Source organism: Streptomyces sp. NPDC016459 (genome assembly GCF_040632845.1).
Lineage (GTDB): Bacteria > Actinomycetota > Actinomycetes > Streptomycetales > Streptomycetaceae > Streptomyces.
Genome location: NZ_JBEYCR010000002.1, coordinates 115344 through 561751, shown reverse-complemented (window position 1 = coordinate 561751; position 446408 = coordinate 115344). Strand labels below are relative to the sequence as shown.

General features: G+C 71.3%; 434 protein-coding genes, 5 tRNA genes, 9 pseudogenes and 1 riboswitch (2 of these 449 cut by a window edge). Of the genes and pseudogenes, 183 read left to right on the top strand and 265 right to left on the bottom strand.

The window, feature by feature from the left end:
* Window positions 1-1063, bottom strand: the 5' portion of a protein-coding gene (gene dapE / locus ABZ567_RS08230; RefSeq protein WP_360785891.1) for a succinyl-diaminopimelate desuccinylase. It extends 32 nt beyond the left edge of the window; 1063 of the gene's 1095 nt are visible here — the first part of the coding sequence; the start codon lies at window positions 1061-1063; its stop codon lies beyond the left edge, outside the window.
* Between the two features lie 29 nt (window positions 1064-1092).
* On the opposite strand from dapE, the gene ABZ567_RS08225 reads away from it, so the two are divergent.
* Window positions 1093-2034 carry a hypothetical protein gene (locus ABZ567_RS08225; RefSeq protein WP_360785889.1) on the top strand — a complete coding sequence of 314 codons (942 nt, stop codon included), beginning with the start codon at window positions 1093-1095 and terminating at the stop codon, window positions 2032-2034.
* 300 nt (window positions 2035-2334) lie between these two features.
* Window positions 2335-2793 carry an ATP-binding protein gene (locus tag ABZ567_RS08220; protein WP_360785887.1) on the top strand — a complete coding sequence of 153 codons (459 nt, stop codon included), beginning with the start codon at window positions 2335-2337 and terminating at the stop codon, window positions 2791-2793.
* Between the two features lie 87 nt (window positions 2794-2880).
* On the opposite strand, the gene dapC is transcribed toward ABZ567_RS08220, so the two are convergent.
* Together dapC and fdxA are read right to left on the bottom strand one after the other, a co-directional pair.
* Window positions 2881-3975, bottom strand: a complete 1095-nt coding sequence (dapC, locus tag ABZ567_RS08215; RefSeq protein ID WP_360785885.1) for a succinyldiaminopimelate transaminase — start codon at window positions 3973-3975, stop codon at window positions 2881-2883.
* A 98-nt stretch (window positions 3976-4073) separates the two neighbouring features.
* The gene (gene fdxA, locus ABZ567_RS08210) at window positions 4074-4394 is read right to left on the bottom strand and encodes a ferredoxin (RefSeq protein ID WP_015035968.1); all 321 of its coding nucleotides are present in this window, start codon (window positions 4392-4394) and stop codon (window positions 4074-4076) included.
* A 112-nt stretch (window positions 4395-4506) separates the two neighbouring features.
* On the opposite strand from fdxA, the gene ABZ567_RS08205 reads away from it, so the two are divergent.
* Both ABZ567_RS08205 and ABZ567_RS08200 read left to right on the top strand, forming a co-directional pair.
* Window positions 4507-5508 carry a GNAT family N-acetyltransferase gene (locus tag ABZ567_RS08205; protein WP_360785883.1) on the top strand — a complete coding sequence of 334 codons (1002 nt, stop codon included), beginning with the start codon at window positions 4507-4509 and terminating at the stop codon, window positions 5506-5508.
* Window positions 5493-6371, top strand: coding sequence for a transglutaminase-like domain-containing protein (locus ABZ567_RS08200; protein WP_360785881.1), 879 nt, complete (start codon window positions 5493-5495; stop codon window positions 6369-6371). The genes ABZ567_RS08205 and ABZ567_RS08200 overlap by 16 nt, the downstream gene beginning before the upstream one ends.
* Window positions 6372-6524: 153 nt before the next feature.
* Here the strand turns inward: ABZ567_RS08200 and ABZ567_RS08195 are convergent.
* The 5 genes from ABZ567_RS08195 to ABZ567_RS08175 all read right to left on the bottom strand — a co-directional run bounded on the left by ABZ567_RS08195 (window position 6525) and on the right by ABZ567_RS08175 (window position 10716).
* Window positions 6525-6602 (bottom strand) — tRNA-Pro (locus ABZ567_RS08195).
* 111 nt (window positions 6603-6713) lie between these two features.
* Entirely contained in the window at window positions 6714-9014 is a 2301-nt protein-coding gene (locus ABZ567_RS08190) for a hypothetical protein (protein ID WP_360785879.1), read from the bottom strand.
* 174 nt (window positions 9015-9188) lie between these two features.
* Window positions 9189-9569, bottom strand: coding sequence for a DUF6113 family protein (locus tag ABZ567_RS08185; protein WP_360785878.1), 381 nt, complete (start codon window positions 9567-9569; stop codon window positions 9189-9191).
* Window positions 9566-10456 (bottom strand): N-acetyl-1-D-myo-inositol-2-amino-2-deoxy-alpha-D-glucopyranoside deacetylase, encoded by an 891-nt coding sequence (gene mshB, locus ABZ567_RS08180; RefSeq protein WP_360785877.1) that lies wholly within the window; start codon window positions 10454-10456, stop codon window positions 9566-9568. Before mshB ends, ABZ567_RS08185 begins: the two co-directional genes overlap by 4 nt.
* A 65-nt stretch (window positions 10457-10521) precedes the next feature.
* Complete coding sequence (locus ABZ567_RS08175) at window positions 10522-10716, bottom strand: hypothetical protein (RefSeq protein ID WP_360785875.1); 195 nt, start codon at window positions 10714-10716, stop codon at window positions 10522-10524.
* Window positions 10717-10897: 181 nt separating this feature from the next.
* On the opposite strand from ABZ567_RS08175, the gene ABZ567_RS08170 reads away from it, so the two are divergent.
* Entirely contained in the window at window positions 10898-13066 is a 2169-nt protein-coding gene (locus tag ABZ567_RS08170; protein WP_360785873.1) for a prolyl oligopeptidase family serine peptidase, read from the top strand.
* A 2-nt stretch (window positions 13067-13068) separates the two neighbouring features.
* On the opposite strand, the gene ABZ567_RS08165 is transcribed toward ABZ567_RS08170, so the two are convergent.
* The 14 genes from ABZ567_RS08165 to ABZ567_RS08100 form a co-directional block, all read right to left on the bottom strand.
* The gene (locus ABZ567_RS08165; protein WP_360785871.1) at window positions 13069-14007 is read right to left on the bottom strand and encodes a hypothetical protein; all 939 of its coding nucleotides are present in this window, start codon (window positions 14005-14007) and stop codon (window positions 13069-13071) included.
* Between the two features lie 171 nt (window positions 14008-14178).
* Window positions 14179-15270 carry a dipeptide ABC transporter ATP-binding protein gene (locus tag ABZ567_RS08160; RefSeq protein WP_360785869.1) on the bottom strand — a complete coding sequence of 364 codons (1092 nt, stop codon included), beginning with the start codon at window positions 15268-15270 and terminating at the stop codon, window positions 14179-14181.
* Window positions 15263-16246, bottom strand: coding sequence for an ABC transporter ATP-binding protein (locus ABZ567_RS08155; protein ID WP_360785867.1), 984 nt, complete (start codon window positions 16244-16246; stop codon window positions 15263-15265). Before ABZ567_RS08155 ends, ABZ567_RS08160 begins: the two co-directional genes overlap by 8 nt.
* A gap of 6 nt (window positions 16247-16252) precedes the next feature.
* A complete protein-coding gene (locus ABZ567_RS08150; RefSeq protein ID WP_360785865.1) occupies window positions 16253-17239 on the bottom strand; it encodes an ABC transporter permease in 987 nt (328 codons plus the stop codon).
* Complete coding sequence (locus ABZ567_RS08145) at window positions 17232-18155, bottom strand: ABC transporter permease (protein ID WP_360785863.1); 924 nt, start codon at window positions 18153-18155, stop codon at window positions 17232-17234. Before ABZ567_RS08145 ends, ABZ567_RS08150 begins: the two co-directional genes overlap by 8 nt.
* 107 nt (window positions 18156-18262) lie before the next feature.
* Window positions 18263-19888 (bottom strand): ABC transporter substrate-binding protein, encoded by a 1626-nt coding sequence (locus ABZ567_RS08140; protein ID WP_360785861.1) that lies wholly within the window; start codon window positions 19886-19888, stop codon window positions 18263-18265.
* 179 nt (window positions 19889-20067) lie between these two features.
* Window positions 20068-21177: a dipeptide ABC transporter ATP-binding protein gene (locus tag ABZ567_RS08135; RefSeq protein ID WP_360785859.1), complete on the bottom strand. Its 1110-nt coding sequence runs from the start codon at window positions 21175-21177 to the stop codon at window positions 20068-20070.
* Window positions 21170-22228 (bottom strand): ABC transporter ATP-binding protein, encoded by a 1059-nt coding sequence (locus ABZ567_RS08130; RefSeq protein ID WP_360785857.1) that lies wholly within the window; start codon window positions 22226-22228, stop codon window positions 21170-21172. Before ABZ567_RS08130 ends, ABZ567_RS08135 begins: the two co-directional genes overlap by 8 nt.
* 14 nt (window positions 22229-22242) lie before the next feature.
* Window positions 22243-23196: an ABC transporter permease gene (locus ABZ567_RS08125; protein ID WP_360785855.1), complete on the bottom strand. Its 954-nt coding sequence runs from the start codon at window positions 23194-23196 to the stop codon at window positions 22243-22245.
* Window positions 23189-24121, bottom strand: a complete 933-nt coding sequence (locus tag ABZ567_RS08120) for an ABC transporter permease (protein WP_360785854.1) — start codon at window positions 24119-24121, stop codon at window positions 23189-23191. Before ABZ567_RS08120 ends, ABZ567_RS08125 begins: the two co-directional genes overlap by 8 nt.
* A 171-nt stretch (window positions 24122-24292) precedes the next feature.
* Window positions 24293-25930 carry an ABC transporter substrate-binding protein gene (locus ABZ567_RS08115; protein WP_360785851.1) on the bottom strand — a complete coding sequence of 546 codons (1638 nt, stop codon included), beginning with the start codon at window positions 25928-25930 and terminating at the stop codon, window positions 24293-24295.
* A 490-nt stretch (window positions 25931-26420) separates the two neighbouring features.
* Window positions 26421-28322 carry a translational GTPase TypA gene (typA, locus tag ABZ567_RS08110; protein WP_360785849.1) on the bottom strand — a complete coding sequence of 634 codons (1902 nt, stop codon included), beginning with the start codon at window positions 28320-28322 and terminating at the stop codon, window positions 26421-26423.
* 405 nt (window positions 28323-28727) lie between these two features.
* On the bottom strand, window positions 28728-31193 hold the full coding sequence (locus ABZ567_RS08105) for an ABC transporter family substrate-binding protein (protein ID WP_360785847.1): 2466 nt from the start codon (window positions 31191-31193) through the stop codon (window positions 28728-28730).
* Window positions 31194-31862: 669 nt separating this feature from the next.
* Window positions 31863-32861 (bottom strand): hypothetical protein, encoded by a 999-nt coding sequence (locus tag ABZ567_RS08100; protein WP_360786511.1) that lies wholly within the window; start codon window positions 32859-32861, stop codon window positions 31863-31865.
* 209 nt (window positions 32862-33070) lie between these two features.
* Here ABZ567_RS08100 and ABZ567_RS08095 point away from each other — a divergent pair, with 209 nt between their 5' ends.
* Window positions 33071-35173: a TPM domain-containing protein gene (locus tag ABZ567_RS08095; protein ID WP_360785845.1), complete on the top strand. Its 2103-nt coding sequence runs from the start codon at window positions 33071-33073 to the stop codon at window positions 35171-35173.
* Between the two features lie 152 nt (window positions 35174-35325).
* On the top strand, window positions 35326-36033 hold the full coding sequence (locus ABZ567_RS08090; protein WP_360785844.1) for a PspA/IM30 family protein: 708 nt from the start codon (window positions 35326-35328) through the stop codon (window positions 36031-36033).
* Window positions 36034-36086: 53 nt separating this feature from the next.
* Here ABZ567_RS08090 and ABZ567_RS08085 read toward each other — a convergent pair whose 3' ends face one another.
* From ABZ567_RS08085 to ABZ567_RS08065, 5 genes are all read right to left on the bottom strand, one after another.
* A complete protein-coding gene (locus ABZ567_RS08085; protein ID WP_360786510.1) occupies window positions 36087-38615 on the bottom strand; it encodes a SpoIIE family protein phosphatase in 2529 nt (842 codons plus the stop codon).
* 180 nt (window positions 38616-38795) lie between these two features.
* On the bottom strand, window positions 38796-39218 hold the full coding sequence (locus tag ABZ567_RS08080) for an ATP-binding protein (protein WP_360785842.1): 423 nt from the start codon (window positions 39216-39218) through the stop codon (window positions 38796-38798).
* A gap of 144 nt (window positions 39219-39362) precedes the next feature.
* Complete coding sequence (locus ABZ567_RS08075) at window positions 39363-39806, bottom strand: (deoxy)nucleoside triphosphate pyrophosphohydrolase (RefSeq protein WP_360785840.1); 444 nt, start codon at window positions 39804-39806, stop codon at window positions 39363-39365.
* A 39-nt stretch (window positions 39807-39845) separates the two neighbouring features.
* The gene (locus ABZ567_RS08070; RefSeq protein ID WP_360785838.1) at window positions 39846-40025 is read right to left on the bottom strand and encodes an SPOR domain-containing protein; all 180 of its coding nucleotides are present in this window, start codon (window positions 40023-40025) and stop codon (window positions 39846-39848) included.
* A 324-nt stretch (window positions 40026-40349) separates the two neighbouring features.
* Window positions 40350-41102, bottom strand: coding sequence for a GntR family transcriptional regulator (locus tag ABZ567_RS08065; protein WP_360785836.1), 753 nt, complete (start codon window positions 41100-41102; stop codon window positions 40350-40352).
* 245 nt (window positions 41103-41347) lie between these two features.
* On the opposite strand from ABZ567_RS08065, the gene ABZ567_RS08060 reads away from it, so the two are divergent.
* A complete protein-coding gene (locus tag ABZ567_RS08060) occupies window positions 41348-42679 on the top strand; it encodes a glycoside hydrolase family 18 protein (protein WP_360785834.1) in 1332 nt (443 codons plus the stop codon).
* 267 nt (window positions 42680-42946) lie between these two features.
* On the opposite strand, the gene ABZ567_RS08055 is transcribed toward ABZ567_RS08060, so the two are convergent.
* Window positions 42947-44107 carry a DUF4190 domain-containing protein gene (locus ABZ567_RS08055; RefSeq protein WP_360785832.1) on the bottom strand — a complete coding sequence of 387 codons (1161 nt, stop codon included), beginning with the start codon at window positions 44105-44107 and terminating at the stop codon, window positions 42947-42949.
* Window positions 44108-44350: 243 nt separating this feature from the next.
* A complete protein-coding gene (locus tag ABZ567_RS08050; protein WP_360785830.1) occupies window positions 44351-45925 on the bottom strand; it encodes a S8 family serine peptidase in 1575 nt (524 codons plus the stop codon).
* Window positions 45926-46101: 176 nt separating this feature from the next.
* On the opposite strand from ABZ567_RS08050, the gene ABZ567_RS08045 reads away from it, so the two are divergent.
* From ABZ567_RS08045 to ABZ567_RS08030, 4 genes and pseudogenes are all read left to right on the top strand, one after another.
* Window positions 46102-47247, top strand: coding sequence for a threonine synthase (locus ABZ567_RS08045; protein ID WP_360785828.1), 1146 nt, complete (start codon window positions 46102-46104; stop codon window positions 47245-47247).
* A gap of 6 nt (window positions 47248-47253) precedes the next feature.
* Window positions 47254-47325, top strand: a pseudogene (locus tag ABZ567_RS08040) (type II toxin-antitoxin system RelE/ParE family toxin); the annotation flags it as partial.
* Window positions 47326-47657: 332 nt separating this feature from the next.
* Window positions 47658-47933, top strand: a complete 276-nt coding sequence (locus ABZ567_RS08035) for a hypothetical protein (protein WP_014048106.1) — start codon at window positions 47658-47660, stop codon at window positions 47931-47933.
* Window positions 47930-48337, top strand: coding sequence for a PIN domain-containing protein (locus ABZ567_RS08030; RefSeq protein ID WP_360785826.1), 408 nt, complete (start codon window positions 47930-47932; stop codon window positions 48335-48337). Before ABZ567_RS08035 ends, ABZ567_RS08030 begins: the two co-directional genes overlap by 4 nt.
* A 220-nt stretch (window positions 48338-48557) precedes the next feature.
* Here ABZ567_RS08030 and ABZ567_RS08025 read toward each other — a convergent pair whose 3' ends face one another.
* The 6 genes from ABZ567_RS08025 to ychF form a co-directional block, all read right to left on the bottom strand.
* Entirely contained in the window at window positions 48558-49586 is a 1029-nt protein-coding gene (locus ABZ567_RS08025; protein ID WP_358958615.1) for a hypothetical protein, read from the bottom strand.
* On the bottom strand, window positions 49583-50863 hold the full coding sequence (locus ABZ567_RS08020) for a CHAT domain-containing protein (protein ID WP_360785824.1): 1281 nt from the start codon (window positions 50861-50863) through the stop codon (window positions 49583-49585). The genes ABZ567_RS08025 and ABZ567_RS08020 overlap by 4 nt, the downstream gene beginning before the upstream one ends.
* Before the next feature lie 3 nt (window positions 50864-50866).
* On the bottom strand, window positions 50867-54439 hold the full coding sequence (locus tag ABZ567_RS08015; RefSeq protein ID WP_360785822.1) for a DEAD/DEAH box helicase family protein: 3573 nt from the start codon (window positions 54437-54439) through the stop codon (window positions 50867-50869).
* Window positions 54439-55683: a restriction endonuclease subunit S gene (locus tag ABZ567_RS08010; RefSeq protein ID WP_360785820.1), complete on the bottom strand. Its 1245-nt coding sequence runs from the start codon at window positions 55681-55683 to the stop codon at window positions 54439-54441. Before ABZ567_RS08010 ends, ABZ567_RS08015 begins: the two co-directional genes overlap by 1 nt.
* Window positions 55680-57425: a class I SAM-dependent DNA methyltransferase gene (locus ABZ567_RS08005; protein ID WP_360785818.1), complete on the bottom strand. Its 1746-nt coding sequence runs from the start codon at window positions 57423-57425 to the stop codon at window positions 55680-55682. Before ABZ567_RS08005 ends, ABZ567_RS08010 begins: the two co-directional genes overlap by 4 nt.
* Window positions 57426-57703: 278 nt before the next feature.
* On the bottom strand, window positions 57704-58792 hold the full coding sequence (ychF, locus tag ABZ567_RS08000) for a redox-regulated ATPase YchF (RefSeq protein WP_360785816.1): 1089 nt from the start codon (window positions 58790-58792) through the stop codon (window positions 57704-57706).
* Between the two features lie 389 nt (window positions 58793-59181).
* On the opposite strand from ychF, the gene ABZ567_RS07995 reads away from it, so the two are divergent.
* Window positions 59182-59685: a DUF6542 domain-containing protein gene (locus ABZ567_RS07995; RefSeq protein ID WP_360786508.1), complete on the top strand. Its 504-nt coding sequence runs from the start codon at window positions 59182-59184 to the stop codon at window positions 59683-59685.
* A gap of 264 nt (window positions 59686-59949) precedes the next feature.
* On the opposite strand, the gene ppgK is transcribed toward ABZ567_RS07995, so the two are convergent.
* Complete coding sequence (ppgK, locus tag ABZ567_RS07990) at window positions 59950-60690, bottom strand: polyphosphate--glucose phosphotransferase (RefSeq protein WP_360785814.1); 741 nt, start codon at window positions 60688-60690, stop codon at window positions 59950-59952.
* Window positions 60691-60727: 37 nt separating this feature from the next.
* Entirely contained in the window at window positions 60728-61771 is a 1044-nt protein-coding gene (locus ABZ567_RS07985) for a 4-hydroxy-3-methylbut-2-enyl diphosphate reductase (protein ID WP_360785812.1), read from the bottom strand.
* A 54-nt stretch (window positions 61772-61825) separates the two neighbouring features.
* Between ABZ567_RS07985 and ABZ567_RS07980 the strand changes: the two genes are divergently transcribed.
* The 4 genes from ABZ567_RS07980 to ABZ567_RS07965 all read left to right on the top strand — a co-directional run bounded on the left by ABZ567_RS07980 (window position 61826) and on the right by ABZ567_RS07965 (window position 65764).
* On the top strand, window positions 61826-63187 hold the full coding sequence (locus ABZ567_RS07980) for an APC family permease (protein ID WP_360785810.1): 1362 nt from the start codon (window positions 61826-61828) through the stop codon (window positions 63185-63187).
* 210 nt (window positions 63188-63397) lie between these two features.
* Window positions 63398-64615, top strand: coding sequence for an exodeoxyribonuclease VII large subunit (xseA, locus tag ABZ567_RS07975; protein WP_360785809.1), 1218 nt, complete (start codon window positions 63398-63400; stop codon window positions 64613-64615).
* A 74-nt stretch (window positions 64616-64689) separates the two neighbouring features.
* Window positions 64690-64935, top strand: coding sequence for an exodeoxyribonuclease VII small subunit (locus ABZ567_RS07970; RefSeq protein WP_360785807.1), 246 nt, complete (start codon window positions 64690-64692; stop codon window positions 64933-64935).
* Window positions 64936-65173: 238 nt separating this feature from the next.
* On the top strand, window positions 65174-65764 hold the full coding sequence (locus ABZ567_RS07965) for a malonic semialdehyde reductase (protein ID WP_360785805.1): 591 nt from the start codon (window positions 65174-65176) through the stop codon (window positions 65762-65764).
* Window positions 65765-65995: 231 nt separating this feature from the next.
* On the opposite strand, the gene ABZ567_RS07960 is transcribed toward ABZ567_RS07965, so the two are convergent.
* Entirely contained in the window at window positions 65996-66520 is a 525-nt protein-coding gene (locus ABZ567_RS07960; RefSeq protein WP_360785803.1) for a DUF4245 domain-containing protein, read from the bottom strand.
* A gap of 125 nt (window positions 66521-66645) precedes the next feature.
* On the opposite strand from ABZ567_RS07960, the gene glpX reads away from it, so the two are divergent.
* Complete coding sequence (gene glpX / locus ABZ567_RS07955; protein ID WP_360785801.1) at window positions 66646-67677, top strand: class II fructose-bisphosphatase; 1032 nt, start codon at window positions 66646-66648, stop codon at window positions 67675-67677.
* 290 nt (window positions 67678-67967) lie between these two features.
* Here glpX and ABZ567_RS07950 read toward each other — a convergent pair whose 3' ends face one another.
* Window positions 67968-68339, bottom strand: coding sequence for a WhiB family transcriptional regulator (locus ABZ567_RS07950; RefSeq protein WP_360785799.1), 372 nt, complete (start codon window positions 68337-68339; stop codon window positions 67968-67970).
* A gap of 149 nt (window positions 68340-68488) precedes the next feature.
* Complete coding sequence (locus ABZ567_RS07945; RefSeq protein WP_360785797.1) at window positions 68489-69205, bottom strand: DUF1707 domain-containing protein; 717 nt, start codon at window positions 69203-69205, stop codon at window positions 68489-68491.
* 181 nt (window positions 69206-69386) lie between these two features.
* On the opposite strand from ABZ567_RS07945, the gene ABZ567_RS07940 reads away from it, so the two are divergent.
* The 3 genes from ABZ567_RS07940 (at window position 69387) to ABZ567_RS07930 (ending at window position 72731) form a co-directional block, all read left to right on the top strand.
* Complete coding sequence (locus tag ABZ567_RS07940) at window positions 69387-71084, top strand: fumarate hydratase (protein ID WP_360785795.1); 1698 nt, start codon at window positions 69387-69389, stop codon at window positions 71082-71084.
* Between the two features lie 203 nt (window positions 71085-71287).
* A complete protein-coding gene (locus tag ABZ567_RS07935; RefSeq protein ID WP_360785793.1) occupies window positions 71288-71938 on the top strand; it encodes an HAD family acid phosphatase in 651 nt (216 codons plus the stop codon).
* 133 nt (window positions 71939-72071) lie between these two features.
* A complete protein-coding gene (locus tag ABZ567_RS07930; RefSeq protein WP_360785791.1) occupies window positions 72072-72731 on the top strand; it encodes a lipoprotein in 660 nt (219 codons plus the stop codon).
* Window positions 72732-72817: 86 nt separating this feature from the next.
* Here the strand turns inward: ABZ567_RS07930 and ABZ567_RS07925 are convergent, their stop codons facing one another.
* On the bottom strand, window positions 72818-74347 hold the full coding sequence (locus ABZ567_RS07925; RefSeq protein WP_360785789.1) for a ricin-type beta-trefoil lectin domain protein: 1530 nt from the start codon (window positions 74345-74347) through the stop codon (window positions 72818-72820).
* Between the two features lie 141 nt (window positions 74348-74488).
* On the opposite strand from ABZ567_RS07925, the gene ABZ567_RS07920 reads away from it, so the two are divergent.
* The 3 genes from ABZ567_RS07920 (at window position 74489) to ABZ567_RS07910 (ending at window position 78972) form a co-directional block, all read left to right on the top strand.
* Window positions 74489-75889 (top strand): class II fumarate hydratase, encoded by a 1401-nt coding sequence (locus ABZ567_RS07920; protein ID WP_360785787.1) that lies wholly within the window; start codon window positions 74489-74491, stop codon window positions 75887-75889.
* 105 nt (window positions 75890-75994) lie between these two features.
* Window positions 75995-76660 carry a DUF402 domain-containing protein gene (locus ABZ567_RS07915; protein WP_360785785.1) on the top strand — a complete coding sequence of 222 codons (666 nt, stop codon included), beginning with the start codon at window positions 75995-75997 and terminating at the stop codon, window positions 76658-76660.
* A 332-nt stretch (window positions 76661-76992) separates the two neighbouring features.
* Window positions 76993-78972, top strand: a complete 1980-nt coding sequence (locus tag ABZ567_RS07910; RefSeq protein WP_360785783.1) for a SpoIIE family protein phosphatase — start codon at window positions 76993-76995, stop codon at window positions 78970-78972.
* Window positions 78973-79062: 90 nt separating this feature from the next.
* Here the strand turns inward: ABZ567_RS07910 and ABZ567_RS07905 are convergent, their stop codons facing one another.
* Window positions 79063-81276: a transglycosylase domain-containing protein gene (locus tag ABZ567_RS07905; protein ID WP_360785781.1), complete on the bottom strand. Its 2214-nt coding sequence runs from the start codon at window positions 81274-81276 to the stop codon at window positions 79063-79065.
* Between the two features lie 259 nt (window positions 81277-81535).
* Here ABZ567_RS07905 and ABZ567_RS07900 point away from each other — a divergent pair, with 259 nt between their 5' ends.
* Genes ABZ567_RS07900 through ABZ567_RS07890 form a run of 3 tightly spaced genes read left to right on the top strand, consistent with a single transcriptional unit; the run spans window position 81536 to window position 85109 of the window.
* A complete protein-coding gene (locus ABZ567_RS07900; protein ID WP_360785780.1) occupies window positions 81536-82060 on the top strand; it encodes a PadR family transcriptional regulator in 525 nt (174 codons plus the stop codon).
* Entirely contained in the window at window positions 82057-82740 is a 684-nt protein-coding gene (locus ABZ567_RS07895; RefSeq protein WP_360785778.1) for an ABC transporter ATP-binding protein, read from the top strand. Before ABZ567_RS07900 ends, ABZ567_RS07895 begins: the two co-directional genes overlap by 4 nt.
* Window positions 82737-85109, top strand: a complete 2373-nt coding sequence (locus ABZ567_RS07890; RefSeq protein WP_360785776.1) for an FtsX-like permease family protein — start codon at window positions 82737-82739, stop codon at window positions 85107-85109. The genes ABZ567_RS07895 and ABZ567_RS07890 overlap by 4 nt, the downstream gene beginning before the upstream one ends.
* Before the next feature lie 149 nt (window positions 85110-85258).
* On the opposite strand, the gene ABZ567_RS07885 is transcribed toward ABZ567_RS07890, so the two are convergent.
* Window positions 85259-86233: a LysR substrate-binding domain-containing protein gene (locus ABZ567_RS07885; RefSeq protein WP_360785774.1), complete on the bottom strand. Its 975-nt coding sequence runs from the start codon at window positions 86231-86233 to the stop codon at window positions 85259-85261.
* A 133-nt stretch (window positions 86234-86366) separates the two neighbouring features.
* Between ABZ567_RS07885 and ABZ567_RS07880 the strand changes: the two genes are divergently transcribed.
* Entirely contained in the window at window positions 86367-86921 is a 555-nt protein-coding gene (locus ABZ567_RS07880; protein WP_360785772.1) for a peroxiredoxin, read from the top strand.
* 6 nt (window positions 86922-86927) lie between these two features.
* Entirely contained in the window at window positions 86928-87461 is a 534-nt protein-coding gene (locus ABZ567_RS07875) for an alkyl hydroperoxide reductase (RefSeq protein WP_360785770.1), read from the top strand.
* A gap of 227 nt (window positions 87462-87688) precedes the next feature.
* Here the strand turns inward: ABZ567_RS07875 and ABZ567_RS07870 are convergent, their stop codons facing one another.
* From ABZ567_RS07870 to ABZ567_RS07855, 4 genes are all read right to left on the bottom strand, one after another.
* Window positions 87689-89119: an AI-2E family transporter gene (locus ABZ567_RS07870; protein WP_360785769.1), complete on the bottom strand. Its 1431-nt coding sequence runs from the start codon at window positions 89117-89119 to the stop codon at window positions 87689-87691.
* Window positions 89120-89255: 136 nt separating this feature from the next.
* The gene (locus ABZ567_RS07865; RefSeq protein ID WP_360785767.1) at window positions 89256-89969 is read right to left on the bottom strand and encodes a transglycosylase SLT domain-containing protein; all 714 of its coding nucleotides are present in this window, start codon (window positions 89967-89969) and stop codon (window positions 89256-89258) included.
* Window positions 89970-90347: 378 nt separating this feature from the next.
* Window positions 90348-91673 (bottom strand): PhoH family protein, encoded by a 1326-nt coding sequence (locus ABZ567_RS07860; protein WP_360785765.1) that lies wholly within the window; start codon window positions 91671-91673, stop codon window positions 90348-90350.
* A gap of 307 nt (window positions 91674-91980) precedes the next feature.
* Window positions 91981-92742, bottom strand: a complete 762-nt coding sequence (locus tag ABZ567_RS07855; RefSeq protein ID WP_360785763.1) for an isoprenyl transferase — start codon at window positions 92740-92742, stop codon at window positions 91981-91983.
* Between the two features lie 127 nt (window positions 92743-92869).
* Between ABZ567_RS07855 and mgrA the strand changes: the two genes are divergently transcribed.
* Entirely contained in the window at window positions 92870-93907 is a 1038-nt protein-coding gene (gene mgrA, locus ABZ567_RS07850) for an L-glyceraldehyde 3-phosphate reductase (RefSeq protein WP_360785761.1), read from the top strand.
* A gap of 276 nt (window positions 93908-94183) precedes the next feature.
* On the opposite strand, the gene ABZ567_RS07845 is transcribed toward mgrA, so the two are convergent.
* Window positions 94184-94921 carry an A24 family peptidase gene (locus ABZ567_RS07845; protein ID WP_360785760.1) on the bottom strand — a complete coding sequence of 246 codons (738 nt, stop codon included), beginning with the start codon at window positions 94919-94921 and terminating at the stop codon, window positions 94184-94186.
* A 41-nt stretch (window positions 94922-94962) separates the two neighbouring features.
* Between ABZ567_RS07845 and ABZ567_RS07840 the strand changes: the two genes are divergently transcribed.
* Window positions 94963-95334: a DUF192 domain-containing protein gene (locus ABZ567_RS07840; RefSeq protein ID WP_360785758.1), complete on the top strand. Its 372-nt coding sequence runs from the start codon at window positions 94963-94965 to the stop codon at window positions 95332-95334.
* Here the strand turns inward: ABZ567_RS07840 and ABZ567_RS07835 are convergent.
* Both ABZ567_RS07835 and ABZ567_RS07830 read right to left on the bottom strand, forming a co-directional pair.
* Window positions 95306-96424 carry a glycosyltransferase family 39 protein gene (locus tag ABZ567_RS07835; protein ID WP_360785756.1) on the bottom strand — a complete coding sequence of 373 codons (1119 nt, stop codon included), beginning with the start codon at window positions 96422-96424 and terminating at the stop codon, window positions 95306-95308. The two genes, ABZ567_RS07840 and ABZ567_RS07835, sit on opposite strands and share 29 nt — an antisense overlap.
* Window positions 96425-96454: 30 nt before the next feature.
* Window positions 96455-96853, bottom strand: coding sequence for a hypothetical protein (locus tag ABZ567_RS07830; protein ID WP_360785755.1), 399 nt, complete (start codon window positions 96851-96853; stop codon window positions 96455-96457).
* A gap of 206 nt (window positions 96854-97059) precedes the next feature.
* On the opposite strand from ABZ567_RS07830, the gene ABZ567_RS07825 reads away from it, so the two are divergent.
* Both ABZ567_RS07825 and ABZ567_RS07820 read left to right on the top strand, forming a co-directional pair.
* Entirely contained in the window at window positions 97060-97389 is a 330-nt protein-coding gene (locus tag ABZ567_RS07825; RefSeq protein ID WP_360785753.1) for a hypothetical protein, read from the top strand.
* Complete coding sequence (locus ABZ567_RS07820) at window positions 97365-97793, top strand: DNA-binding protein (protein ID WP_360785751.1); 429 nt, start codon at window positions 97365-97367, stop codon at window positions 97791-97793. Before ABZ567_RS07825 ends, ABZ567_RS07820 begins: the two co-directional genes overlap by 25 nt.
* 53 nt (window positions 97794-97846) lie before the next feature.
* Here the strand turns inward: ABZ567_RS07820 and ABZ567_RS07815 are convergent, their stop codons facing one another.
* The 12 genes from ABZ567_RS07815 to ABZ567_RS07760 all read right to left on the bottom strand — a co-directional run bounded on the left by ABZ567_RS07815 (window position 97847) and on the right by ABZ567_RS07760 (window position 107314).
* Complete coding sequence (locus ABZ567_RS07815) at window positions 97847-98455, bottom strand: OmpA family protein (protein ID WP_360785749.1); 609 nt, start codon at window positions 98453-98455, stop codon at window positions 97847-97849.
* A gap of 9 nt (window positions 98456-98464) precedes the next feature.
* Window positions 98465-99013: a hypothetical protein gene (locus ABZ567_RS07810; RefSeq protein WP_360785747.1), complete on the bottom strand. Its 549-nt coding sequence runs from the start codon at window positions 99011-99013 to the stop codon at window positions 98465-98467.
* Between the two features lie 64 nt (window positions 99014-99077).
* Window positions 99078-99695, bottom strand: coding sequence for a pilus assembly protein TadG-related protein (locus tag ABZ567_RS07805; protein ID WP_360785746.1), 618 nt, complete (start codon window positions 99693-99695; stop codon window positions 99078-99080).
* Between the two features lie 8 nt (window positions 99696-99703).
* Entirely contained in the window at window positions 99704-99898 is a 195-nt protein-coding gene (locus ABZ567_RS07800) for a Flp family type IVb pilin (RefSeq protein ID WP_360786506.1), read from the bottom strand.
* 239 nt (window positions 99899-100137) lie between these two features.
* Window positions 100138-101025, bottom strand: a complete 888-nt coding sequence (locus ABZ567_RS07795; RefSeq protein WP_360785744.1) for a DUF5936 domain-containing protein — start codon at window positions 101023-101025, stop codon at window positions 100138-100140.
* A 15-nt stretch (window positions 101026-101040) separates the two neighbouring features.
* Window positions 101041-101982, bottom strand: a complete 942-nt coding sequence (locus tag ABZ567_RS07790; protein ID WP_360785742.1) for a type II secretion system F family protein — start codon at window positions 101980-101982, stop codon at window positions 101041-101043.
* A 40-nt stretch (window positions 101983-102022) separates the two neighbouring features.
* Window positions 102023-103369, bottom strand: a complete 1347-nt coding sequence (locus ABZ567_RS07785) for a CpaF family protein (protein WP_360785740.1) — start codon at window positions 103367-103369, stop codon at window positions 102023-102025.
* A complete protein-coding gene (locus ABZ567_RS07780; RefSeq protein ID WP_360785738.1) occupies window positions 103366-103755 on the bottom strand; it encodes a TadE/TadG family type IV pilus assembly protein in 390 nt (129 codons plus the stop codon). The genes ABZ567_RS07785 and ABZ567_RS07780 overlap by 4 nt, the downstream gene beginning before the upstream one ends.
* Window positions 103752-104126, bottom strand: a complete 375-nt coding sequence (locus tag ABZ567_RS07775; RefSeq protein ID WP_360785737.1) for a TadE/TadG family type IV pilus assembly protein — start codon at window positions 104124-104126, stop codon at window positions 103752-103754. The genes ABZ567_RS07780 and ABZ567_RS07775 overlap by 4 nt, the downstream gene beginning before the upstream one ends.
* 3 nt (window positions 104127-104129) lie before the next feature.
* On the bottom strand, window positions 104130-105413 hold the full coding sequence (locus ABZ567_RS07770; RefSeq protein WP_360785735.1) for a P-loop NTPase: 1284 nt from the start codon (window positions 105411-105413) through the stop codon (window positions 104130-104132).
* Between the two features lie 7 nt (window positions 105414-105420).
* Window positions 105421-106128, bottom strand: a complete 708-nt coding sequence (cpaB, locus tag ABZ567_RS07765; protein ID WP_360785734.1) for a Flp pilus assembly protein CpaB — start codon at window positions 106126-106128, stop codon at window positions 105421-105423.
* 100 nt (window positions 106129-106228) lie between these two features.
* Entirely contained in the window at window positions 106229-107314 is a 1086-nt protein-coding gene (locus ABZ567_RS07760; protein WP_360785732.1) for a hypothetical protein, read from the bottom strand.
* Between the two features lie 325 nt (window positions 107315-107639).
* Here ABZ567_RS07760 and ABZ567_RS07755 point away from each other — a divergent pair, with 325 nt between their 5' ends.
* Window positions 107640-109361, top strand: a complete 1722-nt coding sequence (locus tag ABZ567_RS07755; RefSeq protein WP_360785730.1) for a glycoside hydrolase family 18 protein — start codon at window positions 107640-107642, stop codon at window positions 109359-109361.
* A gap of 71 nt (window positions 109362-109432) precedes the next feature.
* On the opposite strand, the gene ABZ567_RS07750 is transcribed toward ABZ567_RS07755, so the two are convergent.
* Complete coding sequence (locus ABZ567_RS07750; protein ID WP_360785729.1) at window positions 109433-110686, bottom strand: serine/threonine-protein kinase; 1254 nt, start codon at window positions 110684-110686, stop codon at window positions 109433-109435.
* Window positions 110687-110803: 117 nt separating this feature from the next.
* Between ABZ567_RS07750 and ABZ567_RS07745 the strand changes: the two genes are divergently transcribed.
* Complete coding sequence (locus ABZ567_RS07745; RefSeq protein ID WP_360785727.1) at window positions 110804-112162, top strand: M14 family metallopeptidase; 1359 nt, start codon at window positions 110804-110806, stop codon at window positions 112160-112162.
* A gap of 62 nt (window positions 112163-112224) precedes the next feature.
* Here ABZ567_RS07745 and ABZ567_RS07740 read toward each other — a convergent pair whose 3' ends face one another.
* From ABZ567_RS07740 to ABZ567_RS07730, 3 genes are read right to left on the bottom strand one after another with little or no spacing between them, the layout of a single operon-like run.
* Complete coding sequence (locus tag ABZ567_RS07740) at window positions 112225-112710, bottom strand: RidA family protein (protein WP_360785725.1); 486 nt, start codon at window positions 112708-112710, stop codon at window positions 112225-112227.
* The gene (locus tag ABZ567_RS07735) at window positions 112707-113468 is read right to left on the bottom strand and encodes an IclR family transcriptional regulator (protein ID WP_360785723.1); all 762 of its coding nucleotides are present in this window, start codon (window positions 113466-113468) and stop codon (window positions 112707-112709) included. Before ABZ567_RS07735 ends, ABZ567_RS07740 begins: the two co-directional genes overlap by 4 nt.
* The gene (locus tag ABZ567_RS07730; RefSeq protein ID WP_360785721.1) at window positions 113465-114685 is read right to left on the bottom strand and encodes a sugar kinase; all 1221 of its coding nucleotides are present in this window, start codon (window positions 114683-114685) and stop codon (window positions 113465-113467) included. The genes ABZ567_RS07735 and ABZ567_RS07730 overlap by 4 nt, the downstream gene beginning before the upstream one ends.
* Before the next feature lie 123 nt (window positions 114686-114808).
* Between ABZ567_RS07730 and ABZ567_RS07725 the strand changes: the two genes are divergently transcribed.
* Together ABZ567_RS07725 and ABZ567_RS07720 are read left to right on the top strand one after the other, a co-directional pair.
* A complete protein-coding gene (locus ABZ567_RS07725) occupies window positions 114809-116074 on the top strand; it encodes an alanine racemase (protein ID WP_360785720.1) in 1266 nt (421 codons plus the stop codon).
* Between the two features lie 14 nt (window positions 116075-116088).
* Window positions 116089-117681 carry a D-aminoacylase gene (locus tag ABZ567_RS07720; RefSeq protein ID WP_360785719.1) on the top strand — a complete coding sequence of 531 codons (1593 nt, stop codon included), beginning with the start codon at window positions 116089-116091 and terminating at the stop codon, window positions 117679-117681.
* A gap of 39 nt (window positions 117682-117720) precedes the next feature.
* On the opposite strand, the gene mptB is transcribed toward ABZ567_RS07720, so the two are convergent.
* Window positions 117721-119154 carry a polyprenol phosphomannose-dependent alpha 1,6 mannosyltransferase MptB gene (mptB, locus tag ABZ567_RS07715; protein WP_360785716.1) on the bottom strand — a complete coding sequence of 478 codons (1434 nt, stop codon included), beginning with the start codon at window positions 119152-119154 and terminating at the stop codon, window positions 117721-117723.
* A gap of 321 nt (window positions 119155-119475) precedes the next feature.
* Between mptB and ABZ567_RS07710 the strand changes: the two genes are divergently transcribed.
* Window positions 119476-120687, top strand: coding sequence for a pyridoxal phosphate-dependent aminotransferase (locus ABZ567_RS07710; RefSeq protein ID WP_360785714.1), 1212 nt, complete (start codon window positions 119476-119478; stop codon window positions 120685-120687).
* Between the two features lie 77 nt (window positions 120688-120764).
* Complete coding sequence (locus ABZ567_RS07705; RefSeq protein WP_360785713.1) at window positions 120765-121166, top strand: hypothetical protein; 402 nt, start codon at window positions 120765-120767, stop codon at window positions 121164-121166.
* A 337-nt stretch (window positions 121167-121503) separates the two neighbouring features.
* Here ABZ567_RS07705 and ABZ567_RS07700 read toward each other — a convergent pair whose 3' ends face one another.
* Window positions 121504-123348 (bottom strand): phosphoenolpyruvate carboxykinase (GTP), encoded by a 1845-nt coding sequence (locus ABZ567_RS07700; RefSeq protein WP_360785712.1) that lies wholly within the window; start codon window positions 123346-123348, stop codon window positions 121504-121506.
* A 195-nt stretch (window positions 123349-123543) separates the two neighbouring features.
* On the opposite strand from ABZ567_RS07700, the gene ABZ567_RS07695 reads away from it, so the two are divergent.
* Entirely contained in the window at window positions 123544-124227 is a 684-nt protein-coding gene (locus ABZ567_RS07695; RefSeq protein ID WP_360785711.1) for a hemolysin III family protein, read from the top strand.
* A 19-nt stretch (window positions 124228-124246) separates the two neighbouring features.
* On the opposite strand, the gene ABZ567_RS07690 is transcribed toward ABZ567_RS07695, so the two are convergent.
* The 3 genes from ABZ567_RS07690 to ABZ567_RS07680 are packed head-to-tail and all read right to left on the bottom strand — an operon-like array spanning window position 124247 to window position 126435.
* The gene (locus tag ABZ567_RS07690) at window positions 124247-125263 is read right to left on the bottom strand and encodes a glycosyl hydrolase (protein WP_360785709.1); all 1017 of its coding nucleotides are present in this window, start codon (window positions 125261-125263) and stop codon (window positions 124247-124249) included.
* A 1-nt stretch (window position 125264) separates the two neighbouring features.
* On the bottom strand, window positions 125265-125909 hold the full coding sequence (locus tag ABZ567_RS07685; RefSeq protein WP_360785708.1) for a vitamin K epoxide reductase family protein: 645 nt from the start codon (window positions 125907-125909) through the stop codon (window positions 125265-125267).
* Between the two features lie 22 nt (window positions 125910-125931).
* Window positions 125932-126435, bottom strand: coding sequence for a DUF5949 family protein (locus ABZ567_RS07680; protein ID WP_360785706.1), 504 nt, complete (start codon window positions 126433-126435; stop codon window positions 125932-125934).
* A 172-nt stretch (window positions 126436-126607) separates the two neighbouring features.
* Between ABZ567_RS07680 and ABZ567_RS07675 the strand changes: the two genes are divergently transcribed.
* Both ABZ567_RS07675 and ABZ567_RS07670 read left to right on the top strand, forming a co-directional pair.
* Window positions 126608-127021, top strand: coding sequence for a tyrosinase family oxidase copper chaperone (locus ABZ567_RS07675; protein WP_360785705.1), 414 nt, complete (start codon window positions 126608-126610; stop codon window positions 127019-127021).
* Window positions 127005-127871, top strand: coding sequence for a tyrosinase family protein (locus ABZ567_RS07670; protein ID WP_360785703.1), 867 nt, complete (start codon window positions 127005-127007; stop codon window positions 127869-127871). The genes ABZ567_RS07675 and ABZ567_RS07670 overlap by 17 nt, the downstream gene beginning before the upstream one ends.
* A gap of 78 nt (window positions 127872-127949) precedes the next feature.
* On the opposite strand, the gene ABZ567_RS07665 is transcribed toward ABZ567_RS07670, so the two are convergent.
* From ABZ567_RS07665 to ABZ567_RS07645, 5 genes are all read right to left on the bottom strand, one after another.
* Complete coding sequence (locus tag ABZ567_RS07665; RefSeq protein ID WP_360785702.1) at window positions 127950-128228, bottom strand: chaplin; 279 nt, start codon at window positions 128226-128228, stop codon at window positions 127950-127952.
* A 294-nt stretch (window positions 128229-128522) separates the two neighbouring features.
* Entirely contained in the window at window positions 128523-128999 is a 477-nt protein-coding gene (locus ABZ567_RS07660; protein WP_360785700.1) for a hypothetical protein, read from the bottom strand.
* A 199-nt stretch (window positions 129000-129198) separates the two neighbouring features.
* Window positions 129199-130176 carry a hypothetical protein gene (locus tag ABZ567_RS07655; RefSeq protein ID WP_360785698.1) on the bottom strand — a complete coding sequence of 326 codons (978 nt, stop codon included), beginning with the start codon at window positions 130174-130176 and terminating at the stop codon, window positions 129199-129201.
* Between the two features lie 431 nt (window positions 130177-130607).
* Entirely contained in the window at window positions 130608-130874 is a 267-nt protein-coding gene (locus tag ABZ567_RS07650) for a hypothetical protein (RefSeq protein WP_360785697.1), read from the bottom strand.
* Window positions 130875-131433: 559 nt separating this feature from the next.
* Window positions 131434-131673, bottom strand: coding sequence for a chaplin (locus ABZ567_RS07645; protein ID WP_360785695.1), 240 nt, complete (start codon window positions 131671-131673; stop codon window positions 131434-131436).
* 499 nt (window positions 131674-132172) lie between these two features.
* Here ABZ567_RS07645 and ABZ567_RS07640 point away from each other — a divergent pair, with 499 nt between their 5' ends.
* The 8 genes from ABZ567_RS07640 (at window position 132173) to ABZ567_RS07605 (ending at window position 141928) form a co-directional block, all read left to right on the top strand.
* Window positions 132173-133333, top strand: a complete 1161-nt coding sequence (locus ABZ567_RS07640) for a glycosyltransferase family 4 protein (RefSeq protein ID WP_360785694.1) — start codon at window positions 132173-132175, stop codon at window positions 133331-133333.
* Window positions 133330-134790: a sugar transferase gene (locus tag ABZ567_RS07635; RefSeq protein WP_360785692.1), complete on the top strand. Its 1461-nt coding sequence runs from the start codon at window positions 133330-133332 to the stop codon at window positions 134788-134790. The genes ABZ567_RS07640 and ABZ567_RS07635 overlap by 4 nt, the downstream gene beginning before the upstream one ends.
* 2 nt (window positions 134791-134792) lie before the next feature.
* Window positions 134793-136127: an O-antigen ligase family protein gene (locus ABZ567_RS07630; RefSeq protein WP_360785690.1), complete on the top strand. Its 1335-nt coding sequence runs from the start codon at window positions 134793-134795 to the stop codon at window positions 136125-136127.
* A 250-nt stretch (window positions 136128-136377) separates the two neighbouring features.
* Window positions 136378-138231, top strand: a complete 1854-nt coding sequence (locus ABZ567_RS07625; RefSeq protein ID WP_360786505.1) for a lipid II flippase MurJ — start codon at window positions 136378-136380, stop codon at window positions 138229-138231.
* Window positions 138128-138928 carry a polysaccharide deacetylase family protein gene (locus ABZ567_RS07620; protein WP_360785688.1) on the top strand — a complete coding sequence of 267 codons (801 nt, stop codon included), beginning with the start codon at window positions 138128-138130 and terminating at the stop codon, window positions 138926-138928. Before ABZ567_RS07625 ends, ABZ567_RS07620 begins: the two co-directional genes overlap by 104 nt.
* A complete protein-coding gene (locus ABZ567_RS07615; protein ID WP_360785687.1) occupies window positions 138925-140070 on the top strand; it encodes a glycosyltransferase in 1146 nt (381 codons plus the stop codon). Before ABZ567_RS07620 ends, ABZ567_RS07615 begins: the two co-directional genes overlap by 4 nt.
* Before the next feature lie 113 nt (window positions 140071-140183).
* The gene (locus tag ABZ567_RS07610) at window positions 140184-140783 is read left to right on the top strand and encodes a lipopolysaccharide biosynthesis protein (RefSeq protein WP_360785685.1); all 600 of its coding nucleotides are present in this window, start codon (window positions 140184-140186) and stop codon (window positions 140781-140783) included.
* Window positions 140780-141928 carry a GNAT family N-acetyltransferase gene (locus ABZ567_RS07605; RefSeq protein WP_360785684.1) on the top strand — a complete coding sequence of 383 codons (1149 nt, stop codon included), beginning with the start codon at window positions 140780-140782 and terminating at the stop codon, window positions 141926-141928. Before ABZ567_RS07610 ends, ABZ567_RS07605 begins: the two co-directional genes overlap by 4 nt.
* Window positions 141929-142614: 686 nt before the next feature.
* On the opposite strand, the pseudogene ABZ567_RS07600 reads toward ABZ567_RS07605, so the two are convergent.
* Window positions 142615-143457 (bottom strand): annotated as a pseudogene (locus tag ABZ567_RS07600) (glycosyl hydrolase); the annotation flags it as partial.
* A gap of 306 nt (window positions 143458-143763) precedes the next feature.
* Between ABZ567_RS07600 and ABZ567_RS07595 the strand changes: the two are divergent.
* Window positions 143764-145188 (top strand): ATP-grasp domain-containing protein, encoded by a 1425-nt coding sequence (locus tag ABZ567_RS07595; RefSeq protein WP_360785682.1) that lies wholly within the window; start codon window positions 143764-143766, stop codon window positions 145186-145188.
* Window positions 145189-145293: 105 nt separating this feature from the next.
* On the opposite strand, the gene ABZ567_RS07590 is transcribed toward ABZ567_RS07595, so the two are convergent.
* Window positions 145294-145497: a hypothetical protein gene (locus tag ABZ567_RS07590; protein ID WP_360785680.1), complete on the bottom strand. Its 204-nt coding sequence runs from the start codon at window positions 145495-145497 to the stop codon at window positions 145294-145296.
* Window positions 145498-145648: 151 nt separating this feature from the next.
* Between ABZ567_RS07590 and ABZ567_RS07585 the strand changes: the two genes are divergently transcribed.
* Complete coding sequence (locus ABZ567_RS07585; protein ID WP_360785679.1) at window positions 145649-146692, top strand: LCP family protein; 1044 nt, start codon at window positions 145649-145651, stop codon at window positions 146690-146692.
* Between the two features lie 73 nt (window positions 146693-146765).
* Here ABZ567_RS07585 and ABZ567_RS07580 read toward each other — a convergent pair whose 3' ends face one another.
* The 4 genes from ABZ567_RS07580 to mca form a co-directional block, all read right to left on the bottom strand.
* Window positions 146766-148832 (bottom strand): thioredoxin domain-containing protein, encoded by a 2067-nt coding sequence (locus ABZ567_RS07580; protein ID WP_360785677.1) that lies wholly within the window; start codon window positions 148830-148832, stop codon window positions 146766-146768.
* Between the two features lie 143 nt (window positions 148833-148975).
* Window positions 148976-149362: a rodlin gene (locus ABZ567_RS07575; protein WP_360785675.1), complete on the bottom strand. Its 387-nt coding sequence runs from the start codon at window positions 149360-149362 to the stop codon at window positions 148976-148978.
* Window positions 149363-149717: 355 nt separating this feature from the next.
* Window positions 149718-149969: a hypothetical protein gene (locus ABZ567_RS07570; RefSeq protein ID WP_360785673.1), complete on the bottom strand. Its 252-nt coding sequence runs from the start codon at window positions 149967-149969 to the stop codon at window positions 149718-149720.
* Complete coding sequence (gene mca, locus ABZ567_RS07565) at window positions 149962-150843, bottom strand: mycothiol conjugate amidase Mca (protein ID WP_360785672.1); 882 nt, start codon at window positions 150841-150843, stop codon at window positions 149962-149964. The genes ABZ567_RS07570 and mca overlap by 8 nt, the downstream gene beginning before the upstream one ends.
* A 98-nt stretch (window positions 150844-150941) precedes the next feature.
* On the opposite strand from mca, the gene ABZ567_RS07560 reads away from it, so the two are divergent.
* The 5 genes and pseudogenes from ABZ567_RS07560 to ABZ567_RS07540 all read left to right on the top strand — a co-directional run.
* Window positions 150942-151343 carry a DUF4307 domain-containing protein gene (locus ABZ567_RS07560; protein WP_360785670.1) on the top strand — a complete coding sequence of 134 codons (402 nt, stop codon included), beginning with the start codon at window positions 150942-150944 and terminating at the stop codon, window positions 151341-151343.
* Window positions 151344-151533: 190 nt separating this feature from the next.
* A complete protein-coding gene (gene greA, locus ABZ567_RS07555; RefSeq protein WP_360785668.1) occupies window positions 151534-152031 on the top strand; it encodes a transcription elongation factor GreA in 498 nt (165 codons plus the stop codon).
* A 203-nt stretch (window positions 152032-152234) separates the two neighbouring features.
* Entirely contained in the window at window positions 152235-152888 is a 654-nt protein-coding gene (locus ABZ567_RS07550; RefSeq protein ID WP_360785667.1) for a VanZ family protein, read from the top strand.
* Window positions 152889-152924: 36 nt separating this feature from the next.
* Window positions 152925-153214, top strand: a pseudogene (locus ABZ567_RS07545) (response regulator); the annotation flags it as partial.
* Between the two features lie 10 nt (window positions 153215-153224).
* Window positions 153225-153470 (top strand): annotated as a pseudogene (locus ABZ567_RS07540) (ATP-binding protein); the annotation flags it as partial.
* Here the strand turns inward: ABZ567_RS07540 and ABZ567_RS07535 are convergent.
* From ABZ567_RS07535 to ilvA, 3 genes are all read right to left on the bottom strand, one after another.
* Window positions 153471-154265: an ABC transporter permease gene (locus tag ABZ567_RS07535; RefSeq protein ID WP_360785665.1), complete on the bottom strand. Its 795-nt coding sequence runs from the start codon at window positions 154263-154265 to the stop codon at window positions 153471-153473. It lies immediately after the preceding pseudogene.
* Window positions 154262-155293, bottom strand: a complete 1032-nt coding sequence (locus tag ABZ567_RS07530) for an ATP-binding cassette domain-containing protein (protein WP_360785663.1) — start codon at window positions 155291-155293, stop codon at window positions 154262-154264. The genes ABZ567_RS07535 and ABZ567_RS07530 overlap by 4 nt, the downstream gene beginning before the upstream one ends.
* Before the next feature lie 142 nt (window positions 155294-155435).
* Window positions 155436-156665, bottom strand: coding sequence for a threonine ammonia-lyase (gene ilvA / locus ABZ567_RS07525; protein ID WP_360785661.1), 1230 nt, complete (start codon window positions 156663-156665; stop codon window positions 155436-155438).
* A 147-nt stretch (window positions 156666-156812) separates the two neighbouring features.
* On the opposite strand from ilvA, the gene ABZ567_RS07520 reads away from it, so the two are divergent.
* From ABZ567_RS07520 to ABZ567_RS07505, 4 genes are read left to right on the top strand one after another with little or no spacing between them, the layout of a single operon-like run.
* Window positions 156813-157364: a MarR family transcriptional regulator gene (locus tag ABZ567_RS07520; protein WP_360785659.1), complete on the top strand. Its 552-nt coding sequence runs from the start codon at window positions 156813-156815 to the stop codon at window positions 157362-157364.
* A gap of 31 nt (window positions 157365-157395) precedes the next feature.
* Complete coding sequence (locus ABZ567_RS07515; RefSeq protein WP_360785657.1) at window positions 157396-157905, top strand: sigma factor-like helix-turn-helix DNA-binding protein; 510 nt, start codon at window positions 157396-157398, stop codon at window positions 157903-157905.
* The gene (locus ABZ567_RS07510) at window positions 157902-158153 is read left to right on the top strand and encodes a hypothetical protein (protein WP_360785655.1); all 252 of its coding nucleotides are present in this window, start codon (window positions 157902-157904) and stop codon (window positions 158151-158153) included. The genes ABZ567_RS07515 and ABZ567_RS07510 overlap by 4 nt, the downstream gene beginning before the upstream one ends.
* Window positions 158154-158195: 42 nt before the next feature.
* Complete coding sequence (locus ABZ567_RS07505) at window positions 158196-158387, top strand: DUF1059 domain-containing protein (protein WP_360785654.1); 192 nt, start codon at window positions 158196-158198, stop codon at window positions 158385-158387.
* Window positions 158388-158507: 120 nt separating this feature from the next.
* On the opposite strand, the gene ABZ567_RS07500 is transcribed toward ABZ567_RS07505, so the two are convergent.
* Window positions 158508-159662 carry a cystathionine gamma-synthase gene (locus ABZ567_RS07500; RefSeq protein ID WP_360785652.1) on the bottom strand — a complete coding sequence of 385 codons (1155 nt, stop codon included), beginning with the start codon at window positions 159660-159662 and terminating at the stop codon, window positions 158508-158510.
* Window positions 159663-159733: 71 nt separating this feature from the next.
* Between ABZ567_RS07500 and ABZ567_RS07495 the strand changes: the two genes are divergently transcribed.
* Window positions 159734-160840 (top strand): hypothetical protein, encoded by a 1107-nt coding sequence (locus tag ABZ567_RS07495; RefSeq protein WP_360785650.1) that lies wholly within the window; start codon window positions 159734-159736, stop codon window positions 160838-160840.
* 82 nt (window positions 160841-160922) lie between these two features.
* Window positions 160923-161585 carry a peptide-methionine (S)-S-oxide reductase MsrA gene (msrA, locus tag ABZ567_RS07490; protein WP_360785649.1) on the top strand — a complete coding sequence of 221 codons (663 nt, stop codon included), beginning with the start codon at window positions 160923-160925 and terminating at the stop codon, window positions 161583-161585.
* 14 nt (window positions 161586-161599) lie between these two features.
* On the opposite strand, the gene ABZ567_RS07485 is transcribed toward msrA, so the two are convergent.
* Window positions 161600-161962 (bottom strand): DUF1330 domain-containing protein, encoded by a 363-nt coding sequence (locus tag ABZ567_RS07485; RefSeq protein WP_360785647.1) that lies wholly within the window; start codon window positions 161960-161962, stop codon window positions 161600-161602.
* A 93-nt stretch (window positions 161963-162055) separates the two neighbouring features.
* Window positions 162056-163108, bottom strand: coding sequence for an NAD(P)-dependent alcohol dehydrogenase (locus ABZ567_RS07480; RefSeq protein ID WP_360785645.1), 1053 nt, complete (start codon window positions 163106-163108; stop codon window positions 162056-162058).
* Between the two features lie 129 nt (window positions 163109-163237).
* On the opposite strand from ABZ567_RS07480, the gene ABZ567_RS07475 reads away from it, so the two are divergent.
* Window positions 163238-164104 carry a helix-turn-helix transcriptional regulator gene (locus ABZ567_RS07475; protein WP_360785644.1) on the top strand — a complete coding sequence of 289 codons (867 nt, stop codon included), beginning with the start codon at window positions 163238-163240 and terminating at the stop codon, window positions 164102-164104.
* A gap of 117 nt (window positions 164105-164221) precedes the next feature.
* Here ABZ567_RS07475 and ABZ567_RS07470 read toward each other — a convergent pair whose 3' ends face one another.
* Both ABZ567_RS07470 and ABZ567_RS07465 read right to left on the bottom strand, forming a co-directional pair.
* The gene (locus tag ABZ567_RS07470) at window positions 164222-165496 is read right to left on the bottom strand and encodes an Ig-like domain-containing protein (protein WP_360785642.1); all 1275 of its coding nucleotides are present in this window, start codon (window positions 165494-165496) and stop codon (window positions 164222-164224) included.
* Window positions 165497-165699: 203 nt separating this feature from the next.
* Window positions 165700-166059, bottom strand: coding sequence for a hypothetical protein (locus ABZ567_RS07465; RefSeq protein WP_360785641.1), 360 nt, complete (start codon window positions 166057-166059; stop codon window positions 165700-165702).
* Between the two features lie 110 nt (window positions 166060-166169).
* On the opposite strand from ABZ567_RS07465, the gene ABZ567_RS07460 reads away from it, so the two are divergent.
* A complete protein-coding gene (locus ABZ567_RS07460; RefSeq protein ID WP_360785639.1) occupies window positions 166170-166439 on the top strand; it encodes a hypothetical protein in 270 nt (89 codons plus the stop codon).
* 40 nt (window positions 166440-166479) lie between these two features.
* Here the strand turns inward: ABZ567_RS07460 and hutH are convergent, their stop codons facing one another.
* The 6 genes from hutH to ABZ567_RS07430 all read right to left on the bottom strand — a co-directional run bounded on the left by hutH (window position 166480) and on the right by ABZ567_RS07430 (window position 172821).
* Window positions 166480-168021: a histidine ammonia-lyase gene (gene hutH / locus ABZ567_RS07455; RefSeq protein WP_360786503.1), complete on the bottom strand. Its 1542-nt coding sequence runs from the start codon at window positions 168019-168021 to the stop codon at window positions 166480-166482.
* A gap of 80 nt (window positions 168022-168101) precedes the next feature.
* Window positions 168102-168392 (bottom strand): hypothetical protein, encoded by a 291-nt coding sequence (locus ABZ567_RS07450; protein ID WP_360785638.1) that lies wholly within the window; start codon window positions 168390-168392, stop codon window positions 168102-168104.
* A 55-nt stretch (window positions 168393-168447) separates the two neighbouring features.
* Entirely contained in the window at window positions 168448-169719 is a 1272-nt protein-coding gene (locus ABZ567_RS07445; protein ID WP_360785636.1) for a sensor domain-containing diguanylate cyclase, read from the bottom strand.
* 80 nt (window positions 169720-169799) lie between these two features.
* Window positions 169800-170597, bottom strand: coding sequence for an enoyl-CoA hydratase-related protein (locus tag ABZ567_RS07440; RefSeq protein ID WP_360785634.1), 798 nt, complete (start codon window positions 170595-170597; stop codon window positions 169800-169802).
* A 64-nt stretch (window positions 170598-170661) separates the two neighbouring features.
* Entirely contained in the window at window positions 170662-171801 is a 1140-nt protein-coding gene (locus ABZ567_RS07435; RefSeq protein ID WP_360785632.1) for an adenylate/guanylate cyclase domain-containing protein, read from the bottom strand.
* A gap of 174 nt (window positions 171802-171975) precedes the next feature.
* Window positions 171976-172821 carry a biotin--[acetyl-CoA-carboxylase] ligase gene (locus tag ABZ567_RS07430; protein WP_360785630.1) on the bottom strand — a complete coding sequence of 282 codons (846 nt, stop codon included), beginning with the start codon at window positions 172819-172821 and terminating at the stop codon, window positions 171976-171978.
* 134 nt (window positions 172822-172955) lie between these two features.
* Here ABZ567_RS07430 and ABZ567_RS07425 point away from each other — a divergent pair, with 134 nt between their 5' ends.
* Together ABZ567_RS07425 and ABZ567_RS07420 are read left to right on the top strand one after the other, a co-directional pair.
* Window positions 172956-174548 carry an acyl-CoA carboxylase subunit beta gene (locus ABZ567_RS07425; protein ID WP_360785628.1) on the top strand — a complete coding sequence of 531 codons (1593 nt, stop codon included), beginning with the start codon at window positions 172956-172958 and terminating at the stop codon, window positions 174546-174548.
* Between the two features lie 27 nt (window positions 174549-174575).
* Window positions 174576-174788: an acyl-CoA carboxylase epsilon subunit gene (locus ABZ567_RS07420; RefSeq protein ID WP_360785626.1), complete on the top strand. Its 213-nt coding sequence runs from the start codon at window positions 174576-174578 to the stop codon at window positions 174786-174788.
* 75 nt (window positions 174789-174863) lie between these two features.
* Here the strand turns inward: ABZ567_RS07420 and ABZ567_RS07415 are convergent, their stop codons facing one another.
* Window positions 174864-176228, bottom strand: coding sequence for an MFS transporter (locus tag ABZ567_RS07415; protein WP_360785624.1), 1365 nt, complete (start codon window positions 176226-176228; stop codon window positions 174864-174866).
* 69 nt (window positions 176229-176297) lie between these two features.
* Here ABZ567_RS07415 and ABZ567_RS07410 point away from each other — a divergent pair, with 69 nt between their 5' ends.
* The 3 genes from ABZ567_RS07410 to ABZ567_RS07400 all read left to right on the top strand — a co-directional run bounded on the left by ABZ567_RS07410 (window position 176298) and on the right by ABZ567_RS07400 (window position 177777).
* Window positions 176298-176933, top strand: coding sequence for a TetR/AcrR family transcriptional regulator (locus ABZ567_RS07410; protein WP_360785622.1), 636 nt, complete (start codon window positions 176298-176300; stop codon window positions 176931-176933).
* Between the two features lie 84 nt (window positions 176934-177017).
* Window positions 177018-177146 (top strand): hypothetical protein, encoded by a 129-nt coding sequence (locus ABZ567_RS07405; protein ID WP_268257194.1) that lies wholly within the window; start codon window positions 177018-177020, stop codon window positions 177144-177146.
* 25 nt (window positions 177147-177171) lie between these two features.
* Window positions 177172-177777 (top strand): nucleoside triphosphate pyrophosphatase, encoded by a 606-nt coding sequence (locus ABZ567_RS07400; protein WP_360785620.1) that lies wholly within the window; start codon window positions 177172-177174, stop codon window positions 177775-177777.
* An 83-nt stretch (window positions 177778-177860) separates the two neighbouring features.
* Here ABZ567_RS07400 and ABZ567_RS07395 read toward each other — a convergent pair whose 3' ends face one another.
* Window positions 177861-178298, bottom strand: coding sequence for a hypothetical protein (locus tag ABZ567_RS07395; RefSeq protein WP_360785618.1), 438 nt, complete (start codon window positions 178296-178298; stop codon window positions 177861-177863).
* A 373-nt stretch (window positions 178299-178671) separates the two neighbouring features.
* Here ABZ567_RS07395 and ABZ567_RS07390 point away from each other — a divergent pair, with 373 nt between their 5' ends.
* Together ABZ567_RS07390 and ABZ567_RS07385 are read left to right on the top strand one after the other, a co-directional pair.
* Window positions 178672-180426 carry a biotin carboxylase N-terminal domain-containing protein gene (locus ABZ567_RS07390; protein WP_360785616.1) on the top strand — a complete coding sequence of 585 codons (1755 nt, stop codon included), beginning with the start codon at window positions 178672-178674 and terminating at the stop codon, window positions 180424-180426.
* A 79-nt stretch (window positions 180427-180505) separates the two neighbouring features.
* Window positions 180506-181051 (top strand): helix-turn-helix domain-containing protein, encoded by a 546-nt coding sequence (locus ABZ567_RS07385; RefSeq protein ID WP_360785614.1) that lies wholly within the window; start codon window positions 180506-180508, stop codon window positions 181049-181051.
* A gap of 150 nt (window positions 181052-181201) precedes the next feature.
* On the opposite strand, the gene ABZ567_RS07380 is transcribed toward ABZ567_RS07385, so the two are convergent.
* Together ABZ567_RS07380 and ABZ567_RS07375 are read right to left on the bottom strand one after the other, a co-directional pair.
* The gene (locus ABZ567_RS07380) at window positions 181202-182164 is read right to left on the bottom strand and encodes a DeoR/GlpR family DNA-binding transcription regulator (RefSeq protein ID WP_360785612.1); all 963 of its coding nucleotides are present in this window, start codon (window positions 182162-182164) and stop codon (window positions 181202-181204) included.
* Window positions 182165-182296: 132 nt separating this feature from the next.
* Entirely contained in the window at window positions 182297-183736 is a 1440-nt protein-coding gene (locus tag ABZ567_RS07375; RefSeq protein WP_360785611.1) for an NAD(P)H-quinone dehydrogenase, read from the bottom strand.
* Between the two features lie 241 nt (window positions 183737-183977).
* On the opposite strand from ABZ567_RS07375, the gene ABZ567_RS07370 reads away from it, so the two are divergent.
* From ABZ567_RS07370 to ABZ567_RS07360, 3 genes are all read left to right on the top strand, one after another.
* The gene (locus ABZ567_RS07370; RefSeq protein WP_360785609.1) at window positions 183978-184415 is read left to right on the top strand and encodes a gamma-glutamylcyclotransferase; all 438 of its coding nucleotides are present in this window, start codon (window positions 183978-183980) and stop codon (window positions 184413-184415) included.
* Window positions 184416-184605: 190 nt separating this feature from the next.
* Window positions 184606-185409 (top strand): purine-nucleoside phosphorylase, encoded by an 804-nt coding sequence (locus ABZ567_RS07365; RefSeq protein WP_360785607.1) that lies wholly within the window; start codon window positions 184606-184608, stop codon window positions 185407-185409.
* 203 nt (window positions 185410-185612) lie between these two features.
* Window positions 185613-187265: a phospho-sugar mutase gene (locus tag ABZ567_RS07360; protein WP_360785605.1), complete on the top strand. Its 1653-nt coding sequence runs from the start codon at window positions 185613-185615 to the stop codon at window positions 187263-187265.
* Between the two features lie 117 nt (window positions 187266-187382).
* Here the strand turns inward: ABZ567_RS07360 and ABZ567_RS07355 are convergent, their stop codons facing one another.
* Complete coding sequence (locus tag ABZ567_RS07355; protein ID WP_360785604.1) at window positions 187383-188069, bottom strand: PH domain-containing protein; 687 nt, start codon at window positions 188067-188069, stop codon at window positions 187383-187385.
* Window positions 188070-188322: 253 nt separating this feature from the next.
* Here ABZ567_RS07355 and deoC point away from each other — a divergent pair, with 253 nt between their 5' ends.
* The 3 genes from deoC to ABZ567_RS07340 are packed head-to-tail and all read left to right on the top strand — an operon-like array spanning window position 188323 to window position 191613.
* Complete coding sequence (gene deoC / locus ABZ567_RS07350; RefSeq protein WP_360785602.1) at window positions 188323-189282, top strand: deoxyribose-phosphate aldolase; 960 nt, start codon at window positions 188323-188325, stop codon at window positions 189280-189282.
* Between the two features lie 5 nt (window positions 189283-189287).
* Window positions 189288-190724 (top strand): aldehyde dehydrogenase family protein, encoded by a 1437-nt coding sequence (locus ABZ567_RS07345; RefSeq protein WP_360785600.1) that lies wholly within the window; start codon window positions 189288-189290, stop codon window positions 190722-190724.
* The gene (locus ABZ567_RS07340) at window positions 190717-191613 is read left to right on the top strand and encodes an aldehyde dehydrogenase family protein (protein ID WP_360785598.1); all 897 of its coding nucleotides are present in this window, start codon (window positions 190717-190719) and stop codon (window positions 191611-191613) included. The genes ABZ567_RS07345 and ABZ567_RS07340 overlap by 8 nt, the downstream gene beginning before the upstream one ends.
* A gap of 138 nt (window positions 191614-191751) precedes the next feature.
* On the opposite strand, the gene ABZ567_RS07335 is transcribed toward ABZ567_RS07340, so the two are convergent.
* The gene (locus ABZ567_RS07335) at window positions 191752-192150 is read right to left on the bottom strand and encodes a hypothetical protein (protein ID WP_360785596.1); all 399 of its coding nucleotides are present in this window, start codon (window positions 192148-192150) and stop codon (window positions 191752-191754) included.
* Window positions 192151-192202: 52 nt separating this feature from the next.
* Here ABZ567_RS07335 and ABZ567_RS07330 point away from each other — a divergent pair, with 52 nt between their 5' ends.
* Window positions 192203-192898 carry an ATP-binding protein gene (locus ABZ567_RS07330; protein ID WP_360785594.1) on the top strand — a complete coding sequence of 232 codons (696 nt, stop codon included), beginning with the start codon at window positions 192203-192205 and terminating at the stop codon, window positions 192896-192898.
* A 176-nt stretch (window positions 192899-193074) separates the two neighbouring features.
* Here ABZ567_RS07330 and ABZ567_RS07325 read toward each other — a convergent pair whose 3' ends face one another.
* Window positions 193075-193797 (bottom strand): SigE family RNA polymerase sigma factor, encoded by a 723-nt coding sequence (locus ABZ567_RS07325; protein WP_360785592.1) that lies wholly within the window; start codon window positions 193795-193797, stop codon window positions 193075-193077.
* Between the two features lie 170 nt (window positions 193798-193967).
* Between ABZ567_RS07325 and afsQ1 the strand changes: the two genes are divergently transcribed.
* From afsQ1 to ABZ567_RS07300, 5 genes are all read left to right on the top strand, one after another.
* Window positions 193968-194645, top strand: a complete 678-nt coding sequence (gene afsQ1, locus ABZ567_RS07320; protein WP_360785591.1) for a two-component system response regulator AfsQ1 — start codon at window positions 193968-193970, stop codon at window positions 194643-194645.
* The gene (locus ABZ567_RS07315; protein WP_360785590.1) at window positions 194642-196171 is read left to right on the top strand and encodes a HAMP domain-containing sensor histidine kinase; all 1530 of its coding nucleotides are present in this window, start codon (window positions 194642-194644) and stop codon (window positions 196169-196171) included. Before afsQ1 ends, ABZ567_RS07315 begins: the two co-directional genes overlap by 4 nt.
* Complete coding sequence (locus ABZ567_RS07310; RefSeq protein ID WP_360785588.1) at window positions 196168-196806, top strand: hypothetical protein; 639 nt, start codon at window positions 196168-196170, stop codon at window positions 196804-196806. The genes ABZ567_RS07315 and ABZ567_RS07310 overlap by 4 nt, the downstream gene beginning before the upstream one ends.
* Window positions 196807-196888: 82 nt before the next feature.
* Window positions 196889-197470: a VanZ family protein gene (locus ABZ567_RS07305; RefSeq protein WP_360785586.1), complete on the top strand. Its 582-nt coding sequence runs from the start codon at window positions 196889-196891 to the stop codon at window positions 197468-197470.
* Between the two features lie 90 nt (window positions 197471-197560).
* The gene (locus ABZ567_RS07300) at window positions 197561-197761 is read left to right on the top strand and encodes a PspC domain-containing protein (protein WP_360785584.1); all 201 of its coding nucleotides are present in this window, start codon (window positions 197561-197563) and stop codon (window positions 197759-197761) included.
* Window positions 197762-197838: 77 nt separating this feature from the next.
* Here the strand turns inward: ABZ567_RS07300 and ABZ567_RS07295 are convergent, their stop codons facing one another.
* The gene (locus tag ABZ567_RS07295; protein ID WP_360785582.1) at window positions 197839-198189 is read right to left on the bottom strand and encodes a hypothetical protein; all 351 of its coding nucleotides are present in this window, start codon (window positions 198187-198189) and stop codon (window positions 197839-197841) included.
* A 173-nt stretch (window positions 198190-198362) separates the two neighbouring features.
* Window positions 198363-199517, bottom strand: a complete 1155-nt coding sequence (locus ABZ567_RS07290; protein ID WP_360785581.1) for an adenosine deaminase — start codon at window positions 199515-199517, stop codon at window positions 198363-198365.
* A gap of 105 nt (window positions 199518-199622) precedes the next feature.
* Between ABZ567_RS07290 and ABZ567_RS07285 the strand changes: the two genes are divergently transcribed.
* Complete coding sequence (locus ABZ567_RS07285; RefSeq protein WP_360785580.1) at window positions 199623-200429, top strand: GNAT family N-acetyltransferase; 807 nt, start codon at window positions 199623-199625, stop codon at window positions 200427-200429.
* 89 nt (window positions 200430-200518) lie between these two features.
* Window positions 200519-201298, top strand: a complete 780-nt coding sequence (locus ABZ567_RS07280) for an alpha/beta hydrolase (protein ID WP_360785578.1) — start codon at window positions 200519-200521, stop codon at window positions 201296-201298.
* 18 nt (window positions 201299-201316) lie between these two features.
* Here the strand turns inward: ABZ567_RS07280 and ABZ567_RS07275 are convergent, their stop codons facing one another.
* Window positions 201317-202267, bottom strand: a complete 951-nt coding sequence (locus ABZ567_RS07275) for a LysR family transcriptional regulator (RefSeq protein ID WP_360785577.1) — start codon at window positions 202265-202267, stop codon at window positions 201317-201319.
* A 62-nt stretch (window positions 202268-202329) separates the two neighbouring features.
* On the opposite strand from ABZ567_RS07275, the gene ABZ567_RS07270 reads away from it, so the two are divergent.
* From ABZ567_RS07270 to ABZ567_RS07260, 3 genes are all read left to right on the top strand, one after another.
* The gene (locus ABZ567_RS07270; protein WP_360785575.1) at window positions 202330-203592 is read left to right on the top strand and encodes an MFS transporter; all 1263 of its coding nucleotides are present in this window, start codon (window positions 202330-202332) and stop codon (window positions 203590-203592) included.
* 77 nt (window positions 203593-203669) lie between these two features.
* Complete coding sequence (locus ABZ567_RS07265) at window positions 203670-204377, top strand: L,D-transpeptidase (protein WP_360785574.1); 708 nt, start codon at window positions 203670-203672, stop codon at window positions 204375-204377.
* A gap of 83 nt (window positions 204378-204460) precedes the next feature.
* Window positions 204461-205432 carry a sigma-70 family RNA polymerase sigma factor gene (locus ABZ567_RS07260; protein ID WP_360785572.1) on the top strand — a complete coding sequence of 324 codons (972 nt, stop codon included), beginning with the start codon at window positions 204461-204463 and terminating at the stop codon, window positions 205430-205432.
* 169 nt (window positions 205433-205601) lie between these two features.
* On the opposite strand, the gene ABZ567_RS07255 is transcribed toward ABZ567_RS07260, so the two are convergent.
* The gene (locus tag ABZ567_RS07255) at window positions 205602-205988 is read right to left on the bottom strand and encodes a VOC family protein (protein WP_360785570.1); all 387 of its coding nucleotides are present in this window, start codon (window positions 205986-205988) and stop codon (window positions 205602-205604) included.
* A 63-nt stretch (window positions 205989-206051) separates the two neighbouring features.
* Between ABZ567_RS07255 and ABZ567_RS07250 the strand changes: the two genes are divergently transcribed.
* Window positions 206052-207017 carry a YafY family protein gene (locus ABZ567_RS07250; RefSeq protein ID WP_360785568.1) on the top strand — a complete coding sequence of 322 codons (966 nt, stop codon included), beginning with the start codon at window positions 206052-206054 and terminating at the stop codon, window positions 207015-207017.
* 415 nt (window positions 207018-207432) lie between these two features.
* Here ABZ567_RS07250 and ABZ567_RS07245 read toward each other — a convergent pair whose 3' ends face one another.
* Both ABZ567_RS07245 and ABZ567_RS07240 read right to left on the bottom strand, forming a co-directional pair.
* Window positions 207433-207966 (bottom strand): hypothetical protein, encoded by a 534-nt coding sequence (locus tag ABZ567_RS07245; protein WP_360785566.1) that lies wholly within the window; start codon window positions 207964-207966, stop codon window positions 207433-207435.
* 33 nt (window positions 207967-207999) lie between these two features.
* Window positions 208000-208251: an STAS domain-containing protein gene (locus tag ABZ567_RS07240; RefSeq protein ID WP_360785564.1), complete on the bottom strand. Its 252-nt coding sequence runs from the start codon at window positions 208249-208251 to the stop codon at window positions 208000-208002.
* Between the two features lie 87 nt (window positions 208252-208338).
* On the opposite strand from ABZ567_RS07240, the gene ABZ567_RS07235 reads away from it, so the two are divergent.
* Window positions 208339-208998 (top strand): HAD family hydrolase, encoded by a 660-nt coding sequence (locus tag ABZ567_RS07235; RefSeq protein WP_360785562.1) that lies wholly within the window; start codon window positions 208339-208341, stop codon window positions 208996-208998.
* Between the two features lie 71 nt (window positions 208999-209069).
* On the opposite strand, the gene ABZ567_RS07230 is transcribed toward ABZ567_RS07235, so the two are convergent.
* The 11 genes from ABZ567_RS07230 to ABZ567_RS07180 all read right to left on the bottom strand — a co-directional run bounded on the left by ABZ567_RS07230 (window position 209070) and on the right by ABZ567_RS07180 (window position 222744).
* On the bottom strand, window positions 209070-210347 hold the full coding sequence (locus tag ABZ567_RS07230) for a thymidine phosphorylase (RefSeq protein ID WP_360785560.1): 1278 nt from the start codon (window positions 210345-210347) through the stop codon (window positions 209070-209072).
* Window positions 210348-210429: 82 nt separating this feature from the next.
* Window positions 210430-210894, bottom strand: a complete 465-nt coding sequence (locus tag ABZ567_RS07225) for a cytidine deaminase (protein ID WP_360785559.1) — start codon at window positions 210892-210894, stop codon at window positions 210430-210432.
* On the bottom strand, window positions 210891-212153 hold the full coding sequence (locus ABZ567_RS07220) for an ABC transporter permease (protein WP_360785557.1): 1263 nt from the start codon (window positions 212151-212153) through the stop codon (window positions 210891-210893). Before ABZ567_RS07220 ends, ABZ567_RS07225 begins: the two co-directional genes overlap by 4 nt.
* Window positions 212150-213268 (bottom strand): ABC transporter permease, encoded by a 1119-nt coding sequence (locus ABZ567_RS07215; RefSeq protein ID WP_360785555.1) that lies wholly within the window; start codon window positions 213266-213268, stop codon window positions 212150-212152. The genes ABZ567_RS07220 and ABZ567_RS07215 overlap by 4 nt, the downstream gene beginning before the upstream one ends.
* The gene (locus ABZ567_RS07210; RefSeq protein WP_360786502.1) at window positions 213265-214902 is read right to left on the bottom strand and encodes an ABC transporter ATP-binding protein; all 1638 of its coding nucleotides are present in this window, start codon (window positions 214900-214902) and stop codon (window positions 213265-213267) included. The genes ABZ567_RS07215 and ABZ567_RS07210 overlap by 4 nt, the downstream gene beginning before the upstream one ends.
* Window positions 214903-215083: 181 nt before the next feature.
* Window positions 215084-216136, bottom strand: coding sequence for a BMP family ABC transporter substrate-binding protein (locus ABZ567_RS07205; protein ID WP_360785553.1), 1053 nt, complete (start codon window positions 216134-216136; stop codon window positions 215084-215086).
* Between the two features lie 342 nt (window positions 216137-216478).
* Window positions 216479-217699 carry an amidohydrolase gene (locus ABZ567_RS07200; RefSeq protein ID WP_360785551.1) on the bottom strand — a complete coding sequence of 407 codons (1221 nt, stop codon included), beginning with the start codon at window positions 217697-217699 and terminating at the stop codon, window positions 216479-216481.
* A gap of 116 nt (window positions 217700-217815) precedes the next feature.
* Window positions 217816-219003 carry a hypothetical protein gene (locus ABZ567_RS07195; RefSeq protein WP_360785549.1) on the bottom strand — a complete coding sequence of 396 codons (1188 nt, stop codon included), beginning with the start codon at window positions 219001-219003 and terminating at the stop codon, window positions 217816-217818.
* Window positions 219000-219893, bottom strand: coding sequence for an N-acetylneuraminate synthase family protein (locus tag ABZ567_RS07190; RefSeq protein WP_360785548.1), 894 nt, complete (start codon window positions 219891-219893; stop codon window positions 219000-219002). The genes ABZ567_RS07195 and ABZ567_RS07190 overlap by 4 nt, the downstream gene beginning before the upstream one ends.
* An 11-nt stretch (window positions 219894-219904) precedes the next feature.
* A complete protein-coding gene (locus ABZ567_RS07185; protein ID WP_360786500.1) occupies window positions 219905-221149 on the bottom strand; it encodes an acylneuraminate cytidylyltransferase in 1245 nt (414 codons plus the stop codon).
* 305 nt (window positions 221150-221454) lie between these two features.
* Entirely contained in the window at window positions 221455-222744 is a 1290-nt protein-coding gene (locus ABZ567_RS07180) for a DUF6716 putative glycosyltransferase (protein ID WP_360785546.1), read from the bottom strand.
* Between the two features lie 219 nt (window positions 222745-222963).
* Here ABZ567_RS07180 and ABZ567_RS07175 point away from each other — a divergent pair, with 219 nt between their 5' ends.
* Both ABZ567_RS07175 and ABZ567_RS07170 read left to right on the top strand, forming a co-directional pair.
* Window positions 222964-223998, top strand: coding sequence for a glycosyltransferase family 2 protein (locus ABZ567_RS07175; protein ID WP_360785545.1), 1035 nt, complete (start codon window positions 222964-222966; stop codon window positions 223996-223998).
* The gene (locus tag ABZ567_RS07170; RefSeq protein ID WP_360785543.1) at window positions 223995-225317 is read left to right on the top strand and encodes a polysialyltransferase family glycosyltransferase; all 1323 of its coding nucleotides are present in this window, start codon (window positions 223995-223997) and stop codon (window positions 225315-225317) included. Before ABZ567_RS07175 ends, ABZ567_RS07170 begins: the two co-directional genes overlap by 4 nt.
* A 90-nt stretch (window positions 225318-225407) precedes the next feature.
* Here ABZ567_RS07170 and ABZ567_RS07165 read toward each other — a convergent pair whose 3' ends face one another.
* From ABZ567_RS07165 to ABZ567_RS07155, 3 genes are all read right to left on the bottom strand, one after another.
* A complete protein-coding gene (locus ABZ567_RS07165) occupies window positions 225408-226229 on the bottom strand; it encodes a MerR family transcriptional regulator (protein ID WP_360785541.1) in 822 nt (273 codons plus the stop codon).
* Between the two features lie 37 nt (window positions 226230-226266).
* Window positions 226267-226920 (bottom strand): leucine efflux protein LeuE, encoded by a 654-nt coding sequence (gene leuE, locus ABZ567_RS07160; protein WP_360785539.1) that lies wholly within the window; start codon window positions 226918-226920, stop codon window positions 226267-226269.
* Between the two features lie 64 nt (window positions 226921-226984).
* Window positions 226985-228565: a methylmalonyl-CoA mutase family protein gene (locus ABZ567_RS07155; protein WP_360785537.1), complete on the bottom strand. Its 1581-nt coding sequence runs from the start codon at window positions 228563-228565 to the stop codon at window positions 226985-226987.
* Window positions 228566-228770: 205 nt separating this feature from the next.
* On the opposite strand from ABZ567_RS07155, the gene ABZ567_RS07150 reads away from it, so the two are divergent.
* Window positions 228771-229637, top strand: coding sequence for a L,D-transpeptidase family protein (locus ABZ567_RS07150; protein WP_360785536.1), 867 nt, complete (start codon window positions 228771-228773; stop codon window positions 229635-229637).
* Window positions 229638-229793: 156 nt separating this feature from the next.
* Here ABZ567_RS07150 and ABZ567_RS07145 read toward each other — a convergent pair whose 3' ends face one another.
* Both ABZ567_RS07145 and ABZ567_RS07140 read right to left on the bottom strand, forming a co-directional pair.
* Window positions 229794-230993 (bottom strand): hypothetical protein, encoded by a 1200-nt coding sequence (locus ABZ567_RS07145; protein WP_360785534.1) that lies wholly within the window; start codon window positions 230991-230993, stop codon window positions 229794-229796.
* Window positions 230993-231682 (bottom strand): RNA polymerase sigma factor, encoded by a 690-nt coding sequence (locus tag ABZ567_RS07140; protein WP_360785532.1) that lies wholly within the window; start codon window positions 231680-231682, stop codon window positions 230993-230995. Before ABZ567_RS07140 ends, ABZ567_RS07145 begins: the two co-directional genes overlap by 1 nt.
* Before the next feature lie 428 nt (window positions 231683-232110).
* Between ABZ567_RS07140 and ABZ567_RS07135 the strand changes: the two genes are divergently transcribed.
* Window positions 232111-232848 carry a Clp protease N-terminal domain-containing protein gene (locus tag ABZ567_RS07135; protein ID WP_360785530.1) on the top strand — a complete coding sequence of 246 codons (738 nt, stop codon included), beginning with the start codon at window positions 232111-232113 and terminating at the stop codon, window positions 232846-232848.
* Window positions 232849-232943: 95 nt separating this feature from the next.
* Here the strand turns inward: ABZ567_RS07135 and ABZ567_RS07130 are convergent, their stop codons facing one another.
* Together ABZ567_RS07130 and ABZ567_RS07125 are read right to left on the bottom strand one after the other, a co-directional pair.
* The gene (locus tag ABZ567_RS07130) at window positions 232944-233504 is read right to left on the bottom strand and encodes a hypothetical protein (protein ID WP_360785528.1); all 561 of its coding nucleotides are present in this window, start codon (window positions 233502-233504) and stop codon (window positions 232944-232946) included.
* A gap of 232 nt (window positions 233505-233736) precedes the next feature.
* Window positions 233737-235359 carry a glycoside hydrolase family 20 protein gene (locus ABZ567_RS07125; RefSeq protein ID WP_360785526.1) on the bottom strand — a complete coding sequence of 541 codons (1623 nt, stop codon included), beginning with the start codon at window positions 235357-235359 and terminating at the stop codon, window positions 233737-233739.
* A gap of 284 nt (window positions 235360-235643) precedes the next feature.
* Here ABZ567_RS07125 and ABZ567_RS07120 point away from each other — a divergent pair, with 284 nt between their 5' ends.
* The 6 genes from ABZ567_RS07120 (at window position 235644) to ABZ567_RS07095 (ending at window position 240362) form a co-directional block, all read left to right on the top strand.
* The gene (locus tag ABZ567_RS07120; RefSeq protein ID WP_360786498.1) at window positions 235644-236177 is read left to right on the top strand and encodes a 2-oxo-4-hydroxy-4-carboxy-5-ureidoimidazoline decarboxylase; all 534 of its coding nucleotides are present in this window, start codon (window positions 235644-235646) and stop codon (window positions 236175-236177) included.
* 192 nt (window positions 236178-236369) lie between these two features.
* Window positions 236370-236750, top strand: coding sequence for a succinate dehydrogenase, cytochrome b556 subunit (sdhC, locus tag ABZ567_RS07115; RefSeq protein ID WP_360601457.1), 381 nt, complete (start codon window positions 236370-236372; stop codon window positions 236748-236750).
* Between the two features lie 8 nt (window positions 236751-236758).
* Window positions 236759-237238, top strand: coding sequence for a succinate dehydrogenase hydrophobic membrane anchor subunit (locus tag ABZ567_RS07110; protein ID WP_360785524.1), 480 nt, complete (start codon window positions 236759-236761; stop codon window positions 237236-237238).
* A 25-nt stretch (window positions 237239-237263) separates the two neighbouring features.
* Entirely contained in the window at window positions 237264-239018 is a 1755-nt protein-coding gene (gene sdhA / locus ABZ567_RS07105) for a succinate dehydrogenase flavoprotein subunit (protein WP_360785522.1), read from the top strand.
* Entirely contained in the window at window positions 239018-239776 is a 759-nt protein-coding gene (locus tag ABZ567_RS07100; RefSeq protein WP_360785520.1) for a succinate dehydrogenase iron-sulfur subunit, read from the top strand. Before sdhA ends, ABZ567_RS07100 begins: the two co-directional genes overlap by 1 nt.
* 82 nt (window positions 239777-239858) lie before the next feature.
* Window positions 239859-240362 carry a hypothetical protein gene (locus ABZ567_RS07095; protein ID WP_360785518.1) on the top strand — a complete coding sequence of 168 codons (504 nt, stop codon included), beginning with the start codon at window positions 239859-239861 and terminating at the stop codon, window positions 240360-240362.
* 87 nt (window positions 240363-240449) lie between these two features.
* Here ABZ567_RS07095 and ABZ567_RS07090 read toward each other — a convergent pair whose 3' ends face one another.
* Window positions 240450-241004, bottom strand: coding sequence for a MarR family transcriptional regulator (locus ABZ567_RS07090; protein WP_360785516.1), 555 nt, complete (start codon window positions 241002-241004; stop codon window positions 240450-240452).
* A 176-nt stretch (window positions 241005-241180) separates the two neighbouring features.
* Here ABZ567_RS07090 and ABZ567_RS07085 point away from each other — a divergent pair, with 176 nt between their 5' ends.
* The 3 genes from ABZ567_RS07085 to ABZ567_RS07075 are packed head-to-tail and all read left to right on the top strand — an operon-like array spanning window position 241181 to window position 242863.
* Window positions 241181-241615, top strand: coding sequence for a hypothetical protein (locus ABZ567_RS07085; protein WP_360785514.1), 435 nt, complete (start codon window positions 241181-241183; stop codon window positions 241613-241615).
* Window positions 241616-241621: 6 nt separating this feature from the next.
* Window positions 241622-242044 (top strand): DCC1-like thiol-disulfide oxidoreductase family protein, encoded by a 423-nt coding sequence (locus ABZ567_RS07080; RefSeq protein ID WP_360785512.1) that lies wholly within the window; start codon window positions 241622-241624, stop codon window positions 242042-242044.
* 18 nt (window positions 242045-242062) lie between these two features.
* Window positions 242063-242863 (top strand): TetR family transcriptional regulator, encoded by an 801-nt coding sequence (locus ABZ567_RS07075; protein WP_360786497.1) that lies wholly within the window; start codon window positions 242063-242065, stop codon window positions 242861-242863.
* 120 nt (window positions 242864-242983) lie between these two features.
* Here ABZ567_RS07075 and ABZ567_RS07070 read toward each other — a convergent pair whose 3' ends face one another.
* Together ABZ567_RS07070 and ABZ567_RS07065 are read right to left on the bottom strand one after the other, a co-directional pair.
* Entirely contained in the window at window positions 242984-244285 is a 1302-nt protein-coding gene (locus ABZ567_RS07070) for a metallophosphoesterase (RefSeq protein ID WP_360785511.1), read from the bottom strand.
* Between the two features lie 19 nt (window positions 244286-244304).
* A complete protein-coding gene (locus ABZ567_RS07065; protein WP_360785509.1) occupies window positions 244305-244550 on the bottom strand; it encodes a hypothetical protein in 246 nt (81 codons plus the stop codon).
* 109 nt (window positions 244551-244659) lie between these two features.
* Between ABZ567_RS07065 and ABZ567_RS07060 the strand changes: the two genes are divergently transcribed.
* The gene (locus ABZ567_RS07060; RefSeq protein WP_360785507.1) at window positions 244660-245925 is read left to right on the top strand and encodes a D-alanyl-D-alanine carboxypeptidase; all 1266 of its coding nucleotides are present in this window, start codon (window positions 244660-244662) and stop codon (window positions 245923-245925) included.
* On the opposite strand, the gene ABZ567_RS07055 is transcribed toward ABZ567_RS07060, so the two are convergent.
* Window positions 245849-246760: a YihY/virulence factor BrkB family protein gene (locus tag ABZ567_RS07055; RefSeq protein ID WP_360785505.1), complete on the bottom strand. Its 912-nt coding sequence runs from the start codon at window positions 246758-246760 to the stop codon at window positions 245849-245851. The genes ABZ567_RS07060 and ABZ567_RS07055 overlap by 77 nt on opposite strands.
* Before the next feature lie 128 nt (window positions 246761-246888).
* Between ABZ567_RS07055 and ABZ567_RS07050 the strand changes: the two genes are divergently transcribed.
* Both ABZ567_RS07050 and ABZ567_RS07045 read left to right on the top strand, forming a co-directional pair.
* Complete coding sequence (locus ABZ567_RS07050; protein WP_360785503.1) at window positions 246889-248265, top strand: FAD-binding oxidoreductase; 1377 nt, start codon at window positions 246889-246891, stop codon at window positions 248263-248265.
* Between the two features lie 9 nt (window positions 248266-248274).
* Entirely contained in the window at window positions 248275-249030 is a 756-nt protein-coding gene (locus ABZ567_RS07045) for a decaprenylphospho-beta-D-erythro-pentofuranosid-2-ulose 2-reductase (protein WP_360785502.1), read from the top strand.
* 36 nt (window positions 249031-249066) lie between these two features.
* Here ABZ567_RS07045 and ABZ567_RS07040 read toward each other — a convergent pair whose 3' ends face one another.
* Together ABZ567_RS07040 and trpS are read right to left on the bottom strand one after the other, a co-directional pair.
* Window positions 249067-249663 (bottom strand): 2'-5' RNA ligase family protein, encoded by a 597-nt coding sequence (locus tag ABZ567_RS07040; RefSeq protein ID WP_360785500.1) that lies wholly within the window; start codon window positions 249661-249663, stop codon window positions 249067-249069.
* A 91-nt stretch (window positions 249664-249754) separates the two neighbouring features.
* On the bottom strand, window positions 249755-250822 hold the full coding sequence (gene trpS, locus ABZ567_RS07035; protein WP_360785498.1) for a tryptophan--tRNA ligase: 1068 nt from the start codon (window positions 250820-250822) through the stop codon (window positions 249755-249757).
* A gap of 56 nt (window positions 250823-250878) precedes the next feature.
* Here trpS and ABZ567_RS07030 point away from each other — a divergent pair, with 56 nt between their 5' ends.
* Together ABZ567_RS07030 and ABZ567_RS07025 are read left to right on the top strand one after the other, a co-directional pair.
* On the top strand, window positions 250879-251475 hold the full coding sequence (locus tag ABZ567_RS07030) for an RNA polymerase sigma factor (protein ID WP_360785497.1): 597 nt from the start codon (window positions 250879-250881) through the stop codon (window positions 251473-251475).
* Window positions 251468-252313, top strand: a complete 846-nt coding sequence (locus ABZ567_RS07025; protein WP_360785495.1) for a hypothetical protein — start codon at window positions 251468-251470, stop codon at window positions 252311-252313. Before ABZ567_RS07030 ends, ABZ567_RS07025 begins: the two co-directional genes overlap by 8 nt.
* Before the next feature lie 24 nt (window positions 252314-252337).
* On the opposite strand, the gene glyA is transcribed toward ABZ567_RS07025, so the two are convergent.
* Window positions 252338-253618: a serine hydroxymethyltransferase gene (gene glyA / locus ABZ567_RS07020; RefSeq protein ID WP_360785494.1), complete on the bottom strand. Its 1281-nt coding sequence runs from the start codon at window positions 253616-253618 to the stop codon at window positions 252338-252340.
* 72 nt (window positions 253619-253690) lie between these two features.
* Window positions 253691-253780, bottom strand: a riboswitch (ZMP/ZTP riboswitch).
* Between the two features lie 192 nt (window positions 253781-253972).
* Here glyA and rocD point away from each other — a divergent pair.
* Window positions 253973-255178: an ornithine--oxo-acid transaminase gene (gene rocD / locus ABZ567_RS07015; RefSeq protein WP_360785492.1), complete on the top strand. Its 1206-nt coding sequence runs from the start codon at window positions 253973-253975 to the stop codon at window positions 255176-255178.
* A gap of 63 nt (window positions 255179-255241) precedes the next feature.
* Here the strand turns inward: rocD and ABZ567_RS07010 are convergent, their stop codons facing one another.
* Both ABZ567_RS07010 and ABZ567_RS07005 read right to left on the bottom strand, forming a co-directional pair.
* On the bottom strand, window positions 255242-256426 hold the full coding sequence (locus ABZ567_RS07010) for a glutathionylspermidine synthase family protein (RefSeq protein ID WP_360785490.1): 1185 nt from the start codon (window positions 256424-256426) through the stop codon (window positions 255242-255244).
* A 14-nt stretch (window positions 256427-256440) separates the two neighbouring features.
* Entirely contained in the window at window positions 256441-256740 is a 300-nt protein-coding gene (locus ABZ567_RS07005; RefSeq protein ID WP_360785488.1) for a hypothetical protein, read from the bottom strand.
* A 159-nt stretch (window positions 256741-256899) separates the two neighbouring features.
* Here ABZ567_RS07005 and ABZ567_RS07000 point away from each other — a divergent pair, with 159 nt between their 5' ends.
* Complete coding sequence (locus ABZ567_RS07000) at window positions 256900-257721, top strand: hypothetical protein (RefSeq protein WP_360786495.1); 822 nt, start codon at window positions 256900-256902, stop codon at window positions 257719-257721.
* Here ABZ567_RS07000 and ABZ567_RS06995 read toward each other — a convergent pair.
* Window positions 257711-258334, bottom strand: a complete 624-nt coding sequence (locus ABZ567_RS06995) for an MFS transporter (RefSeq protein WP_360785487.1) — start codon at window positions 258332-258334, stop codon at window positions 257711-257713. The two genes, ABZ567_RS07000 and ABZ567_RS06995, sit on opposite strands and share 11 nt — an antisense overlap.
* A gap of 163 nt (window positions 258335-258497) precedes the next feature.
* Window positions 258498-259916, bottom strand: coding sequence for a PLP-dependent aminotransferase family protein (locus ABZ567_RS06990; protein WP_360785485.1), 1419 nt, complete (start codon window positions 259914-259916; stop codon window positions 258498-258500).
* Window positions 259917-259962: 46 nt separating this feature from the next.
* On the opposite strand from ABZ567_RS06990, the gene ABZ567_RS06985 reads away from it, so the two are divergent.
* Complete coding sequence (locus ABZ567_RS06985) at window positions 259963-260481, top strand: carboxymuconolactone decarboxylase family protein (RefSeq protein WP_360785483.1); 519 nt, start codon at window positions 259963-259965, stop codon at window positions 260479-260481.
* On the top strand, window positions 260478-261224 hold the full coding sequence (locus ABZ567_RS06980; protein ID WP_360785481.1) for an isocitrate lyase/phosphoenolpyruvate mutase family protein: 747 nt from the start codon (window positions 260478-260480) through the stop codon (window positions 261222-261224). The genes ABZ567_RS06985 and ABZ567_RS06980 overlap by 4 nt, the downstream gene beginning before the upstream one ends.
* A 181-nt stretch (window positions 261225-261405) precedes the next feature.
* On the opposite strand, the gene ABZ567_RS06975 is transcribed toward ABZ567_RS06980, so the two are convergent.
* The 7 genes from ABZ567_RS06975 to ABZ567_RS06945 form a co-directional block, all read right to left on the bottom strand.
* Window positions 261406-262548, bottom strand: coding sequence for a hypothetical protein (locus ABZ567_RS06975; protein WP_360785480.1), 1143 nt, complete (start codon window positions 262546-262548; stop codon window positions 261406-261408).
* A gap of 1 nt (window position 262549) precedes the next feature.
* Window positions 262550-262942 carry a hypothetical protein gene (locus ABZ567_RS06970; RefSeq protein ID WP_360785478.1) on the bottom strand — a complete coding sequence of 131 codons (393 nt, stop codon included), beginning with the start codon at window positions 262940-262942 and terminating at the stop codon, window positions 262550-262552.
* The gene (locus ABZ567_RS06965) at window positions 262935-264692 is read right to left on the bottom strand and encodes a hypothetical protein (protein WP_360785476.1); all 1758 of its coding nucleotides are present in this window, start codon (window positions 264690-264692) and stop codon (window positions 262935-262937) included. Before ABZ567_RS06965 ends, ABZ567_RS06970 begins: the two co-directional genes overlap by 8 nt.
* A gap of 222 nt (window positions 264693-264914) precedes the next feature.
* The gene (locus ABZ567_RS06960) at window positions 264915-265904 is read right to left on the bottom strand and encodes a malate dehydrogenase (protein ID WP_360785474.1); all 990 of its coding nucleotides are present in this window, start codon (window positions 265902-265904) and stop codon (window positions 264915-264917) included.
* 212 nt (window positions 265905-266116) lie between these two features.
* A complete protein-coding gene (locus tag ABZ567_RS06955; RefSeq protein ID WP_360785472.1) occupies window positions 266117-267025 on the bottom strand; it encodes a DUF2690 domain-containing protein in 909 nt (302 codons plus the stop codon).
* A 228-nt stretch (window positions 267026-267253) separates the two neighbouring features.
* Window positions 267254-267862: a DUF3017 domain-containing protein gene (locus ABZ567_RS06950; protein ID WP_360785470.1), complete on the bottom strand. Its 609-nt coding sequence runs from the start codon at window positions 267860-267862 to the stop codon at window positions 267254-267256.
* A 1-nt stretch (window position 267863) separates the two neighbouring features.
* Complete coding sequence (locus tag ABZ567_RS06945) at window positions 267864-268724, bottom strand: bifunctional methylenetetrahydrofolate dehydrogenase/methenyltetrahydrofolate cyclohydrolase (protein WP_360785468.1); 861 nt, start codon at window positions 268722-268724, stop codon at window positions 267864-267866.
* Between the two features lie 251 nt (window positions 268725-268975).
* Here ABZ567_RS06945 and ABZ567_RS06940 point away from each other — a divergent pair, with 251 nt between their 5' ends.
* On the top strand, window positions 268976-269587 hold the full coding sequence (locus tag ABZ567_RS06940) for a hypothetical protein (protein ID WP_360785467.1): 612 nt from the start codon (window positions 268976-268978) through the stop codon (window positions 269585-269587).
* Between the two features lie 57 nt (window positions 269588-269644).
* On the opposite strand, the gene ABZ567_RS06935 is transcribed toward ABZ567_RS06940, so the two are convergent.
* The 3 genes from ABZ567_RS06935 to purN form a co-directional block, all read right to left on the bottom strand.
* A complete protein-coding gene (locus ABZ567_RS06935; protein ID WP_360786494.1) occupies window positions 269645-271117 on the bottom strand; it encodes a DUF2079 domain-containing protein in 1473 nt (490 codons plus the stop codon).
* A gap of 145 nt (window positions 271118-271262) precedes the next feature.
* Window positions 271263-272828 carry a bifunctional phosphoribosylaminoimidazolecarboxamide formyltransferase/IMP cyclohydrolase gene (gene purH / locus ABZ567_RS06930; protein ID WP_360785465.1) on the bottom strand — a complete coding sequence of 522 codons (1566 nt, stop codon included), beginning with the start codon at window positions 272826-272828 and terminating at the stop codon, window positions 271263-271265.
* Entirely contained in the window at window positions 272803-273429 is a 627-nt protein-coding gene (purN, locus tag ABZ567_RS06925) for a phosphoribosylglycinamide formyltransferase (RefSeq protein ID WP_360785464.1), read from the bottom strand. The genes purH and purN overlap by 26 nt, the downstream gene beginning before the upstream one ends.
* Window positions 273430-273690: 261 nt before the next feature.
* Here purN and ABZ567_RS06920 point away from each other — a divergent pair, with 261 nt between their 5' ends.
* On the top strand, window positions 273691-274434 hold the full coding sequence (locus ABZ567_RS06920; protein ID WP_360785462.1) for a hypothetical protein: 744 nt from the start codon (window positions 273691-273693) through the stop codon (window positions 274432-274434).
* An 8-nt stretch (window positions 274435-274442) separates the two neighbouring features.
* Here ABZ567_RS06920 and ABZ567_RS06915 read toward each other — a convergent pair whose 3' ends face one another.
* On the bottom strand, window positions 274443-276260 hold the full coding sequence (locus tag ABZ567_RS06915; RefSeq protein WP_360785460.1) for a DUF6350 family protein: 1818 nt from the start codon (window positions 276258-276260) through the stop codon (window positions 274443-274445).
* A 119-nt stretch (window positions 276261-276379) separates the two neighbouring features.
* Between ABZ567_RS06915 and ABZ567_RS06910 the strand changes: the two genes are divergently transcribed.
* Window positions 276380-277807, top strand: a complete 1428-nt coding sequence (locus tag ABZ567_RS06910) for a sigma factor-like helix-turn-helix DNA-binding protein (protein ID WP_360785458.1) — start codon at window positions 276380-276382, stop codon at window positions 277805-277807.
* A 90-nt stretch (window positions 277808-277897) separates the two neighbouring features.
* Here the strand turns inward: ABZ567_RS06910 and sucD are convergent, their stop codons facing one another.
* From sucD to ABZ567_RS06880, 6 genes are all read right to left on the bottom strand, one after another.
* Window positions 277898-278782, bottom strand: coding sequence for a succinate--CoA ligase subunit alpha (sucD, locus tag ABZ567_RS06905; protein WP_055641765.1), 885 nt, complete (start codon window positions 278780-278782; stop codon window positions 277898-277900).
* 19 nt (window positions 278783-278801) lie between these two features.
* Window positions 278802-279980 (bottom strand): ADP-forming succinate--CoA ligase subunit beta, encoded by a 1179-nt coding sequence (sucC, locus tag ABZ567_RS06900; protein WP_360785456.1) that lies wholly within the window; start codon window positions 279978-279980, stop codon window positions 278802-278804.
* A gap of 424 nt (window positions 279981-280404) precedes the next feature.
* Complete coding sequence (locus tag ABZ567_RS06895) at window positions 280405-281607, bottom strand: VWA domain-containing protein (RefSeq protein ID WP_360785454.1); 1203 nt, start codon at window positions 281605-281607, stop codon at window positions 280405-280407.
* On the bottom strand, window positions 281604-283889 hold the full coding sequence (locus ABZ567_RS06890) for a DUF5682 family protein (protein ID WP_360785452.1): 2286 nt from the start codon (window positions 283887-283889) through the stop codon (window positions 281604-281606). Before ABZ567_RS06890 ends, ABZ567_RS06895 begins: the two co-directional genes overlap by 4 nt.
* The gene (locus tag ABZ567_RS06885) at window positions 283886-285043 is read right to left on the bottom strand and encodes an AAA family ATPase (protein WP_360785450.1); all 1158 of its coding nucleotides are present in this window, start codon (window positions 285041-285043) and stop codon (window positions 283886-283888) included. The genes ABZ567_RS06890 and ABZ567_RS06885 overlap by 4 nt, the downstream gene beginning before the upstream one ends.
* A 162-nt stretch (window positions 285044-285205) precedes the next feature.
* Window positions 285206-285619 (bottom strand): hypothetical protein, encoded by a 414-nt coding sequence (locus ABZ567_RS06880; protein ID WP_360785448.1) that lies wholly within the window; start codon window positions 285617-285619, stop codon window positions 285206-285208.
* A 148-nt stretch (window positions 285620-285767) separates the two neighbouring features.
* On the opposite strand from ABZ567_RS06880, the gene ABZ567_RS06875 reads away from it, so the two are divergent.
* Together ABZ567_RS06875 and ABZ567_RS06870 are read left to right on the top strand one after the other, a co-directional pair.
* Window positions 285768-287114 (top strand): SWIM zinc finger family protein, encoded by a 1347-nt coding sequence (locus ABZ567_RS06875; protein WP_360785446.1) that lies wholly within the window; start codon window positions 285768-285770, stop codon window positions 287112-287114.
* A complete protein-coding gene (locus ABZ567_RS06870; RefSeq protein ID WP_360785445.1) occupies window positions 287111-288985 on the top strand; it encodes a DUF5691 domain-containing protein in 1875 nt (624 codons plus the stop codon). Before ABZ567_RS06875 ends, ABZ567_RS06870 begins: the two co-directional genes overlap by 4 nt.
* 109 nt (window positions 288986-289094) lie before the next feature.
* Here the strand turns inward: ABZ567_RS06870 and ABZ567_RS06865 are convergent, their stop codons facing one another.
* On the bottom strand, window positions 289095-289502 hold the full coding sequence (locus ABZ567_RS06865) for a cobalamin B12-binding domain-containing protein (RefSeq protein ID WP_360785443.1): 408 nt from the start codon (window positions 289500-289502) through the stop codon (window positions 289095-289097).
* Window positions 289503-289805: 303 nt separating this feature from the next.
* Between ABZ567_RS06865 and ABZ567_RS06860 the strand changes: the two genes are divergently transcribed.
* Both ABZ567_RS06860 and ABZ567_RS06855 read left to right on the top strand, forming a co-directional pair.
* The gene (locus ABZ567_RS06860) at window positions 289806-290597 is read left to right on the top strand and encodes an alpha/beta fold hydrolase (protein WP_360785442.1); all 792 of its coding nucleotides are present in this window, start codon (window positions 289806-289808) and stop codon (window positions 290595-290597) included.
* A gap of 222 nt (window positions 290598-290819) precedes the next feature.
* A complete protein-coding gene (locus ABZ567_RS06855) occupies window positions 290820-292463 on the top strand; it encodes a M23 family metallopeptidase (RefSeq protein WP_360785440.1) in 1644 nt (547 codons plus the stop codon).
* Window positions 292464-292560: 97 nt separating this feature from the next.
* On the opposite strand, the gene pcrA is transcribed toward ABZ567_RS06855, so the two are convergent.
* Together pcrA and ABZ567_RS06845 are read right to left on the bottom strand one after the other, a co-directional pair.
* Window positions 292561-295011 carry a DNA helicase PcrA gene (pcrA, locus tag ABZ567_RS06850; protein WP_360785439.1) on the bottom strand — a complete coding sequence of 817 codons (2451 nt, stop codon included), beginning with the start codon at window positions 295009-295011 and terminating at the stop codon, window positions 292561-292563.
* A gap of 122 nt (window positions 295012-295133) precedes the next feature.
* The gene (locus ABZ567_RS06845; protein ID WP_360785437.1) at window positions 295134-295487 is read right to left on the bottom strand and encodes a hypothetical protein; all 354 of its coding nucleotides are present in this window, start codon (window positions 295485-295487) and stop codon (window positions 295134-295136) included.
* Between the two features lie 342 nt (window positions 295488-295829).
* Between ABZ567_RS06845 and ABZ567_RS06840 the strand changes: the two genes are divergently transcribed.
* The gene (locus ABZ567_RS06840; protein WP_360785435.1) at window positions 295830-296963 is read left to right on the top strand and encodes an NlpC/P60 family protein; all 1134 of its coding nucleotides are present in this window, start codon (window positions 295830-295832) and stop codon (window positions 296961-296963) included.
* A 39-nt stretch (window positions 296964-297002) separates the two neighbouring features.
* Here the strand turns inward: ABZ567_RS06840 and ABZ567_RS06835 are convergent, their stop codons facing one another.
* Both ABZ567_RS06835 and ABZ567_RS06830 read right to left on the bottom strand, forming a co-directional pair.
* Window positions 297003-297719 carry a response regulator transcription factor gene (locus ABZ567_RS06835; RefSeq protein WP_360785433.1) on the bottom strand — a complete coding sequence of 239 codons (717 nt, stop codon included), beginning with the start codon at window positions 297717-297719 and terminating at the stop codon, window positions 297003-297005.
* Window positions 297716-298978 (bottom strand): PspC domain-containing protein, encoded by a 1263-nt coding sequence (locus ABZ567_RS06830; protein WP_360785431.1) that lies wholly within the window; start codon window positions 298976-298978, stop codon window positions 297716-297718. The genes ABZ567_RS06835 and ABZ567_RS06830 overlap by 4 nt, the downstream gene beginning before the upstream one ends.
* A 156-nt stretch (window positions 298979-299134) precedes the next feature.
* Between ABZ567_RS06830 and ABZ567_RS06825 the strand changes: the two genes are divergently transcribed.
* On the top strand, window positions 299135-300478 hold the full coding sequence (locus tag ABZ567_RS06825) for a PspC domain-containing protein (RefSeq protein ID WP_360785430.1): 1344 nt from the start codon (window positions 299135-299137) through the stop codon (window positions 300476-300478).
* A 156-nt stretch (window positions 300479-300634) separates the two neighbouring features.
* On the opposite strand, the gene ABZ567_RS06820 is transcribed toward ABZ567_RS06825, so the two are convergent.
* The 4 genes and pseudogenes from ABZ567_RS06820 to guaA form a co-directional block, all read right to left on the bottom strand.
* The gene (locus ABZ567_RS06820; protein WP_360786493.1) at window positions 300635-301141 is read right to left on the bottom strand and encodes a DoxX family protein; all 507 of its coding nucleotides are present in this window, start codon (window positions 301139-301141) and stop codon (window positions 300635-300637) included.
* Between the two features lie 304 nt (window positions 301142-301445).
* A complete protein-coding gene (locus ABZ567_RS06815; RefSeq protein ID WP_360785428.1) occupies window positions 301446-302687 on the bottom strand; it encodes a hypothetical protein in 1242 nt (413 codons plus the stop codon).
* A 267-nt stretch (window positions 302688-302954) separates the two neighbouring features.
* Window positions 302955-303089, bottom strand: a pseudogene (locus tag ABZ567_RS06810) (class II aldolase/adducin family protein); the annotation flags it as partial.
* A 152-nt stretch (window positions 303090-303241) separates the two neighbouring features.
* Window positions 303242-304843 carry a glutamine-hydrolyzing GMP synthase gene (gene guaA, locus ABZ567_RS06805; protein ID WP_360785426.1) on the bottom strand — a complete coding sequence of 534 codons (1602 nt, stop codon included), beginning with the start codon at window positions 304841-304843 and terminating at the stop codon, window positions 303242-303244.
* 322 nt (window positions 304844-305165) lie between these two features.
* Between guaA and ABZ567_RS06800 the strand changes: the two genes are divergently transcribed.
* Window positions 305166-305492: a chorismate mutase gene (locus tag ABZ567_RS06800; RefSeq protein ID WP_360785424.1), complete on the top strand. Its 327-nt coding sequence runs from the start codon at window positions 305166-305168 to the stop codon at window positions 305490-305492.
* Window positions 305493-306138: 646 nt separating this feature from the next.
* On the opposite strand, the gene ABZ567_RS06795 is transcribed toward ABZ567_RS06800, so the two are convergent.
* From ABZ567_RS06795 to ABZ567_RS06770, 6 genes are all read right to left on the bottom strand, one after another.
* Window positions 306139-307962 (bottom strand): GMC family oxidoreductase, encoded by a 1824-nt coding sequence (locus ABZ567_RS06795; protein WP_360785422.1) that lies wholly within the window; start codon window positions 307960-307962, stop codon window positions 306139-306141.
* 39 nt (window positions 307963-308001) lie between these two features.
* A complete protein-coding gene (locus ABZ567_RS06790; RefSeq protein WP_360785421.1) occupies window positions 308002-309666 on the bottom strand; it encodes a succinic semialdehyde dehydrogenase in 1665 nt (554 codons plus the stop codon).
* A 153-nt stretch (window positions 309667-309819) separates the two neighbouring features.
* Window positions 309820-311631, bottom strand: a complete 1812-nt coding sequence (locus ABZ567_RS06785; RefSeq protein ID WP_360785419.1) for a protein kinase — start codon at window positions 311629-311631, stop codon at window positions 309820-309822.
* 179 nt (window positions 311632-311810) lie between these two features.
* Window positions 311811-315023 (bottom strand): protein kinase, encoded by a 3213-nt coding sequence (locus tag ABZ567_RS06780; RefSeq protein WP_360785417.1) that lies wholly within the window; start codon window positions 315021-315023, stop codon window positions 311811-311813.
* Between the two features lie 158 nt (window positions 315024-315181).
* Window positions 315182-317092, bottom strand: coding sequence for a protein kinase (locus ABZ567_RS06775; protein WP_360786491.1), 1911 nt, complete (start codon window positions 317090-317092; stop codon window positions 315182-315184).
* Between the two features lie 857 nt (window positions 317093-317949).
* Window positions 317950-319656, bottom strand: coding sequence for a glycerol-3-phosphate dehydrogenase/oxidase (locus ABZ567_RS06770; protein WP_360785415.1), 1707 nt, complete (start codon window positions 319654-319656; stop codon window positions 317950-317952).
* Between the two features lie 299 nt (window positions 319657-319955).
* On the opposite strand from ABZ567_RS06770, the gene ABZ567_RS06765 reads away from it, so the two are divergent.
* Window positions 319956-321197: a nucleotide sugar dehydrogenase gene (locus ABZ567_RS06765; protein WP_360785413.1), complete on the top strand. Its 1242-nt coding sequence runs from the start codon at window positions 319956-319958 to the stop codon at window positions 321195-321197.
* 125 nt (window positions 321198-321322) lie between these two features.
* Here ABZ567_RS06765 and ABZ567_RS06760 read toward each other — a convergent pair whose 3' ends face one another.
* From ABZ567_RS06760 to ABZ567_RS06745, 4 genes are all read right to left on the bottom strand, one after another.
* On the bottom strand, window positions 321323-322447 hold the full coding sequence (locus ABZ567_RS06760; RefSeq protein WP_360785411.1) for a GuaB3 family IMP dehydrogenase-related protein: 1125 nt from the start codon (window positions 322445-322447) through the stop codon (window positions 321323-321325).
* A gap of 106 nt (window positions 322448-322553) precedes the next feature.
* The gene (guaB, locus tag ABZ567_RS06755) at window positions 322554-324056 is read right to left on the bottom strand and encodes an IMP dehydrogenase (RefSeq protein WP_360785409.1); all 1503 of its coding nucleotides are present in this window, start codon (window positions 324054-324056) and stop codon (window positions 322554-322556) included.
* A gap of 140 nt (window positions 324057-324196) precedes the next feature.
* A complete protein-coding gene (locus ABZ567_RS06750) occupies window positions 324197-324799 on the bottom strand; it encodes a sigma-70 family RNA polymerase sigma factor (RefSeq protein ID WP_360785408.1) in 603 nt (200 codons plus the stop codon).
* Between the two features lie 243 nt (window positions 324800-325042).
* On the bottom strand, window positions 325043-325654 hold the full coding sequence (locus tag ABZ567_RS06745; protein ID WP_003948568.1) for a response regulator transcription factor: 612 nt from the start codon (window positions 325652-325654) through the stop codon (window positions 325043-325045).
* Between the two features lie 434 nt (window positions 325655-326088).
* Here ABZ567_RS06745 and ABZ567_RS06740 point away from each other — a divergent pair, with 434 nt between their 5' ends.
* On the top strand, window positions 326089-326472 hold the full coding sequence (locus ABZ567_RS06740) for a WhiB family transcriptional regulator (RefSeq protein ID WP_360785406.1): 384 nt from the start codon (window positions 326089-326091) through the stop codon (window positions 326470-326472).
* 77 nt (window positions 326473-326549) lie between these two features.
* On the opposite strand, the gene ABZ567_RS06735 is transcribed toward ABZ567_RS06740, so the two are convergent.
* Window positions 326550-327443, bottom strand: coding sequence for a LysR family transcriptional regulator (locus ABZ567_RS06735; RefSeq protein WP_360785405.1), 894 nt, complete (start codon window positions 327441-327443; stop codon window positions 326550-326552).
* Between the two features lie 80 nt (window positions 327444-327523).
* On the opposite strand from ABZ567_RS06735, the gene ABZ567_RS06730 reads away from it, so the two are divergent.
* The 8 genes from ABZ567_RS06730 to ABZ567_RS06695 all read left to right on the top strand — a co-directional run bounded on the left by ABZ567_RS06730 (window position 327524) and on the right by ABZ567_RS06695 (window position 335326).
* Entirely contained in the window at window positions 327524-328207 is a 684-nt protein-coding gene (locus ABZ567_RS06730) for an MOSC domain-containing protein (RefSeq protein WP_360785404.1), read from the top strand.
* A gap of 20 nt (window positions 328208-328227) precedes the next feature.
* Window positions 328228-329001 carry an SDR family oxidoreductase gene (locus ABZ567_RS06725; RefSeq protein ID WP_360785402.1) on the top strand — a complete coding sequence of 258 codons (774 nt, stop codon included), beginning with the start codon at window positions 328228-328230 and terminating at the stop codon, window positions 328999-329001.
* Window positions 329002-329251: 250 nt separating this feature from the next.
* Complete coding sequence (locus ABZ567_RS06720) at window positions 329252-330349, top strand: LacI family DNA-binding transcriptional regulator (protein WP_360785400.1); 1098 nt, start codon at window positions 329252-329254, stop codon at window positions 330347-330349.
* 99 nt (window positions 330350-330448) lie between these two features.
* On the top strand, window positions 330449-331762 hold the full coding sequence (locus ABZ567_RS06715) for a sugar ABC transporter substrate-binding protein (protein WP_360785399.1): 1314 nt from the start codon (window positions 330449-330451) through the stop codon (window positions 331760-331762).
* A 4-nt stretch (window positions 331763-331766) separates the two neighbouring features.
* On the top strand, window positions 331767-332654 hold the full coding sequence (locus tag ABZ567_RS06710) for a sugar ABC transporter permease (protein ID WP_360785397.1): 888 nt from the start codon (window positions 331767-331769) through the stop codon (window positions 332652-332654).
* Entirely contained in the window at window positions 332651-333505 is an 855-nt protein-coding gene (locus ABZ567_RS06705) for a carbohydrate ABC transporter permease (protein WP_360785395.1), read from the top strand. Before ABZ567_RS06710 ends, ABZ567_RS06705 begins: the two co-directional genes overlap by 4 nt.
* Window positions 333506-333522: 17 nt before the next feature.
* The gene (locus ABZ567_RS06700) at window positions 333523-334545 is read left to right on the top strand and encodes a hydroxyacid dehydrogenase (RefSeq protein WP_360785394.1); all 1023 of its coding nucleotides are present in this window, start codon (window positions 333523-333525) and stop codon (window positions 334543-334545) included.
* 82 nt (window positions 334546-334627) lie between these two features.
* Window positions 334628-335326 carry an ester cyclase gene (locus ABZ567_RS06695; protein ID WP_360785393.1) on the top strand — a complete coding sequence of 233 codons (699 nt, stop codon included), beginning with the start codon at window positions 334628-334630 and terminating at the stop codon, window positions 335324-335326.
* Window positions 335327-335446: 120 nt separating this feature from the next.
* On the opposite strand, the gene groL is transcribed toward ABZ567_RS06695, so the two are convergent.
* The 4 genes from groL to ABZ567_RS06675 all read right to left on the bottom strand — a co-directional run bounded on the left by groL (window position 335447) and on the right by ABZ567_RS06675 (window position 338869).
* On the bottom strand, window positions 335447-337069 hold the full coding sequence (gene groL / locus ABZ567_RS06690; protein ID WP_360785392.1) for a chaperonin GroEL: 1623 nt from the start codon (window positions 337067-337069) through the stop codon (window positions 335447-335449).
* A 130-nt stretch (window positions 337070-337199) separates the two neighbouring features.
* Window positions 337200-337508, bottom strand: a complete 309-nt coding sequence (gene groES / locus ABZ567_RS06685; RefSeq protein ID WP_073810087.1) for a co-chaperone GroES — start codon at window positions 337506-337508, stop codon at window positions 337200-337202.
* Window positions 337509-337730: 222 nt separating this feature from the next.
* Window positions 337731-337952 carry a hypothetical protein gene (locus ABZ567_RS06680; protein ID WP_360785390.1) on the bottom strand — a complete coding sequence of 74 codons (222 nt, stop codon included), beginning with the start codon at window positions 337950-337952 and terminating at the stop codon, window positions 337731-337733.
* Window positions 337949-338869, bottom strand: a complete 921-nt coding sequence (locus ABZ567_RS06675; RefSeq protein ID WP_360785389.1) for a polysaccharide deacetylase family protein — start codon at window positions 338867-338869, stop codon at window positions 337949-337951. The genes ABZ567_RS06680 and ABZ567_RS06675 overlap by 4 nt, the downstream gene beginning before the upstream one ends.
* Before the next feature lie 130 nt (window positions 338870-338999).
* On the opposite strand from ABZ567_RS06675, the gene ABZ567_RS06670 reads away from it, so the two are divergent.
* Window positions 339000-340187 carry a class I SAM-dependent methyltransferase gene (locus ABZ567_RS06670; protein WP_360785387.1) on the top strand — a complete coding sequence of 396 codons (1188 nt, stop codon included), beginning with the start codon at window positions 339000-339002 and terminating at the stop codon, window positions 340185-340187.
* 18 nt (window positions 340188-340205) lie between these two features.
* Here the strand turns inward: ABZ567_RS06670 and ABZ567_RS06665 are convergent, their stop codons facing one another.
* From ABZ567_RS06665 to tsaB, 7 genes are all read right to left on the bottom strand, one after another.
* On the bottom strand, window positions 340206-341411 hold the full coding sequence (locus ABZ567_RS06665; RefSeq protein ID WP_360786489.1) for a DUF6596 domain-containing protein: 1206 nt from the start codon (window positions 341409-341411) through the stop codon (window positions 340206-340208).
* 61 nt (window positions 341412-341472) lie between these two features.
* Window positions 341473-341838 (bottom strand): YciI family protein, encoded by a 366-nt coding sequence (locus tag ABZ567_RS06660; protein ID WP_360785386.1) that lies wholly within the window; start codon window positions 341836-341838, stop codon window positions 341473-341475.
* A gap of 124 nt (window positions 341839-341962) precedes the next feature.
* Window positions 341963-342814, bottom strand: coding sequence for a polysaccharide deacetylase family protein (locus tag ABZ567_RS06655; protein WP_360785384.1), 852 nt, complete (start codon window positions 342812-342814; stop codon window positions 341963-341965).
* Window positions 342815-342860: 46 nt separating this feature from the next.
* Entirely contained in the window at window positions 342861-343100 is a 240-nt protein-coding gene (locus tag ABZ567_RS06650) for a hypothetical protein (protein WP_360786488.1), read from the bottom strand.
* Window positions 343101-343114: 14 nt separating this feature from the next.
* Complete coding sequence (gene tsaD, locus ABZ567_RS06645) at window positions 343115-344215, bottom strand: tRNA (adenosine(37)-N6)-threonylcarbamoyltransferase complex transferase subunit TsaD (protein ID WP_360785383.1); 1101 nt, start codon at window positions 344213-344215, stop codon at window positions 343115-343117.
* Window positions 344216-344246: 31 nt separating this feature from the next.
* Window positions 344247-344708, bottom strand: a complete 462-nt coding sequence (gene rimI / locus ABZ567_RS06640; protein ID WP_360786486.1) for a ribosomal protein S18-alanine N-acetyltransferase — start codon at window positions 344706-344708, stop codon at window positions 344247-344249.
* A gap of 23 nt (window positions 344709-344731) precedes the next feature.
* Window positions 344732-345388 carry a tRNA (adenosine(37)-N6)-threonylcarbamoyltransferase complex dimerization subunit type 1 TsaB gene (gene tsaB / locus ABZ567_RS06635; protein WP_360785381.1) on the bottom strand — a complete coding sequence of 219 codons (657 nt, stop codon included), beginning with the start codon at window positions 345386-345388 and terminating at the stop codon, window positions 344732-344734.
* Between the two features lie 120 nt (window positions 345389-345508).
* Between tsaB and ABZ567_RS06630 the strand changes: the two genes are divergently transcribed.
* A complete protein-coding gene (locus tag ABZ567_RS06630) occupies window positions 345509-346057 on the top strand; it encodes a hypothetical protein (RefSeq protein WP_360786484.1) in 549 nt (182 codons plus the stop codon).
* Window positions 346058-346124: 67 nt separating this feature from the next.
* On the opposite strand, the gene ABZ567_RS06625 is transcribed toward ABZ567_RS06630, so the two are convergent.
* The 7 genes from ABZ567_RS06625 to glmS form a co-directional block, all read right to left on the bottom strand.
* On the bottom strand, window positions 346125-346298 hold the full coding sequence (locus ABZ567_RS06625; RefSeq protein ID WP_360785380.1) for a hypothetical protein: 174 nt from the start codon (window positions 346296-346298) through the stop codon (window positions 346125-346127).
* Window positions 346299-346423: 125 nt separating this feature from the next.
* The gene (tsaE, locus tag ABZ567_RS06620) at window positions 346424-346924 is read right to left on the bottom strand and encodes a tRNA (adenosine(37)-N6)-threonylcarbamoyltransferase complex ATPase subunit type 1 TsaE (RefSeq protein WP_360785378.1); all 501 of its coding nucleotides are present in this window, start codon (window positions 346922-346924) and stop codon (window positions 346424-346426) included.
* A 10-nt stretch (window positions 346925-346934) separates the two neighbouring features.
* A complete protein-coding gene (locus ABZ567_RS06615; protein WP_360785377.1) occupies window positions 346935-348125 on the bottom strand; it encodes an alpha/beta hydrolase in 1191 nt (396 codons plus the stop codon).
* Between the two features lie 9 nt (window positions 348126-348134).
* On the bottom strand, window positions 348135-349283 hold the full coding sequence (gene alr / locus ABZ567_RS06610; protein WP_360785376.1) for an alanine racemase: 1149 nt from the start codon (window positions 349281-349283) through the stop codon (window positions 348135-348137).
* A gap of 321 nt (window positions 349284-349604) precedes the next feature.
* Window positions 349605-351044 (bottom strand): NAD(P)H-hydrate dehydratase, encoded by a 1440-nt coding sequence (locus ABZ567_RS06605; protein WP_360785375.1) that lies wholly within the window; start codon window positions 351042-351044, stop codon window positions 349605-349607.
* Between the two features lie 157 nt (window positions 351045-351201).
* Window positions 351202-351570 carry a holo-ACP synthase gene (locus ABZ567_RS06600; protein ID WP_360785373.1) on the bottom strand — a complete coding sequence of 123 codons (369 nt, stop codon included), beginning with the start codon at window positions 351568-351570 and terminating at the stop codon, window positions 351202-351204.
* A gap of 7 nt (window positions 351571-351577) precedes the next feature.
* Entirely contained in the window at window positions 351578-353425 is a 1848-nt protein-coding gene (gene glmS / locus ABZ567_RS06595) for a glutamine--fructose-6-phosphate transaminase (isomerizing) (RefSeq protein WP_360785371.1), read from the bottom strand.
* A 336-nt stretch (window positions 353426-353761) separates the two neighbouring features.
* Between glmS and coaA the strand changes: the two genes are divergently transcribed.
* Together coaA and ABZ567_RS06585 are read left to right on the top strand one after the other, a co-directional pair.
* Complete coding sequence (gene coaA, locus ABZ567_RS06590; RefSeq protein WP_360785370.1) at window positions 353762-354808, top strand: type I pantothenate kinase; 1047 nt, start codon at window positions 353762-353764, stop codon at window positions 354806-354808.
* A gap of 37 nt (window positions 354809-354845) precedes the next feature.
* On the top strand, window positions 354846-355793 hold the full coding sequence (locus ABZ567_RS06585) for a DUF389 domain-containing protein (protein ID WP_360785368.1): 948 nt from the start codon (window positions 354846-354848) through the stop codon (window positions 355791-355793).
* 88 nt (window positions 355794-355881) lie between these two features.
* Here ABZ567_RS06585 and glmM read toward each other — a convergent pair whose 3' ends face one another.
* From glmM to ABZ567_RS06565, 4 genes are all read right to left on the bottom strand, one after another.
* Window positions 355882-357240, bottom strand: a complete 1359-nt coding sequence (glmM, locus tag ABZ567_RS06580) for a phosphoglucosamine mutase (RefSeq protein ID WP_360785366.1) — start codon at window positions 357238-357240, stop codon at window positions 355882-355884.
* Between the two features lie 136 nt (window positions 357241-357376).
* Window positions 357377-357889, bottom strand: coding sequence for a 30S ribosomal protein S9 (gene rpsI, locus ABZ567_RS06575; RefSeq protein ID WP_041130789.1), 513 nt, complete (start codon window positions 357887-357889; stop codon window positions 357377-357379).
* 44 nt (window positions 357890-357933) lie between these two features.
* Complete coding sequence (gene rplM / locus ABZ567_RS06570; protein WP_360785364.1) at window positions 357934-358377, bottom strand: 50S ribosomal protein L13; 444 nt, start codon at window positions 358375-358377, stop codon at window positions 357934-357936.
* Between the two features lie 514 nt (window positions 358378-358891).
* The gene (locus ABZ567_RS06565) at window positions 358892-360523 is read right to left on the bottom strand and encodes an ATP-binding cassette domain-containing protein (RefSeq protein ID WP_360785363.1); all 1632 of its coding nucleotides are present in this window, start codon (window positions 360521-360523) and stop codon (window positions 358892-358894) included.
* A 47-nt stretch (window positions 360524-360570) separates the two neighbouring features.
* On the opposite strand from ABZ567_RS06565, the gene ABZ567_RS06560 reads away from it, so the two are divergent.
* Complete coding sequence (locus ABZ567_RS06560; RefSeq protein ID WP_360785361.1) at window positions 360571-361515, top strand: hypothetical protein; 945 nt, start codon at window positions 360571-360573, stop codon at window positions 361513-361515.
* Here the strand turns inward: ABZ567_RS06560 and truA are convergent.
* The 33 genes from truA to ABZ567_RS06395 form a co-directional block, all read right to left on the bottom strand.
* The gene (truA, locus tag ABZ567_RS06555; protein ID WP_360785359.1) at window positions 361486-362343 is read right to left on the bottom strand and encodes a tRNA pseudouridine(38-40) synthase TruA; all 858 of its coding nucleotides are present in this window, start codon (window positions 362341-362343) and stop codon (window positions 361486-361488) included. The genes ABZ567_RS06560 and truA overlap by 30 nt on opposite strands.
* An 81-nt stretch (window positions 362344-362424) precedes the next feature.
* On the bottom strand, window positions 362425-362895 hold the full coding sequence (gene rplQ / locus ABZ567_RS06550) for a 50S ribosomal protein L17 (RefSeq protein ID WP_360785357.1): 471 nt from the start codon (window positions 362893-362895) through the stop codon (window positions 362425-362427).
* Window positions 362896-363063: 168 nt separating this feature from the next.
* Window positions 363064-364086 carry a DNA-directed RNA polymerase subunit alpha gene (locus ABZ567_RS06545; protein ID WP_360785355.1) on the bottom strand — a complete coding sequence of 341 codons (1023 nt, stop codon included), beginning with the start codon at window positions 364084-364086 and terminating at the stop codon, window positions 363064-363066.
* Between the two features lie 136 nt (window positions 364087-364222).
* Window positions 364223-364627, bottom strand: a complete 405-nt coding sequence (gene rpsK, locus ABZ567_RS06540; RefSeq protein ID WP_003956432.1) for a 30S ribosomal protein S11 — start codon at window positions 364625-364627, stop codon at window positions 364223-364225.
* Window positions 364628-364694: 67 nt separating this feature from the next.
* The gene (rpsM, locus tag ABZ567_RS06535) at window positions 364695-365075 is read right to left on the bottom strand and encodes a 30S ribosomal protein S13 (RefSeq protein WP_030214048.1); all 381 of its coding nucleotides are present in this window, start codon (window positions 365073-365075) and stop codon (window positions 364695-364697) included.
* Between the two features lie 207 nt (window positions 365076-365282).
* Complete coding sequence (rpmJ, locus tag ABZ567_RS06530) at window positions 365283-365396, bottom strand: 50S ribosomal protein L36 (protein WP_003956441.1); 114 nt, start codon at window positions 365394-365396, stop codon at window positions 365283-365285.
* Between the two features lie 62 nt (window positions 365397-365458).
* On the bottom strand, window positions 365459-365680 hold the full coding sequence (gene infA, locus ABZ567_RS06525; protein WP_003956442.1) for a translation initiation factor IF-1: 222 nt from the start codon (window positions 365678-365680) through the stop codon (window positions 365459-365461).
* Between the two features lie 146 nt (window positions 365681-365826).
* Window positions 365827-366681, bottom strand: a complete 855-nt coding sequence (gene map, locus ABZ567_RS06520) for a type I methionyl aminopeptidase (RefSeq protein ID WP_360785353.1) — start codon at window positions 366679-366681, stop codon at window positions 365827-365829.
* Between the two features lie 96 nt (window positions 366682-366777).
* Window positions 366778-367425: an adenylate kinase gene (locus ABZ567_RS06515; RefSeq protein WP_360785351.1), complete on the bottom strand. Its 648-nt coding sequence runs from the start codon at window positions 367423-367425 to the stop codon at window positions 366778-366780.
* Window positions 367425-368744 (bottom strand): preprotein translocase subunit SecY, encoded by a 1320-nt coding sequence (gene secY, locus ABZ567_RS06510; RefSeq protein WP_360785350.1) that lies wholly within the window; start codon window positions 368742-368744, stop codon window positions 367425-367427. Before secY ends, ABZ567_RS06515 begins: the two co-directional genes overlap by 1 nt.
* A gap of 213 nt (window positions 368745-368957) precedes the next feature.
* Window positions 368958-369413, bottom strand: a complete 456-nt coding sequence (gene rplO, locus ABZ567_RS06505) for a 50S ribosomal protein L15 (RefSeq protein WP_125744792.1) — start codon at window positions 369411-369413, stop codon at window positions 368958-368960.
* A gap of 1 nt (window position 369414) precedes the next feature.
* Window positions 369415-369597 carry a 50S ribosomal protein L30 gene (rpmD, locus tag ABZ567_RS06500; protein WP_015035589.1) on the bottom strand — a complete coding sequence of 61 codons (183 nt, stop codon included), beginning with the start codon at window positions 369595-369597 and terminating at the stop codon, window positions 369415-369417.
* Window positions 369597-370199, bottom strand: a complete 603-nt coding sequence (gene rpsE / locus ABZ567_RS06495; protein WP_030214033.1) for a 30S ribosomal protein S5 — start codon at window positions 370197-370199, stop codon at window positions 369597-369599. The genes rpmD and rpsE overlap by 1 nt, the downstream gene beginning before the upstream one ends.
* 46 nt (window positions 370200-370245) lie before the next feature.
* Entirely contained in the window at window positions 370246-370629 is a 384-nt protein-coding gene (gene rplR, locus ABZ567_RS06490) for a 50S ribosomal protein L18 (protein WP_351793016.1), read from the bottom strand.
* Between the two features lie 2 nt (window positions 370630-370631).
* On the bottom strand, window positions 370632-371171 hold the full coding sequence (gene rplF / locus ABZ567_RS06485) for a 50S ribosomal protein L6 (RefSeq protein WP_360785347.1): 540 nt from the start codon (window positions 371169-371171) through the stop codon (window positions 370632-370634).
* Between the two features lie 21 nt (window positions 371172-371192).
* Entirely contained in the window at window positions 371193-371591 is a 399-nt protein-coding gene (gene rpsH / locus ABZ567_RS06480; RefSeq protein ID WP_015035585.1) for a 30S ribosomal protein S8, read from the bottom strand.
* A gap of 208 nt (window positions 371592-371799) precedes the next feature.
* Window positions 371800-371985: a type Z 30S ribosomal protein S14 gene (locus tag ABZ567_RS06475; protein ID WP_003948630.1), complete on the bottom strand. Its 186-nt coding sequence runs from the start codon at window positions 371983-371985 to the stop codon at window positions 371800-371802.
* A 5-nt stretch (window positions 371986-371990) separates the two neighbouring features.
* On the bottom strand, window positions 371991-372548 hold the full coding sequence (rplE, locus tag ABZ567_RS06470; RefSeq protein ID WP_106975815.1) for a 50S ribosomal protein L5: 558 nt from the start codon (window positions 372546-372548) through the stop codon (window positions 371991-371993).
* Window positions 372545-372856, bottom strand: a complete 312-nt coding sequence (gene rplX, locus ABZ567_RS06465) for a 50S ribosomal protein L24 (RefSeq protein WP_024755412.1) — start codon at window positions 372854-372856, stop codon at window positions 372545-372547. Before rplX ends, rplE begins: the two co-directional genes overlap by 4 nt.
* Before the next feature lie 2 nt (window positions 372857-372858).
* Window positions 372859-373227: a 50S ribosomal protein L14 gene (gene rplN, locus ABZ567_RS06460; RefSeq protein WP_003956455.1), complete on the bottom strand. Its 369-nt coding sequence runs from the start codon at window positions 373225-373227 to the stop codon at window positions 372859-372861.
* Between the two features lie 132 nt (window positions 373228-373359).
* Window positions 373360-373644 carry a 30S ribosomal protein S17 gene (gene rpsQ, locus ABZ567_RS06455; protein ID WP_053646167.1) on the bottom strand — a complete coding sequence of 95 codons (285 nt, stop codon included), beginning with the start codon at window positions 373642-373644 and terminating at the stop codon, window positions 373360-373362.
* The gene (gene rpmC, locus ABZ567_RS06450; RefSeq protein ID WP_017239580.1) at window positions 373644-373868 is read right to left on the bottom strand and encodes a 50S ribosomal protein L29; all 225 of its coding nucleotides are present in this window, start codon (window positions 373866-373868) and stop codon (window positions 373644-373646) included. The genes rpsQ and rpmC overlap by 1 nt, the downstream gene beginning before the upstream one ends.
* Window positions 373868-374287: a 50S ribosomal protein L16 gene (gene rplP / locus ABZ567_RS06445; RefSeq protein ID WP_015035580.1), complete on the bottom strand. Its 420-nt coding sequence runs from the start codon at window positions 374285-374287 to the stop codon at window positions 373868-373870. The genes rpmC and rplP overlap by 1 nt, the downstream gene beginning before the upstream one ends.
* A gap of 5 nt (window positions 374288-374292) precedes the next feature.
* A complete protein-coding gene (gene rpsC / locus ABZ567_RS06440; RefSeq protein ID WP_030214015.1) occupies window positions 374293-375144 on the bottom strand; it encodes a 30S ribosomal protein S3 in 852 nt (283 codons plus the stop codon).
* Window positions 375144-375491: a 50S ribosomal protein L22 gene (rplV, locus tag ABZ567_RS06435; protein ID WP_004571827.1), complete on the bottom strand. Its 348-nt coding sequence runs from the start codon at window positions 375489-375491 to the stop codon at window positions 375144-375146. The genes rpsC and rplV overlap by 1 nt, the downstream gene beginning before the upstream one ends.
* A gap of 43 nt (window positions 375492-375534) precedes the next feature.
* On the bottom strand, window positions 375535-375816 hold the full coding sequence (rpsS, locus tag ABZ567_RS06430; RefSeq protein ID WP_024755409.1) for a 30S ribosomal protein S19: 282 nt from the start codon (window positions 375814-375816) through the stop codon (window positions 375535-375537).
* Window positions 375817-375828: 12 nt separating this feature from the next.
* Window positions 375829-376665 carry a 50S ribosomal protein L2 gene (gene rplB, locus ABZ567_RS06425; protein ID WP_030318653.1) on the bottom strand — a complete coding sequence of 279 codons (837 nt, stop codon included), beginning with the start codon at window positions 376663-376665 and terminating at the stop codon, window positions 375829-375831.
* A 40-nt stretch (window positions 376666-376705) separates the two neighbouring features.
* Window positions 376706-377029, bottom strand: coding sequence for a 50S ribosomal protein L23 (gene rplW, locus ABZ567_RS06420; RefSeq protein WP_024755407.1), 324 nt, complete (start codon window positions 377027-377029; stop codon window positions 376706-376708).
* Window positions 377029-377679 (bottom strand): 50S ribosomal protein L4, encoded by a 651-nt coding sequence (gene rplD, locus ABZ567_RS06415; RefSeq protein ID WP_360785343.1) that lies wholly within the window; start codon window positions 377677-377679, stop codon window positions 377029-377031. The genes rplW and rplD overlap by 1 nt, the downstream gene beginning before the upstream one ends.
* 7 nt (window positions 377680-377686) lie before the next feature.
* Window positions 377687-378331 (bottom strand): 50S ribosomal protein L3, encoded by a 645-nt coding sequence (gene rplC / locus ABZ567_RS06410; RefSeq protein ID WP_317877596.1) that lies wholly within the window; start codon window positions 378329-378331, stop codon window positions 377687-377689.
* A gap of 13 nt (window positions 378332-378344) precedes the next feature.
* Entirely contained in the window at window positions 378345-378653 is a 309-nt protein-coding gene (rpsJ, locus tag ABZ567_RS06405) for a 30S ribosomal protein S10 (protein ID WP_003948644.1), read from the bottom strand.
* Between the two features lie 443 nt (window positions 378654-379096).
* The gene (locus tag ABZ567_RS06400) at window positions 379097-380338 is read right to left on the bottom strand and encodes a DUF6596 domain-containing protein (protein WP_360785341.1); all 1242 of its coding nucleotides are present in this window, start codon (window positions 380336-380338) and stop codon (window positions 379097-379099) included.
* Window positions 380335-380697, bottom strand: a complete 363-nt coding sequence (locus ABZ567_RS06395; RefSeq protein ID WP_360785340.1) for a YciI family protein — start codon at window positions 380695-380697, stop codon at window positions 380335-380337. Before ABZ567_RS06395 ends, ABZ567_RS06400 begins: the two co-directional genes overlap by 4 nt.
* 182 nt (window positions 380698-380879) lie before the next feature.
* Between ABZ567_RS06395 and ABZ567_RS06390 the strand changes: the two genes are divergently transcribed.
* Window positions 380880-382862, top strand: coding sequence for a PIG-L family deacetylase (locus tag ABZ567_RS06390; RefSeq protein ID WP_360785338.1), 1983 nt, complete (start codon window positions 380880-380882; stop codon window positions 382860-382862).
* A 93-nt stretch (window positions 382863-382955) separates the two neighbouring features.
* Here the strand turns inward: ABZ567_RS06390 and tuf are convergent, their stop codons facing one another.
* The 5 genes from tuf to ABZ567_RS06365 all read right to left on the bottom strand — a co-directional run bounded on the left by tuf (window position 382956) and on the right by ABZ567_RS06365 (window position 388052).
* The gene (gene tuf, locus ABZ567_RS06385) at window positions 382956-384149 is read right to left on the bottom strand and encodes an elongation factor Tu (RefSeq protein WP_360785336.1); all 1194 of its coding nucleotides are present in this window, start codon (window positions 384147-384149) and stop codon (window positions 382956-382958) included.
* A gap of 151 nt (window positions 384150-384300) precedes the next feature.
* A complete protein-coding gene (fusA, locus tag ABZ567_RS06380; RefSeq protein WP_360785335.1) occupies window positions 384301-386430 on the bottom strand; it encodes an elongation factor G in 2130 nt (709 codons plus the stop codon).
* Window positions 386431-386469: 39 nt separating this feature from the next.
* Window positions 386470-386940, bottom strand: a complete 471-nt coding sequence (gene rpsG, locus ABZ567_RS06375) for a 30S ribosomal protein S7 (protein WP_018101248.1) — start codon at window positions 386938-386940, stop codon at window positions 386470-386472.
* 2 nt (window positions 386941-386942) lie between these two features.
* Window positions 386943-387314: a 30S ribosomal protein S12 gene (gene rpsL, locus ABZ567_RS06370; protein WP_003948652.1), complete on the bottom strand. Its 372-nt coding sequence runs from the start codon at window positions 387312-387314 to the stop codon at window positions 386943-386945.
* 288 nt (window positions 387315-387602) lie between these two features.
* Window positions 387603-388052: a helix-turn-helix transcriptional regulator gene (locus ABZ567_RS06365; protein ID WP_360785333.1), complete on the bottom strand. Its 450-nt coding sequence runs from the start codon at window positions 388050-388052 to the stop codon at window positions 387603-387605.
* Window positions 388053-388304: 252 nt separating this feature from the next.
* Between ABZ567_RS06365 and ABZ567_RS06360 the strand changes: the two genes are divergently transcribed.
* The 3 genes from ABZ567_RS06360 (at window position 388305) to ABZ567_RS06350 (ending at window position 389579) form a co-directional block, all read left to right on the top strand.
* Window positions 388305-388580 (top strand): WhiB family transcriptional regulator, encoded by a 276-nt coding sequence (locus ABZ567_RS06360; RefSeq protein WP_360785332.1) that lies wholly within the window; start codon window positions 388305-388307, stop codon window positions 388578-388580.
* Between the two features lie 79 nt (window positions 388581-388659).
* The gene (locus ABZ567_RS06355; protein WP_360786482.1) at window positions 388660-389364 is read left to right on the top strand and encodes a hypothetical protein; all 705 of its coding nucleotides are present in this window, start codon (window positions 388660-388662) and stop codon (window positions 389362-389364) included.
* Window positions 389358-389579 carry a hypothetical protein gene (locus tag ABZ567_RS06350; RefSeq protein ID WP_360785330.1) on the top strand — a complete coding sequence of 74 codons (222 nt, stop codon included), beginning with the start codon at window positions 389358-389360 and terminating at the stop codon, window positions 389577-389579. Before ABZ567_RS06355 ends, ABZ567_RS06350 begins: the two co-directional genes overlap by 7 nt.
* Before the next feature lie 65 nt (window positions 389580-389644).
* Here ABZ567_RS06350 and ABZ567_RS06345 read toward each other — a convergent pair whose 3' ends face one another.
* Window positions 389645-390472 (bottom strand): hypothetical protein, encoded by an 828-nt coding sequence (locus tag ABZ567_RS06345; protein ID WP_360785329.1) that lies wholly within the window; start codon window positions 390470-390472, stop codon window positions 389645-389647.
* A gap of 349 nt (window positions 390473-390821) precedes the next feature.
* On the opposite strand from ABZ567_RS06345, the gene ABZ567_RS06340 reads away from it, so the two are divergent.
* The 4 genes from ABZ567_RS06340 (at window position 390822) to ABZ567_RS06325 (ending at window position 392789) form a co-directional block, all read left to right on the top strand.
* Complete coding sequence (locus ABZ567_RS06340) at window positions 390822-391232, top strand: hypothetical protein (protein WP_360785328.1); 411 nt, start codon at window positions 390822-390824, stop codon at window positions 391230-391232.
* Between the two features lie 131 nt (window positions 391233-391363).
* The gene (locus ABZ567_RS06335) at window positions 391364-391975 is read left to right on the top strand and encodes a phage tail protein (protein WP_360785326.1); all 612 of its coding nucleotides are present in this window, start codon (window positions 391364-391366) and stop codon (window positions 391973-391975) included.
* 89 nt (window positions 391976-392064) lie between these two features.
* Window positions 392065-392355: a hypothetical protein gene (locus tag ABZ567_RS06330; RefSeq protein ID WP_189831634.1), complete on the top strand. Its 291-nt coding sequence runs from the start codon at window positions 392065-392067 to the stop codon at window positions 392353-392355.
* 113 nt (window positions 392356-392468) lie between these two features.
* Window positions 392469-392789, top strand: coding sequence for a hypothetical protein (locus ABZ567_RS06325; protein ID WP_360786481.1), 321 nt, complete (start codon window positions 392469-392471; stop codon window positions 392787-392789).
* Window positions 392790-392876: 87 nt separating this feature from the next.
* Here ABZ567_RS06325 and ABZ567_RS06320 read toward each other — a convergent pair whose 3' ends face one another.
* The gene (locus tag ABZ567_RS06320; RefSeq protein ID WP_360785324.1) at window positions 392877-393710 is read right to left on the bottom strand and encodes a hypothetical protein; all 834 of its coding nucleotides are present in this window, start codon (window positions 393708-393710) and stop codon (window positions 392877-392879) included.
* Between the two features lie 303 nt (window positions 393711-394013).
* On the opposite strand from ABZ567_RS06320, the gene ABZ567_RS06315 reads away from it, so the two are divergent.
* From ABZ567_RS06315 to ABZ567_RS06250, 14 genes are all read left to right on the top strand, one after another.
* Window positions 394014-394226, top strand: coding sequence for a hypothetical protein (locus ABZ567_RS06315; RefSeq protein ID WP_360785322.1), 213 nt, complete (start codon window positions 394014-394016; stop codon window positions 394224-394226).
* Between the two features lie 93 nt (window positions 394227-394319).
* Window positions 394320-395435 (top strand): hypothetical protein, encoded by a 1116-nt coding sequence (locus ABZ567_RS06310; protein WP_360785320.1) that lies wholly within the window; start codon window positions 394320-394322, stop codon window positions 395433-395435.
* Between the two features lie 30 nt (window positions 395436-395465).
* Window positions 395466-396674, top strand: coding sequence for a phage tail protein (locus ABZ567_RS06305; RefSeq protein ID WP_360785319.1), 1209 nt, complete (start codon window positions 395466-395468; stop codon window positions 396672-396674).
* On the top strand, window positions 396671-397924 hold the full coding sequence (locus ABZ567_RS06300) for a tape-measure protein (RefSeq protein ID WP_360785318.1): 1254 nt from the start codon (window positions 396671-396673) through the stop codon (window positions 397922-397924). Before ABZ567_RS06305 ends, ABZ567_RS06300 begins: the two co-directional genes overlap by 4 nt.
* Window positions 397925-398070: 146 nt before the next feature.
* Entirely contained in the window at window positions 398071-398994 is a 924-nt protein-coding gene (locus tag ABZ567_RS06295; RefSeq protein WP_360785316.1) for a phage tail protein, read from the top strand.
* A 112-nt stretch (window positions 398995-399106) separates the two neighbouring features.
* Window positions 399107-400300 (top strand): hypothetical protein, encoded by a 1194-nt coding sequence (locus ABZ567_RS06290; protein ID WP_360785314.1) that lies wholly within the window; start codon window positions 399107-399109, stop codon window positions 400298-400300.
* A gap of 49 nt (window positions 400301-400349) precedes the next feature.
* Window positions 400350-401540 (top strand): hypothetical protein, encoded by a 1191-nt coding sequence (locus ABZ567_RS06285; protein WP_360785312.1) that lies wholly within the window; start codon window positions 400350-400352, stop codon window positions 401538-401540.
* 32 nt (window positions 401541-401572) lie between these two features.
* Entirely contained in the window at window positions 401573-402709 is a 1137-nt protein-coding gene (locus ABZ567_RS06280; protein WP_360785311.1) for a hypothetical protein, read from the top strand.
* Between the two features lie 12 nt (window positions 402710-402721).
* Window positions 402722-403834 carry a hypothetical protein gene (locus ABZ567_RS06275; RefSeq protein ID WP_360785309.1) on the top strand — a complete coding sequence of 371 codons (1113 nt, stop codon included), beginning with the start codon at window positions 402722-402724 and terminating at the stop codon, window positions 403832-403834.
* Window positions 403834-404400 (top strand): hypothetical protein, encoded by a 567-nt coding sequence (locus tag ABZ567_RS06270; RefSeq protein ID WP_360785308.1) that lies wholly within the window; start codon window positions 403834-403836, stop codon window positions 404398-404400. Before ABZ567_RS06275 ends, ABZ567_RS06270 begins: the two co-directional genes overlap by 1 nt.
* A 20-nt stretch (window positions 404401-404420) precedes the next feature.
* The gene (locus tag ABZ567_RS06265) at window positions 404421-404900 is read left to right on the top strand and encodes an ATP-binding protein (RefSeq protein WP_360785306.1); all 480 of its coding nucleotides are present in this window, start codon (window positions 404421-404423) and stop codon (window positions 404898-404900) included.
* 86 nt (window positions 404901-404986) lie between these two features.
* Window positions 404987-405904 (top strand): peptidoglycan-binding protein, encoded by a 918-nt coding sequence (locus ABZ567_RS06260; protein WP_360785304.1) that lies wholly within the window; start codon window positions 404987-404989, stop codon window positions 405902-405904.
* 25 nt (window positions 405905-405929) lie between these two features.
* The gene (locus ABZ567_RS06255) at window positions 405930-406169 is read left to right on the top strand and encodes a hypothetical protein (protein WP_360785302.1); all 240 of its coding nucleotides are present in this window, start codon (window positions 405930-405932) and stop codon (window positions 406167-406169) included.
* Window positions 406156-406419: a hypothetical protein gene (locus ABZ567_RS06250; RefSeq protein ID WP_360785300.1), complete on the top strand. Its 264-nt coding sequence runs from the start codon at window positions 406156-406158 to the stop codon at window positions 406417-406419. Before ABZ567_RS06255 ends, ABZ567_RS06250 begins: the two co-directional genes overlap by 14 nt.
* Window positions 406420-406487: 68 nt before the next feature.
* Here the strand turns inward: ABZ567_RS06250 and ABZ567_RS06245 are convergent, their stop codons facing one another.
* The 10 genes from ABZ567_RS06245 to ABZ567_RS06200 all read right to left on the bottom strand — a co-directional run bounded on the left by ABZ567_RS06245 (window position 406488) and on the right by ABZ567_RS06200 (window position 419659).
* A complete protein-coding gene (locus ABZ567_RS06245) occupies window positions 406488-410387 on the bottom strand; it encodes a DNA-directed RNA polymerase subunit beta' (RefSeq protein WP_360785298.1) in 3900 nt (1299 codons plus the stop codon).
* 100 nt (window positions 410388-410487) lie between these two features.
* Window positions 410488-413970: a DNA-directed RNA polymerase subunit beta gene (gene rpoB, locus ABZ567_RS06240; RefSeq protein WP_360785297.1), complete on the bottom strand. Its 3483-nt coding sequence runs from the start codon at window positions 413968-413970 to the stop codon at window positions 410488-410490.
* A gap of 547 nt (window positions 413971-414517) precedes the next feature.
* Window positions 414518-414901 carry a 50S ribosomal protein L7/L12 gene (gene rplL, locus ABZ567_RS06235; RefSeq protein WP_030213912.1) on the bottom strand — a complete coding sequence of 128 codons (384 nt, stop codon included), beginning with the start codon at window positions 414899-414901 and terminating at the stop codon, window positions 414518-414520.
* Window positions 414902-415011: 110 nt separating this feature from the next.
* Window positions 415012-415542: a 50S ribosomal protein L10 gene (rplJ, locus tag ABZ567_RS06230; protein ID WP_360785295.1), complete on the bottom strand. Its 531-nt coding sequence runs from the start codon at window positions 415540-415542 to the stop codon at window positions 415012-415014.
* Window positions 415543-415789: 247 nt separating this feature from the next.
* On the bottom strand, window positions 415790-416695 hold the full coding sequence (locus ABZ567_RS06225) for a hypothetical protein (protein WP_360785294.1): 906 nt from the start codon (window positions 416693-416695) through the stop codon (window positions 415790-415792).
* 118 nt (window positions 416696-416813) lie between these two features.
* A complete protein-coding gene (rplA, locus tag ABZ567_RS06220; RefSeq protein WP_188269125.1) occupies window positions 416814-417542 on the bottom strand; it encodes a 50S ribosomal protein L1 in 729 nt (242 codons plus the stop codon).
* Between the two features lie 77 nt (window positions 417543-417619).
* Window positions 417620-418054, bottom strand: a complete 435-nt coding sequence (rplK, locus tag ABZ567_RS06215) for a 50S ribosomal protein L11 (protein WP_315891551.1) — start codon at window positions 418052-418054, stop codon at window positions 417620-417622.
* 158 nt (window positions 418055-418212) lie between these two features.
* Window positions 418213-419157: a transcription termination/antitermination protein NusG gene (gene nusG, locus ABZ567_RS06210; RefSeq protein ID WP_360785292.1), complete on the bottom strand. Its 945-nt coding sequence runs from the start codon at window positions 419155-419157 to the stop codon at window positions 418213-418215.
* 44 nt (window positions 419158-419201) lie between these two features.
* The gene (gene secE / locus ABZ567_RS06205; protein ID WP_055599927.1) at window positions 419202-419483 is read right to left on the bottom strand and encodes a preprotein translocase subunit SecE; all 282 of its coding nucleotides are present in this window, start codon (window positions 419481-419483) and stop codon (window positions 419202-419204) included.
* A 103-nt stretch (window positions 419484-419586) separates the two neighbouring features.
* A tRNA-Trp gene (locus ABZ567_RS06200) sits at window positions 419587-419659 on the bottom strand.
* 206 nt (window positions 419660-419865) lie between these two features.
* Here ABZ567_RS06200 and ABZ567_RS06195 point away from each other — a divergent pair.
* Both ABZ567_RS06195 and ABZ567_RS06190 read left to right on the top strand, forming a co-directional pair.
* Entirely contained in the window at window positions 419866-421092 is a 1227-nt protein-coding gene (locus ABZ567_RS06195; RefSeq protein WP_360785290.1) for a pyridoxal phosphate-dependent aminotransferase, read from the top strand.
* Window positions 421093-421217: 125 nt separating this feature from the next.
* Entirely contained in the window at window positions 421218-422273 is a 1056-nt protein-coding gene (locus ABZ567_RS06190; protein WP_360785288.1) for an adenosine deaminase, read from the top strand.
* Window positions 422274-422303: 30 nt separating this feature from the next.
* Here the strand turns inward: ABZ567_RS06190 and ABZ567_RS06185 are convergent, their stop codons facing one another.
* The 6 genes from ABZ567_RS06185 to ABZ567_RS06160 all read right to left on the bottom strand — a co-directional run bounded on the left by ABZ567_RS06185 (window position 422304) and on the right by ABZ567_RS06160 (window position 424834).
* Window positions 422304-423359 (bottom strand): UDP-N-acetylmuramate dehydrogenase, encoded by a 1056-nt coding sequence (locus tag ABZ567_RS06185; protein WP_360785286.1) that lies wholly within the window; start codon window positions 423357-423359, stop codon window positions 422304-422306.
* A gap of 66 nt (window positions 423360-423425) precedes the next feature.
* A complete protein-coding gene (locus tag ABZ567_RS06180; protein WP_360785284.1) occupies window positions 423426-423854 on the bottom strand; it encodes a MaoC family dehydratase in 429 nt (142 codons plus the stop codon).
* A gap of 2 nt (window positions 423855-423856) precedes the next feature.
* The gene (locus ABZ567_RS06175; protein ID WP_360785282.1) at window positions 423857-424309 is read right to left on the bottom strand and encodes a MaoC family dehydratase N-terminal domain-containing protein; all 453 of its coding nucleotides are present in this window, start codon (window positions 424307-424309) and stop codon (window positions 423857-423859) included.
* 82 nt (window positions 424310-424391) lie between these two features.
* Window positions 424392-424556 (bottom strand): 50S ribosomal protein L33, encoded by a 165-nt coding sequence (gene rpmG / locus ABZ567_RS06170; protein WP_003956487.1) that lies wholly within the window; start codon window positions 424554-424556, stop codon window positions 424392-424394.
* Between the two features lie 88 nt (window positions 424557-424644).
* Window positions 424645-424717: transfer RNA gene (locus ABZ567_RS06165), tRNA-Met, on the bottom strand.
* A gap of 44 nt (window positions 424718-424761) precedes the next feature.
* A tRNA-Thr gene (locus ABZ567_RS06160) sits at window positions 424762-424834 on the bottom strand.
* A gap of 208 nt (window positions 424835-425042) precedes the next feature.
* On the opposite strand from ABZ567_RS06160, the gene ABZ567_RS06155 reads away from it, so the two are divergent.
* The 5 genes and pseudogenes from ABZ567_RS06155 to ABZ567_RS06135 all read left to right on the top strand — a co-directional run bounded on the left by ABZ567_RS06155 (window position 425043) and on the right by ABZ567_RS06135 (window position 428994).
* Entirely contained in the window at window positions 425043-426323 is a 1281-nt protein-coding gene (locus ABZ567_RS06155) for an amidohydrolase family protein (RefSeq protein WP_360785280.1), read from the top strand.
* 2 nt (window positions 426324-426325) lie between these two features.
* Window positions 426326-426982, top strand: coding sequence for an NAD(P)H-binding protein (locus ABZ567_RS06150; protein ID WP_360785279.1), 657 nt, complete (start codon window positions 426326-426328; stop codon window positions 426980-426982).
* A gap of 1206 nt (window positions 426983-428188) precedes the next feature.
* Window positions 428189-428311: pseudogene (locus ABZ567_RS06145) on the top strand (NUDIX hydrolase); the annotation flags it as partial.
* A 170-nt stretch (window positions 428312-428481) separates the two neighbouring features.
* Window positions 428482-428659, top strand: a pseudogene (locus tag ABZ567_RS06140) (protein spdB); the annotation flags it as partial.
* Window positions 428656-428994, top strand: coding sequence for an RRQRL motif-containing zinc-binding protein (locus tag ABZ567_RS06135; RefSeq protein ID WP_360785277.1), 339 nt, complete (start codon window positions 428656-428658; stop codon window positions 428992-428994). The pseudogene ABZ567_RS06140 and the gene ABZ567_RS06135, both read left to right, overlap by 4 nt.
* 36 nt (window positions 428995-429030) lie before the next feature.
* Here ABZ567_RS06135 and ABZ567_RS06130 read toward each other — a convergent pair whose 3' ends face one another.
* A complete protein-coding gene (locus ABZ567_RS06130; RefSeq protein WP_360785275.1) occupies window positions 429031-429270 on the bottom strand; it encodes a hypothetical protein in 240 nt (79 codons plus the stop codon).
* A gap of 75 nt (window positions 429271-429345) precedes the next feature.
* On the opposite strand from ABZ567_RS06130, the gene ABZ567_RS06125 reads away from it, so the two are divergent.
* The 3 genes from ABZ567_RS06125 (at window position 429346) to ABZ567_RS06115 (ending at window position 430277) form a co-directional block, all read left to right on the top strand.
* Complete coding sequence (locus ABZ567_RS06125; RefSeq protein WP_360785274.1) at window positions 429346-429723, top strand: DUF6251 family protein; 378 nt, start codon at window positions 429346-429348, stop codon at window positions 429721-429723.
* 169 nt (window positions 429724-429892) lie between these two features.
* Entirely contained in the window at window positions 429893-430009 is a 117-nt protein-coding gene (locus ABZ567_RS06120) for a DUF6257 family protein (RefSeq protein WP_360785272.1), read from the top strand.
* A gap of 85 nt (window positions 430010-430094) precedes the next feature.
* On the top strand, window positions 430095-430277 hold the full coding sequence (locus tag ABZ567_RS06115) for a hypothetical protein (RefSeq protein WP_360785270.1): 183 nt from the start codon (window positions 430095-430097) through the stop codon (window positions 430275-430277).
* Between the two features lie 93 nt (window positions 430278-430370).
* Here ABZ567_RS06115 and ABZ567_RS06110 read toward each other — a convergent pair whose 3' ends face one another.
* On the bottom strand, window positions 430371-431669 hold the full coding sequence (locus tag ABZ567_RS06110) for a hypothetical protein (RefSeq protein ID WP_360785268.1): 1299 nt from the start codon (window positions 431667-431669) through the stop codon (window positions 430371-430373).
* A gap of 245 nt (window positions 431670-431914) precedes the next feature.
* Here ABZ567_RS06110 and ABZ567_RS06105 point away from each other — a divergent pair.
* Together ABZ567_RS06105 and ABZ567_RS06100 are read left to right on the top strand one after the other, a co-directional pair.
* Window positions 431915-432542, top strand: a pseudogene (locus ABZ567_RS06105) (cell division protein FtsK); the annotation flags it as partial.
* 43 nt (window positions 432543-432585) lie between these two features.
* A pseudogene (locus ABZ567_RS06100) lies at window positions 432586-432807 on the top strand (site-specific integrase); the annotation flags it as partial.
* 199 nt (window positions 432808-433006) lie between these two features.
* Here ABZ567_RS06100 and ABZ567_RS06095 read toward each other — a convergent pair.
* Window positions 433007-433088 (bottom strand) — tRNA-Tyr (locus tag ABZ567_RS06095).
* A 170-nt stretch (window positions 433089-433258) separates the two neighbouring features.
* Here ABZ567_RS06095 and ABZ567_RS06090 point away from each other — a divergent pair.
* Entirely contained in the window at window positions 433259-433750 is a 492-nt protein-coding gene (locus tag ABZ567_RS06090; protein WP_360785266.1) for a YajQ family cyclic di-GMP-binding protein, read from the top strand.
* 28 nt (window positions 433751-433778) lie between these two features.
* Here the strand turns inward: ABZ567_RS06090 and ABZ567_RS06085 are convergent, their stop codons facing one another.
* On the bottom strand, window positions 433779-434906 hold the full coding sequence (locus ABZ567_RS06085; protein ID WP_360785264.1) for a tyrosine-type recombinase/integrase: 1128 nt from the start codon (window positions 434904-434906) through the stop codon (window positions 433779-433781).
* 5 nt (window positions 434907-434911) lie between these two features.
* On the opposite strand from ABZ567_RS06085, the gene ABZ567_RS06080 reads away from it, so the two are divergent.
* The gene (locus tag ABZ567_RS06080; RefSeq protein ID WP_360785262.1) at window positions 434912-435157 is read left to right on the top strand and encodes a hypothetical protein; all 246 of its coding nucleotides are present in this window, start codon (window positions 434912-434914) and stop codon (window positions 435155-435157) included.
* 8 nt (window positions 435158-435165) lie between these two features.
* Here the strand turns inward: ABZ567_RS06080 and ABZ567_RS06075 are convergent, their stop codons facing one another.
* Window positions 435166-435402, bottom strand: coding sequence for a hypothetical protein (locus tag ABZ567_RS06075; RefSeq protein ID WP_360785261.1), 237 nt, complete (start codon window positions 435400-435402; stop codon window positions 435166-435168).
* 130 nt (window positions 435403-435532) lie between these two features.
* On the opposite strand from ABZ567_RS06075, the gene ABZ567_RS06070 reads away from it, so the two are divergent.
* From ABZ567_RS06070 to ABZ567_RS06045, 6 genes are all read left to right on the top strand, one after another.
* The gene (locus ABZ567_RS06070) at window positions 435533-436297 is read left to right on the top strand and encodes a hypothetical protein (RefSeq protein ID WP_360785259.1); all 765 of its coding nucleotides are present in this window, start codon (window positions 435533-435535) and stop codon (window positions 436295-436297) included.
* Between the two features lie 131 nt (window positions 436298-436428).
* A complete protein-coding gene (locus ABZ567_RS06065; RefSeq protein WP_360785258.1) occupies window positions 436429-437169 on the top strand; it encodes a DUF6879 family protein in 741 nt (246 codons plus the stop codon).
* Window positions 437166-438008, top strand: a complete 843-nt coding sequence (locus tag ABZ567_RS06060) for a helix-turn-helix transcriptional regulator (protein ID WP_360785257.1) — start codon at window positions 437166-437168, stop codon at window positions 438006-438008. The genes ABZ567_RS06065 and ABZ567_RS06060 overlap by 4 nt, the downstream gene beginning before the upstream one ends.
* Window positions 438009-438095: 87 nt before the next feature.
* Window positions 438096-438311 carry a hypothetical protein gene (locus ABZ567_RS06055; RefSeq protein WP_360785255.1) on the top strand — a complete coding sequence of 72 codons (216 nt, stop codon included), beginning with the start codon at window positions 438096-438098 and terminating at the stop codon, window positions 438309-438311.
* Window positions 438308-438472, top strand: coding sequence for a hypothetical protein (locus tag ABZ567_RS06050; RefSeq protein WP_360785253.1), 165 nt, complete (start codon window positions 438308-438310; stop codon window positions 438470-438472). The genes ABZ567_RS06055 and ABZ567_RS06050 overlap by 4 nt, the downstream gene beginning before the upstream one ends.
* 140 nt (window positions 438473-438612) lie before the next feature.
* Window positions 438613-439110, top strand: coding sequence for a hypothetical protein (locus ABZ567_RS06045; RefSeq protein WP_360785251.1), 498 nt, complete (start codon window positions 438613-438615; stop codon window positions 439108-439110).
* A 60-nt stretch (window positions 439111-439170) separates the two neighbouring features.
* Here ABZ567_RS06045 and ABZ567_RS06040 read toward each other — a convergent pair whose 3' ends face one another.
* The 3 genes from ABZ567_RS06040 to ABZ567_RS06030 all read right to left on the bottom strand — a co-directional run bounded on the left by ABZ567_RS06040 (window position 439171) and on the right by ABZ567_RS06030 (window position 440616).
* Window positions 439171-439761 (bottom strand): hypothetical protein, encoded by a 591-nt coding sequence (locus ABZ567_RS06040; protein WP_360785249.1) that lies wholly within the window; start codon window positions 439759-439761, stop codon window positions 439171-439173.
* 211 nt (window positions 439762-439972) lie between these two features.
* Window positions 439973-440224, bottom strand: a complete 252-nt coding sequence (locus tag ABZ567_RS06035; protein ID WP_360785247.1) for a hypothetical protein — start codon at window positions 440222-440224, stop codon at window positions 439973-439975.
* Entirely contained in the window at window positions 440221-440616 is a 396-nt protein-coding gene (locus ABZ567_RS06030) for a hypothetical protein (RefSeq protein WP_360785245.1), read from the bottom strand. The genes ABZ567_RS06035 and ABZ567_RS06030 overlap by 4 nt, the downstream gene beginning before the upstream one ends.
* Before the next feature lie 361 nt (window positions 440617-440977).
* Between ABZ567_RS06030 and ABZ567_RS06025 the strand changes: the two genes are divergently transcribed.
* Genes ABZ567_RS06025 through ABZ567_RS06015 form a run of 3 tightly spaced genes read left to right on the top strand, consistent with a single transcriptional unit; the run spans window position 440978 to window position 443344 of the window.
* Window positions 440978-441475: a methylated-DNA--[protein]-cysteine S-methyltransferase gene (locus ABZ567_RS06025; RefSeq protein WP_360785243.1), complete on the top strand. Its 498-nt coding sequence runs from the start codon at window positions 440978-440980 to the stop codon at window positions 441473-441475.
* The gene (locus ABZ567_RS06020) at window positions 441472-442095 is read left to right on the top strand and encodes an alpha-ketoglutarate-dependent dioxygenase AlkB (RefSeq protein WP_360785242.1); all 624 of its coding nucleotides are present in this window, start codon (window positions 441472-441474) and stop codon (window positions 442093-442095) included. Before ABZ567_RS06025 ends, ABZ567_RS06020 begins: the two co-directional genes overlap by 4 nt.
* Window positions 442096-442105: 10 nt before the next feature.
* Window positions 442106-443344 carry an amino acid permease gene (locus tag ABZ567_RS06015; protein ID WP_360785240.1) on the top strand — a complete coding sequence of 413 codons (1239 nt, stop codon included), beginning with the start codon at window positions 442106-442108 and terminating at the stop codon, window positions 443342-443344.
* Between the two features lie 18 nt (window positions 443345-443362).
* Here ABZ567_RS06015 and ABZ567_RS06010 read toward each other — a convergent pair whose 3' ends face one another.
* The 4 genes from ABZ567_RS06010 to ABZ567_RS05995 form a co-directional block, all read right to left on the bottom strand.
* Window positions 443363-443761, bottom strand: coding sequence for a YccF domain-containing protein (locus ABZ567_RS06010; RefSeq protein WP_360785238.1), 399 nt, complete (start codon window positions 443759-443761; stop codon window positions 443363-443365).
* Window positions 443758-444621, bottom strand: coding sequence for a zinc metalloprotease HtpX (htpX, locus tag ABZ567_RS06005; protein ID WP_360785236.1), 864 nt, complete (start codon window positions 444619-444621; stop codon window positions 443758-443760). The genes ABZ567_RS06010 and htpX overlap by 4 nt, the downstream gene beginning before the upstream one ends.
* 230 nt (window positions 444622-444851) lie before the next feature.
* Complete coding sequence (locus ABZ567_RS06000) at window positions 444852-446399, bottom strand: NADH-quinone oxidoreductase subunit N (RefSeq protein ID WP_360785234.1); 1548 nt, start codon at window positions 446397-446399, stop codon at window positions 444852-444854.
* Window positions 446396-446408, bottom strand: the 3' end of a protein-coding gene (locus ABZ567_RS05995; protein WP_360786479.1) for an NADH-quinone oxidoreductase subunit M. 1565 nt of this gene lie beyond the right edge of the window; the window shows 13 of its 1578 coding nt (coding positions 1566-1578); its start codon lies beyond the right edge, outside the window; its stop codon occupies window positions 446396-446398. Before ABZ567_RS05995 ends, ABZ567_RS06000 begins: the two co-directional genes overlap by 4 nt.

The following is a 446408-nucleotide window of genomic DNA, read 5'->3' as shown; positions in this document are numbered from 1 at the left end:
CGCAGTGGTGGATCCGGTCGACGGGAACGTGCTCGTCCCGCTTGTGCGCGTAGATCGGATCGCCGGGCCCGTAGTTGACCGCGGGCACGCCGAGGGCGCTGAAGCGGGAGACGTCGGTCCAGCCGAACTTGGGCTGGGCGCTGCCGCCGACGGCCTTCATGAAGGCCTCCGCGGCCGGGTGCGAGAGGCCGGGCAGGGCGCCGGGGCTCTCGTCGTCGACGACGAACTCGGCGATGTCGCAACCGTCGAAGAACTCGCGGACGTACGCCAGGGCCTCGGCCGGGGAGCGGTCGGGCGCGTACCGGTAGTTGACGGTGACCGTGCAGGCGTCGGGGATGACGTTGGTGGCGACGCCGCCCTGGATCGCCACGGCGTTGAGGCCCTCGTGGTACTCCAGGCCGTCGATGACCGGCTTGCGCGGCTCGTAGGCGGCGAGGCGGGCGAGGATCGGGGCAGCGGTGTGGATGGCGTTGGAGCCCATCCAGGAGCGCGCGGAGTGGGCGCGCTCGCCCGCCGTGTGCAGGATGACGCGCAGGGTGCCCTGGCAGCCGCCCTCGACCTGGGCGTCGGAGGGCTCCAGGAGGACGGCGAAGTCGCCCTCGAGCCAGTCGGGGTGCGCGGCGGCGATCTTCCCGAGGCCGTTGAGGTCGGCGGCGACCTCCTCGTTGTCGTAGAAGACGAAGGTGAGGTCGCGGTTGGGCTCGGGGACGGTGGCGGCGATCCGCAGCTGGACGGCGACCCCGGACTTCATGTCGGAGGTGCCGCAGCCCCACAGGACGCCGTTCTCGTCGAGCCGGGAGGGCACGTTGTCGGCGATCGGCACGGTGTCGATGTGGCCGGCGAGGACGACCCGCTCGCCGCGGCCGAGGCTCGTGCGGGCCACGACGTTGTTGCCGTAGCGGTCGACGGTGAGGTGCGGCAGCAGGCGCAGTGCCTGCTCGATGGCGTCCGCGAGCGGCTGCTCGGTCCCGCTGACGGACGGGAAGTCGACGAGGGCGGCGGTGAGGACGGCCCCGTCCTGGGACAGGTCGAGGGGCGTGTCGAGCGGGGTGATGTCAGCCATGTGCCGACCCTAACGCGGCCTCCAGTACGGTGGGCCCCGTGTCCGAGCCCATCCGCCCCGCCCGTCGGGGCCGCCTCGCCCGCTCCGCGGCCGCCTTCGCCGTGCTCCTCGGTCTCGCCTCGTACGTGGCCGTGCACCAGATGACGGGGAGCAAGGGCACGCCCCGGTGCAGTGTGGGCAGTGGCGAGAACCGGTACGAGTTCACCCCGGAGCAGGCGTCGAACGCGGCGACGATCTCGGCCGTGGGCACCACCCGCGGGCTCCCGGAGCGGGCGGTGACGATCGCGCTCGCGACGGCGCTCCAGGAGTCGGCGCTTCGGAACATCGGGCACGGCGACCGGGACTCGCTCGGTCTGTTCCAGCAGCGGCCGTCGATGGGGTGGGGGACGCCGGCGCAGATCATGGACCCGGTGTACTCGGCGGGGAAGTTCTACGAAGGCCTGGAGAAGGTCCCGGGATACTCGCGGCTGCCGCTGACGGTGGCGGCGCAGAAGGTGCAGAAGAGCGGGTTCCCGCAGGCGTACGCGAAGCACGAGCCGGACGCGACGCTGCTCGCGGCGGCGCTGACGGGCCGGGCGCCTGCGGCGCTCTCGTGTACGGCGGACGAGACGGAGGGCCGACCGGGCGATCCGGAGCTCGTGCGTACGGAGCTGGTGCGGGCCTTCGGCGAGAAGGCGGCGCCCCGGGCGGTCACGGGCGGTCCGAGCGCTGGCCGGTCGGCGCCGGAGCCGACGGTGCTCGTGGTGCCGGTGCGGACGGCGGCAGGGGCGGCGCGCGTGGCCGGCGCGGACGAGCGGCGCGGCTGGGAGCTGGCGCAGTGGGCGGTGGCGCGGGCGGACGCGCTGCGCATCGTGGAGGTCACGTACGGGGGCCGGGTGTGGCGGGCCGGGGAGGCCGCAGGCGGGTGGTCGACGTCCTCGGGCGCGGCCGCCGGTGACGGGGAGACCGTCCGGATGCGGCTCGCACGGTAGCCGATCACGCGTACGCCCGTTCACTCGCCGGTGGCACGGACCGGGCCCGCGCCCGGAGGAATTCACCACCGTTTCGAGCCGTTGTGCACGCGATGCGCCCCACCCCGCCTCTTCCCTTGCGGGACAAGGGAAGTGACGGTTCGGCAGATGCCCGCGCGATGACGCCTTCGTCCGTTTTCCTCCCCACCTGACAATACGACGCATTACCAACTCTTTACCTTCGACCGCCGCAACCTCTCCCGCCCCCGAGCCGGTTGTCACAGCGTCCGAACGAACCTCGCACCTCGTCGAAGGAGCACCATGTCCCTCCCCCTGACCCGTCGGATCGCCCGCGCCGCCCTCCTCATCGCGGCCGGCGCAGCCCCCGTGGTCGGTGCGGCCGGCTCCGCGAGCGCCCTCGACCACGGCCTGGCGCCGACCGGCGCCCTCGGCGGCGTCACCGCCCTGGACGCCGCCGGTGCGGGCACCGCCGTCGACGGCGCCTCGAAGACCACCACCGGTGTCGTCGGCTCCACCGGCAGCAAGGCCGTCGGCACGGCCGTCCCCGCCGCCGGCAAGACCGTCGGCTCCGCGGGCAAGACCGCCGCGCCCGCCGCCCAGAAGGTCGCCGGCGAGACCACCGGCAGCGCGGGCGAGGTCGTCGGCAAGACGGCCGGCGCCGCGACCGAGAGCGCCGAGGCCCCGACCGGCGGCGCCCTGGGCGGTGGCCTCGGCAACCTGCCCACCGGCCAGACGCTCGGCGGCCTGCCGATCGGCTGACCCGCCGGCACCGCGACCCCGCACGGCGGAGGGCCCGGGGAGCACCTGCTCCCCGGGCCCTCGCCCGTACCCAAGGACCGCGAGCGGTCAGCCGAGCCGCTTGACCGCCGCCTCGACGCGCTCGTCCGTGGCCGTGAACGCCACCCGCACGAACCTCTCCCCCGCCTCGCCGTAGAAGTCGCCCGGCGCCACCAGGACGCCCTTCTCCGCCAGGTACGCCACGGTCTCCCAGCACGGCTCGTCCCGGGTCGCCCACAGGTACAGGCTCGCCTCGCTGTGCTCGATCCGGAAGCCGTGCGCCTCGAGGGCCGTCCGCAGCGCCGCCCGCCGGGCCGCGTACCGCTCCCGCTGCTCGGCCACGTGCGTGTCGTCGCCGAGGGCCGCCACCGTCGCCGCCTGGACGGGAGCCGCCGTCATCATGCCGCCGTGCTTGCGGATCCGGAGCAGCTCACCGAGGACGGCCGCGTCACCCGCGACGAACGCCGCCCGGTATCCGGCCAGGTTGGAGCGCTTGGACAGCGAGTGGACGGCCACGATCCCCTCGTACGAACCACCGCAGACGTCCGGGTGCAGCACGGAGACCGGGTCGGCCTCCCAGCCCAGCTCCAGGTAGCACTCGTCGGAGAAGACGAGGACGCCGTGCTCCCGCGCCCAGGCCACGATCCGGGTCAGCTCGTCCTTGCCCAGGACCTTGCCCGTCGGGTTCGAAGGGGAGTTGAGCCACAGCAGTTTCAGACCGGCCGGGTCGAGGCGCGTGGGGTCGTCGTAGACGACGGGGGTCGCCCCGCAGAGCCGCGCCCCGACCTCGTACGTCGGGTACGCGAGGCGCGGGTAGGCGACCACGTCACCCGCGCCCAGACCCAGCTGCGTCGGCAGCCAGGCCACCAGCTCCTTGGAGCCCACCACCGGCAGGACGTTCTCGTGCGCGAGGTCCACCGCGCCCAGACGTCGCCCGCACCAGCCCGTGAGGGCGTCCCGCAGCTCCTTCGTCCCCCACACCGTGGGATAGCCCGGCGAGTCCGCCGCAGCGACCAGGGCCTCCTGGATCAGCGCGGGGACCGGATCGACGGGCGTGCCGACCGAGAGGTCCACGATTCCGTCCGGGTGCGCGAGTGCCGTCTTCTTGTACGGCTCCAGCTTGTCCCAGGGGAAGACGGGCAGGCGCGAAGAGACTGCGCTCACGGGGGGCTCTCACTTCCTCGTACGTGCTCGGGAGAGGCGTCGGGAAACGCCTCGGTCCCGCACGGCGGCCGACGCCGTACGGGACCGGATGCGGTCGATCAGCCGTTCTGCGGCGGCAGGGCGGCGATGAAGGGGTGGTCACGCTCGATCTCGCCGAGCTTGGAGGCACCACCGGGCGAGCCGAGCTCGTCGAAGAACTCGACGTTCGCCTTGTAGTAGTCCTTCCACTCCTCCGGGGTGTCGTCCTCGTAGAAGATCGCCTCGACCGGGCAGACCGGCTCACAGGCCCCGCAGTCGACGCATTCGTCCGGGTGGATGTACAAGGACCGCTTGCCCTCGTAGATGCAGTCGACGGGGCACTCCTCGATGCACGCCTTGTCCTTCACGTCGACACAAGGCTGCGCGATGACGTAGGTCACGCTGTCGTTCCTCCTCGATAGGGCTGGTCTGCGCGGGAGCGCGGCGTCGTCGATGCCCGCACCTAGTATCTCCGTTCTTGGGGGCGATCCGAACAGGAGGGGCGGAGAAGCTGTGGAATTCACCGGCGGAGGGCGGCTCGAGGTCCGCATCACCAGCGCTGACGTGGGAAAACGAGTCTCCGTTCGGTACGTGACGGAGACGGCCTCGGCGGGTGGGGGATTCACCGACGCGGTCGGTGTTCTCACATCATGGGACGACGCTGTGCTGCTGATCACACGAAAGAGCGGCGAGAGCGTCCGGATCGCGGAATCCTCCCTGGTCGCCGGGAAGACCGTCCCGCCCGCCCCGGCCCGCCGACGCGGCCCCTCGGCCACCTTCCCCGAGCTGGCGCGGGCCACCGCGCGCGCGTGGCAGCCGGTCGAGAGCGAAGCACTCGGCGCATGGACCCTGCGGGCCGCCGACGGATTCACCCGACGCGCCAACTCCGCCCTGCCGCTCGGCGATCCGGGGATGCCGGTCGCCGACGCCCTGGCCCACGTACGCGCGTGGTACGCGGCCCGGGGCCTTCCCGCGTACGTGCAGACCGCCACCGGCGCCGAAGGCACCCAGGAGCTGCTCTGCGCCGCCCTCGACCGGCACGGATGGCGACGCGAGGTCTCCGCGGAGGTGCGGATCGGTGCCCTCGCCGCGGTCGGCGACCTGGACGCCGACATCTCCGCCGTACGCCTCTCCCGCACCGTCGACGAGCCGTGGCTCCGCCGCTACCAGCGCCTCGGCGAGCCGGGCCCCGCGGTGCACTCCGTCCTCACCTCCGGCCCGAGTGTGTGGTTCGCGACCGTCGCGGGCACGGAAGAGGTACCCGCGGCGATCGGACGGTGCGTCGTCGACGGACGCTGGGCCGGCTTCATGGCCGTCGAGGTCGACCCGGCCCTGCGGCGCCGCGGCCTGGCGACGTCCGTCATGACGGCGCTCGCCCGGCAGGCCCTCGACGAGGGCGCGTCGGCGGCCTGGCTCCAGATGGAGGCCGACAACGACGGCGCGCGGGCGCTGTACGACGGCATGGGCTTCGCGCCCCACCACCACTACCACCACTACCGATGGGCGGAGGCGTGACGGACGAGGAACCACCGGACGCGCGGGACGGCGAAGCGGCCGACGCGGTCGACTGGCGCCGGGAGTTCGCGGAGGAGGCCCGGTCGGAACGGCCCGACCTCGCCCGGCTCTGCCTCCTCATCGGGGCGGTGGCCGATCCCACCGTCACCCGGCACGACCTCGACCGGGCCGAGATCGAACTCGACCGCCTCGCCGGGCTCGTCCCCTACGCGACCCGGGTCACCGGCGACTGGACCGGCGAACTCGCCGCGCTCCTCGGCCACCACGAGGGCTTCGTGGGCGTCCCCGCCGACTACCAGCGCCTGGAGTCCTCGCTCCTGCACGAGGTGCTCCGGCGCAGGCGGGGTCTGCCCATCCTGCTCTCCGTCGTCTGGATGGAGGTCGCACGCCGGGCCGGCGCGCCCGTGTACGGCCTCGGGCTGCCCGGCCACTTCGTCGTGGGCTTCGGAGACCCGGCCGACCTGCACCTCGCCGACCCCTTCGCGGGCGGGCGGGCCATGACCGGCGCGGACGCCGAACTCCTGGTCACCAGCGCGACGGGAGAGGCCCTCGACCGCTCGATGCTCCGCCCCGCCGAACCCGGCGCGATCGTGCTGCGCGTCCTCAACAACATCCGCGCCTGGGCGGCCCCCCGCCCGGAACGCTCCGACGTGGCCCTGTGGGCGGTGGAACTGTCCCTGCTGCTCCCCTCCCACCCGGCCAGGCTCCGCTACGAGCGCGCCGAGCTGTTGGTCCAGCGCGGCGAGTTCCTGACCGGAGCGGCCGAGATGGAGGCGTACGCGCGCGTGATGGAGGCGGTGGACCCGGAGTCGGCGACGAGGATCCGCCGCCGCGCCCAGGCGGCCAGGGCACGGCTGAACTGACGGCTCCCCGTGTCCTGCGGATCACGCGGCGCGGGGAACCTGGTCGTGTCCGTGGGCCTGGGGGGGCGAGGCATCCGGCGGAAAGGCGCGAAGGCGAGGCCGGGAGCGTCGCGGATGCGGCGGTGGGGGCGATGCCGCGCGCGTGAGTGGAGGTGGGGCGGGGCGACCGGATTCGAACCGGCGTCCTCCGAGATGCCGTCGCGGCGCACTACCTCTGTGCTACGACCCCGCCCTCGGGCGCCATCGTAGGGGCGAGGGGGCGCGGCGGCGAACCGTTTTCCCCACGAGCGAGCCCCCGCCCCACGGAGGGGACGGGGGCTCGGACGCCGGGGCGGGGAGGGCTCAGCCCTCGCCGCTGAGGTCGATCGTCTTCGTGCGCTCCGCCTGGGTCCTGCCCCGCAGCGCGTCACGCATCACGAAGGCGACGTCGTCGGCCGAGACCTCGTGCTTGGCGCCGTCGCCCTTGGTGATCATGACCCCGTCGAAGGCGCCGTCGAGGAGCCGGTCGATCGCCTTCTTGTCGTAGACCTCGACCAGACGGCCGTCGACGGCCTTCATGGAGAGGATCTGCGGCAGGGACCGCGCCGGGCCGAAGTCGATGTGCTTGCCTCCCGCGTAGATCCGGATCAGGCCCGACATGGCGGGGGTGGCGAACTCCTTCATCGCCCGGTCCAGCTCGGCCTTGGTGACGGTGGGCCTGCGGGTGGTGACCGGCAGCTCGACGAGCCGGTTCTGACCCGTCTCCACCTGGGCGCGGAAGGCGTCCCTGACGGAGATCATCGACCGCTGGAGGTCGAGGGCCTTGCCCGGCTTGCCCTCGACGGGCGTCACCTTGTTCGGCGCGAACAGGATCGTGCCCTCGGTGGCCGAGGCGGACGTGCCGGCCAGGTCGCGCAGGGCGACGGCGAGCTTCTCCTCGTCGACCGGGAAGACCGGCTTGGCGACCCGCTCGCCGCCGAAGAGGGAGCCGATGACGGAGACGGGGTTGTAGTCGCTGCCCGCGGCGGCGCGGACGGTCTCCTGGCTGTCGAGCGCCAGGCCCGCCTTCTCCGGGGGCAGCTGGACCTTCTTGCCGCCCAGGTCCAGCTGGAGCGGGGTGGTGACGCGCTTGCCGAGGGCCGCGTCCAGCTTGTTGACGGCCTCCTCCTTCGTACCGCCGCCGATGTCCACGCCGAGCACCGTGGTGCCCTTGGGGACGTCGGAGTGGTTGAGGAGCAGCCCGGCGCCGTAGGCGACGCCGGTCAGGGCGAGGACCGCGACGGCGGCGAGGACCAGCTTGGAGCGGCCCTTCTTCGCCGGGGCGCGCCCGGCCGCCGCCGGGCGCGGTGCGGGCGCCGGGGCCGTCCGCTCCTCGACGCGGGGCGTCAGGTTCGGGCGGGCCGCCTTCGGCGGGACGACGGGGATGCCGCTGGTGAGGGTGTCACCGGAGACGTGCCCGCCGCCGGGCGTCCCCGGACCGCCCGGGCCGGGGTTCGGCGCGGGCGGCTGCGGGGTGAGGACGGCGGTGTCGTCGGACATGCGGGGGGCGCCGCCGGGGAACGGCGAACCCGGGCCCGGGCCCTGGCCCGCGTCCTGACGCCCACCCGGGCCGGGCCGCTGCCCGGGGGTCTGCCCCGGTCGCCTGCCCTGGGCCGGGCCGCCGAGCGAGGCGGTGCCGGTGACCGGGCCCGTGGTGGGGCCCGTCGGCGCGGCCGCGCCGGGGCCGGGGTACGCGGGCGTACCGGCGGCCGGTGTCCCGGTGTGCGGGGGGGTGCCGGCGCCGGGAGTGCCGTCGTAGGCCGGGGTTCCGTCGAAGGGCGGGTTCCCGGTGCCCGGGGTCGCGCCGCCGTGGCCGGGGGTCCCGGCGCCCGGGGCTCCCCCGTGGCCGGGCGTCCCGTCGTACGTCGGCGTGCCCCCGGCAGGAGTCCCCCGGTAGCCGGGGGTCCCCTCGTACCTCGGTGTCCCGCCCGCGGGCGTGCCCGGGTACGGCGGCGTGCCCTCGGCGGAGGTCCCGTCGTACCTCGGCGTGCCGCCCGCCGGGGTGCCGCTGTCGTACAGCGGGTTGCCGGGGGTCTGCTGGGCGGCCGTGAGCGGGCGGCTCGACGGGGTGCCGCCGACCGTCGGGACGCCGGAGGTCGCGGAGCCCGCGAAGCCCGTGCCCCGGGCTTCCGCCCCGAGGGGGGCGGGCTTCGGGGTCGGGGCGGGTGCCGGAGGCAGCGCGGGCGCGGGGGCCGGGCCCGGGGGCGCGGCCTTGCGGGGGGCGAACCAGTCGCTCGTCCCCTTCGCCTTCGGCACCTCGTCGGCGGCCCCCGACGGCTCGGCGGCCGGCGGCGGTACGGGCGCCGGCTGCTCCACGGCGGGAGCGGGCTCCGGTGCCGTGTCGGGCGTGGGCGTCTCGCTGACCGTCTGGCGGACGACGACCGGCGGGATCGGACGCGAACCCGGGATGTTGATCCGGATCCGGGTCGTCAGCGTCGTCTCCGTCTTGGGCTCCTCCGGCGGGGCGGACGCGGCGGCGGTCTCCTCCGGCGCGTCCTGCGAGGGGTGGAGCGACGGATACTGGCGGGATCCGTACGGCGGTGTACCCGAGGGGTACGCGGCTCCACCGCGCCCCTGGGCGCCGGAGGACGAACTGTCAGTCTCTCGACCAGTTTCACGACTCAAAGCAGGATCTCCCGGTTGGCTCCACCGCCCGCTCTTGCAGATGCTCGTATTACCCGGGCGGTTCGGCGGCGCGCACCACCATACTGGCCGCCGCCCTCATATACCCGACCCACGGGGGTGGACGACGGGCAATCCGGCCGAAGTCAGTGCGTCCGCGGTCTCAACTCGGCCTGTTCACGGGGTCGGTCGCGGCAGCCGGGACAGAGTGGTGCACATCACAGCGAGCGCCATGCCTCCGAAGAGGAAGAGCAGCTCGCCGACGCCTCCGGCGAACACCCCGTCGCCCTCGGGGCGTCCGAGGCTGAGCAGGATGACGGCGAGGAGCCAGCCGCCTCCGCCGGCGACGACGGCGGTCTGGGTGCCGGTCGCGCGCAGTCCTCCGTAGAAGAGGGCGGCGGTCGCGAGGAGCGCGAGGAACAGGCCGCCGGGGAGCCAGGCGGCCTGGACGAGGGCGCCGGCGGTGCCGACCAGGGCGCCGAGGACGAACAGTCCGGCGTACCAGGCGAACCGGGCGTTGCGGGAGGCCGGGACCGTGCCGGGCGGGGTCGTGCTCACGCGGTCACCCCCGCGAAGAGGTCCGTCTCGCGCATGCCCGCGGGGGCGCCGGGGACGCCCTGGACCAGCTCGTAGTACTCGGTGGTGATGATCGGCTGACCCAGGTCGTTGGAGAGGGCGAAGAAGGGCCCGTCGACCGCGACTTGGGTGGCGTGGGCGGCCATCGCGGCGCTCTTGCGGGCGGTGTGCTCCGGCCCGGCGTCGATCTCCGCGGTGATCCGGTCGTCGTCGACGACGCCGGGGACGTCGTCGACGGCGGCGACGGCGGGGAAGGTGGAGCCCTCGGCGCGCAGTCGGGCGAAGCCCGCCTCGACGACGGGGCGCGGGACGCGGTTCCAGTAGATCTTGGCGATCGTGTGGGCGGGTCCGAGGTCGGGACGGTAGGCGGGGTCGGCGGCCAGTTCGGCGGCGCGCATGGCCACCCTGTGGGCCTGGATGTGGTCGGGGTGGCCGTAGCCGCCGTCGGGATCGTAGGTGATCAGGACCTGCGGGCGGGTCTCGCGGATCACGTCGACGAGGTACGGGGCGGCGGTGTCGACGTCGGTGTTCCAGAAGGCGTTCTCACGCTTGTTCTGCTCGACGCCCATCATCCCGGAGTCGCGGAACCGCCCCGGGCCGCCGAGGAAGCGGTGGTCGGTGACGCCCAGCTCGGTCATCGCGGCGGCCAGTTCGCCGACCCGATGCGGGCCGAGCCGGTCCTCCCGGTCGGGGGCCAGGTGTGCGAGCTCGGGCGGGATGACCTCGCCCTCCTCGCCGAGCGTGCAGGTGACCAGGGTGACGAGGGCGCCCTCGGCCGCGTACCTGGCCATGGTGGCGCCGTTGTTGATCGACTCGTCGTCCGGGTGCGCGTGCACGAGCAGCAGACGGCGGGCGGGGAGATCGGACATGTCCCCACCCTACGAGGTCCCGACCACGAGAGACGTCGTGGCCGGGACCGCTCGCAACCCGACGCTCAGAACTTGATGCCGCCGACCATGTTCGCCACGTTCGTGGTGAGGGTGCTGATGGACGGAGCGATGGACGAGCTCGCCAGGTAGAAGCCCAGGAGCGCGCAGATCGCCGCATGTCCCGCCTTCAGACCGGATTTCCGGACCAAAAGGAAGACGACGATCGCCAGCAGCACCACCACGGAGATCGAGAGTGCCACGGCGGTTCACCTCCACACTTCTTCGGTCGGATATTCGAGCGGATCTGTCGTTCAGCATGTGCCAGGGGACATGCCGATCGGATGCATACCCACCTAGCGCTACGGATCATAACTATCCGTGCCATCGCATCGATCGGCGGACGGAGGCACGAGGGGGGCGCACAGCGCTAGTTTCAGCCGCATGACCTTGTCTCGACAGCAGTCGGCCACACCCTCGGCCGGGCTCTCCTTCCCCCGTCGGCACGCCAGGACCCAGCGGTTCACCCTGGGGGTCCCGCGCGCCTTCTCGGTCTCCCCCGACGGGGAACGCGTGGTGTTCGTCAGATCCGGGTCCGGCACGGACCGTTCGCACCGGCTCTGGGTCCTGGACCTGCCGCGTGACGGCGGGGCGCCCGTCGAGCGGGTGGCGGCCGACCCGGCGGTGCTGCTCGCCGGGGCCGAGGAGGAGCTCTCGCCGCAGGAGCGGGCGCGCCGCGAGCGGAGCCGTGAGGGCTCGGCGGGAGTGGTGTCCTACGCGGTGGACGGAACCGTGGAGTTGGCGGCGTTCGCCCTGTCGGGGCGGCTGTTCACGGCGGAGCTGCGGGCGGGGACGGCACGGGAACTGCCGGTGCCGGGGCCGGTGATCGACCCCCGGCCGTCGCCGGACGGGCGGTTCGTGGCGTACGTGGCCGAGGGCGCGCTGCGGGTGGTGGGCGCGGACGGGGCGGGCGATCGGGAGCTGGCCGTTCCGGAGGACGGGGACGTCTCCTACGGATTGGCCGAATTCATCGCCTCGGAGGAGATGTCCCGGGAGCGGGGTTTCTGGTGGTCACCCGGTTCGGACCGGCTGCTCGTCGCCCGGGTGGACGACCGGGCGGTACGGCGGTGGTGGATCGCCGACCCGGCGCACCCGGACCGGGAGCCGCAGCGGGTGGCGTACCCGGCGGCGGGCACCGCCAACGCGGAGGTCCGGCTGTTCGTGGTGGGGCTCGACGGGGATCGTACGGAGGTGCGGTGGGACCGGGAGCGGTACCCGTACCTGGCGCGGGTCCACTGGTCGGCGGCCGGGGCTCCGCTGCTCCTCGTCCAGGCGCGGGACCAGCGCGAGCAGGTGTTCCTCGCGGTGGACCCGGAGTCGGGGGCGACGACGGCGGTACGGGAGGAGCGGGACCCGGTGTGGCTGGAGCTGCTGCCGGGGGTGCCGGTGTGGGCGCCGGACGGGCGGCTGGTGCGCCTCACGGACGAGAGCGGAGCCCGCGCCCTGGCCGTCGGCGACGAGACGCTGACCGACGGGCGGCTGCACGTCCGGGCGGTCCTCGACATCGGGTCCGACGACGTCCTCGTGTCGGCGTCGGCGGGCGCGGGGGCGGCCGCCCCGGAGACCGGCGAGGTCCATGTGTACCGGGTGACCGGTGCGGGCGCCGAGCGCCTGTCCGAGGGCGTCGGGACGCACGGGGCGGTGCGCTGCGGTGCGGTGACCGTGCTGGTGTCGGCGCGGCCGGATGCGCCGGGGAGCGTGGCGCGGGTGCTGCGGGACGGCGCCCAGGTCGCGGTGGTGGCCTCGTACGCCGAGGAGCCGGGGATCGACGTCCGGGTGCGGCTCACGGAGGCGGGCGCCCGGCGCATCCCGTGCGCGGTGCTGCTGCCCTCCGGGTACGAGGAGGGCGACGGGCCGCTGCCGGTCCTGATGGATCCGTACGGCGGGCCGCACGGGCCCCGGGTGGTCGCCGCCCACAACCCGCATCTGACGTCCCAGTGGTTCGCCGACCAGGGTTTCGCGGTGGTGGTGGCGGACGGGCGGGGCACGCCGGGCCGCTCCCCCGCCTGGGAGAAGGCCGTCGCACGGGACTTCTCGCCGACCCTCGACGACCAGGTGGAGGCGCTCCAGGGGCTCGCCGGGCGCTTCCCGCTCGATCTGGGACGGGTGGCGGTCCGGGGCTGGTCGTACGGCGGGTATCTGGCGGCGCGGGCGGTGCTGCGACGGCCGGACGTGTTCCACGCGGCGGTCGTCGGCGCGCCGGTGACGGACTGGCGGCTGTACGACACCCACTACACGGAGCGGTACCTGGGCACCCCGCAGGACGATCCGGAGGTGTACGCGGCGCAGTCGCTGCTCACCGACGACGGTCTGTCGGCGCCGGAGGTCCCGGCGCGGCCGATGATGATCGTCCATGGTCTCGCGGACGACAACGTGGTGGTCGCGCACGCGCTGCGGCTCTCCTCGGCGCTGCTCGCGGCGGGCCGGCCGCATGAGGTGCTGCCGCTGTCCGGGGTCACCCACATGACGCCGCAGGAGCAGGTGGCGGAGAACCTGCTGCTGCTCCAGGTGGACTTCCTGCGGCGGTCGCTGGGGCTGTCGGCGGGGGTCTGACGTCACCAGCCGGGCGGCGGCGGGTAGGGCGGGGCCGGGGGCGGCGTCCCGGCCGGCGGGTGGGGGCCGGGTGCGGCGGCGGGGGCGCCGCGCCCGGCGAGGAGGGCGAGGACGGCGACTCCGGAGAGCAGCCCGACGTAGGCGCTGAGGACGTCCAGCCGGTCGGCGGTCGGGATGTCCGCGAAGTGGCCGACGAGTTCGTAGCGGGCGGTCCGCGCGACCTCGGCGACACCGCCGGCCGTGAGGAACACTCCGGCGAGCAGCCCGAAGGCCCGGCTGTGGCGGGCCCGTACGAGGGCGGAGACGGCGGCCGTTCCGTACAGGGCGAGGAGGACGAGGGACAGCCAACCGGGCGGGGGTGCGAGGGCCGCCTTGATGACGGACCGGCCGCCGGTGAACCGGTCGACGGTGATCTGCAGGGGCAGTTCGGTCGCCCAGTACACCTCCCACAGGGCCACGACCAGCGCGGCGACGCCGAGGAGGACCCCGGAGGCGACGGCGGGGCCGGTACGGGGGCGGCTGGGCGGCTGCTCGTACGCCGGGGTGAAACGGCTGCGGCCGACGGCGGCGGTGGCGAGGAGTCCGGCGGCGAGGGCCAGGGCGAGGAGGGCGGTGACGAGGGCGCCGCTCACGGGGGCCCAGAGGCCGGGCAGTCGCAGGGCGAGGGTGACGGCGCCGGCCGCGGCGAGCGCGGAGGCCGCGTGGCGGGAGCGGAGGGCGGCGACGGCGGTGGCGGCGGAGACCGCGAGGAGCACCGGGTCGACGAGGGAGGTGGCGGACCGCCCCCGGATGAGGAAGTGGTGGTCCCCCGCCCAGTACCAGGCGAGGTGGGCGGGCGAGCCGAGCGCGGCCAGGTCCTTGAGGATCCACACGGCGGCGAGGAGGGCGAGCGCGGCGCAGAGCGCGGCGCCCGTGAGACGTGCCGGGCGTGTCACAGTCACGGTCCCGATACTCACGGTCGCCATCCGCCGGCACAAGCGGTTCCGTGGAACCCGCGGATACGGCCAGGGAGGCTTCCGCGTCCCTGGCCGTACACGGCACCCGCACGGCCGTACGCTGTCGAGTCTGTCGTGTCCGTATATCGGTGCCGCTACCGTCGAGTTGCCTGCGCGTTAAGGCGCTTCGGGCTTGCGGAAGAAGCGGTGCCGGCGAGGGGTTTCGGGCTTGTTCGACTGGTGCTCCGGGGGGACCACCTGCTTCTCCTCAGCGAAGTGACAGGCCGAGTCGTGCCGCGCCGGGCTGTCGACGAGGCGGAAGACGGCGGGGACCGCCAGTTCGGGGACCTCCTGGGCGCAGCGTTCCCGGGCCTTCCAGCAGCGGGTGCGGAAGCGGCAGCCGGAGGGGATGTGGGCAGGGGAGGGCACGTCGCCGGTGAGGATGATGCGTTCGCGGTGGGCGCGCGCCTCGGGGTCGGGGACGGGGACGGCGGAGAGCAGCGCCTGGGTGTAGGGGTGGGTGGGGTGGTCGTAGATCTGGGTCTCGGTGCCGATCTCGACGATCCGGCCGAGGTACATGACGCCGACGCGGTCGGAGATGTGCCGGACGATCGACAGGTCGTGGGCGATGAAGACGTAGGAGAGGGAGAACTCGGTCTGGAGGTTGTCCAGGAGGTTGACGACCTGGGCCTGGACGGAGACGTCGAGCGCGGAGACCGGTTCGTCGGCGACGATGATCTCGGGCTGGAGGGCGAGACCGCGGGCGATGCCGATGCGCTGGCGCTGGCCGCCGGAGAACTGGTGCGGGTAGCGGTTGATGTACTCGGGGTTGAGTCCGACGACGTCGAGGAGGTCCTGGACCTTCTGCCTGCGGGAGCCCTTGGGCGCGACCTCGGGGTGGATCTCGTACGGCTCGCCGATGATGTCGCCGACCGTCATGCGCGGGTTGAGCGAGGTGTACGGGTCCTGGAACACCATCTGGATGTTGCGCCGGACGGCCTTGAGGGCGCGCGGGGAGAGGGTGGTGATGTCGTCGCCCTTGTAGCGGATCGTGCCGGACGTCGGCCGTTCCAGGTTGACCAGCATCTTGGCGACGGTCGACTTGCCGCAGCCGGACTCGCCGACGATGCCGAGGGTCTCCCCCGCCGCGAGGTCGAAGTCGACCCCGTCGACCGCTTTCACGGCGCCGACCTGTTTCTTGAAGAGGATGCCCCGGGTGAGCGGGTAGTGCTTGTGGAGGCCCCGGACTTCGAGAATCGCCTCAGCCATGGAGGCACTCCTTCCAGAAGTGGCAGGCGCTGGCGCGCGGCACCGGGGACTCGGTCACCTCGTACAGCGGGGGTACGTCGGTCCGGCAGCGGTCCCTGGCGAGGGGGCAGCGGGGGTTGAAGGCGCAGCCGGGCGGGATGTCCAGCAGGTTGGGCGGCAGGCCCTTGATGGCGTACAGCTCCTGGCCCTTCTGGTCCAGGCGCGGGATCGATTCGAGGAGGCCCTTGGTGTAGGGGTGGGCGGGGGCCTTGTAGATCTCGTGGACGGGGGCGTGTTCGACGATCCGGCCGGCGTACATGACGGCGATCTTGTCGGCGACGTCGGCGACGACGCCGAGGTCGTGGGTGATGAGGATGAGGCCCATGTCGAGTTCGCGCTGGAGCTCGGCGAGCAGGTCCATGACCTGGGCCTGGACGGTGACGTCGAGGGCGGTGGTGGGCTCGTCCGCGATGATCAGTTCGGGTTCGAGGGCGAGCGCCATGGCGATCATGATGCGCTGGCGCATGCCGCCGGAGAACTGGTGCGGGTACTGGCCGACGCGTTCCTTGGCGCCCGGGATGCGGACCCGGTCCATGAGTTCGACGGCCTTGGTCTTGGAGTCCTTCCGCGACATGCCCCGGTGGACCTGGAACATCTCGCCGAGCTGGTCGCCGACGCTGAGGACGGGGTTGAGCGAGGACAGGGCGTCCTGGAAGACCATCGCCATCTTGGCGCCCCGGATCCGGCGCCGTTCCTCCTCCTTGAGCTTCAGGAGGTCCTGGCCCTGGAAGAGGATCTCGCCCTTGGTGATCCTTCCCGGCGGGATGTCGAGGATGCCCATGACGGCCTGGGCGGTGACGGACTTGCCGGAGCCGGACTCGCCGAGGACGGCGAGGGTCTCGCCGGCGTCGACGGAGTAGTCGACGCCGTTGACCGCCTTGGCGACGCCGTCCCGGGTGTGGAACTCCACGTGCAGGTCGCGCACTTCGAGCAGCATGGGTCCCTACCTCAGCTTGGGGTCGAGGGCGTCGCGGACGGCGTCGCCGAGCATGATGAAGGCGAGCACGGTGATGGCGAGCGCGCCGGAGGGCCAGAGCAGCATGTGGGGCGCGTTGCGGATGTACTGCGACGCCGAGGAGATGTCGATGCCCCAGGACACGGTCGGCGGCTTCAGTCCGACGCCGAGGTACGACAGGGTCGCTTCGAGCGCGATGTACGTACCGAGGGCGATGGTGGCGACGACGATCACCGGGGCGACGGCGTTCGGCGTGATGTGGCGCAGCAGCATCCGGGAGTTGGAGGCACCGAGGGCGCGGGCGGCATGGACGTAGTCGTTCTGTTTGACCGTGATGACGGAGCCGCGGGCGATGCGGGAGATCTGCGGCCAGCCGAGGAGCACCATGAAGCCGATGACGGGCCAGACGGTGTTGCTGGTGACGACGGAGAGCAGGACGAGGCCGCCGAGGATGACGGGGATCGCGAAGAAGACGTCGGTGATGCGGGAGAGGACCGCGTCCCAGGCGCCTCCGAAGAATCCGGCGAGGCCGCCGAGGACCGAGCCGAGCAGGGCCACGCCGAGGGTGGCGAGAACGCCGACGGTGACCGAGGTGCGGGCTCCGTAGACCGTACGGGTGTAGACGTCGCAGCCCTGGCCGTTGAAGCCGAAGGGGTGCCCCGGCTGAGAGCCTTCCTGCGCCTTGGAGAGGTCGCAGTCCAGCGGGTTGCCGGAGGCGATCAGGGAGGGCCAGATCGAGATCACGACGAGGAAGACGATGATCAGGCCCGAGACGATGAAGACCGGGTTGCGCCGCAGGTCGCGCCAGGCGTCGGACCAGAGCGAGCGGGCCTTCCTGTCGGGGCCCGTGCCTTCCGGACCGCCGGGGGTCTTCTCCAGGCTCGCGCCCTCGTCCATCGCGAGGTCGGTTCCGGCTCCGGCGCCGGTGTGGTCGATCGCGCGGCCGTCGTCGAACGGCTGAGGCTGCTCAGGCATAGCGGATCCTCGGGTCAAGGACGGCGTACAGGAGGTCGACCAGCAGGTTGGCGAGCAGGAAGACCAGGACGAGGACGGTCACGAAGCCGACGACGGTCTGGGTGCTCTGCCGGAGGATGCCCTGGTAGAGCTGGTAGCCGACGCCGTGGATGTTGAAGATCTGCTCGGTGACGATGGCTCCGCCCATGAGCGCGCCGATGTCCGTTCCGATGAAGGTCACCACCGGGATCAGCGAGTTGCGCAACAGGTGCTTGAGGACGATCCGGCGCCGGGGAAGCCCCTTGGCCAGGGCGGTGCGGACGTAGTCGGCGCGCTTGTTCTCCGCCGTCGAGGTCCGGGTGAGCCGGATGACGTAGGCGAGGGAGACGGAGGCGAGGACGAAGCCCGGCACGATGAGTTCGTCGAACGTCGCGTCCGACGACACCGCGGGGTCGATCCAGCCCCACTTCACTCCCAGGACGAGCTGGACGAGACGGCCGGTGACGAACGTCGGGATGGCGATCACGATCAGGGTGAGGACGAGGATGAGCGTGTCGACGGGGCGGCCCCGGCGCAGACCCGTCACGACACCCAGGCTGATGCCGATGACGATCTCGAAGAGGATGGCGACGATCATCAGGCGGACGGTGACCGGGAAGGCGTTCGCCATCAGCTCGGTGACCTCCTGGCCGTTGAACGCCGTACCGAAGTCGCCGGTGAAGACGTTGCCCATGTAGGTCAGGTATTGCTGCCAGACGGGCTTGTCGAGGCCGAACTCCTTCTTGAGCTGGGCGGCGGTCGCCGGGTCGCACTGGCGGTCGCCGCACAGTCCGGCGACGGGATCGCCCATCACGTTCACCATCAGGAAGATCAGCAGCGTGGCGCCGAAGAAGACCGGGATCATCTGCAGCAGTCGCCGGATCACATATCGACCCATGAGGGGCTCCGGGGGAAGGGTTGGCTCCGGGAGACGGTGCGGGGAAGGCGTACGGCCCGGCGCGGGGGTCCGCGGGCCGGGCCGTACGCCTCCGACCTGCTACGACGTCAGTTGACCTTGATCTGGTCGTAGACCGGGACGCTGAAGGGGTTCAGGGACACGTTGCTGAGGCGCTCCGAGTAGCCGGCGCTGCCGTTCTGGTACCAGAGCGGGATGGCGCCCATGTCGTCGCGGAGGACACCCTCGGCCTGCTGGAAGAGTCCGACGGCCTTCGCGGTGTCCGCTTCGGCGTTGGCCTGGTCGATCAGCTTGTCGAACTGGGGGTCGGTGTACTTGCCGTCGTTGGAGGAGGCGTTGGTGTAGTACAGCGGCTGCAGGAAGTTCTGGATGAGCGGGTAGTCCATCTGCCAGCCGGCCCGGAAGGGTCCGGTGAGCTTCTGCGTGGTGACCTGGTTGCGGTAGTCGGCGAAGGTGCCGACGGGGTTGCCGACGCAGGCGCGGTCGTTGCCGAGGGCGCGGTTGATGGAGTTGCAGACCGCGTCGACCCATTCCTTGTGGGAGCCGGTGTCGGCGTTGTACGAGATCTTCATGGTGCCGCCGGGGATGCCGCCGCCCTCCGCGACGAGCTTCTTCGCCTCGGCCGCGTCGTACGTGCACATGTCGCCGCAGACGTCCTTGAAGCCGCCTTCCTCGCCGAGGACCGGGGAGGTCCAGTCGACGGCGGGGGTACGGGTCTTCTGGAAGATGGTCTCGGTGATCTGGGCGCGGTCGATGGCCCGGGAGAGTCCCTGACGGAGCTTCTCCTGTCCGGGCTTGTTCCAGGCCGGGTCGTAGAACGGGAAGGACAGGGTCTGGATGATGCCGGCGGGGACGTTCAGGTACCGGTCGCCGAGGTCGGCCTCGACGTTCTTGAGCTGGGAGGCGGGGACGTCGTCGACGAGGTCGAGGTTGCCGGCCGTCAGGTCGGTGTAGGCGGTGTTGTTGTCGGTGTAGACCTTGAGGGTCACACCGCCGTTCTGCGCCTTGTCGGTGCCGGGGTAGGCGTCCCAGCGCTTGAGGGCCATCTGGGAGCCCTTGGAGTACGAGTCGACGGTGTACGGGCCGTTGCCGACGGGCTTCGACAGCCAGGCGGCGTGGTCGTCGAAGAACACCTTGGGGAGCGGCGCGAAGGCGGCGTAGCCGAGGGTGACGGGCCAGGTGGAGAACTTCTGGCTGAGCTTGACCGTGAAGGTCTGGGGGCCGGTGACCTTGAGGCCGGACATGGTCTCGGCGGTCGGCTCGCCCTTCTCGGGGTGGACCTGGTCGTAGCCCTCGATCTGGCCGAAGAAGTAGGCGTTCTTCTGGTTGTTCTTCAGATGGGCGCCGTAGTTCCAGGCGTCGACGAAGGACTTGGCGGTGACCTTCTCGCCGTTGGAGAAGGTCCAGCCGTCCTTGACGGTGATGGTGAAGTTGGTCGAGTCGGTGGTCTCGATCTTCTCGGCGAGCATGTCCTTGGCCTCGCCGGTCTTCGGGTCGTACTGCTTGAGCCCGCGGAAGATCATGGAGAGGACCTTGCCGCCCTGGACCTCGTTGGTGTTGGCGGGTTCCAGCGGGTTCTGCGGGTCGCCCCACGAGGAGCTCACGATGCCGTCGGCACCCCCGCCGCCACTGTCGTCGCCGCCACCGCAGGCGGTCGCCGCGAGGGCGACGGCGGTGGCCAGAGCGGCCCACTTGGCGTGCGTGGCTCCGCGCATGGAGTGCCTCCCGAATGTCCTAAGCATGACTTAGGCCCCAATATCACCTGATACTGACGGGGGTGCACTTCGACGACGGCCGGACGGACGGGCCCTTCCGGAGCCGCGGAGAACGCAAGGGCGCCCCGGTCCGTACGTACGGACCGGGGCGCCCTTCCTCGGATCACACGCCCAGTGCGTCAGAGCACCGGCACGACCTGCTTCTCCTCGGCGAAGTGGCACGCCGAGAAGTGGGCGGCCGGGGTGTCCTCGCCCTGGAAGCGCTGCGGGACGGCGAGCAGCGGCGTCTCCTCGGCGCACTTCTCCTGCGCCTTCCAGCACCGGGTGCGGAAGCTGCAGCCCGACGGCGGGTTCGCCGGCGAGGGGACGTCACCGGTGAGGATGATCCGCTCGCGGTGCGCGCGGGCCTTCGGGTCCGGCACCGGCACCGCGGAGAGCAGCGCCTGGGTGTACGGGTGCGTCGGGTGCTCGTAGATCTGCTCGTCCGTACCGATCTCGGCCATCTTGCCGAGGTACATGACGCCGACACGGTCCGAGATGTGCCGGACGATCGACAGGTCGTGCGCGATGAAGAGGTAGGAGAGGTTGAACTCGTCCTGGAGCTTCTCCATCAGGTTGATGACCTGCGCCTGGACGGAGACGTCCAGGGCCGAGACCGGCTCGTCGCAGATGATGATCTCAGGGTTGAGCGCGAGGCCGCGGGCGATGCCGATGCGCTGGCGCTGACCGCCGGAGAACTGGTGCGGGTACCGGTTGATGTACTCCGGGTTCAGACCGACGACGTCGAGCAGCTCCTGCACCTTGCGGCGGCGGTCGCCCTTCGGGGCCACCTCGGGGTGGATGTCGAAGGGCTCGCCGATGATGTCACCGACCGTCATGCGCGGGTTGAGCGAGGTGTACGGGTCCTGGAACACCATCTGGATGTTGCGCCGGACGGCCTTGAGGGCGCGCCCGGACAGCTTGGTGATGTCCTGGCCCTTGTAGAAGACCTCGCCGGCGGTGGCCCGCTCCAGGGTCATCAGGAGCTTGGCGACGGTGGACTTGCCACAGCCGGACTCGCCCACGATGCCGAGGGTCTCACCCTGGTAGAGGTCGAAGGAGACCCCGTCCACGGCCTTGACCGCGCCGACCTGCTTCTTGAAGAGGATGCCCTGCGTCAGCGGGAAGTGCTTCTTCAGGCCGCGCACCTGGAGGATCGCCTCGCCGCGGCCCACGGGGGCCTCGATGGCGGCTACGGCCTCCGCCTCGGACGCGGCCACGGCCTCGTCGTTCTTGCTGAGGTCAGCCATGGATCGTCTCCTTCCAGAAGTGGCAGGCGCTCTTACGGCCCGGGAGATCCGCGCCGTCCTGCTCGGTGACCGGCACGAGGGCCGGGATCTCCGTACGGCAGATGTCCTCGGCCTTGGGGCAGCGCGGGTTGAAGGCGCAGCCGGAGGGCACCTTGAGCAGGTTGGGCGGAAGGCCCTTGATCGCGTAGAGCTCCTGGCCCTTCTGGTCCAGGCGCGGGATCGAGTCCAGGAGACCGCGGGTGTACGGGTGGGCCGGGCGGCCGTACAGCTCGTGCACGGGCGCCTGCTCGACGATCCGGCCGGCGTACATCACGGCGATCTTGTCCGCGACGTCGGCGACGACGCCGAGGTCGTGGGTGATCAGGATCAGGCCCATGTTGTATTCCCGCTGGAGCTCCGCGAGGAGGTCCATGACCTGGGCCTGGACGGTCACGTCGAGAGCCGTGGTGGGCTCGTCGGCGATGATCAGGTCCGGCTCGAGGGCGAGGGCCATGGCGATCATGATGCGCTGGCGCATACCGCCGGAGAACTGGTGGGGGTAGTCGGAGACCCGCGCCGCGGCGGCGGGGATCTTGACCTTGTCCATCAGCTCGATGGCCCTGACCTTGGCGTCCTTCTTGGACAGGCCCTGGTGCACCCGGAACATCTCGCCGAGCTGGTAGCCGACGCTGAGGACCGGGTTGAGGGAGGACAGCGCGTCCTGGAAGATCATCGCGATCTTCCGGCCGCGGATCTTCCTGCGCTCCTCCTCGGGCATCTTCAGCATGTCCTGGCCGCGGAACAGGATCTCGCCCCGCGGGATCCGGCCGGGCGGCATGTCGAGGATGCCCATGATGGCCTGGGCGGTCACGGACTTGCCGGAGCCGGACTCGCCGAGGACGGCGAGGGTCTCGCCGGCGTTCACCGAGTAGTTGACGCCGTTGACCGCCTTGGCCACACCGTCACGGGTGTGGAACTCGACGTGCAGGTCGCGGACTTCGAGCAGCGGACCGTTGTGGTCGGAGCCGTCGCGCGGCGCGGGGACGGCCGCGGTCTTGTCGATGATGGTCATCTTTTACGCCCTCCTCAGCGCAGCTTGGGGTCGAGGGCGTTGCGGACGGCTTCGCCGAGCATGATGAACGCCAGAACGGTGAGGCTCAGCATGATCGACGGGTACAGCAGGATGTGCTGCGACGTACGGATCGCCTGAACACCCGCGGAGATGTCGACACCCCACGAGACGGTCGGGGAGGCAAGACCCAGTCCCAGGTAGGACAGGGTGGCCTCGGCCGAGATGTAGCCGCCGAGCGCGATAGTCGCGACGACGATCACGGGGGCCATGGCGTTCGGCAGGATGTGCCGGATCAGGATCCGGCTCGTGCCGGCGCCGAGGGCCTTTGCCGCGTGGACGTAGTCGGCGTGCTTGACCGTGATCACGGCACCGCGCATGACGCGGGCCATCTGCGTCCAGCCGAGGAAGGCCAGGGCGAAGACGACGACCCAGACGGTCCGCTCGACGAAGGCCTGCAGGACGACCATGGCGCCGAGGAGGAACGGGATGCCGAAGAAGATGTCGGTGATGCGGGACATCAGCGCGTCGATCCAGCCGCCGAAGTAACCGGCGATCATGCCCGTGATGCCGCCGACGACGGTGACGATCAGGGTGACGCAGATACCGACGATGATCGAGGCACGCGTGCCGTAGATCAGTCGGGCGTAGACGGATCGGCCCTGGATGTCGTAGCCGAGCCATCCGGCCGAGCCGATGTCGCCGAGCTCCGGCTTGCCCACGTAGTGCCGGACGAGGTCACCGGTCGTGGGTGAGGCGCTGGTGAAGAGGCTCGGGAAGGCGGCGATCAGCAGCAGGAAGAAGATCAGCACCGACGACACGATGAAGTACGGGTTGCGGCGCAGGTCGCTCCAGGCGTCGCCCCAGAGGCTGCGCGCCTTCTCGGCCTTGATGTCGGACACGTCCACCGAGGAGGTGGCGACGGCGTCCTCGGTGGCGGCCGCGGTCGCGGTCTTGGTCACGTCAGGCATACCGGATCCTCGGGTCCAGGACCGCGTACAGCAGGTCGATGAGCAGGCTGGTGATGAGGTAGACGACCACCAGGATGGTGACGAGGCCGACGAGGGTGGTGCCCTCGCGCCGGGTGATCGACTCGTAGATCAGACCGCCGACGCCCTTGACGTTGAAGATGCCTTCGGTGACGACCGCGCCGCCCATCAGGGCTCCGATGTCGGTGCCGAGGAAGGTGACGACCGGGATCAGCGAGTTGCGCATGAGGTGGACGCCGATGACGCGGTGCCTCGGCAGGCCCTTGGCGACGGCCGTGCGCATGTAGTCGGCACGGAGGTTCTCCGCCATGGAGGTGCGGGTGAGCCGCGCCACATAGGCGAGGGAGAGACCGCCGAGGACGATGGCCGGAGCGATCATCTCGGAGAGCAGCTGGTCGTTGCTGACGTTCGGTGCGATCCAGCCGAGCTGGAAGGCGAACACCATCTTGATGATGAAGCCGAGCACGAAGACCGGGATCGAGATGATCAGCAGGGTGAAGATCAGGACGGCGTTGTCGGCCATACGGCCGGCACGGAGACCCGCGATGACGCCGAGGCCGATGCCGAAGATCAGCTCGACGGCGAAGGCGAGCGCTGCGAGCTGCAGCGTGACGGGGAACGCGTCCCCCAGCACTTCGGTGACGGGCCGGTCGTTGCGGATCTGCGTCCCGAAGTCGAAGTGGAAGAGGATCCCGGTGATGTAGTCCCAGTACTGCTTCAGGATGTGCTGGTCGAGACCGAGCTTGTGTCTGATCTCCGCGATGGTGGCGGGCGACGCGCCCTTGTCACCGAACAGTCCGGCCACGGGGTCACCGGGCAGGCTGTAGACCATGAGGAAGATCAGCAGGGTTGTCCCGAAAAAGACCGGGATCATCTGGAGCAGTCGTCGTGCGACATAGCGCCCCATCATGCCTCCGTTGAGATGTGACGGCCGCAGCCGAGGGCCCTCCCGCGACAGCCCGGCCCGTTTCCGGGCACGGCGATGTCGTGGAAGGGCCCCCCAGCCACTGCGTAAGGCACCGAGACGGGACTGACGATCCGTCAGTCCCGTGACGGCGTGCGGACTACGCTCGGGTGATTACTTCTTGACCTCGACGCCGGTCAGGATCGGGTCGCCGTCCTGACCGTAAGCCACGCCCGAGACCTTCTCGGAGTAGCCCGCGTTGACCTTGTAGTACCAGAGCGGGATGGACGGCATGTAGTTGACCAGGTCCTTCTCGATGGCCTGGAACTGCTTCACCGAGTCGTCCAGCGTCGCCGCGGAGTCCGCCTTGGCGATCTTGGCGTCCAGCACCTTGTTGGAGAAGTCACCCTGGTTGCCCGCCGCACCCGTGCGGAACAGGTCCGAGATGAAGTTGGCGTTCACCGGGTAGTCGAGCACCCAGCCGGAGCGGTAGAGCGACTTGACCTGCTTGGTCTTACGAGCGGTCAGGTCGGCCTGGAAGTCCGGCTTGCCGTCGCCGACGCACTGGACGGACGTGGCCTGGGTGATGGAGTTGCAGACAGCGTCCACCCACTCCTTGTGGCCACCGTCGGCGTTGAACTGGATGGAGATCTTGTTGCCGGGGACGCCGCCGCCGGCCTTGATGAGCTCCTTGGCCTTCGCCGGGTCGAACTTGGTGACGCCGGCGCCACCGTCCTCCTGGTAGCCCAGGACACCCTTGGCGACCCAGCCGGTCGCGGGGTCACGCGTACCCTGCAGCACCGTCTTGGTGATGGTGGTGCGGTCGATCGCCATCGACAGACCCTGCACGACGCGCGGGTCGATCTGCTTCGGCTTCTTCCACTGGTCGGCGTAGAAGGCGACGGCGATGGTCTGGATCGCGGAGTACGGCTGGTCCACGGCGCGGTCGCCGAGGTCCTGGCGGTAGACCGGGAGGTCCTTCGGCGCGATCTGACGCAGGACGTCGACGTTGCCGGACTTCAGGTCCTCGTACGCGGCCTCGAGGGTGGTGTAGTTCTTGAAGACCACACCGCCGTTCTTCGCCTTGTTCGGGCCCTTGTAGCCGTCGAATCGAGTGATCTCGATCTTCTTCTTGTGGTCCCAGCTCTTGAACTTGTAGGGACCGTTGCCGACCGGCTTCTGGCCGCCCGCGGCCGGGTCCTTGTAGAAGGACTCGGGGAGCGGGGCGAAGACGATGTAGGCGAGCTTGTGGGCGAAGTACGGGACGGCCTTGGTGAGCTCGATCTTGAAGGTCGTCTCGTCGACGACGCTCAGACCATCGAGCTTGTCGGCGGTGGGCTTGGCACCCTCGGCCTCGGGGTGGACCTTCTCGAAGCCCTTGATGTCCGCGAACCAGGACGAGAGGCCCTGGGCGTTCTTGACGTTGGCGTTCCAGTTCCACGCGTCCACGAAGGACTTCGAGGTCACCGGGGTGCCGTCGTGGAAGGTCCAGCCCGGCTTGAGCTTGACGGTCCAGGTCTTCGAGTCCGTCGTGGTGACCGACTCGGCGTTCAGCATCTCCAGGGAGCCGTCGGCCTTGTAGTCGACCAGGGTCGAGAACAGGCCGGCCATCACGGCGGAGCCGTTGGACTCCATCGTGTCACCGGTGAGCAGGGGCTTCTCAGGCTCGCCCAGCTCTACGGAGAAAATCCCGTTCGGGTCAACAGCGCCCTTGGCGTCGCCGCTGTCGCTCTTACCCCCGCCACAGGCGGTCGCAGCAAGGGCAACGATGATCGCGCCCGTTACCCACTTGGCGCTCTTGGCACCGCGCATGGGTTCCTCCTCATGAGTCCACTTTTGTCACTACAAGAAGGGCACTTCGAGTTCGCCGACACCCCTGACGGCTTTGGACTCAAGTGCCCCGAGTGTGCTCGTGAGTCGGCACTCCCCACAGTGCGTGACCCATTGACCCGAGCTCAATGGAGCCAACTATTAAGTACGTCCGGGCTGTAAACCACACTTACGTGGTCTCGTTTTGACAACATCACTCTGTACCCAGATACCGAAATCCGGACAAAGTGAGCACAGACAGACACCCCCGAAACGGACCGTTAACACACGTACCGGAGAGCGAGGGCCGATATGCGGACACCCGGCCTCTGAAATCGAGTTGACGGAACTTGACGGAACTTGACGAAAAGCCCGGACCCCCACAGGTGTCTGTGGGGGTCCGGGCTCCGGTGCTGACGTCACATCAGCCGAGAGCGGCGAAGATCACAGGCCCGTGACCTACCCCGCCGCTCTCGGCCGTATGCGTCCTTGCTCAGGCGTTCTTGGCACGGGAGGCCGTACGGCCGCGAGCGTTCTGGTCCAGGACGACCTTGCGGATGCGCACGGCCTCCGGGGTCACCTCGACGCACTCGTCGTCACGGCAGAACTCCAGGGACTGCTCCAGCGAGAGCTTGCGCGGCGGCACGATCGCCTCGAAGGAGTCGGCCGAGGAGGAGCGCATGTTGGTGAGCTTCTTCTCCTTGGTGATGTTCACGTCCATGTCGTCGGAGCGAGAGTTCTCGCCGACGATCATGCCCTCGTACACCTCGGTGCCGGGGTCGGTGAACAGGACGCCGCGCTCCTGGAGGTTCGTCATCGCGAAGGCGGTGACGGCGCCGGCGCGGTCGGCGACCAGCGAGCCGTTGTTACGGGTCGTCAGCGTGCCGAACCACGGCTCGTGGCCCTCGTGGATCGAGTGGGCGATGCCCGTACCACGGGTGTTGGTCAGGAACTCCGTACGGAAGCCGATGAGGCCACGGGACGGGACGACGAACTCCATGCGGACCCAGCCGGAACCGTGGTTCGACATGTTGTCCATGCGGCCCTTGCGGACACCCATGAGCTGCGTGACCGCGCCCATGTGCTCCTCGGGCACGTCGACCGTGAGTCGCTCGACCGGCTCGTGGACCTTGCCGTCGACGATCTTCGTGACGACCTGCGGCTTGCCGATGGTGAGCTCGAAGCCCTCGCGGCGCATCTGCTCGACCAGGATGGCGAGCGCGAGCTCACCACGGCCCTGGACCTCCCAGGCGTCGGGGCGCTCGGTGTCGAGGACGCGGAGCGAGACGTTACCGATCAGCTCGCGGTCCAGACGGTCCTTGACCTGGCGGGCGGTGACCTTGCGCTGCTTGACCGCGGACTTCGCGTCCGCGCCCTTGCCGGTGCCACCGCGGCCGACCAGCGGCGAGGTGTTCGTACCGATGGTCATGGAGATGGCCGGCTGGTCGACCGTGATCAGCGGCAGCGCGATCGGGTTCTCCGGGTCGGCCAGCGTCTCGCCGATCATGATGTCGGGGATACCGGCGACGGCGCAGATGTCACCGGGGCCGGCGACCTCGGCCGGCTTGCGGGTGAGCGCCTCGGTCATCATCAGCTCGGTGATGCGGACGTTGGAGATCGTGCCGTCCCGCTTGATCCACGCGACCGTCTGGCCCTTGCGCAGCTCGCCCTGCTCGACGCGGAGCAGCGCGATGCGGCCGAGGAAGTTGTCCGCGTCCAGGTTGGTGACGTGGGCCTGGAGCGGGGCCTCCTCGTCGTACGTCGGGGCCGGGACGTGCTCCAGGATGGTGGAGAAGAACGGCTCCAGGTTCTCGCTGTCGGCGGGGACGGTGCCGTCCGCCGGCTTGGTCAGCGAGGCGACGCCGTCACGGCCGCAGGCGTAGACGATCGGGAACTCGATCTGGTCCTCGTCCGCGTCCAGGTCGAGGAACAGGTCGTAGGTCTCGTTGACGACCTCGTCGATCCGGGAGTCCGGGCGGTCCGTCTTGTTGATGCAGAGGATGACGGGCAGGCGCTGCTGGAGCGCCTTGCGCAGCACGAAGCGGGTCTGCGGGAGCGGACCCTCGGAAGCGTCCACGAGGAGGACGACCGCGTCCACCATCGACAGACCGCGCTCGACCTCGCCACCGAAGTCGGCGTGGCCGGGGGTGTCGATGATGTTGATCGTGATCGGGGCCCCGCCGTCCTTGGGGTGATATTTCACCGCCGTGTTCTTGGCGAGGATCGTGATGCCCTTCTCACGCTCCAGGTCGTTCGAGTCCATCATGCGGTCGTCGAGCTGCTGGTGGGCGGCGAAGGCACCGGCCTGCTTGAGCATGGCGTCGACGATGGTCGTCTTGCCGTGGTCGACGTGGGCGACGATGGCGACGTTACGGATGTCGTGGCGCGTGGGCATGGGTGCTTGCGCTTCTCTCGGCTCGTGGGATGCGGCGTCAGTTCCTCGTACGCCCGCCGGGCGGACGCGCCACGGCTATGTCCCATGGTACGGGGCTGCCACGCAAGGGGCTTCCCCGCCCGGATCCGAGTGGGTTTTCTGGGGGGTTCCCGGGGGGTTCCTCAAGGTCCCTCGGTGGCTCTCTCAAGGGTCCCTGTGGGGCTCCTGTGGGTTCCGCCGCGCCCGGGGTGCGGCGCGACGGAGGTACGACAGCGGTACGACTGCGGTGCACGTGCGGGGCGGGGGGACTGCGAGTGACAGTGGACTGGCCGGGTCAAGGGGCCGACGCGATCCTGCCCGCCGGGATCACCGGCGGGCAAGGAAATTGAGCTGGTTCTGAGGTTGCCCCCAGCGCTTTCAGAGCTTTCAGTGGTTTCGTTCCGCACCCTTGGAGGATTCGGCCTTCTTGTAGCCGATGTCCTGGTAGCGGGGCCCGGCGAGACCCCAGGCTCCGGCGTTCACCAGATCGGCCTTCGCGGCGACGAGCTGCGGCCGCTGGTAGAGGGGGATGGAGCCGGCGGCGGCCCAGATACGGGCGTCCGCCTGGCGGACGAGCTCCCGGGCCTCCTCCTCGTCCAGGGTCGCCGCCGCCTGGTCGAACAGTTGGTCGATACGGTCGGTGCCGACCCGCGAGTAGTTCTGCTCGACCAGGAGCGAGCCGTCCGAGGCCGGCTCCGGCTTGGCGAAGATCGGCCGGGCGTCGGTCGCGGGGAAGGCGGAGGCCGGCCAGGAGTACAGGGCCAGGTCGTAGTCGCCCGAGGCCACGTGATCCTTGAAGAAGCTGTCGTCGGAGACCTTGGTGACCTCGGTGCGGATGCCGACCGCGTCGAGCATCCGGACGATCCGGTCACCGACCGCGCGCAGCGACTCCGAGCCCGGGCCTGACGGCAGGACGAAACGGAGACTGAGCGCCTTGCCGTCCTTGCCGAGGGCACGGCTGCTCTCGGGCACCGCCGCGGGGGCGGCGGTGCCGCGCGGGGCATAGGCCCCGGCGACGCCCTTGTCGACCGGGTGGGCGGCCCGGGCGGCGGAACCGGCACCGGTGTCGAGCGCCTCGGCCCGCGCGAGGAGCGCGGCACTCTGACGGGCGGCGGCGGGGGCCGGGGCGAGGACGTCGGTACCGCTCTCGGGGCCTGCGGCGGCGAGGACGGGGGCGGCGAGGACGGGGGCGGGAGGGCGCTCCCCCGGCTTGTCGTCACCGACGATGTAGAGGCCTTCGTCGGAGGCGGTGTCGGAGGAGGTGTCGGAGGCGGTATCGGAGGAGGCGTTGCTCTCCTTCTTCTCCTCCTTTGTCTCCTTCTTCTCCTCCTTTGTCTCCTCCTTCTTCTTTTGTTCCTCCTTCTCCGCCGTCTTGCTTTCCTCGGCCTTCTTCTCGGCCTTCTTCTCGGCCTCGCTGCCCGCCTTGGTGCCCGCGCCCGCCGGCTTCTTCACCGCCCCGCCCGGTACCCAGCCCGCGTCGGCGAGGAGTGCCAGCGCCTCCTGGGTGTCCTGGTCGCCGAGCGCGTCGCTGCTGTCCGCGTAGGCCGCCTGCCCGGCGAGGGCGAGGTGGCTGCCGGGCGGGTGCGCCGGGAGGCCCAACGGCTTGAGCACGGAGTCGGCCAGTTCCTGGCGGTTGATGGCACGGGCCACCGCACGCCGTACCCGCTCGTCGGCGAGCGGTCCGGACTCGCCGTTCAGGGAGAGCTGCGTGTAGGCGGGCTCGAGGGACTTGCGGACCACGTACCGCGCCAGGGTGTCCTGCGCGCTCGCGTACCGGGCGATCGCCTGCTGGTTCTCCTCACGGGCGGCCTGGACCTCCTCGGCCTTCTCCTCGTCGGATCCGTGGGCGAGCGCCCAGGACTTCAGGGCCTTGGACGGGGTGATCGAGGAACCGGGGCCGTGGGCGAGGGCGGCCTGGGCGCCGTTGCGTCCGGCGCGGGCGTCCCGGAGCGCGAGGGCGATCCGCTCGGCGGTGGAGCGGTCGATCTCGGCCAGGTCGAGGGTGCCGGCGGCGAGGGCGTCCGCCCGGTCGGCGCGGGGGACGGCCTTGAGGACGATGGTGTCGAGCTTGGCGGGCTGCCCCCACCAGCGAGGGTTGCGGGTGAGGGTCACGTCGCCGCTCTTGCGGTCGGTCGCCTTCAGCAGGAACGGTCCTGCGGTGGCCTTGAGGGCGGTGCGGGCTCCGTCGTTGAAGGCGTCCGGAGAGCCCATCACCTGCTTCGGGTAGAGCGGGGTGAAGAGCGACTGCCAGTCGGCGTAGGGCTTGGAGAAGGTGACCCGCACCTCCAGGTCGTTCTTGCCCCGCTCGATCTTCTCGATCCGCTCGTAGCCGGCGTTGCGGGCGGTCCAGTAGGCGGTGTCGCGGCCGCTCAGGGCCCGCCACTGGGCCACGAAGTCGGGCGCCCCGATCTCGCGCCCGTCGCTCCACACCGCCTGCTGGTTGAGCTTGTAGAGGACGACCTGCTTGGGCTCGGTCTCGACGACCTGCGCGGACTCCAGGTAGTCGGCGTTCCGCTGCGGTCTGCCCCGCTCGTCGAGCGTGTAGAGGGAGGGGAGCACGGCCCCGGCGATACGGGAGGTGGTGCCGTCGGCGTCGGCCTGGAAGGTGTTCAAGGTGGCGGGCAGCGCGTCGACGGCCCAGCGCAGGGTGCCCCCGTCGGCGACCTTGTCGCGCGCCGCGGGCGCGTTGTCCTGGGCCGCGGCCGGGACCCCGTCGCTCTCGTCGTCGGAGCTGCATCCGGCGAGGACGGTGACGGCGAGGACGGCGCTGGTCAGGGTGGCGACGGAGCGTAGCGTGCGGGAGCGGGGGCTCCTGGAGCATGTCCTCCCGCGAGGGGCGCCGATCTGGGACATGACTTGTACCCCTTCGTCCAGATTCATTCCATTTGGAGATGATCACACCTATTGCTCATCCACTGAAAAGGACGGATCGGATCCGGCCATGACGACACGTCGACGCGGCCGGAAAACGCCACTCGTGCGGCCCAACCCGCCGGAGAAGGGGCACTCCGGACGGGTGGGAACCCGTGCCGGTGGATTCGGCGGTCGGGCGGCGGAACTCCTCCTCGCCGGAGTCGCGCCCGCGCCCGCGCTCCAGTAGACCGAGGCCGTCCGAGGCCGGGGCGGTGCCGGTGCTCATGGGGGCGGTGGCGGCGTTCGTCGGGGCGGCGGAGGAGGAGGCGATGGAGGAGGCGGTGGAGCAGGAGGCGCCGGTGGGCCCCTTGCCCGATGAGGCCGTGTCCGTCGGAGCCGTGTGGGGGTGTCCGAGGTCCAGAACCGGTGTGGGCCGGGTCGTCGACCCGACCGTTTCCCCCGAGGATGCGGAAATCTCCCCCGGTCCGACGCGGCGGCGCGCAGCGCCGCCTCGGTCGACGCCGGGTCGTAGCCGACGGTCCGCTACGGCATCAGAAGACGGCCGGTCACGGCGCTGTCCCCCTGTACGCGGCGGCGTGGTCGCGCCGGCGTCACCGTCCTCCCCCGCACTGTCCGCCCGGGGCGCGCGGGGCCGACCGGGCCCCCTCCTCAGTGCCAGCCGTCGCGATAGGCCTCCCAGTCGCCCTCCTCGGCGGCGAAGTCGACGTACAGCGCGACGCCGAACCGCTCGCGGCCGGGGTCGGTGCGCCCGAGGCCGAGTCTGGCGCCCCGGACGGCCGCCGCGACGGTCTCCGCGTTCTCGTGGTGGCCGAGGTCGTCCTCGTGGAAGAAGGGGAGCCCCATGAGGAGGTCGGTCGACTCCGGGGTCACTTCGAGGGCCAGACTGGTCTGCTGGGCGACGTACCCGCCGTAGAGGCTCTCCAGCGGCATCCACGTGTCGTACGACATGACGGCGACCTGGTCGACGCGCCGGGCGACCTCTCCGAAGAACTCCTGCGACCACCACTTCTCGCGTCCGCTGAGCGCGCCGTTCACCGAGTGCAGGCCGGGAAGCGGGTCTATCTGGTGGGCGGCGATCGACAGCGGCGCCTTCCGCGCCCGGGTCAGCTCCCCGAGGTCGTCGAGGAGGGAGAGGTAGTGGATGTCGTCGGACAGGAGCGGCTCCAGGTCGAAGTGGACGCCGTCGAAGCCCGTGTCCAGGATCTGCCGGGCCGATGCGACCACGGCCGCCCGGGACTCGGCCTTCTCCAGGTGCAGTCCGTCCGGCCCGCGGGTGGCCAGGACGTCACCGAGCCAGGCCTGCACCCGTATGCCGGGCATCGTGCGGTGCACGGCGTCGATGAGCCACTTCGCGCGCGGGTACCTGGCGGCGGGCAGGGTGCCGTCGTGTTCGAGGGGTCCGGCGTGGACGTACAGGTCACGTATGCCCGTGCCCTTGATCCGCTCGGCGAAAGCGGCGAGGTCGGCGTCCTTCTTCCGTCCGTCGACCCAGGCGTGGCCCAGCCAGACGGCGTCCTTGCCCCGGGTCCGCGCGTCCTCCCTGAGGTCACCCGCGTAGTTGACGCGCAGGGCGAGCGCGCCGAACAGCGGGGGCACCACGAGGACGAGGACCAAGGCGAACACCCACCAACGTCCGCGCCGCCACATCCTCCTCAGCCGTCCACTCACCAGAGCCCCCCGAGAGTCGTCGTGTCACTGATCCCACCGCCTCACACCGTAGCGGCGACTACTGACAGTGACGCCGAACGGCCTCGAACGGTTTCCGTACGGCGCATGCGCGCCGGGCGCCTGACCGGTCCGCCTTCCCTCCGACCGCCCGGTCGCGGAGCGGCATACACGGACATAACCTCCCCTTTGTGACGCGAAAAGCCACCCGAGCCCTTCTCGCGGTGCTGGTGGCGGCGTGGTGGCTCCTGGTGCCCGCCGTACACGGTGCCCACGCCGACGACCCCGTCGTCCTGTCCCGGGACGGGCAGATCACCGACCGGGTGGACGCACTCGGCGACCGCCGCACGGCCGTGAGCGAGGCTTTGGACCGGCTCTACGACGGGCGGGGGATCCAGCTCTTCGTCGTGTACGTACGGGACTTCTCCGGCCGTACGGGCCAGACCTGGGCCGACACCACCGCCGAACGCAACGGCCTCGGGCTCGACGACGTCCTGCTCGCCGTCGCCACCCACGACCGCCAGTACGGCTACTCGGCCGACCCGGGCTCGCGTTTCACCCAGGCCCAGCTCGACGAGGTGGCCCGGACGGCGATCGAACCCGCGCTGCGGCAGAACGACTGGGCGGGCGCCGCCATCGGCGCCGCCGACGGCTACGTCGCCGTCCTCGCCGGACAGCCCGTCCCGGTGCCGACGCTCACCCCCGGGCCCGCCGACCCGGGCGGCGGGGCCGACGACGGCTCGGGAGGCGATCTCCTCCTGCCGCTGGTCCTCGTCGGCGGGGCGGGGGCCGTGGGGGCGTACGCGTACCTCAAACGGCGTCGGCGGACCGCGACCCGCACCACGCCGCAGGGCGGCCAGGGCTGGGGCGCCCCGAAGGAGCCCGCGCCGCCGTCCCTCGACGCGGTCGACGGGCAGGCCCGCCGGACGCTGGTCGACACGGACGACGCCGTCCGCACCAGCCAGGAGGAACTCGGATTCGCCTCCGCCCAGTTCGGCGAGGAGTCCGTCCGGCCCTTCACCGAGGCGGTCGGCTTCGCCAAGGAGCAGCTGACCGCTTCCTTCCGGTTGCGGCAGAAGCTCGACGACGCCTTCCCCGAGGACGACTCGACCCGCCGGACCATGCTGGAGGAGATCCTGCGCCGCTGCGCGGAGGCGAACGCGCGCCTCGACGCCGAGAGCGAGGACTTCGACCGGCTCCGGGCCCTGGAACGGACCGCGCCCCAGGCGCTGGACTCGGTCGGGGCCGCCTGTCGGGAGCAGGCAGCGCGGATGGGCACGGCGGAGGCCGCCCTGACGGCGATGCGGGGGCGGTACGCGGAGACGGCCGCCGCGCCGGTCGCGGGCGACGTCGAGCAGGCCAAGGACCGGCTCGTGTTCGCGACGACCCACGTCGAGCAGGCCCGCCTGCGGATCGACGCCGGGGACAACGGCGGGGCCGCCGTGCACATCCGGGCCGCCGAGGGCGCGGTGGACCAGGCGGCCCGGCTGATCGAGGCCGTGGACCGGCGGGCGCAGGAACTGGCCGAGGCGGTCGGCAGGCTGCCGGGCGCGCTGTCGGAGACGGACGCGGACCTGGCGGACGCCCGGGGCCTGCTGCGGGGAACCACCGAAGGGGTGTCCACGGCCGATCTCCAGGGCCGGATCGCCCGCGCCGAGTCGGTGGTCGCGGAGGTACGGCGGGTCATGGAGGCCGGGCGGTACGACCCGATCGGCGCCCTGCGCCGGGTCGAGGAGGCCGACGCGGCGCTCGACGAGGCACTGGAGGGCGCGCGGGAGCGCGAATCGGGCGGTCGACGCGCACGCGCGCTCCTCGATCAGGCAATGCTGACGGCCCGTTCGGCGATCGGAGCCGCCTCGGACTACATCGCCACCCATCGGGGCGCGGTGGCCAGCGAGGCCCGCACGCGGCTGGCCGAGGCCCAGCGCCGCTGGGAGAAGGCGCAGGCACTCGCCGCGGCCGACGAGCCGCAGACGGCACTCGCGGAGGCTCAGCAGGCGGACGCCCTGGCCCGCCGCGCCCAGGACCTCGCCGAGCAGGACGTGCGGACCTATGGGAACCCGGACGGCCTGGGCGGTGTAACAGGAGTAGGAGGAAACGGCGGCGGGCTCGGCGGTGCGGTGCTCGGCGGCATCATCCTCGGCGGACTGTTCGGCGGGGGAAGGGGAGGCGGACATGGGGGGTTCGGTGGAGGTTCCGGCGGGGGGTTCGGGGGCGGAGGATTCGGCGGTGGGCCGGGCAGCTTCGGCGGTAGCGGCACGCGCGGCCGACTGGGCGGCGGCGGCCGTTTCTGAGGACGGCGCGAGCCGTGTCCTGCCCTCGTCTGTCCCTCCGAAAGATCTCGCTGTCCCTCCCGAAGGCTTTTCTGTCCCCCTCGAAGGCTTCCCTGTCCCTCTCAAGGGCTCTGTCCCACCCAAGGGCTCTGTCTCTCTCAAGGAGGAGTGCGATGACCAAGCAGACAGTTCTCGGCCGGGTCACCCAGCTGGCGAAGGCCAACATCAACGCCCTGCTGGACCAGGCGGAGGATCCGCAGAGGATGCTGGACCAGCTGATCCGCGATTACTCGAACAACATCACGGAGGCGGAGGAGGCGGTGGCCGCGACCATCGGCAACCTCCGGCTGATGGAGCAGGACCATCTGGAGGATGTGGCGGCGGCGAAGGAGTGGGGCGGGAAGGCACTGGCCGCCAGCCGGAAGGCCGACGAGCTGCGCGGTGGCGGGCAGACGGCGGAGGCGGACCGCTTCGACAACCTGGCGAAGGTGGCGCTCGGCCGCCAGCTCCAGTCGGAGAAGGAGGCGACGACGGCGGAGCCGACGATCGCCGCGCAGACCGAGGTCGTGTCCAAGCTCAGGACGGGCCTGGACCAGATGAAGGGCAAGCTCGGCGAGCTGCAGGCGAAGCGGGACGAGTTGGTGGCGCGGGCCACGTCGGCCCGCGCGCAGAACCGGATGATGGACGCCGTGAAGAGCATCGACGTGCTCGACCCGACCAGCGAGCTGAGCCGCTTCGAGGACAAGGTGCGCCGGGAGGAGGCGCGGGCGATGGGCAAGGAGGAGCTCGCCGCCTCTTCGCTGGACGCTCAGTTCGAGCAGCTGGACGCACTGGGCGACAGCGCCGAGATCGAGGCCCGGCTGGCCGCGCTCAAGGGCTGATCGGCAGGTGGTTCCGGCGGGCGGCAGGCGGCGGCAGGCGTTCGGATCATGTGTCAGAACATGCTGAGGAGCTGTTCCACCGTTGGTTCCGCCGCCTCGCCGTCCGGCAGGGCCAGTTCGAACCACACGGTCTTGCCGCGCGGGGTGCGCCGCGAGCCCCAGGAGGAGCTGAGCAGTCCGACCAGCTGGAGGCCGCGGCCGCCTTCGTCGGTGTCCTTGGCCCGGCGGCGCCGGGGCTGCACCAGGCCGGCGTCCCAGACCTCGCAGACGAGGGTGCGGTCGCGGAGCAGCCGGAGCCGGATCTCCCCCTCGCCGTAGCGCAGCGCGTTGGTGACGAGCTCGCTGACGAGGAGTTCGACGGTGTCGACGAGCGGTTCGAGGTCCCAGGCCGCCAGCTGGGTGCGGGCGAGTTCCCTGGCCCGGCCGACGGAGCGGGGTTCCCTGGGCAGCCGCCAGTCGCCGACCGCCTCGGCCGGCAGGCCCTGGATCCTGGCCATGAGGAGGGCGATGTCGTCCTCGCCGTGTCCGGTCTCCAGGCTGGTGAGGACCCGGTCGCAGACGTCCTCAAGAGGGCGGTCCTGGTCGGTGAGGGCGCGCCGGAAGGCGCTCAGGCCCTCGTCGAGGGGATGGTCGCGGGACTCGACGAGTCCGTCGGTGTAGAGGGCGAGGAGGGCGCCTTCCGGGAGTTCGACCGCGACCTCCTCGAAGGGTTCGCCGCCGACACCGAGTGGCATCCCGGGGGGTACGTCGAGCAGCAGTGCTTCCTCACCGGGGGCGACGAGCACCGGCGGGAGGTGCCCGGCGTTGGCGAAGGTGCAGCGGCGGGTCACCGGGTCGTAGACGGCGTAGACGCAGGTCGCGAGGTAGACCTCGGCGAGTTCGGGACCGCGGGACTTGTGGCCGCGGGACTGCTGGGCGCCGATGGGGGCGCCGAGGCCGCGGGCGATCTCGTCGAGGTGGGAGAGGACCTCGGCCGGCTCGAGGTCGAGCTGGGCGAGCGTGCGGACGGCGGTGCGCAGTTCGCCCATGGCGACGGCGGCGCGCAGGCCCCGGCCCATGACGTCCCCGATGACGAGTGCGGTGCGGTGGCCGGGGAGTTCGATGACGTCGAACCAGTCGCCGCCGACCTCGGTGGCGGCCGTGCCGGGGAGGTAGCGGCAGGCGATGTCCAGCCCGGCCGCCTCGGGGTCGCCGGGCGGGAGCAGGCTTCGCTGGAGGATCAGGGCCCGCTCGTGCTCGCGGCGGTAGAGGCGCGCGTTGTCGATGCAGACGGCGGCGCGGGCGGCGAGTTCGACGGCGAGGGCCCGGTCGCGTTCCCCGAAGGACTCGCTGCCCTTGGCGCGGGAGAACTGGACGAGGCCGACGACGGTGTCGTGGGCAACCATCGGGACGACCAGGGTGGTCTGGACGAGGCCGCCGTCGACGCCCGTCACGGTCCGGAGCCGTCCGGTGCGCAGGGCGCCCGCGCAGGGCGAGTTGAAGGAATAGCGGTGGAGGGCGCCGAGTGCGATCGGTTCGCTGCCGGGACAGCCGCTGCCGGGTCCGTCTCCCTCGCCGGTTCTGAGGGGGGTGTCGGAGACGGCGCTGGCGACGGCGACCCTGCGGAGTTCGGCGCTGCCGCCGTAGCCGACGTCGTGGGAGCTGCCCCAGCGGCCGGGCGGTGCCTCGTCACCGCTCAGGAGGCCCTGGTAGAGGTCGACGGAGGCCAGGTCGCAGAATCCGGGGACGGCGACGTTCAGCAGTTCGCGGGCGGTGGCCTCCAGGTCGAGGGAGTTGCCTATGCGGGCGCCGGCCTCGTTGAGGAGGGCCAGGTTGCGGCGGGCGCTGGCCGCCTCCCTGGCCGCGTTGTGACGGCGGGTGACGTCGATCCCGAGGCCCGCGACGCCGATGGGGCGGCCGGAGCCGCTGTGCACGCGGTAGAGGTTGATGGACCAGTGCCGGCGGTCCCTCGCGCCTGGTGCGGCGCCGACGATCTCGAAGTCGGTGACGGACTCCCCGGTCTCCAGGACGCTCCGGAGGGCGGCGGTCATCCGGTCGGCCTCGGCCCGGTTGAGGTAGTCATGGACGGTCCGGCCGCGGTGGTCGTCGGCGGAGCCGCCGAAGACGGTGGCGAAGCGGCGGTTGGCCCGCTTCACGGTGAGGTCCGTGCCGAAGAGGAGGAAGCCGAAGGGGGACTGGCCGAATATCGCCTGGGAGGCGGCGAGGTCGGTCTCGATGCGGCGCAGGGCGCGGACATCGACGACGATGCACAGCGCGGCCCGTTCGCCGGACTGGGTCTCGCTCGGCATGACGTACATCTCGGCGATGCCGTGGGGCCGGTCCTCCCCGGGGATCCGGAAGGGGACGAGTCCTGTCCACTCCTTGCCGTCGAGGATCTCCCTGACCTTCCGGTGGCCGCGCTCGCGCAGGTCGGCGGGCACGAAGGCCTCGACGGGGTCCTTGCCCCTGGCCTCCTCCGCGGTGACCCCGAAGAGGTCCACGGCCCTTCGGCTCCACTGCTCGACGAGGCCGTCGGGCCCGATGGAGAAGGAGGCCACCCGGATGTAGTCATAGATGGATCCGGGCGGGCTGCTCTGCCACATGACGCCGCCGCTCGCCTGCTCAGGTATCTCGCTCACGCGACCGTCCCCTCCAGCTCACCGCACCGGACCGGCCATGCCCGCAGTATTCAATACGGCAGGCCCCGACGGCACGACGTTCACGATCACAGGGTGGTCTCGTTCGACTCGCGCCGAGTACCGGTGATCGTTGTCCCACCCTGTTTACTCACCAGGGAGAGCCAGCTCGAACCATACGGTTTTACCGGCTCTTCCCTTACGGGTGCCCCAGCGGCGGGCGGAGCAGGCGACCAGACCGAGGCCTCGGCCCCCTTCGTCCTCGGGTCCGGGGGCACGCGCGGTGGGCGGATCCGGAAGCGGATCGGACACCTCCACGAGCAGCGCGGGCGGGTGGGTCGGGTCGCCGCCGTCGGGGCGGGTGCGGACCAGACGGACCCCGATGGGGCCGGAGGCGTACCGCAGGGAGTTGGTCACCAGCTCGCTGACCAGCAGAACGGTCACATCTCCGAGGGCTGTGTCGAGCTCCCAGGCCCGCAGGGTCTCGCGCACGGCATGACGGGCCGTGCGTACGGCGTCGGCCTCCGCGGGGAAGTTCCACTCGGCGCGGTCGCCGTCGGTGTCGATCACACCCGATCACTTCCCCAGCCGTGCGTCAGCAGGAAGACCCACGTCCTCTTTCAAGGAGTCAATCAGGGCATACCCGAAATTTGGGGCAGAATATCGCGCTGGGCGCAACAGCGGGCGCACGGTGGCACGAACGGCGTAGGAACGTCAGTCGCGCGCGCCCACGCCGGGTGCGTTCGGGAGGCGGAGTGCGGCCTCGGCGACGGCCGGACGGTCCTGGTCGAGCCAGTCGACGGAGTCCAGCTCGGACCGGGACAGCCAGCGCAGCGCGTCGTGGTCCTCCAGCGGGCGCGGTTCACCCGAGAGCAGTCGGGCGGTCCACACCCGCAGGACGTATCCGGGCTTCAGCGGCCACTCCCCGGGGATGCGCTCGCCCGGTTCGACCTCGACACCGAGTTCCTCGCGGAGCTCGCGGACCAGGGCTTCTTCGGGGCTCTCGCCCGGTTCGAGCTTGCCGCCGGGCAGTTCCCAGCGGCCGGCGAGTTCCACGGGGGCGCTGCGGCGCGCGGCGAGCAGCCGCCCCTGGTCGTACAGGGCGCCCGCGACGACGATCACGGGGGGCGGGGCGGAGTCGGTGGCGCGTTCCGTCATGGGCGTGAGCGTAGCCCGGTCCGGTCGGCGGCCGCCGGGTCAGAGGGCGGGGCTGCCGATGTGCTCGATCCAGTAGAGCTGCTTGTGGCCGCGGTCGTCGAGGCTGTCCGCGATCTTCTGCGCTTCGTCCTTGGTCGCGTACCGCCCCACGCGGTAGCGGTTGCCGTTGTCGTCCTGCCGAATGACGAGCCAGACGAGGACGGGGCCGCTGTCGGTCATCGGGCTTCTCCCTCCGCCGGTCCGGACACCGCGATGGATCTCCGGGAAACCGCAATCCGCATATGCCGGAGCTTACGCCTGACCTTCACACAGCGGATACGGAATTGCACAAAGAGATACGGATCGGCCGGGAACCGACGGCGCGCGGCCGAAGGCCACACCCCGGGAGCCGCCTCAGGGGCCGCTTCAGGGGCCGCCCGGGGCACACGGAACGCCGAAGGGGCGGAGACGGCGAGGACGCGCTGACCTCACGTCAACTCCACGGTGGGGCCCCGGTGACTCGCGGCACAGACCGCCGACAACTCGTCGCGAACAGGCTCCCGGTCAGCGCACCGGCAGGTGGTAGGAGAGGCGGTAACGGTCGGCGGGGACGACGACATCCGCCGTCTCGACGGCCCGGCCCGAGGCGTAGTACGTCCGCTCGACGACCAGCACCACATGGCCCGGCACCCCGCCGAGCGCCAGGAGTTCCTCGGCGAGACCGGGCCGGGCCCCGACCTCTTCCACCACGTTGTCCACGACCACGTCGATGGCCGCCATCCGCTCGACGACACCGCAGCCGCCCAGCGGGCCCTCCTCGGGCAGCATGACCGGCGTCCGGCCGGTGACCGTCAGCGGCTCCCAGGAGGTGGCGACCATCATGGGCTCGCCCGCGTCCCGGTACACGTACCGCGTGCGCATCACGCGCTCCCCCGGCTCGATCCCGAGCCGCTCGGCCACCTCGGCGCTCGCCGCCTCCTGCTCGCTCCCCGACTCCCAGGTGCCACGGGCACCCTCGGCCGCCTGCTCCTGACGGAAAGGGCTGGCACCGGACGCCGGGCGGTAGCCGGAGCGGGCGATCGGACGCGGCACCGGGCGCTCCCGCACATAGGTGCCCGAACCCGAGCGCCCCTCGACGAGCCCCTCCGCCATGAGCACCTTGCGGGCCTCCAGCGCGACGGTGTCCGACACCCCGTACTCCTCACGGATGCGCGCCTGCGAGGGGAGGCGGGTGTGCGGCGGAAGCGAGCCGTTGGCGATCTTCTCCCGCAGATCGCTCGCCACGCGGAGATAGGCGGGCTGCTCACCGAACGTCACTGGACGCTCCCCTCAGGTTGACTGACAGCTACAGCCTGACGACCGAGGGTCGCCATCCGCAAGCATGGGCCAGAGTTTCACTCGAAGTGATGACAGACCGTCTGAACTCTTGCTACCCACGGTCACGCCAGATCCATGCCGCCGAACCCCTTGACCGCATTGGTACAGACCAATACGTTCCTGTTCTACCCGCCCCGCACGCTCCCCCTCGCACGCGTCATCCCGCCTCGCACAGGAACGAGCCCATGCGTCCCAGAGTCATGACCAGACTGACCTTCGGTGCGGCCGCCGCGGCCGCCCTCGGCCTCCTCGCCACCCTGACCCCCACCGCCGGCGCGCACCAGCCCTCCGGACACAAGGCCGAGCTGAAGCGCATCGGCTACTTCACCCAGTGGGGCATCTACGGACGCGACTTCCAGGTGCAGGATCTGGGGACGAGCGGCACCGCCGCCAAGCTCAGTCACGTCAACTACGCCTTCGGGGTGATCGGCCCGGACGGCAAGTGCCTCATGGGCAACGCCCCCGGCTCCGACCCGTGGGCCGACTACGTGCGCCCCGTCGACGCCGCGTCCTCCGTGGACGGCGTCGGCGACACCGCCGACCAGCGCCTGGCCGGGAACTTCAACGAACTGCGCGAGCTCAAGGCGAAGAACCCCGGACTCAAGGTCATGATCTCGCTGGGCGGCTGGAGCGGCTCCGCGCACTTCTCCGACGCCGTGCGCACCGACGCCGGCCGCAAGGCGCTCGTCGCCTCCTGCATCTCCACGTACATCAAGGGCGACCTGCCCGTCGACGGTGCCCGCGGCGGCGCCGGAGCCGCCGCCGGGGTCTTCGACGGCGTCGACCTGGACTGGGAGTGGCCGGGTTCGGACGGAGCCCCGGGGAACGTCATCCGTCCCGAGGACAAGCCCAACTTCACCAAGCTGGTGAGGGAGTTCCGCACCCAGCTCGACGCCTACGGCCGCTCCCTGCCGAAGCGCAAGCACTACGAGCTCAGCGCGTACGTGCCCACCGCGCCCGCCAAGATCGACGCGGGCTTCGAAGTGCCTGCGATCATGCGGGACTTCGACTTCGTGAACCTCCAGGGCTACGACTTCCACGTCTCCGGCGAGAAGACCACCGCCCAGCAGTCCGCGCTCTTCGCCAAGAACGACTTCAGCGTCGACCAGACCGTCGACGCATGGCTGCGGCGCGGGGCGCCCGCCCACAAGCTCGTCGTGGGCATGCCGTTCTACGGCCAGGGCTGGACCGGCGTCAGCGGCGGCGGCGACGGCCTCGGGCAGCCGGCGGCCGGCCCCGCGCCCGCGACCTGGGCGGCCGGCTCCGAGGACTACAAGTACCTGAAGAAGCTCGCGGAGTCGGGGACCTACACCCTCCACCGGGGGCACCGGAACGGCCACGCCTGGCTCTTCGACGGCACCACCCTGTGGACCTACGACGACCCGACCGTGCTGCGCACCAAGGCCTCCTACGTCCGGCAGCGCGGACTCGGCGGCGCGATGGTCTGGTCGCTCGACGGGGACACCCCGGACGGTGAGCTGATCACCGCCATCGACCGGGGTCTCACCCGGCGCTAGACACCCCCGCCCCGGCCGCCCGCGCGGCGCCCGGGGCCCACGGACCGCGGACCGGCCACCGCCGCTCGCGGTGCGTCGCCGGGAGCGGCGGTCGGTCACGGGCCGCCGCTCCCCCGGCCCACCGCACCGGTCCGCACGCGACGGGGCCGGGACTCCCGAGGGAGCCCCGGCCCCGTTCTCCTCACCCACGCGCACGCGTGCCCGGCGTTCGGCCAGGTACACGCGCGCGTGCCGCCGTTCTCGTACCCGGCTCGCGAAGGCCGGCCATCAGGCCGAGGTGCCCCCGCCCTCCGGCGGCGTGCCGGTCAGGCCGAGTGCGGTCCGTGCGGCCGCGCTGTCGGGCACGGCTTCCCACGCCGCGTCGTACGCGTCCCAGTAGGCGTCCGCGTCGGTCGCCGTCGCCAGCTCGCGCCACTGCTTCGATGCGGCGTCGAGCCCCCTGCGCAAATCCTCGACGGGAGCCTTGGGGACGCCGGTCCAGGAGTGGTTCCCGAGGTCCGCGCGTGCCGTGTCGATCGCCGCGAGCATCTCCCCCGACCACGCCTTGTTGCCGGCGAAGTCCTCGTCCGGGTCGTCCTCCGGCTCGCGGTACATGACCGTCTCGATCGGGTTGACGGCCCTCAGGAAACGCTCCTGGTCGAGGGTGAGGGTGGTCGCGTCGGAGCGCACCGAGCCGCTGAAGGGCTTCTTCTCCGTGGCGTACGCGCAGGTCACCGTCCGGTCGCCGAAGCGCCAGCTCTCGCTGCTCGGCAGGTAGTAGGAGACCCAGAGGTCCTCCGGCACGGCCCAGGTGTCCATGGCGTACGCGGCGTTGACCGTCTCGCAGCGCTGCTCCGCGACCCTGTCGATCGCGTCCTCGCCGGGCCACTTGTCGATGCCGGTGAGCTTGAAGCCGCCGGTGACCTCGCCCTCGTGCGGGCGGTCGCAGTCGACGATGGTGACCTCCTCCGTGTACTCCCCCAGCTTGCCGTCGTCGCTGAAGCACTGCCCGGTCCGCAGCGAGAAGGGCGACTTCGAGCGGGAGGCCTCGTCCACGCCCTCCTTGAAGTCGCTCCAGGCCGAGCTGAAGCCTCCGGTGACGAGGCCGGCCACCAGCAGCAGACAGCTGACGACGGAGAGCACGATGCCGGAGACGGCGAGCTCCTTGCCCCTCTGGTCCCGCTTCCTGATCTGCGGGAGGGCGACGAGGCCGAGGACCAGACCGAGGGGCGGCAGGCAGCAGACGATGCCGGAGACGAGGGAGGCGACGGCGAGTCCGTTGGTGGTACGCGGGGGCGGGCCGTACGGGACAGCGCCGGGCACGCCGGCGTAGGGGCCGGCCGCGTAGGGGATCCCCGGGGAGGTGTAGGGCCCGGGGGCAGGCCATCCGCCCCGCTGCGCGCCCTCCTGGGGTGACGGGGGTGGCAGGGGCGGCGGGGTCGGCTCCACGGGTACGTGCTCCTGTTGGGGGCGGGCGGCGCGAACAGACGATCGGTCGCGCATCGTACGTGGAGGGCTGGACGGGGCGGACACGCGGGGGCCTGCGGGCCGACGGGGTGACGGGGTGACGGGGTGACGGGGTGACCAGGTAACGGGGTGACAGGCGGGCAGGCGGGAGGGGCGGCCGCCCGTAGGCGACCGCCCCTCCCTCGCGTTCAGCCGACTTCGCCCGACTTCAGCGTTCCGTGCGGATCAGAACTGCAGGGCCCAGGTGTCGATCTTGCCGGTGTCGGCGTTGGCGTTGTCCGTGACGCGCAGCTTCCAGGTGCCGTTGGCGACCTCCGAGGAGGCGTTCACGGTGTACGTGGTGTTGATGTTGTCCGCGCTGCCACCGGTGCCGAAGGCCTTCAGGGTGTGCGCCGAGCCGTCGGGGGCGATCAGCTGGACCTGGAGGTCACCGATATAGGTGTGGACGATGTTCACCGGCACCTGGAGGGTGGAGGGTGCGTTGCCGGCGACGCCGCTGACGGTGACCGGGGACTCGACGGTCGCGTTGTCGGCGATGGCGTAGTCGGCGGTGTTCTCGAACTTCTTGCCGGGCGGCGGGGTGGTGCCGCCGTCACCGACGTACAGCAGACGGTTCGGGGAGCCGGTGCCCGGGTTGGTCACCACGTTCGGCGTGGCGGCGTTCACCAGCGCGGTGCCCACCTGGGCCGGGGTGGCCGCCGGGTTGTTCCCGAGGTACAGCGCGGCCGCGCCGGCGACGTGCGGGGCCGCCATCGACGTGCCGGAGATGGTGTTGGTGGCGCTGTCGCCGGTGTTCCACGCCGAGGTGATGGACGAACCCGGGGCGAAGACGTCGAGGACGGTGCCGTAGTTGGAGAAGCTGGAGCGGGCGTCGGTGTTGGTCGTGGAGCCGACCGTGATCGCCTCGGCCACGCGGGCCGGGGAGTAGTTCGACGCGTTGGCGTTGCTGTTGCCGGCGGCGACGGCGTACGTGACGCCGGACGCGATCGAGTTGCGGACGGCGGTGTCGAGGGTGGAGTCGACGCCTCCGCCGAGGCTCATGTTGGCGACGGCCGGCTTGACGGCGTTCCGGGTCACCCAGTCGATGCCCGCGACGACGCCGGCGGTGGTGCCGGAGCCGTTGTTGTCGAGGACGCGGACGCCGACGATCTTGGCCTTCTTGGCGACGCCGTGGGCGGTGCCCGCGACGGTGCCGGCGACGTGGGTGCCGTGGCCGTTGCCGTCCTGGGCGACGTTGTCGTTGTCGACGGCGTCGAAGCCGTTGAAGGCGCGGCCGCCGAAGTCGCTGTGGGAGATCCGTACACCGGTGTCGATGATGTACGCCGTGACACCCTGGCCCGCGGTGTCCGGGTAGGTGTAGCTCTGGTTCAGCGGGAGGGCCCGCTGGTCGAGCCGGTCCAGGCCCCAGGACGGCGGGGAGGGCTGGGTGGCGTTGATCCTGAAGACGCGGTTCTGCACGACGGACTTGACCGCGGGGTCGGCGGCGAGCTTCTTCGCCTGCGCCTCGGAGAGCTCGACGTTGTAGCCGTTGAGCGCCGCGGTGTACGTCTTCTTGATCTTCGCGCCGTACTCGGCGGCGACCGCGCGGCCCTTCGCGGTCTCGGCCTGCGCCGACTCCTCCAGGGTGACGATGTAGCTGCCCGCGATGGTGCCTTCGGCCCCGGCGTTCTCGATGACGCCTTCCGCGGTCGCCGGCGAGGCGACGGCCGGGAGGGTGGAGAGGGAGCCGAGGGCGACGGCGGCGACGGCGATGGCCGCGGCGGTGGCGACTCGGCGACGTGAGTCACGCATGACTGACATGTGGGGGGTCCTCCTGAGGTGGCGGTTCGCTGCAGTGGGGATACAGCAGGTGCATGACAAGACAACGCGGCTTCACGCCGTCTCGAACATTCGGCTGCCGGACGAAAGATTGGCGGATCCATAGGAATCCCACAAGAGTCCCGCCACCCCCGCAACAACCGCGCCACACGGCTGACATGCTGGACGCCATGACCGCCTACGTGTGCCCCCGATGCCGTGTCGCATCGCCCACGGACGCGCTCACCTGGTGTTGTCCGAAGTGCCGCGGCCCCTGGGACCTGGAATTCGCGAGCGCGCCGATCTCACTCCCGTCACTCGCGTCACGCGGAAATTCATTGTGGCGTTACGAGGAGGCGCTGCCGCCGATGCCGTACGCGTCGGACGTGACGCTCGGGGAGGGTCGCACTCCGCTCGTCCCCCTGACGACGGCCGAAGCGGGGGCGCCGGCGTCGGTCTCGGCCAAACTCGACTTCCTCATGCCGACGCTGTCCTTCAAGGACCGGGGCGCGGTGCTGCTCGCCGCGCACGCCCTCCGCCTCGCGGAGGCCGGTCTCCTCGACCGGGTCGTCGCCGACAGCAGCGGGAACGCGGGGACGGCCCTCGCCGCGTACGGCGCGCGGGCCGGGCTCGACTGCCTCGTGTACGTACCCCGGGGCACGTCCCCGAAGAAGCTGGAGCAGATCCGGGCGCACGGGGCGCAGGTCGTCGAGGTGCCCGGTGATCGCGAGGCGACGGCCCGCGCGGCGCGGGAGGCCGCGGACGAACCCGGCACCTTCTACGCCTCGCACGTCTACAACCCGTACTTCCTGCACGGCACCAAGACCTACGTGTACGAGCTCTGGGAGGACCTCGGCGGCCGCCTCCCCGACACGATCGTCGTCCCCGTCGGCAACGGCACCCTGCTCCTCGGCGCCGCCCTGGCCCTGGACGAGCTGCACCGCCACGGGCTCGTCGACACCCGTCCCGCGCTTGTCGCCGTCCAGGCGGAGGCCGTGTCCCCGCTGGCCAGGGCCTTCCACGCGGGCACGGAGGAGCTCGGTGCGCCTGTCCCCGGCCGCCCCACCCTCGCCGAGGACATCGCGATCCCGGCCCCGCCCCGCGCCCGCCAGATCCTCCGGGCGGTACGGGAGACCGGCGGCACGTTCCTGACCGTGACCGAAGATCAGATCCGCGAGGCCCAGCGGGACCTGGCCCGCCGCGGCCTCTTCGTCGAGTCCACGGGCATGGCCTGCTGGGCGGCGATCCGGGCGGCTCCGCCGCGCCCCGGCCTCACCGTGGTGCCGTTGTGCGGAGCGGGCGCGAAGACCGGCCTGGCGGCCTGAACCACGACGATCGACAATGGGGAGCTGGTGGTCTGGGTCGTTCATGTGGGACACCGGTCCACCGCTTATGAGACCTGATCGCCGCTGACCCAGCGTCAGAATATCCAGCACCCATCCAGCACGGTGACGGCGAAGGGGGCTGACCCGATAGCGTCCGCCCCCTTCTGACCTGCATGTCTGCCACGTCAGCGACGTGGTGTTATTTCATCCGCTCAGACGTTGAAGCGGAACTCCACCACAAGGCTCTGACCTGCACGCATGTGGGCGCATCCCAGCACCATCCCAGCACGGGATTCACTGCAAAGCACAAGAAGATCCAGAAGCGCCAAGACTACGCATCGACACCCATCTCGGATACAGACCGCGCAGCACTCCGACGCTGTAATAGTTTCTGTACTAGACTTGCGACCATGAAGTCACCACGCCCCGGCGGCACGGAGAACATCTCCGTCTCGATGCCCTCGGAACTCCTCGGCGCTCTGCGCACGCGCACCGGGAAGCGCGGTGTGTCCGCGTATGTGACGGCGGCGGTCCGGCATCAGCTCGCCATGGACGGCCTCGCCGAGATCGTGGCCGCCTACGAAGCCGAGCACGAGCCGCTTAGCGAAGCCGAAGTCCAGGCCGCGCAGAGCGAACTGTTCGGTGACGCACCGGCGCCCTACGCGTCGAACGACAGCGCCGCATGAAGGAGCCCGCGGCCAGGACCCTGGTCCTGGACTCCCAGGCACTGTCGCTGGTCCTGCGCAACGATCGCCAGATGATCACCCGGATCGAGGCCGCTCGGCGCGTGGGCGTACCCGTCCTCGTGTCGGCCCTGACGGTGGTGGAAGCCGTCTACGGGAAGACGGATACCGCCCGGCTGCGCTGGCTGCTCTCCCGCCTTCAGGTCCAGGACGTCACCCAGGCGGACAGTCTCACCGCGGTGCAGCTGCTGAGCGACGCCGGCGGCCTGCACGGCCACAAGTACGCCATCGACGCCCTCGTCGCCGCGATGGCGCTCCGCTCCCCGGGACCCGTCCTCGTACTGACCTCGGACCACGACGACTGGTCGAAACTGTGCGGCGACGGAGTACAGATCAAGAATGTCTGACCTTGGCGTTCACTCAGCTTGAATCGCGCTGTCTCGCCGACCCCGTAGCTGGGCCCAACGAACCCCATGGGGTCATTTTGAAGAGCCCGGGAGGGTCAAGGTTGAGCGAGCGCTGCGGTGCCACGGGCGGCTGCGCGAGACATAGCGGATGAGCGGTGGCGGCGAACACGAGTTGCGCGAGGGTGCAGTCCTCTGGTGTTGGGGATCTTGGACCGTCTCCTCAGCGCGAGTAGTCCGCGAGGGTGAGTAGAAGGTGTGCCGACTCAGCGCGCACGTGATCGGAATGGGCACCTGCCGGATTGAGGTGGCGCCCGCGAACATACACGTCGGAGGCGTCGACGTTGACGAAACGGTGGTCAAGCGCGGAGTGCGGATACCGCTCGTCGAGTGGCAACAGGGTTGTGGTGAACATGGGCGCGGGGGCCGGACCAATTCCGGAGTGCCCGATGCCGGGTTGCTGCTCGGCCCGCAGATGCCAGAACCCTGTCGCCCGGTCGTGACGGGAGTAAGTGGCGACGACAGGCCCCCTCAGCGGAGCGCCATCATGCGCCTCGCTCGGCAGGATGTTCGGAAAGAGCGAGAGGAACGCGTCTCGGCGTGCGGCCATTTGGAATAGCAGCATGCTGTCGGCGGTGAACGGGCGGGATGGCGAGTGGTCCGTCACGCTCCAGCCGAGTGTGTCATCGAGACGGGCGTCTGCCGACCATTGGACCGCCTCGCACAAGAAGCGACAGCCGAATGAGTGCCCGACGAGGTGGAGGTACTGACCGTCTCGGTTGGCGAGCACAGGCGCTGCTCCAGGGTCGGCGCGCTCGGCGTCCAGATAGCCGAGGAGCCGGCCCAGGATGTGGGCGGCGTGGCCTCCTCCGTCGCGTGCGCCCATCGCGTGCGCCCGGTCCCGGATCATGCGGTAGCCGGTGGGGGTGACCAGGCTGGAGGATGGCCAGCGCACGACGACACACCATGGGCTGAAGCCCTGGGCCGCTAGGGTCGGATACCGGGCCGGGGCTGTCACAAAGACGTCTTGCGTCAGAGACAACAGTCGCTCAGCGGTGCGGTAGGCGGAGTCGGGCGAGGTCTGCCAACCGTGGACATAGACGACTATGTCCGTCGCCCAGACAGGCGGGGTGAGGCGCTCCGCGAAGTAATGGCGCAGCCATGCCTCGGGCACGGGCTTACCCGTGTCAGCGTCGAGCAGCCAGCCCGTCGCATCCAGGTCAACGACCTCCACCGTGCCGACACGGCTCATGCCTCACCTCCACCTGTCCGATCCAGACGAGCATCCATGCCGCAGTGCAGACCGTAGGCGAACCCCAGGGGGTTTCGGTATCGGGCGGCGAAGTCCCGGGCCAACTCATGAGTGATCTGGCCAGCGGTGGCCGTCCCGCGCAAGTAGCGGGTGACGAATTCGAGCGCGTACTCGGCAGCAAACGCCTGCGGCATCGCGATCTGCGGCCCGAGCACGCCCTGCGCGCCGTGCTCAATGAGCATGCTCCCAAGGAACGCTCGGTCCCCACTCGCCGCGGAGACTCCGGTGTGGCAGGCGTTGAGTAGGACAAACGGTCGGAAACAACCGTGCCGGAAATTTGCCCTTAGCTCACGTACGGTGTGGCCGTCGAAGGAGGTGCCGTCGGTGAGCCTGATGACCAGGGTCGGGGGTTCGGGAACGTTGCCGACGAACTCTCCGTGGCACCAGAAGTACATCAACTGCTCGTCCAGCTCGGGCTTCCCGAGATCACGGACTAGTTCCTCATAAGTCGTTCGCTCGGTGTACTCCGTGCCCTCTGTCAGTGCCTTCGCGACTTCATTCGCACGGGTGGCACTGCCCACCTGGACGTCGTGGTTCAGGCTGACCGTTGGCCGCTGATGCGCTGCTCCGGGCGGCCCGATCCACGCGTAGGCATCACCGGTGTGCTCGATCTGATGCCGATGGCCGAGGAAGCGAGTGAAGAGAACCTCCAAGGTTGCAGGCACGGTGGAATCTTCGGTTGTGCACAGCAGCGGCCAGGGCAGATGCAGATCGGAGTCGAACCGTACCCGCAGACCCTCCCGGGACAAGGCCGAACGCAGAGAGGTGCGGAACATCTTGGTCGGTTCGTCGTCACCACGCAGCAGAGTGCCAAACAGCAGCGATTCACCGCTTCGAGCCAGATCGGCCACTATCCGGCGCAGCTCCTCCTCAGGTTCGGCGCTAAGGTCCGCGGACGTTGCGTACGGGCGCCGTCGACTCTGCAGAGACCGACCCAGGTCGTCGACCGGCTGGAAATCAACGAACTCCGATTTCCATCGGGCACGGAGCCGGGCCGCCGCCCCATGGACCTCATCGGCCCGGGCATACAGGTCAACCTTGTGCTCGGTGCCGTGGAGTGCCGGAACGGCCGATCCTGACATCCGCGCCCTGATCCGACCTCCACCGAGGACGTCGAAGCTGACGCGGAGGTCGGGAGCCTCCGTCGTCAGGTGCGGCAAGAAGCGGAAGCCGTCGCTAGGGTCCTGAACAATGCGGGTGGTCAATTCGCGGGGCATCGGTCAGGCCCTCCCCGTGCGTGGCCGCAGCTGTCTATTCCCCGACCCGCTGGACTTCGTCTCCGTGATGGACAGATCGGACTCCACCTGCTGCAAGACGGTGCCTGTGTCGTGATGTAGCAGGGTGAACCGGATCCGGTGCGTGCCGGGCTCCAGGGCCGTGAAGCGGAACTGCTCGGATTCGGCGTCTTCAGGGTGGTACGCCATCGTGGCTGGTGTAACCTCCGCGCCGCTCAACGGCACGGCCACGATGTCCAGCGCGGGCCGCCCACCCGGGCGGGCCCAGGGATGCTGGGACTCAGCGACCAGCTTCAGTGTCACGTGTACTGGAGTCCCCACACTGGGGTTGTCGTCCAAGAGCGTCAGATGTGCTCGGCAGCGGGGCGGTGCCGAAAGCGCCGGAGGTGCCACGTCAACCGCAACCACGCTGCCGGCGGCCGCATAGGGCTCGACCGCTGCTTCGTAGAAGGCATCCGCGAGCGCAACGATGATCGAGTTGATCGCCGGCCCGTCGGTGAAGAAGTAGTCAGCCATCGCGTTGTGGGCGTCCTGGTTGTCTGCGACTGCCTCCGTGACTGCCGCTTGGAAATCCTGTGACTCCAGGAACTGCTTCTTTGAGTTCACCTTGGTTTGCTGGACCAGGTTCGGGTCGGCGAGCAGCCGCTGCACGAGGCCCTGTACGAACTCTCTGACCTGGGAGGCAGCGAACGTTTCGGCACCGAAGAGGTCGTTCATCTTGTCTATGACGACCTGAAGCGCGACGTACTTCGGATCCTTCTTCGCCCCCGTGCCGGCTGCGCTGATGCCCTTCAGCTGCCCGTCACCCACGAGCGAGATGTCGACCGGGATCGCCTTGTTGTGCTTGACTCCGACCAGCACTACGTCGGAGAGATCCACGTCGGCCGCCCAAGCGGACTCGGCAATCACCTTCTCCAGCAGGCGCAGGAAGATCGAGAGCATCTCCATGTAGGGGTCGCCGTAGTCGACGATCTGGGACATGAAGTCGTAGAGCCGTACGTAGGTGGAGACGTCCTTGCGGAACAGGTCGAGCTCCTGGAGCTTTACCCGCTCTTCCTCCTCGATCGCCCGCGCGTAGCGGCGCCGGAAGTCGTGCTGCGCCGGGCTGATCGCCGCCGAGAGAGCGTTGTTACCCTTCCGCGTCACCCACAGCTCGGCGACCTTGCGGACGTCGTCCTCGGTGTAGATCCCGGCCTGGGCGAGCTTATTGGCCAGGTGGACGACGACATACGGGTCGGTCTCGGTCTCCAGTGTCGCGTTCTTGAAGTACGGCTCGAAGGCCGTCTTGATGTCCTCGGGCTTGTTGGCGAAGTCGATGACGAACGTCTTGCGCTTCTGTTCCCCACCAGCGGTGCGGTGGGTGCGGTTGAGGCGCGAGAGCGTCTGCACCGCGGTGACCCCGGACAGCTTCTTGTCGACGTACATCGCCGAGAGCAGGGGCTGGTCGAAGCCGGTCTGGAACTTGTTGGCGACCAGCATGATCTTGTAAGTGTCGCCCTTGAACGCGGCCGCCAGATCAGCCCCGGCGCCGGGGTTCATATTGGCCTCGGTGAACTCGTCATCTTTCGACGGAAGCGGACCCCAGTCGCTGTGCCAGGTCTCGTCCTCGGGCATCGTCACCCCGCCCGAAAAGGCGACCAGGGTGCGGTAGTTGTACGAGGCATCCTCGGAGCGGCGCTTGGCGATGTAGGCATCTATCGCCAGCTTGTACTTCACCGCAGACTTGCGCGAGTCGGTCACCACCATCGCCTTCGCCTTGCCTTCGAGGAGGTAGGCGACGTTGGCGTGGAAGTGCTCGACGATGATCTGCACCTTCTGGCTGACGTTCGTCGGGTGGAGCTGAACCCACCTCATCAGCCCCTTGCGGGCAGCGGCCTCCTCGACCTCGCCTCCATCACCAGCCTCGGCCTTGCCGGCGATCTGCAGCGCGGTGTCGTAGGACTGGTAGCCCTTGAGGACGTCGAGGATGTATCCCTCCTCGATCGCCTGCTTCATCGAGTACAGGTGGAACTCGCGCGGTTTACCGTCGGGACCTTTGCGGCCAAACAGTTCGAGGGTCTTGTTCTTCGGCGTCGCGGTGAACGCAAAGTAGGAGATGTTCTCCGATTCGGCCCGCTCGGTCATCTCCGAGGCCAGCACCGACTCCACATCGACATCCCCGCCCTCCTCGATCTCCTTGAGCTCCTCGGCCGTCAGTACCTGTTTCAGCTTCGAGGAGATCTGCCCCGACTGGGAGGAGTGCGCCTCATCCGCGATCACGGCGAATCGCTTGCCCTTCAGGCTGGCGTCGGTCCGGATCTCTTCCAACGCATGCGGGAAGGTCTGCACCGTCACCGCGATGATGAGCTCGCCGCTTTTCAATGCCTGCGCCAGTAGACCCGACTTCGACTTCGCGCCCGCCTTGCGAACGTCCTCGGGGCTGATCGTCGCGACAATCTTCTTGTTTCCGTCGATCTGCCGGATAGCATCCTGCAGCTGGGAGTCGAGTACGGTGCGGTCCACGACCACGATGACGGAGTCGAAGACCTTCTTGTCGTCGGCGTCATGCAGTCGGGCCAGCCCGTGGGCGGTCCAGGCGATGGTGTTCGTCTTTCCTGACCCGGCCGAGTGCTCGATCAAGTACCGGTGCCCAACACCCTCCTCCTTCACCGCGGCGACGATGCCCGTGACGGCCTCCCACTGGTGGAAGCGCGGGAAGAGCATGCTCGTACGCCGGACCGAGGTGCCGGTGGTGACGTCCCACTCCTCTTTGGTCTGCACGATCATCAGCCGCCCGATGATGTTCAGCCAGGCGTGCTTCTCCCAGACCCGTTCCCATAGATACGCCGTCGCCGACCGTCCGTCCGCGCCGGGCGGGTTGCCGGCACCACTGTCCAATCCGATGTTGAACGGAAGGAAGTGGGTCTTGTCCCCCTCAAGCCTCGTGGTCATGGCCGCTAGGCCGTTGGAGACCGCGAAGTGCACCAGCGCCCGGTGACCGAACGACAGCAGCGGCTCCGGGCGCCCGTTCGTCAGCGGGCTGCGGTCGTGCTTGTACTGGTTGATCGCCTCGTCCAGCGACTGGGTGAAGTCGGTCTTCAACTCCACCGTGGCCACTGGGAGCCCGTTGACGAAGAACACCAGATCGAGGGTGCGCTGGTCGGCAGTCGAGAAGTGCACCTGCCGCACCACCCGCACCCGCATGGCCTCGTAGTGCGCCGTGGTGGTCGCGTTGAGCGAGGTCTCGGGACGGAACTGCGCCATCTTCAACCGGCCGCCACCGATGTACTGAACCCCGTTGCGCAGGATGCTCAGCGTTCCGCCGCCATGCTCCAGTGGCTTGTCCAACGCTGCGGTCAGCACGTCGAGGAACTTCGCCTGCGACCCCGCAGCCTTCAAGGCCTTCTCGTACGCCGGTTTCTGCGTCGCCTCCAGCCACGCGAACAGGTCCACCGGGAACAGCGCCCGATCGCGGTCGTACTCGCCGCTGTCGTGGTCGTTCACCGAGTAGAGCCAGCCGCGGGCCTCGAGGTACTCGCAGATCTCCTTCTCGAAGACCGCCTCGTTGTGGTCAGCCATCACGCTGCCTCTCGTACGTCGATCTGCCCCGTCACCGCCGCCGTGATCAACGCCGACCGCCGTTCCCGAGAGAGCTCAATGAACCGCTCGGCCTCGGCGATGAGCGTGTCGATCTTTGCGGTCTGCTCATCCAGATACACAGCGATCCGCCTCTGCTCTTGGATCGCCGGGAGCGGAACGGGTGTCCTGGCCAAGGTGCCGAGGTTCAACCGACGGAACGTCGCACCCATGACCTGGTAGTCCCAATACTCAGCCGTCTGACGTGACAGTAGCGCCCACACGAAAAATCTCGTGTCGACCAGATCCGGCCGCAGTGCAACTCGGACCGTATCTTGCGTCAGATTCGCCCCGTCCAAGTCGGCCGATACGACAGCCACTTTCCCGTACGCCGGGCCGATGGAAACGACGACGTCACCACTCTTGAGAACTGACCGCTTGTACGCGCTCGCAATTTCAGGTGCTGTTGTTCGCAGGGCATCCCTATCCGGAGATTGGCCTTCGCCCTGAATGTCCGACGGTCCGATGTAGACAACCCCACCGTCGACCGGCTCACCACACTGCAGAATTCCGTAGGTCATCGGCCGATCGTGATCGACCAACCGGCGCACCTGAGTCCGCTCGTAGCCATCCAAGGTCTCAGCGACTGTTGCCACGCGACGCTCGCTGAGCATCTCGATCAGCCGCTGCTGCTCCTCGATGAGTGTGTCGATGCGGGACGTCTCGCGGTCGAGGTAGTCGGCGATGGCACGCTGTTCTTCCAACGGCGGCACTGGGATCGCCATGCGGAGGAAGACGTCAGGGTAGATCCGAAGGCGCGATGACCAGATGCCGCGGGAGAGGCGAGTCATCTCCATCACGTACGGGGTCGACCGGTAGAGGTAGTCGTAAAACCCAGGACAGAAGGCTGCGTTCGGACGCGGCCTGTACACACCGTACGCGGGGCTCACAATGCCAGCCTGCTTCGAGACGCCGAGCGCCCCCATCCACGCCCACATCGTGTTGATGACGAGATCGCCCGCGTCCACGAGGCGGTAGCCATCGAGGCTCTCCGCTGCAGTCATCGTCACGTTCTTCTCTGACCTCGGGGTGATCCCGGTCAGATGCGACACGCTGAGAAGTTCCTCTGTGCCTTCGGGCGAGACAGACAGCGACTCTGCCAGGAGTTCTTTGTTTCTGCTCCAGCGCCAGCGGGATGGGACGTTGTCGGCCCAAGCCTGCTCAAGATCAAACTGTGCTTGTGTCATCCCTCAACCTCCCGCAGCAGATCGAGGATCTTGGCGACCTGCTTCTCCAGGTCGGCGTCGATCTCCACGAGCGGACGAGGCGGAACGTACTTGTAGAAGTGCCGCGTGAAGGGGATCTCGTACCCCGTCTTGGTCTTGGCCCAGTCGATCCAGGCGTCGGGAACATGCGGCTTCACCTCCGCATCGAAGTACGCCAGGATGACACTGCGTTCCGCTGCCGCGCCGACGGTCGAGCCGCCGTAGGTGAAGGGCACGTTCTCGGTGTCACGCTTCTTCGAATCGGGCTTCGGGTCACCCTTGCGGTTGACGACAGGGTTCCCGCCCTCGTCCAGCAGGGGGCGCTCGACGGTGACCGTCCAGTAGCCGAAATCGTCGTTGCGCAGCACCTTGGAGAGCTCGGGATCGGCGTCCTCGAAGTCGGCGTACAGCCGCACGACCTTGGCGCGGTCGGCGTCGCTGATCTCGCGTCCCTTGGCACCGAGGTTCTTGCGCATCTTGGTCCAGAACGAGGTGCCGTCGATCAGCTGCACCTTGCCCTGGCGGTCGGGGTGCTTGGTGTTGTCCAGGATCCAGATGTAAGTGGCGATGCCGGTGTTGAAGAACATGTTGGTCGGCAGGGCGACGATCGCCTCGACGAGGTCGTTCTCCAGCAGCCACCGGCGGATGTTGGAAGGGCCGGATTCGGCGGCGCCGTTGAAGAGCGGAGAGCCGTTCATGACGATGCCGACGCGGCCGCCACCATCCTCGGGTGCGCGCATCTTGTGGGCCAGGTGGAGCAGGAAGAGCATCTGCCCGTCGGATGTCGCGGGGAGGCCCGGTGCGAAGCGGCCGTAGGGGCCGGCGGAGTCTCGCTCCTCCTTGACCGCCTTGGCATACTGCTTCCAGTCCACGCCATAGGGCGGGTTAGACATGCAGTAGTCGAACTGGCGGCCCTTGAAGGCGTCGTCGGTGAGCGTGTTACCGAAGGCGATGTTGGTCGCGTCGTGGCCCTTGGCGAGCAGGTCGGACTTGCAGATGGCGTACGACTGCGGGTTGTACTCCTGGCCGTACAGGCTCAGCTTCGCGTCGGGGTTCTCGGCGAGCAGGTGCTCCTCTGCCAGGGAGAGCATGCCGCCGGTGCCGGCGGTGGGGTCGTACAGCGATCGGATGATGCCGCCCTCGGTGAGGTCGACGTCCTTCTCCGCGAAGAGCAAGTCGACCAGCAGCCGGATCGCGTCGCGCGGCGTGTAGTGGTCTCCGGAGGTCTCGTTCGCTGCCTCGTTGAACTTGCGGATGATGTATTCGAAGGCGTCGCCCATGTCGGAGTTCGACACCACATCAGGGTGGAGGTCGATCTTGCCGAAGGACTTGACGATCTCGCGTAGGAGCCCGGCCTTCTCCAGAGCCAGGATCTCCTGCTTGAAGTCGAAGTACTCGAACACGTCCACGTCGCCGGAGAACCGGTCGATGTAGTCGGCCAGGTTGTCCGCCAGCCCGTCCGCGTCGGCCAGCAAGTTCGCGAACGAGTAGTTGGAGGTGTTGTAGAAGGTCCGTCCTGTGGCCCTCTTGACCTCGACCTTGAGCCGGTTCGGGTTCTCGAACTTCGTTGCCAGCTCTCGCACCGTCGCATGATCGGGTTCAAGGATGCAGTCGAGCCGCCGCAGGATCGTGAACGGGAGGACCACTGTCCCGTACTGGTTGGGGCGATAAGGGCCCCGAAGCTGGTCAGCGATTGACCAGATGAAGCTACCGAGCGTGCTCACAAGTTCCTCACGAAAATCGTCTAGCGGTGCCGATCACTCTGCCAGAGGCAGCAGCCACCGTCCCATGGTTCAGCCACTCACCAGAGTGGAACCCAGCACCGGCAGCCCCTCACCATCCCAGCACGGTACGGATGACCAGGGATGACGACAGGTGACGAGGGATCAGCTATCCCAGCACCATCCCAGCACGGGAAAGAACAAAGGGCCCGACTCCGAAGAGTCGGACCCCATCTGACCTGCACGTTTGCCAGATCAGCGACGTGGTGTTATGTCAGCCGCTACACATTGAAGCGGAACTCCACCACGTCGCCGTCCTGCATGACGTACTCCTTGCCCTCCATACGGGCCTTGCCGGCCGCGCGGGCGTCGGCCACCGAGCCCGTTTCGACGAGGTCGGCGAAGGAGATGACCTCGGCCTTGATGAAGCCCTTCTGGAAGTCGGTGTGGATGACACCGGCCGCCTCGGGGGCCGTCGCGCCCTGCTTGATCGTCCAGGCGCGGGATTCCTTCGGGCCGGCCGTCAGGTAGGTCTGGAGGCCGAGGGTGGCGAAGCCGACGCGGGCGAGGGTGGCGAGGCCGGGCTCCTCGGCGCCGACGGACTGGAGGAGCTCCATGGCGTCCTCCTCGTCCAGCTCGGCGAGGTCCTGCTCCAGCTTGGCGTTGAGGAAGATCGCCTCCGCCGGAGCGACCAGGGCACTCTGCTCGGCCTTGAACGCGTCGTCCGTCAGCTCGTCCTCGTCCACGTTGAAGACGTAGAGGAACGGCTTCGTGGTGAGGAGGTGCAGGTCGTGGAGGAGCTCCGCCTTCTCCGAGCCCTGCAGGATGCCCTGCGAGAACAGGGTGTCGCCGCGCTCCAGGATCGCCTGGGCCGCCTCGACCGCCGCGACCTTCGGCGCCGTGTCCTTCTTGATCCGCATCTCCTTCTGGAGGCGCGGCAGGACCTTCTCGATCGTCTGGAGGTCCGCGAGGATCAGCTCCGTGTTGATCGTCTCGATGTCGTCCTTCGGCGAGACCTTGCCGTCGACGTGCACGACGTTCTCGTCCTTGAAGGCGCGGATGACCTGGCAGATGGCATCCGACTCGCGGATGTTCGCCAGGAACTTGTTGCCGAGGCCCTCACCCTCGCTCGCGCCGCGCACGATGCCCGCGATGTCGACGAAGTCGACCGTCGCCGGGAGGATGCGCTGGGAGTTGAAGATCTCCGCGAGCTTGGTCAGACGGGCGTCGGGGACACCGACGACGCCGACGTTGGGCTCGATCGTGGCGAACGGGTAGTTGGCCGCCAGCACGTCGTTCTTGGTCAGGGCGTTGAACAGGGTCGACTTGCCGACATTCGGCAGACCGACGATTCCGATCGTGAGCGACACGGTGGCGACTTCCTGAAGTGTGGACGGGGGGCCGATCCCCCAGTTTACGGGCGGGCCGAACCGGCCAGTGACGCCGACCTTCGGTCGTTCTCGGGGGCAAGGTCACCCAAAGGGCGTGTCCCGGACCCGCTTCCCGCCCCCTCCCGACCTACGTTGGTGGGGTGGAGCAGCACAGGACAAGTCAGCCGCAAGGCCGCCGACGGCCGCAGACCCCCGTCGCGCCGCCCGTCACGCCGCCCGGCGCGCTCGTGGAGGGTGCGGCCGTGGACCGCGTGACCGGCCGGGCACGACGGGTCCCCGGCGGCAGCCGCGTCGAGCACGGGGGGGCCGTGGGGCCGACCGGGAAGACGTCCGGCAAGCCGGCCGGGCGCCCGCCCGGCGGCCGGTCCGTGCCGCCCGTGGTGCTCGCCCTCCGGCGGCTTCCCTCGCCCCGGCTCACCGGCCTCGGCGCCGGGCTCTTCGCCTCCGCCGTCATGCTGACGCTCGGCTTTCTGGACCGGTTGCTCCTCGACGGCTCCCCCGTCGTGTACGGCCTGCTGTTCCTGCCGGTCAGCGCCCTGACCGCGCTCTGGGTCCGTACCGCCGACCTCGTCACCGCGCCGATCGGCGTCCCCATCGCGTTCGCCGTCGGCGTCGTCCCCATCGCGGGCGGCTCCGGCGGCCTCGGCGGCCAGGCCATGGCGGTCGTGACCGCCCTCGCCGTGCACGCCGGCTGGCTGTACGGCGGCACCCTCGTCGCGGGGGTCATCGCGAGCGTACGGAAGGTGCGGGAGATGGGGCGCCGGCAGCACGCCCGCGCGTCGGCCCCGGCGGCCGGCGAGGCACCGGGGGCCGGGGCCGCAGCCGGCACCGGCGGGCGGGCCGGGAGCCCTCGCCGCCGCCCCGTGGCCTGAGCCGTCAGGATCGGGACCTGAGGGAGTCCAGACCCGGGGTGCCTGAATCCGTCCGGACCAGGGCCTGAGCCGTCCCGACCGTGGGCCGAGCCGGCCAGACGGTGGGCCGAGCCGACCCGACCGTGGCCCGAGCCGACCCGACCGTGGCCCGAGCCGTCCAGACCACCCGCTGCCGCCGCCCCCGGCACCCGACCACCCGACCCGCGTACGGCGACGCCCCGGCGGCCCCGGCCTTCCCAGCCTCCCCGGCCGGCCCTCCCGCCCCTACCGCCTCGCCGCCATTCCCGCCCCCACGATCCCCGCGTTGTTCTGGAGTTCCGCCGGGACGATCTCCGCGCGGATGTCCTCGATCAGCGGCAGGAACTTGTCCGCCTTCCGGCTCACCCCGCCGCCGATGATGAACAGCTCCGGCGAGAACAGCATCTCCACGTGCGCGAGGTACTTCTGCACGCGGCGCGTCGCCCAGTGTTCCCAGGTGAGGTCCTCGTCCTCCTTGGCCTTCGTCGACGCCCTGGTCTCCGCGTCGTGGCCCTTGAGTTCCAGGTGACCGAGTTCCGTGTTGGGGACCAGGCGGCCGTCGACGAAGAGCGCCGAGCCGATGCCCGTGCCGAGGGTCAGCATGATCACGGTGCCCTTGCGGCCCCGGCCCGCGCCGTAGGTCATCTCCGCGATCCCGGCCGCGTCGGCGTCGTTCAGGACGGTCACCGGGAGGCCGCCGAGGCGGTCGCTCAGCAGGGTGCCGGCGTCGACGTCGATCCATGACGGATCGACGTTCGCCGCCGTACGGATCGTGGAGCCCGTGACCACTCCCGGGAAGGTCACCCCCACCGGTCCGGTCCAGCCGAAGTGCTCCACGACCTCCACGACGCAGCCCGCCACACCGTCGGGTGTGGCGGGCTGCGGGGTCAGTACCTTGTGGCGCTCCTCGGTGAGCGCTCCGTGCTCCAGGTCCACGGGGGCACCCTTGATGCCCGAGCCGCCGATGTCCACTCCGAAGACGTTCATGGACCCCACGGTAAGGGCTGGAGGCCGCGTCGCGCCTTTACTCCGTGACGGGCGCGGCCGCCAGGAGCTTCGCCGCCTCGGCCCGCAGGTCCTTGTTGCGGAGCTCCTTGGGCAGCGAGAAGGTCAGGGACTCGTCGGCCGTCTTGACGATCTCCACGTCCGCGTAGCCGCGCTCGGCGAGCCACTCCAGGACCTCCTGCACCAGGACGTCCGGGACGGAGGCGCCGGAGGAGAGGCCGACGCTGGTCACGCCCTCCAGCCAGGCCTCGTCGATCTCGCTGGCGAAGTCGACGAGGTACGCGGCGGGGACGCCGGCCTGCTTGGCGACCTCGACCATGCGGATCGAGTTCGAGGAGTTCCTGGAGCCGACGACGATGACCAGTTCGGCCTGCCCGGCGAGCTCCTTGATGGCGATCTGACGGTTCTGCGTGGCGTAGCAGATGTCGTCGGACGGCGGGGAGATCAGCTGCGGGAACTTCTCCTTCAGCGCGTCGACCGTCTCCATCGTCTCGTCGACGGAGAGCGTGGTCTGGGAGAGCCAGACGACCCTGGACGGGTCGCGGACCTCGATCTTGGCGACGTCGTCGGGGCCGTCGACCAGCTGGATGTGATCGGGGGCCTCGCCCGAGGTGCCGATGACCTCCTCGTGGCCCTCGTGGCCGATGAGGAGGATGTCGAAGTCCTCGTTGGCGAAGCGGACGGCTTCCTTGTGGACCTTGGTGACCAGGGGGCAGGTCGCGTCGATCGTCTTCAGGCGGCCCTCGCGGGCCTCCTCGTGGACGCTGGGGGCGACGCCGTGCGCGGAGAACATCACGATGTTGCCCGGCGGCACCTCGGTCGCCTGGTCGACGAAGATCGCGCCCTTGCGCTCCAGGGTCTGGACGACGTACTTGTTGTGGACGATCTCGTGCCGGACGTAGATCGGCGCCCCGTACTGCTCCAGGGCCTTCTCCACGGCGATCACCGCACGGTCCACGCCCGCGCAGTAGCCGCGGGGGGCGGCGAGCAGGACACGCTTCGGACGGTTCGTCGCGGGGGCGGACTCGGGCGTCGGCGCGGGCGTTGCAGTCATGCGTCCCATCGTAAGGCCGCGTCGGTGAGCGGATTGATCGGTGCCGTGGCCGAAACTGTCGCCATGGCCGAGGAATCGCAGGTGGCGGCGCGCGGTGACCACACGGAGCTTCGACGGAACCTGGGGTTCCGTGACTTGGTCGTCTACGGACTCCTCTTCATCGCGCCCATGGCGCCCGTCGGGGTCTTCGGCACGCTCGACGCCAAGTCCGGCGGCGCGGTCGCACTGGTGTACGTCGTGGCCACGGTCGCCATGGCGTTCACGGCGTTCAGCTACGCGCAGATGGTGCGGGTCGCCCCGCAGGCCGGCTCCGTCTTCACCTACGCCCGCAAGGGCCTCGGAGAAGGGCCGGGATTCATCGCCGGCTGGATGGCGATGCTCGACTACCTGCTCATCCCCGCCGTCGCCTACCTCTTCGCGGGCATCGCGATGGAGGCGCTCGTCCCGGAGGTGGACCGGTGGGTGTGGACCGGGATCGCCGTGGTCGTGACCACCCTGCTCAACCTGTGGGGCGTCCGGGCCGCGGCCCGGGTCGGCTTCGCCGTGCTCGCGCTGGAGATCGTCGTCCTGCTGGTCTTCGTGGTCTCGGCCGTCGTGGTACTCGTACGGGACGGGGCGGCGCGCGACTGGTGGTCGCCACTCACCGGCGACGTCTCCTTCTCGCTCGCCGCGGTCCTCGGCGCCGTCTCGGTGGCCGTCCTCTCTTATCTGGGCTTCGACGCCATCGCCTCCTTCGCCGAGGAGGTCACGGGCGGTTCGGCGAAGGTGGCGCGCGCGGTCCTGTTCTGTCTGGCCCTCGCGGGCGTCCTCTTCGTGGCGCAGGCCTGGCTGGTCGCGCTTCTCGAACCGGTCTCCTCCGCCGACCTCGCGGCGAATCCGGGGAAGCAGGGCTCGGCCTTCTACGACGCGGTGGAGAGCTCCGTCGGCAGTTGGCTGCACGATCTCGTGGCCGCGTCCAAGGCGATCGGCGCGGCCTTCGCGGCGCTCGCGGGGCAGGCGGCCGGCGGCCGGCTGCTGTTCGCGATGGGCCGGGACCGGCGTCTGCCGCACGTGCTCGCCCGGACGGACGGAGGCGTGCCGCGGGTGGCGCTGCTCGTGGCGGCGACGGTGACGATGATCGCGGCGGTGTGGGCGGCCCGCCGGGACGACGGTCTCGACCATCTGGTGTCGGTCGTCGACGTGGGCGCCCTGACGGCCTTCGTCCTGCTGCACGCGAGCGTGGTGGGCTGGTTCGCGGTACGGCGAGCGGAGGGGCCGCCGCACTGGCTGAAGCACGTGGTCCTTCCGGTGCTGGGCGCGATGATCCTGATCGCGGTCATCGTCGAGGCGTCGGCCACCGCACAGGTGGTGGGCGTGGTGTGGCTGGGCGTGGGCCTGGTGGTGCTGGCCGTGCAGGGCGCGACGCGGACGCGGGCGGGGCGCTGAGGACGGGGGGGCGGGAGCGGGAGCCGGGGGGCGCGAGCTGGAGCGAGTACGGGGGCGCGCAGGGACGGGGGTGCGCGGGGGACGGGGACCTCGTAGGGCGCGCGCGGGGACGGGGACCTCGGCCGTACCGCCCTCCTGCCGCCGTGTCGGAGCCATCGCCGCCCGCGACGCGGCCCTGACGTTGTCGTACCGCGCCGTTACGCTCGGTCCATGGCTCTGACTACGTCCGCCGAAGCACCGCTTCCCGTCGGTGAGGTCTCCCGGCTGATCGGGGGGTGGATCGACCGGCTCGGGGCGATCTGGGTAGAGGGGCAGATCACACAGCTCTCGCGGCGCCCCGGCGCCGGGGTCGTCTTCCTGACGCTGCGGGATCCCTCGTACGACATCTCGATCGGCGTCACCTGCTACCGCCAGGTCTTCGACGCCGTCGCCGACATCGTGTCGGAGGGCGCCCGGGTCGTCGTGCACGCGAAGCCCGAGTGGTACGCGCCGCGCGGGCAGCTGTCGCTGCGGGCGGTGGAGATCAAGCCGGTCGGGATCGGCGAGCTGCTGGCCCGGCTCGAGCAGCTGAAGCGGAGCCTGGCGGCCGAGGGTCTTTTCGCGCTCGACCGGAAGAGGCCGCTGCCGTTCCTGCCGCACCGGATCGGCCTCGTCTGCGGCCGAGCCTCGGCGGCGGAGCGGGACGTCCTGGAGAACGCGCGGCGACGATGGCCCGCCGTCGCCTTCGAGGTGCGGAACGTGGCGGTGCAGGGCGTGAAGGCCGTTCCGCAGGTCGTCCAGGCGGTCAGGGAGCTCGACGCGCACGAGGACGTGGACGTGATCATCGTCGCCCGCGGCGGCGGCAGCGTCGAGGACCTGCTGCCGTTCTCGGACGAGCAGCTGGTCAGGGCGGTGGCCGAGTGCCGTACGCCGGTGGTCTCGGCGATCGGGCACGAGCCGGACTCACCGCTCCTGGACCTGGTGGCCGATCTGCGCGCCTCGACGCCGACGGACGCGGCCAAGAAGGTCGTACCGGACGTCGGGGAGGAGCTGGAGCGGGTGCGCGGGCTGCGGGACCGGGCCCTACGGACGGTTCGGGGCCTCCTCGACCGCGAGGAGCGCGGCCTCGCGCACGCGCTCGCACGGCCCGTCATGGAACATCCGCAGCGCATGGTCGAGGTCCGCGACGAGGAGGTGGCGGCGCTGCTCGCGCGGAGCCGGCGCGTCCTCGGCCACCTCCTGGACCGGGCGGACTCCGAGCTGTCGCACACGCGGGCGCGGGTCCGGGCCCTGTCGCCTGCCGCGACGCTGGAGCGGGGGTACGCGGTGCTCCAGCGGGCGGACGGCGCGGTGGTCCGCTCTCCGGAGGAGGCCGCGGAGGGCGAGGAGCTGCGGGCCCGGGTCGCGGAGGGCGAGTTCGCGGTGCGGCGTGTGGCCGACCCGGCCTGAGCGGCGGCGCAGGGAGCGCCGGCAGCACCGGCAGCAGTCGAGAGAGAAACGGTGACGGAAGGGTGGAACAGCAGATGGCAGCCGGTACGGAAGAGGCGGCGCTCGGGTACGAGGAGGCGCGCGACGAGCTGATCGAGGTCGTTCGGCGCCTTGAGGCGGGCGGGACGTCCCTCGAGGACTCCCTCGCGCTCTGGGAGCGGGGGGAGGAGCTGGCGAAGGTCTGCCGGCGCCGGCTCGAAGGGGCGCGGGCGCGGCTGGACGCGTCGCTCGCGGCGGAGCGGGAGGCGGAGGCCGCGGAGACGGGGGGCGGGGACGAGTAGTGGCGTACGCGTGGTCCTCTGCGCCGAGTGGTGTTGCGCGGGCAGTGCCGTGCGAGGAGTCCTCGCACGGAATCCTGTGCGGGTCCTGCGCGAGGAGTCCTGCCGTAGACTTCCGAGTGAAGCGGATCACTATCCGGATAGATTGGTTGAACTTTCACCAATCATGGGCGTACTGTCGAGGACATCGCTCGCACCCCGTACGAGCGACCCCCCTTGTGCAGTCCGGAAGGTACGCAGCATGTCTCTCGCCCTTGACCCCGCCGCCCAGGACCTCCTCTTCCGCGAGGCCCGCACCGCCAACACGTTCACCGACGAGCCGGTGACCGACGAGCAGGTCCAGGCGATCTACGACCTGGTGAAGTACGGTCCCACCGCCTTCAACCAGACCCCGCTGCGCATCACCCTGGTCCGCTCCCCCGAGGCCCGCGAGCGCCTGGTCAAGCACATGGCCGAGGGCAACCGGCCGAAGACCGCCGCGGCCCCGCTCGTCGCGATCCTCTCCGCCGACAACGAGTTCCACGACGAGCTCCCGGCCCTGCTCCCGCACTTCCCGCAGGCCAAGGACCTCTTCTTCGCCGAGCGTCCGGTCCGCGAGCAGTCCGCCATCCTGAACGCCGCGCTCCAGGCCGCGTACTTCATCGTGGGCGTCCGCGCCGCCGGCCTGGCCGCGGGCCCGATGACCGGCCTGGACTTCGCCGGCCTCCAGAAGGACTTCCTGGACGACGACCACACCCCGCTGATGGTCGTGAACATCGGCAAGCCGGGCGAGGACGCCTGGTTCCCGCGCTCCCCGCGCCTGTCCTACGAGGACGTCGTCACGACCGTCTGAGCCTGACGGCACACGAGAAGGCCCCGCACTCCACGAGTGCGGGGCCTTCGTCGTACCGCGTGGGCCTTCGTCGTACCGGGGGGCCTGCCGTACGCACCACGGAGCCTTGTTGCGTACCACGGGCCTTCCGACGCGCACGGGGCCTTGCCGCGCACCACGGGGCTGCGCACCTTGGGTCTCCCTGCGCACCGCAGCCCTTCCGGCGTGCACGGCCGCCGGACGCCCGTCGGCTCAGACCTTCTTCGACCGGAGCGAGCCCGCCATCTCGGCCAGCTGCTCGAAGGAGGCCGTGCCGGTCACCACCGTCGTCGCACCGCCGTCGACCCGGACGAGCGCGTCGTACTTCGGGCCCTCCCAGCGCTGCCAGACCCGGCCCGCCACCGTCTGCGTCCTGCCGGTGTCCTTCGCCCGGTGGGTGACGTCGGGCACGAAGGTGTTCGCCGCCGCCGTGGACTGGTGGATCGCCACGTACTGCGTGTCCGGGGAGAGGAAGCCCAGCTGCCAGGCGTCGGCGTTGTCGCGCTTGTACGAGACGACCGTCGCCTTCCACCCCTCACCCAGGCCCTCGGGGGCCAGCACCGGATACGGCGCCGCCCGCTGAGCTGTCAGGAGCTCGACCCGGTAGTCCTTCGCCTTGACCGGATCCGCGCTCTCGTCGTGTGGGATGAAGAGATACATCACTCCCGCGGCGACCAAGATCACCCCGAGGGACTGGAACATCCCGCGTACCGTCTGCCTGCCTCGCATACCTGCCACGCCCCCATGGTCGCATCACGGTCGCGTGCTCATACGTGGACCCCTCTGCTCATTTTGTCGACGTACCGATAGAGTCGCAGCACCCTCTTTTATCCGGCCGTCGCCGTACAGAAAGGTGCGCTCCGATGACCGAGCATCATCTGCCGCCCGAGCTTGTCGTCTCTCCCGAGGCCCCCGACCGCAACCTCGCCCTCGAGCTGGTACGCGTCACCGAGGCCGCCGCCATGGCCGCGGGCCGCTGGGTCGGCCGCGGCGACAAGATCGGCGCGGACGGCGCGGCGGTCAACGCCATGCGGACCCTGATCTCCACCGTCTCGATGAACGGCGTGGTCGTCATCGGCGAGGGCGAGAAGGACGAAGCCCCCATGCTCTTCAACGGCGAGCGGGTCGGCGACGGCACCGGCGCCGAGGTCGACATCGCCGTCGACCCGATCGACGGCACCACGCTCAACGCCAAGGGCATGCCGAACGCGATCGCCGTCCTGGCCGCCGCCGACCGCGGCACCATGTTCGACCCGTCCGCGGTCTTCTACATGGACAAGCTGGTCACCGGACCCGAGGCCGCCGACTTCGTCGACATCAACGCCCCCGTCTCGGTCAACATCCGCCGGGTCGCCAAGGCGAAGAACTCCTCGCCCGAGGACATCACGGTCATGATCCTGGACCGCCCCCGTCACGAGGGCATCGTCAAGGAGATCCGCGAGACCGGGGCCCGGATCAAGTTCATCTCGGACGGCGACGTCGCCGGTTCGATCATGGCCGTCCGCGAGGGCACCGGTGTCGACCTGCTCATGGGCGTCGGCGGCACGCCGGAGGGCATCATCTCCGCCTGCGCCATCAAGTGCCTCGGCGGCGTGATCCAGGGCAAGCTGTGGCCGAAGGACGAGGCCGAGCGGCAGAAGGCGCTCGACGCGGGCCACGACCTGGACCGGGTCCTCTCCACGAACGACCTGGTCGGCGGCGACAACGTCTTCTTCGTCGCGACCGGCATCACCGACGGCGAGCTGCTGCGCGGGGTCCGCTACCGCGCCGAGACGGCGACCACGCAGTCGCTCGTCATGCGCTCGAAGTCCGGCACGATCCGCCAGATCGACTCCACGCACCGGCTGTCGAAGCTGCGCGCGTACAGCAAGATCGACTTCGATCGCGCGAACTGACCGGAACCGGCGGGAGCCGACCCGGACCCGCGGGAACCGAGGCGCGCTGAGCCGACGGTACGAGAAGAGGGCGCCCCCCATGTGCGGTGGGGGCGCCCTTTCCCGTACGGAACGAGGGGGTGTCCGCGTCGGTTCGTCCTGGTCCGTGTCGGTGCGCGCCGGCCCGTGTCGGTGCGCGACCCGAAGTCCGCCCCGGTCCACGCTCGCCCGAAGTCCGCATCGGCCGGCCCCGAAGTCCGTGTCAGTCCGGCGCCGGCCCGAAGTCCGTGCCGGCCCGCCCTAAGTCCGCGTCAGCCGGCCTGGGCCACCTGCTCGCTCGCGGTCGCCTTCCTCAACTCCACCTCACGCCGCCGGCGCCGGGCCAGGGCGACGCGGCGCTCCGCCGCCGTCAGCCCGCCCCACACCCCGTACGGCTCGGGCTGGAGCAGGGCGTGCTCGCGGCACTCGACCATCACCGGGCAGCGCCCGCAGACCCGCTTCGCCGCCGCCTCGCGCGCGAGCCGCGCTGCGGTCGGCTCCTTGGAGGGGGCGAAGAAGAGTCCGGCCTCGTCCCGGCGGCACACCGCCTCCGCGTGCCAAGGACCGGCCTCGTCCTCCCGGGCAGGGACGCGCTGAGGGGGGACGGCGGCGACCTGGAGGGGCTGATGCGGCGGTTGCAGCACGGTCTACTCCTGACGACGACTTCGCGAGCGAGCGGCGATGCAGCAGCCCTACCCGCTGTGCGCGCGCCTATGCACTGCGTGCCCTGCCGTTCCGTTCTGCGGACACGTGAGGGCGAATTCCGGTCACTCCCAAGGGAGTCGGCGCGGGGTCAGTGGCCGAGATGCTTGCGCAGCTTGCCCTGGAGGTCGGTGATCCACTTGCCGCGCTTGGGCCGCGCCTCCACGTTCCCGAAGACCGAGTAGCCGTTGATGACGACGACCGGGGCCTGCGGGTCTGCGCCCTCCAGGGTCACGACCTCGAAGTTGCCGAAGACCCCGCTGCCGTTGCCGCGCAGGCTGATGTTCTCCGGGACCCGCACCTCGACGTTGCCGAAGATCGAGGTGGCGTTGATGGTGGTGAGCCGCTGGGCGAAGATCGCCTCGGTCAGGTCGATCTCGATGTTCCCGAAGAGTGCGAACGCGTTCGTCCTGCGGCCCACGCGCCAGCGGCCCTTGCGGGTCGTGCTGGAGAAGATCGCGACGAGGCTGTCGGCGGCGCCGTCCTGCTCGTCGGGCCCGTAGGCGTATGCGGACTCGGACTCCTGCCGGGTCCCCGTCGACGGCAGGTCGCGGACGATCGGCTGCAGCTCACCCACCGTCTTGGCCCGGTAGACCGCGTCGATCCGGTCCGAGTGCTCCTCGGGGTCGAGCCGCCCCTCGGCGAGGGCGTCCCTGAGGATGTCCGCGATCCGGTCGCGGTCCGCGTCCGAGGCCCTCAACGAGCCCCGCGGATCGGCGAATTCGGTCTCGGCGGGAGTGGCCGGCCGCTGCGGCTGCTTTTCGGGCACGGCTTCGGACGCGGGTTCCGGCTGCTTTTCGAGGTCCACGGAGCCAGCCTAGCGAAACGCGATAGATCGCGACCAGGGGGCGGGGCCGCGACACTCCGGCGCGGTCCCCGTCGCAAGTGAGCCCTACCTCACAGGAACGGGGCCCGGACAGCGTTCTACGCTGGAGGGCGCACGGCCAACGGAGGCGGTGCGCCGTCTTGCCGAGTGAGGAATGGCCCCCATGCCAGAGTTTGCGTACTCCGATCTGCTCCCCCTGGGAGAGGACACCACGCCCTACCGCCTGGTGACCGCCGAAGGTGTCTCCACCTTCGAGGCCGACGGCCGTACGTTCCTCACGGTGGAGCCGGAAGCGCTGCGCCTGCTGGCCGCCGAGGCGATCCACGACATCCAGCACTTCCTCCGCCCGGCCCACCTGGCGCAGCTGCGCCGGATCATCGACGACCCTGAGGCGTCGGGCAACGACAAGTTCGTCGCGCTCGACCTTTTGAAGAACGCCAACATCGCCGCCGCCGGGGTCCTCCCCATGTGCCAGGACACCGGTACGGCCATCGTCATGGGCAAGCGCGGCCAGAACGTGCTGACGCGGGGCCGTGACGAGGAGGCCCTGTCGAAGGGCATCTACGACGCGTACACCAAGCTCAACCTGCGGTACTCGCAGATGGCCCCCGTCACCATGTGGGAGGAGAAGAACACCGGCTCGAACCTGCCCGCGCAGATCGAGCTGTACGCGACCGACGGCGGCGCGTACAAGTTCCTCTTCATGGCCAAGGGCGGCGGCTCCGCCAACAAGTCCTTCCTCTACCAGGAGACGAAGGCCGTCCTCAACGAGGCGAGCATGATGAGGTTCCTGGAGGAGAAGATCCGTTCGCTCGGCACGGCGGCCTGCCCGCCGTACCACCTGGCGATCGTCGTCGGCGGCACGAGCGCCGAGTTCGCGCTGAAGACCGCGAAGTACGCCTCCGCGCACTACCTGGACGAGCTGCCGAGCGAGGGTTCGGCCGAGACGGGCCACGGCTTCCGTGACAAGGAGCTGGAGGAGAAGGTCTTCGAGCTGACGCAGAGGATCGGCATCGGCGCGCAGTTCGGCGGCAAGTACTTCTGCCACGACGTCCGTGTGGTCCGGCTGCCCCGCCACGGCGCCTCGCTGCCCGTCGCGATCGCCGTCTCCTGCTCGGCCGACCGCCAGGCGGTCGCGAAGATCACCGCCGAGGGCGTCTTCCTGGAACAGCTGGAGACGGACCCGGCGCGGTTCCTGCCGGAGACGACCGACACCGAGCTGAACAGCGGCTCCGCCGCGGGCCTCGACGAGGCCTCCGACGTCGTGACGATCGACCTCAACCAGCCGATGGACGAGATCCTCGCGGAGCTGACCAAGTACCCGGTCAAGACCCGGCTGTCCCTCAGCGGCCCGCTGGTCGTGGCCCGCGACATCGCGCACGCCAAGATCAAGGAGCGCCTTGACGCGGGCGAGGAGATGCCGCAGTACCTGAAGGACCACCCGGTCTACTACGCGGGCCCCGCGAAGACGCCCGAGGGGTACGCCTCCGGTTCCTTCGGTCCGACGACGGCGGGCCGGATGGACAGTTACGTCGAGCAGTTCCAGGCGGCGGGCGGCTCGAAGGTGATGCTGGCCAAGGGCAACCGCTCGCAGCAGGTCACGAACGCATGCGGCAGCCACGGCGGCTTCTACCTGGGCTCGATCGGCGGCCCGGCGGCGCGGCTGGCGCAGGACTGCATCAAGAAGGTCGAGGTCGTCGAGTACGAGGAGCTCGGCATGGAGGCGGTCTGGAAGATCGAGGTCGAGGACTTCCCGGCGTTCATCGTCGTGGACGACAAGGGCAACGACTTCTTCCAGGACCCGGCCCCCGAGCCGACCTTCACGCACATTCCGGTGCGCCGGGGTTCGCAGCTCTCGTAGTGTTCCGCGCCGACGGCCGTCGGTCCCGTAGCGCTGCGACGAAGCCCCCGTTTCTGAGGATTCTCCTGGGAACGGGGGCTTCGCCGTTCTTCGTCCTTCGCTCAGAAAGTCGCTACCGACCGGTAGCCCTCCCGTCGCCTACTGGTCAGTATGGGTCGCGAGCATGTCAACCACTGAGCCGGTCGACCACTCGGGAGCCCCCCATGCCCTCCTCCACCCCCCACTCCCCGCGCAGGCGCGCCGCCGCCGGAACCACGGGCGCACTCGCCCTGACCGCGTTCCTCGTCGTCGGGCCCGCGCCCACGGCCTCGGCGGCCGATCCCGACACCCACATCACCTCTACCGCCGCCGTCAAGGACGTCGACTACGCGACCTGGCGGCGGGACGTGGCAGCCGTCGTCGCCGAGGCCCGCCCGTACATCGAGGAGCGCTCCGAGGACGCCGGCCGCGAGAAGCAGGCGATCGTCCTCGACATCGACAACAGCTCCCTGGAGACGGACTTCCACCCGTTCTGGGAGCTGCCGACCCCGGCCATCGCGGACGTCCGCGACCTCGTCGACGGCGCCCACGCGCGCGGGGTGGACGTCTTCTTCGTCACCGCGCGCCCCGGCATCCTCCACTCCCTCACGGACTGGAACCTGAAGCAGGCCGGCTACCCCGTCGACGGTCTGTACGTGCGCTCCCTGCCCGATCTGTTCGGCGAGGTCGGCGCGTACAAGACGGCGAAGCGCGCGGAGATCGAGGCCAAGGGCTACACGATCATCGCGAACATCGGCAACAACACCACCGACCTGGTCGGCGGTCACGCCGAGCGGACCTTCAAGCTCCCGGACTACGGCGGCAAGCTCTCCTGACCCTCTCCCACCGCGCTCCTGCGCGGTGCAGGTCACGCCGCCCGGGCCGCCCGTCACGCCGTCCCGAGCCGCGCCCCCGCCCCGCCCGTCCGTGGGCCCGGCGCGACTCCGGTCCGGAGCTACGCTGACGCGCATGAGACACCCGATACGGACCCTGGCCCCGCTCACCGCCGCACTGGCGACGGGGCTGCTGCTCACCGGCTGCGGCGGTGCGGAGCCGCTGCCCGGTGGGACGCCGGGCGCGCCGCCGTCGGCCGCTCCGGCCTCGGCGGCCCCCGCCACGACGGCACCGGCCGTCGCGGCGGCTTCGCGGGCGAGGGTCGGCGGTCCGGGGACGGCGTGCGCGCTGCCCGTCTCCTTCGCGCTGGCGGCGGAGTGGGAGCCGCAGGCGGTCAGGGCCCCCGAGGATCCCGAGTTCGCGGTGCTGATGCGCCAGGGACCGGCCATCGTGCGCTGCGAGGTGGACGCGAAGCCGGCCGGGCACATCGGCTTCCTGCGGGTGTGGACGGCCGGGAAGGGTCCCGCTCGGACCGCCCTCGAAGGGTTCGTGAAGGGTGAGCGGAACGTCTCGAAGACCGTGTACAGGACGACCACGGCCGGCGCGCTGCCGGTCACCGAGGTGACGTACACGGTCCACAACGAGTTCATGGAGGAGTCGAAGGAGGAGCGGGCCTTCGCCGTCGCGACGCCGAAGGGGACGGTGATCGTGCATCTCGGCGGGTTCGACACCGAGGAGCACCGGGAGATGCTCCCGGCGTACGAGCTGGCCCGTACGACGCTCAAGGTGCTCTGAGCGCGCGGGGGGGGGTGGACCTCCGCGCAGGGCCGTGGCCCCCGTCCGGGTCGGACGGGGGCCACGGCTTCCCCTGCCGGGTGGGGTCAGGCGAACTTCTGCGCGGCGGAGCCGTCGCAGTTCTGCAGCCGGACCTGCTGCTTCGCCGCGCTCAGCGTGAGGCAGAGGCCGGTCGCGGCTGCGGGCCGGATCGTGGCGCCGTCACGGACGAACGTCTGGTTGGCGGCGCCGTGGCAGTTCCAGACGATGAGCGCCGTGCCCGCCGGGTAGGAGGTGCTGGGCACGTCAAGGCAGCGGTCCTGGGTGAGCCCGGTGTGGACGGTCTGGCGGGCGGAGTCGTACCACCAGAGCTGGTTGCGGCCGCCGTGGCAGTCCCAGCCGAAGACCCGGGTGCCGTTGGCGCTCCGGGCGCCGTCCACGTCGAGGCAGTCGCCGGTCGCCGCGTTCCTCAGCGGCTTGTACGCGTCGTCCCAGGCGAGCGGGAAGAGCGTCGGCCTGCCCGTGGAGTTCACGTCGGCGCAACTGGCCTCGCGGACACCGGAGTCGTAGATCTGGGTGAGGCAGGACGCGAAGGCGGCGTGCCCCCGCGCGTTGGGGTGGAAGGACTGGCGGACCGAGTTCTCGTCGGGGGTCCCGGGCTTGGAGAGGTCGATGTAGAGACCGCGGGCCCAGGGGTCCTCCATGCAGACCTCGTGGCCGTGGAAGAGGCGTGAGTTGTCGAGGTAGACGGCTCCGGTGGAGGCGGCGGCCGCGCGCATGCCGCGTTCGAAGGCGGGGACGGCGGTGTTGCGGCCCCAGACGGTGTCGGAGTCGTAGCCGAGGCCTCCACAGACGAGCTTGCCGGGGAAGGAGGGGTTGTCGTGGAAGTCGGGGCCGATGGGGCTGGGGTAGCCCATGAGGACGAGCTTGTAGTCGCCGTCGGCGTACCCGGCGTCGCGCATGACGCCCTTGAGGTCGCGTACGGTCTGCTCGACCTTGGGGACGAGTCCGTCGACGCGGGCCTGCCAGCCGGGGGCGTACTTCGGCTCGCAGGGTCCCTGCAGGGTGAGGTAGCGCGTGACGCAGTCGGTCATCACGGGCCCGAACTGGAGGTCGTCGTTGGCGCCGGCGACGAGCAGGACCATCTTGATGCGGGTGTTGCGCGCCTTGATGGCGAGGTTGTCGCTCTGGACGAGTTCGTCGGCGTACTGCTTCGAACCGCCGGCCTTGATGTTTCCGGTGTACGCGCCGGAGCAGGACACGTTGAAGGTGAGGTCGGCGGGGATCCCGGTGCGGTGGATGGCGGCGTCGGGCGAGCGGTGGCACCAGTTGGTGGGGCCGTTGGTGGGGGGCTCGTAGGTGCCGACGCCCTCGCCGGAGATCTCGCTGTCGCCGAGCGAGATCAGGCCGGTCCTGCGCTGAGCGAGCGGGCGTTCCTCGGGGCTGCCGTAGATCCTGGTGGCCTCGGCGGCCCGGATCGCCTCCAGCTCGGCCGGGAGCGGTACGGAGGCGACCGCGGCGGCCGCCTCCGACCCGGTCGCGCCGGCCGGGGTGGCGGCGGTCATCGTGCCGAGTGCGGCGGCGGCCGCGGTGACGACGGCGATGGGCCAGCGGAGTCTGTACCTGGTGCGCGTCATTGCGCCTCCTGGAAGTGGGGTTACCCACGGTTTTTACTGGCCGGTACGCCGGTTGGGAATACATCGAACAAGACAAGTGCTCATCTTTTTCGGGGGGTTCGGGGACCGCCCCCGACGGGCACGGTGCAGAAAGCTGAGGAAATGAACGACTCCGAGCACTACCGGATCGAGCACGACTCCATGGGCGAGGTACGGGTCCCCGCGCACGCCAAGTGGCGGGCCCAGACCCAGCGCGCGGTGGAGAACTTCCCCGTCTCGGGCCAGCGCCTCGAGCGCGCCCACATCGAGGCCCTGGCCCGGATCAAGGCCGCCGCCGCCCAGGTCAACGCGCACCTCGGCGTGATCGACCGGGACCGCGCGGAGGCCATCGCCGCCGCGGCGGAGGAGGTCGCCGACGGGCGCTGGGACGAGCACTTCCCGGTGGACGTCTTCCAGACCGGCTCGGGCACCTCGTCCAACATGAACACCAACGAGGTGATCGCCACCCTCGCCACCGAGCGGCTCCCCGAAGGCCGCGAGGTCCACCCCAACGACCACGTGAACGCCTCGCAGTCCTCCAACGACGTGTTCCCCTCGTCCATCCACATCGCGGCCACCGGCGCCGTCCTCCACGACCTGATCCCCGCCCTCGATCATCTGGCCGCCGCCCTTGAGCGAAAATCGGCCGAATTCGCGACGGTGGTGAAGTCGGGCCGTACCCACCTGATGGACGCCACGCCGGTCACCCTCGGCCAGGAGTTCGGCGGCTACACGGCCCAGGTCAGGTACGGCGTCGAGCGGCTCCGCGCCGCCCTTCCCCGGCTCGCCGAACTCCCCCTCGGCGGTACGGCGGTCGGCACCGGCATCAACACGCCGGCCGGGTTCTCCGCGGCCGTCATCGCGGAGGTGGCCCGCGCGACCGGCCTGCCGCTGACCGAGGCCCGCGACCACTTCGAGGCGCAGGGCGCCCGTGACGCCCTGGTGGAGACGTCCGGCCAGCTCCGTACGGTCGCCGTCTCGCTCACCAAGATCGCCAACGATCTGCGCTGGATGGCCAGCGGACCCCGCACCGGCCTCGCCGAGATCAACCTCCCCGACCTCCAGCCCGGTTCGTCGATCATGCCCGGCAAGGTCAACCCGGTGATCCCCGAGGCGGTCCTCATGGTCGCCGCGCAGGTGACCGGAAACGACACCACCGTGGCCGTGGCGGGCGCGGCCGGGAACTTCGAGCTCAACGTCATGCTGCCGGTGATGGCCAAGAACCTCCTGGAGTCGGTGCGGCTGCTCGCCAACGCGTCCCGGCTGCTCGCCGACCGCACGGTGGACGGGATCACCGCCAACGTCGAGCGGGCGCGGGAGTACGCCGAGTCCTCGCCGTCCGTGGTCACCCCGCTGAACAAGTACATCGGGTACGAGGAGGCCGCCAAGGTCGCCAAGAGGTCCCTCGCCGAGCGGAAGACCATCCGCGAGGTGGTCATCGAGTCCGGGTACGTGGAGCGCGGCGACCTCACGGTCGAGCAGCTGGACGAGGCGCTGGACGTGCTGCGGATGACCCGCCCGTAAAGCCACCCGTGCGGACCGTGCCGGGCCCGTGGTGACCGGCCGGTAGCTGACTCATCCGTGATCTGTACCGCAGCGGTGGTGGGAGCGCGCCCCTAAGATCTGCGCATGACAGGATCGGGCGCCTCCCAGCACTGGGCGCCGGGGGACCACGTCCTCTGGCGCTACCGCGGCAACGGCACCGGAGCGGTGCACATCTGCCGACCGGTGACGGTCGTGCGGGACACGCCCGAGCTGCTCGCCGTCTGGATGGCGCCCGGCACCGAGTGCGTCCGTCCCGTGCTCCTGGACGGCACGCCCGTGCACGAGGAGCCGCTCGCCACCCGCTACACCGCCGCGCGCACCACGGAGCGCGCGCGGTGGTTCGGCAGCGGCGTGCTCAAGCTGGCGCGGCCGGGCGAGCCGTGGTCGGTCTGGCTGTTCTGGGAGCGCGGCTGGCGCTTCCGCAGCTGGTACGTGAACCTGGAGGAGCCGCGGGTCCGGTGGTCCGGCGGCGTCGACTCCGAGGACCATTTCCTCGACATCTCCGTCTACCCCGACCGCAGCTGGCTGTGGCGGGACGAGGACGAGTTCGCGCAGGCCCAGCGGTCCGGCCTGATGAGCCCGGCGCAGGCCGCGCGGGTGCGGGAGGCAGGGCGGCGGGCGGTGGACCGGATCACCGCGTGGGGGGCGCCGTTCGCGGACGGCTGGGAGGACTGGCGGCCCGATCCGGCCTGGCGGGTCCCGGAGCTGCCGGCCGACTGGGACCGGACTCCCGCGCACACGGCACCGTGAGACCCTTGATGCGCCCCCGGGGTTCAAACGTAGGATCGTCCTCCGCACGGCAGAAGCGGAACGAACGGCACGTCAGAACGACCCGATGTCCTGTCAGACCCACCGGACGGCCCGCCAGGGGCCGAGCACAGCACAGGAACTGACCAGAAGTCATCCACGAAGGGGAGAGCAGTGCCGGACGTCTGCCCGGGTGTCGCGCCCCCTGCCGTAGCCGCGACTCGCGGAGCCTCCACATCCGCCGCACACAAGGGGTTTATCCCCGCCGAAGGCGCGGCATCGGCGAGAAGAGCGAGTGCATCGCACTACCGGCCCGGACGGACGGAATCCCACGCGTGACGGAGCATCCCACCTCCCACGAAGGCCGGCAGCCCCTGGCTGCCCGGCCGCAGGAACGCGCGCGCCCTCGCCAGGAGGCGGCGGCCGGCCTGCCCTCCGAGGTGCCCGCCCAGGCGGGCGGGCCGAAGGCCCCAGGGCCGGACACGCCGCTGACCGGCGGCGGATCGGTGACGCCGGTGACGCCGGTGGCGCCCCCGGCCGTCGGCACACCCGGCGGCCCCGGCGCCGTCGCCGTCGCCGTGTCCCCGCAGCCCCAGGGCGGGCTACGGGGCGGTGACACCGCCGCCCGGCGCGAGGGCGACCGGCTGCGGTTCGTCGGGGCGGCGACCCGGCGCATCGCCCGCGGCATCGACCTGGACGAGATCGTGCTCGGCCTGTGCCGGGCCACCGTGCCGACCTTCTCCGACGAGATCCTGGTCTACCTCCGCGACCCGCTGCCGGTGGGCGACGAGCGCCCGGTGGCGCCGTTCATCCTGCGGCTGCGCCGCACGGACCGGCTGCGGTTAAGCGATCTGGAGGGCGAGGAGCTCGTCCTCGTACCCGATCCGGACCCGACCCCCGCGGCCGAACTCTGCGAGGTGCGGTCGGGCGGGGCGCTCGCCGAGGTACTGCGCGGGGTCCGGCCGGTGTTCGGCGACTCCGCCGCCGCCAGGACCGCGCTGACCGAGCTGCTCGGTCCCGAGCATCCGCTGCCCGGCGGCCTGCGGGCGGTCCTCGCCCCGCTGCGCGGCCGGCGCCGGGTGATCGGCGCGGCCGTGTTCCTGCGGCGCCCCGAGCGGGCCGGTTTCGAGCCGAACGACCTGCTCGTCGCGGCGCAGTTGGCGACGCACACCGCGCTCGGCATCGACAAGGCCGTGCTCTACGGGCGTGAGGCGTACATCGCGGACGAACTCCAGCGGACGATGCTGCCGGACTCGCTGCCGCAGCCGACCGGGGTCAAGCTCGCCTCGCGCTATCTGCCGGCCGCGGAGACGGCCCGGGTGGGCGGCGACTGGTACGACGCGATCCCGCTGCCCGGCAGCCGGGTCGCCCTGGTCGTCGGTGACGTCATGGGCCACTCCATGACCTCGGCGGCGATCATGGGCCAGCTGCGCACCACCGCGCAGACCCTGGCCGGGCTCGACCTGCCGCCGCAGGAGGTCCTGCACCACCTGGACGAGCAGGCGCAGCGGCTCGGCGAGAACCGGATGGCGACCTGCTTGTACGCGGTGTACGACCCGGTCTCGCACCGGATCACCATCGCCAACGCGGGCCATCCGCCGCCGATACTGCTCCACCTCGGCGGCCGCGCCGAGGTGCTGCGGGTGCCGCCCGGCGCCCCCATCGGGGTGGGCGGGGTGGACTTCGAGGCGGTCGAGCTGGACGCGCCCGCGGGTGCCACGCTGCTGCTCTACACGGACGGCCTGGTGGAGTCCCGGCTGCGGGACGTGTGGACCGGCATCGAGCAGCTGCGGGAGCGTCTCGCGGCGACGGCCCAGCTCACGGGCCCGGACCACTCGCCGCCCCTCGAGGCGCTCTGCGACGACGTCCTGGACATGCTGGGCCCCGGTGACCGGGACGACGACATCGCCCTGCTCGCGGCCCGGTTCGACGGGATCGCGCCGAGCGACGTGGCGTACTGGTTCCTGGAGCCGGAGGACGCGGCCCCGGGGCGGGCCCGGCGGCTCGCCCGGCGTGCGCTCGCCCGCTGGGACCTGGAGGAGCTGACGGACTCGGTCGAGCTGCTCATCAGCGAGGTCGTGACGAACGCCGTGCGGTACGCGGAGCGGCCGGTGACCCTGCGGCTCCTGCGGACGGACGTACTGCGCTGCGAGGTCGGCGACGACTCGCCGCAGCTGCCCCGGCAGCGGCGGGCGCGCGACACCGACGAGGGCGGGCGTGGCCTGTTCCTGGTGAACCGGCTCGCGCGACGGTGGGGGGCGACCCGACTGTCGGGCGGCAAGGTCGTCTGGTTCGAACTGGCCACCCCGAACTGATCCCGCGCGCACCGGACGCCCGTTCCGGCCCGCGCGCACCGGACAACGGCGAAGGCCGGACCCCTCGGGAGGTCCGGCCTTCGTCGTGTCTCAGCGCGTCGGGCGGGTGATGGGCCCGTCCTCGGGTTCGGTGCCGCCGGGGTCCGGCGGCTCGATCGACGGCGGCGGGGAGGGCTCGTCGGTGCCGGTCGGCTTCCCGGTGGGCTCGGGCGGCGTGGTGACCGGGTCCCGCGTCGGCTCCGGCGGCGTGGTGGCCGTCGTGGCCGGCGGCGCCGTCGGGTCGGGGGACGGCGTGGTCGGCTCCCGGGTGGGCTCCTCGGGCGCCTCGGTCGTCCTGGTGGGCTCGGGGTCCGGCTCGACCGGGGTCGAGCTGTCCGTCTCCAGGTCGAAGGAGGCGTCGGAACCGCCGCCGAGGGCGCTGGTGGTGTAGTCGCCCCAGATCTGGGCCGGCCTGCGGCCGCCGTTGGCGCGGCCCTGTTCGATGGTGTCGGTGAGGGTGACCTGGTTGCCCTTGGCGTCCTCGCCGAAGAGGGCGACCGCGGTGACGAGTTCGGGGGTGTAGCCGACGAACCAGGCGGAACGGTTGTTCTCGGAGGTGCCGGTCTTGCCCGCGGCCTCGTAGTCACCGGCGGCGCGGAAGCCGGAACCGTCGCGCACGACGCCCTGCATGGCCTTGGTGACGGTGTCGGCGGCCTCGCGGCTGATGACCTGCTCGCCGACGGACTTCACGGGTTCGGCCACCCGGTCCTTGTGCGCGGCGGCCTTCACGAGGGTCGGGGTGACCTTCTTGCCGTGGTTGTCGAGGGTGGCGTAGACGCCGGCCATGTCGAGGGTCGAGGCGCCCATGGTGCCGAGGGACATGGCGGGGGTCTCGCCGAAGTCCGCGCCGTCCTTCATGCCGAGGGCGACGGCGGTCTTCTTGGTGGTGCCCGGGCCGACGTCGACGATCATCTGGGCGTAGACCGAGTTGATGGAGCTGGCGGTGGCCCTCTGGACGGTGACGGGGCCGTAGCTGCGGTCGTCCTCGTTCTCGGGCGCGAAGGGGATGTCGCTGCCGACGACCTTGCGCTTGCTGGTGCCGTCGTAGATCGTGCCGAGGCCGATCTCGCGTCCGTCCTGGGTGTCCGCGCCGGTGTCGACGGCGGCGGCGAGGACGATCGGCTTGAAGGTGGAGGCGGGCTGGTAGTCGCGGCGGGTCGCGTTGGACGTCCAGTGCTCGGTGGCTCCGACGCCGCCGTACATCGCGACGACCGCGCCCGTCTTCGGGTCGACGGAGGTGGCGCCGGCCTGGACCGTGGCGTCCTTCTTGTCGCCCTTGCGGTCGAGCTTGGCCTCCAGCTGCCGGTCGACGGCCTTGACGAGGGCCTTCTGCTTCTTCTCGTCGATGTTGAGGGTGATCGTCCAGCCGCCGGCCTTGATGTCCTCCTCGCTGATGCCCTGGCGCATCAGTTCCTGGTTGGCGGCCTCGATGATGTAGCCGGTCTGGCCCTCCATGCCGGGGGCGGGCTTCGGCTTCTGCGGGACGGGGAACTTCATGGCGGCGCGCTCGTCCGCGGGGAGCCAGCCCTCGCCGACCATGTTGTCGAGGACGTAGTTCCAGCGCTCCTCGACGAGCTTGCGGCCGGTGGCGCTCGCGGACGTCCAGTCGTACTGGTTGGGCGCCTGGAGCAGCGAGGCCAGGTAGGCGCCCTGGGCGGTGGTGAGCCGGGTGGCGTCGACGCCGTAGTACGAGCGTGCGGCGGCCTGGATGCCGTAGGCGCTGCGCCCGTAGTAGCTGGTGTTCATGTACCCGGCGAGGATGTCGCTCTTCTCGGTCTGCCGGTCGACCTTGATGGCGATGACCATTTCCTTGAGCTTGCGCGTCGCGGTCTGGTCCTGGCTCAGGTAGTAGTTCTTGACGTACTGCTGGGTGATGGTCGAGCCACCCTGCTTGCCCTTGCCGGTGATGGTGGACCAGGCGGCGCGGGTGGTGCCCTTGATGTCGACGCCGTTGTCCTCGTAGAACGTCTTGTTCTCCGCGGCGACGAACGCCTTCTGGACCCCCTGGGGGATCTTCTCCAGGCCGACGATCTCCCGGTTTATCTGGCCGGTGCGGCCGAGGATCTTGCCGTTGGAGTACTTGTAGATGTTGCTCTGCATCGTCGCCTCGGCGTTGGCGCTCGGCACCGGGACCATCACGTAGACGACGTACAGGGCGCCCATGGCGAGCAGGCAGAACACGAAGAACGTGCCCAGGAGCTTCTTCCAGGAGAACAGGCGGCGCAGACCGCGCTTCTTCGCCGTGCTCTTGTCCGGTCGGCCCATGTGTCGTGTCGCTCCGCTCGTCGTGTGTCCCGGCGCGTCCCGGTCCGTGTCCGCCCGCGCCGGGTCGGCTCAGCTAGCCAGCTAACACCGACGATGCGGACAAAGGAGAGCCGATCGCGCCTTTTGCGGACGTGAGAATCAGCACCCATGCCCAGAGGAACCGACGCCCCAGCAGGCCGGATGGTTGCGTGAAGGGGGCCTTCCACTTGGAGAAGGTCGCTATACATCGTGCGTATACACACCGTGTACAGTGATGCACATGTCCATCGGTCACACCCTTCTGGGACTCCTGGAGTCCGGCCCGCGCCACGGCTACGACCTCAAGCGCGCCTTCGACGAGAAGTTCGGCCACGACCGGCCGCTGCACTACGGCCAGGTCTACTCGACCATGTCCAGGCTCCTGAAGAACGGCCTCGTCGTCGTCGACGGCGTCGAGGCGGGCGGCGGCCCGGAGCGGAAGCGGTACGCCATCACCGAGGCCGGCATCACCGATGTCGCCCAGTGGCTCGCCACGCCCGAGAAGCCGGAGCCGTACCTCCAGTCCACCCTCTACACCAAGGTCGTCCTGGCCCTGCTCACCGGCCGCGGCGCCGCCGCGCTCCTCGACAGCCAGCGCGCCGAGCACCTGCGCCTGATGCGCGAGCTCACCCGGCGCAAGAAGGACGGCGACCTCGCCGACCAGCTCATCTGCGACCACGCCCTCTTCCACCTGGAGGCCGACCTCCGCTGGCTGGAACTGACCGCCGCCCGGCTCGACCGGCTCGCCGAGGAGATCCGCCGATGAATTCCGCACCGCTCCTCCACGCCACCGGCCTCACCAAGACCTACGGGCCGACCCCCGCGCTCGCGGGCGCGTCCTTCTCCCTCCGGGCCGGCGAGGTCGTCGCCGTCATGGGCCCCTCCGGCTCCGGCAAGTCGACCCTGCTGCACTGCCTGGCCGGAATCGTGCGCCCCGACGCGGGCACCGTCACCTACGACGGACGTGAGCTCACCGCGCTCTCCGACACCGCCCGCAGCTCCCTGCGCCGCACCGACTTCGGCTTCGTCTTCCAGTTCGGCCGGCTCGTCCCCGAACTGACCTGCGTCGAGAACGTGGCCCTCCCGCTCCGCCTCAACGGGGAGAAGCGGAGGACGGCCGAGGCCAGGGCCGCCGACTGGCTGGCCCGCCTCGAGGTCGACGACACTGCGGGCAAGCGCCCCGGCGAGATATCCGGCGGCCAGGGCCAACGCGTCGCCGTCGCCCGCGCGCTCGTCACCGCACCGCGTGTGATCTTCGCCGACGAACCGACCGGCGCCCTCGACTCCCTCAACGGCGAGCGGGTCATGCGCCTGCTCACCGACGCCTCGCGGGACACCGACGCCGCCGTCGTCCTCGTCACCCACGAAGCCCGCGTCGCCGCCTACTCCGACCGCGAGATCGTCGTGCGCGACGGGGCCGTACGGGACGCGGAGTGGGCCGCATGATCCTCCGCACCTGGGCCCGCGACCTGGCGCTCGGCGCCCGGTTCGCGGTCACCGGCGGCCGCTCCGGCCTCCTGCGCACCCTCCTGACCGCGACCGGCGTCGGCTTCGGCGTGGCCCTGCTGCTCCTCGCCGCCGCCCTGCCGAACATGCTGTTCCAGCGGGAGGTACGGGAGTCCGTCCGCGCCGTCGACGGCAGCGAGCAGGTCACCTCGCCCCGGCCGGACAGCTTTCTCCACCTCGGGCAGACCACCGTCCACCGGGACGACGTCGTCAGCGGTCTGCTGCTGCGCCCCGAGGGCGACGCACCCCCGGTCCCGCCGGGCGCCACGGCGTTCCCCCGGAGCGGCGAGATGCTGGTCTCCCCCGCGCTCCGCGAACTGCTCGACTCCCCCGAGGGCGCCCTGCTCAAGGAACGCCTCCCCTACCGGGCCGTCGGCACGATCGGCGAGGCCGGGCTCATCGGTCCGGCCGAACTCCGGTACGTCGCCCATGCCGACTTCCTCGACACCGAAAACTTCGACGGGCGCGGCGTCCGCTACGGCTGGTCCGTACCCGAGGAACCGATGAACGCGTTCCTCGTCCTGCTCGTCGTCGTCGCCTGCGTCGTCCTGCTCCTCCCGGTCCTCGTCTTCGTCGCGACCGCCGTCCGCTTCGGCGGCGAGCAGCGCGACCGGCGGCTCGCGGCGCTCCGGCTCGTGGGCGCGGACACCGCCATGACCCGGCGGATCGCGGCCGGCGAGTCCCTCGCGGGCGCGCTGCTCGGCCTCCTCGTGGGCCTCGGACTGTTCGCGGTGGCCCGGCAGTTCGCCGGCGCCTTCACCATCTGGGACGTCAACGCCTTCCCGTCCGACGTCGTGCCGATGCCCGCGCTCGCCGTGCTCGTCCTCGTCACCGTTCCGGTCTCCTCGGTCGTCGTCGCCCTCTTCGCGCTGCGCGGGGTGGCGATCGAACCGCTCGGCGTCGTCAAGGCCTCCATCCCGCGCCGCCGCCGGCTGTGGTGGCGGCTGCTGCTCCTCGCGGCGGGCGCGGCCCTGCTCGTCCCGCTCATGGGCGAGGTGCGGGTGACCGGGACGAGCATCGACACCGTGGGCGTCGCGACCGGCACCACCCTCGCCCTGATCGGCCTGACCACGCTGCTGCCGTGGCTCGTCGAGGCCTGCGTGAAGCGGCTCCACGGGGGCCCGGTGGCCTGGCAGCTCGCCGTCCGCAGGCTCCAGCTGAGCAGCGGCACGGCCGCCCGGGCCGTCAGCGGCATCGTCGTCACCGCAACCGGCGCGATCGCCCTCCAAATGCTCTTCCAGGCGATGGAGAACGACTTCACCGCGCTCACGGGCGAGGACTCGTCCCGCGCCCAGCTCGCGATCGGCACCGACGCCAGGACCGCCGACGAGGCCCGCGCGATGATCGCCCGGTTCGAGCGGACCGAGGGCGTCAGAGCGGTGATCGGGACCGTCGAGTCACACGTGTGGCGGCCCGGCCCCCTCAAGGGAGGCGAGGAGTTCGCCCCCACGGCCTCGATCAGGGTCGGCGACTGCGCCTCCCTGAAGGAGTACGCCACGCTGCCCTCCTGCGCGGACGGCGACGTCTTCGTCTTCCTGGCGCACGGCGCCCAGGGCAACCCGCCCGACGAGTGGGTCACCAGGACCGCCCGGCCCGGCACCACGGTCGTCCTGCGCGACCCGCACCCGCACCCGAGCGAGCCGCAGCGGCCCGAGGGCGCCCCGCTGCCGCAGTGGCGCATCCCCGCCGACGCCCGGATCGTGGACTCCCGCCCCGCACCCACCGGCATGTACGAGTACGGTGTCCTCGCGACGCCGTCGGCGATCGACGCCGCCCTGCTGGACGCGCCCGACGCGCAGGCCATGGTCCGGCTCGACCCGGCCGTGCCGGACGCCGCCGAACACGTACGGAACACGGCGGCGGCCATCGATCCGACGTCCTGGGTCCGCACCCTGAAGGACACCCAGCGGGACTCGGCGTTCTCCAGCGTCCGCACCGGCATCCTGGTCGGCTCCACCCTGACGATGCTCCTGGTGGCGGCCTCGCTCCTGGTCGCGACCCTGGAACAGCTCAGGGACCGCAAACGCCTGCTGTCCTCGCTCGTCGCCTTCGGCACCCGGCGCTCCACCCTGAGCTGGTCGGTGCTGTGGCAGACGGCGGTGCCGATCGCCCTCGGGCTCGTCCTCGCCGTGGCGGGCGGCCTCGGCCTCGGGGTCGTCCTCCTGAAGCTGGGCGGCCAGCGGGTCCAGGACTGGTGGGTCTTCCTGCCCGTCGCCGGGATCGGGCTCGCGCTGATCGCCACCGTGACGCTGCTGAGCATGCCCGTCCTGTGGCGGCTGATGCGGGCGGACGGCCTGCGCACGGAGTAACCCTCCGGACGCAGGTACGAGGACCCGGGCGCCGGTTCCTGGGACCGGGGGGTCTCAGGAACAGGCGCCCGGCACTCGGCACCCGCATCAGGCCTCAACGCCCGGCACCCGGCACCGGGCACCCGGCACCCGGCACCCGGCACCCCGGATCAGATACGTGCGCCGAGGACCCGTACCGGAAGGCCCTTCATCGCGCCCCGCAGGGCCTCGGCCAGCTCCTCGAACTCGGCGTGCCGGGCCGCGCCCGCCCGCATGGCGAGGGCGACCCGCCGGGACGGGGCCGGTTCGGCGAAGAGCCCGGTCCACAGGGCGTTGTTACGGGCGGTCTCGACCGTGACGGCGGTGTGCGGCAGCAGGGTCACCCCGAGACCGCCGGCCACCAGCTGGACGAGCGTGGTGAGTCCGGCGGCGGTGGTCGTGACCTCGGCGCCGTCCGTGCGCCCGGCCTCCCGGCAGATGTCGAGGGCCTGGTCGCGCAGGCAGTGGCCCTCGTCGAGGAGCAGCAGCCGCAGCTCCTTCAAGGCCTCGCGCGGGATGTCGTCCCGTCCGGCCAGCGGATGCCCCTCCGGGGTGACCAGGACGAAGTCCTCGTCGAAGAGCGGGAGTTCGGTGACACCGGGCACGCCGAGCGGCACGGCGAGCAGCAGCAGGTCGAGCCGTCCGGCCGCGAGTCCCTCCAGGAGCGAGGAGGTCTGCTCCTCGTGCACCTGGAGGTCGAGGTCCGGATAGCGGCGGTGCACCAGGCGCAGGACGGTCGGCAGCAGATAGGGGGCGACCGTCGGGATCACGCCGAGCCGCAGCACCCCGGTGAACGGCGCCTGGGCCGCCTCCGCCTCCTCCATCAGCTCGGCGACCGCGTCGAGGACCGCCCGGGTGCGGGCCGCGAGCCGCTCACCCGCGGGTGAGAGCAGCACCTTTCTCGTCGTACGCTCGAGGAGCTGGACACCGAGTGCCTCTTCGAGAGCCGAAACCGCGCCCGAGAGCGCGGGCTGGCTCATGCCGATGGCGGCCGCCGCGTCGCGGAAGTGCAGATGCTCGGCGACCGCCGCGAACGCCCTGAGCTGCGAGAGGCTCGGCTGTTTGCCTCGGAACGGGCCGTGTGGGGAGCTGTACGGGGATGCCACTGATAACCACCTTCGATCAACACGACCCACTCTAGCTATTTCACTGATCAATGCACTCCGTGCCATGCTGTGATCTCGTCCAACCCCCACGGAAGACCCCAAAAGGGACCCTTCCTGTTTGCAAGGAGTGCGCGTGCTCACTGTCGGTGACAAGTTCCCCGCCTACGACCTGACCGCCTGCGTGTCGCTGGAGAGCGGCAAGGAGTTCGAGCAGATCGACCACAAGTCCTACGAGGGCAAGTGGCGCGTGGTGTTCTTCTGGCCGAAGGACTTCACCTTCGTCTGCCCCACCGAGATCGCCGCCTTCGGCAAGCTCAACGACGAGTTCGCGGACCGCGACGCCCAGATCCTCGGCGTCTCCGGCGACTCGGAGTTCGTGCACCACGCCTGGCGCAAGGACCACGCCGACCTGCGTGACCTGCCCTTCCCGATGCTGGCCGACTCGAAGCACGAGCTCATGCGCGACTGCGGCGTCGAGGGCGCGGACGGCTTCGCCCAGCGCGCCGTCTTCATCGTGGACCCGAACAACGAGATCCAGTTCACCATGGTGACCGCCGGCTCCGTCGGCCGTAACCCCAAGGAGGTCCTGCGGGTGCTCGACGCCCTGCAGACCGACGAGCTGTGCCCGTGCAACTGGAACAAGGGCGAGGGCACCCTCGACGCCGCCTCCCTCCTGTCGGGCGAGTGAGCTGACATGGCCCTCGACGAACTGAAGTCCGCCATACCGGACTTCGCCAAGGACCTGAAGCTGAACCTCGGTTCGGTCATCGGCAACAGCGAGCTGCCGCAGCAGCAGCTCTGGGGCACCGTCCTCGCCTGCGCGATCGCCTCGCGCTCGCCGAAGGTCCTCAAGGAGCTTGAGCCCGAGGCCCAGGCCAACCTGAAGCCCGAGGCGTACCAGGCCGCCAAGTCCGCCGCCGCGATCATGGCGATGAACAACGTCTTCTACCGGACCCGGCACCTGCTGTCGGACCCCGAGTACGGGACGCTGCGCGCCGGTCTGCGGATGAACGTCATCGGCAACCCGGGCGTCGACAAGGTCGACTTCGAGCTGTGGTCGCTGGCGGTCTCCGCGATCAACGGCTGCGGTCAGTGCCTGGACTCGCACGAGCAGGTCCTGCGGCAGGCCGGTGTCGAGCGCACCACCATCCAGGAGGCCGTGAAGATCGCTGCGGTGATCCAGGCGGTCGGCGTCACCCTCGACGCGGAAGCGGTCCTCGCCGAGTAGGCGTGACCGTCGTACGAGAAGGGCCCCGGGGCACACCGCCCCGGGGCCCTTCCGTCACTCCGGCGCGGTCACCTCTTGAGCGCCGCCATCAGCGCCGGGGCGTCCTGGGTCATGGGGACGTCGATCCCGGAGAGGTCGAGCGGGCCGGTCTCGATCACCACGCCGTTCACCTCGTGGGGACCTCGGGGTCGTCGAGCCCGTCCCCGCCGGCCAGCTCGGTTCCGATGTCACGCGCCGTCCCCGGGGCCGGCCGCCGACCCCGGCGCGGGCGTCGGCGCCACCTCGAACGCGGTCGCCCCGCGCGGCTCCCGCGCGCTGCGGAGCGCCTGTTCCGTGCTGTACGCGCGGAGGTAGCCGACCGCCGTGTTGGCGACGGCGACCAGCGGGACCGCGACGACGGCGCCGCCGATGCCGGCGGTCAGACCGCCGGCCGCGACCGCGAGGACGACGGCGAGCGGGTGGACCCGTACCGCGCGTCCGAGGATGAACGGCTGGAGCACGTGGCCCTCGATCTGCTGCACGGCGAGGACGACGACGAGCACCATGAGGGAGGTGAAGAGCCCGTTGGTGACGAGGGCGACGACGACGGCGAGGGCGCCGGAGATCACCGCGCCGACCAGCGGGATGAAGGCGAACAGGAAGATGAAGACGGCGAGCGGCACGGCCATCGGCACGTCGAGGAAGTAGAGACCGAGGCCGATGAAAACGGCGTCGATGAGGGCGACGATCACCGTGCCCCGCACATAGGCGGTGAGGGTGCGCCAGGCGCGCGGGCCCGCGCCGGCGACGCCCGGCCGGGCCTGGGCGGGGACGAGCTTCAGTGTCCACTCCCACACCTTCCTCCCGTCATGGAGCAGGAAGAGCGTGGAGAACATGGCGAGCAGGATGCCGGTCATCGTCTCGACGACGACGGTGACGCCCTGGAGTCCGACCTGGGTGATCTGTTCGGCGTTGGAGCCGACGGAGTCGCTGAGGTTCTGCGCGATGCCGTTGATCTGCTGCTCGGTCACGTGGAAGGGACTGTTGAGGAGCGCGAGTTTGAGCTCCTCGATGCCGTTCTTGACCTGGTCGGACAGGTTGTCGATGTTGTCCATGACCTGCCAGACCACGAACCAGCCGACCAGGCCCATCACGACGAAGCCGGAGACGGCGGTGACGACGGTGGCGAGGGCGCGGGGCAGGCCCCTGCGGCGCAGCATGGACACGGTCGGCTGGAGCAGCGCGGTGACGAGGAGGGCGGCGACGAAGGCGAGGACGACCAGCTGGACGGAGCTGATCACCTTCATCAGCACCCAGAGCGTGCCCGCGAAGACGAGGAGGCGCCAACTCGCCTCCGCCGCGACGCGCATGCCCCAGGGGATCGCGGCGACGGGATCGGGGTTGGCCGCGACGGCCGGCGCGTACGAGGGGGGCGCGGGGACGGTGTCCGGCTCGGTGGTCGCGCCGGCGTCCGTCTCCGCGGGGTCCGGTTCCCCGTCGGGGCGTGCGGGCGCCGCCGCTTTCCCGTGGGTACGGTCGGCCGGGCGCTGCCGCGGTCCCTCGTACGGCGGGTGGAGCTGGTCCTCGCGGTCGGCTTCGGCTCTGCGCTCGTCGAGGCGTTCGCCCATGCGGCTCAGGCCCTCGCCCAGTCGGCCCAGCCACTGTGGCACTCTCGGCATGTCTTCCCTCTTCCCCCCGCTGGTCTTCCCATTCGCTCCCCCACGAGCCCATGGGCCTCGGAACCTGTCGAACCTACACGCAAGGAGCCCCTCACCGTAGGACGGTGAGGGGCTCCCGGAGGTTGAGCACGCCGTACTAGTACCAGCGGTTGGCCTGCCAGAACGACCAGGCGCCGCAGGGGCTGCCGTAACGGCCGTCCATGTAGCTGAGGCCCCACTTGATCTGGGTGGCGGGGTTGCTCTGCCAGTCGGAGCCGGCCGACTGCATCTTGTAGCCCGGCAGGGCCTGCATGAGGCCGTAGGCGCCCGAAGACGGGTTGGTCGCCCGGTAGTTCCAGCCGGACTCGTGGTCCACGATGTTGCTGAAGCACTGGAACTGCGAGGCCGGGATCATCTGGCGGGCCATCGCCTTGACCTCGGAGATGGAGTAGGAGCCCTGGGCGGAGAACGACGAGGCGTCGCGCACCGAGGCGCGGCTGGCGCGTTCGGCCTCCGCCTCCTTGCGCTCCTTCTCGGCCTTCTCCTCGGCGGCGGCCTTGTCGGCCGCCTCCTTCTTCGCCTCGGCGTCCTTGGCGGCGCGCAGACGAGCCGCTTCCTCCGCGGACTTCTTCGCGGCCGAGTCGGCAGCGGCGGCCTGGACGTCGGCCTGCTCCGAGAGGGACGAGACCTGTACCTGGGCCTGTTCGCCCACGGGAATGTCCGCGAGCAGCGTGGTGTCGGCCGCGGTGGCCTCGAAGTTGTCGTCCGAGGGCTGAGCGGCGTTACCCGACGCAACGCCCATGACGGCGCCGACGGTGGTGACCGCAGTGGCCGAAGCCACCGCGAATCCCCGGACCGAGATCCGGCTCACACGGTTTCCTTCCAGCATCGCCCGCATCCGTGACCACACGGGCGAAATCGTGCCCCTGGCGCTGGTCTCCGACGTACGGGGTCACAGGAGACACGGGCCCGTGGTGCTGTGGGCGGCATACGGCGGACGGCTGTTGAGTTGTGCGGGGGTTGTGCGCCCAGAGGGTGCACGGGTGCCGTATGCGGGGCCTGACGGAAGCAAGACTCTGCCGGACGGCGACACCGCAAGGCAATTCCGTGTTGCGTGGGAAAGCTCACACCCCGGTGGGGGCAGGTGTTTTCGACGATGCGCGAGACAGCGCGGCGCCGCCCGGCTAAGCTCCTGCGCTCTGCCGGGCGGCGCCAACTTCCGTACGTGCACGGAAGGGTACGAAAAGGGTCAGATCTGACCGTCCTCCAGCATCTCCGTCACGAGCGCCGCGATCTGGGAGCGCTCGGAGCGGGTGAGGGTGACGTGAGCGAAGAGCGGATGCCCCTTCAGTTTCTCGATCACGGCGACGACTCCGTCGTACCGGCCGACCCGCAGGTTGTCCCGCTGGGCGACGTCATGGGTCAGAACGACCCGCGAATTCGCCCCGATACGGGACAGAACGGTCAACAGGACGTTCCGCTCCAGGGACTGGGCCTCGTCCACGATGACGAACGCGTCGTGGAGCGAACGCCCCCGGATGTGGGTCAGCGGCAGGACCTCCAGCATCCCGCGGCCGAGCACCTCCTCGATCACCTCACGGCTCGCGACCGAGGACAGCGTGTCGAAGACCGCCTGGGCCCACGGGCTCATCTTCTCGGACTCGCTGCCCGGCAGGTATCCCAGCTCCTGGCCGCCGACCGCGTACAGCGGACGGAAGACCATCACCTTCTGGTGCTGACGGCGCTCCAGGACCGCCTCCAGGCCCGCGCAGAGCGCGAGCGCGGACTTGCCGGTGCCGGCCCGGCCGCCCATCGAGATGATGCCGACGTCCGGGTCGAGCAGCAGATCGAGCGCGATCCGCTGTTCGGCGCTGCGGCCGCGGAGCCCGAAGGCCTCCCGGTCGCCGCGGACCAGCCGTACGTTCCCCTCGGCGGTGATCCGGCCGAGCGCCTTGCCCCGCTCGGACTGGAGCACCAGACCCGTGTGGACCGGCAGCTCGGCGGCCTCCGGCACGTACAGCGACTCCTGGTCGTACAGGAGGTCCACCTGCTCCCCGGAGAGCGCCAGGTCGGACATACCGGTCCAGCCGTTGGCGTCCGTGATGGCCAGCTCGGCGCGGTACTCCTCCGCGAGGAGCCCGACCGATGAGGCCTTGATGCGCAGCGGCAGGTCCTTGGAGACGACCGTGACGTCGTACCCCTCGGCCTGCAGGTTCCGCGCGACCGCGAGGATCCGTGAGTCGTTGTCCCCCAACCTGTAGCCGGCGGGCAGTACGCCGGGGTCGGAATGGTTGAGTTCGACACGCAGGCTGCCGCCCAGGTCCCCGATGGGGAGCGGGGCGTCCAGACGCCCGTACCGGACCCGGAAGTCGTCCAGGAGGCGCAGGGCCTGCCGGGCGAAGTACCCGAGCTCGGGATGGTGCCGCTTGGCCTCCAGCTCCGTCACCACGACGATCGGGAGCACCACCTCGTGCTCCTCGAAGCGCGACACGGCGTTGGGGTCGGCCAGCAGGACGCTGGTGTCGAGAACATAGGTGCGCCGGTCGGAAAGGCGGCGCTTCGTGCTGGTCACCACGGAAGGACAGACCCCCTCGGAAGACCCCTGTGAGGTCGGGGTGCGACGGAACCGGTGTCGCTGCGGAATGGGACCGGGTTCAGGCCACCATGCGCGGGCCGAACCACGGCCCGCCGCTTCTCCCGTACGTGTCCCGCACGGTCGTCCTGGTGCAAGGGGCCTCCCGGGTGGCGGTCTCCGTGCCGCTCACTTCACCAGGGATATGCCCTCGATCAGGCCTCGCCATGCCACGGCATATGACGACGTGTTCATGAACACGAGGTGATCGGTGACGACCGGGTCCGGGGCGCTCCGAAGGCGCCCGGCCTCAGGTCCCGTAACGCCGGTGCCGGGCGGCGTAGTCACGCAGCGCCCGCAGGAAGTCGACCTTGCGGAAGGCCGGCCAGTGCACCTCGCAGAAGTAGTACTCCGAATGGGCGCTCTGCCACAGCATGAAGCCGGAGAGACGCTGCTCGCCGCTGGTGCGGATCACCAGGTCCGGATCGGGCTGACCCCGCGTGTACAGGTGCTCCGAGATGTGCTCGACGTCCACGATCTCGGCGAGCTCCTCGAAGCTCGTCCCCCGCTCCGCGTGCTCCAGGAGCAGCGAACGGACCGCGTCCGCGATCTCCTGCCGGCCGCCGTAGCCCACCGCCACGTTCACGAGTATCCCCGTGTTGCCGTGGGTGGACTGCTCGGCCTCCTTCAGGACGGACTGCGTCCGGGAGGGCAGCAGGTCCATCGTGCCGACGTGGTTGACCCGCCAGCGGCCGTCGGCGGCCAGCGCCCGCACGGCGTTCTCGATGATGCCGAGCAGCGGTACGAGCTGCTCCTCGGGCCGGTTCAGGTTGTCCGTGGAGAGCATCCAGAGCGTGACGACCTCGACGTCGGTCTCGGCGCACCAGCCGAGCAGCTCCTGGATCTTGTCCGCGCCGGCCTTGTGCCCCTGCTCGGGGGTCCCGCCGGACGCCTTGGCCCAGCGGCGGTTCCCGTCGAGGATGACCCCGATGTGCTTGGGGACCTGATCATGGTCGAGGCGGCCTTCCACCCGGCGTGCGTAGAGCCCGTACACCAGGTCGCGCAGGTTCACCGTTCTTTACCCCTCCGTGCAGCGGCGGTCCGCCCTGCAACGGCGGTCCGCAAGCCGCCACAGTACTGCGCACGGGCGACAGGCTCCCAGTCCGGGACTGTCACAAGTCCGTGATAAGCAGAGATACGTGACTGATTCCCCCCTGTACCGCGCCTCCGCGGACCGCTACGACGCCATGGAGTACCGCCGTTCGGGCCGCAGTGGCCTCAAGCTCCCGGCCGTCTCGCTCGGCCTCTGGCACAACTTCGGCGACGACCGCGCGCTCGACACCCAGCGGGCGATCCTGCGCCGCGCCTTCGACCTCGGCGTCACCCACTTCGACCTGGCGAACAACTACGGGCCGCCGCCCGGCTCCGCCGAGCTGAACTTCGGCAAGCTCTTCGCCCAGGACTTCGCGCCGTACCGGGACGAGCTGATCATCTCCACGAAGGCCGGCTACGAGATGCACCCCGGCCCGTACGGCGAGTGGGGCTCCCGCAAGTACCTGCTGTCCTCGCTCGACGCCTCCCTGAAGCGGATGGGCCTGGAGTACGTCGACATCTTCTACTCGCACCGCTTCGACCCGCACACCCCCCTGGAGGAGACGATGGGGGCCCTCGCCTCCGCCGTCCACCAGGGCAAGGCGCTGTACGTCGGTGTCTCCTCCTACACCAGCGAGCAGACCGCCGAGGCCGCGCGGATCCTGCGGGAGATGGGCGTCCCCGCGCTCATCCACCAGCCCTCGTACTCCATGATCAACCGCTGGACCGAGGAGGACGGCCTCCTCGACACCCTGGAGGAGGCCGGCATGGGCTGCATCTCCTTCGTTCCGCTGGCGCAGGGGCTGCTCACCAACAAGTACCTGAAGGGCATCCCGGAGGGCTCGCGGGCCACCCAGGGCAAGTCCCTCGACCCGAACCTGCTCTCCGACGAGGTGCTGCGGCGCCTGCACGGGCTCGCGGACATCGCGGCGCGGCGCGGGCAGTCCCTGGCGCAGCTGGCGCTCTCGTGGGTCCTGCGCGACGAGCGGATGACCTCGGCGCTGATCGGCGCGTCGAGCGTCGCCCAGCTGGAGGAGAACGTGGCCGCGCTCGCGGGTGCGCCGCTGTCCGACGAGGAGCTGGTGGAGATCGACTCGTTCGCCGTGGACACCCGGGGGACGAACATCTGGGCCGGTCGGGGCTGAGTCACCCGACGGGACGGAGAAAGAAAAAACGGGCCGGTCCGTGGGGGGGATACGGACCGGCCCGAGGGGGGGTTTCCACCATAACCCTTCGATAGTCGTGTTGCGCGCCACGTACGCCGTACGAACCTCCCGGAATTCGTCGGATCCCAGTCGGCACAAGGGCTGTGGGCCCCGTGGCGGGTTTGCGCCCCGGCGTGGCGGCGGACTTCCGTCCCTCCCACGAGGGACCGGCGGGACGGGGTCGCGTTGACGCGGAGAGACCCCGGGCCGGTGCTCTCAGGGAAGCGCGGTGAAGGCCCCGAGGAGCAGGCCCAGGAGACCTCCCGCGAGCATGAAGGGCCCGAAGGGGATCGCCGATGAGCGGCCGGCCCGCCGCAGCAGGACGAGCCCGAGGCCGTACACCGCGCCGAGCAGGAAGCCCGCGAAGGCACCGGCGAAGAGGACACCCCAGCCGTACCAGCCGAGCGCGGCGCCCAGCGGCAGTGCCAGCTTGACGTCCCCGAAGCCGAGACCGCTCGGGTTGATCAGGAAGAGCACCAGATAGGCACCGCCGAGGACGAGCGCGCCGAGCAGGGCGTGGAGCCAGGAGCCCGCGTCGTACGGGAGCAGCTCGGCGGCACCGAGGAGCACCGGGACGGCGGCGGCGAGCGGCAGGGTCACCCCGTCCGGGAGCCGGTGCACGCGCGCGTCGACGCTGGCGAGGAGCACGGCGAAGGGCGCGCCGAGCAGCCAGACCAGCAGCTCGGGCCGGGGCCCGCCGGTCGCCGCGGCGAGCGCGGCGCAGGCCAGGGCGGTGAGCAGCGGCGCGGTGAGCGGGGCGGCTGTCGTCGCGCAGTCCCGCCGGCCGGGCCCGCCGAGCCACCCGCGCGCGGGCCCCACGAGCACGTGCCCGGCGGGACAGCGGTCCCGCCACGGCTCGTCGGACGCCACGGCGAGCCGGTACGCGGCCCGCGGCACGAGCAGGCCGACGACGGCGCCCCAGAGGGCGGCGAGGGCGATCAGCGTGACGTACACGGAGAAGACCCTAGGGTCGCGGGGCGGCTACGGTCTGGCGCATGGGGAAATGGCGGGACGGGCGGGGGACGCTGACGGCGTCGGGTGTGGCGGTACCGCTGGAGGTCGCGGCCTCGTACCGGGCGCGGCGGCGGGGGCTGCTCGGGCGGGACGGGATCGCGGGGGCGCTGCTCATCGTCCGGACGAACAGCGTGCACACCTTCGGCATGCGGTTCCCTATCGACGTGGCCTACCTCGACCGCTCGTTCAGGGTCCTGTCCGTGGTCACGATGCGGCCGGGCCGCCTCGGCATGGTCAGACCGCGCGGCCGCCACGTCCTGGAGGCGGAGGCGGGGGCGATGGCGGGGTGGGGGCTTGGGCCGGGGGGGCGGGTCTCCGTCCACCTCACGGCGGACCCGAACCGAGCAGGGTGAAGGCCCCGTACACGGCGGAGGCCGGCGCGAGCCCGGCGAGGACCGGAACGACGGTACGGGCCCTGGCCCGCGCCAGGGCGACGGCGGGCGGGAGCAGCAGCCCGAAGGCAGGCATCATGAGCCGGGGCCTTGAACCGAAGTACGCGGCGCCGACGAGCGAGACGAACACGACCCCGATCGTGTAGACGAGGAGCGGCAACGGCTGACGCTGCCGTATGCACAGCGCGACGAGCCCGCCGAGCAGGGCGAGCGCCGCGCAGAGCCCGAGGGCGGCGGGCCACGGCAGGCCGATGATGAACCGGGCGAGGGCGACACCGCCGTCGATGGAGTTGCCCCAGGCGGCCTGAACCTCGAAGTAGGCGGTGGGACTGCCCTGTCGGACACCGACGTACACGATGTAGCCGACCCAGCCGAGGGGGGCGATGAGAACCCCGGCCACCGTCCGCAGGGGCAGCCGGCGGTTCCTTACGAGCATGAGGAAGGCCGTGACCCCGAGGGCGGCGATCAGCGCGGCGGCCGTCGGCCGGGAGAGCCCGGCGGCCGTGCACAGGACGCCGGCCAGGATCCAGCGGCCGCGCAGGACCGCGTACAGGGACCAGGCGGCGAGGGCGGTGAACAGCGTCTCCGTGTACGCCATCGACTGGACGAACGCGGTCGGGTACACACCCCAGAGGACGGCGAGCACGACACCGGCACGGGTCCCGAAGGCGTGCGCGCCGCACCGGTACACGCCCCAGGCGGCGAGGAGCCCGGCGGTCCAGGAGACCAGCAGGCCGGCGGTGGCCGCGTCCACGGGGAGGACGGTGGAGAGGCCGCGCTCCAGGGCCGGGAGGAGCGGGAAGAAGGCGAGGTCGGAGTGGACGTCGCCGTTCGGCAGCGTGGTCTCGTACCCGTAACCGTGCTCGGCGATCCGCACGTACCAGACGGAGTCCCAGCGCCCTTTGAGCCGGTGGAGCCCGTCCTCGCCGGTCGCGGCGGCGGCGACGGCGAGGACGAGGAGGCCGATGAGACGGGTGGCGAGGTACCCGCCGGCGGCGAGGACTATGGGGTGGGTGGGACGGATGGGGCTACTGGGACGGAACTCGGACATGCGTCCGATTGTCCCGAGGCGGGAAAAGGGTCAGCCGAGGGGCCTTATACGGCCGAACCTCGCGGCCATGACGGGACCGAGCTGGCGGACAATGGCGTGGCCGGGTTCCTGCGGAGAGGGCAGGTCGTTGAGGAACGACGTCACGATGACCTCGTCGACACCGAGGACACCCCGACAGCTCTGCTCCTCCAGGAAGGCGAGGATGCGACGCCAGTCGGCGGCGCCGGGGGCCTCGCCGAGGAAAGAACGGACGGTGCTCTGCACCACGTCCCAGAAGAACACGTGCGGCAGCACGCCGCCCTGATGGAGGACGTGATTGTCGTACACGTCCCGGAACTCGGGGATCCGGCTGACGAGATCACAGACCAACTGCACACCCGGTGTCTGGCCCGGCACCCCGCCCGGCATCCCGCTCGACGTCGTCGTCATCCGTCCAGAGTGCTCCCGCCCAGCCCAACTGTCCCCCCGTCTTTGCATTTTCCTGGCGACCGTTTTCGGGAGGTTTTCCACAGGGGATGCGAAGTGTCGCTCTTCCGTGGATCGTTGAGCGTATGTGCGAGCCGGCAATCCTCGCCAGGGGCGGGCCGACCGGCGTTCGACAGCGTGATTGCTACCTTGTTTGCCACTCTTGCCCCATGGACACTCTCCCGGAGTACAGCTCGGACGAGGGCCCCGCCCAGAAGGCAAGCGTCTCCATGCCGGCCGGGCGGATCGCGGCCGTGAAGGCACGCGTCGGGTCGCGTGGCTTCTCGGCATACATCAGCGCGGCCGTAGAGCGGCAGATACAGCGTGACCTGCTGGACGAACTGGTGCAGGCGAGTGAGCGGGAGACCGGTCCGATTCCTCAGGCCATGCAGGATCGCCCCATCGAGGCGATCATGGCGGCCGAAGCTCTCGCCGTGACAGAGGCCGACGCCGAGAGCAGCCAGGGAGACGGGACGTGGCCCGGTCGAACGGCCAGTTGAGCCACGGAATCCTGCTGCTCGACAGTGAGGGCCTGTCGAAGGCTGTGAACGCCGACCCTCAGGTCACTGCCTTCATCAAGGCGGCCCAAGCCAAGGACCTCCTCGTGGCGGTGAGCGACCTGACACTCATCGAGGCGTGGCACGCGAGGATCCCGATGGCCCGCTTCCGCTGGTACGTGTCACGGCTCGAAGTACTAGCGGTCAGCGAGGCGCTGACCTGGAGCGCGATCGACCTGTTGCGCAACGCGAACCTGCACGGCCACAAGTACGCCACTGATGCCGTGGTTGCCGCCACGGCCTTGAGCTATCACGGCCCCCGGATCATTCTCACGTCGGATGTCGACGACATGGTCAAGCTCTGCGGAGACAGAGCGCACATCGAGGGCGTCCGAGGCGAGACATAAACCGGGCCGGTCCGCGAGGGAATCGTGGACCGGCCCGACGGCTGTGCGCGGCGTCAGTTCGTGGTGCGGGGGAAGGAGATCTCGACACGCCGGTTCTTCTTCCGGCCCTCCTCGGAGCCGTTGTCGGCGATCGGGTAGTCCTCGCTGTAGCCCCGGATGTCGAAGTTCGTGCCGGGGTCGAGACTCCGGGCGAGGACCTGCTGCACGGCGAGGGCACGCTGCTTGGAGAGCTTGAGCCCGTGCTCGTACGTCCCGAGATTGTCGGTGAACCCGAAGACCCGGACGCGCCCGGAACCGAGCCTGTTGACCTCGGCGCCGATGGCTGCGATACGGGAGGTGGCGGCGGGACTCAACTTGGCGCTGTCCTTCGGGAACAGCACCTCGGCCTGCAGCGCGAACGTCACGTCCACGTTGGTGTCCTGCCGCCGCTGCTGCCCGCCCTCCTCCTCGACGATCTGCTTGATGTCGAGCACCTTGGCGGCCGCGAGGGTGGCACCGTCGGGAAGCATGAGCCCGGCCGCGGTGGGGTCGATCGCGGGGGGCGGTTCTGCGCTGGCGGCGGACCCGGGGGGATCGTCGGCGTGGGCGGTGGGCATGGTGAGGGGCCCCAGCGCGATGGAGACGATGGCGAGTGCGGCGAGGCGGCGGTAGGTCGTCGTCATGGCGTCGCCTCAGGAGAGTTTGAGTGTGGCGGGTTCGAAGGTGGGGAGCTGGAAGGAGACTTCGGTGGTGGAGGTGGGCGGGGCGGGGAATTGCATGAAGACGGCGGCAGTCTCCCCTGCGGGAAGGATGCTCAGGCCCGTGGTTGTGATCGGCCGACCGTCCGTATCCCTCAGCACGTAGTACCGCTTCTTGGCGACCGAATCCACGAGAGTGGCACCGCCCAAGGAGTTGCCGTGCTTGATCACCTCGGTTTCATTTCCCCTCACTTGACCCGAGAGCACTGCAGACCCCGAGCTGGTGTTCTTCAACGTCCCCTTCACTGTCAGGAAGCCGCCGTCGTCGCGCGTAGCCTGCGTGATGGCTAGCTCAAGCCCCTCTTGCCCCCTGAGGACAGCCAGTGTCTGCGCGGGATCCTCGCCTCCGGGCGACCGCTCTGCGGTGGACTCACTCGGCACAGGAGCAGTAGCCGTTGGCGCGGACTTATCCGACCCGGACTTCTCGTCGGCACCGCAGCCGGCCATGAGGAGTGCAACCGACGCAACGGCGACGACGGCCACCGCCCCCCGGCGATTCCATGCGTACCGCACGTTCATGTACCGCTCTTCCTTTGGTCGTCGGAGGTCATTCGGACAGTCGAATGGTGAACAGTTCGCTGGCGCTCGGGAGTCTGGCATCGTCAGGGTCGATTTCCCACGGTTCACCACCGCAGGACAGTCCGAGAATCGGACCGGGTTCCTCTTCGGGCTCATCTGACGGTGAAGGAGATGGTGGTGAGGTCGACGGCTCTGACGTGGGCTCTTGCTCTACGAATATGCAACGAGGCTCGATGACCGCCTCGGCGGACGCCATGGCGGGATTCGACTCTCCGCCCGTCGTACGCACCGTCACTCTGAATCCGTTGTCACCCGAGGACAGTGGCTCGCAACCCGGACCCGCCAACGCTGCGCTGTTGCGGGACGCGAAGTCCGCCGCGCTGTCGCAAGCTAAGAGGCCCACGTACGCCTCTCCATCCAGAAATCCGGCCCACTGGTCAGGAGTGAGGATCACTTCGAGCCACCCGTCGCGTAGCTGCTCCCTCGCATCTTGTGCCGCAGCCAGAGCCGCCGCGTCCGCCGCAGTCTGAGCGCTGTTTCGCGTGAAAGCAGCTTGCCCGACGGCGAAATAGGCGAAGGCAAGGAAGAGCAGTCCGGCCACGACCGCGACGTAGATGGGGAACGCCTGCCCCTCATCGCGCCTCACACATTGGCCTACCTCGTCAGATCGGCAATCTTCCGCGTGATTGCGTCCTTGATCGAGTTGCCGATATCCGTCCCCGTGATCGCCACCACAATCGCCACCACCACCACAATGATCCCCAGATACTCCACCGCCGTCTGCCCGCGGTCCCTCGGCCTCGGGTCGGGGGTCAGTACGATCTTGGCCTTGGTCAGGGCCTTCAGCATCGCGTCGTTCATCGTGGTCCCCTCCGCGTTCGGACGTCGGCGCTTGGGTCATCGGGTGGGCCTGGTGCCCTGCCGGGAGGCTATGGCCTCGGTGGGTGCGTGGGGGGCGCTTCGGCCGCTGTCGCGGCTCGTCGTGCTCGTGTGCGTCACTCCTCCACCTCCCTCACACTCAGTCCGCACTGTGGCACATCCTGTTGCGCGCGCGAAGGCCTTTCCCCCGAATTTGTCATCCCGCACGCTCACTCGCCCGTCACCGACCCGAAGTCCGTGCCCGTGCCCAGGAACAGGCCCGCGCCGAGCAGGATCATCGTCGCCGGGACCATCAGCGTCGTGATCACCATCGTGGCCTTCGGGACGGCCTTCGCGGCCTTGCGGCGGGCGTTCTGGGCGTCGGTGCGGCGCATGTCGTTGGCGATCTGGATCAGCGTGTCGACGATGGGCGCGCCGAGTTCCTCACCCTGCTGGAGGGCGGTGACGAACTGGGCGACCTGTTCGGAGTCGTTGCGGCGGCGCAGTTCGTCGAAGGCCTGGCGGCGGCTGACGCCCATGTCCATCTGGCGCAGGGTGATGCGGAGCTCGTCGGACCAGGGGCCCTCGTACTTCTCGGCGACGCGTTCGAGGGCCTGGCGGAAGCCGAGGCCGGCCGAGACGACGACGGCGAGGACGTCCAGGAAGTCCGGCAGCGTGCGTTCGATCTGGTCCTTGCGGATGCGGACCGCCGACCAGATGCCGACCTCCGTCCAGAACGCGCCGAAGGCGAACAGGAGCAGCGCGACCAGGAACGACCCCTTCGACAGCATCAGCAGGCCGCCGAGGACGCCCAGGAAGCCGTAGACCGCCCGCCGCGCCCCGTACCGGTCGATGGTGAGGCCCCCGGGGTTTCCCGCGAGGTCGATGCGGCGGCGGACGGCGTTGACCCGTTTGGGGCCCATCAGCCGGAGCACCGCCGGGGACCAGCGCATGCCCAGACGGTCGACCGCCGAGTCGACGGCTCCGGTACGGGTCGCGCCGACCTCCAGGGCTAGCTTGAGGTCGTCGGGGAGCTTGGCGTCCGCGCGGTAGAGGCGGACGCCGTACGCCATCCCGGCTACGGCGAGCCCTGCGACGAGGGCGAGGAGGAGGTCCACGGTGGCAGTCCGTCCCTACACGTCGATCTTGGAGAAGCGGCGGATGGCGACGAAGCCGACCACGTACAGGGCGAAGGCGGCGACGACGGCGAACTGTCCGACGCCCGAGCTGGTCATCCGGTCGAGGGCGCCGGGCTGCATGTTGTCGATGAGCAGCAGCGAGCCGACGCCGATGACGGGCACGGAGTACGCGGTCATGCTCACCTGGGAGAGCTGGGTGCGGACCTCGCGCCGGGTCTCCTTGCGTTCCTCCAGGGTCTCGGTGAGGTTCCGCAGGGAGGAGACGACGGTTCCGCCGGCCCGGTTGGCGAGGACGAGGGTGGTGACGAGGACGACGAGTTCGCGGGAGGGCAGGCGTTCGGCGAGTTCGCCGAGTGCGTCGTCGAGGGAGGTGCCGACGGCCAGTTGCTGGGCCACCTTCTCCAGTTCGACTCCGGCGGGGGCCTCCAGTTCGTCGGCGGCCAGGCTGAGGGCCATCCGGAGGGCGAGCCCGGCCTGGGTGGCGTTGGCCAGGATGCGGGACAGCTCGGGGAGTTGGTTGATGAACTTCTCGATGCGTTTCTGGCGCTGCCAGCTGAGGAAGCCCATCGCCACCCACACGCCGAGGAGTCCGCAGATCGGTCCGAAGAACGGGGACAGCGCGGCCTGGCCGACGACCCACAGGACGGCCACGGTCGCGGCGAGGCCGACGGTGAACTCGCCGGGGGTGACGTCGAGACCTGTGGCCGCGATCCGCAGTTCCAGTCTGCGACCGAGGGCGGTCCGCCGGACACGCCGGTCGACGGCCCGGAAGCGGCGTCTGCGGCGGCCGGTGGTGTCGGGGGTGCCGGACTCGTCGAGGCGGGCGACCAGCTCCGCGTGTCGGCGGGCGCCGCTGGCGTACACCTGGACGCCGATGATGCCGAGGACGCAGGCGAGCAGTGTCACGCCCGTGGTCAGCCAGAAGGGGTCGGTCATCGCTCCGTCTCCCGGGTGGCGAGCTGGCCGCCGGTCATCGTCACTCCGCCTCTCGGGTGGCCAGGTGGGCGTCGGTCGCCGCCACACCGAAGGCCTGCGGGATCGGCTGACCGGCCAGGTAGAGGCGTTCGGCGACCCGTCGGGGCAGGGGGTGGTACGTGAACTGCCCGTACACCCTTCCGTCGGCGGCGAGCGGCTGGGCGTGGAAGCGGCACACCGTCGCGAGCAGGAAGCGTTCGCGCCCGTGGGAGGCGAGGACGGCGATCTCAGTGATTCGGCGGGTGCCGTCGGGGTGCCGGGTGAGCTGGACGAGGACGTCGACGGCGCTGTTGATCTGGTCGCGCAGCGCCTCGAACGGCACCTTCACCTCGGACATCGAGGCGAGGGTCTGGAGGCGCATGAGGGCGTCCTCGGCGGAGTTGGCGTGGACGGTGGCGAGGGAGCCGTCGTGGCCGGTGGACATCGCCTGGAGCATGTCGAGGGTCTCCCCGCCGCGTACCTCTCCGACGATGATCCGGTCGGGACGCATGCGCAGGGAGTTGCGGACGAGGTCGCGGATGGAAATGGCTCCGCGGCCCTCGATATTGGGCGGGCGCGCCTCCAGACGGATCACGTGGGACTGCTGGAGCTGGAGTTCCGCCGAGTCCTCGATGGTGATGATCCGCTCGCCGTCCGGGACGAGACCGGAGAGGGCGTTGAGGAGGGTCGTCTTCCCGGTGCCGGTGGCGCCGGAGACGATCAGGTTGAACTTCGCCTGGACGAGCCCCGACAGCAGGAGCAACATCTGCTCGTCGAGGGAGCCGAGGCCGAGCATCTCGTGCAGCGTGTACGCGCGGGGGAAGCGGCGGATGGTGAGGGTGGCGCCGGTGAGGGAGAGCGGCGGGATGATGACGTTGACGCGCTCGCCGGAGGGGAGCCGGGCGTCGACCATGGGGTTCGACTCGTCGACGCGCCGGTTGACCGTGGACACGATCCGCTCGATGGTCTGCATCAGCTGGTCGTGGGAGGCGAAGCGGAGCGGCAGCAGTTCGACGCGGCCGTTTCGCTCGATGAAGATCTGGTCGGGGCCGTTGACCATGATCTCGGTGATGGAGGCGTCTTCGAGGAGCGGTTCGAGTACGCCGAGCCCGAGGGCCTCGTCGACGACACGGCGGATCAGCTGGGCGCGTTCGGCGGTGGAGAGGACCGGGCCCTCGCGACTGATGATGTGCCCGAGGACGCGCTCCAGACGGGCCCGGCGCTCGGCCGCCGCCAGCGCGGACATCTCGGTGAGGTCGATCTCCTCCAGGAGCTTGGCGCGGAAGGAGGCGACGAGGTGGCCGTCCTCCCGGGCGGCCGCGCTCCCGCCGTGCTCCTCGGGGGCGTTGATGCGGGAACGCAGGCTCACGGCCCCTCCTCCTGGTCCAGTGGCATCGGCATGGTGGCGGTCTTCGTCACGGGGTCGAAGTCCCAGAAGGGGACGACCGAGGGGACGCGTACGGTGACGGTGGCGACGGCCGCGCCCCCTTCGCGGGCGATGACGACGTCGGTGGCCCACTCGGCGGCGGCGAAGCCGGCCGACCGGGCGTCGGGCGCGTTCCCGTCCTCGTCCTCGTCCATGCTCGCGGCCCTCGCCGCCGCGCGGGCCCCCGAGCCCGCCTGCTGGGCGGCGTACGCGGCGACGCCGAGCTGCAGACCCGCGAGGCCGACGAGGAGCAGGATCGGGAGGAACCCGAGGTACTCGATGGCGGCCTGGCCCCGGTCACGCGGCCTCGTGCGCGGTTGTCCGCTCATGGTGTCGGGACCTCCGAGATCGCGCCCGCCTTGCCCTTGACGTCGAAGAGGCCGCCCACGCCGGGGACGAGGACGGGGACCCGGATCGTCACCACCGCGGTCACCATGCCGCCGCCCTCGGAGCAGACCGGGTCGGCGCCGCTCCTCCATGGCCCGTCCAGGTGCCGCATCGCGGCCTCGCCGCAGTCGTCGCCGACCGCAGCTGCCCGCGCCGCCTCGTCCGCCGCGTTCCCCGCCAGGGTGTACGTGTAGCCGACCAGGACGATCTGCCAGAGCAGGACGAGGGTGAGCAGGATGATCGGCACCATGCCGAGGAACTCGACGGCCACCTGCCCCCTGTCGTCCGTGCGCGCGTCCCGGTAGCCACGCATCCCTCAGCGTCCTCCGGTACGGCGCCGCAGCCCGAGCGAGCCCCGGTCACCGGCGCGGGCGAGCTGCTTGCCGGGCTTGCCCGGTTTCCCGGGCTTCCCGGGGCCCGCGGCCGCCGGGGCCCCGACCAGGCCCAGCTCGCCCGCGAGGGTCCACAGCGCCTGCTTGACCGTCGACTTGGCGTCGAGTTCGTGGAGCCGGCCGGCGTCGACGACGGCCTGGAGTTCCTTGAAGTGGGCGGGGACGGCGACGCCCGCGATCCGGGTGCCGGTGATCTTCTGGACGAGGGGTGGCTGGATCTCGCTCGTGCGGTGGTGGCGGTTGACCACGGTGACGGTCTCCTCGGCCTTGCGGACCTGGAGCCGTTCCCACATGCGTACGGTCCGTTTGGCGGCCCGGACGGCGACGACGTCGGGGGTGGCGACGAGCAGGGCGGTGTCGGCCATCTCGATGACGGCGGCACCGGCGCCGGTGAGCTGGGAGCCGCAGTCGACGACGACGACCTCGTGCCGGCCGCGCAGGGCGCTGACGACCTGACGGGCGGCGCGGTCGGTGACCTCTTCGCCGCGTTCGCCCTCCGCGGGGGCGAGGAGCAGCGAGAGGCCGGTCTCGTGGACGTACACGGCGTCCTGGAGGACCCGCGGCGAGATGTCGGTGATGGCGGCGAGGTCGGCGACGGAGCGCCGGAACTGGACGTCGAGGTAGGAGGCGATGTCGCCGCTCTGGAGGTCCATGTCGACGAGGGCGACGGTACGGCCGGAGGCACGGGCCGCGAGGGCGAGGTGGACGGCGGTGACGGTGGTGCCGACGCCGCCCTTGGCGCCGCTGACGGTGACGACGGTGCCGCCGGGGCCGGTGACCTGCTCGGCTCCGGCGCCGAGGTGGCGGCGGACGCCGGCGGACCACTGGGCGGCGGCCTGGACGCGGCTGGCGAGCTCCTCGTATCCGAGGGGGAGGGTGACGAGGCCTCGGGCGCCGGAGTCCATGGCGGCGGAGAAGAGGACGGGGCTGGCGTCGGCGGTGATGAGGACGACGCCGACGGCGGGGAAGCGGAGGGCGACCTCGCGGACGAGTTCGAGCGCGGGGACGGGGCCGATCCGCTCGTGGACGAGGACGACCTCGGGGAGTTCGTCGAGGGAGGCGGCGGCGAGGCGGGCGAGGGTGTCGAGGAGCTGGGTGGAGTCGGTGACCGGCGGGGCGGGTTCGGCGTCGGGGAGCTGGCCGATCAGGGTGGTGACCGACCGGGCCGCGTCGGGGTCCCCGACGGCCGGCAGGATCCTGGTGGTCATACCGGCCTCACTTGTCCTTGTCGAGCGTGTAGGTGCGGTCGCGCTGGTCGGCCGGGGCGCCGCCGGTGGTGGGGGCGACGAGGGCGAGGCGTACGTGCTCGGCGAAGGACTCGGCGTACGCCACGCGCTGGGTGTCGAGGGTGGAGAGGGCGAAGCTGATCGGGACGGCCTGCGAGGTGCGGCCGGAGCGGTCGGTGCTGTCGCTGATGGCGGTGAGCTTGCCGACGGAGAGCACACGGGCGCCGGCGACGATCATCCGTGACTGGGAGGGGGCGTCCTTCTTCTCGCCGGCGAAGGTGGCGTAGATGTTGACGGTGGCGCCGGCGTTGATCTTCCCGGCGACGCCGGTCGCCGCGTCGACCATGATCGCGATCTCCTGCTGGCCCGGCTGGAGTTCGGGCTGCTCGACGATCATGTCGGTCTGGAGGAGCGAGCCGGCCTTGAGCTTGGTGACGGCGATCCTGCCCTCGATCTGGCGGAGGTCGGTGACGGCGGTGTCGGAGAGCCAGCGCTCCGGCATGGAGATCTTCTCGAACTGGGCCGCCCTCAGCGGGGTGTAGGGGGCCACGCCGCTCTTGACCCGGTACGCGGTGGTCTCCGGGCCGACCTTGGAGTTCACGTCGCTGATGACGGCGAGGACACCGGCGAAGGCCCCGAGGGCGCACAGGACGGACAGCAGCAGCAGGATGACGCCGCGGCGCTGGCGGGAGTTCATGGCCGTACTACCTCGATCGGAGACGTGGGTCCGGGCGGACGGGGGTGGTGGGCGGGGCCGGCGGATGGGCGGCCGTACGGGGACGTCGCGCCGGTGCGGTTCACGGCAGGGCGCGGGGGGCGTGTGAAGCGGGCCGCGGGGTGCCGGGCCCGAGGACGCCGGGCCCGAGGGCGCCGGGGGCGTGCGGACCGGACCCCAGGACCCGGGTCGCCTGGCCGCCGACGCCCAGGGCGGCGGAGTTCTGCGCGCCGTAACCCTGCCCGTCACGACCCTGCCCACCGGAACCCTGCGCGCCAGGGCCCAGGGCCCGGACATCGTGGCCGCCCTCCCCCACCGCGCGGCTCCCCGCCTCCGGCGCCGCGCCCACCGTCAGCGGCGCCGCGCAGAAGCCGCAGCGGTCGCCGATGAGGTCCATCGCGCACCAGTGGCAGGTCTCGCGCCGTACGGAGGAGACGAGCTGGTAGAGGACGGACAGGTCGGGGAGGTACGCGGCGAACTCGACGAGTTTGGCGGTGCCCCACCAGCCGGGTGAGGTCTCGGGCAGCGGCGCCTCCTGGGTCGCGCCCTGGATCCGCCAGCGGGGCACGAGGGTGGTGGTGGGCCAGTCGGTCTGGAGCTGGCCGCGGGCGAGGAGGAGCTCGGTGGTGAACTCGGGTCCGGCGAGGGGCTTCTCGCCGGTGCCGACGCGCGTGATCTGCGGGGTCGGTCCGGCGAGTACGGCGAAGTGGGCGCCGGGCAGCCAGCTCTTGAGGTGGGAGCCGAGGCTGACGGGGACGCGGTCGAGCCGGGAGACGGAGCCGAGGACGGCGCCCGCGTAGATGTAGTGGGCGAGCAGCCGGGCGGCGGAGGCGAGGACGCCGGGGCTGAAGTCGCAGCCCGCCAACTGTCGCAGCTGGCGCACGAGTACGGCCGCGCCGAGGGGCGGCAGGTCGGTGCGGACCAGGGCGATCCGGTCGCTTTCGAGCAGGGCGCGGACGGCGAGCAGCCGGCGCTCGACGGCGGCCGGGGCGGAGGTGGGGCAGACGACGACCACGTGTCCGTACCGGGCGAGGAGCTGCTGCATGTCGGCGAGGGACGCGTCGAGCGGCTGCGTCCCGGGGGCCGGGAGGACAGCCGCGTGCGGGGTTCCGGGGTCGGTCGGCGGCAGCACCAGGTCGGCGCTGGTGACCGCGATCGCTGTCGCCACGTCGGACCCCCCGTCTCCTCCGGCCTCCGGGCTCACGGGGGCCGTGGATCACTTACCGCGTTCACGGCGTCACCGCAGGGTGCTGCCGTGTCTGCACCTTATCCGCGTCCCCCGGGGTGGTGAACACACAATCCGCCAAGCCGCACCCATTTCTTTGGCCTCCCACCCCCCGCGAACAGCCTCTGCTGCATGAGGCCTTGACAATGCGATTGGTCTGGACCAACTTGTTCCGACAACGGAGGCCGCCGTCCGCACCCGCCTCCCGACGTCCCGCACTCCCCGTACGCGTACGACACCGCCACATCTCCAACTCCCCCACCGGAGGATGCACGTGGACCGCACCACCACCCGCCCGCTCGGACGCCGCTGGCTCGGCGGAGCCCTCGCGCTCGCCGTGGGCTCCGGGCTCGTCCTCGTCGGCGGCGCCGGCACCGCGCAGGCGGCCGACGTCAACGTCGCCAAGAACTCCGGGTTCGAGAGCGGCCTCACCAACTGGGCCTGTTCCGGCGGGAGCGGCGCCGCCGTCTCCTCCCCGGTCCGCACCGGCGCCGGCGCGCTCAGGGCCACCCCGGCCGGGCACGACAACGCCAAGTGCGTGCAGACCGTGGCCGTGAAGCCCAACTCGACGTACACGCTGAGCGCCTGGGTCCAGGGCGGTTACGCCTACCTCGGCGCGAGCGGCACGGGGACCGGCAGCGGCAGCGTCTCCACCTGGACGCCCGACAGCGCCGCCTGGAAGCAGCTGACCACGGCTTTCACCACCGGCGCGAGCACCACCTCGGTCGAGATCTACACCCACGGCTGGTACGGGACCTCCCCCTACCTCGTGGACGACGTCAGCGTCTTCGGTCCCGACGGGGGCGGCGGCCAGGACCCCGACCCGGTCGTCCCCGCCACCCCGGCCGGCCTCGCGGCGGGCACGGTCACCTCGAACTCCGTCGCCCTCAGCTGGGGCGCGGTCTCCGGCGCCACCGGCTACAAGGTGTACCGCAACGGCGCGAACCCGCAGGCCGTGACCGGTACGTCGACGACCGTCACCGGGCTCACCGCCGACACCGCGTACCAGTTCCAGGTCGCCGCGACGAACTCCGCCGGCGAGTCCGCGAAGTCCACCGCCGTGACGGCGCGGACCGCGAAGGTCACCGACCCGGGCCCCGGCCCCGCCGTACCCAAGCACGCCCTCACCGGCTACTGGCAGAACTTCAACAACGGCGCCACGGTCCAGAAGCTGCGGGACGTCCAGTCCCAGTACGACATCATCGCCGTCTCGTTCGCCGACTCGACGGCCACGCCCGGCCAGATCGTCTTCAACCTCGACCCGGCCGTCGGCTACGCCTCCGTCGCCGACTTCAAGGCCGACATCGCCGCCAAGAAGGCGGCCGGCAAGTCCGTCATCATCTCGGTCGGCGGCGAGAAGGGGAACGTCACGATCAACAGTGACGCCTCCGCGACCGCCTTCGCGAACAGCGCGTACACCCTGATGCAGGAGTACGGCTTCAACGGGATCGACATCGACCTCGAACACGGCATCAACTCCACCTACCTGACCAAGGCGCTGCGCCAGCTCTCCGCCAAGGCGGGCCCCACGATGGTCCTGACGATGGCCCCGCAGACCATCGACATGCAGAACACGGGAACGGAGTACTTCAAGACCGCGCTCGCCGTGAAGGACATCCTCACGGTGGTCAACATGCAGTACTACAACAGCGGTTCGATGCTGGGCTGCGACGGCAAGGTGTACAGCCAGGGCACGGTGGACTTCCTCACCGCGCTGGCCTGCATCCAGCTCCAGGGCGGTCTCGCCCCGTCCCAGGTCGGCCTGGGCGTCCCCGCCTCCACCCGGGGCGCGGGCAGCGGCTACGTCGACCCGCAGATCGTGAAGAACGCGCTGGACTGCCTGACCAGGGGCACCGGCTGCGGCACCTTCAAGCCCGCCCAGACCTGGCCGTCGCTGCGCGGCGCCATGACCTGGTCGACCAACTGGGACGCCACGGCCGGCAACGCCTGGTCGAACGCGGTGGGCCCGCACGTCCACAACCTGCCGTAACGACACGGCGGTAAGGCGGTACGGAAACGGTGGCGCCGGCGGTCTCCCCGTCGGCGCCACCCGCGTGTCCGCTAGGGCATGCAGTGGCTCAGTACGAGGTCGAGCTGGGCGATCCACTCCTTCACGAGGGTGGCGCGGCCGTTGACCTCGCACTCGTACGCCGAGCCGTCGTACAGCGTGACGACGACCCGGAGCCGGCGGCCCCTGCGGACGGCCTCGTACTCGACGGACCCGATCTCCGCCCAGGCGAACTCGGCCTCGTCGTCGAAGACCTCGAATCGGATCCCGTCGGCGTCGGCGACCACCCCGCAGTCTCCGTCGGCGGCCACGAGCGCCGGAGCCGGAGGGGGCGGCGACGCGGGCATGGTGGGCAGCGCGGTCAGCGGTGGCGCATCCCGTACGGGTGTCGGCACCGCATCCCGTACGGATACCGGGTCTGCGTCCCGTACGGATACCGGTGGCGCGTCCCGCACGGGCCCCGGCACCGCGTCCCGTACGGATACCGGTGGCGCGTCCCGTACGACGACCGTGGGCGTCCTCTCCCGCAGCGGTGCGCCCGTCAGGGTGTCCAGGATCGCGCCCGGTGTCGGGCGCTCCCCCGGGACCTTCGCGAGACACGCTCCCACCAGGTGGCGCAGCCCGGCCGGGACCGCCGTCAGGTCCGGGGCCTCGTGGACCGCCCGGTACATGAGGCCCATCGGCGTACCGTCGCCGAAGGGCCGTCCGCCCGCCGCTGCGACGAGCACGGCGCCCAGGGCGAAGACGTCGGCGGCGCCCGTCACCTCCTCGCCGAGGGCCTGTTCGGGGGCGAGGTAGCCGGGGGTGCCGAAGGCGGAGCCGGTGGCGGTGAGACGGGTCGACTCCACCGCGCGGGCGATGCCGAAGTCGAGGACGCGGGGCCCGTCGGGGGCCATGACGATGTTGCCGGGCTTGAGGTCGCGGTGGACGAGCCCGCAGGCGTGGATGGCCTCAAGGGCTTCGGCGAGCGCGGCCGCGAGCGAGCGCAGCCGCGCCTCGTCCATGGGGCCCTCGGTGGTGACGAGGGCCGAGAGGGTGGGGCCCGGGATGTAGGCGGTGGCGAGCCAGGGCGCCTCGGCGTCGGGGTCGGCGTCGACGACCTGGGCGGTGTGGAAGCCGCCGACCTGCCGGGCGGCGGAGACCTCGGCGCGGAAGCGCGCGCGGAAGGAGGGATCGGCGGCGAGTTCCGGCCGGGCGACCTTGACGGCGACGGCACGCCCGCCGCGCGATCGGGCCAGATAGACGGTGCCCATCCCGCCTTCGCCTAGTTTGTGCTCGATGACGTATCTGCCGATGTGAGTCCCCACGCGGGACAGTATGGCCGAACTCGATATCTTGACCGGTCCATGACATGGCCTCACCATGTGGCCGGAGACCCGCACCAGTTTGTCGCACACCCCCACACTCCCCACCCAGGAGACAGCATGCGACGTCCCACCCGCGGCAGAAGGTCCGCCACCCTCGCGGCCCTCGTGGCGCTCACCCTCGCAGCGCCCCTGTCCGCCCTCTCCTCACCCGCCGGGGCAGACCCGGCGCCGACCGCCGCCCGTATCGCCGCCGGCGTCGAGGAGGTGATCCGGCAGTACGAGGTCACCGGACCCTCCACCCCGGCCGCCCGCACCGCGCTCCTCGCCACCGGCGTCTCGATCGACGAGGTCGACGCCCGGTCGGTCGTCGTCAGCGCCAACACCGAGCAGCTCAGGAACCTCAAGGCGCTCGGCTACAGGCCGGTGGCGCTGCCCGGCCCGCCGAACCGGGCGACCGAGGACGGCCACGACCACGGCGTCGGCGCGCTCGACTTCCCGTCCGCCGACTCGAGGTACCACAACTACGCGGAGATGAACGCGGAGATCGACCAGCGTCTCGCCGCCTACCCGTCCATCATGCGCAAGCAGGTGATCGGGAAGACGTACCAGGGCCGGGACATCGTCGCCATCAAGATCAGCGACAACGTCGCCACCGACGAGAACGAGCCCGAGGTCCTCTTCACCCACCACCAGCACGCCCGCGAGCACCTCACCGTCGAGATGGCGCTCTACCTGCTGCGCGAACTCGGCGCGGGCTACGGCAGCGACTCCCGGGTCACCAACGCCGTCAACGGCCGCGAGATCTGGATCGTCCCGGACCTCAACCCCGACGGCGGGGAGTACGACATCGCCAGCGGGTCCTACCGCAGCTGGCGCAAGAACCGGCAGCCCAACTCGGGCTCGTCGTACATCGGCACCGACATGAACCGGAACTGGAACTACAAGTGGGGCTGCTGCGGCGGCTCCTCCGGCTCCAAGAGCTCCGAGACGTACCGCGGCACGGCACCCGAGTCCGCCCCCGAGGTGAAGGTCATCGCCGACTTCGTCCGCTCCCGGGTGGTCGGCGGCAAGCAGCAGATCACCGCGGCCATCGACTTCCACACCTACAGCGAACTGGTGCTCTGGCCCTTCGGCTGGACCAGCGCCGACACCGCGCCCGGCATGACGCAGGACGACCGGAACGCCTTCGCGGCCGTCGGCGGCAAGATGGCCGCGAGCAACGGCTACACGCCCGAGCAGTCCAGCGACCTCTACATCACGGACGGCTCGATCGACGACTACCTGTGGGGCGTGCACAGGATCTTCGGCTACACCTTCGAGATGTACCCGGCGTCGTCGGGCGGCGGCGGCTTCTACCCGCCCGACGAGGTCATCGAGCGCGAGACCAGCCGCAACCGCGACGCCGTCCTCCAACTCCTGGAGAACGCGGACTGCATGTACCGCTCGATCGGCAAGCAGGCGCAGTACTGCAGCTGACGATCGTACGGAGCGAAGGGGCGCCCCGGTCGAACCGACCGGGGCGCCCTGCCGTGCCGGGCTCAGCCCAGGACGGCGAGCGCGTCGATCTCGATGAGCAGTCCGGCGGGGAGACCGACGTAGACGGTCGTGCGGGCGGAGGCCGGGGCCTTGAGGTCCTGCTCCTCGAAGTACTGGTTGTAGATCGCGTTCATCTCCGCGAAGTGGTCCACGTCCGTGAGGTAGACGCGCATCATCATCACGTCGTCCCAGCTCGCGCCGCCCTCCTCCAGGATGGCCTTGACGTTGGCGAAGGTCTGGAGGGTCTGCTCGCGCAGGGTCGGGCCCGCGACCGTCGGCGTCCGGCCCTCGACGGCGGGCAGGAAGCCGACCTGGCCGGCGACCTGGAGGATGTTGCCCTTCCTCACCCCGTGCGAGAACTTCGCGGGCGGGGCGGTGTGGGTGGCGGGGGTGAGGGCGGTCTTCTCGACCGGACTCCCGGCCGTCGTCCCGGCGGTCGTCCCGGCCGTCGTCCCGGTCGTCGTCCCGGTCGTCTTCTCGATGCTCATGCGCTGTCCTTCGTCGGGGCGTCGCCGGAGTACTCGCGGCTGATGGCGTCCGCGGTGCCGCGCACCTGCGGAAGGAGGGTGAGGAGCTCCTCGGCGGTGACGACCACGTTCGGCGCCGAGACCGACATCGCGGCGACCACGCGCCCGTCGGCGCCGCGGATGGGGGCGCCCACGCAGTTGATGGACTCCTCGTGGCCGCCGAGGTCGGTGGCCCACCCCTGTTCGCGTACGGTCGCCAGCTCCTTGAGGAAGGCGGTGGCGTTCGGGGTCGAACGGGGGGTGTACGGGGGGTAGTCGAGCTTCGCGGCGACGGCGCGACGCTCCGGCTCGGGCAGGTCGGCGAGGAGCAGCTTGGCGACGGCGGCGACGGTGATCGCGACGGGCTTGCCGATGCGGGAGTACATGCGCACCGGGTATCGGCTCTCGACCTTGTCGATGTAGAGGACCTCGCCCTCCTCGTACACGGCGAGGTGGACGGTGTGCCCGATGCGTTCGTTGAGGGCCACGAGGTAGGGGTGGGCGATCTCCCGGACGTCGAGGTTCTCCACGGCCTCCTGCGCGAGGGCGAAGAGCCGGGCCCCGAGGCGGTAGCGCTGGTCCTGCTGCCGGTGGACGAGACCGTGCTCGTGGAGGGTGCGCAGCAGGCGCAGGGCCGTGGACTTGTGGACGCCGAGCCGCTCGGCGACCTGCCCGAGGTCGGCGGGGCCCTGGGCGAGCAGCGGCAGAATGCTGAGCGCCCGGTCGACGGTCTGGCTCATGGCGTACGTACCTCCTGGTCGGGGCCCTGGCGCACCGTCCAGCCGGGGCCGAGGTGAAGTGTCCCCCAGGCGGCCTCGTCGAGCGCGGCCAGCCGGTCGGCGTGGTCGATCCAGGAGGGGCGCCGCGCAGCGGCTCCGTGAGGGGTGGTGGCCGGGTGACGGGCGGGCGGGACGGCGAGGTCGCCGGGGACGGTGAGCGCGGCGGCGGCCATGAGGTGCCCGTGCCGGAGCCGGGCCCGTGCGTCGAGCCCCCGGAGGACGCCGGAGAGGAACCCGGCGGCGAAGGCGTCCCCGGCACCGACGGGGGCGACGACGTCGACGCGGGGGGCGGGGACGTGGGTGACGGTGTCGTGAGCCGGCCGGAACGCGGCCCCGCCGGGATCCGGACCGCGTTCGAACACGACCGCCCCTTCCCCGCCCCGCTTCACCACGAGCCCCGCCGGTTCCGGCAGCACCTCCCGGATCGCGGCCGGATCGGCGACTCCCCACAGCGCCTCCGCCTCGTCCGCGCCGACGAACACGAGGTCGGCCCGGCGGGCGAGTTCGAGCAGCACCTCGGCGGCGGGGTCCCGGCGCCACAGGCCGGGGCGGTGGTTGACGTCGAAGGAGACGAGCGGCCGGCGGGGCCGGGGCGCGGTGAGCTCCCGCATCAGGGCGAGGCAGTCGGCGGACAGCGCGGCCGTGATGCCGGTGAGGTGGAGGATCCGCGCGCCGGCGACGGAGGAGTACGGGACGGTGGCCGGCGACATGGCCGACGCGGCCGAGCCCGCCCGGTAGTAGGCGACCTCGTGTCCGTCGGCGGCCCGGTCGGTGGCGGTGCGGAAGTAGACGCCGGTCGGCCGGTGCGGGTCGCGGCGGACGGCGCTGACGTCGACGCCGTACCCGCCGATCGCCTCCACCAGGTGGTCGCCGAACCCGTCCCGGCCGACCCGGCCGACCCATCGCACCCGGTGCCCGACGGCGGCGAGGGCGCAGGCGACATTGGACTCGGCGCCGCCGATGGCGCGGGTGAAGGCGGTGACGTCGGCGAGACGACCCGGGCGGTCGGGAAGGAAGGTGACCATGGACTCACCGAGGCAGACGAGTTCCGGGGGCGGGGGTGCGGGCGTTTCTTCCGTGGTCCCGTCCGAGGCTGCGGGCGCCTCCTCTGTGGCCCCGTCCGAGGGCGGGAGCGCGGACGTGCCCGTGGTCCCGTCCGGGGGCGCGTGTCCGCTCACTCTCGGGCTCCCTGTGACTCCTACGGGTCCATTGACCCGGCCTCGGCCCGGATGTTAGACAGCGACGAGCAAAATGTGCAATGAGTGTTGCATGGAATGCAACACGTCCGACGAGGAGGCCACATGCCCGACCTGGCGAACGAGCGCGTCGACCACCGCTTCAAGGCCCTGCCCCCGGACGCCGAGGGCCTGACCGTCGGCGAGCTGTCCGGCCAGCGGCGCAACCTCTTCACCGGCGGCTTCACCACCCCCGTGCTCGCCCTCTCCGCCGAGTCCGTCGAGCACAACCTGCGGCTCCTGGAGACCTACGCGGAGCGCCACGGCCTCGCCTTCGCACCGCACGGCAAGACCTCCATGGCCCCCCAGCTCTTCGAGCGGCAGCTGGCGCACGGCGCCTGGGGCATCACCGCCGCCGTGCCCCACCAGGCCCGCGTCTACCGCGCGCACGGGATCGCCCGGATCTTCCTCGCCAACGAGGTCGTCGACGCCGCCGCGCTGCGCTGGCTCGCCGCCGAGCTCGACGCCGACCCGGACTTCCGCCTCGTCTGCTATGTGGACTCGGTCCGTGGCGTGGAGCTGATGGACGAGGCCCTGCGCGCGGCGGGCGCCGGCCGCGCCGTGGACGTCGTCGTCGAGCTGGGCGCCGGTGAGGGGGCCCGTACCGGCGTCCGTACGGAGGCCGAGTGCGCCGCCGTCGCGGACGCGGTCGCCGCCGTCACGACCCTGCGGCTCGTCGGCGTCGCCGGGTACGAGGGCGAGGTGCCGGCGCCGGACCCGGAGCGGGTGCGCGCCTGGCTGCTCCGGCTGACATCGCTCGCCGCCGCCTTCGACAAGGAGGGCCGCTTCGACGCCGGCATCGGCGAGATCGTCGTCAGCGCGGGTGGCAGCGCCTGGTTCGACACGGTCGCGGAGGTCTTCGCGGAGCTGCCCGACCTCTCGCTGCCGGTCCTCAAGCTGCTGCGCTCCGGGGCGTACGTCTCGCACGACGACGGCCAGTACCGCGACCTCACCCCCTTCAACCGGGTTCCCGGGGAGGGCGCGCTCCAGCCCGCGTTCCGGCTGTGGTCGCAGGTCGTCTCCCGCCCCACCGACGAGCAGGCCTTCACCAACGCGGGCAAGCGGGACGCCGCCCACGACCTGCACCTCCCCGAGGCGCAGGTGGTCCGCGACGCCCGTACGGGCGAGATCCGCGCCGCCGAGGGCATCACCGTCACCCGCCTCTCCGACCAGCACGCCTGGCTCGCCACCGGGCCGGGGGCGGACCTGGAGGTCGGCGACTGGGTCGGCATGGGGCTCTCCCATCCGTGCACGTCCTTCGACAAGTGGCAGCTGATCCCGCTGGTCGAGGCGGACGGCACGGTGGTCGACCACGTCCGCACCTTCTTCTAGCCAGGGAACGGGCCATGGATCTCGTCTTCCGTGACGCGGAGGTCGTCGACGGCAGCGGCGGCCCCTCCTACCGCGCCGACGTGGCGATCGACGGCGGCCGGATCGCCGCGATCGTCAAGGAGGGCGCGGCGGCCGGCTGCCTGCGGCCCACGGCCCGGCGGGTGGTGGACGCGGAGGGCCTTGCCCTCTCCCCCGGTTTCATCGACATGCACGCCCACAGCGACCTCGCGCTGCTCCGTGACCCGGACCACAGCGCGAAGGCCGCGCAGGGCGTGACCCTCGAAGTCCTGGGTCAGGACGGCCTCTCGTACGCCCCGGTCGACGACCGGACGCTCGCGGAGGTGCGCGGGGCGATCACCGGGTGGAACGGGTACGGCGACGACATCGACTTCGACTGGCGGACCGTCGGCGGATACCTGGACCGCCTCGACCGTGCCCACGACGGCCGGGGCATCGCGGTGAACGCCGCCTACCTCGTCCCTCAGGGCACGGTCAGGATGCACGCGGTCGGCTGGGAGGACCGCCCCGCCACCGAGGCCGAGCTGAACCGGATGCGGCGGCTCGTCGCGGAGGGCCTGCAGCAGGGCGCGGTCGGCATGTCCTCCGGCCTGACGTACACCCCCGGGATGTACGCGCCGGACGCCGAGCTCACCGAGCTGTGCCGGGTGGTGGCGGAGTACGACGGCTACTACTGCCCGCACCACCGTTCGTACGGGGCGGGGGCGCTGCGCGCGTACGAGGAGATGATCACGCTCAGCCGGGAGGCGGGCTGCGCGCTGCACCTGGCGCACGCGACCATGAACTTCGGCGTGAACAGGGGCCGGGCTCCCGAGTTGCTCGCGCTCCTCGACGAGGCCCTCGACGCGGGCGCGGACATCAGCCTCGACACGTACCCGTACACGCCCGGCTGTACGAGCCTGGTCGCCCTCCTGCCCAGCTGGGCGGGCGAAGGGGGCCCGGAGGCGGTGCTCGCGCGGCTCCGGGACGACGGGACGGCCGAGCGCATCCGGCACCACCTCGAAGTCCTCGGTTCGGACGGCTGCCACGGGGTGCCGGTGGAGTGGGACACGATCGAGGTGTCGGGGGTGTCGGATCCGGCGCTCGCGGAGTTCACGGGCCGCCGCCTGGACGGCTGGCCGACGGCCCGGCGGCTGCTGCTCGAGGACCGGCTCGGCACGACGGTCCTCCAGCACGTGGGCCACGAGGAGAACGTGCGGGCGATCATGCGGCACCGGGTGCACACGGGCGGCTCGGACGGCATCCTCCAGGGCCTGAAGCCGCACCCGCGCGCGTACGGGACGTTTCCGCGGTATCTGGGCCGGTACGTGCGCGAGCTGGGCGTCCTGTCCCTGGAGGAGTGCGTCGCCCACCTCACCTCCCGCCCGGCGGCCCGCCTGCGGCTCCCGGACCGGGGCCTGGTCCGGGAGGGGTACGTGGCGGACCTGGTCCTCTTCGACCCGGCGACCGTGGCGCCCGGCGCGACGTACGCCGCCCCGCGCACCCTTCCGGTGGGCGTCCCGCACGTCCTGATCGACGGCAGGTTCGTCATCGAGGACGGCCGCCGAACGGGCACCCTCGCGGGCCGCTCGATCCGCCGGACACCCTGACGGGCCCGCGCAGCCGCGCCGTGGCGGGCGCCTCCGCCCTCACCGCCCGGCGGCCACCGGGGCGGCATCCTCCACGGTGCCGCCCGCGGCGGTCGGCCACGGATCCCGCCGCACCCGCACGAGCCCCGCCACCAGCACGACCCCGGCCACCACGAACCCGAACCAGGGCGTACGTCCGGACGGCGCCGTCTCGTACACCAGCGCCGCCGAGACGACGGCGAGCACCTGCCCCGCCCGGCTGCGCCAGGCGACCGCCGCGACGACCGTCGTCCCCCACAGCACGTACCAGGGCTGCACCATCGGGGACAGGGCGACGAGCGCCACCAGCGAGAACCCGAGGCCGAGGACCGGATCGAGCGCCCCCCGCCACGCCCGCCACGCGAGCGCCAGGATCACGGCGACGGCGACGACGAGGCCCGCCGTCTGCACGGCGCTCTTCACGGGGTCGGGGTCGTCGCCGACGAGCAGCCCGAGCCCGAGCCCGAGATCGCTGGTCACCGACAGCGCGGTGTGGATCGACCCGGCGACGCTCTGGGTCCGCAGCCACCCGAACCCGGTCCCTGCGAGCACCGTCGCCCCCGCGGCCACCGCGCCCGCGACGGCCCCCGGCAGGACGAGACCCTTGACCAGCCCCCGTACGCCACCGTCCCTGCGGGCGACCAGCACGCCGATGAACAGCAGCGCGACGGCCGCCGGCGACTTGATCATCACCGCGAGGCCGACGAGGACGGAGCCGAGCACCCATCGCCCGCGCGCGGCCAGCAGCACGCCGCCGAGCAGGAGCCCGATCATCAGGCCGTCGTTGTGCATGCCGCCGACGACGTGGATCAGGAGCAGCGGGTTGAGGGCGGCCAGCCAGAGGGCGCCTTCGCGGCCGCCGGCCCCGCCGCCGAGCCCGCGTACGGCCCAGACGATCAGGGCGAGGGCGGCCAGGGCGCTCAGCCGCATGCCGAGGACGGCGGGCACGACCGCGCCGCCGGTCAGTTTCACCACGGCCGCGGCGAGGAGCAGGAAGACGGGGCCGTACGGGGCGGGGGTGTCCCTCCAGTTCCCGCCGACGCTCGCGGCCGCGTCCGCCCCGAGCTCGTCGGGTCCGAGGACGGAGGGCCCGCCGCCGTACACGTCGTGTCCTTCGAGGACCATGGCGCCCTGGGCGATGTAGCTGTAGACGTCGGCGCTGTACAGGGGCGGGGCCAGGAGCAGCGGCGCGGTCCAGCAGGCGAGGGTGGCGAGCACGCCGTCCCGTGCGCCCCGGGCGAGGAGGACGCCGTACCGCCACCAGGCGGCGACGAGCAGCGTCAGGCCGAGGTACGCGAGGAGGGCGCCGCCTAGGGCGAGCCCGGAGCCGCGCGGCTCCCACAGCCCCCAGCCGCCGCGTACGGGCAGCGTCCCGGCGGCCCATCCGCCCACGGCGACGCCGACGGACCCGCCCACACCCAGCCACCGGCATCCGGAGGCGCTCACGACCCACATGACGGGCCAACCTATCCCGACGGCCCGAGGACCCCTACTCCGCCCGCGGAGGACGCCCCCCGCCACGACGCCCACCCGGCTGGAGCAGCGCTCGGATCCGGGTCCGCCGGCGGTCGGGGGGCGGCGGCTCTCCTGGCCCCTGGGCTTTCCGCGACCGGCCGGGAGGGCGGCGGGTCCCATGGCCCCTCCGCCATCAGCGACCGGTCGGCGAGGCGGCCGGCTCCCCGCCCCTCCTCCTTCCGCACCGCCCGGCGACCGCCCCATGTCCGACGTGTCCCAAAACACGAGGCGGCCCGGCCGACCCGGCCGTAAGCTCTCGTCATGCAGGTGATCCAGTCCACGAAGCTCGCCAACGTCTGTTACGAAATCCGGGGTCCGGTGCTCGAAGAGGCGATGCGGCTTGAGGCCGCGGGTCATCGCATCCTCAAGCTGAACACGGGGAACCCGGCCGCCTTCGGCTTCGAGTGCCCGCCCGCCATCCTCGAGGACGTGCTGCGCAACCTCTCCGACGCGCACGGCTACGGCGACGCGAAGGGGCTGCTCTCGGCCCGGCGCGCGGTGATGAGCCACTACGAGACCAAGGGCATTCCGCTCTCCGTCGAGGACATCTACCTCGGCAACGGCGTCTCGGAGCTGATCCAGATGTCGATGCAGGCGCTGCTCGACGACGGCGACGAGGTCCTCGTACCGGCCCCCGACTATCCGCTGTGGACCGCGTCGGTCTCGCTGGCGGGCGGTACGGCCGTGCACTACCGCTGCGACGAGCAGGCGGACTGGATGCCGGACCTCGCGGACATCGAGCGGAAGATCACCGACCGCACCAAGGCGATCGTGATCATCAACCCGAACAATCCGACGGGCGCGGTCTACGACGACGAGATGCTCCGCTCCCTGACGGAGATCGCCCGGCGGCACGACCTGGTCGTCTGCTCGGACGAGATCTACGACAAGATCCTTTACGACGGCACCACGCACACCCCGACCGCCGCCATCGCCCCGGACCTCCTCTGCCTCACCTTCAACGGGATGAGCAAGAACTACCGGGTGGCCGGTTTCCGCTCGGGCTGGCTCGCCGTCTGCGGTCCGAAGCACCACGCGTCCTCGTACATCGAGGGCCTCACGATCCTCGCCAACATGCGCCTCTGCGCGAACATGCCGGCACAGCACGCGGTGGCGGCCGCGCTCCAGGGCCGGCAGTCGATCGAGGATCTGGTGCTGCCGGGCGGGCGGCTCCTGGAGCAGCGGGACACGGCGTACGAGCTGCTCACGCAGATCCCGGGGGTGACGTGCGTGAAGCCGAAGGGGGCGCTGTACCTCTTCCCGCGTCTCGACCCGACCGTCTACAAGATCAAGGACGACCGGCAGATGGTCCTGGACCTGCTGCGGGCGGAGAAGATCATGGTCGTGCACGGGACGGGCTTCAACTGGCACGAGCCGGACCACTTCCGGATCGTCACGCTTCCGGCGGCGGCGGACCTGGCGGACGCGGTGACGCGGATCGGCCGCTTCCTGGACGGGTACAGCCAGCCCTGACCTCCCCGGGCCGGACCCGACTCAACTTTAGACAGGATCTAAGCTAGGATGGCTCCAGAGCTTGAGGAGGCCATCCCATGTACGAACCGATCCGCACCAAGTCGGTCCACCGGATGGCCGACGACGCCCCCGACGCGTACCCGCACCGCTCCCGCGAGGAGGAGCTGGACATCCAGCTCGCCGGACACCTCTCCGCCCTGCTCGCCGTCACCGACGAGCTCGGCGACACGGAGGCCGGCGAGCGGATCGCCCGGCAGGTGGCGCGGCTGCGCGGCGCACCGCCCGCGCGGCACGCGGGCCTGAGCGGCTCGCCCGCCCAGGACCTGCACCGCAGGGCCCACGCCCTCGCGGGCCGCGCCCTCGTCGTCGCCGCCTCCCGGGCCGACACGACCGCCGCGATCCTCGCCGCCGAGCGCATGGACGCGCACACCGAGGCGCTGGCCGGGGAACCCACCCTGGCCGCAGCCGGCACCCCCTGACGGCCCCGGTCCGCGCGCCATGAACCGCGCGGACCGGGCGCCACCCACGGCAGCACGCGGGACGATCGGGCGGCGAGCCGCCGGAGACCCACCTCGAACGACAGCTGGCCGCGCTCCTCGGAGAGGCGACGGAGATCGCCGCCACCCTCCGTGACGCGGGGGCGTTCCGCCAGGAGATCATCACGCGGTACGTGGAGGGGCGCGGCGCCTGAGGGCATGCGCCGGCCCCCGGAGCCTGAGGGGGCGCCGGGGGCCGGGCGGATCGTGGTGGGCCGTCGTGACCCCACTGGTCAGGGCGGAATGTCGGGGCAACCCACCACGAGTCTGCGGTGCGGGATCAGCCCAGGCGCTCGACAAGCGCGCGGTACTCGTCCCACAGCTCCTTCGGCGTGTGGTCGCCGAAGGTGTTCAGGTGGTCGGGGACGAGGGCGGCCTCCTCGCGCCACACGTCACGGTCGACCTTGAGGAGGAACTCCAGGTCCTCGGCCGGCAGGTCCAGGCCGTCGGTGTCGAGGGACTCCGCGGTCGGCAGGATGCCGATCGGGGTCTCGACGCCCTCGGCCCTGCCCTCCAGACGCTCGACGATCCACTTCAGGACGCGGCTGTTCTCGCCGAAGCCGGGCCAGACGAACTTCCCGGCGTCGTTCTTGCGGAACCAGTTCACGTAGTAGATCTTCGGGAGCTTCGCGGCGTCCGCGGAGGCGCCCACCTTGACCCAGTGGGCCATGTAGTCGCCCATGTTGTAGCCGCAGAACGGCAGCATGGCGAAGGGGTCGCGGCGCAGCTCGCCGACCTTGCCCTCGGCGGCGGCGGTCTTCTCGGAGGCGACGTTCGCGCCGAGGAAGACGCCGTGGTTCCAGTTGAAGGACTCGGTGACCAGCGGTACGGCGGTGGCGCGGCGGCCGCCGAAGAGGATCGCGGAGATCGGGACGCCCTTGGGGTCCTCCCACTCCGGCGCGATCGTCGGGCACTGGCCGGCCGGGACGGTGAAGCGGGCGTTGGGGTGGGCGGCGGGTGTCTCGGACGCGGGCGTCCAGTCGTTGCCCTTCCAGTCCGTGAGGTGGGCCGGGGCCTCCTCGGTCATGCCCTCCCACCACACGTCGCCGTCGTCGGTGAGCGCGACGTTGGTGAAGACGGAGTTGCCCCAGAGGGTCTTCATGGCGTTGGCGTTGGTGTGCTCGCCGGTGCCGGGCGCGACGCCGAAGAAACCGGCCTCGGGATTGATCGCGTAGAGACGGCCGTCCTCGCCGAAGCGCATCCAGGCGATGTCGTCGCCGATGGTCTCGACGGTCCAGCCGGAGATCGTGGGCTCCAGCATGGCCAGGTTCGTCTTGCCGCAGGCCGACGGGAAGGCGGCGGCGACGTACTTCGCCTCGCCCTGCGGCGGGGTCAGCTTCAGGATGAGCATGTGCTCGGCGAGCCAGCCCTCGTCACGCGCCATGACGGAGGCGATGCGGAGCGCGTAGCACTTCTTGCCGAGCAGCGCGTTGCCGCCGTAGCCCGAGCCGTACGACCAGATCTCGCGGCTCTCGGGGAAGTGCGAGATGTACTTGGTGGAGTTGCAGGGCCACGGCACGTCCTCCTGGCCCTCCTCCAGGGGGGCGCCGAGGGTGTGGACGGCCTTGACGAAGAAGCCGTCGGTGCCGAGCTCGTCGAGGACGGCCTGGCCCATGCGGGTCATGGTGCGCATGGAGACGGCGACGTACGCGGAGTCGGTGATCTCGACGCCGATGGCGGAGAGCGGGGAGCCGACCGGGCCCATGCAGAAGGGCACGACGTACATGGTGCGGCCGCGCATGGAGCCGCGGAAGATGCCCTTCTCCCCCGCGAAGCTGTCTCCTTCTCCGGTAAAGATGGCCTTCATCTCGGCCGGGGCCTTCCAGTGGTTGGTCGGGCCCGCGTCCTCCTCCTTCTCGGAGCAGATGAAGGTCCGGTCCTCGACGCGCGCGACGTCGGTCGGGTCGGAGGCGGCGTAGTACGAGTTGGGGCGCAGGGTCGGGTCGAGCTTCGTGAAGGTGCCCTTGGCGACGAGCTCCTCGCACAGGCGCTCGTACTCGGCCTCGGAGCCGTCGCACCAGACGATGCTGTCCGGCTGGGTGATCCCGGCGATCTCGTTCACCCAGGAGACGAGCTCCTGGTGCTGGGTCGGAAGGGTATGGGGAGCCGCGTTGTCGCGCGCCACGATTGCTCCTTGTAGAGGGGTTTTGTGTTGTGTGCCCCGTGGGGGCCGCGACCCGGATGCTTCGTAGCCGCTCATCCGGTGCCGACCGCACTCATTTGATCATCCGACGGAAACGCCCATATGTCCAGGGGGCCGCCCACGTGAGCATCGCCACTCATATCCGCGACCTACGGGGGCGTAGGTACGATTTCTCCCATGACTGCAGCGACGCCGGACGTGCCCCCGATCGAGCTCCCCGCGCTCCCGACGAAGCCCCGGCTCAGAGGCTGGCTGCACGCGGGCATGTTCCCCGCCGTGATCGTCGCCGGCGCCGTCCTGGTCGCCGTCGCCGGCTCGCCCCGCGCCCGCGTCGCCTGCGGGATCTACGTCCTCACCGCCTGCCTGCTCTTCGGCACCAGCGGGCTCTACCACCGGGGCACCTGGGGCCCGCGCGGCGAGGCCGTGCTCCGACGCCTCGACCACGCCAACATCTTCCTGATCATCGCGGGCACCTACACCCCGCTCACCCTGCTCCTGCTCCCCGACTCCACGGCGACGCCGCTCATGTGGGCGATCTGGGCGGCGGCCCTCGCGGGCATCGCCTTCCGGGTCTTCTGGGTCGGCGCCCCCCGCTGGCTGTACACGCCCTGCTACATCGCGATGGGCTGGGCCGCCGTCTTCTTCCTGCCCGACTTCCTGCGCACGGGCGGCGTCGCCGTCCTCGTCCTGGTGATCGTCGGCGGACTGCTCTACAGCGCGGGCGGGGTCATCTACGGCCTCAAGCGCCCCAACCCGTCACCGCGCTACTTCGGCTTCCACGAGGTCTTCCACTCGCTGACCCTGGCCGCCTTCATCGCCCACTACGTCGCCATCTCCCTGGTGGTGCACCAGCAGGGCTGACCGAGCCCGGCCCCGCCCCTCACGGGCGGGCCGGCGCCCCCAGCGCGTCCTTGACCACCCGCGCCGACTCGGGATTGTCGGCACACCCCCAGACGCCGTGCGGGCAGTAGTCGGTGACCGTCTGGTACACGGGCCGGTGCCGCGCGAACCAGTCGAGCATCCCCCGCACGTACGCCGGGTTGTCCCCGTTCCTGAAGAGCCCCCACTCCGGGTACGACACCGGCTTGCCGTGCGCCGCCGCGAAGCGGACATGGTGCGCGAGCCCGTACTCCTCGGAGACCTGGTCCTCGAAGGAGAGCCCCTCGGGCTGGTCGTACGCGTCAAGACCGATGATGTCGACGACGTCGTCCCCGGGGTAGCAGCGCGGCCACTCCACGGCGTCCCGCCCCCGGCTCGGGGTGAAGTCGAAGCGGAACCGCTCCCCCGCCACCCCCCGCAGCACCCCGACGACCCTGCGCCAGTACGCCTTCCAGGAAGCCGGATCCGGGCCGCAGCGGTGGCTGTACGTGGTGCCGTTCATCTCCCAGCCGAGGACCAGGACCGCGTCCCCGAGACCGTGCTCCACGAGCCGCTCCCCGAGCACCCGGAAGTGCCGGTCGTACGCGCCGGTGGCACCGCTCCGCAGCCCCGCCCGTACCTCGGCGTCCGGCAGCCCCTCCTCGCTGCGGTCCAGCAGCGGCACGTTGAGGACGAAGAGACGCCCGGGCCGTGCCTTCTTCCAGCGCGCCCAGGGCTCGAACAGCGCGGGGTGACCCTCGATGTTGGACCACCGGTCGCCCGGCAGATACGTGTGACCGACGGTCAGCGCCCCGCCGCCGAGCCAGGCCTGCGCCTGGGCGATCCTGCCGATCCCCGCCTCGTCGGAGCCGGTGTAGAACCCCGAGGGCACCCCGGGCAGGGGCGCCGCCTCCGGCGCGGCCGGGGTCCCGGTGTGCCGCCCGCCGGGTGCGATCCGGTCGGGCACGAGCAGCAGCACGAGAACGGCCGCGAGCAGCACGGTCAGTGCGGCCCGCGGCCGGGGGAGGAGACAGCTCACGTCAGCTCGTCCAGAATTCCCACCACCGGGTCAGGATCAGCATCCCGATGATCCCGATGTGCAGGAGGGGCAGGGCGAAGGTGAACTCGCCGAAGAAGGTCCGCAGCCCCGCCGGCGCGGGGATCACCCCGTGGCGGACGTTGTGCGCGGTGACGTACCAGAACATGACGATGGTGGCGACCCACGCCAGGCAGCACCACAGGCAGAGCGAGTTGATCTCGTACAGCGACTGGTACATCAGCCAGGTGCAGAAGCCGACGCCGAAGAGCATGCCGGCGTTGAGGCCGAGCCAGAGCCAGCCCCGGTAGCGGGCCCCGGCGAGCAGCCCCGCCCCGAGGGCGACGACGACGGCGTACGTGACGAGCCCGAGCATCGGGTTGGGGAAGCCGAAGACCCCCGCCTGCTCGCTCTTCATGATGTTGCCGCAGGAGACGACCGGGTTCAGGCTGCACCCGGGCTGGAAGCCGGGGTCCTCCAGGAGCTTGAACTTGTCGATCGTGATCACCCAGCCGGACAGCACACCCGCCGCCCCGGTGATCATCAGCAGCCAGGCGAGGGCCCGGCCCGCGCCGATCGTCCCGTCCGTCCCGTCGTCCCGCGCGAGCCGCCGCTGCCCCGGCACGCCCCGGACATCCACCGTCGCCATGTCGCCGCCGCCCGCCGTCATCTCAGCCCTGCAGTCGGCGGACCGGCAGCACCACGTGCGCCCCGTCCGCCAGGGGGTCCTGACCGGCGAAGAAGGAACGCAGCTGCTCCTCCGAGACCGGCTCACCGGGCGCGACCTCGGGCCAGGGGCGGACGGAGCAGACCAGGTAGGCGTGGCCGAGCTGGGTGGCAGCGGCCTCCCACTCCGCCGGCACCGAGCACTGCACCTTGAGGAACGGCAGGGTGAGGACCGCCCGCTGGGCCTCGACGAGGAGGTGGGCGTCGACACCGGACTCCTGGGACGCGTCGACCACCGGCCCGCCGACGGTCAGGCCCATGCCCTCGATGGCGGCCCGCATCGCTGCCGCACCGGCCTCGCGGCCATCCCTGCCGTTGCCGAGCGAATACACCATCAGATACGGAGCGGCGGGCTTCTCCTCGGTGGGGCCCGTGGTCCAGAAGACGGTCGAGAGGGTGCCCAGCGGGGAGACGCTGCGCAACTCGGAAACGGAATTGGAGGTAGTCATGGGTCCGGATGCTAATGGCCGCACCTCCCCAACTCCGCACCCCATTCACCCGATCGGCCGACATTCACCCAACTGAAATTCTCACCACAACGAAACGGCGTTTTCCTCGTTGTTCCCTCAGGGCATTTCCCTCCGCCTGTGGCGGGTCCTCCGGACCACCAGGAGATCACTCATGACCGTCCCGCGCCGCCTCGCACTGCGGTCCCTCTTCACCCTGACCGTCGCCGCCCTCACCGGTGGCGCGCTCGCCCGTATCGCCATGACGCCCCGGAGCGGAGCGGCGGGCGGAGCCCCCGCCGCCGACGCGCTGCCCGGCGGGACGTTCGACGAGATGTACCGGGGCCGCCGCATCCAGGGCCGGCCGGCGCCCGCCGACGGGATCGAGGTCCTCGTCGACGACCGGCCGCTGCATCTGATGCGCTGCGCGGACGGCGGCTATCTCACCCCCATCGACCACTACCAGACCTATCCGACGCCGCTGGCGGCCACGCGCGCGGCCGTGGACGAGCTCGGGTCCGCGCCGCTGACCCGCTTCGCCGCCGCCCATGGTGTCCCGGGAGGGAGTCCGCGTGGCCTACACACGTAAGAACCAGCGCGATCTGACCAGCGCCGAGCGGAAGAAGTTCGTCGCCGCGGTCCTGGAGCTGAAGCGCAGCGGGAAGTACGACGACTTCGTCCGCACCCACATCGACTACTACACCTCCGACGGCGACGGCCGCCTGCGCGTGGCCCACATGACGCCCAGCTTCCTTCCCTGGCACCGGAAGTTCCTCCTGGAGTTCGAGCGGGCACTGCGCCGGATCGACCCGACGGTCACCGTGCCGTACTGGGACTGGACCCGCGACAACACCCCGGCCGCCTCCCTCTGGAACGACGACTTCCTGGGCGGCAACGGCCGGCGCGGCGACCTCCAGGTGATGACCGGGCCCTTCGCCCACGCGGGCGGGCGCTGGACCATCACCCACGGGATGACCGAAGGCGCCTTCCTCACCAGGGACTTCGGCCGCCCCCGCGACCCGATCACCCTCCCCACCGCGGCGGAGCTCGACGAGGTGATGCGCGAGACGGTGTACGACGTGGCGCCCTGGAACTCCACGAGCGCCTCCGGCTTCCGCAACCGCCTGGAGGGCTGGGCCCCGGGCCGGGGCAACGAGCGCTTCCGGATCCACAACCGGGTGCACCGCTGGATCGGCGGCCTGATGCTGGGCGGCGCCTCGGTCAACGACCCGGTCTTCTGGCTCCACCACTCCTTCGTCGACCTGCTCTGGTCACGCTGGCAGCAGCGCAACCCGCGCGCCGGCTACCAGCCGGCGCAGCCCCCTCCCCTGGGCGACCCGCAGCACGGCCGGATCGCGGCCCGCGACGAGCGGATGGGCCCGTGGGGCGTCACCCCGGCGCAGATGCTCGACCACAGCGCGATCTACCGGTACGCCTGAGCCGCGGGCGGCCGCGCCGCACACGCGGAAGCGGCCCCCCGGCGGGTGTGCCGGGGGGCCGCTCCGTGGGAAAGGGGATCAGCCGCCGTAGCCGCCGTCGCGGTGACCGTGGCCTCCGTCGACGTTCGCGCAGGAGTTGCCGAACGCCGGGTTGATCAGACCGATGACGGTGACGGTGTTGCCGCACAGGTTGATCGGCACGTGGACCGGGACCTGCACGACGTTGCCGGAGAGGACACCGGGGGACGCGGCGGCGACGGCCTCGGCGCCCGAGTCGGCGACGGCCATGCCGGCTCCGCTGAGGGCAACGGCACCCGTGCCGGCGAGGACGGCGGCAGCCTTCGCGATGCGAGACATCAAGAACTCCTTGGACGTGGAAAGTCGACCGCGAGAATCACGGCCGCACACTCCCGTTCAACGCCGAAAAGGCACACGGGTAACGGCCTTTGGGCCGGACGGGACGGAAGGAAGAAAGGAAGGCCCGCGGACCAGTGATCCGCCCCGCCGCCGGATACGACGGGGCGAACCTCCGGACCCGCGGGCCACGGCCATGCGACAAGCCTGATGTTGTAACGAGCAACGACCCCTCCGGTAGCGGGGAAGAATCGTGCCTTCACCCGCCGGGCCATTGGTCATTCGAAGAGACTCCGGTCAGTCCGTCGGCTGCGCCATGCCCAGCTGGGGGTCCAGCGCCCCCTGCACCGCGGGGGTGACGATGCCGGCTTCCGGCGTCGTGAGGTCCGGGAGCCCGGACCTGTCGCCGCGCGGCAGGCCGACCGTGTTGCCGACCCGGGCCGCCGGAGTGGCAGCCCTCAGGGGCGAGCCCGCGTGGGTGAACAGAGCGGTGCCGGGGTGGCTTCCCTCGACGACCTCGGGGAGCGGGGCGGCGAGGACCGTACTCGGGAGCGTGCTGGAGAGCGGGACCCGCGGCAAACCGATGTCCGGCACTGCCTGGGAGCGCCCCTCGTGGAAGACGGTGGGGGCGCCCGGCACGGGCAGCGGAACACCGGCGGCCACGGTGGGCGCGTCCATCGGGATCGCCGGCTCGAGGCCCTGGAGCGGCACGACCACCGGTGCCTCGGCGGCGGAAGCAGGGGCGGCCATGGCCGCTGAGGCGAGAGCGGTCATGAGGATTCCCATGCCGGCTTGTGATCGCAGGTTCATGACTGCGTGTGCCCTTCGGAGGGTGACGACGGTGCGGTGGAGCTGTCCCGTGTTGAACGATCCCTCCGGGAAGAACGTCGCGAAATTCGCCTGTGTGCAGCAACGCAGAGGGTCCTCACCGGTGACAGTGAGGACCCTTGTTGACGGGTGGTCAACCCAAGTGTCAGTGACGGCGTTCGGAGCGCCCGGCCCGGACCGCGCGTCCGGCGCGGAGACGGACGGCCGTTCCCCCGAGGATCAGGGCGGCGCTGACGGCCGCGGCACCCGCCAGTGCGGCGGTGTCGCTTCCGGTGTCGGGGAGCTGGGGCCTACCCGGCCCGGTCGGGCCCGGGTGGGTCGGAGTGGCCGGCTCACCGGGGTGGTTCGGCGGGGTGGTGGGGGGCTTCGTCGACTCACCGGGCGGCGCCGTGGGCGGCTTCGTCGGCTCACCGGGAGAGGTGGGCGGCGCCGTGGGCGGCTTCGTCGACTCGCCCGGCTCACCCGGCTCACCGGGCTGCCCCGGAGTGGTGGGCGGAGTGGTCGGCGGCTTGGTCGGCTCACCGGGGTGCGTGGGATGGCCCGGCTTGGTCGGCTCACCCGGATTCGTGGGGCGCCCCGGCTTGGTCGGCTCACCCGGATTCGTCGGGTGGCCCGGCTTGGTCGGCTCACCGGGGTGCGTGGGGTGCCCCGGATTCGTCGGGTGCCCCGGCTTCGTCGGCTCGCCCGGCTTCGTCGGCTCACCAGGCTTGGTCGGCTCGCCCGGATTCGTCGGGTGGCCGGGAGGCGCCGGGTTCTCGCCCGGATTCGTCGGGTGGCCGGGAGGCGCCGGGTTCTCGCCCGGATTCGTCGGGTGGCCGGGGGGCGCCGGGTTCTCGCCCGGGTGGCCGGGGGTTTCGGTGTCCGGGCCGTCCTCGTCCCCGTAGCCGCCGGGGTCGTCGACGGCCTGGGCGCAGAGGTCACGGTCCGCCTTGTCGGCGGAGTCGCCGAGGTGCACGGAGTCCTCGCACGGGCTCACCGACAGGGGGGCTTGACGGTGGTGGCCCGCGTTGGACCCCGGCGCATCGCCCGCGGAGTTCGCCGCTACGGCGAAGCCTCCGGTCAGCGACAGAATGCCCGTCACGGCCGCGGCAGTGAGCAGTTTCCTGGTGATGGTGGATCGCATACCGCTCTTCCTCTGGAGAAAGGGAGCGACCGACGGGGATTCCCCTCGGTCCGCCGGTCTTTCCGCGCGCCCTGTGCGTCAGTCACTGACGATCTGGTTACGGAACGCGGGACTGTGGGACACCGGACGGATACGCCGCGGCGACTGCGGCGCGAGATCCCATGCTGCCGTCCTCGGTCTCTCCGTGACCCGACCTTCCGTGGATGATGGGCGAGAGCGTAAGGAGCGGCACACGACGAAGAACCGGTCCCACACTGCGTCAGGTCGGAAAATCATTCGATCAGCCGATCGCAGTGGGCGGCAGGGAAGTGCCGAAGGGAGCGGCCGCCGGAACCGGGCGGAGCGAGGGTCCATTCCAGAGGGGTCGGGACCGCGCGACGCGGTCGTCCGCGCGGGAAAGGGGCGCGGGGGGCGTCGTTACCGGCGGACGGTCAGCCGCCCAGCGGGACGCCGCCGAGCAGCGGCGCCTTCTTGCCGGCCTCGTTCAGCTGTCCGGCCACATCGCCCACGGCCTTGACCGGGGAACCGTTCGTGGTGCTGCTCAGCGCGTCCGTCTCCAGGCCATCGCTGGAGAGCGCGCCGAGACCCCCGTCGAGGCTGGTGGGAAGCTCCGCCGCCCCCATGGCCATGGCGGGCGCGGCGGCGCCCAGGGCCATGACGGAACCGGCGATGATCGCGGCGACCTTGATGGGCTTCATGGAGTGAGCCTTCCTCTAAGCGTCAATGCGTCCTCTTCGCAAGCAAGTCGCTTGCGTCGCGGTGGAGTTGAGCGGTTCCCGCGCATCGTTCTGCTTCTGTAACGAGAGGTGCGCTCCCCGGAAACTCCGGGAGGAGGGATTTCTCGACACTGCACCCGAATGAAGGGCCCGGTCCTATTTCCCGATCGGACACACGAACGCCGTACGGACCCAGGGGTGCCGGGCCGGTACGGCGTGGTCCGCGCCGCCGCCCGAGAACGGGCGGCGGCGGGGGTCGCGCAGGCCGCTGGCGCACGTCGGCGACGGCGGGTCCCGCCGGGTCGAGGGTGAGGAACTCCTGCCCCACCGTGCCTGCGCTTATAGCTCTCCGCGACAGGAGAACTACCGAGCGCCACGCATTCGTTCGAGTGAATCCACCCCTGCGACCTGCTACTCCGGGGGGCGTACGCCGTTGCACCGGGCGGCGCACACGGGTGCGTCCGAGCAAGCGGAAGGCCGGCGCGCGCACCCCGGAGGGGCGGCGCACCGGCCTCGGGAGGACCGCGATCGGTGTGCGGGATCAGGCGTTGACGCAGGTGTTGCCGAAGGCGGGGTTGAGGAGGCCGACGACGTTGACGGTGTTGCCGCAGAGGTTGATCGGCACGTGGACCGGGACCTGCACGACGTTGCCGGACAGGACGCCCGGGGACCCCACGGCCGCGCCCTTGGCGCCGGCGTCGGCGACGGCGACACCGGTGGCACCCGCGACGGACGCGGCGACACCCACGGACAGGACGACAGCCTTTGCGATACGGGACATGGGAAGCGCTCCTCGATCGTTGCGAACCACTCGGACCGGAAGGTCGGTGGAGTGACCGGATCTGCCCGGCTCCATCAACAACGCGGTTCCCTTTCTTCGGTTGCGCTCCCGAATGGGTGACGTTCACCCTATCTTTGGGCCATCAGAGGGGTATTCGAGCGAATGAGCCAGGAACGGCGCAACACGCCCAACGAAGAACCGGCTGCCCGGATACGGAAGTTAGTCTTTGTGAGCATCTAATGCTTACTATCGCCCGGAATCAGCGTTATAACGTTTTCCAGCGTCGCTCACGGCCCAGCCGCGCGGACACTTTTTTTCGCACGGTCGGCTGCTTCCTCTTCCCCGATCTTCACGGGTGTTTCCTTGTTTCTCTCATCAAAGCGGAGAACCTGTATGTGGAATTCGACGGTTCTTGCTGTGCGCCGCGGCGTGCCGCGCGCCCGGTCCGGCGCCACTCGGCGGGCGGCGCTTTCCCTCCGAGCGGACGTCGGACGCTGACATGCTGCCTCCACCAGAACCGGACTCCTCCCCCCTCTCCGTCCTGCACGCGGTCCAGCCCGGCGACGGTGGCGTCGCCCGTGTCGTCGCGGACCTGGTCCGCGACCAGCTCCGCGCCGGGATGCGGGTGACCGTCGCCTGTCCGCCCGGCACGCCGCTCGCCGCAGCCGTCCGCGCCGCGGGTGCCGACGTGCACGCGTGGCGGGCCGGACGCGACCCCGGCCCCCGGCTGGTCCGCGAGACGTTCGACCTCGCCCGGCTGATCCGTACCGCCCGCCCCGACCTGGTCCACGCCCACAGCGCCAAGGCGGGACTGTGCGCCCGGCTCGCGCTGCGCGGCGCCCTGCCGACGGTGTACCAGCCGCACGCCTGGTCCTTCGAAGCGGTCGAAGGCACGGTCGCCGCGCTGGCCAGGCGCTGGGAACGCCGAGCGGCACGCTGGACCCACCGCATCGTCTGCGTCAGCGAGGCCGAGCGCCGCACCGGCGAGGAGGCCGGCGTACGCGCCTCCTGGTCCGTCATCCACAACGGTGTGGACGTCTCCAGGTTCGCGGACACCTCCACCGACGCCCGCGCCGCCGCGTCGGACCGGTCCGGTGACGGACCCGTCGTGGTCTGCGTGGGCCGGCTGTGCCGCCAGAAGGGCCAGGACACCCTGCTCGCCGCCTGGCCCACCGTCCTCGCCCAGGCCCCCACGGCCCGCCTCGTCCTGGTCGGTGACGGCCCGGACGGCGAGCGGCTGCGGACCGCGGCTCCCCCTTCTGTGCGCTTCACCGGCGCCGTCGACGACACCACCCCGTGGTACCGGGCGGCCGACCTCGTCGTCCTGCCCTCCCGGTGGGAGGGCATGGCGCTCGCCCCCCTGGAGGCGATGGCGAGCGGCCGTCCGGTGGTGGTCAGCGACGTGGACGGCGCGCGGGAGAGCCTGCCGCCGGGACATGAACCCCTGTGCCTGGTCCCACCCGGGGACCCGGCCGCCCTGGCCGCCGCCGTCGGCCGCCTTCTCGGCCGGCCGGAGCTGCGGCGGTCACTGGGCCGTCAGGCCCACGAACACGTACTCAGCAGATTCGATGTGCGGCGCACCGCCGCTGCCGTCGCGGACATGTACCGCGAGCTGGCCGGAGTGCGGTGCACCGAGCGCAGGGAGCCGATTTCGCCGTGACCACGGAAAGCACCAGCGTCCCTTCCGCACCGGGCGCCTGGCCCCCGGCGAGCCGGGGCCACGCTCCCGGACTCGCCTCCCTCGCACCGCGGCGCGGCGCGGCCGACCGGCTCGCGTTGCCGCCGCGCAGGTCCGCGACGCGGACGCGGTCCGCCGCCGTCCCGTTGCTGGCTGCCGACGCCCTGGCGGTGCTGCTCGCGGCCGGACCGCTCGCGGAGGCGCACCGCGAGATCCGGCCGCTCCTCCTGATCGTCGCGGTCGTCCTCGTACTCAACGGCCGTGCCGGACTGTACCGGCCCGGGCCCCTCACCTCCGTCCTGGACGAGCTGCCCGCGCTGGCCGCCCGAATCGGCGTCGCGTGGTGTGCGGCGGCCGCCGCCGTCGCCGCGTACACCCCGGCCCTCGCGATCGGTCCGGCCGCGCTCTGCTCCGCGTACGCCACGCAGCTCGTCGCCGTGTGCCTGCTCCGCGGCGCGGTGCACGCCCGCAGGCGGCGGACGGCGCGGGCAAATCCGCGGTCCGCGCTGGTCGTGGGCGGGACGGCCGCCGCTCGGCAGTTCGCGACCGCGCTCGGGCAGCACCCGGAGTACGGGATCCGGCCGGTCGGAATCGTCGGCGACCGGCAGAACGGCGAATCGCCGCAACCGGCCGGGGAGACGGGGCTGCCGGTCCTGAGCACCACGGAGGAGATCCACCGCGCCGTCATCCAGAACACCGTCCTCGACGCCGTGTTCCTGATCGACGACCCGGCTCTGGTGATGCTCTTCCAGCACTACGGGTGCACCACCTGGCGGGTGGGCGAGCAGCGCCACGGCGGGCCGATGGGTGAGCACCTGTGGGGGCACGGCTGCCGCCGGCTGGTGCCGCCGGCCGAGCGGCGCGGTGTCACCGCGAAGCGCGTCCTCGACGTGACCCTGGCCGGTCCGGCCCTGGTGTTCGCGCTGCCCGTGCTGCTGCTGTGCGCGGTGGCGGTACGGCTCGCGGACGGGCCCGGTGTGCTGTTCCACCAGGAACGGGTGGGGCAGAACGGGCGGCTGTTCACGCTGCTGAAGTTCCGTACGCTGCGCCCGGCCGACGAGACCGAGTCGGCGACGCGGTGGAACGTCGCCAACGACCGGCGGATGAGCGCGGTCGGCAGCTTCCTGCGGCGGACGTCGCTGGACGAGCTGCCGCAGCTGTGGAACGTACTGCGCGGGGACATGAGCCTGGTCGGCCCGAGGCCCGAACGTCCGTACTTCGTCTCCCAGTTCAGCAAGATCCACGCCGGGTACGCCGATCGCCACCGGATGCCGGTGGGGCTGACCGGTCTGGCGCAGGTGCACGGACTGCGCGGTGACACCTCGATCGAGGACCGCTGCCGGTTCGACAACCACTACATCGACCACTGGTCGTTCTGGCAGGACATCCGCATTCTGCTGCGGACCGCGGCCGGGCTCGTCCGGCCCGCGGGGAGCTGATGATGGCGACAGCCGTACCGGTACGCGTGCCGGTACCCGTTCCCGGGCCGGTCGCGACGCGCCGACAGGTGCGGGACGGGCTCCGCCGGGCGGGTGCGCTGTCCCCGGTCCTCGCGGTGATCGCCCTGCTGCTCGTCCCGTCCGCCGGTGGTGCGGAGGGTGGCACGGGCGGTTCGGGCACGCTCGCCGACGCGGCCTCGGGGCTGCTCGTGCTCGTCTGCCTGGTACGGGTCGTACGGGGCGGGGCGCGGCCGCTGACCCGGGGCGCGGCCGTCGTGCTCGGGCTGCCGGTCCTCGGGATCTGTCTGTCGGCGATCACGTCGAACGACCCGGCGGCGAGTCTGCCGGGCGTCGCCCGTTACGTACAGGTCTTCGTGCTCGTCCCGGCGGCCGTGCTGCTGATGATCCGTGACCGGCGGGACTTCGCGTTCGTGGCGTGGGCGCTGGTCGCCCTGGCCCTGGTCCAGGGCGGGGTCGGCGTGGTGCAGTACCTGACCGGCACGGGCGCCTCGTACATGGGGGAGGACATCCGGGCGGTCGGGACGTTCGGGCCGACCGACGTGATGGGCATGGCGACGACCGTGTCGTACGGACTCGTCGTCGTCACCGGGATCGCGCTGGGCGGCGGCGGCCGGACGCGGACGGCGGCGGTCGTCTGCGCGGGACTGCTGTGCGTGCCGCTGGTGGTGTCGTTCAGCCGGGGCGCGTGGATCGCGACGGTGCTGGCGTGTGCGCTCCAGCTGGTGCTGTCGGGGCTCCGGCGGGCCGGCCGGGTGGCGCTGGTGGTGGGCGCGCTGGCCGTGGTCCTCGTCGGCGGTCTCGGCGTCGGCTCGTCGATGGTGAAGGAGCGGGTCGCCAGCATCACGCAGGTGACGGCCGCGCCGGACCAGTCGGTGACGGACCGTTACACCATGTGGGCGGCGGCGGGGCGGATGTGGCGTGCGGAGCCGGTGACGGGGGTCGGGCTGAAGGGCTTCCCGCAGTACCGCGACTCCCATGCCTCGGTGGCGCTGTCCTCGGGCAGCGACACGGCGGGCGCGGGCGCCGACTTCCGGCGTCAGCCGCTGCTCTCCCCGCACAACATGTACCTGCTGGTGCTGAGCGAGCAGGGCCTGGTGGGGCTGCTCGCCCTGGCGGGCAGCTGGGTGGCGCTGCTGGCGGGGGCGCTGTGGCGGCGCGGTCGGGGCGCGGACTGCGCGCTTGTGGCGGTCGGCCTGTTGTCCTGGCAGCTCATCGACTTCTTCTACGCGGACATCGGCGGCCCTTCCACGGTCCTGATGTCGGTGGTCCTCGGTCTGGCGGCCTGGTGGTCCCTGGCGGAGGTGAAGCGTGCGTGACCCCTGGGGCGGGGAGCCGGAGGCGACGGACGCGGTGAGGGTCCCGGCTCCGGGGTCGTCTCCGGTGCCGGCGCCTTCTCCGGCTCCGGGACAGCCCGAGTCCCGGACGGCGGGGACCGGCGGGGCCGGGACCGGCGCGGCCGGCGGGCGCGGCGACACGGCGGATTGGAGCAGGACCGGCGGGCCGGGGGCCGGGGGGTGGCTCCGGGTCGACGCCCGGGTCGACGCCGAGGGCGGGTCGCACGGCCCGGTGCCCGGTGGTGCGCGTGACCCCTGGGCGGATCCGGAGGGTGACGGCCGGTCCCTCGAGGATCGCAGGGGGCCCGCGGGCGACCGCGCGAGCCACCCGCCGTCCCCCTCACCATCGCCCCCCCGCGCGCACGCCACCGGCGGCCGAGGCCGCCACCGGCTCCGCCCGCAGCCGTCCTCCGGCCGGTTCCTCGCGCGGGCCGCCGCCGTGACCGCGGGGCTCACCGCCGCCGGTGCGGCGCTCGGACTCGTACGGGACCAGATCCTGGCGCACTTCTTCGGCGCGGGCGCCGAGACCGACGCCTTCCTGGTGGCCTGGACGGTGCCCGAGTTCGCCTCGACGCTGCTCATCGAGGACGCGATGGCGCTGATCCTGGTGCCCGCGTTCAGCCGGGCGCTCGCGCGGCGGAGCGGCGCACTCTCCGGTGATCCCGTCCTCTCCCTCGTACGCTCCACCCTGCCCAGACTCGCACTCGTCGTGAGCGCCGTCGCCGGACTGCTCGTCCTCACCGCACCGCTCCTGGTCGCCGCCCTCGCGCCCGGTCTCGCCGATCCCCGGCTGGCCGTCGACTGCACCCGGCTGACCGCGACCTGTGTACTGACGTTCGCGCTCGCGGGCTACTGCTCCGCCGCGCTGCGCGCCCACGGCAGCTTCCTGCCACCGGCCGCCATCTACGTCGCGTACAACATCGGCATCATCGGCGCGGTCGTGGTGCTCCGCGAGTCCTTCGGCGTCCGGTCGGCGGCCGCCGGGGTCGCCGTCGGCGGTCTGCTGATGGTGCTGGTCCAGACTCCGTACCTGGTGAAGGAGTTGCGCCGCCGCCCGGAGTCGGTGCCGGCACCGGCACCGGCACCGGCACCGAAGGAGACGGCGGCGACGGCGCTCTCCGGTGACGGGCGGCTGCTCGTCCTCGGGCTCATCGCACCCGTCATCGCCTTCGCGCTCTCCCGCCAGTCCCAGATCCTCGTCGAGCGCTTCCTCGCCTCCCCCCTCCCGGCGGGCGCCATCTCGCATCTGAACTACGCGCAGAAGATCGCGCAGATGCCGATGATCCTCTCCCTGATGCTGTGCACGGTCAGCTTCCCCGTCGTCGCCCGCGCCATGGCCGCGGGCGACGCCGAGGGCGCACGCCGCCGGGTCGAGCGCGACCTGCTGCTGGCCGCGGTCGTCGTACTCGTCGGCGCCTCGATCGTGATCGCCGCCGCCCCCCAGATCGTCGAAGTCCTCTTCCAGCGAGGGGCGTTCGACCGCGCCGACACCGACGCCACCGCCGCCGTCATGCGTGTCTACGCCCTCGGGCTGCTCGGCCAGACACTGGTCGGCACCCTCGTCCGCTGCTACTTCTCCGCCGCGCGACCGCTCTGGTATCCGGCCGCCGCCATGGCCACGGGGCTCGCCGTGACCGCCCTCGCCGGAATCCCCGGCGCCCGCCTCTGGGGCGCGGTCGGCATCGCCGCGGCCAACGCGCTGGGCATCACGCTCACCGCCGTGATGATGCTGCTCGGCGCCCGCCGCCAGTCCATCCCGTTACGCGTCCGCTACCTCGGCGAGGGGCTCCTGCGGCTGGCCACGGCCGCCGCCTGGGCCACCGCAGCCGGCTGGTTCTGCGCCTCCCTCGTGAGCCCGGCGCTCCTCTCGCTGGCCGTCGCGAGCGTGGTCACCGCGTCCGTCTTCCTGCTCTTCACCGCCTGCGCGCCCCGCGCGCCCGACATCCCGCCCCTCACCCCCATCGCATCACGAAGGCTCGCCCATGCCCGTTGCCTTGGCGCCCCGCACCCCCGCGATTCGTCGACTGCTGCCGAAGCCGCCCCCCTGGGTGGTGATGTACCACTCGATCGCGGACACTCCGAATGATCCGTACCGGGTGACCGTCTCCCCCGTGCGTTTCGCCAGGCAGCTGCACTGGCTGAGCGACCGGGGGCTGCGCGGTGTCTCGGTACGGGAACTGCTCGCCGCCACGGTCGCGGGCCGCGCGAAGGGGCTGGTCGGACTCACCTTCGACGACGGGTACGCGGACTTCGTCGAATCGGCGGTGCCGCTGCTGCGCCACCACCGGTTCACGGCCACCGTCTACGTCCTGCCGGGCCGCTTCGGCGGCGCGAACACCTGGGACGGAGACGGCCCGCGCAAGCCGCTGCTGACCGAGGAGGGCATCCTGCGCGCCGCCGAGGCCGGTATGGAGATCGGCTCCCACGGCCTGCGGCACGTCTCGCTGCCCGCCGCCGACGACGCGGCCCTCGCCGACGAGACCCGCCGCAGCCGCGCCCTCCTCGAGGACCTCACCGGGACGACCGTGGACGGGTTCTGCTACCCGTACGGCCATGTCGACGCCCGCACGATCCGCGCCGTACGGGCCGCCGGCTACCGCCACGCCTGCGCCATCGACCCCGGCGCGCTGACCAGCACGCACGCGTTGCCGCGCATCCACATCGACGAGCGGGACGCCGCCTGGCGCCTCACCGCCAAGCGGGTCCTGCACCCGCTGCGCCGCCGCCGCCCCGCCGATCTGGTGCCCGCCCCGCAGCGACTGGTCGGAGCGGACGCCTCATGAAGGTCCTGCACGTCATCACCGGTCTCGGCATCGGCGGCGCGGAACAGCAGCTGCGGCTGCTGCTGCGCCATCTGCCGGTGAGCGCCGAGGTCGTGACGCTCACCAACCCGGGCGTCGTCGCCCGCGGCATCGAGGCCGACGGCACTCCCGTCACCCACCTCGGCATGGCCGGCAACCGCGACCTCGGCGCGCTGCCCCGCCTCACCCGGCTGATCCGCCGGGGCCGGTACGACCTCGTCCACACCCATCTGTACCGGGCGAACCTGTACGGCAGGCTCGCCGCCCGCGTCGCCGGGGTCCGTCCGGTCCTGGCCACCGAACACTCCCTCGGCGACACGCAGATCGAGGGCCGCCCGCTGTCCGCCGGCACCCGCGCCCTCTACCTGGCCGGCGAGCGCCTGGGCACCGCCACCGTCGCCGTCTCCCCCAGCGTCGCGCGCCGCCTTGAGGAGTGGGGGGTGGCCCCGTCCCGTATCCGCGTGGTGCCCAACGGCATCGAGACGGCCCGCTTCGGTTACACCGAGGACCGCCGGCGGCTCGCCAGGAAGCTGCTCGATCTGCCCGAGGACGCGTTCGTCGTCGGCGGGGTGGGGCGGCTCGCGCCCGCGAAGAGGTTCGACCGTCTGGTACGGGCGGTGGCGTCGGCGCCGGAGGCGCGGCTGCTCCTCGTCGGCGACGGCGAGGAGCGCGCGCGGCTGACCGCGCTGGCCCGTGAGTGCGGGGCCGCCGACCGGGTGCTGTTCGCGGGAGCGTGCGAGGACCCGGCGCCGGAGGGAGCCGAGGGGCCCGATCTGCCGTCGCTGCTCGCCGCGATGGACGTCTTCGTCTCCACCTCGCCCGACGAGTCGTTCGGCCTGGCGGTCGTCGAGGCGCTGGCCGCCGGACTGCCGGTGCTGTACGTGGCGTGTCCGGCGATCGACGACCTGCCCACCGACGCGGCCCCCGGCGCCCGCCGGATCGGCGGGTCGGTCCTGGAGCTCGCCTCGGCGCTGCACCGCGTCCAGGACGCCCGGCCCACCCGGCTCCCGGCGCCCGCCGCGGCGTCCCGCTACGACATCGCCCACAGTGCACGGCAGTTGATGTCCCTCTACGAACAGGCCGTTCACGGCACCCCTCTCCCCGCGAAGCGAGACACCCGATGACCCCTGCACGCTCCTCACGCCCGGCGAGCTCCCCCGGCTCCGCGGATCCCGGCCCGCCGCCGTCGCGCCGTTCCCCCCTCCCGACGGCTCTGCGGACCCCGCACCGCGGGTGGGTGCTGCCCGCCTCCGTGCTGGCGGGCGTCGTCCTCGGCGGAGGTTACGGAGCGCTGAAGTCTCCGGAGTACGCGGCGACGAGCTACGTCATCGTGGTCCCGGCCGGGAAGTCGGACCCGGCCGCGGCCCTCGGTTTCGCCCAGGCGTACGGGCGGGTCGCCACCGACATCGCGGTGACCGGCGACGCCCAGGTGTGGGCCGGGGTCTCCGCGCAGACCCTCCGTTCCAGCGTGCAGGCGGCCACCAGCCCGGACGCGCCGATGATCTCCATCACGGCGCGGGCGGCCAAGCCGGCCCGGGCGGTGTCCATGGCCGACGGGGTGGCCCGCGCGCTGGTCCTCAACAGCTCGCACGTCTCCGGGAGCACGGGCGTGAAGGTGGTGCAGTTCTCGCGGGCGACCAAGCCCTCCGCGCCGGTCTCGCCGTCCGCGCCGCTCTCGGCGCTCGTCGGGGGCTGCGCGGGCGGTCTCCTCGGCGGTCTGGCCCTCCTGGTCCGCCCCGGGCGCGCCACACGTGCCGAGGCGCGGCACTCGCGGCAGCCCGCCGCCGTCCCCGGTCCGGCGGGCGCGCAGCACCTGCCCGAACCGGAGACGGTGTGAGTACGGCGGGCGGGGGCGGCCTGCGCGCCGAGATCTGCCGGGACGACGCGGAGTTCGGCCGACTCGCGGACCGGTGGACGTCGTTGTACGCGCGCTGCTCGACGGCGACCCCGTTCCAGTCCCATGCGTGGCTGCACTCGTGGTGGGTGTCGTACGGCAGGCCCGGCGCGCTGCGGGTGGTGCTCGTACGACGGGCGGACGGCGAACTGGTCGCGGCGGCGCCCCTGATGCGCGCCCGCGGCCCGCTCCCGGTCCTCACCCAGCTCGGCGGCGCGATCACCGACTTCACCGACGTCCTCCTCGACGACTCCTGCCCGGACGCCGTCCCCGCGCTGGCAGGGGCGCTGGCCCGGGCGGCGCGGGGCGCGGTGATCGATCTGCGTGAGGTACGGCCGGGAGCGGCGGCCGAGCGGGTCTTCGGCCACTGGCGCGGTCCGCGCAGGCGGCTCGCCGACTCCCTCTGCCTGGAGCTGCCCGCGGTGCCGATGGACGACCTGCTCCAGCGGATCCCGTCGGCCAAGGCCCAGCGGGTGCGGGCCAAGCTGCGCAAGCTCGACGCGCTCGGCATCGACGAGCGGGTGGTGACCGGGGAGGAGGTGCCGGCGGCGCTGGAACGGCTGCTACGGCTCCACCAGCTGCAGTGGCAGGGCAGGGGGGTGACCGCCGAGCACACCAGCGACCGGTTCGCGCAGCATCTCGCGCGGGCGGTCCGGCCGATGGTCGAGTGCGGGGACGCGCGGGTGACCGAGTTCCGGCTCGCCGGGGACGTGGTCGCGGCCGACCTCACCCTGATGTCACCGCGGCTCGCGGGCGGCTATCTGTACGGCGCGGATCCGGTGCTGCGGGCCCGGAAGGTCGATGTGGCGACGATGCTGCTGCGGCACGGGGCCCGCGAGACGAGCGCGAGCGGGCGCGCGACGCTGAGCATGCTGCGGGGAACGGAACCGTACAAGCGGCACTGGCGGCCGGAGACCGTGCCGAACCAGCGGCTGATGCTGTCCGGCCCGGTCGCGGCTCCGTTGCTGTGGCTGCGGGCGGGCGCGGCGGACGCGCGGCGCGGGCTGGCGCGGCAGGCACGTGAGCGGGCGTGGGTGGGGCGTGCGGTCGGCCGCCTGCGCGGGCGGCCGAGCGGCGGCGAAGGATGAGCTCCTGCGCCGCCGCGGTGACCCTCGGGTGATCAGAAGGGCCAGGTCTCGCTGTCCATGAGCTCCTCCCAGGGCTCGATGTCGTCGATGTCGTTGAGGTCGACGAGGTCGACGACGTCGTCGATCGCGTCCTTGGAGCCGCCCTTGTCGATGCAGATGGGCCCGCCGATCCAGCTCTCGACCCAGGAACCGAGATTGATGCTCCAGCAGTCCTTCTCGGGCTTGGGCGTCGGCTTGGGTTCCGGCTTGGGTTCGGGCTTGGGCGTCGGCGGTACCTCGGGCTTGGGCTCGGGCTTGGGTTCGGGCTTGGGTTCGGGCTTGGGCGTCGGCGGTACCTCGGGCTTGGGCTCGGGCTTGGGTTCCGGCTTGGGCGTCGGCGGTACCTCGGGCTTGGGCTCGGGCTTGGGCTCCGGCTTGGGCGTCGGCGGTACCTCGGGCTTCGGCTCGGGCTTGGGCTCCGGCTTCGGCGGAACTTCCGGCTTCGGCTCGGGCTTCGGCTCAGGCTTCGGCGGAACTTCCGGCTTCGGCGGCACCTCCGGCCTCGGCGGAACTTCCGGCCTCGGCGGGACCTCGGGCCTCGGCGGGACCTCCGGCTTCGGCGGGACCTCCGGCTCCGTAGGCACCTCGGGCAGCTCCGGAACCTCCGGCACCTCCGGCACCTCCGGCACCTCGGGTTCGGCGCCGTACAGCATCTGACGGAACACCTGCGACGACCTCGGATTTTCGTCGCACTGCCAGACGCCGTGTGGGCAGTAGTCGGTGATCGTGTGGTAGAGCGGCTGGTGCTGCTTCATCCATTCGATCATGCGCCGCATGTACTCGGCGTTGTCCCCGTTCCGGAAGAGCCCCCATTCCGGGTACGAGATCTGCTTCCCGTGCTCGGCCGCGAATTCCACCTGCTTGCGCAGCCCGTACGGCTCGTTGACGTGACCATCGAAAGTGGACCCCGACGGCTGGTCGTACGAATCCATTCCGATGATGTCGACCACGTCGTCACCCGGATAGCATTCCGTCCACGGAACGGCGTCCCTGCCCCGGCTCGGGTTGAAGTCGAAGCGGAACTCCTGACCGGGGACGGAACGCATCGCGGTGACGATCCGGTTCCAGTACTTCTTCCACGCCGTCGGATCCGGTGCGCACCGGTGGGTATACGTGGTGCCGTTCATCTCCCACCCGAGGACGATGACGGTGTCCGTCGCCTCCAGGTCGACCAGGCGTTCGGCCAGCGCCTTGAAGTGATGGTCGTAGTACCCCGCGGCGCCGAGCCCGAGCTGCCTGCGGACCTCGCGGTCGGAGACCCCGGCCTCGTTGCGCTCCAGCATCGGCACGTTGAGGACGAACAGCCGGTCCGCCCGCTCGTTGCGCCAGTCCGCCCAGGCGTCCAGGAAGCCCGGGGGGCCCTCGATGTTCGACCAGAGGTCGCCGGGGAGGTACGTGTGCCCGACCCGCAGCTCCCTGCCGCCGAGCCACTGCTCCAGCTGGCCGATGCGGCTGACCCCGACGGGTCCCGATTCCAGGAACGCGCCCATCGCGCTGGAGGGAGTCGGTTCGGGGGCCCCGGTCGTTAGGGGTTCGGTGGCGTGAGCAGGAGAGGACAACACGACCGAGCCCGAGGCGAGGAGCCCCGCGGTGAACACCCCCAACCGCGTTCTCGATACTTTCCGTCTTCCGATGGCCATGACTACTCCTACTCGTCCCACGCCACTTGATGAGCCGTCAATCCGATGTTCAGAAAGTATTCCTAATAAGCCGACCGTGAACGCGCCGACAATCTGATCCGTAGTCCATTGGTGGCTTTCATCGCCCACTTGGGGCACCCGAGACGAGGGCATGCCGTGCCGAGTTTTGACACCAGCGTCCCCGCGCTCCTCGTGCGGCTGGACCGGAATCCCTTTCATCACGGCACGCTCGGCGCCGCCCGGTCCCTCGGGCGGGCCGGCATTCCGGTCCACGCGGTGATCGAATCGCTCACCAGCCCCGTCACCCGCTCGCGCTACGTCCGCGACGTCCACGTGAGCCCCGACGCCTCCTCCCCGGCCGAGCTCGCCCGCCTCCTGCTGACGCTGTCCGACGGACTCCCGGGCCCCGGGCCCGCGCTCCTGGTCCCCATGGACGACGTCAGCGCCCTCGCGCTGGCCGAGCACCGCGCCGAGCTCACGGGCAGGTACCTGCTGCCGGATCAGACGCCCGAGCGGCTCGTACGGGTGGCCGACAAGGCGGCCCTCGCCGAGACCTGCCGGGCCCTGGACCTCCCCCACCCCCGTACCGAGATCCCCACCGGCGCCGACGAGGCGGCCGCCATGGCGTGGTCGCTCGGGCTGCCGGTCGTCGCCAAGTGGAGCCGCCCCTGGCTGCTCCCGGCCGGAAGCGGGTTGCGCAGTACGTCGATCGTGCGGTCACTCGCCGAGGTGCGCGCGCTGTACGCCCGTACCCCACAGGCAGGCAGCCGGCTGCTGCTCCAGCGGCTGCTGCCGGCGGGGCGGAACCTGGACTGGTTCTTCCACGGGTACGCGGACTCCACCGGCCACTGCTCCGCCGCCGCCACCGGGCGCAAGGAACGCTCGTGGCCGCACGGGGCCGGGCTCACCGCGGTCGGCCGATGGACGCCGAATCCCGCCGTCGAACGCATCGCCCGCGAACTGCTCACCGCGCTCGGCCACCGGGGCGTGGTCGACCTCGACTTCCGGCTCGACCGGTCGACGGGCACGTACCACCTGCTCGACTTCAACCCGCGCCCCGGCGCCCAGTTCCGCCTCTTCGCGGATCACGAGGGACTCGACGTCGTCCGCGCGATGCATCTGGACCTGACCGGGCGCCGGGTCCCGCCGCACTCCCCCGCGTACGGCCGCCGGTTCGTGGTGGAGAACTACGCGGCGCTGGCCCTGCTCACCTCCCCGCGCCGCCGCCCCGACGCCGAACGTGGCATCGGGAGCGGTGCGGGCCACGGCGTCGAAGGCGGTACGGAGACGGACGCGACACCGGTCGCGGAACCGGCCGCGGAGTCCGGGAACACGACGCGGCGCGTGGAGACGGCCTGGTTCGCCGTCGACGACCCCGCGCCCGCCCTCGCCATGGCCTGGGCGTGGTTCCGCCACGCCCTGCGCAAGGGACTGACCGCACTCCGCCGACCCGCCCGATCCGAAGGCCTTCGGCCCGCGAACGGTCCGGCGACCGCGCTGCCGTCCCCGCCGACGGCGCGTATCCCCTTTCAGGAAACGTGCGAGGGAGACAGGACGAAAGACCGGGCCCGGCAGGCGTGAGGGCGCCCGGGAAACCGACGGCCGCAGCCTTGTCGCACGTCATTTTCCCGACGGTATTCACTCCATCGGACAGGCGGAATTACGCCGGACGCCGCGCATTCCGGCTCAGCGCGGCCAGATCGGCGTCCTGATGAGCCGCTCCCACTCGTGATCGGGGACTCCCGGCACCGTGCGGCCCGCCTGGGCCCACCGCTGTACCAGCGAGGAGTAGAGGGGGAACGGTCCTTGGTCGGCGGGTGGTGGGTCCACCACATAACGGCTCTTCGGAATGAAGGCCATCCGCTCCCATTTGCCGGGATCGGGCGCCATCTTCCCCTCCCATCCGGTGTGGTTCCCGCATCATTCCACAGACCCCGCAGGAGAGTGATTCGATCGGTCGGTGTCGCGTCGCGAACCTGTGTGCGACAGATATCGATTTACTGTGCGGGTCCATATTCCCGAGCTCTGGTGGTGTACGCCCGTGTCCGTCAGGAAATTCACGCGCCCGCGGCGTCTCGTGCTCGCCACGGCGGCGCTCGTCGCCCTCGGTTCCGGGGCACTCGCCGCCGCCCCCGCCCTGCCCTCCCCGACCCTGCCGTCCCCCGACCGGGGGCTCAACATCCTGGTGGTCGGTCTCGACACCCGGAAGGGCGTGACCGCCCGGGAGAAGGAGGCGTACCGGCTCGGCGGCAAGGAGTGCGGCTGCACCGACGTGATGATGCTGGTGCACGTCTCCGCCGACCACCGGCGGGTCAGCGTGCTGGGGCTGCCGCGCGACTCGCTCACCCGGTTCCCGGCCGGCCACCGGGACCGGCGGACGGGCGCGCCGCACGACGCCCATGCGGCGAAACTCAACAGCGCCTGGGCCGAGGGCGGGCCGTCGTACGCGATGGAGATGGTCGAGAGGACGACGCGGCTCCCCGTGCACCGCTATCTGGAGATCGACTTCCGCCGGTTCATGGACGCCGTGTACCGGCTCGACGGCGGCGTGCCGATCTGCGCCAAGGAGCCGCTGAAGGACACGGTCACCGGTATCGAACTCGCGCCGGGCACCACGAACGTCGGCGGCGGGGAGGCCCTCCAGTACGTGCGCTCGCGGCGCGCCGACGGACAGATGGACTTCGGGCGGATCCGCAAGCAGCAGCAGTTCGTCGTCAACACCCTGCGAAAGGTGCGCTCGGACCTGCTGGGAAGCCCGGTGAAGCTGATGACGTTCGCCTCGGTCCTGCGCGGGCCGGCGGTGGCGGAGCGTCGCGGGCTCTCCACCCTGGACCTGATGCTCCTCGCCGTGCGCCTGCGGAACCTCACCCCGGACCGGATGGAGTTCGCGACCGTGCCCGTACTCCGCTTCGAGACCGTCCAGGGCGCCGGGTCCTCGGTCGCCTGGAACGTGGCGCACGCCGAGGAGGTGTTCGCGCGGCTGCGCGCGGACGAGCCGCTGCCGCCGGCCCGCCCCACTCCGTCCAGTGAGATCCCCCAGGCCGAGTACCGGCCGGCCGGCGGCGCTTCGCTCGTCTGCGCGTAACCCGCCGGTCCGGGGTGGGGCGGTGACGGTCCGGGGTGGGGCGGTGACGGGTCCCGTCCGGTCCCCGGCGCCGTCAGCGGCTGAGCTTGCCGGCCAGCTCGGCCGGGTCCGTCGTCGGCGCGTCGCAGGTGAAGTGCCGGCAGACGTAGGCGGCCGCTCCTCCGTTCACCAGCGGGCGGTCCCTGAGCAGCGGGAACTCGTCGCTGTCCGGGGTGCCGAAGGCGACGACCGCACCGGGCGCGGGCGCGAGCAGGGCGGTGCGGTGCAGGGCGCGGGCCAGGTCGTCCCCGGAGGGGCCGGCCACCGCGATCTCGCGGGGCCCGTCGAGCAGGGCCTCCGCCGTGGCCAGGCCCCAGCCGATGAAGCGGGGAGCGCGCGGCCCCAGGGCCTTGACGACGCCGAGGGCGCCCTCGGCGGCCGCCCGGTGCGCCTCCGAGCCGGTGTGGGCCGCGTACGAGAGGAGCGCGCCCCCGGCGGCGGTCCAGCCGGACGGGGTCGCGCTGTCGGTGGGGTCCTGCGGCCGGCGGATCAGGGTCTCCGCGTCGTGGGCCGTGTCGTACAGCGCCCCGCCCTCGGCGACGAACTGGTCGAGCACGATGTCCAGGAGGAAGCCGGCGAACTCCAGCCAGGCGCCCTCGCCGGTGACACCGGCGAGCGCGAGGAAGCCCTCGGCGACGTCGGCGTAGTCCTCGAGCACTCCGGCGTTGGGCCCGACCCGGCCGTCCCTGGAGGTCCGGGAGAGCCGCGCGCCCTCTCCCATGTGGACGCGAACGAGCAGGTCGGCGGCCTCGGTGGCGCGTTCGACCAGGTCGGGGCGGTCGAAGAAGGCGCCGGTCTCGGCGAGGGCGGCGATCGCGAGTCCGTTCCAGGCGGCGACCACCTTGTCGTCGCGGACGGGGCGGGGCCGCCGCGCGCGGGCGGCGAGGAGCCGTTCCTTGATCGAGGCGAGCCGGTCGGCGTCGACCGGGCCCGCGTCCCGCGGGAGCTGGAGGACGGAGGCGCCCTCCTCGAAGGTCCCCTCCTCGGTCACCCCGAAGTACCGGGCGGCGTCACGGGCGTCCTCCTCGCCCAGCACCTCGGTCAGCTGCGCCGGTGTCCACACGTAGTACGCACCCTCGGCGTGCCGTTCGCCCCCGTCGGCGCCTTCGTCCCGGGTGGGTTCGCCTCCGTCCTCGACGGGGCTGTCGGCGTCCAGCGCCGAGGCGAACCCGCCCTCCGCGGTGCGCAGTTCGCGGACCATGAAGTCGGCGGTCTCCAGCGCGACCCGCCGGGCCAGGTCGTCTCCGGTGGCCCGCCACAGGTGCGCGTACACCCGGCAGAGCAGGGCGTTGTCGTAGAGCATCTTCTCGAAATGGGGCACGACCCATTCGCGGTCCACGGAGTAGCGGGCGAAGCCGCCGCCGAGCTGGTCGTAGATGCCGCCGCGGGCCATCGCCGCGCAGGTGTCGGCCGCCATCTGCAGGGCACCTTCCGCGCCCGTACGGGCGTGGTGGCGCAGCAGGAACTCCAGCACCATCGACGGCGGGAACTTGGGCGCGCCGCCGAAGCCGGCGCTGCGGGAGTCGTAGTCCCGGGTGAGGCCGAGCAGGGCCTGGGCCAGTTCCGCCTCGCCGGGGACGCCGTCGCCGCCGTAGGCCAGGGAGCGGGACGAGAGGTCCTTGACGATGTTGCCGGCGACCTCGCCGACCTCGTCGCGGCGCTCGGTCCACGCGCGGGAGACGCCGTCGAGGACGTCGAGGAAGGAGGGCATGCCGTGGCGGGGCTCGGGCGGGAAGTACGTACCGAAGTAGAACGGCTCGGCGTCCGGGGTGAGGAAGACCGTCATGGGCCAGCCGCCCTGCCCGGTGGCCGCCTGCACGGCCTCCATGTAGACGGCGTCGACGTCGGGGCGCTCCTCGCGGTCGACCTTGACGGCGACGAAGCGCTCGTTCACGTGGGCCGCGGTGGTGTCGTCCTCGAAGGACTCGTGCGCCATCACATGGCACCAGTGGCAGCTGCTGTAGCCGACGCTGAGCAGCACGGGCACATCGCGACGGCGCGCCTCGGCGAACGCCTCGGGCGACCACGGCCACCAGTCGACCGGGTTGTCGGCGTGCTGGAGGAGGTACGGGGACGTCTCATGGGCCAGTCGGTTCGGCATGCCCCCATCCTCCCGCACACGGCTGAGCCCCGTCCGTGCGCCACGGGGGCGTCGAACGGTCGGGGCACCGGTACGGCGGAGCGGCCCCGCCCTTCGCAGGGGAGCTGCGAAAGGGGCGGGGCCGCTCAGCGACGAAGCTGACGTCAGCTGACGTCGGTGTTGCCGTTGTCGGCCAGGAGGTCGACGAGGTCCGACAGCGGGTTGTTCTGCTGCTGCTGGATCGAGTTCTGGGTGCACGTCATGTTCTGCTTCGGGCTCAGAACGTCGTCCACGTTGACGGCAACCACGTTGACGATCGGGACCTGCGCGGTGATGTCCTGGACATCGAAGCAGTGCAGGACGCCACCGTTGATGAGGCCGAAGTTCGGGCTCATGTAGCCACCGGTGGAAGTGCTGCCGATGGTCTGCTGCGACTTGTTGCCGATGATGTTGGCACCGTTGCCGTCATCAGCCGCCGCAGACGCCGTGGCGGCGGACATACCGACGACGGAGGCCGCAACTGCCGCGGTGGCGAGAACCTTCTTGATCACGAGATTTCCTTCTTGAGCTGGAGGGCCCTGGAATGCTCCGTTACCGAAGCACGCTGATCAACTGCCGGAAAGTGGATTGGTTCCGGCTGATCACCCTGATGCCCTAATCGGCAGATGAACGCCATCGGACGTGATCTCGAAGGGCACGCGTTCGACAGGGGCGTGAATCCCCGCGGAGGCCGGGCGGGACACCGGGCGACCGCTCCGCTCCCCCGCGACGACGCGCTTCGCCCAGAACAGGTGTTCACGAAAGCGGGAGCTCTCGGCGGGGCGGCGTACCGCGGCTGTTCTCCGCGCGGGTACGACTCAGGGCCCCGGGAGGTCCCGGGGCCCTGAGTGGTCGGAGGCGTACCTGCTACTCCCCTGCCGCCGCCCTGCCGGACTTCGCGGCCGAGGGGGCGGCCTGGGCGGCCGGGTCCGGGGCCTCCTCGAAGGAGATCTTGCCCATGTGGCGGTTCATCGACTTCATCAGCTGCCAGACCGCGAGGGCCAGGACGGCGAAGACGATGAAGCCGAGGACGCCGGGGGTCACCTTGTTCTTGTCCAGCTCTTCGGCGGCGAAGGGGACAAGCTGGGTCAGTGCCAGGTGTGCGCTCATGTCAGGCATTGTCGCGGATGCCCGCGAAGAGATCTTCCTCGGGGAGGGAGGTCGGGACCAGCGCCTTGCTGAGCTCGTACTCCTCCGTCGGCCAGACCTCCTTCTGGATCTCCATCGGCACCCGGAACCAGCCGCCGTCGGGGTCGATCTGGGTGCGGTGGGCGATCAGGGCCTTGTCGCGGATCTCGAAGAAGTCGGCGCAGGGCACGAAGGTCGTCAGCGTCCGCTCGGTGCGCTCGAACTCCTTCCAGCGCTCCAGCCACTCGCCGTACGGGGACTCCAGGCCGCGGGCAAGCAGCGCCTCGTGCAGGGCGGTGGTGCGGGGGCGGTTGAAGCCCTGGTTGTAGTAGAGCTTCAGGGGCTGCCAGACCGGGCCGAACTCGGCCTCGGGGTACTTCTCGGCGTCGGCCGCACCGTCGAAGGCCACCATCGAGATCTTGTGGGTCATGATGTGGTCGGGGTGCGGGTACCCGCCGTTCTCGTCGTAGGTCGTGATCACCTGCGGACGGAACGAGCGGATCTTCCGGACCAGCTCACCGGCCGCCGTGTCGACGTCCGCGAGGGCGAAGCAGCCCTCGGGGAGCGGGGGCAGCGGGTCACCCTCGGGGAGGCCCGAGTCGACGAAACCCAGCCATTCCTGGGAGACGCCGAGGATCTCGCGGGCCTCGTCCATCTCCTTGCGGCGCACCTCGTGGATGTTCGCCTCGATGTAGGGGTCACCCTGAAGCCGGGGGTTGAGGACCGAGCCGCGCTCGCCGCCCGTGCACGTCACCACCATGACGTCCACCCCCTCGGACACGTACTTGGCCATCGTCGCCGCACCCTTGCTCGACTCGTCGTCGGGGTGGGCGTGAACGGCCATCAGTCGCAGCTGCTCAGTCAAGACTCGATCCTCAGTGATTCGACGCGGAGCGTGGTCTCTATAGTGACGGAATCGGGGGAGGGAAAATTCCGCCACCCCCGGCTTCGAGAGGATCGATCATGAGCGCGGCGCGAGAGCGGCTGCCCCAGGAGCGCTACGGACGCTCGGCGGACCAGGCTGCGGACCGCAAGCTCAAGATCACGGGCGCGGTGCTCGGTGTCCTCTTCCTCGGGATGCTGGGCTGGTTCGGCTGGTACTACGTCGTCGACAGCAGGATCAGCGCCGAGATGATCAAGTTCGACGTGGTGAGCGCCACCGAGGTCCAGGTGCATCTGGAGATCCGCAAGGACGAGGGCGTCCTGGGCGTCTGCACCCTGCGCTCCCGTTCCGAGGACGGCGCCGAGGTGGCACGCAAGGACGTCAGGATCGACGATCCCGCCGGCCGGGTCGACAGCGTCTTCTCGCTCCGTACGACCGCCCCCGCGACGAGCGCCGAGCTCCTGGGGTGTACGGCCCGGTAGCGGTGGGTAGGGACGAGGTGTCGAGCCCCGGCGAGTCGCCTCGGTGACCTGGGAAGACACCATCCCCGATGGTGAAGTCCTCCCGCTTTTCGCCACTCATTGTTAGGCTCGTGGTTTCGCCCACCCGGGACAGCGCTGCTTTCCCGTGTAGGGCGATGCTTTGTATTCCCAGTACCTACGAGGAGCACCCGTGACCCAGACCAGCGACAACGTCACCTGGCTCACCCAGGAGGCGTACAACAAGCTCCAGGACGAGCTTGCGTACCTGTCTGGCGCCGCGCGTACCGAGATCACCGCCAAGATCGCCGCGGCGCGCGAAGAGGGCGACCTGCGCGAGAACGGCGGGTACCACGCGGCCAAGGAGGAGCAGGGCAAGCAGGAGCTCCGGATCCGCCAGCTCACCCAGCTCCTGGAGCACGCCAAGGTCGGCGAGGCCCCCGCGGACGACGGTGTCGTCGAGCCCGGCATGGTCGTCACGATCGCCTTCGACGGCGACGAGAACGACACGATGACCTTCCTGCTCGCCTCCCGCGAGTACGCGAGCGGTGACATCGAGACGTACTCGCCGCAGTCGCCCCTCGGCGTCGGCGTCAACGGCAAGAAGGCCGGCGACGACGCCGAGTACGAGCTGCCGAACGGCAAGAAGGCCGCGGTGAAGATCCTCAGCGCCAAGCCGTACACCGGCTGAGGCGCCTGATCTCCCTGTAGGACCGGACCCCCGGGGGTCCGGTCCTTCGTCGTGCTCCCGGTCCGGCGCCGGGCCTGGTCCCCGTGTATCGCGGGCGTATCGGAAACCGCATACGCCATGGCAACGGCCCTCCGGATCCCATGGGTGGATGAACCACGACGCTTCCCTGCCTGCCGCCCCCGTCCCGACGCACGCACCGGGTCGTGTTTCTCGGCCTGGCGGTCCTCGGCGTGGCGGGCGCGCTGTTCGTCGTGCGCAGGCCGCTGACGATGGCCGCTCCGACGTGCCTGGCCGCGCGGTGGCACGGATGTCTCGACACGTTCAACGGCGTGGTGCTCATGACGCTGGTCACGCTGCCCCTGGCGGTGCTGGTCGCGCGGGTGCCGGCGCGCCGTCGGCGTGCCGCGGGCGTCCCCTCGGCGTGGCGGCTGTCACTGGCCGAGGTGGGCATGGTCCACGGGACGGTGCCGTTCCTGTGGATGACCATGATGCCGGGCGGCGGGGCCGGCGTCGCCCCCGCCCGGGTGAGCCTGGTGCCACTGCGGGACCTGGCCACGATGGGCCCGCTCGGGATCGGCGGCAACCTGCTGGTCCTCGCGGCGCTGGGGTTCTTCGCCCCGATACGGTTCGCGGCGGTGGCGTCCCTGCCGCGGGTCCTGGCGCTCGGGGCGGGCTGCTCGGTCCTGGTCGAGACCGCGCAGTACGTCCTGCGGCTCGACCGGGTGTCGTCCGTGGACGACGTCCTGGTCAACGCCACCGGCGCCGCGCTGGCCGCCCTGGCGTCGCGCCGCTGGTGGCGCACCCCGGCGGCAGGGCCGTCGGAGCTGCCCCGCCCCGTACCGGCACCGGTCGGCTGACGTGTCCGGCACCGGCGCGCTGTCCAGGCTTCGGGCATGCGCGTACTGATCGTGGAGGACGAGCCCTACCTGGCCGAAGCCGTCCGGGACGGTCTGCGCCTGGAGGCGATCGCCGCCGACATGCGGGCGACGGCGACACCGCCCTGGAACTGCTCAGGGTCCCCTCCTACGACCTCGCGGTCCTCGACCGCGACATCCCGGGCCCCTCGGGGGACGAGGTCGCCCGCCGGATCGTCGCCTCCGGCAGCGGCATCCCGATCCTCATGCTCACCGCCGCCGACCGGATCGACGACAAGGCGTCGGGGTTCGAGCTCGGCGCCGACGACTGCCCCGGGCGTGCTGCGGGTCGAGAACACGGGCCCGCCGCTCCCACCGGACCTGGTGCCGACCCTCACCGAACCCTTCCAGCGCGGAACGGAGCGCGTACGCGGCGACGAGCACGCCGGCGCCGGCCTCGGCCTGGCCCTCGTGCACAGCATCGTCCGCGCCCACGACGGGACCCTCGAACTCGTCCCCCGCCCCGCCGGAGGCCTCCTGGTCACGGTCCGACTGCCCGGCGAGGGTCCCCCGGAAGGGACCTAGCTAGCCGTCGGCGCGGCGGTACTTGCGGACGGCGAGCGTGCGGAAGACGACGATGATCAGGATCGACCAGAGCAGTGACGCCCACACCGGGTGCTGCATCGGCCAGGCGTCGGACGTGGAGACCCCCGGGTTGCCGAAGAGCTCACGGCACGCCTGCACGGTGGCGCTGAACGGGTTCCACTCCGCGATGGGCTGGAGCCAGCTCGCCATGTTCTCGGTGGGCACGAAGGCGTTCGAGATGAACGTGACCGGGAAGAGCCAGATCAGCCCGCCCGAGGTGGCCGCCTCCGGGGTGCGGACCGACAGGCCGATCAGGGCGCCGATCCAGGAGAAGGCGTAGCCGAGCAGGAGCAGGAGGGCGAAGGCCCCCAGCGCCTTCGGGATGCCCTCGTGGATGCGCCATCCGACGAGCAGGGCCACGATCGTGAGGACGACGACCGTGAGCAGGGTCTGGACGAGGTCGGCGAGCGTACGGCCGGTGAGGACCGCGCCGCGCGCCATGGGCAGCGAACGGAAGCGGTCGATCAGGCCCTTGTGCATGTCGTCGGCGATGCCGGCGCCCGCGCCCGCGGTGGCGAAGGTGACGGTCTGCGCGAAGATGCCGGCCATGAGGAACTCGCGGTACTCCGAGGCGCTGGTCGAGCCGCCGATCATCATCGAGCCGCCGAAGACGTAGCTGAACAGCACGACGAACATGACGGGCTGGATCACCCCGAACAAGATCATCTCGGGAATCCTGCTCATGCGGATCAGGTTCCTGCGGGCCACGACCAGGGAGTCGTTCACGGTGCTCACTCGGCCACCTCCTTCGTGTGCGTGCGGTCGCCGCCGCCCGGTCCGGCCGGTCCGCCGTTCTCCTCGGCCTCCCGCTCGGCCACGTGGCCCGTCAGGGAGATGAAGACGTCGTCGAGGGTGGGGCGGCGCAGGCCGATGTCGTCGATCTCGACGCCGATGGCGTCCAGGTCCCGGATGACCTCGGCGAGCAGCTTGGCGCCGCCGGCGACGGGGACGGTGAGCTTGCGGGTGTGGTCCTCGACGGACACCTCGCCGTGGCCGATGCCCGCGACGCCGTAGCGGGCGAGGACGTCACGGGCGCCGGGGATCATCCCCGGTTCGTGGACGACGACCTCGACGCGCTCGCCGCCCGTCTGGGCCTTGAGCTGGTCGGAGGTGCCCCGCGCGATGACCTTGCCCCGGTCGACGACGCAGATGTCGTGGGCGAGGTGGTCGGCCTCCTCCAGGTACTGGGTGGTGAGGAGCAGGGTCGTACCGCCCGCGACGAGTTCCTTGATGACCTCCCACAGGGCCTGCCGGTTGCGGGGGTCGAGGCCGGTGGTCGGCTCGTCCATGAACATGACCGGCGGGGAGACGACCAGGGCCGCCGCGAGGTCGAGCCGGCGGCGCATACCGCCGGAGTACGTCTTCGTCGTGCGGTCGGCGGCGTCGGCGAGGCCGAAGCGCTCCAGGAGCTCACCGGCCCGCGCCTTCGCGGCCTTCGCCCTCATCTGGTAGAGCTGCCCGACCATCTGGAGGTTCTCCCGGCCGGTGAGGTACTCGTCCACGGCCGCGAACTGGCCGGAGAGACCGATCGAGCGGCGCACCTCGTCGGGGTGCTTGAGGACGTCGATGCCGGCGACGACGGCCCTGCCGCTGTCCGGCTGGAGGAGAGTGGTCAGCACGCGGACGGCGGTCGTCTTCCCCGCGCCGTTGGGGCCGAGCAGACCCAGGACGGTGCCCTCGGGCACGTCGAGGTCCACGCCGTCCAGAGCTCGTACGTCACCGAAGGTCTTCACCAGACCTTCGGCATGGATCGCGCCTGGCATGTGGGTTCTCCAGGGGAGAGGAGGCGTTTTCCGACCGATCCTAGGATCAGCGGGGGCGCCCCGCCCACCGAATTTGTGACCCGCGCCACATGATCTTGCTCGGATGCCGGCCGCCCGTGGCTCGGCCGCGCGGGCCCACCGGTCAGCCCAGGACCGTGTACCCCGCGTCCCTCAGCGCGTCCTCGACCTCCCGGCAGTGCTCCGGGCCCTTCGTCTCCAGGTGCAGTTCGACCTCCGCCTCCGTCAGGCCGAGCCGCGGGTCGGTCCGTACGTGGCTGACGTCCAGGACGTTCGCGTCGGCCACCGTCAGGACCGCGAGCAGCGTCGCGAGGACGCCAGGCCGGTCCGTGACCCGCAGCCGCAGGCTCAGATAGCGGCCCCCCGCGGCCATGCCGTGCCGCAGGATGCGCTGGAGCAGCAGCGGGTCGACGTTCCCACCGGACAGCACCGCCACCACCGGTCCCGCGAAGGCCTTCGGGTCGCTGAGCAGGGCAGCCACCGGACTGGCGCCCGCCGGTTCGACGACCATCTTCGCCCGCTCCAGGCAGAGCAGCAGCGCCGAGGACAGCGCGTCCTCGGAGACGGTGACGACCTCGTCGACGTACTCCTGGACCAACGTGAACGGCACGTCGCCCGGCCGCCCCACCCTGATCCCGTCCGCCATCGTCACCGGCGAGTCGACGACCACGGGATGCCCCGCCTCCAGCGACGGCGGGTAGGCGGCCGCGCCCTCCGCCTGCACGCCGATCACCTTCACGTCCGGGCGCACCGACTTCACCGCGAGCCCGATGCCGGCCGCGAGACCACCGCCGCCGACGCCCACGAGGATCGTCCTGACCTCGGGGCACTGCTCCAGGATCTCCAGGCCCACCGTGCCCTGCCCCACGATGATGTCGGGATGGTCGAAGGGGTGGATGAACACGGCCCCGGTCTCCCGCGCGTACCGCTCCGCAGCCGCGAGCGTCTCGTCCACGACATGTCCGTGCATCCGGACGTCCGCGCCGTACTCCCGGGTCGCCGCCACCTTCGGCAGCGGGGCGCCGACCGGCATGAACACGGTGGCATGGACCCCGAGGAGCTTCGAGGCGAGCGCGACACCCTGCGCGTGGTTGCCCGCCGAGGCCGCGACGACCCCGGCGGCCCGCTCCTCGGGCCGCAGCCCCGCGATCCGTACGTACGCGCCACGCAGTTTGAAGGAACCGGTCCGCTGGAGGTTCTCGCACTTGAGGTGCACGGGCGCCCCCACCAGCGACGACAGATGGCGACTGCCCTCCATCGCCGTCATCCGGGCCACCCCGGACAGCATCTTCCGCGCCCCCCTCACATCGTCGAGCATCAGCCGGTGCAAGGGGTCTGGCGTACGGAAGCTCATGACATCAAGTCTCGCAGCTCACGGCCCTCGTGGCCGCCCGGCGGGCAGGGGCGCAACAGGTTTGCGCAGCCCCGGTACGGACCTCCCCGGGGCCGCGTACTCTGTCCCCCACCGACCGACCACCCCCGCACGAGAGAGACCCCAGCCATGCCCACATCTCAGGACATGACGACTGAGCTCGACCCCGGTCTCCTCGACGCCCTCCAGCACCAGGTGGCCGTCTTCGCCCGCCGGGCCGAGCAGACCCGCCTCGGCGGCACGGGACAGCTGCGGAACTCGATGGACCGGGCCGCGTACCTCCTGCTCAACCGGCTCGACCAGGAAGGCCCGATGGGCGTCAAGGCGCTCGCCGCGGGCATGGGCATCGACTCGTCGACCGTCACCCGGCAGGTCGCCCCGCTCGTCGACACCGGCCTGGTGAAGCGCACCTCGCACCCGGAGGACGGACGGGCCGTCGTGCTCCAGCTCTCGGCGCGCGGCCTGGCCCGCCTGGAGGAGGTCCGCTCCTCGCGCCGGCAGCTGATGGTGGAGGTCACGGAGGGCTGGACGCCGACCGAGCGGGAGTCCTTCTGCACCCTGCTCACCCGCTTCAACACCGCGCTGTCCGCACGGCAGTCGGCCCACGCGGGCCATCCGGGCGCCGAGTCCGCGGCCGCCTCCACGGCCGAGGGGCCGAGCGAGTCCTCGCCGACCTCTTGACCCCGCACCCGCGCTGTCCTCAGATGAGGACGTGCGAGAGCAGCGAGGCGGACCCGGTGCCGAACACGCCCACCGCGCCCGGGAGTTCGACGCGTTCGTAGCCGGGGCGGCGGGTCGGCTGCTGCACGCAGCGACCCTCCTCACCGCCGAGACCAGGACCCGCAACCCGCACGCCCAGGCCCTGTTGACCGACGCCTTCGCGCACACGTACGCGGTGTGGGACCGGTTGCGCGACGAGGATCCGTACGACCTCACCCGGCGCGACCTCGCCGCCCGCTTCGCCCGCACCGCCTGGCGGCACCGCGGCGGCCGGGGCGGGGTGCTCGCGGCCCTCCCCCCGCAGGAACGGCTCGTCCTCGTCCTCCGGCTGTACGAGGGGATCGCCGAGGAGCAGGTCGGGTCCCTGCTCGGCCTGCCCGAGGCCCGGGTCCGCGCCCTCTGCGCCCGATCCGTGGCCGCGCTGAGGACGGCGTCCCGCAAGGACGGCGCACCGGGGGCGCCCTGCGGGCGGGACGGTCCGTCCCGGGAGACGGCCGCGTGAGCCGGTACGAGGACAGGGAGGCGGCGGTCCGCCGACTGCTCGACACCCCGCACCCGCCGGTCCCCGGCGACCTCGCGCGGCGGGCCGCGGAGCGCGGGGCCCGGCGGGCGCGACGGGCCCGGAGGATACGCCGGGCGCTCTGGTTCCTCGGCACGGTCGCCGTGCTCGCGTTCGTGGCGTGGGCGTCGGTGGCCCGGCCGTGGGAGGTCCCGCCGGCGGAGACGACACCACCGCTCGAAGGGTGGTGAGGACGGGCCTAACCTGGAGGAAGGGGTCGTCTGGAGGTCGACATGGCCAGGAAAGCATCCGACTGCCGGGACGCCCCGAGCGTCTCCGGCTGCTCGCTGTACATCTCGGGCGAGGAGGAGGAAGTCCTCCGCGCGGCCGTCGAGCACGCGGTGTCCGTGCACGAGCACACGGACACGCCCGAGTTCCGCGAGGAGGTCCGGGAGTTCCTGAAGGACCCGCTGCCCGGGACCTGAACGACCCGGAGGGCCCGACCCCGCAGGTGCGGGTGCCGGGCCCCGCGTACGTACCGGGTCTTCCGTTCGGATCAGGCCGTGCCGGGGCCCGCGAGCCCGGCCAGGTCCGGACGGGAGGTCCTAGCCCAGCGCCTGGCGCAGGTCGGCGAGCAGGTCGTCGACGTTCTCGATGCCCACGGAGAGGCGGACGAGGTCGGCCGGCACTTCGAGGGCGGAGCCCGCGACGGACGCGTGGGTCATCCGGCCGGGGTGCTCGATGAGGGACTCCACGCCGCCGAGGGACTCGCCGAGGGTGAAGAGCTGCGCGCGGTTGCAGACCTCGACGGCCGCCTCCTCGCCGCCCCGCACGCGGAACGAGATCATGCCGCCGAAGGACCGCATCTGCTTGGCGGCGACCTCGTGCCCCGGGTGCTCCGGGAGGCCCGGGTAGAGCACCCGGGTGACCTCGGGGTGCTGGGTGAGCATCTCGGCGATCCGGGTGGCGTTCTCGCTGTGCCGGTCCATGCGGACCGCGAGCGTCTTGATGCCGCGCAGCACGATCCAGGAGTCGAAGGGGCCGGCGACCGCGCCCATCGCGTTCTGGTGGTACGCGAGTTCCTCGCCGAGCGTCTCGTCGGCCGTGACCAGGGCGCCGCCGACGACGTCCGAGTGGCCGCCCATGTACTTGGTGAGCGAGTGCACGACGACGTCGGCGCCGAGCGCGAGCGGCTGCTGCAGGTAGGGCGAGGCGAAGGTGTTGTCGACGACGAGCTTCACGCCGGCCTGGCGGGCGACGCCCGCGACGGCCTCGATGTCGGTGATGCCGAGGAGCGGGTTCGACGGGGTCTCGACCCAGATCAGCTTCGTACGGTCGTTGACGGCGTCCCGCACCGAGTCGACGTCGGAGGTGTTCGCCACCGAGAAGTCCACGCCCCAGCGCTGCACGACCTTGGCGAAGAGCCGGAACGTGCCGCCGTAGGCGTCGTTCGGGATGACCACGTGGTCACCGGGCGCGAGGAGCGCGCGCAGCAGGCAGTCCTCGGCGGCCAGACCGGAGGCGAAGGCGAGCCCGCGCCGGCCGCCCTCGAGGGCCGCCAGGTTCTCCTCCAGGGCGGTACGGGTGGGGTTGGCGCTGCGGCTGTACTCGTAACCGCCGCGCAGCCCGCCCACGCCGTCCTGCTTGTAGGTGGACACCTGGTAGATGGGCGGGACGACCGCGCCGGTCAGCGGGTCGGCGGTGTTGCCCGCGTGGATCGCGCGGGTCTCGAAGCTCTGGTGGGAGTGCTGGTCGCTCATGGTCACGAGCGTAGTGCCGCGCACCCCCGGCCGCCGCGATCGTCTCATTCGGTGTCCTGGACAATGGACACATGGAGATTCTCTGGTTCCTGATCGCGCTGGGGCTGCTGTTCGGCGTCCTCGGTCCCTATCTGCTGCGCCGCCGCGGTGGCGGGATCCGGTTGGCGGCGCCGGGGTCGCCGGACGCGGCCGACCCGGAGGCGTACGGGTTCGTGCGGCAGGAGGACCAGGACGTGCGCCTGCCGGGCGCGGACGACGAGCTGCTGCACGTGCTCGACGTCGTCCAGGCCACCCAGGACTGGGGGCCGGCGTCGCGGCTGCTCGCCGCCACCGGCAAGGACGGCGAGGTGCGCTGGCAGCGTGTCCAGGCCTTCGCGGGCGCCGCGTCCCTGGAGCTGCAGGAGCGGCCGGGCGTGGGCGGGGCGTGGCTGCGGTCCTGGCGGGCGGAGGCGCCGAAGGACGCGGGCGGCGCGGCGGTGCACGCGGAGTTCCTGGTGCAGCAGGCGTGGCGGTCCTCGGCCGCCGGGACCGACGACTTCCGGATCATCCTGGAGGAGGCGCGGAAGGTCACCGAGGAGGCGGCGCTGCTCGCTCCTGGCGACCCCGTCCCGTACATCACGCAGCTGGCCGTGGCGCGCGGGCTCGGCTACGGCCACGAGCAGTTCGACCAGGTGTGGGCGCAGGTCATCGACCGGGCGCCGCAGCACATGGGGGCGCATCTGGCGGCCCTGCACTACTGGTGCGAGAAGTGGCACGGTTCGCGCGAGGAGGCCGACCACTTCGCGACGACGGCGGCGGCGCGGGCCCCGCGCGGCTCGCTGCTCGCGGCGCTGCCGCTGTTCGCGGTGTACGAGCACGTGCCGGACGTCGTGCTGGTGCAGGACTTCTTCCGTACGGCGGTGGTGTCGAAGGCGATGGACGGCGCGCTGTACGCGGTCCACTCGGCCCGCGCGGACGACCCGATGCTGGCGCACGTCCGTCATCTGCTGGTCTGGTTCCTGGTGCGGGCGGAACGCTGGGCGGAGGCCATGCACCAGCTGGTGAAGGTCGACGGGCACGTGGGTGCGGTGCCGTGGACGTTCAGCGGGGACCCGGCGGCGGAGTTCACGGTCTTCCGGAACCTGGCGGTGGCCGGGTACGAGGCGAACGGCGGGAGCCCGGCGACGCTGCCGCGCTGACGTCCGCGGGGAGCGGGCCGGGGGAAGGATTACCCCCGGTTCCTTGTTGTGCCGACTGCCGACCGTCGAGGAGAGATGCAGCATGTTCCTGTCCCGCACCCCCGTCCTCCCCACCCCCGAGCAGGCCCTGCGCGGCCGCTCCGAGCCCGAGTTCGTCGTGCCCGACCGCCACACCGTCCTGGGCAACCCGCTCCTCGGCCCGTACCCGGAGGGTCTGGAGGTCGCCGACTTCGCCATGGGCTGCTTCTGGGGCGCCGAGCGCACGTTCTGGCAGGTCGACGGCGTCTGGACGACCCTCGTCGGCTACCAGGGCGGCCACACGCTGAACCCCGCGTACGAGGAGGTGTGCTCGGGCCTGACCGGTCACACCGAGGCCGTCCGCGTCGTGTTCGACCCGTCGAAGATCTCGTACGAGAGTCTCCTGAAGCTGTTCTGGGAGTCGCACGACCCGACCCAGGGCTTCCGCCAGGGCAACGACGTGGGCACCCAGTACCGCTCGGCGATCCACACCCACTCCGACGCCCAGGCGGCGGCCGCCGAGGCGTCCCGCGAGGCCTACCAGAAGGTCCTGACGGGCTCCGGCTACGGCACGATCACCACCGAGATCCTGCCCGCCGACGAGAGCCGCCCCTTCTACCCGGCGGAGCCGTACCACCAGCAGTACCTCGACAAGAACCCCGGCGGCTACTGCGGCATCGGCGGGACGGGCGTCTCGTGCCCGATCGGCGTGGCCAGGGCCGAGTAGGACCACCCGGGCGGTCAGGCCGTCCGGTCCGACGCGGCGGCGCCGCGCAGCGCCGCCGCGGTCGACGCCGGGTCGTAGCCCTCGGGGACGCCGTCGATCAGGAGGATGTCGCCGGCCATGTGGCGGGCGCGGAGGGGGATCAGGGCCCGGTAGGGCTCGGAGTCGTACCAGGCGCGGGCGTTCTCGTACGTCGGGAATCCGATGATCACGAGGGCGCCGGGCCAGGTGCCCTCGCGGACCTCGCGGTCGGGGCCGCCGTGCACGAGGAAGCGGCCGCCGAAGGGGTCGAGGGTCCCCTGGACGCGCTCCATGTACGTGAGGACCTCGTCGTCCAGGACGGGCTTCGGGTGCAGGTTTCCGATGGCGTAAGCGGTCATGACGCAAGGGTGCCGGGGCATGGCGTCCGGGGTCGATTACCCCGGAGGTCATGCCCCGGCCGCCTGTTCCCGGCCCGATGGCCCCCGGAGGCGTCAGATCGTCGACGCGTCGATCACGAACCGGTAGCGGACGTCGCTCGCGACGACCCGCTCGTAGGCCTCGTTGATCCGGTCGGCGGAGATGACCTCGATCTCTGCGCCGAGGCCGTGCTCCGCGCAGAAGTCGAGCATCTCCTGCGTCTCGGCGATGCCGCCGATCATGGAGCCCGCGAGGGTCTTGCGGCCGCCGATGAGGGAGAAGAGGTTGAGCGCGACGGGCTCCTCGGGGGCGCCGACGTTCACCAGGGCGCCGTCCGGCTTGACCAGGCTCAGGTAGGCGTCGAAGTCCAGCGGCGCGGAGACCGTGGAGATCAGCAGGTCGAAGGTGCCGGCCAGTTCGGTGAAGGTCTTCGGGTCGCTCGTCGCGTGGAAGTGGTCGGCGCCGAGCTTCAGGCCGTCCTCCTGCTTCCGCAGCGACTGGCTGAGTACGGTCACCTCCGCGCCGAGCGCGTGGGCGATCTTGACGCCCATGTGGCCGAGGCCGCCGAGGCCGACGATCGCGACCTTCTTGCCGGGGCCCGCCTTCCAGTGGGCGAGCGGCGAGTAGAGGGTGATTCCGGCGCAGAGCAGCGGCGCTGCCTCGTCGAGTGCGATGCCCTCGGGGATGCGGAGGGTGTAGTTCTCGTCGACGACGATCTGGCGGGAGTAGCCGCCGTAGGTGGGCTCGCCGTTCTTGTCGAGGGCGTTGTACGTGCCGGTCATGCCCCGGGTGCAGAACTGCTCCAGACCCTGCAGGCAGTACGCGCAGGTGCGGCAGGAGTCGACGAAGCAGCCGACGCCGACCCGGTCGCCGACCTTGTGCCGGGTGACCCCGGGGCCGACCTCGGCGACGATTCCGGCGATCTCGTGACCGGGGACCATCGGGAAGATGCCCTCGCCCCAGCCGTCGCGCGCCTGGTGGATGTCGGAGTGGCAGATGCCGGCGTACTGGATGTCGATGAGGACGTCGTGCTCGCCGACGGCCCGGCGCGGCACGGTGGTGCGCTCCAGGGGGGCGTTGGCGGCGGGTGCGGCGTAGGCGGGGACGGTGGTCACGTTCGTGGTCATGCCGTCCACGGTGCCCGAGGACTACGGTTCCGCCCAGCCCCCTGTTCTGCCTACGACCGGTGTGCCTACCACTGGCAGGGTCAGGAACGTACGTCCGGCGGCGGGGTCGGGCGGCGATAATGGGGTCGTATGGACCCCAGTGCGGAACTCAGCGAATTCCTGCGCTCCCGGCGGGCCCGGCTGAAGCCGCAGGACGTCGGGCTGCCCGAGTACGGACGGCACCGGCGGGTGCCGGGACTGCGCCGTGAGGAGTTGGCGCAGCTTGCGGGGGTGTCGGCGGCGTACTACACCCGGCTCGAACAGGGCCACGGGCGGAACGTGTCCATGGAGGTGCTCGACGCCATCGCGCGGGCGCTGCGGCTGAGCGACACCGAGCGGGCGCATCTGACGCATCTGGCGAAGCCGACGGTGAAGAAGCGGCAGCGGGCGGCGATCGCCCGCCCCCAGCGGGTCCGGGCGTCGCTGACGCAGCTCCTCGACTCGATGGACGGGGTGCCCGCCTTCGTCCTGGGACGCCGCCTCGACATCCTGGCGTGGAACCGGATGGCACGGGCGCTGATCGGCGACTTCGCCGCGTGGGAGCCGGCCGAGCGCAACATGCCCCGGATGATCTTCCTGGACCCGAACGCGCGTGATCTGTACGTCGACTGGGAGTGCAAGGCGGTCGAGGTCGTGAGCGTGCTGCGGCTGTACGCGGGCTGCTACCCGGACGATCCGCTGCTGCTCGCGCTGGTGGGCGAGCTGTCCGTGCGGAGCGAAGAATTCCGCTCGCTGTGGGCGGCGCACACGGTGACCGACAAGGGGCACGGCACGAAGCGGCTGCGGCACCCGCTGGTTGGTGAGCTGACGCTGTCGTACGAGTCGCTGAAGGTGGCGGGCGACGACCCGGACCTGGTGCTCGTGACGTATCACGCGGAGCCGGGCACGGCGTCGGCGGACGCGCTGCGGCTGCTTGCGCAGTGGGGTGTGGACGAGACGGTGGACGTAGGGAAGTAGGACTGGGGCAAGGCCCCTCTCGACGGGGCAAAGGAAGGCCCCCCCTCCCGACGGGGCATGGACAAGGCCCCCTCCCGAGTGCGGAAGGGGGCCTTTCTCCGTACCTGTGTCCGGCTGTCAGACCGCCGAGCCGGCCTTCCACTCCGCCCAGCTCATGTTCCAGCCGTTGAGGCCGTTGCTGGGGGAGATCGTCTTGTCCTTGGAGTTCTTGACGATCACGACGTCACCGACGAGCGAGTGGTCGTAGAGCCAGGCGGCCTGCTGGTTCGGGTCGCCGGCGCCCTTGACGTCGTTGAGGCCCACGCAGCCGTGGCTGGTGTTGGCGGAGCCGAAGATCGAGTCCGGGCCCCAGTAGTTGCCGTGGATGAACGTGCCCGAGGTGGACAGGCGCATGGCGTGCGGCACGTCCTTGATGTCGTACTCGCCCTTGCCGTCGTCGTCCGTGAAGCCGACGGTGGCGCCGTTCATCCGGGTCTCCTTGAACTTCTCGGAGATCACCATCTGACCGTTGTACGTCGGGTTCTCCGGGGAGCCGGCGGAGATCGGGATGGTCTTGATCGTCTTGCCGTCCTGGGTGACCGTCATGGTCTTGGTGGCGACGTCGACGGTCGAGACCTGGTTGCGGCCGATCTTGAAGGTGACGGTCTTCTGCTGGACGCCGAAGACACCGTCGGCGCCCTCGACGCCGTCGAGGGCGAGCTTGAGGGTGACGGTCGAGCCCTCGGTCCAGTAGTCGTCGGGCCGGAAGTCGAGGCGCTGGGTGCCGAACCAGTGTCCGACGACCTCCTGGCCGGTGCTGGACGTGACGGTGATGCCGCTCTGGACGGCCTTCTTGTCGGTGATCGCCTTGTTGAAGTTGATCGAGACCGGCATGCCGACGCCGACGGTCGAGCCGTCCTCCGGCGTGAAGTTGCCGATGAAGCTGTTGGCCTTGGAGACGGTGGTGAACGAGGAGTTCTCGTGGGCCTCCAGACCGTCCGCGTCCTCGGCGGTGGCAGTGATCTTGTAGACCGTGGCCCGCTCCAGCTGCTCGCTCGGCTTCCAGCTGAGACCGTCGGCCGCTATCTCGCCCTTGACGGCGGTGCCTTCGGCGGAGGTCATGGTGACCTCGGTGAGCTTGCCGTCGGCGACGGTGACCTTGGCGTCGTTGTTGATGGACACGTTCTGCGTGCCGCTCTTGGGCGCGATGGTGATCTGCGCCTTGGACGACTTGGCGGCCTCCGCCGCCTCGTCGACCTGGGCCTGTGACTGTGGGGTCGCGGACGATCCGGAAGCGCTGCCGCCCTTGTCGCCGTCGCTGCACGCCGAGAGCACCATGACGCCGCCGAGCACCGCGGCCGCGACCGCCAGACTCCTGCGACGCTTGCCGTCCTTCATCACACGCTTCTCCATCGTCGCCGATTCCCTGCCAACACTTATCCGAATACCCATGACACCCCGTCCGGTTCCGCAACCGGACGGGATGTGGGGAACGCCACTGATCGACACGCACTTTCGGTGCGTTCGGTTCCCGAGGACGGACGAGAGGCCCCGGGACGTTGCCCCGAGGCCTCCGAACAGGCACTTCCCGGCCTCATGGCCGAGGAGCCTCGCCCTTACGACCGGGCGTCGTCGTCCTCCTCCGCCCCGTCTTCCCCGTCTTCCTCATCCTCCTCGCCGAGGTCCCACTCCAGTGCGTCGGGGTCGTACTCGACCTCCTCGCTGCTCCAGGAGGCCTGGACCATCTCGATGCCGGGGACGTCGCGGATCAGGTCGAAGGGCTCGACGAGATAGGCGAGGGCCTCGGCACTGTCCTCGCGGGCGGCGGTGCGGGCGTGCACCCGCTCCTCCTCCGGCATGAACTCGTCGGCGTCGATCCGGCCCACGGCGGCCTCGGCCAGCTCGGCGGGACCGTCGATCTCCAGAACCACATCGACACGAAGGCGTACATAGCGTGCTGTCTCAGAAGTACTCATGATCAGGAGCGTAGGGGCCGCGGGCCCTCGGCTTTCCCGCGACCCGCTGTGTTCATTAGCATCACCGCACCGACCAATTCGCGGTTTCCGCAAGGGGGATCGAAATTTCCGTGTCCGCCGCCCGACGCCCACTGCTGACCGCGACCGCCGCGGGGACGCTGCTGTGCGCCCTGTGGTTCGTACCGTCCGCGAACGCCACCGACGACCCCGGCGGGGTACGCGTCGGGGTGACCCTCGACGAGTCCTCGTCGGGCGGCGGGCACCTCGCGGAGACCGGCGGCAGGGACACCGTCCCGTACCTGCTGGGCGGGACGGGCTTCCTTGGGGTCGGCGCGGGCTTCGTGGCACTCGCGATGAGGCGCCGGGGCCGGGCCTCCTGAAAACCCCACGCGCGCGGGGCAGCGCGCGTGGGGTTCGGTGTCAGGCCAGCGGACCGGTGACCGGCTCCACCGCGGCGACCAGCCGGCCCTCCCGTACGAAGGTGTCGGCGGCGGCCAGGTCGGGGGCGAGGAACCGGTCGGGGCCGGGGCCCTCCACACCGGCCGCGCGCAGGGCGGCGATGGCGGCCCGCGAGGCGGGGGCGGGGCTCAGGCCCTCGCGGAGTTCGACGCCCCGGGTGGCGGCGTACAGCTCGACGGCGATGATCCGGTTGAGGTTGCCGATCGCGGTGCGCAGCTTGCGGGCGGCGGACCAGCCCATGGAGACGTGATCCTCCTGCATCGCGGAGGACGGGATGGAGTCGGCGGAGGCCGGGACGGCGAGCCGCTTCATCTCGCTGACGAGGGCGGCCTGCGTGTACTGGGCGATCATCAGGCCCGAGTCGACGCCGGCGTCCTCGGCGAGGAACGGCGGCAGGCCGTGCGAGCGGTTCTTGTCGAGGAGCCGGTCGGTGCGGCGCTCGGCGATGGAGCCGAGGTCAGCGGCGGCGATCGCGAGGAAGTCGAGGACGTACGCGACGGGGGCGCCGTGGAAGTTGCCGTTGGAGCGGACCTGGCCGTCCGTCAGGACCACCGGGTTGTCGACGGCGGCCGCGAGTTCCCGCTCGGCGACGAGCCGGGCGTGGGCCAGGGTGTCGCGGCCCGCGCCGGCGACCTGCGGGGCGCAGCGCACCGAGTAGGCGTCCTGGACGCGGGGCGCCTCGCCGGCCTGGGCGTGACCGGTGAGGCCCGAGCCCTTGAGCACGGCCAGCATGTTGGCGGCGGACGCGGCCTGGCCGGGGTGGGGGCGGATGGCGTGCAGCTCGGGTTCGAGGACCTTCTCGGTGCCGAGGAGGGCTTCGAGGGAGAGCGCGGCGGTGATGTCGGCCGACTTGTAGAGGGTGTCGAGGTCGGCGAGGGCCATGATCAGCATGCCGAGCATGCCGTCGGTGCCGTTGAGGAGGGCGAGGCCTTCCTTCTCCTTGAGCTCGACGGGCGCGATGCCGTGGGCGGCGAGCAGCTCGCCGGCGGGCCTCAGCACACCGTCGGGCCCCTCCGCGTCCCCCTCCCCCATCAGGGCGAGGGCGCAGTGGGAGAGCGGGGCGAGGTCGCCGGAGCAGCCGAGGGAGCCGTACTCGTGCACGACCGGGGTGATGCCGGCGTTGAGGACGTCGGCCATGGTCTGCGCGACCTGGGGGCGGACGCCGGTGCGCCCGGACGCGAGGGTCTTCAGCCGCAGGAACATCAGGGCGCGCACGACCTCGCGCTCGACGCGCGGGCCCATGCCGGCGGCGTGCGAGCGGACGATGTTGCGCTGGAGCTGGGCGCGGAGCTCGTGGCCGATGTGCCGGGTGGCGAGCGCACCGAAGCCGGTGGAGACCCCGTAGACGGGCTCGGGCTTGGCGGCGAGCGCGTCGATGACGTCCCGGGCGGTGGCCAGCGCCTGCACGGCCTCGGTCGACAGCTCGACGCGGGCGCCGTGACGGGCGACGTCGATGACGTCCTGCGGGGTCGTGCCGGACGTGCCGAGGACGACTGTCTGCATATCCATATTCAGCACCCTACGGATTGAAGACCGACCTGTCACTAGCTGACTTCGTCACGCCCCCGAAGGCCGGCGGACCCTTACGCGCCCGCCGACCGGCGAGCGGCGGCGTGGGCGCGGAACGCCCGCGTTCCGCGCACGGTGACGGCCACGCCCATGAGGGCGAGACCGGCGAGCACGACCGTGAAGTCGGCGAGCGTGAGACCCGCGACGACCACGAGGCCGCTCGCGGAATCGAGGAGGTCCCAGACCGGCTCGCCGCGCCGCCCGGGTCCCGCTCGGCGCAGCCTGCGGAGGACGCGGACGAGGGAGAGGAGCTGGAGGACGGCCAGGGCGAGCAGCGCCCAGCGGAACACGACGGGTATGTCCACGCCCACAAGGTACGCGGCCGCAAGCCCGGCGCGACGCCATCGGCCCGGCAGCCTCTCAGGGCGCTTGGGGCGGGGCCTCCGACGGGGGTTCCGGCAGGGGTGCGGACGCCGGGGGCGGTTCCGACGGGGACGCTTCCGCCGGGGGCGGTTTCGACGGGGACGCTTCCGGCTGGGGCGGGTCCGACCGGGGTGCGTCCGGCAGGGGCGGTTCCGGCACCGGCGGTGCGTCTCGGAAGCGGCGGCGGTCCCGGGCTCCCGGAGGGGCGTCCGCGAGGCGGACCACCGTGCCGTCGCGGCCCGCCACCACCGGCTTCGTCGAGCGGGCCGCCTTGGCCTGGTACTGGGCCGCGTCGGCGAGCCGGAAGAGGCGGCGGGCGGACCTGAGGGGGCCGATGGGGTCGCCGGTGGACGCCACCCCGCAGGCCACGCCCTCGCCCAGTTCCAGTTCCGCCGCCCGTACGCAGAGCTCCTCGGCGACCGCGACCACCTCGTCCGCCGTCGGGCCGACCGTCAGGAGGCAGAACTCGTCACCGCCCAGGCGGGCGGCGAGCGCGCCGGGGAGTATGGCGCCGCACCGGGAGAGGACGGAGCCGAAGCGTTCCAGGAGCCGGTCCCCGACGGCGTGACCGTGGGTGTCGTTGACGCGCTTGAGGCCGTTGAGGTCGCACACCATCAGGCTGACGACGGAGCCGTCCACCCGGTAGCGCTCGATGGCCTCGTCCAGGCGGGTGTCGACGGCCCGTCGGTTGGCGAGGCCGGTGAGGGGATCGGTGAAGGCGAGTTTGCGCACCTCCTCCAGGCGCTCGGCCTGGGCGACACCCGCCGCGACGACCGCCGAGAGCACGGTCGCGAAGTCGGCGTCCGCGCGGGTGAAAGGTTTCGCCTCCGGCGGGCGGGCCACGTACAGCTCGCCCCACGCCCGCCCGTGCAGCACGATCGGCGCGACCACGCAGCAGCCGCGCCCCCGCCGGCGCAGGCCCGTCACCCGGCCCGTCGGCACCGGGTCGCGGGCCGTCTCCACCCAGGCGTCCGGCTCGCCGCCGCCCGCCCACCGCTCGTGCAGGAACTCGGTGATCTCGGGGAACTGGTGCACCGGATACGTCTCCGAGTCCGGGAACTCCTCCTCCCCCACGGCCCGCTCCCCCGCGTTCACCAGGACCTTGAGGCGGCCGTGGTCCCGCTGCCAGACCGACAGGGCGGCGAAGTTCCCGTCGAGGCCGTGCACGGCCCCGAGCGCCGCCGCCCGCCAGAACTCGCGTGGAGTGTGCGCCGCCGCCATCGCCTGCGCCAGCGCCACTACGGCTCGCAGCCGCCCGTCCTCACCCATCCCCCAAGCTTAGGGAGGTTTGTAGCGATTTCACTTTCCAGACGTCACTGTCCGTGATATTTAGTGCAAAATGGTAGAAGTTATTCGCCCGGCCAGTTCGGCTTCCGCTTCTCGTTGAAGGCCGCCACGCCCTCCGCCCGGTCTCCCGAGAACGCCACCGAGCGCCAGGCCGCGTCCTCGACCTCGAGGCCTGCCCGCAGGTCGAGGCCCTGACCGAGCCGCATCGCCTTCTTCGCCGCGCGCAGGCCGACCGGCGAGTTCGCGGCGATCCGTCCCGCGAGCTCCAGGGCCGCCGTCCGGGCGTCCTCCTCCAGGAGGTCGACGAGGCCGAGCGCACGGGCCTCCGCCGCCTCCACCCGACGGGCCGTGAAGACCAGCTCGGCGGCGCGCGCCGCACCCACCCGGCGCGGGAGCAGCTGCGTACCGCCGCCGCCGGGGATGACGCCCACGGAGACCTCGGGGAGGCCGACGACGGCGGTCGCGTCCGCCACGATCACGTCGCAGGCGAGGGCCAGCTCGAAGCCGCCGCCGAGGGCGAAGCCGTGCACGGCGGCCACGGTCGGCATCGGAAGCTCCAGGACGCCGGTGTAGGCGGCGCGGGCGGTCGGCCGCTGGCGGACCAGCTCGGCGTCGGTGAAGGAGTTGCGCTCCTTGAGGTCGGCGCCGACGCAGAAGGCGCGGTCGTTCGAGGAGGTGAGCACGGTGACGCGGACCGAGGGGTCGGCGGCGAGCGCGTCGCAGGCGGCGCCGAGGGAGCGGGCCATCTCGGAGGAGACGGCGTTCATCGCCTTGGGCCGGTCGAGGACCAGTTCGGCGACGTGCCCGTCACCCCCGTCCTTCCGGACCACCACGAACTCACCGAAGCGCTGCTCGGACATGACCGCACACCCTCCCGACCCGAGGACCCCCGTTAACGGCTGTTAACAGGTGTTGACGGAGATCCTAGGTCGGGCGGCGGGTAAGGAGCCAGGGTTCGACGACGCCGAGACCACGGACCGGGCGCTGCCACATCGGCTGGAGCGCGAAGCGGTACGAGGCGGGCTTGCGGCCCTCCTTCTCCGCGCGGGCCGCCTGCTCCGCGGCCTCCGCCTCCGAGACGGGCGCCTCGCCCGTCCTCGACAGCTCCTCCGCGAGCGCGCCGTCGACGAGGACGGCGTCCTTCGGCGCTATCGAGGTGAGGCGGCTCGCCAGGTTCACGGTGGTGCCGAAGACATCGCCCATGCGGGTCGTCACGGTGCCGAAGGCGATGCCGACGCGCAGGGCGGGCATCGTCTCGTCGTGGCTGAGGGTCTCGATCAGGCGCAGCGCGATCTCGGCGGCCGTGCCGGCGTCGTCCGCCGCGTACAGCACCTCGTCGCCGAGGGTCTTGATGAGCCGGCCGCCGTGGGCGGCGACGAGGTCGGCGCAGGTCGTCTCGAAGGCCTCGACGAGTTCGCCGAGCTCCTCCTCCTCCAGGCGCCGGGTGAGCCGGGTGAAGCCGACGAGGTCCGCGAAGCCCACCGCGAGCCGTCGGTCGACCATCTCCTCGTCGTCGGCCGCCTGCACGACCCGGCCGGTGGCGGCGGCGAGCTGCCGCCGCCAGACGTAGATCAGGAACTCCTCCAGCTCGGGGAGGAGCAGCTCGACCAGGGGGTACGTGACCTCCGTACGGGTCATCCCGGGCTCGGGCGGCTCGGTGAGGCCCTCCAGGAAGGAGTCGATCTGCCACTCGGCGAGCCGGGCGGTGGTCTGCCCGGTGGAACGGGCGACCTGCACGGCCATCGGCTCGCTGAGCAGCCCGGCCTCGACGAGACCGGCGAGCCGCCGCAGCGCGAGGACGTCGGCCTCGGTGAGCGCCTTGGCCTGCCCGATGTCGGCGAAGCCCATGGCGCGCCAGAAGCGGGAGGCGAGCTCCATGGAGACGCCGGCGGTGCGGGCGGCCTGGAACGGCGTGTAGCGGCGGTCGGCGCCGAGGATGAGCTGTTCGAGGCGGATGGCGAGGGGGTCGTCGGTCGGCTCGGCCGTGTGGTCGACCTCGTGATGGGGGGTGGGGTACGTGGGAGGCTCGGGCGCGCCGCCCGAGTTCTCGTCGTCGACGGTCACCGGCCGCCTCCTGCCCGTTCCCTGCCCACTTGCCCTGCCGATCTGTCGCCCTGGATCGCGGTCCACGATACGGCAGGTGTGGGCTGGCTCACGCGCCGACGGTCCGCGGCCGTGGTTCCCGGGCCCGCTGGTGCGGGCCTCCCGGTGGACGGACCGGGGGCCCGCACACCCCGGTCAGCTCCGCAGGTGGACGATGTCGCCCGCTCCCACCGCTTCCGTGCCGCCGCCCTCCGTGGCGACCACCAGGCGGCCGTCGCCGTCCAGGGCGACCGCCTCGCCTTCCAGCATGCGCTCGCCGGGCAGGTCGGCCCTGACCCGGCGGCCGAGGGTCGCGCAGCCGGCCGCGTAGGCCGCCTGGAGGCCGGAGGCGTCGGGGTCCCCGTCGGCCCGTACCCAGTCGCCGTACCACTGCTCGAAGGAGCGCAGGACGGCCCGCAGGAGGGTGTCGCGGTCGGTGGAGACGGCATCGGCGAGGAGGAGGGAGCCGGCGCCGGGGACGGGCAGTTCGTCCTCGCGGAGGGTGACGTTGAGGCCGAGGCCGATGACGACGGCGTCCGCGCCGGCCCGTTCGGCGAGGATGCCGCCGGTCTTGCGTTCCTCGCCCGCGACGGAAACAAGGAGGTCGTTGGGCCACTTGAGCGACATGTCGACACCGGCCGCCTTCGCGAGGCCGGTCGCGGCGGCCACTCCGGTGAGCAGCGGCAGCCAGCCCCAGCGGTGGGCGGGCACGTCCGGCTTGAGGAGGACGGAGAGGAAGAGGCCGGAGCGGGCGGGCGCGGTCCAGCTGCGGTCGAGGCGGCCGCGGCCCGAGGTCTGCTCCTCGGCGACGAGGACCGTGCCGCCGGGCAGCTCGTCGGCGCGGGCGGCGAGGTCGCTGTTGGTGGATCCGGTGGTCGTGACCACGTCGAGCGAGGTCCACAGGCCGTCGGGGAGGACGAGGGCGCGGCGCAGGGCGGCGGTGTTCAGCGGGGGCCGGTCGAGGTCGGACCAGGGTCCGCCGGAGCCTTGGGAGGACGTCATGCAAGCCAGACTAGGTGTGGCAAAGACCGCAGTGCCGAACCGTATCGGCGTGGATACGCTACGCCTCAGTAGCTGAGCAGTAGCCCATTCGTAGTCAACGAACCCCCCGTGACCAGGCAGGGAGCCGCATCCCGATGTCCGAGCCGGCAGAGCAGTACGAGATCGACATTCACACGACCGCAGGCAAGATCGCGGACCTCAGGCGCCGTATCGACGAGGCCACCCATGCCGGCTCGGAGCGTGCGGTGGAGAAGCAGCACGCGAAGGGCAAGCTGACCGCGCGCGAACGGATCGCGCTGCTGCTCGACGAGGGGTCGTTCGTCGAGCTGGACGAGCTGGCCAGGCACCGGTCGACCAACTTCGGCCTGGAGAGGAACCGGCCGTACGGAGACGGTGTCGTCACCGGCTACGGCACGGTCGACGGGCGTCCGGTGGCGGTGTTCTCGCAGGACTTCACGGTCTTCGGCGGCGCGCTCGGCGAGACGTACGGCCAGAAGATCATCAAGGTGATGGACTTCGCGCTGAAGACGGGCTGCCCGGTCATCGGCATCAACGACTCCGGCGGCGCCCGCATCCAGGAGGGGGTGAGCGCGCTCGGCATGTACGGCGAGATCTTCCGCCGCAACACCCACGCCTCGGGCGTGATCCCGCAGATCTCCCTGGTCGTCGGCCCGTGCGCGGGCGGCGCGGTGTACTCGCCCGCGATCACCGACTTCACGGTGATGGTGGACCAGACCTCGCACATGTTCATCACAGGGCCGGACGTCATCAAGACGGTGACCGGCGAGGACGTGGGCTTCGAGGAGCTGGGCGGCGCCCGGACGCACAACGCGACCTCGGGCGTGGCGCACCACATGGCGGGGGACGAGAAGGACGCCATCGAGTACGTGAAGTCCCTGCTGTCCTACCTGCCGTCGAACAACCTCTCCGAGCCGCCGACGTTCCCGGAGGTGGCGGACACCGAGGTGAGTGACGAGGACCGCGAGCTGGACACGCTGATCCCCGACTCGGCGAACCAGCCGTACGACATGCACCGGGTCATCGAGCATGTCCTGGACGACGGGGAGTTCCTGGAGACGCAGTCGCTGTTCGCGCCGAACATCCTGACCGGCTTCGGCCGGGTCGAGGGCTTCCCCGTCGGCGTGGTCGCGAACCAGCCGATGCAGTTCGCGGGCTGCCTGGACATCGACGCGTCCGAGAAGGCCGCGCGGTTCGTCCGCACCTGCGACGCCTTCAACATCCCGGTGCTGACCTTCGTCGACGTGCCGGGGTTCCTGCCGGGCGTGGACCAGGAGTACGGCGGCATCATCCGGCGCGGCGCGAAGCTGATCTACGCGTACGCCGAGGCCACGGTCCCGCTGATCACCGTCATCACCCGGAAGGCCTTCGGCGGCGCGTACGACGTCATGGGCTCCAAGCACCTGGGCGCGGACCTGAACCTGGCGTGGCCGACGGCGCAGATCGCGGTCATGGGGGCGCAGGGCGCGGTGAACATCCTGCACCGGCGCACCATCGCGGAGGCGGAGGACCAGGAGTCGGAGCGGGCGCGGCTGATCCGCGAGTACGAGGACACCCTGCTCAACCCGTACACGGCGGCCGAGCGCGGCTACATCGACGGTGTGGTCATGCCGTCGGACACGCGCCCGCAGATCGTGAAGGGCCTGCGTCAGCTGCGGACGAAGCGGGCCTCCCTGCCTCCGAAGAAGCACGGCAACATCCCGCTCTAACCGCTCCAGGACCTCGAAGGAGTCGTTGTGATCAAGGTCGTACGAGGAAATCCGACCCCCGAGGAGCTGGCCGCCGCACTGGCGGTGGTCCAGGCGCGGGCCGCGGCGACGGCGGCGGCGTCCGCCGGCAGCGGCGGCCCCGCGGTGCCGGAGGGGTGGTCGGACCCGTCCCGGATCGCGCGCGCGGTGCGGCACCGGCCGGGCCCGCGGGCCTGGGCCAGGTCCTACTGGCCCGTGTAGCAGTCGCTCGTCGGAGCGTGGGAGGCCGGGCCCCGTGTGCGGGGGGTCCGGCCTCTCGCGTGCCGCGGTCGTCCGTCACGTACGGCGCAGGAGGAGACCGGACAGGACGGCTCCGACGGCGACGATCGCGGCGTTGACGAGGACCGCGAGGCCGATGCCGTCGAGCAGCACGGGCGTGGTGACGACCACGGCGCTCATGATCGGGGTGCCCATGGTGATGCCGATCTGCTGGGTCATGGTCGCGAGGCCGGTCGCCGTGCCCTGGTCGTGGTCGGGGATGCCGGAGGTGGCGGTGACCATGAAGCCGACGATGGCGAGCATGTTGCCGACGCCTCCCGCGAAGGTGGCGGCGAGCAGCAGCCAGAGGCTGCCCCGGTCGTCGCCCAGTCCGTACAGGGCGAGGGTCGCGGCGGCCTGGAGGAGCCCGCCGACGACGAGCGCGGTGCGGGCGCCGTAGCGGCCGATGAAGCGGGAGGCGAGCACCCCGCCGAGGACCGTGCCGGCGCCGAGGACGCCGAAGGAGAGTCCGGCGGCGAGCGGGGAGAAGCCCAGGACGTCCTGGAGGTAGAGCGTCATCAGGAAGACCAGCGACGTCTCGGTCACGAAGGCGACGAGCCCGGCGACGTTGCCCCAGACGACGGTGCGGCGGGTGAGGATCCGTACGGGCACGAGGGGTGAGGCGGACCGCCGCTCCACGAACCAGAAGGCGACGAGCAGGGCGACGCCGACGACGAGGGCCAGGGGCTCGGTGGTCAGTCCGTAGACGAGGGCGAGGAGTCCGGCGGTGACGGTGATCGCGCCGGGGACGTCGAGGCGGGGCCGGACGGCCGGGCGGCTCTCCTTCAGGACGACGGGGGCGACGAGGAGGACGGCGAGGACCACCGGCACGTTGACGAGGAAGGCCCAGCGCCAGGAGAGCAGGTCGGTGAGGACGCCGCCGAGGATCGCGCCGGTGGTGAAGCCGGCGGACATCAGGGCGCCGTTGAGGCCGAGCGCGCGGGCGCGCAGGGGGCCCTCGGGGAAGGAGGCGGTGAGCAGGGAGAGGCCTGCGGGGGTGACGGCGGCGGTGGCCAGGCCCTGGGCGACGCGGGCGGCCATCAGCATCTCGGGGCCGGTGGCGAGGCCGCCGACGAGGGAGGACACGCCGAGGAGTGCCATGCCGCCGAGGAAGAGGCGGCGGCGTCCGACGAGGTCGGCGACGCGCCCGAAGAGGAGGGTGAAGCCGGCGGCGGCGAGGGCGAAGGAGGTGGCGATCCACTGGAGGCCGCCGAGGGTGAAGCCGAGTCCCTCGCCGATGACGGGCAGGGCGACGTTCAGGATCGAGAAGTCCACGGCCAGCATGAACTGGGCGAGGAGGAGGACGACGAGGACGAGTCGCATCCGGCCGGTCATGCGGGTGTCGACGTGTTCCGTCGGCTTGGGGAGATCCAGGGCGACCATGACTGAGCCCCTTAATGGGAGACTGGTTCCGTTAAGATGTCCCGTACCGTAGCAGAGTCGATGGCGTTAATGGAACAGGAGACCCGTTTGCCCGAGAGCCAGCCGGCCTCGCCCGGCACGCTGCGCCCCGGCGGCCGTACCGCGAAGGTCCGCAGGGCCGTCCTGGACGCCACCCGGGACGCCCTTGCGGAGAGCGGCTTCCACGCCCTGAACATGGACCGGATCGCGGCGGGCGCCGGCGTCGGCAAGACCACCGTGTACCGCCGCTGGGGCTCCCCCGTCGGCCTGGTCACCGACCTCCTGCGCGACATGGCCGACCAGTCCCTGCCGGCGGCCGACACCGGCAGCCTCGCGGGCGACCTGCGGGCCAACGCCGAACTCGTCCGGGACACCCTCACCGACGCCCGGATGGGCGCCGTCTTCCGCGCGGTCATCGCCGCGGGCGCCTGCGACGAGGAGTGCGCCCGCGCGCTCGCCGACTTCTACCGCACCCGGCTCGCCGAATGGGCCCCCGTCGTCGCCAGGGGCGGGGCGCGCGGCGAGATCCCCGCGGGGACGGACCCGGTCGAGCTGCTCCGCGCCGTCTCCGCCCCGCTCTACTACCGCTTCACCGTCACCCGCGAGGAGCTCACCGCGGCCGTGGTGGAACGGGCGGTGTCGGCGGCGCTCGCGGCGGCACGGGACGGGGTGTTCCTCCGCCCGTAGCCTCCGCGAATAGTCCTCCGGTACGGGGGCGCCTGAGTACCCGTACTCAGGCGCCCCGCCCGTCCCGGCCGCAGGATCGGAGGCATGCTGTGGTCCGACCCGAAGAACCAGCCGCCGAAGTTCATGCGCGACATGCAGGCGATGCTCCGCCGCGCGGGCGTGCTGCTTGCGCTCGCGATGGTGGTGGCCATGTTCGTGGTCAGCGCGCGCTGACGCGCCCACTGGCTACGCTGCCCCCATGACTGCTGATCCGCGCCGTGTCGTGCTCGCCTCCGCCTCCCCCGCCCGCCTGGGACTGCTCCGGCAGGCCGGTCTCGCCCCCGAGGTGATCGTGAGCGGGGTCGACGAGGACAAGGTGCACGCCCCGACCCCGGCCGAGCTCGCGCTCACCCTCGCGGAGGCGAAGGCCGCCCATGTGGCCGCGCGGCCCGAGGTGTTCGGCGCCCTGGTCATCGGCTGCGACTCGGTCCTCGAACTCGACGGGCAGGCCCTCGGCAAGCCGGCCGACGCCGAGGAGGCCACGGCCCGCTGGAAGGCGATGCGGGGCCGGGTCGGCGTCCTCCAGACCGGTCACTGCGTGTACGACACGGCCGCCAAGCGCTTCGAGTCGGCGACGGCCTCCACCGTGGTCCGCTTCGGCGAGCCGACGGACGAGGAGATCGCCGCGTACGTGGCGAGCGGCGAACCGCTGCACGTGGCGGGCGCGTTCACCCTGGACGGACGCTCGGCGCCGTTCATCGACGGCATCGACGGGGACCCGGGCAATGTGATCGGCCTGTCGCTGCCGCTGCTGCGCCGGCTCCTCGCGAAGCTGGACGTGCGGATCACCGACCTCTGGGCCTGAGACACCTGAGACACCCGGACGCGGTCCACGGCGACCCGCGCGACCCGCCTACCGCCGGGCCCCGAGGTTGCCCTGACCGGGCGTCACGCGGCCGCCGGGGCCTCTCCGAGGGGCTCGGCGGCCTTGTCGTACCCCTCGCCGTACGCCACGAGGGTGAGCACCACCAGGCCGAGGACGACCACCAGGAAGGTGAACGCCGCCCAGCCGAGCAGTCCCACCGCCACCGCGGCGAGGACGCCGTGCACGACGGCGCAGCCGATGAGCAGGCCCCGGGCCGCCCGGCCGGGCCGGCGGTCGCGGATGCCCGCGAGGAAGGCGACGAGGGCGCAGAGGGCGAGGGCGATCCCGGACGCGATGCCGAGCGCCCACGTGCCGGTGTACATCGCGTCGGGGTCCATGCCGTCGAGGGACATCGACTGGGCCTTCACGAACCGGGCCATCACGGCGTTGATGACGATGATCCCGGGTGCTTCGAGGAGCAGCACCGCCGCCGTCACGAGAGCTATCGGTCTGCGGACCACCTCGGCCACCCCCTGCATTCGCCTGTTACCGACAGTACGATCGACAGCGCGAAGGCTACTGGCCGGTAAACCCTCGGACAAGAGTCCGGACAGGGCGGGCGACGGCGGACGGCGCGGCAAAGAATCGTCGACCCCTTCGTAGGGACCCCACAAAGAAACCCGAATGGCGACTGGCCGCACGAACAGAGACCTGCGCCACACCCCGGAGCTACTGTGCCGTAAAGGAACCCTGCGTACCGTGGTGCGACAAGGGAATTCACGACCCGAGCGGGCCCGGGGTCACGCTCCGTGTGGGCAAGCTCACCACTGGGGACGGGTCGAAAGGCCGTGTCGGCAGTCCCTAAACTCAGCTTGTTTCAAGGAGGGAGCCATCGTGCGCAAGGTGCTCATCGCCAACCGTGGCGAAATCGCTGTCCGTGTGGCCCGGGCGTGCCGGGACGCGGGTATCGGCAGCGTGGCCGTGTACGCCGAGCCGGACCGGGACGCCGTGCATGTCCGGGCCGCCGACGAGGCCTTCGCTCTGGGCGGTGACACTCCGGCGACCAGTTACCTGGACATGGCGAAGGTGCTCCAGGCGGCGAAGGACTCCGGTGCGGACGCGGTGCACCCGGGGTACGGGTTCCTGTCGGAGAACGCCGAGTTCGCGCAGGCCGTCCTGGACGCGGGCCTGACGTGGATCGGCCCGCCGCCGCAGGCGATCCGTGACCTGGGCGACAAGGTGGCGGCGCGTCACATCGCGCAGCGCGCAGGCGCCCCGCTGGTCGCCGGAACGCCGGACCCGGTGTCGGGCGCGGACGAGGTCGTGGCGTTCGCGGAGGAGCACGGTCTTCCGATCGCGATCAAGGCCGCGTTCGGCGGTGGCGGGCGTGGCCTCAAGGTCGCCCGCACGCTGGAGGAGGTCCCGGAGCTGTACGACTCGGCCGTCCGTGAGGCGGTCGCCGCCTTCGGCCGGGGCGAGTGCTTCGTCGAGCGCTACCTCGACAAGCCCCGCCACGTGGAGACGCAGTGCCTGGCCGACACCCACGGCAACGTGGTCGTCGTCTCGACGCGTGACTGCTCGCTGCAGCGCCGCCACCAGAAGCTGGTGGAGGAGGCCCCCGCGCCGTTCCTCACCCCCGAGCAGAACGCCGAGCTGTACGCGGCGTCCAAGGCGATCCTGAAGGAGGCCGGCTACGTCGGCGCCGGCACGGTCGAGTTCCTCGTGGGCACCGACGGCACGATCTCCTTCCTGGAGGTCAACACGCGCCTCCAGGTCGAGCACCCGGTGACCGAGGAGGTCACGGGTCTCGACCTGGTGCGGGAGATGTTCCGGATCGCGGACGGTGAGGAGCTCGGGTACGGCGACCCGGAGGTGCGGGGTCACTCTTTCGAGTTCCGTATCAACGGCGAGGACCCGGGCCGTGGCTTCCTGCCCGCGCCCGGCACCGTCACCCTCTTCGACCCGCCGTCCGGGCCCGGTGTCCGGCTGGACGCGGGCGTGGAGTCCGGCTCGGTGATCGGCCCGGCGTGGGACTCGCTCCTGGCCAAGCTGATCGTGACCGGCGCGACCCGTGAGCAGGCCCTCCAGCGTGCCGCGCGGGCGCTGGCGGAGTTCAAGGTCGAGGGCATGGCCACGGCCATCCCCTTCCACCAGGCCGTCGTCGTCGACCCCGACTTCACCGCCGACCCGTTCCGGGTCCACACCCGGTGGATCGAGACGGAGTTCGTCAACGAGATCAAGCCCTTCGCCCCGGCCGGCGCGGACGCCGACGAGGACGAGTCGGGCCGCGAGACGATCGTGGTCGAGGTCGGCGGCAAGCGTCTTGAGGTCTCCCTCCCGTCCAGCCTCGGCATGACCCTGGCCCGTACCGGCCTCGCGGCGGGTGCGAAGCCGAAGCGGCGCGCGGCGAAGAAGTCCGGCCCGGCCGCCTCGGGCGACACCCTCGCCTCCCCGATGCAGGGCACGATCGTGAAGATCGCGGTCGAGGAGGGCCAGGAGGTCAAGGAGGGCGACCTGATCGTCGTCCTCGAGGCCATGAAGATGGAGCAGCCCCTCAACGCGCACCGCTCCGGCACCGTCAAGGGCCTGAGCGCCGAGGTCGGCGCCTCGGTCACCTCCGGCGCCGTCATCTGCGACATCAAGGACTGACCGTCGCACCGAGTACGGTACGAAGGGCCCGCAGGCAGCCGCCTGCGGGCCCTTCGTCGAGGGGAGGCATCGTCACACCATGCGAGCCGACGCGCGCCGCAACCACGAGCGGCTGCTCACCGAGGCCCGTCGCACCTTCGCCGCGCAGGGCGCCGACGCGTCCCTGGAGGAGATCGCGCGTCGCGCGGGGGTGGGGATCGGCACCCTCTACCGCCACTTCCCCACCCGGGCGGAGCTGCTGAACGCCGTCTTCCAGGAGGCCCTGGCCGAACTCCTCAGCCGCTCACGGGAGCTGACCGAGACCGAGGAGCCGTGCCGCGCCCTGGTGGAGTGGCTGCGGGCCCTGGTCGCCCACGCGGGCGAGTACCGGGGCCTCGCGCACGCGCTGATGTCCGCCTCGTACGACCGGAGTTCTGCGCTCACCGGATGCAGCGAGCCGCTGCGCGCGGCGGGTGAGCGGCTGCTCGGGCGCGCCCGGGAGGCGGGTCAGGTGCGGGCCGACGTGTCGATCGGCGATCTGCTGCAGCTGACCAACGCGATCGCGCTGGCGGCGGAACAGTGCCCGGAGGACGACGGGCTGGCGGACCGCCTGCTCGCCCTGACGCTTCGGGGCATCAAGGACTGAGGACGTGCGGTACGCGTCGGGCCGGGTGCGCGGGGGATGTTTCGGTACGCGTCGGGCCGGGTGCGCGGGGACGTGCGGTACCCGTCGGACCGGGCGCGCGGGGACCGAGGGCGTGGGGACCCCCGGGGCGAGGTCCCTCGGGGCACCACCTCAGCGGCGGCGCATGTCCGCGACGCGGGCCGTGCGCTCCAGTGTCTCGGCGGCCATTCCTCCGCCCGGGCCCCTGAACTGACCGGCCGCCATCCGTCCGCGCTGGACCGGGAGCGGCATGTCACGGCGGGGCCGGACGCCCGGGGGGACCTGCTCACCGCCCGGGGGGCCGCCGGCGGCGCCCGTACCGGCGACGGTGATCTGGACGCCCTGGTCGGCGAGGGCCTGGAGCTCGGTGGCGGCCCGGTCGTCGTGGGCGGGCGGCTCGTCGGTCACCAGTCGGGTGATGACGTCCGTGGGCACCGTCTGGAACATGGTGTCGGCGCCGAGCTTGGTGTGGTCGGCGAGGACCACGACCTCCGCGGCGGCCTGGACGAGCGCCCGGTCCACGCTCGCGGAGAGCATGTTGGACGTGGACAGGCCGCGCTCGGCGGTCAGTCCGCTCCCGGAGAGGAAGGCGCGGGAGACCCTGAGTCCCTGGAGCGACTGCTCGGCCCCGCTGCCCACGAGCGCGTAGTTGGAGCCGCGCAGGGTGCCGCCGGTCATGACGACCTCGACCCGGTTGGCGTGGGCGAGGGCCTGGGCGACGAGCAGGGAGTTGGTGACCACGGTCAGTCCGGGCACGCGGGCGAGCCGGCGGGCCAGCTCCTGCGTGGTCGTCCCGGCGCCGACGACGATGGCCTCGCCTTCTTCGACCAGGCTCGCGGCGAGGTCGGCGATGGCCGTCTTCTCCGCGGCCGCGAGATGGGATTTCTGCGGGAAGCCGGATTCTCGCGTGAATCCGCCCGGCAACACCGCACCGCCGTGCCGGCGGTCGAGGAGTCCTTCTGCCTCGAGGGCCCGTACGTCTCTCCGTACGGTCACCTCAGAGGTCTGGACGACGCGGGCGAGCTCGCGGAGCGACACGGCCCCATTGGCTCGCACCATTTCGAGGATCAACTGACGACGTTCTGCAGCGAACACGAAACTGACAGTAACGTGACCGGCCGATAGTTTTCAGCAGTATGCGCCGATTTGCAGAAGATGAACACAGACGGGGCCTCCAAGTGGTATGGGAGGCCCCGTCGTTGCTCCGGCTTGTGCCGGTACGGGGAGTTACACCTCGCCCGCGGACTTCCGGGTGTGCAACTGCCGTGCCACTTCCGCGATCGAACCCGACAGGGAGGGGTACACGGTGAAGGCGTTTGCGATCTGTTCGACGGTCAGATTGTTGTCGACCGCGATCGAGATCGGATGGATCAGTTCGCTCGCCTTGGGGGCGACGACACAGCCGCCGACCACGATGCCGGTGCCCGGACGGCAGAAGATCTTCACGAAGCCGTCCCGGATGCCCTGCATCTTCGCGCGCGGGTTGCGCAGCAGCGGCAGCTTGACGACCTTGGCGTCGATCTTGCCCGCGTCCACGTCGGCCTGCGTGTAGCCGACGGTGGCGATCTCCGGGTCGGTGAAGACGTTCGACGAGACCGTCTTCAGGTTGAGCGGGGCCACCGCGTCGCCGAGGAAGTGGTACATCGCGATACGGCCCTGCATGGCGGCCACCGAGGCCAGCGCGAAGACACCGGTGACGTCACCGGCCGCGTACACGCCGGGGGCGCTCGTACGGGAGACCCTGTCGGTCCAGATGTGACCGGAGTCCTTCAGCCTGACCCCCGCCTCCTCCAGACCCATCCCGGCCGAGTTCGGGATCGCGCCGACCGCCATGAGGCAGTGCGTGCCGGAGATGACCCGGCCGTCCGCGAGGGTCACCTCGACCCGGTCGCCGACCAGCTTGGCGGACTCGGCTCGGGAACGGGCCATGACGTTCATGCCGCGCCGCCGGAAGACGTCCTCGAGGACGGCCGCCGCGTCCGGGTCCTCACCGGGCAGCACCCGGTCGCGGGAGGAGACCAGGGTGACCCGGGAGCCGAGCGCCTGGTAGGCGCCGGCGAACTCGGCGCCGGTGACGCCGGAGCCGACCACGATGAGCTCCTCCGGGAGCTCCTTGAGGTCGTAGACCTGCGTCCAGTTCAGGATGCGCTCGCCGTCCGGCTTGGCGTCCGGCACCTCGCGCGGGTGGGCGCCCGTCGCGATGAGCACGGCGTCGGCGGTCAGCGTCTCCTCGGTGCCGTCGGCCGCGGTGACGATCACCTGGCGGGAGCCGTCCGTCGCCTGCCGGCCGGAGAGCCGGCCGCGGCCGCGCAGGACCCGGGCGCCGGCCCGGGTGACGGAGGCGGTGATGTCGTGCGACTGGGCGAGCGCGAGGCGCTTCACCCGGCGGTTGACCTTGCCGAGGTCCACGCCCACGACCCGGGCGGCCTGCTCCAGGTGGGGGGTGTCGTCCGCGACGATGATGCCGAGTTCCTCGTAGGAGGAGTCGAAGGTGGTCATCACCTCCGCCGTGGCGATGAGCGTCTTGGACGGGACGCAGTCGGTCAGGACGGACGCGCCGCCGAGGCCGTCGCAGTCGACGACGGTCACCTCCGCGCCGAGTTGGGCGCCCACCAGGGCCGCCTCGTATCCGCCGGGTCCGCCGCCGATGATCACGATCCGGGTCACTGGGATCTACGCCTCGCGCTCTCGTTCTGCCGGGGGGTCCCCCCGTGGGATGCAGTGCGTACACCATTGTCCCGCACGCTTCAAGTGCGTACCCCATTCTCCCGCACGTCCGGCGCGGTCTCACGCCGGGGCCTCCGAAGGGGCGCGCCCCCCGGCGGCACGGCTCCCCGGCGGCGGGGGCCGCCCGGTCGCCACCTCGGAGTTCGGCGGACACCCCGCCCCCTCCCGTACCCTCGGTCCCATGTCGCTCTACGCCGCTTTCGCCGGCAACCTCGACGCGCGGCTGATGAGCCGCCGCGCCCCGCACTCCCCGCTGCGCGGCACCGGCTGGCTGAACGGCTGGCGGCTGACCTTCGGCGGCGAGCAGATGGGCTGGGAGGGAGCGCTGGCCACGATTGTGGAAGCCCCCCGCTCCCAGGTCTTCGTGGCGCTGTACGACATCGCGCCGATGGACGAGGACTCCATGGACCGGTGGGAGGGCGTCGGCCTCGACATCTACCGCCGGATGCGGGTGCGGGTGCACACCCTGGACGGCGAGGACGCCGCCTGGGTGTACGTCCTCAACGCGTACGAGGGCGGGCTGCCGTCGGCGCGGTACCTGGGCGAGGTCGCCGACGCGGCCGAGTCCGCGGGCGCGCCGCACGACTACGTGATGGAGTTGCGCAAGCGCCCCTGCTGACACGTGTGCGAACACCCCAGGGGCGGGGACGGGGGTAGGTGTGCGCCTTTCGTCGGAAACGACAAGACAACGATCGCATGTCCGTCGGCATCGTCATCTACGCGCGTAGGCAATCTGCGGCTACGCTTCTGCGCGTAGGAAATCCGTCCGGGGCCCGCCTCGGACCCCCCTCACCGAGGCGAGAGAGTCAGTGAACGCAACTGCCACCCCGTACGAGGCCGCCGAGGCCGCTGCCGCACGTCTTCGCGAGCTGACCGGAGTCGAGAAGCACGACGTCGCCCTGGTCATGGGCTCGGGCTGGGCGCCCGCCGTCGACGCGCTCGGCGCCCCCGAGGCCGAGTTCCCGGTGACCGACCTTCCCGGCTTCCCGCCGCCCGTCGTCGAGGGCCACGGCGGCAAGATCCGCTCGTACAAGATCGGCGCGAAGCGCGCCCTCGTCTTCCTCGGCCGCACCCACTTCTACGAGGGCCGCGGTGTCGCGTCCGTCGCCCACGGCGTCCGTACCGCCGTCGCCGCCGGCTGCGAGACCGTCATCCTCACCAACGGCTGCGGCGGCCTGCGCGAGGGCATGCGCCCCGGCCAGCCCGTCCTCATCAGCGACCACCTCAACCTGACGGCGGCCTCCCCCATCGTCGGGGCGAACTTCGTCGACCTCACCGACCTGTACTCGCCGCGGCTGCGCGCGCTGTGCAAGGAGGTCGACGAGACCCTCGAAGAGGGCGTCTACGTGCAGTTCCCCGGCCCCCACTACGAGACCCCGGCCGAGATCAACATGGTCCGCGTCCTCGGCGGCGACCTGGTCGGCATGTCCACCGTCCTGGAGGCCATCGCCGCCCGCGAGGCCGGCGCGGAGGTCCTCGGCATCTCCCTGGTCACCAACCTGGCGGCGGGGCTCTCGGGCGAGCCGCTGAACCACGAGGAGGTCCTCCAGGCCGGGCGGGACTCGGCGGCGCGGATGGGCGAGCTGCTGACCCGGGTGCTCGACCGCATCTGACGCCGGTCGGGGCCGCCGCGGGGCTTCCTCCCCAGCCGGCCCCTTCCCGCACCGGGGCTCCGTCCCAGGGCCGGCGCCTCGAACGCCGGGGCTGGTTCCCACCCCGGTTTCGGGAAGGGGCGGGGTGGGGGAAGGCTCCGGCGCGGCGGCACCCCGCACCGCCCACCCGTACCCGCCCCCGCCGACTCCCCGAAAGGCACACCGTGACGCAGGACGATCTCCTCACCCAGGCCCAGGCATGGCTCGCCGAGGACCCCGACCCGGAGACCCGTGACGAGCTCGCGAAGCTCGTCGACGGCGGTGCGAGCGCCGAGCTCGCCGCTCGGTTCGCCGGCACCCTCCAGTTCGGCACCGCCGGGCTCCGCGGGGAGCTCGGCGCAGGGCCCATGCGGATGAACCGCTCGGTCGTCATCCGCGCGGCCGCCGGGCTCGCCGCCTACCTCAAGGCGAAGGGCGAGGAAGGCGGGCTCGTCGTCATCGGCTACGACGCCCGCTACAAGTCCGCCGACTTCGCCCGCGACACCGCCGCCGTGATGACCGGCGCCGGGCTGCGCGCCGCGCTCCTCCCCCGCCCGCTGCCGACGCCCGTCCTCGCGTACGCCATAAGGCATCTGGGCGCCGTCGCCGGTGTCGAGGTGACCGCGAGCCACAACCCGCCCCGCGACAACGGCTACAAGGTCTATCTGGGCGACGGCTCGCAGATCGTGCCGCCCGCCGACGCGGAGATCGCCGCCGAGATCGCCGCGGTCCGCTCGCTGGCCGACGTACCGCGTCCGGAGGAAGGCTGGGAGACCCTCGGCGACGAGGTGCTCGACGCCTATCTGGAGCGTACGGACGCCGTCCTGACCGCCGGGTCCCCCCGTACCGCCCGGACCGTCTACACGGCCATGCACGGCGTCGGCAAGGACGTCCTGACGGCCGCGTTCGCCCGGGCCGGGTTCCCGCCGCCGGCGCTCGTCGCCGCGCAGGCCGAGCCCGACCCGGCCTTCCCGACGGTCGCCTTCCCCAACCCGGAGGAGCCGGGGGCCATGGACCTGGCCTTCGAGGCGGCCCGGGCCGTGGACCCCGACCTGGTCATCGCCAACGACCCGGACGCCGACCGCTGCGCGGTGGCCGTGCCGGACCCGTCGGTCGTCGGCGGCTGGCGGATGCTCCGCGGCGACGAGGTCGGCGCGCTGCTCGCCGCGCACCTCGTCGGCAAGGGGGCCACGGGCGTCTTCGCCGAGTCGATCGTGTCGTCCTCGCTGCTCGGCCGGATCGCCGAGGCCGCGGGCGTCGGCTACGAGGAGACCCTGACGGGCTTCAAGTGGATCGCCCGGGTCGAGGGCCTGCGGTACGGGTACGAGGAGGCGCTCGGCTACTGCGTCGACCCGGAGGGCGTCCGCGACAAGGACGGCATCACGGCGGCGCTGCTCGTCACCGAGCTGGCGTCGGTGCTCAAGGAGCAGGGCCGGAGCCTGACCGATCTGCTCGACGACCTGGCGGTGGAGCACGGGCTGCACGCCACGGACCAGCTGTCGGTGCGGGTCGAGGACCTGAGCGTCATCGCGAACGCCATGGCGGCGCTGCGCGAGCGGCCGCCGGTCTCGCTGGCCGGTCTGACGGTCGTCTCCGCGGAGGACCTGACGAAGGGGACGGAGTCGCTGCCCCCGACGGACGGGCTGCGCTACCGCCTGGAGGGCGCGTACAAGGCCCGGGTGATCGTCCGGCCCAGCGGTACGGAGCCCAAGCTCAAGTGCTACCTGGAGGTCGTGGTGCCGGTCGCGTCGGCGGCCGACCTCGCCACGGCGCGCGCGAAGGCCACGGAGCTGCTGGTCGCGGTCAAGCGCGACCTGTCGGCGGCCGCCGGGCTCTGACCCCGCGGGGCAGACGCGAAGGGCCGGTACGGAAATCCACTCCGTACCGGCCCTTCGTCGTTCACGGGGAGTCCGTGCGGCGGTGTCCGGCCGAAGCGTCCGGCTCCCGGCTACGGATCAGCCCGTCGCCATCAGGACCACCAGGAGCAGCAGCCCGGCCGCGGCGGGCCCGACGATCCCGTACGCCCAGCGCACCCGCGCCTCGCCCTGCGCCCCCGGCGTCCCGGAGCGGTGCTCGGCGAGTTCACGCAGGTCGGCGACGGTCTGGTCGGTGGGCGCCGTCCGCGAGGCGGTGTCCCGTACGTCGACGTTGACCGAGGTACGGCCGTGCGGGTCGTCCTGGGAGGCGCGGGCGGCGCGACGGGCCGCCCGCTTGCGCTGGCGCAGCGACACGGGGACGGCCCACAGCTGGTACTTGGTGCCGTCCCGGGTGAGGACCTCGCTGGAGTACCCGGCGCGGACGTCGGCGACCGTCGCCCAGGGCAGCGTGATCGACCGGAACGGGTTGCGGATCCTGAGCCGGTCGTCGTCGGCGTACACGGCGGGCCGGATGGTGAAGGCGACGATCAGCGGGACGGCCAGGACGAGAGCCGCGAGCGCGATCCACGGCGAGCGGCCCTCGCCGCGCAGCACCACGTCACCGGCGAACACGATCGCGAGGAGCAGCAGGAACACGCCGCTGGCGATCCCCAGCGGCGACCGGAAGACACGGTCGGGGGACGGCTGCTTCGCGGCCGGCTGCTCGGGGGTCGACTCACGGCTCGGCTCGTGGCTGGGCTCGGGGGTCGGCTCGGGGGTCGTCATGCCGCCGATTGTGCCTCAGCGGACCGGTGAGGACTCAGGCGGCCCGCGTGGCCGCGAGATCCGCGTACAGAATGCTGTGGTCCGGGCGGTGGGCGTCGGCCAGACGCTCGCGGACGGCGCCGGGGTGGCGGCGGAGCCATCCGTCATGCGCCCGGTCCTCGGTGAGCGCCGGCGGGGCGGTGTGACCTCGGGCTCTGCGAAGCCTGCCCCCTGTACAGGTCGCTACGCGCGTAGATATGCTCGACTGGTGACCATGCCCACCACTGCACCCGCAGCTCTCGCATTCGCCGACGTGACCGCGTCCGACAGTGCGCTGCGCCGTTTCCTCCACGGGCTGCCCGGCGTCGACGCCGTCGGCCTGGAGGCGCGCGCCGCGTCCCTCGGCACCCGCTCGATCAAGACCACGTCCAAGGCGTACGCCATCGACCTGGCCATCTCCATGATCGACCTGACGACGCTCGAAGGCGCGGACACCCCGGGCAAGGTCCGGGCGCTCGCCGCCAAGGCCGTCCGTCCCGACCCGACCGACCGCACGGCCCCGACGACCGCCGCCGTCTGCGTCTATCCCGACATGGTCGCCACCGCCAAGGCGGCCCTCGCGGGCTCCGACGTCAAGGTCGCCTCGGTCGCCACCGCCTTCCCGGCCGGCCGCGCCGCGCTCCCCGTGAAGCTCGCGGACACGGCGGACGCCATCGCCGCGGGCGCCGACGAGATCGACATGGTCATCGACCGTGGCGCCTTCCTCTCCGGTCACTACCTCCAGGTCTTCGAGCAGATCGCCGCGATCAAGGCGGAGTGCGGTGACCGCGCCCGCCTCAAGGTGATCTTCGAGACCGGTGAGCTGTCCACGTACGACAACATCCGCCGCGCCTCCTGGCTCGGCATGATGGCGGGCGCGGACTTCATCAAGACCTCGACCGGCAAGGTCGCGGTCAACGCCACCCCGGCCAACACGCTGCTGATGCTGGAGGCCGTGCGCGACTTCCGCGCCCAGACCGGCGTCCAGATCGGTGTCAAGCCGGCCGGCGGCATCCGCAACACCAAGGAAGCGATCAAGTTCCTGGTCCTCGTCAACGAGACCGTGGGCGAGGACTGGCTGGACAACCACTGGTTCCGTTTCGGCGCCTCCAGCCTGCTCAACGACCTGCTGATGCAGCGCCAGAAGCTGGCGACCGGCCGTTACTCCGGCCCCGATTACGTGACGGTGGACTGATCAACATGGCATCTGCATTCGAGTACGCACCGGCGCCCGAGTCCCGGTCCGTCGTCGACATCGCCCCCTCGTACGGCCTGTTCATCGACGGCGAGTTCGTCGAGGCGGCCGACGGCAAGGTCTTCAAGACCGTCTCCCCCGCCTCCGAGGAGGTCCTGTCCGAGGTCGCCCAGGCGGGTACCGAGGACGTCGACCGTGCGGTGAAGGCGGCGCGCAAGGCCTTCGAGAAGTGGTCGGCACTGCCCGGCTCCGAGCGCGCCAAGTACCTCTTCCGGATCGCCAGGATCATCCAGGAGCGCAGCCGCGAGCTGGCCGTCCTGGAGACCCTGGACAACGGGAAGCCGATCAGGGAGACCCGCGACGCGGACCTTCCCCTGGTCGCCGCGCACTTCTTCTACTACGCGGGCTGGGCCGACAAGCTCGACCACGCCGGCTACGGGGCGAACCCGCGCCCGCTCGGCGTGGCCGGCCAGGTCATCCCGTGGAACTTCCCGCTGCTGATGCTGGCGTGGAAGATCGCCCCGGCGCTCGCGACCGGCAACACGGTCGTCCTGAAGCCCGCCGAGACGACCCCGCTCTCCGCCCTGTTCTTCGCGGACATCTGCCGCCAGGCCGGGCTGCCGAAGGGCGTCGTCAACATCCTTCCCGGGTACGGGGACGCCGGCGCCGCGCTCGTCGGGCACCCGGACGTCAACAAGGTCGCCTTCACCGGTTCGACCGCCGTGGGCAAGGCCATCGCGCGCTCCGTCGCCGGCACGGACAAGAAGCTGACCCTGGAGCTGGGCGGCAAGGGCGCCAACATCGTCTTCGACGACGCCCCCATCGACCAGGCCGTCGAGGGCATCGTCACCGGCATCTTCTTCAACCAGGGCCAGGTCTGCTGCGCGGGCTCCCGGCTCCTGGTCCAGGAGTCGATCCAGGACGAGCTGCTGGACAGCCTGAAGCGCCGTCTGTCGACGCTCCGTCTCGGCGACCCGCTCGACAAGAACACCGACATCGGTGCCATCAACTCGTCCGAGCAGCTGGCCCGTATCACCACCCTGGTGGAGCAGGGCGAGGCGGAGGGCGCCGAGCGCTGGAGCGTCGCCTGCGACCTCCCGTCGGCCGGTTACTGGTTCGCCCCGACGCTCTTCACGAACGTCACGCAGGCGCACACGGTCGCCCGCGACGAGATCTTCGGCCCGGTCCTGTCGGTGCTGACGTTCCGTACGCCCGACGAGGCGGTCGCGAAGGCCAACAACAGCCAGTACGGCCTGTCGGCCGGCATCTGGACGGAGAAGGGCTCCCGCATCCTCGCGGTCGCCGGCAAGCTCCGCGCGGGTGTCGTCTGGGCCAACACGTTCAACAAGTTCGACCCGACCTCGCCCTTCGGCGGCTACAAGGAGTCGGGCTTCGGCCGCGAGGGCGGCCGTCACGGTCTGGAGGCCTACCTCGATGTCTGAGAAGTCCGAGCAGCGCCTGAGCGTCTTCAAGACCTACAAGCTGTACGTCGGGGGCAAGTTCCCCCGCAGCGAGAGCGGCCGGGTGTACGAAGTGCAGGACCACAAGGGCAAGTGGCTGGCGAACGCGCCCCTCTCCTCCCGCAAGGACGCCCGTGACGCGGTCGTCGCCGCCCGCAAGGCGTTCGGCGGCTGGGCGGGCGCGACCGCGTACAACCGGGGCCAGATCCTCTATCGCGTCGCCGAGATGCTGGAGGGTCGCAAGAGCCAGTTCGTGCACGAGGTGGCCGACGCCGAGGGCCTGCCCAAGTCGAAGGCCGCGGTCGTCGTCGAGGCGGCCATCGACCGCTGGGTCTGGTACGCGGGCTGGACGGACAAGATCGCCCAGGTCGTGGGTGGCGCCAACCCGGTCGCGGGCCCGTACTTCAACCTCTCGACGCCCGAGCCGACCGGTGTCGTCACGGTCGTGGCCCCGCAGGACTCGTCCTTCCTCGGCCTGGTGTCGGTGATCGCCCCGGTGATCGCGACGGGCAACACGGCCGTCGTGATCGCGAGCGAGAGGTCGCCGCTGCCGGCGCTCTCCCTGGGCGAGGTGCTCGCCACCTCCGACCTGCCCGGCGGCGTCGTGAACATCCTCTCCGGCAAGGCCGCGGAGATGGGCCCCCACCTGGCGGCCCACCAGGACGTCAACGGCATCGACCTCACGGGCACGGACGCCGAGCTGGCCCGTGACCTGGAGATCGCGGCGGCGGACAACCTGAAGCGCGTCCTGCGCCCGCGTACCGAGGACTTCGCGGAGTCCCCGACCACGGACCGCATGACCGCCTTCCTGGAGACGAAGACGGTCTGGCACCCGACGGGTTCGCTGGGCGCGAGCGGCTCCTCGTACTGACTCCGTCGCGGAAGGACGGCCCCCGGGTGTACGCACCCGGGGGCCGTCCCGCGTTCTCGGCCCCTTCCCCTCGGGGGTTGTCCCCTCGGGGGTTGTCCCACGGCCCGTCGAACGCACGTGCCCGCGTCCCCCGGTGCCCTAGGGCAGCAGGCTCTGCGTGAGCGGTCCGGCCACCGGGAGGTCGGCGACCGCGCCGCCCTTCGTGAGGTGGTCGGTCACCAGGCCGGTGCCCACGGGCTTGAAGTCGGCGACCTGGGTGCCGAGGCCGTTGTCGAGCGGGTCGACCCCCGTGTTGGCCAGCGGGTCGAGCTGGAGCCGGGTCAGCGGGCCCAGGCCGTGGGTGACGCCCGACAGGGCGCCCGCCCCGGCCGCGGCGGCGTCCGTCCTGGTCGGCGCGTCGACGGGCAGCGGCACCGGGGCCGCGGCCTGGGCCCCGCCGCCCGCGCCGAGTACGGCGGCGCCCGCCGCCGTGACGGTGAGACCTGCCCTGAGCAGGGCGCTGCGGCGGGGACGGGGGGTGGCTGCGTGACGGGACATGACGATCCTTCCGAGGCGTGACCGGTCGGACACCGACAGTAGTTCAGGTGTGATGCTCGATACCAACGGTCTTCCTCGGGGGTCCCCTGCACGGGGGGATGGTTCACACTGGTGTCCCGTGAGTTCCCTACCGATCCCGACCCGGGTCGTCCTGCTCGCGGGCCCCTCCGGCTCCGGCAAGTCGTCCCTCGCCGCCGTCACCGGCCTTCCGGTCCTGCGCCTCGACGACTTCTACAAGGAGGGTGACGACCCGTCCCTCCCCGTCGTCGACGGCAGCTCGGACATCGACTGGGACTCTCCACGGTCCTGGGACGCGGACGCCGCCGTCGCCGCCATCGTCGAACTGTGCCGTACGGGGCGGACGGAGGTCCCCGTGTACGACCTCGCCACCAGCTCCCGGGTGGACCGCGAGCGGCTCGACATCGAGCGGACGCCGCTCTTCGTGGCGGAGGGGATCTTCGCGGCGGAGATCGTGACCCGCTGCCGTGAGCTGGACGTCCTCGCCGACGCGCTCTGTCTGCGCGGCCGCCCGTCGACGACGTTCCGTCGACGGCTCGCCCGCGACCTCCGGGAGGGGCGCAAGTCGGTGCCGTTCCTGCTGCGGCGGGGATGGCGGCTGATGCGGGCGGAGCGGGCGATCGTGGCCCGCCAGACGGCCCTCGGCGCCCACCCCTGCGCCAGGAACGAAGCCCTGAGCCGCCTGACGACAGCGGCAGCGAACGACCACCGCACCCCGACCCCGCACTGAGCCCCGGGCCTCCGGGCCGACGTCCCGCCCCCGTGCGTCACGGCGGGCCGCACACGCGGAAGCGGGCTGTACGAGACCCCCCGGCTCGTACAGCCCGCTTCTCTTCCCCCGTACCCCCGTACGGTCCCCCCGCCGGCCCCGTTCCCCCGTAGGCCTTCGTGGGGTCCCCCCAGACCTCAGGCCACCAGCTCGCCGAAGGACTCCTCCTCGTCACGGCCGAAGCTCAGCACCTCGTCCTCGCGCAGTCGCCGCAGCGAGCGCCAGATGCTCGACTTCACCGTGCCGACACTGATGTCCAGGATCTCCGCGATCTCCGGATCGGTCCGGCCCTCGTAGTAGCGCAGCACCAGCATCGTCCGCTGGAGCTCGGGCAGCCGGGCGAGGGCCTGCCACAGCACCGTGCGCAGCTCCGTGCCGCGCATCGCGTCCGTCTCGCCGACCGTCTCCGGCAGCTCCTCGGTCGGGTACTCGTTGAGCTTGCGCCGGCGCCAGGCGCTGATGTGCAGGTTGGTCATGGTGCGGCGGAGGTATCCGCCGATGGCGGCCTTGTCGCTGATCCGCTCCCAGGCCCGGTACGTGGAGAACAGCGCGCTCTGGAGCAGGTCCTCGGCCTCGAACCGGTCACCGGTGAGGTGGTAGGCGGTGGCGTACAGGGAGGCACGACGCTCCTGGACGTAGGCCGTGAACTCGGCTTCCGAACAGGTGGCGCGTTCCCCCGTGACCTCCCCGTACGCCGCTCCCCCGTCAGCGACGGCCACCATGTACGGCGCCTTGCGCTGACGTCCGACACTGCGAACGCACCCCCGAGAGTTCACACCGCCGGACTTCTCCGTGCTCCGTACGACATCGTGGAGACGCGTGACTACTGCGCTCGAGGTGGTGCTGTGCAGTGCGTTCATCTCGCGCCCCCCGTCGGTTGGAGTGTGTGTGGGTCCGTGTGCCGAGAAGCTTGCCCAGCGGACTTCATGGCGCTGTCCGCCGACTGTCACAGGCGTGTCACAGGGCTCGGAACAGAAGCGCGCCTCCCGGCGGTCGAACTCGGACGGCCGCATGGGACAGAATGACGCCCGTGCCTTTTCTGCTGCTGATCGAGGACGACGACGCCATCCGCACGGCCCTCGAACTCTCCCTGTCCCGGCAGGGCCACCGGGTGGCCACCGCCGCGACCGGTGAGGACGGTCTCCAGTTGCTGCGCGAGCAGCGGCCGGACCTGATCGTGCTGGACGTCATGCTGCCCGGCATCGACGGCTTCGAGGTGTGCCGGCGCATCCGCCGCACCGACCAGCTGCCGATCATCCTGCTGACCGCGCGCAGCGACGACATCGACGTGGTCGTGGGCCTGGAGTCCGGCGCCGACGACTACGTCGTGAAGCCGGTGCAGGGCCGGGTCCTGGACGCCCGCATCCGGGCCGTACTGCGGCGCGGCGAGCGGGAGTCGACGGATTCGGCGACGTACGGCTCGCTGGTGATCGACCGTTCCGCGATGACGGTCACCAAGAACGGCGAGGACCTCCAGCTCACGCCGACGGAGCTGCGGCTGCTCCTCGAACTGAGCAGGCGGCCCGGTCAGGCGCTCTCCCGGCAGCAGTTGCTGCGGCTGGTGTGGGAGCACGACTACCTGGGCGACTCGCGGCTCGTCGACGCCTGTGTGCAGCGGCTGCGCGCCAAGGTGGAGGACGTGCCGTCCTCACCGACGCTGATCCGTACCGTGCGCGGGGTCGGCTACCGGCTGGACGTCCCTGCGTGAGCAAGGGGATCCTCACGCGGTTGCGTCTCTCCAGCCTGCGGCTGCGGCTCGTCGTCGTCTTCGCCCTCGTCGCGCTCACCGCGGCCGTCGCCGCCTCCGGCATCGCGTACTGGCTGAACCGCGAGGCGGTGCTGACCCGTACGCAGGACGGGGCGCTCAACGACTTCCGGCAGGAGATGCAGAACCGGGCGGCGACGCTGCCTCTCCGGCCCACCCAGGACGAGTTGCGGCGGACCGCCGAGCAGATGGCGACCGGCAGCCGCGACTACCAGGTGCTGCTGCTCGGTGAGCGGGACGCGGGCAAGCCGATCGTCGGCGCCTCCGACCCGGACGACTTCACGCTGGCCGACGTGCCGCGCTCGCTGACGGAGGCCGTGGACACCGAGCGGCGGATCACGGACGCCAACCCGTACGCGTACCACCTGTTCTGGCAGCGTACGGAGCGGAACGGGACGCCGTACCTGGTCGGCGGGACGCGGATCGACGGCGGCGGGCCCGCCGGCTACATGTTCAAGTCGCTGGCCGCGGAGAAGGCCGATCTGAACTCGCTCGCCTGGTCGCTGGGGATCGCCACCGCGCTCGCGGTGGCCGGTTCGGTGCTGCTCGCGCAGGTCGCGGCGACGACCGTGCTGCGGCCGGTGCACCGGCTCGGCGAGGCGGCCCGACAGCTCGGCGAGGGCAAGCTCGACACCCGGCTGCGGGTCACGGGCGCGGACGAACTGGCGGATCTGTCCCGTACGTTCAACAGCGCGGCGGAGTCCCTGCAGAAGAAGGTCGCGGACATGAGCGCGCGGGAGGAGTCCTCCCGCCGCTTCGTGGCCGACATGTCGCACGAGCTGCGGACCCCGCTGACCGCGCTCACGGCCGTCACGGAGGTCCTGGAGGACGAGCAGGACTCCCTGGACCCGATGATCGCCCCGGCCGTCGCCCTCGTCGTCAGCGAGACCCGGCGGCTCAACGACCTGGTGGAGAACCTGATGGAGGTGACCCGCTTCGACGCGGGCACCGCCCGGCTCGTCCTCGACGAGGTCGACATCGCCGACCAGATCACCGCGTGCGTCGACGCGCGCGCGTGGCTCGACGCCGTCGACCTGGACGCGGAGCGCGGGATCGTGGCGCCGCTCGACCCGCGCCGCCTGGACGTGATCCTGGCGAACCTGATCGGGAACGCGCTGAAGCACGGCGGTTCGCCGGTACGGGTCTCGGTGCGCACGGACGCCGACGAGCTGGTCATCGCGGTACGCGACCACGGGCCCGGCATCCCCGAAGAGGTGCTCCCGCACGTCTTCGACCGCTTCTACAAGGCGAGCGCGTCCCGGCCGCGGTCGGAGGGCAGCGGCCTCGGCCTGTCTATCGCCATGGAGAACGCGCTGATCCACGGCGGTTCGATCACCGCCTCCAATTCGGTCGGTGAGGACGGGACGGTGGACGGGGCGGTGTTCGTGCTGCGGCTGCCCCTGGACGCGTCGGGCATCACCCGCGAGGTGCAGACCCGCAGCAGCCAGGGCGAGGTGGAGGAAGCGTGAGGCGCGGCGTCTTCGGGCGTACGGCCGGCGCGGGGGCCCTCGTGGCGGCCGCGCTCACCGTGCTCGTCACCGGCTGCGGGATCAGGACGACGTCGGTCCCGGTCGACGCGGGCGCGGCCCCGTCCCGGGTCCCGTGCAGCACGACAGAGGCGAGCGCGCCGGGGTCGGCGGTGCAGGGCGTGCCGGTCCGGGTGTTCCTGGTCTGCGGGTCGCAGCTGGAGGCGGTGGACCGGCGGTCGCCGCTGCCGGAGGAGAAGGCGGGCGGCGATCCGGTGCGTACGGCCGGTGGGCTGCTCGCGCAGTTGCTCGCCGAGCCTTCGGAGAGTGAGCGGCAGGCCGGCTTCACGAGCGCGGTGCGCGGGCCGCTGGTGGTGAGCGGCGGCCGCCGGGGCGATCCGACGGGCACATTGCGGTTGAGCCGCCAGCCGGAGGACCTGGCGCCGACGGCGCTGTCGCAGCTGGTCTGCACGTTCGCGGAGAGCTCGGCGGGCGCGGGCGGCCACACGGTCCTGCTCGGCGGCCCCGGCGCGTACGAGCCGAAGCGCTACCGGTGCACGACGGAACTTCGGGAACGCCCGGAGTCGGCCCCTCCGACGGCGCCGGCGACCGCCCCGGCGGCCACGGCCACGGGCTGACCGGGGGCGCCGCCGGGGGCTCCCGGGCGGCCGGGCCGTCCTCGGCGGAACCGATTCCGCCGTGCGGGGCGTCTTGGTGGGCGTGCAGCGTCAAGGTTCGGGCGGCAGTGCCGCCGTGGTCGTCCGCGTGGCGGGGTTCGTCCTCGTCCTCGCGCATCTGCTGCTCGTCGCCTGGGTCAGTCTGCGCCCACGGGACGTGGCCTGGGTGACCGCGCCGAACACCGTCCCGCTGAACGGCCTCCGGGCCGATCTCGCCCTCGGTGCCACCGAGGCGGCCCGGCTGATCGGCGAGGGACTGGTGCTCCTGGCCCCGCTCGGGGTGCTCCTTCCGATGGCCGAGGGGCGGCTGCACGTCTCCCCCTGGGCCTCCCTCGCCCGGACGACCGCCGCCGGGGCGCTGGTGTCGCTGGGCGTGGAGCTGCTGCAGACCGCCGTACCGGGTCAGGTGGTGGACGTGGACTCGATCCTCCTGAACACGGCGGGGGTGGCGCTCGCGCATCTCCTCCTCGTGCCGGCCGGGCGGACCTGGCTGCGCCGCAGGTCGGACGCGGGACGGCCGGGGTCCTCCGCGGGGGCGGGCCGGGGACGGGGTTCCGCCCTACCGCGGAACGAGGGGTCTCAGGGTGCGACCCCGACGATTACCAGGGTCCCGATCGCCCGGTAGACCGACGCCCCGGACCCCCGGCCGGCGGCAGTATGGAGTCATCGGGAGCCCGCCAGAGCGGTTCCCGGACCGACTCCGAAGGAGCCCACCATGGCCGCACTTGCCCGCCCCCGTGACGGACGCATGATCGGCGGAGTGTGCGCGGGGCTGGCCCGACGCTTCGGCATCTCCGCGACGACGATGCGCGTGATCTTCGTGGCCTCGTGTCTGCTGCCGGGCCCGCAGTTCCTGCTCTACCTGGGCCTGTGGATCTTCCTGCCGGCCGAGAAGGGCACGAGCACGGCCTGGTAGCGGCCGCCGCAGCGACGCCGAAGGGGCGCGCACCCGGGAGAACCGGGTGCGCGCCCCTTCGGCGGTTGCGGCGGAGGTCAGCCGATCGGGAGGCCGGCGGGCAGGCCGCCGAGGAGGCCGCCCAGCGCGCCACCCCCGAGACCACCGGTGACGGCGTCGAGCGGGAGGCTCTTGGTGGCCTGGCCGGCGGTGGCCGGCAGGGTCTTGACACCCTGGTCGAGGGCGCCCTGACCGCCACCGAGGGACTCGGGGGCGCCGACGGGGAGTTCGGTGAGTCCGGCACCCAGCGGGAGGGCCTTGGTCACCGTGCCCAGCGCGTCGGCGCCGACGGGCAGGGAGGGCGCTGCGGAGGCCGTACCGGCGGCGGTGACGGCGAAAGCGGCACCGAGGGCGGCGACACCGAGCTTCTTGGCGGCAGACTGCTTCATCTGAAAATCTTCCTTGGGGAATCCGGGGGCTTCGGAAAAAGCCGGGAGGGGAAATCCTGGGAATGCAGAGCGGCTCTGCAACCTAACCAGGGATCGTCGCCTCCGCAAACATCGGAAAGCGGCCGGGTGTCGCGCTCACCCGGCCGCTCCCGCCCCCGTGACGGGGTGCCGTCTCAGCCCGCCGTACGGGAAGAATCGCTGGTCGTGGCGGTCTGCTGGAACAGCCATTCGGACTTCAGCTCGGCGTATCCCGGCTTGATGACCTCGTTGATCATGGCCAGTCGTTCATCGAAAGGAATGAACGCTGATTTCATCGCATTGACAGTGAACCACTGCATGTCGTCGAGCGTGTAATCGAACGCTTCGGTCAACAGCTCGAATTCGCGGCTCATGCTCGTCCCGCTCATCAGCCGGTTGTCGGTGTTGACCGTGGCCCGGAAGTGCAGCCGGCGGAGCAGACCGATGGGGTGTTCGGCGATGGAGGCGGCGGCCCCGGTCTGGAGGTTGGACGAGGGGCACATCTCCAGCGGGATGCGCTTGTCGCGGACGTAGGCGGCGAGCCGGCCGAAGGTCACCGAGCCGTCGTCGGCGACCTCGATGTCGTCGATGATCCGGACGCCGTGTCCCAGCCGGTCGGCGCCGCACCACTGGAGCGCCTGCCAGATGGACGGAAGCCCGAAGGCCTCGCCCGCGTGGATCGTGAAGTGGTTGTTCTCCCGCTTGAGGTACTCGAAGGCGTCGAGGTGGCGGGTGGGCGGGTAGCCGGCCTCGGCGCCCGCGATGTCGAAGCCGACGACGCCGGTGTCGCGGTAGCGGTTGGCGAGTTCCGCGATCTCCAGGGCGCGGGCGGCGTGCCGCATGGCGGTCAGCAGGGCGCCGACCCTGATCCGGTGCCCGTTCGCCCTGGCCTGCCGCTCGCCCTCGCGGAAGCCCTCGTTGACGGCCTCCACGACCTCCTCCAGGGTGAGACCACCCTCCAGGTGCTGCTCGGGGGCGTAGCGCACCTCCGCGTACACGACGCCGTCCTCGGCGAGGTCGACGGCGCACTCGACGGCGACGCGGAAGAGGGCCTCCCGGGTCTGCATGACGGCGCAGGTGTGCGCGAAGGTCTCCAGGTACCGCTCTAGGGACCCGGAGTCGGCGGCTTCGCGGAACCAGATGCCGAGCTTGTCGGGTTCCGTCTCGGGGAGCTGCGAGTAGCCCTGCTCCCGGGCGAGTTCGATGATCGTGCCCGGGCGCAGCCCGCCGTCGAGGTGGTCGTGGAGCAACACCTTCGGGGCGCGGCGGATCTGGTCCGCGGTGGGGATGCTGGGGGTCTGGCTCGTCATTTCCGCACTCTAGCCCCTACGCGCGTAGAGCGCGCCCTGCGGCGCCGCGTCCGCGCCGGACGTTTTCCGGTGGGGCCCGGGAGACCGAACGCCTAGCGTGGGGCCATGACTTCCGCGATTCCCGGCTCCGAATTGCACCGCGTCCACGCCTTCCTGTCCGACTTCGACCGCAGGCAGGCGGCTCGTACGGTCGACTTCCCGGGCGGCTTCGCCGCCTTCGACGACGCGTACCCGCTGTCCCGGGGGAACAACCACGTCCTGGTCGACGGGGAGACCGACGCGGAGGCGTTGCCCGCGCGGACCGAGGAGCTGATGGGCCACCTCCCGTACCGCCATGCGCACGTCCTCGACGAGGCGGTCGCCGCAGCCTGTCTGGGGCCCATGTCCCGGGCCGGGTATCAGCACACCGCCTCACTCCTCATGTGCCACACCGGCCCCGTGGAGGCCCGTGGCGGGGCGCGGGAGGTGGACCTGGACGCGTTGCGCGGGCCGGTGACCGCGTCCTGGCACCGCATCGCACCGCAGGCCGCCCCGGAACACGTCCACGACCTGGTGGAGCGGCGGGCGGCCCGGCTCAGGGGCGCCGAGGTCGTCCGGTTCCTGGCTTCGTACGGCCCGGCCGGCGAGGTGGCCGCCTGGGCCGATCTCTATCTGGACCCGGCGAGCGGGGTGGCGCAGATCGAGGACCTCGTCACGGACGGGGCGCACCTCGGGCAGGGGCATGCCGGCGCCGTCCTCGACACGGCCTTGCGCCTGGCCGCCGACGCCGGCTGCACCACCCGTTTCCTGACCGCCCGGGTGAACGACTGGCCGCGCCGCTGGTACGCGCGGAAGGGCTTCGAGACGATCGGGACCATGTCCCGTTTCGGACGGCCTGAGGTTTCGGACGGCCCGAGGTTTCGGACGGCCTGAGGAACCGCGGGCGTTCGGTCCCCGGGCGATACGCAACAGAGACCGCGCGTACGACTGGCGTACACCTCCGCTTCTGAGACTGTTCTGTCATGGCGCACTTCGCACTCGTGGGGCCGCCCGACGCCCGGAGACCCCGGCTCGGACGGCCTGTTGCAGGTTCACGGACGTCGGCGGCCGCGGGCGGCGTGGTGCTGCTGCTGCCGGACGGCGAGCCGGTGTCGGGGCGGGGTGCCTCCCTGCGGGCCCACGCGGCGATGCTGCCGCTCGGGCGCACGCTCGTCCGCGCGGGCCGGTCCGAGGGACTCGTCGCCCATGTGGTGCGCTACCGGGTGCGCGGCTGGAACGGGGCCGACGCGAACCTCGCGGAGGACGCCTCCTGGGCGGTCGCGGAGGCGGTACGGCGCTACGGCGACGTCCCGGTCTGCCTCGTCGGTCACGGGCTCGGCGCCCGGGCGGCGCTGCGGGCGGCCGGCCACGGAGCGGTCGGCGCGGTCCTGGGGCTCGCCCCCTGGCTGCCGGAGGACGACGTGGCGGCGGAGCCGGAGGCGGTGCGCCAGCTGGTGGGGCGCCGGGTGCTGCTCGTGCACGGCACGAACGACGCCCGTACGGACCCCGAGCTGTCGTTCCGGTTCGCGCAGCGGGCGAAGAAGGCCAACCGGGACACCTGCCGCTTCGAGGTGCACTCGGACGGCCACGCGCTGCGCCAGTACGCGGACGAGGTCCAGGCCCTTGCGGCCGACTTCGTCCTCGGCGCCCTCTTCGCCCGCCCGGTCGCCCGCCCGGTGACGGACGCGATGGCCGCTCCCCCGCCCCTCGGCCTGCGGATGCCGTTGGCGGCGGGCTTCGGGGGCGCTCCCCGGCGTCTCTAGGGGCAGGCCTGACGGGTCCTACGGCAGCAGGTGGCCCCTTCTGCTCAGGAGGAACTTCTTGAAGGCGGCCACCGGGGCCGTGTCCGGGTGGCCGTCGAGCCAGGCGACTCCGATCTCGCGGACCGCGCGCGGGGCGGTGACGGTGAGTTCGACGACACCGGGGCGCGGGACGGCCGGCGGGGGCAGCAGGGCGACGCCGAGGCCGGCGGCGACCAGGCCGCGCAGGGTCTCGGCCTCCTCGCCCTCGAAGGCGACCCGGGGCCGGAAGCCGGCCTCGGCGCACAGGTCGTCGGTGATGCGGCGCAGCCCGTACCCCGGCTCCAGGGTCACGAAGGTCTCCTCCGCGGCCTCGGCGAGGCGGACCCGTTTGCGGCCCGCGAGCCGGTGGTCGTCGGGGACGACGAGCCGGAGCCGCTGCTCGTCGAGACGGCGGGCGACCAGGTCGGGGGCGTCCGGGACCGGGGAGGTCAGACAGAGGTCGAGGTCGCCGGCCCGGAGCCGCTCGATCATGGCCTCGCCGTAGTTCTGGACGAGGGTGAAGCGGATCCGCGGGTGATCGACGCGGAAGGCGCGGATGAGACCGGGGACGGTCTCGGAGCCCATGGTGTGGAGGAAGCCGAAGGCGATCCGGCCCGCGGTGGGGTCGGCGTCGGCCCGTACGGTGTCGGCGGCCCGTTCCACCTCGGCCAGGGCCCGCTCGGCGGCGGTGAGGAAGCGGCGCCCCGCGGGGGTGAGGGAGACCGTGCGGCCGCGGCGGGCGAAGAGGGTGACGCCGAGGTCCTGTTCGAGCCGGACGATCGCCCGGGAGAGGGTGGACTGGGGGACGCCCATCTCGGCCGCGGCGCGGGTCACGTGCTCGTGCCGGGCGACGGCGGCGAAGTACGCGAGCCGCGGCGCGAGCAGCGGTCCCATGTCTTCTTCGTTACTGTTCGGTGACAGGCGAGGCTGTGACCTGTACTCATGCACCATGGGAACGATTACAGCAGTTCCGTGCATTGGACGCATGAAACGGGGCGTCCTACGTTCATGACATGCCTTCCGCCAGTACCCAGGCGGCCGCCACCACCGCGTCCGCCGACACCCGCCTCGCCCCCGGCACCCCCGGCTACCGCCGGATGAGCCTCGCGCTCTTCGCCGCGGGCCTCGCCACCTTCGCCCTCCTCTACTCCACGCAGGCCCTCCTTCCGGCCATCTCGGCCGAGTTCGGCGCCACCGCCTCCGCCGCCTCCTGGACGGTCTCGGCCGCGACCGGCGCCCTGGCCCTGTGTGTCCTCCCGCTCAGCGCCCTCTCGGAGCGCTTCGGCCGGCGCGCGATGATGACCGCCTCTCTTTCGGTCGCGGTCGCCGTCGCGCTCCTGGTGCCGCTCGCCCCGAACCTGGAGTCCCTGATCGCCCTCCGCGTCGTCCAGGGCGCGGCGCTCGCCGGGCTGCCGGCGTCCGCGATGGCCTTCCTCGCGGAGGAGGTCCGGCCCAGGGCGCTGATCGCGGCGATCGGCCTGTTCGTGGCGGGCAATTCGATCGGCGGCATGAGCGGCCGTCTGGTGACCGGCTGGGTGGCCCAGCTGTGGGGCTGGCGCGCGGGTCTGGCCGCCGTCGGGCTGACCTCCCTGCTGTGCGCGCTCGCCTTCCGGGCCCTGCTGCCGAAGGCCCGGCACTTCACCCCCGGCCCGCTCGCCCCGAGGGCTCTCGCCCGCGCCGTACGGACGCATCTCTCGGACCCTCTGCTGATGCGGCTGTACGTGATCGGCGCCCTGTTCATGACGGTCTTCGGCGCGGTGTACACCGTGATCGGCTACCGCCTGGTGGAGGCCCCGTTCTCACTGCCGCAGGGCGTGATCGGCTCGATCTTCCTGGTCTACCTGGTCGGTACGGTCTCGTCGGCGGCGGCCGGAAGGCTCGTCGGGCGGCTCGGCCGGCGCGGGGCGCTCTACCTGGCGGTCTCCACCACCGCCCTCGGCCTGCTGCTCTCGCTCGCCGACACGCTGCCGACGGTCCTCGCGGGCCTGGTCCTGATCACGGCCGGTTTCTTCGCGGGCCACGCGGTCGCCTCCTCGTCGGTGAGCCGTACGGCGAAGACGGGCCGCGCGCAGGCTTCGGCGCTCTACCAGTCCGCGTACTACCTCGGCAGCAGCGCGGGCGGCACGCTCGGCGCGATCGCCTTCCACGCGGGCGGGTGGGCCGGCACCGTCCTGATCGGTCTCGTCGCGGTCCTGGGCGTCGTGTCGGTCACGCTGTACGGCAGCCACAGCGCCCGCCTGGAGGCGCGGCGGATCCAGCCCGTCGCGTCCTGCTGATTTCGTCCGGATCCGATGCAACTGAGTCGCTCCCCCGGACGTCCTGAACGATAGGACTCTAGGGGGAGTTGACGATCATGAAGACAATCGCGGGTCGGATGGGGAAGAGAGCGGGCATCGCGGCCGGCCTCACCTCGATGGTGGTGCCGATGACGATCGCGCTCGGTGCGGCTCCGGCGCAGGCGGCGTCCTGCAACGTGACGACGGGCCCGTACCAGAAGCAGGTGGAGAAGTTCCTCGGGCGGACGGTCGACGGCCGGCAGTCGCTCGCCGACTGCAAGGCCATCCAGGCGTTCCAGGCGAAGCACGGCATCACGCCGACCGCGGGGTACGCGGGGACGATCACCTGGCGCACCATGAACACGATGCTCCAGCAGAAGGCGGCGGGCACCAACCCCAACCGGGCGGGCACCTGCCCCACCAACCGGGGCCGGATCGCCTGTGTCGACCTGACCCGCCAGCTGAGCTGGATCCAGGACGGCGCACGTCTCACGTACGGTCCCGTGCCGGTCCGTACGGGCAAGGACGGCACCGAGACCCGCACGGGCTCGAAGAAGATCTACATGCGGAACATCAACCACTGGTCGACGATCTACCACGTCTCCATGCCGTACTCGCAGTTCTTCGACGGCGGGCAGGCCTTCCACTCGACCACGAAGTCCATGTGGAACCCGCCGGGGTCCGGCGGCTGCGTCAACATGCGGTCGGCCGATGCCAAGGCGTACTGGAACCTGCTCAGGAACGGTGACGACGTCTTCGTCTACGGACGCAAGCCGGGAACCTGACCCGACTGTCAGTCCGCTGCGGTAGCTTCCCTCTCACCGGCACCGAACGGGTGCCGGTGAGGGCTGAGTGGGGTGTGGACCCGATGAGTGACGCCGCGACCGCGACGACCGACGAACTCGACAAGTACCGCCGGGAGCTGACTGGTTACTGCTACCGGATGCTCGGATCGTCCTTCGAGGCGGAGGACGCGGTGCAGGACACCATGGTGCGGGCCTGGAAGGCGATCGACTCCTTCGAGGGCCGCTCCTCGCTGCGGTCCTGGCTCTACCGGATCGCCACCAACGTCTGCCTGGACGCGCTGAACGCGGGCAACCGGAGGGCACGGCCGATGGACCTGACCTCGCCGACGCCGGTCGCCCAGGCGCAGCTCGTCAAGCAGCCCGAGATCACCTGGCTGGAGCCGATTCCCGACGGGCGGGTGCTGCCCTCGGTCGCCGACCCCGCGGAGACGGCCGTCTCCCGGGAGACCGTACGGCTCGCGTTCGTGGCCGCGCTCCAGCACCTGCCGCCCAAGCAGCGGGCCGTGCTCATCCTGCGCGAGGTGCTCGCGTGGAGGGCGAGCGAGGTCGCGGAGCTCCTCGACACCACCGTCGCCTCGGTCAACAGCGCGCTCCAGCGGGCCCGGGCGACCCTGGCCGAGCAGGCGCCGGCCACCTCCGACCCGGCGAACCCGCTCGACGAGGAGCAGAAGGCGCTCCTTGAGCGCTATGTCGCCGCCTTCGAGGGCTACGACATGAAGGCGCTGACCGCGCTCCTCCACGAGGACGCGACCATGTCCATGCCGCCGTACGACCTCTGGCTCCGGGGCCACGACGACATCGTGGGCTGGATGCTGGGCGTCGGCGAGGTCTGCTCCGGCTCGAAGCTGGTGCCGACCGTGGCGAACGGCTCGCCGGCGTTCGCGCAGTACCACCCGGACCCGGCCGGCGGCTACGGCCCGTGGGCGCTCATCGTCCTGGAGCTGCGGGACGGCAAGGTCGCCGGGATGGACTTCTTCCTGGACACCGAGCGCTGGTTCCCGCTCTTCGACCTGCCGGCGCGGCTGGAGGGCTAGGCCGCCCCTATCACCCAGGTCGGCCGGGTCACCTAGGCCGTCGAAAGTGGATCTTGGGCTGTGAATGATCACAGGTCATGGGTCGGGGAGATCTCACGGACGAGCAGTGGGCGGTGCTGGAGCCGTTGTTACCGAGGGGAAGAAGTGGTCGTCGGCCGACCGGTGATGCTCAGTCCTGCGTGGAGATGCAGAAGGGGTGGCCTGCGGGGTCTAGCAGGACCCTCCGCTGATCGGGGTGCGGTTGGACAGGGGGTTCCATGGCGCCCAGTGCCAGCATCCGTGCGTGGGCGGCGTCCAGATCGTCGACGCCCAGTTCGATGTGAGCCTGCTTGCCCTGGGACGGGTCCGGCCAGGTCGGACGCCGGTAGTCGGCCACCCGGATGAAGCCAAGTCCGGGTGAACCCTCGCGGCCGAGCAGGATGAAGTCGTCGCTGGAGTAGACGACGGGCAAGCCGAGCGCGGCGCCGTAGAAGCGGGCCAACTCGGCGGGGTCCGGGCAATCGAAGTCGACGGACAGCAAGCGGATCGCCGGCGCGGATGTGGGTTCGGTACTCATGGGGAGGACGCTATGACGGGACCAGGACAGTTCCGGTCCTGGTCATGGGGAACACTTCGGGATGTGATCAGCACCTCCGCCCGCCTGCTGCGACTGGTCTCGCTACTGTCCACTCGACCGACGTGGACCTGCCGCGAGCTGGCCGAGCGGATGGCGGTCACCGACCGCACGGTCCGACGGGACATCGCCCGGCTGCGGGAACTCGGCTACGGCATCGAGTCCGACCCCGGGCCCTGGGGCGGCTACCGCCTCGGCGGTGGCACCCGGGTGCCACCGCTGATCCTCGACGACGAGGAGGCGCTTGCCGTGGCCGTCGCGCTGCGAGAGGCCGCGCTCAGCGGCGTCCTGGGCAGCGACCAGGCCGCACTGTCGGCGCTGTTGAAACTACGGCAGGTCCTACCGCCCCGGATCGCGGACCGGCTGGGGGAAATGGATGCGACCTTCGTACACACTCCCAGGCCCGAGGGTCGTCAGATCTCGCCCGGCGTGCTGCTGGAACTGGCCGCCGCCTGCCGTCGTGGCGAGCGCACCCGTCTGTCGTACCGGGACCATGCAGGGAAGGCCACTGTCCGGGACATCGACCCCTACCGCCTGGTACACACAGGCCGCCGCTGGTACTTCGTCGCCCGGGACGTGGCCCGGGACCAGTGGCGGACATTCCGGGCCGACCGGGTGGTACGGGTACAGCCGACCGGACATGCCGTCGAACTCGTCGACCCGCCCGACCCGGCGCTCCTCGTCTCTCGATCCATCGCGGGCGTCGTGTACCCGCTCTATGTGACAGTCCGGCTGGCGCACCCCATGGACCAGGCGCTGCGGCTGGTCCCGCCGACGATCGGCACCCATCACCCGGACGGCCCCGATGCCACCATTGTCGAAATCGGCGGCAACGACGCTGACCAGCTCGCCACATACCTCCTCGGCCTGGGCACCACGCTACGGGTCCTGTCACCGGACCGCGTACGGGAGGCGCTGCTGCGCCGTACCCGAGACCTGTTCGAGGACAACGGGGGCGGTCAGCCCCGGTAGCGGGCGTTGCGCCGGGTACGAGGCCTCAGCCGCAACTGGTGTCAGAGGGTCGCTCAGCTCCTTCGGACGGATGCGATCAGCGAGTGCCCTCAGGACCGGCCCGGACGGCGGGTCCGCGATGGCCAACCTACAGAAGTCCTGGGTAGCAGCTGCAGCGGTGAGGATCTGTGCCGGTGCGCTCACCGGCACTTCGGCCGGTCGGCCGAACCAGTTCCGTGGGGCATCCCTACGTGCGGCTCCGTGCCCTGCCGAACGTCAAGGAGGCTGGCTACAGGGGCCGGAGCGGGGCTCACCTCGCGGCGTCCGCTCAGGTCCGTGTGCCCGAGAGCCTGAGCCCCGCATGTGGCCAACGTGCCTCGATAGCCCCGGAGAACTGTGAAGACACGTCAGCAACGGGCCACGTGCCTCATGTGCCTTACGACGTCGGGCCGCCCAAGATAACCACGTTCCACGTCTCCGGCAGATCGCTGCCGCAGAAGACGCAGACGAAGTCGTCCTCGCGCACGATGTTGTGCTCCTGGCAGTCAGGGCACCGCCGGAACACCACCTCGTGGGTGAAGCCGGAGGGCCGCCCAAGTTCTACACGGTCCAGAGCACGCGCCACTGCCGACCAGGAGGTCACGTCCGGGCAGTAACCGGTGGACTGGTTGCTGACCTCGTCCACGGTCCACCGGTCCGCCTCACGCACGAAGCCGATCTCGCCGGCACTCAGAACCATGTCCCCGCCGGCGCAGGCCACGTGCTCGCTCCGCCGCGGCGCCAGCCGAAGGACACCATCCATGCCGACCACGAAGGTGAACGGTTCGGTCAGTTCTGCCGCCGATCGCCCAGCGATCCAGCCGTCGAAGTCAGCCGCCGAGCCGATCCGGCACCCGCCGCTGCCAGGCCGGACCGCAGCCTTCAGCTCAACCGGTCCGACATATCGGTAACTCTGCCCCCGCGCACTCACGTCAGCCAACCTCAAGCACTTCCGACACACGCCCTAGGTCGGCAGTGTCTCGTCGAGGCCGGTGAGAAGGAGCAGGGCCCGTAGGTCCGGTCCTGCTCCGTGGAAGCGGATGCGGTGGCCCCGGCGGCCGGCCGCGAGTCTCAACCGGGCGAGGGCGTCGACGGCCGCGAGATCGGCGCACGCGAGGGCGCCGACCTCGCAGACCACGTCACCGGGCGGGGCGGCGCCGAGCCGGGCGCAGAGCCGCGCCACCTCGTCCCGGCTGGGGCGGGCGGGCAGGGTCACGACAAGCGGTTGACTGGTGTCCACGTGCTGTGGGACCGGAGCCGGGACGAGAACTCATCGCGTGGCCGTGTCGCTAGGCTCCGGATCATGACTCAAGAGCCTGTCGAGCTGGTGATCTTCGACTGCGACGGTGTCCTGGTGGACAGCGAGCGGATCTACTGCCGGGTGGACCGGGAGGTGTTCGCCACCCTGGGTGCGGAGTTCACCGAGGAGGAGATGGTGGAGCACTTCGTCGGCTCCTCGCATGAACTCCTCACCTCGATCCTGGAGGAGAGGATCGGCCGCCCCCTGGAGCCCGGTTGGGGCGCGCCGTTCCGGCAGCGGTACGAGGACGCCCTGGACGCGGAACTGACGGCGGTGGAGGGCGTCGCCGACGTACTGGACACGCTGCACGTCCCGTACTGCCTCGCCTCCAACGGCAGCCACGCGAGCATCCGGAGGAACCTCACGCGGGTGGGCCTCCTCGACCGCTTCGAGGGCCGGATGTTCAGCGCCCGGGACGTCGCCCGGGGCAAGCCCGCACCGGACCTCTTCCTGCACGCGGCGGCCACCATGGGCGTCCCGCCCGAGCACTGCGCGGTCGTCGAGGACAGCCCCTACGGCATCCAGGCCGCCCGCGCCGCCGGGATGCGCGCCTTCGGCTACTGCGGCGGGCTGTCCCGCGCGGATCGGCTCGCGGGGCCCCGGACGGTCGTCTTCGCGCACATGCGGGAGCTGCCGGGGCTGTTGGGGACGCCGCTGGGCTGAGGCAGGCGCCTCTCCTCGCCGAGCGGGACCGGGGGGGGCGACCGGTCCCGTTCGACGGGCGACTGCGGCCCTTACGCGATGCGGTCCAGGACGATCGGGCTCGGGGTGAACGACGTGCCCGGGGCGGCGATGTCCCAGGCCGTGTCCAGGGACTTCAGGGCGTACTCGAACTTCTCCGGGGTGTCCGTGTGGAGGGTCAGGAGCGGCTGGCCGGCCGTGACGGTGTCGCCCGGCTTGGCGTGGAGCTCGACACCGGCGCCCGCCTGCACCGGGTCCTCCTTGCGGGCGCGGCCCGCGCCCAGGCGCCAGGCGGCGATGCCGATGTCGTACGCGTCGAGGCGGGTGAGGACGCCGTCGGCGGGGGCGGTGACCACGTGCTGCTCGCGGGCCACCGGGAGGGTCGCGTCCGGGTCGCCGCCCTGGGCCGCGATCATCCGGCGCCAGTGGTCCATCGCCGAGCCGTCGGCCAGCGCCTTCGCCGGGTCCGCGTCCTTGATGCCGGCGGCGTCGAGCATCTCGCGGGCCAGCGCGATGGTCAGCTCGACGACGTCCGCCGGGCCGCCGCCCGCGAGGACCTCGACGGACTCGCGGACCTCCAGGGCGTTGCCGGCGGTGAGGCCGAGCGGGGTGGACATGTCGGTGAGCAGGGCCACCGTCTTGACGCCGCTGTCGGTGCCCAGGCCGACCATCGTGGCGGCCAGTTCACGGGCGTCCTCGATGTTCTTCATGAACGCGCCGGTGCCGACCTTGACGTCGAGGACCAGCGAGCCCGTGCCCTCGGCGATCTTCTTCGACATGATCGAGCTCGCGATGAGCGGGATCGCCTCGACCGTGCCCGTGACGTCGCGGAGCGCGTAGAGCTTCTTGTCCGCCGGGGCCAGGCCGTCGCCCGCCGCGCAGATCACGGCGCCCGTGGTGTCGAGGACGTGCAGCATCTCCTCGTTCGAGAGCAGCGCCCGCCAGCCGGGGATGGACTCCAGCTTGTCGAGCGTGCCGCCGGTGTGGCCGAGGCCGCGGCCGGAGAGCTGCGGGACGGCCGCGCCGCAGGCCGCGACGAGCGGGGCGAGCGGCAGGGTGATCTTGTCGCCGACGCCGCCGGTGGAGTGCTTGTCGGCGGTGGGGCGGGAGAGGGAGTCGAAGTTCATGCGCTCGCCGCTGGCGATCATCGCCGCGGTCCAGCGGGCGATCTCCGCACGGTTCATGCCGTTCAGCAGGATGGCCATGGCCAGGGCGGACATCTGCTCGTCGGCGACCGCACCGCGGGTGTAGGCGTCGATGACCCAGTCGATCTGCTCCGGGCTCAGCTCGCCCTTGTCCCGCTTCGTGCGGATGACGGAGATGACGTCCATGAGGTGTTTCCTCTTTCTACGCGCATAGAGGGGGAAGGGGGGAGCGACCCTTCCATCGTGCCGGAAGGGCCGCTCCGAGGTGTTACTTCGACAGGTGGGCCGGGCCGAACGCCTGCGGGAGCATCTCCGCCAGCGTCAGGAACCCCGCGGGCGTCTCCAGGACGAGCTCGGAGCCCCCGAACTCGTACAGGAGCTGACGGCACCGGCCGCACGGCACCAGGGACTCGCCCCGGCCGTCCACGCAGACGAAGTGGGTCAGCCGACCGCCCCCGGTCGCCTGGAGCTGCGACACGAGCCCGCACTCGGCGCACAGGCCGAGGCCGAAGGAGGCGTTCTCGACGTTGCAGCCGGAGACCACCCGGCCGTCGTCGACGCGGGCCGCCGCGCCGACCGGGAAGCCCGAGTACGGGGCGTACGCGCGGGACATGGCCTCGCGGGCCGTGACCCGCAGGGCCTCCCAGTCCGCCTCCGGAAGCGCGGGCCCGGCTGGGCCGGCCTCGGGACGGCCGGGCTGCCCGGGCGCGGGCTCCGGGAGGGCGCCGGTCACTTGCCCTGGCCCTTCCGGTACGGCAGACCGTCCGCCTTCGGCATGCGCAGGCGCTGCGCCGACAGGGCGAGCACGAGCAGGGTGGTGACGTAGGGGGCCGCGTCGACGAACTGGCTCGGGACCTCGTCGGTCAGCGCGTACCAGAGGAAGAACACGGCGGAGAACGCGGCCGCGACCACGCCCGCCACGTACTTCTTCTTGTAGAGCTGCCAGGCGGCGGCGAGCACCAGGAGGACGGCGACCAGCAGCAGCAGCGCGTGGACGTTCTCGGCGCCGCCGCGCAGCTTGAGGCTGTCGGTGAAGCCGAAGAGGCCGGCGCCGAGCGCCATGCCGCCGGGCATCCAGTTGCCGAAGATCATCGCGGCGAGACCGATGTAGCCGCGGCCGCCGGTCTGGCCCTCCTGGTAGATGCCGGTGGCGACGATCGCGAGGAACGCGCCGCCGAGGCCGGCGAGGGCGCCGGAGACGGTGACGGCGATGTACTTGTACTTGTAGACGTTCACGCCGAGGGACTCGGCCGCGACCGGGTTCTCACCGCAGGAGCGCAGCCGCAGGCCGAAGGCCGTGCGCCACAGCAGCCACCAGGTCGCCGGGATCAGCAGCAGGGCGACGACGGTGAGCAGCGACAGGTTGGTGACGAGGCCGCCAAGGATCCCGGCCAGGTCGGAGATCAGGAACCAGTGCTTCGCCTGGAGGTCCTGCAGCCAGTCGGACAACCCCGGGATCGTGATCTTGGTGATCTGTTCGATGCGCGGGGACTGCTTGGAGGAGCCCCCCTCGGCCTCGGCGAACGTGAAGTTCGACAGGTACTGGGTGAAGCCGACCGCGAGGATGTTGATCGCCACACCGGAGACGATGTGGTTCACGTTGAACGTCACGGTGATGATCGCGTGCAGCAGGCCGCCGAGCGCGCCGCCGAGGAGGCCGAGCAGGACGCCGACCCACGGGCCCCACTGGTAGCCGGCCCAGGCGCCGAACCAGGTGCCGAGCACCATCATGCCCTCGAGGCCGATGTTGACGACGCCCGCACGCTCGGCCCAGAGACCGCCCAGACCGGCGAGGCCGATGGGGACGGCGAGCTGGAGGGCGCCGGAGACCTGACCCACGGAGGTGAGGTCGTTGGCCCCGGAGACGGCCCTGACGAACGAGAAGAGCAGGAGACCGGCCGCGACGATCAGCATGATCCACGGCAGGGTGAGCTTGCGGCGTCCGCCGCCCTTGGGCGCGGCGCTCGGCTTGGTGGCAGTGCCGGTGCTCATGCCGAGACCTCCTTGTCGGTCTTGATGGCGCCGCCGGCGGCGAGTTCCTCGCCGACCTTCTGCTGCTGGCGGCGGAGGCCGTAACGGCGGACGAGCTCGTAGGAGACGACGACCGCGATCACGATGATGCCCTGCATGATCTTGGTGATCTCCTTCGGGTAGCCCTCGGTGTCCAGCGACGAGGAGGCCTTGTCGAGGAACGCGAAGAGCAGGGCCGCGAAGAAGATGCCGACCGGGTGGTTACGGCCGAGCAGGGCGATGGTGATGGCGGTGAAGCCGACACCGACGGGGAAGTCGAGGCTGTACGTGTGGGACTCGCCCAGCAGCGTCGGCATGCCGGCGAGGCCGGCCAGGGCGCCCGAGAGCAGCATCGAGGTGAGGATCATCTTCTTGGCGTCGACACCGCTGGCCTGGGCGGCGGACTCGCTGGCGCCGGTGGCGCGCAGGTCGAAGCCGAAGCGGGTGCGGTTGAGGACGAACCAGTAGACGACGCCGAGCGCGAGCGCGACGAAGGTGAAGCCGTAGATGACCCCGTTGCCCTCGCCCATGTCGATGCCCGGGAACCAGCCGGACTCCGAGATCTCACCGGTGGTGAGGTTGTTCGAGCCCTCCGGCTGGACACCGAAGTTCTTCGGCAGGATCAGCCAGGCCACCAGCGAGGTCGCGATGGCGTTCAGCATGATCGTCGAGACGACCTCGGAGACGCCCCGGGTGGTCTTCAGGATGCCGGCGATGCCGGACCAGAAGGCACCGGTCAGCATCGCGACGAGCACGATGAGCAGGATGTGCAGCGGGCCGGGCAGCTCGACCGACGCGCCCACGAGGGCCGAGACCATCGCGGCGAGCCGGTACTGACCGTCGACACCGATGTTGAACAGGTTCATCCGGAAACCGATGGCCACGGCCAGGGCTGCCAGGTAGTAGATCCCTGTCTGGTTGACGATCAGGACCTGGATGTCCGAGAACGCCGCGTTGTCGATCATCAGCGTGATCGGCTCGATCGGGTCGAGGCCCGTCGCGAGCAGCACCAGCACGGTGAGCACGAACGAGGAGACCAGCGCGAGCACCGGTCCCGCCGCGCCCAGGATCAGCTTGTCCTTGTCGAACTTCATCATCGGGCGTCACCGTCTCCGGGCTGCTCTTCGTTGCCTTCGAGGTGACCGCTGGCCGCGCCGGTCATGGCGGAGCCCAGCTCCTCGGGCGTGATGGTGGCGGGGTCGGCGTCGGCGACGAGCCTGCCGCGGTACATGACCCGGAGGGTGTCGGAGAGACCGATCAGCTCGTCGAGGTCGGCGGAGATCAGCAGCACCGCCAGGCCCTCGCGGCGCGCGTCCCGGATCGCGTCCCAGATCTGCGCCTGCGCGCCGACGTCCACACCGCGGGTCGGGTGGGCGGCGATCAGGAACTTGGGGGCGTGGCTCATCTCACGGCCGACGATCAGCTTCTGCTGGTTGCCGCCGGAGAGGGAGGCCGCGGTGACGTCGATGCCGGGGGTGCGCACGTCGTACTCGCGCACGATCCGCTCGGTGTCCTTGCGGGCCGCCTTCGGGTCCAGGACGCCACGCCGGGAGTTGGGCGCCTCGGTGACGTGGCCGAGGATGCGGTTCTCCCAGAGGGGGGCTTCGAGGAGCAGGCCGTGGCGGTGGCGGTCCTCGGGGATGTAGCCGATGCCGCCCTCGCGGCGCTTGCGCACTGAGACCTTGGAGATGTCCTTGCCGTCGAGGGAGATGACGCCCGCGTCGGGGGACGCCATGCCCATGAGGGCCTCGATGAGCTCGGTCTGGCCGTTGCCCTCGACGCCCGCGATGCCGAGGATCTCGCCCTTGTGGATGGTGAGGGAGACGTCGTCGAGGAGCTTGCGGCCCGCGACGGCCTCCTCACGGACGACGGCCGTGCGCGACGGGTCCGGCGGGGCGGCCGTCGTCAGGGGGGTCGCGGCGCCGCCCTCGACCAGGGTCAAACCCTCCACCGTGAGCATCGGTACGTTCGTGACCGTCGACTCGCGGGTCTCCGGCGAGGGGAGCTCGCTGCCGACCATCAGCTCGGCGAGCTGCTTGGTGGTGGCGGTCCTCGGGTCGGCGGTGCCGACCGTGGTGCCCCTGCGGATGACGGTGATGTCGTCGGCGACCTTCAGGACCTCGCCCAGCTTGTGCGAGATGAAGATGACGGTCAGGCCCTCGGACTTGAGCTCGCGCAGGTTGTCGAAGAGCGCGTCGACCTCCTGCGGGACGAGCACGGCGGTCGGCTCGTCGAGGATGAGGATCTTGGCACCGCGGTAGAGGACCTTGAGGATCTCCACGCGCTGGCGGTCGGCGACACCGAGGTCCTCGACGAGCGCGTCGGGGCGGACCCCGAGGCCGTACGCGTCGGAGATCTCCTGGATCTTCCTCCGCGCCTTGGCGCCGATGCCGTAGAGCTTCTCGCCGCCGAGGACGACGTTCTCCAGGACGGTGAGGTTGTCGGCGAGCATGAAGTGCTGGTGCACCATGCCGATGCCGCGCGCGATGGCGTCACCGGGGCTGGAGAAGGTGACCTGCTCGCCGTCGACGGCGATGGTGCCCTCGTCCGGCTTCTGCATGCCGTAGAGGATCTTCATGAGGGTCGACTTGCCGGCTCCGTTCTCGCCGATGAGGGCGTGCACGGTGCCCTTGCGGACCGTGATGGCGATGTCCCTGTTGGCGACGACGCCGGGGAATCGCTTGGTGATGCCGTGCAGTTCTACGGCAGGGGGCGGGCTGGACGCGTTGATGACGCACTCTCCTTGGCCGGAAGGAGTGGGAGCGGGGAGGGCAGGGCGGGGCGAAGTTATCGTGCCAGGGAGACATCTACACGCGTAGCGCTGCCGGAACGTGAAAACCTGTACGGGAAGGGGGCCCGGCCCGGTGGGGATCCCACCGTCGCCGGGCCCTTCAGTCAGTGACCCGCGGTCCTTACGGAGCGGTCTTGACCGTGATCTTGCCGTCGACGATGTCCTTCTTCGCCTTCGCCACGGCGGCGGTGACGTCGGTCATCTTCTTGTACGCCGGGTTGGAGTCGGCCAGGCCGACGCCGTCCGCGGCGAGGCCGTAGCGGATCTCACCGGTCTGCGGCTTGCCGTCCTTGACCGACTTGATCAGGTTGAAGACGGAGTCGGAGACGTCCTTGGTGACCGAGGTCAGGATGTGCTCCTTGTAGGAGGCGAGACCCGCCTGGTTGTACTGGTCGGAGTCGACGCCGATGGCCCACTTGCCGGCGGTCGCGGCGGCCTCGATCGAGCCGGAACCGGCCAGACCGGCGGCGGCGTAGATCACGTCGGCACCCTTGTCGAGCTGGCCCTGCGCGGCGGCCTTGCCGAGGTCGGGCTTGGAGAAGCCGTCGAAGTTCGGCGGCTGGGTCAGGTACTGGACGAGCACCTTCGCCTTGGGGTTGGTGTCCTTGACGCCCTGCGCGAAGCCCGCCTCGAACTTCTTGATCAGCGGGACCTCGACCCCGCCGATGAAGCCGACCGTGCCGGTCTTGGACGCCTTGGCGGCGGCGACGCCGGCCAGGTAGGAGCCCTGCTCCTCGTTGAAGACGAGGTTGGCGATGTTCGGGCCGGTCTTCGACGTGTCGTCGATGAGGCCGAAAGTGGTCTTCGGGTAGGCCTTGGCGACCTTCTCGATCGCCGGCGCGTAGGCGAAGCCGACGCCGATGACCGGGTTGTTGCCGGCGCGGGCGAGCGCGGTGAGGCGCTGCACCTTGTCGGCGTCGCCCTCGCCCTCCGAGGGCTCGGCCTCGGAGCCCTTGACGTCGAGCTCGTCCTCGGCCTTCTTCAGGCCGGCGTAGGCGGCGTCGTTGAAGGACTGGTCGCCGCGGCCGCCGATGTCGTACGCGATGGCGGCCTTGGCGGCCTTCGAGTCCGTCCCGGAGCCGGAGTCGTTCGAAGACTTGCCACACGCGGTGGCGGAGAGGGCGAGAGCCGCGGAGGCGATGCCCACGGTCGTGATCCTGGTGATCCGGCGCAAGAGGAGGGTCCCTTCAAGACTGACCGAAAGCGCCTCTTCCGGCGCTGGTTTCGCGGCGATCGTAACGCGCGTAGATGTCAGTTAAAGACCCGTTCATGAGTCGTTATCGGATCGTCGCGTACCGGCCGGCGAGCCGGCCGGGGGCGTTCGGCCCGGTACGGCCGGTTATACCGCCGGGAACGGACGGCGGGACGGGGGCCGGGGCCGCGCCACGCCGGGTTGTGGGCCGATGGGGGGACGGCGGTCGGCCGGACGGATGACGGGTCCGTCCGGCCGGGGTCACGGCCTCGTCGGGGCACCCGGCCGGGCCGGGGAGGGGCCCCCGAGAGGGGCTGCCGGGGTTCAGACGCCCGGCGCGGCGTCCAGGAGGGCCGCGGCGGTGAAGAGCTCCACCGCGGTCTCGATGCAGCGCTCGTCCACGTCGAAGTCGCCGGCGTGCAGGTCGCGGACGCGGGTGTCACCGGGGGTGCGGACGCCGAGGCGGGCCATGGCGCCGGGGACGTGCTCCAGGTACCAGGAGAAGTCCTCGCCGCCGAGGCTCTGCTCGGTGTCCTCGATCGCGTGCGTCCCGCGGCGGGCGGCCATGGCGTCGTGGAGCAGTTCGGTGACGCCCGCGTCGTTGACGACCGGGGGGACGCCGCGGACGTAGTTCACGGTCGACTTGGCGCGGTGCAGGGTCGCGATCTCGTCGATCGCCGCGTGCACCAGGTCGGGGGCCTCGCGCCAGGTCGGCAGGTCGAGGCAGCGGACGGTGCCGGAGAGCTCCGCGTGCTGGGGGATGACGTTCGGCGCGTGGCCGGACTCGATGCGTCCCCAGGTGACCGAGAGGCCCGACCGGGCGTCCACGCGGCGGGCCAGGACGGCGGGCACGTCGGTGGCGACCCGGGCGGCGGCGGTGACGAGGTCGGTGGTGAGGTGCGGGCGTGCGGTGTGGCCGCCGGGCCCGTCGAGGGTGACTTCGAGACGGTCGCAGGCGGAGGTGATGGGGCCGGAGCGCAGTCCGATCTTGCCGGCGTCGACCCGGGGGTCGCAGTGGACGGCGATGATCCGGCCGACTCCGTCCAGGACCCCGGCCGCGACGGCGTCGGCGGCGCCGCCGGGGAGGACCTCCTCGGCGGGCTGGAAGATCAGCCGCACGGCGTTGGGCAGCAGGCCCTGCCGGTCCAGTTCGGCGAGGACGAGTCCGGCGCCGAGGACGGTGGTGGTGTGGACGTCGTGTCCGCAGGCGTGCGCGCGGTTGGCCACCGTGGAGGCGTAGGCGACCGTCTTGACGTCGGGGATGGGCAGCGCGTCGAGGTCGGCGCGGATCGCCAGCATGGGGCGGCGGTGGTCCGGGACGCCGATGTCGCAGATGAGCCCGGTGCCGGCCGGAAGGACCTTCGGCGCGAGGCCGGCCGCCTCGAGGCGGGCCTTCAGCGCGGCGGTCGTACGGAACTCCTGGTTCCCCAGCTCCGGGTGCATGTGCACGTCTCTGCGGAAGCCGATCAGCTCGACGCGCAGGGTGTCGGACAGCTTTCCGGGCAGGGTGACGGAGTCTGGCTCACGGGAGGTCAACTGGTTCACCTTTTGAAGGGTAGGCCTTCAGACAGGTCAACTGCCCGTTGATCACCAAATGTTCAACCCGTTAGGGGAAAGAAACTCCGTTCACCAGGCATGAAGGCCTTTCCATGTGGGTAGGGTCACCCGAATCCGAGCCGGTCGGAGGGCGTCGCCGCCCGTGCGGTGAGGCGGTCCACCTCGTGGGCCGCGGTGCCGGCCACCCCGGACAGAAAGCCCTGGGCACGCGGTGAGGCGCTCTCCCGCAGCCACTCCGGCGCGATCTCGCAGACCGCGACCTTCACCCCGGTCCCGGCGAGGGCGAGCGGCAGGGTGTGCACGACCGTGGACGGGAAGCTGACAATCGTACGGCCGACGGGGCCGCGCCGGGCGATCAACTCCAGGGGCAGCTCGGGCCTGACCACCTGGAGACCGGTCTCGACCGCGATGCGGTGCAGCTTCTCGGCGCTCTCCCTGCGGTGCGCGAAGTAGCGGGTGGCGCCGTGGGTGCGGGCCAACTCCCCCACCACCCGGTCGTAGTGGTCGGCGTCGACCACGCCCGTCTCGACGAGCGAGGTACCCACCAGGTCCGCGCCGCCGGTGAGCAGCGGCGGGCCGAACCGGGCGCGGGTCCAGGCGAAGGAGTTCTCGGTGACCTCGATGCCCTCGGGGGCCTCGACGGGCAGTGAGGTGAAGATCTCGACCGTACGGCCGGGGGCCGGGGCGAGGCGCCGCCGGGCGAGCGAGGTCACCGGGGCGAGGACCAGCTCGCGCGGGCCGAGGCGGCCCTTGCGGTGCCAGCGCACCAGGCGCTCGCCCCGGCCGATCTGGGCGGCGAACTCCATGGTCGCGGTGCCGTCGTCGACCACCGTCAGGTGCCGGGGGCCGAACAGGGTCAGGAGCAGCTGGACGTACCGGGAGAACGGGTCCCCGATGATCACCCGCTCCGCCGAGCGCAGCGGCCGGGCGAGCTCCCGCAGGGTGCGGACGAGCGAGCCGCGGCCGCCGCGGGCCTCCTGCCAGCGGACGGTGAGGCCCTCGTCGCGGGCCAGCTGCGCCATCCGGCGCAGCTGGCCGCGCGACATGGGGTCGGTCGGCGACAGGACGACGACCGTGAGGGGCGGGGTGGCGTCCGCGGGGCCGGTCGGGGGCGCCGCGCTCGTCGGCGCCGTCGGGACCGGCAGGCCGGGCCCGGCGAGGGCGCCGTCCGCCGTGCCCGGCCGGTCCGCCCCTGCCGGACGGCCGTCCGGGGCGTAAGCCTGCGTGTGCGCCCATTCCAGGACGTTCAGAAGCTGGACCGGGCTCTCGACGAACGCCAGCTGCCCGGTCATGCGGCGACGAGCCCCTGGACCCGGCGGAGCTTCTTCATCGGGCCGAGCTCCGACTCGTAGACCTTCTTGACGCCGTCGCCGAGGGCGGCCTCGATGGTGCGGATGTCGCGGACCAGGCGCTGGAGGCCCTGCGGCTCGACGGAGGCGGCCTGGTCGGAGCCCCACATGGCGCGGTCGAGGGTGATGTGACGCTCGACGAAGGTGGCACCGAGGGCGACGGCGGCCAGCGTGGTCTGCAGGCCCGTCTCGTGGCCGGAGTAGCCGATCGGGACGTTCGGGTACTCCTCCTGGAGCGTCTGGATGACGCGGAGGTTGAGCTCCTCGGCCTTGGCCGGGTAGGTCGAGGTGGCGTGGCAGAGCAGGATGTTGTCGCTGCCGAGGACCTCGACCGCGTGCCGGATCTGCTTCGGCGTCGACATGCCGGTGGAGAGGATGACCGTACGGCCGGTGGCGCGCAGGGCGCGCAGCAGCTCGTCGTCGGTGAGGGAGGCGGAGGCGACCTTGTGGGCGGGGACGTCGAACTTCTCCAGGAAGGCGACGGCCTCGGTGTCCCACGGGGAGGCGAACCAGTCGATGCCGCGCTTCCTGCAGTGCTCGTCGATGGCGCGGTACTGGGTCTCGTCGAACTCGACGCGGTGGCGGTAGTCGATGTACGTCATCCGGCCCCAGGGGGTGTCGCGCTCGATGTCCCACTGGTCGCGCGGGGTGCAGATCTCGGGAGTGCGCTTCTGGAACTTCACGGCGTCGCAGCCGGCCTCGGCGGCCACGTCGATGAGGGCGAAGGCGTTGTCGAGGTCACCGTTGTGGTTGATGCCGATCTCGCCGGTGATGTAGACGGAGTGGCCGGGGCCCGCGGTCTTGTCGCCGAGGGTGCGGATTCGGGTGTTCATGGTGCTGTTCCTTACGCGTCGGGGGTGTTGAGCTCGGGTCCGAGGAGCCAGGCGGCGATCTCGCGGATCGCTCCTGAGCCGCCCGGGGTGACGGTGACCGCGCGGGCCGCGGCCCGTACGGAGTCGTGGGCGCTGCTCACCGCGACGGGCCAGCCGACGAGGTGGAAGCAGGGCAGGTCGTTGACGTCGTTTCCGGCGTAGAGCACGCGCTGCGGGTCGATGCCCTCGGCGTCGCACCACTCCTTGAGCGCCCGGTCCTTGCGGTCGATGCCGTGCAGGACGGGGATCTTGAGCTTGCGGGCGCGGGCGGCGACGACGGCGTTCTGCTCGGTGGAGAGGATGAGGACGGGCAGGCCGGCGCGGCGCAGGGCCGCGATGCCGAGGCCGTCGCCGCGGTGCGCGGAGACGAACTCACGCCCCTCGGCGTCGAGGTGGACCCGGTCGTCGGTCTGGGTGCCGTCGAAGTCGAGGACCACGGCGTCGATGTCGGCGAAGCCGGGGGTGGCCGGGGTGTCGGAGTCCTCGAAGAGTGGCGCGATCGCACGGGCCCGAGCCAGGTCGTGCGGGTCGTCGATCTCCAGGACCCGGGCGGGGTCGGTGACGACGAGCGCGGTACGGCCGAAGAAGCGGTGCCGGTGGGTACGGAAGCCGGCCGCGTCCATGGCGTAGACGGCGCCGGTCTCCAGGTACTCGGGCTCCCGGTCCTGGCGGCGGGGGCGGTGCGCCTTGTCGTGGTTGACGCCGGTGGCGCCGTCGTCGACCGTGTCGCGCCAGAGGAAGCCGTGGGAGGGGGCCGCCGTGAAGGCCGTGTCGGCGGCGCCGGAGGTGATGCGCTCGGCGGTCTCCGCGACCTCGGCGGAGGTGAGGAACGGGCTCGTGCACTGGACGAGGAGGACGACGTCGGCCGGGCGGCCGTGGGTGGCCTCGAAGGCGTCCATCGCGTGCAGGACGGCTGCCTCGCTGGTGGCGGTGTCGCCCGCGATCTCGGCGGGCCGCCGCACGGCCTCGGCCCCGGCGGTGCGGGCGGCGGCCGCGATGCCGGCGTCGTCGGTGGAGACGACGACGTGGGTGACGGGGCGGGCACCGAGGCAGGCGTGGACGGCGCGGGACACCAGGGGGACGCCGGCGACCGGGGCGAGGTTCTTGGCGGGGACGCCCTTGGATCCTCCCCGCGCGGGGATCACGGCGAGCACGGTGGCGGGGGGCGGCGCCACGGTGGACTGCGCGGGCGCGGGCTGCGTGGCCGTCGGCTCCATGGCGGTGGGCTGCGCGGGCGCGGGCTGCGTAGCCGTCGGCTCCATGGCGGTGGACTGCGCGGGCGCGGGCTGCGTAGCCGTCGGCTCCATGGCGGTGGACTGCGCGGCCGCGGGCTGCGTAGCCGTCGGCTCCATGGCGGTGGGCTGCGCGGCCGCGGGCTGCGTAGCCGTCGGCTCCGTCTCGGTGGGCTGCGCGGCCGCGGGCTGCGTGGCCGTCGGCTCCGTCTCGGTGGGCTGCGCGGCCGCGGGCTGCGGCGCCGTCCGTCCCGCGGGCGGGTTCGCGGGCGGCTGGGCGGTGGCGGGCATCAGAGTTCTCCCAGGCGGCGGATGACGGGTGCGACGCGTTGCACGCCGTGGCGGTACGCGCCCCGCGCGGCCTCGCGGACGATCCGGCGCAGGCCGCTCTCGCGGGTCTCCGGCGCGGTGACGTCCAGGCGGTGGCGGGCGAGGATCCCGGGCAGGTAGCCGGGCGCCGTCTCCGCGGTGTAGTAGGGGGTGATCGGGGGCGGCGCGGGCAGGGCCAGGAGCTCGGCGACCCGGTCGCGGGCCGCGTCGAAGGCGCGCTCGTACCCTCCGTCGGACGCGACGCCCTGCCGGGCCAGCCAGGTCTCGTCGGGCGTCGGGGCGAGCCCCTTGTCGAGCCGGTCGAAGGAGGCCAGCAGGCCCGAGCCGACGAAGTGGTGGTTGCCGAGCGCCTCGCGGACCCCGAGGTCGGTGAGGATCGCGGTGGGGATGCGGCGGTGCAGGGCTTCGAGCGCGGCCGTGGAGGAGACGGTGACCAGGAGGTCGGTACGGTCGAGGACCTCGCCCATGTGTCCGTACACCAGGCGGAAGTTGGCGGGCGGGTCGAGCTCGCGGACCAGCTTCTGGAACGGGAACTCCTCCAGGTGCGTGGTGTGCTCGCCCGGCTTGGAGCGGAGCTTGAGGAGCACCTCGCGGCCCGGGTGGAGGCGGGCGTGGGCGATCAACCGCCGCAGCACGTAAGCGCGTTCGGTCCGGGTGGCGGGCACGGACGGCTGGGCGGCGAAGACCAGGGTGTCGCGGCCGGTCTCGGGTGCGTACGGGGCGCCGCCGAGGAAGGGCAGGGCGGCCTCGACGACCGAGTCGGCTCCGGCGCCCACCCCCTCGTACACGGCGCGGAAGCGCTCCGCGTCGTGGCGGGAGTTGGCGAGGACGACGTCGGCGCCGTGGCGCAGCAGCAGGCCGTCGGTGAGCTTCTCGTAGACGACGCCGACGTAACCGGTGACGATCACCGGGCGCCGGTCAAGGCAGAGATCGGCCAGGCCCTGGAGGACGGCCCGGACGGTGCCGCCGACGAGGGCGAGGACGACGACGTCGTATCCCTCGCCGCGCGCCTCCGCGTCCCGTACCGCACGCAGGAACTCCGCGCCCGTCACCTCGCTCGGGGTGGTCGTGGACACCCCTGTCTCCGCGAGTTGCCGCGCGGTGGGCGTCGCCCGTCCACGTAGGACGAATCCGGTGGGTTCGGCGGTCGCCGTGGTGATGCGGCGCGCGGTGAGCGCGCCCCATTTCCACCGGGTGTCGGAGTCGGCGAGTACGGCGACCCGTATCGCTTCTCTGCTACTTCCTTGCACGCCGAGGACGCTAGAAGGGCATTCCGCTTTTCGGCCCAACTGGACCACAACAACCGGTGAACAGAGCCTCTCCGCCTGTTGAAGTGGGCCGGGATCCGGACTTCCGGGGGCCGGATCCGCCTTCGAGGAAAGGCGGTTAATCGGCCCGCCGCTTGGTGTTCACCGCATGGCTGCCCACCGGTCGGTGGGAAGGCCGGGGCGGCGCCTAGCGTCGGCCGCGTGGTCAAGCTCTCCGTCGTCGTGCCGTTCTACAACGTGCAGACATACGCCCCCGACACCCTCACGAGCCTGCGGGCCAACGCCCGGGAGGACTTCGAGTTCCTGCTCGTCGACGACTGCTCGTCGGACGGGACTCCGGAACTCCTCGAACGGGCCGCGCGCGAGCTCCCGGGTGCCGTCCTGATCAGGCACGAGCACAACGAGGGCCTCGCCACGGCCCGCAACACCGGCCTCGACGCCGCCCGCGGCGAATACCTCACCTTCCTCGACGGGGACGACTGGCTCGCCCCCGGCTACTACTCCCGCCTGGTCGCGGCGGCCGAGGACCTCGGCTGCGACTTCCTGCGCACCGACCACGTCACCGTCACCGGCCGGAACCGCGGCATCCGCCGTGCGCCGGTCCCCCGGCGCGGCGAGGTGCTGAACCCGCGGGACGCGATCCTGCCGGCGCACCGGACGACCTCGGTCGACTACCCGTACGCCTGGGCCGGGATCTACCACCGGCGGCTCCTGGACCGCGGCCTGCTGCACTTCCCGCACGGTCTGCGGACGGCCGAGGACCGGCCGTGGATCTGGAAACTGCACCGGGAGGCTGAATCGTTCGCCGCGATCGGTGAACTCGGCGTCTTCTACCGGCGCGGGGTGGCCACGTCGCTCACCCAGATCGGCGACGTACGGCAATTGGATTTCATCCGCGCATTCGACCAGGTGATCGAGGAGACGGCGAAAGACATGGACGCCGATCTCCTCCTTCCGAAGGCCGTCCGCACCTATTGCGCGGTGATCTCCCATCACATCGGTTCCGTCGACAAATTCGAGCCGGAAGTGGCCCGTCAGCTGAAGGCGATGAGCGCGGGCGCGCTGCGGCGGATGCCGCAGGCGGTCCTGGACGAGGCCCTGACGGCGATGGGAGGGGACCGCGCGACGATGCTGCGCAGGCTGCGCCGCCGCCGACCGGCACCACCGCCGACCCCGGCCCCGGGCGCGGGTCCGGGCGCAGGTGCCGCTGCCGCCTCCGCGGGGGTGGCAGCGTGAGCGCCCGCCGGACCACCCAGATCTTCTGCGCCTCCACCCTCTACGGGGCGGTGACGCTCGCCGCCGCCGTGGACAGCGGCTGCTTCGGCACCGCCGACCGCCGGATCCTCCTCGTCACCAACAACGCGGCCGTGCCGGAGACCACCCCGCCCCTGGACGCGGCCGAGGGCTTCGACCGGCTGCGCGGCCGCTTCGACTCCGTGCTGTCCTGGAACGAGACGATCTCCCCGCTCCACCCGGGCGGCTGGACCCCGCGTCCCGGCGATCTGCCGCTCCTCCAGCGCCATCTGCGCAAGCTCTGGAACCTCGGCGACGATCGCGTCGAACTCGCCCTGGAGTCCCTCCAGGTGACCCCCGCGCTCGCCATCGCCCAGCTGCTGCCCGACGCGCCGATCACGGTGTACGCGGACGGTCTGATGAGCTACGGGCCGACCCGGAACAAGATCGACCCGCTGATCGGCGGGCGCGTCGGCCGACTGCTCCACCTGGACCTCGTCACCGGCCTGTCGCCGCTGCTGCTCGCCGAGTTCGGGGCCGTACCGGAGGCCGTACCGACGGAGGCGTTCACCAAGGTCGTCGAGGAGCTCGCGGGCCCCGGGCGCGCCGGGGAGGAGCGGGACCGGCCCGCCCTGCTCCTCGGCCAGTACCTGGCGGCGCTCAGCCTGCTGACCGCCGCCGAGGAGGAGGAGCTGCACCTGCGGATGGTCCGGGGGGCGATCGCCAGGGGCCACCGGCGGCTCGTCTTCAAGCCGCACCCGACAGCGCCCGACGCCTGGTCGCGGACGCTGGTGCGCGAGGCGGAGGAGCTCGGTGCCGAACTGACCGTCGAGGACCGGCCGGTGCTCGCCGAGGTGCTCTACGGCGAGCTGCGGCCCGCGCTCGTCGTCGGCTGCTTCTCCACGGCGCTGCTGACCGCGCGGACGTTCTACGGGCTGCCGGTCGCCCGGGTCGGCACGGACGCGCTCCTGGAGCGGCTCACCCCGTTCCAGAACAGCAACCGCATCCCGCTCACCGTCGTGGACGCCGTCGTACCGCCCCTTGAGGAAGGGGAGGCCGGTGCCGCCGAGGTCGGTACGCCGGAGCTGAACGACCTGGTCGCGGCGGTCGGTTTCGCGATGCAGCCGAAGATCCGGCCGGAGCTGCGGGAGCCGGCGGTACGGCATCTGTCGGGGCCGCTCGCCGAGCGCACCCGGCACCACTTCACCCGCCGCCGCCTCACCGTCCTGGACCTGCCCGGCGGTCTGCCGCTCCCCCGCCATCCGCGGGTCCGCAGGCTCGCCCGCCGGGCCCTGCGACTGCGAAGGGCGCTGAAGCGGTAGCGGTACTGGAAGCGGTGGCGGTACGCCTGCGGGCCCGGGACCTCAGGGGTTCCGGGCCCGCGGGGGTTCCGGGCCCGCGAGCGTGAGCGCTCAGGCGCGGACGATGGCCTCCTGGAGCTCCGTGACCCACTGCGAGCGGTCCTCGGGGCACTCCAGGTACAGCTCGCGGGCGTAGCGCCGCGACCGGTAGCCGTTGGCCTCGATCCAGCGGGCCAGGGTCTGGGCCGTGGGCAGGATGGTGTCCATCGAGCCCCGGTGGACGACGGTCGCCGCCTCCTCGATGCCGGGCAGGACGTGCACCTCGACGTCTTCCACGGCCGTGCCCTCGGGGACGGTCATGGCGGCGTGCACGAGGACCGAGCCGTCACCCCTGCCCGCGTCCTCGTAGTAGGCGATCCCCGGGCCGTATCCGGTGACCCCCGCGGCCCGCAGGCGGCCGCACAGCTCGTCGTACAGGGGGCCGATGACCGGGCCGATGTCGTGGGGCCCGAAGCTCGCGGCGACCGCGCTCAGCTCGGCGACGCGGACGGCGGGGATCTTCTTGACGACGACGTCCTGGGTGGACATGCGTCCCTCGCTCTCGATGGCTCGGAGCCGCGCGCCGACCTGGGCGAGCCGGGCCCGCGCCTCCGCCAGGGCCGCTTCCAGCTCGGCCTGGCGCAGTCGCAGCATGCCCCGCAGCTCGTCCGCGCCGAGGCGCTCGTCGAGGATGGCGCCCACCTGTTCGAGGGTGAAGCCGAGGTCCTTGAGCGCGATGACGCGGTTGAGCCGGGCGAGCTGGTCCGCCTCGTAGAAGCGGTAGCCGCTGTGCGGGTCGACGTGGGCCGGGCGCAGCAGTCCGATGGCGTCGTAGTGGCGCAGCATGCGGACCGACACCCGCCCGTGCCGGGCGAAGTCTCCGATGGTGTACATGACGGCCCCTACGGAACGGGCTCACACGGTGTGAGGGTCAAGCGGCGCTGGTGAGGGAGAGCTTCGCGGCGAAGCCGAGGAAGAGCGCGCCCGCGGCGGAGGTCGCCCCCGCCGAGAGCCTCCTGCGGCGGCGGAAGGTGGCGGCGAGTCGTGTCCCGCCGAAGATGAGCGTGGTCAGGTAGAGGAAGCTGCCGAGCTGGAGCAGACCGCCGAGGACCAGGAAGGAGAGCGCCGGGTAGGCGTAGGAGGGGTCCACGAACTGCACGAAGAACGAGATGAGGAAGAGGATCGCCTTCGGGTTGAGCAGGCTGATGAGGAGCGCGCGGCGGTACGGGCGCTCGACCGGCCCGCCGGTCGTGGCCTGCTCGGGCTCCGTCGTCTCGCGCCGGTCGCGCCACATCGCCAAGGCCGCCCGCAGCATCCCGTACGCCATCCAGGCCAGGTAGCCCGCGCCCGCGTACTTCACGATCATGAAGAGGAGCGGGGTGGTCTGGAGCAGCGAGGCGGCGCCGAGTGCGGCCAGGGTCATGAGGATGGTGTCGCCGGTGAACACCCCGGCAGCGGCCTTGTATCCGGTCCGGGTGCCCTTGCGGGCGGCGACGGACAGCACGTACAGCGAGTTCGGCCCCGGGAGGAGAATGATGAGGACGAGCCCGGCGAGATAGGTCGGCAGATCGGTGACACCCAGCATGAGGCGGAGTGTCGCACACGGGTACGACACTCCGCTGTGACCTGCGTCGTGAGCGCCCTGCGGCCTAGAACGCGTCGGTCGGGACGTAGGTGCCCCAGACCTCCCGCAGCGCGTTGCAGACCTCGCCGACGGTGGCGCGGGCCCTGAGGGCGTCCTTCATCGGGTACAGGACGTTGGCTGTGCCCGCGGCCGCCTCCTTCAGGGCGGTGAGCGCCCTGTCCACGGCCGCCTGGTCGCGCTCGGCGCGCAGTCGCGAGAGGCGTTCGGCCTGCTGGGCCTCGATCGCCGGGTCGACGCGCAGCGGCTCGTAGGGCTCCTCGACGTCGATCGTGTAGCGGTTGACGCCGACGACGACCCGCTCGCCGCTGTCGGTCTCCTGGGCGATCCGGTAGGCGGAGCGCTCGATCTCGCCCTTCTGGAAGCCTCGCTCGATCGCGGCGACCGCGCCGCCCATGTCCTCGACCCGGTCCATCAGCTCCAGGGCGGCGGCCTCGACGTCGTCGGTCATCTTCTCGACGACGTAGCTGCCGGCGAAGGGGTCGACGGTGGCGGTGACGTCCGTCTCGTACGCGAGGACCTGCTGGGTGCGCAGCGCGAGGCGGGCGGACTTGTCCGTCGGCAGGGCGATGGCCTCGTCGAAGGAGTTGGTGTGCAGCGACTGCGTGCCGCCGAGGACGGCCGCGAGGCCCTGGACGGCGACGCGCACCAGGTTGACCTCGGGCTGCTGGGCGGTGAGCTGCACGCCCGCGGTCTGGGTGTGGAAGCGGAGCATCAGCGACTTGGGGTTCTTCGCGCCGAACTCCTCCTTCATGACGCTCGCCCAGATCCGCCGGGCCGCACGGAACTTCGCGACCTCCTCCAGGATCGTCGTGCGGGCCACGAAGAAGAAGGAGAGCCGGGGCGCGAAGTCGTCCACGTCCATGCCCGCGGCGACGGCGGTGCGGACGTACTCGATGCCGTCCGCGAGGGTGAACGCGATCTCCTGCGCGGGCGACGCTCCGGCCTCGGCCATGTGGTAGCCGGAGATCGAGATGGTGTTCCACTTGGGGATCTCGGTCCGGCAGTACCTGAAGATGTCCGCGATCAGCCGCAGCGAGGGCTTCGGCGGGAAGATGTACGTGCCGCGGGCGATGTACTCCTTGAGCACGTCGTTCTGGATGGTGCCGGTCAGCTGGTCGGCGGGCACACCCTGCTCCTCGCCGACGAGCTGGTAGAGGAGGAGAAGGAGGGCTCCGGGAGCGTTGATGGTCATCGACGTGGAGACCTTGTCGAGCGGGATCCCGTCGAACAGGATCCGCATGTCGTCGATCGAGTCGATGGCGACGCCGACCTTGCCGACCTCGCCCGAGGAGATCGGCGCGTCCGAGTCGTGGCCCATCTGCGTCGGCAGGTCGAAGGCGACGGAGAGGCCCGTCGTGCCGTTGGCGATGAGCTGCTTGTAGCGGGCGTTGGACTCGACGGCGGTGCCGAAGCCCGCGTACTGGCGCATGGTCCAGGGCCGGCCGGTGTACATCGACGGGTACACGCCCCGGGTGAAGGGGTACGCGCCGGGCTCGCCCAGCTTCTCGGCCGGGTCCCAGCCGTCCAGGGCGTCCGGTCCGTAGACCGGTTCGATGGGCAGTCCCGACTCCGACTCGCGCGCCATGCGTGGTGCCTTCCCGATAGATGTGCCGGCTGGTTACTCAGCGGTACGGCTCCTCGCGACGGACTGTAGCGGCGGGTGTCCGGGGGGTGGAGAGCAGCACGCTGGGACCTTCCTCACAGCATGCGCGGTCCCTGGTCCGCCGGCGCAACCGCACACGCGCGGAACGCATCCCTACGTACACACGATTCGTCTCGGGGGGCAATTGATGATGCGGTCTTCTTCCGTCATACGCAGAGCGGTACTGGCGGCGGCCGCGGTGGCCCTCGCCACCGGCTGTACGGCCCAGGCAGTCGGCGCGGGAGGCGGAACCGGCGTCGGCTCCGGCTCCGGCTCGGCAAGTCCGACGACGGCGCCGACGACCGTCGCTCCCGCTCCCACCGCGACCGCGACACCGACCGGGACCGCCACGCCCACCGGGACCGCGACACCGTCCTCCGGGCCCGCGGTCCTGATGGACGACGGGGACGAGAGCGAGCAGGTCCGCGAGCTCCAGGCGCGGCTGCGGCAGCTGGGGCACTTCGACAGGGCGCCCACGGGCTTCTACGGGACGAAGACGGCCGGTTCGGTCAAGGCCTTCCAGCGGAAGGGGGACCTGCCCCGGACGGGGTCGGTCGACGCGGCGACCTGGGAGAAGCTGCTCGGGGCGAGCCGGAGGCCGACCGCCGACGAGCTGAAGCCGGCCACCACGAACACGCTCGACACCCCCGACGCGCGGTGCATGACCGGCCGGGTGCTGTGCATCAGCAAGGAGAGCCGGACCCTGGCCTGGATGATCGACGGCAAGGTCGTCTCGGCGATGGACGTCCGTTTCGGTTCGGAGAACACCCCGACCCGGGAGGGCACCTTCGCCGTGGAGCGGAAGGTCCGTCAGGACTGGTCGAAGCTGTACCACACGCCGATGCCGCTCTCGATGTACTTCAGCCGCGGCCAGGCCGTGCACTACTCGTCGGACTTCGCGGCCCGCGGCTACGACGGAGGCTCGCACGGCTGCGTCAACGTCCGGGACCGGGCCAAGCTGACGACCCTCTTCGACCAGGTGAAGGTCGGCGACAAGGTCGTCGTCCACTGGTGACCCGGGAGGGGAGAAGAGAGGGCGCGGGTGGGACCGGGGGAACGTGTCCCACCCGCGCCGGGTGCGCGGAGCCGTAGGTACGGGGGGAACCCCGGCTCTCTGCGCGGCCGATGACCAGTCGGCACACTCCATACTGCGCCGACCGGCCGGGAAGTGTTACACCGCGAGCGGAACGCGTGCGGTGACGGCGGTCCCGAGGGGCGGCGCGGCGAAGAGCCGGACGGTGTCCGTGGCCGATCGGGCGGTGCCGCGGCGGTCCTCGGCGGCCGTTCCGGCACGGCTGTCCCGGGAGCCGCCGTCCTTGTCGTCCCGTCCGCCGTGCGACCCGTCCTCGGACCGGCCGTCGTTCCCGCCGCCGCCCCTGGGGGCGTCCTTCGAGCCGCCCTCGGGGTGGCCCTCGGCGTCGTCCTTGTCGTCCCCGGAGTCGCCCTTGGGGTCCTTGGTCTCGTCCTTGGCCCCGCCCTCGGGCGCGCCCGTACCGCCGCCGAGGATCCGGTCGCAGTAGCGTCGCAGGCTCTCGCCGCCGCGCAGGTTGTTCGTGAGCTGCTTGCGGCCGGTGGCGTCGAGCCTTCCCGTCCGGTAGTCCCGGCAGGCCTTGACGGTCTTCGCCAGGGAGGTCGCACCGCCGGGCCTGACGTCCGTGCCGCCGGGGTCCGTTCCCGTGCCGCCGGAGTCCTTGCCCGTACCCGCCGTGCTCCTGGGCTTCGGGGTGCCGGGGCCCGTGGTGGCCGTGCCGTGGCCGTCGGCGCCTCCGGTGGGCGGTGCGGTGGTGGTGCCGGTGCCGGCGGAGGGGGACACGCCGGGCGTGGGTTCACCGTCGGCGCCCGGCCTCGTCGGGGGCGCCTCGGGATCCTCGCGTATGCCGGGTTCCTTGGAGACGAGCGTGTCGACGGTCTCCTCCGCCGTGACGGAGCTGGCGGGCGCCGGACCCACCAGCGGCAGCACACCTGTTCCGGCGGCGACGGCGACCCCTCCGACGGTGACGGCGGCAACCGCCGCGGCCAGTCCGTACCGCACGGACCGTCCCCAGCGGCGCCTCGGCGGGGAGACCGGCGTGAGCCGCACCCGTCCGAGGTCGGCGTGGAGGGTGCGGGCGTGCGGGGCTCCGTCCGTCGCGGCGGCGCGGGCGGAGGCGCGCTCGGCGGTGGCCTCGCGGAAGGCGGCGAGCGCGGCGGCCTCGCCCGGCAGTTCGCCGCTTCCGGCCGCGGGGAAGGCGGGAGTACGGGCCGTGTCGAGGGCCCGGGCGAGGCGCTCGGCCCCCGCGCGCGCGTGGTCGTCGACGGCGTCGACCGGCTCGCCGCGGAGCAGCCGCTCGGCGGACTCCTGGTCGAGCCACTGGTACCGCTCGTCGGCCATCACATGTCCTTCTGCGTACGGGGACGTGATTGCGTCACACCGCGGGGGGGCACGGACCCCGGCGGGCGCACGCGTTGCGGAGGCACACCGTCCAGGGCGGCGACGGCCTCGGCGGTGCCGTCCGCCCCGTCCGTGTCACCGTCGACTCCGAGGAGTTCGGCGAGCTTCTTCAGGCCGCGGTGGGCGGCGGTGCGTACGGCGCCGGGGCGTTTCCCCAGCGTGTCGGCGGCGCTCTTGGCGTCGAGACCGACGACGACGCGCAGGACGACGGCCTCGGCCTGGTCCTGCGGAAGCTGGGCGATCAGCCGCATGGTGTGTCCGGTGGCGAGGGCCTCCAGGGCCTCGCCCGCCGTGTCGGACGCGGCGGGCCTGTCGGTGAGTTCGTCCTCGTCGGCGCCGGACGCGGGGCGCCTGCCCCGCATCCGTATGTGGTCGAGGGCGCGGTTGCGGGCGATCCGCGCGGCCCAGCCGCGGAAGCGGTCCGCGTCGCCGTCGAACCGGTCGAGGTCGCGGGCGATCTGGAGCCAGGACTCCGAGGTGACGTCCTCGGCGTCGGCGTCGCCGACCAGTGTGCGTATGTAGCCGAGCAACCGTGGATGCACGGCGCGATACACAGTACGGAAGGCGTTCTCGTCCCCGTCCTGCGCAGCGAGCACCGCGGCCGTCAGCTCCGCGTCGTCCCCCAGCACTCCCCAAACCCTGTTCGTCGGTCGCGTGGTCGCGTCGTCGCTCCATCGCGGCTGGTCACCGCCACGCCGCCTCGCGCATCTGCACGCTACGTCGTGGCCGGGCGTCGCGTCCACGCGATCCGGGGTCTTTGTGCAACTTGCAACCTCCGGGCGAGGGCGTGCGAGGAGCGCTCGGGGCGCGTCCGGACGCGGGTGCGCGACGGTGTGACAGAAAACGCATCCCTGGCGCTGAATGGAGTACGGAGCCGTGCTGCGGGTCCGTGGACGACGACCGGGGTCTCTCCTGTGGGGGGTGGCGACCCCGGTCGTCTCCCATTTCCGGGGCCGTTTCGACTCCTTTTCGCACGCTTTTCCGCCGGGGGGAGTACACCCCTTTCACTGTCAACCGATGGTTGACAGTGAAAGACTGTCAACCTAGGGTTGCACTCATGACGAATCCAGTCGTTCCGACCGTTCCCGTCCGCCTCGACGAACTCATCGACGCGATCAAGAAGGTCCACCCCGACGCCCTGGAGCAGCTCTCCGGCGCCGTCATCGCGGCGGACCACCTCGGCGATGTCGCCGACCACCTCATCGGCCACTTCGTCGACCAGGCCCGTCGCTCCGGGGCCTCCTGGACCGACATCGGCCGCAGCATGGGCGTGACCCGTCAGGCGGCCCAGAAGCGCTTCGTGCCCAAGGAGCCGGACGCGGAGAAGATGGACCCGAACGCCGGGTTCAACCGCTTCACCCCCCGCGCCAGGAACGTGGTCATGGCGTCCCAGAACGAGGCCACGGCCGTCGGGAACGCCGAGATCACCCCCGCCCACCTGACGCTCGGCCTGCTCGCCGAGCCCGAGGGGATCGCGGCGTACTGGATCACCTCCCAGGGCGTGACCCTCGACCAGGTCCGCGAGGCCGCCGCCGCGACCCTGCCGCCGGGCGTCGACGAGCCGCCCACCCTCGTCCCGTACGACGCGGCGGCGAAGAAGGTCCTGGAACTGACGTTCCGCGAGGCGCTGCGCCTCGGCCACAACTACGTCGGCACCGAGCACATCCTGCTCGCCCTCCTGGAGCACGAGGACGGCACCGGCGTGCTCACCGGCCTCGGACTCGACAAGACCACGGCGGAGCGGCAGATCGCCGAGATCATCGCGTCGGCGACGGTCGAGGCGCCGGAGTCCTGACCGGACCGGCCTCCCAGGCGGTGCGGGCCCGGCATGAGCGGCCGGACCGGTTCCTCAGGCGGTGCGGGCCCGGCATGGGACGCCGGACCGGTTCCTCAGGCGGTGCGGGCCCGGCGTGAGACGACCGCGCGCAGCACCCGGCCGCCCTCGACGGAGAGTTCTCGTGCCCGGCGCAGACCGGTCGGGCCGTGGGCGACCGTTTCGAGGACGGCCTGCTGGCGGCGGAGCTCCCCGGCGAGCAGCGGGCCCGCGCCGTCCGTGTCCCCGGCCCGGCAGCGCTCGACGAGACCGTCGGGCACCTCGGCGGCGTCGTACCGTCCGTGCAGGGCGAGGGCGGTGCCGGAGCAGGCGTGGGCCCAGGCACGGAGGTCTCCGGCGGTCCAGGTCGCCGGGGCGGCGGCCAGCATCCCCCGTACGGCCGCGGCGTCCGCCGTACCGTCGGCGTCCAGTTCGACGCGGGCCTTGGCGACGGCCTCGCCCCAGGCGTTCCCGTCGCCGCGCGCGACGGCGGCCCAGACGGGCCGCAGGGCGTCGCCCCGGTCACCGGCGAGCAGGGGGAGGCAGCGGTCGAGGCAGGCGAGGCCGGCCGCGGCCAGGCCTCGCTCGTCGGCCCCGTCGATCAGTTCCAGCAGGCTCCGGCCGTTCCCCGACGCCATGGACGCCTCCTCGCCACCCGATGCGGACGCAGTACTTCCCCTACTGCGCCGGGGGGCGCTTTTTCGTCACTGCGCGGCCGGAATCATGCCAGTGGCTTTGGCGTGCTGCATAGAGGTCGGACGCCGGACGAGGGAATCGTGAGAACGGCGGCGCCGAGGTGGAGGGCGTAACCCGCGAGGACCCGGGAGGGCGCCGTCACGTAGGCCTCGGCGACCGCGTCCATGGAGTGCGTCAGCGCACCTTCGTCGCCAGCGCCCGGAACTGGTCCCAGGTCAGGGTCGGTTTCGCCGGGTCCCAGACCTTCTGGGCGAGCGCCGTCAGCGGCAGCCGGATGCCGTCCGCGACCTGTGCCTGCGTCTGCGACCGGGAGAGGTCGCACCAGACCGCGAAGCGGGCCCCGAGGATCTGGGGGTCGTACCGCGCGGGGACGGGGGTGGTGCCGCGCAGGACGAGCGGTGTCCACTGCTCGTAGATGCGGCGGCCGGTCGGATAGGTGAACTGGTTCGGCTCGCCGAGCACGTAGTAGAGGTACTCGTCGTTGAGGTTCACGACCTCGCGGCCCTCGGCCAGGTACTCGGCCGGGGGACGGGCCCCGATCTCCTTGCCGGTCCAGTACTCGACCTCGATGCCCTTGTGCGCGTCGACGACCCCGCCCCGGAAGAACCCGTCGTTCCAGGCCTTCGCGACCTTGCCCGTGTCGCGGACGACCGCCGCGCGGTCGTTCAGCCAGCCCTCCGCCAGGTCCTGGACGCGCGCCTGGGCGCCGTACTTCTGCCGGGCCGCCGAGGCCAGCTGCGGATAGGAGGCCTCGGGGGAGCGGACGGTCAGGGCCTGGTACTCGTCGGCGCCGACGTGGAACCAGCCGCCGGGGAAGAGTTCGGCGTACTCGCGCAGCAGCTCGTCCACGAGCCGGGCGGAGGCGGGCTTGGAGATGTCGATCGCACCCTGGCGCGGAGTGCCCTGGACGTTGCGCAGCTGGAGGTCCGGGTGGGCGCGCAGGACGGCTCCGAGGTGTCCTGGCGAGTCGATCTCGGGCACGACCGTGATGTGGAGGGTCTGCGCGAGGGCGAGGATCCGGCGTACCTCGGCCTTGGTGAGGTGCTCGGCCGAGACGATCTCGGGGTGGGAGTCGGAGGCGATCCGGAAGCCCTGGTCGTCGGAGAAGTGCAGTCCGAACTGGTTGAGCTTGAGGTCGGCCATCTCCCGGAGCCGGGCCTCGATCCACTCCGCGGTGAAGAACTTGCGGGCGATGTCGAGGTTCAGTCCGCGCTGGGGCTTCGCGGGGGCGTCGGTGACGGTGCCCTCGGGCATCGCGCCCGAGGCCTTCACCGACTGCTTGAGGGTGCGGGTGCCGTAGAAGACGCCCGCCTGGTCGGGGCCGCTGATCCTGACCCGGTCGTCGCGGGTGGTGAGCGTGTACGACTCGGGGGCGCCCTTGCCGCCGAGGGCGAGCTCGACGTCGCCGGCGCGGGCGGCGACGGCTCCCCGGTACGAGATCTTCAGTTCCCCCGCGAGCAGCCGTGCCTCGTCGGCGAGTCCTTCGCTGCCGGCGGCGACGACGATCCCGGCCGTCGGAGCGGGTTTCCAGCCGGGACCGCGGGCGGCCTCGTGGTCGCGCACTGCGGGGACGGTGCGGGGCGCGGTGGACAGGGGGTAGGTCCGGGTCGGCGTGGGCGTCGGGCTGGGCGGCGCGCTGGTGGGCGCGGCGCTCGCGGACGTGCCGCCGGACGGGGTGGGGGGCGGGGGCGCTCCGGTGGGAGCGCCGGGGGAACAGGCCGCCACGGTGGCCAGTGCCACCGCGGTCGCCATCAGTGCGGGGCCCTGGTGGGGCCCCCGTATGGAGTACCGCATCATTCGGAATCCTCCCGTACGGCGGGCGGTCCGGCCAATCGGGGGAACGAAACCCGATCATCCGTCACATGTTCCGAAACTCTCCCTTCCGGGTGAAATTCGCGCATCCGTCGGACACTTCCCTCGCCCCGTCGGTAACGTTGAGTCACGTCCACCCCATCCGTCCCGGAGTACCGGAGTCCACGCTGACCAGCGACACCCACCTCCCCTGCCGGAAAGCGGGCTCCACGGACACGCCCGCCCCTCCCACCGCCGCCGCGACCCCCGGCGCGGTCGGCGCCCCCGCCGTGACCGCCCTGCCCGCGCAGCACAGGGGTCCCGCGCCCCACGGAGCCCCCCGGGGGCTCGCCGGTTTCAACGCCGCCACGCCCGCCGAGGCCCAGGCGCTACTCCTCGCCTGCTGCCACAGTCACCGTTGGGCCGAACGGGTGGCGGCGCACCGGCCGTACCCGACCGTGGACGCGCTGCTCGCCGCCGCCGACGAGGCCGGTTACGACCTGTCCCGGGCCGACCTCGACGAGGCCCTGGCCGCCGAGTGCTCCGCGGTGCCGCACCCGGACGCCCCGCCGGCGGCCCGGACCGCGCTGCGTGCCGCCCACGCCGCGTACGAGAGCGGCTTCGGACACGCGTTCGTGATCAGCCTCGACGGAGTGCGTCCCGGGGAGCGGCTCGACCGGGTACTGGCCGGTATCCGGTCACGTCTCGGCAACGAACCGGAGGAGGAGCGTGTGATCGCGGCCGAGGAGCTGCGTCGCCTCGCCCGTGCCCGTTTGGCCTTCCGGTTCTCCGAGGCGCTCACACTCCGACACACCGGTTCGTGATTCCGTCCGGAATGCGGCGATTCCGGCGTGCGCGATAGCCCGTCCGTGCCTCTTTGATCACACCTATGGACCCCGCGCGAGCGAACCGACAACTCGTCGCTACGATGACCGGGGCCGGTGGACCGTACCCGGCCGGGTCAGACCGACACTGAAGCCGGCCGACCCTGATCCCCGCTCCCGGAGGGTTTTTCCGTGCCGGCTGGAACGCTGTACCGCGGCCGGGAAGGAATGTGGAGTTGGGTGGCTCATCGAGTCACCGGCGTCCTCATCTTCTTCTTCCTGTTCGTACACGTGCTGGACACCGCTCTCGTCCGCGTCTCCCCCGAGGCGTACGACGAGGTCGTCGCGACCTACAAGACGCCGATCGTCGCTCTTCTGGAGTACGGCCTCGTCGCAGCCATCCTCTTCCACGCGCTGAACGGCCTCCGGGTCATCGCCGTGGACTTCTGGTCCAAGGGCCCGCGCTACCAGAAGCAGATGCTCTGGACCGTCGTGGGCGTATGGGTCGTGCTGATGGCCTTCTCGCTGTACCCGATTCTCGGGCACGCCGCACGTGAACTGTTCGGGAGCTGACGCCACTCATGTCTGCTGACACCTCCTCCGCCGCGATCGGACCCGTCGAGGGCGGCACCGTCTACGACGTGGACAACCCCGCGCCGTACATCGAGGCCCCCCGCAAGCGCACCGGCAAGACCCCGCGCGCGACCCGGGGCAACTTCGAGATGGCCGCATGGCTCTTCATGCGCCTCTCGGGCATCGTCCTGGTCGTCCTGGTCCTCGGTCACCTGCTGATCCAGCTCTTCCTGGACGGCGGCGTCTCCAAGATCGGCTTCGCCTTCGTGGCCGGCCGCTGGGCGTCCCCGTTCTGGCAGGTCTGGGACCTGCTGATGCTCTGGCTCGCCATGCTGCACGGCGCCAACGGCCTCCGCACCGTCATCAACGACTACGCGGAGCGGGCCAACACGCGCCTGTGGCTCAAGGGCCTGCTGTACACCGCCACGGTGTTCACCATCCTTCTGGGCACGCTGGTGATCTTCACCTTCGACCCGAACATCCGCTAGGCACGGGGCTGAGGTAATCCACGTCATGAAGATCCACAAGTACGACACCGTCATCGTCGGCGCCGGTGGCGCCGGCATGCGCGCCGCCATCGAGTCGACGAAGCGCAGCCGCACCGCCGTGCTGACGAAGCTCTACCCCACCCGCTCCCACACGGGCGCCGCGCAGGGCGGCATGGCCGCCGCGCTCGCCAACGTGGAGGAGGACAACTGGGAGTGGCACACCTTCGACACGGTCAAGGGCGGTGACTACCTGGTCGACCAGGACGCCGCCGAGATCCTGGCGAAGGAGGCCATCGACGCCGTCCTCGACCTGGAGAAGATGGGCCTGCCGTTCAACCGGACCCCGGACGGCACCATCGACCAGCGCCGCTTCGGCGGTCACTCCCGCAACCACGGCGAGGCCCCGGTCCGCCGGTCCTGCTACGCCGCGGACCGCACCGGTCACATGATCCTCCAGACGCTGTACCAGAACTGCGTCAAGGAGGGCGTGGAGTTCTTCAACGAGTTCTACGTCCTGGACCAGCTGATCACCGAGGTCGACGGCGTCAAGAAGTCCGCCGGCGTCGTCGCGTACGAGCTGGCCACCGGGGAGATCCACATCTTCCAGGCCAAGGCCGTGATCTACGCGTCCGGCGGCACCGGCAAGTTCTTCAAGGTGACCTCCAACGCGCACACCCTGACCGGTGACGGCCAGGCCGCCTGCTTCCGGCGCGGTCTGCCCCTCGAGGACATGGAGTTCTTCCAGTTCCACCCGACGGGCATCTGGCGCATGGGCATCCTGCTGACGGAGGGCGCCCGCGGTGAGGGCGGCATCCTCCGCAACAAGGACGGCGAGCGCTTCATGGAGAAGTACGCGCCGGTCATGAAGGACCTCGCGTCCCGTGACGTCGTCTCCCGCTCCATCTACACGGAGATCCGCGAGGGCCGCGGCTGCGGTCCCGAGGGCGACCACGTCTACCTGGACCTGACGCACCTCCCGCCGGAGCAGCTGGACGCCAAGCTCCCGGACATCACCGAGTTCGCCCGTACGTACCTCGGCATCGAGCCGTACACGGACCCGATCCCGATCCAGCCCACCGCGCACTACGCCATGGGCGGCATCCCGACCAACGTCGAGGGTGAGGTCCTCATGGACAACACCACCGTCGTCCCGGGCCTGTACGCGGCCGGCGAGGTCGCCTGCGTGTCGGTGCACGGCGCCAACCGCCTCGGCACCAACTCGCTGCTCGACATCAACGTCTTCGGCAAGCGCTCCGGCATCGCCGCCGCCGAGTACTCCGCCAAGCACGACTTCGTCGAGCTGCCGGAGAACCCGGAGTCCCTCGTCGTCGCGCAGATCGAGCGGCTGCGCAACTCCACGGGCAACGAGCGGGTCGCCGACCTGCGCCGTGAGCTCCAGGAGACGATGGACGCCAACGTGATGGTGTTCCGCACGGAGCAGACCATCAAGACGGCCGTCGAGAAGATCGCCGAGCTGCGCGAGCGCTACGAGAACGTGTCCATCCAGGACAAGGGCAAGCGCTTCAACACGGACCTCCTGGAGGCCATGGAGCTGGGCAACCTGCTCGAACTGGCCGAGGTCATGGCCGTCTCGGCCCTGGCGCGCAAGGAGTCCCGCGGCGGTCACTACCGCGAGGACTACCCCAACCGCGACGACGTCAACTTCATGCGCCACACCATGGCGTACCGCGAGGTCGGCGAGGACGGCTCCGAGACCGTCCGTCTCGACTACAAGCCGGTCGTCCAGACCCGCTACCAGCCGATGGAGCGTAAGTACTGATGGCTACCCCCGTACTGGACAGGGTGGAGAAGGACTCCGCCGCCTCCCCGTACATCACGGTCACGATGCGGATCCGCCGCTTCAACCCCGAGGTGTCGGACGCGTCGGTCTGGGAGGACTTCCAGATCGACATCGACCCGAAGGAGCGTGTGCTCGACGCCCTCCACAAGATCAAGTGGGACGTCGACGGCACGCTGACCTTCCGCCGCTCGTGCGCGCACGGCATCTGCGGCTCGGACGCGATGCGGATCAACGGCAAGAACAGGCTCGCCTGCAAGACGCTGATCAAGGACATCAACCCCGAGAAGCCCATCACGGTCGAGGCCATCAAGGGCCTGACGGTCCTCAAGGACCTGGTCGTGGACATGGAGCCGTTCTTCCAGGCGTACCGGGACGTCATGCCGTTCCTGGTCACCAAGGGCAACGAGCCGACGCGCGAGCGCCTGCAGTCCGCCGAGGACCGTGAGCGCTTCGACGACACCACCAAGTGCATCCTGTGCGCCGCGTGCACCTCGTCCTGCCCGGTCTTCTGGAACGACGGCCAGTACTTCGGTCCGGCCGCGATCGTCAACGCGCACCGCTTCATCTTCGACTCGCGTGACGAGGCGGGCGAGCAGCGCCTGGAGATCCTGAACGACAAGGACGGCGTGTGGCGCTGCCGCACGACGTTCAACTGCACGGACGCCTGCCCGCGTGGCATCGAGGTCACCAAGGCCATCCAGGAGGTCAAGCGCGCGCTGATCACGCGTCGCTTCTGACATCCCGTTCGGCCGACGAGGCCCGCTTCTGTACGCTGCGGCGTGCAGGAGCGGGCTTTTTCTTTGCGGAGGACGGGGACTGATGAGCGAGCCGAACCCTTACAAGTCGGAGGAGTACGAGTGGGGCCCCGGCCAGCAGGCCGGGACGCCCGGGTACGGGTACCCGCAGGGCGGCTACCAGCCGACGATCCCCGAGGGCGTGCCGGTGCCGCAGCTGTCCTATCCGCCGGTCCCCGCCGGGGGCGCGCCGCTGCTGAGCCTGGGTGACATCACCGTCGTCGGCGACCAGATCATCACCCCCGCCGGGGCCATGCCCCTGAAGGGGGCCGTCTGGAACGCGATGGACATGTCGCGGACCGAGGAGAAGATCTCGACGGCCGGGATCGTGCTGGCGGTCGTCTTCTTCGTCTTCTGCCTGCTGGGCCTGCTGTTCCTGCTGATGAAGGAGAAGCAGACCACCGGCTTCATCCAGGTCACGGTGACCAGCGGTGGCCGGCATCACTCGACGATGATCCCGGCGCGGGGCCCGGACACCATCCACTGGGTGATGGGCCAGATCAACTACGCGCGGTCGCTCAGCATGTGACCCACCGCACGGCCTCGGCCGTGCCAGGGGCGGCGGGCTCAGCCGTGCCAGGGCCGGGGGGCTCAGCCGTGCCAGGGGCGGGCGGGCTCAGCCGTGCCAGGGGCGGGCGGGCTCCGTGGACTCCGCCGCGACCATGACCCGCCGCAGCAGGTCGTTGAGGAGGGCTCGCTCCTCGGGGGCGAGGACGCCGAGCAGCCGGTACTCCTCGTGTCCGAGGACCTCCATCGCCCCGCGCCAGGTCTCACGGCCGGCGTCGGTGAGTTCGACGAGCACCCGGCGCCGCCCGGCCGTGGACCGGGTGCGGCGCACGAGTCCCCGCTTCTCCAGTCCGTCCAGACGGCCCGAGACGGAGGCGGGAACCAGGTCGAGGTCCTGGGCCAGTTCGGAGGGGGCGGCGCTGCCGCCGCGCCCGGCGATCTTGTGGAGCGTGTCGAACTCGTGCCGCTCCAGGCCGAAGTCGACGAGCGACTGCTCCCTGACCCGGCGGAGATGGACGGAGAGCTTCTTCATCCGGGTGACGGCCCCCTCGACCACGGGGTCGAGGCCGGGCAGGACGGACTGCCAGCGGGCGACGTGCTCGTCGGTCCAGTCGCGCGGCACCGGCGGTGCGCTCGGGGCGGGCGGTTCCTCGGGGTGCGCCATGGGCCGATCGTACGTCCATGAAGGACGAACCACCCGAAAATTCGCCTATCGCCCCCAGGGCGGGGGCGGCGCGCGCGGGTCCCCGAATTCCCCCCCTCAAGCGACTTGAACACGTTCAAAGAGAGGTCTACAGTCATGACTGCCAGCTTTTGAACGCGTTCAAGGGGGGGTGGGGCATGGACCTCACTGTCATCGCGTACATCGTCTACCTGCTGATCAGCGTGGCCCTGACGGTCTGGGTCGCACGCACACTCAGCCGCAACGGAAGGATCTTCCTCGCGGACGTCCTCCACGGCAACGAGAAGCTCGCCGAGGCGGTCAACCACCTCCTGGTGGTCGGCTTCTACCTCGTCAACTTCGGCTTCGTCGCCCTCTATCTGAGCCAGGACGACGCCGTCCTCGACGCCCGCTCGCTCTTCGAGGCGCTCTCCGTGAAACTCGGCGTCGTCCTCCTCGTCCTCGGCGTGATGCACCTCGGGAACGTCTACGTCCTCAACAAGATCCGCCGACGCGGTGTCATGGAGCGCGAACAGGTCCCGCCCGTCGGCCCGCAGGGCTGGACCACCGCCCCGAAGACCGGCCCCTGGGCCCCGCCCGCACCCCAGGGCTGACCCACCGTGCCGGCCCCGAACGCGCCGACGATCCCCGTCGGACGACTGACCGTCCTCTACGACGCCGACTGCCCGCTCTGCGTGCACCTCAGGCACTGGCTGCTGCGCCAGCGGCAGCTCGTCCCGCTCGACCTCGTACCGGCCGGATCGCAGGAAGCCAGGCGCCGCTTCCCCGACCTCGACCACACCGCCACCCTGCGGGAGATCACGGTGGTCGGGGACCGGGGCCAGGTCTACCGGGAGACCTCCGCCTGGATCGTCTGCCTCTGGGCGCTCGCCGACCACCGGCCCAGAGCGCACTGGCTCGCCACCCCCGCGGGGCAGCCCTTCGCCCGGATGACGGTGCTCGCGGCGGCGAAGTGGCGCGAGGCCCTCAAGGGACCGGCCTGCGAGGACGGGCACTGCGAGGTGCCCGGTCCGCCCGGCTAGGCTCGCCCCGTGAAGGACGTGACGGAAGAGAGCAAGGCCGCCGGCAAGTCGACCGACGAGAAGGGCGACGAGAAGGCGGCCGCCGAGAAGAAGGCCCCGAAGAGCGAGCAGACCCGCACGCTCATCCTCGAGACCGCGCTCCGGCTGTTCAGGGAGCGCGGTTACGACAAGACGACGATGCGGGCCATCGCCCAGGAGGCCGGGGTCTCCGTCGGCAACGCGTACTACTACTTCTCGTCCAAGGAGCACCTCGTCCAGGGCTTCTACGACCGGATCGCCGAGGAGCACCAGGCGGCCGTCGAGCCCATCCTGACCGGCGCCGAGAAGGACCTGACGGCCCGGATCCGGGGGGTCTACCTCGGGTGGCTGGACATCGCGGGGCCGTACCACGAGTTCGCGTCCCAGTTCTTCAAGAACGCGGCCGACCCCGACAGTCCGCTCAGCCCCTTCTCGCCCGAGTCGGAGGGCCCGCGCGAGGCGGCGATCGAGGTGCACCGGCGGGTCGTCTCCGGCGCCTCGGTGAAGGTCGACCCGGAACTGGCGGAGGCGCTCCCCCGGTTGCTCTGGCTCCAGCAGATGGGCCTGGTGCTGTTCTGGGTGTACGACCGCTCGGAGGGCGCCGCAAACAGCCGCCGTCTGGTGGAACGGCTCGCGCCGGTCACCGCCCGGGCGATCGCGCTCTCCCGCTTCCGCGTCCTGCGCCCCCTGGTCAAGGAGACGCACGAGCTGCTCTCGGACTTCATGCCGACGGCGGCCGGAATGGCGGCCTCGGGCATGCCGTCGAAGAAGACCGGAGCGAAGCCGCCGAAGACCTCGTGAGTCCTGGCCGGGTCACGAGCCCCGCCCCGGTCACGAGCCCGGCCCCGCTCACGAGCCCCGCCCCGGTCACGTGTCCCGCCCGGGTCATCAGCACGGCCCCGGTCACGCGTCCCGCTCCCGTCACGCCTGCTTCGAGGCGAGCTGGACCAGGGTGATGTCGGACGGCGCGCCGACCCGCACCGGGGGTCCCCAGGCGCCCGCGCCCCGGGAGACGTACAGCTGGGTGTCCCCGTACCGTTCGAGCCCGGCGACGGTCGGGTTGGCCAGTTCGGCGAGGTAGTTGCCGGGCCAGAGCTGGCCGCCGTGGGTGTGACCGGAGAGCTGGAGGTCCACGCCGTGGCGTACGGCGTCGTGGACGACGACCGGCTGGTGCGCGAGGAGGACCGCGGCGCGGGCCCGGTCGCGGTCCCCGAGGGCCCGGGCGAAGTCGGGACCCCGGCCCTCGCTCTCCCCCGCGATGTCGTCGACGCCCGCGAGGTCGAAACCGGCCGCGATCTCCAGGCGCTCGTTGCGCAGCGGGCGCAGGCCCAGTTCGCGGACGTGGTCGACCCAGGCGTCGGCGCCCGAGAAGTACTCGTGGTTGCCGGTCACGAAGAACGAGCCGTGGCGGGCGCGGAGCCGGGCGAGCGGCTCGGCGGCGGGGCCGAGGTTCTCCACGGTGCCGTCGACGAGGTCGCCGACGACCGCGATCAGGTCGGGCTGGGTGGAGTTGATCGCGTCCACGATGCGCTGGGTGTGGGCGCGGCCCAGGATCGGTCCGAGGTGGATGTCGGAGACGACGGCGATCCGGTAGCCGTGCGCGGCGCGCGGCACCTTCGCGAGCGGGACGGTGACCCGCTTGATCCGGGGACCGCGCAGCACGCCGTACGTGCCGTAGCCCACGGTCCCGACGGCCGCCGCCGCGGCGGCGCCGCCGACGACCCGGGAGACGAACAGACGCCGGGAGACATCGGTGGGGGACGCCGGGGCGGACGCAGGGCCGGTCGTCGCGGTGGGCTCGGCCGGTTCGGCGGGGCGTGCCGCGGCGGGTACGGGCTCCGGGACCGGCACCGGTGCGGGGGCGGCCGTCGGGGCCGCGGCCGTCGCCGGTACGGCCGCCGCGTCCCGGCGGGCGAGCCAGGCGCGCAGGACGGGCCGTACGGCCTCCCCGACGGCCAGGGCCAGGGTCACGTACAGGAGCAGGGCGAGCCACAGGAAGCCCGGCCAGGCCACCACCTGCTGGAGCGTGAACGGCGCTCCGGCGCGGGCGGAGCCGAGGGCCGCGAACGAGAGCAGGGGCAGCGCCACGACGGCGACGGTGCCCAGCCGGCGCGGCAGGCTGCCGCGCCTCGTGACGTCACGCACCAGGCGCCGCCACACGTACCAGTGGACCGCGCCGAGCAGCGCGAGGACCACGATCAGGACCAGCAGGAAGGCGATCACGCCCCGGAACCCCTTCTTCTCAACCGTTCGCGCGGCGCGCGGCACGCACGCCACGCAACCCGAGCACCCCGATCACCGTCCCCAGAACAAAGGACGTGACGGCAAGCAGCAGATGGACCCAGAAGTAGGCCGTCGGGTCGCCCGCGTCGTCGAAGGCGAGGCCGCTCCCGTCCTTCACCAGATTCTTGACGAAGGTGATCCAGATGAACCAGCTCCAGACCCCGAACGCGAGCAGGAACCAGGAGACGCGGCGGCTGAGCTTCATGCCCCCAGTATCACCGCGTGCCTCAGGGGCCCCGCGTCCGGGTGGACGACCGGGGGCGCGGAGCCGGCCGGGGTTCGGATCGCCCTTCCGTACCTGTACGTTCACGACCGTGTCTGCTTCGAAGAGGACCGCCTGGGCGGTCGCCGCTGCTGTACTCCTGCCGCTCGTCTCCGCCGGGCCCGCCCACGCCGAACCGGTGCCGGGGAAGGACAAGCAGCCCAAGCCACCGGCCGCGATGTCCTCGATCGGCGGTCCCCTGCTCGGCAGGCCCGGGACCCAGGTGAAGCTGGGCCCCGGCGCCCCGGTGCTGCCCAAGGAGCTCTCCGGCAGGTCCTGGATCGTCGCGGACGCGGAGAACGGCGACGTCCTCGCCGCGCACAACGCGCACTGGCCGCTGGCCCCGGCCTCCACCCTCAAGATGCTCTTCGCGGACACGCTCCTGGAGAAGTTCCCCAAGACGCGGAACCACCTCGTCACCACCGCCGACCTCGCCGGGATAGGAGCGGGTTCCAGCCTCGTCGGCATCAAGGAGAAGCAGACCTACAGCGTCCACGAACTGTGGCTGGGCGTCTTCCTCCGCTCCGGCAACGACGCCGTCCACGTCCTGACCAACATGAACGACGGCCTCCTCCAGACCGTGAAGGACATGAACGAACAGGCGGCCGAGCTCCAGGCCCTGGACACCCATGTGGTGTCCCCGGACGGCTACGACGCCCCGGGCCAGGTCTCCTCCGCGTACGACCTGACGCTCATCGCCCGCAACGGCATGAAGAAGCCGGCCTTCCGGGAGTACGCCGCCACCCCACGGGCCGTGTTCCCCGGCGAGCAGAAGCCGGGCAAGAAGCGCGAGACCTTCGAGATCCAGAACACCAACCGGCTGCTCACGGGTGACTTCGGCGTCGCCCCGTACCAGGGCATCGCCGGGGTCAAGAACGGCAGCACCACGCACGCGGGTGCCACCTTCACGGGGGTCGCCGAGCGGGGCGGCAGGGTGCTGCTCGTGACCGTGATGAACCCGTCGTCGAAGGAGCAGCACGCCGTCTACCGCGAGACCGCCCGGCTGCTCGACTGGGGTTTCGCCGCCGCCGGGAAGGTGACCCCGGTCGGCGAGCTGGTGCCGCCGCGGTCCGTGCGTACGGGGACGACCGCCCCGGGCGACGGTGCCACGGCGGGCCCCGGCGAGGACGCCCCGGGGAACACCGTGCAGGCGGCGGCCACGGAGAGGTCCGGCGGCGTCGGGATCGCGCTCGCCGTGGCGGGCGGGGTGTTCCTGCTCCTCGCCGGTGCCGTCTTCCTGGTCAACCGCCGCTGGCCGCTGGCTGCGCCGGCGGGGCTGCGTCGACGGCGGGAGCAGGATCCCGACGTGAATCCGTAGCGGTCCAGGCGGCGCAGAACAGCAGCAGCTTCGCGGTGAAGTTGATCCAGAGCATCAGGGCGACCGGAACGCCGAACGCCCCGTACATCGACTTCGCCGCGACGCCCCGCATGTAGCCGCCGAGCAGCAGCTTGAGCAGTTCGAAGCCGACCGCCCCCATGAGCGCCGCCACCACGAGGGCGCGGCGGGGCGGCTGCACGCCGGGCAGCAGCGTCAGCACGTACAGCAGGATCAGGAAGTCGGCGGCGACGGCGACGAGGACGGCCGCTCCCTGGAGGAGGACGCCGCCCGCCCCGTCGCCGGAGACCCCGACCCGGTCGGCGCTCCAGCCGACGGCGGTGGAGCCGAGCCAGGACGCGGCGAGCGAGCCGAGGGCGACGCCGCCGAGGCCGAGCAGGACGAGCGCGTCCTTGCCCTTGAGCAGCACCGGGTTGCCCTCGTCCACGTCGTCGAGCTTCCACACCGCGCGCAGGCAGTCCCGCATGGAGCCGACCCAGCCGATGCCGGTGACGAGCAGGAGGGCGCCGGCGACGAGGCCGATGGTGCCGGCGTTGGCGACGAGCCCGCCGATGTCGAGCTGCTCGGAGATGCCGGGGACCTGGTCGCCGATCTTCTCCTCGATCCGGGCGAGCTGCTGGTCGGAGAGGAGCGCGGCGCCGATCGCGGCGGCCACGGTGATCAGCGGGAAGAGGGCCAGGAAGGACAGGAAGGTGATCGCGGCGGCGAGCCGGCTCCAGTGGGCCTGGTCGAGGGTCTCGTACGCGCGCCAGGCGTGGGTCCGCATGAGGCGGGCGGCCCACGGGCCGATGACGGGGAGCTTGGTCAGCCAGTCCATTCCGTACCCTTACCCCCGATCCCGGCGCTGTTCGGGGATGCTTTCCCGACTCTCCTCTAATCACCCGTTTCGACGAACCGCCACGCCATAGCGACATAAGGGACACAGGCGGCTATACGGTCACCTCCATGGCTGTCGAGACCTACGTCCTTGACGACGACTGCGAAGAGCTCAGCGGCTGGGGACGCACCGCCCCGACCCTCGCGCGCGTGCACCGGCCCCGCGGCGAGGCCGAGGCCGCCGAAGCCGTCCGTGGCCGTGGGGCCCGCGGCTCGATCGCCCGCGGCCTCGGCCGCGCGTACGGGGACGCCGCCCAGAACGCCGGCGGCACCGTCCTCGACATGACCGGCCTCGACCGGATCCTGGCCGTCGACCCCGCCGCCGGTCTCGTCGTCTGCGAGGCGGGCGTCAGCCTGCACCGGCTCATGGACGCGCTGCTGCCGCTGGGCTGGTTCGTCCCGGTCGTCCCCGCGACCCGGCACGCCACCGTCGGCGGGGCCGTCGCCGCCGACGTCCACGGCGCGAACCACCGGGCCGCCGGCGCCTTCGGCCGGCACGTGACCGCGCTCCGGCTCCTCACCGCCGACGGCGAGATCCGGACCGTGCTGCCCGGCACCCCGCTCTTCGACGCCACCACCGGCGGTCTGGGCCTGACCGGCGTCATCCTCGCCGTCACCCTGCGGCTGCTGCCCGTCGAGACCTCGCTGATGACCCTGGACACCGAGCGCGCCCGGGACCTCGACGACCTGATGGACCGGCTCGCCGCCACCGACCACCGGTACCGCTACTCCGTCGCCCGGATCGACCTGCGCTCCCGGGGCGCCGCCACCGGCCGCGCCGTCCTCACACGCGGCGACCACGCCCCGTACGACGTGCTGCCCCGCCGCCACCGGGCCCGCCGCGCGCCGCTCGCCCTGCGGACCGGACGGCTGCCCGCCCCGCCGCCGTACGTCCCCGGCGGGCTGCTCGGCCGCACCGCCGCGGGGCTCCTCGACGAGCTGCGGTACCGCGGGGCCCCTCGCGGAAGCACCGGCCGGCTCCAGCCGCTCACCGCCCTCTTCCACCCCCTCGACGGGGTCCCGCACTGGAACCGGCTCCACGGGCGCGCGGGGCTCGTCCCGTACCGCTTCGTCGTCCCGTACGGGCAGGAGGACACCCTGCGGAGGGTGGTGCGGCGGATCGCGGACCGCGGCTGCCCCTCCTTCCACGCCGTCCTCCGGCGCTTCGGCGCGGGCGGCCCCGGTCCGCTGTCGTTCCCGCTCCCCGGCTGGGGGCTCGCCCTCGACCTGCCGGCCGGCCTCCCCGGGCTCGGGGCCTTCCTGGACGCGCTCGACGAGGAGGTCGCGGGCGCGGGCGGCCGGGTCCAGCTCGCCGAGGACTCCCGGGTACGGCCGGAGACGGCGGCCGCTATGTACCCGCGGTTCGACGAGTTCCGGGCCCTGCGCGCCGCGCTCGACCCGCGGTCCGTCTTCACCTCGGACCTCTCCCGCCGTCTCGGAATCTGAGGAGACCCCATGAAGGACGCCTTCGGCGCCCCGCAGTCCCTGCTCGTCCTCGGCGGCACCTCCGAGATCGGGCTCGCCACCGCCCGCCGGCTGATCGCCCGGCGTACCCGTACCGTCTGGCTCGCCGGACGTCCCTCCCCCGCGCTCACCGCCGCCGCCGACTCGCTGCGCGCGCTCGGCGCGGACGTGCGGACCGTCCCGTTCGACGCGCTCGACACCGAGTCCCACGAGGAGCGGCTCGGCAAGATCTTCACCGAGGACGACATCGACATGGTGCTCCTCGCCTTCGGGGTCCTCGGCGACCAGGCGCGGGACGAGTCCGACCCGGTCGCCGCCGTCCGCGTCGCCCAGACCAACTACACCGGCGCCGTCTCGGCAGGCCTCGTCTGCGCGGGCGCGCTCCAGGCGCAGGGGCACGGCTCGCTGGTGGTGCTCTCCTCGGTGGCGGGCGAACGGGCCCGTCGCGCCGACTTCATCTACGGGTCCTCGAAGGCCGGCCTCGACGCCTTCGCCCAGGGGCTCGGGGACGCGCTGCACGGCACCGGTGTGCACGTCATGGTCGTACGGCCCGGCTTCGTCCGCTCGAAGATGACGGCCGGGCTCGCGGAGACACCGCTCGCGACCACCCCCGAGGCGGTCGCGACCGCCGTCGAGCTGGGTCTGCGGCGCCGCTCGGAGACGGTGTGGGTGCCGGGGACGCTGCGGATGGTGATGGCGGCGGTACGGCATGTGCCGAGGCCGCTGTTCCGGCGTCTGCCGGTGTGAGGCGGCGGGACCCTGGGGCGCGGGGTTCCCCAGCGGTCAGGCCGTCGAGGACCCCGACGGTGTGTCGACCGGGTTGCCGCCCTGGGTGGGGACGGCCGAGACCGGGCGACCGCTGCCGAACAGGTAGTCGTACAGCTTCCGCCACACCCCGTCCGGGCCCTGCTCGTACAGCGCGAAGGAGCGGCAGATCCACGCCGCCTCGTAGCCGGCGAGCTCCTCGAACGCCCGGTCCATCCCCTCCTCGGAGATGCCGTGCGCCACGGTGACGTGCGGGTGGTACGGGAACTGGAGCTCGCGCACCAGCGGCCCCGACTCGTCCCGGATCAGGTGCTGGAGCCGGTGGCAGAGGGAGTGGCCCTCCTTCACCTTCACGTAGACGACCGGGGAGAGCGGCCGGAAGGTCCCGGTGCCCTGGAGGCGCACCGGGAAGGGCTGGTGGCCGGCGGCGACACCGGTGAGGTACTCCTCGATCTCCGGCAGCCGCTCCTCGGGGACCTCGGTCGGCGGGACGAGGGTGATGTGCGTGGGGATGCCGTACGCGGCCGGGTCCCCGAAGCCGGCGCGCCGCTCCTGGAGCAGGCTGCCGTAGGGCTCCGGGACCGCGATCGAAACGCCGAGCGTTACGGTCCCCACGTCGTTCTCCTCCGTCGTCCGTCGACTGGTGTGCGGTGGTTCAGCCGCCAGTGTGCGTCCTGTACCACCCTTGTGGCCAGGGTCCTCCGCCTCAGTGCTTGGCGGGCAGGAAACCCATCCGCTCGTATGTCTGCGCCAGCGTCTCCGCGGCGACCGCGCGGGCCTTCTCCGCGCCCTTGGCCAGGACCGAGTCCAGCGTCTCGGGGTCGTCCAGGTATTCCTGGGTGCGGGCCCTGAACGGCGTGACGAAGTCCACCATGACCTCGGCGAGGTCCGTCTTCAGTGCGCCGTACATCTTGCCCTCGTAGCTCTTGACCAGGTCCTCGACGGACGTGGAGGTGAGCGTGGACATGATCGTGAGCAGGTTGGAGACGCCCGCCTTGTTCTCCGGGTCGAACCGGATCACCGTGTCGGTGTCGGTGACCGCGCTCTTGACCTTCTTCGCGGTGGCCTTCGGGTCGTCCAGGAGGTTGATGAGGCCCTTCGGCGTGGACGCCGACTTGCTCATCTTGACCGCCGGGTCCTGGAGGTCGTAGATCTTCGCCGTCTCCCTGAGGATGTACGGCTTGGGGATCGTGAAGGTCTCGCCGAAGCGGCCGTTGAAGCGCTCCGCGAGGTCACGGGTCAGCTCGATGTGCTGGCGCTGGTCCTCACCGACCGGGACCTCATTGGCCTGGTAGAGCAGGATGTCCGCGACCTGGAGGATCGGGTACGTGAAGAGGCCGACGGTGGCGCGGTCGGCGCCCTGCTTGGCCGACTTGTCCTTGAACTGCGTCATGCGGGAGGCCTCGCCGAAGCCCGTGAGGCAGTTCATGACCCAGCCGAGCTGCGCGTGCTCGGGGACGTGGCTCTGGACGAAGAGGGTGCAGCGCTCCGGGTCGAGACCGGCGGCGAGCAGCTGGGCGGCGGCGAGCCGGGTGTTGGCGCGCAGCGCGGCGGGGTCCTGGGGAATCGTGATCGCGTGCAGGTCGACGACCATGTAGAAGGCGTCGTGGGTCTCCTGGAGGGCGACCCACTGGCGCACGGCGCCGAGGTAGTTGCCGAGGTGGAACGAGCCTGCGGTGGGCTGGATTCCGGAGAGCACACGCGGTCGATGCTGCACGGCGGAGCCATTCCCCTGGAGGTGGAGGTGGGCGACGGGCGGGCTTTCAGAGGCCATGCACATCATTCTCTCAGGTGTGGGAACCGATCCCGGACTGCCGGTGTATCAAGAGTGTGAGGACGCGGGAGGGGGGCCTGGTCGCCGACGAGGCCGCGGTGATCGCACGGGTACGCGCCGGAGAGCCGGAGGCGTACGCGGCGCTGGTTCGCGCGCATACGGCGGTCGCTCTGCGAGCGGCGGTGGCGTGCGGCGCCGGCGCGGAGGCCGAGGACGTGGTGCAGCAGGCCTTCTTCAAGGCGTACCGCTCGCTGGGGCGGTTCCAGGAGGGGGCGGCGTTCCGGCCGTGGCTGTTGCGGATCGTCGTCAATGAGACCAGGAACACAGTGCGGGCGGCGGGTCGGCGGCGTGCCGTCGCGGACCGGGAGGCGGACCTGCTCGGCGGCGAGCCGCGGATACCGGAGTCGGCGGACCCGGCGGTCGCGGCCGAGCAGAGGGAGCGGAGCCGGCGGCTCCTCGACGCCCTGGACGGTCTCGGCGAGGACCACCGTCAGGTGGTGATCCACCGCTATCTCCTGGAGCTGGACGAGGCGGAGACGGCGCAGGCGCTGGGCTGGCCGAAGGGGACGGTGAAGTCCCGGCTGAGCCGGGCGCTGCGGAAACTGGGACTGGAGCTGGGCGAGGGCCGGGAAGGAGGCGAGGGGCGTGGCTGACGAGGAGCTGCCGGACGAGCTGCGGGAGCTGGGACGGCGGCTGCGGGTGCCGGACGTGGACGGCGGGACGATGGCCGAGCGGGTGCTCGCACAGCTCCTCGCCGAGCGGGTGCCGACACCGACGCCCGAGGGGGTGCCGGGGTGGCTGCCCGGGCCGGGCCGGCGACGGCGGTGGACGTCGACGTGGGCCTCGGCGTGGGCGTGGGCGCGCGAGCGGTGGCGGGCGCTGGTCGCGGGCCTCACCGGGGTGTTGATCGTCCTGGTGCTGACTCCGCCGGTGCGGGCGGCGGTGGTGGACTGGTTCGGCTTCGGCGGGGTCGCCGTGCGGTACGACCCGGAGGGGCGCCGGGTCCCGGGCGGAGGCTCGGTGCCGGTGCCCGGGTGCGCGGAGCCGGTGCCGTTGGCGGAGGCCGGGCGCAGGGCGGGCTTCGAGCCCCTGATACCGGGGGCGCTCGGCGCGCCGGACGCGGTCACGGTGACGGGGTCGGCCGAGCGGGGCCGGGCGGTGATCAGCCTGTGCTGGCGCGACGGGGGGCGGACGGTCCGGCTGGACGAGTTCCCGGCCCGCCTGGACATCGGCTTCGCCAAGCAGGTCAGGACGCGACCGGAGTGGGTCGACCTCCCGGACGGCGCGCAGGGCTACTGGTTCGCGGCCCCGCACCTCCTGACGGTCCCGCTGACGGACGGTGCGGGCACGGCCTGGACCCATGAGGTCCGCACGGCGGGCCCCACGCTCCTCTGGACGAGGAGCGGGGGCGCGCGCACCTTCCGGCTGGAGGGCATACCGGGCCGGGAGGAGGCCCGCCGGGCGGCGGAGTCCCTGGGCCCCGGCGGATGACTCCCGGTCCGGTCCCTGGCGCGGTCAGACGGGGAGACCCGGGGCCGGGTGCGCGCTCATCAGCTCGGCGACCTCGGCGCGGAGGGTGCGGAGGGCGCCCTCGTCGCCCGCGCCGGCCGCCGTGACGCCGCGGTCGATCCAGTCGGCGACCTGGTCCATGTGCTCAGGAGTCAGGCCGCGCGAGGTGAGGGAGGGGGTGCCGATGCGGATGCCGGAGGGGTCGAACGGCTTCCGGGGGTCGTAGGGGACGGTGTTGTGGTTGACGACGATGCCCGCCCGGTCGAGGGCCTTCGCGGCGATCTTGCCCGGGACCTGCTTGGGGGTCAGGTCCATCAGGATCAGATGGTTGTCGGTGCCGCCGGAGACCAGGTCGAAGCCGCGGGCGAGGAGCGCCTCGGCGAGGGCCCTGGCGTTGGCGACGACGGCGTGGGCGTAGTCGCGGAAGGAGGGCTGGGAGGCCTCGCGGAGGGCTACGGCGATGGCGGCGGTGGTCTGGTTGTGCGGGCCGCCCTGGAGGCCGGGGAAGACGGCCTTGTCGAGAGCCTTGGCGTGCTCCTCGCGGGACATGAGCATGGCGCCGCGCGGGCCGCGCAGGGTCTTGTGGGTGGTCGTGGAGATCACGTCCACGTGCGGGACGGGGGACGGGTGGGCGCCGCCCGCGATGAGGCCGGCGATATGGGCGATGTCGGCGACGAGCACGGCACCGACCTCACGGGCGATCTCACCGAAGGCGGCGAAGTCGATCGTGCGGGGCAGCGCGGTGCCGCCGCAGAAGATCACCTTCGGGCGTTCCTTGAGGGCGAGGTCGCGGACCTCGTCGAAGTCGATGAGGCCGCCGCCCTCGGAGGTCGCGGCGTGGCGGACGCCGTACTGGACGCCGCGGAACCACCTGCCGGTGGCGGAGACGCCCCAGCCGTGGGTGAGGTGGCCGCCCATCGGCAGGGCCATGCCCATGACGGTGTCACCGGGCTCGGCGAAGGCGAGGTACACGGCGAGGTTGGCCGGGGAGCCGGAGTAGGGCTGGACGTTGGCGTGCTCGACGCCGAAGACGGCCTTGGCGCGCTCGACGGCGAGGGTCTCGACCTGGTCGATGTTCTGCTGGCCCTCGTAGTAGCGGCGGCCGGGGTAGCCCTCGCTGTACTTGTTCTGGAGGACGGTGCCGGAGGCTTCGAGGACGGCGGCGGAGACGTAGTTCTCGCTGGGGATGAGGCGCAGGGTCTCCCCCTGGAGCCGTTCCTCGGCGTCGACGAGGGCGGCGAGCTCGGGGTCGGCGGCGGCGAGCGCGGGATGCTGCGGGACGTACATGCGGGATCCTCCGGGGCGTCGGTGGGTCCCGGGGCGCTGCGTGGGAGGCGCGGCGCCACGCGGGACAAGGTCCCGTGACGCCCAGGCGGGCGGCGTCCCGTGTGGTTGCCGCGCACGGCTCCCCCGGGGTCGCTTCCCCGTGCGCCAGTCGCCGTGCGTGTTCTCAGAGTAGCGGGGGTTCCTGCCGGTCGGGCCGGATCGGGGACCACGCGAGCCCGGCCTGACCGACACGACACCCGCGCAGGGCGCGCCGTGTGCGAGGTTTCCCCGCCCGGTGCGCGAGCGACGATAGAAACAGGGGCCACATCCCCTCGGCGGGGCCATCCCGCGAGCCGCAGGACGAACGGAGATCCCGTGTCGGGCACACAAGACGCGATCGCTTCGGCGGAGGCGCACAGCGCTCACAACTACCACCCCCTGCCGGTCGTCGTCGCTTCGGCGGACGGCGCCTGGATGACCGATGTCGAGGGGCGCCGCTACCTCGACCTGCTCGCCGGGTACTCGGCGCTCAACTTCGGGCACGGCAACCGGCGTCTGATCGACGCGGCGAAGGCCCAGCTGGAGCGGGTGACGCTGACCTCGCGCGCCTTCCACCACGACCGGTTCGCCGACTTCTGCACGCAGCTCGCCGAGTTGTGCGGCAAGGAGGCGGTGCTGCCGATGAACACCGGCGCGGAGGCGGTCGAGACGGCCGTGAAGACCGCCAGGAAGTGGGGGTACGAGGTGAAGGGCGTGCCGGACGGGCACGCGAAGATCGTGGTCGCGGCGAACAACTTCCACGGCAGGACGACGACGATCGTCAGCTTCTCCACGGACCACGAGGCCCGGGACCACTACGGTCCGTACACGCCGGGGTTCGAGATCGTGCCGTACGGGGATCTGACGGCGATGGAGGCGGCGGTCACCGAGAACACGGTGGCCGTGCTGATCGAACCGATCCAGGGCGAGGCGGGGGTCCTGGTCCCGCCGGCCGGCTATCTGGCGGGGGTGCGGGAGCTGACGCGCCGGCGGAACGTGCTGTTCGTGGCGGACGAGATCCAGTCGGGCCTCGGCCGGACGGGGCGGACGTTCGCGTGCGAGCACGAGGGTGTGGTGCCGGACATGTACGTCCTGGGGAAGGCGCTGGGCGGCGGGGTGGTGCCGGTGTCGGCGGTGGTCGCCGACCGGGACGTGCTCGGGGTGTTCCGGCCGGGTGAGCACGGGTCGACGTTCGGCGGGAACCCGCTGGCGTGCGCGGTGGCCCTGGAGGTGATCGCGATGCTGCGGACGGGCGAGTTCCAGGAGCGGGCGGCGGAGCTGGGCGACCACCTCCACGCGGAGCTGGGGCTGCTGGTGGGCGCCGGGGCGGTGGAGGCGGTGCGCGGGCGTGGGCTGTGGGCCGGGGTGGACGTCGTGCCGTCGCGGGGCACGGGCCGGGAGATCTCGGAGAAGCTGATGGAGCGGGGTGTCCTGGTGAAGGACACCCACGGCTCGACGATCCGGATCGCACCCCCGCTGGTGATCTCGAAGGAGGACCTGGACTGGGGTCTCGAACAGCTGAGGGGCGTGCTGTCGGACTGATCGGACTGATCCGCCCGTCCGCCCCGCCGGTGCGGCGGCGGGGGCGGCCCCTCCGGGGAGGGATCAGAGGATCACGTGCGGGAGGAAGCGGGCGTACTCGTCGGTGACGAGTCCCGCCGACTCCCGTATCCCGAGCCCCGCCGCCTCGTTCTCGACGACCCACGCTCCGAGCACCACCCGGTTGCCGTCGAAGTCGGGCAGCGGGGCCAGTTCCTGGTAGCAGCAGGGCTCCCCGTCCCGTACGAACGGTTCCGTGCCGGCGTCGTGGAGGGTGACGCCCGCGCCCTCACGGCCGAGCAGCGGCTTGGCCACCCAGCCGGTGGTGGAGGCGAGTTCACGCGGCCCGTCGAGGTAGGCGGGCAGCAGGTTCGGGTGGCCGGGGTACAGCTCCCACAGGATCGCGAGGAGCGCCTTGTTGGAGAGCAGCATCTTCCAGACGGGCTCGATCCAGCAGGTGGTGCCGGTGCCGCCGCCGTTGTCGAGGGTGTCGAGGACGTGCCGGCCGAAGCGGTCGGTGGTGAGCCACTCCCACGGGTAGAGCTTGAAGCAGCTGCGGATGAAGCGGAGCCGGTCGTCCACGAAGCGGCGCGAGAGCCGGTCCCAGCCGATCCGTTCGACGGAGAGCGCCTCGGTGTCGAGTCCTGCCTGCTGGGCGGTCTCGCGCAGGTACGCGACCGTCATCAGGTCCTCGCCGAGTTCGTCGCCGTCGGAGTGGACGAAGTGGACGGGGCCCGGGGGCAGCAGGGGCGCCTGGCGCTTCCAGGCGTCGACGAGCCTTTCGTGGAGGGAGTTCCACTGGTCGGCGCCGGGGAACCGCTCCTCCATCCAGAACCACTGCGGGCTGGCGGCCTCCACGAGCGAGGTGGGGGTGTCGGCGTTGTACTCCAGCATCTTGGCCGGGCCCGTACCGTCGTAGTGCAGGTCGAACCGGCCGTAGAGGGAGGGGAGTTCGGCACGGCGGTGCCAGGACTCGGCGACAAGGGCGACGAGCTTCGGGTCGGTGATCCCGAGCTCGGCGAACCGTTCCCGCTCGACGATGTGCGCGGCCGCCGCCAGGCACATCGCGTGCAGCTCCTCGACGACCTCCTCCAGGGCCTCGACCTCGGGCAGGGTGAAGGAGTAGTACGCGCTCTCGTCCCAGTACGGGCGCAGCGTTCCGTCCGGGTAGCGGGTCAGCGGGTAGACGAGCCCCTGCTCCTCCACCGTCTCCTGCCAGCCGGGCCGGGGCTCGATGGTGTGCCGTTGCATGTGCCGGGCCCTTCTCAGCCGCCGCCGGAACCGGAGCAGCCGAAGCCCCCGGTGTCGACGGCCTTCTTGTCGAAGCTGCCGCCGCTCACGCGGTTGTCGCGGAGGGAACCGCCGTAGTAGTAGGAGCCCCGGTGGGTCGTGCTGTCGTCGTCGTCATCGCGGCCACCGACGCTCTCGCACTGGTAGCGGGGCAGTTCCTCCCGGGTCAGCGGGTCCACGCACCGCTTGTCCGGCTCGGAACCGCACGCGGTGATCGTCGCCGCGAGCACGCCCATCCCGCCGAGCACCACCGTGCTCGACCTCAGTCTGCGCATGTCCGTCGCCCTCCCCTTCACGGTCGCGACCTCCCCGGCCACGCTTGTCGCGTGCACGACTGTCGCGACCGCACAGTCTAGGCCGGTCGTTTCCGGCCGGACCTCTCCAGGTGGGTTGTCCCGGGACGACCCACCTAGAGTCGTTCCGTGCTTCTCGGGATGCTGTGTGCGCTCGCCTCGTCCGTCTGCTTCGGCACGGCCTCGGTCCTCCAGGCGGTGGCCGCCCGCGCCGCGACCCCCGGGACGGGCGGCGGCGTCGACGTCGCGCTGATGTGGCGGGCGCTGCGGCAGTGGCGGTACGTCGCCGGTCTCGGCCTGGACGGTCTGGGCTTCGCCCTGGAGGTCGTCGCCCTGCGGACACTGCCCATCTACGCGGTGGGCGCGGCCCTCGCCGCGAGCCTGGCGGTCACCGCGGTGGTCGCCTCCCGGCTGCTGGCGGTGCGGCTGAGCCGGGTGGAGTGGACGGCCGTGGCCGTGGTCTGCGCCGGCCTCGCCCTGCTGGCGCTCGCCGCCGGGGAGGAGGGGCACCGGGACGGTTCGGAGGCGCTCCGGTGGGCGCTGCTCGCGACCGCCTTCGGCGTGCTGCTGCTCGGGGTGGTGGGCGGCCGGCTGCCGGACCGGCCGCGGGCGCTGGTCCTCGGCCTGGGGGCGGGCTTCGGCTTCGGGGTGGTGGAGGTGGGGGTGCGGCTGGTCGACGGCATCGACTTCGCCGACCCCGCCGGGTACGCGCTGCTCGTGGGCGGCGCGGCGGCGTTCCTCCTTCTGACCTCGGCGCTCCAGCGCGGCTCGGTGACCACGGCGACGGCGGGCATGGTGCTCGGCGAGACGATCGGACCGGCGGTGGTGGGAGTGGTCTGGCTCGGGGACCGCACCCGCGAGGGCCTCGGCTGGCTCGCGGTCGTCGGCTTCGCGGTGGCGGTGGCGGGTTCCCTGACCCTGGCCCGTTTCGGCGAGCCCCCGGAGACGGCCGTCAGGTCCTGACCTCCCGAGCGGGGTTGGCGGCGGGGGCTTTCCGTGTGCTGCCGACGACATGGGGCGGCAGTACGCGTTCGGCGCGGAGCAGGATGGCGGCGCCGGTGAGGACCGTCCACACGTGCCACCGCCCGGCATCGAGCAGGAAGCCCAGGAGTACGGGCGCGATGGTGCGGCAGACCGACCAGGACAGCTGGTGGACCGACAGGTAGCGCCCCCGCAGGTGATCGGGGGCGGCCTGGATCGCCAGGCTCTGCGACGGTGCGGAGTGGACGAGTTCACCGGCGGTGTAGAGCACCGCGACCGCCAGGACGGCGACGAGGGCGCCGGTACCGCCGGTCAGCAGGGGAAGCACCGCGAAGGCGGCGAAGGAGAGCGCGAAGACGACCGCTCCGGCCGCGGCCGTGCGGGTGCGTCTGCCGCGCAGGGTGAAGCGGGCGACGGGGACGCCGAGTGTGGCGACCAGGACGGTGTTGAGGGCGAACACGGCTCCGGCCAGGGCGTCGGGGATGCCGACGTCGCGGGTGAGGAAGATCGGCAGGGCGATGGCCTGGGTGGTGTAGCCGAAGGCGATCAGGAAGTTGGCGGTGGTGAGGAGCAGGTAGGGGCGGTCGGCGAGCACCTGCCGGTATCCGCCCCTGGGGCCCTCCGGCGCCCCGGCCGCGCTCCCCGAGGGCGAGGACGAGGGCTGGCCGCACAGGACGACGCTCGCGCCACCCGAACCTCGGTCGGCGCGAGCGCCCCGCGCACCACCCTCGTACACATGGGGCGCCGGCCATTGACGGTCATTCGGGAAGCACGCGTACGAGCGTGGTCAGGGCGCTCTGCCAGGCGCTGTCCGGCGGTGTGGCGTAGCCGACGACGAGGCCGTCCAGAGTCGCGGGGACCGTCGGGCGGCGGAACTGGTTGACGCCCTGGACGGCGAGCCCGTGCCAGGCCGCGGCCCGCAGGACCGCCTGCTCGGTGCCGGGCGGAAGGGCCAGGACGGCATGGAGGCCCGCCGCGATCCCGCTGACCCGGATCCCGGGCGAGTGCGCGGCCACCGCCGCCACCAGCTGGTCGCGGCGGCGCCGGTAGCGCAGCCGCATCGCCCGTACGTGCCGGTCGTACGCCCCCGAACCCAGGAACTCCGCGAACGCCAGCTGGTCCGGCGCGCCGGACGCCCGGTCCACGGCACCCTTCGCCGCCACCACCTCGCCGACCAGGCTCTCCGGCAGCACCATCCACGCGAGCCGCAGCCCGGGGGCGAGGGACTTGCTCGCGGTGCCGAGGTGGACGACGCGCTCGGGGTCGAGGCCCTGGAGCGCGCCCACCCGCTGTCGGTCGTAGCGGAACTCCCCGTCGTAGTCGTCCTCCAGGACGAAGCCGCCCGAGGCCCGCGCCCAGTCGACGACCGCCGTCCTCCGGTCCGGGGGCAGGGCGCCGCCCAGCGGGAACTGGTGGGCCGCCGTCATGAGGACGGCCCCGACAGGACCCCGCACGGCCAGGTCCTCTACGCGGGTGCCGCGTTCGTCGAAGGGCAGGACCGGGGTGCCGAGTCCCGCCCCCGTGAGGAGACCGGCGTGGAGGGCGAGCCCGTACGACTCGACCGCCACCTCCCGTACGCCCCGGCCCCGCAGCACCTGGCCGAGCAGCATCAGCCCGTGCACGAAGCCCGCGCAGACGACGATCTGCTCGGGCCGGGCGTGCACGCCCCGCGCGCGGGCGAGGTACTCGGCGAGGGCGGTGCGCAGTTCGATCCGGCCGCGCGGATCCCCGTACCCGAAGGCCTCGTTGGGGGCGGCGGTGAGCGCCCGCCGGTACGCCTTGAGCCATGCGGCGCGCGGGAAGGACGCGAGGTCGGGGCTGCCGGGCTTCAGGTCGTGTGCGGGCGCGGAGGGGCGGGGCAGGGCGAGCACGGGGGCGGACACTCGGGACGGTCGCGCCGCCGTACGGGGTTCGGCGCGGCGGGCGACCCGGGTGCCGGAGCCCTGGCGGGCCGTCAGCCAGCCCTCGGCGACGAGTTCGGCGTAGGCGTCGGCGACGGTGTTGCGGGCCACGCCGAGGTCGGCGGCGAGCGACCGGGAGGACGGCAGGCGGGTGCCCGCCGTCAGACGCCCGCTGCGTACGGCCTCCCGCAGGGCGTCCGTGAGGCCTGCCCGCAGGCGTGGACCGCGGAGTTCCAGATGAAGATCGGCGCCGAAAGTGGCCCACTCGCCTGCCATGGAAATGGACCATACTCCTGTGCCACCGGGCTCGTACGGTGAAGGCATGACCACGAGAGCCACCACCCTCGCCGAGACCGCCGCCCCCACCGCGTACGCCCACGAGCACGCGCCGCGCCTCCCGTTCGCCGAGCACGTGCCCGAGTTCTACCGGGCCATGCGGCGCCTGGAGGCGGCCGCCGCGCAGGACGTCGATCCGACGCTCTACCACCTGATCAAGATCCGGGCCTCCCAGGTCAACCGCTGTGCGTTCTGCATCGACATGCACAGCAAGGACGCGCTCGCGGAGGGCGAGACCGTCGAGCGGATCGTGCAGCTCTCCGCCTGGCGGGAGTCCCGGCACTTCTACACCGAGCGGGAGCTCGCGGCCCTCGCGCTGACCGAATCCGTCACCGTCCTCACCGACGGGTCCGTCCCCGACGAGGTGTACGCCCACGCCGCCGCCCACTTCGACGAGGCCGAACTCGCCCGGGTCATCGGCGCGATCGTCGTCATCAACGCCTGGAACCGGATCGCCGTCACCACCCGCATGACGCCCGGCAACTACACCCCCCGCTCCGCGTGAGCGGGCCCGCGACGGCCGGGGCCCTGCGCGCCCTCCACCGGGACCGGGCGGCCGGCGATCCGCTGGTGCTGCCCGGCCCGTGGGACGCGGTGAGCGCCCGCGCCTTCGAGGCGGCCGGGTTCCCGGCACTCGCCACGCCGAGCGCCGGGGTGGCCGCCTCCCTCGGGTACGAGGACGGGGCGACGCCGGCGGCGGAGATGTTCGCCGCCGTGGCCCGGATCGTCCGCGCGGTCTCCGTACCGGTCACGGCGGACCTGGAGGGCGGTTACGGGCTGGCCCCGGCGGAACTCGTGGAGCGTGTCCGGGAGTCGGGGGCCGTCGGGGTGAACCTGGAGGACACCGGCGAGGACCGCGCCCTCAAGGACGCGGGGGCGCACGCCGAGTATCTGGCGGACGTACGGGCCGCGGCGGGACCCGGACTCTTCGTCAACGCGCGCGTGGACGTGTACATCCGCGGGACGGCCGACCCGACGGCGGCGGCGATCGCACGGGCCCGGCTGTACGCGGAGGCGGGCGCGGACTGCGTCTACCCGATCGCGGCCCCGCCCGCCGACCTCCCGGCCCTGCGCTCGGCCCTCGGCTACCTCCCCCTCAACGCCCTGGCGGGCCCGGACGCCCCGCCCTTCGCGGAACTCGGCCGCCTGGGCGCGACCCGCATCACCTTCGGCGACGGCCTGCTCCTGCACGCCCGGGACCACCTGACGGCGCTGGCGAGGAGGCTGAGGGACGCGGGGGCGCTGTGAGCGGGCCTGGTGGGCGGGCCTCCCGGGACCTGGGCAGGGCGGGCCTCCCGGGCCCGGTGGGGCCGGGGAGGGGCGGCCCTCCCGAGTCCGGTGGCCGCCCGGCCCGAGCCCGGTGGTCGGCCCCCGGGACCTGGGCGGGGGCCCGGGGACCTGGGCGGGGCGGCCCCGGCGTCCGGTCAGGTCAGTGCGCGTCCGGGCGGAAGAAGTCCAGGGCCACGCGCAGGACTTCTCGCTGTTTCGGCCACGCGCTCTCCGGGCCGGCGGCCAGGATCGCGTAGTGGGTGCCGTCCTCGGCCGTGAAGGCCCGGTCGACGACCTTTCTGCGGCTGCCGTCGTCCCGGTCGTACGCGTACACCAGCTCCACGGAGTCGGCCGGAGCGTCCACCTCCCCCGTGACCCGTTCGAGGCTGATCTCCTGGTAGCCGGGTTTGTTGGCCCGGCCGTCCTCCGAGGCCCCCCGCAGGGCCTCGTACGGCGTCAGACCGGTCTCGGTGACCACGAAGACCTGGAGCAGGCTGCGGCGGTCCGGCGCGTTGTAGAAGACGCCCTGTTCGGACTCGGTGCGGTCCCAGCCGTCGGGGACGGCGAGCGTGAAGCCCTTGAGGTCCTCGACGGCGCGGTAGCCGGGCGGCGGCACGTCGCCCCCGTCCCCGGGAGGGGCGGATGTGTCGGAGGGTGACGGTGTGTGGGAGGTGGGGTTTGTGGTCTCCGGGGCCGTCGGGACGGCAGCGGGTGGGCCGCTCGCCGCCGGGGGCTCCGCGTCGCCCCTGCCCCAGAGCAACCAACCGCCGACGGAGCCCGCCACCAGGACGGCTCCCGCGACCGCGGCCGCGACCGCCACCCGCGCGCGTGGCCGATCCGTCGGGGCGACCGGGCCGGAGACGGGGTGCTGCCACCCGCCCGACTCCGGCAGATAGACGGAGACGTGCGCGGGGACGGTCCCGGCGTCGTGCGCGGGAGCGTACGCCGGCGCGGGACCCGCAGCGGGCTCCGGGGCGTACTCCGGCGCAGGGCCCGCAGGGGGCTCCGGGGCGTACTCCGGCGCGTACTCCGGCGCCGGTCCCGCGTCGGACTTCGAGTCGCCCTCGGGTCCCGCTCCCGCCCCGGACCCCGCCCCGGACCCCGGCACGGGCTCCGGGGTCCGTCCCACCGCGGACTCCCGGTCACCCCCCGGCGCGTACTCCGGCGGAGGCGGCGGCAGCGGGGCCACCGGACCGCCCCCGTTCCCGTACCCGGGGCCGGGCGTCGCTCCGCCGCTCTCCCAGCTCTGCGTCTCGTCGTTCCAGCGGGCCACGCCCCCGCTCCCGCCCCCGTAACCGCTCATCTCACCCTCCTAGCAGGGTGCCGACGGCCTGTCCCACGGTCACTCCCGAGGCGAGGATCCCGGTCACCGCGCCGGCGTCCGTGAGGGCCTGGCGCAGGCGGGTCAGGCGTCCCGCGTCGGCCCGTCCCGTGCCCTCGATCTCGTCCTCGGCGTCGGAGAGTTCGGCGTCGAGCGCGGCCGTCTGCTCGGAGGGCACGATGCCTCCGAGGTCGGCGCGGAGGCGTCGGATGGCCTGGAGGAGCGCCTCCTGCCGGGGGTCACGGGGCGGCTGCCCGCCGTGCACCGTGTGCGTGACGGTGTTGTGGTCGCCGATGGTGACGTTGCCCCCGGTGTTGGTGACGTGGACGCCGCCACGGGCGCGGTCGTCAGGGGTGCCGTTCCCGGTCTCAGCCACGGTTGCCTCCGGTCGTCGCGGTGGTGAAGGTCTTGCTGGTGACGGTGTTGTGGTTGCCGAGGGTGACGTTGCCCCTGGTGTTCTCGATGAACGTGCCGCCCTCGGCGACGTGCACGATCTTCTGCTCGAACTCGGCGGTCTCGTATCCGGCTTCGCGGAGCGCGACCGTCACGCCGTTCGCGACCCGGTCCTGCACGCTCTTCAGATAGCGGCTGACGTCCATCTCCTGGAACAGCGAGGCCTCGTCGTCGGAGCCGAGCTCACGGACCGAGACCTCGGGGCCCTCGGGCAGCGCGTTGGCGTGTCCCGCGGTGAGCAGCCGCCAGCCGTGGCCGAGGGAACGCCCGACGGTGACCAGGGCGTGCCCTGCGGAGCGCGGGGTCTGGCCCAGGGCCCACACGGCCTTGCCGAAGTGGTGGTTGTGGCGGTAGCGGTGGGCGATCCGGTCGGCGTACCGGAAGAGCGGCTTCACCGGCCGCAGCACATGCGGTGCCACCTCCAGCATCAGCATCCCGCCCTGGGTGTGGACGCGGACGAAGACGGTGGTGACGATCTCCTCGCCCCAGCCGCCGACCCGGATGCGCAGGAAGTGCCGACGGCTCTCGCCGCCCTCCTCGACGGCGCCGGAGCGGTGCGTCTCGAAACCCTCCGGGGTGTACGGAGCGGCGGCGCGGGCCGGCAGCCCGTCGACCGGCAGGAAGACGACCTCGTCGATCTCGAGTTCGCGCAGCCGGTCCCGTACGGCCGCCCGGATCTGCGGCGAGCCGTGCGGCGAAGGGACGCGCAGCGCCTCCACGAGCGGGACGACGTGCCGCATGACGGCGCTGTTGTCGAGCGGTTCGGGCGCCGAGCCCTCCAGGTCCTTGCGGGGACGCAGCTCGACGGAGAGGGACCAGGGCTCGTACGGCTCGCCGGCGCCGCAGAACGGGTCGTCGGTCCCGTACATGACGAGCCGCGCGTGCTGTTCGACCCGGATCCGGTCGCGCAGGCGTCGGGAACGGGCGCCCTCGGCCTGCTCGGCCGGGTCGGACCGCAGGTCGGGGAAGCGCTCCCGGGACAGCTCCTGGGTGAGCGCGCGGGCGAACTGGCCGCGCTGGGTGGCCACGGCCCAGGCCACGAGGAGCGGCACGGCGACGGTGATCCACACCTCCAGGGGGCCGATGCCCCACATCTCCTGGGCGGTGAGGCTCACCGCGAGGTCGAGGAACTCGCCGGTCTCGGAGAACTCGTCGATGTTTCCGAGGAACTCGCCCCCGGAGTCGTCGTCGTCGCCCAGGGCGAGGAGGAACAGCAACAGGGCGGACTGGAAGAGCATGATCCGCCCGTACCAGCGCAGTACGAAGGCGGGGACGACCCGGTAGACGGGGGCGGTGGCGGACCGGCCGCGGACCCAGCGGGCGAGGCCGAGGACCAGGAAGGGGGCGATGAGGAGGGCGACCAGGCCCTTGGTGAGCGGGATCGCGATGATCCAGAGGGCCAGGATGCCGACGGCCCAGCCGAGTTCGACGCGGCGGGCGCGCAGGGCGTGGGCGAGGACGCGGCCCGCGTCGTAGCCGAGGGAGGGGGCGGCGAAGCGCTCCTCGTGGACGTACAGCTGGTCGATGACCGCGTCTCGGAACCCGTCGTCGAGGTACGTGCCGGCGCAGAGCAGCCGGGTCGCCTCACTGGAGGCCGGTAACCGGCGCGGGTCGACGGCCGGCGGCACGTGGGGCGGGCCGGCGGGCTGCTGCGGAATGGACGACGTCGTCAAGACTCCCCCGATGGTGTGACCGTCCGTGTCCGCGGCCCGGTCGGCCGCGAATCGGTGGGTCAGCATAAGGGAGTTCGGGGTGCCCTGTCGGCAGGAAAAACGGCGCCCCCGGGCCGTACGGTCGGTCGTACGGCCCGGGGGCACCGAGTGTGTGGAGCCGGACTCGGAGGAGCCGGACTCAGGTGAGTCGACCCGGAGGAGCCGGGCTCAGGTGAGACCGGCTCAGATGAGGCCGAGCTCGCGCACCGCGTCGCGCTCCTCGGCGAGCTCCGCCACGGAGGCGTCGATGCGGCCACGGGAGAAGTCGTTGATCTCCAGGCCCTGGACGATCTCGTACCTGCCGTCGGTGCAGGTGACGGGGAAGGAGGAGATGAGACCCTCCGGGACGCCGTACGAGCCGTCCGACGGGATGCCCATGGAGGTCCAGTCACCCGCGGCGGTGCCGTTGACCCAGGTGTGGACGTGGTCGATGGCGGCGTTCGCGGCGGAGGCGGCGGAGGACGCGCCACGGGCCTCGATGATCGCGGCGCCGCGCTTGGCGACGGTCGGGATGAAGGTGTCGGCCAGCCACGCCTCGTCGTTGACGACCTCGGCGGCGTTCTTGCCGGCGATCTCCGCGTGGAAGATGTCCGGGTACTGGGTCGCCGAGTGGTTGCCCCAGATGGTGAGGCGCTTGATGTCCTCGACCGAGGCGCCGGTCTTGGCGGCGAGCTGCGAGAGCGCGCGGTTGTGGTCGAGGCGGGTCATCGCGGTGAAGCGCTCGGCCGGCACGTCCGGGGCGGCGGCCTGGGCGATCAGGGCGTTGGTGTTGGCCGGGTTGCCGACGACGAGGACCTTGATGTCGTCCGCGGCGTGGTCGTTGATGGCCTTGCCCTGCGGCTTGAAGATGCCGCCGTTGGCGGCGAGCAGGTCACCGCGCTCCATGCCCTTGGTACGCGGGCGGGCGCCGACGAGCAGCGCGACGTTGGCGCCCTCGAAGCCCTGGCTCGGGTCGTCGAAGATGTCGATGCCCTTGAGCAGCGGGAACGCGCAGTCGTCGAGCTCCATGGCGGTGCCCTCGGCGGCCTTGACGCCCTGCGGGATCTCGAGGAGGCGCAGCTTGACCGGCACGTCCGCGCCGAGCAGGTGGCCGGAGGCGATGCGGAAGAGCAGCGCGTAGCCGATCTGGCCGGCCGCGCCGGTCACGGTGACATTCACGGGAGTGCGGGTCATGGCGATCTCCGTAAGACAGCTGGCGGTGGGGGGTCCCTGCCCCGGGTACCGGACGTCCCTTCGTGATCGACGATCGACGATCGATCGCTGTGATCGATCGGTGTCTCGACGTGAAGAGATTCCAGCGGTCAGGCTATCCGACCCGGGGCCCCGCGAACCCCCACTCCCTTGTGGTCCGGCTCACTGCCACCCGTCCGAGGCCATGGGGACCGTCAGTTCGTGGTGCAGCCCTGACGCCCGTTCACGAGCGCCCCGCAGGCCCGCGCGTCGCCGTCCGGACCGACGGCGACCATCGGGGTGTACGCGTCGGTGTCCACCGTCGCCGTGTCGGCGCCCGCCGCGACGGTGGCGCGCCGCAGGGTGTCCCCGGCCTCGACGGTCACGGTGTCCCCGGGGGCGGCCCCGGTGATCCGGGCCCACGCCGCCGCGCACGTACGGCTGTGGCGGACCTCGACCTGGGCGGTGCCCACGCGCGCGCGGGCGACGGTGGTGGCGAGGTCCCCGCCGCAGCCCATCGCCTCCGGGTCCTGGCCGGTGCAGTCGGGCCCCACGCACCGCACCCCCGGGGGGAGGGTGGCGGGCCGGGTGACGGGCGGGGCGGTCGTGGGGGGTGCTGTCGCCGCCCGGTCGCCCTCGCCGTCAGAGCCGCCCAGATCGACGAGGAGCAGGGCGGCGGTGACGACGAGCAGGGCACCGAGGATCCCGGCGCCGTAGAGCAGGACGATCCGCCGCCGGGAGCCGGGGACGGTTGCGGCGGTGCGGGGTCCGCTCGGGGTCGAAGCCGTCGCCGGCCCGGGCGGGGGCGTGGACGCCGCCGGGCCCGGCAGGTCGAGGCGGCGGATCTGCAGGGTGTGGTCGCCCCGGGCCCGGTCCGCGCGCTCCGCGTGGGCCGTGAGGTCCGCCGGATCGGTTCCGGTCACCTCGGCGAGCGCCACGACCGCACTGCGGGGCGCGGGGAGTCGGGCGTTCAGGTAGGAGTCCCAGGCGGCGCGTTCGTGACCGGTGCGCTCGGCGACGGCCGTGACGCCGAGGCCGCTGCGGTCGATCAGGCGACGGAGCCGTTCCGTGAACGCGCGCACCTCCGGGTCGAGTTCGTCCGGCAGCGCCTTCCAGCCAGGCATGTGCGGCCCCCCTTGTCCCGTGCTCCTCGGCTCCCGACTTCCGAAGGATGGCAGGTCCGGGGGCGGTGCGCGCCCCGGATGCGGAGCCGAGGTAGCGGAATGGTCACTTCCGTGCCACAGCGGGCCGACGGACCTTGAACCACCTTGGCACGTACATGACCCTTGATCACAGCGGCGCCCGCCCTCCCACGGGGGAGAGGGCGGGCGCCGCGCCTCGGTCCGACCGGACTAGGTGACCGTGAGATGGAGGATGTCCTCCAGGAACGGGATCTGCAGCCAGGGCTCCGGCTGCACCATGAGCGCGAGCAGCACGATCAGGCTGCCCATCACCCCGTACGTGATCATGTCCGTGAAGCGGGACCGTACGGCCAGCATGCCCACGGACGGCAGCACCCGGCGCATCGCGGCCCCCACGAGGAGCGCGGCCCCGATCAGGATCGCCCCGATCCTGAAGGCGTGCGGGAACGCGTCCGTGCCCACCACGAGCAGCCCGAGCCCGGCGAGGCCGAGCACGGTGAGCAGCGGCCACTGACGGGCCGGCGCCGGGGCGTCGCCGGGGGCCGCCCGGCCGCCGCCCTCGGGTCGCGCGGTCCCGGTCGTGACGGTGGGAGGCCGCCGACGCGGACCCCCGGCAGCGGCGGAAGAGGAGGCAGCGGCGGCAGCGGTCCCGGCTCCGGCACCAGCTCCGGCTCCCGCTCCGGTCCCGGCCATGCCCGCCCCCGTCGAGTCCGCCGCCCCGTTTGAGTCCGCCGCCCCGGGGGAGTGCGCCGTCCCCGGTGAGTCCGCCGATCCCGCCCCGTCAGGGTTCCCGGGTGTCCCGGGGGTCCCCGAGGTCACCTCAGAGCGCCGCGGCCGCGCGCTCGGCGGCCTCGACGACGTTGACGAGGAGCTGCGCGCGGGTCATCGGGCCCACGCCGCCGGGGTTCGGGGAGATCCAGGCGGCCACCTCGGCGACGCCCGGGTGCACGTCACCGAGGATCTGGCCCTCGGCGTTGCGCGAGACGCCGACGTCGAGGACGGCCGCGCCGGGCTTCACGTCCTCGGGCTTGATCAGGTGCGGCACGCCGGCCGCGGCGACGATGATGTCGGCGTTCCGCAGGTGCGCCGAGAGGTCCCGGGTGCCGGTGTGGCACTGGGTCACGGTCGCGTTCTCGGAGCGGCGGGTCAGCAGCAGGGGCATCGGGCGCCCGATGGTGACACCGCGTCCGACGACCACGACCTCGGCGCCGTTGATCTCCACGCCGTGCGCGCGCAGCAGCGTGATGACGCCGTTCGGCGTGCAGGGCAGCGGGGCGGGCTCGTTGAGGACGAGCCGGCCGAGGTTGGTGGGGTGCAGTCCGTCCGCGTCCTTGGACGGGTCCATCAGCTCCAGGATGCGGTTCTCGTCGATGCCCTTGGGCAGCGGGAGCTGGACGATGTAACCCGTGCAGGCCGGGTCCTCGTTGAACTCGCGTACGACCGCCTCGATCTCGTCCTGGGTGGCGGTGGCGGGCAGCGTGCGCTGGATCGAGGCGAGACCGACCTGCGCGCAGTCCCGGTGCTTCCCGGCCACGTACTTCTGGCTGGCCGGGTCGTCGCCGACCAGGACGGTGCCGAGTCCCGGTGTGACGCCCTTCTCCTTGAGGGCCGCCACACGGACGGTCAGATCGGACTTGATCGCGGCTGCGGTGGCCTTGCCATCGAGAATCTGGGCGCTCATGGGGACATCCTCCCGGATGACCCCCGCCTTGTTCCAATTCGCTCGCGACGAGGGGGCGGCGGCGCGGAAGGGCAGGTTGCACTTGCACAACTCCCGTAGGTATCGACTGGACAAGAAGTCGACGTTGCGACCACGATGATCCGCGAAGTACCGCGGAAAGTGCCGGGGGGAGTCCGCTCACATACCGTGAAGAGTCCTCCGCGCGGGCCGCGTCGTCCCCGCACAGAGAAATTTCACGGAGGAAACCCGCGATGAGCTTCGGTGACCCGAACAACCCCTACGGCCAGCCGCAGGGACAGGGCCAGGGCCAGGGCCAGCAGCCCGGTTACGGCTACCCGCAGCAGGCCCCCCAGGGCGTGCCGCCGCAGCAGGGCGGGTACGGCTACCCGGCCGCTCCGCCGGTCTCCCCGTACGGCGGCGGTGGCTACCCGGGCGCGGTCACGGAGATGTCGGGCGGTGTGAAGGCCGCGCGCGTGATGATGTGGATCCTCGGCGCCTTCAACGTCCTCGGCGCCCTCGTCGTGATCGGCATGTCCTTCGCGATCGACAGCGAGCTGGAGAAGTCGGGCGCCTCGTCCGCCGACGCCCAGGCCTTCGCCGACTTCGGCCAGGGCGTCCTGATCGCCATCGGCGTCATCTCGCTGATCATCGGCGTCGTCGGCATGCTGCTGGCCGCCAAGTTCCGCTCCGGCGGCAACGGCGTCCGGATCGGCACCATCGTCTACGCCTCGGTCACCGTGCTGTTCAGCATCTTCTCGCTGCCCCTCGGCCTCGTGAGCCTGGTCCTCGGCATCCTGATCATCGTCTTCCTGGCGAAGTCGGACGGCGCGGCCTGGTTCAACCGCAACAAGCAGCAGTACTGAGCCCGAACGACCGGGGGCCTGGTTCCGTACGGAGCCAGGCCCCCGGTCGTTCCCGCGTCACACCCGCCTGAGGACGGCGAAGCCGTCCGAGCGGTACGTGATCTCGTACGTCGCCTCCGGATGCAGTTGCGAAGCCAGCTGCAGCGGGTCCGACCCCTGCTGCGACCAGCCGCGCAGGTCATACGCGAGGTAGTCCGGGGTGGCGCCCTTCGACGTGCCCACCCAGTAGACCCGGTGGTCCGCCGTGAGGTGCGCGAGGAGCGAGACGTCCGCCTCCACGCTCGCACCCTCCGGCACCGCGGCCACCGCCGCCCGCGCCTGCTCGGTCCGGGTGTCCGTCCGGTACGTCTCCGACGTCAGGAGCTCCCGCAGCGGCAGGTTCGCGGCGAGGACGAGCGCCACCGCCGTCGCGACCGGGACGACGACCTTCCCGTACGAGACGAGCCACGCGCGCGGGGAGGTGCGCACCGAGCGGACGCCGTCCACCAGGGCCAGGAAGACGACCGGCATGAGGATCGCGCTGTAGTGCCAGTGCATGCCCCAGTGGTTGGCGTCCTGGGAGAGGAAGCGCCAGCCGAGCGTGGGCAGGACGAGCAGGACCAGCGGAGAGCGCAGGGCGAGGAAGCCGGTGATCGCGAGCAGGAAGAGCACCATCTCCCAGCGCTCGCCGGAGGTGAGGGCGTCACCGACGACCTGGCCGAAGGAGGTCTCGGTGCCCTCCCCGGTCTTCTCGATCTTGGACCAGTAGTCGTACTCGCCGACCCGGCTCGCCGCCGGGATCAGGACCAGGACGGTCAGGGCGAAGGCCGCCGCGCCGAAGCCGGCCAGGGCCGCGCCGAGCCGCTTCTGTCCCTTCACGAAGAGGACCACGCCCACCATGGAGACGGTGAGGCCCATGTCCTCCTTGACCAGAACGAGGGGTGCGGACCAGGCGACGGCCGCGATCCAGCGCCCGAGGATCAGGGCCCGGCAGGTCAGGGCGAGCATCGGGACGGCGAAGGCGATCTCGTGGAAGTCGGACTTGACCGCCTCCTGGAGCCCCCAGGAGAGCCCGTACGCGACGGCGAGCCCGATGCCCGCGGCCCGGCTGCCGAGGACCTGCTGGGTGGTGCGGCCCACGACGACGGCGCCGGAGGCGAACAGCGCGGCCTGGCCGAAGAGCAGTGCGACCGGCGAGGGCCAGATCCAGTAGAGCGGTGCGAGCAGCGCGGTGACGGGGCTGAAGTGGTCGCCGAGTATGTGGAAGCCGGGGCCCTTGATGTCGACGACGGGGGCGCGGAACTCGGCGTACGCCCGGACGGACTGCCCGAAGATCCCGAGGTCCCACGACGGGGTGCGGAAGTGCGTGTACTGCACCCAGGAATAGAGGAAGTACAGACCGCACAGGACGGCCGCGAGGATCAGGTACGGGCGGAGCGGGGCCGGGGAGAGGCCGTCGGGCGCCTCGGTCGCGGTGGCGTCCGGAGTGCCGGTGGCGCCCGGAGTGCCGGTGGCGGCCTCCTCGGCGGACCTGTTCTGTACGTCCAACACCACGCCCCCACTACCGGTGGTCGACAAAAGAGCAACCCATTAGACCAGAGTCCACCCGATCGGCGGATCGGCGCCGCGGGCCGCGAAAGGCGGCGGCCCGCCGGTACCTCCCGGGTACCGGCGGGCCGTCCCCTGTCCGTACGGCTCAGTGGAAGAAGTGGCGCGTACCCGTGAAGTACATCGTCACGCCGGCCTTCTTCGCGGCCTCCACGACCAGCTCGTCCCGCATCGAGCCGCCGGGCTGCACGACCGCCTTCACGCCGGCCGCGGTGAGGATCTCCAGGCCGTCGGGGAAGGGGAAGAAGGCGTCCGAGGCGGCGTAGGCGCCGGCCGCCCGCTCCTCGCCCGCGCGCTCGACGGCGAGCTTCGCGGAGTCGACGCGGTTGACCTGGCCCATGCCGACGCCGACCGAGGCGCCGTCCTTGGAGAGCAGGATCGCGTTGGACTTCACCGCGCGGCAGGCCTTCCAGGCGAAGGCGAGCTCGGCGAGTTCGGCGGCGGACAGGGCCTCGCCGGTCGCCAGGGTCCAGTTCGCCGGGTCGTCACCCTCGGCCTGGAGGCGGTCGGTGACCTGGAGCAGCGCGCCACCGTCGATCGGCTTGACCTCGACCGGGTTGGCCGGGGCGCCCTCGGCGCGCAGGACGCGGATGTTCTTCTTCCTGGCGAGGATCTCGACCGCGCCGTCCTCGTAGCCGGGGGCGACGATGACCTCGGTGAAGATCTCCGCGACCTGCTCGGCCAGCTCGACCGACACCGGGCGGTTGACGGCGATGACGCCGCCGAACGCGGACAGCGGGTCGCAGGCGTGCGCCTTGCGGTGGGCCTCGGCGACGTCGGCGCCGATCGCGATGCCGCACGGGTTGGCGTGCTTGATGATCGCGACGCAGGGCTCGGTGTGGTCGTACGCGGCCCGGCGCGCGGCGTCGGTGTCCGTGTAGTTGTTGTACGACATCTCCTTGCCGTGCAGCTGCTCGGCCTCCGCGAGGCCGCCCGTGCCGTCGACGTAGAGCGCGGCCCCCTGGTGCGGGTTCTCGCCGTAGCGCAGGACGTTGTTCCGCTCGTAGGTGGCGCCCAGGAAGTCGGGGAAGCCGGACTCGTCGGCGGCGGCGTAGTCCGCCGCGAACCAGGAGGCGACGGCCACGTCGTACGCGGCGGTGTGCTGGAAGGCCTCGGCGGCGAGCCGCTTGCGGGCGGTCAGGTCGAAGCCGCCGGCCTTGACGGCGGCGAGCACGTCGGCGTACCGCCCGGGGCTGGTCACGATGGCGACCGACGGGTGGTTCTTGGCCGCGGCGCGGACCATGGACGGGCCGCCGATGTCGATCTGCTCGACACACTCGTCCGGGGTGGCGCCGGAGGCGACCGTCTCCCGGAACGGGTACAGGTTCACGACCACCAGGTCGAAGGGCTCCACGCCCAGCTCGGCGAGCTGCTCGCGGTGCGACTCCAGGCGCAGGTCGGCGAGGATGCCGGCGTGCACGCGCGGGTGGAGGGTCTTGACGCGGCCGTCCAGGCACTCGGGGAAGCCGGTCAGCTCCTCGACCTTGGTGACCGGCACCCCGGCAGCGGCGATCTTCCCGGCCGTGGAGCCGGTGGAGACGAGCTCGACACCGGCCTCGTGCAGACCGCGGGCCAGCTCTTCGAGCCCCGTCTTGTCGTAGACGCTGACCAGCGCGCGGCGGATGGGCTTAACGGTGTCCGTGTTCACCGACATGAACCTTTCGTCCCTCAATGCGGTAGCCGTGCCGGGCGAGACGCCCCACGACGTCGACGAGCAGCGAGCGCTCGACTTCCTTGATGCGCTCGTGCAGAGCGGCTTCATCGTCCGTCTCCCGCACCTCGACCACGCCCTGGGCGATGATCGGGCCGGTGTCGACACCGTCGTCGACGAAGTGGACGGTGCACCCGGTGACCTTCGCGCCGTAGGCGAGGGCGTCACGCACCCCGTGGGCACCGGGAAAACTGGGCAGCAGGGCCGGGTGGGTGTTGACGACCCGGCCGCCGAAGCGGGCGAGGAACTCCTTGCCGACGATCTTCATGAACCCGGCCGAGACGACGAGATCCGGCTCGTACGCGGCGGTCGCCTCGGCCAGCGCCCGGTCCCACTCCCCGCGGGTGGCGTGGTCCTTGACCCGGCAGACGAAGGTGGGCAGCCCCGCGCGCTCGGCGCGCTCCAGACCGGCGATGCCGTCGCGGTCGGCACCGACGGCGACGATCTCCGCGCCGAATCCGGGGTCCGCGGCGATGCCGTCGAGGAGGGCCTGCAGATTGGTACCGGAACCGGAGACCAGGACGACGAGGCGGGCGGCAGCCACTGGGTCACTCTTTCCGTGGTGTTTGTGCGGTCGTACGAACGAATCGTGCCGCTCGATACGGGGAACCCTACGAATGGCTCGACCGTCAGCAACGATACCGGCACACCGGGCGGCCCCCACGGGACGGGGGCGGAGCAGGGCGGTAGCGTCAGGGTCCGACGCCTGACGATCTGCACGATCGGCAGACAGCGGCGGACGAGACAGCAGCGGAGACCACGGGTGCGGCCGTGGTCCTGACGACAGAGGGAAGACGTTCAGCAGATGCCGGAACGCCAGTCCACGGACGACAACAACCCGTTCGCACCGCCGCCCGAGGGCCGGCCGGATCAGCCGTGGCAGCCGCGGCGACCGGAGGGTTCGGGCGACGAAGCGTCCGGGGCCCCGGACTCGCCGGGGCCGTCCGACGGCCGCTGGAGCCCGCGCCAGCCGGGCCGCTCCGACGACGGCTTCGGCCGGGGGCCCGAGCGCCAGGGAGGCGACCAGGGCGGCCCGGAGGGCGGGCCAGGTCAGGGCGGCGGTGGCCAGGGCGGCCGCCAGGGGCCCCGCTGGGACCCGAAGGACCCGGCGCAGCGGCGCGCGCGGTACGCGATCCTCGCGGGCATGTGGGCCTTCTTCTTCGCCATCTTCGAGATCCCGGAACTGGCGCTGCTCCTCGGCGCCCTGGGTCTCTACTGGGCGATCAGCTCCCTGCGCGACAAGCAGAAGCCGGTGAGGGAGGCGTCGCCGACATCACAGCCGGCGCCCACGCCGACGTCCCAGCCCTCGGGACGGCCGTCGGGGCAGGGCGCCACGGCGGCCCCGCTCCGCTCGATGCGCACGGCCGCGATCAGCGGTCTGGTCGCGGCGAGCGTGGCCCTGATGATCGTCGCGGTCGGCTTCACCATGCAGCTCGTCTACAGCGACTTCTACGAGTGCCGCGACGACGCCCTCACCCACGCCGGCGAGCTGGCCTGCAACGACCTCCTCCCGAAGCCGCTGCGCGCGGGCTTCGGGGTGCGGGAGTAGGGCAGGTCCTAGCGGTAGCCGTCCGGGGGCGGGGTGGATTCCCAGGCTGCCGGGAGGTAGTCGTACGGCTCGAACGCGGAGTCGCCGTAGGGGTCGTCATCGAGCCCCAGCTCGGAGCCGGACCGGGCGGTGGGGGCCGCCGTGGGCGGGGGGCCCGAGGCCGGAGCGGGCCGGGCGGGTCCCGGAGGGACGCCCGGTCGCGTATCTTCCGCGGTCGACGGGTCGGGAACGGACGGGGGTACGGGGCCAGAGCCCGGACCGGCGGTCTCGGTCCGTCCCGGACCGGGCTTCGGCCCGCCGTCCCCGGCGGGCCGAGCGGGGCGGCCGAGGCGGAGGGGGCCGGTGAGACGCCCGGAGAGGCGGCCGAGCCCGGACGCGGGGCCGAGACCGGCCGTCGGGCCGTTCGACGCCGCCGGGGCGGCACCCGCGCCCGGCGCTCCCGAACCGGACGGGGCGTAGGGCACCGGCGGGGGCAGGGGCTTCGACCGGAGGGTACGGCGGGCCCAGACCCGTACACCCCCCGACGGTTCCGTCACCGGCAGGGGCTTCGGGCGGAGGGTACGGCGGACCCGGGCCCGTACACCCCCCGAGGGCACCGGCACCGGCAGGGGCTTCGGGCGGAGGGCGCGGCGGCCCCAGGCCCGTACGCCCAAGGCCACCGGCACACCCACGCAGGCACCCCACAGGACCGTCGCCGCCCCGGCCTGCCACCACACCGGGCCGAACGCCGAGAGCCGGCCGCTGCCGAGCGGGCCACCCGCGGCCGCCGCAAGGACCGCCACCGCCGTCCCGCACGCCCAGGCCACGCCCAGCGCCGTGAGCGCCGTGTCCCGGGCCGCCCAGATCCTCGCCGAGCGGCCCACCCGATGGCCCTGGACCAGGGCCGCAGCCAGCGGGGCCGCCGCCACCGCCCAGTGGATCCAGTCGCCCCGCCCCTCGGCGGGCAACGCGGCCAGGAGCGGGAAGGGCGGCACCGCCGGATCCCCGTCGAGGCCCAGCGGGGTCGCGAGCGCGCCCGTACCGAGGGTGAAGCCCGGCCCGAGGCCGTACGCGGCCCCCCACACGGCCATGTTCGGCAGCAGCGCGAGGACGAGCAGCAGCACCGCCAGCCGCCCGGACCACTCCCCCGCGATGCCCGCGTACGCGGCCTGCGCCTCGCCCGCGTGCCAGGCCAGCGACACCGCCGCCGCCACCGCGCCGCCGCCGAGCAGCGTCACGAGCCCCAGCCCCGCCGCTCGCAGCGCGGCGGCCGCCTGGCGCTGTCGGGGCCACGGGCGGCCCAGTGCCGTCCAGACCCCCGCGCCCGCCGCGCCCACGACGACGGCGGGCAGCCAGAACCCGGCCGTGATCAGGTCGGCGGGCAGCGGACCGCTCTCGCCGTAGACCACGACCACCCCGGCGACCAGCAGATACCCCCCGGCCACGGCGGCGACGGCGGCGCTCGCGGAGGGCCGCGACCGGTCGGCCGTGTCATCCGTGTCGAGGGTGTGGCGGGCTTCGAGGGTGTCGCGGGCGGCCCGGTGGAGGAGCCAGACGGGCAGGGCGGTCAGGAGCAGCGGGACGACGCCGAGGGGCGCGGGCAGGCCGGACAGGGTGTCCGTACGGACCAGGTCCACGCCGTGGGCGAGCAGCCAGAGCCCGGCCGCCAGGTGGAGGGTGTCCCCGGGGCCGCTGTCGGGGTACGGGGAGCTGATCCAGCCCGCGACCACCAGGACCGCGAGCGCGCCGAGGCCGAGTCCGGCGGCGACCCCGCCCCGGACGCAGGCGGCGGCGAGCGCGGCGGAACGGCCGCCCTGAACCAGGGGGTGCTCGGTCACATGGGTCACGGGGCCATGCTCCCAACGACACGCGCTTTCGCCGCGTAACAGGCAAACCTCCGTTGTGTCGCTCAAGATACGTTTATGTACTTTTCCGCCCACAGCAGCTCTGCGGGAGGTCGACGCCGATGAGCCCGAGCAGCGCGCATTCCGCATCCTCCGTCACCCTGCCGACCCCGAAGGAGCGGCGCAGGTTGCGCGAGGCCCTCGCCCTGAGCGAGGAGCAGGTCGCCGAGGCCATGGGCGTCACCAGGGCCACGGTCAGAGCGTGGGAGACCGGGCGCTCGTCGCCACGGGGCCGCAAGCGCGAGGCGTACGCGAAGCTGCTCGGCTCACCCGAGCCGACCGGCGCGCCCTCGCCGCCCCGGACGACGACGGCCCAAGCACAGGTACAGGCACCCGCGGAGGCGCAGGCGCAGGTCGAACCGGAGACCCGGGACCGGCCGCAGACCCAGGCCCGGCCGGAGGCCCGGTCGCACACGCCGTCTCCCCTGGCCACGGCTCCAGCCACGGCTGCGGCTTCGGCCACGGCTCGGGCTCCGGCTCCGGTCACGGCTCCGGTCACGGCTCCGGCTCCGGCTCCGGCTTCGGCTCGGACGCCGGCGTCGGCGTCCACCCGGCCCAGGACCGCCGCCAAGCAGGCCGCCAAGCCGCCGAAGGGCCCGCGCAAGGGCACCACGAGGCCGCAGGAGCGTCTGAAACCAGTGGCGACGCAGGCTCCGGCCCCGGAGCCCGAGCAGTCGGCCGCCGTGTCGAGCCTCACACCGGAGGAGGCCTTCGACGAGCTGTACGCGCACACCGCACCCGGCCTCGTCCACCAGACGTACCTGCTGACCGGCCGCCGCCGGCTGTCCCGCGAGGCCGTCGAGTACGCCTTCCACCGCGCCTGGCAGCGCTGGCCCGAGGTCGCCGTCGACGCGGACCCGGTGGGCTGGGTGCGGGCGACCGCGTACGAGTACGCCCTCTCCCCCTGGCACCGGCTGCGCCGCGCGCACAGGCACCCGGACGCCCCGCCGACCGACGCGAACCGCAGGGCGCTGCTGAGCGCGCTCCTCGAACTGCCGCCGCCGTACCGCCGTACCGTCCTGCTCTACGAAGGGCTCGGCCTCGACCTGCCGGAGACGGCGGCCGAGACGGAGGCGAGCACCCCCGCCGCCGCCAACCGGCTGCTGCACGCCCGTACGGTCCTCGGGCGGCGGATCCCCGAGCTCGCCGAACCCGAGGCCCTGCACCGGCAACTCGGCGCGCTGGTCACCGAGGCGCCGACGGCCACTCTTCCGGTGGCCCGCTCGGTCCGGACGGGCAGCGAACGGCGGACCCGCACCTGGACCCGCGCGGTGCTCGGCGTGACCGCGGTCCTCATCGGGGTCACCGGCGTCACGGCGGTCACGGCGCCGACCCGGTACATCCCGGTGTACGCCCCCGGCGAGACCGTCAACGGCGTTCCCGTGCGCGGCGGCCCGCAGCAGCTCCGCCCGGAGGACCTGGAACTGCGCGACCGGCTGCGCGCCGAGCCGAACCCGGGACCCGAGCGGCTCATCCCTTCGGCCGAGTAGGAGCCGCCGTACGCGAGAGGGCCCCGCCCTCCGTCCGGGTGACCGGGCGGGGGCGGGGCCCTCTCGTACAGCTGTCGCCTGTCGCGGGAGTCAGCCCGCGAGGATGGCGCGCGCCAGCTTGGCCGTCTCGGTCGGCGTCTTGCCGACCTTGACGCCCGCGGCCTCAAGGGCCTCCTTCTTCGCCTGGGCGGTGCCGGAGGAGCCGGAGACGATGGCGCCGGCGTGGCCCATGGTCTTGCCCTCGGGCGCGGTGAAGCCCGCGACGTAGCCGACGACCGGCTTGGTGACGTTGGCCTTGATGAAGTCGGCCGCACGCTCCTCGGCGTCGCCGCCGATCTCCCCGATCATGACGATCAGGTCGGTGTCGGGGTCCGCCTCGAACGCCGCGAGGGCGTCGATGTGCGTGGTGCCGATGACCGGGTCGCCACCGATGCCGACGGCGGACGAGAAGCCGATGTCACGGAGCTCGTACATCATCTGGTACGTCAGCGTGCCGGACTTCGAGACCAGGCCGATGCGGCCCGGCTTCGTGATGTCGCCCGGGATGATGCCGGCGTTGGACTGGCCCGGGGTGATGAGACCGGGGCAGTTCGGGCCGATGATGCGGGTCTTGTTGCCCTTCGACTGCGCGTACGCCCAGAAGGCGGCGGAGTCGTGGACGGCGATGCCCTCGGTGATGACGACGGCCAGCGGGATCTCGGCGTCGATCGCCTCGACCACGGCGGCCTTCGCGAAGGCCGGCGGGACGAAGAGGACCGAGACGTTGGCGCCGGTCTCCTTCATCGCCTCGGCGACGGAGCCGAAGACCGGGACCTCGGTGCCGTCGAAGTCGACGGACGTGCCGGCCTTGCGCGGGTTCACGCCGCCGACGATGTTGGTGCCGTCACCCAGCATGAGCTTGGTGTGCTTCATGCCCGTGGCACCGGTCATGCCCTGGACGATGACCTTGCTGTCCTTGGTCAGGAAGATAGCCATGGTGTTCTGACCTCGTCCCTTACTTCGCAGCCGCGAGCTCGGCGGCCTTGTCGGCCGCGCCGTCCATGGTGTCCACGCGCTGCACGAGCGGGTGGTTCGCGTCCGACAGGATCTTGCGACCCAGCTCCGCGTTGTTGCCGTCGAGGCGCACGACCAGCGGCTTGGTGACCTCTTCGCCCTTGGAGGCGAGGAGCTCCAGGGCCTGGACGATGCCGTTGGCGACCTCGTCACAGGCGGTGATGCCACCGAAGACGTTGACGAACACGGACTTGACGTCCGGGTCGCCGAGGATGATCTCCAGGCCGTTCGCCATGACCTCGGCGGAGGCGCCGCCACCGATGTCGAGGAAGTTGGCCGGCTTCACGCCGCCGTGGTTCTCACCGGCGTACGCGACGACGTCCAGGGTCGACATGACCAGACCGGCACCGTTACCGATGATGCCGACCTCGCCCTCGAGCTTGACGTAGTTGAGGTTCTTGGCCTTGGCGGCAGCCTCGAGCGGGTTGGCTGCGGCCTTGTCCTCGAGCGCCTCGTGCCCGGGCTGACGGAAGTCGGCGTTCTCGTCGAGAGACACCTTGCCGTCCAGGGCCAGGATGCGGCCGTCCTTGGTCTTCACCAGCGGGTTGACCTCGACGAGGAGCGCGTCCTCGGCGACGAAGGTGTCCCACAGGGTCACCAGGGCCTCGGCGACACCCTCGGCCACATCGGCCGGGAACTTCGCCAGGGCCACGATCTCGCGGGCCTTCTCGATGTTCACGCCTTCGACGGCGTTGACCGGGACCTTCGCGAGGGCCTCGGGGGTCTTCTCCGCGACCTCCTCGATGTCCATGCCGCCCTGCACCGACGCCATGGCGAGGAAGGTGCGGTTGGTGCGGTCGAGGAGGTACGAGACGTAGTACTCCGCCTCGATCTCCGGGGACAGCTCGGCGATCATCACCTTGTGGACCGTGTGGCCCTTGATGTCCATGCCGAGGATGTCGGTCGCCCGGGCGACCGCCTCGTCCGGGGTCGCGGCCAGCTTGACGCCGCCGGCCTTGCCTCGGCCACCGACCTTCACCTGCGCCTTGACGACCGACTTGCCGCCAAGACGCTCGGTGGCCTCGCGCGCCGCCTCAGGCGTGTCGATGACTTCACCGGCCAGCACCGGTACACCGTGCTTGGCGAAGAGGTCCCTCGCCTGGTACTCGAACAGGTCCACGCGCGTCCGTCCCTTTTCTGATGATCGCGGTTCGTTTTCTGCGTGGGCGTGCCGCGGAGGGCAACGTGACTGCATCTGTCACAAGGGAGGCGTACACGGTGTCCGTGGACGCGGCATGTCCGTCTCGCAGGTTATCGCCGTGGGACGTGGGTCCCTAAATCGCAGGTCACTACCGAGCGGTGATACGGGTCACAGATCGTAGGGGCCAGGAGGCCCTCGGTAGGGGTCGAGGGGTGGGGACGTGCGGTGCTCGCCGTAGGCGGCGCTTGACCTTTCGGCACCTCACCGTGCGCGGCGCGAAGGGGTGAGGTGCCTTCGTACGCGGGTGTGATGTGGGCCTCAGTCGGGGCGCGGCACCCGTGCGGGTCGTCCTCGGGCGACGGATTCCGCACCGCGGGAGTCGTCGCCAGGACCCGGCCCCGCGTCAGTCGGCGGGTATCGGCAGGGGGCGCTTCTCCAGGGCCGCCGCCATGACCTCGGGGAAGAGGTCGGGCGTGCAGGCGAAGGCCGGGACGCCGAGTGCGCCGAGCGCCGCCGCGTGGTCGCGGTCGTAGGCCGGGGCGCCCTCGTCGGAGAGGGCGAGCAGCGCGACGAACTGGACGCCCGAGGCCTTCATCGCCGCTACCCGCTTCAGCATCTCGTCGCGGATGCCCCCCTCGTACAGGTCGCTGATGAGGACGACGACGGTGTCGGCCGGGCGGGTGATCTTCGACTGGCAGTGGGCGAGAGCGCGGTTGATGTCGGTGCCGCCGCCGAGCTGGGTGCCGAAGAGGACGTCGACGGGGTCGTCGAGCCGGTCGGTCAGGTCCACGACGGCGGTGTCGAAGACGACGAGCCGCGTGGCGATCGACCGCATGGAGGCGAGCACCGCCCCGAAGACGGAGGCGTGGACGACGGAGGCGGCCATGGAGCCGGACTGGTCGACGCAGAGCACGACCTCCTTCCGTACCCCCCGGGAGGCGCGCCCGTGCCCGATGAGCCGCTCGGGGACGACCGTGCCGTGCTCGGGCAGGTAGTGCGTGAGGTTGGCGCGGATCGTGCGGTCCCAGTCGATGTCCCGGTGGCGGGGCCGGCTGATCCGGGCGGAGCGGTCGAGGGCGCCGGTGAGGGTCGCGCGGGTGCGGGTGGCGAGGCGCTTCTCCAGGTCGTCGACGACCTTGCGCACGACGGCCCGCGCGGTCTCCCTGGTCGTCTCGGGCATGGCCTTGTGAAGGGAGAGCAGGGTGCCGACCAGGTGCACGTCCGCCTCGACGGCATCCAGCATCTCCGGCTCCAGGAGGAGGGTCGCCAGGCCGAGGCGGTCGATCGCGTCGCGCTGCATGACCTGGACGACGGAGCTGGGGAAGTACGTCCGGATGTCGCCGAGCCAGCGGACGACGGACGGCGCCGATGCGCCGAGTCCGGCCGAGCGGTCCCGGCCGGTACGGTCCCGCCCGGTGCGGTCCTGCCCGGCGGGGTCGGTCCGGCTCGTGCGGCCGTAGAGCGCGGTGAGGGCTCCGTCCATGGCGGCGTCGGTGCCGGTGAGCACGCGGCCGGTGCCGTCGGCCTCGCCGCCGCCCAGGACGAGACGCCAGCGGCGCACCCGCTCGTCGTCCGCCGGGGTCCGCCGGTTCACGTCGGTGCTCATGCCATGACCTCCGGGCCGAGGACGAGGTGGAGGAGGGGAAGGACGGCGTCCGCCCGGTCCGGGTCGGAGGTGGGGGCGAAGCCGGGGACGCCGGGTGTGGTGTGTCCGGCGCCGCCGGTCCCGGGGCCCCGGGCGACCAGCTCCCCGAGGGTGCGGCGCACTCCCGGCTCGTACGCGGAGAAGGTGCGGCGCAGCAGCGGCAGGACGTCGGTGAACGCTTCGGCCGGTACGCCGGTGAGCCAGGTGTCGACCAGGCCGAGGAGCCGCTCGTCGTGGACGAGGAGCAGTCCGCCGCCGGAGGCGCCGCCGACGAAGCCGTCGATCCAGGCGGCGGCGTCGGGCGGCGGGGTGCCTGGGGAGAGGGCGCGGCCCATGAGCAGGGCGGCCTCGGCGTCGGGGATCCGGCCCTCGTCCAGGAGGAGCCGGGCGGCGCGGCCCCTCAGGAGGCCGGGGATCCGGTCGCGGTCGGCGAGCCGGCGCAGGACGCCGGCCCAGCGGTCGGCCGTCGAAGCCGCGCCCGGCAGCAGGCCGATGGCCTGGTGGACCGCGTCGATCCGCTCGCGCATGGCGGCGGCCGCGTCGGTGTCGAGGCCGGCGCAGGCGGGCGGCAGGCCGACGCAGATCCGTTCCGCGAGGCCGGTGGCGACCTCCGCGAGGGCCGCTGTGTCGGTGCCCCGGACGTCGCCGTAGCGCAGGGAACGGGCGAGGGCCGGGAGAGCCTGGGCGAGGTGGGTGACGTCGGTGTCGAGCGCGGCCCGGTCGGCGAGCGCCCGCATCACGAGGGGCAGCGCGTCGGTGAGCCCGGCGAGGAGGCACTGCTCGGCCAGACCGGTGATGTCGGAGAGGGCGGTCGACGCCAGGGCCCGTGAGCGGGCTCTGGCGGTGGCGGCGGTCTCGACGGTGGTGCCCCAGACGCCGGCCTCCGCCACCTGGACGTGCAGCTCGGGCTGCCAGCGCAGCCGCCAGGTCTCCCGGAAGGTGCCGGTGCCGGCGCGTCCCTCGGCCGGTTCGCCCCAGTGGACGCCGAGGAGCCGCAGCCGGTGCAGCAGCCGGCTGCGGTTGCCGTCCGTCTCCTTGCGGAGGTCGAGTTCGAGCGCGCGCTCGGCGGCCTCGGGCTTGAGGCGCAGGGTGCGCTGGCGGCGGGTCAGGTCGCGTTGCAGCGGGACGGCGGGTGCGCCGGCGGGGACCTCACCGAGGACGTCGCCGATGACGAGGCGGTCCCTGACGAGGGCGAGCGGCACGTCGGAGCCTTCGCAGAGGACGGCGCGGACGGCGTCGGTCGTCTCGTCGAGGCCGGGCCGGGGCCGGCCGCGCAGGGCGGCGAGGGTGTCGGCGAGCCGGACGGCCTCGATGACGTGGGCGGAGGAGACGGGGTGGTCCTCGGCCCTGAGGAGTCCGGCGACCTTGGTCATCCAGCGCTCGACGGGCCGGTCGGGGGCGGTGAAGAGGTGCGCGTACCAGCCGGGCGAGTCGATCCCCGCTCCGTATCCCGAGCGGCGGGCGAGCCTGCGGTGGGTCCAGGGGACCCAGGTCGTCTCGGTCCTCACCTTGGGCAGGCCCCTGAGCAGGGCCCGGTCGGCGGCGACGGTCGTCCTCACGGTGAGGGCGGGGACGTGCCAGGCGCCGCAGACGACGGCGACGGCGTCCCCGAACTCCTTGCGCGCGACGCGGAGCTGGATCCGCATGTGCGCCTCGCGGACGAGGTCGCGGGGGTGACCGCCGTGTCCGTACGCGTCGCGGAGGGCGCCCATGGCCTCGGCGAGGGCCTCGAACGGGGCGGTGGGGTCGCCGTCACCGCGCAGTTCGACGACGTCCTCCCACCAACGCTCGGCGCCCTCCTGCCCGGCCGCCCCCGCGGCCGCGGCGAGTTCGGCGACCGGGTCGATCCGCGGGTCGCCGGCGACCTCGTCCTCGCTGTCGTCCCAGGTGGGATCGGAGGCGGCGAGGGTGTGTGCGGCGGGCAGGTCGACGAACCGGACGGCGGCACCCCGGTCGAGGGCCCAGCGGATCGCGACCCACTCGGGCGAGAACTCGGCCATCGGCCAGAACGCGGCCCGCCCCGGGTCGTCCACGGCGTGCGCGAGCAGCGCGACGGGCGGCCGCATGTCGGGGTCCCCCGCGAGGGTCACGAGGGCGTCGGCCTCGGCGGGACCCTCGACGAGCACCACGGCCGGCTGCTCGGCGTCCAGGGCGGCCCGCACACCCCGCGCCGACCCGGGCCCGTGGTGCCGTACCCCGAGGAGGAGCGGTCCGCCGCGCCGGGCCGTGGTGGCGGGCGTCATACGCTCACCTCGCGGCAGGCGCGGTAGAAGTCCTTCCAGCCGTCTCTCTCCCTGACCACCGTCTCCAGGTACTCCTGCCAGACGACGCGGTCGGCCGCGGGGTCCCGGACGACCGCGCCGAGGATGCCGGCCGCGATGTCCGAGGGGCGCAGGACGCCGTCGCCGAAGTGTGCGGCGAGGGCGAGGCCGCCCGTGACGACGGAGATGGCCTCGGCGGTCGAGAGCGTCCCCGAGGGGGACTTGACCCTGGTACGGCCGTCGGTGGTGACCCCGTCGCGCAGCTCGCGGAAGACGGTGACGACCCGGCGGATCTCGTCGACGCCGTCGGGGGCGGCCGGCAGCTCCAGGGACCGCCCGAGCTGCTCGACGCGGCGGGCGACGATGTCGACCTCCGCCTCGGGGGTCGCGGGCAGCGGCAGGACGACCGTGTTGAAGCGCCGGCGGAGCGCGCTGGAGAGTTCGTTGACACCGCGGTCGCGGTCGTTGGCCGTGGCGATCAGGTTGAAACCGGGGACGGCCTGCACCTCCTGGCCCAGCTCGGGCACGGGGAGGGTCTTCTCGGACAGGATCGTGATGAGCGTGTCCTGGACGTCGGCGGGCATCCGGGTGAGCTCTTCGATCCGGGCGGTCATGCCCTGCGACATCGCCCGCATCACGGGGCTCGGCACGAGGGCGTCCCGGCTGGGGCCGTGGGCGAGGAGCCGGGCGTAGTTCCAGCCGTAGCGGACGGCCTCCTCGGGGGTGCCGGCGGTGCCCTGGACGAGGAGGGTGGAGTCTCCGCTGACGGCGGCGGCGAGGTGCTCGGAGACCCAGGTCTTGGCGGTGCCGGGCACGCCGAGGAGGAGCAGCGCCCGGTCGGTGGCGAGGGTGGTGACGGCGACTTCCACGATGCGGCGCGGGCCCACGTACTTGGGTGTGATCACCGTGCCGTCGCGGAGGGTGCCGCCGAGGAGGTAGGTGGCGACCGCCCACGGCGAGAGGCGCCAGCGGGCGGGGCGGGGCCGGTCGTCGGCCGCGCCGAGAGCGGTGAGTTCGTCGGCGAAGGCGTGCTCCGCGTGCGGCCGCAGGACCTCGGTCACGGCGGTCGGCTGCCCCGGTCCGGTGTCCGTCTCGACACCGGAACCGGGCTGCGCGATGGTTTCGGGCACGGGCATGGATCCCCCTCCAGATCGTTCGACCTGCTGTGTGATCCACCGTGCACCATGCCACTGACAACGGGATGTCCGCGCTGGTCGGAGGCGCTCGACAAGGTGAGGAAGGGTCAGCTCACCGCGGAGCGGCCGGGGGTGACCAGGGGTCACCCCCGCGACCGGGGGTCAGCCCGCGACCGGGGAGACGGCGACGCAGCCGCCCGCCATCGCCTGCTCGGCCTTGGCCTCCTTGATGACCTTGCCCTGGTAGATGACCTTGCAGGTGAGGTCGGCGGGGGTGAGGGAGACCGGCATGACGGCCGCCGGCATGATGCCCCGGAGCTTCACCGTCTTCTTCCACGGCGTGGTCGGCTTCTTCTCCGACTCGACCTTCGGCTCCATCGCGGTGCCGTCGCCGGCGTGGTATTCGATGGACTCGATTCCCGTGCCCGTGACCTCGTAGGTGACCTCGTAGGACTCCGTCACTGACTTGTCGACCTGGTCGGCGGCCTTCTGTGCGGCCTCCGAACAGGCGCCGAGGCCGAGTGCGAGGCCGGCGAGGGCGAGGGCCGAGACGGCGGTGCGGGCGGTGCGCTTCATGGGGGTCCCCCTGGACGCGTAATCGGATCGATCGGTCCGGGCAGGGAACCGTAAAGGAACAGTAAAGTCAAATTGCCTGCCCGCACCACGCACCCCGTAACTCCCCAGGCCAGCCGCGTTGTCAGTGGTGGCCTCTACCGTCGGGGACATGAATGCCATGGGGGTGCGCATGACGGCCGAGCAGGTGCTGGCACTGGCTCCTGACGACGCCTCGCGCAGAGCGGGAAGCAGGCTCGGCACGGCCGGGCCGTGGTCCGGCACGGGCTGCGACGGGGGCGCGGTGTGGGGCCTGTGCAAGGGCAGCGGCAGCTCGCCGTACCGGACGGTCGTCGACACCACGGGCCCGGCATACACGTGCAGTTGCCCGAGCCGCAAGTTCCCCTGCAAGCACGCGCTCGGCCTGTTGCTGCTCCAGGCGGCGGACGGGGCGCCCTTCGAGGACTCCGCCGTGCCCGACTGGGCCGCGCCCTGGCTCACCGCGCGGCGCGACCGCCCCCGGGGCACGGCCCGACCCGCCGGGCGCGACACCCCCGAAGGCCCGGCGGACCCCGAGGCGGCCCGCCGCAGGGCGGAGCGCAGAGCCGCACGGATCACCTCGGGCGCACAGGAGTTGGAGCAGCGGCTCACCGATCTGCTGCGCGGCGGTCTCGCCACGGCCGAGCACACCGGGTACGGGTGGTGGGAGGAGACGGCAGCCCGCATGATCGACGCCCAGGCGCCGGGACTCGCCGGACGGGTCAGGGAGTTGGGATCCCTACCGGGTTCGGGGCCCGGCTGGCCGGTGCGGCTCCTGGAGGAGTGTGCGCTGACCCACCTCCTCGACCGCGCCTGGCTGGCCGCCGACCGGCTGCCCGCCCCCTTCGCGACGACCGTACGGACCCGGGTCGGCCTCCCCGCCCCGGCCGCCGGCGCCCCGGTGCGCGACCACTGGCTCGTCCTCGCGCAGTACGACGCGGCCGACGCCCGGCTGACGACCCGGCGCATCTGGCTGCACGGCACGACGAGCGGGCGGACGGCGCTGCTGCTCTCCTTCGGCGCGGCGGGCCGGCCTCCTCAACTGGCACTCCCGGTCGGCAAGGTGCTCGACGGTGAGGTCACCCCGCACGCGGGCTCCGGTCGGCTGCGGGCGGAGCCGGGTGAGGAGTTCGTCCCGGTCACCGGCCCCGCGTCCCCGCCGCCGGGCGGCCCGGTGGGCGAGGCCCTCGACGCGTACGGCCGTGCGCTGAGCGAGGACCCCTGGCTGGACTCCTGGCCCGTGACGCTGCGCGAGGTCGTGCCCGCGCGCGCGGAGTACGGCTGGCAGCTCGCCGACGCGGACGGCCGGGAGGCCCTGCCGCTGACGCCCGTCGCCCAGTCCCGCTCCTCGCTCTGGCGCCTCGTCGCCCTGTCCGGCGGCGGCCCGGTCACTGTCTTCGGGGAGTGCGGGCACCGGGGATTCACCCCGCTCGCCGCCTGGTCCCCGGAGTCCCCGGGGGAGACGGTCCCGCTCATATGACCCCGCCCACGGCCCACAACCCGCCCGGAGGACCGGTGCAGAAGGACACGACCCCCGTTCTCACCGTCGGCCGCGACGGCGACATCGGCGGCGGTGGCACCGGCCGCCACGGCGACGGCGACATCGGCGCTGACAACGGCAGTGGCAGCAGCAGGGACAGCGGCCTTGGCGACGGCAGCGGCGACGACAGCGGCGACAGCAGGGGCAGCGACATCGACATCGAAGGTGGCAGCGCGGACGGCGCCTGGGAGGAGCTCGTCACCTCCGCGCTGCTCGGTACGGACCGGAGGGCGCCCACCGCACTCTCCGGGGTGGCCGGCCCGGACCTGCCGGGCGCCCTGCTCGACGCCGCCGCGCTGCACACCGTACGGCGCAGGGCCGGGCTGCGCCCCGGGCCCGCCGCCCCGCCGCCGGAGCCCGCCCCCGAGGACCCGCGCGAACCGCTGCCCGAGGCGGCCCGGCGCCGGCTCGACCAGTTGCTCGCCGGCCGGACCGCGCCCTCGCCCGCCGGGCGGCGCGGGGCAGCTCCCGACCTGGCCGAACTGCTCCCGCAGTGGCTGGCCATGGCCGGCGAGCGGGGGTACAGGGCGCCCGCCGCCGCCCTGCCCGCCCTCCTCGACGCCGCCCGGGCCCGCACCGACCTGCGGCCTCAGGCCCTCCGTCTCGCCGGGCCGCGCGGGCTGTGGCTCGCCCGGCTCAACCCTGACTGGAGGTTCGCCCTCCGGGGTGCGGGCGCGGGCGGTTCCCTCCCGGCCCCCGACGACCAGGAGGGCGTGCGGGCGCTGTGGGACGAGGGCCTGTTCGCGGAGCGGGTCACCCTGCTCGCCGTCGTACGGACGGCCGACCCGGTGGCCGGACGCGCCCTCCTCGCGTCCACGTGGTCCGCCGAGCGGGCGGAGGACCGACTGATGTTCCTCGACTCGCTGCGGACCGGACTCTCCGACGCGGACGAACCGTTCCTGGAGGCGGCACTCGGCGACCGCAGCCGCAACGTCCGCGCCACCGCCGCCGAGCTGCTCTCCGCCCTGCCGAACTCCGCCCTCGCGGGCCGGATGGCGGGCCGGGCGGTCTCGTGCGTCGGCCTCGACCGGACGGCGCAGTCGCCGACGATCACCGTGGAGGCCCCGCACGAGTGCGACACGGCCATGCAGCGGGACGGTCTCACTGCGACGCCTCCGGCGGGGCGGGGCGAGCGGTCCTGGTGGCTCGGCCAGCTCGTCGAGGCCGCTCCGCTGTCCTGCTGGCCGCCCAGGTTCGGGGGGCGCGGCCCGGAGGAGATCGTGACGCTCCCGGTCGCCGACGACTGGCAGGGTGAGCTGCACGCGGCCTGGTGCCGTGCGGCCGTGCGGCAGCGGGACGCCGCCTGGTCGCGCGCGCTGCTCGGCTCCCCCGCGACCCCGCCCGCGACGGGTCCCGGCACCTCGTCGCTTGCCGAGCGGGCCCAGCTCCTGTCGACGCTGCCCCCGGCCGAGCGGGCGCTGTGGGTCGCCTCGTTCATCGCGGCCCACGGTCTGTCGGAGGCGTTCCAGCTGCTCGGTGTCTGCGAGGTGCCGTGGGCGGAGCCGCTCGGCGGGGCCGTGATCGACGCCCTCGACATCGCGCGTGACGCGGGCAGTTACCCCTGGAGCTTCAGCGGGGTGATGGGCCTCGCGGAACGCTGCCTCGCCCCGGAGGCGGCACTGCAGCTGGAAGCGCTGACGGCCCGCCCTGACGAGGCGGAGGACATCGCTCCCGGCGCGGGCGGCTACTGGTCCGAGGCCTTCCAGCGGCTGGTCTCCACGCTTCGCCTGCGCGCGGCGATGAGAGCCGAACTCACGGAACCACGGGAAGTCCCGGAGCCGCGCCCGCCCGCCGTACCGCCGCACCCCTGACCCGGCGAAAGGCCCTCCCGGGGCGGGGAGGGCCCTTGCGGCAAGCCGACGTGACGGGTGCCGGGTGACGCGTGCCGGGTGCCGGGTGACGCGTGACGTGCGGACCGCGTTACGCGGCCACGCGGACGTTCGCGTTGACCCAGTCGACGATCGCCGTCGTCGTCGCGCCCGGCGTGAAGATCTCGGCCACGCCCTTGTCCTTGAGCGGCGCGATGTCCGCGTCCGGGATGATGCCGCCGCCGAAGACCTTGATGTCCTCCGCGTCGCGGTCCTTGAGCAGCTCCAGGACCTTCACGAACAGCGTGTTGTGCGCCCCGGAGAGGATCGAGAGGCCGATCGCGTCGGCGTCCTCCTGGATCGCGGTGTCGACGATCTGCTCCGGCGTCTGGTGGAGTCCGGTGTAGATGACCTCCATGCCGGCGTCGCGGAGTGCCCGCGCGATCACCTTGGCCCCGCGATCATGACCGTCGAGACCCGGCTTGGCGACCACCACGCGGATCGGACCGCTCACACCCATGACTGCCTCCACATGCGACCCCCGCGCCTGATTGCCGGGGACGTGAACGAACGTTATCTCCAGCATCCCGTACCCGACTGTTTCGCGGAGGCGAGCGAGGGGGAAATCACACGTGGGACATGTTCGCTCCGCGGCGTTCCCCGCTTTCGGGCCCTCACCGGGGCCCACCAGCCGCAAGCGGGGCCCACCGCGAAGGGAGCCGCGATGAGGTCCGCCGTGCCTCCGCGCCGCCGTCCGTGCGGCGCGGAGGCACGGCGCACCGGGCGTTCCGTCCGGCCCCGCGCACCGTTCGGGAGGTCGGCCATGGAGTTCACCAAGGTCACCGCCCTGATGCGGGCCACGGCCCTGGAGCTCGCGATCCTCACCGGACATCTCGTCCTGTACCCGTCCGGGGTATTGGCCGAGCGCCTCGCGCCGTCCCCTCCGCCGAAGACGATCGCCCCGGGCCGCCGCCCGGTGATCCTCCTGCACGGGTACATGGACAACCGCTCGGTCTTCGTCCTGCTGCGCCGCGCGCTGACCCGGCACGGCCGTGACTGTGTCGAGTCGCTCAACTACTCCCCGCTCACCTGCGACCTGCGGACCGCCGCCGAGGTGCTCGGCCGACGGGTGGACGAGATCCGCGCCCGTACGGGGCACGCCGAGGTCGACATCGTCGGGCACAGCCTGGGCGGACTCATCGCCCGTTATTACGTACAGCGTCTCGGTGGTGACAGCCGGGTGCGCACCCTGGTCATGCTCGGCACCCCGCACGCGGGCACCACCGTGGCCCCGCTCGCCGACGCCCACCCGCTGGTGCGGCAGATGCGGCCCGGTTCGGAGGTGCTGCGGGAGCTCGCCGGGCCCGCGCCGGGCTGCCGGACGCGGTTCGTCAGCTTCTGGAGCGATCTCGACCAGGTGATGGTGCCGGTGGAGACGGCCCGTCTCGATCACACCGATCTCCTCGTGCACAACGTCCGGGTCAGCGGGATCGGCCATCTCGCGCTGCCGGTGCACCCGACGGTGGCCGCCGGGGTCCTGGAGGCCCTCGACGCGGGTGGGCCGGAGGGCCGGGCGGCCGGCGCGGAGGAGCCCGGCGCCAGCTCCGTGGCGTGACACTCCGACTCCGTTCTTCGAACGTCCGTCGAACACAAGGCCAAAGCTCTGCCCGTGAGCTGGCGAAACACGGTCGATTGCCCGTTTCCTGCGGCCGCAAACCCCTTCGAAGATTGTCGGTTGCGCATACCGCCGGGTACAGTCGCGCCACTGCTTACCCCCGGGACACCCCTCGTCGGGTCGCCCCGGACTGGTCCTGCTGCCGAGGCGAGAGAGACGTTGGTGAACGACCAGCACCCCCACGCCGGGTACGTCGGAGACGGCGCACACCCCACCGGCACCTTCGCCACGGATCCCCTGTTCGGCGCCTACGCCGACACCCCGGCCGACCACAGCGGCCAGTGGGACCTCGGCGGGTACGACACCTCCGCCGCGTACGGGACGCCGGGGCAGCACGGCACCACGCAGTACGACACGACCGGCCGGTACGGCGCCACCGCGCCGTACGACTCGACCGGGCAGTACGACACGACCGGCCAGTGGGACACCACCGGGCAGTGGAACACCACCGACGCCTACGCGGCCACCGGCACGTACGCCACGACGACCGGGCCGTACGACGCCACCCGGGCCACCCCCTCGTACGACACCACCGGCCAGTGGGACGCCTCCGCCTGGACCGAGGCCCAGCACACCGCCCCGTACGAGACCGTCCACTCCGGCGCCTACGCCGCCCAGGGCACCTACGGTCACGAGGCTTACGACGCCACCGGCCAGTGGGCCGCCCCCGCCTTCGCGACCGACACCGGCGCCTTCGACGCGACCGCGTGGAACCGGACGGCCCCGGAGGCCGAGCCGGTCGTCCCGCGCCAGTACGTGCCGCCGACCGAGCACACCGCGGAGTTCGCCTTCGCGTACGTCCCCGAGCCCCGGTCGGACGCCGACGAGGCGGAGTACCCCTACGCCGAACACCCCGCCGGCCACACCGAACACTCCGCTGAGACCCCCGGCGCCGAGGACCTCGCGGACGACGACGGCACCGAAGCCGCGTACGACTCCGCCGCCCCCGCCGACGACCGATCGGCCGATCTCGACGACGAGCCCCCCGTCGAGATCCGTACGGACTCCCCCGCCGCCGGCCGTTCCGTGCGCCGCTCCTCCGGTGGCGGCCGCGGCCGCCGCCGCACTCCCGCCAAGCGTTCCGCCCTGCTGACGATCGCCGTCCCCTCCGCCTGTGTCATGGGAGTGGCCGGCATCGCCGCCGCCTCCGTCAGCGGACTCTCCACCACCGGCACCGACGGCGGTCAGAAGGACGACACGACCTCCCTCGCCGCCGCCGACGCGGCCTCCGCGCAGCACGTCGCCGCGAACAGCGCGCTCGACACCCAGCTCGCCGCGCTCAGCGCCGACGCCCGCGACTTCGGCGAACGCGCCAGCCGTACCCAGGAGCGCATCGACCTCAAGGCCCGCCAGGACGCCGAGAAGAAGAAGCGCGAGGAGGAGGCCGCCCGCAAGGAGGCGATGCGGCCCAAGTACAGCCTGCCGGTGGAACTCCACCAGCTCAGCGCGCGCTTCGGCCAGTCCGGCGTCAACTGGATGTCCGTGCACACCGGCATCGACTTCCCCGTGCAGACCGGCACGCCCGTGCGCGCCGCCACGGACGGCACCGTCCGCACCCAGCTCAACAGCGCCTACGGCAACATGGTGATCGTGACCGCCCCGGACGGCACCGAGACCTGGTACTGCCACCTCAGCAGCGCCAAGTACCGCTCCGGTTCCGTGAAGGCCGGTGACGTCATCGCGTACTCCGGCGACTCCGGCAACTCCACCGGCCCGCACCTCCACTTCGAGGTCCGGCCGGGTGGCGGTTACGCGATCGACCCCCTGGACTGGCTGCGCAGCCACGGTCTCGACCCGACCAACTGACCCCGCACCGTCCCGTACGTACAGGGGAGAGGGCCCCGGCTTCGGCCGGGGCCCTCTCCCGTACGCGCCGGAGCATCGCTCGCCGGCGCTCGACGCGCTACAGCTTCTCGACCGGCGCGTACCGCAGCAGCAGCCGCTTCGGCTTCTCGTCGCCGAAGTCGATCGTCGCCTGGGCGTCGGCGCCCACACCCGTCACCGTCATGACCGTGCCGAGGCCGAACTGGTCGTGCGTGACCCGGTCGCCGACCTGGAGGGAGATCACCGGCTTCTCCCCGGCGCGCCGGGTGGCGAAGCCCGAGGGCCCGGAGCGCGAACGGGATGAGGAGAGCGAGGAGGTGATCCCCGACGTCGGCCCGGCGGGCTTCGCCATCGGACCGGTCCGCTTCCAGTCCAGATAGGCGGTCGGGATCTCCTCCAGGAACCGCGAGGCCGGGTTGTACGAGGGCTGGCCCCAGGCGCTGCGCATCGACGAGCGCGTCAGGTAGAGCCGCTCACGCGCGCGCGTGATCCCGACGTACGCCAGGCGCCGCTCCTCCTCCAGCTCCTTCGCCTGCCCGAGGGCGCGCATGTGCGGGAAGACGCCGTCCTCCATGCCGGTGAGGAACACGACCGGGAACTCGAGGCCCTTGGCGGTGTGCAGCGTCATCAGGGTGATGACGCCCCTGCCCTCCTCGTCCTCGTCCGGGATCTGGTCGGAGTCGGCGACGAGCGCGACCTTCTCCAGGAACTCCGCGAGGGTCGCCGGCTCCTCGCCGCGCTCCTGCTCGAACTCGAGGGCGACGGCCGCGAGTTCCTGGAGGTTCTCGATACGGGTCTCGTCCTGCGGATCGGTCGAGGCCTGGAGCTCGGCCAGATAACCCGTGCGCTCCAGGACGGCCTCCAGGACGACGGCGGGGCCGGCGCCGGACTCGACGACGGTCCGCAGCTCGTCCATCAGGGCGTTGAAGCGCTTGACGGCGTTGGCCGAGCGGGCGGCCATCCCGTACGCCTCGTCGACCCGCTTGAGCGCCTGCGGGAAGGTGATCTTCTCGCGGAGCGAAAGGGCGTCGATCATCGCCTCGGCGCGCTCGCCGATGCCCCGCTTGGGCACGTTCAGGATGCGGCGCAGCGGGACGTTGTCCTCGGGGTTGGCGAGGACGCGCAGGTAGGCGAGGACGTCCCGGACCTCCTTGCGCTCGTAGAAGCGCACGCCGCCGACGACCTTGTAGGGCAGGCCGACGCGGATGAAGATCTCCTCGAAGACACGGGACTGGGCGTTGGTCCGGTAGAAGACGGCGACGTCCCCGGCCTTGGCCTCGCCCGCGTCCGTCAGCCGGTCGATCTCGTCGGCGACGAACTGGGCCTCGTCGTGCTCGGTGTCGGCCACGTAGCCCGTGATCCGCTCGCCCGCGCCCGCGTTCGTCCACAGGTTCTTGGGGCGGCGGGACTCGTTGCGCTCGATGACGGCGTTGGCGGCGGAGAGGATCGTCTGCGTGGAGCGGTAGTTCTGCTCCAGGAGGATCGTGGTCGCGTCCGGGTAGTCCTCCTCGAACTGGAGGATGTTGCGGATGGTCGCGCCGCGGAAGGCGTAGATCGACTGGTCGGCGTCGCCGACGACGCACAGCTCGGCCGGGCCGAGGTCCTCGTAGCCGGTGCCGACGAGCTCCCGTACGAGGGTGTACTGGGCGTGGTTGGTGTCCTGGTACTCGTCGACGAGGACGTGGCGGAAGCGGCGGCGGTAGTGCTCGGCGACGTCGGGGAACGCCTGGAGCAGGTGGACCGTCGTCATGATGATGTCGTCGAAGTCCAGGGCGTTGGCCTCGCGCAGCCGCGCCTGGTACATCCGGTACGCCTCGGCGAGCGTCTTCTCGAAGCCGTCGACGGCCTGGTCGGCGAAGGTCTCCTCGTCGATCAGCTCGTTCTTGAGGTTCGAGATCTTGGCGCTGAACGACTTCGGCGGAAACTTCTTGGGGTCGAGGTCCAGGTCACGGCAGACCAGGGACATCAGCCGCTTGGAGTCGGCGGCGTCGTAGATCGAGAAGGAGGAGGTGAACCCAAGCCTCTTCGACTCGCGGCGCAGGATGCGGACGCAGGCGCTGTGGAAGGTCATGACCCACATCGCGTTCGCCCGCGGTCCGACGAGCTGCTCGACGCGCTCCTTCATCTCGCCGGCGGCCTTGTTGGTGAAGGTGATCGCCAGTATCTGGCCGGGGTGCACATGGCGCGTGCCCAGGAGGTGGGCGATGCGGTGGGTGAGCACCCGGGTCTTGCCGGAGCCGGCGCCCGCGACGATGAGCAGCGGGGTGTCGGTGTGGACGACGGCCGCGCGCTGCTCCTCGTTCAGCCCGTCCAGGAGCGCGGCGGCGTCCACGACGGGGCGGGGGGCGCCGTCGCGGTAGTACGCGTCCCGGGCGGGCGGGGGCACGTCGAAGTGCTCCCCGAAGAGGTCGTGCGGGACCTCCTCCCCGGCCGGGGAGCCGAGCTCGTGGTCCTCGGGGTGGGGCGGGGGCTCCTGTGAGGAGTGGTTCTGGAGACCGGCCAGGAAGCTGTCGTCAAAGAGGCTGCTCATCGCCTCACGAGTCTAGGACGCCCCACCGACATCCGGGCCCGCCTTCGGGACCCGCCTTCCTCGCGGGGCTGCGGAACCGGTCACACCCGAGGGGGCCGTCGCCCCGCCGGGGGTGCCGCTCGTCACGTCCAGAGGGTCGCGATGAAGATGTTCGCCGTGGTCAGGGCGCCGACGGCGGCGAAGAGGCCCTTGTCGACCCTCTCCTCGTCCCGCTTGACGTAGACGAGGCCGAGGATGACGACGAGCACCGCAAGCTTGACGCCGATCTTGATGTTGTTCACGGTCTGGTCGTCCGCCTGGTTCAGGCCGACGAGCGCCACGCCCGTGATCAGCATGACGAGCGCGCCGTGCAGCATCGCGGGGCTGAAGCGGGCCGTACCGGCTCCCATCGCCTTCATCTGGGTCAGGAATCCGCCCAGCAGGGAGGCGATACCGATGATGTGCAGGGCGACGAAGACATTGATGAGTACGTCCATGAGGCGGAGCCTAACCGGGGCCTTAGCACCGCCCCGGGGCCGGGTCCATCCGCTCCCGTACTTCGGTCGGTCCACCGCAGGAACGCCTCCGGTCTCTCCTCGCAAGCGAAAGAGACCGGTCCCCAGCCCGTCAACTAGCGCCAATACCGGTCAACTCGTCGTCCGGGCGTGACCCCCGGTTTAGCGTCCTCCACCAGGTGGCCGACTCCCCACCGCCGCCGGCGCTCCGGCGGTCGTCGGTCGCCCCCGCCGAGAAAACCCGGCGGCGGTCCGTCTCCCCTGTGCGGCCCGCCGTCGGCCCGGCGGGCCCGTTCCCCCAAGCAGAGGATGTGACCCGCCTTCGTGGCAGCACACCGAAAACCCAAGCAGTCGCCCCTCGGTGGCCAGGCGGTCCGCACCGCCGCCACCCTCGCCCTCGCCTCCGCCGCGACCTCGACGCTCTTCGCGGGGTCCGGGCACGCGGAGCCGGGGCCCACCACCGCCCAGGTCAAGGCGAAGGTCGACCGGCTCTACCAGGAGGCCGAGGTCGCGACGGAGCGGTACAACGGTGCCGAGGAGAAGGCGGACGAAGCCCGCGCCTCGTTCGACCGGCTCCGTGACGAGGCCGCCCGCAGAACCCAGCGGCTCAACACCGCGCGGGCCGGACTCGGAGCCGTGGCCGCCGCCCAGTACCGGTCCGGAGGCCTCGATCCCGCGGTACAGCTCGCCCTCACCTCCGACCCCGACGAGTATCTGGAGCGGGCCGCGCTCGCCGAGAAGGCCGGGGACCGACAGGCCGCCACGATCACCGCCGTACGCCGCGAACTCGCCGCCGTCCGGCAGCTGCGCGCGGAGGCGGAGGGGCGCCTGACCGTCCTGCGGGGGCACGAGGCGGAACTGCGGCGGCAGAAGGCGGCCGTGGTCGGCAAGCTCCGGTCGGCGCGGACCCTGCTCGCCCGCCTGACGGCGGAGGAACGGGCCCGGTACGAGGCCGCCGCGGCCGGCCGGGACGGCTCCGGCGCCCCGACGGGCAACGGCACCTCGGCGCGGAACAGCGGCGCGCACGGCACAACCGCCTCCGGCGGCTCCGCCCCGGTGCGGGCCGACCGCTCCTCGGAGGGCGAACGCGGGCCGGTGACCGCCCCGAACGCACGGGCAGCCCAGGCCATCTCCTTCGCCCGCGCCCAGCTCGGCAAGCCGTACGTGTGGGGGGCGACGGGCCCCTCCGGGTACGACTGCTCGGGCCTCACCCAGGCGGCCTGGCGCGCGGCCGGAGTGTCCCTGCCCCGCACCACGTACACCCAGATCAACGCCGGCGCGCGTGTCTCCCGCTCCCAGCTCGCCCCCGGTGACCTGGTCTTCTTCTACTCCGGGATCAGTCACGTCGGGCTCTACGTCGGCGGCGGCCAGATGATCCACGCTCCCCGACCGGGCGCCCCGATCCGGGTCGCCCCGATCGACGAGATGCCCTTCGCCGGAGCGACCCGGGTGGGATGAGGTACGGAACCACTCCGACCGGTTCGCCCCCCGGGGGGCTCAGACCAGGCGGCGGGCGGTGGCCCAGCGGGTCAGCTCGTGCCGGTTGGAGAGCTGGAGCTTCCGCAGCACCGCCGAGACGTGGGACTCGACCGTCTTCACCGAGATGTAGAGCTGCTTGGCGATCTCCTTGTACGCGTATCCCCGGGCGATCAGCCGCAGCACCTCCCGCTCCCGCTGGGTCAGCCGGTCCAGGTCCTCGTCCACCGGCGGGGCGTCCGTCGAGGCGAAGGCGTCCAGGACGAACCCGGCGAGCCGGGGCGAGAAGACGGCGTCGCCCTCCTGCACCCGGAAGATCGAGTCCACCAGATCGGCACCGGTGATCGTCTTGGTGACGTACCCCCGGGCGCCACCCCGGATCACCCCGATCACGTCCTCGGCCGCGTCCGAGACCGACAGGGCCAGGAAGCGGACCGGGTCCTCCGGGGTGCCCATCAGGCTCGCGCAGCGCCGCAACACCTCCACCCCGCCGCCACCCGGAAGGTGCACGTCGAGCAGGACGACCTCGGGGCGGGTGGCCGTGATGACGGTGACCGCCTGGTCGACGTCGGCTGCCTCGCCGACCACCTCGACGCCGGTGACCTCGGTCCGGCCGATCTCGGCCTGCACGCCCGTACGGAACATCCGGTGGTCGTCGACGAGCACCACCCGCACCCGGCGCTCCGTTCCCGCCGCCCCCGCCTCGGTCCCGGTCGCTGCCCCGGTCTCGTCGCTCATCCGTCCGCCCTCTCCATCTCAAGCTCCACTTCGGTGCCCCCGCCAGGCACGGACCGCAACCGGGCGGTGCCGCCGTTGCGCTGCATCCGGCCGATGATCGATTCTCGTACGCCCATCCTGTCCTCGGGCACCGCGTCCAGGTCGAATCCCGGCCCCCGGTCACGCACGGAGACGAAGACCGTGCGGCCCTCCACCTCCGCGTACACCTGGACGGCCCCGCCCTCGCCACCGTACTTGGCGGCGTTCACCATCGCCTCACGCGCGGCCTGCATCTGCGCGACCAGCCCGTCGTCGAGCGGGCAGTCACCGACGACGACCACTTCGAGGGGGACCCCGTGCTTGTCCTCGACCTCGGCGGCGGCCTTCTTGACCGCCTCGGCGAGGGTCGCGGGCTCCTCGTCCCTGCCGGTCCCCTCGGGCTTGTACAGCCAGTTCCGCAGTTCCCGCTCCTGGGCGCGGGCCAGGCGGCGGACCTCGCCCGCGTCGTCGGCGTTGCGCTGGATCAGGGTGAGGGTGTGCAGCACGGAGTCATGGACGTGGGCGGCGACCTCGGCACGCTCCTGGGCGCGGATGCGCATGGTCCGCTCCTCCGTGAGGTCCTGCGACATCCGGATCAGCCACGGGCCGGCGAGCAGGGCTATCCCGGTGAGCACGGCGACGGCGGCGGTGAGGGCCGTGCCGAGCTGGGCGACGGAGCCGCGGACCACCATGAAGACGGCGATGCCCGTACCGACCAGTGCGACACCCACGAAGCCGCGGACGAGGTGGAAGGCGCGCCCCCGGCGTCCCGCGTCGGTCCAGCTCGCCCGGCGGGCGTTGTCCGCCTGGCGCCAGACCAGGACGACGCCGACGCAGATCAGTATCCCGGGCCAGACGTACCGCCCGGTCTGGCTGCCGATGTCGATGTTGCCGACGAGGACCGCGCCGCCGATCGCGAGGGCGATCAGGGCGAAGATCTGGCCCCGGTCGGGCTTGCGCAGTCTGCGGCGCCCGTCCGGGGTGGTCTCGAAGACGGGGCGCGGAGCGGTCCGTCCGCCGACGCCGAGGGGGACGACGATCCAGAAGGCCGCGTAGAGCAGGAGTCCCAGGCCGTCCGTGATGAAGAGGACCATGAAGATCACTCGCACCCAGACGACCGGCAGGCCGAGGTGTCCGGCGAGGCCGCGGGCGACACCGCCGAGCCACCGCCCGTCGGCGCTCCGGTAGAGCCTGCGCACGGGCGGTTCGTCGGTGTCGGTGACACGAGCGGCTGCGGACATGCACCGATCGTCACACGTCCGCTCGGCCCGGGACATCAGGGTCTGCCCTGAGATCGCCCCTGGTACCGCCTCGGGGAGGGAGGGGGACCGAATATCAGGGTCGGGCCAGGGTCGGACCCGGTGCCGCTCGGCGTCACGGGCCGTCACCATGGAGGCATGACGAGTTCGATGCCTTCGCAGCACGAGGCCCCGCCGACGGCGGAGGCCGTCACCGCCACGCCACTGCGGCGCTCGCGCGGCAGCAAGGTCGTGGGCGGTGTCTGCGGCGGTCTCGGCCGGCACTTCGACCTCGATCCGGTGATCTTCCGGGTCGCGGTGGGCGTGCTGACGGTGCCGGGCGGTCTCGGGCTGATCTTCTACGGCTTCGCCTGGCTGCTGATCCCGCTCGCGGGCGAGGAGAGCGAGGGGCGCAGGCTGCTGACCGGCCGGGTGTCGGGTGTCTCCCTCGCGGCGGTGCTGATGGCCCTGGTGGGCTGCGGGATCTTCCTGTCGATGCTGCACAGCGGGTCCATGCTGGGGTCGGCCCTGCTGGTGTCGTTCGCGGTGGGCGCGGCGGCGGTCTGGTCACGGCGCCGGCAGGTGGGCGCGGTGGAGCCCGAGGGCCGGGTGGAGTCGGCCGCGGCCGCCCTCGTGGTCGCCGAGGCCCCGCCCGAGACCAAGGCGCCGCCGCTGGTCGAGTTCCCCTCGTGGTGGAAGGACCCGATAGTCAAGGACGGCTCGACGGGCAAGGTGGCCGTCGGTTACCTGTGGGGGCCGCACGGCATCCTGGACGACGACGGCCGGGTGGGCGGCGAGGTGCCGAAGCCCGGCAGCCAGTGGGGTCCCGGCCCCTGCGCCCCCGGGCGCCCCAAGCCCTCGGTGCGACGGAGCCCGCTCTCCATAGGCGGTCTCGTGTACCTGCTGGCCCTGGTCGCCGCCGTGGTCGGCACCTCGATGTCCTGGGGGACCGAGCCGCTCGGCACGAGCCTGCAGACCGGTCTGGTCGCCGCGCTCGCGGTGTTCGGTCTCGGCCTGGTCGTCAGCAGTTTCCTCGGCAGGACCGGGTTCGGCACGATCTTCCACACCGTGCTCACGGCGGGCCTGCTCGCGCTGGCCACGGCCCTGCCCGACCGGATCTCCACGGAGTGGGTCCGCTCGACATGGGAGCCGACGTCCGTCACCGCCGTGCAGCCCCGCTACGAGGTGGGCACCGGGGTCGGCACGCTCGATCTGTCCCGGCTCCCGGTCCCGGCCGGCACGACCGTCACGACGGCGGCCGAGGTGGGTGCCGGACAGCTCAGGGTGATCGTCCCGGAGAACGCGGTGGTGAAGCTGCACGCCGAGGTGGGACTCGGTGATCTGCAGCTGCCCGGCCAGCCGCCCAACGACATCGACATCGCGCCCGACCGCGACGAGACCCGCACGATCAACCCGCCGGCCGGAACCATCCCGGCGGGCACCCTGGACCTCTCGCTGGAGGTCGGCATCGGACAGGTGGAGGTCACCCGTGCTGCTTCATGAGTTCCGCCCCGGCAGGCTGCTCGTCGGCCTCACCGCCCTCGCCCTGGCCGCCGTGTACGCGGGGGACGCCGCCGGGAGCTGGACGACCCCGTGGTACGTGGTGATCCCGGTGCTCTGCGGCGGTCTCGGGACGGCCGGCCTCGCGAGCTGGGTCGCCTATCGCATACGACGCCGTTCGGCGAGGAGCCGGTCCAGCGAGAGCACGGACGCCCCGGCAAGCAGCAGCGGAAGCCAGGCCATCAGATAGGCGAGGTCGTTGCCGAGGTAGTACGGCTGCACCTGCCAGCTCACGGTCAGCCAGAGGCTCAGCGAGATCAGCGCGCCCCCGAGCGCCGCCAGGCGCGCGAAGAGACCGAGCAGGGTTGCGATCCCGACGGCGAGCTCCCCGAGCGAGATGGCGTAGCCGAAGCCGGTGGGGTTCCTGAGGGCGACGTCGACCAGGGCGGGGACGGCCGAGGTGTCCCGGACGCCGCGCATCGTCTCGCCGAGGGAGCCGCTGCCGGTGTCGGCCAGGAAGGCGGAGTCGGTGAGCTTGTCCAGCCCGGCGTAGACGAAGGTGATGCCGAGGAAGAGCCGGAGCGGAAGGAGGGCGTGACGGGAGGCGACCGCCTTCCACCGATCGAGGGCGCTCCTCCGTCCGGCGAGGCGGGTGCCTCCCCGCACCGGACGGCCGACGGCATCCGTGTCCCCCGAGCCAAGACCCACACGGTCCGGACCGCCACCACCAGCGCCGTCCGGACTGCCACCACCAGCGCCGTCCGGACTGCCACCGCCCGAGCCGTCCGGGCCACCGCCGCCCGAGCCGTCCGGGCCGCCACCGCCCGAGCCGTCCGAGCCGTCACCCGTGTCGTTCGCCCGGTTCGCCTGTCCCGTCATCGCCGACCACCTCTCCCTGCCCCGTAGGGCTGCTCGCGCAACGATTCTCCTCGTACCTGCGCTTCGGGGATACGGGAAGAGGGCCGGGCGCTCAGTCCACGACGTCGATGGTGACCCGGTTGGTCTCGACGCCCGCCGCGGTCACGACCGAGACCTCCACGCGGCCGGGTTCCACGTCCGCGGGGAGGGGGACGGTCAGGGCGGTGTCGGTGGGGTTGGCGAAGCCGCCGGGGACCGGGACCAGCGGCACGTGGGCGTGGACCGGGCCGATGCGGACCACGAGCCGGGTCAGCGGGTCGGGGGCGCCGGCGCCGGGCGGGACGAAGCCGCAGCCGCGGATCTCGATGTCGTCGCCGGTGCGGATCGGGGCGTCGAGGTCGCCCGCCTCACGGGACCGGACCACGGAGTGGATCGTGGGGCGGACGCCCTCGGTGCACTTGGCGGCGAGGTGCCAGGCCGCCGAGACGCCGATGAGGAGCACGAGGGACCAGGGCACCTCGGGGAGCCCGGTGGGGTGGCGGCCGAGTGCGACAACCGTCAGGACCAGGACGGCACCGGAGACGAGGAGGTACTGGACGTCGGCGAGGCTCGCCCTGCCGCCGTCGTCGCAGAGCAGGTCGGCGGCGCGCGGGCGGTCGGCGGGGACCTTCTGGAGACGGCGGGCCGCGATGCGCACCGAGACGACGAGGCGGGCGGTGACGGCGACGGCCGACACCAGGGCGAGGACGGTCAGCAGACCGGCGCCCCGGGCCAGGCCGAAGGCGACCGCGTCGGGCGTCAGCAGGGACACGCCCGCCAGGAAGAGGAGGGTGTAGCCGAGGAGGAGGAGCCAGACGGCGGCGACGGCCCGGGTGGTGGAGAGCCGGTTGTCCTCACCGGTCAGGGGGGCGAGGAGGCCGCCGCGGGAGCGGTGGGCGTGGGCGGCGGCGCTGAAGAGAAGGGCGAGGAGCAGGGCGGTGCAGAGGCCGGCCGTGCGGGTGGCGGTCCAGCCGGTCCCGATCGCGGTGAGGGCCTGGCCGAGGAGGAGGGCGAGGACAGCGCCCCAGGCGGCGCCGAGACCCCCGCGCCGTACCCGGTCGAGCCAGGCCGCGTCGGCCCCCCGGCCGCGTACGGTCACGGCGCGGGCGGACTGGGCGAGCTCGTCGGAGACCCACTGGCGGGCGGCGACCGGGGAGTGGGCGACCGCTGCGGGGACGCCGTGTCCGGCGGCGAGTTCGTCGCGCCGGGCGAGGAAGGCCGCGACGGCGCGCCGGTGGCCGGCCCGTCCGCAGTGGGCGCAGCCGGTACAGGCCGTCGCGTGCTCGCCGTACTGTCTCGCGTCTTGAACCGCCACGGTGCTCACTTCCCGAGCTCGTTTGCCGAACTCACTCGCCGGGCTCGCTTGCCGAGCTCACTTCACGGCGCGTACCGGTGCGGCCCGGAGGTCAACCAGCCGTCGACTCAACGGAATTGTGTCGCACCGGCGGCTTCCGCGCCTCCCGCGTGCGCCCCTCCGGAGAGTGATTGCCGCGTCATCCCATTGACGTACAGAAGGGTGAAGCGATGGTGTGACGACAGGAGGTCGGGCTCCGCGTGGCCGATCCTGCGCGCAGTCGGGGTGCTCGGGGTCGCGGTCGGTGATGTGGCCCGAGACGCCCTCCTCGTACCCGAGCCGTCCGAAGAGCCTGAGGGCGCCCGCGAGCCGCTGCCTGCGGTGGACGCGTCCCTCATCGGCCGTCGCGTGGACGGGCGGCATGGCGTAGCGGAGCCGGTCGAGGGGGACGGGATCGGGTATCCGCTCATGCGCCGGAAGGTAACGCCCGGCCGGGCGATTCACCAGAGCCCGGACACGACGAAGCCGCCGCCCCGGAGTACCGGGGCGGCGGCCTCAGGCGCCTGCGGGAGCGACTACTCCCACTCGATGGTGCCCGGCGGCTTGCTGGTGACGTCGAGGACGACACGGTTGACGTCCGCGACCTCGTTGGTGATGCGGGTGGAGATCTTGGCGAGCACGTCGTACGGCAGCCGCGACCAGTCGGCCGTCATGGCGTCCTCGGAGGAGACGGGGCGCAGCACGATCGGGTGGCCGTAGGTGCGGCCGTCGCCCTGGACGCCCACGGAGCGGACGTCGGCGAGGAGGACGACCGGGCACTGCCAGATCTCGCGGTCGAGGCCGGCCGCCGTGAGCTCCTCGCGGGCGATGGCGTCGGCCTCGCGCAGCAGGTCCAGGCGCTCCTTGGTGACCTCGCCGACGATGCGGATGCCGAGGCCGGGGCCGGGGAACGGCTGGCGCTGGACGATCTCCTCGGGCAGGCCGAGCTCCTGGCCGACCATGCGGACCTCGTCCTTGAAGAGCTGGCGCAGCGGCTCGACGAGCTCGAACTCCAGGTCCTCGGGGAGGCCGCCCACGTTGTGGTGGGACTTGATGTTGGCGGTGCCGGTGCCGCCGCCGGACTCGACGATGTCCGGGTAGAGCGTGCCCTGGACGAGGAAGGCGACGTCCTCACCGGTGCCCGCCGACTCGGCGACGATCTCGGCCTGGGCCTGCTCGAAGACGCGGATGAACTCGCGGCCGATGATCTTCCGCTTGGTCTCGGGGTCGGAGACCCCGGCGAGGGCGGCCAGGAAGCGCTCCTGCGCGTCGACGACCTTCAGCTGGACGCCGGTGGCGGCGACGAAGTCCTTCTCGACCTGCTCGGTCTCATCCTTGCGCATCAGACCGTGGTCGACGTACACACAGGTGAGCTGCGAGCCGATGGCCTTCTGCACGAGCGCGGCGGCCACGGCGGAGTCGACGCCGCCGGAGAGACCGCAGATCGCGCGCTTCTTCCCGACCTGGGCGCGGATGGCCGCGACCTGCTCCTCGATCACGTTGCCCGTGGTCCAGTTCGGCTCGATGCCGGCGCCGCGGTAGAGGAAGTGCTCCAGGATCTGCTGGCCGTGCGTGGAGTGCAGTACCTCGGGGTGGTACTGGACGCCGTACAGCTTCTTCTCGTCGTTCTCGAAGGCGGCGACCGGCACGACGTCGGTGGACGCGGTGACGGAGAAGCCCTCGGGGGCGGCGGAGCAGGCGTCGCCGTGGGACATCCACACGGACTGCTCGACCGGGGTGCCCTCGAAGAGGGTGGAGCCGGCCCTGGAGACGTGCAGCTGGGTCCGGCCGTACTCGCGGGCGCCGGTGTTGTCGACGGTGCCGCCGAGGGTCGTCGCCATCAGCTGGAAGCCGTAGCACATGCCGAAGACGGGGACGCCCGCCTCGAAGATCGCGCGGTCGAGCCGGGGGGCGCCCTCCGCGTACACGGAGGACGGGCCGCCGGAGAGGATGATCGCCTTCGGGTTCTTGGCCAGCATCTCGGCCACCGGCATGGTGGACGGGACGATCTCGCTGTAGACCCGGGCCTCACGGACACGGCGGGCGATGAGCTGGGCGTACTGGGCGCCGAAGTCGACAACGAGGACTACGTCCGGGTTGGAGACGTCGGGCGCGGCAGCGGGAGTCGCTGATGACACTACGGCGGCCTTCCGGCGGTAGGGAGGGTCCCCCGACAGGGGGTTATTTGTCGATTCTACCGGCGCGCCGGTAGAAGCTGTTCGTCTCACCATCCGAACCCCGTGTGGCTCCGGCTCGGCCGCGGGGTTCATACTGTCGCCATGCGCACGCTCACGACCTTCGTCTTTACCTATGGCAACCGGCCCACCGGCTGCCATGGTCGTGCTGCTTGAGCAACTGACAAGCGACTTCCCAGGCGCCCCGGGCCGACAAGGCCCGGGGCGTTCTGCTGTTTCCGGGCCGGATCGGTCCGGGGCGTCCGACACCACGAGGAGCCCCGCCATGACCGCCATCACCCCCATGACCGCCATGACCGCCCCGATCGTGCTGACCGCGACCGAGAGGACCGGCGCCCGCACCGACGAGGCGGCGGCGCTGATCGGCGACTCGCGTGAGCGCATCGACGCGCTCGACGACCGGATCATCGGACTGATCCAGGAACGGATGGCCGTCTCGGCCGTGATCCAGGAGGCCCGGATCTCCTCCGGCGGCCGCCGGGTGAACCTGGCGCGCGAGATGGAGGTGCTCGGCCACTACCGGGATGCGCTGGGAAAGCCGGGCACGGCGCTGGCGATGACGATGCTGGAGCTGTGCCGGGGGCGCGTCTGAGTGGGTGCCCGTATCCGAGTGGGTGCCCGCATCTGAGTTCGGGCCCGCTCTCACCCGTACGGCGCGTGACCGGCTCCGGCGCGGCTTCGTTGGTCCGGGTGTCCGTGCCAGCCAGGGGCGGGCCCGTAAGAAACCACGCGTGGCTTCGCTGGGGCGTGTGGCGTACTCCGGTACGTCGTGGGACCTCGCACCAGCGCTTGTGACCGGGCAGCAGGGGACAGCGGCCCGGTCACCCATCAAGTGCGGTCGGTCCCGGGGACGCCCGGGCCCGACCGCAACGGCCGACCCCTCGATCCTCCCGTCCTCTCCACCTCCCGGTCCCCTTCGTTCCCTCCCCCACGCGGCGCGACCCCCCGGCGCCGCCCCGTTCGGCACCGCCGCTGCCCTGACACCGGTGCCGACCCCAAGGGCCCCGTGCCGTCGCGAGCGGAATCGCGGGCACGGGGCTCTTGCCTGCGCGGACCACCCCGAACGGAATGTGACGCGCGTCACACAAAGTTCCTGTGCAATCGCTACAACCAATCCCGTCGGTCACGGGTCATCTATGCGGCAACACCAAAAAGCTGGTTGGGGCGCTGCACTCGGAGGGGGGTGCAGCGCCCTTTCCTGTGCTTGGGCCCGGCCGTCTCCTACGGTGCCCGCCGCCTCACACGCTCTTCGGCGGGACCGTCGGCAGGCCGAGGAACGGCAGCCGCAGGGCGCCGAAGGCCTCGGCCGGGACAGCGGGGGACTTCGGCTCGACCGCCATGAGCCGTACGTACGCCTCGCCCTGCGGTGGCCGGGTGTCCTCCTCGCCCTTGTTGGGCCAGAAGGACATGGCCCGCTCGGCCTGCGCGGTGATCGTCAGGGACGGGTTGACGCCGAGGTTGGCGGAGACGGCCGCCCCGTCGACGACGGAGATCCCCGGGTGGCCGTAGAGCCGGTGGTACGGGTCGATGACGCCGGACTCAGCGTCGGCGCCGATCGGGCAGCCGCCCAGGAAGTGGGCGGTGAGCGGGGTGCCCATGAGTTCGCCGATGTTGGAGCCGGCGAAGCCGTTGATCTCCTCGGCGAGGAGGGTGGCGGCCCGGGTGGCCTCCGGGATCTGGACGGGGTTGGGCGCCCCGTGCCCCTGGCGGGCGGTGAGCAGGCCCTTTCCGAGCCCGCCGGGCTTGCGGTAGGTCGTCAGGGAGTTGTCGAGGGACTGCATGACCAGGCCGATGATGGTCCGCTCCGACCAGTGCCAGTTGGAGAGGGAGCGGGCGGCGAGCGCGGGGTGCCTGACCAGGTTGAGGAACCAGTTGCGTACCCGGTGGGCCCCGTAGGGCACCTGGAGGACGGTCAGGCTGCCCATCGAGTTGGAGCCCCTGCCGTACCGCACCGGCTCGATGTGGGTGTGGGCGTCGGGGTGGATCGAGGAGGTGATGGCGACGCCCCGGGTGAAGTCGGGCTTCTCCTTGCCGAAGGCGCTGCCGAACTTCTTGCGATAGCGACGGTCGGTGGTCTGGGCGCCGACGAGACCCTCGGAGTTGGTGCGCGTGAGTTCCCCGAGCCGGGGCGAGATCCGGGGCAGCAGTCCGCTGTCCTTCATCCGGTGCAGCAGGGTCTGGGTGCCGTACGTGCCGGCCGCGATCACCACCCGGCGGGCGGTGAACGTCCGCCCCCTGCCCTTCCTGCGCTGGTCGGTGGGCAGGGTCTTGACGGCGAAGCCGCCCCGGGAGTCCTCGGTGACGGCGACGACCGTGGTCATGGGGTGGACGGCGGCACCCGCCTTCTCGGCGAGGTGGAGGTAGTTCTCGTTGAGGGTGTTCTTGGCGCCGTGGCGACATCCGGTCATGCACTCGCCGCACTCGCTGCACGCGCGCCGGGTCGGGCCCGCGCCGCCGAAGTAGGGGTCGGCGACCTCCCCGCCGGGCTTCGCCCTCGCCGTACCGTCCGCGTCCTGCCCGTCCCCGAAGAAGACGCCGACCGGGGCCATGTGGAAGGTGTCGCCGATGCCCATGGACTGCGCGGTGGACTTCAGGTGGACGTCCGAGGGAGTCATCGTCGGATTGAGGCGGACTCCGAGCATCCGCTTCGCCTGGTCGTAGTACGGCCGCAGCTCGTCCTGCCAGTCCGTGATGTCCTTCCACTGCGGGTCGTCGAAGAACGGTTTCAGCGGTTCGTAGAGGGTGTTGGCGTAGTTGAGGGAGCCGCCGCCGACGCCGGCGCCCGCGAGCACCATGACGTTGCCGAGCAGGTGGATGCGCTGGATGCCGTAGAGACCGAGCGCGGGGGCCCACAGGAAGTTCTTCACGTCCCAGGAGTTCTTCGGCAGCGTCGCGCGGGTGAAGCGGCGCCCGGCCTCGAGGACGCCGACCCGGTAACCCTTCTCGGTGAGACGGAGGGCCGTGACCGAACCGCCGAAGCCGGAGCCGACGACGAGGACGTCGTAGTCGTACGCGGCGTCCTGCGTCTGCTCCTGATTTTGGGTAGGGGGTACCGCGGTCATGGCTCTCCTCGTACGAAAAGGTGTGAAAAGGAAAGGGCGTCAGCGCAGGCGCAGGGCCTTCATCGCCTTCAGGGACACGCTCATGAACGCGGCGTACTTCTCGTCGTCCATCCCGAAGGAGGGCGCGAGCGGGATGAGCCGTTGCTGGGCGACGGTCTGGGCCTCGGTGTACTTGAGGATGCCCTCGGAGCCGTGGCGTCGGCCGAGCCCGGAGTCCTTCATGCCGCCCATCGGGGACTGCACGCTGCCGTAGGCGGGGGCGTACCCCTCGTTGATGTTGACGGTGCCGGTGCGCAGGCGGGCCGCGACGGCGTGGCCCCGGCGCGAGTCCTTCGTCCAGACGGACGAGTTCAGGCCGTACGGAGTGGCGTTGGCGAGGGCGATGACCTCGTCCTCGTCACGGAAGCGGTAGATCGAGACGACCGGGCCGAATGTCTCCTCGGTGCAGACCGCCATCGGCGCCTCGACGCCGTCGAGGATGGTCGGCTCGTAGAACAGGGGGCCGATGTCGGGGCGTGCGACGCCGCCGGCGACGAGCGTGGCGCCCTTGGCGACGGCCTCCTCGACGTGCTTCGTGACCGTCTCCAGCTGCCGTTCGCCGACGAGGGAGCCCATGTCGGCCCCGTACGCGAGGGAGCTCCCGAGCCGCATGGCCTTGGTACGGGCGGCGAAACGGGCGAGGAAGTCGTCGGCGACCGACTCGTGCACGTACAGGCGCTCGATGGAGATGCAGAGCTGGCCGGCGGAGGAGAAGCAGGCGCGGACGGCGCCGGCGGCGGCCTTCTCGACGTCGGCGTCCTCGAGGACGAGCATCGCGTTCTTGCCGCCGAGTTCGAGGGAGACGCCGACGAGCCGGGCGGCGGCGCCCTTGGCGACCTCGCGGCCGGTGCGGGTGGAGCCGGTGAAGGAGACGTAGTCGGCGTGCCGGACGACCTCGGGGCCCACGACCGGGCCCTCGCCGAGGACGACCTGGAAGACCTCGGCGGGGAGTCCGGCCTCGATCAGCAGGTCACGAGCCCACAGCGCGGTCAGCGCGGTCTCCGTGTCGGGCTTCATGACGACGGCGTTGCCCGAGACAAAGGCGGGGAGCGCGTCGCCGACGGAGAGTTCGAGCGGGTAGTTCCAGGGGGCGATCTGGCCGACGACCCCGCGCGGCTGGCGCAGCTCGGTGACCTTGGTGAGGGCCGGGACGACTCCCGTGTGGCGACGGGGACGCAGGTACGAGGAGGCCTTGCGGCCGTAGTGGCGGGCGGCGACGGCCACCGCCTGCACCTCCTCGTGGGCGTGCAGGCGCGCCTTGCCCGTCTCCAGCTGGATGAGGTCGAGGACCTCGGACTGGCGCTGGAGGACGAGGTCGTGGAAGCGGAGGAGGACGGCGGCGCGGCTTCTGACCGGGGTGGCGGCCCAGGCGGCCTGGGCGACACGGGCGCGCGTGAAGGCCTCGGCGACGTCCCCAGGGGTGGACTCGGGCAGGTCCGTCAGCTTCTCCCCGGTGAACGGGGTGTGGTTGGCGGTGCGGCCGGAGCCGACGACACCCCGGACGAGCCGGGCGACCACCTCGGGCGTCACGACGTCGGCGGCGGTACGCGCGCCGGCGGGCGCGGGCGCGACCGGGTTGGTGGCACCGGCGGGCGCGGCCGGTCCGGCCTTCGCTGCGGGGGCGTCGGGAACCGAGAGGGCGGCGGGGGCCTGCGAGTCCGTCATGAGGGCGAGCGTAAGCGGCGTGCCGCCCTTTGGGTACCCGTCGGTAACGCGTTTTCACCGGGCGCGCACATCGCGCCAGCGATCACTGGCACATAAGCCCTGATCAGGGGCTTACGTCTGACGGAAGCCCTCCCCGGAGATTTCCCCGAGGGCTCAGTCGCCCGGCGCCCGCCAGTGCTGGAGCACGATGTCGAACTGCTCGCGGGTGGTCTCCCAGCTCGACTCCGGCGAGGACATGTAGAGGGCGTACTCCGTGCCGTCGTCCTCGTAGTACATGAGGTCGATCGCGTGCCGCGGCCCGGGGAAGTCCTTCCTCTCGGTCCAGGTGAACTCCCACTGGGCGGAGCGGACCTGGTCGCGGTAGGTGACCTGGCCGAGCCTGACCCGGGTGTAGTCCATCCGGTTCTCCAGGACGCGCTCCAGGTCGAGCGCGTGCATGTACGGGTTCTCGAAATCGGGGCTCGGGTCGATGCTGATCCGGATGCGGTGGCGGCCGTTGTCCGGCGTGTAGTCGATCTGGTCGCCCTCCGTCTGCCGCTTCCAGCCGTCCGGTACGAGGAGGCTGAAACCGGCCGGGTCGTCGACGCGGTGCCAGCCGGGCGGCACGTCGTGCGCTGCACCCTGGGTGGCGGAGGCGGGGCCGGTGGTCGCCGTCCGCCCGCCGTCGCCCACGCCGTGCCGGTCGCCGTCCGCGTAGTTCATCGCGGCGAAGACGGCACCGCCCGCGACGAGCCCGGCGAGCAGGGCGGCGAGGACGGCGGTACGCCAGCGGCCCCGGGCGGGTGCCGGGGAGGACGGCACCGGGGTGGGGTGGGTTCCGTGTGACTGGTGGGCCCCGGGCGACTGGTGGGTCTGATGGGGCTGATGGGTCTGATGGGACTGGTGCGGCTGGTGGGGCCATTGCGCGGTCGTACCGGGGGTCGACGGCCTCGTCCCGCCCGGGGCCGACAACCGTGTCGTGCCCGGGGAAGGCGGCCGGGAGGCGGGACCCGTCGGGTGCGCCCCGCCGGCCTCCACCCCCGGATCGACCGGGTCGGCTCCGAAGGGGGAGCCGGGCCGGTCGCCCCCCGTGTCCAGCGGCTCCCTGCCCACGCGCTGCGTCGGCACGTACGCCTGCGCCGCCTCCGGCGTACGCCCCTCCATCGCGTCGAGCAGCATCCGCTCGGCCTCGTCGGCGCGCGGACGGTGCGCCGGGTCCTTGCGCAGCAGGGCCACGATGACGGGCGCCAGCGGACCCGCCTTCCCCGGATGCGGTGGCTCCTCGGTCACCACGGCCTGCATGGTGCTGATCGGGGAGGTGCGGCGGAACGGCGACGTGCCCTCCACCGCCGTGTACAGGGTCGCGCCGAGGGACCAGAGGTCGGAGGCGGGGCCCGGGTCGCCGCCCCTTACCCGCTCGGGCGCCAGATAGTCGATGGAGCCGACGAGTTCACCGGTACGGGTGATCGTCGAGTCCCCCTCGATCGCCGCGATCCCGAAGTCGGTGATCAGGACGCGCCCGTCGCGCGCGAGGAGCACGTTGCCCGGCTTGACGTCCCTGTGCAGCACCCCGGCCGCGTGCGCGGCGCGCAGCGCGCCAAGGACGTGCAGCCCGATCCTGGCGGCCTCGCGGGGCTCGATCGGGCCCGCCTCCTTGGCGGCGTCGGCGAGCGAGGGCCCGTCGACGTACTGCATCACGATCCACGGCCGGTCGTCGTGCTCCAGGACGTCGTGGACGGTCACCACACCCGGGTGCGTGATCCGCGCGGCGGCCCGTGCCTCCTTCTGCGTACGGGCGTGCAGGACGAGCCGGTCGGCCTCCGCCACGAACCGGCCCGCCGTCAACTCCTTGACGGCCACCACGCGGTGCAGCACCTCGTCGTGGGCGCGCCAGACCTTGCCCATGCCGCCGCGCCCGATGGACTCGCCCAACCGGTAGCGACCGGCCAGCAACAGCCCCGATCCTGTGCTCTGAGAATGTTCCACTTGCCCCCGCCCGTTCCTTCGGATGCCAGGTTACGGAGGGGGGCACGGGCGGCGGAACCTCGGGGCGCTCATAGGAACAGCACTGTGACCGGGGGCTGGTGGCGTTCCGTCGCTCGGACCGGCGCCCCGGCCGGGCCTCCGCGCCTGCTCCGCCGAGGCTCGACCCCTGCTCGGCCGGTTCAGCGCCCCGGCCGGAACGCCTTGGTGGCCTCCCCGAAGATCTCCGAGACCTTGTCGCGCTCACTGTCGGGGCCGATGACGAGCACGACGTAGTACCGCCCGCCGTCGATCCGGGCGAGATTGCGCACGAACACCTCGCGGCCCGTGCCGTCCAGCCAGACGTACTGGCCCTCGGCCGTCGGAGTCCGCCCGATGTCCACCCGCCGGGCCTTCTCCACCCGCGACCAGCTCGACGTCCGCCACGGCTCCAGTTCGCGTTCCCGCGTGCTCTGGTACTCCAGCGGATCGGAGCCGTTGTCACGGACGCTGTCCCGGCCGGGCACCACGATCATCGTGAAGTCGCCGCCGACGAAGCGCACTTGCCCGGCGTCGTTGATCGGGTTGCGTCGCCATCCGTTCGGCACCCCGATCCGGAACCCCTCCGGGTCCTGGCTCAGCGCGTACCCGGCGGCCAACGCGGGAGCCGAGGGGTCCGCGGCGGGCGGGGTGGTGCGCGGCGCGGCGGACGGCGACGCCGTGCTCGCGGACGGACGGCTCGTCGGCTTCGGCGCGGTGGTGGCCGGCGTCCGGCCGGCCCCGGTGGTCGCCCCAGTGGTCGGTCCGGTGGGCGTCTCCCCCTCGCCGGGCAGGAAGAGGACGGCGTACGCGACGGCGCCGCCGAGCAGGAGGAGGACGAGGAGCAGGAGCGTACGGCCGAGGGCGCGCGGGGAGCCGGGGGGCCGGGAGGACGACGGACGCGGGCCGCGGGGCGACTGGGGGGCGCGCTGCGGAATCTCCTCGGGGAACGACTCCTGATACGGCTCATGGAACGGTTCGCGGGAGGACTCGCGTGCGGACTCGCGGAACTCCCCACGGACGTCGGCCGGTACGGGGCCGGGGCCACGCTCGTGCGGGTGAGCGTCCTCGCGGTGGGCCGGACGCGGGTCCTTGCCGCGCTTGTGGCGGTGGCGGCCCGCCCCCGCTCCCCCGCGCCGGCGGCGCACCAGCTCGCCGCGTCGGCGCAGGATCGGCAGCCGCTTCCCGTCGAAGGACGGCGGCGGTACGACTCCGGCACCGGCCTCCGGCTCCGGCGCCGAACGCACGAGGGAACGCAGCCAGCCGCGCAGCTCCTCGAAGTCGGGCCGCTCCGTCGGGTCCTGGCGCAGCAGCGACTCCACGACCGGGCGGAGGGGACCGCACTCCTCGGCGAAGGCGGGCGGTTCGGCGCAGACCAGCTGGACGAGCTCGGCGGCGCTGTCCTCGGGGTAGGGGGCGTGGCCCTGGACGGCCCGGTAGAGGAGCGCGCCGAGCGCCCACAGGTCGGTGGCGGGCCCGATCGGCGGGGCCAGCCGCCAGTTCTCGTGGACGGGCCCGGCCTGCTCGGGCGCCCAGCGCTCGGTGACGGCGCCGACGACCGCGATACGGGTCTGGCGGGCCCGCTCGGCGGCGAGCCGGGTCGTGGGGCCGCGGTCGGGCTGCGCGGGGACGGTGGCACGAGCGGTGACCGGAGCTTCCTCCCGGCCGCCGACGGTGACCGGGAGCCGCGCGGGGTCGGGTGTCGCCGCCCGGTACCCGGCGGGCAGCGCCGGACGGCCCGAACCGGGCAGCACGGGACCGCGGTCGCGACCCGAACCACCACCGCCCCCGGCGGGGATGGGCCCTGAAGCGTCCCGGGACGCGTGCGGGCCGTCGCTCCAGCTGCCGGCCAGCATCACCCGCGGCGGCGGGTCCGCCTGTGGGCCACCCCCGTACGGCTCCTCGCCGTCGTCCTCGTCGTCCTCGTCCGCCACCCGCGCCCACCACTGCGGCTCGGGCGCGCCGGCCGCCTGCGCGGTCGGTGCGGGGGGCGGCTCGGGCGGCTCCGGGGGCGCGGGGCGCTGGACGGGGAGCGCCCCGGTCTCACTTAGCCTGGCCGCAGCGCGGGCGCCAGCCCGGTAGGCGGCGATGGCCCCGGCCCGTGCGGCCCGCACGTCGGCGGTGGGCGGCGCGGCGGCGGGCTGCGTCTCGGAGGTGGGGGACGTCTCGGCGGTGTGCGGCACGGACCGCCCGTAGGGGTCGGCACCGTAGGGGGGCTCGCTGTCGCCTGCCCGGAGACCGTCGGGCTCGGGCGCGTCGGGGTCGGGGTGGGCGTCGCCGGGGCCGGCGGGGTCGGGGTCGTACGCGTCGGGACCGTACGAGTCGGCGGCGTAGGTGTCGGGCCCGTACGACTCGGGGCCGTAGATGTCGGGACCATACGACTCGGGGCCGTAGGTGTCGGGGCGGTACGACTCGGCCGGGGAGGCGTCCGGGCCGTAGGTGTCCGGACCGTACGTGTCACGGCCATACGCGTCACGGCCGTACGACTCGGCTGCGTAGGTGTCCGGGCCGTAGGTATCGGGGCCTGAGGGCTCAGGGGCGTAGGACTCGGGGGCGTAGGACTCGGGGTGGTACGCATCAGGACCGTGCGTATCAGGACCGTGCGCGTCGTCCAGGTCGTACGTGTCAGGGCCGTACGGCTCGGCGGGGTAGGCGTCCGGGCCGTACGTGTCGACGCCGTGGCCGTAGTCCTGGTCCTCCCCCGGTACCTCGGTCTCGTCCGCCCCGTAGGCGATCCGCTCGTCCGTCGTATGCGGCCCCGGCTCCGCTCCCTGGTCCTCCGGCACCGGCGCGTACCCGCAGAGCGCCTCCTCCGCGGCGCCTACCGCGAGGCCCGTGAGGACCACACGGCCGTCGTCGCAGACGAGTACGGTCCGGGAGGTGATGTTCCGGTGGACCCAGCCGTGGGCGTGGAGCGCGCGCAGGGCGGTGAGGACGTCGGCGCCGATCTCGGCGGCACGGTAGGGGTTCAGGGGACGCTCGGCGAGGAGCGCGGACAGCGGTCTGGCCGCCACGCGTTCGCTCACTATCCACAGCGAGCCAGCCTCCGCGAAGACATCGAAGACCTGGTCGAGGAGAGGGTGGTCGGGGATCTGCGCGGCGGCCTGGGCCGCCTCGATCGCCCGGCGGACGACGGGCTCGGCCGGACGGCGGGTCGCCCGCCCCCCGCCGCCGCCGTGGGGACCTGCCCGGTCGCCCTCGTCGTCGACCACCTCGGCGTCGACGAACTCCGGCAGCGGCACCTGGCGGACCAGGACCTCCTGCCCGCTGTACGTGTCGAAGGCGCGCGTCTCGGTCGGGTCGTACACGTCCGCGCCCGCCGGTGGCACCGGCAGGCGGTAGCGGTCCGCGAGCACCCTTCCCGCGTAGTCGTCCATGACGCCTCCCCACGCGCGCACACTGTCCCGCGTGGGCCCGCGGATCCCTCAGGATCGGGCGGGATCACGCGAGTCCGACAATTCCGGTCCGGCACCGCGCAGTTAACGGTTCTTTTCGGCTGCGAACGGTCCTCGAACTCTCACGATACGTGCGCCGGTCAGTCCTTGGGGCTGAACGTGGCGAACGCCGTCTCCCGCAGCGTCCGGCACTCCGCACCATTCCACTCCTCCGCCTTGCAGCTGATCATGATGGAGTAGCCGTGCTTGGCGTCCACCTTGAAGCCGCGGTTGAGCACATGGACGCGCATGCCCTGCTGGACGCGCTCGAACTCCCAGTCGGCGACGGTCGGGTAGCCCTTGTACGAGACCGTCCTGATGCCGACGTGCTTGTAGCCCTTGCTGGTGGCGGAGACACCTATCTTGCCCAGCTCCCAGGCGGCCGCGGCGTCGTCCTTCGGGCTGGCGTTGAAGTCGACCTGGACGCGCGGGAAGCCTCCGCTCTCGCTGAATATCCCGCCGCCGCTGTAGCCCGGTATGGCGCGCACCGTGAAGGTCGACGGCATCGCCATGGAGAAGTGCCAGCGCTCGTTGGTGACGAGGCTGTAGCCCGCGGGGAGCTGCGCGCCCGTGCCTCCGCCGGGCTTGCCGGACGGCGTGACGCCGTTGCCGTTCGACCCTCCGGTGGAACCCGTCGCGCCGTTGGTCCCCGTGGATCCCGTGGCGCCGTTGTCTCCGGGCTGCGCGCCGCCCTGCTGGCCGGGGCCGCCGGGCGTCTGGCCCTTGCCACCGTCGGAGCCGCCGGATCCGCCGGAGGCGTCACCGCCGGCCGAGGCGCCGGCCGAAGCCGTGGTTCCGCCGGTCTCCTTGCCCTGGTTGTTCTCGTCCCCGCCACCGCTGAGGGAGACCGCGAAGATCGTTCCGAGCAGGGCGATGACGACGACGGCGGCGATGATCACCAGCGTGCGGCGCGGTACGACATCGGTCAGCGGAGCGCGGGCCGCGACCGGGCGGCCCCCTCCGCGCCGTGCGGGGTCGCCCGCACTCGTACGCGCACCGGCGCCCGTCCTCGACCGCGCACCCGCCGCGGGATCGGCCTTCACGGAGGCCGCCGCGTTGCGCACGGACTTCAGGGCGCCCCGCATCCGGTCGGCGGCCGCGTCGGGCGCGCCGCCCCGGTCGGCGGCCGGGACCACCGGCGTCCGCTCGGGACGCGGCGGCAGCGGTACGACCATGGTGGCCTCGGGGGAGGTCTCGGGCGTCGCCACCGTGGGCGCGTCGAGCACGGCACGCAGCAGGACGCGCGCGCCGGCGTCGTCGAGCCGCTGCGCCGGGTCCTTGGCGAGGAGACCGTAGATGACCTTCTCGAGCTCGGGTCCGGCGTTCTTCGGCGGGTCGACCGACTCGGTCATCACCGCCGTGAGGGTGGCGATGGCGGAGCCCTTGTCGTACGGCGGGCTGCCCTCGACCGCCGCGTACAGGAGCCCGCCGAGCGACCACATGTCGGCCGCGGGGCCGGGCTTGTGGCCGCGGGCGCGCTCCGGCGAGATGTACGAGGGGGCGCCGACGAGCATGCCGGTGGAGGTGATCGAGGGGTCACCCTCCACCTGGGCGATGCCGAAGTCGGTGAGGACGACCCGGCCGTCATCGGCGATCAGGACGTTGGACGGCTTCACGTCGCGGTGCAGGATGCCCTCGCGGTGTGCCGAACGCAGCACGTCGAGGATGGCCAGGCCGACCTCGGCGGCGCGCAGGGGCGTGAGCGTGCCGTCCTCGCGGACGGCGTCCGCGAGGGACTTGCCCTCGATCAGCTCCATGACGATCCACGGGCGGTCGTCCTCGTCGACGACGTCGTACACGGTCACGGCGCCGTTGTTGCGGATCCGGGCGATGGCCTTCGCCTCGCGCAGGGTCCGGGTGATGAGGCGGCGCTTCTCGTCCTCGTCGATGCTGGTGGGGAAGCGGAGTTCCTTCACGGCGACGGTACGGCCGAGGGTCTCGTCGACCGCGCGCCACACGGTGCCCATGCCGCCGCGTCCGAGGACCACGCCGAGGCGGTAACGGCCCGCCAGGAGGCGGCCCTCTCCGGCCGGGGCCTTGCGCGGCCTGTCGCCGCCGGCGCCGCGCGCGGTGCCCGGCGCCGGCCGGCGGCCGCTCTCGCCGTCACCGTCGCCCGCGCCGAACCCGGCGCGTCCGGTCGACGGCTCGGTCCCGCGCAGCCTCCCCGCCGCACCGGTGTCCTCGCCCCGGCTCCCGCCCGAACCCGCCGCGCCGTCAGACGACACGCCGTCAGAGCCCGCGCCGTCAGCCGCGCCCGTCGAACCGCCCGCACCGACCGAACCGGCCGAACCACCCGAACCGACCGAGCCACCCGAGCCGCCCGCACCAGCCGGACGACCCGCGTCACCCGAACCGCCCGAGGCACCCGAACCAGCCGGACCGCCCGAACCAGCCGCACCGCCCACGCCGCCCGAACCGTCCGAGCCCGCAGCTCCCACAGCGTCCTCCGAACCCCGCGCGCCCTGCGCCTCGCCAGTGCCTGCCGTGTTGCCGGTGCCCGCCGGGTTGCCGGCCTCGCCCGCACCCCGCCTGACCTGCGGGTCCTTCGCGTCCCGCACCGTGTCCCGCACCGGTTCACGCGCGGCCGGGACCGCTCCTCGGTCGCCCTCGGTGGCGGCCCCCGCGGCGGCGTCCCGCCCGGGGTCCTTCGCCTTGTCCCGCGACTGCTCCGCCTCCGACATGCGTCCCCTCTGCGATCCCTGATCTCCGCCGCGTCTGCCGCTTTCCGCCCGATGCGGTAACCCGCCCTGGAAGAGAGGCCATTGTCCCTCACCTCGGGACGGGCGGCGCCCCCGGGTCCGTACTCCGGGATTGACGACGCCCCCGCACGCCCCCAGGTTCCCACCCGACGCGTGCGCCCGAGGTCCTGTCAGATCGGCACGATGTCCGGCGCCCCGAGCCGGGCGGCGTCCGCCGTCAGGTCGTCGGGCTGCCGCTGCGACTCCCGCTCCGCCTCGACCCGCTTCCGGTAGTGCTCGACCTCCTTCTCGATCTGGTGCTCGTCCCAGTCGAGGACCGGGCCCATGAGCTCCGCGCACTCGCGGGCGCTGAGCGTGCCGCGGTCGAAGGTCTCGATGGAGATCCGGGTCCGCCGGGTCAGGACGTCGTCGAGGTGGCGCGCGCCCTCGTGCGAGGCCGCGTAGACGATTTCTGCGCGCAGGTAGTCGTCGGCTGCCGCTAGCGGCTCGCCGAGTGCCGGGTCCTCGGCGATCAGGTCGAGGATCTCCTCCGTCATGGAGCCGTAGCGGTTGAGGAGATGCTCGACCCGGACGACATGGAGGCCGGTCCGCGCGGCGATCCTGGCCCGCGCGTTCCACAGGGCCCGGTACCCCTCGGCGCCGAGCAACGGGGTGTCCTCGGTGACGCAGGGGGCGACACGCTGATCGAGGGCGTGCACCGCCTCGTCGACGGCGTCCTTGGCCATGACGCGGTACGTCGTGTACTTGCCGCCGGCCACCACGACCAGGCCGGGGACCGGGTGGGCGACGGTGTGTTCGCGCGAGAGCTTGCTCGTGGCGTCCGACTCGCCGGCGAGCAGGGGCCGCAGGCCCGCGTAGACGCCTTCGACGTCGTCGCGGGTGAGCGGGGTGCCGAGCACCGTGTTCACATGCTCCAGGAGGTAGTCGATGTCCGCGCTGGACGCGGCCGGGTGGGCCTTGTCGAGGTCCCATTCGGTGTCGGTGGTGCCGACGATCCAGTGACGGCCCCATGGGATCACGAAGAGCACGGACTTCTCGGTGCGCAGGATGAGGCCGGTGGTGGAGTGGATGCGGTCCTTGGGGACGACGAGGTGGATGCCCTTGGAGGCGCGGACGTGGAACTGGCCGCGCTCCCCGATGAGGGCCTGGGTGTCGTCGGTCCACACGCCGGTGGCGTTGACGATCTGGCGGGCGCGGATCTCGTACGCCACGCCGGCCTCGACGTCCTGGACGCGGGCGCCGACGACCCGCTCCCCCTCGCGCAGGAAGCCGGTGACACGGGCCCTGCTCGCGGCCAGGGCGCCGTAGGAGGCCGCGGTGCGGACGAGGGTGGTGACGAAGCGCGCGTCGTCCATCTGGGCGTCGTAGTACTGGAGGGCGCCGACCAGGGCGTCCTTCTTGAGGCAGGGGGCGACCCGCAGGGCGCCGCTTCGGGAGAGGTGCCGGTGGACGGGGAGCCCCCGGCCGTGGCCCGAGGAGAGGGACATCGCGTCGTACAGCGCGACGCCGGAGCCCGCGTAGAACCGCTCCCAGCCCTTGTGCTGGAGCGGGTAGAGGAACGGGACCGGCTTCACCAGATGGGGCGCGAGCCGCCCCAGGAGCAGGCCGCGCTCCTTGAGGGCCTCCCTGACCAGGGCGAAGTCCAGCATCTCCAGGTAGCGCAGGCCGCCGTGGATGAGTTTGCTCGACCGGCTCGACGTGCCGGAGGCCCAGTCGCGCGCCTCGACGAGGCCGGTGGAGAGGCCTCTCGTGACGGCGTCGAGTGCCGTCCCCGCGCCGACCACTCCGGCGCCGACGACCAGTACGTCCAGCTCGCGCTCCGCCATCGCCGCCAGCGCTTCGGCGCGCTCTGCGGGTCCCAGTGTCGCTGTCCTCATGGCTGCCGCCTCCCGTCGTCCCCCGTCTGTCCCGCACACGCCGTACGCACACCAGCCCCGCGCACACGTGCCGCGAACCGGGCCCGTGTGGTCCGGCTCACAGCTCGATTCTGTCCCGCCCCCGCGACTTCAGCCACCGCCTCACGGCCGACCTGTGGATAACACTCGGCGACCTTCGACCGCACAATGCCGCATATCGGTCATATTTACGCCTAGTCTGACATTGCGCTCGACCCGTTCTGTCCACCGGGCTTGCGCCTCGCGTCCCCTCCGGCTACTGGGAAGGACGGCCCACCCCCATGCCCGCTGATCTCGCCGTCATCGGCCTCGGCCACCACGGACTCCCCCTCGCCCAGGCCGCCACCGCCGCAGGCATCGGCACCATCGGCTACGACACCGACCCACGCCCCGTCGCCGAGCTCACCGCAGGCCGCTCCCCCGTCGACGGCTCGCTCACCGTCCCCGAGATCCGTCGGATGCTCTCCGGCGGCTTCCGGCCGACCGCCGACCCCACCGAGCTCGGCCGGGTCCGCACCGCCGTCCTCTGCGCGCCGACCCCCCTCGGCCCCGACCGCGCGCTCGACCTCACCGCCGTCACCGACTCCGCGCGCGTGCTCGCGGCGCGGCTGCGCCCCCACACCACCGTCCTCCTCGAGTCGCCGGTCCCGCCAGGGACCACCGAAGGCCTGCTCCGCGACCTCCTGGAAACGGGCTCGGGCCTGCGTGCAGGACGCGACTTCCACCTCGCGTACTCCCCCGGCCGCCTCGACCCCGGCAGCCGTACCCACGGCTTCGCCGGCACCCCCAAGGTCATCGGCGGCCTCACCCCGGCCTGCACCGAATCCGCGGCCGCCTTCTACGGCCGGCTCACCGACAAGGTGGTACGCGCGCGTGGCCCCCGGGAGGCGGAGACGGTCAAGCTCCTGGAGACCAACTTCCGGCACGTCAACATCGCCCTGGTCAACGAGATGTCGGTGCTCTGCCACGAACTCGGCGTCGACCTGTGGGACGTCATCCGCTGCGCCGAGACCAAACCCTTCGGCTTCCAGGCCTTCCGGCCGGGCCCGGGCGTCGGCGGCCACGGTGCCCCCGTCGACACCGTAGGAGCGCACCGCCCGCTCCGCCTCGTCGAACTCGCCGGCCAGGTCAACGAACGCATGCCGCGGTACGTCGTCCAGCGCGCCGCCACCCTGCTCAACGAGCACGGCAAGTCGGCCCGCGGTGCCCGGATCCTCCTCCTGGGCATCACGTACAAGCCGGACCTGTCCGACCGCCAGGGCTCCCCCGCCGACGAGATCGCCCGCCGCCTCATGGACCTGGGCGCGGCCGTCAGCTACCACGACCCGCTCGTCCCCGACTGGCGCGTCCGCGACCTGCCCGTCCCCCGCGCCGACTCCCTCTACGAGGCCGCCGCCCACGCCGACCTGACGGTCCTGCTCCAGCACCACCGCACCTACGACCTCCAGGGCCTCTCGGTCAAGGCCCAACTCCTGCTCGACACCAGAGGAGCCACCCCGGCCGGCGCGGCCCACCGCCTCTGAGCAGGTGAGGAGCACGTGAGGACCACGCGAGGACCACGCGAGAGCCCGCGCAAAGTGCCGGATAGCGCACGAAAGGGGCCCCGCACCACGGTCGGTGCGGGGCCCCTTCGCGTAAGGGACGGGTGTCAGCGCTTGTGCTGGGCGTCCGCGACCGTGACCTCGACGCGCTGGAACTCCTTGAGCTCGCTGTAGCCCGTCGTCGCCATCGAGCGGCGCAGGGCGCCGAAGAAGTTCATCGAGCCGTCCGGGATGTGCGACGGGCCGGCGAGGATCTCCTCGGTGGTGCCGACGATGCCCAGGTCGACCAGCTTGCCGCGCGGCACGTCCTCGTGGACGGCCTCCATGCCCCAGTGGTGGCCCTTGCCGGGCGCGTCCGTGGCGCGGGCCAGCGGGGAGCCGATCATGACCGAGTCGGCGCCGCAGGCGATGGCCTTCGGCAGGTCGCCGGACCAGCCGACACCACCGTCGGCGATGACGTGCACGTACCGGCCGCCGGACTCGTCCATGTAGTCACGGCGGGCCGCGGCCACGTCGGCGACCGCGGTCGCCATCGGGACCTGGATGCCGAGCACGTTGCGCGTGGTGTGCGCCGCGCCGCCGCCGAAGCCGACGAGGACACCCGCCGCGCCGGTGCGCATCAGGTGCAGGGCCGCGGTGTAGGTGGCGCAGCCGCCGACGATGACCGGGACGTCGAGCTCGTAGATGAACTGCTTCAGGTTCAGCGGCTCGGCCGCGCCCGAGACGTGCTCGGCGGAGACCGTCGTACCGCGGATGACGAAGATGTCCACACCGGCGTCGACGACGGCCTTCGAGAACTGCGCGGTGCGCTGCGGGGAGAGCGCGGCGGCGGTGACGACACCGGAGTCGCGCACCTCCTTGATGCGCTGCCCGATCAGCTCTTCCTTGATCGGGGCCGCGTAGATCTCCTGCAGACGGCGGGTCGCGGTCGCCTCGTCCATCTCGGCGATCTCGTCCAGCAGCGGCTGCGGGTCCTCGTACCGGGTCCAGAGGCCCTCCAGGTTGAGGACGCCCAGGCCGCCCAGCTCGCCGATGCGGATGGCCGTCTGCGGCGAGACGATCGAATCCATCGGCGCGGCCAGGAACGGCAGCTCGAACCGGTAGGCGTCGATCTGCCAGGCGATCGAGACCTCCTTCGGGTCCCGGGTGCGCCGGCTCGGGACGATGGCGATGTCGTCGAACGCGTACGCCCTGCGGCCGCGCTTGCCGCGCCCGATCTCGATCTCAGTCACGATGTGTGGCCTTTCCCTCTACGTCTGCGCCTACCAGTATCCCCGACACAAGCGTGGGGGGCGGTTCCGGCCACATGCCGGAACCGCCCCCACGCGTCGCGCTGTGTTACTTCCTGCTGTAGTTCGGCGCCTCGACCGTCATCTGGATGTCGTGCGGGTGGCTCTCCTTGAGACCCGCCGAGGTGATGCGGACGAAGCGGCCGTTCGCCTGGAGCTCCGGAACCGTGCGGCCGCCGACGTAGAACATCGACTGGCGCAGACCGCCCACCAGCTGGTGGACGACGGCCGAGAGCGGGCCGCGGTAGGGCACCTGGCCCTCGATGCCCTCGGGCACGAGCTTCTCGTCGGAGGCCACGCCCTCCTGGAAGTAGCGGTCCTTGGAGAAGGAGCGCTGCTCGCCACGGGACTGCATGGCGCCGAGCGAGCCCATGCCGCGGTACGACTTGAACTGCTTGCCGTTGATGAACTGCAGCTCGCCCGGGGACTCCTCGCAGCCCGCGAGCAGCGAGCCGAGCATCACCGTGTCGGCACCGGCGACCAGTGCTTTCGCGATGTCGCCGGAGTACTGCAGACCGCCGTCGCCGATGACCGGGACGCCCGCCGCCCTGGCGGCGAGGGAGGCCTCGTAGATCGCGGTGACCTGCGGGACGCCGATGCCGGCGACCACGCGGGTGGTGCAGATGGAGCCGGGGCCCACGCCGACCTTGATGCCGTCGACACCGGCGTCGATCAGCGCCTGGGCGCCGTCGCGGGTGGCGATGTTGCCGCCGATGACGTCGACCGAGGAGTTCGACTTGATCTTGGCGACCATCTCGCCGACCAGACGGGAGTGGCCGTGGGCGGTGTCGACGACGATGAAGTCGACGCCCGCCTCGATCAGGGCCTGGGCACGCTCGAACGCGTCACCGGCGACACCGACGGCCGCGCCGACGAGCAGGCGGCCTTCCTTGTCCTTGGCGGCGTTCGGGTACTTCTCGGCCTTGACGAAGTCCTTGACCGTGATGAGGCCCTTGAGGATGCCGGTGTCGTCGACCAGCGGCAGCTTCTCGATCTTGTGGCGGCGGAGCAGCTCCATGGCGTCCACGCCGGAGATGCCGACCTTGCCGGTGACCAGCGGCATCGGGGTCATGACCTCGCGCACCTGGCGGCTGCGGTCCGACTCGAAGGCCATGTCCCGGTTGGTGACGATGCCGAGGAGCTTGCCGGCCTGGTCGGTGACCGGGACGCCGCTGATGCGGAACTTGGCGCAGATCGCGTCGGCCTCGCCCAGCGTCGCGTCCGGGTGGACCGTGATCGGGTCGGTGACCATGCCGGACTCGGAGCGCTTGACCAGGTCGACCTGGTTGGCCTGGTCGGCGATGGAGAGGTTGCGGTGCAGGACTCCGACACCGCCCTGTCGCGCCATGGCGATCGCCATGCGGGACTCGGTGACCTTGTCCATCGCGGCGGAGAGCAGCGGGATGTTCACCCGCACGTTCTTGGAGATGTACGAGGCGGTGTCGATCTGGTCGGGCGCCATGTCGGACGCGCCCGGCAGCAGCAGCACGTCGTCGTAGGTCAGCCCGAGTGTCGCGAATTTCTCGGGCACTCCGTCGACGTTGGCAGTCATGACACCTTCCCAAATGGCCTTGATCGGTGCGGGACGTCCATGCTAACGGGCCGAAGCGGTGTCTCATTCCACGAGCAAGATCAGCGGGAAGCTTTGGACGTTCGCACGTGTACGAAAGGGATGACGGGGCCCACCGAGGCTTACTGCTCGGCCAGCGCCCTGAGCCTGCTGAGCGCACGGTGCTGGGCGACCCGGACGGCACCGGGGGACATGCCGAGCATCTGCCCGGTCTCCTCGGCGGTGAGGCCGACCGCGACGCGGAGCACGAGCAGTTCGCGCTGGTTCTCCGGCAGGTTGGCGAGCAGCTTCTTGGCCCACTCGGCGTCGTCGCTCAGGAGCGCGCGCTCCTCGGGGCCGAGGGAGTCGTCGGGCCGCTCGGGCATCTCGTCGGAGGGGACGGCCGTGGACCCCGGGTGCCGCATGGCGGCCCGCTGGAGGTCGGCGACCTTGTGTCCCGCGATGGCGAAGACGAAGGCCTCGAAGGGCCTGCCCGTGTCCTTGTAGCGGGGCAGCGCCATGAGGACGGCGACGCAGACCTCCTGGGCCAGGTCCTCGACGAAGTGCCGGGCGTCGCCCGGCAGCCTGTTGAGACGGGTGCGGCAGTACCGCAGGGCGAGCGGGTGGACACGCGCGAGCAGGTCGTGCGTGGCCTGGGCGTCGCCGTCGACGGCACGGTGGACGAGCGCGCCGATCTCCCCGCGCCCGGAGGGCATGGGGGACACCGCGGTCTCGTCGTCGCGCATCGCTCCATGGTGCCCCGACGCTTTCGCGTTCGCGGCACCGCCTCCGTAGTTGTGCACCGAAGCGTTATGAGCAGGTGCGCCGGAACTCATCTCCCGCGCCCTCCCCTCCCGCTCGATCGACTCGTCCCCGAGGAACTCCACATCTCAAGGATGCGGCATACGGCGGGGAAGTGACACAAGCCCACCCCGTCCACCCCACGACGGACGCGGACGAGGACGGGGATATGGCCGGTGACCTGCGATTCAGCGGACCAGGCCCCAGCGGAATCCGAGGGCGACCGCGTGCGCCCGGTCCGAGGCGCCCAGCTTCTTGAAGAGACGTCGGGCATGGGTCTTGACGGTGTCCTCGGAGAGGAAGAGCTCGCGCCCGATCTCCGCGTTGGACCGGCCGTGGCTCATGCCTTCGAGGACCTGGATCTCGCGCGCGGTGAGGGTGGGCGCGGCGCCCATCTCGGCCGAACGGAGCCGCCGCGGGGCGAGCCGCCAGGTGGGGTCGGCCAGCGCCTGGGTGACGGTGGCCCGCAGTTCGGCGCGCGAGGCGTCCTTGTGGAGATAGCCACGGGCGCCGGCGGCGACCGCGAGGGCGACGCCGTCGAGGTCCTCGGCGACCGTGAGCATGATGATGCGGGCGCCGGGGTCCGCGGAGAGCAGCCGGCGGACGGTCTCCACGCCGCCCAGACCGGGCATGCGCACGTCCATCAGAATCAGGTCCGAGCGGTCCGCGCCCCAGCGGCGGAGGACTTCCTCGCCGTTGGCCGCGGTGGTCACGCGCTCGACGCCGGGCACGGTCGCGACCGCGCGGCGGAGCGCCTCTCGGGCAAGCGGGGAGTCGTCGCAGACGAGGACGGATGTCATGCGTGACCTCCGCGGCTCTCGCAGCTGTTGCGCGTCACCTTGAGCCTCCAGGGCTGTACGTAATCGTCACCTGTGCGATTGACGCTCTCGGACACCTGCCCGAGCGCTTGTTCCTTCAACCGCCTCCGCACACTCAACGACGGTCACTCGAAAGAGTTACGGGTCGGACGGCAGCCTTCGGCACTCTACGTGAGGGGCCGTGCGCGGAGGAGAGCGACGCGAGCCTTCTGTCCCTGATCGAGGCGGACTGCCCCATTTAGCGGGATTTCTTCCCTTTTCGCAGTGTCTGTGGCTAGATTCGCAATGAGTCATATTTACATCTACTTAGACAGTAGGTGTACCGACCCGGACCCGCGGGAACACGAGGAGCCCCGGGCATCAGCCATCCACCCGCCCACCTATCCGTTCGACACGGTTTCAAGGGGACTAGCGCAATGGCAGATTTCTCCCGCCTTCCCGGACCCAACGCCGATCTGTGGGACTGGCAACTCCTCGCGGCCTGCCGCGGGGTCGACAGCTCCCTGTTCTTCCACCCGGAGGGAGAGCGCGGCGCGGCACGGAGTGCGCGTGAGAACTCGGCGAAAGAGGTCTGCATGCGGTGCCCGGTACGCGCGGAGTGCGCGGCACACGCACTCGCCGTACGGGAGCCCTACGGCGTATGGGGCGGCCTCACCGAGGACGAACGCGAAGAGCTCATGGGACGCGCGCGCAATCGCCTGATCACCGCGGCGCCGACGACGGCGCCGGGCGCGTCCTCCGTGACATCCATGACGACATCGGCGTCGGCCGGGGGCCGGCCGATCGTGGAGCGTATGTGAAGGAACGTTTTTTCAGCTAGCCGAACAGAAGGGACGCGCCCACTTCGGACCGCGCTCACGCGCGCGTCGCGCGTTCCCTACGCGCGCGTGGCGGCGCGGCTCAGCTCGTCGAGCGTGGCGGCCACGGCCGGGACCATGGCGAGGTCGGGCAGCGTCAGGGCCACGATCTCCCGCTCCACGGCGGGCTCCACGGCCACGGTCCGCGCCCCCTTGGGCCGTACGGACTCGATGGCCAGCTCCGGCAGGACGGCCACGCCGAGGCCCGCGCCGACGAGGCCCACCACGGCCGGGTAGTCGTCGGTGGCGAAGTCGATACGAGGGGTGAAGCCCGCCTCCTCGCAGACGTCCACGAGCTGACGGCGGCAGCGCGGACAGCCCGCGATCCAGGACTCCTCCGCGAGTTCCGCGATGCCCACCGACTCCGCGTCGGCGAGCCGGTGCCCCTCGGGGACCAGGCCCACCAGACGGTCGGCGAGGATCGGCCGGACGACCAGGTCGTCCCATTCGGCCTGGCCGGCTCCGTACCGGAAGGCGAGGGCCACGTCGCAGTCGCCGTCGCGGAGCATCTCGATCGAGCGCGGCGGTTCGGCCTCGACGAGCGAGACACGGGTGCCGGGGTGCGCGGCCCGCAGGGCGGCGAGCGCGGTGGGGACGAGGGTGGAACTGCCGCTGGGGAAGGACACGAGACGGACCCGGCCGGCCCTGAGCCCGGCGATGGCGGCGACCTCCTCCTCGGCGGCGGTAAGGCCGGCGAGGATGCCGGAGGCGTGGCGGACGAGGGCCTCCCCGGCCTGGGTCAGGCGCGTCTCGCGGCCGGTGCGGATCAGCAGCGGCGTGCCGGCGGAGGCTTCGAGGGCCTTCATCTGCTGGCTGACGGCGGGCTGGGTGCAGCCGAGTTCGCGCGCGGCGGCCGAGAAGGAGCCGGTGGCGGCGACGGCGCGCAGGACGCGGAGATGGCGTGCCTCGATCATGCGTTCCAGCATAAGCGAGTCTTGGGTGAAGTCGCGCTTGTTCACCCATGACTTTGAGACGGTGCCCGTAAAGTGCCCACATGACCTTGCTGAGTGTGAATGTGGGCCGCGCCAGGACCGTGGACTACACCGAAGCCGCCTCCGGCCTCACCGCCATCGACAAGCGTCCGGTCGAGGGGCCCGTGCGGATCGAGTCCCCCGGTGCGCCCGGCGTCGGGAGGAGCGGGCTGGCCGGGGACACGGTCTGCGACCTGCGGTTCCACGGCGGCGACGACCGGGCGGCGTACGCCTTCGCCCGCGAGGACATGGACCTGTGGGAGCGGGAGCTCGGCCGGGAGCTCGCCAACGGCTCGTTCGGCGAGAACCTCACCACCCGGGACGTCGACGTGAACGGGGCGCTGATCGGTGAGCGCTGGCGGATCGGCGACGACGTCGTCCTGGAGGTCACGGGTGGCCGCATCCCCTGCCGTACGTTCGCGGGCTTCCTGCGGGAGAAGGGCTGGGTCCGGCGGTTCACGCGGTCACAGGCCGGTCCCGGCGCGCTGCTGCGGGTGATCGTGCCGGGCGAGATCCGCGCCGGCGACCCGGTCACGGTCGTCCACCGGCCCGAGCACGACATCACCGTCGCCCTGCTCCACCGGGCCGCGACCGCCGAACGGGCCCTGCTGCCCGGCACCTTGGTCGCCGCCGAATGGATGGAGTCGGGACTCCTCGATCTCGCACGTCAGTACGCGGACAAGTACGCCCGCGCGGAGGCGCCGTGAGGGGGCACTAACGTGCCCGTATGACGACTGCACTGATTACGGGCGCCACCGCGGGCATCGGCGCCGCCTTCGCACGGAGACTCGCGGCGGACGGTCACGACGTGGTGCTCGTGGCCCGGGACGTGAAGCGGCTCCGCGAGCAGGCGACGGAGCTGCACGACCGGCACGGCGTCGAGGCCGAGGTGCTCGCGGCGGACCTCTCCGAGGAGAAGGGCATCGCCGCCGTCGAGGCCCGGCTCTCGGACCCCAGGCAGCCGGTGGACCTGCTCGTGAACAACGCGGGCTTCGGCAACAAGGGCCGCTTCCTCGAAGTGTCCATGGCCGACGAGTTGACGATGCTCAGGGTGCACTGCGAGGCGGTGCTGCGGCTGACGTCGGCCGCAGCCGCCTCGATGAAGGCGCGAGGGCGGGGCGGGGTGGTGAACGTCGCCTCGGTGGCCGCCTTCGTACCCCGGGGCACGTACGGGGCGTCGAAGGCCTGGGTCGTGCAGTTCACCCAGGGCGCGGCGCGGGACCTCGCGGGCAGTGGGGTACGCCTGATGGCGCTCTGCCCCGGCTTCGTCAGGACCGAGTTCCACGAGCGGGCCGGGATGGGCACGGAGAACATCCCGGGCTGGATGTGGCTCGACGCGGACAAGCTGGTGACGGCGGCGCTGTCGGACCTGGCGCGGGGGAAGACCCTGTCGATCCCGGACCCCCGCTACAAGGCCCTGATGGGTGTGGTGAAGCTGGCGCCGCGCGGTCTGCTGGGCGGGGTCTCCTCGAAGGCGGGCCGCAAGTACGGCCCGAAGTGACCCCATGGACGGAGCCCGCGTCCAGCCCGTACATGGGGTCCCTCCCGGGGCGTCGAGGACGAGGTGGGCGCGTACCTCGGCGCGGCGGTGGGTGGGGGTGGCGGTGAGGACCCGGACGCCGGGGGCGGGTGCGGCCCCAGCACGTCAGGGGTTCGGGATCGAATGATCGAAATTCTCAGCTTTCGATCATTCGGGGTCGGATGTGAACTAGGGTCGGTACACCACGACCACCGCGAGGGGGAACTGCGCCGTGCGCGAGAGTGCTGCCGAACGACACGACCGACTGCTGGCCCTGGTGCGCGAGCGCGGCACCGCCCGCGTCGCCGACCTGGCCGAACGGCTCGGGGTCTCCCCCGTCACCGCCCGCCGCGACGTCGAACTCCTCTCCGGCCGGGGCCTCCTCGACCGGGTGCACGGCCAGGTGTCCTGGCCCCGGCGGCAGGGCGGCCCGACCCCAGGACGCCCCGCTGAGGGCCTGGTCATCGGCCTGCTCGCCCCCTCGGCCACGTACTACTTCGCCGAGGTCATCCGGGGGGCGCACGAGGCGGCCGCCCGCGCCGGCGCCCGGCTGGTGCTCCGCGTCTCGGACTACCGGCCGGAGGAGGACAGGGCCCGCACCGAGGGACTGCTCGCGGCCGGCGCGGAGGGGGTGCTCGTCGCCCCGGGCTGGCGGGGCCCCGAGGACCGTCTCGCGTACGGGGACTGGCTGGCCGAACTCCCCGTACCGGCCGTCCTCCTGGAGCGCCGGGCCGTACCGGGCAGCCCGCTCGACGGCCTGGACCGGGTGGTGTCCGACCACGGGCACGGCGTCCTGCTCGCCCTGCGCCACCTGCTCGCCCTCGGGCACGCGACGCCGCTGCTCGTGGCGCGCGGCGACTCCCCGACCGCCCTCGCGGTGCGCGCCGGATACGCCGAGGCGCTGAGCACGCTGGGCCTCGAGGAACCGCGGCCCGTCATCGACTCCGTACCGGCGGAAGCGGACCCGGAGGGCTTCGAGCGGGCCGTGCGGGCCCTGCACGAGGCGGTCGGCTCGGGCCTCGCGGGCGCGGCCCTGGTCCACAACGACGTGGACGCGATCGAGATCGTGCAGCGCCTCTCCGAGCTGGGCGTCCGGGTGCCGCAGGACCTGGCCCTGATCGCGTACGACGACGAGGTCGCCGCCCTCGCCGACACACCGCTGACGGCGGTCGCCCCGCCCAAGCGGCAGGTGGGCCGGCACGCCACCGAGCTGCTGGTGGAGCGGCTCACCGAGGGCGCCGACGAGGACGCGGCGCGGCGCCATCTGGGCCTGTTGCCGAGGCTGCTGGTGCGGGACTCCTGCGGGGCGCACTCCGCACCCTCCATGTGATCTATTTTCGATCAATCAATCTTTCGCTCTTGACTTCGGTCATGAACGGTCACAGGATCACGGCCACAACCTCCGCCGCCTGCCCTCAGGAGCCGTGCCGTGACCCGTAGTTGGAGCAGAACGTCCCGTGTCATAGCCGGCACCGTCACCGCCCTCGCCGTGCTCACGGCCTGCGGCGGCGGTGACGACACCACGAACAAGGCCGACGGGCCCGTGACCCTCACCTTCTGGGGCTGGGCCAAGGGCTCCAAGGACGTCGTCGACGCCTTCAACGCCTCCCACACCGACATCCAGGTGACGTTCGAGGAGATCCCCTCCGGCACCGCCGGCGGCTACGCCAAGATCTCCAACGCCGTGAAGGCCGGAAACGCCCCCGACCTCGTCTCCGTCGAGTACTCCTCACTCCCCGAGTTCGTCAGCTCCGGCGCCCTCCAGGACATCGGCGGCGAGTTCACCGAGGCCGACCGCGCCGCACTGCTCCCGCAGACCGTCGAACTCACCACCCTCGGCGGCAGGACCTGGGCCGTCCCCTTCGACGCCGCCCCGCAGGCCTTCTTCTACCGCAAGGACCTCTTCGCGAAGTACAAGGTCCAGGTCCCCACCACCTGGGACGCGTTCAAGAAGGCCGCCGAGCAGGTCAGGAAGGCCGACGCCAAGGCCCGTATCGCCACCTTCTTCCCCGACGACCCCACCACCTTCGAGGCCATGGCCTGGCAGGCCGGCGCCCAGTGGTTCAAGGCCGAGAACGACACCTGGAAGATCGACACCACCGACGCGGCCACCACGAAGGTCACCGCCTACTGGCAGGGCCTCCTCGACGCCGGACTCGTCCACAAGAACGCCTCCTTCAGCCCCGAGTGGACCGGCTCCCTCAAGAACGGCACCACCATCGGCTACCTCGGCGCCTCCTGGGGCGCGGGCGTCCTCAAGGGCACCCTGCCCGAGCAGGACGGCAAGTGGGCCGTCGCCCCCATGCCCAGCTGGGACGGCAAGCCCGCCAGCGGCATGCTCGGCGGCACATCCTTCGCCGTCACCAAGGACAGCGACAAGAAGGCGGCGGCCGTCACCTTCGCCGAGTGGATGTCCACCACAGAGGACGGCGTCAGGGCCCGGATCGCCTCCGGCACCTCCTCCGCGTTCCCGGCCGCCACCGCGCTGCGCCCCGTCGCCAAGAAGGCCTTCGACGCGAGCTACTACGGCGGCCAGGACATCTACGCCCTGTTCGAGGCCGCGGGCGCCTCCATCCGCCCCGACTGGGCCTGGGGTCCGACCACCGGCACCACCAACACCACGATCAAGGACCACTTCGGCAAGATCACCCAAGGCGGCCCCGGCATCGCCGACGCCGTCAAGGCCGGTCACGACGCCACCGTCGCCGAGCTCACCAAGCGCGGCCTGAAGGTCGAGGGCTGACCGCGTGGAGGCCCGCACCCGCGCCGCCACGATCCTGCTGACCCCCTTCTTCCTGCTGTTCACCGCGGTGATGGTGGTGCCGATCGGATACGCGGTCTGGCTCAGCCTCTTCACCGAGAAGCAGTCCGGACTGGGCTTCGGCGGCGCCGAGACCGTCTTCACCGGCCTCGACAACTACACCGCGGCGCTGGGTGACCGGGCCTTCCGCGAGGGCTTCGGCGTCCTGCTCGGCTACTGCCTGCTCTACATCCCGCTGCTGCTCACCGGGGCCCTCGGCCTCGCCCTCCTGCTCGACTCGGCACTCGCCCGCGCCCGCCGCTTCTTCCAGCTCGCGCTCTTCCTGCCGCACGCCGTCCCCGGCATCATCGCCGCCCTGATCTGGGTCTACCTCTACACGCCGCAACTCAGCCCGGTCGTCCAGGCGATGGAGGCCGGAGGCGTCGGCTTCGACTTCTTCTCCCCCGAAGGCGCCCTCCCCTCCGTCGTCAACATCGCCCTGTGGGAGTGGCTCGGCTACAACATGGTCATCTTCTACGCGGCCCTCCAGGCCATCGACCGGTCCGTCCTCGAAGCGGCCACCGTCGACGGGGCGGGCGCGTGGCGCATCGCGTTCTCCGTCAAGATCCCGCTGGTCAAGGCCTCCCTCGCGATGGTCGGCCTCTTCACGGTCATCGGTTCCCTCCAGCTCTTCACCGAGCCGCTGATCCTCAACAAGGGCACCGGCTCCGCCGTCACCTCCACCTGGACGCCGAACATGTACGCCTACACCGCGGCCTTCGACCGCAACGACTACGGACTCGCCGCGGCCGCCTCCGTACTCCTCGCCCTGACGGCGGCGCTGCTCTCCTTCGCCGTGACGCGGCTGACCGGCCGGAAGGGGAAGCGCGCGTGACCGAGCCGCGTACCCCCTCCGTCTGGCTCTCCCGGGCCGCCGTCAACGGCGCCCTTCTCCTCGGCGTCGTCTACATGCTCTTCCCGCTCGTCTGGCTGCTCACCGCCGCCACCAAGGACGCCGGCGGACTCCTCGCCGGAAACGCCTTCTCCTTCGAGGGCTTCGACCTGGACGGCAACCTCTCCCGGCTCGCCGAGCACGACGACGGCATCTACTTCCACTGGTACCTCAACAGCCTCCTCTACGCGGGGATCGGCGCCCTCGCCTGCTCGCTCGTCAGCGTCGCCGCCGGATACGCCTTCCACGTCTACGACTTCCGGGGCAAGGAGAAGCTCTTCGGCCTCGTCCTCGTCGGCGTGCTCGTCCCCACCACCGCGCTCGCCCTGCCGATGTACCTCCTGGCCAGCGAGGTCGGCGTCGTCAACACCTACGGGGCCGTCCTGATCCCCGTCCTCGTCAACCCCTTCGGCGTCTACCTGTCCCGGGTCTTCTGCGCCGGCTACATCCCCGACGAGGCCCTGGAGGCCGCCCGTATCGACGGGGCAGGCGAACTGCGCGTCTTCTGGTCCATCGGTCTGCGCATGGTGATGCCCGGCTTCGTGACCGTCTTCCTCTTCCAGTTCACCGCCGTCTGGAACAACTTCTTCCTCCCCCTGGTGATGCTGTCGGACCAGAAGCTCTACCCGCTGAGCCTCGGCCTGTACGCGTGGAACAGCAACGCCCACGCGGAACCCGGCTTCTACCCCCTCGTCGTCACCGGGTCGCTGCTCGCCGTCGTCCCCCTCGTCGTCGCCTTCGTCTCCCTCCAGCGCCACTGGAAGGCCGGTCTGACGGCCGGCAGCGTCAAGTGAGGAGCACAGGTACAACGATGCACCCGACCACTGACAACCGCCCCGCGCTGCTGCTCGCGATGGGCCCGGGCGTCGCCGAACGCCTCCTCACCGACGCCCACCGCACCCGCCTCGCGTCCCTCGCCCGCACCGACCCCGACCTGGTGGCCGCCGACCTGACCACCCCGGATCCCCGCGTCGCCGCCGCCCTCGCGGAGGCCGAGGTCCTCCTCACCTGCTGGGGAGCGACCCCGCTCACCGACGAGGTCCTCGACCGCGCGCCGCGCCTTCGGGCCGTCGTCCACGCCGCCGGCTCGGTCAAGCACCACATCACCGACGCCTGCTGGACCCGGGGCCTGCGCGTCACCTCGGCCGCCGCCGCCAACGCGCTGCCGGTCGCCGAGTACACGCTCGCCGCGATCCTCCTCGCCGGGAAACGGGTCCTCGGCTCGGCCCGGCGGTACGCGGAACTCCGCGCCGACCACGCCTGGCTCACCGAGTCCGCCGACTGGGGCAACTACCGCCGTACGGTCGGCGTGGTCGGCGCCTCCCGCATCGGCCGCAGGGTCATCGACCTCCTGCGCCCCTTCGACATCGACGTCCTGCTGTACGACCCGTACGTGGAGGTCCCGCCTCCCGGCGTGGAACTGGTGACGGACCTTCACGAGTTGTGCGCCCGCAGCTCGGTCGTCTCCGTCCACGCGCCCCAGCTCCCGTCCACGTACCGCATGATCGGCGCGCCCCAGCTCGCCGCGATGCCGGACGGAGCGACCCTCGTTAACACCTCCCGAGGCTCCCTGATCGACGAACAGGCCCTCCTCCCCCACCTCCTCACGGGCCGTCTCCACGCCACCCTGGACGTGACGGACCCGGAGCTCCCGCCCCCCGACTCCCCCCTCTACACCCTCCCGAACGTCCTCCTCACCCCCCACGTGGCGGGCTCCCTGGGCAACGAACTGCACCGGATGGCGGACCAGGCGATCGAGGAGGTGGCCCGGTACGCCCGCGGCGAACCCTTCGCCGAGGAGGTACGGGCGTCGGACCTCCAGCGGTCGGCGTAGGGGGGCGGGGCAGGCGTCTCCCCCTGCCCGCCGCGTGGACCCCCCCTAGACTGGAGAGATCCCACCTGGTTCGGGAGGCGTCATGAGCTTCGTGCAAATCATCGACTGCAGGACCAGCCGGGTCGACGACCTGAACCGCCTCATGGATCAGTGGGTCGATCAGACCAAGGGCAAGCGGACCGCCACCCACAGCATCGTCGGCAAGGACCGCTCGGACGCCTCTCACGTCGTGGAGATCGTCGAGTTCCCGTCGTACGACGTGGCCATGCGCAACTCGCAGCTCCCCGAGACCGACCGGATCTTCCGGGAGATGGTCGCGCTCTGCGACGAGATGCCGACCTTCACCGATCTGGACGTGGTGCGGGACGAGGCGCTGTACAAGTCCAGTGCCCGTCGCCTCCTGGAGATGATCGCCGGCGAGCCGGAGCTGGCGCTGCTCGACCAGGTGCTCGCGGAGGGGTACCACGACCACGATCCGACCGACGAGCAGGACGCCATCGGCATGGACGCGGTCCGGCGCGTGGTGGAGATGTGGCGGCAGGGCTTCGACTTCGCCTTCACCGTCGACGACCAGATCGCCGAGGGCGACCGGGTCTGCACCCGCTGGACCTGGAAGGGCAGTCACACCGGGGACTTCATGGGGCTGCAGCCCACCGGCATGGAGGTGGCCATGACCGGAACGGTCATCCACCGCTTCCGGGAGGACGGGAAGATCGCGGAGGGATGGTGGCAGTACGACCTGCTCGGCCTGATGGGGCAGCTCGGCGCCGTGGAGGCGTAGGAAGCCGTGGCGGCGTAGGCACGGGAGAAGGAGACACCGAGGCCCGGTGCCCCCGCGACGGGGGCACCGGGCCTCGGTGATCAGCTACGAGCCTCGGTGATCAGCGATCACCGGTCGGCCTCAGTGCGAGTGGCCGTGACCGTGGCCGTGGTCCGCCGGCTCCTCTTCCTTCTTCTCCACCACGAGGGTCTCGGTGGTGAGGAGGAGGGAGGCGATCGAGGCGGCGTTCTCCAGAGCGGAGCGCGTCACCTTCACCGGGTCGATGACGCCGGCCTTGACCAGGTCGCCGTACTCGCCGGTCGCGGCGTTGAAGCCCTGGCCCTTGTCGAGCTCCGCCACCTTCGAGGTGATGACGTAGCCCTCGAGGCCGGCGTTCTCGGCGATCCAGCGCAGCGGCTCGACGGCGGCGCGGCGGACGACCGCGACACCCGTGGCCTCGTCACCGGTCTTGCCGAGGTTGCCCTCGAGGACCTTGACGGCGTGGACGAGCGCGGAGCCACCACCGGAGACGATGCCCTCCTCGACCGCGGCGCGGGTCGCGGAGATGGCGTCCTCCAGACGGTGCTTCTTCTCCTTCAGCTCCACCTCGGTGGCGGCGCCGACCTTGATCACGCACACGCCGCCGGCCAGCTTCGCGAGGCGCTCCTGGAGCTTCTCGCGGTCCCAGTCGGAGTCCGTGGACTCGATCTCGGCCTTGATCTGGTTGACGCGGCCGTGCACGTCCTCCGACTTGCCGCCACCGTCGACGATGACGGTGTCGTCCTTGGTGATGGTCACGCGGCGGGCGGTGCCGAGCACGTCGAGACCGGCCTGGTCGAGCTTGAGGCCGACCTCCTCGGCGATGACGGTGGCACCGGTGAGGGTGGCCATGTCGCCGAGCATCGCCTTGCGGCGGTCGCCGAAGCCGGGGGCCTTGACGGCCACGGCGTTGAAGGTGCCACGGATCTTGTTCACGACCAGGGTCGACAGGGCCTCGCCCTCGACGTCCTCGGCGATGATCAGGAGCGGCTTGCTGGCGCCGGCCTGGATGACCTTCTCCAGGATGGGCAGCAGGTCCTGGATCGAGGAGATCTTGCCCTGGTTGATCAGGATGTACGGGTCGTCGAGGACGGCCTCCATACGCTCCTGGTCGGTGACCATGTACGGGGACAGGTAGCCCTTGTCGAAGGCCATGCCCTCGGTGAAGTCGAGCTCCAGGCCGAAGGTGTTGGACTCCTCGACGGTGATGACACCGTCCTTGCCGACCTTGTCCATCGCCTCGGCGATGAGCTCGCCGACCTGCTGGTCCTGCGCGGAGAGCGCGGCGACGGCGGCGATGTCGGACTTGTCCTCGATCGGGCGCGCGGTGGCGAGGAGCTCCTCGGAGACGGCCTTGACGGCGGCGTCGATGCCCTTCTTCAGGGCGGCCGGGGAGGCGCCGGCGGCGACGTTGCGCAGACCCTCGCGGACCAGGGCCTGGGCCAGCACGGTGGCGGTGGTGGTGCCGTCACCCGCGATGTCGTTGGTCTTGGTCGCCACCTCCTTCACCAGCTGGGCGCCGAGGTTCTCGAACGGGTCGTCGAGCTCGACCTCGCGGGCGATCGTGACACCGTCGTTGGTGATGGTGGGGGCGCCGAACTTCTTGTCGATGACGACGTTGCGGCCCCTGGGGCCGATCGTCACCTTCACCGTGTCGGCAAGCTTGTTGACGCCGCGCTCAAGGGCGCGACGGGCGTCCTCGTCGAACTTCAGGATCTTCGCCATGGAAGCGGTTCAGCCCTCTCGGAATAGGGTGGAACGAACCGCGCCCCGGGGCGCCTGGAAGGGGCCTCGGGGCGCAGCTCTGAGCATCTGGTTCAGTGCTCGTACGTCGGTACTTCGGTACTTCGGTGAATTACTTCTCGACGATCGCGAGCACGTCGCGAGCCGAGAGGACGAGGTACTCCTCGCCGTTGTACTTCACCTCGGTGCCGCCGTACTTGCTGTACAGCACGATGTCGCCGGTCTGGACGTCGAGCGGCAGGCGCTCGCCGTTCTCGAAGCGGCCCGGGCCCACGGCAAGGACGACGCCCTCCTGGGGCTTCTCCTTGGCGGTGTCCGGGATGACCAGGCCAGAGGCGGTGGTCTGCTCGGCGTCGAGCGGCTGGACCACGATGCGGTCCTCGAGCGGCTTGATGGCAACCTTGGAGCTGGTGGTCGTCACGATCCGACCTCCCCCTTCGGAGATAACGGGGTTGACTGTCTGAGGTGGCGACCAGGTGGATCCGTCGTCGCGGGTGCCGGACCTGCCCGTCGCTGTGTTGGCACTCTCCGGTGGGGAGTGCCAGAGCCGAGACTATGACCGCGGTTAGCACTCGGTCAAGCGGAGTGCCAGTGACGCGCGATGTGGCGCTTCGGATCCGGCACGGGAACGGCGCCCCTGACCTCAGGGTTCCGCACGCGAGTTCGAGACTCGGACCACCGTATCGCCGCGCTCCGCGACCGTCGTCGCGTCCCGCGTCTGCGCCGGTCCCACCCGTTCCGCCGCCTTCCGCCCGAGCCGTTCGAGCGGGTCCACGGCCGAGGCGCATCCGGTGGCGGCGAGGAGCGCACCGGCCAGCACCGCTCCGGCCACCGGCCGCCGCGTCCGGGACGGCGCCCGGCTCATACGTAGTCCTCCAGCTTGGCGACCGCGTACCCCTTGGCCGTGATCACGTTCATCACCCGGCGGATCATGTCGGGCATGGTCCCCTTCCAGTCGTCCTTGCCCCGGAAGTGGGTGAGCACGATGTCGCCGGGGTGCAGGTCCCGGTCCCACTCGCGCCACTCCATGTGGTCGGGGAACGCCTCGGACGCCCACAGCGGGACCGCCTTGACGCCGCAGGACTTGGCGGCGCGCAGGGTGTCCTCGTTGTAGTTGCCGTACGGCGGGCGGAAGAGCGGGGGCCGCTTGCCGAATCGTTTCTCGATGACGTCCTGCATGCCGCAGATCTCGCGCTTCTGCTGGCTGTACGACAGCCCCGGCAGGTACCGGTGGTTGAGGGTGTGGTTGTGCAGGGAGACGCCGCCCTCCTGGGACTTCTGCATCCGGGCGAAGTACCCGTAGTCGTCCTTGACGACGTAGTCGCTGATGAAGGCGCTGTAGGGGATCCGGAGCTCGTTCATCATCCGCAGCAGGGCGGGATCCTTCTCGGCGCCGTCGTCGATCGTCAGGAAGACGATCTTCTGTTTGGTCGGCACGGTGGTGAAGACGGGGGGCAGGCCTTCGCCCGCCGTCTCGAAGCCCTTGCGGGTGGTGATCCGCGGCTTCACGGCGGGCGGGGCGGGCGCGTCGAGCGGGGTGCGGGCGAGGCCCCACTTCCTCGCGGCGACCGCCCGGGCGGCACGCTGCGCGCGGACCTTCTCGACGTACGCCTCGATCGCGCCGGACGCCTTCTGCCCCTGGGCCTGCTGGCCGGCGGCGGGGGCGGGGGCGCCCTTGGCCTGCTCGGTGCCGTCCCCGCAGGCCGTGGCGGCGGAGGCGAGGGCGGCGACGACGAGGGCGGCCCCGAGCACCCGGGACGAACGGCGCACACCTTTTGTCATCATATTTTCCTTTTGTCGTACGAGTCGTATCGCGCCGCATCCTGTCAGCGCGGACGCCCGTTCCCGGCCACGACACCGCCGTACCGCACCCCGCGTCCCCCGGCCGGCCCACAGCGCCCCAGGGCCCACAATGGGACGGGTGACCGACCTCGCCTCCTTCGCCCCCCTGCTCGGCCCCGAGGGTCAGACCCTCCTCAGCGCCCTGCGCGACTACGACCCCGCCCGGGAACTGGCGGTCGCCTCCCGGCTGCGCCGCGACCACTCCGCGGAGCTGGTCACGGCGGCGATCGGGCAGGCACGGCTGCGGCAGCGGGCGGTCGCCAAGTTCGGCGCGGAGGACGCGTACCGGATGTACTTCACCCCGAACGGCGTCGAGCAGTCGACCCGCGCCTCGGTCGGCACCCACCGGGCGGCCCGGCTCAAGGCGCTCGGCGTCCGCAGCGTCGCCGACCTCTGCTCGGGGATCGGCGGCGACGCGATCGCCCTGGCCCGCGCCGGGATCTCCGTCCTCGCCGTCGACCGCGACCCGCTGACCGCCGAGGCCGCCCGCGCCAACGCCGAGGCGCTCGGCCTCGCGGAGCTGATCGAGGTGCGGTGCGCGGACGTCACCGACATCGACACCGCGCCCTACGACGCGGTCTTCGTCGACCCGGCGCGGCGCGGCGGCCGGGGCCGCGTCTTCGACCCGGAGGCGTACTCCCCGCCGCTGTCCTGGGCGGTCGAGGCGGCCCGCAGGGCCCCGCACGCGGCCCTGAAGGTGGCCCCGGGCATCCCGCACGAGGCGGTGCCCGAGGAGGCCGAGGCCGAGTGGATCTCGGACGGCGGGGACGTCAAGGAGGCGGTCCTCTGGTTCGGTACGGAGCCGGGCGCCCGCCGGGCCACCCTGCTGCCCTCGGGCGCGGCCCTCGCCGGCCGGGGCCTGCCCGACCCGGCGGTCCGCCCGGTCGGCCGCTACCTCTACGAGCCGGACGGCGCCGTCATCCGCGCGCACCTGGTCGCCGAGGTGGCGGAGGAGGTGGGCGGCGGCCTGATCGACGCGACCATCGCGTACGTCACGGCGGACGCGCTCGTCCCCACCCCGTACGCCGCCGCCTACGAGATCACCGACGAACTCCCGTTCAACCTGAAGAAGCTGAAGGCCCTGCTGCGGGAACGGGAGGTCGGCACCCTGACGGTGAAGAAGCGCGGCTCCGCGGTGGAGCCCGAGGAGATCCGCCGCAGGGTGAGGCCGAAGGGCCCTAACGCGGCGACGGTCCTGCTCACGAGGGTGGCCGGCGCCCCGACGATGCTGATCGGCCACCCGGCCGCCCGTCGGTGACCCCGGCCGGGCGCCGCCCTACGCGCCCCCGAGCGCCCGTGCCTTCGCCCGCAGCAGCGCCCGCTCGCTCTCGTTGCGGGTGAGGGCCACCGCCCGCTCGAACTCCGCCCGCGCCTCCGCCTCACGCCCGAGCCGGGCCAGCAGGTCGCCCCGCACGCTCGGCAGCAGGTGGTATCCGGCCAGGCCGGGCGCGGCGGCGAGGGCGTCGACGAGCGGGAGGGCCGCCGCGGGGCCCTCGGCCATCGACACGGCGACCGCGCGGTTCAGCTCGACGACCGGGGACGGGGCGAGGACGCCCAGCCGCCCGTACAGCGCGGCGATGGTCGCCCAGTCGGTCTCGTCGTACGAGGGGGCCCGCGCGTGGCAGGCGGCGATGGCGGCCTGGAGGGCGTACGGCCCGTACGTCCGCCCGTCACCGGCCCGCTCCAGGGCGGCGAACCCGCGCAGGACGAGCAGCCGGTTCCAGCGCCGCCGGTCCTGCGCTGCGAGCAGCACCGGCTGCCCGTCGGGCCCGGTCCTGGCCGCCGTCCGGGATGCCTGGAGCTCCAGAAGGGCCGCCAAACCCTGCGCTTCGCCCTCCCGGGGCGCGAGGGCGGCGAGGGTCCGCGCGAGCCGTAGCGCGTCCTCGCAGAGGCCCGGCCGCAGCAGGTCGTCGCCCGCGGTCGCCGCGTACCCCTCGTTGAAGATCAGGTAGATCACTTCGAGGACGGAACCGAGCCGCGCCGCCCGGTCCTCCCCGTACGGCACCTCGAAGTCGACGCCCGCCTTGGCGAGCGTCCGTTTGGCGCGCGTGATCCGCGCCGCGAGGGTCGCCTCCGGTACGAGGAAGGCGCGGGCGATCTCGGCCGTGCGGAGCCCTCCGACGAGCCGCAGGGTCAGCGCGGCCCGCGCCTCGGCGGAGAGCACCGGGTGGCAGGCGGTGAAGATCAGCCGCAGCACGTCGTCGTCGATGTCACCGGGGCCCGGGGGCTCGGGGTCGTACGACTCCTCGGTGAGCGTCCTGCCCACCTCGGCGAGCTTCCGCGCGTACGTCTCGCGCCGCCGCACGAGGTCGACGGCGCGGTGCTTGGCGGTGGCCGTCAGCCAGGCTCCCGGCCGCTCCGGGACCCCTGTCAGCGGCCACTGCTCCAGCGCGGCGACGAGGGCGTCCTGGGCGATCTCCTCGGCGATGCCGACGTCCCTGACGATCCGCGCCGCCGTGGCGACGATCCGCGCCGACTCCATGCGGAAGACCGTCTCCAGCGTGCTGTCCGGCGTCACACCTCACATGACAGCACACCGGAGGTCAGCCTTCCGGCATCTCCTCGACCTCGCGGACCTCCAGGCCGACCTTCCACTGCGGCGGGTGGACGGCCAGGAAGCGCCTCCCCCACTCGACGGCCTCCGCCATGTCCTTGCACTGGAGCATGGCGTAGCCGCCGACGACCTCCTTGGTCTCGGTGAACGGTCCGTCGGTGTACGACAGCTTCCCGTCCGACCAGGTGATCCGGGTGGCTTCGGCGGTCGGCCTGAGCCCGGCCGTGTCCACCATGGCGCCGGCCTTGCCGATCTCCTCGAAGAGCGCGCCCATGCGCTCCTCGAAGCCGGGGTCGGCGCTCTCCATGTCGATGGTGTTCTCCTCGATGCGGACGAGGGACAGGAAGCGGGGCATGACGACTCCTCGGGTGTGCGGTGGCGGGGCCGTTCCCCGCCGTCCACACATACGTCGAACGGGCCGGGCCCGCATCGACACCACGCCCGGAGAAATCTCCGGGGCGTCCCGGGCCGGGTGCGTCCTAGACGTAGTCCTCCAGGCGCGCCACCGTGAAGCCCTGTTCCTGGATGCGGCGCAGCATGGTGGCCGTCATCTCCGTCATGGTGCGGCCCTTGAGCTCGGCCGGGCCCCGGAAGTGGGCCAGGATGATGTCGCCGGGGTGGAGCTTCCGGTCGCCGCGCTGGTACTGCATGTTCTTGATCTGCATGGACTCCCGCCACAGTACGATCGCGTCCACGCCGCACTCCGCCGCCGCCGCGCGCGTGGCCTCGTTCCAGTTGCCGTAGGGCGGGCGGAAGAGGCGCGGGGCCGTGCCGAACCGTTTCGCCAGCTTCGTCCGCTGACCGCAGATCTCACGGCGCTGGGCGTCCTGGGACAGGGTGCGCAGGTTCGGATGGGTCAGGGTGTGGTTGGCGAGCCCGTGGCCCTGGGCGACGAGCGGGGCGAAGTACGCGTAGTCGCCGCGGATGGCCGCGTCCGTGAGGAACATCGTGACCGGGACCCCGAGGTCCTTCATCATCGTGACGAACTCGGGGTCCTTCTCCGCCCCGTCGTCGATCGTGATGAAGACGATCTTCTCGGTGGTGGGGATGTCGCTGATGACGGGGACCGGACCGCCGGGCGGCCGGACGACCGGCTTGGTCGCGGGCGGGGCGGGCGGCGCCGCGAAGGGCTTGAGCCCCCACTTGCGGTACGCGGCGGCCCGGTCAGGGGCGTCGGGCGCCTTGTCCCCGGCACCCGTCCCCGCCGACGGGCCGTCCCCGCGCGCCGACGGCGCCCTCGGGGCGGGTGCGTCGGGCTCCTCCGCCGCGCAGCCGGTCACCAGCAGGGCGACGGCGGTGAGGGCGGCCCACAGCGCGATCTTCTTCTTCACACGTGGTGGGATGCCCGCACCGGTCGAAAGGTTGCCCGGGAATCGACTATTCCACCGATTCGAAACGCCAGCGGTGGACCGGACGGGCGATCAGCTCCGCGTCCGGCTCCGGCAGCTCGGGCAGCTCCGCGTCGAAGGCCGCCGCCTCCCACCAGGTGAGGACGAGGACCCGGTCCTGGGGCGCGCGGAGGATCTCCCGGCGCTGCGGCTCGCGGGCGAGGACCTGGGCCCTGGCCCACTCCAGGAGTTCGGCGCCCCGGCCCTGGGCGGCCCGCGCCTCCCACATGAGCGTCACGGTGGTCACGAGTACAGGTTCTCCTTGCTGACCTCGTGCACATGATCGTGGTCGTGGGACGCCCCCGGCACGTGCGGGTCCGTCACCGGAAGCGAGGAGTCCGCGGAGAGTTCCAGGTCGGAGGCCGGCCGGTTGCGGGCCACCATCTCCGAGCCGAGGGCCGCGACCATGGCGCCGTTGTCCGTGCACAGGCCGGGGCGCGGCACCCGCAGCCGGATGCCGGCCCGCTCGCAGCGCTCCTCGGCGAGGGCACGCAGACGCGAGTTGGCGGCGACACCGCCCCCGATCATCAGGTGGTCGACACCCTCGTCCTTGCAGGCCCGGACGGCCTTGCGGGTGAGCACGTCGACGACGGCCTCCTGGAAGGACGCGGCCACGTCCCGTACCGGCACGTCCTCGCCGGCCGCCCGCTTGGCCTCGATCCAGCGGGCCACGGCGGTCTTGAGGCCGGAGAAGGAGAAGTCGTACGCGGGGTCCCGCGAGCCGCTCAGGCCGCGCGGGAACGCGATGGCGGCCGGGTCGCCCTCCTTGGCGAGCCGGTCGATGACGGGTCCGCCGGGGAAGCCGAGGTCGAGCACGCGGGCGATCTTGTCGAAGGCCTCCCCCGCCGCGTCGTCGATGGTGGCGCCGAGGGGGCGCACGTCGGAGGTGATGTCGGCGGAGAGCAGCAGCGAGGAGTGGCCGCCCGAGACGAGCAGGGCCATCGTCGGCTCGGGCAGCTTGCCGTGCTCCAGCTGGTCGACGCAGATGTGCGAGGCGAGGTGGTTGACGCCGTAGAGGGGCTTGCCGAGGGCGTACGCGTAGGCCTTGGCGGCCGAGACGCCGACGAGCAGCGCGCCCGCGAGACCGGGGCCCGCGGTGACGGCGACCCCGTCGAGGTCCTTGGCGGAGATCCCGGCCGTCTTCAGGGCCCGCTCGATCGTCGGGACCATCGCCTCCAGATGCGCGCGGGAGGCGATCTCGGGCACGACGCCGCCGAAGCGGGCGTGGGTGTCGACGCTGGACGCGACGGCGTCGGCGAGGAGCGTGGTCCCGTGGACGATGCCGACGCCGGTCTCGTCACAGGAGGTCTCGATGCCGAGTACGAGCGGTTCGTCAGCAGCCATCAGTCATTCCAGCCATGGGTCGGTACGGACATCAGATCTCGGTCTCGGTTCCTTGAACGGTCAGTCGCATCACGAGCGCGTCCACGTTCCCGGGCTGGTAGTAGCCGCGCCGGAAACCGATGGGCTCGAAGCCGAAGCGCTCGTAGAGCTTCTGGGCCCGGGTGTTGTCCACGCGCACTTCGAGGAGGACCTCGTCGCACTCGAAGGCGGTGGCGTGCTGCAGCAGGTCGGTGAGGAGCCGGGCGCCGAGGCCGGTGCCCCACTGGTCGCGGGCGACGGCGATGGTCTGCACGTCGCCGAGTCCGCCGGCCGCGGCGAGCCCGGCGTACCCGACGAGCCGCCCGTCCCCGTCCTCGGCGACGAGGTAGCGGCGGCTGGCCCGCGGTCCGCGCGCGTGCGCGAGCTCCGACCAGAACATCCCCGCCGACCAGGCGTCCTCGGGGAACAGCTCGTCCTCGAGGGTCAGCACCGGCGGGATGTCCCACCAGCGCATCTCGCGCAGCTCCACGGCCCCGGTCACTGGGGTGTGACCACCTTGTAGTTCTTCGGCACCTGCGCGTCGGGGCGGCGCAGGTACATCGGCAGCGGGTCGAGGAACCCGTCCCCGCCGGCCGCCAGCTTCTCCGCGGCGAGCGCGGCGAGCGCCGCCGCCGACTGGTGCTCGGGGTCGCGGGCGTCGGGGAAGGCGTCGGGGTAGAGGCGGGCGCCCGCACCGACGACGGGCAGGCCGGCGAGCCGCTCGGCGATGTCGGCGGGCCGGTCGACGGCCGCGTCGGTCACCCGCGTACGGGAGTCGTCGTAGCGCGCCCAGTAGACCTCCTTGCGCCGCGCGTCCGTGGCGACGGCGAAGGGCCCGTCGATCCCGGAGGCGTACGCGAGGCCGTCGAGGGTGCACAGTCCGTGGACCGGCACTCCGAGGGCGGAGGAGAAGGCCGCGGCCGTGACGAGGCCGACGCGGAGGCCGGTGTAGGGGCCGGGGCCGACACCGACGACGAGGCCGGTGACCGCGTCGAGCGTCAGCCCGGCCTCCTTGAGGACCCGGTCGACGGCGGGCAGCAGCAGCTCCCCGTGGCGGCGGGCGTCGACCTGGCTCGACGAGGCGATGACGGCCTCGCCGTCGTGGAGGGCGACGGTGACGGCGGGGGTGGCGGTATCCAAGGCGAGCAACAGCACGCGAACAGCCTACGGCTCCCGGGCACGGTGCCCGGCCCCCCGCTCCCCCGGCTGCTACCGTCACCCTTCGATACGTTCGTACGAGAGGTGGGCACGGTGGCACGGAGCAGCTCGGGATTCGTGGCCGGGCTCACGGCGGCGGCGGTCGCCGCGGTCGCCTTCCTCGCGTACCAGGCCTCGGCCAACGTCCCCGCCGATCTGGCGCAGAAGCCCCGGACGCCGAGCACGAGCACCGCCGCCCCGTCGATCTCGCCGAGCGGTGGCCCCCGGCAGCCGGCCGCGAACCCCCTCGCCGTACCGGCGGACTCGGGCACCGGTGAGCGGGTCGTCTACTCGCTCACCGACCGCAGGGTGTGGTTGGTCGACGGGAAGGGCAAGGCGACCCGTACGTTCACGGTGATGCCCAGCACGGTGGATCCGGCCCCCGGGGCGTACGCCGTGACCTCGCGTTCGGGCTCGGTCCGGGGCTCGGACGGCGTGCAGATCGAACACGTGGTGCGGTTCGCGACGGCCCAGGACGTGGCGATCGGCTTCAGTGCGGCGGTCGACGGCTCGACGCCGAGCCCGGACCCGACGAAGAAGACGGGCGGCATCCGGATGAAGCGGGCCGACGGGGACGCGCTGTGGATGTTCGCGGTGATCGGCGCGAAGGTCGTCGTCGTCGCCTGAGCCCGTAGCGCCGCCGGCACGCAGCGGGGCGGTGGCTGCCCGGCCGTACGCCCGGGTTACGGGCGTCTCAGGCGGCCTCGTGCCGCATGTCGGCGGGCTCGTCCCGCCGGTCCCCCGCCTCCTGCTGCGGCTGCCGGTCCCGAGGCGGCGTGGAGAGGGTGCGGGCGGCCGCGCAGGACGCCAGCAGGTCACTCATCGAGACGTTGTCCCCGGTGTGTTCCGCGCGCTCGGGCTTCACCATGCATGCCTCCCGTAGGTTAGGTTCCCCTAACCAGTCTGTGCCTCCATGTGACCACGGCACGTACGAACGGCGCAACACCTTCCCGACACGTTGTCGGAATCTACGTACCCGGCCGTCCGGATCGGTCAGAGCGCGCCCAGGTCCTCGTCGGCCCAGCGCGGGCCGATCCCGCGCAGTACGACCGTGCGCCGGTCGTCGTCGGTGTCGCCGGTCACCCGGTGGATCAGGAGGTGCAGCCGGTCGTCGGTCAGCTCCTCGACCTTGCCGTCACCCCACTCGACGACGATCACCGACTCGGGCAGGGAGACGTCCAGATCGAGGTCCTCCATCTCGTCGAGCCCGCCGCCGAGGCGGTACGCGTCCACGTGCACCAGGGCCGGGCCGCCGACCAGGGACGGATGGACGCGGGCGATGACGAAGGTCGGGGAGGTGACGGCGCCCCGCACCCCGAGCCCCTCGCCGAGGCCCCTGGTCAGGGTGGTCTTCCCGGCGCCGAGCTCGCCGGTGAGCATGACGAGGTCGCCGGGACGGAGGATCTTCGCGAGGCTGCGGCCGAGCTCCTGCATCTGCTGGGGGGAGTCGACGGAGAGGGTGGCGCCGGAGACGGGCGGGTGCGCTGCTTCCATACCCGCCAATTTATCCGTTGCGCGGGTCCGGTTCCGCCGTGCCGGTCGTCGCCGCCGCCTCCGGGACGGCTCCCGCCCGTACGAGCAGGTCCGCGAGGCGGTCGGTGACCACCTCCGGGTGCTCCAGCATCACCAGATGGCCGCCGTCCGGGACGATGACGAGTTCCGCGTCCGGGAGCAGGTCCGCGATGGCCTCGGTGTGGGAACTGGGCGTCACCAGGTCGTTGTCCCCGGCGAGCGCGAGCACCGGCACGTCACGGAAGACGGGCAGGGCGGCCGTCTTGTCGTGCTCGGCGAAGGCCGGGTAGAACGCGGCGACCACGTCGATCGGGGTCGACTCGATCATCCGCTCCGCGAAGCGGGCGACCGCCGGATCCACGTCCCTCGACGCGAACGAGTACTTCTTGATCAGCCCGGCGAACAGGTCCACGGTCGCCCTGCGGCCCCGCTCCACCAGCTCAGCCTGGGCGCCGAGCGCCCGCAGCACCCCCGGCAGGACCCGGCGGACGGCGTTGACGCCGGCGATCGGCAGGCCGTACGACACCTCCGCCAGCTTCCCGGCCGAGGTGCCGACGAAAGCGGCGCCCACGACCCGGTCCCGGACGAACTCCGGGTACCGGTCGGCCAGCGCCATGATCGTCATGCCGCCCATCGAGTGCCCGACGAGGACGACCGGACCCTCCGGCGCGGCGGCGTCCAGGACGGCCTTCAGATCGCGGCCCAGCTGGTCGATGGCCACCGGCACGGCGGCGGGACCGGACTGGGAGACGCCCTGGCCGGAACGGCCGTGACCGCGCTGGTCCCAGAAGACGGTACGGACGAGACCGCGCAGCGCCGCCCGCTGGAAGTGCCAGGAGTCCTGGTTGAGGCAGTAGCCGTGGCTGAAGACGACGGTGACGGGCGCGGGCTCCTTGCGCCCGAAGAGCCTGCGGCGGCGGGCGGGCGGTGCGTCCGCCTCGACCTCGTCCACCTCGTAGTACAGGACGGTCGAGTCGTCGGCGAGGGCCCGGCCCGGAGTCCCGCGCACCCCGCCGTACGGGCCGGTGGAGTCGAGGGCGAGCCGCGCCTTCTGGCGTACGGAACGGCTCACGGTGAGCCGCTCGACGGCGACCCCGGCGGCCGCGCCGGCGGCCAGGACGCCGATCGCGGCGCCGGCGAACCCGGCGCGCCGCCAGCTGCTGGTACCGGTCGCCTCGCCCACGTCGGCCCCCTACTCGCCCAGGTACACGCGCGGGACGCGCGCGCCGATCCGGGTGACGATCTCGTACGCGATGGTGTCGGCGGCCACCGCCCAGTCCTCCGCGGTCGGCTCGCCCCGGTCGCCCGGGCCGAAGAGCACGGCCTCGGTGCCCGCCCCGGGCTCCTCCCCGCCCAGATCCACGACGAACTGGTCCATGGCGACCCGCCCCGCGACCCTGCGCACCGTGCCGCCGACGAGCACCGGGCCACGGCCCGAAGCATGCCGCGGGACACCGTCGGCGTACCCGAGCGGCACCAGCCCCAGGGTCGTCTCCGTCTCCGTGACGTAGTGGTGCCCGTAACTGACCCCGTGCCCGGCCGGGACCCGCTTGACCAGCGCGACGCTCCCCTTCAGCGACATCACCGGCCTCAGCCCCAGCTCGGCGGAGGTCCCCAGATCCGGGCTCGGCGAGATGCCGTACACCGCGATGCCGGGCCGGACCATGTCGAAGTGCGCCTCGGGAAGGGTCAGGGTCGCGGGCGAGTTGGCGATGTGCCGCACCTCGGGCACGACACCCGCCCGCTCGGCGTGGTCGAGCATCGAACGGAAGACATCGAGCTGGGCGGCGATCGAAGGGTGGTGGGGCTCGTCGGCGCAGGCCAGGTGCGACCAGAGACCGGTGACCTTGACGAGACCGTCGGCCTCCGCCTTCAACGCGGCCTCCACCAGCTCCGGCCAGTCGGCGGGCTGGCAGCCGTTGCGCCCGAGCCCGGTGTCCGCCTTGAGCTGGATACGGGCGATCCCCCCGGTACGGCGGGCCGCCTCCAGCACCTCCGCCAGCGCCCACATCCCGCTCACCGACATGTCGAGCCCGGCCTCGATACCCCGGTCCCACGGATCCCCCGGCGCCCACAGCCAGCACATGAGCGGCACACCGGTGATCCCGGCGGCACGCAGCGCTAGCGCCTCCTGCGGAGTGGCCGTCCCCAGCCAGTCCGCACCCGCGTCCAGGGCGGCACGGGCGCAGCGCACCGCACCGTGCCCGTACGCGTCGGCCTTCACCACGGCCATCATCCGGACATGGGGGCCGACACGGGCGCGCAGCGTGCGGACGTTCGCACGCAACGCGCCGAGGTCGATCTCGGCACGGGCTCTGCGGGGCGGCGGTGTCTCAGTCATCGCGCCCAGTCTCTCAGGTGCCGACTCCCGGCCGCCCCGTGCCGGGCCGTCGGGGACGGCGCGGCGCCGGACAGGCGCCGCGAGACGAACGCCCCGCCTGCTTCGGAGGGCAGGAAGGCCCGGGGCGGAGGCACCCGTGGGACGGCCCGCCCGGCCCCGGCGCCGCGAAGCGGGCGCCGCCCGGGCTCGGGGACGGAGTCCCCTGCGGCACGGCCCGCCCGTCCCGCCGGGCACGGGGTCGGAGTCCCCGGGGAAGCTTGTCCGCCCGCCCCCGGCAGGTTTCGGGAAGGGGTGGGGTTGGGGGTCCCAGCCCTCAGGGGACTACCCGGTCGCGCTCACGTCCCGCCACGCCCCGCCCAGGGCCCCCGCCACCTCCGACGCCGTCACCGGTCCCCGGCCCTCCGAGGCCCGTCGGGCCGCCAGGCCGTGGAGGTACGCCGCGCACGAGGCCGCGTCCACGGGGGGCAGGCCCGCCGCCAGGAGGGAGCCCGCAAGGCCGGAGAGGACGTCACCGCTGCCCGCCGTGGCCAGCCAGCCGGTCCCGGTGGGGTTCACCCGTACGGGGCCGCCCTCCGGCCCGTACACCAGCGTCGTCGAGCCCTTGAGCAGCACCGTCGCCCCGAACCGCCCCGTCAGTTCCCGTACCGCCGCGAGCCGCCCCGCCTCCACCTCCTCACGGGCCACGCCGAGCAGCGCCGCCGCCTCTCCCGCGTGCGGGGTGAGGAGCGTCGGCGCCGGGCGGCCCCGTACCAGAGCGGGGTCCAGGCCCCGCAGTCCGTCCGCGTCCACGAGGACCGGAACGTCCGAGGCGAGGACCTCCGCCACACCTGGTTCGTCGCCGAGCCCGGGGCCGACCACCCACGCCTGGACCCGCCCCGCGGCGGCCGGCGGCCCCGCGTGGACGAGGGTCTCCGGGTGCCGGGCGATCACCGCGTCGGCGGCGGGCCCGACGTACCGCACGGCCCCCGCCCCGCCTCGCAGCGCCCCCGCGACGGTGAGGACCGCCGCCCCGGGGTAGCGGGCGGAACCGGCGACCACACCGAGGACGCCGCGCCGGTACTTGTCGCTCCCCGCGCCGGGCACGGGCAGCAGTCGCGCCACGTCCTGGTGCTGGAGCGCCTCCACGTCGGGCACGCCCGGCAGTTCGTCGCCGAGTCCGATGGCGACGAGCCGCAGCGCGCCCGCGTGCTCCCGTCCGGGGTCGACGAGCAGCCCCGGCTTGTACGTGCCGAAGGTGACCGTCACGTCCGCCCGCAGCGCCTCCCCCGGCACCTCGCCCGTGTCCGCGTCGACGCCGCTCGGCAGGTCGACGGCGACGACGACGGCGTCGGAGCCGCGCGCGGCCCTGGCGACGGGTACGGCGTCGGGCCGGAGGCCGCCCCGCCCGCCGATGCCGGTGATGCCGTCGAGGACGAGGTCGGCGACGGCGAGCGGCTCGAACGGATCGTCCGCGACCCGGCCGCCCGCCGCCGCGAGGGCCGCGAGCCCGCCCTCGTGGGCGTGGGCGCCGAGCAGGACGGCGGTGACCCCGGCGCCGCGCCGGGCGAGCCGGGCGCCGGCGTACAGGGCGTCGCCGCCGTTGTCGCCGCTGCCGACGAGGAGGACGACCCTCGCCCCGTACACCCTCCCCTTGCCGAGGAGCGAGCAGCAGGCGGCGGCGAGTCCGGCGGCGGCCCGCCCCATGAGGGCGCCCTCGGGCAGCCGGGCCATGAGAGCGGCCTCGGCGGCCCGTACGGTCTCCACGCGGTGAGCGGTTCGCATGGTCAGCAGTCTGCCGCAGTCGTCAGGCGGCTGCCGGGGGGAAGCGGGTCGACGCCCCCCGCGACCACCCGCCGCCCCGGGGACGCGGGTCGACGCCCCCACACCACCCGCCCCGGGCCCGGCTCGACACTCCCACACCCCCCGCCCGCGCACCCCGTCACGCCTCCGCGATGACCACCGCCGACGCCACCCCCGCGTCATGGCTGAGCGAGACGTGCCAGTTCTTCACGCCCAGCTCCGCCGCCCGCGCCGCCACCGTCCCGCGCACCCGGAGCCGTGGCCGGCCGGTGCCCTCGACGTACACCTCGGCGTCCGTCCAGTGCAGCCCGCCCGGCGCGCCAAGCGCCTTCGCGAGCGCCTCCTTCGCGGCGAACCGCACCGCGAGGGACGCGGGCCCGCGCCGTTCACCGCTGGGGAGCAGCAGCTCCCGTTCGACGAAGAGGCGCTGGAGCAGCCCCGGCGTCCGTTCGATCGACGCGGCGAAACGGTCGATCTCCGCCACGTCGATCCCCACCCCAATGATCATTTCCCACTCACTCCACGGTCACGGATTTGGCCAGGTTGCGCGGCTGGTCCACCTCGTTGCCCCGCGCGGTGGCGAGCTCGCAGGCGAAGACCTGGAGCGGCACCGTGGAGACCAGCGGCTGGAGCAGCGTAGGCGTGGCCGGGATCCGGATGAGGTGGTCGGCGTACGGGACGACGGCGTCGTCGCCCTCCTCCGCGATGACGATGGTCCGCGCCCCGCGTGCCCGGATCTCCTGGATGTTGGAGACGATCTTGTCGTGCAGGACGGATCGGCCCTTGGGCGAGGGCACGACGACGACCACCGGCAGGTCCTCCTCGATGAGCGCGATCGGCCCGTGCTTGAGCTCGCCGGCGGCGAAGCCCTCGGCGTGCATGTACGCGAGTTCCTTGAGCTTCAGGGCGCCTTCGAGGGCGACGGGGTATCCCACGTGGCGGCCGAGGAAGAGGACGGTGTCCTTGTGGGCGAGGGAGCGGGCGAGGGCGCGGACCGGCTCCATCGTCGCGAGGACCCGTTCGACCTCGTCGCCGATCCGGGCGAGCTCCCGGACGACGGCGTGGATCTCGTCGCCCCACTTGGTGCCGCGCACCTGCCCCAGGTACAGCGCGAGGAGGTAGCAGGCGACGAGCTGGGTGAGGAAGGCCTTCGTGGACGCGACGGCGACCTCGGGCCCGGCGTGGGTGTAGAGCACGGCGTCCGACTCGCGGGGGATGGTCGAGCCGTTGGTGTTGCAGACGGCGAGGACCTTCGCGCCCTGCTCACGGGCGTGCCGGAGCGCCATCAGGGTGTCCATGGTCTCGCCGGACTGGGAGATGGCGATGACGAGGGTGCGCCGGTCGAGGATCGGGTCGCGGTAGCGGAACTCGCTGGCGAGTTCGACCTCGCAGGGGATGCGGGTCCAGTGCTCGATGGCGTACTTGGCGATGAGTCCGGCGTGGAAGGCGGTGCCGCAGGCGATGATGACGACCTTGTCGGCCTCGCGGAGCACGTGGGCGGGGATGCGCACCTCGTCGAGGGTGAGCCGTCCCGTGCCGTCGATGCGGCCGAGGAGGGTGTCGGCGACGGCCTTGGGCTGCTCGGCGATCTCCTTGAGCATGAAGTGGTCGTAGCCGCCCTTCTCGGCGGCGGAGGCGTCCCAGTCCACGTGGTAGGCCCGTACGTCGGCGGGTGTGCCGTCGAAGTCGGTGACGGTGACGCCGTCCCTGGTCAGCTCGACGACCTGGTCCTGGCCGAGTTCGACGGCGGAGCGGGTGTGGGCGATGAAGGCGGACACGTCGGAGGCGAGGAAGTTCTCGCCCTCGCCGACGCCGACGACGAGCGGCGAGTTCCGGCGGGCGCCGACGACCACGTCCGGCTGGTCGGCGTGCACGGCGACCAGGGTGAACGCCCCGTCGAGCCGTCGGCAGACGAGCCGCATGGCCTCGGCGAGGTCGCCGACCGAGGAGAACTCCTCGGCGAGGAGGTGCGCGACGACCTCCGTGTCCGTCTCGGAGAGCAGGTCGTGGCCGCGGTCCGCGAGCTCTTCGCGCAGGGCGGCGAAGTTCTCGATGATGCCGTTGTGGACGACGGCGACCCGTCCCGCGTTGTCCAGGTGCGGGTGCGCGTTGGCGTCGGTCGGCCCGCCGTGGGTGGCCCAACGGGTGTGTCCGATGCCCAAGGACCCGCCGGCCAGCGGCCGTTCCACCAGCTCCTTCTCCAGATTGAGGAGCTTGCCCGCCTTCTTGGCCGAGGCGAGCCCTCCGTCGGAGAGCACCGCGACCCCTGCCGAGTCGTAACCCCGGTATTCGAGCCTCTTGAGGCCCGCGACCACCACATCAAGCGCCGACTGCCCGCCGACGTATCCCACGATTCCACACATGACGGAAGCGTAGGGCGGATGGCGCCCGGAGGGCCGGAGTCAGCGGAGTTCGACGGGTACGCGTCGGGGACCGGCGCCGGACCCTCCGCCCGCCGGAAGCACCCGGCGCCGGACCCTGGGCGCCCTGCCCGTTGGACGTACGCATGCGTGGCGGCTCTCTGTTCTCTTCGGTGTTCCTCGTGCCGTGCGGGGACGGCTCCCCCGCGTGAGGGACAGGAGCCCACGCGGCACCAGCATGATCGCCCCGGAGGTGGGGCCGACAACGAGGTTTCCGCGTGACCCACCCCACGACCCGCGGAGACCCACGACCGGCCCCTGACCCCCGACAATGGCGGGGTGATCACTTCGCCGCCACGAAGCCCCGACGGGACCGGCCCCGCCCACGGCAACGGCCCCCCCGCCAACGGCGCCCCCGGCAACGGCTCCTCCCCCCGGCGCCCCTCCGAGGCGACCCCCTACGTCGACCTGACCCGGGCCGAGTGGAGCGACCTGCGGGACAAGACGCCGCTGCCGCTCACCGCCGACGAGGTGGAGCGGCTCCGCGGACTCGGGGACGTCATCGACCTCGACGAGGTACGGGACATCTATCTGCCACTGTCCCGGCTGCTCAACCTGTACGTGCAGGCCACCAGCGGTCTGCGCGGCGCCCTCAACACCTTCCTCGGCGAGAACGCGGAGCAGCGCGGCACCCCCTTCGTCATAGGGGTCGCCGGGTCGGTGGCCGTCGGCAAGTCGACGGTCTCCCGGCTCCTGCAGGCCCTGCTCGCCCGCTGGCCGGAGCACCCGCGCGTGGAGCTGGTGACCACGGACGCCTTCCTCTACCCGATGGAGGAGTTGAAGGCGCGGGGTCTGATGGCCCGTAAGGGATTCCCCGAGTCGTACGACCGCCGGGCCCTGACCCGGTTCGTCGCGGACATCAAGGCGGGCAAGGAGGAGGTCACGGCACCGGTCTATTCGCACCTGATCTACGACCGCGTGCCCGGAGAGCGGCTCGTCGTCCGCCGCCCTGACATCCTGATCGTGGAGGGGCTGAACGTCCTCCAGCCGGCGCTCCCCGGCAAGGACGGGCGGACCCGGGTCGGTCTCGCCGACTACTTCGACTTCTCGGTGTACGTGGACGCGCGCCCCGAGGACATCGAGCGCTGGTACCTGAACCGCTTCCGCAAGCTGCGCGACACCGCGTTCCAGAACCCGTCCTCGTACTTCCAGCGGTACACGCAGGTCTCCGAGGACGAGGCCCTCGACTACGCCCGCACCATGTGGCGCACCATCAACAAGGTGAACCTCCTGGAGAACGTGGCCCCGACCCGCGGCCGGGCGACCCTGGTGGTCCGCAAGGGCTCCGACCACAAGGTGCAGCGGTTGAGCCTCCGCAAGCTCTGACCTTCCGTACGCCCCGGCCGTCCGTAAGCTCTTCCGCATGCTGCATCTCCGGATGATCGTCCCGCCCGAAAGCACCCCCGCCGCGGTCAAGCTGATCGAGTCGACGGTCGGCACCACGCACCTGGTGGTGCTGCCCGGCGCGGCCCGGGACCCCGCGGGTGACGTCGTGATGTGCGACGTGGCCCGTGAGGCGGGCGACGAACTCCTCAACGGGCTGCGCGAGCTGGGGATCCATCAGGACGGCTCGATCGCCGTCGGCGACATCGATCTGTCCCTCTCCACGCGTGCGGACGCGGCCGAGAAGGAGGCGCCGGGCGAGGGTGCGGACGCCGTGCTCTGGGAGCAGCTGACGGAGGCGACCCACGAGGAGTCGTCGCTCTCGGTCACGTACTGCGCGTTCATGGTCCTGGCGACGATGATCGCGGCCTGCGGTGTCGTCCTGGACAACGCGGTCCTGATCGTGGGCGCGATGGCGGTCGGCCCGGAGTTCGGCCCGCTCGCCGGCGTGTGTACGGCGGTGGTGCGGCGCGCTCCGAAGCTGGCGGCGCGGTCGCTGATCGCGCTGCTCGTCGGCTTCGCGGCGGCGATCGCGGTGACGACCCTGTTCAGTCTGGGGATGGACGCGTTCGACCTGTTCACCAGGGAACGCCTGGACGCGGAACGCCCCAACACCAGTTTCATCTGGCAGCCCGACCCGTTCTCGTTCGTCGTGGCGCTGCTCGCGGGCGCGGCCGGCATGCTCTCGCTGACGTCCGCGAAGTCCGGCGCCCTGGTGGGGGTGGCGATCTCGGTGACGACGGTCCCGGCGGCCGCGAACGCGGCCGTGGCGCTGAGCTACGGCGAGGTGGGCCAGATGTGGGGGTCGATCGAGCAGCTCCTGCTCAACCTCTTCGGAATCATGCTGGCCGGGATCCTCACGCTGTACGCGCAGAAGCTGCTGTGGCGCACCCAGCGCGGCCAGTGGCGTCGCACGCCGCAGGCCTGAGCGCCCACTCCGGAGTCCCCCGTGCGCGACGGAGGGCCCCCACCGTGCCGGTGGGGGCCCTCCTGTGCATGACGATGCCTCAGAAAGCCTAGCCCAGTGCCGACTTCACGACGTCCGCGAGTCGCTGCGCGACCGCGCGGGCCTGCTCGATGTCCGCGGCCTCGACCATGACGCGGACCAGCGGCTCGGTGCCGGAGGAGCGGAGCAGCACGCGGCCGGTGGAGCCGAGCTCGCGCTCGGCCTCGACGACGGCGGCGGCCAGGTCGCCGGAGGTGGAGACGCGCGACTTGTCGACGTCCTTCACGTTGATGAGGATCTGCGGCAGCCGCTCCATCACCGCGGCGAGGTCCGCGAGCGACTTGCCGGTGGCGGCGACCCGGGCGGCCAGCATGAGGCCGGTGAGGGTGCCGTCGCCGGTGGTGGCGTGGTCGAGGACGATGACGTGTCCCGACTGCTCGCCGCCGAGCGCGTAACCGTGCTCCTTCATGGACTCCAGCACGTAGCGGTCGCCGACCGCGGTCTGGACGAGGTTCAGGCCCTCGCGTTCCATGGCGAGCTTGAAGCCCAGGTTGGACATGACGGTCGCGACGACGGCGTCGCCGCGCAGCGTCCCGGCCTCGCGCATGGCGAGGGCGAGCACGGCCAGGATCTGGTCGCCGTCGACCTCGTTGCCCGCCGCGTCCACGGCGAGGCAGCGGTCGGCGTCGCCGTCGTGGGCGATGCCGAGGTCGGCGCCGTGCTGGACGACGGCGGCCTTGAGCAGCTCCAGGTGGGTGGAGCCGCAGCCGTCGTTGATGTTGAGGCCGTCCGGCTCGGCACCGATGGTGACGACCTCGGCGCCGGCCCGGGAGAACGCCTCGGGCGAGACGCGGGCGGCGGCGCCGTGGGCCTCGTCGAGGACGACCTTCAGACCGTCGAGACGGTTGGGGAGGACGGCGATGAGGTGGGCGACGTACGTGTCGAAGCCCTGCTCGTAGTCACGGACCCGGCCGACGCCGGCACCGGTCGGACGCTCCCAGGGAGCGCCCGTGCGGTGCTCCTCGTACAGGGACTCGATCCGGTCCTCCAGCTCGTCGGCGAGCTTGTGGCCGCCGCGTGCGAAGAACTTGATGCCGTTGTCGGGCATGGCGTTGTGGCTGGCGGAGAGCATCACGCCGAGGTCGGCGCCGAGGACGCCGGTGAGGTGGGCCACGGCCGGGGTCGGCAGCACGCCGACGCGCAGCACGTCGACGCCGGCACTGGCGAGCCCCGCCACGACGGCGGCCTCGAGGAACTCCCCGGAGGCGCGGGGGTCACGTCCGACCACGGCGACCGGCCGATGCCCCGCGAAGGTGCCCGCCTCGGCGAGCACGTGCGCCGCCGCGACCGACAGGCCGAGCGCGAGCTCCGCCGTCAGGTCCGCGTTGGCCACACCGCGTACGCCGTCCGTACCGAAGAGTCGTCCCACAGCTGTCCTCCGAGAATACGTGCCCAAGCCGATGAAAGAACTGAAAGATGAAAGGTGCAAAAGGTTATGAAAAAACGCACGCCCCGACGGCACGGGCAGTGCCGCCGAGGCGTACGAGAGCAGACCGAGCAGGCGATTAACGCTTGCTGTACTGCGGGGCCTTACGGGCCTTCTTGAGACCGGCCTTCTTGCGCTCGACCGCACGGTCGTCGCGGGAGAGGAAGCCGGCCTTCTTCAGCGCCGGGCGGTTGTTCTCGACGTCCGCCTCGTTCAGCGCACGGGCCACGCCGAGACGCAGGGCGCCGGCCTGACCGGAGACGCCGCCACCCGCGATGCGGGCGATGATGTCGTAGCGGTTGTCGAGCTCGAGCACCTTGAAGGGCTCGTTGACTTCCTGCTGGTGCACCTTGTTGGGGAAGTAGTCCTCAAGGGTGCGACCGTTGATCTTCCACTTGCCGGTGCCCGGGACGATCCGGACGCGGGCGATGGCGTTCTTGCGACGGCCCAGGCCGGCGGCCGGCTGCGGGTCGCCGAAGCGGGACGCGAGCGACTCGGAGGTGTACTCACCCTCGACGAGCTCGGTCTCGGTCGTGTACTCCTCAACGCCCTCGAACTCGTCGACGGGGGTTTCGGGGGTGGTCTCGGCCACGATTCTCCTCAGATTTCTTTCGTTCTTAGGGGGTGTGGCCGGAACTACTGCGCGACCTGGGTGATCTCGAACGGGACCGGCTGCTGAGCAGCGTGCGGGTGGTTCTCGCCCGCGTAGACCTTCAGCTTCGAGATCATCTGACGGCCCAGGGTGTTCTTGGGGATCATGCCCTTGATGGCCTTCTCGACGGCCTTCTCGGGGTTCTTGGAGAGCAGCTCGTCGTAACGGACGGAGCGCAGACCACCCGGGAAGCCGGAGTGGCGGTAAGCCAGCTTCTGGGTCTTCTTGTTGCCGGACAGGTGGACCTTGTCAGCATTGATGATGATGACGAAGTCGCCCATGTCCATGTGGGGGGCGTAGACCGGCTTGTGCTTGCCTCGGAGGAGGTTCGCAGCCGTGGTCGCCAGACGGCCCAGGACAACGTCCTGCGCGTCGATGATGTGCCACTGGCGAGTGACATCGCCGGGCTTGGGGCTGTACGTACGCACTTCGTAGCCTTCGCTTCTTCAGTGGATGGAGTCCAGACACACCTGAAGCGATCATGCAGCTTGGGCCTGCACTGCCGGGAACACGCCCGTATGCGAGCCACTGGTAACTGCTCCAGGGAACCTGCGTAAGGGCCCTTCGCGTGAGAACGACGAAGCCAATACGCATAACAAACCGCAACAGTACCCGCGCCACCCCCGAGGGGTCAAAACGCCGCAGGACACCAGGTCAGCGCCCCCGCTCGACCTCCACCCCACGCCGCGCTCGCACCGCTCGGCTCCTGAGGGCCTCCCCGGCTTCGCCCGGCTGCTCCGGACTCCGTCCGCCGACCGTGGCCCGAGGTCGAGTGCCCACGACCGCCCCCGGTCACCGTGCCCGCTCGACCCGCCGCTCGACCTATTCCCCACGCCGCGCTCGCACCGCTCGGCCCCTGAGGGCCTCCCCGGCTTCGCCCGGCTGCGCCGGACTCCGTCCGCCGACCGTGGCCCGAGCCCGAGTTCCCACGACCGCCCCCGGTCACCGCGCCCGCTCGACCCGCCGCTCGTCCCACACGGGCTCACTCGTCTCCCGTACGACCCCGTCCGAGCCGAAGACCAGATAGCGGTCGAAGCTCTTCGCGAACCACCGGTCGTGGGTCACGGCCAGCACCGTCCCGTCGTACGACTCGAGCCCGTCCTGCAGGGCCTCGGCCGACTCCAGGTCGAGGTTGTCCGTCGGCTCGTCGAGCAGCAGCGCCGTCGTGCCCGCCAGTTCCAGGAGCAGGATCTGGAAACGGGCCTGCTGCCCGCCGGAGAGCTTGTCGAAGGGCTGGTCGCCCTGCCGCTCCAGCTCGTACCGGCGCAGCACCGACATCGCCCCGCCCCGGTCCTTGGCGTGCTCCGTCCACAGGATGTCGACGAGCGGCCGCCCGGCCAGCTCCGGGTGGGCGTGGGTCTGCGCGAAGTGCCCCGGCACCACCCGGGCGCCCAGCTTCCAGTCACCGGTGTGGGCGACCGACGGGTCCCCCGCGAGCAGCCTCAGGAAATGGGACTTGCCCGAGCCGTTCGAACCGAGGACGGCGACCCGCTCCCCGTAGAAGATCTCGAGCGAGAACGGCTTCATCAGACCGGTCAGCTGAAGGTTCTCGCAGGTCACGGCCCGCACGCCGGTCCGCCCGCCGCGCAGCCGCATCCGGATGTCCTGCTCGCGCGGCGGCTCGGGCGGCGGCCCCGCCTCCTCGAACTTCCTGAGCCGGGTCTGCGCCGCCGCGTACCGGGAGGCCATGTCGTGGCTGACCGACGCCGCCTGCCGCAGGTTGACGACGAGCCTCTTCAGCTGGGCGTGCTTCTCCTCCCAGCGCCGCTTCAGCTCCTCGAAGCGGGCGAACCGCTCCCGCCGCGCCTCGTGGAAGGTGTCGAAGCCGCCGCCGTGCACCCAGACGTCCGAGCCGGCCGGACCGGGCTCGACCGCCACGATCTTCTGCGCGCCCCGGGACAGCAGCTCCCGGTCGTGCGAGATGAACAACACGGTCTTACGGGTCTCCCGCAGCCGCTCCTCCAGCCACCGCTTCCCCGGGACGTCGAGGTAGTTGTCCGGCTCGTCGAGGAGCAGCACCTCGTCGGAGCCGCGCAGCAGCGACTCCAGGACCAGCCGCTTCTGCTCACCACCGGAGAGCGTCCTGACCTGCCGGAACTGCGCCTTCTCGTACGGAACGCCGAGCGCGGCCATGGTGCACATGTCCCAGACGGTCTCGGCCTCGTACCCCTGGACCTCGGCCCAGTCGCTGAGGGCCTGCGCGTACCTCATCTGCGCGGCCTCGTCGTCGACCGTCATGATCAGGTGCTCGGCCTCGTCGACGGCCTTCGCGGCCTCCCGGATCCGGGGCTGGGCCACCGACACCAGCAGGTCGCGGACGGTGGACTCGTCCCGTACCGAGCCGACGAACTGCGGCATCACACCGAGGCCGCCGCTGACGGTGACGCTGCCGCCGTGCGGCTGGAGCTCCCCGGAGATCAGCCGGAGCAGTGTGGTCTTGCCGGCGCCGTTGGCCCCGACGAGGGCGACGACGGCCCCTTCACCCACCCGGAAGGAGACGTCCCCGAGCAGGACCCTCCCGTCGGGAAGGTAGTACTCAAGATGCGCGGCCTCGACATGTCCCATGAGGTGCATTGTCGCCGCCCGCGTCGGCCTGGCCCAACCGGTTTAGGATGCGCGGCATGAGCTTTGGGGGACCGCAGTGGCCGCACGAGCCGCAGCAGCAGGGACAGCAGGGGTACGGACAGCCGCAGGGACCGCAGGGATACGGGCAGCAGCCGGGGTACGGCGGCGGGCAGCCGGACCCGTTCCCGGGCGCCCAGGGCGGCGGGCCGACCCCGGACTGGGGCGCCCTGGCCGACGCCTCGGCCTCCCGTAACCGGCGCAGGCGCTGGCTGATGATCGGCGGCGGAGCCGTGGCCGCCCTCGTCGTCGGCGCGATCGTGGCGACCGCCGTGGTGGCCACCGGCAAGAAGAACGACGAGGCCAAGAACAGCGCGGTGCCCACCGGCACGGTCTCCCCCACCGGCTCGCCGACCCCCGAGCCGACCTTCTCCTCGGTGGCGCCGCCGCCCCCGCCGAACCCGAAGGACTACATCACGGACCCGAAGAAGGACAGGGCCCCCCTCACCGCCGAGGGCCTGTTCCCGGGCAGGAAGCTGACGATGGACAAGCGCCCGTACAAGAAGGGCGCGACCTCCGCGACGACGGACTGCGCGGCCGTCACCCAGGGCGGCCTCGGCGCCGTCCTCAAGAAGAACGGCTGCCAGCGGGTGCTCCGCGCCACCTATGTGAAGGACGGCGTGGCGATCACCGTCGGTGTCGCCGTCTTCCCGTCGGAGGCCGCCGCGCTCCAGGCGAAGAACCAGGCCACGGGCGGTATCGCCCCGCTGGCCGGCGCGGGCGTCAAGGAGTTCTGCCGCGCCACGGTCTGCCTGCGCCGCTCGAACTCGGTCGGCCGCTACGCGTACTTCACCCAGGCCGGCTTCACCGACGGCAAGAAGGTCACCAAGGCCCACCGGCCGGTCTTCCAGGCCAGCGACGACCTCGGCACCTTCGCCTTCAACCAGATCTACGCCCGCGGCAAGGCCCAGGCCTCAGCAGCAGCCGGCGCTCCCGGGGAGTGACCGCTTGTTCCTGGCCTCCAGATTGCGGGCGGCCAGGAGCTCGTCGGCCGGGTAGCCGACCTCTTCGAGGGTGAGGCCGTGCGGCCGTACGACATGCACGGCGGAGTCCCGCACCCCGGCCGCGAGCACCTTGCCGGGCCAGTCCACCGGCCGGTGCCCGTCCCCGACGAACAGCAGGGCACCGACCAGCGAGCGGACCATGTTGTGGCAGAAGGCGTCGGCCTTCACGGTGGCTTCCATCACCCCGTCGGGACGCCGCTCCCAGCGCAGCTCCTGGAGGGTGCGGATGGTGGTCGCGCCCTCGCGCCGCTTGCAGTACGCGGCGAAGTCGTGCTCGCCGACGAGCGCGGCGGCGGCCTCGTTCATGGCGTCCATGTCGAGGGCCCAGTCGTGCCAGAGGACGTGCCCGCGCTGCAGCGGGTCGACCCCGCCGGGGTTGTCGGTGACGCGGTAGGCGTAACGGCGCCAGACGGCGGAGAAGCGCGCGTTGAAGCCCGCGGGGGCCTCCTCCACCCTCCACACCCGTACGTCGTGGGAGAGCCGCCCGGCGAGCCGCCTGAGCAGCTTGTCGCGATGCTCGGCCCACAGCTCGACGGGCAGGTCGACATGGGCGACCTGCCCGCGGGCGTGGACCCCGGAGTCGGTCCGGCCTGCCACGGTCAGCTCGTACGTCTCCTGGGACCGGGTCACGGTCCGCAGGGCGTCCTCGATGTCCCCCTGCACGGTCCGTCGGCCCTGGGCCTGCTTGGCCCAGCCGGAGAAGTCCTTGCCGTCGTACGAGAGGTCGAGGCGTACCCGTACGAAACCGTCCTGCACGTCATCGCTCACGCGGAGATCCTTTCAAACACACGGGAGCGGGCCCGCACCCCAGGGGTACGGGCCCGCACACGAGAAACGTCGGAAAAACGCTTACGCGTCCTTCGACTCTTCCTCGGTGGCCTCGGTCGTGGTGGCCTCGTCGGCCTCCTTGACGGCGCGCTTGGTGGCGGCCTCGGCCTCGGCGACGGTCGCCTTCTTGGCGATCTCGCCCTCGACCAGCTCGATCACGGCCATCGGGGCGTTGTCGCCACGACGGTTGCCGATCTTGGTGATACGGGTGTAGCCACCCGGGCGCTCGGAGTAGCGCGGCGCGATCTCGGTGAAGAGCGTGTGGACGATGCCCTTGTCGGTGATCGACTGCAGCACCAGGCGACGGTTGTGGATGTCGCCCTTCTTCGCCTTGGTGATCAGGCGCTCGGCGACCGGACGCAGGCGGCGGGCCTTGGCCTCGGTCGTGGTGATGCGGCCGTGCTCGAAGAGCGACTTCGCCAGGTTGGCGAGGAGCAGCTTCTCGTGCGCGGCGGAACCGCCGAGGCGGGCACCCTTCGCGGGACGCGGCATGGTGTTTCTCCTTGTGATCTGCACCGGCCGTATGAGGTACCGGTGTCAGTGTCCGAGCGGGCGGTCACCCGTCGGAGACCCACGCCCCGTGAGGGGCGCGGGGAGGTATCGATCTGCGGCTGACGCCGCGTGGGCGCGACCGGCCGAAACCGGCCCGCAGACGATCGACTAGTACTGCTCGGTCTCGACGAAGCCCGCGTCCACGTCGTCGTCGGCGCCGAAGGCGTCGGCGGCGGCGGTCGGGTCGAATCCGGGCGGGCTGTCCTTCAGGGCCAGGCCCATGCCGGCCAGCTTCGCCTTGACCTCGTCGATCGACTTCGCACCGAAGTTGCGGATGTCGAGCAGGTCGGCCTCGGAGCGCGCAACGAGTTCACCCACGGAGTGGATGCCCTCGCGCTTGAGGCAGTTGTACGAACGAACGGTGAGCTCGAGCTCCTCGATCGGCAGCGCCAGGTCGGCGGCGAGGGCGGCGTCCGTCGGGGACGGGCCCATGTCGATGCCCTCGGCGTCGATGTTGAGCTCGCGCGCCAGACCGAACAGCTCGACCAGGGTCTTGCCGGCCGACGCCATGGCGTCACGCGGACGCATGGCCTGCTTGGTCTCGACGTCGACGATCAGCTTGTCGAAGTCGGTGCGCTGCTCGACACGGGTCGCCTCGACCTTGTACGTGACCTTGAGCACCGGAGAGTAGATGGAGTCGACCGGGATGCGGCCGATCTCCTGGCCCGCCTGCTTGTTCTGCACGGCGGAGACGTAACCGCGGCCGCGCTCGACCGTCAGCTCCATCTCCAGCTTGCCCTTGCCGTTGAGCGTGGCGAGGACGAGGTCGGGGTTGTGCACCTCGACACCGGCCGGGGGCGCGATGTCGGCGGCGGTGACCAGACCCGGGCCCTGCTTGCGCAGGTACATCACGACCGGCTCGTCGTGCTCCGAGGAGACGACCAGCTGCTTGATGTTGAGGATGAGGTCGGTGACGTCCTCCTTGACACCCGGCACGGTGGTGAACTCGTGCAGGACGCCGTCGACGCGGATGCTGGTGACAGCGGCACCCGGGATCGAGGAGAGGAGGGTACGGCGGAGGGAGTTGCCGAGGGTGTAGCCGAAGCCCGGCTCCAGCGGCTCGATGACGAACCGGGAGCGGAACTCGTCGACGACCTCTTCGGTCAGCGAAGGACGCTGAGCGATAAGCATGTCTTCAATCCTTCAGTCGTGGACGCCCACTATTTGACGCCCGACGGAGTACTGCGTAGTGCGTACTGCAAGGGTACGGGCGGCACGCCTCCGAGGAGCCGTACCGCCCGAAAGCCCGTGTCAAGCAGCCAGTGCGTCAGACGCGGCGGCGCTTGGGGGGACGGCAGCCGTTGTGCGGCGTGGGGGTGACGTCCTGGATCGAACCGACCTCGAGGCCCGTGGCCTGGAGGGAGCGGATCGCGGTCTCACGGCCGGAGCCGGGACCCTTGACGAAGACGTCGACCTTGCGCATGCCGTGCTCCTGCGCGCGGCGGGCGGCCGACTCGGCGGCCATCTGCGCGGCGAACGGAGTCGACTTGCGCGAGCCCTTGAAGCCGACGTGGCCGGCGGAGGCCCAGGAGATCACGTTGCCCGAGGGGTCCGTGATCGAGACGATCGTGTTGTTGAACGTGCTCTTGATGTGCGCGTGGCCGTGAGCGACGTTCTTCTTTTCCTTGCGGCGCACCTTCTTGGCAGCGCCCTGACGACCCTTGGGGGGCATCTATATCTCCTACGGGAGGTGGTCGGTCCTACAAGCGAAGACCGCTTGATAAAGCGTCCGCTGAGGACTACTTCTTGCCCGGCTTCTTCTTGCCGGCGATGGCGCGACGCGGGCCCTTGCGGGTACGAGCGTTCGTGCTGGTGCGCTGACCGCGGACGGGCAGGCCACGACGGTGGCGAAGACCCTGGTAGCAGCCGATCTCGACCTTGCGGCGGATGTCGGCGGCGATCTCGCGGCGGAGGTCACCCTCGGTCTGGAGGTTGGCGTCCACGTACTCGCGGATCTTGACGAGGTCTTCCTCGGCAAGCTCGCGGACACGGGTGGACGGGTTCACGCCGGTCGCGGCGAGGATCTCCTCGGACCGGGTACGTCCGATACCGAAGACGTAGGTGAGTGCGACCACCACACGCTTTTCGCGCGGGATGTCAACACCGGAAACGCGTGCCATTCAATGGCTCCTGTGTTCTCGGGGGTCTGCTGCAGAACCGCTCCCGGCCGCCGACCTCTCTGGATTCAGAGAGGTGGTACGTCCGGGTCCCCGGCCCCCGCCGGAGGTGCCGTCAGCCGTGGAACACGGCCCGACGGGCTCTGCGTATGTACGTGTTGCTACTGCGTCGCGCGAAGAACTGCGAAGGTGCAGGTCGGTCGGCGTGCGTCAGCCCTGGCGCTGCTTGTGGCGCAGGTTGTCGCAGATGACCATGACCCGACCGTGACGGCGGATCACCTTGCACTTGTCGCAGATCTTCTTGACGCTCGGCTTGACCTTCATGGGATGTCAGGTTCTCCGGGTCAGTGCCACCACCGCGCACGGAGGCGGGGTGCGGGCAAGATCTACTTGTACCGGTAGACGATCCGGCCACGCGTCAGGTCGTAAGGAGAGAGCTCCACCACGACCCGGTCGTCCGGAAGGATTCGGATGTAGTGCATCCGCATCTTGCCGGAGATGTGCGCGAGGACCTTGTGACCGTTCTGAAGTTCCACCTTGAACATGGCGTTCGGGAGGGACTCGATCACGGTGCCCTCGATTTCGATGGCACCTTGCTTCTTGGCCACGCTTCGCCCTTCGAATCGGCTACCTTGATCGACTCTCGCCGCCGCATGCGGACACACGGGTACACGAGAGCCGACGCATCAGTCTACGACAGGCCCCAGGAAAAGACGAATCGGGAAGTCTGCCCATCCGGACTGATCCTTAGTCCCTACGGAGCCAGCGGGTCCGGAGCGGCCGTGACGCCCAGCTCCGCCAGCTTCGCCCTGCCGCCGTCGACCGCCGTCAGGACCAGGGGGCCGTCCTCCGTGAGCGCGACCGAGTGCTCCCAGTGGGAGGACCAGGTGCCGTCCGTGGTGATGACCGTCCAGTCGTCCTTCAGGACCTCGGTCGCCGGCGTGCCGAGGGAGACCATCGGCTCGATCGCCAGGCAGAAGCCGGGCACCAGCTTGGGGCCCTTGCCGCGCTTGCGGGAGACGTAGTTCAGCAGGTGCGGGTCCATGTGCATCTCGGTGCCGATGCCGTGGCCGCCGTAGTCCTCGATGATCCCGTACCGGCCGAGGCTGTGGTCGCCGACCGCCGGCCGCGGCTGCCGCTTGATGTACGTCTCGATCGCCCGGGAGACGTCCACCAGACGGTTGCCGGGCTTCATGGCGGCGATACCGGCCCACATCGACTCCTCGGTCACCCGGGAGAGCTCGATCAGCTCCGGCGCGTGCCCGGTGCCCACGAAGGCCGTGTACGCGGCGTCGCCGTGCCAGCCGTCCACGATCGCGCCGCAGTCGATGGAGATGATGTCGCCGTCCTTGAGGACGGTCTTCTCGTCGGGGATCCCGTGGACGACGACCTCGTTCACCGAGGTGCAGATCGTCGCGGGGAATCCCCCGTACCCCAGGAAGTTCGACTTCGCCCCGTGCTCGGCGATGACCTTCCGCGCGACCTCGTCCAGGTCACGGGTGGTCGCGCCGGGCACGGCGACCTCGCGGGTCGCCGCGTGAATGGCGGCGACGACCAGGCCCGCCTCGCGCATCTTCGCGATCTGCTCGGGGGTCTTGATCTGCACCATCGTGGCCGCGGCCTTTCCATCGGGTAAGGGGAACAGAACAACGATACGGCCGCGGCGCCCCTGAGGGGCACCGCGGCCGTATCGGACGAACCGGGGTTACTTCTTGAGCGCCGCCATCGCCTTCGCGGTGACCTCGTCCACCTTGCCGAGCGCCGTGATCGTCACGACCAGGTTCTGCGCCCGGTAGTAGTCGATGATCGGCTCGGTCTGCGTGTGGTAGACCTCCAGCCGCTTGCGGACGGTCTCCTCGGAGTCGTCCGGACGCTGGTAGAGCTCGCCGCCGCAGACGTCGCAGACGTCCTCGGTCTTCGGGGTGTTGTAGAGCACGTGGAAGACGTGCGCGCTGTCGTTGCGGCAGGTGCGACGACCCGCGATCCGCTTCACGACCTCGTCCTCGGGGACCTCCAGGTCCAGGACCGCGTCGAGCTGCATGTCCTCGGCCTTCAGGACCACGTCCAGGGCCTCGGCCTGCGCCACGTTGCGGGGGAACCCGTCCAGCAGGAAGCCGTTGGCGGCGTCCGGCTGTGCCATCCGGTCCTTGGCCATCCCGATGGTCACCTCGTCGGGTACCAGGTCGCCGGCGTCCATGAACGCCTTGGCCTTCAGACCCAGCTCCGTGCCCTGAGAGATGTTGGCACGGAACAGGTCACCCGTGGAGATGTGCGGGATGTCCAGGTTCTTGGCAAGGAACGCGGCCTGCGTGCCCTTGCCCGCACCGGGCGGTCCGACGAGGACGATTCGCATCAGCGGAGGAACCCTTCGTAATTGCGCTGCTGGAGCTGGCTCTCGATCTGCTTCACGGTCTCCAGCCCCACACCCACGATGATGAGGATGCTCGTCCCGCCGAAGGGGAAGTTGGCATTGGCGCCACCGAAGCCTGCCAACGCCATCGTCGGCACAAGAGCGATCAGACCCAAGTACAGCGAGCCCGGCCAAGTGATCCGGTTGAGCACGTAGCTCAGGTACTCGGCAGTAGGTCGACCAGCCCGGATGCCCGGGATGAAGCCACCATACTTCTTCATGTTGTCCGCGACTTCCTCGGGGTTGAACGAGATCGCCACGTAGAAGAAGGCGAAGAACACGATCAGGAGGAAGTACGTGGCGATGTAGTAGGGGTGGTCACCCTTGACGAAGTGGGCTTCGATCCAGGTCTTCCAGCCCGCGGTGGAACTGGAGAACTGCGCGATCAAGGCCGGGATGTAGAGCAGCGACGACGCGAAGATGACAGGAATCACACCTGCCTGGTTCACCTTCAACGGGATGTACGTGGACGTACCGCCGTAGGAGCGCCGGCCGATCATGCGCTTCGCGTACTGCACCGGGATGCGCCGCTGGGCCTGCTCGACGAAGACCACGAGGGCCACCATCACGAAGCCGATCAGGATGACGGTGCCGAACTCGATCCAGCCCTTGGCGAGCTTGCCGCTCTCCTTGATGGCCCACAGGGCGCCCGGGAAGCCGGCGGCGATCGAGATGAACATGAGGATCGACATGCCGTTGCCGATGCCGCGGTCGGTGATGAGCTCACCGAGCCACATGACGACACAGGTACCGGCGGTCATCGTGACCACCATGGTGGCGATGACGAAGATCGACGGGTCGGGAACGACCTGATCGGCGACGTTGCAGCCGCTGAACAGCGCACCGCTCTTGGCGGTGGCGACGAGACCGGTGCCCTGGAGCACGGCGAGGGCGACGGTCAGGTACCGGGTGTACTGCGTGATCTTGGCGGTACCCGACTGTCCCTCCTTCTTGAGGGCTTCGAGGCGCGGGATCACGACGGTCAGCAGCTGCAGGATGATGCTCGCCGTGATGTACGGCATGATGCCGAGCGCGAAGATGGTGATCTGCAGCAGCGCTCCGCCACTGAACATGTTGACCAGGCCGAACAGGCTGTTGTTGCCCTCACTGGCCTGCTTGACACATTGCTGGACGGCCTCATAGCTGACGCCGGGGACCGGGATGTGGGCCCCGAGCCGGTACAGCACGATGATGGCGAGCGTGAAGAACAGCTTCTTGCGCAGGTCGGGCGTCTTGAACGCCCGGGCGAACGCGGTGAGCACGGTGCCTCCTGCGACCCCCGCGCTATGCGTCAAGGGTGACGGTCTTGAGGTTCGACGATTAGGTATCGGTCATCAATTCCGTACGGGCATACCGCACGGAGCCTAGACAGTGCACGCCACCTTACCGGCGACCATGCCCCCCTAGGAACGACCAATCGGGGATGCCCCTTTTGAGAGGCATCCCCGATCGGATGTTCAAGCCATCGAGTCGTCTCAGACGAGCTCGGTGACGGTGCCACCAGCGGCGGCGATCTTCTCCTTGGCGGAGCCGGAGACGGCGTCAACCGAAACCTGCAGCGCCACGGTGATCTCGCCGGTGCCGAGCACCTTGACGAGGCTGTTCTTGCGCACCGCGCCCTTGGCGACCAGGTCGGCCACCGTGACCTCTCCACCCTCGGGGTAGAGAGCGCCGAGCTTGTCCAGGTTCACGACCTGGAACTCGGTGCGGAAGGGGTTCTTGAAGCCCTTGAGCTTCGGCAGACGCATGTGGAGGGGCATCTGCCCACCCTCGAAGCGCTGCGGAACCTGGTAGCGGGCCTTCGTACCCTTGGTACCACGACCAGCCGTCTTACCCTTCGACGCCTCACCACGACCCACACGGGTCTTGGCGGTCTTGGCGCCCGGGGCGGGACGGAGGTTGTGGGCCTTCAGCGGGTTGTTCTCCGCCATGTCAGTCAACCTCCTCGACCGTCACGAGGTGGCGGACGGTGTGCACCATGCCGCGGAACTCGGGACGATCCTCCTTGACAACCACGTCGTTGACCTTCTTGAGGCCGAGCGAACGCAGGGTGTCGCGGTGGTTCTGCTTGCTGCCGATGTACGACTTCGTCTGCGTGACCTTGAGGCGAGCCATTACGCACCCGCCCCAGCACGTGCACGGAGCAGAGCCGCGGGGGCGACGTCCTCGAGGGGCAGACCACGGCGAGCCGCGATCTCCTCGGGACGCTGCAGGCCCTTGAGGGCCGCCACGGTCGCGTGCACGATGTTGATCGCGTTGGAGGAGCCGAGCGACTTCGACAGGATGTCGTGAACGCCGGCGCACTCCAGAACGGCGCGCACCGGACCACCGGCGATAACACCGGTACCGGGGGAAGCCGGCTTCAGGAGCACGACGCCCGCGGCACGCTCGCCCGTGATCGGGTGAGGGATGGTGCCCTGGATGCGCGGAACCTTGAAGAAGTTCTTCTTGGCTTCCTCGACACCCTTGGCGATGGCCGCGGGAACTTCCTTGGCCTTGCCGTAACCGACACCTACAGTGCCGTCACCGTCGCCCACCACGACCAGCGCGGTGAAGCTGAAGCGGCGACCACCCTTGACAACCTTGGCGACGCGGTTGATCGCGACAACGCGCTCAACGTACGCGGTCTTCTCGGCGGCAGCGCCACCGTCGCGGCCCTTCCGGTCCCGCCGCTCGCCGCCACCGGCACCGCTTCCGCGGCGCTGGGGTCCAGCCATTGGATTTACCTCTCTCTGTTACGTCCGTTAGTCCCGGAACCGGGGCTTAGAACTTCAGCCCGGCTTCGCGGGCGGCGTCAGCCAGAGCGGCAATGCGCCCGGCGTACCTGTTGCCACCACGGTCGAACACGACAGTCTCGACACCAGCGGCCTTGGCGCGCTCGGCGACGAGAGCACCGACCTGCTTGGCCTGCGCGGACTTGTCACCCTCGCCACCACGGATCGACGCGTCCAGGTTCGACGCGGACGCAAGGGTGTGACCCTTGAGGTCGTCGATGACCTGAGCGGTGATACCGCGGTTCGAACGCGTCACGACGAGGCGCGGACGCTCCGCCGTACCCGACACGTTCTTGCGGATGCGGATGTGGCGGCGAGCCTTGGCCGCACGCTTGTAAGCGTCGCCCTTGGCGATCTTCACACCGTATGCCATGGCTACTTACCAGCCTTTCCGACCTTGCGGCGGATGACCTCGCCGGCGTACTTGACGCCCTTGGCCTTGTACGGGTCGGGCTTCCGCAGCTTGCGGATGTTCGCCGCGACCTCGCCGACCTTCTGCTTGTCGATGCCCTCGACCGAGAACTTCGTCGGCGACTCGACCTTGAACGAGATGCCCTCGGGCGCCTCGATCAGGATCGGGTGGCTGTAACCGAGCTGGAACTCCAGGCTGGAGCCCTTCGCGGCGACGCGGTAACCGACACCGCTGATCTCGAGCGCCTTCACGTAACCCGTGGTCACACCGGTGATCATGTTGGCCACCAGCGTGCGGGACAGGCCGTGAAGGGCCTTGTTCTGACGCTCGTCGTTCGGACGGGTGACGTTGAGCACGCCCTCGTCGCCCTTAACGATGTCGATCGGCGCGGCGACGGTGTGGCTCAGGGTGCCCTTGGAACCCTTCACCGTGACCGTGCGGCCCTCGATGGTGACGTCCACGCCGGCGGGAACCTGGATAGGCAGCTTGCCAATACGCGACATGAGCTTTCCTTCCTTTCCCGACTACCAGACGTAGGCGAGGACTTCCCCACCTACGCCCTTCTTGCCTGCCTGCTGGCCGGTCAGGAGACCGTGGGACGTGGAGATGATCGCCACGCCCAGGCCGCCGAGGACCTTCGGCAGGTTGGTGGACTTCGCGTAAACACGGAGGCCCGGCTTCGAGATCCGCTTGATGCCCGCGATGGAGCGCTCACGGTTCGGACCGAACTTGAGCTCGAGGACGAGGTTCTTGCCGACTTCGGCGTCCTCGACCTTCCAGCCCGTGATGAAGCCCTCCTGCTGGAGGATTTCCGCGATGTGAGACTTGATCTTGCTGTGCGGCATCGTCACGGAGTCGTGGTATGCCGAGTTCGCGTTACGCAGACGAGTCAGCATGTCCGCGATCGGATCAGTCATGGTCATGAATTGGCCTTCGGCCTCTCTCGCCGGGGTTTCCTGTATGCGCCATCCCTCTCCCCACACAGGGGCGGGACGGGTGCGGCGCGGGGACCTACGGCGTAGTAAGTCGTACGGGCGGCGGACGCCCAACCCTCCTAGCCTAAGCCATGGAGGCCTGGGCATCCGCCAACCCAGTGCTTACCGAGAGACTCCGGTCATCCCAAGTAAGGGATTACCAGGAGCTCTTGGTCACGCCCGGCAGCTCGCCACGGTGAGCCATCTCACGAAGGCACACGCGGCACAGGCCGAACTTTCGGTACACGGAGTGGGGACGACCACAACGCTGGCAACGCGTGTAGCCGCGCACGCCGAACTTGGGCTTGCGGGCAGCCTTCGCGATGAGAGCCTTCTTCGCCATCTCGCTTACGCCTCCTTGAACGGGAAGCCGAGGTGACGCAGAAGGGCTCGGCCCTCGTCGTCGTTGGTCGCCGTGGTCACCACGGTGATGTCCATACCCCGGACACGGTCGATCTTGTCCTGGTCGATCTCGTGGAACATGACCTGCTCCGTGAGACCGAAGGTGTAGTTGCCACGCCCGTCGAACTGCTTGGGGGACAGACCACGGAAGTCGCGGATGCGCGGAAGCGCGAGCGACAGGGTGCGGTCCAGGAACTCCCACATGCGGTCGCCACGGAGGGTGACGTGCGCACCGATCGGCTGGCCCTCGCGCAGCTTGAACTGCGCGATGGACTTACGAGCCTTGGTGACGGCCGGCTTCTGGCCGGTGATCGTGGTCAGGTCACGGACGGCACCGTCCATGAGCTTCGAGTCACGGGCGGCGTCGCCGACACCCATGTTGACCACGATCTTGACGAGGCCGGGAACCTGCATGACGTTCTCGTACGAGAACTCCTCACGCAGCTTGCCCGCGATCTCCTCGCGGTACTTCGTCTTGAGACGCGGAGTGGTGGTAGCCATCAGATGTCCTCACCCGTCCGCTTGGCAACGCGGATCTTGTTGCCCTCGTCGTCGAAGCGGAAACCGACACGCGTGACGACCTTCTTGCCGTCCTTCTCCACGACCAGCTGGACGTTGGAGACGTGGACCGGAGCCTCGGTCGTGACGATGCCACCGGCCTGCGACGGGCCGGCCTTGGTGTGCTTCTTGACCCGGTTGACACCCTCGACGAGGACGCGGTTCTCGCGGGGGAAGGCCGTGATGACCTTGCCCTGCTTGCCCTTGTCCTTACCGGTGATGACCTGGACCAGGTCGCCCTTCTTGATCTTCATGCTTACAGCACCTCCGGCGCGAGCGAGATGATCTTCATGAACTTCTTCTCGCGCAGCTCACGGCCCACCGGGCCGAAGATACGGGTGCCACGAGGGTCGCCGTCGTTCTTGAGAATGACAGCGGCGTTCTCGTCGAAGCGGATGTACGAGCCGTCCTGGCGGCGGCGCTCCTTGACGGTGCGAACGATGACCGCCTTGACGACGTCACCCTTCTTCACGTTGCCACCGGGGATCGCGTCCTTGACGGTGGCGACGATGACGTCACCGATGCCCGCGTAGCGGCGACCCGAGCCACCGAGAACACGGATGCAAAGGATTTCCTTGGCACCAGTGTTGTCGGCGACACGCAGTCGCGACTCCTGCTGGATCACGTCTATCTCCTGATTGTCTGCCGGTTCCCGGCGGGGTTCACCACTGTCTGGCGAACCCCGCCGAGCCTGGCGGAACTGACCTGAGGGAAACCCCTCAGGCTGAACTTTTGGATTCCCCTAGCGGGAAATTCCTTACTTGGCCTTCTCGAGGATCTCGACGACGCGCCAGTGCTTCGTCGACGACAGCTTCCGGGTCTCCATCAGGAGGACGCGGTCACCGATGCCGGCAGCGTTCTGCTCGTCGTGAGCCTTGAGCTTGTTGGTACGGCGGATGACCTTGCCGTACAGCGCGTGCTTGACGCGGTCCTCGACAGCGACGACGACGGTCTTGTCCATCTTGTCGCTGACGACCAGGCCCTCGCGGACCTTGCGAGCGTTGCGCTCGGTCTTCTGCTCAGTCACGTTGCTCTCGCTCATCAGGCGTTCTCCACCGTCTCGATGCCCAGCTCGCGCTCACGCATCAGGGTGTAGATCCGGGCGATGTCCTTACGGACGGACTTGAGCCGACCGTGGTTCTCGAGCTGACCAGTCGCCGCCTGGAAGCGGAGGTTGAACAGCTCTTCCTTGGCCTCGCGGAGCTTGTTGAGAAGCTCCTCGTTGCCCAGCTCGCGCAGCTCGGACGCCTTGGTACCGGCCGACATCACAGCTCACCTGCTTCGCGCTTTACGATCTTGCACTTCATCGGCAGCTTGTGGGCCGCACGGGTCAGGGCCTCGCGCGCGATCTTCTCGTTCGGGTAGGACAGTTCGAACATCACCCGACCCGGCTTGACGTTCGCGATCCACCACTCCGGAGAACCCTTACCGGAACCCATGCGGGTCTCGGCAGGCTTCTTCGTCAGCGGGCGGTCCGGGTAGATGTTGATCCAGACCTTGCCGCCACGCTTGATGTGGCGGGTCATCGCGATACGGGCCGCCTCGATCTGGCGGTTGGTCACGTACGCCGGCGTGAGGGCCTGAATGCCGTACTCGCCGAACGCAACCTGCGTACCACCCTTGCTCATACCCGAGCGCTTGGGGTGGTGCTGCTTGCGGTGCTTGACCCTACGGGGGATCAGCATTTCGGTCAGGCCTCCGTTCCGGTGCTCTCAGCCGGAGCGGCAGCGGCGGCGGGAGCGTCGGCCTTGGGGGCCTCGGCAGCCGGCGCGGACTGCTGCTGCGGCTTGCGGCCGCGGCCGCCACGCTCGCCACCGCGGCCACCACGGCCGGCGGGACGGTCGCCAGCGCCACCCGCACCACGGGCCGGGCGGTTACCCGCACGGGCCGCAGCGTTCTCGGCGCGGACCTCGGCGATGTTCTTGACGTCGCCCTTGTAGATCCAGACCTTCACGCCGATGCGGCCGAAGGTCGTCTTGGCCTCGAAGAAGCCGTAGTCGACGTTCGCGCGGAGGGTGTGCAGGGGCACACGGCCCTCGCGGTAGAACTCCGAGCGGGACATCTCGGCGCCGCCGAGGCGACCGCCGCACTGGATCTTGATGCCCTTGGCGCCGGCCTTCATCGTGCCCTGCATGCTCTTACGCATGGCGCGACGGAAGGAGACGCGGGAGGAGAGCTGCTCGGCAACGGCCTGGGCGACCAGCTGAGCGTCCATCTCGGGGTTCTTGACCTCGAGGATGTTCAGCTGGACCTGCTTGCCCGTGAGCTTCTCGAGGTCGCCGCGGATGCGGTCGGCCTCGGCGCCACGGCGGCCGATGACGATGCCGGGACGCGCGGTGTGGATGTCCACCCGCACGCGGTCACGGGTGCGCTCGATCTCAACCTTCGAGATGCCGGCGCGCTCCATGCCGGACGTCATCATCCGACGGATGGCGACGTCTTCCTTGACGTAGTCCTTGTACAGCTTGTCGGCGTACCAGCGGGACTTGAAGTCCGTGGTGATGCCGAGCCGGAACCCATGCGGGTTAACCTTCTGGCCCATTACCGGGTTCCTTCCTTGCTGCTGACGACCACGGTGATGTGGCTGGTCCGCTTACGGATCCGGTAGGCACGGCCCTGAGCACGCGGACGGAACCGCTTCAGGGTCGGGCCCTCATCCACGTACGCCTCGCTGATGACCAGCGAAGAGGCGTCAGTGTGGTCGTAGTTGTGTGCAGCGTTGGCGATGGCGCTGTCCAGCACCTTGCCAACCGGCACGCTCGCGGCCTGCGGGGCGAAACGCAGGACCGCCTGAGCCTCCGTGGCGTCCATGCCACGGATAAGGTCCACCACGCGGCGGGCCTTCATGGGCGTGACGCGGATGTACCGCGCCTGGGCCCTGGCTTCCATGGTTGTCCTTCCAGTGTCTGTCATGGTCGATTCCACCCCGCTACTAGCGGCGCTTCGACTTCCGGTCGTCCTTCACGTGACCCCGGAAGGTGCGCGTCGGCGAGAACTCGCCGAGCTTGTGGCCGACCATCGACTCGGTGACAAACACCGGAATGTGGGTCTTGCCGTTGTGCACCGCGATCGTGTGGCCGAGCATGGCCGGGATGATCATCGAGCGACGGGACCAGGTCTTGATGACGTTCTTGGTACCGGCTTCGTTCTGTACGTCCACCTTCTTTACGAGGTGGCCGTCAACGAAGGGTCCCTTCTTGAGACTACGCGGCATCTAAACCCGCTCCTAGCGCTTCTTGTTCGTCTTGCGGCGGCGGACGATGTACTTGCTCGAAGCCTTCTTCGGCGAGCGAGTACGACCCTCCTTCTGACCCCACGGGGAGACCGGGTGGCGACCACCGGAGGTCTTACCCTCACCACCACCGTGCGGGTGGTCCACCGGGTTCATCGCCACACCGCGAACGGTCGGGCGAACGCCCAGCCAGCGCTTGCGGCCGGCCTTGCCCCAGTTGATGTTCGACTGCTCGGCGTTGCCGACCTCGCCGATGGTGGCGCGGCAGCGGGCGTCGACGAGACGGATCTCACCGGACGGCATACGAAGGTGGGCCATCGTGCCCTCCTTCGCCAGCAGCTGCACGGAGGCACCAGCGGAGCGCGCGAACTTGGCGCCGCCACCGGGACGGAGCTCGATCGCGTGGATCGTGGTACCGACCGGGATGTTGCGGAGGGCCAGGTTGTTGCCGGGCTTGATGTCAGCGCCGGGGCCGTTCTCGACGCGGTCACCCTGCGTCAGACCCTTGGGGGCGATGATGTAGCGCTTCTCGCCGTCCACGTAGTGGAGCAGCGCGATGCGCGCGGTGCGGTTGGGGTCGTACTCGATGTGAGCGACCTTCGCCGGCACGCCGTCCTTGTCGTGACGACGGAAGTCGATCACACGGTAGGCGCGCTTGTGGCCGCCACCCTGGTGTCGAACCGTGATCCGACCGGTGTTGTTACGGCCGCCCTTGCTGTGCAGGGGGCGGACCAGCGACTTCTCCGGCGTGGACCGCGTGATCTCGACGAAGTCGGCTACGGAGGAGCCACGGCGGCCCGGCGTAGTCGGCTTGTACTTGCGGATTCCCATTTCTCAGTCCTCGTCCGATTCCGGACGATCCAGACCGCCGTTAGGCGGTCGGACCGCCGAAGATGTCGATACGGTTGCCCTCGGCAAGGGTCACGATGGCGCGCTTGGTGTCCTTGCGCTTACCGAAACCGGCCTTGGTGCGCTTGCGCTTGCCCTGGCGGTTGATCGTGTTGACCCCGGTGACCTTGACCGAGAAGACCGCCTCGACGGCCTGCTTGATCTGGGTCTTGTTGGAGCCAGGCGCGACGATGAACGTGTACTTGTTCTCGTCCAGCAGGGCGTAGCTCTTCTCCGAGACGACCGGCTTGACGAGAATGTCGCGCGGGTCCGAGAAGGTCTTGCTGGTGACGACGGCCTCAGTCATCAGGCGTCGCTCCCTTCGGTCTCAGCGGTCTGGGGGCCAGACACGAAGGACTCGAAGGCGGCCTGGGTGAAGACCACGTCGTCGGAGACGATCACGTCGTACGTGTTGAGCTGGCCCGGCTCCAGGATGTGCACCTGGGGCAGGTTACGAGCGGACAGCCACGCGGCCTCGTCGGAGCGCTCGACGACCAGGAGCAGGTTCTTGCGCTCCGAGATCTTGCCGAACAGCGTCTTCGCGGCCTTGGTGGAGATCTCACCCTCGACCACGCCGGTGACGACGTGGATGCGGGAGTGGGTGGCCCGGTCCGAGAGGGCACCGCGGAGGGCGGCGACCTTCATCTTCTTCGGGGTCCGCTGCGAGTAGTCACGCGGCTGCGGGCCGTGGACGACGCCACCACCGGCGAACTGCGGGGCGCGGGTCGAACCCTGACGGGCGCGGCCGGTGCCCTTCTGGCGGTACGGCTTCTTGCCACCACCGCGGACTTCGCCACGGGTCTTGGTCTTGTGCGTGCCCTGACGGGCCGCGGCCAGCTGCGCGACGACGACCTGGTGGATCAGCGGAATGCTGACCTTGGCGCCGAAGATCTCCTGGGGGAGGTCGACGGTCCCGGCCTTGTCGCCTGCCGGCGAAAGGATGTCAATGGTGCTCATCGGTTCCTCAAACCCCCTTGGCCGCGGTGCGGACCAGGACGAGGCCACCGTTGGGGCCGGGGACGGCGCCCTTGATGAGCAGCAGACCCTTCTCGGCGTCAACGGCGTGGACGGTCAGGTTCTGGGTGGTCACACGCTCGTTGCCCATGCGACCAGCCATCTTCATGCCCTTGAAGACACGGCCCGGGGTGGCACAGCCACCGATGGAACCGGGCTTGCGGTGCACGCGGTGGGCACCGTGCGACGCCTTGCCACCACGGAAGTTGTGGCGCTTCATGACGCCGGCGAAGCCCTTGCCCTTGCTCTTCGCGGTGACGTCGACCTTCACGCCGGCCTCGAAGAGCTCGGCGGTGATCTCCTGGCCGAGCGTGTACTCGGAGGCGTCAGCGGTGCGGAGCTCCACCAGGTGGCGGCGCGGGGTGACGTCGGCCTTGGCGAAGTGACCCTTGAGGGGCTTGTTCACCTTGCGAGGGTCGATCTCGCCGAAGGCGATCTGGACCGACTCGTAGCCGTCGACGTCGTTCGTACGGACCTGGGTCACGACATTCGGGCCGGCCTTGACGACGGTCACCGGGACGACCCGGTTGTTCTCGTCCCAGACCTGCGTCATGCCGAGCTTCTCGCCCAGGATGCCCTTGATGTTCTTAGCCATCTCGCGCGTCACCTCAGAGCTTGATCTCGATGTCGACGCCCGCCGGCAGGTCGAGGCGCATGAGCGAGTCAACCGTCTTCGGCGTGGGGTCGAGGATGTCGATGAGGCGCTTGTGCGTGCGCATCTCGAAGTGCTCGCGCGAGTCCTTGTACTTGTGCGGCGACTTGATGACGCAGTACACGTTCTTCTCAGTGGGCAGCGGCACCGGGCCCGCGACCGACGCACCAGTGCGCGTCACCGTCTCGACGATCTTCTTCGCCGAGGAATCGATGACCTCGTGGTCGTAGGCCTTGAGCCGGATGCGGATCTTCTGTCCCGCCATGGCTACTAGTAGTCCTTTGTCTCGTAACGCTCTGGAACCCGGTCGGCTGTGCTTGATGGACAGCGCCGTCCTGTCTCCGACCCACGCGGTCGGGCGTGTCGCACTCCCTCTACGCAGAAACCCGTAAGGATTTCCCAACCAAGGGGGTGCGGTCGCCATGACCGCCGGCCGGGGGCGGACACCCACCGGGTGCCTGGCCGGTACCCCGCTGACGCTTCCCAGAAGATTCCCGTACGTCCGCCCCTGAGAAGGGGCGACGAGTACTGTGGGACTCGCTTCCGGTCCTCCCGACGGGAGGCGCGCAGCATCGGCACTCAACCGAGCAACCCCGACAGTCTGCCATACGGGGGCATCCGGCCGCCAATCAGAACCGGAGACTGTACCCCACGTCACGTACGGTCATGCGCCGGGCGCGAGCGCCCGGTCCTCGCGCCCCCTCCCATTCACGCCAACCGCCGTGCGCGTTCCGTGAGATGACGCCGCTCCGGGGCGCTCGTCGTCCGACGGGCCGCCTCCCGGTACGCGGCGGACGCGGCCTCCTTGTCGCCGAGGAGTTCGAGCAGATGCGCCCGGGCGGCGAGCAGCCGGTGGTGCCGGGCCGTGCGCCTGTCCTTCGTCAGCTCGTCCAGGAGGGCGAGACCGGCTCCGGGACCGTGGACCATCGCGACGGCCACCGCCCGGTTGAGGGTGACCATCGGGTTCGGCCCGGTCAGCTCCAGGAGCTCGTACAGCGCGAGGATCTGCCGCCAGTCCGTGGCCTCGGCGGACTCGGCCTCGTCGTGGACGGCCGCGATGGCGGCCTGGAGCTGGTACGGGCCCACCCGGCCGCGCGGCAGGGTGCGGCTCAGCAGCCCGACGCCCTCCGCGACGAGCCCGGCGTCCCAGCGCCCCCGGTCCTGCTCCGCCAGCGGAACCAGCTCTCCGTGCGGGCCCGTGCGGGCCGGCCTGCGGGCGTCGGTGAGCAGCATCAGGGCGAGCAGGCCCGCCGTCTCGGGGTCCTCGGGCAGCAGCCGGTGGAGCAGCCGCGCGAGCCGGATCGCCTCCGTGGACAGCTCGGGCGCGGTGAGCTCGTCCCCGGCGCTGGCCGTGTAGCCCTCGTTGAACACGAGGTAGAGCACGTGCCGCACCTCGGCGAGCCGGGCCGCCCGGTCCTCCCCCTCGGGCAGGGCGAGCGAGCCGCCGGCCGCCTTGATCGTCTGCTTGGCCCGGCTGATCCGCTGCGCCATGGTCGCCTCGGGCACGAGGAAGGCGGCGGCGATCTGCGCGGTGGTGAGACCGCCGACCGCGCGCAGGGTGAGCGCGATCCGGCTGGGCGGCGACAGGTCGGGGTGGCAGCAGAGGAAGAGCAGGGGGAGCGAGTCGTCCCGGTCGGTGCCCGGCGCGTCGTCGGCGGCGGGCGCGAGGAGCGCGGAGTCCGGGGTGGCGAGGGCCACGGTGTCCTCGCGGCGCCTGCGGGCGGCCTCGCTGCGCACCAGGTCGACGTACCGGCGGCCGGCGACGGTCACCAGCCAGCCGCGCGGGTTCGTGGGGACGCCCTGCTCCGGCCACTGCGCGGCGGCGGCGATCAGGGCCTCCTGGACGGCGTCCTCGCAGAGGTCGAAGTCGCCGTACCGCCGTACGAGCGTACCGAGGACCTGCGGCGCGTGGGTGCGCAGCAGGTCCTCGACCGGGTCCGGCCCGCTCACACGTCCGCCGCGGACTCGTGCAGGACCGGCCACAGCTCGACGGGGTCGACGTCCGCGAAGGGCATGTCCGCGGCGATCTCCTGGGCCCGCTCCAGGCTGTCGCAGTCGAGCAGGTAGAAGCTGGCCAGGTACTCCTTGGTCTCCAGGTACGGCCCGTCGGTGACGGCGGGGGCGCCGTCCTCGCGCCGGACGAGCTGGGCCGCGGCCGCGTCGGCGAGCCCGTACGCGCCGAGCAGTTCACCGCTCTCCCGGTACCTGCGGTTGAAGGCCTCCTGGCGGGCGATCGCCTCGGGCCAGGCCTCGGCGGGGAAGGAGTCCCACTTGGCCTGGTTGCCGTAGATCATCGCGACGTACTTCATCTCGGGTGTCCTCCCCGTCCCGCGCGCCCTCGTGGCGCGCCGTCACCCTTCGGTCGGAACCATGATCGCCCCCTCGACATCCGTCCGCGGGATTCCCACACTTTTTCTCCGGCCCGTCCTCGGCACAACCTCTTCGCACACAGATTCGTCTTCCAGGCGACCACTGAGCGAAGGACCCGCACGTGCAGCCCACCCCTCCCCGCCGGCGAGCGGTACTCGCCGCAGCCCTCGCGGTCACCACGGCCACCGCCGGGTGTTCCGTACCGGAGCCGCGCCGGACGGCGCCGACCGCCGACCCGGCGCCGGGGAAGCCGATCGCCCCCGCACGGGCCCGGCGGGCACTGCTCATGCAGTTCTCCGCGCATCCGGACGACGACCTGTACTTCATGAACCCGGACACGCAGCGGCTGATCGACGCGGGTGTCCCGCTCGTCTCCGTGTACGTGACGGCCGGCGAGCACACCGGCCGGAACCGGATCGCGGGGATGCCCGAGACTCCCCCGGACCGGGCGGCCTACGCGTCGGCCCGCCACCAGGGCCTGCGCCAGTCGTACGCCGTGGCGCTCGGCCTTCCGATGTTCACGCCGTGGCGGCGGGAGGCGCTGACGCTGCCCGGCGGCCGACGGGCCGAGGTCGACACGCTCACCCACGGGGGCCGCCGGATCGAGTTGGTCCTCCTCAACCTGCCGATGCACACCTCCCGCCGCTACATGGCCATGCCCGCGCTCTGGGGCGACCGCGCCCTGGAGGTACGGACCCGTCTGCCGGCCGGCTCCCCCGTCACCCGCGCGGACACCTACGACTACGACCAGCTGATCACCGCCCTCGCCTGGCTGCTCGCCCGCCACCGGCCCACGGTGGTGCACACCCTCGACCCGGACCCGGACGTCCAGGACGGCGACGAGGCCACCCGGCGGCGGAACTCCGAGCAGCCGGGGTACTCGGACCACGGGGACCACACGGCGGTCGCCTGCTTCACCTGGGCGGCGCTCGCCCGCTGGGTCTCGGACGCGGTCCGCGACGGCGAGCCGATACCGGCGTTCACGACGAGGGCCTTCCGGGGCTACTACAACCGGCACTGGCCGAAGAACCTCCCCCCGGCGGTCCTGGAGGAGAAGGCCGCGCGTCTCGTCCCGTACGGCGGCGACCCGGACTGGCGGTGCGGGAACCCCTCGGGCTGCGGCGACTACGGCGTCGGCGGCGACCGGCCGCTCACCAGCCGCAAGGGCTGGGTCCGCTCCACCCACCACCGCTGGCCGTCGGCGGGCCCCGCGCTCGCCGAGGAGCCCGACGGACGGCTCACGGCGTACGGCGTCCTCGGGCTGCGCGCGGTCCGCTGGCGCGAGTCGGCGCCCGGCTCCTGGGGCGAGCCGGCGGATCTCGGCGGCGGCCCGCTCGCGCCCGCGCTCGGCTCCGCGGTGCTCGGTGACGGCCGGGTGCTGCTCTTCGGGGTGCGGTTCGCCGCCCTCGACGGGCACGGCGGGGCCAACCGGCGCGAGGTGGTGCTCCTGGAGCAGCGCTCCCCCGGTGGCCCGTTCCTGGCCTGGCGGGGGCTCGGCGGTCCGGAGCGCGGCGACGACCGGGGGCGGCGGATCGGCGCCCCGGTGGCGGTCACGGCCCCCGACGGCCGGGTCCACCTCTTCGTACGGAACGCGGACAAGGGCGTGTCGACGCGGGTACGGGCGGCGGACGGCAGCTGGGGCCCGTGGCAGGCGCTCCCCGGTGGGGCGGAGGTCCAGGACGGTCTGGCCGTCTCGGTGGACGCGGCGGGCCGGGTGCACGTGTACGCGGCGGGGCGGGAGTCCGTACGGCACTGGGTGGACGGGCAGGAGCGGGCGGGCCGGCTGCCGCGCTCCGGGTCCACGGTGGCGAGCGCGGGCGGCGCGCTGTACCACCGGGCTCCGGCCGCGGCGAAGCTGCTCGGTCCCGGCGGGGACACCGGTCTCGACGGGTACGGAGGGGTGGTCGCCGCGCGCTCGGCGGCGCTCGGGACGGTGCTGCTGGGCACGGACGCGCGGGGCCGGGTGACGGTACGGGCCGGCGGCCGGTCGCGCACCCGTACGAAGGGCCCGGCGGCGGTGTCGGCCTCGCTGCACCTGGGCGCGCGCGGGGCGACCGTGGTGGGCGTCGGCGCGGACGGGCATCCCTGGAGCTGGCGGCCGTAGCAGGGACGGGAACGCGAGAAGGCCCCGCACCGTGAGGTGCGGGGCCTTCTTTGACTGCTAGCAGCTCGTCCGAGCTACCAGGTCAGTTCAAGATCAGGCGTTGATCTTGACGACCTGGCCGGCGCCGACGGTCCGGCCACCCTCACGGATGGCGAACTTGAGGCCCTCCTCCATGGCGATGGGCTGGATCAGCTCAACGCTCATGGCGGTGTTGTCGCCCGGCATGACCATCTCGGTGCCCTCGGGGAGGGTCACGACGCCGGTCACGTCCGTGGTACGGAAGTAGAACTGCGGGCGGTAGTTGTTGAAGAAGGGGGTGTGACGGCCACCCTCGTCCTTCGACAGGATGTAGGCCTGGGCCTCGAAGCTCGTGTGCGGCGTGACCGAACCCGGCTTGATGATGACCTGGCCGCGCTCGACGTCCTCGCGCTTGATGCCACGGAGGAGCAGACCGACGTTCTCGCCCGCCTGGCCCTCGTCGAGCAGCTTGCGGAACATCTCGATACCGGTGACCGTGGTGGTGGTCTTCTCGGTCTTGATGCCGATGATGTCGACGGTCTCGTTGACCTTGAGGATGCCGCGCTCGATACGACCGGTGACGACGGTGCCACGACCGGTGATCGTGAAGACGTCCTCGATCGGCATCAGGAACGGCTTGTCGACGTCGCGCTCGGGCTGCGGGATGGACTCGTCGACGGCCTTCATCAGACCGAGGAGCTTGTCCGCCCACTCCTTGTCGCCCTCGAGCGCCTTCAGCGCCGAGACGCGGACGACCGGCAGGTCGTCGCCCGGGAACTCGTACTCGGAGAGGAGCTCACGCACCTCGAGCTCGACGAGCTCCAGGATCTCCTCGTCGTCCACCATGTCGGCCTTGTTCAGGGCGACGACGATGTACGGAACGCCGACCTGGCGGGCCAGGAGCACGTGCTCCTTGGTCTGCGGCATCGGGCCGTCGGTGGCGGCGACCACGAGGATGGCGCCGTCCATCTGCGCCGCACCCGTGATCATGTTCTTGATGTAGTCCGCGTGACCGGGGCAGTCGACGTGGGCGTAGTGACGCGACTCGGTCTGGTACTCGACGTGCGCGATCGAGATCGTGATACCGCGCTGGCGCTCCTCGGGAGCCTTGTCGATCTGGTCGAAGGCCGAGGCCTCGTTCAGGTCCGGGTACGCGTCGTGCAGCACCTTGGTAATGGCGGCCGTGAGGGTCGTCTTACCGTGGTCGATGTGACCGATGGTGCCGATGTTGACGTGCGGCTTAGTCCGCTCGAACTTCGCCTTCGCCACGGGGGTCCTCCTGGAGAGTGGTTCTGTACGCCTTGCTTCATCGGCGCCAGGTGATCTTTGCTGGGATGCCAGTCGCCGGGGCCCGTTCCTCGGGTTGCGGGGTCTTGGCCCCGACGACTGGTGTCAAGCCTAAAGCGTGAACTTGGGAGAGTTACTCGCCCTTGGCCTTCGCGATGATCTCCTCGGCGACGTTCCGCGGAACCTCGGCGTAGGAGTCGAACTGCATCGAGTAGCTTGCGCGACCCGAGGTCTTGCTGCGGAGGTCGCCGACGTAGCCGAACATCTCCGAAAGGGGCACGAGGCCCTTCACGACGCGAGCGCCGCTGCGCTCCTCCATGGCCTGGATCTGACCACGGCGGGAGTTGATGTCGCCGATGACCTCACCCATGTAGTCCTCGGGCGTGGTGACCTCGACGGACATCATGGGCTCGAGGATGACGGGCGAAGCCTTGCGCGCGGCCTCCTTGAAGGCCTGCGAACCGGCGATCTTGAAGGCGAGCTCGGAGGAGTCGACCTCGTGGTAGCCACCGTCGAGAAGGATGACGCGAACGCCGGTCATCTCGTAGCCGGCCAGGATGCCGAACTGCATGGCCTCCTGCGCACCCGCGTCGACCGAAGGGATGTACTCCTTCGGGATGCGGCCACCGGTGACCTTGTTCACGAACTCGTACGAGGCGTCGCCGCCCTCGATGGGCTCGATCGCGATCTGCACCTTGGCGAACTGACCGGTACCACCGGTCTGCTTCTTGTGGGTGTAGTCAAGTCGCTCGACGGCCTTGCGGATCGTCTCGCGGTACGCGACCTGCGGCTTGCCGACGTTCGCCTCGACCTTGAACTCGCGACGCATGCGGTCGACGAGGATGTCGAGGTGAAGCTCGCCCATACCACCGATGATGGTCTGGCCGGTCTCCTCGTCCGAGTGCACCTGGAAGGAGGGGTCCTCCTCCGCGAGACGCTGGATGGCGACACCCAGCTTCTCCTGGTCACCCTTGGACTTGGGCTCGATGGCGACCTGAATGACCGGGGCCGGGAAGTCCATGGACTCCAGGATGACCGGGTTCTTGTCGTCACACAGCGTCTCACCGGTGGTGGTCTGCTTGAGGCCCATGACGGCGACGATGTCGCCGGCGCCCACCGAGTCGATCTCCTCACGCTTGTTCGCGTGCATGCGGTAGATCTTGCCGATGCGCTCCTTCTTGCCCTTGACGGAGTTCAGCACCGCGGTGCCGGCCTCCAGGCGACCGGAGTAGATCCGGACGAAGGTGAGCTTGCCGAGGTGCGGGTCGCTCGCGATCTTGAACGCGAGGGCCGACAGCGGCTCGTCGTCGGACGGCTTGCGCCGCACGATCTCCTCCGCGTCCTTGACGCTGTGGCCCTCGATGGCCTCGACGTCCAGGGGGGAGGGGAGGTAGCGCACGACCGCGTCGAGCAGGGGCTGGACGCCCTTGTTCTTGAACGCGGTGCCACAGAAGACGGGGGTGATCGTCTTCTCGCCGCCACCCTTGCCGGAGGCAATGGTGATGCGACGGACGGCGGCGTAGAGCTGCTCCTCGGTGGGCTCGACGCCCTCGAGGAAGAGCTCCATGATCTCTTCGTCGTTCTCCGCGACGGTCTCGACCAGCTTGCCGCGCCATTCTTCGGCGAGCTCGGTGTGCGAGGCCGGGATGTCGACGACGTCGTACATCTCACCCTTGCTGGCCTCGGCGGACCAGACAAGAGCCTTCATGCGGACGAGGTCGACGACGCCCTGGAAGTCCATCTCGGCGCCGATCGGGAGCTGCATGACGATCGGGACGGCGCCGAGGCGCTCCACGATCATGTCGACGCAGCGGAGGAACTCGGCGCCCGTGCGGTCGAGCTTGTTGACGAAGCAGATGCGCGGGACGCCGTAGCGGTCCGCCTGTCGCCAGACAGTCTCGGACTGGGGCTCGACACCGGCCACACCGTCGAACACGGTGACAGCACCGTCGAGCACGCGCAGCGAACGCTCCACCTCGACGGTGAAGTCGACGTGACCCGGCGTGTCGATGATGTTGATCGTGTGATCGACATCCTCGAGCGGCCAGTGACAGGTCGTCGCGGCGGACGTGATCGTGATGCCGCGCTCCTGCTCCTGCTCCATCCAGTCCATCGTGGCAGCGCCGTCGTGGACTTCACCGATCTTGTACGAGACACCGGTGTAGAACAGGATCCGCTCGGTGGTGGTCGTCTTGCCCGCGTCGATGTGCGCCATGATGCCGATGTTGCGCACCTTGGCAAGGTCAAGCGAAGTGGTAGCCATATCGGCTCAGTCTTCTCTCGGTCTCGATGTGGGTTGCGACTACCAGCGGTAGTGCGCGAAGGCCTTGTTGGACTCGGCCATCTTGTGCGTGTCCTCGCGCTTCTTGACGGCCGCACCGAGGCCGTTCGAGGCGTCGAGAAGCTCGTTCATGAGTCGCTCGGTCATGGTCTTCTCACGACGGGCACGGGAGTAACCCACGACCCAGCGGAGCGCCAGGGTCGCGGCGCGACCCGGCTTGACCTCGATCGGCACCTGGTAGGTGGCGCCACCGACACGGCGGGACTTGACCTCGAGCGACGGCTTGACGTTCTCAAGCGCGCGCTTCAGCGTGATGACCGGGTCAGCGCCGGTCTTCTCGCGGAGGCCTTCCATGGCACCGTAGACGATGCGCTCGGCGGTGGAGCGCTTGCCGTCCAGCAGGATCTTGTTGATCAGCGAGGTGACAAGAGGAGAGCTGTAGACCGGGTCGATGATGACCGGGCGCTTCGGGGCGGGGCCCTTACGAGGCATTCTTACTTCTCCTTCTTGGCGCCGTAGCGGCTGCGAGCCTGCTTACGGTTCTTGACGCCCTGCGTGTCGAGGGAACCGCGGATGATCTTGTAGCGAACACCCGGCAGGTCCTTCACACGGCCACCGCGCACGAGCACGATCGAGTGCTCCTGCAGGTTGTGACCCTCGCCCGGGATGTAGGCCGTGACCTCGATGCCCGAGGTCAGACGCACACGCGCGACCTTACGGAGGGCCGAGTTCGGCTTCTTCGGGGTGGTCGTGAACACACGCGTGCAGACGCCGCGACGCTGAGGGGAACCCTCGAGTGCGGGCGTCTTGTTCTTCTCGACCTTGTCCTGCCGGCCCTTCCGGACCAGCTGCTGGATCGTAGGCACTACTTCTCCGGTTTCTGTGTGCCGTCGTCAAACTAACCTGGAACATTTACCGACCCACGCGGTCGGGTGTGTCGAATCGCGCGGACCCCCACCGCCGAGGCGGAGGAGGCGCGGATCACGGTTGCCGGTATCTGACTCGCTTTGCGGTTGAGGACACGCACGCGAGCCCAGGCACACCCCAGGCACAAGGCTTGAGCGTACCTATCGCATGGACTCCGGTCAAAACAAATGCCCACGCGCACGCGGTCCCGGCCGAAGCGGGCCGGGACCGGACAAGATCACCCCGGGTCAGTCCCGGGCGGTACGGCGCGGTTCGACGGGCTCGGCGGGCCGCTCCGTCCCGGTCTCGGGCTCCAGGAACTGGTTGACGACCTTGACGAACACACCCATGCGCTCGTCCGGCACCCCGAGCCAGCGGGCGAAGTCCTCCAGCGAGGGCTGCCAGTCGCTCGGCGGCAGCAGGTCCGCCGCCATCGGCAGTTCCTCCGGGGTCACGCGCCCGGACCGGACCAGCATGTCGCGGACGGAGACGCCGAGCAGCGGGGCGATCCTGCGCATGGTCTCCAGGTCGGGCATGCTCTGCCGCTGCAGCAGGCGCGTCACGGCGGCGCGGTGCACGCCGGCCTCGTCGGCGATACGGGACTTGCCGCCGCCCCGGGGACTGTCGATGTCGTATCCGCGCGCTCTCATCAGGCCTTCGACCCAGCCTGCGAACGCGTCGAGCCCTTGACTGCTCATGTCTACCGCTCCCTTACTCCCCACCCTCCGGATGCCTTACCTTAGCGTGCTTGCGCGCACAGAATTACGTGCTTTCGGGCACGCAATCGTGTCGAACCGATGAAGACCGGGCCGGAGCCCCTTTCGGATCTAGTTGCGCGCTCGCACGCAACGTGTCAGGCTGCTCATCGCCGCACTCGTCGGCCCCCTGAGCCCCATAAGCCCCACCGGCCCCATGGACGCCCCGGTGGCCCCGGCCCGTGGAGAAACCTCTTGTTCCCGTCCGACCCGTCCCCCTGGCAGGCCTCCGCCGCGTGCGCCGGCCTCTCCCCCTCCGTCGTCTTCGCCCGCCGGCCCAAGGACGCGGCCCCGGCGCTGCGCGCCTGCGCCGACTGCCCCGTCCGCCGCGAGTGCGAGGCGGCCGTGGCCCCGGCCGAGAGCTACTTCGACGGCGTCTGCGCGGGCCGCCTGTGGCGCAACGGCCGCCCGGCGGACGCCCAGCGCGTCGCGAAGGCGGTCGCACTGGCGGGGAGTCGCCACCGTGGCTGACCTCACCGACCGCACGGAAGGCACCGACGGCGCGAACGCCGCCGACCGCACGAACGTCACCGCCGGCACCGTCGCGCCCGTGCTGCGGGACATCGCCCTCTGGGCCGCCTCCCTCGTACGGCAGTTCCCCGAGCTGTCCGAGGAGCTGGCCCCCGGGCGCCGCTCCCCCACCGCCACCGCCCCCGCCGCCCCGCACCCCGGCCGCGACGAGCTGATCCGCGAGGAGCGGCGCGAGGCCCTGCTGCTCGAACAGCGGCACGGCCTCTCCGTTCCCGGGCACGGCGCCGCCCCGATCCGGCTCCACATCTCCGACGCGATCCGGGACATCACCGACGGCGTGGTGGAGCTGGAGGAGGCCGTCTGCGCCCGGCTCGCCCTGCCCCGGCCACCCCGCGCCGGGGTGATCGAGCGGCTGCGACGGATCGTCGGCCTGCTCGACGCCGTCTCCGCCCACCCGGTCCTCGCCCGGCACGTGCGGGACGAGATCCGGCGGATGGCCCGCCGGTGCGCCCGGACCCTCGGTGACACGGAGACGATCGTCCGGGTCTCGGGGCGCTGCCCGTGGTGCGACTCGGTGTCGCTGCGGGCGTTCCCCGACCGGCGCGCGGTGCTGTGCGTGAACCCGGCGTGCGTGTGTACGGACCCGGCGTGCGGCTGTCAGGACGACCCCGCGTACCGGCATCTGTGGCCCGAGGACGCGTGGGCCGGACTGACGGAGGCCTCGGGGACCCGCACCGAGGAGATCGAAGCGGCGATGGACGACACGAAGGAGACCTCATGCTGAGTTCACCCGCGATGCCGGGACTTCCCCCGCTTCCCGCGCTGATCCCCGGGCCGCTCGCCGCCGAGGAGGCGGGGGTCGCCCCCGCGACGATCCGCAAGTGGGTCCAGCTGGGACACCTGCGGGCCGCGGGCAGGGCGGGTCGCGCCCAGCTGTTCCGCCTGGAGGACGTCTTCGCGGCGGAGCGGCTGGCCCGCCGCCGTACCCGTACGGCCTGATCGTTCGTCACGCAAGCCCCCACACCCGAGCGCCCCGAGTCCGGATCCGGACTCGGGGCGCTTCGTCATGCCGTGAGGAAGGCGCGCAGGGAGCGGACCAGGGCGTCGGCGAAGCGCTCGCGCACCGGCTCGGCGACACGGTCGAGGGAGAGGTACGGGTTGAGGTCCTCCAGCTCGACGAGGAGCAGTTCGCCGCCGGGGGCGCGGCAGGCGTCGACGCGCTGGACGCCGTGGTCGAGGGTGTTCCAGTCGATGAGGCGGCGCGCGAAGGCGAGGTCGTCCTCGGTGGGTTCGTACGGCTCCAGGACCCAGCGGCGCTCGGGGTCGGGGGCGTACAGGGCGTACTGGAAGAAGTGGTCGACGAAGTAGAAGGAGACCTCGTACCGGAAGTCGATGCGGGGCTGGACGAGGAGTTCGCCGTAGGTGAGGCCGGCGAGCTCCTCGTACGGGAGGAAGCGCAGTCCTATGGAGTCCGCCCCGGTCTTGGGCTTCACCGCGTACTCCCCGACGGCGGGCAGCCGGTGGAGGTCCTCGGGACGGTCGGCGGTGGGGATGACGGGGTACCCGGCGGCGGTGAGGTCGAGCAGGTACTGCTTGCCGGCCATGTCGCCGCGGCCGTGGAGCGGGTTGTAGACGCGGGTGCCGAGGGCCAGGGCCCGCTCGCGGAAGGCCTCGTACTCCTTCTGGTACGCGAGGACCGGGCCGCTGTTGCGGACGACGACGGCGTCGAAGCCCTCCATGAGGGCAGCGGCGTCGAGCGGGTGGCAGAGGGCGAGGTCGAAGTCCTCGCGCAGCCGGGCGGTGAGGTGGATGTCCTCGTCGCCGTAGCGCCTCCCCCTGGCGGGGTAGGTCAGGTCGGTCACGTAGAGCAGGCGGGGGCGGTCGGCGGGCACGGGGGGCTCCCTCGGTTGGGTGACGGTCAACCTATCGAGCCGGGTGGCGGCCGGGCGGATACGGCTCCACTCCCGCCCGTCGAGCCGGGTGGCGCCCGGGCGGATACGGCTCCACTCCCGCCCGTCGAGCCGGGTGGCGCCCGGGCGGATACGGATCCACTCCCGTTTTAGTTGCGTGCGCGCACGATCGCTGTCACAGTTGGTGCAGCGGCGGAGCTGCGCCCGCAGGACGGGACGCGGCTCCGCCGTCCGCCGTCCGGGCGCGCTGCCGCGCCCCGCCCCCTCCCGCCGGAGCGCCCCGGGCGGCACCCCGTCCCGCCATCCCTCCCCTCACCCGAGGAGAACCGTCATGACCACTCCCCCGAGTGCGTTCCCGGACGTCGAGAAGCTGGTCGTCGACGTCCTCAAGGCCGACCCCGCCCTGGCCGGCGCGACCATCGCGGTCAACGCGCCGGCCGGCTTCGACGGCACCCAGAGCGCGGTCCTGGTGAACCGCCGCGGCGGCGCCTGGATCGGCGATCTGCACGTCGACATGCCGCTGATCGAGTTCGAGGTGTACGGGCCGAGCAAGAACGCCGCCCACCTCCTCGCCAACGGCGCCCGCCGGGCCCTGCTCGCCACCATCGGCAAGCAGATCGGCGCCAACAACGTCGTCCAGGACGTGGAGGAGCAGGACGGGCCGCGCTGGCTGCCCGACTACCTGTACCGGGGCGCCAACCGCTACCTCTGCGTCATCCGCCTCTCCCTGAGCGTCTTCTAGACGCCCTCCGAGCGCTCTTCGGACCCCGCTCGGTCCCCCAGACCAGGCCTCGCCGTCCGGCGGGGCCTTTGCCGTACCCGGGTCCCACGCCCGGGGCGGCGCCCTCACCCCATCACAAGGAGAAATCCACCATGGCAGGAAACAACTCGGCCGAGATCCGCGTCGCAGGCAGCGGCAAGCTCTACGTGGCCGCCGCCGGCGCCGCCGCCCCGACGACCTTCGGGGCCGACGCCGCGGCCGACTGGACGGGCGCGGGCTGGAAGGACCTCGGCTTCACGACCGGCGACGGCGTGACCTTCGCCAAGAAGGACAAGCTGGAGCCGATCGACTCGTGGCAGTCGGTCTCCCCGGTGCACTTCATCTACTCCAGCCGTGACCTCTCGCTGAAGTTCTCCATGCTCCAGTTCAACGAGCTGACGCTGCCGTTCTTCATGGGCGGCGGCAAGGTCGAGGCCGAGCCGGCCGCGGCCACGGAGACCTACAAGTACGAGATCGCCGAGCGTCCGTTCGCGGACGTGCGCGCCCTCGGCCTGGAGTTCACCGACGTCAAGGCCGGTGGCGCCACCGCGGTCACCTACCGCTTCATCATCCCGCGCGGCCAGGTCACCGCGTCCGACGACATCAAGCTGGCCCGCAAGGCCGCGTCCCAGCTGGGCGTGACCTTCACGGCCATGTCGCAGGGCGACGGCAAGCCGCTGGCGACCTTCCTCATGAAGGACAGCCAGTACGGCACCGCCGTCTGATCCCTCTCCACCCGGGGCGGGACGGCCGACCGCCGTCCCGCCCCACCCTTCTCCTCTTCTTCTCACCCGAACAAGGAGTACGCATCACCATGGCCCGTTTCGACGTCAACGCCGCACGCGCCCAGCGCCAGGAGGCCCACGGCCGCAAGTGGTCCTTCGAACTGGACGGCGAGTCCTACACCCTTCCGACGGAGCTGAGCCGCGCCACCGCCAAGGGGTTGCGCAAGCTCGACGACAACGACGTCGACGGCCTGCTCGCGCTCCTGATGGGTGAGGAGCAGTTCAGCCGCTTCGAACAGCACGACGTCACCATGCAGGACATCGCCGCCATCCTGGAGGCCTACGGCAAGGAGACCGGGCTCGGCCTGGGGGAAGACTGAGCCTCGTCGCGTTCGTCGAAGAACACGCCGAGGCCCTTGAGGCCGACTTCATCCGCTACTACGGGCTCGATCTCCTCGACTGGCACCGCGAGGAGCTCTCCAGCCGGCGGGTGCTGGCTCTGATCAAGCATCTGCCACGGGACAGCGCCCTGCAGCGCGAGCTCCACGGCGAGGCCGCGGAGTGGTCGGTCACCGACCATCTGCTCGCGGCGACGGTGGACCATCTGGCGGTCGCCAACTGGATGTTCCAGTGCGTCAACGCGTCCGAGGACGGTGACCAGCCCGATCCGCCACAGCCCGTTCCCCGGCCGGTCACCAAGGACGAGGACCAGGACGAGGACGAGGACCAGGAGGCCGGGGGGCAGGACGAGCGCGGCCCCGGGACGGAGACCCCCGAGATCTCCCCCGGGCAACTCGCCCGGTTCTTCGGCTGAAGGCACCTCACCCGCGGCCCCCGGAATCCGTTCCCGTCAGGGGGCGGACTCCGGGGGCGCTTCCTGTGCTCACGGAGCCCGTTCCCGTCAGGGAGCGGACTCCGGAGGCCCTTCCTGTGCTCGCCCGGAGGTCAGCTCATCCTCCAGGGCCCTGGCCCGATCGGAGAGCCGGCGCCCCTTGCCCCCGCGTGGTTCCGTGTCGGCCGGCTCGCCGCCCCGGCGGTCGCCGCCGGGGGTGGACTGGGCGGGCACCCCGAGGGGCGGCACGATCGGACGGCCGCCCTTGCCGCGGACCACCTTCCGTACCGGCTGGGCGTTCCTGCGGGTACGGCTCTCCTGCGCGGTGACGAGGACGTCCGGCTCCGAATCGGGCGCCGGCTCCTTGTGGTGCTCGGGCTCGGGCTCCTTGTGGTGCTCGGGCGCGGCGTCCTTGTGGTGCTCGGGCTCGGCTTCCCGGTCGCGTCCGGGGGCGGGTTCGGGTTCGGGCCGCTGTTCGAACAGCTCGCGTTCCCTGCGTACGCGCTCTTCCGCCTCGACGACGGAGGCCGGCGGTTCGAGGAGACGGGCGAAGGGCAGCGCGATGACCCGGGCGCCGTCCTGTCCGCCGTCAGCGCGGCGCTGGGGGCGGCGGACTCCACGCGCGTCACCCTGGCCCTGTGTGTAGGCGTCGGCCACGCGCCTCTCGTACTCCCTGCGGATGCGCGGGAGTTCGCCCGACACGGCCTCGGCCCAGCCGGAGGTGAAGGCGGTCGTCTCGCGACGGTCCATCTCGCTCCTCGGCATCACGACGAGGTCCTCGGTGGCGTATCCGTGGACGAGGACGAGCTCGGAGAGGCGTGCGAAGAGATGCGGCAGATCGGGGTGGGACGCGAGCCAGTCGACGACCCGCTCCCGCCGGTCGGCTTCCGGCTCGGTGTCCATGCGTCAGTACTGCCTTCCAGCCCCCTGGGGTCCCCGCGCGCCCCTCGCGCCCCTGGTCCCCCGGAGTGGTCGGCCCGAGGAACGCGTCCTCCAGGTTACCCGGTCGAACAGAAGCCCCAGTCAGTCGCCAACCCGTTCGGGAAACCGGCCAGAAGACACGCCGTCAGATGTTTCCCGCTCGACAAACACCGAACAGGTGTTCCACACTCTGTTCGCACAGTAGTTCGAACACGTGGTGCCCCCGCTCCTCACTCCGCGGCGCCGCCACGCACGCACGGGCAAGCAACCGGAAGGCAGGCGTCCATGACTCAGCAGGCCGAGGCATCGCGACCGCACATCTCGCTCCAGGACCGCCTCCGCCAGCTCCTCGACGGACCCGTCGCCCTCGACAAGAGAGCGTTGCTCGGCACGCTGTACGCCGAGGTCACCCGCTGCGAGACCCTCGCGTACGCGGCCGGCTGGAACGACGCCCTCGCGGCGGCGCGGCGCGGGTCCCGGCGGGACGAGGACGCCTAGCCTCGCCGACCGCCCCCGCACGAACGAGCCCTTGCCGGAACCGGCAGGGGCTTTTCGGCGCTTGGCCCTCATCGGCCGGAAGCGGAGCATTCCATGGCAAAAACCATTGACGATCTCTCCACAGAGATCGCCGATTTCAAGAAGGCCCTCGAGGAGGGCAAATCCGAGGTCACGTACAAGGTCCCCAACCAGGACGACACGACCAAGGAGAAGAAACCGTACGTCGACACCACCGCGGCGGTCGCCTCAGCGCTGAAGAAGCACCTGATCGACGATGTCCCGAAGATCGTCACGGAGAACTTCGTCGAGAGCTACCTCAGCGCCGCCTTCGGCCAGATCAAGGAGATCCACAAGGAGGTCGTCAAGAACCCCGTGTCGGAGTACTGGGAGGCGGCCGGATTCGAAGGCATCGCCGCCGGCGTCGAGAAGCTTTACGAGGGAGAGAGCATCGGCACGGCCCTCAAGTACTGGACGTCAACCATCGCCGGCGCCATCGCGGCCCTGCTCCTCGGCGCGCTCGGCGTCCTGTTCGTGGCCAATGTGCAATTTATCCAGCGGTCCGTCCAGGCAGCGATCTCCAAGTTCTTCACCGGCCGGGAGACGGTCCTGGCCACCTCCAACAGTGGGCGCGGCATTCGCCCCCAGGACCTCAACACCGTCCAGGGCCGAGCGGCAGCTGCCGGTGGCGGCCTCGCCAACCTCACCGACCCACCCAACCCCACCGTGCTTAACCCCCTGTTCGAGAAGCTCGGTGCCGTCAACCGGCGGATCCTGGTGTTCAACAACGGCGTCCGCAAGCTGCCGAGCGCCCGCTCTCTCGCCAAGACCGCGGAAGGCGTCGAGAAGGTCAACACGGCCATCGCGGCCGCCAATGCCGAGAAGATCGAGCTCGTCGCCGAGAAGGCCGACAAGCTCGTCAAGGCCTTGAAGGACTACGACCCCAAGAAGGTCCCGGACCCCAAGAAGATCGAAAAGCTCAACGCGGCCATGGCCGGCGCCAACCCCACAGAGGTCAAGGCCATGGCCACGGCGACGGGGAAGCTTGCGAGCGCGCAGCGGCACTTCGACCCGAAGAAGCTCCCGAAGGCCCGCGGTCTGGCGTCGGCCGCCAGGTCCGCCGAGCGGCTCGCGGACGCGGGTCGGGACGTAGCCCAGGCCTTCAACGCCCTCAAGATCAAGGCCCTGGAAGCCGCTCAGGCCATGGCCTGACCCCCACCCCACCCCGAAAGGAGGTAACCCATGTCTCTCGTCAGTTCTCTCAAGAAGTCGTCCGACTCCCTGCGCGCCCTCAAGACCCAGGCATCCGGCGCCGGCACCTCGGTCAAGAAGGTCGGCGACGCCGGCAGGTCGGCGTCGGGGCAGCTCAAGACGCTCCGTACCAACGCCCAGGGCTCCACCACCCAGCTCAAGAACCTGAAGACCGCGTCGGACCAGGCCGAGCGCGCCATGAAGAAGGCCGGCGACACCGCTCAGTCGGCCGGCGGCAAGCTGTCCAGGTACGAGTCCGGCGCCGGCAAGGCGGCCAAGGGCCAGGACAAGCTCAACAAGTCCATGAAGGGCAACTTCCTCGTCCGCCTGCTCGAACTCTTCATGCCGCTCATCGAGGCGATCGTCGACATGGCGCTTCGCTCGAAGACGATGCAGACGGTCCTGAAGAAGGCGTTCAGCGCCATCAAGAGCGTGATCAGTTCCGTCATGAAGGCCGTCGGGCCGATCATGAAGAAGGCCGGCGACCTGATCAAGTCGGTCTGGAACGGCATCAAGAAGGCCATCTCCACCGTCGTCAAGGCCGTCGCCACCGTCATCAAGACCTACGTGAAGATCTGGAAGACGGTCATCACCACGGTGATGAAGGCGATCAAGACCGTGATCAGCTCGGTCTGGAACGGCATCAAGGCCGTCATCACGCCGGTGGTGAACTGGATCAAGAGCGCGATCCCGCAGGCCTTCAGTGCCGTCAAGGACAAGATGTCGTCCGTCTGGAACGGCCTCAAGGACATCGCGTCCCGGGCGTTCGACGGCATCAAGAGCGGGGTGAAGGGCCCGATCAACGCCGTCATCAGCCTCATCAACTCGATGATCGGCAGCCTCAACCGCGTCAAGGTGAGCGTCCCCGGCTGGGTCCCGGTCGTCGGCGGCAAGACCTTCGGCGTCAACCTGCCGACCATCCCCATGCTCGCCACCGGCGGTGTCGTCATGCCCCGCACCGGGGGTGTCCCGGCGATCCTCGCCGAGGCCGGCGAGGCCGAGGCCGTCCTGCCGCTCTCCAAGCTGGACCGGCTGCTCGCCACCACCGCCCGCCGTGCCCGTACGGCGGGCGGCCCCCAGGCGGCCGGTGCCGGAGCCGGGCTGCACATCGAGCACTACCACGCGGCCCGCAACAGTGACCCGCACACCACCGCCGCGGCGCTCATGTACCTCGTGAAGGCGCGTGGAGCACGCGTATGAGTGCCGCGCTCGCCACCTCTCCGAACTTCCGGGTGGCCCTGGCGCCGATAACCGGCCTGCGGCAGGGGCTGGGCGGAGCGAGCAGCTCGCTGAAGAACCTCCGAGAGGGCGTCCAGCGGGCGTCGACCGGTGTCGGCGCCCTCGCCACCGCCTCCCGTAACGCCGGCACCACCCTCCGCGCCCTCGGTCAGAACGCCTCCGGCGCCGCCACCGCCCTGACCAGGATCCGCCGGTCCACCGCACCCGCCCGGATCAAGCGGATCGGCACCGCCGCCGGCAAGGCCCGCACCACCACCCGCACGATCGGCACCGGCGCCGGAGTCGTCGTCGGCCTGCTCCTGCCGCTGCTGCCCGTCACGGACGTCATCACCAGACTCATGGGCACCTTCGGCACCGTCATGACCATCGCCTCGGTCGCCATGACAGGCATCAACGTCGCCATGCGGGCCAACCCGCTCGGCTTCCTCGTCGGCCTGATCGTGCCCATCGCCGCGTACCTGATCGAACTGGCCGTCAACTCCGAGACCGGGCAGCGGATCATCCGGCAGGTCCTCCAGCAGGCCCTGAAGGGCTTCCAGTCGGTCTGGAAGTTCATCCAGCCGTTCATGAAGCTCCTCGGCGAGGCCGTGGGCACGTACGTCAAGGCGTACCTGACCGTCTTCAGGACCGCGCTCAGGATCGTCGGATCGGCCATCGGCGGGATCTCGAAGATCGGCTCCGCCGTCCGCTCCGCCAGCAACGCGCTGCGCGGCATCGCCTCCCGCACCATCGGTGGCATCAAGAGCGCCGTCCAGCCGGTCCTCCGCTGGATCACCGACAAGATCCCCGGCTTCTTCCGGACCGCCAAGGACGCGGTGAGCAGGTCGCTGCGCGGCATCGGCGACCTGATCAAGGGCGCGCTGAGCGCCGTGCTCGGCGTGGTCAAGGGACCGGTCAACGGCCTCATCGCATTCGCCAACTGGATCATTGACGGGCTCAACAAGCTCAGCTTCGAGATCCCGCTCACCGGCAAGAAGTTCGGCGTCGAACTCGACAAGCTCCCCATGCTCGCCGAGGGCGGCATCGTCTCCCCCGGCACCGCGGACGACTACCGCATCGACTCGCTCTCGCAGCTGGAGAACCGCCGCGTCCCGGCCCTCACCGAGCCGCTGCCCCGGCCGCACCGCATCCGGGACTTCCACGAGGAGCCCGGCGCCGGTCCCCGGTCGACGGCCGAGGACCTGCTCTTCCTCGCGACCGCCCACCGCTGACCGGCGACCACCGGCGACCACCGCCCCCGGCCGACCGCCCGGAGCCGACCGCACACCGCCGCTCGCTGCCCCGCCGCTCGCAGACCCCGGCTCGCAGACCGCTGACCGCCCACCGCCGACCCCATCCCAAGTGAGGTGACGGCCCCATGGCCGAGACCACGACCCCGTACGCCGGAAACTCCTACCTCGCCGACCTCGCGCCCGGCTCGCTCATCACCCAGGACGGGCAGATGCAGTGGGCCGGGCTCCTCATAGGCCCCGGCACCCCCTTCGCCGTCGACAAGTCCGGTCTGACGGGCTGGGAGGACCTGCCCGAGTACGACTCCTCCGACGCCGACCGTCCCACCTCCCACGGCGCCTGGCCGGGCGCCCGGTACGCCAAGCCGCGCAAGGTCGGCGGCACGATCGTGCTGATGCCGGAGTACGGCGGCACCGCGGGTGCCGTCCGCGCCCTGCGGCAGTCGCTCGCCCTCCTCGACGAGGAGCGGTGGCTCACCGTCCGGCTGCACGGCGAACTGCTCACCGTCCGCGCCCGCATCGCCCAGCGCGTGGTCCCGGCCGACCAGGGTTTCGCCACCCAGGGCAGCTCCCGCATGTCGGTCCAGTGGCTGGCCACCGACCCGCGCCGGTACGCCGTCAACGAGCAGGTCGCCACGACCACTCCCCCGCAGCCGGAGTCCGGCCTCACCTGGCCGCTGACCTGGCCGCTCCGCTGGGGCCAGGCCAAGAGCACCGGGGACGCCGTCGTCGAGAACACCGGTTCGGCCCCGGTCCACCCGGTCATCGTCTTCCGCGGCCCCTGCTCCATGCCGACCGTCACCGAGCGGGTCAGCAGGCGCCGGCTGCGGTACGCGATCGACCTGACCGCCGGCGACGAACTCACCGTCGACACGCGCGCGGGCACCGTCATGCTCAACAACTCCGCCTCCCGCCTGCACACCGCGATGGCCGACTCCACACCGGAAGAGCTGTTCGTGCTCGACCCCGGTCGCACCGACCTGTCCTTCCGGCCCGAAGAGGGCACCGAGAACGCCCTGATGACCGTGCGCTGGCGCAGCGCCGAGTGGTGACCGGGACGCGCCGACCGTCCCCCGCCGGCCGCCCGGCGCCCTCGGGCGCCGGCGGTCGGCGGTCCCTCCCCGCCGACCACCCCGATCCGACCCCTCCCGGAGAGGCGACCCCATGACCGTACGCGCCGCTTGGCTCCAGTCCACCGGCCAGACCCGTGACGACACCCGCCTGACCCTCGCCGCCCTGCTGACGCCCAGCGGCCAGAGTGCCGAGGAGACCCCGCTCCGCTCGCGCCCGGGCATCGTGCCGGGTGGTTTCGTCCTGACCGGCAGCGCTCCCATGCAGGTCACCATCGGCACCGGCCGCGCGATCGTCCAGGGCAACGACACCGCCCAGGGCGCCTACCTCGTCGCGGCCACCGCGCCGGAGAGCTTCACGCTCGCGGACGGCGACCCGCAGTACGACCGCATCGACCTGATCGAACTGGCCGTGCTGGACGACGTCTACGACCGTACGGGCACCACCGAGGCGGTCGTACGGCTGGTCAAGGGCACCCCCCAGGTCACGCCCGCCGTCCCGCAGACCGGGCCGGGCAGCACGATCCCGCTCTACACGGTCCGGGTGCCGAAGGGCACCTCGGCCGGCACCGGCGGCATCGCCTGGGCCACCGCCGTCACCACCATGCACTGGCCGGTCGTCGCGCTCGGCGGCATCATGCCGGCCAGCGGCTTCAAGGGCGCCTACGTCGGCCAGTACCGGGACACGGCGGGCCTCCTCCAGCGCTGGGACGGCACGACCTGGGTCTCGTACCCCAAGGCCATCGGCGGCATCGCCCCGAGCAGCACGGCCGCCGGCGGCTACACCGGCCAGTACCGGGACAACGGAGGCGGACTGCAGCGCTGGAACGGTTCCGCCTGGCAGTACGTCGAGGGCGCCTCGACCCTGCTGCTCAGCGCTACGCAGTTACTGAGCACCCAGGCGCAGAGCATCGCCCCCAACACCTGGACCGTACTCAGCCTGCCCACCGTCGACATCGACGACGCCGCCGCCTGGACCACCAGCACCACCTACATCGTGCCGCGCACCGGCTGGTGGCGGATCTCCGCGCACGCCACCTGGGCCAACGACGCCCAGACCGGCATGCGCGGCGCCCGCGTCCTGGTCGGCGGCGTCGGACAGTTCCGGCTGACCTGGCTCACCCCCGCCGGCAACGGCGCCATCTCCGTGGGCGGCAGCGGCGTGGTCAGGCTCGTGGCCGGCGAGACCCTCCAGCTGGCCGGCTTCCACAACCACAGCGCGGCGATCAAGACCCTCGGCGGCTCGGGCTACGCCTGCAACCTCACCGCCGAGTGGGTCAGGTCCTGACGCCCCCGACCGCTGAACCGTCCCTCGACTCCTCGAACGGAGAAACCCCATGAACCTGCGCAGCAGCTGGGTCGCCGAGACCGGCCAGACCCGTGAGGACACCCGGCTCACCCAGACCGGTGTCACCACCATGACCAACCCCGTCCAGGTCCGCTCCGGCATCCTGCCCGGCTCGTACGGCGGCCAGTACCGGCTCTCCGGCTTCTGGACCTTCGGCTCCGCCGCCATGTCGGCGACCGTCTCCGAGGGCCGGGCCGTCATCCAGGGCGAGATCTCCGAGGGCGTCTTCCCGGTGACGCTGACGGCCTCCGAGGTCGTGACCTTCGCGCCGGGCAACGCCCAGTACAGCCGCATCGACCTGCTCGTCCTGAAGATCTACGACAGGCTCTACGACGGCGGGCAGCGCAGCGAGGCCACCATCGAGATCATCCAGGGCGCGGCCGCGCAGGACCCGAAGGCCCCGGCCGTCCCGCCGCGCTGCCTCCCGCTGTACGAGGTGACCGTCCCCGCCGGTGCCAGCGCGGGCAACGGCGGCATCCCCTGGAACAGCTCGCTCAAGGACCTGCGCACCCCGGTCGTCGCCCTCGGCGGCATCCTCCCGGTCGAAGGCGCGTCCCTGCCGGGCGCCTACCCCGGCCAGTACCAGGACGCGGGCGGCGCGCTCCAGCGCTGGGACGGCGGCGCCTGGGTCTCGTACCCGGCGGCGCTCGGCGGCATCATCCCGGCCTCCGCGTCCACCACGCCGGCCAGCTACACCGGCCAGTACCGCGACTCGTCCGACGGACGGTTCCAGCGCTGGAACGGTTCCGCCTGGGTCCCGGCCGTGCCGGGCCCGTACTTCGTCGACAACCGCGACTACGGCGACACCACATCGACCGCGTACACGTCGACGCTCGCGGGCCGCACCAACAACCCGCTCTCGCTCTCCTTCGTCGCCCCGCCGTCGAAGGTGGTCGTCATCGGCTTCGGCTGCAAACTGCGGTCGACGAGCCCCGAGCACTACGCGTACATGGCGCTCAAGCTCACCCAGGGCACCAACGTCATCAGCGACCTCGAGGACGACTACGCGGTGGTCGCGGCAAGCCAGCACATGGTCTCGGTGGCCACCATGACCCGTCAGTCGGGCCTGACCCCGGGCGCGACGTACACCCTCACGGCCTCCTTCCGGGTCGCCGCGACCACCCCCGCTCTCAAGGCCGGCTTCGACAACACGTTCATCAGGGTCGACCCGCTGCCCTAGTCCCTGACCCCCTTACCGACAGGAGAAGAACCATGGCACTGCGCAGCGGCTGGCTTCCGCCGACCGGGCAGACCCGCGTCACCACCCGTCTCACCGCCCACGGCGCCACCACCCCGGTCAACCCGATGGCCTCGCGCTCCGGCATCCTGCCCGGCACGGCCGACGGCAAGTACCGGGTCGGCGGCCTCTGGCTGAGCGGCAGCGGCCCCATGAGCGCGACCGTCTACGCCGGACGCGCCGTCGTCCAGGGCCCGAACGCCCAGGGCGCCTACCCCGTCACCCTCGACGCGGACACCGTCCTCACCTTCGGCGACGGCGATCCGATCAACCCGCGCGTCGACCTCGTCGTCCTGCGCGTGTACGACGACGAGTTCGACAATCTGACCAGGAGCGAAGCCGCCCTGGAGATCATCAAGGGCGAGCCGAAGGCACAGCCGACCGTCCCGAACGCACCCCCGCTCTCCCTGCCCCTCTTCTCCATCAGGGTGGAGAAGTCGGCCTCGGCCGGCACCGGCGGCATCGCCTGGGCGGGCGGGGCCGTCACCGACCTGCGGACCACCCTCGTCGGCGTGGGCGGCATCCTGCCCGTCTACAACAACGCCGGTGTGCCCGGCTCCTACCCCGGCCAGTACCAGGACAACGACAACGCCCACTGCCTCCAGCGCTGGGACGGCAACGGCTGGGTGTCCTACCCGAAGGAGATCGGCGGCATAGCCCCCGCCGGCACGGTCTCCACCGGCGGCTACACCGGCCAGTTCCGCGAGCACAACGGCACCCTCCAGCGGTGGAACGGCAACTCCTGGGCCAGTTACCAGCCGCCCGTGGAGGTGGAGACCGCCACCAGTGGCGTGACCCCGCTGACCGGCTGGACGGTGGTGGCCTTCTCCGCCCGACGCACCCGGGGCCTCGCGACCGTCCTCGTCACCGTCACCCGCAACGGCGCCACCGTCAACGTCGACAGCGCCGGCAACATCGCCGACGAGCCGCTGTGCACCCTGCCCGCCGGATGGCGGCCGGCCATCGACTTCGAGGCCTCCGCCTGCGACGGCTTCGGCGACGGCGGCGCCTACATCTCGCCCAGCGGACAGGTCAACCTGCGCACCTGGTCGTCCAACGGCGCCCTCGTGGCCGGCCGGAACATCCGCGTCTCCGCGACCTACGTCCTGTAAGGGGGCTGTTGCATGGCACTCGACACGCCCTACCGGGCCATCTTCTGCGACCTCGTGAGCGACACGACCCTCGACATCCTGCCGCTGCGGGACGTCTCGTTCGAGGACTACATCGGCCGGGCCGGCTCCCTGTCCGGCACCGTCCCCGTCCCCGACCGCGCCATCGCCGAACGGGCCCACAAGATCAAGCCGGGCCGCACCACGGTCTATCTGGAGCGCGGCGGAGACCTGTGGTGGGGCGGCATCGTCTGGACCACCAACCTGCAGTCCAGTGACCGGGGCGTGGTGACCCTGGGCATCCAGGCCTCCACCTTCGACTCGTACGCGAGCCGACGGCGGATCCGCACGGACGAGTTCGAGACGCGGTTCACCCAGCCGACCGACCAGTTCGTCATCGCCCGCAGCCTCTGGAAGAGCCTGTCGGACGGCCTCGGCCACAGCACGATCGACGTCGGTGACGGGACGGAGGAGTCCGGCGTCCTGCGGACGGCCTCCTGGCGGTACGGCGACGAGACCGTCTATCAGGAGGCGCTCGACCAGCTCGGCGCCCAGGAGAAGGGCTTCGAGTACCAGATCCTGGTGTACCGCGACCCGGCGGACGGCAAGCGGATCCGCCAGCTCCGGCTCGGCTCGCCCATCCGCACCGGCGCCACCGACATGATCTTCGACCGGCCCGGCGCGATCCTGTCGTACTCCCTTCCGGACGACGCCACCCGCGGCGGGACCGTCGCCCTGGCCCGTGGCGCCTCGACCAACAGCAACGCCGGCGCCGAGTCCAGGCCGACCGTGTCCGACCTCGCCTGGCCGAGGCCGCCGCTCCCGGACCTCTGGCCCCAGCTCGACCTGTCCTCGGACCACAACGACGTCAGCGACAAGGCCACGCTGAACTCGCTCGCCCAGGCCGCCGTCGACGGGGAGGCGGGCCACGTGCAGATCCCCGAGATCAGCATCCGGCTCGGCGGGATCGTCCCCCCGGCGCTCCTCGGGCGCACCGCCCGCATCCGCATCACCGACGAATGGCATCCGACGGGCCTCGACGCCCGCTACCGCATCGTCGGCGTCAAGGTCCGGCCGGCCGAGCGAGGCCGCCCCGACACCGCCGAACTCGCACTCGAGGGGGCCTGATGGCACTGCTGCCCGAGGACATCATCGACCGGCTGATCCAGATGGAGCGCCGGATCCAGGCGTTGTCCACAGCGGTCAACACCCGTCCTCCCTTCAACGAGATCCGTCCCGACCGGCCCTCCGGCAAACCGGTCATCCGGATCTACGACGGCTACAACCACGAGCTGTTCGCCGACGACATGGCGACCGGCGGCCTCGCCAGGCCGTGGCTCCAGCTGATGCCGCCGGTGGACCACCTCAAGGAAGCGAAGTGGCCGTCCACCACGAGCACGACCTTCACCGCCATCGCCCAGTCCTTCAATCCCGTCTGGCAGCCCAAGATGCGGCTCGCGATGTACACGAGGGTGTCCAGCGGCGCGGCCGGCCAGGTGAAGGTCATGGTCGACGGCCAGCAGTTCGGCCCGACCGTCACCGCCGGGCAGACCTTCGACCACACCGGTCTGCTCCCGGTCGACCTGGCGACCAAGTTCGGCAAGGTGATGACCGTCGAGATCCACGCCGCGGTCACCAGCGGCACCGGCACGGTCTACGCCCAGCCCGTCAGCATGTACGGCACCCAGACCTGAGCCCGCGAGGAGCACACACCGTGAACATCGACCCCACCCAGCCCTGGGGCCTGGTCATCGACTACGCCGGGCGCGCCACCGTCACCGAGAACGGCCACACCCTCTCCGTACGCGTCTACGACAACGGCCTCGGATACACCCTGGAGCGGGATCCCTTCACCGGCCAGTACCCGTCGGTGTACGTCAGCGCGGAGTTCGCCAGGACCGGCGCGGGTGACGCCACCCTGCGCGGCTTCGGCCTGGCCGTCGTCGAGGCGAGGGACGGCGTCCCCGCCGTGGCCGACCCGACCGCCGTCCAGCGGGCCGTCGCCGCCGCACTGGCCGACTTCGAGACCCGCCGCGCGGCCTACGCCTCGCTCTGCGCCACCTGGGAGCCGGGTGACGAGCCCGCCCCGGAGCCCGAGCCGGAACGGCAGCCGACCCCGAGCCCGGCCCCGGCCCCGGCCCCGGCGAGCCAGACCCCGAACCCGACGAGCCAGGCCCGGACCCCGGCCCCGTAACCCCGCCGCGGCCACCGTCCCCGCCGCCCCGCCCGCCCCGTACGCCCGCCCCCGAGCGGGCCTTTTTCATGTCCGGAGGACATCAGATGGCCACTCCCCTCCCCGCGGACCGGCTCGTCGCCGCGCTCCGCGCCGAAGGCGTCACCGTCGTCGAACACCCCGGCTGGCGCTCCCACCACCGCAACCACACCGGCGCCTGGGGCCCGGTCACCGGCGTGATGATCCACCACACCGTCAGCACCGGCACCGCCTCCTCCGTCGAGCTCTGCTTCAACGGCTACGACGGACTGCCCGGACCGCTCTGCCACGGCGTCATCGCCAAGGACGGCACCGTCCACCTCGTCGGCAACGGGCGCGCCAACCACGCCGGCGCCGGCGACCCGTCCGTCCTCCAGGCCGTGATCACCGAGACGTACGGCGACCGGCCCCCGGCCCCGCGCGTCCACCAGGGCAGCCCCGGAGCCGTCGACGGCAACTCCCGCTTCTACGGCTTCGAGTGCGTCAACCTCGGCAACGGCCGCGACCCCTGGCCGGCCGCCCAGCTCGACGCCGTCGAACGGGTGTCCGCCGCCCTGTGCCGGGCCCACGGCTGGGGCGCCAGGTCCGTCATCGGCCACCTGGAGTGGTCCGACTGGAAGAGCGACCCCAAGGGCTTCGGCATGCCGGACCTCCGCGGCCGCGTCCAGACCCGGCTCGCGAAGGCCCCCGCCAAGAACACCCCGGGCAGCGGCAAGCCGGCCGCGCCCCGCCTCCAGCCGTTCCCGGGCACCTCGTTCTTCCGCAAGGAGACGAGCTCCCCGGTCATCACGGCCATGGGCCGCCGTCTCGTCGCCGAAGGCTGCTCCGCGTACGCGGTCGGCCCCGGCCCCCGCTGGAGCGAGGCCGACCGGCTCGGCTACGCGAAGTGGCAGCGCAAGCTCGGCTTCCGCGGCTCCGACGCGGACGGCATCCCCGGCGCCGCCTCCTGGAGCGCCCTGAAGGTCCCGTACACGAAGTCCCCGTAACCCCCACAGGAAGGCGAACGTCCCGATGTCCGACGCCGCCAAACGCACGGCCCGCACCGTCCTCCAGTCCGCCGTCGGCATCGCCGTCGTGCTCCCCGCCGTCGTCGACGCCTCCGGCATCCCCGAGACCCTCCCCTGGGTCGCCGGGGCGCTGGTCGTCGCCGGTGGTCTCACCCGGGTGATGGCCCTCGACGCGGTGCAGCACCTGCTGCCGTCCTGGCTCCGCGGCACCCCCGCGCAGGGCGGTGCCGATGACCGAGTCTGACCCGAACGACCCCGTGGCCGTCGCCCTCGAACTGGAACGGCTCCGCGGCACCCTGGAGGCCGGCTTCGCCCGCGTCGACGGCGCGCTCGCGCTGCTCGTCCAGCGCAGCGACCAGTCCGACCGCCAGCTCGCCGACCACGAGGCCCGTCTCGACGCCCTGGAACGCGGCCGTTGGCCGCTGACCAGCATCCTCGCGCTCGCCGCGAGCGCCGGAGCGCTCGTCGCGGTGTGGGAGCTGACCGCCAGGTGATCCCCTGGTGAGCGAACGCCGAAGGGCGGCCACCCCCACGGGGTGACCGCCCTTCGGTTTCGCACTACTTACTGGTTGTACGGACCGTAGTCGTAGTCCTCCAGCGGAACGGCCTGGCCGGAGCCCGAGCCGAACGGCGAGTAGTCGATGTCGTCGTAGCCGACGGCCGAGTACATCGCGGCCTTGGCCTCCTCGGTCGGCTCGACCCGGATGTTGCGGTAACGGGACAGACCCGTACCGGCCGGGATGAGCTTACCGATGATGACGTTCTCCTTGAGGCCGATGAGACTGTCGGACTTGGCGTTGATCGCCGCATCCGTCAGGACTCGGGTCGTCTCCTGGAAGGAGGCGGCCGACAGCCAGGATTCCGTCGCCAGCGAGGCCTTGGTGATACCCATCAGCTGCGGACGGCCGGAGGCGGGGTGACCGCCCTCAGTGACCACACGACGGTTCTCGGTCTCGAACTTCGAGCGCTCGACGAGCTCGCCCGGCAGCAGCTCCGCGTCGCCGGACTCGATGATCGTCACACGGCGCAGCATCTGCCGGATGATGATCTCGATGTGCTTGTCGTGGATCGACACGCCCTGCGAGTTGTAGACCTTCTGGACCTCGGCGACCAGGTGGATCTGGACCGCGCGCTGACCGAGGATCCGCAGCACGTCGTGCGGGTTGGTGGCACCCACGGTGAGCTTCTGGCCCACCTCGACGTGGTCGCCCTCGCCCACGAGCAGACGGGCCCGCTTCGAGATCGGGAACGCCGTCTCGTCGGAGCCGTCGTCCGGGGTGACGACGAGCTTCTTGGTCTTCTCGGTCTCCTCGATACGGACGCGGCCGGCCGCCTCCGAGATCGGGGCGACACCCTTGGGCTGACGAGCCTCGAAGAGCTCGACGACACGGGGCAGACCCTGGGTGATGTCGTCACCGGCCACACCACCGGTGTGGAAGGTACGCATCGTCAGCTGGGTACCGGGCTCACCGATGGACTGGGCGGCGATGATGCCGACCGCCTCACCGATGTCGACCAGCTTGCCGGTGGCGAGCGAACGGCCGTAGCAGAACGCACAGGTACCGACGGCGGACTCACAGGTCAGGACCGAACGGGTCTTGACCTCTTCGACACCCGCGTTGAGCAGGGCGTCGATGAGCACGTCACCCAGGTCGACGTTGGCCGGCGCGATGACCTTGCCGTCGATGACGACGTCCTCGGCGAGCATCCGGGCGTACACGGAGGTCTCGACGTCGTCCGTCTTGCGCAGGACACCGTCGGCGCCGCGCTCGGCGATCCGCAGCTTCAGACCGCGCTCGGTGCCACAGTCCTCCTCGCGGATGATCACGTCCTGCGAGACGTCCACCAGACGACGGGTCAGGTAACCCGAGTCGGCGGTACGCAGGGCGGTGTCCGCCAGACCCTTACGGGCACCGTGCGTGGAGATGAAGTACTCCAGGACGGTGAGGCCCTCACGGAAGGACGCCTTGATGGGACGCGGGATCGTCTCGTTCTTGGCGTTCGACACCAGACCACGCATACCCGCGATCTGGCGCATCTGCATCATGTTTCCTCGGGCACCCGAGTCGACCATCATGAAGATGGGGTTCGTCTTCGGGAAGTTCGCGTTCATCGCCTCGGCGACCTCGTTGGTCGCCTTGGTCCAGATCGCGATGAGCTCCTGAGTGCGCTCTTCCTTGGTGATCAGACCGCGCTCGTACTGCTTCTGGACCTTCTCGTCCTGCTCCTCGTAGCCCTTGACGATGGCCTTCTTGGCCTCGGGCACGACGACGTCGGAGATGGCCACGGTGACACCGGACCGGGTCGCCCAGTAGAAGCCCGCCGCCTTCAGGTTGTCGAGCGTCGCCGCCACGATGACCTTGGGGTAGCGCTCGGCGAGGTCGTTGACGATCTCGGAGAGCTGCTTCTTGCCGACGGAGTAGTCGACGAACGGGTAGTCCTCGGGCAGCAGCTCGTTGAAGAGCGCGCGGCCCAGCGAGGTGCGCAGACGGAACGAGTCACCCTGCTGCCACTCCGGCTCGCCCTCCTCCGTGACCGGGGGAACCCAGCCACGCGGAGCGACGGTGCCCACGGGGAAGCGGATGTCGATCTGCGACTGCAGCGCGAGCTCGCCGGCGTCGAACGCCATGATCGCCTCGGCCGTGGAGCCGAACGCGCGGCCCTCGCCCTTGGTGTCACGGAGCTCACCGTCGGTGGTCAGGAAGAACAGACCGAGGACCATGTCCTGGGTCGGCATCGTGACCGGACGGCCGTCGGCGGGCTTCAGGATGTTGTTCGAGGACAGCATCAGGATGCGGGCCTCGGCCTGCGCCTCCGCGGAGAGCGGAAGGTGCACGGCCATCTGGTCACCGTCGAAGTCCGCGTTGAACGCGGTGCAGACGAGCGGGTGGATCTGGATGGCCTTGCCCTCGACCAGCTGGGGCTCGAAGGCCTGGATGCCGAGGCGGTGCAGCGTGGGCGCACGGTTCAGCAGGACCGGGTGCTCGGCGATGACCTCTTCGAGGACGTCGTACACGACCGTGCGGCCGCGCTCGACCATCCGCTTGGCGCTCTTGATGTTCTGCGCGTGGTTCAGGTCGACCAGGCGCTTCATCACGAACGGCTTGAAGAGCTCCAGCGCCATGGCCTTGGGCAGACCGCACTGGTGCAGCTTCAGCTGCGGACCGACGACGATGACGGAACGCGCGGAGTAGTCCACACGCTTGCCGAGCAGGTTCTGACGGAATCGACCCTGCTTGCCCTTCAGCATGTCGCTGAGGGACTTCAGGGGACGGTTACCGGGACCGGTCACCGGACGACCACGACGACCGTTGTCGAAGAGGGCGTCCACGGCCTCCTGAAGCATGCGCTTCTCGTTGTTCACGATGATCTCGGGCGCGCCGAGGTCGAGGAGTCGCTTCAGACGGTTGTTGCGGTTGATCACGCGGCGGTACAGGTCGTTCAGGTCGGAGGTCGCGAAGCGGCCACCGTCCAGCTGCACCATCGGACGCAGGTCCGGCGGGATGACCGGCACGCAGTCGAGAACCATGCCCTTGGGGCTGTTCGCGGTCTGCAGGAACGCGGAGACGACCTTGAGGCGCTTGAGCGCACGGGTCTTCTTCTGGCCCTTGCCGGTACGGATGATCTCGCGGAGGCGCTCGGCCTCCTCGTTGAGGTCGAAGGACTCCAGGCGCTTCTGCAGAGCAGCCGCACCCATGGAACCGTCGAAGTACATGCCGAAGCGGTCACGCAGCTCGCGGTAGAGGAGCTCGTCGCCCTCCAGGTCCTGGACCTTGAGGTTCTTGAAGCGCGACCAGACCTCGTCCAGACGGTCGATCTCGCGCTGCGCACGGTCGCGCAGCTGCTTCATCTCACGCTCGGCACCCTCGCGCACCTTGCGGCGCACATCGGCCTTGGCGCCCTCGGCCTCCAGCTCGCCGAGGTCGTTCTCGAGCTTCTTGGCGCGGGCCTCCAGGTCGGAGTCGCGACGGTTCTCGATCTGCTGACGCTCGACGGAGACGTGCGCCTCCAGCGAGGGCAGGTCACGCGTACGACGCTCGTCGTCGACGTACGTGATCATGTACGCCGCGAAGTAGATGACCTTCTCGAGGTCCTTCGGGGCGAGGTCGAGCAGGTAGCCAAGACGCGACGGGACGCCCTTGAAGTACCAGATGTGGGTGACGGGAGCGGCGAGCTCGATGTGGCCCATCCGCTCACGACGCACCTTCGCGCGGGTGACCTCGACGCCACACCGCTCACAGATGATGCCCTTGAAGCGGACACGCTTGTACTTGCCGCAGTAGCACTCCCAGTCCCGGGTCGGACCGAAGATCTTCTCGCAGAAGAGTCCGTCCTTCTCGGGCTTGAGCGTGCGGTAGTTGATGGTCTCCGGCTTCTTGACCTCGCCGTGGCTCCACTGACGGATGTCGTCAGCGGTGGCCAGACCGATCCGGAGCTCGTCGAAGAAGTTGACGTCGAGCACTATGCGTCAATCCCTCTCAGGGTTGTAAGGCTTGGGGTCTGATACGGGGGTCCTGGGGCCGGCGGGGGGACCGTGACTGGTCCCCCCGGCCGGACTCCCGTCAGACCTCTTCGACGCTGCTCGGCTCACGCCGGGACAGGTCGATGCCGAGCTCCTCCGCTGCGCGGAAGACGTCCTCGTCGGTGTCGCGCATCTCGATGGACATGCCGTCCGAGGACAGCACCTCCACGTTGAGGCACAGGGACTGCATCTCCTTGATGAGCACCTTGAAGGACTCGGGGATGCCGGGCTCAGGGATGTTCTCGCCCTTGACGATGGCCTCGTAGACCTTCACGCGGCCGGTCACGTCGTCGGACTTGATCGTCAGCAGCTCCTGGAGGGCGTACGCGGCGCCGTATGCCTCCAGCGCCCACACCTCCATCTCACCGAAGCGCTGGCCACCGAACTGGGCCTTACCACCCAGCGGCTGCTGGGTGATCATCGAGTACGGACCGGTCGAACGCGCGTGGAGCTTGTCGTCGACCAGGTGGTGGAGCTTGAGGATGTACATGTAGCCGACCGAGATCGGCTCCGGGAACGGCTCGCCGGAGCGGCCGTCGAACAGCCTCGCCTTACCGGTCGGGAGCACCATGCGCTCGCCGTCGCGGTTCGGGATGGTGTGGTTCAGCAGACCCGCGAGCTCGTCCTCACGCGCACCGTCGAAGACGGGGGTGGCGACGTTGGTGCCCGGGGCGACCTGGTCGGCGCCGATCGCCTGGAGGCGCTGCGCCCACTCGTCCGCGAGGCCGGAGACGTCCCAGCCGCGGCTGGCGAGCCAGCCGAGGTGGATCTCCAGGACCTGTCCCGGGTTCATTCGGGACGGGACACCCAGCGGGTTGAGGATGATGTCGACCGGGGTGCCGTCCTCGAGGAACGGCATGTCCTCGATGGGCAGGATCTTGGAGATGACGCCCTTGTTGCCGTGACGGCCGGCGAGCTTGTCACCGTCGGTGATCTTGCGCTTCTGGGCGACGTAGACGCGGACCAGCTGGTTCACGCCCGGGGGAAGCTCGTCGCCCTCCTCGCGGTCGAAGACGCGGACGCCGATGATCTTGCCGATCTCGCCGTGCGGCACCTTCAGGGAGGTGTCACGGACCTCACGGGCCTTCTCACCGAAGATCGCGCGGAGCAGGCGCTCCTCCGGGGTCAGCTCGGTCTCGCCCTTGGGCGTGACCTTGCCGACGAGGATGTCGCCGGCGACGACCTCGGCACCGATACGGATGATGCCGCGCTCGTCGAGGTCGGCGAGGACCTCCTCGGAGACGTTCGGGATGTCCCGGGTGATCTCCTCCGGGCCGAGCTTGGTGTCACGGGCGTCGACCTCGTGCTCCTCGATGTGGATCGAGGAGAGGACGTCGTCCTGCACGAGGCGCTGCGACAGGATGATCGCGTCCTCGTAGTTGTGACCCTCCCACGGCATGAACGCCACGAGCAGGTTCTTGCCGAGGGCCATCTCGCCGTCTTCGGTGGCGGGACCGTCGGCGAGGACCTGGCCCTCGATGACGCGGTCGCCCTCGTCCACGACGACCTTCTGGTTCACAGAGGTGCCCTGGTTGGAGCGGGAGAACTTGTGCAGGCGGTACGTGATGTACGTGCCGTCGTCGTTGGCGACCGTGATGTAGTCGGCCGACAGCTCCTGGACGACACCGTCCTTCTCGGCCTTGAGCACGTCACCGGCGTCGGTGGCGCAGCGGTACTCCATGCCGGTGCCGACGAGCGGTGCCTCCGACTTGATGAGCGGCACCGCCTGCCGCATCATGTTCGCGCCCATGAGGGCGCGGTTGGCGTCGTCGTGCTCGAGGAACGGGATCATGGCGGTCGCGACCGACACCATCTGGCGCGGCGAGACGTCCATGTAGTCGACCTCGGACGGCAGGACGTAGTCGACCTCGCCGCCACGCTTGCGCACCAGGACGCGGTTCTCGGTGAGCCGCATGTCGTCGTTGAGCGCGGCGTTGGCCTGCGCGATGACGAAGCGGTCCTCCTCGTCGGCGGTGACGTAGTCGACCTCGTCGGTGACCTGGCCGTCGATGACCTTGCGGTACGGCGTCTCGATGAAGCCGAACGCGTTGACGCGGCCGTACGAGGCGAGCGAACCGATCAGACCGATGTTCGGGCCTTCGGGGGTCTCGATCGGGCACATGCGTCCGTAGTGGGACGGGTGCACGTCTCGGACCTCGAAGCCGGCCCGCTCACGGGACAGACCACCAGGGCCCAGCGCCGAGAGACGACGCTTGTGCGTCAGACCCGACAGCGGGTTGTTCTGGTCCATGAACTGGGACAGCTGGCTGGTGCCGAAGAACTCCTTGATGGAGGCGACGACCGGCCGGATGTTGATCAGGGTCTGCGGCGTGATCGCCTCGACGTCCTGGGTGGTCATGCGCTCCCGCACGACGCGCTCCATACGAGCCAGACCCGTGCGGACCTGGTTCTGGATGAGCTCGCCGACGTTGCGCAGACGACGGTTGCCGAAGTGGTCGATGTCGTCGGTCTCGACGACGATCTCGTTGCCGTTCTCGCCGATCGTCTCGGTCTCGCCCGCGTGGAGCTTGACCAGGTACTTGATCGTGGCGATGACGTCGTCGGTGGTGAGCACGCCGGCGTCCAGCGGCTCGTCGGCGCCGAGCTTCTTGTTCACCTTGTAGCGGCCGACCTTGGCGAGGTCGTAGCGCTTCGGGTTGAAGTAGAGGTTCTCGAGCAGCGTCTGAGCGGCCTCACGGGTCGGCGGCTCGCCCGGACGGAGCTTGCGGTAGATGTCGAGCAGTGCGTCGTCCTGGCCCTGGGTGTGGTCCTTCTCCAGGGTGGCGCGCATGGACTCGTACTCGCCGAACTCCTGCAGGATCTGCTCGGTGGTCCAGCCGAGAGCCTTGAGGAGGACGGTGACGGACTGCTTGCGCTTGCGGTCGATGCGGACACCGACCAGGTCGCGCTTGTCGATCTCCATCTCCAGCCAGGCACCCCGGGACGGGATGATCTTGGCGGAGAAGATGTCCTTGTCGGACGTCTTGTCGATGGAGGAGTCGAAGTAGACACCCGGCGAACGGACCAGCTGCGACACCACGACACGCTCGGTGCCGTTGATGACGAAGGTGCCCTTGTTCGTCATGAGCGGGAAATCGCCCATGAAGACCGTCTGGGACTTGATCTCGCCGGTCTCGTTGTTGGTGAACTCGGCGGTGACGAAGAGCGGGGCGCCGTACGTGAAGTCACGGTCCTTGCACTCGTCGATCGAGTTCTTCGGCGGCTCGAAGCGGTGGTCGCGGAAGGTCAGCGACATCGACCCGGAGAAGTCCTCGATCGGCGAGATCTCCTCGAAGATCTCTTCCAGGCCGGACTTCGTGGGGACGTCCTGTCCCGACTCAAGGGCAGCCTCGACGCGAGCCTTCCAGGCGGCGTTGCCGAGCAGCCAGTCAAAACTCTCGGTCTGCAGCGCGAGGAGGTTCGGAACCTCGAGGGGCTCCTTGATCTTTGCAAAGGAGATGCGCAGCGGGGCGGTGCTTGCGCCGTTGTTCGTATTGGTCGAGGCGTTGCGCGAGGCGGCCAAGAGGGGGTCCTTCCGAGGGCTCGGACTCACTACGCGCGTACCGGTCCCCTGCAGCGCTTCACGGCAGACTTTTCCTGACATGACCAAAAGGCCAGTTCGGACGGGGTCGGTCCACGAAGCGGATGCGAAGGTATGCCCCTGGTGACGGGCAGGGGGCAGCTAACAGGCAGCGCAAAGGGTCAGTGTAGCCACTTGGCTCACTGATGTCCAGGGCGAGTTCCTCGCGACCCTCGTTGCTCTCAACTCCGCGCTACTCGCGCCGTGCGGCGCACCTCGATACTGCCCGTTCAGTCGTCGATCCATGCCTCGGAAACGGATCGTTGTGACGACGCGTCCTGAGAATTGCGCGCTGCGTGCGGTTCGTCAAGGCCCCCCGGTGTGCGGGGCGCACGGCGAAGATCACCATACTCCGCTCCCGGCGGCCCTCAGCGGCCCCGCCACGCCCTTCCCGGGGAACGCCGAAAGGCGACCACCCACAAGGGTGATCGCCTCTCGGTGCTCCCGCGTTACACGGGGGCAGGAGTCAGCTCAGCGAGCCGAAACGGTCTTACTTGACCGTGACGGAGGCGCCGGCGGCCTTGAGGGACTCGGCAGCCTTCTCGGCGGCCTCCTTCGCGACCTTCTCGAGGACCGGCTTCGGGGTGCCGTCGACGAGGTCCTTGGCCTCCTTGAGGCCCAGGGAGGTGAGCTCGCGCACGACCTTGATGACCTGGATCTTCTTGTCGCCGGCACCCTCGAGGATGACGTCGAACTCGTCCTGCTCCTCGACGGCCTCGGCACCGGCGGCCGGGGCGCCCGGGCCGGCAACGGCGACGGCCGCGGCGGCGGTGACGTCGAACTTGTCCTCGAACGCCTTCACGAACTCGGAGAGCTCGATGAGGGTCATCTCCTCGAACTGGGCGAGGAGGTCGTCCTGAGAGAGCTTCGCCATGATGGGCGATCCTTCCACTAATTCGGCAGGTGCCGGATGTATGTAGAGGCGGGCGTAACGGCCCGCTGTGACCCGCGCACTAGGCGGCGCGGATCAGTGCGCGAGCCGAGTTACTCGGCACCGCCCTGCTCGGCGAGCTTGACGCGAAGCGCCTCCGCGGTGCGGACGAACTTCGACGGCAGCGCCTGGAAGAGCGAGGCAGCCTGAGACTGCTTGCCCTTGAACGCGCCGGCCAGCTTGCTGAGCAGAACCTCGCGGGACTCGAGGTCCGCGAGCTTCTTGAACTCGTCGGCGGAGAGCGCCTTGCCATCAAGGACACCGCCCTTGATGACGAGGTTCGGGTTCTCCTTGGCGAAGTCACGCAGAGCCTTCGCCGACTCCACCGGGTCACCGGTGACGAAGGCGACCGCGGTCGAACCAGCAAGCTGGTCGTCCAGCGCGGCGATCCCGGCCTGGTTGGCCGCAATCTTGGTCAGCGTGTTCTTCACCACGGCGTACTGGGCGTTCTCACCGAGCGAACGACGCAGCGTCTTGAGCTGCGCCACGGTGAGCCCCGTGTACGAGGTCAGCACGACGGCGTTCGAGCTGCGGAACTTGTCCTCAAGCTCGGCTACCGCGGCAGCCTTGTCGGGCCTTGCCATAGAGCGTCGGCCTCCTTCCGGGTGATGAGGACCGCTCAGAAGGGGCTGACAAAACAAAACGCCCCGGCGCAAGCGCTCGGGGCTCAGCTCAACCGCATCACGAAGATCCGGGAACTCTTCCACAAACACCTGCGCGGGTCGTTCGCGTCTCAGCGAATCCTTCGGCCACCGCACCCTGGGGCGCAGTAACGACCAGCGGTCTTTGGCTTCTGTGGAAGAGTACGTGACCGTTCCGGCAAAGGGCAAATCAGGCCTTGCCGAGGCCCTTCAGCATCTCGAAGAGGTCCAGCGTGTCCTTGGCCGGCGGCGCCTGGACGGCGGCCTGGGTGCCGTAGTCGCTGTAGTCGGCCCGGATCCGCATCGTGCCCTCGGCCATGGTCATGCCGATGTCCATGCGCGCCGGGTAGCCCTCCTCGTTGACCCAGACCTCGGTGTCGTAGCCCTTGAGGCCCGCCTTCCTCACGTTGGCGATGAGGGTGTCGTAGTCCTCCTTGGAGAGCGCCTTGGAGGTGTTGTTGGCCTTGAGCATCTGCTCGAAGGTCAACGTGCCCTTGTAGTGCTGCGTCTCCATGCCGTTGATCTTCTCGGCGCCGACGTGCTTGAGGTTCGGGGAGTCGAGGAGCAGCGCGAGCTGCTGGGCCGGGTCCTGGTTCATGCTGTCCAGGCCGCCGGTCAGCTGCTTCTGGAGCGCCTTGTCGCCGGAGGCGTCCGCGGCGGCCTTCAGGTCCAGCTTCATCCAGCGCTTGCCGTCCATCTCGGCGGCCTGCTTCACGCCCATGTCCATGTACATGACGTTGTCGAGCATCACCATGCGCATCTGCTCGGGGGCGCCGGAAGCGGCCGCGCCGCTCAGCATGGAGCCCTTCATGGTGATGTCCATGACCGCGGGGTCCCAGCCCTGGACGCCGGTCAGCTCGGCGGTGCCCGAGTCCGCCCCGGCACCGGACATGCTCATCGTCATCCTGACCTTGGCGGCCTTGGCCGCGGAGGTCTTCTCGTACGCGGCCTGGATGACCTTCGTGACGTCGCCCTGGCTCTGGGACTTCGGGGCGTCGGACGCCGTGCCCGTGCCGTCCTGACAGCCCGCGACACCCCACGCGAGTGCCATCGCCGTGACGGCGACGCCGGCGCGCTTCCCTGCTGACCTGTTCATGAGAGTTCCCCACCCCTTGATCGACGTCTTCGCTCTCCCTGCACCGTAACAAGGAACAGGCCCCCGCCTCTCCGAGGAGAGGCGGGGGCCTGTCGACCACTCAGTGAACCGATGGGGTTCAGACCGCGGCCGGGTCCTCCTCGACGAGGAGGTTGCGGGTGCGGTTGGAGTCCAGCGGGATGCCGGGGCCCATCGTCGTCGTCAGGGTCGCCTTCTTGATGTAGCGGCCCTTGGCGGCGGACGGCTTCAGACGGAGGATCTCGTCCAGAGCCGCAGCGTAGTTCTCGACCAGCTTCGTCTCGTCGAAGGAGACCTTGCCGATGATGAAGTGCAGGTTCGAGTGCTTGTCGACGCGGAACTCGATCTTGCCGCCCTTGATGTCGTTGACAGCCTTCGCGACATCGGGGGTGACGGTGCCGACCTTGGGGTTCGGCATGAGACCACGCGGGCCGAGGACGCGGCCGAGGCGGCCGACCTTGCCCATGAGGTCCGGGGTGGCCACCACGGCGTCGAACTCGTTCAGGCGGTTGCCCTTGGAGATCTCGTCGATGAGCTCGTCGGAGCCGACGATGTCGGCGCCGGCGGCGATCGCGGCCTCGGCACGGTCACCGGTCGCGAAGACCAGGACCCGGGCGGTCTTGCCGGTGCCGTGCGGGAGGTTCACGGTGCCGCGGACCATCTGGTCGGCCTTGCGCGGGTCGACACCCAGGCGGAAGGCGACCTCGACGGTGCCGTCGAACTTCGTGGTGGCGGTGTCCTTGGCGAGACGGACGGCCTCGAGGGGGGCGTAGTTCCGCTCCCGGTCGATCTTGGCGTCCGCGCTGCGGAGAGCCTTGCTGCGCTTCACTTCTGCTCCTGTTGGTTCAGGTACGGAGTCGTGGTGCGGGCCGCGCCGGCCCTACCACTAGGTCACGAGGGGGGTGATCAGCCCTCGACCGTGATGCCCATGGAACGGGCGGTGCCGGCGATGATCTTCGACGCGGCGTCAAGGTCGTTGGCGTTCAGGTCGGGGAGCTTGACCGTGGCGATCTCGCGGACCTGGGCGGCCGTGAGCTTCGCGACCTTGGTCTTGTGCGGCTCGCCGGAGCCCTTGTCCACACCCGCGGCCTTGAGGATCAGCTTGGCGGCCGGCGGAGTCTTGGTGATGAAGGTGAAGGAGCGGTCGTCGTAGACCGTGATCTCCACCGGCACGACCATGCCACGCTGCGACTCGGTCGCGGCGTTGTAGGCCTTGCAGAACTCCATGATGTTGACGCCGTGCTGGCCCAGTGCGGGACCGACCGGCGGGGCCGGGTTCGCCGCACCGGCGTTGATCTGGAGCTTGATAAGCCCCGTGACCTTCTTCTTCTTGGGAGGCATTGCTCTCTCCGGGTCCTAGTGAGAGTGTTCAGCCCGCCGTCCGGTCATCCGGATGGAGGCATACCGCACAACGATAACGGGTATAGGCGCGCGGCTAAAAACCGAGCAGGTCAGAGCAGCTGTGAGAGCCACTCTGACCTGGTCGGAAACCTATGAGATCAGTTCTTCTGGATCTGGTCGAAGCTGAGCTCGACCGGGGTCTCGCGACCGAAGATCTCGACGAGGCCCTTGACCTTCTTCGAGTCGGGGTTGATCTCGTTGATCGTGGCCTGGAGGGTCGCGAAGGGACCGTCCGTGACCGTGACCGAGTCGCCGACCTCGAAGTCCAGGACCTGGACCTCCAGCTTGCGGGACGGAGCCGGCTTGCCCTCGGCCTCGGCGGCCTCGCGGGCGGCCTTCTCCTCGGCCTCCGGGGCGAGCATCTTGACGATCTCGTCCAGGGTCAGCGGGTACGGGTCGTAGGCGTTGCCCACGAAGCCGGTGACGCCGGGGGTGTTGCGGACGACGCCCCAGGACTCGTTCGTCAGGTCCATGCGGACGAGAACGTAGCCGGGAAGCTTGTTCTGCTTGACGTTCTTCCGCTCGCCGCCCTTGATCTGGACGATCTCTTCCTCGGGGACCTCGGCCTGGTAGATGAAGTCCTCGACGTTGAGCGAGACGGCGCGCTGCTCGAGGTTCGCCTTCACGCGCTTCTCGTAGCCCGCGTAGGTGTGGATGACGTACCACTCGCCGGGGAGGGTGCGCAGCTCCTCGCGGAGCGCGGCGACCGGGTCGACCGGGGCGGCCGGCTCGGCCTCTTCCTCGGTCTCCTCGTCGGCGTCCGCGACGGTCTCGGCGTCCGCGTCCTCGACGTCGGCGGTCTCGTCCTCGTCACCCTCGGGGGCGGCGTCGACGGTCTCGTCCTCGTCGCTCAGGGCGGCGTCGACGTCCTCGTCGATCTCCTGCTCGTCCTCGTCCTCGACGTGGACAGCGGCTTCCTCGGCGGCGTCGCCGGCAACGTCGTCAGCAGCGTCCGCCTGGTCCTCGTCGGCCGCCTCGACGATGTCCTGCTCGTCCTCGACGGACTCGGACTCGAAGGCGTCGTTCAGGTTCGCGTCAGACACGGTGGCTGCTTCTTCCTGCGATACAGATGGGGTGGAACAAAAAGTCAGCCGAAGACGTACTTGACTGCTTCCTGGAAGCCATAGTCAATCACGGTGACAAGGCCGATCATGATGACGACGAAGATGATCACCACAGTGGTGTACGTCGACAGCTGGCTGCGCGTGGGCCAGACGACCTTGCGGAGCTCGGCGACGATCTGGCGGTAGAAGAGCGCGAGACGGCCCAGAGGGCCCTTCTTTCCGCGCTTGCCGCCCTTGCGGGACTTCTTCTTCTCGGCCTCGTCATCGGCATCAGGCATGTCGATGGAGCCTACGGCGTCCGTCACGATCTCTCACCTGATTCCGGGTCGGCCGTGCCGCGCCCGGGTGGAGCCGCACGGCGGTGCAATGAAGTACGTACATGCGCACAACACCTGGCGGTGTGTGTAGCAGGGCCGGAGGGACTTGAACCCCCAACCGCCGGTTTTGGAGACCGGTGCTCTACCAATTGAGCTACGACCCTTTGTTGGTGTCCCCAACCTACCGCATCGTGAGATGTGGTCGGTGCGGGCCAACGAGCAGTGAGCATACGTGGTCAGAGGGCTCCACGTCGAACAGAAACCACGGGCGACCTGCCGTCGGACGCGCGTACGACCGGGAATGACCGTTCCTGTCCGGTCCGTGAAACCTGTGTGCCGGGCCCTGAGGCGGTCTGGGACGATGGGCCGTATGAGCGCTGCTACCCCTCCCACCGAGCGTCGGGTCTCCGCCCGCGTCGGTGCGATCTCCGAGTCCGCCACCCTCGCCGTCGACGCCAAGGCCAAGGCTCTCAAGGCCGCCGGGCGCCCGGTGATCGGTTTCGGCGCGGGTGAGCCCGACTTCCCGACTCCGGACTACATCGTCGACGCGGCCATCGAGGCCTGCAAGAACCCCAAGTTCCACCGCTACACGCCCGCCGGTGGCCTCCCCGAGCTGAAGGCCGCCATCGCCGCCAAGACGCTCCGCGACTCCGGCTACGAGGTCGACGCCTCCCAGGTCCTGGTGACCAACGGCGGCAAGCAGGCGATCTACGAGGCCTTCGCCGCGATCCTCGACCCGGGCGACGAGGTGATCGTCCCGGCGCCGTACTGGACGACGTACCCCGAGTCGATCCGCCTCGCGGGCGGTGTCCCGGTGGAGGTCGTGGCCGACGAGACCACCGGCTACCGGGTCTCGGTGGAGCAGCTGGAGGCGGCCCGTACGGAGAGGACCAAGGTTGTCCTCTTCGTCTCCCCGTCGAACCCGACCGGCGCCGTCTACAGCGAGGCCGAGACCGAGGCGATCGGCCGCTGGGCCGTCGAGCACGGTCTGTGGGTGCTGACGGACGAGATCTACGAGCACCTGGTGTACGGCGACGCGTCCGCGGTCTCGCTGCCGTCGGTCATGCCGGAGCTGCGCGACAAGTGCATCGTCGTCAACGGTGTCGCCAAGACGTACGCGATGACCGGCTGGCGGGTGGGGTGGATCATCGGCCCGAAGGACGTCGTGAAGGCGGCGACCAACCTGCAGTCGCACGCCACGTCCAACGTGAGCAACGTGGCGCAGATGGCCGCGCTCGCCGCCGTGTCGGGCGACCTGGACGCGGTCGCCGAGATGGGCCGCGCCTTCGACCGGCGCCGCCAGACGATCGTGCGGATGCTCAACGAGATCGACGGCGTGTTCTGCCCGAACCCGGAGGGCGCGTTCTATGTGTACCCGTCGGTGAAGGCGCTGCTCGGCAAGGAGATCCGCGGCAAGCGCCCGCAGACCTCGGTCGAGCTCGCGGCCCTGATCCTGGACGAGGCCGAGGTCGCGGTCGTCCCGGGCGAGGCCTTCGGCACGCCGGGCTACCTGCGTCTGTCGTACGCGCTGGGTGACGAGGACCTGGTTGAGGGCGTGTCCCGGATGCAGAAGCTGCTCGCCGAGGCCACCGTCTGATCTACGGCCCCGTGCCCTGCGGGCCCCCGGTTCTTCGGAGCCGGGGGCCCGTTTTTGCGTTCTATCGAGGTCCCGATCGGGGAAACGGGGTGTCCTGCTCCGTTCGGGTGCGGCAGGATCGATCGATGCTGGCCTCTTCAGGGGGACACCCCCCGACCCCCCCGTACGGACACCGCGACATCACCCTGCTGCCCAAGGCGCATCTGCATCTGCACTTCACCGGTTCGATGCGGCCCACGACGCTCATCGAGCTGGCCGACAAGTACGGCGTGCACCTTCCCGAGGCGTTGAGCAGCGGTACGCCTCCGAAGCTGCGGGCGACCGACGAGCGCGGCTGGTTCCGCTTCCAGCGGCTCTACGACATCGCCCGCTCCTGCCTGCGGACGCCCGAGGACATCCAGCGGCTGGTGCGCGAGGCGGCCGAGGAGGACGTCAGGGACGGGTCCGGATGGCTGGAGATCCAGGTCGACCCCACCTCGTACGCGCCGCATCTCGGCGGGCTCATCCCGGCCCTGGAGGTCATCCTCGACGCGGTCGAGGCGGCCGCGCGGGAGACCGGGCTCGGGATGCGGGTGCTGGTCGCGGCGAACCGGATGAAGCATCCCCTGGAGGCGCGGACGCTCGCCAGGCTCGCGGTGCGGTTCGCGGACCGGGGCGTGGTGGGCTTCGGACTCTCCAACGACGAACGGCGGGGCCTGGCCCGGGACTTCGACCGGGCCTTCGCCATCGCGCGGGACGGCGGCCTCCTCGCGGCCCCGCACGGCGGCGAGCTGGCGGGCCCCGCGTCCGTACGCGACTGCCTGGACGATCTGCGGGCGACACGGGTGGGGCACGGCGTGCGGTCGGCGGAGGACCCGCGGCTGCTGCGGAAGCTCGCGGAGCGGGGTGTGACCTGCGAGGTCTGCCCGGCGTCCAATGTGGCGCTCGGGGTGTACGAGAGGCACGAGGACGTGCCGCTGCGGACCCTCTTCGAGGCGGGGGTGCCGATGGCGCTCGGCGCGGACGACCCGCTGCTCTTCGGCTCGCGGCTGGCCGAGCAGTACGAGATCGCCCGCCGGCACCACGGGTTCACGGACGCGGAGCTGGCGGAGCTGGCACGGCAGTCGGTGCGCGGTTCGGCGGCCCCGGAGGGCGTACGGACGAAGCTGCTCGCGGGGATCGACGACTGGATCGCCGGCTGAGTCCCCCGGGCGGCTCGCGGGTGTGGCGCCCTAGAGGGCCACGCCCACCGTGACGGGCTCGTTGACCAGCGTGATCCCGAAGGCCTCCCGGACCCCCGCGACGACCTCGCGGGCGAGCGCGAGCAGGTCCTCGGTGGTCGCCTCGCCCCGGTTGGTGAGGGCGAGCGTGTGCTTGGTGGAGATCCGCGCGGGCCCGGAGCCGTACCCCTTGGTGAACCCGGCCTTGTCGATCAGCCAGGCGGCGGAGGTCTTGGTGAAGCCCTCGCCCGCGGGGAAGGCCGGCGGGGTGACGTCCGCGCCGAGCCGCTCGGTCACGCGCGCGTGGAAGGCGGCGTACTCCTCGTCGTCAAGGATCGGGTTGGTGAAGAACGACCCGGCGGACCAGGTGTCGTGGTCCTCGGGGTCCAGGACCATGCCCTTGCCGGCGCGCAGCCGCAGGACGGTCTCGCGGGCACGCGCGAGCGGCACCCGGTCCCCCGCCTCGACCCCGAGGGCGCGCGCGGTCTCGGGGTACTTGATCGGCGCCGACATCCCGTCCGCGTCCTCGAGCTCGAAACGGACCCGCAGCACCACGTACCGCTCGGGGTGGTCCTTGAAGAGGCTGTGCCGGTAGGAGAAGGCGCACTCGGCGTTGGTGAGGGTGACCGTCTCGTCGGCGCGCCGGTCGTAGGCGACGACCTCGGTCACGGTGGCGGAGACGTCCTGCCCGTACGCGCCGACGTTCTGGATCGGGGTCGCACCGGCCGAGCCGGGGATGCCGGCGAGGCACTCGATCCCGGCGAGCCCGGCCTCGACGGTCCGGGCGACGGCATCCGTCCAGACCTCGCCGGCGGCGAGTTCGAGGCGGGTCCCGTCGAGGGAGAAGCCGGTGGTGGCGATCCGCAGTGCGGTGCCGTCGAAGCCCTTGTCCCCGATGACCAGGTTGGATCCGCCGCCGATGACGAGCAGCGGCGTCCCGGAGGCGTCGGCCTCGCGGACCGCGGCGACGACCTCGTCGTCGGTGGTGGCGGTGACCAGCCGAGCGGCGGGACCGCCGAGCCGGAAGGTGGTCAGGGGGGCGAGGGGGGCGTCGTGGAGAAGCTGCACGGGCCCAAGGGTACGAGAAAAGCCCATGACCTCTTGCGCAAGCAAGAGGTCATGGGCCTCACAACGTCAGGCGAGCCGGACCACGGCCCGGCTCATCCCCAGCACCTTCTGCCCGGCGCACATCGCGGTGAGGTCCACCCGCACCCGCTGGTCGTCCAGCTTCGCGGCGACCTTGGCGCTGACCTCCACGAGGGCGCCCTGGTCGTCGTTGGGGACGACGACCGGCTTGGTGAAGCGGACGCCGTACTCGACGACGGCGGCGGGGTCGCCGGTCCAGTCGGTGACGACGCGGATCGCCTCGGCCATGGTGAACATCCCGTGGGCGATGACGTCGGGGAGGCCGACCTCCACCGCGAACTTCTCGTTCCAGTGGATGGGGTTGAAGTCCCCGGAGGCGCCGGCGTACCGGACGAGCGTGGCGCGCGTCACGGGGAAGGACTGCGCGGGCAGCTCGGTGCCGACCTCGACCTCGTCGTAGCTGATCTTCGCGGTCATGGTCAGGCCTCCTCGGGTGCGCGGGAGACGAGCTTGGTCCAGGCGGTGACGACGTGCTCGCCCGAGGCGTCGTGGACCTCGCCGCGGATGTCCAGGATGTCGTTGCCCGCCATGGACTTGATCGCCTCGATGGTGGAGGTGACCGAGAGCCGGTCCCCGGCGCGTACGGGCCGGGTGTAGGCGAACTTCTGGTCGCCGTGGACGACCCGGCTGTAGTCGAGGCCCAGCTGCGGGTCCTCGATGACCGCTCCGGCCGCCTTGAACGTGATGGCGAACACGAAGGTGGGCGGGGCGATCACCTCGGGGTGGCCGAGCGCCTTGGCCGCCTCGGCGTCCGTGTACGCGGGATTGGCGTCCCCGATCGCCTCGGCGAACTCGCGGATCTTCTCGCGGCCGACCTCGTAGGGCGGGGTGGGCGGATAGGTCCGGCCCACGAAGGACTGGTCGAGCGCCATGGACTCGATACCTCCTGGTTCTGTTGCCGACAAACGACACGAGGCCGCCCCCGAATGGGGACGGCCTCGTGTACGAGCCTGGTTAACGCGTCTCGCGGTGCGCGGTGTGCGAGTTGCAGCGAGGGCAGTGCTTCTTCATCTCAAGTCGGTCCGGGTTGTTACGCCGGTTCTTCTTGGTGATGTAGTTCCGCTCCTTGCACTCCACGCAGGCCAGCGTGATCTTCGGGCGGACGTCGGTGGCAGCCACGTGAGTGCTCCTTGGACGGACGGTGGACGGATGAACGCATAAAAGAGTAGCCGATCGAAGGACCGACCCCACAATCGGCTACCGTGTGTAGCGGTGACCGGACTTGAACCGGTGACACAGCGATTATGAGCCGCTTGCTCTACCGACTGAGCTACACCGCTTTGATGATCCGGATCCCGTCCGAAGACGGGTTCCTTCCCACCAGAGCCCCAATACGGAATCGAACCGTAGACCTTCTCCTTACCATGGAGACGCTCTACCGACTGAGCTATTGGGGCGAGCGAGGAAGACATTACACGGTCTCCGGCCCATCACCCAAATCCGTTTCGCGGCCCCCGCGGGACGGTCCTCACCAGGGGTCACGTACGCCACTCGTGGCCTCATCGGTACGACTATTGCGCTCCTCCTCGAAGGTCGCAGCGAGCGCCCCTAGGCTCGGCCCCCACGCTTCGTGATCTTGATCTTGAGGAGCCTTGAGGAGCCCCGATGTCAGCCGAAAGCAAGCAGCCCCAGCCGCCCGACGACGGGGCCGCCACCACCGCCGACTCGACCTCGCTCCTGCTCTCCCACGCGCGGCTCACCGACGGACGGACCGTGGACGTCCGGCTCGTCGGCGGCCGGATCGAGGCCGTCGGTACGGCCGGGAGTCTGACCCCCGTGGGCGCGCGCGTGGACCTGGCCGGCTATCTGCTGCTGCCCGCCGCCGCCGAGCCCCACGCCCACGCCGACACGGCGCTGTCCGCCGACTCCCCCGGCCCCGTCTCGTACGCGCCGGAGGACGTGCAGCGCCGCGCCACCGAGGCCGCGCTGCTCCAGCTCGGCCACGGCGCGACCGCGCTCCGCGCGCACGTGCGGATCGGTGACGTGCACGCGCTCGGGCCGCTCGAAGCGGTGCTCCAGGCCCGCCGCTCCCTGCGCGGCCTCGCCGACCTGACCGCCGTAGCCGTGCCCCGGCTGCTCACCGGGGTGGCCGGCGCGGACGGTCTCGCGATGCTGCGGGACGCGGTGAAGATGGGCGCGGGAGTGGTCGGCGGCTGTCCGGACCTCGACCCGGACCCCGCCGGCTACGTGGAGGCGGTCCTGGAGGTCGCGGCCGAGCACGGGGTGCCGGTCGACCTGCACACCGACGGGGACGACCCGGCCCGGCTGGCGCGGCTGGCGGCGATGGCCGGGGGGATGCGGCCCGGGGTGACGATCGGCCCGTGCGCGGGGCTCGGCGGGCTCCCCGCCGACGCGGTGCGCAGGGCGGCGGACCAGCTGGCGGCGGCCGGGGTGACGGTGGTGTGCCTCCCGCAGGGCGGCTGCGACGGTACGGAACGGCGCGGGGCGGCGCCCGTACGGCTGCTGCGGGCGGCCGGGGTGCGGGTCGCGGCGGGCAGCGGAGCGCTGCGGGACGTGTCCAACCCGGTGGGGCGGGGGGACCCGCTGGAGGCCGCCTACCTGCTGGCCTCGCTCGGCGGGCTGCCGGCCGAGGAGGCGTACGCGGCGGTGAGCGCTGAGGCGCGGGAGGTGATGGGGCTGCCGGAGGTGCGGGTGGAGGCCGGCTTCCCGGCGGAGCTGCTTGCGGTGCGCGGTGAGCGTCTGTCGGGCGTGCTGTCCCTCGCGTACAGCCGGATCGTGGTGCACCGGGGGCGGGTGGTGGCGCGGACGAGCGCGGTGCGGGAGTACTGCGATTCGGCGGCGGCGCTCGATCTGCCGCGGCAGGCGCGGCCGGAGCGTCCGCCGGAGCCGGGGAGCCCTCCGGCCGGTCCCGTCGTACGGTCGTGAGTATGCGCATCGTCATCGCTGGAGGACACGGACAGATCGCCCTGCGCCTGGAGAGGCTGCTGTCGGCGGGCGGGCACGAGGTCGCGGGGATCATCCGCGACCCGGGACAGGGCGGAGACCTGAGGGACGCGGGGGCCGAGCCCGTGATCCTGGACCTGGAGTCGGCGTCGGTGGAGATGGTCGCGGCGGTCCTCCAGGGCGCCGACGCGGCCGTCTTCGCGGCGGGCGCGGGACCGGGCAGCGGCGCGGACCGCAAGGACACGGTGGACCGCGCGGCGGCGGTGCTCTTCGCGGACGCGGCGGAACGAGCGGGCGTACGGCGCTATGTCGTCGTGTCGTCGATGGGCGCGGACGCGTCCCACCCGGGTGACGAGATCTTCGACGCGTACCTCCGCGCCAAGGGGGCCGCCGACGACGAGGTCCGCGCACGGACGGCGCTGGACTGGACGATCCTGCGCCCGGGCACCCTGACGAACGACGCGGGCACGGGCATGGTCCGGCTTGAGGCCCGCACGGGCCGCGGGCCGATCCCCCGCGACGACGTGGCGGCGACCCTCGTGGAGATCCTCGACACCCCGGCGACGGCCGGCCTCACCCTGGAACTGATCGCGGGCTCGACCCCGCTGTCGGTCGCGGTGAAGGACGTGGCCGGAAACTGACCTCCGGAAACGAGGAAAGGTCCCCGGTGCAAGCACCGGGGACCTTTCGTATCGCGTGGCGACGCCAGGATTCGAACCTGGGTAGGCTAAGCCGACGGATTTACAGACTCCTGACGCCGGTCCACGTTCATGCCCTCTGATCTGCGCACGGAGCCTGTGACGGAGCCCCCTCTGTGGTCCTCGTCCGCGCCTCGTCCAGGTTGCGCGACTGACAGATGGTAGGGCGTTCATGAGGCATTCTCGTCGCCTATGTCGTATCGGCTGCGCTTCTGTATGCCCCTATGCCAAGATCTCCGGACACTGCTAGATGCGAGCCGGGGTGGGGCGCGTTGTCTGAGGAGCCAGAGCTGACAGCTGCGCAACTAGTTGTCGCGATGCCACAACCAGATGATCGGGTGCAAACACACTCGATCGCTACGAATGGCAGCGGCCATGGCCGCTGCCGATGGGCTGAAGCTCTACCTCATGTCCCTTGGCCCAGCCAAGCGTCCGTCCGCAACCAACGATGGTCGCATCCTCTGCGAGTACCACGAAGACTGGGTGGTTCTACAAGGACCCGAGGCGGAGCCGGTCTCTGGTAAGCACCGCGACCCTGCGGTTGGCCCGTTCACGACCATCAATCAGCTAGCCAACGAAGGCGGTCTGACCCACCTGTTCTTGCGGTGGATCGACCTCAAAGAGAAGCCCCCTTGCAGGCTGGCTACGACACATGGCCTGGCGAGGGGTGATCCCCAGAGCCTTGAAGCCGCTATCCAAAGCTTGCGATCCTTTCGACTCGCCCGTGGCCGAATCGAAGTTTCCGATGATCACGCGACTCCCGTCAGCGACTTGCATGAGGCAATCCGCAAGCATGGCGCCAAACAGCTACCGAAAACATGGCAGGGAAGGCAGAGGTAAACCTTAGCCATGAAGAGCAGTGCACACAAACCGCTCGATTCCTTTCAGCTCTGACCATTCAGGTTGAGAATATCGGCCGCAAGCATGTCGACGGCCTCACGGTCAGACCTTGATGATGCGGACGCTGGGGCCGCAGAGCGTCACTGTACAGGACATTGACATTGCGATTATCACAGCCGCAGCAAACCCTTCGGCATACGAGCCTTTACCCTCTCCAGTACGACTGAGTCGATCTGCAGTGAAGATGCGCAAAGGCGGATTCTCTAACAATAGAATCGAGCGCGCCGAGCAGCTCCGCAAGGATTTCTCAAGGTAAAAGAGGTCCGCTGGATGGCTCCAGCGGACCTCGATGACCTGGATATCCACCCGTCCATGCGGTTGCGTATCCAGCACGGTCTGGACGAGTCGCGGCGCGAGCCCTACATCGGCTGAACGTCGGTCGCGGCGGCAGTCAGGCGGCCCTCCACTCGTTCGTTCGCCGCGTAGGTCTCCGGCGCCGCTCGCTGAATGAACCGGTCCCGGAGGAAACGGGCGCCGTCGAGCGGGTGGAAGTCGGTGGTGGCGAGAGGGGACGGCGGCGGCCTCCAGCAGCTCGGCATCCCGCCGCTCCCGCCCTCAGCGATGCCGAACTGGACCGGATCGGCATGGAGCTCCGCACCAGCCAGTCGCCGCCGCTGTCCTACCGCGAGCTGTCGATCCGCTTCCGGGGCGGCCGGTCACAGCGCGAGTGAGATGCGGCTGCGGGCAGCATGGCGGCGCGTCACCCCGACCGCCTCATGAGCACCCTCGCCGTCTACCGCTGGCGCCTGGCCCCCGAAGGACTGGTGACCTTCCGGCAGCTTCGGGCGCTGGGTCTGCGTCCGGCCGGTCAGCCAGTCGTGGGCCAGCTCGAACGCCCCCGCCGACGGCGCGAACCGCTGGTCGCCTTCCTCTACCGGATCGACCTCGCCGCCCCGGTCCGGCCGACGACACCGGCCCGGTGGGCGGCCCTGGAGCGGGCGAACGCGGCCCGCCGAATCTGCCCGGAGTGCGGGCGGGACGCCGGATACCACATCCCGTCCTCGCTCGGCATGTGCACCCCCTGCGCCTACCCCGAGCAGTCGAACTCCGGCTGACCGGCCAGAAAGGTCCCGTCGTCTGGCGGGCTCCTGTCAGGCCGTCGGGTTCGCTCCCCGACCGAGCAGGTACTCAACCTCGCCCGGTGACACCGCAATCCCGTACCGGCGCGAGATGTTCATCAAGCCCTCGACAGGGACGTCGTAGAGGTCCCCATCGAGTCGTTCCAGTCCAAGCCAGGACCGCACCTCGGCGTCCGAAAGCCCAGTCAGCAGGTGACGGCACCAGTACGCGCCTGTGGACCGGTCGAACTCCTCCAGCAGCCACACGGCCACGGCTCCCCCTGCCGCCTTGCCGCATTGATCCCCCATGGTCGCGACTCTAGCGTCCACTCTGACCTGGGAGAACCCATGAACAACCTCCCCGAGCCGGTCCGGGTCGTGCAGCTGCCGGACGGCACCTACACCTACGCCGACCACCTCCCCGTCCCGATCCAGCCGACCGGCCCGCAAGTGGTGCACCAGCACATCCACCAGGCCCCGCCGGACCGCACGGTCCAGCGGATCGCGCTCGGCTCCGGCATCGGCGCCGGCACCGTGGCCGCCGGGGTCTACTTCGGCCCGCTGCTCGTCGGGGCGCTCACCGCCATCGCCGCGAATCTGGCCCTGCTCGCGTTCCTCGCCACCGTCCTCGCGCGGGGCGTCGTGAGCGTCGTGAAGTCGGGCGGCGGACCGGACGGCAAGGCCGCCGCCAAGACCCTGAGCAAGGCCCGCAAGCGCCGTCGCTGACGGCTGCCCGATCCGCCCGACACGTTCGGGCGGTGAGGGGAGCCGGGACAGCCCCGGCAACGGAAAGGGAAACCGGTCGTGGCCAGCAGGAGGAACGCCGAGCAGGACCCGAACTACCCCAAGCTCACCGCCGGTGAGCACACCCGGATCGCGCTGAACGTTCGCCCGCATGTGCAAGCGGTCGATCGCGAGCGACACCGTCTACCAGGGCGACCTGGAAGAGAAGATCGACCGGATCATCGACCGCGCCCGCGAGCGCGCCGAGAAGAACGCCACCAAGAAGTAGCGTCGCCGCTCCCTCCACTCTTTCGAGCGGCAGGAGTGGCCATCAACCCGAATCACACCGGAGGACCCGAGTGGGCGCACCACTGTTGACCTGGAAATTCACCGTCGAAGCGGCCGACAGCAAGGGCCGCCGGGGTAAGCACAGCGGTCTCATCGACTCCCACAGCGAGGCATCCGCCCGCCAGGGCGTCATCGAATCGGTGCAGGCCGCCGGATACCAGCCCTGCGGCGCGGTGACCCTCAAGCCGAAGCGCCCACACCGACTCTGACCGTCGCCCGGGAGCGGCGAGCAGGGCGCTTGCCGCGGCCAGGGCCGTTTGAGTGGTGTGTCTTATGGTCCCCGGGAATTCCCGCCGGATCGCTCAGAGGACGAGGTTGTAGATGTCCCAGTCCCAGCCGATCTTGGTGCGGGTCGTCGGAACGTAACCGAATCCGGACAGCTTGCGCTGGTAGGCGTACAGGTCGCCTCCGGGGGTGCGGGCCAGCAGGTCGAGGCCGTTCAAACGGCCGAGGTCCTCGGTGCCGGCGAGCGTGTTGTAGACGTTCCAGCCGCCGCCGACCTTCACCGGCGCGTCGAACGGCCCGCTCGACGGGTGCTCGGCGGAGCTGTGGGTGTACTTCCACAGGACGCCAGCCGTGTCACGGGCGATCAGGCCGTCGGCGTATCCACTGATCTTGGTGTAGGCGTTCCAGCCGCCGCCGACGCGCTGGCGCGGATAGAACTTGCCGTAGGAGTCATTGACGTACTCCCACAGGACGCCGCTCTGGTCGCGGGCGTACAGATTCGTGCCATAGCCATAGCTGTCGTGGGCAATCTCTGTGTAGATGTTCCAGCCGCCGCCGACACGGACGCGGGGCTTGAAGGGGGCCTCCGGATTGCCGGAGCCCTGGTAGTACCAGAGGACGCCGTCCTTGTCGCGGGCGACCAGACTGCCCCAGCCTGCCGCGGAGATGTCGCCGAGCGGCACGATCGCGGTGTACACACCCCAGCCGCCGCCGACGCGCTTACGCGCCGTCAGCTTGCCGTCGGCCGATCCGGTCGCCTCGTACCGCCACAGGACGCCGCCCTTGTCGCGGGCGTGGACGGCACCGCGCAGACCCGCCTCGGGGGTGCCGAGGACGGCGTCCACGCCGGCAGCGCCCTTCGAGACCACCCTCCCCTGGGCATCCTTCAGCGTCACCGACAGGTCGAACGAACCGAACCAACTGTCCCAGGAGCCGAAGTCGAACGTCACGGCATAGTCCAGGGTGGCCTTGGCCTCGACGGCGGGAAGGTCGACGGCTATCGGCTCCCTCTCGTAGTCATCGTTCATGTACCACGAGAGGGGCACCGGGGCGGCCCCATCCACCGACGCGGTCGTGTCCATCCTCCGCGCGACACGATCCGGGGTGGTGCCGGCGCCGGGCCACTCGGATATCGGCTTGCCGAATCCGAGCGTCGCCGTCACCGGACCGGTCACCCCGGCCGGCAGGGAGACGCGGAAACGGACGGTCCCCGGACCCTCCTCGCCGGCCCACACCTTCGTCCGGCCCCCGTCCTGGACCACCGTGCCGGGCTCCACGGCGGCCTCCGCCCGGTTCACCGCCGGCGCGGCCACGGCCGCAGCTCCCCCGAGCGCCACCGGTGCGATACCGGCGACGAGGGCCGTCACCATAACCAAGCCTGCACGCGTACGCGCCACGGACTCCCCCTGTTTTCAGCTCATTGGTGAGGAAGCGGTCTCCCGCCTCCTCGGACACCTCTAGGACATCCGGGGTGCCCCCAGGGTTGTACGGGTCGTTCTCACTGATTCCGAAGCGGTCGTCAAAGCGCAAGTGGCTTGCCCCGGGGCGGCCGACAGCCGGCAAGCATCCCGACCGCCCAGGCCCGTTCCTCCGCCCATTCGAGCAGCAGGAGAAGACCAGCATGACCGAGACGGCCACGGCCGCGCACCTGCGGCCGGTGCCCGACATAGACCGTGACGACGAGACGCCCACCGCCCCGGTGCCCGTGGACAAACCCGTCGCTCCCTGACCCGAAGGTCACCATCGAGAAGCGCAAGCCGGTCCTCGCCGGATGGCTCACCAACCGGCGGGACTTCCTCGCCACCGCCCGCCACACCGGCGCCAACACCGGCTACGCCGCGCTCTACCACGGCGTCCGCGTCCCCGTATACGCCGGACGCCTCGCGCTGATGTCCCCGCGGGGAACCTGCCGGTTCATCGCCTCCACCAACCGGTGGGTGTGGGACCGGGAGGCCGCACCGCTGCGCGACTACGCGGTGCGGACCGAGGACGTGGAGGAGTACATGCGGCTGTCCAAGCTGCGCGCCGGCCGGATCCGGCTGCGCGGCCTGGTCACCCTCGTCTCCCTCGTCTTCGGCGCGGGTTTCGCCCTCTGGCTGTACGTCCTGGCCCCCGCCTACCTCTACGTGTTCGCCACCGGCGGGGTGCTGCTGCTCGGCATGGCCGGGCAGCAGCCCGACTCCCCGGTCGTCGGCCCGGCCGTGCTGAAGACCGAGATCCAGAAGCTGACCGGGTCGATCGTGCTGCGGCATCACCGAGGGCGAGAACTCGGTGTGCGCCCGCGAGGACGTCCTGACCCCTTCGGAGCGGGAATCGAAACTGGCCAAGCGGCCGTATGACCTTCGTCACGCGGCCGTCTCGACCTGGCTCAGCTCCGGCGTCGAGCCACAGCTTGTCGCCCAGCGGGCCGGGCACTCGGTGGGGGTCCTCTTTCGCGTGTACGCGAAGTTCCTCAAGGGGGGCGACGAGGCCGCGAACGCCAAGATCCCCGCCCGGCTGAACCAGCACCGGTGAGCGTCACCGCCGGCCCTCGACGGTCGCTCTCGTGGCGGCGGCTCGCGGCGGGCTGGATTCCCGTCCACGGCCCGTCCAGACGCGCTGGTAGAGAGGGTGATCGAGAGGTACAGGGCGAGACAGTCGGGCCCTGGTCCAACCTTTACACGCGAACGGCCCCTGATCACGTTTCCGCAGATCAGGGGCCGTTCTTATCGCGTGGCGACGCCAGGATTCGAACCTGGGTAGGCTAAGCCGACGGATTTACAGTCCGCTCCCATTGGCCACTCGGGCACATCGCCATGAGATCGCTGCCGTGGAGCCGCTTTTCGGCGGTGTTCCGTGGCAACGACGTAAACGATACCTGATCCCCGGGGGTGGTTCGCCACCGGATTGATCAGCGATCGGGGCCCCGGCACACCCCCTAGGCTTTGGGCTGTACCCCAAGCATCCGAGCAAGGAGCCACGAGTCATGGCCGACTCCAGTTTCGACATCGTCTCCAAGGTCGAGCGGCAGGAGGTCGACAACGCCCTCAACCAGGCCGTGAAGGAGATCTCCCAGCGCTACGACTTCAAGGGGACCAACGCCTCGATCTCCTGGTCCGGCGAGAAGATCCTGATGCAGGCGAACGGCGAGGAGCGTGTCCTGGCCATCCTCGACATCTTCCAGACCAAGCTGATCAAGCGGGGGATCTCGCTGAAGTCGCTGGACGTCGAGGGCGATCCGCAGCTGTCCGGCAAGGAGTACAAGCTCTTCGCGTCGGTCACCGAAGGCATCTCGCAGGAGAACGCCAAGAAGGTCGCGAAGGCCATCCGGGACGAGGGCCCCAAGGGCGTCAAGGCGCAGGTGCAGGGCGACGAGCTGCGGGTCAGCTCGAAGAGCCGGGACGACCTGCAGGCCGTCCAGACGCTGCTCAAGGGCAAGGACTTCGACTTCGCGATCCAGTTCGTGAACTACCGCTGAGCAAAGCCTCTGACCTGCTGAAACTCGGCTAGGCCAGCCTGACAGGGCACAACGGGGGCACATCGCCGAGGACCGCCTCGACGGCTGCCCGCGTTGTGTCCTCGTCGTCGGGCCAGAGGTGCGTGTACGTGTCGAGCGTGATCGACGGCTTCGAGTGCCCCAGCCGGCGCTGAACCGTCTTCACGCTCTCCCGGTGCTTGATGAGCGCCGAGGCGTAGAAGTGGCGTAGGTCGTGCATGCTCGCGCCGTCCGGCCCCTGAACAAGGGCGGGCTCCTCCCCCGTCGGCCGGCCGCGCTGGACCCATGCCGCGTACGCCTCGCCGTGCGCCTTCGCCAGGGCCTTGTTCGCCCTGATCTCCATGCGCCCCCAGACGTGTGCCCAGTTGGCGCGCTTGATCACGTCGGTCCGACCGCTCGTGAACAGCAACTTCACCTTGCGGCGGCGCGGTTTGCGCGGGTCGGTCCGGTCCCCGATCTCAACCAGTGGGGCCGGGTACTGCTGAAGATGCGCGGCGAGCGCGTCGACAGCCGCGCCGACCAGCGGCACGGTTCGGTAGCTCTCGTGCGTCTTGGGCTCGCCGAGGTACGGCTCGGGGGTCTCCTCCTGGTCGCCCTTGTCGGGCGTGACGAGCTGCTGACGGACAACCACCTCGCGGCGCAGGAAGTCGACGCAGTCCGTTTCCAGCCCGAACACCTCGCCCTGCCGCAGCCCCGAGGCCGCGGCGAGCAGGATCATGGCGCGGTACCTGTCGGGCGCCGCCTCGATCAGCGAGCGCACCGCGTCGGGGTGCAGGGGCACGATCTCCGCCTTGCGCACCTCCGGGATCTTGACGCCCGAGCAGGGGTTCAACGCGATGATCCGGTCCCGCACGGCCGTGTGCATCACGGTGACGAGGTAGGCGTACGTCGTACGGAGCGTGGACGGCGCGACGACCTGCGACCGGTCCTTGACCCACGCCTGCACCTCCGAGGGCCGGATGCTCACGATCGGCCGGTCACCGAAGGTCGGGTAGATGTGCAGGCGCAGCGCCCGCTCGACACGGGAGGCTGTGCCGTCTCGGTGAACGGCCGAGGTCCGCCAGCGCTCGGCAACAGCCCGGAAGCTCTCTTTGCCGGCCGTCGGGTCAACTGGACGCCGCGGGCATCGACTCCCCACGGGAGATGCCCCGGCGCTACGGCATCGCCGCCAGCCATGACAGCGTGTCGGTCTACAAGCCCGAGCGTCTGGCCGGGTGCGTCGGCGTTTCCCCAGCGCTCGCAGTCGCCGCAGCCATAGGTCTCGCGGTCCGAGACAACGGCGACCAGGCCAAGATCTCCGACCAGATGACGTACCTCTCGTCGCGGGTGGACACGTTGCTCACGCAGGTGCCCGCCGTACGCGCCGCCATCGAGGGGACCGCCAAGTGACCGGCCGCCTACACGAGACATGGAGCAGCGGCGACCCGGCACCGCGCCGTCGGCACGTAGAGCCCGTCGGCTCCGTGTCGCCGACCGTCCACCGGTTCGCGGAGCAGCAGGCCCGCCTCGCCGCCGAAACCGCCGCTGATCACTACCGCGTCCCCGAGACCCGCGAGGCCCTGCTCGCGATGCGGCCAGCCGATCAGAACCGGACCTACCTCGAACACCGCGAGACGTATGACCGGCTCATACACGGCACTCCCGCGGCGCAACTGCTCCCTGCCCCGAGTGCTCGCCCCCGCCCTGCGCCTTTCGCCCAAAGCGCAGGGCGCCTCGGCGTTCCGAGGTCATAGCCTGTCCTCCTCATCGCTACAGGGGGGACCTGTGAACACCACACCACCGCAGCGGCCGCCAAGACCTGACGAGGATCTTGAGCGGTTTCACAACGGGGACACCCTCGACAACATCCCGATCATCAGGGTCCGCAAGCAGTTCCCGTGGAAATTGGTCGTTGCTGCGGTCGGCGGGTCTCTGCTGATCGCCGCGTGTCTCCTGGTGCTGGTGTTCCATCCGGGCAGTCGAAACAGCAAGGCGACAGACCTTCCCCGAAGCAGCCCGACCACGGTCAGCACAGCACGGGTCGAGAGCTCGCCGTCCGTCACCAGGCGCGCGACCGCGCAGGAGACGGCCCCTTCGTCTGCTCCTGCGGTTCGGAGCGTTGCTCCCACGGCGCGTCCCCAGAGCTGCGTGCCGGTCTCCTACAAGTTGCCCGACGGCCCGAGCCTCTGCGAGTCAAAGGCCGACGTCTGCGCCCTCGGTTCGCCCATGTACACACCAGACATCGAGACCATCTGCGGAGCCGCACCGATCGCGCGCATCTACGTGCAGAACACGGACTTGGTGGAGGCCGGTGGCTGCCTTTCTCTGGAGAGCACGGCGTGGGTCACGGGAACAACCACGTACCTCGGAGCGGACGCGCCGGGCTACCAGTGCAACGCGTACGTGGATCGCACCGACCTTGAAACTGGCGGGGTGCCACTGACTGCCTGTCAGGAGTACTACCCGAACACCCGGCAGACGTTCCTTGCGGAGCTCACGACACCAGCGGGAACCATGACGGCCTGCATCACGGCCCGCCACGGAGCCTGACGTCGTTCCAGGAGCTGTTGCCTGCAATCACGTCTCGCTCAACCGCATCTGCAATATCGCGCAACTCGCGCTCGCCTGCGGACCATCCGGCGCATTCTGAGATCCCGACCCGGCGAGAACGGAGCTCCGGAATGACGCTCAGGTTCATCGGCACCACCAGCGACGACGGCGACTGCCCGACCCTCTACGAAGTCGAGGGCACGGACAGCGTCCTTGTGCAGGGCGACCGCGTCACCGACCCCGAGCAGCTCGCCGAACTCCGCCACGTCAAGGAGTCCGAGACGTTCGTGACCGTGCCCCGAGACCTCCTCGTCCGCTTCGCCCCGCGCACCGAGGCCCGCGAGATGATCCCCTTCGCCGAGATCGCCCACCTTTTCCGCGAGTTCAGGCACACCGCCTGGCGGCTGGAGACCCGCCGCGGCTACGCCACCGACCGCAACAGCCCCAAGTGGGCACGGTGGAAGGCCGGCGCCGACATCGCCGCCGAGCCGCTCGACGCCTGGCGTGAGAACGTCGCCGCCGCCCGCGCCGAGGGGAAGCGGTTCGAGCGGGTCCGCCTCGTCGACGAGCCCCTGACCGAGGGACAACGGTTCCTCCTCGATTCCGGCCTTGGCAACGTCGACGCGGGCGAGGACATCCGCAACCTCCCCCGCGCCGAGGCCGAGCGGTTCAACCTGCCGGACTACGACTTCTGGCTCTTCGACTCCCGCGTCCTGGCCCGGTTCGTCTTCGACGAGGACGACACCACCCTCGGCGTCATCCTCAGCAAGGACCCCGCCGATATCGCGGCGGCCTGCCAGGCCCGCGACGCCGCATGGCACCACGCAACACCCACCCGCGAGTTCGCGCAGCGGGTACGTTCGGCCATGTGAGTACGGACTTCCAGAACGGCCGGGACACCCTCGGCGCGCGGCTCCGCGAGCTGCGCGTCGAGGCCGGCCTCGACGGCAAGACCCTGGCCGAGCGCCTCGGCTGGCAGCGGTCCAAGGTCAGCCGCTTGCAAAACGGCAAGCAGACCCCCACCGTGGCCGACCTCGACGCATGGGCCGCGGCGGCCGGCCGCCCGGACGCGACCGCCGAACTCCGAGGACGCCTGTCCGGCCTGGAAAGCCGCTACCGGTCATGGCGCCGCCAGCTCGCCGCCGGCCACCTGGCCCGCCAGGAACAGGGCATCGCCGAGACCGCGGACACCCAGATGACCCGGGCCGTCGAGGCCGTCCGGATCCCCGGCCTGCTCCAGACCCCGGACTACGCCCGCCACACGCTGACGACCGCCGCCGAGTTCCGCCAGGTCGTCCGGAACGTGGAGGACGCGGTCCGCGCCCGTATCCGCCGCCAAGAGGCGCTGTACGACCCGGACAAGACGTTTCACTTCCTGGTCTGGGAACCCGCCCTGCACGCCCGGACCGTCCCGCCCCGCGTGCACGCCGCGCAGCTCGACCGGCTCATGAGCGTGATCGGCCTGGACACCATCGAACTCGGCGTCATCCCCCTCGGCGCCGAACTGCGCCGCGCCCCGAGTCACGGATTCTGGATCTACGACCGGCGCCTCGTCATCGTCGAGACCATCGGAACCGAGATGTGGCTCACCGACGACAACTCGCTCGCCACCTATGAACGGGCCTGGGACTGGCTCGCCGACGCTGCCGTCCACGGCGAGCACGCGCGCCGCCTCATCGGCCGCGTACGGGGCTCTCTCGCCCCCGCGTGAGCAACCGCACCCAACCTACTCAGCGGCTCCCGCAATCCGGCGCAATCGCCCGGCACGCCCGCAACCGGCCGTCCTACCGTCCCGGTCATGGCGACGACGACAGACGATCTGACGGCCGTTGAGTTACCGCTCATCGGCACCCTCACCCAGCGGCAGCAGCGCGGCCAGGACTGCGTGTGGTGCGGCATTACCCTCGCCGCCGGCACGGTCACCGACCTCGGCCCCCGCCGGTACCGACGGGCCGACTGGGTGACCTACTGGTTCCCCCGTGCCTGTAAGAAGCACCCGAGAGGTGAGCAGTGAAGCACTGCGCCTACTGCGAGCAGCCGATCCTCGGCACGGCCGTCCCCGTCGCCGACGATGCCGGCACCGGCGCGCACGCCCCCGCCTACTGGCATGCCAACAAGGGCGAGTGCGGGCCGCGCGTCCTGCGTACCTCGCCTCGCGACGACGACCGCCGCTGATCTCCTGCCCGTGGACGGTACGCCGATCGTTCACGGGCAGGACCAACCCCGCCGACCGCGGCCATCCGCCGGGCTTGTTTCTGCATCACGAGACGGACAATCACCCTTCACGCACCCAACTTGTCCGGCACCCTGGCCCGATGCGCAGACTCACCACCGCAGCCCTCGCTGCGGCTATCGCCGCTCTCCTCGTCGCCTGCGGAACCACACCTGAGCCGGACGCTCCGGCCGCCGGGCGGCAGGGGGAACCGGGCACTACCTCCAGTCCCAGTACGCGCGCCTTCGACGTCCACGACTGCAAGGCACTCCTCGAACGCGGCTACGCCGCAGGTGCCCCGCGAGACGGTTCCAAGGACCCTGAATGCGCGCACCTCACCCGCGATGAGTACACGGCTGTCGTGGGCGAGGTCATTGCTGGCCACAAGGACGAGATCATGGAAGACGCGGCTAGCGAAGTCGCGTGGGACTCAGCTTGGGACCAGACCGGTCCTGAACAGCAGACGGTCGTATGCGGGCGTCTCAAAACGGACGGCGCCGCCGTGGTCGGGCAGGAGATGGCCGACGCATCCGACAGCCCAAGCGGGGACGAAGTTGAGATGGCTCAGTACTACCTCGACGAGAAGTGCCCGCAGCTCTAGCGGGCCCAACCACCGATCAATCGAAGCGAGGGACCTCCGAGGAACTTCCGGCTCAGGTCACTAGCCGACGGAGACAACCCGGTCGGGCTGACCACCTGGGGCGATGGTCACTTCGTGGACCGCGCCTCCCTCGGTGGTCATGCGAATCCGGTCGGGAGCCGTCCACACGGTCTCGCGGAGCGCGTTGTCTTCGGAGTCGCCGTTGAAGCAGCCGACACTCCAGCGGCGTTCCAGCGGCTGGCTTCCCTGGTGGATGTAGACGCACCAGACGGGGTCGAAAGAGCCGCCCAGCGTCACCACGAACCGGCGGTCGTCGCGGCCGGGAGCCGTCTCCGTTTTCACCTCCTCGTCCGAGTCGCCGAACACCGCTGAGGCGAAGCCGCCGAGAAGCAACGTCGGGACGCCGACGACGAGCAACATGGTGACCAGGGGCACGCGCAGCGAAGATTTCGTCAGCCCCAAGAGGACCGTCCCGGTCAGCGCGGCCATGGCGAGCCATCCCAGCAGCAGGACGTACTCGCGGAGCCCGAGCAGCAGGACCAGAGCGCCCTCGCCTCCCGAATCGAGCCCGGCCACGGCCGCGGCGCCGAGGACGACCCCCACCGTCAGCAGCAGGAAGGCCGACGGTCTGCGATACCGCGTGAAGTTCATGATCCCCCCGAACGATGTGGATCACGCAGCCTATGGGGGAGGGCACGGCCGAGGCCAGGGCCGATAGGCCAGGGCGACGCGGAGCGGGAAGCCGCGTAGTCGGACCTCGATAGTCCGTCACTAGTCGATGCCAGTGACGCCCGTTCAGGGCATGGAGAGGCCCCGGAGCGGGATGCTCCGGGGACCTCGTATGCCGGGGTGCGTATACGGATCAGGGCGTGGCGGAGGGCGTCGGACGCCTGTCGTACGGCGGCGCGACCATCTTCATGCGGGCGGGTGCGACACCCTCGGGATAGACGCCCTGCTCCCACAGATCGCGGTACCCGTGGGCGAGGAATCCGACCGTAAGGCGGACGGCGTCGGACGCCGTCATACCGGTCTTCATGAGGGCGGCGAGGTCGTCGGACAGCGCGTTGTCGACGCGGACGCTCATCCGCTTGCCAGGCTTCGGCGGAGTGCTCATCGGCCGACCTCCTCGCCTACGGTCCGCAGCAGCGCGGCGTACTCACCGCGGGTCTGCCCGGTGACGGCCGGCAGCAGGGCGAGCAGCTCCCGCTCGGCCTCGTCGACGGCGTCGCCCTGGTGCAGCCGGTCGGCGATGACGAGGGCTTGGGGGCGGCGCAGTGCCTCTGTCATGGCCGCGACCGGTCGGTGGCCGTGCAGGCGGTCGGCGAGCAGCAGCAGCGCGGCCGTGAGCGGCGCGGTAGCGGGCCAGGTCTGGCCGAAGGCGTTGCCGTGCTCCCCCTCGTGCCCGGCGGACAGGATGCAGGGGATGCGGTTGATGCCGACGGCCGGCCCCTGCTCCCACCCGGGGCGCCGGGCCCCGCACAGGGCGGGCGGTACGGTCTTGCTCATGGTCAGGACTCCTTGATCGGAAGGGTTCGGATCAAGGCGCCGTTCGGTGGTGACACACCGGGCGGCGCAGCTCGCGTCCACAGGCCGTGGACCACGCCCGAAAGGGGGCGCGCGCGAGGGCACAGCGAGGGCACACGACCACGAATAACGTCGCGAAACAGCGACAATCACTGTGAGTAGTATCTGCACGTCAGCCACCCTTCCTTGGGCTCCTTGCAGGTCAGAGGCTCGTGCGGGCGGTACGTGAACTACCGCTGACCCGGCTGCCCGGTCGACGCTCGCGTCCGAATACCGCCAGCCCGTGGCTCGGCGGCCCCGCACACTGGAACGTGGAAGGCCCGTGCGGGGAGAGGAACCAGCCATGACCGTGTACGCGTACGTCGACGGCCCCCTGGGCGAGATGCTGCTCGTCGGGCAGCTCGCCGGAGGGGGCCGTGCCGTGCTGCGCTCGCTGTCCCTGCCGGGGCAGAAGGGGGCCGTCGCGGTCGAGGACGGCTGGGCGCCGGCGCCCGGGGCGTTCGACGAGGTCGCCGGGCAGTTGGGCGAGTACTTCGCCGGACGCCGGGACCGGTTCGACCTGCCGCTCGCGAGCGACGTCGGGACCCTGTTCCAGCGGCGCGTCTGGGAGGCCCTCGAGGAGATCCCGTACGGCACGACCGTCTCGTACGGGGAGATCGCCCGGCGGGTCGGTTCCTCCGGCGCCGGGGTCCGGGCCGTGGGGACGGCGATCGGGCGCAATCCGCTGCTTCTGGTGCGGCCCTGTCACCGGGTGATCGGGGCCGACGGGAGTCTGCGGGGGTACGCCGCCGGGATCGACCGGAAGGAACGGCTCCTCGCCCTCGAAGGGGTCCTCGTGTGACCGAGGGGCTCTTTCCCCGCGAGCGGGCGGAGATCGCGCCCGGCGCCGTGCACGTGCCCGCGTGGCTCCCGTTCGCGCGGCAGCGGGAGCTGGTGGAGGCCTGCCGGGAGTGGGGACGCGGGCCCGTGCCGTACCGGCGGACCGTGCTGCCCGGCGGGGGTGTCATGTCGGTGCGGACACTGTGCCTGGGGCGGCAGTGGGTGCCGTACCGCTATCTCGACACCGTGGGCGTCGAGCTGCCCGACCGGCTCGTGGCCCTGGGCCGGGAGGCGCTCGTGGAGGCGTACGGCGACGACGGCGGTTTCACTCCCGACACCGCGCTCGTGAACTTCTACGCGCCGGGGGCGCGGATGGGCATGCACCAGGACCGGGAGGAGCGTTCGGGTGCGCCGGTGGTGTCGCTGAGCCTCGGGGACCGGTGTGTGTTCCGCTTCGGGAACGAGGAGAACCGGGGGCGGCCGTACCAGGACGTCGAGCTGGCCTCCGGCGATCTCTTCGTCTTCGGCGGCGCCTCGCGGTGGGTTCATCACGGGGTGCCCAAGGTGTATCCGGGGACGGCCGAACCGGCGCTCGGTCTCGTCGGACGACTCAACATCACGCTGCGGGAGACCGGGCTCTAGGCTGCCGCGCATGAGTCCAGAGTTGCGCCGGTCCCTCGGCGTCTTCGACGCGGTCGTGATCGGGCTCGGCGCCATGGTGGGGGCCGGGATCTTCGTCGCGCTCGGGCCCGCCGCCGGGGCGGCCGGGTCGGGGGGCGGGCTGCTCGGCGCGCTCGCCGTCGCCGCCGTCGTCGCGTACTGCAACGCGATGGCGTCGGCCCGGCTCGCGGCCCGCCACCCCAGCTCCGGCGGCACCTACGTGTACGGTCGCGAACGCCTCGGGTCCTTCTGGGGCTATCTGGCCGGCTGGGCCTTCGTGGTGGGCAAGACGGCCTCGTGCGCGGCGATGGCCCTGACGGTCGGGGCGTACGTGTGGCCGGGGCACGCGCACACGGTGGCGGTGGCCGCCGTGGTGGCCCTGACAGCCGTCAACTACGGGGGAGTTCAGAAGTCGGCGCTGCTCACGCGCATCATCGTGGCCCTGGTCCTCGCCGTCCTCGCCGCCGTCTGCGTGGTGTCCCTCGGGGCCGGTGGGACGGCGCCGCTCGCGTCCGGCGACGAGGTCACGGCGGGCGGAGTGCTCCAGGCCGCGGGTTTGCTCTTCTTCGCATTCGCGGGGTACGCGCGGATCGCCACGCTCGGCGAGGAGGTCCGTGATCCGGCCCGGACGATTCCCCGGGCGGTGCCGATGGCGCTCGGGATCGCCCTCGTCGTGTACGTGCTCGTCGCGGTGAGCGTGCTGGCCGTCCTCGGTCCCGCGGCCCTCGCCGCCTCCCCCGTCCCGCTGGTCGACGCGGCCCGTGCGGCGGGCGCCGCCTGGCTCGTACCGGTGGTGACCGCGGGCGCGGCGGTGGCGGCGCTCGGCTCGCTGCTGTCACTGATCCTCGGGGTGTCCCGCACGACGCTCGCGATGGCGCGGGACGGGTACCTGCCGACCGCGCTCGCCGCCGTGCACCCCCGCTTCCAGGTGCCGCACCGGGCGGAGCTGGCGGTGGGCGCGGTGGTGGCCCTGGTGGCGGCGACGGCGGACGTGCGGGGCGCGATCGGCTTCTCGTCGTTCGGGGTGCTCGTCTACTACGGGATCGCGAACGCCTCCGCGTGGACCCTGGGCGGGCGGGCCCGGCCGCTCGCCGCGCTCGGTCTCGCGGGGTGCGGGGCGCTCGCGCTCGCGCTGCCGCTGGGGTCGGTCCTGGCGGGGTCGGGGGTCGTCGCGGTCGGCGTGGTGGCGTGGGCCGCCGGTCGGCGACGGCCTGTGCCTCCCGGGGCCTGATCGACAGGCGGGCCCTGGCTAGCGGCCCGCGTACCCGTGTGCCTGGTCCGTGGGGACGATGTCCTTGCCGAGGGGCAGCAGGGACACCGGGATCAGTTTGAAGTTCGCGATGCCGAGCGGGATGCCGATGATCGTGATGCACAGGGCGATGCCGGTGGTGATGTGGCCGAGGGCGAGCCACCAGCCGGCCAGGATCAGCCACAGGACGTTGCCGATGAGGGAGGGGGCGCCCGCGTCGCGGCGGTCGACGACCGTGTGCCCGAAGGGCCACAGGGCGTAGATCCCGATGCGGAAGGCGGCGAGCCCGAAGGGGACGCCGATGATCGTGATGCAGAGCAGGGCGCCCGCGAGCATGTAGCCCAGGAACATCCAGAATCCGCACAGGATCAGCCAAATGACGTTGAGGATCGTCTTCACGGGCGGTGACCTGCCATCTGTTCGAGCCGGGCGATGCGCTCGGCCATCGGCGGATGGGTGGAGAACATCCTGGACATGCCCTGACCGGGCCGGAACGGGTTCGCGATCATCATGTGGCTCGCGGTCTCGATCCGGGGCTCCGCGGGCAGCGGCAGTTGCTTGGTGCCCGCGTCCAGCTTCCGCAGGGCGCTGGCCAGGGCGAGCGGGTCGCCGGTGAGCTGGGCGCCCGAGGCGTCGGCCTCGTACTCGCGGGAGCGGGAGATGGCGAGCTGGATGACCGAGGCGGCGACGGGTCCGAGGATCATGATCAGGAGCATCCCGAGCAGTCCGGGGCCGTCGTCGTCGTTGGAGCGGCCGACGGGGATCAGCCAGGCGAAGTTGACCAGGAACAGGATCACGGAGGCCAGCGCTCCGGCGACCGAGGAGATGAGGATGTCCCGGTTGTAGACGTGGCTGAGCTCATGGCCGATGACCCCGCGCAGCTCCCGCTCGTCGAGGAGCGCGAGGATGCCCTCGGTGCAGCAGACGGCGGCGTTGCGCGGGTTCCGGCCGGTCGCGAAGGCGTTCGGCGCCTGGGTCGGCGAGATGTAGAGCCGGGGCATGGGCTGGCGCGCCTGTGTGGAGAGCTCCCGCACCAGCCGGTAGAGCGCGGGCGCCTCGAACTCGCTGACCGGACGGGCGCGCATGGCCCGCAGTGCCAGCTTGTCGCTGTTCCAGTACGCGTACGCGTTGGTGCCGAGCGCCACGAGGACCGCGACGAGCAGCCCCGTACGTCCGAAGAAGCTGCCGATGACGATGATGAGGGCGGAGAGCCCTCCGAGGAGTACGGCGGTCCTCAGCCCGTTGTGCCGGCGGTGCACGGTACGCCCTCCAAGTCGTGCGGCAGGGGAACCCTTTGCTTCGTGGTCGTCCACTGGTCCAGTGGACCCTTCCGTACTGGTCAACGCCAGGCGGGAGGTTCGGGTTCCCCCGGCCGCACCGGGGGCGCTGTGCGCCGTTCGGGTCGGAGGGGTGTCGGAGGGGCTGCCGGAGGGCTTGGAGAGGGGGCTGGGAGAGAGGGACCGTCCGCGGCGGCCGGCAGCGGCCGCTGTCAGAAGAGGGTGTTCGCGGCGAAGCGGAGGGCGAACTGCGGGTAACCCGAGAGGACGGCTCCGGCGGCGGCGGTCAGCGCGATCGCCAGCGTGATCGGCACGGGGGTCCTGCGGGCGGCGTGCGCCGTCGGCTGCTCGGCGGTCCCTTCCGGCGCCCGGAACAGCAGGGCCGTCCAGCGGAGGTAGTAGTACAGGGCGATCACGACGTTGATGCCCATGACCACGGCCAGCCAGCCGAGGCCCGCGTCGACGGCCGCCGAGAAGACGGTCACCTTGGCGAAGAGGCCGATGATGCCCGGGGGCAGACCGGCCAGGTTCAGCAGGAAGAAGGCGAGCGCGAGGGCGGCGGCGGGGCTCGCCGCGTACAGGCCGCGGTAGTCCGCGATCCGGTTCGCGGGGTGGCGGCGGGCGACGAGCGCGACCACCGCGAACGCGCCGAGGTTCACCACGGCGTACATCAGGGCGTACGCGACGGTGGCGCCGATCTGGTCGTCGCTGGAGTACGCGGCGGCGGCGATCGGCACCAGGAGGTAGCCCGCCTGGGCGACGGAGGACCAGGCGAGCAGCCGGACCGCGCTCCACGCGCGCGTGGAGACCTGGCGCAGGGCGGCGACGTTGCCCGCGGTCATGGTGAGCGCGGCGAGGACGGCGAGCGCCGGGCCCCACACGTCCGCGTACGAGGGGAACGCGACGACCGTCACCAGGATGAGCCCGGTGAAGCCGACGGCCTTGCCGACCACCGAGAGGTAGGCGGCGACGGGCAGCGGGGCGCCGACGTACGTGTCGGGCACCCAGAAGTGGAAGGGGACGGCGGCCGTCTTGAACGCGAAGCCGACGAGAGTGAGGGCCACGCCCGCCTCGGCGAGCGTCTGGAGCTGGCCGGGGACGTCGTCGAGGCGCTGGGCGAGCTCCGTGAGGTGAAGGGTGCCGGTCGCCGCGTACACGAAGCTGGCCCCGAGGAGGGTGACGGCGGTCGCGGTCACGGAGGAGAGGAAGAACTTGAGCGCCGCCTCCCCCGACCTGCGGTCACCGCGCTTGAGGCCGACGAGCGCGAAGGCGGGCAGCGAGGCCACCTCCAGGGCGACGACGAGGGTCGCGAGGTCGCGGGAGGCGGGCAGGAGGGCGGCGCCCGCGGCCGAGGACAGCAGCAGGAACCAGAACTCGCCGGCCGGCAGCTTCTCCCGGGCCCCCGTCGGCGTGCCGCGCCCGAGCGGGCCGCTCGTCTCGGTGAGCGAGAGCAGCGCCGTCAGGAGCGCGCCGCCGAGGACGAGTAGCTGGATGACCAGGGTGAAGTGGTCGGCGGTGTAGCTGCACGCCCTGACCTGGGTGTCCGCGGTGAGGCAGAAGGTGGAGCGGTCGCCGGCCCGCAGCGGCACGAGGAGGGCGAGGGCGGCGACGAGGCCGCCGATCGCGGTCCAGCCGAGGAGCCGCTTGCGCTCCTCGGGGACGAACAGGTCGGCGACGAGGACGACGAGGGCGATCACGGCCGTCAGGGTGGGGGGCGCGATCGTGAGCCAGTCGACGGACTGGACGAGCGACGACGTCACTGGGTGCCT

What these genes read in the sequence shown, in the direction of transcription:
- ABZ567_RS08220 (WP_360785887.1), top strand. Translation starts at nt 2,335, where the DNA reads ATGTCCCTCCCCCTGACCCGTCGGATCGCCCGCGCCGCCCTCCTCATC.
- ABZ567_RS08200 (WP_360785881.1), top strand. Translation starts at nt 5,493, where the DNA reads ATGGGCGGAGGCGTGACGGACGAGGAACCACCGGACGCGCGGGACGGC.
- mshB (WP_360785877.1), bottom strand. Translation starts at nt 10,456, where the DNA reads ATGTCCGATCTCCCCGCCCGCCGTCTGCTGCTCGTGCACGCGCACCCG.
- ABZ567_RS08170 (WP_360785873.1), top strand. Translation starts at nt 10,898, where the DNA reads ATGACCTTGTCTCGACAGCAGTCGGCCACACCCTCGGCCGGGCTCTCC.
- ABZ567_RS08160 (WP_360785869.1), bottom strand. Translation starts at nt 15,270, where the DNA reads ATGGCTGAGGCGATTCTCGAAGTCCGGGGCCTCCACAAGCACTACCCG.
- ABZ567_RS08155 (WP_360785867.1), bottom strand. Translation starts at nt 16,246, where the DNA reads ATGCTGCTCGAAGTGCGCGACCTGCACGTGGAGTTCCACACCCGGGAC.
- ABZ567_RS08150 (WP_360785865.1), bottom strand. Translation starts at nt 17,239, where the DNA reads ATGCCTGAGCAGCCTCAGCCGTTCGACGACGGCCGCGCGATCGACCAC.
- ABZ567_RS08145 (WP_360785863.1), bottom strand. Translation starts at nt 18,155, where the DNA reads ATGGGTCGATATGTGATCCGGCGACTGCTGCAGATGATCCCGGTCTTC.
- ABZ567_RS08140 (WP_360785861.1), bottom strand. Translation starts at nt 19,888, where the DNA reads ATGCGCGGAGCCACGCACGCCAAGTGGGCCGCTCTGGCCACCGCCGTC.
- ABZ567_RS08135 (WP_360785859.1), bottom strand. Translation starts at nt 21,177, where the DNA reads ATGGCTGACCTCAGCAAGAACGACGAGGCCGTGGCCGCGTCCGAGGCG.
- ABZ567_RS08130 (WP_360785857.1), bottom strand. Translation starts at nt 22,228, where the DNA reads ATGACCATCATCGACAAGACCGCGGCCGTCCCCGCGCCGCGCGACGGC.
- ABZ567_RS08125 (WP_360785855.1), bottom strand. Translation starts at nt 23,196, where the DNA reads ATGCCTGACGTGACCAAGACCGCGACCGCGGCCGCCACCGAGGACGCC.
- ABZ567_RS08120 (WP_360785854.1), bottom strand. Translation starts at nt 24,121, where the DNA reads ATGGGGCGCTATGTCGCACGACGACTGCTCCAGATGATCCCGGTCTTT.
- ABZ567_RS08115 (WP_360785851.1), bottom strand. Translation starts at nt 25,930, where the DNA reads ATGCGCGGTGCCAAGAGCGCCAAGTGGGTAACGGGCGCGATCATCGTT.
- typA (WP_360785849.1), bottom strand. Translation starts at nt 28,322, where the DNA reads ATGCCCACGCGCCACGACATCCGTAACGTCGCCATCGTCGCCCACGTC.
- ABZ567_RS08105 (WP_360785847.1), bottom strand. Translation starts at nt 31,193, where the DNA reads ATGTCCCAGATCGGCGCCCCTCGCGGGAGGACATGCTCCAGGAGCCCC.
- ABZ567_RS08100 (WP_360786511.1), bottom strand. Translation starts at nt 32,861, where the DNA reads ATGTGGCGGCGCGGACGTTGGTGGGTGTTCGCCTTGGTCCTCGTCCTC.
- ABZ567_RS08090 (WP_360785844.1), top strand. Translation starts at nt 35,326, where the DNA reads ATGACCAAGCAGACAGTTCTCGGCCGGGTCACCCAGCTGGCGAAGGCC.
- ABZ567_RS08085 (WP_360786510.1), bottom strand. Translation starts at nt 38,615, where the DNA reads ATGTGGCAGAGCAGCCCGCCCGGATCCATCTATGACTACATCCGGGTG.
- ABZ567_RS08075 (WP_360785840.1), bottom strand. Translation starts at nt 39,806, where the DNA reads ATGACGGAACGCGCCACCGACTCCGCCCCGCCCCCCGTGATCGTCGTC.
- ABZ567_RS08070 (WP_360785838.1), bottom strand. Translation starts at nt 40,025, where the DNA reads ATGACCGACAGCGGCCCCGTCCTCGTCTGGCTCGTCATTCGGCAGGAC.
- ABZ567_RS08060 (WP_360785834.1), top strand. Translation starts at nt 41,348, where the DNA reads ATGCGTCCCAGAGTCATGACCAGACTGACCTTCGGTGCGGCCGCCGCG.
- ABZ567_RS08050 (WP_360785830.1), bottom strand. Translation starts at nt 45,925, where the DNA reads ATGTCAGTCATGCGTGACTCACGTCGCCGAGTCGCCACCGCCGCGGCC.
- ABZ567_RS08045 (WP_360785828.1), top strand. Translation starts at nt 46,102, where the DNA reads ATGCTGGACGCCATGACCGCCTACGTGTGCCCCCGATGCCGTGTCGCA.
- ABZ567_RS08035 (WP_014048106.1), top strand. Translation starts at nt 47,658, where the DNA reads ATGAAGTCACCACGCCCCGGCGGCACGGAGAACATCTCCGTCTCGATG.
- ABZ567_RS08030 (WP_360785826.1), top strand. Translation starts at nt 47,930, where the DNA reads ATGAAGGAGCCCGCGGCCAGGACCCTGGTCCTGGACTCCCAGGCACTG.
- ABZ567_RS08025 (WP_358958615.1), bottom strand. Translation starts at nt 49,586, where the DNA reads ATGAGCCGTGTCGGCACGGTGGAGGTCGTTGACCTGGATGCGACGGGC.
- ABZ567_RS08020 (WP_360785824.1), bottom strand. Translation starts at nt 50,863, where the DNA reads ATGCCCCGCGAATTGACCACCCGCATTGTTCAGGACCCTAGCGACGGC.
- ABZ567_RS08015 (WP_360785822.1), bottom strand. Translation starts at nt 54,439, where the DNA reads ATGGCTGACCACAACGAGGCGGTCTTCGAGAAGGAGATCTGCGAGTAC.
- ABZ567_RS08010 (WP_360785820.1), bottom strand. Translation starts at nt 55,683, where the DNA reads ATGACACAAGCACAGTTTGATCTTGAGCAGGCTTGGGCCGACAACGTC.
- ppgK (WP_360785814.1), bottom strand. Translation starts at nt 60,690, where the DNA reads ATGAACGTCTTCGGAGTGGACATCGGCGGCTCGGGCATCAAGGGTGCC.
- ABZ567_RS07985 (WP_360785812.1), bottom strand. Translation starts at nt 61,771, where the DNA reads ATGGGACGCATGACTGCAACGCCCGCGCCGACGCCCGAGTCCGCCCCC.
- ABZ567_RS07980 (WP_360785810.1), top strand. Translation starts at nt 61,826, where the DNA reads ATGGCCGAGGAATCGCAGGTGGCGGCGCGCGGTGACCACACGGAGCTT.
- xseA (WP_360785809.1), top strand. Translation starts at nt 63,398, where the DNA reads ATGGCTCTGACTACGTCCGCCGAAGCACCGCTTCCCGTCGGTGAGGTC.
- ABZ567_RS07970 (WP_360785807.1), top strand. Translation starts at nt 64,690, where the DNA reads ATGGCAGCCGGTACGGAAGAGGCGGCGCTCGGGTACGAGGAGGCGCGC.
- ABZ567_RS07965 (WP_360785805.1), top strand. Translation starts at nt 65,174, where the DNA reads ATGTCTCTCGCCCTTGACCCCGCCGCCCAGGACCTCCTCTTCCGCGAG.
- glpX (WP_360785801.1), top strand. Translation starts at nt 66,646, where the DNA reads ATGACCGAGCATCATCTGCCGCCCGAGCTTGTCGTCTCTCCCGAGGCC.
- ABZ567_RS07940 (WP_360785795.1), top strand. Translation starts at nt 69,387, where the DNA reads ATGCCAGAGTTTGCGTACTCCGATCTGCTCCCCCTGGGAGAGGACACC.
- ABZ567_RS07935 (WP_360785793.1), top strand. Translation starts at nt 71,288, where the DNA reads ATGCCCTCCTCCACCCCCCACTCCCCGCGCAGGCGCGCCGCCGCCGGA.
- ABZ567_RS07930 (WP_360785791.1), top strand. Translation starts at nt 72,072, where the DNA reads ATGAGACACCCGATACGGACCCTGGCCCCGCTCACCGCCGCACTGGCG.
- ABZ567_RS07925 (WP_360785789.1), bottom strand. Translation starts at nt 74,347, where the DNA reads ATGACGCGCACCAGGTACAGACTCCGCTGGCCCATCGCCGTCGTCACC.
- ABZ567_RS07920 (WP_360785787.1), top strand. Translation starts at nt 74,489, where the DNA reads ATGAACGACTCCGAGCACTACCGGATCGAGCACGACTCCATGGGCGAG.
- ABZ567_RS07915 (WP_360785785.1), top strand. Translation starts at nt 75,995, where the DNA reads ATGACAGGATCGGGCGCCTCCCAGCACTGGGCGCCGGGGGACCACGTC.
- ABZ567_RS07905 (WP_360785781.1), bottom strand. Translation starts at nt 81,276, where the DNA reads ATGGGCCGACCGGACAAGAGCACGGCGAAGAAGCGCGGTCTGCGCCGC.
- ABZ567_RS07900 (WP_360785780.1), top strand. Translation starts at nt 81,536, where the DNA reads ATGTCCATCGGTCACACCCTTCTGGGACTCCTGGAGTCCGGCCCGCGC.
- ABZ567_RS07895 (WP_360785778.1), top strand. Translation starts at nt 82,057, where the DNA reads ATGAATTCCGCACCGCTCCTCCACGCCACCGGCCTCACCAAGACCTAC.
- ABZ567_RS07890 (WP_360785776.1), top strand. Translation starts at nt 82,737, where the DNA reads ATGATCCTCCGCACCTGGGCCCGCGACCTGGCGCTCGGCGCCCGGTTC.
- ABZ567_RS07875 (WP_360785770.1), top strand. Translation starts at nt 86,928, where the DNA reads ATGGCCCTCGACGAACTGAAGTCCGCCATACCGGACTTCGCCAAGGAC.
- ABZ567_RS07870 (WP_360785769.1), bottom strand. Translation starts at nt 89,119, where the DNA reads ATGCCGAGAGTGCCACAGTGGCTGGGCCGACTGGGCGAGGGCCTGAGC.
- ABZ567_RS07840 (WP_360785758.1), top strand. Translation starts at nt 94,963, where the DNA reads ATGGGGAAATGGCGGGACGGGCGGGGGACGCTGACGGCGTCGGGTGTG.
- ABZ567_RS07835 (WP_360785756.1), bottom strand. Translation starts at nt 96,424, where the DNA reads ATGTCCGAGTTCCGTCCCAGTAGCCCCATCCGTCCCACCCACCCCATA.
- ABZ567_RS07830 (WP_360785755.1), bottom strand. Translation starts at nt 96,853, where the DNA reads ATGACGACGACGTCGAGCGGGATGCCGGGCGGGGTGCCGGGCCAGACA.
- ABZ567_RS07825 (WP_360785753.1), top strand. Translation starts at nt 97,060, where the DNA reads ATGGACACTCTCCCGGAGTACAGCTCGGACGAGGGCCCCGCCCAGAAG.
- ABZ567_RS07815 (WP_360785749.1), bottom strand. Translation starts at nt 98,455, where the DNA reads ATGACGACGACCTACCGCCGCCTCGCCGCACTCGCCATCGTCTCCATC.
- ABZ567_RS07800 (WP_360786506.1), bottom strand. Translation starts at nt 99,898, where the DNA reads ATGCTGAAGGCCCTGACCAAGGCCAAGATCGTACTGACCCCCGACCCG.
- ABZ567_RS07790 (WP_360785742.1), bottom strand. Translation starts at nt 101,982, where the DNA reads ATGACCGACCCCTTCTGGCTGACCACGGGCGTGACACTGCTCGCCTGC.
- ABZ567_RS07780 (WP_360785738.1), bottom strand. Translation starts at nt 103,755, where the DNA reads ATGAGCGGACAACCGCGCACGAGGCCGCGTGACCGGGGCCAGGCCGCC.
- ABZ567_RS07775 (WP_360785737.1), bottom strand. Translation starts at nt 104,126, where the DNA reads ATGCGTGGCTACCGGGACGCGCGCACGGACGACAGGGGGCAGGTGGCC.
- ABZ567_RS07770 (WP_360785735.1), bottom strand. Translation starts at nt 105,413, where the DNA reads ATGACCACCAGGATCCTGCCGGCCGTCGGGGACCCCGACGCGGCCCGG.
- cpaB (WP_360785734.1), bottom strand. Translation starts at nt 106,128, where the DNA reads ATGAACTCCCGCCAGCGCCGCGGCGTCATCCTGCTGCTGCTGTCCGTC.
- ABZ567_RS07755 (WP_360785730.1), top strand. Translation starts at nt 107,640, where the DNA reads ATGCACGTGGACCGCACCACCACCCGCCCGCTCGGACGCCGCTGGCTC.
- ABZ567_RS07745 (WP_360785727.1), top strand. Translation starts at nt 110,804, where the DNA reads ATGCGACGTCCCACCCGCGGCAGAAGGTCCGCCACCCTCGCGGCCCTC.
- ABZ567_RS07740 (WP_360785725.1), bottom strand. Translation starts at nt 112,710, where the DNA reads ATGAGCATCGAGAAGACGACCGGGACGACGACCGGGACGACGGCCGGG.
- ABZ567_RS07735 (WP_360785723.1), bottom strand. Translation starts at nt 113,468, where the DNA reads ATGAGCCAGACCGTCGACCGGGCGCTCAGCATTCTGCCGCTGCTCGCC.
- ABZ567_RS07725 (WP_360785720.1), top strand. Translation starts at nt 114,809, where the DNA reads ATGCCCGACCTGGCGAACGAGCGCGTCGACCACCGCTTCAAGGCCCTG.
- ABZ567_RS07720 (WP_360785719.1), top strand. Translation starts at nt 116,089, where the DNA reads ATGGATCTCGTCTTCCGTGACGCGGAGGTCGTCGACGGCAGCGGCGGC.
- mptB (WP_360785716.1), bottom strand. Translation starts at nt 119,154, where the DNA reads ATGTGGGTCGTGAGCGCCTCCGGATGCCGGTGGCTGGGTGTGGGCGGG.
- ABZ567_RS07710 (WP_360785714.1), top strand. Translation starts at nt 119,476, where the DNA reads ATGCAGGTGATCCAGTCCACGAAGCTCGCCAACGTCTGTTACGAAATC.
- ABZ567_RS07705 (WP_360785713.1), top strand. Translation starts at nt 120,765, where the DNA reads ATGTACGAACCGATCCGCACCAAGTCGGTCCACCGGATGGCCGACGAC.
- ABZ567_RS07695 (WP_360785711.1), top strand. Translation starts at nt 123,544, where the DNA reads ATGACTGCAGCGACGCCGGACGTGCCCCCGATCGAGCTCCCCGCGCTC.
- ABZ567_RS07685 (WP_360785708.1), bottom strand. Translation starts at nt 125,909, where the DNA reads ATGGCGACGGTGGATGTCCGGGGCGTGCCGGGGCAGCGGCGGCTCGCG.
- ABZ567_RS07680 (WP_360785706.1), bottom strand. Translation starts at nt 126,435, where the DNA reads ATGACTACCTCCAATTCCGTTTCCGAGTTGCGCAGCGTCTCCCCGCTG.
- ABZ567_RS07675 (WP_360785705.1), top strand. Translation starts at nt 126,608, where the DNA reads ATGACCGTCCCGCGCCGCCTCGCACTGCGGTCCCTCTTCACCCTGACC.
- ABZ567_RS07665 (WP_360785702.1), bottom strand. Translation starts at nt 128,228, where the DNA reads ATGTCTCGCATCGCGAAGGCTGCCGCCGTCCTCGCCGGCACGGGTGCC.
- ABZ567_RS07660 (WP_360785700.1), bottom strand. Translation starts at nt 128,999, where the DNA reads ATGACCGCTCTCGCCTCAGCGGCCATGGCCGCCCCTGCTTCCGCCGCC.
- ABZ567_RS07655 (WP_360785698.1), bottom strand. Translation starts at nt 130,176, where the DNA reads ATGCGATCCACCATCACCAGGAAACTGCTCACTGCCGCGGCCGTGACG.
- ABZ567_RS07650 (WP_360785697.1), bottom strand. Translation starts at nt 130,874, where the DNA reads ATGAAGCCCATCAAGGTCGCCGCGATCATCGCCGGTTCCGTCATGGCC.
- ABZ567_RS07645 (WP_360785695.1), bottom strand. Translation starts at nt 131,673, where the DNA reads ATGTCCCGTATCGCAAAGGCTGTCGTCCTGTCCGTGGGTGTCGCCGCG.
- ABZ567_RS07640 (WP_360785694.1), top strand. Translation starts at nt 132,173, where the DNA reads ATGCTGCCTCCACCAGAACCGGACTCCTCCCCCCTCTCCGTCCTGCAC.
- ABZ567_RS07630 (WP_360785690.1), top strand. Translation starts at nt 134,793, where the DNA reads ATGGCGACAGCCGTACCGGTACGCGTGCCGGTACCCGTTCCCGGGCCG.
- ABZ567_RS07620 (WP_360785688.1), top strand. Translation starts at nt 138,128, where the DNA reads ATGCCCGTTGCCTTGGCGCCCCGCACCCCCGCGATTCGTCGACTGCTG.
- ABZ567_RS07615 (WP_360785687.1), top strand. Translation starts at nt 138,925, where the DNA reads ATGAAGGTCCTGCACGTCATCACCGGTCTCGGCATCGGCGGCGCGGAA.
- ABZ567_RS07590 (WP_360785680.1), bottom strand. Translation starts at nt 145,497, where the DNA reads ATGGCGCCCGATCCCGGCAAATGGGAGCGGATGGCCTTCATTCCGAAG.
- ABZ567_RS07580 (WP_360785677.1), bottom strand. Translation starts at nt 148,832, where the DNA reads ATGCCGAACCGACTGGCCCATGAGACGTCCCCGTACCTCCTCCAGCAC.
- ABZ567_RS07570 (WP_360785673.1), bottom strand. Translation starts at nt 149,969, where the DNA reads ATGCCTGACATGAGCGCACACCTGGCACTGACCCAGCTTGTCCCCTTC.
- ABZ567_RS07560 (WP_360785670.1), top strand. Translation starts at nt 150,942, where the DNA reads ATGAGCGCGGCGCGAGAGCGGCTGCCCCAGGAGCGCTACGGACGCTCG.
- ABZ567_RS07530 (WP_360785663.1), bottom strand. Translation starts at nt 155,293, where the DNA reads ATGCCAGGCGCGATCCATGCCGAAGGTCTGGTGAAGACCTTCGGTGAC.
- ilvA (WP_360785661.1), bottom strand. Translation starts at nt 156,665, where the DNA reads ATGAGCTTCCGTACGCCAGACCCCTTGCACCGGCTGATGCTCGACGAT.
- ABZ567_RS07520 (WP_360785659.1), top strand. Translation starts at nt 156,813, where the DNA reads ATGCCCACATCTCAGGACATGACGACTGAGCTCGACCCCGGTCTCCTC.
- ABZ567_RS07505 (WP_360785654.1), top strand. Translation starts at nt 158,196, where the DNA reads ATGGCCAGGAAAGCATCCGACTGCCGGGACGCCCCGAGCGTCTCCGGC.
- ABZ567_RS07500 (WP_360785652.1), bottom strand. Translation starts at nt 159,662, where the DNA reads ATGAGCGACCAGCACTCCCACCAGAGCTTCGAGACCCGCGCGATCCAC.
- ABZ567_RS07495 (WP_360785650.1), top strand. Translation starts at nt 159,734, where the DNA reads ATGGAGATTCTCTGGTTCCTGATCGCGCTGGGGCTGCTGTTCGGCGTC.
- msrA (WP_360785649.1), top strand. Translation starts at nt 160,923, where the DNA reads ATGTTCCTGTCCCGCACCCCCGTCCTCCCCACCCCCGAGCAGGCCCTG.
- ABZ567_RS07485 (WP_360785647.1), bottom strand. Translation starts at nt 161,962, where the DNA reads ATGACCGCTTACGCCATCGGAAACCTGCACCCGAAGCCCGTCCTGGAC.
- ABZ567_RS07480 (WP_360785645.1), bottom strand. Translation starts at nt 163,108, where the DNA reads ATGACCACGAACGTGACCACCGTCCCCGCCTACGCCGCACCCGCCGCC.
- ABZ567_RS07475 (WP_360785644.1), top strand. Translation starts at nt 163,238, where the DNA reads ATGGACCCCAGTGCGGAACTCAGCGAATTCCTGCGCTCCCGGCGGGCC.
- ABZ567_RS07470 (WP_360785642.1), bottom strand. Translation starts at nt 165,496, where the DNA reads ATGGAGAAGCGTGTGATGAAGGACGGCAAGCGTCGCAGGAGTCTGGCG.
- ABZ567_RS07465 (WP_360785641.1), bottom strand. Translation starts at nt 166,059, where the DNA reads ATGAGTACTTCTGAGACAGCACGCTATGTACGCCTTCGTGTCGATGTG.
- hutH (WP_360786503.1), bottom strand. Translation starts at nt 168,021, where the DNA reads ATGCAGACAGTCGTCCTCGGCACGTCCGGCACGACCCCGCAGGACGTC.
- ABZ567_RS07445 (WP_360785636.1), bottom strand. Translation starts at nt 169,719, where the DNA reads ATGGGTGAGGACGGGCGGCTGCGAGCCGTAGTGGCGCTGGCGCAGGCG.
- ABZ567_RS07440 (WP_360785634.1), bottom strand. Translation starts at nt 170,597, where the DNA reads ATGTCCGAGCAGCGCTTCGGTGAGTTCGTGGTGGTCCGGAAGGACGGG.
- ABZ567_RS07430 (WP_360785630.1), bottom strand. Translation starts at nt 172,821, where the DNA reads ATGACGTCCTCCCAAGGCTCCGGCGGACCCTGGTCCGACCTCGACCGG.
- ABZ567_RS07425 (WP_360785628.1), top strand. Translation starts at nt 172,956, where the DNA reads ATGTCCGAGCCGGCAGAGCAGTACGAGATCGACATTCACACGACCGCA.
- ABZ567_RS07415 (WP_360785624.1), bottom strand. Translation starts at nt 176,228, where the DNA reads ATGGTCGCCCTGGATCTCCCCAAGCCGACGGAACACGTCGACACCCGC.
- ABZ567_RS07410 (WP_360785622.1), top strand. Translation starts at nt 176,298, where the DNA reads ATGGAACAGGAGACCCGTTTGCCCGAGAGCCAGCCGGCCTCGCCCGGC.
- ABZ567_RS07405 (WP_268257194.1), top strand. Translation starts at nt 177,018, where the DNA reads ATGCTGTGGTCCGACCCGAAGAACCAGCCGCCGAAGTTCATGCGCGAC.
- ABZ567_RS07400 (WP_360785620.1), top strand. Translation starts at nt 177,172, where the DNA reads ATGACTGCTGATCCGCGCCGTGTCGTGCTCGCCTCCGCCTCCCCCGCC.
- ABZ567_RS07385 (WP_360785614.1), top strand. Translation starts at nt 180,506, where the DNA reads ATGCGAGCCGACGCGCGCCGCAACCACGAGCGGCTGCTCACCGAGGCC.
- ABZ567_RS07370 (WP_360785609.1), top strand. Translation starts at nt 183,978, where the DNA reads ATGTCGCTCTACGCCGCTTTCGCCGGCAACCTCGACGCGCGGCTGATG.
- ABZ567_RS07355 (WP_360785604.1), bottom strand. Translation starts at nt 188,069, where the DNA reads ATGACGACCCCCGAGCCGACCCCCGAGCCCAGCCACGAGCCGAGCCGT.
- deoC (WP_360785602.1), top strand. Translation starts at nt 188,323, where the DNA reads ATGCCCACCACTGCACCCGCAGCTCTCGCATTCGCCGACGTGACCGCG.
- ABZ567_RS07345 (WP_360785600.1), top strand. Translation starts at nt 189,288, where the DNA reads ATGGCATCTGCATTCGAGTACGCACCGGCGCCCGAGTCCCGGTCCGTC.
- ABZ567_RS07340 (WP_360785598.1), top strand. Translation starts at nt 190,717, where the DNA reads ATGTCTGAGAAGTCCGAGCAGCGCCTGAGCGTCTTCAAGACCTACAAG.
- ABZ567_RS07335 (WP_360785596.1), bottom strand. Translation starts at nt 192,150, where the DNA reads ATGTCCCGTCACGCAGCCACCCCCCGTCCCCGCCGCAGCGCCCTGCTC.
- ABZ567_RS07330 (WP_360785594.1), top strand. Translation starts at nt 192,203, where the DNA reads ATGCTCGATACCAACGGTCTTCCTCGGGGGTCCCCTGCACGGGGGGAT.
- ABZ567_RS07325 (WP_360785592.1), bottom strand. Translation starts at nt 193,797, where the DNA reads ATGAACGCACTGCACAGCACCACCTCGAGCGCAGTAGTCACGCGTCTC.
- ABZ567_RS07300 (WP_360785584.1), top strand. Translation starts at nt 197,561, where the DNA reads ATGGCCGCACTTGCCCGCCCCCGTGACGGACGCATGATCGGCGGAGTG.
- ABZ567_RS07295 (WP_360785582.1), bottom strand. Translation starts at nt 198,189, where the DNA reads ATGAAGCAGTCTGCCGCCAAGAAGCTCGGTGTCGCCGCCCTCGGTGCC.
- ABZ567_RS07290 (WP_360785581.1), bottom strand. Translation starts at nt 199,517, where the DNA reads ATGACGAGCCAGACCCCCAGCATCCCCACCGCGGACCAGATCCGCCGC.
- ABZ567_RS07285 (WP_360785580.1), top strand. Translation starts at nt 199,623, where the DNA reads ATGACTTCCGCGATTCCCGGCTCCGAATTGCACCGCGTCCACGCCTTC.
- ABZ567_RS07280 (WP_360785578.1), top strand. Translation starts at nt 200,519, where the DNA reads ATGGCGCACTTCGCACTCGTGGGGCCGCCCGACGCCCGGAGACCCCGG.
- ABZ567_RS07275 (WP_360785577.1), bottom strand. Translation starts at nt 202,267, where the DNA reads ATGGTGCATGAGTACAGGTCACAGCCTCGCCTGTCACCGAACAGTAAC.
- ABZ567_RS07270 (WP_360785575.1), top strand. Translation starts at nt 202,330, where the DNA reads ATGCCTTCCGCCAGTACCCAGGCGGCCGCCACCACCGCGTCCGCCGAC.
- ABZ567_RS07265 (WP_360785574.1), top strand. Translation starts at nt 203,670, where the DNA reads ATGAAGACAATCGCGGGTCGGATGGGGAAGAGAGCGGGCATCGCGGCC.
- ABZ567_RS07260 (WP_360785572.1), top strand. Translation starts at nt 204,461, where the DNA reads ATGAGTGACGCCGCGACCGCGACGACCGACGAACTCGACAAGTACCGC.
- ABZ567_RS07255 (WP_360785570.1), bottom strand. Translation starts at nt 205,988, where the DNA reads ATGAGTACCGAACCCACATCCGCGCCGGCGATCCGCTTGCTGTCCGTC.
- ABZ567_RS07235 (WP_360785562.1), top strand. Translation starts at nt 208,339, where the DNA reads ATGACTCAAGAGCCTGTCGAGCTGGTGATCTTCGACTGCGACGGTGTC.
- ABZ567_RS07230 (WP_360785560.1), bottom strand. Translation starts at nt 210,347, where the DNA reads ATGGACGTCATCTCCGTCATCCGCACGAAGCGGGACAAGGGCGAGCTG.
- ABZ567_RS07220 (WP_360785557.1), bottom strand. Translation starts at nt 212,153, where the DNA reads ATGAGCACCGGCACTGCCACCAAGCCGAGCGCCGCGCCCAAGGGCGGC.
- ABZ567_RS07215 (WP_360785555.1), bottom strand. Translation starts at nt 213,268, where the DNA reads ATGATGAAGTTCGACAAGGACAAGCTGATCCTGGGCGCGGCGGGACCG.
- ABZ567_RS07195 (WP_360785549.1), bottom strand. Translation starts at nt 219,003, where the DNA reads ATGACCGGGCAGCTGGCGTTCGTCGAGAGCCCGGTCCAGCTTCTGAAC.
- ABZ567_RS07190 (WP_360785548.1), bottom strand. Translation starts at nt 219,893, where the DNA reads ATGAACACCCGAATCCGCACCCTCGGCGACAAGACCGCGGGCCCCGGC.
- ABZ567_RS07185 (WP_360786500.1), bottom strand. Translation starts at nt 221,149, where the DNA reads ATGGAGCCGACGGCCACGCAGCCCGCGCCCGCGCAGTCCACCGTGGCG.
- ABZ567_RS07165 (WP_360785541.1), bottom strand. Translation starts at nt 226,229, where the DNA reads ATGTACACCATCGGAGACTTCGCCCGGCACGGGCGGGTGTCGGTCCGC.
- leuE (WP_360785539.1), bottom strand. Translation starts at nt 226,920, where the DNA reads ATGCTGGGTGTCACCGATCTGCCGACCTATCTCGCCGGGCTCGTCCTC.
- ABZ567_RS07155 (WP_360785537.1), bottom strand. Translation starts at nt 228,565, where the DNA reads ATGGCGCGCGAGTCGGAGTCGGGACTGCCCATCGAACCGGTCTACGGA.
- ABZ567_RS07150 (WP_360785536.1), top strand. Translation starts at nt 228,771, where the DNA reads ATGATGCGGTCTTCTTCCGTCATACGCAGAGCGGTACTGGCGGCGGCC.
- ABZ567_RS07145 (WP_360785534.1), bottom strand. Translation starts at nt 230,993, where the DNA reads ATGGCCGACGAGCGGTACCAGTGGCTCGACCAGGAGTCCGCCGAGCGG.
- ABZ567_RS07135 (WP_360785530.1), top strand. Translation starts at nt 232,111, where the DNA reads ATGACGAATCCAGTCGTTCCGACCGTTCCCGTCCGCCTCGACGAACTC.
- ABZ567_RS07130 (WP_360785528.1), bottom strand. Translation starts at nt 233,504, where the DNA reads ATGGCGTCGGGGAACGGCCGGAGCCTGCTGGAACTGATCGACGGGGCC.
- ABZ567_RS07125 (WP_360785526.1), bottom strand. Translation starts at nt 235,359, where the DNA reads ATGATGCGGTACTCCATACGGGGGCCCCACCAGGGCCCCGCACTGATG.
- ABZ567_RS07110 (WP_360785524.1), top strand. Translation starts at nt 236,759, where the DNA reads ATGTCTGCTGACACCTCCTCCGCCGCGATCGGACCCGTCGAGGGCGGC.
- sdhA (WP_360785522.1), top strand. Translation starts at nt 237,264, where the DNA reads ATGAAGATCCACAAGTACGACACCGTCATCGTCGGCGCCGGTGGCGCC.
- ABZ567_RS07100 (WP_360785520.1), top strand. Translation starts at nt 239,018, where the DNA reads ATGGCTACCCCCGTACTGGACAGGGTGGAGAAGGACTCCGCCGCCTCC.
- ABZ567_RS07095 (WP_360785518.1), top strand. Translation starts at nt 239,859, where the DNA reads ATGAGCGAGCCGAACCCTTACAAGTCGGAGGAGTACGAGTGGGGCCCC.
- ABZ567_RS07090 (WP_360785516.1), bottom strand. Translation starts at nt 241,004, where the DNA reads ATGGCGCACCCCGAGGAACCGCCCGCCCCGAGCGCACCGCCGGTGCCG.
- ABZ567_RS07085 (WP_360785514.1), top strand. Translation starts at nt 241,181, where the DNA reads ATGGACCTCACTGTCATCGCGTACATCGTCTACCTGCTGATCAGCGTG.
- ABZ567_RS07065 (WP_360785509.1), bottom strand. Translation starts at nt 244,550, where the DNA reads ATGAAGCTCAGCCGCCGCGTCTCCTGGTTCCTGCTCGCGTTCGGGGTC.
- ABZ567_RS07055 (WP_360785505.1), bottom strand. Translation starts at nt 246,760, where the DNA reads ATGGACTGGCTGACCAAGCTCCCCGTCATCGGCCCGTGGGCCGCCCGC.
- ABZ567_RS07050 (WP_360785503.1), top strand. Translation starts at nt 246,889, where the DNA reads ATGGCTGTCGAGACCTACGTCCTTGACGACGACTGCGAAGAGCTCAGC.
- ABZ567_RS07045 (WP_360785502.1), top strand. Translation starts at nt 248,275, where the DNA reads ATGAAGGACGCCTTCGGCGCCCCGCAGTCCCTGCTCGTCCTCGGCGGC.
- trpS (WP_360785498.1), bottom strand. Translation starts at nt 250,822, where the DNA reads ATGGCCTCTGAAAGCCCGCCCGTCGCCCACCTCCACCTCCAGGGGAAT.
- glyA (WP_360785494.1), bottom strand. Translation starts at nt 253,618, where the DNA reads ATGTACGTCCCGCAGCATCCCGCGCTCGCCGCCGCCGACCCCGAGCTC.
- ABZ567_RS07010 (WP_360785490.1), bottom strand. Translation starts at nt 256,426, where the DNA reads ATGCAACGGCACACCATCGAGCCCCGGCCCGGCTGGCAGGAGACGGTG.
- ABZ567_RS07005 (WP_360785488.1), bottom strand. Translation starts at nt 256,740, where the DNA reads ATGCGCAGACTGAGGTCGAGCACGGTGGTGCTCGGCGGGATGGGCGTG.
- ABZ567_RS07000 (WP_360786495.1), top strand. Translation starts at nt 256,900, where the DNA reads ATGCTGTGTGCGCTCGCCTCGTCCGTCTGCTTCGGCACGGCCTCGGTC.
- ABZ567_RS06990 (WP_360785485.1), bottom strand. Translation starts at nt 259,916, where the DNA reads ATGGCAGGCGAGTGGGCCACTTTCGGCGCCGATCTTCATCTGGAACTC.
- ABZ567_RS06985 (WP_360785483.1), top strand. Translation starts at nt 259,963, where the DNA reads ATGACCACGAGAGCCACCACCCTCGCCGAGACCGCCGCCCCCACCGCG.
- ABZ567_RS06975 (WP_360785480.1), bottom strand. Translation starts at nt 262,548, where the DNA reads ATGAGCGGTTACGGGGGCGGGAGCGGGGGCGTGGCCCGCTGGAACGAC.
- ABZ567_RS06960 (WP_360785474.1), bottom strand. Translation starts at nt 265,904, where the DNA reads ATGACCCGCACTCCCGTGAATGTCACCGTGACCGGCGCGGCCGGCCAG.
- ABZ567_RS06955 (WP_360785472.1), bottom strand. Translation starts at nt 267,025, where the DNA reads ATGCCTGGCTGGAAGGCGCTGCCGGACGAACTCGACCCGGAGGTGCGC.
- ABZ567_RS06945 (WP_360785468.1), bottom strand. Translation starts at nt 268,724, where the DNA reads ATGAGCGCCCAGATTCTCGATGGCAAGGCCACCGCAGCCGCGATCAAG.
- ABZ567_RS06940 (WP_360785467.1), top strand. Translation starts at nt 268,976, where the DNA reads ATGAGCTTCGGTGACCCGAACAACCCCTACGGCCAGCCGCAGGGACAG.
- purH (WP_360785465.1), bottom strand. Translation starts at nt 272,828, where the DNA reads ATGTCGGTGAACACGGACACCGTTAAGCCCATCCGCCGCGCGCTGGTC.
- ABZ567_RS06920 (WP_360785462.1), top strand. Translation starts at nt 273,691, where the DNA reads ATGCCGGAACGCCAGTCCACGGACGACAACAACCCGTTCGCACCGCCG.
- ABZ567_RS06910 (WP_360785458.1), top strand. Translation starts at nt 276,380, where the DNA reads ATGAGCCCGAGCAGCGCGCATTCCGCATCCTCCGTCACCCTGCCGACC.
- sucD (WP_055641765.1), bottom strand. Translation starts at nt 278,782, where the DNA reads ATGGCTATCTTCCTGACCAAGGACAGCAAGGTCATCGTCCAGGGCATG.
- ABZ567_RS06895 (WP_360785454.1), bottom strand. Translation starts at nt 281,607, where the DNA reads ATGAGCACCGACGTGAACCGGCGGACCCCGGCGGACGACGAGCGGGTG.
- ABZ567_RS06890 (WP_360785452.1), bottom strand. Translation starts at nt 283,889, where the DNA reads ATGACGCCCGCCACCACGGCCCGGCGCGGCGGACCGCTCCTCCTCGGG.
- ABZ567_RS06885 (WP_360785450.1), bottom strand. Translation starts at nt 285,043, where the DNA reads ATGCCCGTGCCCGAAACCATCGCGCAGCCCGGTTCCGGTGTCGAGACG.
- ABZ567_RS06880 (WP_360785448.1), bottom strand. Translation starts at nt 285,619, where the DNA reads ATGAAGCGCACCGCCCGCACCGCCGTCTCGGCCCTCGCCCTCGCCGGC.
- ABZ567_RS06875 (WP_360785446.1), top strand. Translation starts at nt 285,768, where the DNA reads ATGAATGCCATGGGGGTGCGCATGACGGCCGAGCAGGTGCTGGCACTG.
- ABZ567_RS06870 (WP_360785445.1), top strand. Translation starts at nt 287,111, where the DNA reads ATGACCCCGCCCACGGCCCACAACCCGCCCGGAGGACCGGTGCAGAAG.
- ABZ567_RS06865 (WP_360785443.1), bottom strand. Translation starts at nt 289,502, where the DNA reads ATGGGTGTGAGCGGTCCGATCCGCGTGGTGGTCGCCAAGCCGGGTCTC.
- ABZ567_RS06860 (WP_360785442.1), top strand. Translation starts at nt 289,806, where the DNA reads ATGGAGTTCACCAAGGTCACCGCCCTGATGCGGGCCACGGCCCTGGAG.
- pcrA (WP_360785439.1), bottom strand. Translation starts at nt 295,011, where the DNA reads ATGAGCAGCCTCTTTGACGACAGCTTCCTGGCCGGTCTCCAGAACCAC.
- ABZ567_RS06845 (WP_360785437.1), bottom strand. Translation starts at nt 295,487, where the DNA reads ATGGACGTACTCATCAATGTCTTCGTCGCCCTGCACATCATCGGTATC.
- ABZ567_RS06835 (WP_360785433.1), bottom strand. Translation starts at nt 297,719, where the DNA reads ATGAGCGACGAGACCGGGGCAGCGACCGGGACCGAGGCGGGGGCGGCG.
- ABZ567_RS06830 (WP_360785431.1), bottom strand. Translation starts at nt 298,978, where the DNA reads ATGTCCGCAGCCGCTCGTGTCACCGACACCGACGAACCGCCCGTGCGC.
- ABZ567_RS06825 (WP_360785430.1), top strand. Translation starts at nt 299,135, where the DNA reads ATGACGAGTTCGATGCCTTCGCAGCACGAGGCCCCGCCGACGGCGGAG.
- ABZ567_RS06800 (WP_360785424.1), top strand. Translation starts at nt 305,166, where the DNA reads ATGACCGCCATCACCCCCATGACCGCCATGACCGCCCCGATCGTGCTG.
- ABZ567_RS06795 (WP_360785422.1), bottom strand. Translation starts at nt 307,962, where the DNA reads ATGACCGCGGTACCCCCTACCCAAAATCAGGAGCAGACGCAGGACGCC.
- ABZ567_RS06790 (WP_360785421.1), bottom strand. Translation starts at nt 309,666, where the DNA reads ATGACGGACTCGCAGGCCCCCGCCGCCCTCTCGGTTCCCGACGCCCCC.
- ABZ567_RS06780 (WP_360785417.1), bottom strand. Translation starts at nt 315,023, where the DNA reads ATGGACGACTACGCGGGAAGGGTGCTCGCGGACCGCTACCGCCTGCCG.
- ABZ567_RS06770 (WP_360785415.1), bottom strand. Translation starts at nt 319,656, where the DNA reads ATGAGGACAGCGACACTGGGACCCGCAGAGCGCGCCGAAGCGCTGGCG.
- ABZ567_RS06765 (WP_360785413.1), top strand. Translation starts at nt 319,956, where the DNA reads ATGCCCGCTGATCTCGCCGTCATCGGCCTCGGCCACCACGGACTCCCC.
- guaB (WP_360785409.1), bottom strand. Translation starts at nt 324,056, where the DNA reads ATGACTGCCAACGTCGACGGAGTGCCCGAGAAATTCGCGACACTCGGG.
- ABZ567_RS06750 (WP_360785408.1), bottom strand. Translation starts at nt 324,799, where the DNA reads ATGCGCGACGACGAGACCGCGGTGTCCCCCATGCCCTCCGGGCGCGGG.
- ABZ567_RS06745 (WP_003948568.1), bottom strand. Translation starts at nt 325,654, where the DNA reads ATGACATCCGTCCTCGTCTGCGACGACTCCCCGCTTGCCCGAGAGGCG.
- ABZ567_RS06740 (WP_360785406.1), top strand. Translation starts at nt 326,089, where the DNA reads ATGGCAGATTTCTCCCGCCTTCCCGGACCCAACGCCGATCTGTGGGAC.
- ABZ567_RS06735 (WP_360785405.1), bottom strand. Translation starts at nt 327,443, where the DNA reads ATGATCGAGGCACGCCATCTCCGCGTCCTGCGCGCCGTCGCCGCCACC.
- ABZ567_RS06730 (WP_360785404.1), top strand. Translation starts at nt 327,524, where the DNA reads ATGACCTTGCTGAGTGTGAATGTGGGCCGCGCCAGGACCGTGGACTAC.
- ABZ567_RS06725 (WP_360785402.1), top strand. Translation starts at nt 328,228, where the DNA reads ATGACGACTGCACTGATTACGGGCGCCACCGCGGGCATCGGCGCCGCC.
- ABZ567_RS06700 (WP_360785394.1), top strand. Translation starts at nt 333,523, where the DNA reads ATGCACCCGACCACTGACAACCGCCCCGCGCTGCTGCTCGCGATGGGC.
- ABZ567_RS06695 (WP_360785393.1), top strand. Translation starts at nt 334,628, where the DNA reads ATGAGCTTCGTGCAAATCATCGACTGCAGGACCAGCCGGGTCGACGAC.
- groL (WP_360785392.1), bottom strand. Translation starts at nt 337,069, where the DNA reads ATGGCGAAGATCCTGAAGTTCGACGAGGACGCCCGTCGCGCCCTTGAG.
- ABZ567_RS06680 (WP_360785390.1), bottom strand. Translation starts at nt 337,952, where the DNA reads ATGAGCCGGGCGCCGTCCCGGACGCGGCGGCCGGTGGCCGGAGCGGTG.
- ABZ567_RS06675 (WP_360785389.1), bottom strand. Translation starts at nt 338,869, where the DNA reads ATGACAAAAGGTGTGCGCCGTTCGTCCCGGGTGCTCGGGGCCGCCCTC.
- ABZ567_RS06670 (WP_360785387.1), top strand. Translation starts at nt 339,000, where the DNA reads ATGGGACGGGTGACCGACCTCGCCTCCTTCGCCCCCCTGCTCGGCCCC.
- ABZ567_RS06665 (WP_360786489.1), bottom strand. Translation starts at nt 341,411, where the DNA reads ATGGAGTCGGCGCGGATCGTCGCCACGGCGGCGCGGATCGTCAGGGAC.
- ABZ567_RS06660 (WP_360785386.1), bottom strand. Translation starts at nt 341,838, where the DNA reads ATGCCCCGCTTCCTGTCCCTCGTCCGCATCGAGGAGAACACCATCGAC.
- ABZ567_RS06650 (WP_360786488.1), bottom strand. Translation starts at nt 343,100, where the DNA reads ATGTGGGAGGCGCGGGCCGCCCAGGGCCGGGGCGCCGAACTCCTGGAG.
- tsaD (WP_360785383.1), bottom strand. Translation starts at nt 344,215, where the DNA reads ATGGCTGCTGACGAACCGCTCGTACTCGGCATCGAGACCTCCTGTGAC.
- rimI (WP_360786486.1), bottom strand. Translation starts at nt 344,708, where the DNA reads ATGCGCTGGTGGGACATCCCGCCGGTGCTGACCCTCGAGGACGAGCTG.
- ABZ567_RS06625 (WP_360785380.1), bottom strand. Translation starts at nt 346,298, where the DNA reads ATGGTGAAGCCCGAGCGCGCGGAACACACCGGGGACAACGTCTCGATG.
- tsaE (WP_360785378.1), bottom strand. Translation starts at nt 346,924, where the DNA reads ATGGAAGCAGCGCACCCGCCCGTCTCCGGCGCCACCCTCTCCGTCGAC.
- alr (WP_360785376.1), bottom strand. Translation starts at nt 349,283, where the DNA reads ATGACTGAGACACCGCCGCCCCGCAGAGCCCGTGCCGAGATCGACCTC.
- ABZ567_RS06605 (WP_360785375.1), bottom strand. Translation starts at nt 351,044, where the DNA reads ATGCGAACCGCTCACCGCGTGGAGACCGTACGGGCCGCCGAGGCCGCT.
- ABZ567_RS06600 (WP_360785373.1), bottom strand. Translation starts at nt 351,570, where the DNA reads ATGATCATTGGGGTGGGGATCGACGTGGCGGAGATCGACCGTTTCGCC.
- glmS (WP_360785371.1), bottom strand. Translation starts at nt 353,425, where the DNA reads ATGTGTGGAATCGTGGGATACGTCGGCGGGCAGTCGGCGCTTGATGTG.
- ABZ567_RS06585 (WP_360785368.1), top strand. Translation starts at nt 354,846, where the DNA reads ATGCTGCATCTCCGGATGATCGTCCCGCCCGAAAGCACCCCCGCCGCG.
- ABZ567_RS06565 (WP_360785363.1), bottom strand. Translation starts at nt 360,523, where the DNA reads ATGCACCTCATGGGACATGTCGAGGCCGCGCATCTTGAGTACTACCTT.
- ABZ567_RS06560 (WP_360785361.1), top strand. Translation starts at nt 360,571, where the DNA reads ATGAGCTTTGGGGGACCGCAGTGGCCGCACGAGCCGCAGCAGCAGGGA.
- rplQ (WP_360785357.1), bottom strand. Translation starts at nt 362,895, where the DNA reads ATGCCGCGTCCCGCGAAGGGTGCCCGCCTCGGCGGTTCCGCCGCGCAC.
- ABZ567_RS06545 (WP_360785355.1), bottom strand. Translation starts at nt 364,086, where the DNA reads ATGCTTATCGCTCAGCGTCCTTCGCTGACCGAAGAGGTCGTCGACGAG.
- rpsK (WP_003956432.1), bottom strand. Translation starts at nt 364,627, where the DNA reads ATGCCCCCCAAGGGTCGTCAGGGCGCTGCCAAGAAGGTGCGCCGCAAG.
- rpsM (WP_030214048.1), bottom strand. Translation starts at nt 365,075, where the DNA reads ATGGCACGCGTTTCCGGTGTTGACATCCCGCGCGAAAAGCGTGTGGTG.
- rpmJ (WP_003956441.1), bottom strand. Translation starts at nt 365,396, where the DNA reads ATGAAGGTCAAGCCGAGCGTCAAGAAGATCTGCGACAAGTGCAAGGTG.
- map (WP_360785353.1), bottom strand. Translation starts at nt 366,681, where the DNA reads ATGGTGCAGATCAAGACCCCCGAGCAGATCGCGAAGATGCGCGAGGCG.
- ABZ567_RS06515 (WP_360785351.1), bottom strand. Translation starts at nt 367,425, where the DNA reads ATGCGAATCGTCCTCGTCGGACCGCCCGGTGCGGGCAAGGGCACGCAG.
- rplO (WP_125744792.1), bottom strand. Translation starts at nt 369,413, where the DNA reads ATGGCGGAGAACAACCCGCTGAAGGCCCACAACCTCCGTCCCGCCCCG.
- rpmD (WP_015035589.1), bottom strand. Translation starts at nt 369,597, where the DNA reads ATGGCTCGCCTCAAGGTCACGCAGACGAAGTCGTACATCGGCAGCAAG.
- rpsE (WP_030214033.1), bottom strand. Translation starts at nt 370,199, where the DNA reads ATGGCTGGACCCCAGCGCCGCGGAAGCGGTGCCGGTGGCGGCGAGCGG.
- rplR (WP_351793016.1), bottom strand. Translation starts at nt 370,629, where the DNA reads ATGGCATACGGTGTGAAGATCGCCAAGGGCGACGCTTACAAGCGTGCG.
- rplF (WP_360785347.1), bottom strand. Translation starts at nt 371,171, where the DNA reads ATGTCGCGTATTGGCAAGCTGCCTATCCAGGTTCCCGCCGGCGTGGAC.
- rpsH (WP_015035585.1), bottom strand. Translation starts at nt 371,591, where the DNA reads ATGACCATGACTGATCCGATCGCGGACATGCTGACTCGTCTGCGTAAC.
- ABZ567_RS06475 (WP_003948630.1), bottom strand. Translation starts at nt 371,985, where the DNA reads ATGGCGAAGAAGGCTCTCATCGCGAAGGCTGCCCGCAAGCCCAAGTTC.
- rplX (WP_024755412.1), bottom strand. Translation starts at nt 372,856, where the DNA reads ATGAAGATCAAGAAGGGCGACCTGGTCCAGGTCATCACCGGTAAGGAC.
- rpsQ (WP_053646167.1), bottom strand. Translation starts at nt 373,644, where the DNA reads ATGAGCGAGAGCAACGTGACTGAGCAGAAGACCGAGCGCAACGCTCGC.
- rpmC (WP_017239580.1), bottom strand. Translation starts at nt 373,868, where the DNA reads ATGTCGGCCGGTACCAAGGCGTCCGAGCTGCGCGAGCTGGGCAACGAG.
- rplP (WP_015035580.1), bottom strand. Translation starts at nt 374,287, where the DNA reads ATGCTGATCCCCCGTAGGGTCAAGCACCGCAAGCAGCACCACCCCAAG.
- rpsC (WP_030214015.1), bottom strand. Translation starts at nt 375,144, where the DNA reads ATGGGCCAGAAGGTTAACCCGCATGGGTTCCGGCTCGGCATCACCACG.
- rplV (WP_004571827.1), bottom strand. Translation starts at nt 375,491, where the DNA reads ATGGAAGCCAGGGCCCAGGCGCGGTACATCCGCGTCACGCCCATGAAG.
- rpsS (WP_024755409.1), bottom strand. Translation starts at nt 375,816, where the DNA reads ATGCCGCGTAGTCTCAAGAAGGGACCCTTCGTTGACGGCCACCTCGTA.
- rplB (WP_030318653.1), bottom strand. Translation starts at nt 376,665, where the DNA reads ATGGGAATCCGCAAGTACAAGCCGACTACGCCGGGCCGCCGTGGCTCC.
- rplW (WP_024755407.1), bottom strand. Translation starts at nt 377,029, where the DNA reads ATGACTGAGGCCGTCGTCACCAGCAAGACCTTCTCGGACCCGCGCGAC.
- rplD (WP_360785343.1), bottom strand. Translation starts at nt 377,679, where the DNA reads ATGAGCACCATTGACATCCTTTCGCCGGCAGGCGACAAGGCCGGGACC.
- rplC (WP_317877596.1), bottom strand. Translation starts at nt 378,331, where the DNA reads ATGGCTAAGAACATCAAGGGCATCCTGGGCGAGAAGCTCGGCATGACG.
- rpsJ (WP_003948644.1), bottom strand. Translation starts at nt 378,653, where the DNA reads ATGGCGGGACAGAAGATCCGCATCCGGCTCAAGGCCTACGACCACGAG.
- ABZ567_RS06395 (WP_360785340.1), bottom strand. Translation starts at nt 380,697, where the DNA reads ATGAAGTACGTCGCGATGATCTACGGCAACCAGGCCAAGTGGGACTCC.
- fusA (WP_360785335.1), bottom strand. Translation starts at nt 386,430, where the DNA reads ATGGCTACCACTTCGCTTGACCTTGCCAAGGTGCGCAACATCGGCATC.
- rpsG (WP_018101248.1), bottom strand. Translation starts at nt 386,940, where the DNA reads ATGCCTCGTAAGGGCCCCGCCCCGAAGCGCCCGGTCATCATCGACCCG.
- ABZ567_RS06365 (WP_360785333.1), bottom strand. Translation starts at nt 388,052, where the DNA reads ATGAGCAGTCAAGGGCTCGACGCGTTCGCAGGCTGGGTCGAAGGCCTG.
- ABZ567_RS06350 (WP_360785330.1), top strand. Translation starts at nt 389,358, where the DNA reads ATGCTGAGTTCACCCGCGATGCCGGGACTTCCCCCGCTTCCCGCGCTG.
- ABZ567_RS06340 (WP_360785328.1), top strand. Translation starts at nt 390,822, where the DNA reads ATGACCACTCCCCCGAGTGCGTTCCCGGACGTCGAGAAGCTGGTCGTC.
- ABZ567_RS06335 (WP_360785326.1), top strand. Translation starts at nt 391,364, where the DNA reads ATGGCAGGAAACAACTCGGCCGAGATCCGCGTCGCAGGCAGCGGCAAG.
- ABZ567_RS06330 (WP_189831634.1), top strand. Translation starts at nt 392,065, where the DNA reads ATGGCCCGTTTCGACGTCAACGCCGCACGCGCCCAGCGCCAGGAGGCC.
- ABZ567_RS06320 (WP_360785324.1), bottom strand. Translation starts at nt 393,710, where the DNA reads ATGGACACCGAGCCGGAAGCCGACCGGCGGGAGCGGGTCGTCGACTGG.
- ABZ567_RS06315 (WP_360785322.1), top strand. Translation starts at nt 394,014, where the DNA reads ATGACTCAGCAGGCCGAGGCATCGCGACCGCACATCTCGCTCCAGGAC.
- ABZ567_RS06310 (WP_360785320.1), top strand. Translation starts at nt 394,320, where the DNA reads ATGGCAAAAACCATTGACGATCTCTCCACAGAGATCGCCGATTTCAAG.
- ABZ567_RS06305 (WP_360785319.1), top strand. Translation starts at nt 395,466, where the DNA reads ATGTCTCTCGTCAGTTCTCTCAAGAAGTCGTCCGACTCCCTGCGCGCC.
- ABZ567_RS06300 (WP_360785318.1), top strand. Translation starts at nt 396,671, where the DNA reads ATGAGTGCCGCGCTCGCCACCTCTCCGAACTTCCGGGTGGCCCTGGCG.
- ABZ567_RS06295 (WP_360785316.1), top strand. Translation starts at nt 398,071, where the DNA reads ATGGCCGAGACCACGACCCCGTACGCCGGAAACTCCTACCTCGCCGAC.
- ABZ567_RS06290 (WP_360785314.1), top strand. Translation starts at nt 399,107, where the DNA reads ATGACCGTACGCGCCGCTTGGCTCCAGTCCACCGGCCAGACCCGTGAC.
- ABZ567_RS06285 (WP_360785312.1), top strand. Translation starts at nt 400,350, where the DNA reads ATGAACCTGCGCAGCAGCTGGGTCGCCGAGACCGGCCAGACCCGTGAG.
- ABZ567_RS06280 (WP_360785311.1), top strand. Translation starts at nt 401,573, where the DNA reads ATGGCACTGCGCAGCGGCTGGCTTCCGCCGACCGGGCAGACCCGCGTC.
- ABZ567_RS06275 (WP_360785309.1), top strand. Translation starts at nt 402,722, where the DNA reads ATGGCACTCGACACGCCCTACCGGGCCATCTTCTGCGACCTCGTGAGC.
- ABZ567_RS06270 (WP_360785308.1), top strand. Translation starts at nt 403,834, where the DNA reads ATGGCACTGCTGCCCGAGGACATCATCGACCGGCTGATCCAGATGGAG.
- ABZ567_RS06260 (WP_360785304.1), top strand. Translation starts at nt 404,987, where the DNA reads ATGGCCACTCCCCTCCCCGCGGACCGGCTCGTCGCCGCGCTCCGCGCC.
- ABZ567_RS06255 (WP_360785302.1), top strand. Translation starts at nt 405,930, where the DNA reads ATGTCCGACGCCGCCAAACGCACGGCCCGCACCGTCCTCCAGTCCGCC.
- ABZ567_RS06250 (WP_360785300.1), top strand. Translation starts at nt 406,156, where the DNA reads ATGACCGAGTCTGACCCGAACGACCCCGTGGCCGTCGCCCTCGAACTG.
- rplL (WP_030213912.1), bottom strand. Translation starts at nt 414,901, where the DNA reads ATGGCGAAGCTCTCTCAGGACGACCTCCTCGCCCAGTTCGAGGAGATG.
- rplJ (WP_360785295.1), bottom strand. Translation starts at nt 415,542, where the DNA reads ATGGCAAGGCCCGACAAGGCTGCCGCGGTAGCCGAGCTTGAGGACAAG.
- ABZ567_RS06225 (WP_360785294.1), bottom strand. Translation starts at nt 416,695, where the DNA reads ATGAACAGGTCAGCAGGGAAGCGCGCCGGCGTCGCCGTCACGGCGATG.
- rplK (WP_315891551.1), bottom strand. Translation starts at nt 418,054, where the DNA reads ATGCCTCCCAAGAAGAAGAAGGTCACGGGGCTTATCAAGCTCCAGATC.
- ABZ567_RS06195 (WP_360785290.1), top strand. Translation starts at nt 419,866, where the DNA reads ATGAGCGCTGCTACCCCTCCCACCGAGCGTCGGGTCTCCGCCCGCGTC.
- ABZ567_RS06190 (WP_360785288.1), top strand. Translation starts at nt 421,218, where the DNA reads ATGCTGGCCTCTTCAGGGGGACACCCCCCGACCCCCCCGTACGGACAC.
- ABZ567_RS06180 (WP_360785284.1), bottom strand. Translation starts at nt 423,854, where the DNA reads ATGACCGCGAAGATCAGCTACGACGAGGTCGAGGTCGGCACCGAGCTG.
- ABZ567_RS06175 (WP_360785282.1), bottom strand. Translation starts at nt 424,309, where the DNA reads ATGGCGCTCGACCAGTCCTTCGTGGGCCGGACCTATCCGCCCACCCCG.
- ABZ567_RS06155 (WP_360785280.1), top strand. Translation starts at nt 425,043, where the DNA reads ATGTCAGCCGAAAGCAAGCAGCCCCAGCCGCCCGACGACGGGGCCGCC.
- ABZ567_RS06150 (WP_360785279.1), top strand. Translation starts at nt 426,326, where the DNA reads ATGCGCATCGTCATCGCTGGAGGACACGGACAGATCGCCCTGCGCCTG.
- ABZ567_RS06135 (WP_360785277.1), top strand. Translation starts at nt 428,656, where the DNA reads ATGAGCACCCTCGCCGTCTACCGCTGGCGCCTGGCCCCCGAAGGACTG.
- ABZ567_RS06125 (WP_360785274.1), top strand. Translation starts at nt 429,346, where the DNA reads ATGAACAACCTCCCCGAGCCGGTCCGGGTCGTGCAGCTGCCGGACGGC.
- ABZ567_RS06120 (WP_360785272.1), top strand. Translation starts at nt 429,893, where the DNA reads ATGTGCAAGCGGTCGATCGCGAGCGACACCGTCTACCAGGGCGACCTG.
- ABZ567_RS06090 (WP_360785266.1), top strand. Translation starts at nt 433,259, where the DNA reads ATGGCCGACTCCAGTTTCGACATCGTCTCCAAGGTCGAGCGGCAGGAG.
- ABZ567_RS06080 (WP_360785262.1), top strand. Translation starts at nt 434,912, where the DNA reads ATGCCCCGGCGCTACGGCATCGCCGCCAGCCATGACAGCGTGTCGGTC.
- ABZ567_RS06065 (WP_360785258.1), top strand. Translation starts at nt 436,429, where the DNA reads ATGACGCTCAGGTTCATCGGCACCACCAGCGACGACGGCGACTGCCCG.
- ABZ567_RS06055 (WP_360785255.1), top strand. Translation starts at nt 438,096, where the DNA reads ATGGCGACGACGACAGACGATCTGACGGCCGTTGAGTTACCGCTCATC.
- ABZ567_RS06045 (WP_360785251.1), top strand. Translation starts at nt 438,613, where the DNA reads ATGCGCAGACTCACCACCGCAGCCCTCGCTGCGGCTATCGCCGCTCTC.
- ABZ567_RS06040 (WP_360785249.1), bottom strand. Translation starts at nt 439,761, where the DNA reads ATGAACTTCACGCGGTATCGCAGACCGTCGGCCTTCCTGCTGCTGACG.
- ABZ567_RS06035 (WP_360785247.1), bottom strand. Translation starts at nt 440,224, where the DNA reads ATGAGCACTCCGCCGAAGCCTGGCAAGCGGATGAGCGTCCGCGTCGAC.
- ABZ567_RS06030 (WP_360785245.1), bottom strand. Translation starts at nt 440,616, where the DNA reads ATGAGCAAGACCGTACCGCCCGCCCTGTGCGGGGCCCGGCGCCCCGGG.
- ABZ567_RS06025 (WP_360785243.1), top strand. Translation starts at nt 440,978, where the DNA reads ATGACCGTGTACGCGTACGTCGACGGCCCCCTGGGCGAGATGCTGCTC.
- ABZ567_RS06015 (WP_360785240.1), top strand. Translation starts at nt 442,106, where the DNA reads ATGAGTCCAGAGTTGCGCCGGTCCCTCGGCGTCTTCGACGCGGTCGTG.